This is a genomic window from Aureimonas phyllosphaerae (genome assembly GCF_047943035.1).
Classification (GTDB): Bacteria; Pseudomonadota; Alphaproteobacteria; order Rhizobiales; family Rhizobiaceae; genus Aureimonas; species Aureimonas phyllosphaerae.
Genome location: NZ_CP181348.1, coordinates 2,571,645 through 3,018,634 on the forward strand (window position 1 = coordinate 2,571,645; position 446,990 = coordinate 3,018,634).

The 446,990-nt window shown below is 66.0% G+C and carries 423 protein-coding genes, 7 tRNA genes, 3 rRNA genes, 2 pseudogenes and 1 riboswitch (2 of these 436 cut by a window edge); of the genes and pseudogenes, 226 read left to right on the plus strand and 209 right to left on the minus strand.

What is annotated here, in order from left to right:
• The 9 genes from glpK to ACLNGM_RS12165 form a co-directional block, all read right to left on the minus strand.
• Positions 1-266: the 5' portion of a glycerol kinase GlpK gene (gene glpK / locus ACLNGM_RS12125; protein ID WP_416355113.1), read on the minus strand. 1,234 nt of this gene lie to the left of the window's left edge; 266 of the gene's 1,500 nt are visible here — the first part of the coding sequence; the start codon lies at positions 264-266; its stop codon lies off the left edge, out of view.
• 78 nt (positions 267-344) lie between these two features.
• On the minus strand, positions 345-2,114 hold the full coding sequence (locus tag ACLNGM_RS12130; RefSeq protein ID WP_416358434.1) for a carbohydrate ABC transporter substrate-binding protein: 1,770 nt from the start codon (positions 2,112-2,114) through the stop codon (positions 345-347).
• A gap of 106 nt (positions 2,115-2,220) precedes the next feature.
• Positions 2,221-2,505 (minus strand): DUF2160 domain-containing protein, encoded by a 285-nt coding sequence (locus ACLNGM_RS12135; protein ID WP_090960404.1) that lies wholly within the window; start codon positions 2,503-2,505, stop codon positions 2,221-2,223.
• 10 nt (positions 2,506-2,515) lie between these two features.
• A complete protein-coding gene (locus tag ACLNGM_RS12140; protein WP_090961240.1) occupies positions 2,516-3,328 on the minus strand; it encodes a carbohydrate ABC transporter permease in 813 nt (270 codons plus the stop codon).
• 86 nt (positions 3,329-3,414) lie between these two features.
• The gene (locus tag ACLNGM_RS12145) at positions 3,415-4,302 is read right to left on the minus strand and encodes a carbohydrate ABC transporter permease (protein WP_055886867.1); all 888 of its coding nucleotides are present in this window, start codon (positions 4,300-4,302) and stop codon (positions 3,415-3,417) included.
• A 3-nt stretch (positions 4,303-4,305) separates the two neighbouring features.
• A complete protein-coding gene (locus ACLNGM_RS12150) occupies positions 4,306-5,385 on the minus strand; it encodes an ABC transporter ATP-binding protein (protein WP_416355114.1) in 1,080 nt (359 codons plus the stop codon).
• A gap of 11 nt (positions 5,386-5,396) precedes the next feature.
• Positions 5,397-6,467 (minus strand): ABC transporter ATP-binding protein, encoded by a 1,071-nt coding sequence (locus tag ACLNGM_RS12155; protein ID WP_416355115.1) that lies wholly within the window; start codon positions 6,465-6,467, stop codon positions 5,397-5,399.
• Positions 6,468-6,533: 66 nt separating this feature from the next.
• Positions 6,534-8,048 carry a glycerol-3-phosphate dehydrogenase gene (gene glpD / locus ACLNGM_RS12160; RefSeq protein ID WP_416355116.1) on the minus strand — a complete coding sequence of 505 codons (1,515 nt, stop codon included), beginning with the start codon at positions 8,046-8,048 and terminating at the stop codon, positions 6,534-6,536.
• 88 nt (positions 8,049-8,136) lie between these two features.
• Positions 8,137-8,913: a DeoR/GlpR family DNA-binding transcription regulator gene (locus ACLNGM_RS12165; protein ID WP_416355117.1), complete on the minus strand. Its 777-nt coding sequence runs from the start codon at positions 8,911-8,913 to the stop codon at positions 8,137-8,139.
• A gap of 245 nt (positions 8,914-9,158) precedes the next feature.
• On the opposite strand from ACLNGM_RS12165, the gene ACLNGM_RS12170 reads away from it, so the two are divergent.
• The gene (locus ACLNGM_RS12170) at positions 9,159-9,317 is read left to right on the plus strand and encodes a hypothetical protein (RefSeq protein WP_175526770.1); all 159 of its coding nucleotides are present in this window, start codon (positions 9,159-9,161) and stop codon (positions 9,315-9,317) included.
• A 63-nt stretch (positions 9,318-9,380) separates the two neighbouring features.
• Here ACLNGM_RS12170 and ACLNGM_RS12175 read toward each other — a convergent pair whose 3' ends face one another.
• Genes ACLNGM_RS12175 through coxB (ACLNGM_RS12185) form a run of 3 tightly spaced genes read right to left on the minus strand, consistent with a single transcriptional unit; the run spans position 9,381 to position 12,921 of the window.
• Positions 9,381-9,737: a hypothetical protein gene (locus ACLNGM_RS12175; RefSeq protein ID WP_416355118.1), complete on the minus strand. Its 357-nt coding sequence runs from the start codon at positions 9,735-9,737 to the stop codon at positions 9,381-9,383.
• Positions 9,734-12,241, minus strand: a complete 2,508-nt coding sequence (ctaD, locus tag ACLNGM_RS12180; protein ID WP_416355119.1) for a cytochrome c oxidase subunit I — start codon at positions 12,239-12,241, stop codon at positions 9,734-9,736. The genes ACLNGM_RS12175 and ctaD (ACLNGM_RS12180) overlap by 4 nt, the downstream gene beginning before the upstream one ends.
• Positions 12,238-12,921, minus strand: coding sequence for a cytochrome c oxidase subunit II (gene coxB, locus ACLNGM_RS12185; RefSeq protein WP_416355120.1), 684 nt, complete (start codon positions 12,919-12,921; stop codon positions 12,238-12,240). The genes ctaD (ACLNGM_RS12180) and coxB (ACLNGM_RS12185) overlap by 4 nt, the downstream gene beginning before the upstream one ends.
• A gap of 33 nt (positions 12,922-12,954) precedes the next feature.
• Between coxB (ACLNGM_RS12185) and ACLNGM_RS12190 the strand changes: the two genes are divergently transcribed.
• A complete protein-coding gene (locus ACLNGM_RS12190) occupies positions 12,955-13,455 on the plus strand; it encodes a DUF2231 domain-containing protein (protein ID WP_090960380.1) in 501 nt (166 codons plus the stop codon).
• Here ACLNGM_RS12190 and ACLNGM_RS12195 read toward each other — a convergent pair.
• The 3 genes from ACLNGM_RS12195 to ACLNGM_RS12205 all read right to left on the minus strand — a co-directional run bounded on the left by ACLNGM_RS12195 (position 13,433) and on the right by ACLNGM_RS12205 (position 16,306).
• Positions 13,433-13,939 (minus strand): CopD family protein, encoded by a 507-nt coding sequence (locus tag ACLNGM_RS12195; RefSeq protein WP_416355121.1) that lies wholly within the window; start codon positions 13,937-13,939, stop codon positions 13,433-13,435. The genes ACLNGM_RS12190 and ACLNGM_RS12195 overlap by 23 nt on opposite strands.
• Positions 13,936-14,700, minus strand: coding sequence for a cytochrome c oxidase assembly protein (locus ACLNGM_RS12200; RefSeq protein ID WP_416355122.1), 765 nt, complete (start codon positions 14,698-14,700; stop codon positions 13,936-13,938). Before ACLNGM_RS12200 ends, ACLNGM_RS12195 begins: the two co-directional genes overlap by 4 nt.
• Positions 14,701-14,836: 136 nt before the next feature.
• The gene (locus ACLNGM_RS12205) at positions 14,837-16,306 is read right to left on the minus strand and encodes a protein adenylyltransferase SelO (RefSeq protein WP_416358435.1); all 1,470 of its coding nucleotides are present in this window, start codon (positions 16,304-16,306) and stop codon (positions 14,837-14,839) included.
• Between the two features lie 173 nt (positions 16,307-16,479).
• Between ACLNGM_RS12205 and ACLNGM_RS12210 the strand changes: the two genes are divergently transcribed.
• The 3 genes from ACLNGM_RS12210 to ACLNGM_RS12220 all read left to right on the plus strand — a co-directional run bounded on the left by ACLNGM_RS12210 (position 16,480) and on the right by ACLNGM_RS12220 (position 19,940).
• Positions 16,480-17,382 (plus strand): ROK family protein, encoded by a 903-nt coding sequence (locus ACLNGM_RS12210; RefSeq protein ID WP_416355123.1) that lies wholly within the window; start codon positions 16,480-16,482, stop codon positions 17,380-17,382.
• 46 nt (positions 17,383-17,428) lie between these two features.
• Positions 17,429-18,220, plus strand: coding sequence for an inositol monophosphatase family protein (locus tag ACLNGM_RS12215; protein WP_416355124.1), 792 nt, complete (start codon positions 17,429-17,431; stop codon positions 18,218-18,220).
• Between the two features lie 85 nt (positions 18,221-18,305).
• A complete protein-coding gene (locus ACLNGM_RS12220; protein ID WP_416355125.1) occupies positions 18,306-19,940 on the plus strand; it encodes a GMC family oxidoreductase in 1,635 nt (544 codons plus the stop codon).
• Between the two features lie 18 nt (positions 19,941-19,958).
• Here ACLNGM_RS12220 and fba read toward each other — a convergent pair whose 3' ends face one another.
• From fba to tkt, 3 genes are all read right to left on the minus strand, one after another.
• Positions 19,959-21,026 (minus strand): class II fructose-bisphosphate aldolase, encoded by a 1,068-nt coding sequence (gene fba / locus ACLNGM_RS12225; RefSeq protein ID WP_416355126.1) that lies wholly within the window; start codon positions 21,024-21,026, stop codon positions 19,959-19,961.
• Between the two features lie 19 nt (positions 21,027-21,045).
• Complete coding sequence (locus ACLNGM_RS12230) at positions 21,046-21,810, minus strand: triose-phosphate isomerase (protein ID WP_416355127.1); 765 nt, start codon at positions 21,808-21,810, stop codon at positions 21,046-21,048.
• Positions 21,811-21,902: 92 nt separating this feature from the next.
• On the minus strand, positions 21,903-23,858 hold the full coding sequence (tkt, locus tag ACLNGM_RS12235) for a transketolase (RefSeq protein ID WP_416358436.1): 1,956 nt from the start codon (positions 23,856-23,858) through the stop codon (positions 21,903-21,905).
• Positions 23,859-24,126: 268 nt separating this feature from the next.
• On the opposite strand from tkt, the gene ACLNGM_RS12240 reads away from it, so the two are divergent.
• Both ACLNGM_RS12240 and ACLNGM_RS12245 read left to right on the plus strand, forming a co-directional pair.
• Positions 24,127-25,098, plus strand: coding sequence for a sugar-binding transcriptional regulator (locus ACLNGM_RS12240; protein ID WP_416355128.1), 972 nt, complete (start codon positions 24,127-24,129; stop codon positions 25,096-25,098).
• Between the two features lie 106 nt (positions 25,099-25,204).
• The gene (locus ACLNGM_RS12245) at positions 25,205-25,666 is read left to right on the plus strand and encodes an RpiB/LacA/LacB family sugar-phosphate isomerase (RefSeq protein ID WP_416355129.1); all 462 of its coding nucleotides are present in this window, start codon (positions 25,205-25,207) and stop codon (positions 25,664-25,666) included.
• 75 nt (positions 25,667-25,741) lie between these two features.
• On the opposite strand, the gene ACLNGM_RS12250 is transcribed toward ACLNGM_RS12245, so the two are convergent.
• Positions 25,742-26,560 (minus strand): outer membrane protein, encoded by an 819-nt coding sequence (locus ACLNGM_RS12250; protein WP_416355130.1) that lies wholly within the window; start codon positions 26,558-26,560, stop codon positions 25,742-25,744.
• A 483-nt stretch (positions 26,561-27,043) separates the two neighbouring features.
• On the opposite strand from ACLNGM_RS12250, the gene ACLNGM_RS12255 reads away from it, so the two are divergent.
• The 5 genes from ACLNGM_RS12255 to ACLNGM_RS12275 all read left to right on the plus strand — a co-directional run bounded on the left by ACLNGM_RS12255 (position 27,044) and on the right by ACLNGM_RS12275 (position 32,875).
• Positions 27,044-28,486, plus strand: a complete 1,443-nt coding sequence (locus ACLNGM_RS12255; protein WP_416355131.1) for a UbiA family prenyltransferase — start codon at positions 27,044-27,046, stop codon at positions 28,484-28,486.
• Positions 28,479-29,828 (plus strand): FAD-binding oxidoreductase, encoded by a 1,350-nt coding sequence (locus ACLNGM_RS12260; RefSeq protein WP_416355132.1) that lies wholly within the window; start codon positions 28,479-28,481, stop codon positions 29,826-29,828. Before ACLNGM_RS12255 ends, ACLNGM_RS12260 begins: the two co-directional genes overlap by 8 nt.
• Positions 29,829-30,014: 186 nt before the next feature.
• On the plus strand, positions 30,015-30,398 hold the full coding sequence (locus ACLNGM_RS12265) for an EamA family transporter (protein WP_416358437.1): 384 nt from the start codon (positions 30,015-30,017) through the stop codon (positions 30,396-30,398).
• A complete protein-coding gene (locus ACLNGM_RS12270; protein ID WP_416355133.1) occupies positions 30,395-31,408 on the plus strand; it encodes an NAD-dependent epimerase/dehydratase family protein in 1,014 nt (337 codons plus the stop codon). Before ACLNGM_RS12265 ends, ACLNGM_RS12270 begins: the two co-directional genes overlap by 4 nt.
• 12 nt (positions 31,409-31,420) lie before the next feature.
• Positions 31,421-32,875, plus strand: a complete 1,455-nt coding sequence (locus tag ACLNGM_RS12275; RefSeq protein ID WP_175526769.1) for an aspartate aminotransferase family protein — start codon at positions 31,421-31,423, stop codon at positions 32,873-32,875.
• 64 nt (positions 32,876-32,939) lie between these two features.
• Here ACLNGM_RS12275 and ACLNGM_RS12280 read toward each other — a convergent pair whose 3' ends face one another.
• Positions 32,940-34,688 (minus strand): hypothetical protein, encoded by a 1,749-nt coding sequence (locus ACLNGM_RS12280; RefSeq protein WP_416355134.1) that lies wholly within the window; start codon positions 34,686-34,688, stop codon positions 32,940-32,942.
• A gap of 143 nt (positions 34,689-34,831) precedes the next feature.
• Between ACLNGM_RS12280 and ACLNGM_RS12285 the strand changes: the two genes are divergently transcribed.
• Positions 34,832-35,644 carry a DUF1194 domain-containing protein gene (locus ACLNGM_RS12285; protein WP_416355135.1) on the plus strand — a complete coding sequence of 271 codons (813 nt, stop codon included), beginning with the start codon at positions 34,832-34,834 and terminating at the stop codon, positions 35,642-35,644.
• A gap of 21 nt (positions 35,645-35,665) precedes the next feature.
• On the opposite strand, the gene ACLNGM_RS12290 is transcribed toward ACLNGM_RS12285, so the two are convergent.
• Positions 35,666-36,625 carry a lysylphosphatidylglycerol synthase transmembrane domain-containing protein gene (locus ACLNGM_RS12290; RefSeq protein WP_416355136.1) on the minus strand — a complete coding sequence of 320 codons (960 nt, stop codon included), beginning with the start codon at positions 36,623-36,625 and terminating at the stop codon, positions 35,666-35,668.
• 238 nt (positions 36,626-36,863) lie between these two features.
• On the opposite strand from ACLNGM_RS12290, the gene ACLNGM_RS12295 reads away from it, so the two are divergent.
• Positions 36,864-37,010: a hypothetical protein gene (locus ACLNGM_RS12295; RefSeq protein WP_175526768.1), complete on the plus strand. Its 147-nt coding sequence runs from the start codon at positions 36,864-36,866 to the stop codon at positions 37,008-37,010.
• A gap of 209 nt (positions 37,011-37,219) precedes the next feature.
• Here the strand turns inward: ACLNGM_RS12295 and ACLNGM_RS12300 are convergent, their stop codons facing one another.
• The 7 genes from ACLNGM_RS12300 to ACLNGM_RS12330 all read right to left on the minus strand — a co-directional run bounded on the left by ACLNGM_RS12300 (position 37,220) and on the right by ACLNGM_RS12330 (position 44,657).
• Complete coding sequence (locus ACLNGM_RS12300; protein WP_090960329.1) at positions 37,220-37,549, minus strand: hypothetical protein; 330 nt, start codon at positions 37,547-37,549, stop codon at positions 37,220-37,222.
• Between the two features lie 141 nt (positions 37,550-37,690).
• Positions 37,691-39,691: a putative bifunctional diguanylate cyclase/phosphodiesterase gene (locus ACLNGM_RS12305; protein ID WP_416355137.1), complete on the minus strand. Its 2,001-nt coding sequence runs from the start codon at positions 39,689-39,691 to the stop codon at positions 37,691-37,693.
• Between the two features lie 83 nt (positions 39,692-39,774).
• Positions 39,775-40,698, minus strand: a complete 924-nt coding sequence (locus tag ACLNGM_RS12310; RefSeq protein WP_416355138.1) for a lipid A biosynthesis lauroyl acyltransferase — start codon at positions 40,696-40,698, stop codon at positions 39,775-39,777.
• Complete coding sequence (locus ACLNGM_RS12315; RefSeq protein ID WP_416355139.1) at positions 40,695-41,738, minus strand: zinc-binding dehydrogenase; 1,044 nt, start codon at positions 41,736-41,738, stop codon at positions 40,695-40,697. Before ACLNGM_RS12315 ends, ACLNGM_RS12310 begins: the two co-directional genes overlap by 4 nt.
• A gap of 20 nt (positions 41,739-41,758) precedes the next feature.
• Positions 41,759-43,042, minus strand: a complete 1,284-nt coding sequence (locus ACLNGM_RS12320; protein ID WP_416355140.1) for a beta-ketoacyl-ACP synthase — start codon at positions 43,040-43,042, stop codon at positions 41,759-41,761.
• 48 nt (positions 43,043-43,090) lie between these two features.
• The gene (locus tag ACLNGM_RS12325) at positions 43,091-44,296 is read right to left on the minus strand and encodes a beta-ketoacyl-ACP synthase (protein ID WP_416355141.1); all 1,206 of its coding nucleotides are present in this window, start codon (positions 44,294-44,296) and stop codon (positions 43,091-43,093) included.
• 79 nt (positions 44,297-44,375) lie between these two features.
• Positions 44,376-44,657: an acyl carrier protein gene (locus ACLNGM_RS12330; RefSeq protein WP_090960313.1), complete on the minus strand. Its 282-nt coding sequence runs from the start codon at positions 44,655-44,657 to the stop codon at positions 44,376-44,378.
• A 126-nt stretch (positions 44,658-44,783) separates the two neighbouring features.
• Here ACLNGM_RS12330 and dusA point away from each other — a divergent pair, with 126 nt between their 5' ends.
• Positions 44,784-45,782, plus strand: a complete 999-nt coding sequence (gene dusA / locus ACLNGM_RS12335) for a tRNA dihydrouridine(20/20a) synthase DusA (protein WP_416355142.1) — start codon at positions 44,784-44,786, stop codon at positions 45,780-45,782.
• An 18-nt stretch (positions 45,783-45,800) separates the two neighbouring features.
• The gene (locus tag ACLNGM_RS12340; protein WP_416355143.1) at positions 45,801-46,616 is read left to right on the plus strand and encodes a sulfite exporter TauE/SafE family protein; all 816 of its coding nucleotides are present in this window, start codon (positions 45,801-45,803) and stop codon (positions 46,614-46,616) included.
• Positions 46,617-46,622: 6 nt separating this feature from the next.
• Here the strand turns inward: ACLNGM_RS12340 and ACLNGM_RS12345 are convergent, their stop codons facing one another.
• From ACLNGM_RS12345 to ACLNGM_RS12355, 3 genes are all read right to left on the minus strand, one after another.
• Positions 46,623-47,324 (minus strand): retropepsin-like aspartic protease family protein, encoded by a 702-nt coding sequence (locus ACLNGM_RS12345; RefSeq protein WP_416355144.1) that lies wholly within the window; start codon positions 47,322-47,324, stop codon positions 46,623-46,625.
• Position 47,325: 1 nt separating this feature from the next.
• A complete protein-coding gene (locus tag ACLNGM_RS12350; RefSeq protein WP_416355145.1) occupies positions 47,326-47,517 on the minus strand; it encodes a DUF1289 domain-containing protein in 192 nt (63 codons plus the stop codon).
• Between the two features lie 70 nt (positions 47,518-47,587).
• Positions 47,588-49,057 (minus strand): sensor histidine kinase, encoded by a 1,470-nt coding sequence (locus ACLNGM_RS12355; protein ID WP_416355146.1) that lies wholly within the window; start codon positions 49,055-49,057, stop codon positions 47,588-47,590.
• Between the two features lie 199 nt (positions 49,058-49,256).
• Between ACLNGM_RS12355 and ACLNGM_RS12360 the strand changes: the two genes are divergently transcribed.
• Positions 49,257-49,742, plus strand: a complete 486-nt coding sequence (locus ACLNGM_RS12360) for an Lrp/AsnC family transcriptional regulator (RefSeq protein WP_090960301.1) — start codon at positions 49,257-49,259, stop codon at positions 49,740-49,742.
• Between the two features lie 22 nt (positions 49,743-49,764).
• Here the strand turns inward: ACLNGM_RS12360 and ACLNGM_RS12365 are convergent, their stop codons facing one another.
• Entirely contained in the window at positions 49,765-50,631 is an 867-nt protein-coding gene (locus ACLNGM_RS12365) for an NAD(P)-dependent oxidoreductase (RefSeq protein WP_416355147.1), read from the minus strand.
• Between the two features lie 183 nt (positions 50,632-50,814).
• Here ACLNGM_RS12365 and ACLNGM_RS12370 point away from each other — a divergent pair, with 183 nt between their 5' ends.
• Positions 50,815-51,507 carry a TetR/AcrR family transcriptional regulator gene (locus tag ACLNGM_RS12370; RefSeq protein WP_416358438.1) on the plus strand — a complete coding sequence of 231 codons (693 nt, stop codon included), beginning with the start codon at positions 50,815-50,817 and terminating at the stop codon, positions 51,505-51,507.
• A gap of 57 nt (positions 51,508-51,564) precedes the next feature.
• Positions 51,565-52,524 (plus strand): IS481 family transposase, encoded by a 960-nt coding sequence (locus ACLNGM_RS12375; protein ID WP_416355148.1) that lies wholly within the window; start codon positions 51,565-51,567, stop codon positions 52,522-52,524.
• A 28-nt stretch (positions 52,525-52,552) separates the two neighbouring features.
• Here the strand turns inward: ACLNGM_RS12375 and ACLNGM_RS12380 are convergent, their stop codons facing one another.
• The 7 genes from ACLNGM_RS12380 to moaA form a co-directional block, all read right to left on the minus strand.
• Positions 52,553-53,350, minus strand: a complete 798-nt coding sequence (locus ACLNGM_RS12380; protein WP_416355149.1) for an ABC transporter permease — start codon at positions 53,348-53,350, stop codon at positions 52,553-52,555.
• On the minus strand, positions 53,347-54,054 hold the full coding sequence (locus ACLNGM_RS12385) for an ABC transporter permease (protein WP_416355150.1): 708 nt from the start codon (positions 54,052-54,054) through the stop codon (positions 53,347-53,349). Before ACLNGM_RS12385 ends, ACLNGM_RS12380 begins: the two co-directional genes overlap by 4 nt.
• A gap of 89 nt (positions 54,055-54,143) precedes the next feature.
• On the minus strand, positions 54,144-54,941 hold the full coding sequence (locus ACLNGM_RS12390) for an ABC transporter substrate-binding protein (protein WP_416355151.1): 798 nt from the start codon (positions 54,939-54,941) through the stop codon (positions 54,144-54,146).
• A gap of 122 nt (positions 54,942-55,063) precedes the next feature.
• The gene (gene mobA, locus ACLNGM_RS12395) at positions 55,064-55,639 is read right to left on the minus strand and encodes a molybdenum cofactor guanylyltransferase (protein WP_090960282.1); all 576 of its coding nucleotides are present in this window, start codon (positions 55,637-55,639) and stop codon (positions 55,064-55,066) included.
• A gap of 56 nt (positions 55,640-55,695) precedes the next feature.
• The gene (locus tag ACLNGM_RS12400; RefSeq protein ID WP_416355152.1) at positions 55,696-56,601 is read right to left on the minus strand and encodes a DMT family transporter; all 906 of its coding nucleotides are present in this window, start codon (positions 56,599-56,601) and stop codon (positions 55,696-55,698) included.
• 140 nt (positions 56,602-56,741) lie between these two features.
• Positions 56,742-56,981, minus strand: coding sequence for a YMGG-like glycine zipper-containing protein (locus tag ACLNGM_RS12405; protein ID WP_090960276.1), 240 nt, complete (start codon positions 56,979-56,981; stop codon positions 56,742-56,744).
• Positions 56,982-57,055: 74 nt separating this feature from the next.
• Positions 57,056-58,093 carry a GTP 3',8-cyclase MoaA gene (gene moaA, locus ACLNGM_RS12410; RefSeq protein WP_416355153.1) on the minus strand — a complete coding sequence of 346 codons (1,038 nt, stop codon included), beginning with the start codon at positions 58,091-58,093 and terminating at the stop codon, positions 57,056-57,058.
• A gap of 104 nt (positions 58,094-58,197) precedes the next feature.
• On the opposite strand from moaA, the gene ACLNGM_RS12415 reads away from it, so the two are divergent.
• Positions 58,198-58,554 carry a gamma-butyrobetaine hydroxylase-like domain-containing protein gene (locus tag ACLNGM_RS12415; RefSeq protein ID WP_090960270.1) on the plus strand — a complete coding sequence of 119 codons (357 nt, stop codon included), beginning with the start codon at positions 58,198-58,200 and terminating at the stop codon, positions 58,552-58,554.
• Positions 58,555-58,561: 7 nt separating this feature from the next.
• On the opposite strand, the gene ACLNGM_RS12420 is transcribed toward ACLNGM_RS12415, so the two are convergent.
• The 3 genes from ACLNGM_RS12420 to ACLNGM_RS12430 all read right to left on the minus strand — a co-directional run bounded on the left by ACLNGM_RS12420 (position 58,562) and on the right by ACLNGM_RS12430 (position 61,838).
• A complete protein-coding gene (locus tag ACLNGM_RS12420; RefSeq protein ID WP_090960268.1) occupies positions 58,562-59,308 on the minus strand; it encodes a proteasome-type protease in 747 nt (248 codons plus the stop codon).
• A 136-nt stretch (positions 59,309-59,444) separates the two neighbouring features.
• Positions 59,445-60,386 carry an alpha-E domain-containing protein gene (locus ACLNGM_RS12425; RefSeq protein WP_416355154.1) on the minus strand — a complete coding sequence of 314 codons (942 nt, stop codon included), beginning with the start codon at positions 60,384-60,386 and terminating at the stop codon, positions 59,445-59,447.
• A gap of 57 nt (positions 60,387-60,443) precedes the next feature.
• Positions 60,444-61,838, minus strand: a complete 1,395-nt coding sequence (locus ACLNGM_RS12430) for a circularly permuted type 2 ATP-grasp protein (RefSeq protein WP_416358439.1) — start codon at positions 61,836-61,838, stop codon at positions 60,444-60,446.
• Between the two features lie 205 nt (positions 61,839-62,043).
• Here ACLNGM_RS12430 and ACLNGM_RS12435 point away from each other — a divergent pair, with 205 nt between their 5' ends.
• The 6 genes from ACLNGM_RS12435 to ACLNGM_RS12460 all read left to right on the plus strand — a co-directional run bounded on the left by ACLNGM_RS12435 (position 62,044) and on the right by ACLNGM_RS12460 (position 68,572).
• Positions 62,044-63,000, plus strand: coding sequence for a sugar-binding transcriptional regulator (locus ACLNGM_RS12435; protein ID WP_416355155.1), 957 nt, complete (start codon positions 62,044-62,046; stop codon positions 62,998-63,000).
• A 146-nt stretch (positions 63,001-63,146) separates the two neighbouring features.
• Positions 63,147-64,466, plus strand: coding sequence for an ABC transporter substrate-binding protein (locus ACLNGM_RS12440; protein ID WP_416355156.1), 1,320 nt, complete (start codon positions 63,147-63,149; stop codon positions 64,464-64,466).
• A 177-nt stretch (positions 64,467-64,643) separates the two neighbouring features.
• Complete coding sequence (locus ACLNGM_RS12445) at positions 64,644-65,507, plus strand: carbohydrate ABC transporter permease (protein ID WP_090960254.1); 864 nt, start codon at positions 64,644-64,646, stop codon at positions 65,505-65,507.
• Position 65,508: 1 nt separating this feature from the next.
• Positions 65,509-66,339: a carbohydrate ABC transporter permease gene (locus ACLNGM_RS12450; protein WP_416355157.1), complete on the plus strand. Its 831-nt coding sequence runs from the start codon at positions 65,509-65,511 to the stop codon at positions 66,337-66,339.
• Between the two features lie 24 nt (positions 66,340-66,363).
• On the plus strand, positions 66,364-67,365 hold the full coding sequence (locus ACLNGM_RS12455; RefSeq protein WP_416355158.1) for an ABC transporter ATP-binding protein: 1,002 nt from the start codon (positions 66,364-66,366) through the stop codon (positions 67,363-67,365).
• A gap of 175 nt (positions 67,366-67,540) precedes the next feature.
• Entirely contained in the window at positions 67,541-68,572 is a 1,032-nt protein-coding gene (locus ACLNGM_RS12460; protein ID WP_416358440.1) for a glycosyltransferase family 2 protein, read from the plus strand.
• Between the two features lie 111 nt (positions 68,573-68,683).
• Here the strand turns inward: ACLNGM_RS12460 and ACLNGM_RS12465 are convergent, their stop codons facing one another.
• From ACLNGM_RS12465 to rfbA, 3 genes are all read right to left on the minus strand, one after another.
• Positions 68,684-69,436 carry an ABC transporter ATP-binding protein gene (locus ACLNGM_RS12465; RefSeq protein ID WP_416355159.1) on the minus strand — a complete coding sequence of 251 codons (753 nt, stop codon included), beginning with the start codon at positions 69,434-69,436 and terminating at the stop codon, positions 68,684-68,686.
• Positions 69,437-69,441: 5 nt separating this feature from the next.
• Positions 69,442-70,284: an ABC transporter permease gene (locus ACLNGM_RS12470; RefSeq protein ID WP_416355160.1), complete on the minus strand. Its 843-nt coding sequence runs from the start codon at positions 70,282-70,284 to the stop codon at positions 69,442-69,444.
• A 134-nt stretch (positions 70,285-70,418) separates the two neighbouring features.
• Entirely contained in the window at positions 70,419-71,294 is an 876-nt protein-coding gene (gene rfbA, locus ACLNGM_RS12475; protein ID WP_416355161.1) for a glucose-1-phosphate thymidylyltransferase RfbA, read from the minus strand.
• A gap of 165 nt (positions 71,295-71,459) precedes the next feature.
• Between rfbA and rfbC the strand changes: the two genes are divergently transcribed.
• Genes rfbC through ACLNGM_RS12490 form a run of 3 tightly spaced genes read left to right on the plus strand, consistent with a single transcriptional unit; the run spans position 71,460 to position 74,066 of the window.
• The gene (rfbC, locus tag ACLNGM_RS12480) at positions 71,460-72,035 is read left to right on the plus strand and encodes a dTDP-4-dehydrorhamnose 3,5-epimerase (protein WP_416355162.1); all 576 of its coding nucleotides are present in this window, start codon (positions 71,460-71,462) and stop codon (positions 72,033-72,035) included.
• Positions 72,032-73,093 carry a dTDP-glucose 4,6-dehydratase gene (rfbB, locus tag ACLNGM_RS12485; protein ID WP_090966019.1) on the plus strand — a complete coding sequence of 354 codons (1,062 nt, stop codon included), beginning with the start codon at positions 72,032-72,034 and terminating at the stop codon, positions 73,091-73,093. Before rfbC ends, rfbB begins: the two co-directional genes overlap by 4 nt.
• Before the next feature lie 40 nt (positions 73,094-73,133).
• Positions 73,134-74,066, plus strand: a complete 933-nt coding sequence (locus tag ACLNGM_RS12490; RefSeq protein WP_416355163.1) for a rhamnan synthesis F family protein — start codon at positions 73,134-73,136, stop codon at positions 74,064-74,066.
• On the opposite strand, the gene ACLNGM_RS12495 is transcribed toward ACLNGM_RS12490, so the two are convergent.
• The 7 genes from ACLNGM_RS12495 to metC form a co-directional block, all read right to left on the minus strand.
• Positions 74,050-75,114: a Gfo/Idh/MocA family protein gene (locus ACLNGM_RS12495; RefSeq protein ID WP_416355164.1), complete on the minus strand. Its 1,065-nt coding sequence runs from the start codon at positions 75,112-75,114 to the stop codon at positions 74,050-74,052. The genes ACLNGM_RS12490 and ACLNGM_RS12495 overlap by 17 nt on opposite strands.
• A 20-nt stretch (positions 75,115-75,134) precedes the next feature.
• The gene (locus ACLNGM_RS12500) at positions 75,135-75,800 is read right to left on the minus strand and encodes a DedA family protein (protein ID WP_090966013.1); all 666 of its coding nucleotides are present in this window, start codon (positions 75,798-75,800) and stop codon (positions 75,135-75,137) included.
• 139 nt (positions 75,801-75,939) lie between these two features.
• Positions 75,940-76,593, minus strand: a complete 654-nt coding sequence (locus tag ACLNGM_RS12505) for a DUF2076 domain-containing protein (protein ID WP_416355165.1) — start codon at positions 76,591-76,593, stop codon at positions 75,940-75,942.
• A gap of 48 nt (positions 76,594-76,641) precedes the next feature.
• Positions 76,642-77,364, minus strand: coding sequence for a Bax inhibitor-1/YccA family protein (locus ACLNGM_RS12510; RefSeq protein ID WP_055886702.1), 723 nt, complete (start codon positions 77,362-77,364; stop codon positions 76,642-76,644).
• A gap of 28 nt (positions 77,365-77,392) precedes the next feature.
• A complete protein-coding gene (locus ACLNGM_RS12515; protein WP_416355166.1) occupies positions 77,393-78,166 on the minus strand; it encodes an anti-sigma factor family protein in 774 nt (257 codons plus the stop codon).
• Entirely contained in the window at positions 78,153-78,695 is a 543-nt protein-coding gene (locus ACLNGM_RS12520; protein ID WP_416355167.1) for a sigma-70 family RNA polymerase sigma factor, read from the minus strand. The genes ACLNGM_RS12515 and ACLNGM_RS12520 overlap by 14 nt, the downstream gene beginning before the upstream one ends.
• A gap of 89 nt (positions 78,696-78,784) precedes the next feature.
• Positions 78,785-79,918, minus strand: coding sequence for a cystathionine beta-lyase (gene metC / locus ACLNGM_RS12525; RefSeq protein ID WP_416355168.1), 1,134 nt, complete (start codon positions 79,916-79,918; stop codon positions 78,785-78,787).
• 263 nt (positions 79,919-80,181) lie between these two features.
• Here metC and ACLNGM_RS12530 point away from each other — a divergent pair, with 263 nt between their 5' ends.
• The 5 genes and pseudogenes from ACLNGM_RS12530 (at position 80,182) to ACLNGM_RS12550 (ending at position 86,111) form a co-directional block, all read left to right on the plus strand.
• Positions 80,182-81,201 carry an amino acid ABC transporter substrate-binding protein gene (locus tag ACLNGM_RS12530; RefSeq protein ID WP_416355169.1) on the plus strand — a complete coding sequence of 340 codons (1,020 nt, stop codon included), beginning with the start codon at positions 80,182-80,184 and terminating at the stop codon, positions 81,199-81,201.
• A 77-nt stretch (positions 81,202-81,278) separates the two neighbouring features.
• The gene (locus tag ACLNGM_RS12535; protein ID WP_416355170.1) at positions 81,279-82,469 is read left to right on the plus strand and encodes an amino acid ABC transporter permease; all 1,191 of its coding nucleotides are present in this window, start codon (positions 81,279-81,281) and stop codon (positions 82,467-82,469) included.
• Between the two features lie 10 nt (positions 82,470-82,479).
• Positions 82,480-83,979: an amino acid ABC transporter permease gene (locus ACLNGM_RS12540; RefSeq protein ID WP_416355171.1), complete on the plus strand. Its 1,500-nt coding sequence runs from the start codon at positions 82,480-82,482 to the stop codon at positions 83,977-83,979.
• Positions 83,980-84,114: 135 nt separating this feature from the next.
• A pseudogene (locus ACLNGM_RS12545) lies at positions 84,115-84,819 on the plus strand (amino acid ABC transporter ATP-binding protein); the annotation flags it as partial.
• A 131-nt stretch (positions 84,820-84,950) separates the two neighbouring features.
• Positions 84,951-86,111, plus strand: a complete 1,161-nt coding sequence (locus ACLNGM_RS12550) for an AI-2E family transporter (RefSeq protein ID WP_416355172.1) — start codon at positions 84,951-84,953, stop codon at positions 86,109-86,111.
• A gap of 60 nt (positions 86,112-86,171) precedes the next feature.
• On the opposite strand, the gene ACLNGM_RS12555 is transcribed toward ACLNGM_RS12550, so the two are convergent.
• The 3 genes from ACLNGM_RS12555 to ACLNGM_RS12565 form a co-directional block, all read right to left on the minus strand.
• Positions 86,172-88,472, minus strand: a complete 2,301-nt coding sequence (locus tag ACLNGM_RS12555) for an OmpA family protein (RefSeq protein WP_416355173.1) — start codon at positions 88,470-88,472, stop codon at positions 86,172-86,174.
• Between the two features lie 133 nt (positions 88,473-88,605).
• Entirely contained in the window at positions 88,606-89,745 is a 1,140-nt protein-coding gene (locus ACLNGM_RS12560) for an FAD-dependent monooxygenase (protein WP_416355174.1), read from the minus strand.
• A 12-nt stretch (positions 89,746-89,757) separates the two neighbouring features.
• Positions 89,758-90,003, minus strand: coding sequence for a zinc-finger domain-containing protein (locus ACLNGM_RS12565; protein ID WP_090965989.1), 246 nt, complete (start codon positions 90,001-90,003; stop codon positions 89,758-89,760).
• Between the two features lie 135 nt (positions 90,004-90,138).
• On the opposite strand from ACLNGM_RS12565, the gene ACLNGM_RS12570 reads away from it, so the two are divergent.
• From ACLNGM_RS12570 to ACLNGM_RS12580, 3 genes are all read left to right on the plus strand, one after another.
• A complete protein-coding gene (locus ACLNGM_RS12570; protein WP_416355175.1) occupies positions 90,139-90,912 on the plus strand; it encodes an alpha/beta fold hydrolase in 774 nt (257 codons plus the stop codon).
• 165 nt (positions 90,913-91,077) lie between these two features.
• Entirely contained in the window at positions 91,078-91,887 is an 810-nt protein-coding gene (gene cysE, locus ACLNGM_RS12575) for a serine O-acetyltransferase (protein WP_416355176.1), read from the plus strand.
• A gap of 71 nt (positions 91,888-91,958) precedes the next feature.
• The gene (locus ACLNGM_RS12580; RefSeq protein ID WP_055886669.1) at positions 91,959-92,168 is read left to right on the plus strand and encodes a DUF3126 family protein; all 210 of its coding nucleotides are present in this window, start codon (positions 91,959-91,961) and stop codon (positions 92,166-92,168) included.
• A gap of 93 nt (positions 92,169-92,261) precedes the next feature.
• Here the strand turns inward: ACLNGM_RS12580 and ACLNGM_RS12585 are convergent, their stop codons facing one another.
• Together ACLNGM_RS12585 and ACLNGM_RS12590 are read right to left on the minus strand one after the other, a co-directional pair.
• Positions 92,262-92,822, minus strand: a complete 561-nt coding sequence (locus ACLNGM_RS12585) for a transglutaminase-like cysteine peptidase (protein ID WP_090966033.1) — start codon at positions 92,820-92,822, stop codon at positions 92,262-92,264.
• Positions 92,823-93,294: 472 nt separating this feature from the next.
• A complete protein-coding gene (locus ACLNGM_RS12590) occupies positions 93,295-93,900 on the minus strand; it encodes a PilZ domain-containing protein (protein WP_416355177.1) in 606 nt (201 codons plus the stop codon).
• A gap of 210 nt (positions 93,901-94,110) precedes the next feature.
• On the opposite strand from ACLNGM_RS12590, the gene ACLNGM_RS12595 reads away from it, so the two are divergent.
• Together ACLNGM_RS12595 and ACLNGM_RS12600 are read left to right on the plus strand one after the other, a co-directional pair.
• Positions 94,111-94,863 (plus strand): rhomboid family intramembrane serine protease, encoded by a 753-nt coding sequence (locus ACLNGM_RS12595; RefSeq protein WP_416355178.1) that lies wholly within the window; start codon positions 94,111-94,113, stop codon positions 94,861-94,863.
• A gap of 68 nt (positions 94,864-94,931) precedes the next feature.
• On the plus strand, positions 94,932-95,369 hold the full coding sequence (locus tag ACLNGM_RS12600) for a CBS domain-containing protein (RefSeq protein ID WP_416355179.1): 438 nt from the start codon (positions 94,932-94,934) through the stop codon (positions 95,367-95,369).
• A 10-nt stretch (positions 95,370-95,379) separates the two neighbouring features.
• On the opposite strand, the gene ACLNGM_RS12605 is transcribed toward ACLNGM_RS12600, so the two are convergent.
• From ACLNGM_RS12605 to folE, 3 genes are all read right to left on the minus strand, one after another.
• On the minus strand, positions 95,380-96,363 hold the full coding sequence (locus ACLNGM_RS12605; protein WP_090966027.1) for a patatin-like phospholipase family protein: 984 nt from the start codon (positions 96,361-96,363) through the stop codon (positions 95,380-95,382).
• Positions 96,364-96,480: 117 nt separating this feature from the next.
• Positions 96,481-96,885 carry a phosphoribosyl-AMP cyclohydrolase gene (gene hisI / locus ACLNGM_RS12610; protein WP_416358441.1) on the minus strand — a complete coding sequence of 135 codons (405 nt, stop codon included), beginning with the start codon at positions 96,883-96,885 and terminating at the stop codon, positions 96,481-96,483.
• Positions 96,886-96,887: 2 nt separating this feature from the next.
• Entirely contained in the window at positions 96,888-97,508 is a 621-nt protein-coding gene (gene folE, locus ACLNGM_RS12615) for a GTP cyclohydrolase I FolE (protein WP_090965983.1), read from the minus strand.
• A 222-nt stretch (positions 97,509-97,730) separates the two neighbouring features.
• Here folE and ACLNGM_RS12620 point away from each other — a divergent pair, with 222 nt between their 5' ends.
• The 3 genes from ACLNGM_RS12620 to thrS all read left to right on the plus strand — a co-directional run bounded on the left by ACLNGM_RS12620 (position 97,731) and on the right by thrS (position 100,565).
• The gene (locus ACLNGM_RS12620; protein WP_416355180.1) at positions 97,731-98,174 is read left to right on the plus strand and encodes an iron-sulfur cluster assembly scaffold protein; all 444 of its coding nucleotides are present in this window, start codon (positions 97,731-97,733) and stop codon (positions 98,172-98,174) included.
• Entirely contained in the window at positions 98,171-98,467 is a 297-nt protein-coding gene (gene yidD / locus ACLNGM_RS12625; RefSeq protein WP_416355181.1) for a membrane protein insertion efficiency factor YidD, read from the plus strand. The genes ACLNGM_RS12620 and yidD overlap by 4 nt, the downstream gene beginning before the upstream one ends.
• A 133-nt stretch (positions 98,468-98,600) precedes the next feature.
• Complete coding sequence (thrS, locus tag ACLNGM_RS12630) at positions 98,601-100,565, plus strand: threonine--tRNA ligase (RefSeq protein ID WP_416355182.1); 1,965 nt, start codon at positions 98,601-98,603, stop codon at positions 100,563-100,565.
• Positions 100,566-100,599: 34 nt separating this feature from the next.
• Here thrS and ACLNGM_RS12635 read toward each other — a convergent pair whose 3' ends face one another.
• Positions 100,600-101,718, minus strand: a complete 1,119-nt coding sequence (locus tag ACLNGM_RS12635; protein WP_416355183.1) for a hypothetical protein — start codon at positions 101,716-101,718, stop codon at positions 100,600-100,602.
• Between the two features lie 155 nt (positions 101,719-101,873).
• Between ACLNGM_RS12635 and ACLNGM_RS12640 the strand changes: the two genes are divergently transcribed.
• From ACLNGM_RS12640 to ACLNGM_RS12650, 3 genes are read left to right on the plus strand one after another with little or no spacing between them, the layout of a single operon-like run.
• Complete coding sequence (locus ACLNGM_RS12640; protein ID WP_090965973.1) at positions 101,874-102,455, plus strand: nitroreductase; 582 nt, start codon at positions 101,874-101,876, stop codon at positions 102,453-102,455.
• A complete protein-coding gene (locus tag ACLNGM_RS12645; protein WP_416355184.1) occupies positions 102,455-103,078 on the plus strand; it encodes a flavin reductase family protein in 624 nt (207 codons plus the stop codon). The genes ACLNGM_RS12640 and ACLNGM_RS12645 overlap by 1 nt, the downstream gene beginning before the upstream one ends.
• Positions 103,079-103,129: 51 nt before the next feature.
• The gene (locus ACLNGM_RS12650) at positions 103,130-104,305 is read left to right on the plus strand and encodes a DUF2336 domain-containing protein (RefSeq protein ID WP_416355185.1); all 1,176 of its coding nucleotides are present in this window, start codon (positions 103,130-103,132) and stop codon (positions 104,303-104,305) included.
• A gap of 2 nt (positions 104,306-104,307) precedes the next feature.
• Here the strand turns inward: ACLNGM_RS12650 and ACLNGM_RS12655 are convergent, their stop codons facing one another.
• The 3 genes from ACLNGM_RS12655 to ACLNGM_RS12665 all read right to left on the minus strand — a co-directional run bounded on the left by ACLNGM_RS12655 (position 104,308) and on the right by ACLNGM_RS12665 (position 107,790).
• A complete protein-coding gene (locus ACLNGM_RS12655; protein ID WP_055886632.1) occupies positions 104,308-105,081 on the minus strand; it encodes an NAD kinase in 774 nt (257 codons plus the stop codon).
• 96 nt (positions 105,082-105,177) lie between these two features.
• Positions 105,178-106,317 (minus strand): Gfo/Idh/MocA family protein, encoded by a 1,140-nt coding sequence (locus ACLNGM_RS12660; RefSeq protein WP_416355186.1) that lies wholly within the window; start codon positions 106,315-106,317, stop codon positions 105,178-105,180.
• Positions 106,318-106,386: 69 nt separating this feature from the next.
• On the minus strand, positions 106,387-107,790 hold the full coding sequence (locus ACLNGM_RS12665) for an MFS transporter (RefSeq protein WP_416355187.1): 1,404 nt from the start codon (positions 107,788-107,790) through the stop codon (positions 106,387-106,389).
• A 131-nt stretch (positions 107,791-107,921) separates the two neighbouring features.
• Between ACLNGM_RS12665 and ACLNGM_RS12670 the strand changes: the two genes are divergently transcribed.
• A complete protein-coding gene (locus ACLNGM_RS12670) occupies positions 107,922-108,572 on the plus strand; it encodes an SOS response-associated peptidase (RefSeq protein WP_416355188.1) in 651 nt (216 codons plus the stop codon).
• A 3-nt stretch (positions 108,573-108,575) separates the two neighbouring features.
• Here the strand turns inward: ACLNGM_RS12670 and ACLNGM_RS12675 are convergent, their stop codons facing one another.
• Both ACLNGM_RS12675 and ACLNGM_RS12680 read right to left on the minus strand, forming a co-directional pair.
• A complete protein-coding gene (locus ACLNGM_RS12675) occupies positions 108,576-108,914 on the minus strand; it encodes a hypothetical protein (protein ID WP_416355189.1) in 339 nt (112 codons plus the stop codon).
• A 23-nt stretch (positions 108,915-108,937) separates the two neighbouring features.
• Complete coding sequence (locus tag ACLNGM_RS12680; RefSeq protein ID WP_090965959.1) at positions 108,938-109,282, minus strand: DUF2934 domain-containing protein; 345 nt, start codon at positions 109,280-109,282, stop codon at positions 108,938-108,940.
• Between the two features lie 139 nt (positions 109,283-109,421).
• Between ACLNGM_RS12680 and ACLNGM_RS12685 the strand changes: the two genes are divergently transcribed.
• Positions 109,422-110,504: an enoyl-CoA hydratase/isomerase family protein gene (locus ACLNGM_RS12685; protein WP_416355190.1), complete on the plus strand. Its 1,083-nt coding sequence runs from the start codon at positions 109,422-109,424 to the stop codon at positions 110,502-110,504.
• On the opposite strand, the gene ACLNGM_RS12690 is transcribed toward ACLNGM_RS12685, so the two are convergent.
• Both ACLNGM_RS12690 and ACLNGM_RS12695 read right to left on the minus strand, forming a co-directional pair.
• Positions 110,505-110,687 carry a hypothetical protein gene (locus ACLNGM_RS12690; RefSeq protein WP_090965955.1) on the minus strand — a complete coding sequence of 61 codons (183 nt, stop codon included), beginning with the start codon at positions 110,685-110,687 and terminating at the stop codon, positions 110,505-110,507.
• A 283-nt stretch (positions 110,688-110,970) separates the two neighbouring features.
• The gene (locus tag ACLNGM_RS12695) at positions 110,971-111,204 is read right to left on the minus strand and encodes a hypothetical protein (RefSeq protein WP_416355191.1); all 234 of its coding nucleotides are present in this window, start codon (positions 111,202-111,204) and stop codon (positions 110,971-110,973) included.
• 134 nt (positions 111,205-111,338) lie between these two features.
• On the opposite strand from ACLNGM_RS12695, the gene ACLNGM_RS12700 reads away from it, so the two are divergent.
• The 3 genes from ACLNGM_RS12700 (at position 111,339) to ACLNGM_RS12710 (ending at position 113,850) form a co-directional block, all read left to right on the plus strand.
• Positions 111,339-111,521, plus strand: a complete 183-nt coding sequence (locus ACLNGM_RS12700; protein WP_416355192.1) for a hypothetical protein — start codon at positions 111,339-111,341, stop codon at positions 111,519-111,521.
• A 117-nt stretch (positions 111,522-111,638) separates the two neighbouring features.
• Positions 111,639-112,838 carry an MFS transporter gene (locus ACLNGM_RS12705; protein ID WP_416355193.1) on the plus strand — a complete coding sequence of 400 codons (1,200 nt, stop codon included), beginning with the start codon at positions 111,639-111,641 and terminating at the stop codon, positions 112,836-112,838.
• Positions 112,839-112,869: 31 nt separating this feature from the next.
• Positions 112,870-113,850, plus strand: coding sequence for an asparaginase (locus ACLNGM_RS12710; protein ID WP_416355194.1), 981 nt, complete (start codon positions 112,870-112,872; stop codon positions 113,848-113,850).
• A gap of 12 nt (positions 113,851-113,862) precedes the next feature.
• On the opposite strand, the gene ACLNGM_RS12715 is transcribed toward ACLNGM_RS12710, so the two are convergent.
• The 9 genes from ACLNGM_RS12715 to ACLNGM_RS12755 form a co-directional block, all read right to left on the minus strand.
• On the minus strand, positions 113,863-114,717 hold the full coding sequence (locus tag ACLNGM_RS12715) for a Crp/Fnr family transcriptional regulator (protein WP_416355195.1): 855 nt from the start codon (positions 114,715-114,717) through the stop codon (positions 113,863-113,865).
• A 414-nt stretch (positions 114,718-115,131) separates the two neighbouring features.
• Complete coding sequence (locus ACLNGM_RS12720) at positions 115,132-115,551, minus strand: VanZ family protein (RefSeq protein ID WP_416355196.1); 420 nt, start codon at positions 115,549-115,551, stop codon at positions 115,132-115,134.
• Between the two features lie 72 nt (positions 115,552-115,623).
• Positions 115,624-116,592 carry a magnesium and cobalt transport protein CorA gene (locus ACLNGM_RS12725; protein ID WP_416355197.1) on the minus strand — a complete coding sequence of 323 codons (969 nt, stop codon included), beginning with the start codon at positions 116,590-116,592 and terminating at the stop codon, positions 115,624-115,626.
• 105 nt (positions 116,593-116,697) lie between these two features.
• A complete protein-coding gene (locus tag ACLNGM_RS12730; protein ID WP_416355198.1) occupies positions 116,698-117,774 on the minus strand; it encodes an ABC transporter ATP-binding protein in 1,077 nt (358 codons plus the stop codon).
• A 14-nt stretch (positions 117,775-117,788) separates the two neighbouring features.
• Positions 117,789-118,631, minus strand: a complete 843-nt coding sequence (locus ACLNGM_RS12735) for a carbohydrate ABC transporter permease (RefSeq protein ID WP_416355199.1) — start codon at positions 118,629-118,631, stop codon at positions 117,789-117,791.
• A gap of 3 nt (positions 118,632-118,634) precedes the next feature.
• Positions 118,635-119,567 carry a carbohydrate ABC transporter permease gene (locus ACLNGM_RS12740; RefSeq protein WP_416355200.1) on the minus strand — a complete coding sequence of 311 codons (933 nt, stop codon included), beginning with the start codon at positions 119,565-119,567 and terminating at the stop codon, positions 118,635-118,637.
• A gap of 70 nt (positions 119,568-119,637) precedes the next feature.
• The gene (locus ACLNGM_RS12745; RefSeq protein WP_416358442.1) at positions 119,638-120,888 is read right to left on the minus strand and encodes an ABC transporter substrate-binding protein; all 1,251 of its coding nucleotides are present in this window, start codon (positions 120,886-120,888) and stop codon (positions 119,638-119,640) included.
• 31 nt (positions 120,889-120,919) lie between these two features.
• A complete protein-coding gene (locus ACLNGM_RS12750) occupies positions 120,920-122,089 on the minus strand; it encodes a PLP-dependent transferase (RefSeq protein ID WP_416355201.1) in 1,170 nt (389 codons plus the stop codon).
• Positions 122,086-122,769 (minus strand): FadR/GntR family transcriptional regulator, encoded by a 684-nt coding sequence (locus tag ACLNGM_RS12755; RefSeq protein ID WP_416355202.1) that lies wholly within the window; start codon positions 122,767-122,769, stop codon positions 122,086-122,088. The genes ACLNGM_RS12750 and ACLNGM_RS12755 overlap by 4 nt, the downstream gene beginning before the upstream one ends.
• Positions 122,770-123,592: 823 nt before the next feature.
• Here ACLNGM_RS12755 and ACLNGM_RS12760 point away from each other — a divergent pair.
• The 5 genes from ACLNGM_RS12760 (at position 123,593) to rrf (ending at position 129,181) form a co-directional block, all read left to right on the plus strand.
• A 16S ribosomal RNA gene (locus ACLNGM_RS12760) occupies positions 123,593-125,073 on the plus strand.
• A 258-nt stretch (positions 125,074-125,331) separates the two neighbouring features.
• Positions 125,332-125,408, plus strand: a tRNA-Ile gene (locus tag ACLNGM_RS12765).
• Between the two features lie 71 nt (positions 125,409-125,479).
• Positions 125,480-125,555: transfer RNA gene (locus ACLNGM_RS12770), tRNA-Ala, on the plus strand.
• Positions 125,556-126,077: 522 nt separating this feature from the next.
• Positions 126,078-128,910: ribosomal RNA gene (locus tag ACLNGM_RS12775) — 23S ribosomal RNA — on the plus strand.
• A 156-nt stretch (positions 128,911-129,066) separates the two neighbouring features.
• Positions 129,067-129,181 (plus strand): 5S ribosomal RNA (gene rrf, locus ACLNGM_RS12780).
• The 16S, 23S and 5S rRNA genes sit together here with 2 tRNA genes alongside, the layout of an rRNA operon.
• Before the next feature lie 75 nt (positions 129,182-129,256).
• Here rrf and uvsE read toward each other — a convergent pair.
• The 3 genes from uvsE to ACLNGM_RS12795 all read right to left on the minus strand — a co-directional run bounded on the left by uvsE (position 129,257) and on the right by ACLNGM_RS12795 (position 131,469).
• Entirely contained in the window at positions 129,257-130,162 is a 906-nt protein-coding gene (gene uvsE, locus ACLNGM_RS12785; RefSeq protein ID WP_416355203.1) for a UV DNA damage repair endonuclease UvsE, read from the minus strand.
• Positions 130,163-130,348: 186 nt separating this feature from the next.
• A tRNA-Thr gene (locus tag ACLNGM_RS12790) sits at positions 130,349-130,424 on the minus strand.
• Positions 130,425-130,515: 91 nt separating this feature from the next.
• Complete coding sequence (locus ACLNGM_RS12795) at positions 130,516-131,469, minus strand: NAD(P)H-dependent flavin oxidoreductase (RefSeq protein ID WP_416358443.1); 954 nt, start codon at positions 131,467-131,469, stop codon at positions 130,516-130,518.
• 82 nt (positions 131,470-131,551) lie between these two features.
• Between ACLNGM_RS12795 and ACLNGM_RS12800 the strand changes: the two genes are divergently transcribed.
• The 3 genes from ACLNGM_RS12800 (at position 131,552) to ACLNGM_RS12810 (ending at position 134,736) form a co-directional block, all read left to right on the plus strand.
• Complete coding sequence (locus ACLNGM_RS12800) at positions 131,552-132,445, plus strand: putative quorum-sensing-regulated virulence factor (RefSeq protein ID WP_416355204.1); 894 nt, start codon at positions 131,552-131,554, stop codon at positions 132,443-132,445.
• Between the two features lie 261 nt (positions 132,446-132,706).
• On the plus strand, positions 132,707-134,374 hold the full coding sequence (locus tag ACLNGM_RS12805; protein ID WP_416355205.1) for a cisplatin damage response ATP-dependent DNA ligase: 1,668 nt from the start codon (positions 132,707-132,709) through the stop codon (positions 134,372-134,374).
• Positions 134,375-134,466: 92 nt separating this feature from the next.
• Positions 134,467-134,736, plus strand: coding sequence for a DUF6460 domain-containing protein (locus ACLNGM_RS12810; RefSeq protein WP_416355206.1), 270 nt, complete (start codon positions 134,467-134,469; stop codon positions 134,734-134,736).
• A 3-nt stretch (positions 134,737-134,739) separates the two neighbouring features.
• On the opposite strand, the gene ACLNGM_RS12815 is transcribed toward ACLNGM_RS12810, so the two are convergent.
• From ACLNGM_RS12815 to ACLNGM_RS12830, 4 genes are read right to left on the minus strand one after another with little or no spacing between them, the layout of a single operon-like run.
• A complete protein-coding gene (locus tag ACLNGM_RS12815; RefSeq protein WP_416355207.1) occupies positions 134,740-135,639 on the minus strand; it encodes a histone deacetylase in 900 nt (299 codons plus the stop codon).
• A gap of 13 nt (positions 135,640-135,652) precedes the next feature.
• Entirely contained in the window at positions 135,653-136,771 is a 1,119-nt protein-coding gene (locus ACLNGM_RS12820) for a quinone-dependent dihydroorotate dehydrogenase (protein ID WP_416355208.1), read from the minus strand.
• The gene (locus tag ACLNGM_RS12825; protein WP_090964159.1) at positions 136,768-137,121 is read right to left on the minus strand and encodes a DUF952 domain-containing protein; all 354 of its coding nucleotides are present in this window, start codon (positions 137,119-137,121) and stop codon (positions 136,768-136,770) included. The genes ACLNGM_RS12820 and ACLNGM_RS12825 overlap by 4 nt, the downstream gene beginning before the upstream one ends.
• Before the next feature lie 31 nt (positions 137,122-137,152).
• Complete coding sequence (locus tag ACLNGM_RS12830; RefSeq protein WP_416355209.1) at positions 137,153-138,163, minus strand: alpha/beta hydrolase; 1,011 nt, start codon at positions 138,161-138,163, stop codon at positions 137,153-137,155.
• 67 nt (positions 138,164-138,230) lie between these two features.
• Here ACLNGM_RS12830 and ACLNGM_RS12835 point away from each other — a divergent pair, with 67 nt between their 5' ends.
• The 4 genes from ACLNGM_RS12835 to ACLNGM_RS12850 all read left to right on the plus strand — a co-directional run bounded on the left by ACLNGM_RS12835 (position 138,231) and on the right by ACLNGM_RS12850 (position 141,588).
• On the plus strand, positions 138,231-138,671 hold the full coding sequence (locus ACLNGM_RS12835) for a secondary thiamine-phosphate synthase enzyme YjbQ (protein WP_090964209.1): 441 nt from the start codon (positions 138,231-138,233) through the stop codon (positions 138,669-138,671).
• 81 nt (positions 138,672-138,752) lie between these two features.
• Positions 138,753-139,211, plus strand: a complete 459-nt coding sequence (gene mscL / locus ACLNGM_RS12840) for a large conductance mechanosensitive channel protein MscL (protein ID WP_090964156.1) — start codon at positions 138,753-138,755, stop codon at positions 139,209-139,211.
• Positions 139,212-139,321: 110 nt separating this feature from the next.
• Positions 139,322-140,491, plus strand: coding sequence for a pyridoxal phosphate-dependent aminotransferase (locus ACLNGM_RS12845; protein WP_416355210.1), 1,170 nt, complete (start codon positions 139,322-139,324; stop codon positions 140,489-140,491).
• Entirely contained in the window at positions 140,488-141,588 is a 1,101-nt protein-coding gene (locus ACLNGM_RS12850) for an AbrB family transcriptional regulator (protein ID WP_416355211.1), read from the plus strand. Before ACLNGM_RS12845 ends, ACLNGM_RS12850 begins: the two co-directional genes overlap by 4 nt.
• Before the next feature lie 37 nt (positions 141,589-141,625).
• On the opposite strand, the gene hemA is transcribed toward ACLNGM_RS12850, so the two are convergent.
• From hemA to ACLNGM_RS12865, 3 genes are all read right to left on the minus strand, one after another.
• Complete coding sequence (gene hemA / locus ACLNGM_RS12855) at positions 141,626-142,903, minus strand: 5-aminolevulinate synthase (RefSeq protein ID WP_090964205.1); 1,278 nt, start codon at positions 142,901-142,903, stop codon at positions 141,626-141,628.
• A gap of 81 nt (positions 142,904-142,984) precedes the next feature.
• Complete coding sequence (locus tag ACLNGM_RS12860) at positions 142,985-143,155, minus strand: hypothetical protein (protein WP_416355212.1); 171 nt, start codon at positions 143,153-143,155, stop codon at positions 142,985-142,987.
• A gap of 8 nt (positions 143,156-143,163) precedes the next feature.
• Positions 143,164-144,096, minus strand: a complete 933-nt coding sequence (locus ACLNGM_RS12865) for an NAD-dependent epimerase/dehydratase family protein (protein WP_416355213.1) — start codon at positions 144,094-144,096, stop codon at positions 143,164-143,166.
• Between the two features lie 51 nt (positions 144,097-144,147).
• Here ACLNGM_RS12865 and ACLNGM_RS12870 point away from each other — a divergent pair, with 51 nt between their 5' ends.
• Both ACLNGM_RS12870 and ACLNGM_RS12875 read left to right on the plus strand, forming a co-directional pair.
• Positions 144,148-144,711, plus strand: coding sequence for a sugar transferase (locus ACLNGM_RS12870; protein WP_090964151.1), 564 nt, complete (start codon positions 144,148-144,150; stop codon positions 144,709-144,711).
• Entirely contained in the window at positions 144,689-145,390 is a 702-nt protein-coding gene (locus ACLNGM_RS12875; RefSeq protein ID WP_416355214.1) for an endonuclease/exonuclease/phosphatase family protein, read from the plus strand. Before ACLNGM_RS12870 ends, ACLNGM_RS12875 begins: the two co-directional genes overlap by 23 nt.
• Here ACLNGM_RS12875 and ACLNGM_RS12880 read toward each other — a convergent pair.
• From ACLNGM_RS12880 to ACLNGM_RS12890, 3 genes are read right to left on the minus strand one after another with little or no spacing between them, the layout of a single operon-like run.
• On the minus strand, positions 145,387-146,205 hold the full coding sequence (locus ACLNGM_RS12880; protein WP_416355215.1) for an ABC transporter permease: 819 nt from the start codon (positions 146,203-146,205) through the stop codon (positions 145,387-145,389). The genes ACLNGM_RS12875 and ACLNGM_RS12880 overlap by 4 nt on opposite strands.
• Positions 146,205-147,152: an ABC transporter permease gene (locus ACLNGM_RS12885; RefSeq protein WP_416355216.1), complete on the minus strand. Its 948-nt coding sequence runs from the start codon at positions 147,150-147,152 to the stop codon at positions 146,205-146,207. Before ACLNGM_RS12885 ends, ACLNGM_RS12880 begins: the two co-directional genes overlap by 1 nt.
• Positions 147,153-147,166: 14 nt before the next feature.
• A complete protein-coding gene (locus ACLNGM_RS12890) occupies positions 147,167-148,672 on the minus strand; it encodes an ABC transporter substrate-binding protein (RefSeq protein ID WP_416355217.1) in 1,506 nt (501 codons plus the stop codon).
• Positions 148,673-148,859: 187 nt separating this feature from the next.
• Between ACLNGM_RS12890 and ACLNGM_RS12895 the strand changes: the two genes are divergently transcribed.
• Positions 148,860-149,996 carry a siderophore-interacting protein gene (locus ACLNGM_RS12895; protein WP_416355218.1) on the plus strand — a complete coding sequence of 379 codons (1,137 nt, stop codon included), beginning with the start codon at positions 148,860-148,862 and terminating at the stop codon, positions 149,994-149,996.
• A gap of 3 nt (positions 149,997-149,999) precedes the next feature.
• Here ACLNGM_RS12895 and ACLNGM_RS12900 read toward each other — a convergent pair whose 3' ends face one another.
• The 6 genes from ACLNGM_RS12900 to ACLNGM_RS12925 all read right to left on the minus strand — a co-directional run bounded on the left by ACLNGM_RS12900 (position 150,000) and on the right by ACLNGM_RS12925 (position 156,006).
• Positions 150,000-151,034, minus strand: a complete 1,035-nt coding sequence (locus ACLNGM_RS12900; protein WP_416355219.1) for an L-idonate 5-dehydrogenase — start codon at positions 151,032-151,034, stop codon at positions 150,000-150,002.
• Positions 151,031-152,437: a TRAP transporter large permease gene (locus ACLNGM_RS12905; RefSeq protein WP_416355220.1), complete on the minus strand. Its 1,407-nt coding sequence runs from the start codon at positions 152,435-152,437 to the stop codon at positions 151,031-151,033. The genes ACLNGM_RS12900 and ACLNGM_RS12905 overlap by 4 nt, the downstream gene beginning before the upstream one ends.
• Before the next feature lie 3 nt (positions 152,438-152,440).
• Positions 152,441-153,013 carry a TRAP transporter small permease gene (locus tag ACLNGM_RS12910; RefSeq protein WP_416355221.1) on the minus strand — a complete coding sequence of 191 codons (573 nt, stop codon included), beginning with the start codon at positions 153,011-153,013 and terminating at the stop codon, positions 152,441-152,443.
• Positions 153,014-153,115: 102 nt separating this feature from the next.
• Positions 153,116-154,039: a sialic acid TRAP transporter substrate-binding protein SiaP gene (locus tag ACLNGM_RS12915; protein ID WP_416358444.1), complete on the minus strand. Its 924-nt coding sequence runs from the start codon at positions 154,037-154,039 to the stop codon at positions 153,116-153,118.
• 47 nt (positions 154,040-154,086) lie between these two features.
• Entirely contained in the window at positions 154,087-154,875 is a 789-nt protein-coding gene (locus tag ACLNGM_RS12920; RefSeq protein ID WP_416355222.1) for a FadR/GntR family transcriptional regulator, read from the minus strand.
• A 90-nt stretch (positions 154,876-154,965) separates the two neighbouring features.
• Positions 154,966-156,006 carry an Ldh family oxidoreductase gene (locus tag ACLNGM_RS12925; RefSeq protein WP_416355223.1) on the minus strand — a complete coding sequence of 347 codons (1,041 nt, stop codon included), beginning with the start codon at positions 156,004-156,006 and terminating at the stop codon, positions 154,966-154,968.
• Positions 156,007-156,175: 169 nt separating this feature from the next.
• On the opposite strand from ACLNGM_RS12925, the gene ACLNGM_RS12930 reads away from it, so the two are divergent.
• From ACLNGM_RS12930 to ACLNGM_RS12940, 3 genes are all read left to right on the plus strand, one after another.
• Complete coding sequence (locus ACLNGM_RS12930) at positions 156,176-157,201, plus strand: hydroxyacid dehydrogenase (RefSeq protein ID WP_416355224.1); 1,026 nt, start codon at positions 156,176-156,178, stop codon at positions 157,199-157,201.
• 9 nt (positions 157,202-157,210) lie between these two features.
• Positions 157,211-157,657, plus strand: coding sequence for an RbsD/FucU family protein (locus ACLNGM_RS12935; protein ID WP_416355225.1), 447 nt, complete (start codon positions 157,211-157,213; stop codon positions 157,655-157,657).
• Positions 157,658-157,781: 124 nt separating this feature from the next.
• On the plus strand, positions 157,782-159,536 hold the full coding sequence (locus ACLNGM_RS12940) for an ABC transporter ATP-binding protein (RefSeq protein ID WP_416355226.1): 1,755 nt from the start codon (positions 157,782-157,784) through the stop codon (positions 159,534-159,536).
• A gap of 17 nt (positions 159,537-159,553) precedes the next feature.
• On the opposite strand, the gene ACLNGM_RS12945 is transcribed toward ACLNGM_RS12940, so the two are convergent.
• The 4 genes from ACLNGM_RS12945 to ACLNGM_RS12960 form a co-directional block, all read right to left on the minus strand.
• Positions 159,554-160,585 (minus strand): carbohydrate kinase family protein, encoded by a 1,032-nt coding sequence (locus ACLNGM_RS12945; RefSeq protein ID WP_416355227.1) that lies wholly within the window; start codon positions 160,583-160,585, stop codon positions 159,554-159,556.
• A gap of 4 nt (positions 160,586-160,589) precedes the next feature.
• Positions 160,590-161,594 carry a hypothetical protein gene (locus ACLNGM_RS12950; protein ID WP_416355228.1) on the minus strand — a complete coding sequence of 335 codons (1,005 nt, stop codon included), beginning with the start codon at positions 161,592-161,594 and terminating at the stop codon, positions 160,590-160,592.
• A gap of 43 nt (positions 161,595-161,637) precedes the next feature.
• Positions 161,638-162,687, minus strand: coding sequence for an ABC transporter permease (locus tag ACLNGM_RS12955; RefSeq protein WP_090964127.1), 1,050 nt, complete (start codon positions 162,685-162,687; stop codon positions 161,638-161,640).
• Positions 162,688-162,800: 113 nt separating this feature from the next.
• Positions 162,801-163,841, minus strand: a complete 1,041-nt coding sequence (locus tag ACLNGM_RS12960; protein ID WP_416358445.1) for a substrate-binding domain-containing protein — start codon at positions 163,839-163,841, stop codon at positions 162,801-162,803.
• 506 nt (positions 163,842-164,347) lie between these two features.
• Between ACLNGM_RS12960 and ACLNGM_RS12965 the strand changes: the two genes are divergently transcribed.
• Positions 164,348-165,325, plus strand: coding sequence for a malate dehydrogenase (locus ACLNGM_RS12965; RefSeq protein ID WP_055883630.1), 978 nt, complete (start codon positions 164,348-164,350; stop codon positions 165,323-165,325).
• A 216-nt stretch (positions 165,326-165,541) separates the two neighbouring features.
• On the plus strand, positions 165,542-166,138 hold the full coding sequence (locus ACLNGM_RS12970) for a cell wall hydrolase (RefSeq protein WP_416355229.1): 597 nt from the start codon (positions 165,542-165,544) through the stop codon (positions 166,136-166,138).
• Between the two features lie 7 nt (positions 166,139-166,145).
• Here the strand turns inward: ACLNGM_RS12970 and ACLNGM_RS12975 are convergent, their stop codons facing one another.
• Positions 166,146-166,994 (minus strand): oxidoreductase, encoded by an 849-nt coding sequence (locus ACLNGM_RS12975; protein ID WP_416355230.1) that lies wholly within the window; start codon positions 166,992-166,994, stop codon positions 166,146-166,148.
• A 172-nt stretch (positions 166,995-167,166) separates the two neighbouring features.
• Here ACLNGM_RS12975 and ACLNGM_RS12980 point away from each other — a divergent pair, with 172 nt between their 5' ends.
• Complete coding sequence (locus ACLNGM_RS12980; protein ID WP_416355231.1) at positions 167,167-168,081, plus strand: D-alanyl-D-alanine carboxypeptidase family protein; 915 nt, start codon at positions 167,167-167,169, stop codon at positions 168,079-168,081.
• Positions 168,082-168,085: 4 nt separating this feature from the next.
• Here ACLNGM_RS12980 and ACLNGM_RS12985 read toward each other — a convergent pair whose 3' ends face one another.
• Entirely contained in the window at positions 168,086-168,877 is a 792-nt protein-coding gene (locus ACLNGM_RS12985; protein WP_416355232.1) for an SDR family NAD(P)-dependent oxidoreductase, read from the minus strand.
• Between the two features lie 94 nt (positions 168,878-168,971).
• Positions 168,972-169,637: a sulfite oxidase-like oxidoreductase gene (locus ACLNGM_RS12990; protein ID WP_416355233.1), complete on the minus strand. Its 666-nt coding sequence runs from the start codon at positions 169,635-169,637 to the stop codon at positions 168,972-168,974.
• Positions 169,638-169,720: 83 nt separating this feature from the next.
• Between ACLNGM_RS12990 and ACLNGM_RS12995 the strand changes: the two genes are divergently transcribed.
• The 4 genes from ACLNGM_RS12995 (at position 169,721) to ACLNGM_RS13010 (ending at position 171,785) form a co-directional block, all read left to right on the plus strand.
• The gene (locus tag ACLNGM_RS12995) at positions 169,721-170,140 is read left to right on the plus strand and encodes a hypothetical protein (RefSeq protein WP_416355234.1); all 420 of its coding nucleotides are present in this window, start codon (positions 169,721-169,723) and stop codon (positions 170,138-170,140) included.
• A 71-nt stretch (positions 170,141-170,211) separates the two neighbouring features.
• The gene (locus ACLNGM_RS13000) at positions 170,212-170,550 is read left to right on the plus strand and encodes a ferredoxin (RefSeq protein WP_090964114.1); all 339 of its coding nucleotides are present in this window, start codon (positions 170,212-170,214) and stop codon (positions 170,548-170,550) included.
• Entirely contained in the window at positions 170,547-170,963 is a 417-nt protein-coding gene (locus tag ACLNGM_RS13005; RefSeq protein ID WP_416355235.1) for a DUF305 domain-containing protein, read from the plus strand. Before ACLNGM_RS13000 ends, ACLNGM_RS13005 begins: the two co-directional genes overlap by 4 nt.
• Positions 170,964-171,029: 66 nt before the next feature.
• Positions 171,030-171,785 (plus strand): phosphatase PAP2 family protein, encoded by a 756-nt coding sequence (locus ACLNGM_RS13010; protein ID WP_416355236.1) that lies wholly within the window; start codon positions 171,030-171,032, stop codon positions 171,783-171,785.
• Positions 171,786-171,870: 85 nt separating this feature from the next.
• Here the strand turns inward: ACLNGM_RS13010 and ACLNGM_RS13015 are convergent, their stop codons facing one another.
• The 10 genes from ACLNGM_RS13015 to ACLNGM_RS13060 all read right to left on the minus strand — a co-directional run bounded on the left by ACLNGM_RS13015 (position 171,871) and on the right by ACLNGM_RS13060 (position 181,868).
• Positions 171,871-172,974: a substrate-binding domain-containing protein gene (locus ACLNGM_RS13015; RefSeq protein ID WP_416355237.1), complete on the minus strand. Its 1,104-nt coding sequence runs from the start codon at positions 172,972-172,974 to the stop codon at positions 171,871-171,873.
• Positions 172,975-173,043: 69 nt separating this feature from the next.
• Entirely contained in the window at positions 173,044-173,988 is a 945-nt protein-coding gene (locus ACLNGM_RS13020) for an ABC transporter permease (RefSeq protein WP_416355238.1), read from the minus strand.
• A 14-nt stretch (positions 173,989-174,002) separates the two neighbouring features.
• Positions 174,003-174,956 (minus strand): ABC transporter permease, encoded by a 954-nt coding sequence (locus tag ACLNGM_RS13025; protein ID WP_090964104.1) that lies wholly within the window; start codon positions 174,954-174,956, stop codon positions 174,003-174,005.
• Entirely contained in the window at positions 174,953-176,461 is a 1,509-nt protein-coding gene (locus tag ACLNGM_RS13030; protein WP_416355239.1) for a sugar ABC transporter ATP-binding protein, read from the minus strand. Before ACLNGM_RS13030 ends, ACLNGM_RS13025 begins: the two co-directional genes overlap by 4 nt.
• A complete protein-coding gene (locus tag ACLNGM_RS13035; protein WP_416355240.1) occupies positions 176,451-177,176 on the minus strand; it encodes an SDR family oxidoreductase in 726 nt (241 codons plus the stop codon). Before ACLNGM_RS13035 ends, ACLNGM_RS13030 begins: the two co-directional genes overlap by 11 nt.
• 39 nt (positions 177,177-177,215) lie before the next feature.
• The gene (locus tag ACLNGM_RS13040) at positions 177,216-178,301 is read right to left on the minus strand and encodes an NAD(P)-dependent alcohol dehydrogenase (protein WP_416355241.1); all 1,086 of its coding nucleotides are present in this window, start codon (positions 178,299-178,301) and stop codon (positions 177,216-177,218) included.
• 110 nt (positions 178,302-178,411) lie between these two features.
• Entirely contained in the window at positions 178,412-179,347 is a 936-nt protein-coding gene (locus tag ACLNGM_RS13045; RefSeq protein ID WP_416355242.1) for an AraC family transcriptional regulator, read from the minus strand.
• The gene (locus ACLNGM_RS13050) at positions 179,344-180,750 is read right to left on the minus strand and encodes an FGGY-family carbohydrate kinase (protein ID WP_416355243.1); all 1,407 of its coding nucleotides are present in this window, start codon (positions 180,748-180,750) and stop codon (positions 179,344-179,346) included. Before ACLNGM_RS13050 ends, ACLNGM_RS13045 begins: the two co-directional genes overlap by 4 nt.
• A 4-nt stretch (positions 180,751-180,754) precedes the next feature.
• Positions 180,755-181,084: an L-rhamnose mutarotase gene (locus ACLNGM_RS13055; RefSeq protein ID WP_416355244.1), complete on the minus strand. Its 330-nt coding sequence runs from the start codon at positions 181,082-181,084 to the stop codon at positions 180,755-180,757.
• Positions 181,068-181,868, minus strand: a complete 801-nt coding sequence (locus ACLNGM_RS13060) for a DeoR/GlpR family DNA-binding transcription regulator (RefSeq protein ID WP_416355245.1) — start codon at positions 181,866-181,868, stop codon at positions 181,068-181,070. The genes ACLNGM_RS13055 and ACLNGM_RS13060 overlap by 17 nt, the downstream gene beginning before the upstream one ends.
• Before the next feature lie 200 nt (positions 181,869-182,068).
• Between ACLNGM_RS13060 and ACLNGM_RS13065 the strand changes: the two genes are divergently transcribed.
• The 4 genes from ACLNGM_RS13065 to ACLNGM_RS13080 all read left to right on the plus strand — a co-directional run bounded on the left by ACLNGM_RS13065 (position 182,069) and on the right by ACLNGM_RS13080 (position 186,432).
• Positions 182,069-184,156: a bifunctional rhamnulose-1-phosphate aldolase/short-chain dehydrogenase gene (locus ACLNGM_RS13065; RefSeq protein WP_416355246.1), complete on the plus strand. Its 2,088-nt coding sequence runs from the start codon at positions 182,069-182,071 to the stop codon at positions 184,154-184,156.
• Positions 184,157-184,191: 35 nt separating this feature from the next.
• The gene (gene rhaI / locus ACLNGM_RS13070; protein WP_416355247.1) at positions 184,192-185,481 is read left to right on the plus strand and encodes an L-rhamnose catabolism isomerase; all 1,290 of its coding nucleotides are present in this window, start codon (positions 184,192-184,194) and stop codon (positions 185,479-185,481) included.
• A gap of 11 nt (positions 185,482-185,492) precedes the next feature.
• Positions 185,493-186,047, plus strand: coding sequence for an SIS domain-containing protein (locus ACLNGM_RS13075; protein ID WP_416355248.1), 555 nt, complete (start codon positions 185,493-185,495; stop codon positions 186,045-186,047).
• A gap of 64 nt (positions 186,048-186,111) precedes the next feature.
• Positions 186,112-186,432 carry a plasmid stabilization protein gene (locus tag ACLNGM_RS13080; RefSeq protein WP_416355249.1) on the plus strand — a complete coding sequence of 107 codons (321 nt, stop codon included), beginning with the start codon at positions 186,112-186,114 and terminating at the stop codon, positions 186,430-186,432.
• 66 nt (positions 186,433-186,498) lie between these two features.
• Here the strand turns inward: ACLNGM_RS13080 and ACLNGM_RS13085 are convergent, their stop codons facing one another.
• Entirely contained in the window at positions 186,499-186,852 is a 354-nt protein-coding gene (locus ACLNGM_RS13085; RefSeq protein WP_416355250.1) for a hypothetical protein, read from the minus strand.
• A gap of 236 nt (positions 186,853-187,088) precedes the next feature.
• Here ACLNGM_RS13085 and ACLNGM_RS13090 point away from each other — a divergent pair, with 236 nt between their 5' ends.
• The 3 genes from ACLNGM_RS13090 to ACLNGM_RS13100 are packed head-to-tail and all read left to right on the plus strand — an operon-like array spanning position 187,089 to position 190,872.
• On the plus strand, positions 187,089-188,231 hold the full coding sequence (locus tag ACLNGM_RS13090; protein ID WP_416355251.1) for an acyl-CoA dehydrogenase family protein: 1,143 nt from the start codon (positions 187,089-187,091) through the stop codon (positions 188,229-188,231).
• A gap of 41 nt (positions 188,232-188,272) precedes the next feature.
• A complete protein-coding gene (gene mmsB / locus ACLNGM_RS13095) occupies positions 188,273-189,184 on the plus strand; it encodes a 3-hydroxyisobutyrate dehydrogenase (RefSeq protein ID WP_416355252.1) in 912 nt (303 codons plus the stop codon).
• A complete protein-coding gene (locus ACLNGM_RS13100) occupies positions 189,181-190,872 on the plus strand; it encodes an AMP-binding protein (RefSeq protein WP_416355253.1) in 1,692 nt (563 codons plus the stop codon). Before mmsB (ACLNGM_RS13095) ends, ACLNGM_RS13100 begins: the two co-directional genes overlap by 4 nt.
• Before the next feature lie 13 nt (positions 190,873-190,885).
• Here ACLNGM_RS13100 and ACLNGM_RS13105 read toward each other — a convergent pair whose 3' ends face one another.
• The 7 genes from ACLNGM_RS13105 to ACLNGM_RS13135 all read right to left on the minus strand — a co-directional run bounded on the left by ACLNGM_RS13105 (position 190,886) and on the right by ACLNGM_RS13135 (position 197,233).
• Complete coding sequence (locus ACLNGM_RS13105) at positions 190,886-191,272, minus strand: response regulator (RefSeq protein ID WP_175526860.1); 387 nt, start codon at positions 191,270-191,272, stop codon at positions 190,886-190,888.
• Between the two features lie 179 nt (positions 191,273-191,451).
• Positions 191,452-192,435, minus strand: coding sequence for an ABC transporter permease (locus ACLNGM_RS13110; protein ID WP_090964073.1), 984 nt, complete (start codon positions 192,433-192,435; stop codon positions 191,452-191,454).
• 11 nt (positions 192,436-192,446) lie between these two features.
• The gene (locus ACLNGM_RS13115; protein WP_416355254.1) at positions 192,447-193,994 is read right to left on the minus strand and encodes a sugar ABC transporter ATP-binding protein; all 1,548 of its coding nucleotides are present in this window, start codon (positions 193,992-193,994) and stop codon (positions 192,447-192,449) included.
• Positions 193,995-194,104: 110 nt separating this feature from the next.
• The gene (locus ACLNGM_RS13120) at positions 194,105-195,085 is read right to left on the minus strand and encodes an ABC transporter substrate-binding protein (protein ID WP_416355255.1); all 981 of its coding nucleotides are present in this window, start codon (positions 195,083-195,085) and stop codon (positions 194,105-194,107) included.
• Between the two features lie 125 nt (positions 195,086-195,210).
• Positions 195,211-195,633 carry an RbsD/FucU family protein gene (locus tag ACLNGM_RS13125; RefSeq protein ID WP_416355256.1) on the minus strand — a complete coding sequence of 141 codons (423 nt, stop codon included), beginning with the start codon at positions 195,631-195,633 and terminating at the stop codon, positions 195,211-195,213.
• Between the two features lie 11 nt (positions 195,634-195,644).
• On the minus strand, positions 195,645-196,388 hold the full coding sequence (locus tag ACLNGM_RS13130; RefSeq protein ID WP_416355257.1) for an SDR family oxidoreductase: 744 nt from the start codon (positions 196,386-196,388) through the stop codon (positions 195,645-195,647).
• Positions 196,385-197,233, minus strand: coding sequence for an IclR family transcriptional regulator (locus ACLNGM_RS13135; RefSeq protein ID WP_416355258.1), 849 nt, complete (start codon positions 197,231-197,233; stop codon positions 196,385-196,387). Before ACLNGM_RS13135 ends, ACLNGM_RS13130 begins: the two co-directional genes overlap by 4 nt.
• A 51-nt stretch (positions 197,234-197,284) precedes the next feature.
• On the opposite strand from ACLNGM_RS13135, the gene ACLNGM_RS13140 reads away from it, so the two are divergent.
• Positions 197,285-198,583 (plus strand): L-fuconate dehydratase, encoded by a 1,299-nt coding sequence (locus ACLNGM_RS13140; protein ID WP_416355259.1) that lies wholly within the window; start codon positions 197,285-197,287, stop codon positions 198,581-198,583.
• On the opposite strand, the gene ACLNGM_RS13145 is transcribed toward ACLNGM_RS13140, so the two are convergent.
• Complete coding sequence (locus ACLNGM_RS13145; protein ID WP_416355260.1) at positions 198,573-199,970, minus strand: MATE family efflux transporter; 1,398 nt, start codon at positions 199,968-199,970, stop codon at positions 198,573-198,575. The two genes, ACLNGM_RS13140 and ACLNGM_RS13145, sit on opposite strands and share 11 nt — an antisense overlap.
• A gap of 273 nt (positions 199,971-200,243) precedes the next feature.
• Here ACLNGM_RS13145 and araD1 point away from each other — a divergent pair, with 273 nt between their 5' ends.
• The 19 genes from araD1 to ACLNGM_RS13240 all read left to right on the plus strand — a co-directional run bounded on the left by araD1 (position 200,244) and on the right by ACLNGM_RS13240 (position 220,265).
• Positions 200,244-201,242, plus strand: a complete 999-nt coding sequence (gene araD1 / locus ACLNGM_RS13150) for an AraD1 family protein (RefSeq protein WP_416355261.1) — start codon at positions 200,244-200,246, stop codon at positions 201,240-201,242.
• An 8-nt stretch (positions 201,243-201,250) separates the two neighbouring features.
• Positions 201,251-202,177 carry a Gfo/Idh/MocA family protein gene (locus tag ACLNGM_RS13155; RefSeq protein WP_416355262.1) on the plus strand — a complete coding sequence of 309 codons (927 nt, stop codon included), beginning with the start codon at positions 201,251-201,253 and terminating at the stop codon, positions 202,175-202,177.
• Between the two features lie 3 nt (positions 202,178-202,180).
• Positions 202,181-203,251, plus strand: a complete 1,071-nt coding sequence (locus ACLNGM_RS13160) for an aldose epimerase family protein (protein ID WP_416355263.1) — start codon at positions 202,181-202,183, stop codon at positions 203,249-203,251.
• 49 nt (positions 203,252-203,300) lie between these two features.
• Entirely contained in the window at positions 203,301-205,160 is a 1,860-nt protein-coding gene (locus ACLNGM_RS13165; protein ID WP_416355264.1) for an IlvD/Edd family dehydratase, read from the plus strand.
• A gap of 44 nt (positions 205,161-205,204) precedes the next feature.
• Positions 205,205-206,089 carry an SMP-30/gluconolactonase/LRE family protein gene (locus tag ACLNGM_RS13170; RefSeq protein ID WP_416358446.1) on the plus strand — a complete coding sequence of 295 codons (885 nt, stop codon included), beginning with the start codon at positions 205,205-205,207 and terminating at the stop codon, positions 206,087-206,089.
• Positions 206,086-207,015: a 2-dehydro-3-deoxygalactonokinase gene (locus ACLNGM_RS13175; RefSeq protein ID WP_416355265.1), complete on the plus strand. Its 930-nt coding sequence runs from the start codon at positions 206,086-206,088 to the stop codon at positions 207,013-207,015. Before ACLNGM_RS13170 ends, ACLNGM_RS13175 begins: the two co-directional genes overlap by 4 nt.
• Positions 207,012-207,659, plus strand: a complete 648-nt coding sequence (locus ACLNGM_RS13180) for a 2-dehydro-3-deoxy-6-phosphogalactonate aldolase (protein WP_416355266.1) — start codon at positions 207,012-207,014, stop codon at positions 207,657-207,659. The genes ACLNGM_RS13175 and ACLNGM_RS13180 overlap by 4 nt, the downstream gene beginning before the upstream one ends.
• A 210-nt stretch (positions 207,660-207,869) precedes the next feature.
• Positions 207,870-208,937, plus strand: coding sequence for a multiple monosaccharide ABC transporter substrate-binding protein (gene chvE / locus ACLNGM_RS13185; protein ID WP_090964047.1), 1,068 nt, complete (start codon positions 207,870-207,872; stop codon positions 208,935-208,937).
• 117 nt (positions 208,938-209,054) lie between these two features.
• Positions 209,055-210,572 carry a multiple monosaccharide ABC transporter ATP-binding protein gene (gene mmsA, locus ACLNGM_RS13190; protein ID WP_416358447.1) on the plus strand — a complete coding sequence of 506 codons (1,518 nt, stop codon included), beginning with the start codon at positions 209,055-209,057 and terminating at the stop codon, positions 210,570-210,572.
• A complete protein-coding gene (gene mmsB / locus ACLNGM_RS13195) occupies positions 210,569-211,789 on the plus strand; it encodes a multiple monosaccharide ABC transporter permease (protein WP_416355267.1) in 1,221 nt (406 codons plus the stop codon). Before mmsA ends, mmsB (ACLNGM_RS13195) begins: the two co-directional genes overlap by 4 nt.
• Positions 211,790-211,930: 141 nt before the next feature.
• A complete protein-coding gene (locus ACLNGM_RS13200) occupies positions 211,931-212,218 on the plus strand; it encodes a DUF2218 domain-containing protein (protein ID WP_090964043.1) in 288 nt (95 codons plus the stop codon).
• Positions 212,219-212,565: 347 nt separating this feature from the next.
• The gene (locus ACLNGM_RS13205) at positions 212,566-214,434 is read left to right on the plus strand and encodes a cation:proton antiporter (RefSeq protein ID WP_416355268.1); all 1,869 of its coding nucleotides are present in this window, start codon (positions 212,566-212,568) and stop codon (positions 214,432-214,434) included.
• Positions 214,434-214,545: riboswitch (TPP riboswitch) on the plus strand. (Overlaps the previous gene by 1 nt.)
• A gap of 101 nt (positions 214,546-214,646) precedes the next feature.
• Positions 214,647-215,606: an FAD-dependent oxidoreductase gene (locus tag ACLNGM_RS13210; protein WP_416355269.1), complete on the plus strand. Its 960-nt coding sequence runs from the start codon at positions 214,647-214,649 to the stop codon at positions 215,604-215,606.
• Positions 215,603-215,800: a sulfur carrier protein ThiS gene (gene thiS / locus ACLNGM_RS13215; protein ID WP_090964038.1), complete on the plus strand. Its 198-nt coding sequence runs from the start codon at positions 215,603-215,605 to the stop codon at positions 215,798-215,800. The genes ACLNGM_RS13210 and thiS overlap by 4 nt, the downstream gene beginning before the upstream one ends.
• 1 nt (position 215,801) lies before the next feature.
• Positions 215,802-216,575: a thiazole synthase gene (locus tag ACLNGM_RS13220; protein WP_090964037.1), complete on the plus strand. Its 774-nt coding sequence runs from the start codon at positions 215,802-215,804 to the stop codon at positions 216,573-216,575.
• Positions 216,575-217,192 (plus strand): thiamine phosphate synthase, encoded by a 618-nt coding sequence (locus ACLNGM_RS13225; protein ID WP_416358448.1) that lies wholly within the window; start codon positions 216,575-216,577, stop codon positions 217,190-217,192. Before ACLNGM_RS13220 ends, ACLNGM_RS13225 begins: the two co-directional genes overlap by 1 nt.
• A 119-nt stretch (positions 217,193-217,311) precedes the next feature.
• On the plus strand, positions 217,312-218,028 hold the full coding sequence (locus ACLNGM_RS13230; protein ID WP_416355270.1) for a GntR family transcriptional regulator: 717 nt from the start codon (positions 217,312-217,314) through the stop codon (positions 218,026-218,028).
• A 92-nt stretch (positions 218,029-218,120) separates the two neighbouring features.
• The gene (locus ACLNGM_RS13235; RefSeq protein ID WP_416355271.1) at positions 218,121-219,407 is read left to right on the plus strand and encodes a hypothetical protein; all 1,287 of its coding nucleotides are present in this window, start codon (positions 218,121-218,123) and stop codon (positions 219,405-219,407) included.
• A gap of 6 nt (positions 219,408-219,413) precedes the next feature.
• Positions 219,414-220,265: an ATP-dependent Clp protease proteolytic subunit gene (locus ACLNGM_RS13240; protein WP_416355272.1), complete on the plus strand. Its 852-nt coding sequence runs from the start codon at positions 219,414-219,416 to the stop codon at positions 220,263-220,265.
• A gap of 4 nt (positions 220,266-220,269) precedes the next feature.
• Here ACLNGM_RS13240 and ACLNGM_RS13245 read toward each other — a convergent pair whose 3' ends face one another.
• Positions 220,270-221,253 carry an alpha/beta fold hydrolase gene (locus tag ACLNGM_RS13245; protein ID WP_416355273.1) on the minus strand — a complete coding sequence of 328 codons (984 nt, stop codon included), beginning with the start codon at positions 221,251-221,253 and terminating at the stop codon, positions 220,270-220,272.
• 66 nt (positions 221,254-221,319) lie between these two features.
• Here ACLNGM_RS13245 and ACLNGM_RS13250 point away from each other — a divergent pair, with 66 nt between their 5' ends.
• Positions 221,320-222,330: a ribonuclease T2 family protein gene (locus tag ACLNGM_RS13250; RefSeq protein WP_416355274.1), complete on the plus strand. Its 1,011-nt coding sequence runs from the start codon at positions 221,320-221,322 to the stop codon at positions 222,328-222,330.
• Positions 222,331-222,338: 8 nt separating this feature from the next.
• Here ACLNGM_RS13250 and ACLNGM_RS13255 read toward each other — a convergent pair whose 3' ends face one another.
• Positions 222,339-222,635, minus strand: a complete 297-nt coding sequence (locus ACLNGM_RS13255) for a Dabb family protein (RefSeq protein WP_416355275.1) — start codon at positions 222,633-222,635, stop codon at positions 222,339-222,341.
• 169 nt (positions 222,636-222,804) lie between these two features.
• On the opposite strand from ACLNGM_RS13255, the gene ettA reads away from it, so the two are divergent.
• Both ettA and ACLNGM_RS13265 read left to right on the plus strand, forming a co-directional pair.
• A complete protein-coding gene (ettA, locus tag ACLNGM_RS13260) occupies positions 222,805-224,454 on the plus strand; it encodes an energy-dependent translational throttle protein EttA (protein WP_090964022.1) in 1,650 nt (549 codons plus the stop codon).
• A gap of 129 nt (positions 224,455-224,583) precedes the next feature.
• Positions 224,584-226,053: a PAS domain-containing protein gene (locus ACLNGM_RS13265; protein WP_416355276.1), complete on the plus strand. Its 1,470-nt coding sequence runs from the start codon at positions 224,584-224,586 to the stop codon at positions 226,051-226,053.
• Here the strand turns inward: ACLNGM_RS13265 and ACLNGM_RS13270 are convergent.
• Positions 226,046-226,363 carry a hypothetical protein gene (locus ACLNGM_RS13270; RefSeq protein ID WP_416355277.1) on the minus strand — a complete coding sequence of 106 codons (318 nt, stop codon included), beginning with the start codon at positions 226,361-226,363 and terminating at the stop codon, positions 226,046-226,048. The two genes, ACLNGM_RS13265 and ACLNGM_RS13270, sit on opposite strands and share 8 nt — an antisense overlap.
• Before the next feature lie 170 nt (positions 226,364-226,533).
• On the opposite strand from ACLNGM_RS13270, the gene ACLNGM_RS13275 reads away from it, so the two are divergent.
• Together ACLNGM_RS13275 and ACLNGM_RS13280 are read left to right on the plus strand one after the other, a co-directional pair.
• Complete coding sequence (locus ACLNGM_RS13275) at positions 226,534-227,181, plus strand: DedA family protein (protein WP_090964018.1); 648 nt, start codon at positions 226,534-226,536, stop codon at positions 227,179-227,181.
• Positions 227,178-227,768: an MOSC domain-containing protein gene (locus ACLNGM_RS13280; RefSeq protein ID WP_416355278.1), complete on the plus strand. Its 591-nt coding sequence runs from the start codon at positions 227,178-227,180 to the stop codon at positions 227,766-227,768. The genes ACLNGM_RS13275 and ACLNGM_RS13280 overlap by 4 nt, the downstream gene beginning before the upstream one ends.
• A 7-nt stretch (positions 227,769-227,775) precedes the next feature.
• On the opposite strand, the gene ACLNGM_RS13285 is transcribed toward ACLNGM_RS13280, so the two are convergent.
• Both ACLNGM_RS13285 and tsaA read right to left on the minus strand, forming a co-directional pair.
• Positions 227,776-228,156, minus strand: a complete 381-nt coding sequence (locus ACLNGM_RS13285) for a DUF2293 domain-containing protein (RefSeq protein WP_416355279.1) — start codon at positions 228,154-228,156, stop codon at positions 227,776-227,778.
• Complete coding sequence (gene tsaA, locus ACLNGM_RS13290; RefSeq protein WP_416355280.1) at positions 228,156-228,644, minus strand: tRNA (N6-threonylcarbamoyladenosine(37)-N6)-methyltransferase TrmO; 489 nt, start codon at positions 228,642-228,644, stop codon at positions 228,156-228,158. The genes ACLNGM_RS13285 and tsaA overlap by 1 nt, the downstream gene beginning before the upstream one ends.
• 93 nt (positions 228,645-228,737) lie before the next feature.
• Here tsaA and ACLNGM_RS13295 point away from each other — a divergent pair, with 93 nt between their 5' ends.
• From ACLNGM_RS13295 to ACLNGM_RS13305, 3 genes are all read left to right on the plus strand, one after another.
• Complete coding sequence (locus tag ACLNGM_RS13295; RefSeq protein ID WP_416355281.1) at positions 228,738-229,745, plus strand: ArsR/SmtB family transcription factor; 1,008 nt, start codon at positions 228,738-228,740, stop codon at positions 229,743-229,745.
• Between the two features lie 10 nt (positions 229,746-229,755).
• Positions 229,756-230,658, plus strand: coding sequence for a methylenetetrahydrofolate reductase [NAD(P)H] (gene metF / locus ACLNGM_RS13300; RefSeq protein ID WP_090964011.1), 903 nt, complete (start codon positions 229,756-229,758; stop codon positions 230,656-230,658).
• A gap of 374 nt (positions 230,659-231,032) precedes the next feature.
• Positions 231,033-232,253, plus strand: coding sequence for an alanine racemase (locus ACLNGM_RS13305; RefSeq protein WP_416355282.1), 1,221 nt, complete (start codon positions 231,033-231,035; stop codon positions 232,251-232,253).
• A gap of 3 nt (positions 232,254-232,256) precedes the next feature.
• Here ACLNGM_RS13305 and ACLNGM_RS13310 read toward each other — a convergent pair whose 3' ends face one another.
• Positions 232,257-232,667: a DUF4112 domain-containing protein gene (locus ACLNGM_RS13310; RefSeq protein ID WP_416355283.1), complete on the minus strand. Its 411-nt coding sequence runs from the start codon at positions 232,665-232,667 to the stop codon at positions 232,257-232,259.
• Positions 232,668-232,818: 151 nt separating this feature from the next.
• Here ACLNGM_RS13310 and ACLNGM_RS13315 point away from each other — a divergent pair, with 151 nt between their 5' ends.
• From ACLNGM_RS13315 to ACLNGM_RS13340, 6 genes are all read left to right on the plus strand, one after another.
• Positions 232,819-233,715, plus strand: coding sequence for a neutral zinc metallopeptidase (locus ACLNGM_RS13315; protein ID WP_416355284.1), 897 nt, complete (start codon positions 232,819-232,821; stop codon positions 233,713-233,715).
• 94 nt (positions 233,716-233,809) lie between these two features.
• Positions 233,810-235,933 carry a glycine--tRNA ligase subunit beta gene (gene glyS / locus ACLNGM_RS13320; protein ID WP_416355285.1) on the plus strand — a complete coding sequence of 708 codons (2,124 nt, stop codon included), beginning with the start codon at positions 233,810-233,812 and terminating at the stop codon, positions 235,931-235,933.
• Positions 235,934-236,297: 364 nt separating this feature from the next.
• Positions 236,298-237,737, plus strand: coding sequence for a glycoside hydrolase family 25 protein (locus ACLNGM_RS13325; RefSeq protein WP_416355286.1), 1,440 nt, complete (start codon positions 236,298-236,300; stop codon positions 237,735-237,737).
• Between the two features lie 109 nt (positions 237,738-237,846).
• On the plus strand, positions 237,847-238,812 hold the full coding sequence (locus ACLNGM_RS13330; protein ID WP_416355287.1) for an L-threonylcarbamoyladenylate synthase: 966 nt from the start codon (positions 237,847-237,849) through the stop codon (positions 238,810-238,812).
• A 37-nt stretch (positions 238,813-238,849) separates the two neighbouring features.
• Positions 238,850-240,280 carry an FAD-binding oxidoreductase gene (locus ACLNGM_RS13335; RefSeq protein ID WP_416355288.1) on the plus strand — a complete coding sequence of 477 codons (1,431 nt, stop codon included), beginning with the start codon at positions 238,850-238,852 and terminating at the stop codon, positions 240,278-240,280.
• A gap of 175 nt (positions 240,281-240,455) precedes the next feature.
• On the plus strand, positions 240,456-241,031 hold the full coding sequence (locus ACLNGM_RS13340; protein WP_416355289.1) for a DUF6101 family protein: 576 nt from the start codon (positions 240,456-240,458) through the stop codon (positions 241,029-241,031).
• A gap of 4 nt (positions 241,032-241,035) precedes the next feature.
• Here the strand turns inward: ACLNGM_RS13340 and ubiA are convergent, their stop codons facing one another.
• The gene (ubiA, locus tag ACLNGM_RS13345) at positions 241,036-242,037 is read right to left on the minus strand and encodes a 4-hydroxybenzoate octaprenyltransferase (RefSeq protein WP_416355290.1); all 1,002 of its coding nucleotides are present in this window, start codon (positions 242,035-242,037) and stop codon (positions 241,036-241,038) included.
• A gap of 142 nt (positions 242,038-242,179) precedes the next feature.
• Here ubiA and purD point away from each other — a divergent pair, with 142 nt between their 5' ends.
• The 6 genes from purD (at position 242,180) to ACLNGM_RS13375 (ending at position 251,807) form a co-directional block, all read left to right on the plus strand.
• Positions 242,180-243,433 carry a phosphoribosylamine--glycine ligase gene (gene purD / locus ACLNGM_RS13350; protein ID WP_416358449.1) on the plus strand — a complete coding sequence of 418 codons (1,254 nt, stop codon included), beginning with the start codon at positions 242,180-242,182 and terminating at the stop codon, positions 243,431-243,433.
• Between the two features lie 99 nt (positions 243,434-243,532).
• Positions 243,533-245,809, plus strand: a complete 2,277-nt coding sequence (locus ACLNGM_RS13355) for an acyl-CoA dehydrogenase (protein WP_416355291.1) — start codon at positions 243,533-243,535, stop codon at positions 245,807-245,809.
• On the plus strand, positions 245,806-247,089 hold the full coding sequence (locus tag ACLNGM_RS13360) for an acetyl-CoA C-acetyltransferase (protein ID WP_416355292.1): 1,284 nt from the start codon (positions 245,806-245,808) through the stop codon (positions 247,087-247,089). The genes ACLNGM_RS13355 and ACLNGM_RS13360 overlap by 4 nt, the downstream gene beginning before the upstream one ends.
• Positions 247,086-249,206: a 3-hydroxyacyl-CoA dehydrogenase NAD-binding domain-containing protein gene (locus ACLNGM_RS13365; RefSeq protein ID WP_416355293.1), complete on the plus strand. Its 2,121-nt coding sequence runs from the start codon at positions 247,086-247,088 to the stop codon at positions 249,204-249,206. Before ACLNGM_RS13360 ends, ACLNGM_RS13365 begins: the two co-directional genes overlap by 4 nt.
• A gap of 79 nt (positions 249,207-249,285) precedes the next feature.
• On the plus strand, positions 249,286-251,058 hold the full coding sequence (locus ACLNGM_RS13370; RefSeq protein WP_416355294.1) for an acyl-CoA dehydrogenase: 1,773 nt from the start codon (positions 249,286-249,288) through the stop codon (positions 251,056-251,058).
• An 8-nt stretch (positions 251,059-251,066) separates the two neighbouring features.
• Entirely contained in the window at positions 251,067-251,807 is a 741-nt protein-coding gene (locus ACLNGM_RS13375) for a crotonase/enoyl-CoA hydratase family protein (protein WP_416355295.1), read from the plus strand.
• Here the strand turns inward: ACLNGM_RS13375 and ACLNGM_RS13380 are convergent.
• From ACLNGM_RS13380 to aroC, 7 genes are all read right to left on the minus strand, one after another.
• Complete coding sequence (locus tag ACLNGM_RS13380; protein ID WP_175526856.1) at positions 251,804-252,415, minus strand: DedA family protein; 612 nt, start codon at positions 252,413-252,415, stop codon at positions 251,804-251,806. The genes ACLNGM_RS13375 and ACLNGM_RS13380 overlap by 4 nt on opposite strands.
• A gap of 7 nt (positions 252,416-252,422) precedes the next feature.
• Complete coding sequence (locus ACLNGM_RS13385) at positions 252,423-253,649, minus strand: class I SAM-dependent RNA methyltransferase (RefSeq protein ID WP_416355296.1); 1,227 nt, start codon at positions 253,647-253,649, stop codon at positions 252,423-252,425.
• Positions 253,646-254,392: a TlyA family RNA methyltransferase gene (locus ACLNGM_RS13390; RefSeq protein WP_416355297.1), complete on the minus strand. Its 747-nt coding sequence runs from the start codon at positions 254,390-254,392 to the stop codon at positions 253,646-253,648. The genes ACLNGM_RS13385 and ACLNGM_RS13390 overlap by 4 nt, the downstream gene beginning before the upstream one ends.
• Before the next feature lie 11 nt (positions 254,393-254,403).
• Entirely contained in the window at positions 254,404-256,320 is a 1,917-nt protein-coding gene (gene dxs / locus ACLNGM_RS13395; protein WP_416355298.1) for a 1-deoxy-D-xylulose-5-phosphate synthase, read from the minus strand.
• Positions 256,321-256,419: 99 nt separating this feature from the next.
• A complete protein-coding gene (locus ACLNGM_RS13400) occupies positions 256,420-256,689 on the minus strand; it encodes an exodeoxyribonuclease VII small subunit (protein ID WP_055883845.1) in 270 nt (89 codons plus the stop codon).
• A gap of 24 nt (positions 256,690-256,713) precedes the next feature.
• The gene (locus ACLNGM_RS13405) at positions 256,714-257,640 is read right to left on the minus strand and encodes a histone deacetylase family protein (protein ID WP_416355299.1); all 927 of its coding nucleotides are present in this window, start codon (positions 257,638-257,640) and stop codon (positions 256,714-256,716) included.
• 52 nt (positions 257,641-257,692) lie between these two features.
• Complete coding sequence (gene aroC, locus ACLNGM_RS13410; protein ID WP_416355300.1) at positions 257,693-258,784, minus strand: chorismate synthase; 1,092 nt, start codon at positions 258,782-258,784, stop codon at positions 257,693-257,695.
• Between aroC and ACLNGM_RS13415 the strand changes: the two genes are divergently transcribed.
• Entirely contained in the window at positions 258,783-259,199 is a 417-nt protein-coding gene (locus ACLNGM_RS13415; RefSeq protein ID WP_416355301.1) for a DUF1344 domain-containing protein, read from the plus strand. The two genes, aroC and ACLNGM_RS13415, sit on opposite strands and share 2 nt — an antisense overlap.
• Here ACLNGM_RS13415 and ACLNGM_RS13420 read toward each other — a convergent pair.
• From ACLNGM_RS13420 to ACLNGM_RS13435, 4 genes are all read right to left on the minus strand, one after another.
• On the minus strand, positions 259,196-259,792 hold the full coding sequence (locus ACLNGM_RS13420; RefSeq protein ID WP_416355302.1) for a histidine phosphatase family protein: 597 nt from the start codon (positions 259,790-259,792) through the stop codon (positions 259,196-259,198). The genes ACLNGM_RS13415 and ACLNGM_RS13420 overlap by 4 nt on opposite strands.
• 13 nt (positions 259,793-259,805) lie before the next feature.
• Positions 259,806-260,624, minus strand: a complete 819-nt coding sequence (gene fabI, locus ACLNGM_RS13425) for an enoyl-ACP reductase FabI (RefSeq protein WP_416355303.1) — start codon at positions 260,622-260,624, stop codon at positions 259,806-259,808.
• A gap of 102 nt (positions 260,625-260,726) precedes the next feature.
• On the minus strand, positions 260,727-261,677 hold the full coding sequence (locus tag ACLNGM_RS13430) for a DnaJ C-terminal domain-containing protein (protein ID WP_416355304.1): 951 nt from the start codon (positions 261,675-261,677) through the stop codon (positions 260,727-260,729).
• Positions 261,678-261,812: 135 nt separating this feature from the next.
• Positions 261,813-262,235 carry an RT0821/Lpp0805 family surface protein gene (locus ACLNGM_RS13435; protein ID WP_244545867.1) on the minus strand — a complete coding sequence of 141 codons (423 nt, stop codon included), beginning with the start codon at positions 262,233-262,235 and terminating at the stop codon, positions 261,813-261,815.
• Positions 262,236-262,311: 76 nt separating this feature from the next.
• Between ACLNGM_RS13435 and pdxH the strand changes: the two genes are divergently transcribed.
• The gene (gene pdxH / locus ACLNGM_RS13440; RefSeq protein WP_416355305.1) at positions 262,312-262,929 is read left to right on the plus strand and encodes a pyridoxamine 5'-phosphate oxidase; all 618 of its coding nucleotides are present in this window, start codon (positions 262,312-262,314) and stop codon (positions 262,927-262,929) included.
• Between the two features lie 16 nt (positions 262,930-262,945).
• On the opposite strand, the gene ACLNGM_RS13445 is transcribed toward pdxH, so the two are convergent.
• Together ACLNGM_RS13445 and ACLNGM_RS13450 are read right to left on the minus strand one after the other, a co-directional pair.
• Positions 262,946-264,361 (minus strand): TldD/PmbA family protein, encoded by a 1,416-nt coding sequence (locus ACLNGM_RS13445; protein ID WP_416355306.1) that lies wholly within the window; start codon positions 264,359-264,361, stop codon positions 262,946-262,948.
• 69 nt (positions 264,362-264,430) lie between these two features.
• Complete coding sequence (locus ACLNGM_RS13450) at positions 264,431-264,928, minus strand: invasion associated locus B family protein (RefSeq protein ID WP_416355307.1); 498 nt, start codon at positions 264,926-264,928, stop codon at positions 264,431-264,433.
• Positions 264,929-265,243: 315 nt separating this feature from the next.
• Between ACLNGM_RS13450 and coxB (ACLNGM_RS13455) the strand changes: the two genes are divergently transcribed.
• The 10 genes from coxB (ACLNGM_RS13455) to rnhA all read left to right on the plus strand — a co-directional run bounded on the left by coxB (ACLNGM_RS13455) (position 265,244) and on the right by rnhA (position 274,013).
• Positions 265,244-266,188: a cytochrome c oxidase subunit II gene (gene coxB / locus ACLNGM_RS13455; RefSeq protein ID WP_416355308.1), complete on the plus strand. Its 945-nt coding sequence runs from the start codon at positions 265,244-265,246 to the stop codon at positions 266,186-266,188.
• Between the two features lie 23 nt (positions 266,189-266,211).
• Entirely contained in the window at positions 266,212-267,810 is a 1,599-nt protein-coding gene (gene ctaD / locus ACLNGM_RS13460) for a cytochrome c oxidase subunit I (RefSeq protein ID WP_055883876.1), read from the plus strand.
• Between the two features lie 108 nt (positions 267,811-267,918).
• On the plus strand, positions 267,919-268,869 hold the full coding sequence (locus ACLNGM_RS13465; RefSeq protein ID WP_416355309.1) for a heme o synthase: 951 nt from the start codon (positions 267,919-267,921) through the stop codon (positions 268,867-268,869).
• Positions 268,859-269,014, plus strand: coding sequence for a protoheme IX farnesyltransferase (locus ACLNGM_RS13470; RefSeq protein ID WP_416355310.1), 156 nt, complete (start codon positions 268,859-268,861; stop codon positions 269,012-269,014). Before ACLNGM_RS13465 ends, ACLNGM_RS13470 begins: the two co-directional genes overlap by 11 nt.
• Positions 269,011-269,619: a cytochrome c oxidase assembly protein gene (locus ACLNGM_RS13475; protein WP_416355311.1), complete on the plus strand. Its 609-nt coding sequence runs from the start codon at positions 269,011-269,013 to the stop codon at positions 269,617-269,619. The genes ACLNGM_RS13470 and ACLNGM_RS13475 overlap by 4 nt, the downstream gene beginning before the upstream one ends.
• A 111-nt stretch (positions 269,620-269,730) precedes the next feature.
• Positions 269,731-270,606, plus strand: coding sequence for a cytochrome c oxidase subunit 3 (locus ACLNGM_RS13480; protein WP_090960121.1), 876 nt, complete (start codon positions 269,731-269,733; stop codon positions 270,604-270,606).
• An 81-nt stretch (positions 270,607-270,687) separates the two neighbouring features.
• Positions 270,688-271,485 (plus strand): SURF1 family protein, encoded by a 798-nt coding sequence (locus tag ACLNGM_RS13485; protein WP_416355312.1) that lies wholly within the window; start codon positions 270,688-270,690, stop codon positions 271,483-271,485.
• A gap of 50 nt (positions 271,486-271,535) precedes the next feature.
• Entirely contained in the window at positions 271,536-272,567 is a 1,032-nt protein-coding gene (ispH, locus tag ACLNGM_RS13490) for a 4-hydroxy-3-methylbut-2-enyl diphosphate reductase (protein ID WP_416355313.1), read from the plus strand.
• A gap of 1 nt (position 272,568) precedes the next feature.
• Positions 272,569-273,549: a homoserine kinase gene (locus ACLNGM_RS13495; RefSeq protein ID WP_416355314.1), complete on the plus strand. Its 981-nt coding sequence runs from the start codon at positions 272,569-272,571 to the stop codon at positions 273,547-273,549.
• Entirely contained in the window at positions 273,546-274,013 is a 468-nt protein-coding gene (gene rnhA / locus ACLNGM_RS13500; protein WP_416355315.1) for a ribonuclease HI, read from the plus strand. Before ACLNGM_RS13495 ends, rnhA begins: the two co-directional genes overlap by 4 nt.
• Positions 274,014-274,016: 3 nt before the next feature.
• Here the strand turns inward: rnhA and ACLNGM_RS13505 are convergent, their stop codons facing one another.
• On the minus strand, positions 274,017-274,502 hold the full coding sequence (locus ACLNGM_RS13505; protein WP_416355316.1) for a peroxiredoxin: 486 nt from the start codon (positions 274,500-274,502) through the stop codon (positions 274,017-274,019).
• Positions 274,503-274,544: 42 nt separating this feature from the next.
• Positions 274,545-275,534 carry a protein-disulfide reductase DsbD domain-containing protein gene (locus ACLNGM_RS13510; RefSeq protein ID WP_416355317.1) on the minus strand — a complete coding sequence of 330 codons (990 nt, stop codon included), beginning with the start codon at positions 275,532-275,534 and terminating at the stop codon, positions 274,545-274,547.
• Between ACLNGM_RS13510 and ACLNGM_RS13515 the strand changes: the two genes are divergently transcribed.
• The gene (locus ACLNGM_RS13515) at positions 275,421-276,017 is read left to right on the plus strand and encodes a YqgE/AlgH family protein (protein ID WP_416355318.1); all 597 of its coding nucleotides are present in this window, start codon (positions 275,421-275,423) and stop codon (positions 276,015-276,017) included. The genes ACLNGM_RS13510 and ACLNGM_RS13515 overlap by 114 nt on opposite strands.
• Positions 276,018-276,041: 24 nt before the next feature.
• Here the strand turns inward: ACLNGM_RS13515 and ACLNGM_RS13520 are convergent, their stop codons facing one another.
• Genes ACLNGM_RS13520 through thrC form a run of 4 tightly spaced genes read right to left on the minus strand, consistent with a single transcriptional unit; the run spans position 276,042 to position 282,311 of the window.
• Positions 276,042-278,933 carry an EAL domain-containing protein gene (locus tag ACLNGM_RS13520; protein ID WP_416355319.1) on the minus strand — a complete coding sequence of 964 codons (2,892 nt, stop codon included), beginning with the start codon at positions 278,931-278,933 and terminating at the stop codon, positions 276,042-276,044.
• A 41-nt stretch (positions 278,934-278,974) separates the two neighbouring features.
• Positions 278,975-279,583: a GNAT family N-acetyltransferase gene (locus ACLNGM_RS13525; protein WP_416355320.1), complete on the minus strand. Its 609-nt coding sequence runs from the start codon at positions 279,581-279,583 to the stop codon at positions 278,975-278,977.
• A 14-nt stretch (positions 279,584-279,597) separates the two neighbouring features.
• A complete protein-coding gene (locus ACLNGM_RS13530; protein ID WP_416355321.1) occupies positions 279,598-280,905 on the minus strand; it encodes a M16 family metallopeptidase in 1,308 nt (435 codons plus the stop codon).
• Entirely contained in the window at positions 280,902-282,311 is a 1,410-nt protein-coding gene (thrC, locus tag ACLNGM_RS13535; RefSeq protein WP_416355322.1) for a threonine synthase, read from the minus strand. The genes ACLNGM_RS13530 and thrC overlap by 4 nt, the downstream gene beginning before the upstream one ends.
• Positions 282,312-282,433: 122 nt before the next feature.
• Between thrC and ACLNGM_RS13540 the strand changes: the two genes are divergently transcribed.
• On the plus strand, positions 282,434-282,991 hold the full coding sequence (locus ACLNGM_RS13540) for a hypothetical protein (protein WP_416355323.1): 558 nt from the start codon (positions 282,434-282,436) through the stop codon (positions 282,989-282,991).
• A 4-nt stretch (positions 282,992-282,995) separates the two neighbouring features.
• Here the strand turns inward: ACLNGM_RS13540 and ACLNGM_RS13545 are convergent, their stop codons facing one another.
• A complete protein-coding gene (locus ACLNGM_RS13545; protein ID WP_416355324.1) occupies positions 282,996-283,679 on the minus strand; it encodes an HAD family hydrolase in 684 nt (227 codons plus the stop codon).
• A gap of 159 nt (positions 283,680-283,838) precedes the next feature.
• On the opposite strand from ACLNGM_RS13545, the gene ACLNGM_RS13550 reads away from it, so the two are divergent.
• Positions 283,839-284,975 carry a site-specific DNA-methyltransferase gene (locus tag ACLNGM_RS13550; protein ID WP_416355325.1) on the plus strand — a complete coding sequence of 379 codons (1,137 nt, stop codon included), beginning with the start codon at positions 283,839-283,841 and terminating at the stop codon, positions 284,973-284,975.
• On the opposite strand, the gene mutY is transcribed toward ACLNGM_RS13550, so the two are convergent.
• Positions 284,972-286,066, minus strand: a complete 1,095-nt coding sequence (mutY, locus tag ACLNGM_RS13555; protein WP_416355326.1) for an A/G-specific adenine glycosylase — start codon at positions 286,064-286,066, stop codon at positions 284,972-284,974. The two genes, ACLNGM_RS13550 and mutY, sit on opposite strands and share 4 nt — an antisense overlap.
• A gap of 43 nt (positions 286,067-286,109) precedes the next feature.
• Here mutY and ACLNGM_RS13560 point away from each other — a divergent pair, with 43 nt between their 5' ends.
• The 6 genes from ACLNGM_RS13560 (at position 286,110) to ACLNGM_RS13585 (ending at position 293,173) form a co-directional block, all read left to right on the plus strand.
• A complete protein-coding gene (locus ACLNGM_RS13560) occupies positions 286,110-286,859 on the plus strand; it encodes a glycosyltransferase family 25 protein (protein ID WP_416355327.1) in 750 nt (249 codons plus the stop codon).
• Positions 286,856-288,082, plus strand: coding sequence for an O-antigen ligase family protein (locus ACLNGM_RS13565; protein WP_416355328.1), 1,227 nt, complete (start codon positions 286,856-286,858; stop codon positions 288,080-288,082). The genes ACLNGM_RS13560 and ACLNGM_RS13565 overlap by 4 nt, the downstream gene beginning before the upstream one ends.
• The gene (locus ACLNGM_RS13570) at positions 288,079-288,606 is read left to right on the plus strand and encodes a DUF721 domain-containing protein (protein WP_416355329.1); all 528 of its coding nucleotides are present in this window, start codon (positions 288,079-288,081) and stop codon (positions 288,604-288,606) included. Before ACLNGM_RS13565 ends, ACLNGM_RS13570 begins: the two co-directional genes overlap by 4 nt.
• An 84-nt stretch (positions 288,607-288,690) precedes the next feature.
• The gene (locus ACLNGM_RS13575) at positions 288,691-289,431 is read left to right on the plus strand and encodes a DsbA family protein (protein ID WP_416355330.1); all 741 of its coding nucleotides are present in this window, start codon (positions 288,691-288,693) and stop codon (positions 289,429-289,431) included.
• A gap of 141 nt (positions 289,432-289,572) precedes the next feature.
• The gene (ppdK, locus tag ACLNGM_RS13580) at positions 289,573-292,251 is read left to right on the plus strand and encodes a pyruvate, phosphate dikinase (RefSeq protein WP_416355331.1); all 2,679 of its coding nucleotides are present in this window, start codon (positions 289,573-289,575) and stop codon (positions 292,249-292,251) included.
• Between the two features lie 76 nt (positions 292,252-292,327).
• Complete coding sequence (locus tag ACLNGM_RS13585) at positions 292,328-293,173, plus strand: DUF1499 domain-containing protein (RefSeq protein ID WP_416355332.1); 846 nt, start codon at positions 292,328-292,330, stop codon at positions 293,171-293,173.
• 9 nt (positions 293,174-293,182) lie between these two features.
• Here ACLNGM_RS13585 and ACLNGM_RS13590 read toward each other — a convergent pair whose 3' ends face one another.
• Positions 293,183-294,088, minus strand: a complete 906-nt coding sequence (locus ACLNGM_RS13590) for an MBL fold metallo-hydrolase (protein ID WP_416355333.1) — start codon at positions 294,086-294,088, stop codon at positions 293,183-293,185.
• A gap of 78 nt (positions 294,089-294,166) precedes the next feature.
• On the opposite strand from ACLNGM_RS13590, the gene ACLNGM_RS13595 reads away from it, so the two are divergent.
• Positions 294,167-295,063: a rhodanese-related sulfurtransferase gene (locus ACLNGM_RS13595; RefSeq protein ID WP_090960057.1), complete on the plus strand. Its 897-nt coding sequence runs from the start codon at positions 294,167-294,169 to the stop codon at positions 295,061-295,063.
• 76 nt (positions 295,064-295,139) lie between these two features.
• Positions 295,140-295,538, plus strand: coding sequence for a hypothetical protein (locus ACLNGM_RS13600; RefSeq protein ID WP_090960054.1), 399 nt, complete (start codon positions 295,140-295,142; stop codon positions 295,536-295,538).
• Positions 295,539-295,607: 69 nt separating this feature from the next.
• On the opposite strand, the gene ACLNGM_RS13605 is transcribed toward ACLNGM_RS13600, so the two are convergent.
• Both ACLNGM_RS13605 and ACLNGM_RS13610 read right to left on the minus strand, forming a co-directional pair.
• Positions 295,608-297,434: a DEAD/DEAH box helicase gene (locus ACLNGM_RS13605; RefSeq protein ID WP_416355334.1), complete on the minus strand. Its 1,827-nt coding sequence runs from the start codon at positions 297,432-297,434 to the stop codon at positions 295,608-295,610.
• A gap of 199 nt (positions 297,435-297,633) precedes the next feature.
• Entirely contained in the window at positions 297,634-297,936 is a 303-nt protein-coding gene (locus tag ACLNGM_RS13610) for a hypothetical protein (protein WP_416355335.1), read from the minus strand.
• A gap of 165 nt (positions 297,937-298,101) precedes the next feature.
• Between ACLNGM_RS13610 and ACLNGM_RS13615 the strand changes: the two genes are divergently transcribed.
• Positions 298,102-298,176: transfer RNA gene (locus tag ACLNGM_RS13615), tRNA-Asn, on the plus strand.
• Between the two features lie 123 nt (positions 298,177-298,299).
• On the opposite strand, the gene ACLNGM_RS13620 is transcribed toward ACLNGM_RS13615, so the two are convergent.
• The gene (locus ACLNGM_RS13620) at positions 298,300-298,458 is read right to left on the minus strand and encodes a DUF3563 family protein (RefSeq protein WP_416355336.1); all 159 of its coding nucleotides are present in this window, start codon (positions 298,456-298,458) and stop codon (positions 298,300-298,302) included.
• A 245-nt stretch (positions 298,459-298,703) separates the two neighbouring features.
• Here ACLNGM_RS13620 and ACLNGM_RS13625 point away from each other — a divergent pair, with 245 nt between their 5' ends.
• The gene (locus ACLNGM_RS13625; protein WP_280141077.1) at positions 298,704-298,829 is read left to right on the plus strand and encodes a hypothetical protein; all 126 of its coding nucleotides are present in this window, start codon (positions 298,704-298,706) and stop codon (positions 298,827-298,829) included.
• Between the two features lie 24 nt (positions 298,830-298,853).
• Here ACLNGM_RS13625 and ACLNGM_RS13630 read toward each other — a convergent pair whose 3' ends face one another.
• The gene (locus tag ACLNGM_RS13630) at positions 298,854-299,228 is read right to left on the minus strand and encodes a response regulator (protein WP_416355337.1); all 375 of its coding nucleotides are present in this window, start codon (positions 299,226-299,228) and stop codon (positions 298,854-298,856) included.
• Positions 299,229-299,433: 205 nt separating this feature from the next.
• On the opposite strand from ACLNGM_RS13630, the gene ACLNGM_RS13635 reads away from it, so the two are divergent.
• The 7 genes from ACLNGM_RS13635 to ACLNGM_RS13665 all read left to right on the plus strand — a co-directional run bounded on the left by ACLNGM_RS13635 (position 299,434) and on the right by ACLNGM_RS13665 (position 308,746).
• Positions 299,434-299,507, plus strand: a tRNA-Cys gene (locus ACLNGM_RS13635).
• Between the two features lie 148 nt (positions 299,508-299,655).
• Positions 299,656-300,306 (plus strand): protein-L-isoaspartate O-methyltransferase family protein, encoded by a 651-nt coding sequence (locus ACLNGM_RS13640; protein WP_090960038.1) that lies wholly within the window; start codon positions 299,656-299,658, stop codon positions 300,304-300,306.
• A gap of 267 nt (positions 300,307-300,573) precedes the next feature.
• Positions 300,574-301,944 (plus strand): TolC family outer membrane protein, encoded by a 1,371-nt coding sequence (locus tag ACLNGM_RS13645; protein ID WP_090960231.1) that lies wholly within the window; start codon positions 300,574-300,576, stop codon positions 301,942-301,944.
• 194 nt (positions 301,945-302,138) lie between these two features.
• Positions 302,139-302,951, plus strand: a complete 813-nt coding sequence (locus ACLNGM_RS13650) for a DUF2497 domain-containing protein (RefSeq protein ID WP_416355338.1) — start codon at positions 302,139-302,141, stop codon at positions 302,949-302,951.
• A gap of 164 nt (positions 302,952-303,115) precedes the next feature.
• Positions 303,116-305,887, plus strand: a complete 2,772-nt coding sequence (locus ACLNGM_RS13655) for a valine--tRNA ligase (protein ID WP_416355339.1) — start codon at positions 303,116-303,118, stop codon at positions 305,885-305,887.
• Between the two features lie 327 nt (positions 305,888-306,214).
• Entirely contained in the window at positions 306,215-307,567 is a 1,353-nt protein-coding gene (locus tag ACLNGM_RS13660; protein WP_416355340.1) for a long-chain fatty acid transporter, read from the plus strand.
• Between the two features lie 363 nt (positions 307,568-307,930).
• Positions 307,931-308,746 carry a tetratricopeptide repeat protein gene (locus ACLNGM_RS13665; RefSeq protein WP_416355341.1) on the plus strand — a complete coding sequence of 272 codons (816 nt, stop codon included), beginning with the start codon at positions 307,931-307,933 and terminating at the stop codon, positions 308,744-308,746.
• Here ACLNGM_RS13665 and xth read toward each other — a convergent pair.
• Both xth and erpA read right to left on the minus strand, forming a co-directional pair.
• Positions 308,743-309,537: an exodeoxyribonuclease III gene (xth, locus tag ACLNGM_RS13670; RefSeq protein WP_416355342.1), complete on the minus strand. Its 795-nt coding sequence runs from the start codon at positions 309,535-309,537 to the stop codon at positions 308,743-308,745. The genes ACLNGM_RS13665 and xth overlap by 4 nt on opposite strands.
• Before the next feature lie 59 nt (positions 309,538-309,596).
• On the minus strand, positions 309,597-309,938 hold the full coding sequence (gene erpA, locus ACLNGM_RS13675) for an iron-sulfur cluster insertion protein ErpA (protein ID WP_090960025.1): 342 nt from the start codon (positions 309,936-309,938) through the stop codon (positions 309,597-309,599).
• 137 nt (positions 309,939-310,075) lie between these two features.
• Between erpA and ACLNGM_RS13680 the strand changes: the two genes are divergently transcribed.
• The 12 genes from ACLNGM_RS13680 to ACLNGM_RS13735 all read left to right on the plus strand — a co-directional run bounded on the left by ACLNGM_RS13680 (position 310,076) and on the right by ACLNGM_RS13735 (position 322,838).
• The gene (locus ACLNGM_RS13680; protein WP_416355343.1) at positions 310,076-311,290 is read left to right on the plus strand and encodes a deoxyguanosinetriphosphate triphosphohydrolase; all 1,215 of its coding nucleotides are present in this window, start codon (positions 310,076-310,078) and stop codon (positions 311,288-311,290) included.
• A gap of 92 nt (positions 311,291-311,382) precedes the next feature.
• A complete protein-coding gene (gene argS / locus ACLNGM_RS13685; protein ID WP_416355344.1) occupies positions 311,383-313,134 on the plus strand; it encodes an arginine--tRNA ligase in 1,752 nt (583 codons plus the stop codon).
• A 97-nt stretch (positions 313,135-313,231) separates the two neighbouring features.
• Entirely contained in the window at positions 313,232-314,746 is a 1,515-nt protein-coding gene (locus ACLNGM_RS13690) for an SPOR domain-containing protein (protein ID WP_416355345.1), read from the plus strand.
• Positions 314,747-314,859: 113 nt separating this feature from the next.
• Complete coding sequence (gene nagZ / locus ACLNGM_RS13695; protein ID WP_416355346.1) at positions 314,860-315,885, plus strand: beta-N-acetylhexosaminidase; 1,026 nt, start codon at positions 314,860-314,862, stop codon at positions 315,883-315,885.
• A gap of 122 nt (positions 315,886-316,007) precedes the next feature.
• Entirely contained in the window at positions 316,008-317,078 is a 1,071-nt protein-coding gene (locus ACLNGM_RS13700) for an ABC transporter ATP-binding protein (protein WP_416355347.1), read from the plus strand.
• 38 nt (positions 317,079-317,116) lie between these two features.
• Entirely contained in the window at positions 317,117-317,347 is a 231-nt protein-coding gene (locus tag ACLNGM_RS13705) for a twin-arginine translocase TatA/TatE family subunit (RefSeq protein ID WP_090960007.1), read from the plus strand.
• 47 nt (positions 317,348-317,394) lie between these two features.
• Positions 317,395-317,910: a Sec-independent protein translocase protein TatB gene (tatB, locus tag ACLNGM_RS13710; RefSeq protein WP_416355348.1), complete on the plus strand. Its 516-nt coding sequence runs from the start codon at positions 317,395-317,397 to the stop codon at positions 317,908-317,910.
• Positions 317,907-318,719 carry a twin-arginine translocase subunit TatC gene (gene tatC, locus ACLNGM_RS13715; protein ID WP_416355349.1) on the plus strand — a complete coding sequence of 271 codons (813 nt, stop codon included), beginning with the start codon at positions 317,907-317,909 and terminating at the stop codon, positions 318,717-318,719. Before tatB ends, tatC begins: the two co-directional genes overlap by 4 nt.
• Positions 318,720-318,758: 39 nt before the next feature.
• Positions 318,759-320,042, plus strand: coding sequence for a serine--tRNA ligase (gene serS / locus ACLNGM_RS13720; protein ID WP_416355350.1), 1,284 nt, complete (start codon positions 318,759-318,761; stop codon positions 320,040-320,042).
• 2 nt (positions 320,043-320,044) lie between these two features.
• Positions 320,045-320,806: a 5'/3'-nucleotidase SurE gene (gene surE, locus ACLNGM_RS13725; protein WP_416355351.1), complete on the plus strand. Its 762-nt coding sequence runs from the start codon at positions 320,045-320,047 to the stop codon at positions 320,804-320,806.
• A 12-nt stretch (positions 320,807-320,818) separates the two neighbouring features.
• Positions 320,819-321,460 (plus strand): protein-L-isoaspartate(D-aspartate) O-methyltransferase, encoded by a 642-nt coding sequence (locus ACLNGM_RS13730; protein WP_416355352.1) that lies wholly within the window; start codon positions 320,819-320,821, stop codon positions 321,458-321,460.
• Between the two features lie 91 nt (positions 321,461-321,551).
• On the plus strand, positions 321,552-322,838 hold the full coding sequence (locus tag ACLNGM_RS13735) for a peptidoglycan DD-metalloendopeptidase family protein (RefSeq protein WP_416355353.1): 1,287 nt from the start codon (positions 321,552-321,554) through the stop codon (positions 322,836-322,838).
• 67 nt (positions 322,839-322,905) lie between these two features.
• Here the strand turns inward: ACLNGM_RS13735 and ACLNGM_RS13740 are convergent, their stop codons facing one another.
• A complete protein-coding gene (locus ACLNGM_RS13740; RefSeq protein WP_416355354.1) occupies positions 322,906-323,778 on the minus strand; it encodes an ATP-binding protein in 873 nt (290 codons plus the stop codon).
• 144 nt (positions 323,779-323,922) lie between these two features.
• Here ACLNGM_RS13740 and yajC point away from each other — a divergent pair, with 144 nt between their 5' ends.
• The 5 genes from yajC (at position 323,923) to ACLNGM_RS13765 (ending at position 329,953) form a co-directional block, all read left to right on the plus strand.
• Positions 323,923-324,264, plus strand: coding sequence for a preprotein translocase subunit YajC (gene yajC / locus ACLNGM_RS13745; RefSeq protein WP_090959986.1), 342 nt, complete (start codon positions 323,923-323,925; stop codon positions 324,262-324,264).
• A 122-nt stretch (positions 324,265-324,386) separates the two neighbouring features.
• A complete protein-coding gene (gene secD, locus ACLNGM_RS13750) occupies positions 324,387-326,975 on the plus strand; it encodes a protein translocase subunit SecD (RefSeq protein ID WP_416355355.1) in 2,589 nt (862 codons plus the stop codon).
• Between the two features lies 1 nt (position 326,976).
• Positions 326,977-327,360, plus strand: coding sequence for an Mth938-like domain-containing protein (locus ACLNGM_RS13755; protein WP_416355356.1), 384 nt, complete (start codon positions 326,977-326,979; stop codon positions 327,358-327,360).
• Positions 327,357-328,187 carry a phytoene/squalene synthase family protein gene (locus tag ACLNGM_RS13760; protein WP_416355357.1) on the plus strand — a complete coding sequence of 277 codons (831 nt, stop codon included), beginning with the start codon at positions 327,357-327,359 and terminating at the stop codon, positions 328,185-328,187. The genes ACLNGM_RS13755 and ACLNGM_RS13760 overlap by 4 nt, the downstream gene beginning before the upstream one ends.
• Before the next feature lie 29 nt (positions 328,188-328,216).
• Positions 328,217-329,953: a DUF4153 domain-containing protein gene (locus ACLNGM_RS13765; protein WP_416355358.1), complete on the plus strand. Its 1,737-nt coding sequence runs from the start codon at positions 328,217-328,219 to the stop codon at positions 329,951-329,953.
• Between the two features lie 14 nt (positions 329,954-329,967).
• On the opposite strand, the gene trmFO is transcribed toward ACLNGM_RS13765, so the two are convergent.
• On the minus strand, positions 329,968-331,383 hold the full coding sequence (gene trmFO / locus ACLNGM_RS13770) for a methylenetetrahydrofolate--tRNA-(uracil(54)-C(5))-methyltransferase (FADH(2)-oxidizing) TrmFO (protein WP_416355359.1): 1,416 nt from the start codon (positions 331,381-331,383) through the stop codon (positions 329,968-329,970).
• A 175-nt stretch (positions 331,384-331,558) separates the two neighbouring features.
• Complete coding sequence (locus tag ACLNGM_RS13775; RefSeq protein ID WP_090959969.1) at positions 331,559-331,702, minus strand: DUF1127 domain-containing protein; 144 nt, start codon at positions 331,700-331,702, stop codon at positions 331,559-331,561.
• Between the two features lie 317 nt (positions 331,703-332,019).
• On the opposite strand from ACLNGM_RS13775, the gene ACLNGM_RS13780 reads away from it, so the two are divergent.
• From ACLNGM_RS13780 to clpX, 6 genes are all read left to right on the plus strand, one after another.
• Positions 332,020-332,103 (plus strand) — tRNA-Leu (locus tag ACLNGM_RS13780).
• A 244-nt stretch (positions 332,104-332,347) separates the two neighbouring features.
• Positions 332,348-333,487: an acyltransferase family protein gene (locus ACLNGM_RS13785; protein WP_416355360.1), complete on the plus strand. Its 1,140-nt coding sequence runs from the start codon at positions 332,348-332,350 to the stop codon at positions 333,485-333,487.
• 299 nt (positions 333,488-333,786) lie between these two features.
• Positions 333,787-335,145: a trigger factor gene (tig, locus tag ACLNGM_RS13790; RefSeq protein WP_416355361.1), complete on the plus strand. Its 1,359-nt coding sequence runs from the start codon at positions 333,787-333,789 to the stop codon at positions 335,143-335,145.
• 184 nt (positions 335,146-335,329) lie between these two features.
• A complete protein-coding gene (locus ACLNGM_RS13795) occupies positions 335,330-337,750 on the plus strand; it encodes a mechanosensitive ion channel domain-containing protein (protein ID WP_416355362.1) in 2,421 nt (806 codons plus the stop codon).
• A gap of 139 nt (positions 337,751-337,889) precedes the next feature.
• Positions 337,890-338,522: an ATP-dependent Clp protease proteolytic subunit gene (locus tag ACLNGM_RS13800; RefSeq protein WP_055884034.1), complete on the plus strand. Its 633-nt coding sequence runs from the start codon at positions 337,890-337,892 to the stop codon at positions 338,520-338,522.
• Between the two features lie 242 nt (positions 338,523-338,764).
• On the plus strand, positions 338,765-340,033 hold the full coding sequence (clpX, locus tag ACLNGM_RS13805; RefSeq protein ID WP_055884037.1) for an ATP-dependent Clp protease ATP-binding subunit ClpX: 1,269 nt from the start codon (positions 338,765-338,767) through the stop codon (positions 340,031-340,033).
• Between the two features lie 291 nt (positions 340,034-340,324).
• Here clpX and ACLNGM_RS13810 read toward each other — a convergent pair whose 3' ends face one another.
• Positions 340,325-340,429, minus strand: coding sequence for a hypothetical protein (locus ACLNGM_RS13810; protein WP_416355363.1), 105 nt, complete (start codon positions 340,427-340,429; stop codon positions 340,325-340,327).
• On the opposite strand from ACLNGM_RS13810, the pseudogene lon reads away from it, so the two are divergent.
• From lon to ACLNGM_RS13825, 3 genes and pseudogenes are all read left to right on the plus strand, one after another.
• Positions 340,386-342,704, plus strand: a pseudogene (lon, locus tag ACLNGM_RS13815) (endopeptidase La); the annotation flags it as partial. The gene ACLNGM_RS13810 and the pseudogene lon overlap by 44 nt on opposite strands.
• Before the next feature lie 170 nt (positions 342,705-342,874).
• Positions 342,875-343,186: an HU family DNA-binding protein gene (locus ACLNGM_RS13820; protein ID WP_090959956.1), complete on the plus strand. Its 312-nt coding sequence runs from the start codon at positions 342,875-342,877 to the stop codon at positions 343,184-343,186.
• Between the two features lie 149 nt (positions 343,187-343,335).
• Positions 343,336-344,481 (plus strand): amidohydrolase, encoded by a 1,146-nt coding sequence (locus tag ACLNGM_RS13825; protein WP_416355364.1) that lies wholly within the window; start codon positions 343,336-343,338, stop codon positions 344,479-344,481.
• A gap of 24 nt (positions 344,482-344,505) precedes the next feature.
• Here the strand turns inward: ACLNGM_RS13825 and ACLNGM_RS13830 are convergent, their stop codons facing one another.
• A complete protein-coding gene (locus ACLNGM_RS13830; RefSeq protein WP_416355365.1) occupies positions 344,506-345,546 on the minus strand; it encodes an HWE histidine kinase domain-containing protein in 1,041 nt (346 codons plus the stop codon).
• 119 nt (positions 345,547-345,665) lie between these two features.
• Here ACLNGM_RS13830 and ACLNGM_RS13835 point away from each other — a divergent pair, with 119 nt between their 5' ends.
• Positions 345,666-345,989 (plus strand): BLUF domain-containing protein, encoded by a 324-nt coding sequence (locus ACLNGM_RS13835; RefSeq protein WP_416355366.1) that lies wholly within the window; start codon positions 345,666-345,668, stop codon positions 345,987-345,989.
• Between the two features lie 46 nt (positions 345,990-346,035).
• On the opposite strand, the gene ACLNGM_RS13840 is transcribed toward ACLNGM_RS13835, so the two are convergent.
• The 4 genes from ACLNGM_RS13840 to ACLNGM_RS13855 all read right to left on the minus strand — a co-directional run bounded on the left by ACLNGM_RS13840 (position 346,036) and on the right by ACLNGM_RS13855 (position 349,352).
• Complete coding sequence (locus ACLNGM_RS13840; RefSeq protein WP_416355367.1) at positions 346,036-346,782, minus strand: superoxide dismutase; 747 nt, start codon at positions 346,780-346,782, stop codon at positions 346,036-346,038.
• A 94-nt stretch (positions 346,783-346,876) separates the two neighbouring features.
• Positions 346,877-347,380 (minus strand): copper chaperone PCu(A)C, encoded by a 504-nt coding sequence (locus ACLNGM_RS13845; protein ID WP_416355368.1) that lies wholly within the window; start codon positions 347,378-347,380, stop codon positions 346,877-346,879.
• Positions 347,381-347,464: 84 nt separating this feature from the next.
• Complete coding sequence (locus tag ACLNGM_RS13850; RefSeq protein WP_416355369.1) at positions 347,465-348,829, minus strand: PepSY-associated TM helix domain-containing protein; 1,365 nt, start codon at positions 348,827-348,829, stop codon at positions 347,465-347,467.
• A 133-nt stretch (positions 348,830-348,962) separates the two neighbouring features.
• Entirely contained in the window at positions 348,963-349,352 is a 390-nt protein-coding gene (locus tag ACLNGM_RS13855; RefSeq protein ID WP_416355370.1) for a hypothetical protein, read from the minus strand.
• A 271-nt stretch (positions 349,353-349,623) separates the two neighbouring features.
• On the opposite strand from ACLNGM_RS13855, the gene zwf reads away from it, so the two are divergent.
• The gene (gene zwf / locus ACLNGM_RS13860) at positions 349,624-351,144 is read left to right on the plus strand and encodes a glucose-6-phosphate dehydrogenase (protein ID WP_416355371.1); all 1,521 of its coding nucleotides are present in this window, start codon (positions 349,624-349,626) and stop codon (positions 351,142-351,144) included.
• Complete coding sequence (locus tag ACLNGM_RS13865; RefSeq protein ID WP_416355372.1) at positions 351,141-353,822, plus strand: MGH1-like glycoside hydrolase domain-containing protein; 2,682 nt, start codon at positions 351,141-351,143, stop codon at positions 353,820-353,822. The genes zwf and ACLNGM_RS13865 overlap by 4 nt, the downstream gene beginning before the upstream one ends.
• A 26-nt stretch (positions 353,823-353,848) precedes the next feature.
• Here ACLNGM_RS13865 and ACLNGM_RS13870 read toward each other — a convergent pair whose 3' ends face one another.
• On the minus strand, positions 353,849-355,000 hold the full coding sequence (locus tag ACLNGM_RS13870) for a M24 family metallopeptidase (protein WP_416355373.1): 1,152 nt from the start codon (positions 354,998-355,000) through the stop codon (positions 353,849-353,851).
• A gap of 155 nt (positions 355,001-355,155) precedes the next feature.
• On the opposite strand from ACLNGM_RS13870, the gene ACLNGM_RS13875 reads away from it, so the two are divergent.
• Positions 355,156-356,085: a DMT family transporter gene (locus ACLNGM_RS13875; RefSeq protein ID WP_416355374.1), complete on the plus strand. Its 930-nt coding sequence runs from the start codon at positions 355,156-355,158 to the stop codon at positions 356,083-356,085.
• 209 nt (positions 356,086-356,294) lie between these two features.
• Positions 356,295-358,676 carry an EAL domain-containing protein gene (locus tag ACLNGM_RS13880; RefSeq protein WP_416355375.1) on the plus strand — a complete coding sequence of 794 codons (2,382 nt, stop codon included), beginning with the start codon at positions 356,295-356,297 and terminating at the stop codon, positions 358,674-358,676.
• A 98-nt stretch (positions 358,677-358,774) separates the two neighbouring features.
• Here ACLNGM_RS13880 and iolB read toward each other — a convergent pair whose 3' ends face one another.
• The 4 genes from iolB to ACLNGM_RS13900 form a co-directional block, all read right to left on the minus strand.
• Positions 358,775-359,587, minus strand: a complete 813-nt coding sequence (iolB, locus tag ACLNGM_RS13885) for a 5-deoxy-glucuronate isomerase (protein ID WP_416355376.1) — start codon at positions 359,585-359,587, stop codon at positions 358,775-358,777.
• A 15-nt stretch (positions 359,588-359,602) separates the two neighbouring features.
• The gene (iolE, locus tag ACLNGM_RS13890; RefSeq protein ID WP_416355377.1) at positions 359,603-360,487 is read right to left on the minus strand and encodes a myo-inosose-2 dehydratase; all 885 of its coding nucleotides are present in this window, start codon (positions 360,485-360,487) and stop codon (positions 359,603-359,605) included.
• A gap of 34 nt (positions 360,488-360,521) precedes the next feature.
• On the minus strand, positions 360,522-362,429 hold the full coding sequence (locus tag ACLNGM_RS13895) for a bifunctional 5-dehydro-2-deoxygluconokinase/5-dehydro-2-deoxyphosphogluconate aldolase (RefSeq protein WP_416355378.1): 1,908 nt from the start codon (positions 362,427-362,429) through the stop codon (positions 360,522-360,524).
• A gap of 165 nt (positions 362,430-362,594) precedes the next feature.
• Positions 362,595-363,446, minus strand: coding sequence for a MurR/RpiR family transcriptional regulator (locus ACLNGM_RS13900; RefSeq protein WP_416355379.1), 852 nt, complete (start codon positions 363,444-363,446; stop codon positions 362,595-362,597).
• A 354-nt stretch (positions 363,447-363,800) separates the two neighbouring features.
• On the opposite strand from ACLNGM_RS13900, the gene iolD reads away from it, so the two are divergent.
• Positions 363,801-365,654 carry a 3D-(3,5/4)-trihydroxycyclohexane-1,2-dione acylhydrolase (decyclizing) gene (gene iolD, locus ACLNGM_RS13905; RefSeq protein WP_416355380.1) on the plus strand — a complete coding sequence of 618 codons (1,854 nt, stop codon included), beginning with the start codon at positions 363,801-363,803 and terminating at the stop codon, positions 365,652-365,654.
• Positions 365,655-365,738: 84 nt separating this feature from the next.
• Here iolD and ACLNGM_RS13910 read toward each other — a convergent pair whose 3' ends face one another.
• The gene (locus ACLNGM_RS13910) at positions 365,739-366,986 is read right to left on the minus strand and encodes an MFS transporter (protein WP_416355381.1); all 1,248 of its coding nucleotides are present in this window, start codon (positions 366,984-366,986) and stop codon (positions 365,739-365,741) included.
• A gap of 173 nt (positions 366,987-367,159) precedes the next feature.
• A tRNA-Ser gene (locus ACLNGM_RS13915) sits at positions 367,160-367,249 on the minus strand.
• 198 nt (positions 367,250-367,447) lie between these two features.
• Here ACLNGM_RS13915 and ACLNGM_RS13920 point away from each other — a divergent pair.
• The 5 genes from ACLNGM_RS13920 to ACLNGM_RS13940 all read left to right on the plus strand — a co-directional run bounded on the left by ACLNGM_RS13920 (position 367,448) and on the right by ACLNGM_RS13940 (position 373,224).
• Complete coding sequence (locus ACLNGM_RS13920; protein WP_416355382.1) at positions 367,448-369,058, plus strand: LysM peptidoglycan-binding domain-containing protein; 1,611 nt, start codon at positions 367,448-367,450, stop codon at positions 369,056-369,058.
• Positions 369,059-369,235: 177 nt separating this feature from the next.
• The gene (locus ACLNGM_RS13925; protein WP_416358450.1) at positions 369,236-371,086 is read left to right on the plus strand and encodes an ABCB family ABC transporter ATP-binding protein/permease; all 1,851 of its coding nucleotides are present in this window, start codon (positions 369,236-369,238) and stop codon (positions 371,084-371,086) included.
• Between the two features lie 90 nt (positions 371,087-371,176).
• Positions 371,177-371,875 carry a phosphatidylserine decarboxylase gene (locus ACLNGM_RS13930; RefSeq protein ID WP_416355383.1) on the plus strand — a complete coding sequence of 233 codons (699 nt, stop codon included), beginning with the start codon at positions 371,177-371,179 and terminating at the stop codon, positions 371,873-371,875.
• Positions 371,876-371,879: 4 nt separating this feature from the next.
• Positions 371,880-372,656, plus strand: coding sequence for a CDP-diacylglycerol--serine O-phosphatidyltransferase (pssA, locus tag ACLNGM_RS13935; RefSeq protein ID WP_416355384.1), 777 nt, complete (start codon positions 371,880-371,882; stop codon positions 372,654-372,656).
• A gap of 13 nt (positions 372,657-372,669) precedes the next feature.
• The gene (locus tag ACLNGM_RS13940; RefSeq protein ID WP_416355385.1) at positions 372,670-373,224 is read left to right on the plus strand and encodes a pyridoxamine 5'-phosphate oxidase family protein; all 555 of its coding nucleotides are present in this window, start codon (positions 372,670-372,672) and stop codon (positions 373,222-373,224) included.
• A 6-nt stretch (positions 373,225-373,230) separates the two neighbouring features.
• Here ACLNGM_RS13940 and ACLNGM_RS13945 read toward each other — a convergent pair whose 3' ends face one another.
• From ACLNGM_RS13945 to radA, 4 genes are all read right to left on the minus strand, one after another.
• Positions 373,231-373,971, minus strand: coding sequence for an SDR family NAD(P)-dependent oxidoreductase (locus ACLNGM_RS13945; protein ID WP_416355386.1), 741 nt, complete (start codon positions 373,969-373,971; stop codon positions 373,231-373,233).
• A gap of 42 nt (positions 373,972-374,013) precedes the next feature.
• Positions 374,014-375,489, minus strand: a complete 1,476-nt coding sequence (gene purF / locus ACLNGM_RS13950) for an amidophosphoribosyltransferase (protein WP_416355387.1) — start codon at positions 375,487-375,489, stop codon at positions 374,014-374,016.
• A 156-nt stretch (positions 375,490-375,645) separates the two neighbouring features.
• Positions 375,646-376,281: a CvpA family protein gene (locus ACLNGM_RS13955; protein ID WP_416355388.1), complete on the minus strand. Its 636-nt coding sequence runs from the start codon at positions 376,279-376,281 to the stop codon at positions 375,646-375,648.
• Positions 376,282-376,361: 80 nt separating this feature from the next.
• Positions 376,362-377,750 carry a DNA repair protein RadA gene (radA, locus tag ACLNGM_RS13960; protein WP_090959889.1) on the minus strand — a complete coding sequence of 463 codons (1,389 nt, stop codon included), beginning with the start codon at positions 377,748-377,750 and terminating at the stop codon, positions 376,362-376,364.
• A 199-nt stretch (positions 377,751-377,949) separates the two neighbouring features.
• Between radA and poxB the strand changes: the two genes are divergently transcribed.
• The gene (gene poxB / locus ACLNGM_RS13965) at positions 377,950-379,668 is read left to right on the plus strand and encodes a ubiquinone-dependent pyruvate dehydrogenase (RefSeq protein ID WP_416355389.1); all 1,719 of its coding nucleotides are present in this window, start codon (positions 377,950-377,952) and stop codon (positions 379,666-379,668) included.
• A 40-nt stretch (positions 379,669-379,708) separates the two neighbouring features.
• On the opposite strand, the gene ACLNGM_RS13970 is transcribed toward poxB, so the two are convergent.
• From ACLNGM_RS13970 to ACLNGM_RS13995, 6 genes are all read right to left on the minus strand, one after another.
• On the minus strand, positions 379,709-381,193 hold the full coding sequence (locus ACLNGM_RS13970; protein ID WP_090959883.1) for a replicative DNA helicase: 1,485 nt from the start codon (positions 381,191-381,193) through the stop codon (positions 379,709-379,711).
• A gap of 251 nt (positions 381,194-381,444) precedes the next feature.
• Positions 381,445-382,026, minus strand: a complete 582-nt coding sequence (rplI, locus tag ACLNGM_RS13975) for a 50S ribosomal protein L9 (RefSeq protein WP_090959880.1) — start codon at positions 382,024-382,026, stop codon at positions 381,445-381,447.
• 23 nt (positions 382,027-382,049) lie between these two features.
• On the minus strand, positions 382,050-382,973 hold the full coding sequence (locus tag ACLNGM_RS13980) for a hypothetical protein (protein WP_416355390.1): 924 nt from the start codon (positions 382,971-382,973) through the stop codon (positions 382,050-382,052).
• A gap of 174 nt (positions 382,974-383,147) precedes the next feature.
• Positions 383,148-383,396, minus strand: coding sequence for a 30S ribosomal protein S18 (gene rpsR, locus ACLNGM_RS13985; RefSeq protein ID WP_055884193.1), 249 nt, complete (start codon positions 383,394-383,396; stop codon positions 383,148-383,150).
• A complete protein-coding gene (rpsF, locus tag ACLNGM_RS13990) occupies positions 383,396-383,833 on the minus strand; it encodes a 30S ribosomal protein S6 (RefSeq protein WP_055884195.1) in 438 nt (145 codons plus the stop codon). Before rpsF ends, rpsR begins: the two co-directional genes overlap by 1 nt.
• A gap of 267 nt (positions 383,834-384,100) precedes the next feature.
• A complete protein-coding gene (locus ACLNGM_RS13995) occupies positions 384,101-385,795 on the minus strand; it encodes an EAL domain-containing protein (protein WP_416355391.1) in 1,695 nt (564 codons plus the stop codon).
• 254 nt (positions 385,796-386,049) lie between these two features.
• On the opposite strand from ACLNGM_RS13995, the gene fabD reads away from it, so the two are divergent.
• The 7 genes from fabD to gmk all read left to right on the plus strand — a co-directional run bounded on the left by fabD (position 386,050) and on the right by gmk (position 392,392).
• The gene (fabD, locus tag ACLNGM_RS14000; protein ID WP_416355392.1) at positions 386,050-386,991 is read left to right on the plus strand and encodes an ACP S-malonyltransferase; all 942 of its coding nucleotides are present in this window, start codon (positions 386,050-386,052) and stop codon (positions 386,989-386,991) included.
• A 26-nt stretch (positions 386,992-387,017) separates the two neighbouring features.
• Positions 387,018-387,755: a 3-oxoacyl-[acyl-carrier-protein] reductase gene (gene fabG, locus ACLNGM_RS14005; RefSeq protein ID WP_090959869.1), complete on the plus strand. Its 738-nt coding sequence runs from the start codon at positions 387,018-387,020 to the stop codon at positions 387,753-387,755.
• A 174-nt stretch (positions 387,756-387,929) separates the two neighbouring features.
• Complete coding sequence (locus ACLNGM_RS14010) at positions 387,930-388,166, plus strand: acyl carrier protein (RefSeq protein ID WP_026358398.1); 237 nt, start codon at positions 387,930-387,932, stop codon at positions 388,164-388,166.
• 45 nt (positions 388,167-388,211) lie between these two features.
• A complete protein-coding gene (fabF, locus tag ACLNGM_RS14015) occupies positions 388,212-389,477 on the plus strand; it encodes a beta-ketoacyl-ACP synthase II (protein ID WP_090959867.1) in 1,266 nt (421 codons plus the stop codon).
• 99 nt (positions 389,478-389,576) lie between these two features.
• Positions 389,577-390,767: an endolytic transglycosylase MltG gene (mltG, locus tag ACLNGM_RS14020; protein ID WP_416355393.1), complete on the plus strand. Its 1,191-nt coding sequence runs from the start codon at positions 389,577-389,579 to the stop codon at positions 390,765-390,767.
• 48 nt (positions 390,768-390,815) lie between these two features.
• The gene (locus tag ACLNGM_RS14025; RefSeq protein ID WP_090959861.1) at positions 390,816-391,706 is read left to right on the plus strand and encodes a YicC/YloC family endoribonuclease; all 891 of its coding nucleotides are present in this window, start codon (positions 390,816-390,818) and stop codon (positions 391,704-391,706) included.
• A complete protein-coding gene (gene gmk, locus ACLNGM_RS14030) occupies positions 391,703-392,392 on the plus strand; it encodes a guanylate kinase (RefSeq protein WP_090959858.1) in 690 nt (229 codons plus the stop codon). The genes ACLNGM_RS14025 and gmk overlap by 4 nt, the downstream gene beginning before the upstream one ends.
• 6 nt (positions 392,393-392,398) lie before the next feature.
• Here the strand turns inward: gmk and rsmA are convergent, their stop codons facing one another.
• From rsmA to ACLNGM_RS14060, 6 genes are all read right to left on the minus strand, one after another.
• Complete coding sequence (rsmA, locus tag ACLNGM_RS14035) at positions 392,399-393,232, minus strand: 16S rRNA (adenine(1518)-N(6)/adenine(1519)-N(6))-dimethyltransferase RsmA (RefSeq protein WP_416355394.1); 834 nt, start codon at positions 393,230-393,232, stop codon at positions 392,399-392,401.
• Complete coding sequence (pdxA, locus tag ACLNGM_RS14040; protein ID WP_416355395.1) at positions 393,229-394,269, minus strand: 4-hydroxythreonine-4-phosphate dehydrogenase PdxA; 1,041 nt, start codon at positions 394,267-394,269, stop codon at positions 393,229-393,231. The genes rsmA and pdxA overlap by 4 nt, the downstream gene beginning before the upstream one ends.
• 1 nt (position 394,270) lies before the next feature.
• Complete coding sequence (locus ACLNGM_RS14045) at positions 394,271-395,212, minus strand: peptidylprolyl isomerase (protein WP_090959850.1); 942 nt, start codon at positions 395,210-395,212, stop codon at positions 394,271-394,273.
• Between the two features lie 102 nt (positions 395,213-395,314).
• Positions 395,315-397,762, minus strand: a complete 2,448-nt coding sequence (locus ACLNGM_RS14050) for an LPS-assembly protein LptD (protein WP_416355396.1) — start codon at positions 397,760-397,762, stop codon at positions 395,315-395,317.
• A gap of 1 nt (position 397,763) precedes the next feature.
• Positions 397,764-398,843 carry an LPS export ABC transporter permease LptG gene (gene lptG, locus ACLNGM_RS14055; RefSeq protein ID WP_416355397.1) on the minus strand — a complete coding sequence of 360 codons (1,080 nt, stop codon included), beginning with the start codon at positions 398,841-398,843 and terminating at the stop codon, positions 397,764-397,766.
• Positions 398,840-400,030 (minus strand): LptF/LptG family permease, encoded by a 1,191-nt coding sequence (locus ACLNGM_RS14060; protein ID WP_416355398.1) that lies wholly within the window; start codon positions 400,028-400,030, stop codon positions 398,840-398,842. Before ACLNGM_RS14060 ends, lptG begins: the two co-directional genes overlap by 4 nt.
• Before the next feature lie 246 nt (positions 400,031-400,276).
• On the opposite strand from ACLNGM_RS14060, the gene ACLNGM_RS14065 reads away from it, so the two are divergent.
• Both ACLNGM_RS14065 and ACLNGM_RS14070 read left to right on the plus strand, forming a co-directional pair.
• A complete protein-coding gene (locus tag ACLNGM_RS14065; protein WP_416355399.1) occupies positions 400,277-401,776 on the plus strand; it encodes a leucyl aminopeptidase in 1,500 nt (499 codons plus the stop codon).
• Positions 401,777-401,781: 5 nt separating this feature from the next.
• A complete protein-coding gene (locus ACLNGM_RS14070; RefSeq protein ID WP_090959837.1) occupies positions 401,782-402,234 on the plus strand; it encodes a DNA polymerase III subunit chi in 453 nt (150 codons plus the stop codon).
• A gap of 7 nt (positions 402,235-402,241) precedes the next feature.
• Here the strand turns inward: ACLNGM_RS14070 and ACLNGM_RS14075 are convergent, their stop codons facing one another.
• The 3 genes from ACLNGM_RS14075 to ACLNGM_RS14085 form a co-directional block, all read right to left on the minus strand.
• A complete protein-coding gene (locus tag ACLNGM_RS14075) occupies positions 402,242-403,036 on the minus strand; it encodes an alpha/beta fold hydrolase (RefSeq protein ID WP_416355400.1) in 795 nt (264 codons plus the stop codon).
• A gap of 108 nt (positions 403,037-403,144) precedes the next feature.
• Positions 403,145-405,043: an ABC-F family ATP-binding cassette domain-containing protein gene (locus tag ACLNGM_RS14080; protein WP_416355401.1), complete on the minus strand. Its 1,899-nt coding sequence runs from the start codon at positions 405,041-405,043 to the stop codon at positions 403,145-403,147.
• A 52-nt stretch (positions 405,044-405,095) separates the two neighbouring features.
• Positions 405,096-405,602 carry a DinB family protein gene (locus tag ACLNGM_RS14085; RefSeq protein WP_416355402.1) on the minus strand — a complete coding sequence of 169 codons (507 nt, stop codon included), beginning with the start codon at positions 405,600-405,602 and terminating at the stop codon, positions 405,096-405,098.
• 31 nt (positions 405,603-405,633) lie between these two features.
• Here ACLNGM_RS14085 and ACLNGM_RS14090 point away from each other — a divergent pair, with 31 nt between their 5' ends.
• The 3 genes from ACLNGM_RS14090 (at position 405,634) to ACLNGM_RS14100 (ending at position 407,807) form a co-directional block, all read left to right on the plus strand.
• The gene (locus ACLNGM_RS14090; RefSeq protein WP_416355403.1) at positions 405,634-406,329 is read left to right on the plus strand and encodes a glutathione S-transferase family protein; all 696 of its coding nucleotides are present in this window, start codon (positions 405,634-405,636) and stop codon (positions 406,327-406,329) included.
• A gap of 81 nt (positions 406,330-406,410) precedes the next feature.
• A complete protein-coding gene (ndk, locus tag ACLNGM_RS14095) occupies positions 406,411-406,833 on the plus strand; it encodes a nucleoside-diphosphate kinase (RefSeq protein WP_055884259.1) in 423 nt (140 codons plus the stop codon).
• A gap of 239 nt (positions 406,834-407,072) precedes the next feature.
• Positions 407,073-407,807 (plus strand): chromosome partitioning protein ParA, encoded by a 735-nt coding sequence (locus ACLNGM_RS14100; protein WP_416355404.1) that lies wholly within the window; start codon positions 407,073-407,075, stop codon positions 407,805-407,807.
• A gap of 3 nt (positions 407,808-407,810) precedes the next feature.
• Here the strand turns inward: ACLNGM_RS14100 and ACLNGM_RS14105 are convergent, their stop codons facing one another.
• The 4 genes from ACLNGM_RS14105 to uvrC all read right to left on the minus strand — a co-directional run bounded on the left by ACLNGM_RS14105 (position 407,811) and on the right by uvrC (position 411,330).
• Positions 407,811-408,272 (minus strand): molybdenum cofactor biosynthesis protein MoaE, encoded by a 462-nt coding sequence (locus ACLNGM_RS14105; RefSeq protein WP_416355405.1) that lies wholly within the window; start codon positions 408,270-408,272, stop codon positions 407,811-407,813.
• Between the two features lies 1 nt (position 408,273).
• On the minus strand, positions 408,274-408,525 hold the full coding sequence (gene moaD / locus ACLNGM_RS14110) for a molybdopterin converting factor subunit 1 (protein ID WP_416355406.1): 252 nt from the start codon (positions 408,523-408,525) through the stop codon (positions 408,274-408,276).
• A gap of 38 nt (positions 408,526-408,563) precedes the next feature.
• Positions 408,564-409,145, minus strand: coding sequence for a CDP-diacylglycerol--glycerol-3-phosphate 3-phosphatidyltransferase (gene pgsA / locus ACLNGM_RS14115; protein WP_090959822.1), 582 nt, complete (start codon positions 409,143-409,145; stop codon positions 408,564-408,566).
• 127 nt (positions 409,146-409,272) lie between these two features.
• Positions 409,273-411,330 (minus strand): excinuclease ABC subunit UvrC, encoded by a 2,058-nt coding sequence (gene uvrC, locus ACLNGM_RS14120; RefSeq protein WP_416355407.1) that lies wholly within the window; start codon positions 411,328-411,330, stop codon positions 409,273-409,275.
• 376 nt (positions 411,331-411,706) lie between these two features.
• Between uvrC and ACLNGM_RS14125 the strand changes: the two genes are divergently transcribed.
• Entirely contained in the window at positions 411,707-412,360 is a 654-nt protein-coding gene (locus ACLNGM_RS14125) for an outer membrane protein (RefSeq protein ID WP_416355408.1), read from the plus strand.
• Positions 412,361-412,433: 73 nt separating this feature from the next.
• Here ACLNGM_RS14125 and ACLNGM_RS14130 read toward each other — a convergent pair whose 3' ends face one another.
• The 3 genes from ACLNGM_RS14130 to ACLNGM_RS14140 form a co-directional block, all read right to left on the minus strand.
• A complete protein-coding gene (locus tag ACLNGM_RS14130; RefSeq protein ID WP_416355409.1) occupies positions 412,434-413,030 on the minus strand; it encodes a glutathione S-transferase family protein in 597 nt (198 codons plus the stop codon).
• A gap of 17 nt (positions 413,031-413,047) precedes the next feature.
• Positions 413,048-413,494, minus strand: a complete 447-nt coding sequence (locus ACLNGM_RS14135) for a hypothetical protein (RefSeq protein ID WP_416355410.1) — start codon at positions 413,492-413,494, stop codon at positions 413,048-413,050.
• Between the two features lie 75 nt (positions 413,495-413,569).
• The gene (locus ACLNGM_RS14140) at positions 413,570-414,412 is read right to left on the minus strand and encodes a 23S rRNA (adenine(2030)-N(6))-methyltransferase RlmJ (RefSeq protein ID WP_416355411.1); all 843 of its coding nucleotides are present in this window, start codon (positions 414,410-414,412) and stop codon (positions 413,570-413,572) included.
• Positions 414,413-414,536: 124 nt separating this feature from the next.
• Here ACLNGM_RS14140 and ACLNGM_RS14145 point away from each other — a divergent pair, with 124 nt between their 5' ends.
• Positions 414,537-415,649, plus strand: a complete 1,113-nt coding sequence (locus ACLNGM_RS14145; RefSeq protein WP_416355412.1) for an alkene reductase — start codon at positions 414,537-414,539, stop codon at positions 415,647-415,649.
• Positions 415,650-415,770: 121 nt separating this feature from the next.
• Positions 415,771-417,876, plus strand: a complete 2,106-nt coding sequence (locus ACLNGM_RS14150) for a molybdopterin-containing oxidoreductase family protein (protein ID WP_416355413.1) — start codon at positions 415,771-415,773, stop codon at positions 417,874-417,876.
• Positions 417,877-417,931: 55 nt separating this feature from the next.
• Here the strand turns inward: ACLNGM_RS14150 and purN are convergent, their stop codons facing one another.
• Genes purN through ACLNGM_RS14165 form a run of 3 tightly spaced genes read right to left on the minus strand, consistent with a single transcriptional unit; the run spans position 417,932 to position 420,100 of the window.
• Positions 417,932-418,561 (minus strand): phosphoribosylglycinamide formyltransferase, encoded by a 630-nt coding sequence (purN, locus tag ACLNGM_RS14155; protein WP_416355414.1) that lies wholly within the window; start codon positions 418,559-418,561, stop codon positions 417,932-417,934.
• 56 nt (positions 418,562-418,617) lie between these two features.
• A complete protein-coding gene (gene purM, locus ACLNGM_RS14160) occupies positions 418,618-419,691 on the minus strand; it encodes a phosphoribosylformylglycinamidine cyclo-ligase (protein ID WP_416355415.1) in 1,074 nt (357 codons plus the stop codon).
• Positions 419,681-420,100 carry a hypothetical protein gene (locus ACLNGM_RS14165; protein WP_416355416.1) on the minus strand — a complete coding sequence of 140 codons (420 nt, stop codon included), beginning with the start codon at positions 420,098-420,100 and terminating at the stop codon, positions 419,681-419,683. Before ACLNGM_RS14165 ends, purM begins: the two co-directional genes overlap by 11 nt.
• Positions 420,101-420,315: 215 nt before the next feature.
• Between ACLNGM_RS14165 and ACLNGM_RS14170 the strand changes: the two genes are divergently transcribed.
• From ACLNGM_RS14170 to ACLNGM_RS14185, 4 genes are all read left to right on the plus strand, one after another.
• Positions 420,316-421,488, plus strand: coding sequence for an AI-2E family transporter (locus ACLNGM_RS14170; protein WP_416355417.1), 1,173 nt, complete (start codon positions 420,316-420,318; stop codon positions 421,486-421,488).
• Positions 421,489-421,492: 4 nt separating this feature from the next.
• Positions 421,493-422,176 carry a hypothetical protein gene (locus ACLNGM_RS14175; protein ID WP_416355418.1) on the plus strand — a complete coding sequence of 228 codons (684 nt, stop codon included), beginning with the start codon at positions 421,493-421,495 and terminating at the stop codon, positions 422,174-422,176.
• 64 nt (positions 422,177-422,240) lie between these two features.
• A complete protein-coding gene (locus ACLNGM_RS14180; protein ID WP_416355419.1) occupies positions 422,241-424,604 on the plus strand; it encodes an RNA degradosome polyphosphate kinase in 2,364 nt (787 codons plus the stop codon).
• 19 nt (positions 424,605-424,623) lie between these two features.
• Positions 424,624-426,111, plus strand: a complete 1,488-nt coding sequence (locus ACLNGM_RS14185; RefSeq protein ID WP_416355420.1) for a Ppx/GppA family phosphatase — start codon at positions 424,624-424,626, stop codon at positions 426,109-426,111.
• Positions 426,112-426,166: 55 nt separating this feature from the next.
• Here the strand turns inward: ACLNGM_RS14185 and rnd are convergent, their stop codons facing one another.
• The gene (gene rnd, locus ACLNGM_RS14190; protein ID WP_416355421.1) at positions 426,167-427,318 is read right to left on the minus strand and encodes a ribonuclease D; all 1,152 of its coding nucleotides are present in this window, start codon (positions 427,316-427,318) and stop codon (positions 426,167-426,169) included.
• A gap of 220 nt (positions 427,319-427,538) precedes the next feature.
• Here rnd and aspS point away from each other — a divergent pair, with 220 nt between their 5' ends.
• Positions 427,539-429,329: an aspartate--tRNA ligase gene (gene aspS, locus ACLNGM_RS14195; protein WP_416355422.1), complete on the plus strand. Its 1,791-nt coding sequence runs from the start codon at positions 427,539-427,541 to the stop codon at positions 429,327-429,329.
• A 47-nt stretch (positions 429,330-429,376) separates the two neighbouring features.
• Here aspS and ACLNGM_RS14200 read toward each other — a convergent pair whose 3' ends face one another.
• Positions 429,377-429,892, minus strand: coding sequence for a 2'-5' RNA ligase family protein (locus ACLNGM_RS14200; RefSeq protein ID WP_416355423.1), 516 nt, complete (start codon positions 429,890-429,892; stop codon positions 429,377-429,379).
• A gap of 16 nt (positions 429,893-429,908) precedes the next feature.
• The gene (locus ACLNGM_RS14205) at positions 429,909-431,087 is read right to left on the minus strand and encodes a hypothetical protein (RefSeq protein ID WP_416355424.1); all 1,179 of its coding nucleotides are present in this window, start codon (positions 431,085-431,087) and stop codon (positions 429,909-429,911) included.
• A gap of 185 nt (positions 431,088-431,272) precedes the next feature.
• Here ACLNGM_RS14205 and parC point away from each other — a divergent pair, with 185 nt between their 5' ends.
• Positions 431,273-433,522: a DNA topoisomerase IV subunit A gene (gene parC / locus ACLNGM_RS14210; RefSeq protein WP_416355425.1), complete on the plus strand. Its 2,250-nt coding sequence runs from the start codon at positions 431,273-431,275 to the stop codon at positions 433,520-433,522.
• 50 nt (positions 433,523-433,572) lie between these two features.
• Here parC and ACLNGM_RS14215 read toward each other — a convergent pair whose 3' ends face one another.
• The 3 genes from ACLNGM_RS14215 to hemB form a co-directional block, all read right to left on the minus strand.
• Complete coding sequence (locus ACLNGM_RS14215; RefSeq protein WP_416355426.1) at positions 433,573-434,328, minus strand: arginyltransferase; 756 nt, start codon at positions 434,326-434,328, stop codon at positions 433,573-433,575.
• 127 nt (positions 434,329-434,455) lie between these two features.
• The gene (locus tag ACLNGM_RS14220) at positions 434,456-434,923 is read right to left on the minus strand and encodes an RDD family protein (RefSeq protein WP_090959787.1); all 468 of its coding nucleotides are present in this window, start codon (positions 434,921-434,923) and stop codon (positions 434,456-434,458) included.
• An 80-nt stretch (positions 434,924-435,003) separates the two neighbouring features.
• On the minus strand, positions 435,004-436,026 hold the full coding sequence (gene hemB / locus ACLNGM_RS14225; RefSeq protein WP_416355427.1) for a porphobilinogen synthase: 1,023 nt from the start codon (positions 436,024-436,026) through the stop codon (positions 435,004-435,006).
• A 238-nt stretch (positions 436,027-436,264) separates the two neighbouring features.
• Here hemB and ACLNGM_RS14230 point away from each other — a divergent pair, with 238 nt between their 5' ends.
• From ACLNGM_RS14230 to nusB, 9 genes are all read left to right on the plus strand, one after another.
• The gene (locus ACLNGM_RS14230; protein WP_416355428.1) at positions 436,265-436,693 is read left to right on the plus strand and encodes a DUF6163 family protein; all 429 of its coding nucleotides are present in this window, start codon (positions 436,265-436,267) and stop codon (positions 436,691-436,693) included.
• Between the two features lie 177 nt (positions 436,694-436,870).
• Positions 436,871-437,383 (plus strand): transcriptional regulator LdtR, encoded by a 513-nt coding sequence (gene ldtR / locus ACLNGM_RS14235; protein WP_055885014.1) that lies wholly within the window; start codon positions 436,871-436,873, stop codon positions 437,381-437,383.
• Between the two features lie 289 nt (positions 437,384-437,672).
• Positions 437,673-439,001 (plus strand): L,D-transpeptidase family protein, encoded by a 1,329-nt coding sequence (locus tag ACLNGM_RS14240; RefSeq protein ID WP_090959781.1) that lies wholly within the window; start codon positions 437,673-437,675, stop codon positions 438,999-439,001.
• Positions 439,002-439,147: 146 nt separating this feature from the next.
• Positions 439,148-440,467: a serine hydroxymethyltransferase gene (glyA, locus tag ACLNGM_RS14245; protein ID WP_090959779.1), complete on the plus strand. Its 1,320-nt coding sequence runs from the start codon at positions 439,148-439,150 to the stop codon at positions 440,465-440,467.
• Between the two features lie 9 nt (positions 440,468-440,476).
• Positions 440,477-440,956, plus strand: a complete 480-nt coding sequence (gene nrdR, locus ACLNGM_RS14250) for a transcriptional regulator NrdR (protein ID WP_090959777.1) — start codon at positions 440,477-440,479, stop codon at positions 440,954-440,956.
• A complete protein-coding gene (gene ribD / locus ACLNGM_RS14255) occupies positions 440,949-442,118 on the plus strand; it encodes a bifunctional diaminohydroxyphosphoribosylaminopyrimidine deaminase/5-amino-6-(5-phosphoribosylamino)uracil reductase RibD (RefSeq protein ID WP_416355429.1) in 1,170 nt (389 codons plus the stop codon). The genes nrdR and ribD overlap by 8 nt, the downstream gene beginning before the upstream one ends.
• Positions 442,064-442,678: a riboflavin synthase gene (locus ACLNGM_RS14260; RefSeq protein ID WP_416355430.1), complete on the plus strand. Its 615-nt coding sequence runs from the start codon at positions 442,064-442,066 to the stop codon at positions 442,676-442,678. Before ribD ends, ACLNGM_RS14260 begins: the two co-directional genes overlap by 55 nt.
• A 104-nt stretch (positions 442,679-442,782) precedes the next feature.
• On the plus strand, positions 442,783-443,229 hold the full coding sequence (locus ACLNGM_RS14265) for a 6,7-dimethyl-8-ribityllumazine synthase (RefSeq protein WP_416355431.1): 447 nt from the start codon (positions 442,783-442,785) through the stop codon (positions 443,227-443,229).
• Position 443,230: 1 nt separating this feature from the next.
• Positions 443,231-443,731, plus strand: a complete 501-nt coding sequence (nusB, locus tag ACLNGM_RS14270; RefSeq protein ID WP_090959768.1) for a transcription antitermination factor NusB — start codon at positions 443,231-443,233, stop codon at positions 443,729-443,731.
• A gap of 70 nt (positions 443,732-443,801) precedes the next feature.
• Here the strand turns inward: nusB and ACLNGM_RS14275 are convergent, their stop codons facing one another.
• The gene (locus ACLNGM_RS14275) at positions 443,802-444,275 is read right to left on the minus strand and encodes an outer membrane protein assembly factor BamE (RefSeq protein WP_175526765.1); all 474 of its coding nucleotides are present in this window, start codon (positions 444,273-444,275) and stop codon (positions 443,802-443,804) included.
• Between the two features lie 208 nt (positions 444,276-444,483).
• On the opposite strand from ACLNGM_RS14275, the gene ACLNGM_RS14280 reads away from it, so the two are divergent.
• From ACLNGM_RS14280 to ACLNGM_RS14295, 4 genes are all read left to right on the plus strand, one after another.
• Complete coding sequence (locus ACLNGM_RS14280; RefSeq protein ID WP_416355432.1) at positions 444,484-445,032, plus strand: ubiquinol-cytochrome C chaperone family protein; 549 nt, start codon at positions 444,484-444,486, stop codon at positions 445,030-445,032.
• The gene (locus ACLNGM_RS14285; RefSeq protein WP_416355433.1) at positions 445,029-445,589 is read left to right on the plus strand and encodes a YceD family protein; all 561 of its coding nucleotides are present in this window, start codon (positions 445,029-445,031) and stop codon (positions 445,587-445,589) included. The genes ACLNGM_RS14280 and ACLNGM_RS14285 overlap by 4 nt, the downstream gene beginning before the upstream one ends.
• 92 nt (positions 445,590-445,681) lie before the next feature.
• Entirely contained in the window at positions 445,682-446,728 is a 1,047-nt protein-coding gene (gene plsX, locus ACLNGM_RS14290) for a phosphate acyltransferase PlsX (RefSeq protein WP_244545875.1), read from the plus strand.
• Between the two features lie 2 nt (positions 446,729-446,730).
• Positions 446,731-446,990 carry the 5' end (the start) of a beta-ketoacyl-ACP synthase III gene (locus ACLNGM_RS14295; RefSeq protein WP_416358451.1) on the plus strand. 706 nt of this gene lie beyond the right edge of the window, so 260 of the gene's 966 nt are visible here — the first part of the coding sequence; the start codon lies at positions 446,731-446,733; the stop codon falls past the right edge of the window.

Sequence of the window (446,990 nt, forward strand, 5' to 3'; positions counted from 1 at the left end):
TCCCAGATCAGCGTCGTCTCGCGCTGGTTGGTGATGCCGATGCCGGCGATGTCCCTGGCTGAGAGAGATGCGTCGGCGAGCGCCGTCTTCACCGTCTCGACGACGGAGCGCCAGATCGCTTCCGGGTCGTGCTCGACCCAGCCCGAGCGAGGCAGGATCTGTTCGAACTCCTGCTGGCCAACACCGATCACGCGGAACGAATCGTCGAAGACGATGGCGCGCGAGGACGTGGTGCCCTGATCGATCGCCAGCACGTATCCGGTCATGAAGCGAAGCCCTCTGGTTTCAAACGGGTGCGGGAGGGCCGGTCGACCGGCCCTCCCGCGTCATTCAAGGCGCAGCGGTCAGTTCTTCGGCGTTGCCGAAGCGGGCGTGGCCGTCATGCCGGCGTCGCCGCCCTGGGCCATGTCGGACCAGCTCTTGACGAGCTCGTCATAGTTGACCGTGATCGGCTTTTCCTTCTCGTTCTCCTTCTTCATCTGGGGAGCGAGGGTGCCGTTCTTCTGAGCCTCGGCGTTCCAGTACGCGAGATCGTGCTCCTCATTGAGCTTCGGTCCCTTCTCGCCCTGCACGCCAGCCCGCTCGAGGCGCGCCATGACCTTCTCCTGCTCGGCGCAGAGCGAGTCCATGGCTTCCTGCGGGGTCTTGTTGCCGGCCGCCGCGTCACCGATCGCCTGCCACCAGAGCTGGGCGAGCTTCGGGTAGTCGGGAACGTTCGTGCCGGTCGGCGACCACTGCTTGCGAGCCGGCGAGCGGTAGAATTCGACGAGGCCGCCGAGGTCCTTGGCGCGGTCGGTGAAGCTCTGGTGCCGGATCGTCGATTCACGCACGAAGGTGAGACCCATGTGGCTCTTCTTCACGTCCACCGTCTTGGACGTGACGAACTGGGCATAGAGCCAGGCAGCCTTGGCACGCTCGGTCGGCGTGGACTGCATCAGCGTCCACGAGCCGACGTCCTGGTAGCCGAGCTTCATGCCCTCGACCCAATAGACGCCGTGCGGGGAGGGGGCCATGCGCCACTTCGGCGTACCGTCCTCGTTGACCACCGGCAGGCCCTTCTTGACGGCATCGGCCGTGAAGGCCGTGTACCAGAAGATCTGCTGTGCGATCTCGCCCTGCGCCGGCACCGGGCCGGACTCGGAGAAGTTCATACCCTGCGCGGTCGGCGGAGCGTATTTCTTCAGCCACTCGAGATATTTCTCGATGGAGTAGACGGCCGCCGGACCGTTGGTGTCGCCGCCGCGGGCGACGCACGAGCCGACCGGCTGCGACTGGTCGTTGACGCGGATGCCCCATTCATCCACCGGCAGGCCGTTCGGCAGGCCCTTGTCGCCATTGCCGGCCATCGAAAGCCAGGCATCGGTGAAGCGCCAGCCGAGCGAGGGGTCTTTCTTGCCATAGTCCATATGGCCGTAGACCCTCTTGCCGTCGATCTCGCGACCGGTGAAGAATTCGGCGATGTCCTCGTAGGCCGACCAGTTGACCGGAACGCCGAGATCGTAACCGTACTTCGCCTTGAAGTCGGCCTTGTTCTTCTCGTCGTTGAACCAGTCGTAGCGGAACCAGTAGAGGTTGGCGAACTGCTGATCGGGCAGCTGGTACAGCTTCTTGTCGGGCGCTGTGGTGAAGCTGGTGCCGATGAAGTCGGCGATGTCGAGGGTCGGCGAGGTGGCGTCCTTCCCCTCGCCGGCCATCCAGTCGGTGAGGTTGCGCACCTGATTGTAGCGCCAGTGCGTGCCGATCAGATCCGAATCGTTGACATAGGCGTCGTAGATGTTCTCGCCCGACTGCATCTGCGTCTGCAGCTTCTCGATCACGTCGCCTTCGCCGATCAGGTCGTGCGTCAGCTTGATGCCGGTGATGTCGGAGAAGGCCTTCGCAAGCACCTTCGACTCGTAGTCATGGGTCGTGATGTTCTCGGAGACGACCTTGATCTCCATGCCGGCGAAGGGCTTCGCGGCATCGATGAACCACTGCATCTCCGCTTCCTGCTCGGCGCGCGAGAGACTGGACTGGTCCTTGATCTCGGCGTCGAGGAACGATTTGGCCGCGTTCATGTCGGCAAAGGCCGGCCCGGCGGCGAGCGCGATGGCAATGCCCGCCGCGCTCATCATCCAATGTTTCTTCATGTCGGTGTCCTCCCAAGAGCCATGCAGTCTGCGGCCGGTCCCACGAGCCCTCCCGCGCGACCGGCCGCGCGCGACGGGGTTTTCCGCCGCTTCAGACGAAGCGGAACACGAGCCCCGCATAGACGAGGCAGACACCCAGCGCCCACCAGAGCTGGGCGTCGGGAAAGAGGAACAGCGAGCCGAGGCAGATGAAGGCCGAGCCGAGCAGCGAGACGAACAGGCGGTCGCCGCGCGTCGTCTCGAAGCGCAGCACGCCGACCCGCGGGCTGCCGCCGGGTGACGCCACCTCCCAGACGCCCATCATGGCGATGAGGGCGAAGATGCAGAGGAAGAAGGCGGCGGTCGGCCAGGTCCAGGCCATCCATGAGAAGTCCATTCGTGCCTCCTCAGACGCGGCCCAGGGCGAAGCCCTTGGCTATATAGTTTCGGACGAACCAGATCACGATCGCGCCCGGAATGATGGTCAGCGCACCGGCGGCCGCCAGAACGCCCCAGTCCATGCCGGAAGCCGAGACCGTGCGCGTCATGATGGCGGAGATCGGCTTGGCGTCGGTCACCGTCAGTGTCCGCGCAATCAGGAGTTCGACCCAGGAGAACATGAAGCAGAAGAAGGCGGCGACGCCGATGCCGCTCGCGATCAGCGGCATGAAGATCTTGAAGAAGAAGCGCGGGAACGAGTAGCCGTCGATATAGGCGGTCTCGTCGATCTCCTTCGGCACGCCGGACATGAAGCCTTCCAGGATCCACACCGCCAGCGGTACGTTGAAGAGGCAGTGCGCGAGCGCCACCGCGATATGCGTGTCGATCAGGCCGAAGGCGGAGTAGAGCTGGAAGAAGGGCAGGGCGAAGACGGCCGGCGGCGCCATGCGGTTGGTCAGCAGCCAGAAGAAGAGGTGCTTGTCGCCGAGGAACCGGTAGCGCGAGAAGGCGTAGGCCGCCGGCAACGCCACCGAGACCGAAATCACCATGTTCATCACGACATAGATGATCGAGTTGATGTAGCCGGAGTACCAGGAAGGGTCGGTGAAGATCGTCCGGTAGTTGTCGAGCGTCGGGTTCTGAGGCCACAGCGTGAAGGTCGACACGATCTCCTGGTTCGTCTTGAAGCTCATGTTGACGAGCCAGTAGATCGGCAGGAGCAGGAACAGGATGTAGATCGCCGGGATCAGGGCTTTGGGCCGGAACCGGCCGGACGCCATGCGCGAGCGCGCCTTCAGCGCCTGTTCGGAATGCAGCGCCGGGGGAATGGCGGCATGTGCCTCGCCAGTGGAGACGGTGGTCGCACTCATGCTTGGTCTCCCGCGCTCGGCCGATCGGTGCCGGCGTTGGTCATCACCGTGTAGAAGACCCAGGACAGGAGGAGCACGATCAGGAAGTAGATCAGGCTCATCGCAGCGGCCGGTCCAAGGTCGAATTGCCCGACCGCGGTCTTCACGAGGTCGATCGACAGGAAGGTCGTCGAATTGCCCGGACCGCCGCCCGTCACCACGAAGGGTTCGGTGTAGATCATGAAGCTATCCATGAAGCGCAGCAGCACGGCGATCAGGAGCACGCGGCCCATCTTGGGCAGCTGGATGTAGCGAAACACCGCCCAGCGCGAGGCGCCATCGATCTTGGCGGCCTGATAATAGGCGTCGGGGATCGAGACGAGGCCGGCGTAGCAGAGGAGAACGACGAGGCTCGTCCAGTGCCAGACATCCATGACGATGAGCGTCGCCCAGGCGTCGAACGAGTTCTGCACGTAGTTGTACGGGATGCCGAGGCTCGCCAGCGTGTGCCCGAGCAGGCCGATGTCGGTGCGCCCGAACACCTGCCAGATCGTGCCGACGACGTTCCAGGGAATGAGGAGCGGCAGGGCCATGAGCACGAGGCAGACCGGCACCCAGATGCCCTTCTTCGGCATGGCCAGCGCCACGAGGATGCCGAGCGGCACCTCGATCGCAAGGATGATGCCGGAGAAGATCAGGTTGCGCACCAGCGCGTCGTGAAAGCGCGAGGACTGGAGGACGTCGGTGAACCACTCGGTCCCGGCCCAGAAGAACTCGTTGTTTCCGAACGAGTCCTGCACCGAGTAGTTGACCACGGTCATCAGCGGGATCACCGCGGAGAAGGCCACCAGCAGAAGCACCGGCAGCACCATGAACCAGGCCTTGTTGTTCCAGGTCTTCTCCATGGTTCAGCCCCTTTCCGCCACGAGCCAGCTGTCGGCATAGAGGTTCACCGCGCCGGGCTCGAATCGCACGGCCGCATCCGCCGGTACCTCGGCGCCCTCGGGCAGGATCGCGGCGAGCTTGTCGGCGCCCAGACGCGCGCGCACGATGCGCTCGGCGCCGATGTCCTCGATCTTGTCGATGCGGATCGGCAGCGACCCCTCGCTTCCCTGCGGAACGAGGCGCACGAACTCGGGGCGCACGCCGAGCTCGATCTTGCGGGCGGCGCCTGGGGCCGCCGAGCGCGTCTCGACCGATCCGCCCTCGAGGATCGCGCGGCCGTTTTCGATGCGGCAGGGCAGGACGTTCATGCCCGGCGAGCCGATGAAGTAGCCGACGAACGTGTGGCGCGGCCGCTCGAAGAGCTCCTTCGGCGTGCCGATCTGCACGACCTGACCCTCGTACATGACGACGACCTTCTCGGCGAAGGTCAGCGCCTCGGTCTGGTCGTGCGTGACGTAGACCATGGTCGCGCGGAACTCGCGATGAAGCTCCTTCAGGAGCGAGCGCAGCACCCACTTCATCTGCGGGTCGATGACGGTCAGCGGCTCGTCGAAGAGGATGGCGTTGACGTCGTTGCGCACGAGGCCGCGACCGAGCGAAATCTTCTGCTTCTCGTCGGCGGTTAGGCCGCGCGCCTTGCGGTTGGCTTTCGGGGTGAGGGCGAGGCGATCCAGCATCGTGGCGACGCGCCGCGAAATCTCGGCTTCCGGCACCTTCCGGTTACGCAGCGGGAAAGCGAGGTTCTCCGCCACGGTCATCGTGTCGTAGATGACCGGAAACTGGAAGACCTGCGCGATGTTGCGGGCCTCGGGCGCAAGGTCGGTCACGTCGCGCTCGCCGAACCGCAGCCGCCCCTCGGACGGAGTCAGGAGGCCGGAGATGATGTTGAGGAGCGTGGTCTTGCCGCAGCCCGACGGGCCGAGCAGGGCGTAGGCGCCGCCGTCCTCGAACACGTGGTCGACCTCGCGCAGGGCGTAGGTCCCGGCGCGCGCGAGTTCGGGCGTGTAGGCGTGGCGGATATGGTCGAGCTGGATCTTGGCCATCGGTTCCTCCCTCAGGCCGCGCGCGCGAGGGCCGGGGCAACCGCCCGCCCGTCGGCGCCGAAGATGCGCATGTCGGCGGGCGAGAAATGCAGAGTGATCGGATCGCCGCGCTCGGCCGAGCGGACGCCCGGCAGGACGGCCACGATGCGCTCGCCGCCGAGGTCGGCATGCAGATAGGTCTGCGAGCCAGTGACCTCGGTCACCACGACGCGAGCCTCGAAGCTGGCTGCACCCGGCGCGGCCGAACCGGCACGCAGATGGTGCGCCCGGACGCCGGCGAAGTAGTCGCCATCGGCGAGGCCCGGCGCCGGTATGGAGAACCCGTGCGGCGACGTGAGCTGGCCACCGCGCGCGCCCATCGGCAGGACGTTCAGCGGGGGATCGGAGAAGATGCGCGCGGTCTGAAGGTCCGCCGGGCGACGGTAGACGTCGGGGGTCGGGCCGAACTGGGTGACACGCCCTTTGGAGAGCGTCGCGGTGTTGCCGCCCAAAAGCAGCGCTTCGGTCGGCTCCGTCGTCGCATAGACGAAGATCGCGCCGCCTTCGGCGAAGATGCGTGGCAGCTCCTCGCGCAGTTCCTCGCGCAGCTTGTAGTCGAGATTGGCGAGCGGCTCGTCGAGAAGCACGAGGTCGGCTTTCTTGACGAGCGCACGTGCTAGCGCGGTCCGCTGCTGCTGGCCGCCGGAAAGATTGAGCACGGTGCGATCGAGATAGGGCTCGAGCTTCATCAGCTTGGCCGCATTCGTCACCTCGGCGCGGATCTCCGCTTCGGGTCGCCCCTTCACGCGCAACGGCGAGGCGATGTTCTCGAACACCGTCATCGCGGGGTAGTTGATGAACTGCTGGTAGACCATTGCGACGTTGCGCTTGGCCACGGGCACGCCCGTCACGTCGTGCCCGTCCATGAAGATACGGCCGCTCGTCGGCCGGTCGAGCCCGGCCATCAGGCGCATGAGGCTCGTCTTGCCCGACAGGGTCGGGCCCAGAAGGACGTTCAGCGAGCCGCGCTGCAGCGTCAGGCTCACGTCCTCGATATGGGTCTCGGCGCCGACGCGCTTGCCGACCTGTTCCAAAAGCAGCACCCGTTTCCTCCCGTGCAGCCTTGATTTCATCACCGCGTTCGCACCCGTCCTCCGGTGCGACCCGCGCTACTCAGCGGCGAGCCCCGGACTTCGCTCCCGCGCGACAAGGGTTCGAAGGCATTCCTCCAGCGGCCCCGTCTCGTCCGGCGCAAAGCGCAGGCCAAGCTTGGAGCGGCGCCACAGGACGTCCTCGACGCTGCGAGCCCATTCGTTGTGCACGAGCCACGCGACCTCGCGCTCGCTGAGGCCGTGGCCGAGGTCGCGGCCCCAGTCGGCCCCACCGTCCTTGGCCATCGCCAGGGCATCCGTGCCATAGGCGCGGACGAGGCGTTCGCGGGTCGATTTCGAAAGGCTCGGCGCGAGCGACGCAAGTTCGGCTTCGAGCAGGCCGAGACCGTCCACCGGAAAATTGCCGCCGGGGAGGGGGGCCTCGCCGGTCCAGGCGCCGCGTTTGGCACCGAGCGCCTTCTCGATCGAGCCGAGAACGTCTTCGGCGAGCCGACGGTAGGTGGTGATCTTGCCGCCGAAGATGTTGAGAAGCGGCGCGCCCGCCGACGTGTCCACCTTCAGGACATAGTCGCGCGTCGCCTCCTGCGCTCTCGAGGCGTGGTCGTCGAACAGGGGACGCACACCCGAGAAGGTCCAGACGATGTCCTCGCGCCGCAGCGGCGTCTCGAAATATTCGCTCGCGGCGTCGAGGAGGTAGGTCGTCTCCTCCTCGCTGATCGCGGCCTTCGCCGGGTCGCCGGTGTAATCGCGGTCGGTCGTGCCGACGAGCGTGAAGTCGCGCTCGTAGGGGATCGCAAAGATGATCCGGCCATCGGCGTTCTGGAAGATGTAGGCGCGGTCGTGATCGAAGAGCTTGCGCATGACGATGTGCGAGCCCTGGACGAGACGGATGTTGTGCGCGTCGTTCCGGCCCATCGCCGATCGGATCACCTGATCGACCCAGGGGCCGGCTGCATTCACGAGAAACCTCGCGGCAACGGTCTCGACCGTGCCGGTCTCGGTGTCCTCGAGCGTGATCGTCCAACCGTCGGCCTCGCGGCGGGCGCCCGTGACGCGCGTCCGCACCCGGATCGAGGCGCCATGGCGCCGTGCGTCGCGGGCGTTGAGCACCACCAGTCGCGTGTCGTCGACGCGCGCATCGGAATATTCGAAGCCCTTGGTGAACTCGTGCTTCAGCGGCGCGCCGAGCGGGCCGCGAAGATCGACCGTGCGGGTCGCCGCCAGCTTCTTCCGGCCGCCGAGATGATCGTAGAGGAAGAGGCCGAGGCGCAGCAGCCAGGACGGGCGCAGGCCCGCATGGTGCGGCAGCACGAAGCGCAGCGGCTCGATGATGTGGGGCGCGATGCCCCAGAGCACCTCACGCTCCATCAGCGCCTCGCGCACCAGACGGAACTCGTAGTGCTCGAGATAGCGCAGGCCGCCATGGATCAGCTTGGTGGACCATGAGGACGTACCGCTCGCCAGATCCTTGGCTTCCGCCAGGCCGACCGAGTATCCGCGACCGGCGGCGTCGCGAGCGATGCCGCAGCCGTTGATCCCGCCACCGATAATGAAGACGTCGAAGCGCTGCATGACCTCACCGCTTTCGCAATGCAGCAAGAACCGCGCAAATGCGAAAGTAAGGCGATTACAAACGAAAACAAACGAAAGTCAAGCGGCGTCAGATCGGATCCGCCGTTGCCGCAGTTTCCACCAGTCGGACCCCGGCCTGATGGCAAATGTCGCGCACTTCCTCCGAGCCGCAGCGATCGGTGACGAAGCTTTGCACCTGCGAGATGTGGCCGATTCGAACGGGTGCGCTGCGCTCGAACTTCGAGGAGTCGGAAACGAGGATCACATGGCGGGCGTTGGCCATGATCGCCTGCGCTACGCGAACCTCGCGGTAGTCGAAGTCGAGAAGGGCACCGTCGGAATCGATGGCCGAGACGCCGACGATGGCGAAGTCGACCTTGAACTGTCGGATGAAGTCGACCGCGGCTTCCCCGACGATGCCGCCGTCGGTGCGCCGGATCACGCCGCCGACCACGATCACCTCGATATGCGGGCTCGCCCGCATGACGTTGGCGACGTTTAGATTGTTCGTGATCACGAGGAGACCTGCATGATGCAGCAGCGCTTGGGCCGCCGCCTCCGTCGTCGTGCCGATGTTGATGAAGAGCGAGGACCGATCGGGCACGAGGTCGGCGGCCGCGCGACCGATCTCGAGCTTTTCCGTTGCGGCGATGGCACGGCGCGCATCATAGCCGACGTTCTCGGCCCCTGATCCCAGCACCGCGCCGCCATGGATGCGCGAGAGCAGGCGCTGCTCGCAAAGCTCGTTCAGGTCCTTGCGGATCGTCTGGACGCTGACCTCGAACCGGCCAGCCAGGGCGTCGACGAGAACTTTGCCCTCACGTTTGGCCGTTTCGACGATTCGGGCCTGACGCTCGGACAACATGCGGACCCTCGTTCGATTGTGAGCGAAAAGCGAAAGCGGAATGCTACGAAGCGAAACATAGTGTCAGTTGCGCGCGAAAGGAAACGGGCACATGTTTTCACGCGGAAACCATCGACCAGAAAATTCGCTACCGGCCCTTTGCCGGAAGCCGAAGCCGCCCTATAGAGCGGCCCCGTCGCATGGTTGACCAAATGTTGTGATCCAGAAGACGGGAGGGACTGATGGATATCGTGAAGGAAAATCGAATGATGAAGGCAGCGAATTTCGCCCTGACGCGCGACGACATGGTGCGCATGGAAGGCGAGGATGCGGCCCGCAGCCATCGCACGCGTCGTGACAACCCCTATCGCCCCGGCAGTGCCGACTGGCGCGCCTGGTGCAACGGGTTCGAAGCCGTCCGCTGACGGAACGACTGCACAACACGGGATCACAGCCGGGTCGAAGTGGTTCGACCCGGGCCATGCCGGTCAAAGGCAGGCGGACAGTCCCAGGATCGGCGCGTAGTTGACGATCGTCACCGCGACCGACACCACGGTCGCAGCGAGGGCGGTCCGCGCAAAGAAGCGCGACATCTCCTCGTCAGCGGGTGCCCGCTGTGTGCGGCGCCAGGTCCACCTGACCAGCCCGGCGAGAATGGCGAGGTGGAGAAGCCAGACGCCGATCAGAACCGCTCGCTGCAGCGAGATCGGACCGATGTCTCGATCCTCCCAGCCGAATGCGCATCCGATCGACAGAAGCGCATAGAGCGCGACGAAGGCTGAACTCCAGACGACGAGTCCGGCAACCAGCACGATGAGATTGGCGGCGGAGCGATCCCCGATCACGGCGCGACCCTTTCCACCGCAGCCAGCCAAGGCATGATGGCCACGAACGCCAGGCCGATGATCCCCGTAGCGGCGGTGTACCCGTGCCACAACGCGCCGATCGACAGGTCGGCGCTGCGCCGCGCCGATACGATGCCGGCCCGGATGCGCCAGAGACCGAACAGGGCGAAAACGAGACCGACGGCGGCGTGGAAGCCGAGATAGGTGAGAATTGCCGCGGTCAGCGCGAGATGCGCGTGGCTTGTGGGCGCGGGTACCTGCCAGACGAGCCATCCGAGGAGTGCGGTGGCGCCGGCGCTTCCGGCAACCGCAACGATCATTCCGGGAAGGCCCGAGCCCTTCTTCAAAGAACGCAGCGCGAAGGCCGCTCCGCCGACGGCGACAAGGAGGGCCGCGGCTGCGGCGACGAGGATCGTCGCGGGCAGGTCAGTCATGAGCGGTGGCGGCCAGCTCGGAGCGACGAGCCACAGGAACAGCGCACCGAACAGGAGCGAGGCGAACATCGTCGCGTCGGCCAGGAGCACGAAGGTCATGCCCCACCAGGACAGCGGACGCGACGTTTCCGGATGGATCGGGAGGCGAAGGCCATGCCCGGCGTCCAGCTCGCCACGGTCGACGGTCGCCCCTGTCGCCCGCGTCCAGAGGAGTAGGAGCCCGAGTGTCGAGACGATGGCTGCGATCGAGAGCGGGTAGACCTTGAACAGTAGCGACAGGACGAAGACGCCGGTCGACACGGCCGTCCATAGTGGCAGGAAGGTCGGCTGCGGCAGGATCTGGATCGCCTGCGCTCGCCCCGTCGCCATCTCGACCACCAGCGTTTCCTGCCAGTCGTTGCGCGGCATTGCGAGGTATCCTTGGCCGGACGCGAGCTTCCGGCCCGTTTCGGGATCGGAAAACAGGGGATCGCGCCCTTCCACCATCGGCAGCGAGGCAAAGCCGTAGGACGGCGGGGGCGTTGCGGTCGCCCATTCGAGACCGCCGGACTTCCAGGGATTGCGCGGGGCGATGCGCCCGTAGCGGAACTGGAAGATGAAGTCGAAGGCGACGAGGGCAAAGCCCATCGTCGTGATGAAGCCGCCGATCGAGGAGACGAGATTCAGCCAGTCCCAGCCGTAACCGCTCTCGTAGGTGTAGTAGCGGCGCGGCATGCCGAGAAGGCCGGTCAGGTGCATGATCAGGAACGTCAGGTTGAAGCCGACGAAGATCAGCCAGAACGCGACATGGCCGACGCCATAAAGCGGCATACGCCCGCTGAAATGCGGGAGGTAGAAGTAGGCCGCCGCCAGCATCGGGAACACAAAGCCGCCCACGAGGACGTAGTGCATATGGGCGACCACGAAATGCGTGTCGTGAGCCTGCCAGTCGAACGGCACGATCGCCAGCATGACGCCCGTCAATCCGCCGCAGACGAAGACCACGAAGAAGCCGATAAGGTAGAGCATCGGAAGGGAGAGGCGGGGGCGCCCCGCCATCATCGTGCCGATCCACAGGAAGATCTGCACGCCCGTCGGCACCGCCACGAGCACGCTCGCGGCCGAGAAGAACGCCTGCGCCAGATGGGGAATGCCCACCGTGAACATGTGGTGGACCCAGAGCCCGAAGCTCAGGAACCCCATGGCCGTGACCGAGACGACGATCCAGGAATAGCCGAGCAGCCGGTGTCCGACGAGGACCGGCAGGATGGTCGAGATCATGCCCGCCGCCGGCAGGAAGATGATGTAGACCTCGGGGTGGCCGAAGAGCCAGAAAAGGTGCTGCCACAGAAGCGCGTCGCCGCCGCGCGTGGGATCGAAAAAGGGCAGGTCGAAGGCCCGCTCCATCTCGAGAAGGATCGAGCCTAGGATCAGTGGCGGGAAACCGACCAGCATCATTCCGGCGGTGATCAGGATATACCAGGCGAAGATGGGCATGCGGGCGAGCGACATGCCGGGCGCGCGCACCTTCAGGATCGACACCGTGAGCTCGACCGCCGCGGCCATCGCCGAAATCTCGACGAAGGTGATGCCAAGCAGCCAGACGTCCGCGTTGATACCGGGCGAGTAACGGCCCGACGAGAGCGGGGTGTACATGAACCAGCCGCTGTCTGGCGCCACGCCGACCATCATGGCGACGATCAGGATCGAGCCGCCGAACACATAGCACCAGAACCCGTAGGCTGACATGCGCGGGAAGGCGAGGTCGCGCGCGCCCATCATCTTGGGAAGAAAGTACATCGCCAGCCCTTCGAACATCGGGATGGCGAACAGGAACATCATCACCGTGCCGTGCATGGTGAAGATCTGGTTGTAGAGCTCCGGGCCTACGAAGGCGCTGTGCGGCGAGGCGAGCTGCGCGCGGATCAGCATCGACAGGACGCCGCCGATGGCGAAGAACACGAAGGCCGCGACGATGAAGCGGCGACCGATGACCGTGTGATTTACGGCCGACAGCAGGCCGAGCCCGCGCGGCGTGCGCCAGATGCGCTCCAGTTCCTGGTGAAGCCGGATGGGCTCGGTCACGCTCATGGGGAGCCCTGCGGGAGTTGGGACAGTGCGGCTTCGAGATCGTCCGGCGCATGCGCTACGACCTCGAACTTCATGGTGGGATGGCCGACCCCGCAGAACTCGGCGCAGACGCCGCCGTAGGTGCCGGGCCGGTCTGCCATCAGGCGGATCGTGTTCACGTGGCCGGGAATGGCGTCAATCTTTCCGCCGAGCCGAGGAACCCAGAAGGCGTGGATCACATCGGTGCCGACGACCCGTATATCGACCGGGCGCCCGGCCGGGAGATGAAGGACGTCGGCGCTCTCGCGCCCGTCGGCATAACGGAAGCGCCATGCCCAGCGATAGGGATGGGCTTCCACGGAATAAAGACCCGGCGTGCCGGGATGCGCCAGCAATCTCTCCCCCGTGACGAGGGCGAAGACCAGGAGAGCGGTCAGGACGACGCCGGGAAAGGCCAGGCCGCCCCATACGAGCCAACGCTTCGGCGGCACGTTTCGCCCGATGCCCGGTTTCCAGAAGGCGATGCCGACCAGCGCCATGACCAGCACGAAGATCGCGGTGGCCCCGGCCAGCATCACCCACCAGAGGAGCGCGGTCGAAGCGGCGGCGGGTCCGGCCGGCTGAAGCGTCGAGAGAGGACCCGTGCAGCCGGCCAGGAGTGGCAGAAGCAGGAAGATGCTCCAGATGCCTTTGCCAGGCATTCGCCGAGTGGATCGCAACGCAGAGACCCGTCGATGAGCAAGTCGGTCACGAGCAAGAGCCCGGTTCTTCGACGGGTGGCGGAAAAGGACGTCAGCTCGGCGATCGCCGTGGCGGGGCATCCGATCCACGCCATGGCCGTCCATTTCCCGATCGCGCTCGTGATCGCAACGCTCGGCTGCGACATCTTCTACTGGTGGTCGGGGGACGACTTCTGGCTTCGCGCCGGCCTCTGGTCCGCCGGCGCAGCGCTCGGGTTCGGCGTGCTCGCCTCGATGGCCGGCACCATGGAGCTGATCTTCGTACCGGGCATCCGCGCTCGGGCGGCGAGTTGGACCCACGCGATCGCCGCGATGATGCTGATCTCGATCATCGCCACGAATTGGGGTCTGCGCCTCGCCAGCCCGGAGTCTATCCTGCCGGTCGGTCTGTTCCTGTCGGTGCTGGGAAGCGTCTTCACGGGGCTGGCGGGATGGCACGGCGGCAAACTGATCCTGCATCATGGCGTCGGCATCATGGTGTCAGACGACGAATGACGTCCTCGCCGACGCGACCGAGACCGCCCGGCTCGAAAGCGGCGGCCGGCATCCAGTCGAGCGACACGGCGGGCTTCGCCAGAACGACCCAGAGAATGCCCGTCAGGACGCTGCAGATGGCTACGGTCGACAGGACGACGCGCCAGGCTCGAAAATGGCCCTCTTCGCGGAACACCGACAGGACCAGAAGACCAAGTCGCACGTGGATCGTCACAAGAAGACCGACCAGAAGCAGCTTGATGGCAAACCAGGGCGTGAACACTTCCCGCAGGAGGATCAGCGCCGTTCCGGTTCCCACCGCGACGAAGGCCGCTGGAGAGACGACGACCACATAAGCAAACCGCGTGAACGCGTGGAGCCGGTGGAGCTCCTGTCCATGCCCAAGCGCTTCGCGCTGGCTCATCAGGATCGGCAGCGTCAGCAGACCCGCGGCCCAGACGACCAGCGCGGCGATGTGAAGGCTCTTCGCCCAGACGAGGATCAAACGGCCGACCCTCCCCTTACGTCTTCGCCGCCCGCCAGCCTGACGACGCCCGCGAGGGCCGCAAGGAGATACGGGATCAGCGCCGGGACCCACATGACGAGGCCGGCGAGTTGCTGGTCGTCCAGGGCCGAAAGGCCGAAAGGCTCGGTCGTCAGGACATGCTGCGCATAGAGCGCGCTCGGCGCGAAGGTGATGAGGGCGCCGAGAAGGCCCATCTGCACGATGACGGTTAGATGCCCGAAAAGGGCCGATGCGCTTGCGGCGCCGGGGCCGAGCACACAGCGCCAGAAGGCGACTGCCGATCCGAACAGCGTCAGTTCCATCAGCCAGTAGGCGTCATCGCTCGAGAGCGCGAAAGCGTAGGGTTGCGGCGCGTGCCAGAACCAGAGCGTCAGGACGTGAGCCGCCACGGCCGCGCTCAACGATCGGGCGCTGGCGGGCCGCCGCAGCGGAAAGGCGAGGGCCAGCAAGGGTGCCGCCACGGCTACGAGCAGCATGTGATGCACGACGCGCGCGGAAAAGAGCGCTGAGGACAGCGCACAGAGCGGCGAGATCAGCGTGACCGCGAGGACCGCAAGGCAGACGATCAGCCATCGCCGACGGCTGGCGACGTCGCCTCCGTGCCTCCGGATCGCAGCGAGCCCGACCATGAAGCCAAGCGAGAGGGCGGCAATCAAAACCGGATCGAGGTTCCAGGCCCGAAGAAGGTCGCCCGGAACGGGCGCGCTGCCGCAATAGGGATCGTATGCTCGCTCAAGCATGGCCCGGGGCACCGCCTCGTCTCGTGTTGCGTCATCCAGCCCCTCGGACCGACCACCAGCAAGACTAAGGCGTGGAAGCCGTTCGCCAATGGCCGTCTCGGCTCACGGTGGGAGATGACGCGTTCGTGACGCCCTGTCAGGTGCCGCAGAAGGTGCGATAGGGGGCGACTGGACCCGGGTCGGCCCAGCGCGCGGCTGCCGGCTGATCGTCGAAGGGCCTCATCAGAACGGAAAGAAAGGCTTCGAACGGGGCGAAATCGCCGTTCTCCACCGCCGCCGCGATCACCTCCTCGACGCGCTGGTTGCGCGGGATGAAGGCCGGATTCACCCGTCGGATCGATCCCGCGACCTGCTTGGGGTCAAGGTTCCGGGCCGCCAGCTTGTTGCGCCAGGCTTCCTCCCACTCACGGACGGAGGATGGGTCTGCAAACCCCACCTCAGACATGGCACCAGTCGTCCCCTCGGCGAGCGGCGCGAGGGCGCGGAAGGTCGCCGTGAAGTCGGCACCGCCGATCTTCATGCGATCAAGGAGATCCTCGGCGAGCGCCGTGTCGGCCTCGTCGCCGTCCGGAAGGCCGATCTTTTCGATGAGCCCCTGCCGATAGGTCTCGTTGAAGGCATCGGCATAGAGCGAAAGCGCGCCGGTGGCCTGCTCCATCGCCTCCGCCTCGACCGACGACAGCAGGGGTAGGAGGCATTCGGCGAGCCGTGCCAGGTTCCATTGCCCGATCGCCGGCTGGTTGCCGTATGCGTATCGCCCGCCGCGATCGATCGAGCTGAAGACCGTGGCCGGATCGTATCGATCGAGAAAGGCGCAAGGGCCGTAGTCGATCGTCTCGCCGGACACGGCCATGTTGTCGGTGTTCATGACGCCATGCACGAAGCCAAGCAGCATCCATCGCGCGATCAACGCGCCCTGTCGACGGGCAACCCCTTCCAGGAACCGGCGATAGCGATCCGGCGCATCGACGGCGTCCGGCTGGTGGCGGGCGATCGCGTGATCTGCGAGGGCGCGTAGGTTCTCGTCCTCGCCGCGTGCGGCGAAATACTGGAACGTGCCAACGCGGATATGGCTAGCGGCGACCCGCGTGAGCACGGCGCCGGGAAATTCCGTTTCGCGGTAGACTGTCTCGCCGGTCGTCACGATCGCCAGCGAGCGCGTGGTCGGGACGCCGAGCGCATGCATTGCCTCGCTGACGAGATATTCACGCAGCACAGGACCCAGCGCGGCCAGCCCGTCGCCCTGCCGCGAATAGGGCGTGATGCCCGAGCCCTTCAGCTGCAGGTCACGACGCCGTCCGTTGCGATCGACGACCTCACCGAGCAGCAGCGCGCGCCCGTCGCCGAGGCGAGGCACGAACTGGCCGAACTGATGGCCGGCATAGACGAGGGCGATCGGCTCCGAGCCCGGCGCCGCGCCGGCGCCCGACAAAATGGCCGCGCCTTCCTCCGTTTCGAGGGATGCGGGATCGATCCCGAGTTCGGTGGCCAGTGCGTGATTCACCTTCACGATCTCTGGCCGGGCGAGAGGTTTGGGTGCGATCGAGGCGTGGAAGCCCCTCGGCAGGCGCGCATAGCTGTTGTCGAACGGTATCGCGATGCCCATCGGTTGGGATCTCCGGGTCGTGTTTCCGAACCCGAGATGGGACCGGACGGCCGAACTTTCCACCGTTCGAGCATGGTCGCGGGCAAGCTTCCGCTGGCGTCTGGTATCATGAGCATTTATGACGTCCTTTGCGCGGGGATGGGCGCAGACGAGCGATCTTAGGGAGGGGCGCAATGATGCTGATCGGGATCGACTGGGGCGGCACGAAGATCGAAGGCGTCGCTCTCTCGCATGATGGCGAAGAGCTTGCCCGCTTTCGCGAGGACACGCCGCGCCACGACTACGACGGCTGCATTGCGATGATTCGCGACATTATCGATCGGCTGGAGGCCGCCACGGGCCAGCGAGGCTCGGTCGGCATCGGCATTCCCGGCTCGCTGGAGCCGAAGTCGCGCCTCGGAAAGGGCGCGAGTTCCACCTGGCTGCTCAATCGGCCTGTCGAGGCCGATCTTCATGCGCGCCTCGGCCGACCACTCCGGGTCGAGAATGACGCAGACTGCCTCGCCGCCTCCGAGGCGGTGGACGGCGCGGGCGCCGGCTACAACGTTGTCTTTGCGGTCATCCTCGGCAGCGGTGCCGGCGCAGGCATCGCGGTCGGAGGCAAGGCCCATCACGGCCCTAACAACTCGGCCGGCGAATGGGGTCACAATCCGCTTCCGATGCCGCATGCGTCCGAACTGCCGGGCCAGTCCTGCTACTGCGGCAAGCACGGATGCCTCGAGACATGGGTGTCGGGCCGGGCGTTCGAGGCGGAATACACCCGCCACACCGGCACCGAACTGAAGGCGCGGGAGGTGATGGAGAAGGTGCGGGCCGGCGACCGGCTGGCCGGCCTCATCTGGGACCGCTACTGCGACCGGACGGCGCGTGGTCTTTCGGTGGTGGTCAACACGCTGGACCCGGACGTCTTCGTCATGGGCGGCGGCATGTCGAACATTCCGGAGCTTTACGACGAACTGCCGGGGCGTATCGCGAAGTACACGTTCTCGACCGTCTTCCACACGCCGATCGTCCCATCTCGCCATGGCGATTCCAGCGGCGTGCGTGGTGCCGCCTGGCTGTGGAAGGACGGCTGACGGCAGCGCGCCCTGCATCTCTTTCCCAATTCTTGAAAGGCCTATCATGCAGTCCAGCGAACTCGACCGCCGCTTCGACTTTGCGCTCGCGCTGATCCGGGAGGCCGGAGCGCTGGCGCTCGACTATTTCGCCCGTGTCGAGACCCTGACGATCGCATCCAAGGGCCTGCAGGACGTCGTCAGCGAGGCCGACGTTGCCGTCGAGAAGCTGATCCGCGGTCGGCTGGCCGAGAACTTCCCGGACGATGCCTTCTTCGGCGAGGAAAGCGGGCGCAGCGAGTTCGCGGCCGGTCAGGGCATATGGGTGGTCGATCCGATCGACGGCACGCAGCCCTTCGTCTGCGGCATGTCGAGCTGGTGCATCTCGATCGCCTTCGTCGAGGGCGGCGTCAACCGCTTCGGTCTGGTCTTCGCACCGGCGCGCGACGAACTCTTCGCCGGCGGCGCCGGGCGGGGCGCGACCCTGAACGGCAGGCCGATCCGCGTCCGGACGGCCGCCAGCGTGCGCGAGGGGCTGGTCGCGACGGGATACTCGACCCGGCGCCCGCCCTCCGACCTCCTGCCGGTCTTCCAGCGCCTTCTGGAGGCCGGCGGCATGTTCTATCGCGACGGATCGGGGGCGCTTTCGCTGGCCTATGTCGCGGCGGGCCGACTGATCGGCTACGTCGAGTCCCACATCAACGCCTACGACTGCCTCGGCGCGATGGCGGTGATCGAAGGGGCCGGCGGTCAGGTCAGCGATTTCCTGTCCGGCGACAGCCTGTTCTCGGGCAATGCGCTGGTGGCCGCCTCGCCGGAACTCTTCCCATCCTTGAGCGATCTCGCCCGCTACGGCTGAGCTTGCTTCGGCGCGGCAACTCGGCAACCTTCGGGGTCGAGGCGGCGCATTCAACGACGTTGCTCGGTTGAGGAAACGAACTGCGATGAGCGCCTACGACTATGTCATCGCCGGGGGCGGCACGGCGGCCTGCGTTGCCGCCATGCGGCTCGTGAAGGAACACGGGGCCCGCGTCCTGATCCTGGAGCGCGGCCCGGCGAAGACGGCGCGGCTGATGCGCATGCCGGCGGGCTACATGAAGTACCTCGCCCGCGACGACTTTCTCGAAATGCACCAGACCGCCGCGCAGCCGCGCCTCGGCGGGCGGGCGCCGATCGTGCCGCAGGCGAAGGCACTCGGCGGCGGCAGCGCGGTCAACGCCATGGTCTACATGCGCGGCCAGCGCGAGGACTACGATGGCTGGGACGCCCATCTCGGGGGCGGTTCCGGCTGGGCCTACGAGGACCTGCTGCCGCACTTCCGCGCGCTGGAGCGCAACACCAAGTTCAACGATCGCTATCACGGGATCGACGGCGGGCTTCTCGTCTCCGATCCCGGCGCGCTCTGCGACACGACGCAAGATTATCTCCTGACGGCGCAGGGAATGGGTATCCCGCTCAATCCGGACTTCAACGGTGCGCAGCAGGCGGGCGTCGGCGTGATGCAGCATACGATGGGCGTGCGGAACGGGCGGATGGAGCGTTGCGACGCCGTCACCGCCTTCATCGCCGACCTCCTGAACGACCGTCGCCTGACGATCGTCACCGGGGCGCAGGTGGACCGCGTCCTGTTCGAGGGCGAGCGCGCGGTCGGATTGTCCTACCGCGTGGGCGGACAGGCGAAGACGGTTCATGCAACGCGCGAGGTGCTCCTCGCCGCGGGCACCTACAACACCGCGAAGCTCATGATGCTGTCGGGTCTCGGACCGGCAGATCATCTGCGCGAGCACGGGATCGATGTTCGCGCCGACCTGCCGGGTCTCGGCTCCAGCCTTCAGGACCATCACGAGGTCCCGGCGATCGCGACGACCAAGGGGCCGAGCGGCTATTTCGGTCAGGACAAGGGCTGGCCGATGGTGCGCAACGGCCTGCAATACCTGCTCTTCGCCTCCGGTCCGGTGACGACGACGGGCATCGAGTCCTGCCTGTTCTACGATCCGGACGGGGGCGAGCGGCCGACGATTCAGCTCTATTGCGCGCCCATCGTCTATCTCGACCGCGACGTGTCGAGCGCCAAGCCGAGCCACGGCGTCACGCTGACGTCCTGTCTCCTGCGACCCAAGGCACGAGGGAGCGTGCGACTGCGCTCGGGCGACCCCGACGCGATGCCGCTCGTCGACTCGAACTTCTTCGGCCATCCCGACGACCTGCGCCTGACGGTCGCCTCGCTGCGCTTCGCACGGCAGGTGCTGGCGTCGCGCCCGCTGTCGGACAGGATCCGGGACGAGCTTCTCCCCGGGCGCGACGTGACGGACGATGCTGGCCTTGAGGCCTTCTGCGGCAAGACGGTGAAGACGAATTACCACCCGGTGGGATCGGCTCCGATGGGTCCGGACGGCGATCCGATGGCCGTACTCGACGCATCCCTGCGCGTGCGCGGCGTCGAGGGCTTGAGGGTGATCGACTGTTCGGCAATGCCGATGATCCCGTCCGGCAACACCAACGCGCCGGTCATGGCGCTGGCGAGCCGCGCTGTGGACCTCATCGCGGGGGACACGCAGGCGAGGGGCGCGGCGGCCTGACCGCCGCACCCGGCTCCGTCAGGCGGCGTTCGAGACCTTGAGGCTGCCGTTCTTGTAGCGCTTGGCCATGTCGGCGAGGTCGATCGGCTTGATGTTGCCGGCATGGCCGGCGGTGCCGAACTCCTCGAAACGCTGGGCGGCGAGCTTGGTGATCGCCGCCATGCCGGGGCCGAGATACTTGCGCGGGTCGAACTCTTCCGGGTTCTCCGCGAAGACCTTACGGATCGCGCCGGTCAGCGCGAGGCGACAATCGGTGTCGATGTTGATCTTGCGCACGCCATGGCGAATGCCGCGCTGGATCTCCTCGACCGGCACGCCCCAGGTCGGCTTGATCTGGCCGCCGTACTTGTTGACGATCTCCTGAAGGTCCTCCGGCACCGACGACGAGCCGTGCATCACGAGATGCGTGTTCGGTAGCTTCTGGTGGATCGCCTCGATGACGTTCATCGCCAGCACGTCGCCGTCCGGCTTGCGCGAGAACTTGTAGGCGCCGTGCGAGGTGCCCATCGCCACCGCCAGCGCGTCGACATGCGTGTCCTCGACGAAGCGGGCGGCTTCCTCGGGGTCGGTCAGAAGCTGGTCGTGGTCGAGCGTGCCCTCGAAGCCGTGGCCGTCCTCCTGCTCGCCGCCGCCCGTCTCGAGGCTGCCGAGGACGCCGATCTCGCCTTCCACCGACGCGCCGCACCAGTGGGCCATGTCGGAGACGCGGCGGGTGATCGCCGCGTTGTAGGCATAGTCGGCGAGCGACTTGCCGTCTTCCTTCAGCGAGCCGTCCATCATCACCGAGGTGAAGCCGTGCTGGATGGCGGTGATGCAGGTCGCTTCGTTGTTGCCGTGGTCGAGATGCATGCAGATCGGGATGTCCGGATGCATCTCCGACAGGCCCTCGATCAGCCGCGCGAGGATGAGGTCGTTGGCATAGGCGCGCGCGCCGCGGCTCGCCTGCAGGATCACCGGCGAGTCCGTCTTGGCGGCCGCGGCCAGGATCGCGAGGCCCTGCTCCATGTTGTTGATGTTGAACGCGGGCACGCCGTAGCTGTGCTCGGCGGCGTGGTCGAGAAGCTGGCGAAGCGTGATCAGGGCCAAGGGGTTTCTCCGGGCGGGGTCAGGACAGGGACGAGACGACGTCGGACACGATGGAGAGATAGCCCTCCGCATTCCAGGCGGAACGGCCGATGAACAGGCCGTCGATATGCTCTTGGTTCGCCAGCTCGACGCAGTTGCCGGGATTGACGCTGCCGCCGTAGAGGACGGGCAGGGCGAAGCCCAGTTTCTCGCGGGTCAGCTCCTTGATGCGGGCATGCTGCTCGTTCGCAAAACTCGGTTCGGCCGGCGTCCCGCCTTCGCCGATCGACCAGACCGGCTCGTAGGCGATGATGACCTTGGCGGGCTGACTCCACTCGACGCGCGAGATCAAGGCCTCGGTCTGGCGACGCAGCGCCTCGGCCGTTCGGCCGGCGTCGTATTCCTCGCGCGTGTCACCGATGCAGACGAGGGCGACGAGGCCATGGCGCACGGCGGCTTCCGTCTTAAGCGAGACCGTCTCGTCGGTCTCGCCAAAATGCTCGCGCCGCTCGGAATGCCCGATCTCGACGAGGCGGCCGCCGCAGTCCTTGACCTGAACCGGAGACACTTCGCCGGTCCAGGCGCCGGCGTCCTTCCAGTGCGCGTTCTGCGCGCCGACGATAATGTCGGTCTTGTCGAGTGCTTGGGCGACACGATGAAGAACCGTGAAGGGCGGGATTACGAAAAGCTGGGCGCGATCGTCGCTCGCCCACGGGGATCTTGCGACAGTCTCGCAGAAGGCGTCAGCCTCCGCGATCGTCTTGTTCATCTTCCAGCTGGTGCCGATCCAGGGACGCTTGGTCATGCGGGTCGCCTTCTCTCCCGTAAGCGACTGAAGAAACGAACGGGGCCGGTCGATGCTGCTCGGCCGGCCCCGTTCGGGTGTGTTCTAAGCTGTCAGGCGCCGACCTTGGCGCGGGCCTTCTCGGCGACCTTCTCGGGCGTCAGCCCGAAATGCTTGTAGAGATCGCCGCCGGGGGCCGAGGCGCCGAAGCCGGGCAGGCCGACGACGTCGTCCTCGTCCTCGACGAAGCGCGTCCAGCCGAACGGCGAGGCGGCTTCGACCGCGATGCGCGGCGCCGAGCCGAGCACCTCCTCGCGATAGGACTTCGGCTGCTTGGCGAAGAGTTCCCAGCAGGGAAGGGACACCACCGCCGCCTGCACGCCGCTGTCCGCCAGAAGCTTCTGCGCCGCGACCCCGATCTCGACCTCCGAGCCGGTGGCAAGGATCGTCACCTGACGCGCGCCGCCCTCGGCCTCAGCCAGCACGTAGCCGCCCTTGGCGGAAAGGTTCTCGCCCACCGTTCCGGTGCGCAGTGCCTTGAGGTTCTGCCGCGACAGGACCAGCGTCGTCGGCGACTTGGTGTTGACGAGTGCGGCTTCCCAGCACTCGGCGGTCTCGACGCCGTCGGCCGGGCGCATGACGAGCATGTTCGGCATGGCGCGCAGCGAGGCGAGGTGCTCGATCGGCTGGTGCGTCGGGCCGTCCTCGCCCTGGCCGATGGAGTCGTGCGTCATGACGTAGACGACCGGCTGGTGCATCAGCGCCGACAGGCGCATCGCGGGGCGCGCGTAGTCGGAGAAGCAGAGGAACGTGCCGCCGAACGGCGTGAAGCCGCCGTGCAGCGACAGGCCGTTCATGACGGCGGCCATGCCGTGCTCGCGCACGCCATAGTAGATGTAGTTGCCCGACGCGTCCGTCGCCGTCACCGGCTTCATCGCGCCGGCCTTGGTGAGGTTCGAGCCGGTGAGGTCGGCCGAGCCGCCGATGAGCTTCGCGGACTTGGCCGCCAGCGCCTCGATGACGGTCTGGCTGGCCTTGCGGGTGGCGACAGAGGCGCCGTCGGAGGCGAACTTCGCCTTCACGTCGGCGAGGATCGCGGCAGCGTCGCCGTCGAAACCCTCGACCATCAGCGCCTTCCAGGCGTCCGCATGAGCGGAGGCGGCGCGGCGCTTCTCCCAGGCATCGGCTTCCGCGGCGCCACGGGTGCCGACGGCCTTCCAGAAGTCGGTGACGACGTCCGGCAGGACGAAGGGCTCATGCGCCCACTCGAAATGCTCGCGGGCGAACGCGATGCCCTCGGCGCCGATCGGCGAACCGTGGACGCCGGACGTGCCGGCCTTCTTGCCGGCGCCGTAGCCGATCGTGGTGCGGCAGGCGATGAGCGTCGGCTTGTCCGAGCGGCGCGCGGTCTCGATCGCGGCGGCGACCGCCTCTGGGTCGTGTCCGTCCACGGCCGCCGTCGCCCAGCCCGACGCCTGCACGCGGGCGGCGAGATCGTCCGACGTCGTGATGTCGGTCGCGCCGTCGATGGTGATGCGGTTGTCGTCCCACAGGACGATGAGCTTGTTCAGCTTCAGGTGGCCGGCGAGCGAGATCGCCTCCTGGCTCACGCCCTCCATGAAGCAGCCGTCGCCGGCGATCGTGTAGGTATAGTGCGAGACGAGTTCTTCGCCGAAGCGCTCGCGCAGGATCTTCTCGCCGAGCGCCATGCCGACGGCTGTGGCGAGACCCTGGCCGAGCGGGCCGGTGGTGGTCTCGATGCCGGCGCCCTCGCCGAATTCGGGGTGACCGGCGGCCTTCGAGCCGAGCTGGCGGAAGCGCTTCAGCTCGTCGATCGTGAAGTCCTCGTAGCCCGTGAGGTGCAGCAGGCTGTAGAGCAGCATCGAGCCGTGGCCGGCCGACAGCACGAAGCGGTCGCGGTCGGGCCAGTGCGGACGCTTGGCGTCGAACTTCATGAACTGGCTGAACAAGACGGTCGCCGCGTCCGACATGCCGAGCGGCATGCCCGGGTGGCCGGAATTGGCCTTTTCCACCGCGTCCATCGACAGGAAGCGGATGCCGCTGGCCATCGCGCGGATCTGCTTGGCATCCAGGCTGGGGGCTTGTGTCGTGTCCACGGTGGTCGTCTCCCTCGATCTTGGTCGCGGCGCTTCAGTGGGCCCTGCGCGAAGCGACCCGGCCTGCCGGACTCGCGCGGTGCTGCGCCAGCAGAACCACGCCACGGCGCTTGAATCAATCCGCGCGACATGAAAAACGTTCATATGAACGCATGCCTGCCATATGAACAGCCATGGCTCATCGCCGTCGATACGTGAAGTCTGACTTGCGGAAGCGAACATGGACGCCTTAGCACCCGCCGATGTCGATGCGATGATGCAGGTCGCCCGCCGCTACTATGAGGGGCAGGCCACGCAGGCCGAGATTGCGGCCGAACTCGGCCTGTCTCGCATGAAAGTGAACCGCCTGCTGCGCCAAGCGCGCGATGCGGGGATCGTGGACGTTCGGATCCGCGTCCACCGTGCCGTGGAAGCCGATCTCGAGCGACGGCTGAGGGAGCGGTTCGGCGTCAAGGCGGCGCTGATCGCGGTCGACCGGCGGGAAGCCGACGCGCAGCGCGCCGAGGTGGCGCTGCTGGTCGCGGACTATCTCGAGCGCGAACTCTTCGAGGGTGCGGTCGTCGCCGTCGGCATGGGTCGCAACATCGCAGCCGTCGCCGAGACGCGCGGTCGCCCGTTCCTGGAGCATGCGACCTTCGTCTCCGCCACCGGCGGCGCGCATCAGGCGGGTGAGCCCTCCAACGCCGACCACATCTGCCGCAAGCTCGCACGTCGGTTCGGCGGCGTGCCCGAAACGCTCTACGCGCCGGCCTACGTGCCGGACGCGACGCTGCGCGCCGGCCTGATGGCGAACCCGACCGTGAAGCAGACGCTGGATCTTGGGCGGAGCGCCGCGTTCGCGCTCGTCGGCATCGGCGACCTCGGCGAGGAAAGCCACATGGCCCGGATGGGTTGGTTTCGCCGGGAGGAACTTCTCGGCGCGCGGGCGGCCGGGGTCGTCGGCGATCTGATGGGCTACGACTTCTACGACATCGACGGGCGCGAGCGGAACGAGATCCTCGGCGGACGAGTCGTCGGCCTGCGTCTCGCCGACATCCGGGCGATCCCGACGACGATCGCAGTCGCGGCGGAGCCGACCAAGGCCATGCCGATCCTTGCGGCGCTGCGGACCGGCGCGATCGACGTCATCGCTACCTCGCTTGCCAACGCCCATGGCATCCTCGCCCTCGATCGGGCGAGCAAGGGTGGTTGAAGGACCTTGATCGTTTGAACAAGGCTGCGATATTATGAACGGGAGGGCGCCCCGGCGTCGTCGGTCCGGATCCTTGGACCCGCTCCTCAACCATCAGGTGAGACCCATGAAGATCATTCTCGGCGGCGACAGCGCCGGCCAGCCTCTCGTCCAGGCCATCAAGGACCACCTCGCCGGCCGCTCCGGTCTGACGGTCGTCGACGCCAGCCAGGCGCCGGACGGGTCGGCGGAGAAGTACGCGACGACGTCAGAGCGCATCGCGCGTTCGGTCGTGGACGGCGAGTACGACCGCGCGATCCTGTGCTGCGGCACCGGCATCGGCGTCAACATCTCGGCCAACAAGGTGCCCGGCATCCGCGCTGCGCTCACCCACGACACCTACTCGGCCGAGCGCGCCGCCAAGAGCAACAACGCGCAGGTGATCACGATGGGCGCCCGCGTGATCGGCCCCGAGCTCGCCAAGGCGATCGTCGACAAGTACCTGGAATCCGAGTTCGATCCGGCTGGCTCGTCGGCCGCCAATGTCGATGCCATCGATGCGCTCGACCGGAAGTACAACGCGTCCTGAGCGCCCCGGACGGCGCCATGAGAAAGCCCGCCGCGTCCTTCGACGCGGCGGGCTTTTCTGTGCCGGAAGGCTCGATCAGTTGAAGCGGTAGGACAGCTTCGCCGTGATCGTGTGGAAGTCGAAGTCGCCGCTCGAGCGGAAGTCGGTGAACTGGCCCGGGATGACCGCCGCGCCCGAACCGTCGAACGGTCCGCCGTTCAGGATGGTCGAGGAGCCGCCATCACCGAGGTTGGTGTAGAGGTACTCGGCGCCGAACGAGATGTTCTGCGTGACCTTCACTTCCATGCCGCCGCCGACAGAGTAGCCCCAGTCGTCCTCGTCCGAGTTGATGACGGCCGGGAAGGCGGCCGTGACGGCCGGGCTGTTGGTCGAGAAGCCGTAGTCGATCTCGCCGTACGCGACACCGCCCGTGGCGTAGAGGAGCGCCATGTCGGTGACGAGGTAGCCGGCGCGCAGGCGACCGGTCGCGAGATAGTCGAGGCTGCGCTCGGCGGTGTAGAAGGCCGGCGTGTTCGAGAAGGCGCTGGAGCGCTGCGCGATGTCGAGGGCGTTGATGTCCACGAGGGCGCCGACCACGAAGCGGTCGATCTGGTAGTCGTAGCCGATGTGCGCGCCGCCGATGAAGCTCGACTCGAACTCTGACGAGAAGTTGTTGCCGAAGGCGTTGGTCAGGAAGGCGGCGCCGGCACCGCCGAAGTTCGGGACGATCGACAGGTTGTCGCCGTTGTCCGGATTGAAGGCGCCGCCGCCCTGGATACCGAGGTACAGGCCGGTCCAGTTGGCGACCGGGGCCATCACCGCCATCGGCGCTGCCGGCTCTTCGTAGACGACGTCGGCGGCGAAAGCCGGGGAGGCGAGGGCGGCCGAGGCGAGCAGCAGGGCAAGGCGCTTCATGGTTGATCTCCAGCGTGCCGCCGTCCGTCGATGCGGGGCGGCTGTTATTTTGGAATCGGAAGGTCGGTATCGCTCCGCCTCTCGTGTGAACAAGATAATGTCGAGCGAGCGAACGCAAGCCGACCTTGCCGGCTTGGCTCCGCGAGTGTTGCCTTGAGAACACGCGCTGTGCGATCCTGAAAGCGAGGGAAGGGAGCGTTTCGCAAACCAGTTCAAAGCCTTGGTTGGATTTTCTTCAGACACTGAAGAACGGCTCACCGCTGCGTGATGCCCGCTTTCGCCTGTCGGTAGGCTCCACGCAAGAAAGCCGATGACGCCGCTGTTTCAGAGCTGTGCCAACTCTTTCAAATGCCCGCGTTTCCTGCGGCATCCTCTTAAGCATGTTCGGCAATATCCGGACGATTTTCCTTTGTTTTACCGTGGGGAAACCTCGCCGCGAAGATAGTCCCCCGCAGCTGACAAAGCCTCGGGAAGGACAATGTCATGGATACCTACGTCACTCGAACGGGACGACCCTTGTTCGTCGACCTCGACGGAACGTTGATCCGTGGAGACCTTCTGTGGGAAAGCCTGTTTCACTTCGCGCGCCAGCAGCCGCTCGGCTTTTGGCGCCTGTTCGGCTGGGCCTTTCAGGGCAAGGCGGTCCTGAAGGACGAGCTGGCGGCGCGCACCGAGATCGACGCGGCGACGCTCCCCTATCGCGAGGAGGTGGTCGCTACGCTGCAGGCCGAGCGCGAGGCCGGTCGGCCGATTATTCTGGCCACCGCCTCCAACGAACGCCTCGCCCACGCCGTGTCCGCCCATCTCGGTCTCTTCGACGAGGTGATGGCGAGCGACCGGACGACCAATCTTTCCGCCGATCGCAAGCTCGAGCGCATCCGCGCTCGCTGCGACGGCGAAGCCTTCGACTATGTCGGCAATTCGCACGACGACGTCTGCCTGTTCGAAGCGGCCGAAAGCGCGACCGTGGTCCAGCCCGACCGCTCGGCCCGCCGCTGGCATGGTGCGGCGACGCGCCCCTCGCGTCTCATCACCGATACCGGTTCGCTCGCGCGCGGCATGCTCAAGGCGATGCGCCCGCACCAGTGGACGAAGAACGTCCTCGTGTTCGTGCCGATGGCGCTGAACCACGAATTCCTCGACGTGCCGATGGCGCTGAAGGCGCTTCTGGCCTTCATCTGCTTCTCGCTCGCGGCGTCCTCGGTCTACATCCTGAACGATCTTCTGGATCTGGCCGCCGACCGTCGCCACAAGACCAAGCGCAAGCGTCCTTTCGCGAGCGGCCTCGTGCCGATCCCGGTCGGGCTGGCCCTGGCGGCGGGCCTGTTCCTGTCGTCCTTCGCGATTGCGGCTGTCCTGCCATGGGAGTTCATGGCGACGCTCGCCTTCTACATGGTCGCGACCACCGCCTATTCCTTCGCGCTGAAGCGCATGCTCCTGATCGACGTCCTGACGCTCGCCGGACTCTATACGACGCGCATCATCGCCGGTGCCATGGCGATCGACTCCAACGAGTCCTTCTGGCTCCTCGCCTTCTCGATCTTCTTCTTCCTGTCGCTGGCGCTGGTGAAGCGCTTCGTCGAGATCATGGATTTCGGCGGCGGCGCGAACCGCTCCTCGACCGGTCGCGGCTATGTCGACGTCGACCTCGACACGGTGGGGCAGGCGGGCATGGCCTCCGGCTTTGCGGCGGTGATGGTTCTCGCTCTTTACATCGACAGCGCCGAGGTCCGCGAACTTTACTCGCACCCCTATCTTCTCTGGCCGCTCTGCCCGCTCGTCCTCTACATCATCGTGCGCATCTGGGTTCTCGCTCGCCGCAACCACATGCACGAGGATCCGGTCGTCTTCATCATGCACGACTGGCGCTCGCAGATCATGATGGTGCTCGGCGCCTGCATGTTCCTGGTGGCGGCCTATGCCTGAGCTCTACGAGAACTGGGGGCGGATGCCACCCCCGCCGGAGGGGCGACGGGCGATCGAGGCGCCGCAGGCGGCCGTGTTCCCGGTCGCGCCCAATGAAGCCGGACTTCTGCCGCGCGGCAACGGCCGATCCTACGGCGATACGTGCCTCAACGAGACGGGCGTCCTCGTCGACATGCGCGTGCGCAACCGCATCCTCTCCCTCGACCTGCAGGAAGGGGTGATCGAGGCGGAAGCCGGTGTCCTCCTCCACGAGATCACCGAGCGGATCGCCCCGCACGGCTGGTTCCTTCCGGTGACGCCGGGCACCCAGTTCGTCACGCTCGGCGGGGCTCTCGCCAACGACGTCCACGGCAAGAACCATCACCGTCGCGGAACCTTCGGGGCCTGGGTGGAATCCTTCACGCTGACGCGCTCCGACCTCGGTACGCTCGTCTGCTCTCGCACGCAGAATGCCGACGTCTTCGCCGCCACGATCGGCGGGCTCGGCCTGACCGGCATCGTCACCCGCGTTCGCCTCCGCCTCCTCGCGGTGCCGTCCCTGACCATCTGCGAGACGACGCAGCGGCTGTCCTGCCTCGACGATTATTTCGCGCGGGCCGCGGAGGCCGACGAGCGCCACGAATACGCCGTCGCCTGGATCGACCAGCTGGCGCGCGGGTCCCGCTTCGGCCGCGGCCATCTGATCTGCGGCGACCATGCCGGCAAGGGCGACCACACGGGCCGCGCCCGGCGGCCGCTGTTTTCGGTGCCGTTCACGCCGCCTGTCAGTCCACTGCGTGGTCTGGCGCTGAAGGCGTTCAACGAGCTGAACTTCCGCAAGCTTCGCCGGGCGGAGGTCAGGCGCAACGTGCCCTTCGATGGGTTCTTCTATCCGCTCGACCGCATCGGCGGCTGGAACCGGCTCTACGGGCCGCAGGGCCTTCGCCAGCACCAGAGCGTCGTGCCGGAGGAAATGGGTCGGCAGGCGGTGCGGGCGCTGATGGAATGCGCGATGGCCCACGGCCAGGGCTCGTTCCTCACCGTGCTCAAGCGGTTCGGCGACCTGCCGAGCCCGGGGCTCCTGAGCTTCCCGCGGCGCGGCTACACACTGACGCTCGACTTCCCCAATCGCGGTCCCCCGACGCTCGCCCTGATGGGCGAGCTCGACCGGATCACGATCGAGGCGGGCGGTGCGGTAAACCCCTACAAGGACGCCCGCATGTCACCGGAGGTCTTCGCCGCCTCCTTCCCGCGATGGCGCCGGCTGGAGGCGATGCGCGACCCCGCGATCGTCTCGGACTTCTGGCGGCGCACGGCGCTGCGGCTCGACGCGGGACGGCAGCACTACGGCGCGGCCGCGTAGGCAAGGATTGATTGACGCTGGCGGGGGAAATGCCGGTTCACAACCGCGCGAGCCCGCCCCGTCTTTACCGCATGGCATACCGGTTCCGCCAAGGATCCGGCCCGAGATCCAACAGCCGGGAGGCAAGGCGTGAGCCGGTACATCCCCTTCATTCTCTTCACCGTGTTCACCAACGCGGCCGCGCAGATGCTCCTGAAATACGGGATGATGCAGCTCGGCCCGTTGAGCTTTTCGGGCGTCAACCCGATCCTCAAGATCTTCTCGATCGTCTTCAGCCCCTTCGTCTTCCTGGGGCTCCTGACCTTCGTGATCTCGATGGCCTCGCACCTCTTCGTGCTGTCGAAGGTCGAGCTGACCTACGCCTATCCCTTCCTCAGCCTCGCCTATGTCGTCGTCGCCTTCGCCGCCTGGTTCCTCTTCGGCGAGGAACTCAACGCGGCCCGCATCGGCGGCATCGCTCTCATCTGCGTCGGCACGATCCTGATCGCCCGCACGGGCTCTACGATCGCCGACGACGTGCCGGTGACCATCACCGCCAAGACCCATTCCACCGAAGGAGCCATTCGATGAAGCACGTGATCTTCGGCGGCGACGGTTTCGTCGGCCGCCATCTCGCCCAGCGCCTCGTCTCGGACGGCGAAGAGGTCGTGGTCGCCGACATCGCCAAGGCCGACCTGCCGCACTACGCCCGCGCCACGCATCTCAACGTCGACGTCACCGATGCGGCCGCCGTCAACCGGGTGCCGATCGCAGCGGACGACATGGTCTACAACCTGTCGGCCAAGATGCTGTCGCCGCTGCAGGTGCGTGCCAAGCGCCACGAGTTCTTCTACCCCGTCAACTACGACGGCACGAAGCACATCATCGAGGCGATGGACCGCGCGGGCGCCGGCCGGCTCGTCCATTTCACAACCGACATGATCTACGGCCACACGGTCACGACGCCGATGACCGAGGATCATCCGGTCGCGCCGCTCGGCGAGTACGGCCAGTCCAAGCTCGACACCGAGGTGCTGGCCGCCGACTGGCGCCGGCGCGGCATGAACATCTCGCTGTTCCGCCCGCGACTCATCATCGGGCCGGGGCGCCTCGGGATCCTCGAGAAGCTGTTCAAGCTGATCGACGCGAACCTTCCGGTTCCGATGATCGGCTCGGGAAAGAACCCCTATCAGTTCATCTCGGTCTTCGACTGCGCCGAGGCGGCGCGTCTCGCCTGGAAGGCTGGCGTTCCGAACGAGGCCTACAATCTCGGCTCGCTCAACCCGCCGCCGGTGAAGAAGCTTCTCGGCGACCTCGTGCGCCATGCCGGCTCGAAGTCGATCCTGATCCCGACGCCGGGCTTTGCGGTCAAGCGTACGCTCGACTTCCTCGACTGGCTGAACATGCCGCTGATGGACCCGGAGCAGTACCTCATCGCCGACGAGGAGTGCGTGCTCGACGTCTCGAAGGGCAAGCGCGACCTCGGCTGGGTGCCGCAGTACCGCGACGAGGACATGCTGATCGCCGCCTATACCGAGTATCGCGCGAAGAAGGAGGGCCGCTCGGCCGCCCGCTCCGCCTATCCCCATCCGGCCGAGTGAGGAGCCCGCGCCATGCTTGATCGTCCGACGACCACCGCCCCCGCGCTCGACGACGCCCCGCGCCTCGGGCCGCCCAAGCCCGACATGCTGACACTCGACCAGGCGAAGGCCATGGACGTCGGCACCATGGCCGACGTGTTCAAGGAGCACATCAACCCCGGCCAGTTTCACTTCATGAAGCTGCTCGGCTTCCACAAGGTGAAGGTGGAGCGCGCCGAGGGCATGTTCTACATCGACCAGAACGGCCGGAAGATCCTCGACTTCTTCGGCGGCTTCGGCTCGCTCGCCTTCGGCCACAACCACCCGCGGATCGTCGGCGCGCGCAAGCAGTTCCAGGACGAGAAGCGCCACGAGATCGCCATCGCCTTCCTGTCGCAGTACGCGGCTGCGCTGGCCAAGAACGTCGCGGCGTGCTCGCCCGGCGACCTCGACATGGTGTTCCTCGGCTCGTCCGGCTCGGAAGCCATGGAAGCGGCGATCAAGGTCGCCGAGCGCGCTAGCGGTCGCAAGAACTGCAAGATCGTCCATGCCGAGAACTCGTTCCATGGCAAGACCAAAGGCGTCCTTTCGATCACCGACTCGCCGCTCTACAAGGGCGAGTTCAAGCTGGTCGAGAACACCTATCGCGTGCCCTTCGGCGACCTCGCGGCGCTGACCGCCGTCGTGCGCTCCGACCCGGACGTCGGCGTCGTGGTGCTGGAGACGGTGCAGGGCGGCGGCGGCATCGTCGAGGCGCCGACCGAATACTGGCAGGGCGTTCGCGCGCTGTGCGACCAGCATAAGGTCATTTGGGTGGCCGACGAGGTGCAGTGCGGCTACGGGCGCACCGGTCGCTTCTACGCCTTCGAGCACCACGGCGTCGTGCCGGACGTGACCGCGCTCGCCAAGAGCTTCGGCGGCGGCAAGGCGGCGATGGCCGCGATGATCGCCAAGCGCGACGTCTACATGAAGGCCTACGGCACGCCGAAGACGGCGATGATCCATGCCCATGCCACGTTCGGCGGTATCGGCGAGGGCTGCGCCACCTCGATCGAGGCTCTTAACACCCTCTACGACGAGGACCTGATCGGCAACGCCGAGGTGGTCGGCGCGTACCTGAAGGAGCGCCTCCAGGCGATCCAGCAGAAGTATCCGTCGATCATCAAGGAGGTCCGGGGCAGGGGGCTGATGGTCGGTCTCGAGTTCCACGACTTCTCGCAGACGCTGCCCTTCGCGCTGCGTCCCGTGGTGGCGCTCCTCGACGACAAGCTGAAGGGCTCGCTGTCGGGCTTCATCGGGGCGCTGCTCCTCAAGGACTACGACTGCCTCGTCGCCTTCACCGAGTACAATCGCAACGTCATCCGCTTGGAGCCGCCGCTGATCTGCTCCCACGAGAACGTCGACCAGTTCTGCGACGCGCTGGACGAGCTTCTCGGCCGCGGCATCGTCTCGATCGTCAAGGACTTCGTGAAGACGCAGATGGGCTGAGCCGGAGGCTCATACCCGTCACGAAAAAGGCCGGGTCGATCGACCCGGCCTTTTTGTTGTCGCCTCAATTGCCCCGGATCAGTCCGGGGCGAATATACGCCGTCCAGCACCGCGACAGCGGCACGGCGACGTGGTCGCGCAGGCCTTCCGCATAGATCTTCTGGATCGTCTGGTTCGCCACCGTCACCGGGCAAAGCGGCAGGAGCGCGAGGTCCGTGTTGCGAACGGCTTCGATCGTCCGCGCGTTCGGCGGCGGGATGGCACGGAACGGATCGGCGCCGATCGCGATGAACGGCGTGCCCTGACGGCCCAGTGCGTAGGGGAAGGGGTTCACGAAGTTGAGGTTCATGATCGTCTCGAACCGCACACCGTGGGCCGTCTCGTATGCGCGGATCGCGTCCACCGCCTCGTTGGCCGTCATCAGCCACGCCGCCTGGAAATCGAGCTCGGAATAGAGGCTGAAGATCGGCAGCTGCCCGTCGGCGGCCAGCGCCTCGTAGGTCCGGGGATAGGCGACGTAGTTGTCGATCATGTGCGCCGCCCGGTCGATCACCTCGGGCCGCTGGGTCACGCTGTCGAGGGCCTTCAGGTTCTGTGCCGGCACCTTCACGTACATCAGCTGCCCGACGACGGCCCGAGCCGAGCGGTGCAGGACGTTGACGAACGGAGGCATCGCGACGGCTGCGACGAGGACGAGAACGGCAACCGTCGCGCGCTGGGAATGGCGCGAGGCGTCGCAGGCGATGCGCACTAGCACCGGCCAGATGAAAATGAAGGCCTGACCGCCCGTGTTCTGCGTCTCGAAAAACAGGCCTGCGAGGAGCGCGACGCCCAGCCAGACGGCGTTCCGATCGAGAAGCGCGACCCAGGTCGCGGCTCGCAGGGGATGACGCACGGCGGCGCCGATCGTCGAGGCGATGGGGCGGCTGTCGAGGAACAGGAGGGCGGCGACGAGGAGGCAACCCGAGGCGAAGATGCCGAAATGGATCGAAGCCGCCTGGACGAAGCGGCTGATGAGAACACCCTCGTTCATGCCGACGAGCGAAGCGATATCGCCGAGATAGGCGCTGACGACGCCGGTCGTTGCCTCCAGTCCAGCCAGCACCGCCGCGAAGGCCGCGAGCGCACCGACCGCTGTCGACAGGCGCACCCGTCCGGCCGCGAACGCGAAGGCGCATAGCCCGCCCGCCGCGATGAAACCGGTGATCTTCGACAGGAACAGCGCCGCGCAGGTCCAGGCGATGACGAACAGGAGCACGCGCTGACGGCGCTCGAACACGAGAGCCACCATCAGCACGTAGAGAAGCTGCGTTCCGTGGCGGTTGTAGATTCCGAAGCCGTCGAACCCGGGATAGGACGAGAACTGCTCGAGATTGGTCGGCAGAAGCTGAAACAGGAGGAACGGCAGCAGCAGTGCCAATGCCAGCGTGCGCGAGCTCCTGTCGATGCGCACGAGCACGGGAAGGAGGCCGGCGAGCGTCACCGGCAGCAGCATCCACTGCGCCAGCAGGAGCGGCTGCGGCTTGGCGAAGATCTCGAGACCTGCCGCAAAGAGCCAGTAACCGAGCGGGCCGACGGGCGCGAAGAAGTCGACCGACGGCGTCTGCCCGTTGAGCACGCGCCAGCCCCCGTCGATAAAGACGACGACGTCCCAGTACATTGCACCGATTGGCAGCGAGATCGGCAGGCTAAGCAGGAGCGCCGCCACCAGCACCGTCGCCAGTCCGATCGCGAGCGGCGACAGGATCGCGGACGAGGGCGATACGTGTGGCACGCGATGGGCGCCGATGCGGGTTTCGAGGGGGAGGGACATCGACGGCTTCCGGCAGTTGCGGGTCGTCCACACTCTGACAAAACGGCCTTAAGCCGCCATTAAGTACCGTCTCGACGGCATCCGTCGTCGCAGCCTTTCGTTCGGGACTTGCATCCGAATCGGAATGGGCGGACGTTGATGCGATGCTGAAGCTCGTCGCCCTTGCGATCTGCGGATCGCTCCTGAACTCGATCCCCGCCAAGGCCGCGGGCGAGGAGCCGGTCGACGTCGAGCTGGTGATTGCAGTCGACGTTTCGTGGTCGATGGACTACGGCGAGCTCGACATCCAGCGGGACGGCTACGTCGCCGCCTTCCGCTCCGCCGAACTGCAGCAGGCGATCACCGACGGCATGCACGGCCGCGTAGCGGTCACCTATGTCGAATGGGCCGGCGACACGTCGCAGCAGGTGGTGCTGCCCTGGACGCTGATCGACGGCAAGGAAGCCGCCGAAGCCTTCGCCTATCGCCTGTCCGAGGCGCGGCCGGACCGGATGCGGCGGACCTCCATCTCCTCGGCGATCGATTTCGCGGCCGGTCTGTTCGACCGCAACGGCTTCGAGGGTATGCGCCGCGTCATCGACGTCTCGGGCGACGGGCCGAACAATCAGGGGCGCCCGGTCACCGACGCGCGCGATGCGGCGGTGGCGCGCGGCATCACGATCAACGGCCTGCCGCTGATGACGCAGGGTGAGGATCTTCGCGGCGGTTGGGGATCGATCCGGGATCTTGACCGCTACTACACCGATTGCGTGATCGGCGGTCCGGGCTCGTTCATGATCCCCGTGAACGACTGGGCGCAGTTCCCGCAAGCGGTCAGGCGCAAGCTGGTCCTCGAACTGGCCGGGCTCTGGCCGATCCGCGCGAGGCAGGACCGCATCGTCCCCGCGGCGACGGAAGGGGCGCCCGCGAACTGTCTCATCGGCGAAGCCCAATGGCAGGAACGCTGGCAGCGCTGAGCGTTACGGCCGTTTGCGCGTTCAGGCCCGCGGCGCGGGGACGCCGGCCGACGACCGGCGACGCTGGCGCATCGCATTCTGCTCGAAGCTCAGGACCATTACGATCGCGACCGCGAACGGGATCAGGAGATAGAGGATCCGGAACACGAAGAGGGCCGCGAGAACGTCGGTCTCCGGCACGTCGGACAGTCCGGTGAGGAACGTGACCTCCAGGACACCGAGGCCGCCCGGCGCGTGCGACACCAGCGCTAGGGAGAACGACACGACGAAGATCGCGAGCGCGATCACGAAACCCGGATTGGTCTCCGGCGGCAGCGCGAAGTAGATGATGCCCGCGGCGGCCACGATCTCCAGCGGGGCGGCGATAAGCTGACGCAGAACGACGTCGCGCCTCGGGTATTGCAGCAGAAAACCTCCGATCTTGCGCGGCCGGAAGCCGCGGAAGCTGCCGAAGACATAGAGCCCCACCAGAAGCAGGATCAGGACGGCCAGTCCGATCGGCACCCAGGGATCGACGTCAACATAGCGACGGATCATGCCGGGGTCGGCGAGTTGCGTCAGGGCGGTGAGGACAAGGATGCCGAGCGCGAAGGTGAACGAGCAGAAGGCGATGAGCAACGCGATCTCGGACGGTGTCAGCCCGCGCGAGCTGTAGGCGCGATAGCGCACGACGGCCCCGGAAAAGACCGATGCCCCGATGTTGTGCGACAGGGCGTAGGTCGTGAACGAGGTTGCCGCCACGAAAGGGAGAGACACGCTTCGCCCGAGATGCCGAAGCGCCAGCCGGTCGTAATAGGCAAGCACGGCATAGGCGAGCAGGGCACAGAGGATCGACAGCGCCCACTGCCCGAAGCTCACGTTCTGAAAGCTCACCCAGATGTCGTCGAGCGAGAGGCCTCGCACTTCCTTATAGAGGATCCAGCAGGAGAGGACCACGGCCGCGAGACCCACGATGGGCCAGATGGCGTCCTTCCACTTCATGCCTGCTCCTTCCCTGTCGCGGCAAATGCCCGAGCGCTGCCGACGAACGGCCTGCCCCAACAGACATAAGCCTGAGGCGGTACGGTGGAAAGCGATACGCCTTCAACTGTCAGACAGGTCGCGCCGCTGCCGATGATGACCCGCAAATTCCGGTCGCGTCAAAATATGTTCGCTTCAGGGAACCGAATGTCGCAGTTGCCGTTTCTTCGCCGCAATCGGGACCCTGAGGAGTTTGGTCATGATCCGTCGCATTTCCGTCGTCGCCGCAACGCTCGCTGCCGTCATGGTGGTTTCCGGTTGCGCCAATACCGTGCGCGGCGTGGGCCGTGACGTCGGCAACACGGTCGATGCGACCGGCGCTGCGGTCAAGGACGTGGCTCGCTGAGAAAGGCGTTCGCCTCCAAGCCGTGCTAACGAGAAAGGCCGGTTCGCCGGCCTTTTTTCATGCTCGATGGAGCGGGTTGAGGGCCGTTAGTCGATTGGTAAGCATAAAAGGCGATGATCCGGGTGTCGCCGCGCTGGCGCGCTCCGGATCAGGTCTCGCGTACCGGAGCCAGCGTGGAGGCAGAGACGCTTTCGGCCCGAGCGCAGATTTCAGGCCGCCGTCAGCGCCCGCACGATATCCGCAGGACGATAGGGCTTGGCGATCTTCGGGATCCGGCTGAACCGGCTGGGAACGTCGGAGAGGCTTCCGGACACGAAGCAGAAGGGCACCTTGAGGTCCTCAAGCGTCCGGGCGATCGACGTCGAATTGTGACCACCCAGATCGAAGTCCAGAAGTGCGAAGTCGACGCCTTCCTGGATACGCCGAAGACCATCCGTCAGGCTGCTGGCCCAGACGCAGTCCGCCTGCAGCGTCTCGACCACGATGTCCTCGAGGTCCATGGCGATCAGCGGTTCATCTTCCAGGATCAGTACGCGCATCGAAGAAGCCCTCGTTTCCCGTACAACGACCCGCTTCGCACAAGGTTCGCCTTAACAAGAAATAAATTTCCAGCGACTTCTTGACTTTTCATTTACCATGCCAGCGGCGAGCCCTTTAGCCGCCGGTTGTGGCGTCAGGTCTCAAGCCAACGAGGCGATCGGTTCGCCGACGGGGATCGACGTCGTCGAGGCATCCGAAACCACCGCGCGCTTGGACAGCGAGGTGAGGAGTTCGGCCGCCACGCGTTCAGCGGGAACGGGCTTTCCGAACAGGTAGCCCTGCAACTGATCGCAACCGATTTCCATCAGCATCTTCGCCTGCGCAGGCGTCTCGATGCCTTCGGTTACCACTTTCAGGTTCATGTGGTGTCCGAGACTGACGATCGTCCCGATGATGTGGCGTATGTTCGGCTCGCCCTGCTCGAAGGCGATCATGAAGGACTGGTCGATCTTCAGCTTGTCGAAGGGGAAGCGCCAGAGGTAGCCGAGCGACGAGTAGCCGGTGCCGAAGTCGTCCATCGCGATCGACACACCGAGTGTCTTCAGTTGTTGCAACTGCTCGAGGATCGTGTCGGACCGATCGAGAAGCAGGCTTTCGACGACCTCGATCTCCAGCCGGCGGCCTGCGATGCCGGCAGCTTCCAGCGCGTTGCGGACGATGGAGACGAGATCCCCGTCGCGGAACTGCACGGCCGAGAGATTGACGGAAATGAACAGCTCTTCCGGCCACAGCGCGATCTGGCGCGTCGCTTCGCGAAGAACCCAGTCGCCGATCGCCTTGATGTAGCCTCGCGCCTCGGCGATCGGGATGAAGACCGAGGGCGGGATATAGCCGCCCTTCCCATCGGGCAGTCGGATCAGACTCTCGAAGCCGAGGATCGTCTGGTCGCTGGCGCGCACGATCGGCTGGTAGAAAAGCTCAAATTGCTCGTGCTCCAGAGCTTCGCGCATGCGCCGTTCAATCATCCGGCGACGCGTCGCCTCCTCGTCCATCGATGGCTCGAACAGGACGAAGTCGCCTTGCTTCGTGCTCTTGTGGACGAGCACGGCGAGTTCTGCGTTCTGGAACAGCTCGCCAATGGTACGCCCGTGCTCGGGCACCAGCGCCACGCCCATGCACAGCTGCGGCGTCAGTTCGATCCCCTCGATCGTGACCGGCGCCTCGATCTCCTGTTGGATCCGCCGCGCCAACGCCTCGACATCGTTCATGCCGCGCAGGTTGCGCTGGACGATCATGAAGTCGTCGGCGCCCGTGCGGGCGACGAGATCGTTGCGATCGTTGATGCGCATCAGGCGATCGGCGACGGTCCGCAGAAGCTCGTCGCCGCCGGCCTGGCTGACCGTCTGGTTGATATCCCCAAGGCCCTTGATGTCGACGGCCCAGACCGCGAGGCGCTCGCGCGTGGCGCGGCAAGTCGCGAGGATCCGCCCCGCTTCCTCCTCGATCCGCTTTCGATTGAGGAGCTTGGTCAATGTATCGTGATTGGCGAGGAACTGGATGCGCTCGTCGGCCTGTTCGATGCGCCACTTGCGCCGAATATAGATGAGGCCCGGGACGCCGGCGCCCGTCACGAGAACGCCGATCAGGCCAGCCACCGCCAGTCCGACGGTCTTGGCGAGATTTTCCTCCACCCCGGACATGTCGGGCGCGACCGATACGAAGGCCTGACGCGTTCCGGCGCGTTCGAGCGGTGAGATTACAAGGCTTTCACCCGAAGCTGATCGAACCACCTCGCTCCACTGGCCGGGACGCTCGACGGCACTGACCGCGAGCTTTTCCAGACCGTTGATGCCGCCGGGGCGCTCGCGCAGCAGCCAGGCATGGTCCTCGGATTTCAGCGAGAACTGGGGTTCGCCGGCAAGGTTGAAGATCGTGAAGTTGGTCAGGCCCGATGCCAGGGCGACGGACCGGATTTCGCTTTCGAGTTCGGGATCGCGGGAGATGCCGGTCAGGAGCGCTTCGACGGCCCCCTTCGTCTCTTCAAGATATGTCACGAAGCCCCCGACGCGCTGCTGCGCGGTCGAGGCAAGCAGGCTGGAGACCGTCTCCTTGCTGATATACACGCCCGCGACCGATACCGCCGCAAGCACCGCGCCCGCGCCAATCGCCGTTGCCGAATACCGTTTGAGGAATGTGATCATCGCACCCGGATTCCTTCGCCAGGCGACCCTAGGCGACGAAGGTTAAGGAAGCGGATCGCTTGTGTGCGATCTTGACGTGCGCGTCACACCTGCCAGCGTCGGTGAAACCACATCCATTGGTCCGGATTCTCTTGCACCCAGCGCTCCACGACGTCGTTCAGCTGCTGACAGCTCGCCGCGACGTCGATCTCGCCGTTGGCGGATCGCTTGAGCTCCAGCCGGGGCTCGAGCGACAGCCGGTAGCGCCCGCCTGGAAGACGCACGCAGCGGGCAGGGTGGATGTCGCAATCGAACTTGCGGGCGAGTTTGGGAACGAGGGGATTGGTGCGGCAGGGACGCCCGAAGAAGGTTGTCGGCTCGCCGCGCTTGAACTTCTGGTCCACCAGCATGCCGACATTGCCGCCGGCCTCCAGCGTGCCGGCTAGCGCCCAGGCCGCCCCGGCCTTGGAGGGAACGAGATGTCCGCCGCGCGTGCGCCGAGCCGACAGAACCTTACGCGCGATGTAGCGATTGTTCGGTTGACGGAAGAGCGCCGTCAGATTGAGCCCGAAGGTTGCGGCGCAGATCGGCAGAAGTTCGAACGAGCCGAGGTGAGCGGTGAAGAAGATGATCGGCTTCGGGTTGTCGCGCAGCCGGAGGAACAGGTCGATCCCCTCGACTTCGACCATTCCCGTGCCCGGCTCGCGGGCGGGGTCGAAATCGAAGATCTCGTCGAGAAAGACGTATTCCGCCGCAATGCGACCCATCTGGCCCCAGTTGCGCCGGGCGATGTCCTCGATCTCGGCAGCGCTCTTCTCGGGGTAGGCGAGCGTCAGGTTCTCGATGGCGATCCGATGCCGCGAGGTCTTCGGGCCGATCCATCGGGCAAGCCGGTCGGCGAACGCCAGACCCTTGCGCGCGGGAAACCGCCTGAGCACGGCAAGCATCGCGAACAGGGCCTGCGCGACGAGCCAGTCGCGCGACTGCCGCTGCCGCTTCCAGACACGTTCCAGCAACCGTCCGCTCATGCGGCGATGTCGCGATCCACGCGCAGCACGATCTTGCCGAATACCTGCCGGCCTTCCATGCGCTTCAGCGCGACGTCGATGTCGTCGAAGCCGACCTCGGTGTCGATCACGGGCGTCACCCAGCCGCGCGCCATCTTCTCCATCGCGTCGGCCATGTTCTCCATTCGGCAGCCGAACGAGCCGAGGAGCTTGAGCTGCTGCTGGAACAGCATCATCAGATTGACCTCGGTCGAGACGCCCGAGGTCGAACCGCAGGTGACCAGCCGGCCCCCACGCTTCAGGCAGAGCATCGAGCCCGCGAACGTGTCCTTGCCGACATGCTCGAAGACGACGTCGACGCCCTTCTTTCGGGTGAGCTTGCGCACGACGCCCTCGAAGCGGTCGGCGCGGTAGTTGATGACGTGATCGGCGCCGAGCGCCTTGGCCGGCTCGATCTTCTCGTCGGAGCCGACCGTCGTGATCACCGTCGCGCCATGGCGCTTGGCGAGCTGGATGGCAGCCGTGCCGATGCCAGAGCCGCCGGCATGGACGAGAATGGTTTCGCCGGGCTGGAGCTTGGCGTTGTCGAACAGCATGTGCTCGACCGTGCCGAAGGTGACGGGCGCCAGCGCCGCGCCGATGGCATCGCAGCCCGGAGGAGCCGGCACGAGCAGGCGCGCGGGCAGGTTGATGCGCTCCTGCGCGAAGCCGTCGAGATGGAAGCCGTGCACGCCGCCGACATGCTCGCAGAGATTGTCGCGGCCTTCGCGGCAGGCGTGGCAGAGCCCGCACGTACGCGCGCCGTAGATCGAGACGAGCTGACCGGGCACCAGCCCGGAGGTGCCCGCGCCCAGCGTCTCGACGACGCCCGACGCCTCCGCGCCGATCGTCAGCGGCAGCTTGCGCTTGGCGAAGGCCATGCCGCGCCAACCCCAGACGTCGATATGGTTCAGCGCGACGACCTGGATGCGAACCGTCACCTCGCCGGGACCGGGGGCGCCCGGCGCGTCGACCTCGACGGTCCGCAGGTCTCGGTCGGCGACGAGTTGCAAGGCTCGCATGGAAGCTCCTGGAAGAACGGTCAGCGCGGCTCGCGGCCGAGAACGAGCGAGACGTTCTGGCCGCCGAAACCGAAGGAATTGGACAGGACAGCCGATACATCGGCCGAGCGCGCCGTGTTCGGCACCACGTCAAGCGGGATGGCCGGATCGGGCTGCTGGTAGTTGATCGTCGGCGGAAGCGTGCCGTTGCGCATCGACAGGATCGAAACCACGGCCTCGATCGCCCCGGCGGCCGTCAGCGTGTGGCCGATCATCGACTTGTTGGACGAGATCGGCACCGAGGCGATCGCATCGCCGAACACGGCCGCAAGACCGGTGTATTCCATCCGGTCGTTTTCCGGTGTCGACGTGCCGTGGGCGTTGATGTAGCCGATGTCGGCCGGCGTCAGGCCGGCATCGTCGAGGCCGGCGCGGATGGTCGAGATGATTGGCGAGCCGTCCGGCTTGGAGCGGGTGCGGTGGAAGTCGTCCGCCTGCTCGCCGATGCCGTGGACGACGCCGAGGATTTCGGCGCCGCGGGCACGGGCAGACGCCAAGGACTCGAGCACCAGCGCCCCTGCGCCCTCGGCCATCACGAAGCCGTCGCGGTCCTTCGAGAACGGCTTCGAGGCGCGCTCGGGATTCTCGTTCTGCGTCGACAGGGCGGACAGGAGCGAGAAGCGGATCAGGGCTTCGGCGCCGACCGAGCCGTCGGTACCGATGGCGATGCAGCGTTCCGCGTCGCCGCGCCGGATGGCTTCCAGCCCGAGCTGGATTGCGCTCGCGCCGGACGCGCAGGCGGTCGACAGCGTGATCGGCAGGCCGCGCGTGCCGAGCGTATCGGCCAGGCGCTCGGAGATGCCGCCGAACAGCGTCAGGTCGTAGATCGCGGCGGAACGGTTGGTGCGCGCGAGTTCGAGAAGCCGGTCGTAGCCCGCTTCCTCGCGCGCCTCGCCCGAGAGCTTGTCCAGCACAAGCCGCTGCGACCATTCGAGCTCGATCGGCGGGGCGGCCAGAAACAGCGGGGCGCCGAAAGCCGTGGGGTCGAGGCCCGCCATAGCGATGGCCTCCGTCCCCGCGGCCTCCGCCAGCGCATAGGACAGTGCGATGCCGCTCCACGGCTCGACGGCCATGAAATCGACGGTGCCGGCGATCGTGGTGCGCAGGTTGTCGGTCGGAAACCGCGTGATACGATGGATACCGGAGTGGCCGGCCGTCAGGGCCGCCCAATTGTCGGCAACGCCGCGACCGAGCGACGACACAACGCCGACGCCGGTGACCGCGACCATCGGCCGACCCTGAAAATCGAGATCGCGAGACGTCATCCGTTCCATCCGTCCTTGCGCCGGAGCGCCCGGCTCAACAGTCATGCTTCAGCGGGGCTCGATCGCCTCGACCAGCGCAACGCCCTCGCCCCGGACGTGGCCAACGCTGGTCACGAGAGCGCGGGACGGGGCGAAGTCGGCGGGGCGTTCCTCACCGCCGGCAGCAGGTGCGGGGAGGCGACCGGCCGACAGGTGAATGGCGGCCAGTGCGACGCCGGTTGGAAAATGTGCCTCCATCGCGTGGCCAACGGCGCTTCCGAAGGTGCGAACGGCCGCCTGCGGGAATCGGCGGTTGAGAAGCGCCAGTTCCTCGCTTGTGGCATCGGCCTGTCCGCTCGCGCCGGACAGGACGAGAAGCTCCTCGTCGCTGACGCCGCTCTCATCGAACAGACGCCCGAGGCGCTCTGCAAGCCGGCCATCGCCACGCGGTCCGCGGTCGCCGGCAACGAAACTGAGACGCCCATAGGCCGTCGCGCCGCGTGCCCGAGCGTGCTCGGCCTCTTCGAGCACCAGAAAGGCTCCGACGCTTCCCGGGACAAAGCCGGCGTCCGCGCTCGTGCGGGCGGGCACGGACCGCCAGTCGCCGCCGAGAAGGTATCCGCCGAGCTCGTAATTCACGAGAAGGTCCTTGCGAGCGGCCGAGAAGGCGCCGCCGACGAGGCAGATGCGGCTCTGGCCGGCGCGGATGCGCGCTGCGGCGACCTGCACGGCGGAGATGCCGGCGCTTTCCTCACCCATGAAGGTGCGCGAGGAGCCCGTCACCTTGTGGACGATCGAGATATTGCCGGCCATGAGGTTGGATAATTGCGCGAGAAACAGCGTCGGGCGCAGTTCGCTCGACAGAAGCTCGTTCATCATCGGAAGCGGATCGTTCTGGCCGCGCGCGCGCGCCATCACGAGGGCGTCGACGTCCGGATCACGTTCACCGCCGCCGGCCGCGACGATCATGTCCACCTTCGCACGCGTCGCCTCGTCGGCTGCGACATCCGCATCCGTCAGGGCAAGACCGGCCGCATAGACGCCGAGCTTCTGCCAGGTTTCCATCTGGCGCTGGTCGCCCTTCTTCGGGATCTGCAGCGACCAGTCGATCGGGGGGAGGGGATGGACGAAATGCCCGGTCGGCTCGACGCTCTCGATCGCCGGCTGGAAGTTGCCGTACGGGGCCAGCCGAGCCAGATGCGTCTCGACGCCCTCGCCGAGCGAGGAAACCAAGCCGACCCCGGTGATCAAGACGTCTCGCGCGGGCTGATCCATGGTCGGTTCCGTCGAAGGGTAAGCGCGGGCGCGCCGGGCGCCCGCGGAAGATAGGTGCTCGATCGTGCGGTCGGCCGGGTCAGACCGCCTTGGCGGCCCGCAGCTCGTCGATCTTGGCGCAGAGGTTCTTCATGACGAAGTACTCTTCCGTGGAAGCCGCACCTTCGTTGACCTGCTGCGTCCACTTCTCGAGCGGAATCTTGATGCCGAATTCCTTGTCGATCGCGAAGACGATGTCGAGGAAGTCGAGCGAATCGATACCGAGGTCGTCGATCGTATGGCTCTCGGGGGTGATCTGGTCGCGGTCGATCTCGCTGGTCTCGGCGATGATGTCGGCGACCCGGTCGAAGGTTGAAGACAAGGGATCTTCCTCGTAAATCTGTCGGATCGTTCGTGCGGCGAACCTATATGCAATCCTCCAGCGTTTGCAAAGCGAACCCGCCGGCTCCTCTTTTATCCCGTCGCTCGCGAAAACGGCCCGGACCCCATGCGCCCCTATCTCCCCGTCCGGTTCGCCGTCGCGCCGATGATCGACTGGACCGATCGTCATTGTCGTTACCTGCACCGGCAGCTGGCGCCTCGGGCGCTTCTCTACACCGAGATGGTGGTCGCCGATGCGATCCTGCACGGTGACCGGGACCGGCTTCTCGGCTTCGATGCTGCCGAACACCCGCTCGCGCTCCAGATCGGCGGGTCCGATCCGGCCAAGCTCGCGGAAGCCGCACGGATCGGCGAAGCCTTTGGCTACGATGAGATCAATCTGAATGTCGGCTGCCCATCGGACCGGGTTCAGTCAGGTGCCTTCGGTGCCTGCCTGATGCGCGATCCCGACCTCGTCGGACGCTGCCTCGCCGCGATGCGCGAGGCGGTCGCAATCCCGGTCACGGTGAAATGTCGGATCGGCGTCGACGACCAGGACCCGGAACCGGCGCTCGATGCGTTGGCCGACCGGGCCGTGGAAGCCGGCGTCTCGGCGATCTGGGTTCACGCGCGCAAGGCGTGGCTGCAGGGGCTGAGCCCCAAGGAGAACCGCGAGATTCCGCCGCTCGACTACGAGCGCGTCTATCGGCTGAAGCAGCGACTGCCCGAAATGTTCGTCGGCCTCAATGGCGGACTCGCGACGACCGGGGCCGCGGCATCGCATCTGAATCGCCTCGATGGCGTGATGATGGGGCGGGGCGCTTACCAGACCCCGTCCGAACTCGCACGCGTCGGCGAGCTTTGCCATGGCGAGCCGCCGGTCCCGGTCGACTACCCCGCCTTGATCGACGCGATGGCGGCCTATGCCGAGCGGCACATGGCCGCCGGCGGCCGCCTGTCGAACGTCACGCGCCACATGATCGGGCTGTTCACCGGCCTGCCGGGCGCTCGTCGTTGGCGTCAGATCCTGTCGGAGCGAGCGGTTCGTCCGGGAGCGACGCCGGAGCTTCTACGCGACGCCTTTGCCGAGGTGCAGCTCGATCCTGCAAGCGCGGCTGCGGCCTGACGGCGAGGACCTTCTGCAATGGATTGGGCGGACATCGGGACGCTTGCGGCCCTTCTCGCGGCGGGCGCCCTCCTGTCCGGCTTCCTCGCGGGCCTTTTGGGGATCGGCGGCGGCGCCGTCACGGTCCCGGTCCTTTATCAGGTGCTGACGACGCTTGATGTCGCGTCCGGCGTACGGATGCAGGTCGCAGTGGGCACGTCGCTTGCGCTGATCATCCCGACCTCGATCCGCTCGCTTCGTGCCCATATGGCACGCGGCGCCGTCGACATGGCGTTGCTGAAGCAGTGGCTGATCGCGGTGCCGCTGGGTGCGATTCTTGGCGGCGCCATCGCCAACCTTCTGCCGTCCGACGTGCTGGCCGCAATCTTTGCCGCCATCGCTCTCGTGCTCGGGCTGCGCATGCTGATCGGCAAGCTGCCCTTCGTGCTCGGCAGCGACCTGCCGGGCCATGTCGGACGCACGGTGGCGGGACTGCTGATCGGTGGCCTGTCGGCGATCATGGGGATCGGCGGCGGGGTGCTGAACAACACGTTCATGACGCTCTACGGCCGTCCGATGCATCAGGCGGTCGCGACGTCCGCGGGCGTCGGCGTCCTGATCGCCATCCCCGGCGTCGTGCCCTTCATCATCGGCGGCTGGGGTCACTTGGACCTGCCCCCGCTCAGCCTCGGAAATGTTAGCCTTGCGGCCCTTGCGATCCTGATTCCGATGTCGATGCCGACCGTGAAGCTTGGTGCGACGCTGGCGCACCGCCTGACCAGGCGTCAGTTGGAGGTGGGGTTCGGTCTCTTCCTGCTGACGGTGGCGCTTCGCTTTATGGTCAGCGCGTTCTGATCGCCGTCAGTCCGAAAGCACCAGCCGGTCGCCGCGGAAGTCGAGCGACGACAGGGTGCCGAGAAAGCTCATGCCGAGGAGATTGACGCCGATCCCGTCTCCCTGGGTCACGACGGCCGAGACGCGCCGCCGCTCGATGTTGCCGACGCGAACACTGTCGAGCGTGACGGGCGCGGCCACGGTGTCTCCGTTCGCGGTCCGGATGCGTGCCGTGTATCGAAGGCTCGCCGGATCAATGCCGATCGCCGCCGCCGTGTCCGGGTCGAGGGCTATGACGCTCGCTCCCGTATCGACGAGGAACGGAACGCGCCGGCCGTTCACCTCGGCGTCGAGTGCGAAATGGCTACCGTCTCCGCGCGCCACCATCACCTGACCGTCGGCGCCACTGAGGGTCGCCGTGCGACCGGGCACGAGCACCGCCATCATCCGATCACCGACCGTGCGAAGCTCGGGACCGAACGCATACGCCGCGATCAGCACCGCGAATGCGGCGATCCAGATCGCCGCGCTGCGAGCAGCTTCACCCCACCGTCCGCGAAAGGCCACGAGGAGACCGGAGCCGAGAAGCGTGGTCCAGAGGCCCATGTAGACCAACGAGGCAAACGCATCGTCCCGAAGGCCTAGCACCTCGCCGCCGCCGAAGGTCAGCGCCAGGAGTGCTAGGCCGACGACCGCCAACAGGACCACGAGTAGGGTGCCGGACCGCATCTCAAAGCGCCTCTACCTTACGCAGGCGCTCGTCGAGTTCGCCCATGACGGCCAGTCGCCCCTCCTCGGACATGTCGGACCAGCCCGCGATCTCCTCGATCGTGCGCCCGCAGCCGATGCATAGAGCGCCGGCGGCATCGAGGGCGCAGACGCGAACGCAAGGGGAGGCGAGGGGCTTGGACGTCGATGTCATGGGCAAGGAGATATGGCGGCGCCAGAGGCACCGCAACGTCGCCTCGCTGCGACGTGTTCGCTCCGCGCCGCTAGGACAGATCGCCAAGCGCCGGCATGACTTCGAGAACGCGCGCATGGGGGAACGTGGCGAGCGCTTCGGTTCCCTGACCGGCTGCGGAACTCAACTCGAACGAGCCGTTGTGCAGGCTGACCAGCGCCTGAACGATGGGCAGGCCGAGGCCCGTGCCCTGCTCGGCGCTCTTGATGGCGTTGGTTCCCTGGCCGAACGAGGATAGGACGAGCGGCATCTCCTCCTTCGGAATCCCCGGGCCGTTGTCACGCACGGACACGTATTGCCCGCCGCCTGCCGTCCAGCCGACCCGCACGAGAATGCGCCCCTTGGGCGGCGTGAACTTCACGGCGTTCGACAGGAGATTGAGAATCACCTGCCGAAGCGAGCGCGGGTCGCCCCAGAGCTGCGGCAGGTCCGGCTCGAACTCGGCGCGAATCTCGATCCGCTTGGTGTCGGCCTTCATCTGCACGAAGCCGATGGCGGCCTTGGCGATCGCGACGAGGCTCACGGCCTCCTCGTTCAGCGTGTAGCGACCGGCCTCGACGCGCGAAAGGTCGAGGATTTCGTTGATAAGGTCGAGAAGGTGCTGTCCCGAATTGTGGATGTCGCGCGCATAGTCGCGATACGTGTCGTTGCCGACGGGGCCGAGAATCTCTTCGCTGATCACTTCGGAAAACCCAAGGATCGCATTGAGCGGCGTGCGCAATTCGTGGCTCATCGTTGCCAGGAATTGCGATTTGGCGAGGTTCGCTTCCTCCGCGCGTTGCCGGGCCTGATCGGACGCGATCCGCGCCGCCTCGATCTCGAAGGTGAACTGGTCGCGCTCCGTGCGGTGGCGGATGCGATCCACCTTCGACGCACGCAACCGGCTGGACACCACCGCGAAGAACGGAACGGCGGCCAGTAGGACGCCATGAAGCGCCATGCGCGACGGGTCGTCCGTGGTCGAGGCGAGATAGGCGGCGGCGAGGGCCAGCGGCCCGAAGCTCCAGAGTACGACGCCCTTGAGACTTGCGCCGATCAGCGCGAGGGTCGCGATCGCCGCGACCACCACGGCGAGGCGGACCGCATCGAGCGCCTCGAAGCCGCAGGCCTCGCAGGACGGCCACAGCATCAGGATCGCCCAGGGCACGCCGAGAACGACGTGACCGGCCTGGAAGCGCCGACGCCACGAGAAGGCCGCGACCATCGACGGGGCTGTCTTCTCGAAGGCGCGCAGCATCACGAGCAGCGGCAGGGCCGTCAGGAGATTGAGGCAGACCCAGGCGATCATCACCGGCAGATCGGCGAGCGCGAAGAGGGCGCCGGCGGCACCGACGATGATCGCCAGAATCGGCAGGCCGGCCGAGAACTGGGGAACGTGCTGGCGCAAAAGCTCCAGTTCGATTCGCGGCGGCATGCCATCGGCCGAGATCAGCTGGTCGCGCGTCCGGCGGAGCGTGCGCGCCAGTTCCACGCGCTGGCCGCCCGCTCCGCCTCGGGGCATGCTCGACTTGTCCAGGGATGGCGGGGCGGCAAGCGACATCGAAACGGTTCGGGCAAGGGTTGCATGCAGTCGTTCGGCATCATCCTGTTGCGGAAAACTTAAAGAATTGGCTTAAGAAACCGCGAAAGATCGTGGATCGACGGCAAGATGGCGGCGAGGGGTCGCCGGGCGCCTCGGTCTGCCCGGAAGGGGAAACGGCTTGGACAGGCTCGACAAGAAGATTCTTCGGCTCCTGCAGGAAGATGCGACGCTGGCGGTCGCCGACGTCGCAAAGCGCGTCGGGCTGTCCACGACGCCGTGCTGGCGCCGCATCCAGAAGCTGGAGGAGGAAGGCGTCATCGTCCGGCGCGTCGCGGTCCTCGATCCGGTCAAGGTCAACGCGCGGGTGACGGTCTTCGTGTCGGTGCGGACCGGTTCGCATTCGGTGGAATGGCTGAAGCGCTTTTCCGAGGTGGTTCAGGAGTTTCCCGAGGTCATCGAGTTCTACCGCATGAGCGGCGACGTCGATTATCTCCTGCGTGTCGTCGTGCCCGACATCGCGGCCTATGATTCGTTCTACAAGCGGCTGATCGCCAGGATCGAGATCCGCGACGTCTCCTCGGCGTTCGCGATGGAGCAGATCAAGTACACGACCGAGCTTCCGCTCGATTATCTCGTGCTGGACAAGGACCAGCGGGAGAGCTGACCCCTCCCGCCGGCCGGACGTTTCAGCGGTTGAGGCGCGCGAGCAGCGAGGACGTGTCCCAGCGCTTGCCGCCCATGGCTTCGACCTCGGCGTAGAACTGGTCAATCAGCGCAGTCGCAGGGAGTGAGGCGCCGTTGCGCTTGGCCTCGGCGAGGCAGATGCCGAGGTCCTTGCGCATCCATTCGACCGCGAAGCCGAAGTCGTAGCGGCCTTCGTCCATCGTCTTGTGGCGGTTCTCCATCTGCCAGGAGCCCGCCGCGCCCTTGGAGATCACCTCGACGACCTTGGAGATGTCGAGACCGGCCCGCTGGCCGAAATGCACGGCTTCCGACAGCCCCTGCACGAGGCCCGCGATGCAGATCTGGTTCATCATCTTGGTCAGCTGGCCGGAGCCAGCGGGCCCCATCAGGCCGATCATTCGCGAGTAGGCCTGGATGACCGGGCGCGCCGCCTCGAACGTGTCGGCCTCGCCGCCGACCATCACGGTGAGGACGCCGTTTTCCGCCCCTGCCTGTCCGCCGGATACCGGCGCGTCGAGGAAGCGGAGGCCCTTGTCGCGCAGGGCCGTCTCCAGTTCGCGGGCGAGTTCGGCGGATGCCGTCGTGTGGTCGACGAGGATCGCTCCGGCCTTCATGCCGGCCATGGCCCCGTCCTCGCCGTAGATGACGGAGCGCACGTCGTCGTCGTTGCCGACGCAGACGAAGACGATGTCGGCCTCATGTGCCGCTTCGCGCGGTGTCGATGCGCTCCGGCCGCCGTGCTTCCCGACCCACGCATCGGCCTTGCCGGCGCTACGGTTGTACACGGTGACGTCGTGACCCTTCGCCGCCAGATGGCCGGCCATAGGGAAGCCCATGACACCCATGCCGATGAAGCTGGTTGCAACCATTCGAACGTCCCTCCGTTTGCCGAACACTGCGAAAAGTTTAGCTGTACAACAGTGTTCAGCTGCCTGATCGCAGACGGGTAGAGAATGATCACGGAGAGGACGCAAGGCCTCGTATCCGAAATTCGGGAACGGGCGTGGCGAGAAGTTGATCGGCGTTTCAATTCGAGCGGGAAAGGCACCTTGGTGGACGGGGGAGAAACGACGCATCACAGTGTCGGCGACGGGCCGAACCAGACCGTGGGAGCCGAGCGGCGGCGGGGACGCCCGACCAAGACGGCCGCGGCCGGTCTGTCGCATACGATCCTCGAAATCGCCTTCCGCCAGTTCCTCGAAGCCGGTTACAGTGCGACGAGCATGGACTCGGTCGCAGCCGAGGCCCGCACGTCGAAGCGGACGCTCTACGATCGGTTTCCGTCCAAGCAGCGTCTGTTCGAGGCGGCGCTGCACCACCAGATACTGTTCAACTACGACGCCTTGCGGGTTCTGGAGACACAGACAGGCCCGATCGCGGAGGTCCTTCCCCAGATCGCCGTCTGGCTGCGAACCAACACGTTCGCCCCGCGGACGATCTCGCTCTTTCGGCTTCTCGCTGCCGAAGGGCATCGGCATCCCGAACTGGCGGACTATTCGGAGAGCCGTGTCCTGCGACCGATCATCGTCGCTTTGACGAACGTCTTCGCCCGGGCCCGCGAACGCGGAGAAGTTCGCGACATGCCACCGGAGTTCCTTGCCAACCAGTTCGTCCAGGCGATCTGCGGCGGCGATATCCGTGCCAGCATCTACGGCGTCCCCAAGACGGATGGGGCGGATGCCATCGCGCTCCGCACCCAGTATGCCGTGGAGCTCTTTCTGAGAGGAGCCGCACCAGCCACCTAAGTATTTGATCCCAGGGTTTGATGGTGTGATCCTCTCCATGGAATGGAAGGAGGCCCTATGGGACAGGTTCGTCACGGCAGCGCCACGACCACGCACGCCATCCGAGCAGCAATACAGCGATCGCAAGCTTCGCTCGCGACGCTGAGCCGGGAGCTCGGCATCAATCCGAAGACGGTGGCCAAGTGGCGCAAACGCCAGACCCTGGAGGATATGAAGACCGGGCCGAAGGAGCCGCGATCGACGACACTGAGCGAGGCCGAGGAGGCGATGGTCGTCGCGTTTCGACGACACACGCTGCTGCCGTTGGATGACTGCCTCTACGCGCTACAGCCGACGATCCCACATCTGACCCGGTCAGCGCTGCACCGATGTCTTCAGCGGCATGGCATATCCAGATTGCCGGATGTGGAAGGCGACAAGCCGAAGCGGCAGCAGTTCAAACGTTATCCGACTGGCTTCTTCCACCTTGACATTGCCGAGGTGCAGACCGGCGAAGGCAAGCTCTTCCTGTTCGTGGCCATTGATCGGACAAGCAAATTCGCCGTCACCCAGCTAGTCGACAAGGCGGACAGGAAAACGGCCTGGGAGTTCCTGGAGCGGCTGCTGCAAGCCGTGCCGTATCGGATCCACACCATCCTGACGGACAACGGCATCCAGTTCGCCGAGCAGCCGCGCAACCGTAACACCGCCTGGTCCCGGCAGATACGCTTCGACATGATCTGCGAGGAAAACGGTATCGAGCATCGGCTGACCAAGCCGAACCATCCGTGGACGAACGGTCAGGTCGAGCGGATGAACCGCACGATCAAGGATGCCACTGTCAAACGCTTCCACTACGAGAGCCACGATCAGCTTCGAACGCATCTCGCCGACTTCATGGCGGCCTACAACTTCGGCCGTCGGCTGAAGACGCTCGGCGGTCTCACACCCTACGAATACATCGCCAAAATCTGGACCTCGGAGCCAGACCGGTTCATCGTCAATCCAATCCACCAGATGCCGGGACTGAACACCTAGGCCAAGGGGCCGGAGCGCTTCTCCAGTGTCAGCGCTGGAGGTGCCGCGTCAGCCGCGACTCGGCAAGGTTGGTAAGGCGACGGACGATCTCGACGAGCGCGAGATAGAAGATCGCGGCCCAGACATAGGTCTGGAAATCGAAGCTGCGCGAGAACGCGCGGCGCGTTTCGCCGAACAGATCGAACACGCTGATGATCGCGACGATCGCCGACGCCTTGACCATGAGGATGAACTCGTTCGCATAGGGTCGCAGGGCGACGATCATCGCCTGCGGTGCGATCACGCGTCGGATCGTGACGCTGCGGGGTAGGGCGAGCGCCCGGGCGCCCTCCCACTGTCCTTGCGCCACGCTCTGGATCGCGCCGCGCAGGATTTCAGCTTGGTAGGCGGCCGTGTTGAGAGAGAGCGCGAAGATCGCGCAATACCAGGCGTCTCGGAAGAACCACCAAAGGCCAACCATCTCGAAAGCTGACCGGAACGTGCCGAAGCCGTAGTAGATCAAAAAGACCTGCGCGATCAGCGGCGTGCCGCGGAAGAACGAGACGTATGAGAACGCGGCGCCGCGCGCGAGCCCGTTCCGAGCCATGCGGCCCGCCGCGATCGGCACGGACAGGACTGCCCCGAGCACGTAGGACAGGGTGACGATCGTCAGCGTCGTCCAGAGGCCCCTAAGGTACACCGGACCGTAGGTCGCGATGAGGTCTGGGTTCCAGGCCCGGACGAGATAGACCAGAAGGGCGACGCCGCCGACTGCCCAGAGCCCCAGCGTCAGAAGGCCGGTCACTCCGGGACGAGGGCGGCGGACGGGAGGAGGTGCCAGGCTCATCGCGCCACCTCGCCGCGCTTGGTCCAAAGTTCGAGCCGCCGCAGACCGACGGCCGACACGAGGGTCAGGACGAGATAGAGGACGCAAGCGAATACGAAGAAGAAGAACGGCTCGCGCGTCACCCGCGCCGCGACGCCGGTCTCGCGCATGATGTCCGCAAGGCCGATCACCGACACGAGCGCCGTATCCTTCAGGAGGTTCAGCCAGACGTTGGAGAGGCCGGGAAGGCTGATGCGCAGAAGCTGCGGCAGGATCACCAGCCACAGGATCCGCCGGTGCGGCAGACCGAGCGCCTTGGCGCCCTCCCACTGGCCATCGGGGATGGCGCGGAAGGCCGACAGGAAGACTTCGGACGAGTAGGCCGCGAACACGAGGCCGAGCGCGACCATTCCGGATACGAAGCTCGACAGTGTCCACTGGCCGAGGCCGAGCGCACCGGTGGCCGCATTCAGGAGGTTCTGGCCGCCGTAGTAGACCAGGAAGAGTGTCAGGAGCTCGGGAAGGCCACGAAACAGGGTGGTGTAGATGTCGGCGGAGAGCCGCAGTCCAGGGTCCTCGCCGCGCTTGGCGAGAGCGAGCCCGAGCCCGAGCAGGAGGCCGAAGGGAAGGGTCGCCAGAGCCAGCGATACGGTGACGATCACGCCGCGGGCGATCTCATCACCCCAGCCGGTGTCGCCGTAGGCGAGTAGCGAAAGATAGTCCATCTGCCGATCGCAACCCGCCGACGCTGGAAGACAAGAGCGCCGGGCCCGGCACGATGGCGCGGGTCCGGCGCGAACTCGGACGACCTCGATCAGCCGCCGTAGACGTCGAACTTGAAGTACTTGTCGTTGATCGTCTTGTAAGTGCCGTTCTCGCGGATGGCGACGATGGCGTCGTCGAACATCTTCTTTAGCTTCTCGTCGCCCTTGCGAAGCGCGATGCCGGCTCCCGGCCCGTAGATAGACTCATCGACGGGGAGCGTACCGAGAAGCTTGCAGCAGGCGCCCGCCGGGCTCTCGAGCCACTGCGTCAACACCACCACGTCGTCGCTGACGGCATCCAGGCGACCGTTCTCGATGTCGAGCTTGTACTCCTCCGCAGTCGGATAGACGCGCACGTCGGCATCGGGGAAGAACTTCTGAACGGCCTGCGCGTGGGTCGTCGAACCCTGTGCGCCGATCGCTTTGCCGGCGAGCGAAGCGGCACTCGTGTCGGCAATGTCGGAGTCCTTCGGTACGGCCAGCGCGCCCGGAGAATTGTAGTACTTGTTGGTGAAGAGCACCTGCTGCGAGCGCTCCGGCGTGATCGACATCGAAGCGATGATCGCGTCGAAGCGGTTGTTCTGGAGGGCGGGGATCATGCCGTCCCAGTCTTGCGTCACGAAGGTGCACGTCACCTTCATCTGGTCGCAGAGCGCATTGGCGATGTCGATGTCGAAGCCGAGCAGCTTGCCCGATGCGTCGAGGTAGTTGAACGGAGGATAAGCGCCCTCCGAGCCGATGCGGACTTCGGACCAGGTCTTGTTCGCATCGCTCTCCTGCGCCGCGGCGGGAGCGGCGACGAGGGCGGTCAGCGCGACGGCTGCCAGGAGGTTCTGAATCTTTGTCATGGGCCTTGGGTATCCTGCCGAGCCGAAATAGACCGTGCCTGCCTTCTGAGCATGCTTCTCGAAAGGGCGATGTTGCCGTTTCCGTCAATTTTGGCAACCCGTCCGACAGCAACGGCGGCGCCTCATCCCCGAGAAAGCGCAAATTCCCGCGCCAGGCCAAGGTCGTCTGGGGTGTTGACGTTGAAGAACGGATCGCCGCCCGGCGCCGCGGGAGACGAAGGGAATGGGACTTCCTCGACGTCAAAGCGTTCCATCACGGATCGAAGCGATGGCGCGGCTTGAGCATCGAGGTGCTGGTCGGCGAGAAATTCGAGCGCGACCGCCGGCCACAGGGCGCAGACGGGATGCAAGCGTCCGCTCGACGATGCGACCCGTAACCTCTCGCTGCGCGTTCCCCCGAGAAGGCGGGGCACGAAGTCCTCAGGAAGGAAGGGCGTATCCGATGGCGCACTGAGGAGGCGCGCGTCGCGAGATTGGGTGGCCAAGGCGTGGCGCGCGCCGGTCTGGAGTCCGGCCAGCGGGCCGGCGTAGCCCGGCACATGATCCCGAAGGCAGCCCGCATCGAGACCGGCGTAGAGGTCCGGCCGATCGGTCGCGACCAGAAGCTCGGCGACATGCGGCCGCAGACGGTCGGCCACCCGACCGATCATGCTGCGTTCGCCTATGCAAAGGAGAGGCTTTGGCTGGCCCGGCCCCATCCGCGACGACCGGCCTCCTGCAAAAATCAGGCCGATGACGATCGGTGCGGTCCCACTCACGCGGCGCTGCTGGCGGGTCGTCGGCGCGCCTCCCGATGGAGGGTATAGAGGCCACTGCCGACGACGATCAGCGAGCCCAGCGTCTCGCGCGCCGTCGGGCGCTCGCCGAAGGCCAACATGCCGAGGATGATGGAAAACAGGAGGATCGTGTAGCGGAACGGCGCGACGAAACTCATTTCGCCAAGGCGCACCGCCGCGACGATCAAGGCATAGCCACAGGCCAACGTCATCGAAGCGAACACGAGAATGATCCAGACCGATCCCGACATCGGTCGCCAGCCGACGACGGGCAAAAACGCGAAGCCGGTGAGGGTCACGGCGATCGAGGTCACGAGCGCGATCTGTGGCGACGACAGATTCGGAGGCATCCGACGGGTCGCCAAGTCGCGCATGGCTGCGAAGACGACGGAAGCCAGCACCCACAGCCCGTAGACGTTGAATCCGTCCACTCCCGGCGCGAGGATGACGAGGACGCCCGCGAAGCCGACCGCGATCGCGCTCCAACGACGCCAACCCACGCTTTCGCCGAGGAACAGAAAGGCGCCAAGGGTGATCGTCAGAGGCAGCGCCTGGAAGATCGCGGCAGTGTTGGCGAGCGGCAGATGCCGCAGGGCGTTCAGATAGGTCAGCGTGGTGCAGATGTCGGCGAAGGCGCGAACCAGAACCGCAGGTTCGCGCAGGACTGAAAAGGACAGGGCAGCCTTTCGCCAGTGGGCGAAGAGGAACAGCAGGAGCGACGCCATCACACCGCGCACGGCCATGATCTGGACCGGCTCGATCGATTGCGTGGCGAACTTGGTCAGCATGTCGTTTGTGGCGAAGGTCGCCATCGACAGCGTCATCAGGATGCTCGCCTGCAGGTTGGCGCCGAGCGATGCGAAGCGGACAGAAGCAGAGGACACGGAACGGAACCGGACGAATCGTCAGTCAGGCGTAACGTGTCCGTAGCGGCTTGGCGAGGTGCTCACCACCAAAGACGTCCATTAAAAAATGACCCCGCAACGCATGTTGCGGGGTGATTTCAGACGAGCGTGAAACTCGATCAGTAGCGGGAATATCCGCGGTCGCGGCGACCCATATCGCGGCCGACGAGCGCACCGGTCGTACCGCCGGCCAGACCGCCGATCACAGCGCCGCCCGAGCCACCGATCGCGTTACCGATCACGGCGCCACCCGTACCGCCGATCACCGCACCGCCCACGGTGCGCTCGGTCGTGGTGCAGCCGGCCATGGTCAGGGTCGCAGCGCCGAGCACCAGCGCGGTTTTCCAGGTGGACGTCATGTCTCTCTCCAGTCCTCACAAGGTTCTACTGCGGCGAAAATGCGCAGCGCCCCGTTCGGTTCCGACGAATGAATTCAGCCGCCGGTCACGCTCATGTGCCGCGAGACGCTGGGTCGGCTGGTCGTTCGATCGATCACGAAATCGTGGCCCTTCGGCTTGCGCGCGATCGCGGCGTCGATGGCGCGGTGCAGAGCCTCGTCGCTTTCGCTGGAACGCATCACCGAACGCAGATCGGCCGCGTCCTCCTGCCCGAGGCACATGAAGAGCGTGCCGGTGCAGGTAAGGCGGACGCGGTTGCAGCCTTCGCAGAAGTTGTGGGTCATCGGGGTGATGAAACCGAGCTTGCCGCCGGTTTCCGTGACCGAGACGTAGCGGGCCGGTCCCCCGGTCCGCTCCGGCAGGTCGGAGAGCGTGAACTCCCGCGACAGTCGCTCGCGCACCACGCTCAGCGGCAGGTAGCGGTCGGTACGGTCCTCGTCGATCTCGCCGAGCGGCATGGTTTCGATCAGCGTCAGGTCCATGCCCTGTCCGTGCGACCAGCGCACCATCTCGGACAGTTCGTCCTCATTGGCGCCCTTTAGCGCCACGGCGTTCAGCTTGATGCGGATGCCCGCCGCCTGGGCCGCGCGGATGCCGTCCATGACCGTGGCGAAGTCGCCGCGCCGGGTAATGCGGCGGAAGCGTTCGGGGTCCATCGTATCCAGCGAGACGTTGATGCGGCGGACGCCGCAGTCCGCGAGTTCGTCGGCGAACTTCGCCAGTTGCGACCCGTTGGTGGTGAGCGTCAGCTCCTGCAGCGCGCCGCTCTCAAGGTGACGCGACAGCCGTCGGACCAACTGCATCAGGTTGCGGCGGACGAGCGGCTCGCCGCCCGTCAGGCGAAGGCGCTTGACGCCCCGTTCCACGAAGGCGGACGAGATCCGGTCGAGCTCCTCGAGTGTCAGAAGATCGCGCTTGGGCAGGAACTGCATGTCTTCGGCCATGCAGTAGACGCAGCGGAAATCACAGCGGTCGGTGACCGAGACGCGGAGATAGGTGACATGCCGACCGAAGGGATCGACCAGCCCCGCCTTGGACGGCGCTGCACGTTGGACGGTTGGGATGTCGAGCATGTCGCCGGGCGGAAAACCGCCCCCTTCTCGTTGCCTTGCCTTGTGAATGTGGCTTCGGGGGTGCATGGGGTCAACCCGAACGAGGACGAGAACGGACGCAGACCATGACTGGCGTGACCGCACCCGAACAGTTGGCCGTCTCGCGCGACCGCCGCCTCCTGACGCTTCGTTACGCCGACGGGCGGCGCCATGAACTCACCGCGGAGATGCTGCGCGTCCTCTCGCCCTCCGCCGAAGTGCAGGGGCATTCGCCGGAGCAGCGGGTCACGGTCGCCGGCAAGAGCGAGGTCGCGATCAGCGACATCCGTCCGATCGGCCACTATGCGGTGCGCATCGTCTTCGACGACGGGCACGACTCCGGGCTCTTCACCTGGTCCTATCTCGACCGGCTCGGCACCGAGAAGGATGCGCTCTGGCAGGCGCACCTCGCCGACCTCGCGGCGAAGGGGCTTCTTCGTTAGGCTGCGTTCAAGCGTCGCGACGTGTCGGCACGAACGGCGGCAGGCTCTCGAAGGCCGACTTCAGGGCATCGGACCAGCCGTCCGAAATCGTCCGGTAGTAGGGATCGCGGTCGTCGAACCGCTGCCGAAAACCGGCCTGCAGGCTGTCGGTCTCGTAGACCTGCACATCGATCGGCAGCCCGACCGAGAGGTTCGACTTGATGGTCGAATCGAACGACACGAGGAGGAGCTTCACCGCGTCCTCCAGCGGCATGTCGGGATCGTAGGTCCGCACCAGGATCGGCCGGCCGTACTTGTGCTCGCCGATCTGGAAGAACGGGTTGTCCGGGCCGGCCTCGATGAAGTTGCCTTCCGGATAGATCATGAACAGGCGCGGCTGGCCGCCCGCGATCTGCCCGCCCAGAATGAAGCTGCCGGAGAAACGGCCGCTCGCCTCCTGTCCGCTGTCGGAGGTGTAGGAGATGACCTCGCGCAAGGTCTCGCCGATCAGCTTGGCCGTCTGGAACATGGAAGGCTGACTGAGAAGGGCCGACTTGCGCTGAGCGGGCGCAAGGCCGCGCTCCTCCAGAAGCGAGATCGTCGATTGCGTCGTCGCCAGGTTTCCCGCGCTCAGCAGGGTCAGGAACCGCTCGCCCGGCACGTTCCAGGACCGGAGCTTGGTCACGACGGAAATGTTGTCGATGCCCGCGTTGGTGCGCGTGTCGGACATGAAGACGAGGCCACGCTTCAGGAGAAGCCCGACGCAATAGGTCACGTTGCAGTCTCCGCTTTCACGCCGCGTCCGGCGTTCTCCAACCATCGGACAAGCGGTATCCCCGGCGTCAGTCGCGCGGGCAAGTGGGCTCCGACGAACATATTCCGGGTGCGGCTTTCGGGCCGCACGGGACGCCTCAGGAGTAGAAGCTGTAGGAGCGTGCGATCTCGTTGGAGAGGCGATTGTTCTCGACGATCAGCGTCTCCAGGAACTCGTGCAGTCCCCCGTCGATGATCTCCTTCACCGACCGGTCCTCCAGCCGCGCGGCAATCGCGCGGGCCGTGGCGTGGCAGTCGTGCTCGACACCGTAGGCGCGCGCGAGGAAGTCCAGGCTGTCGTTGATGCAGCGGTAGGAATAGGCGAGCGAGCGCGGCATGCGCTTGTTCAGAAGGAGGAAGTCGATGATGTCCATCGCCCGGAAGTCGGCGTCGTATTCCCAGGCATAGGAGCGCAGCGCCGAGACCGAACGGAGGATCGAGCCCCACTGGTAGTTGTCGAGCGACGAGCCGATCGAGGAGTGCTCCGGCAGGAGCACCCAGTATTTCACGTCGAGGATGCGCGCGGTGTTGTCAGCCCGCTCGACGAAGGTGCCGAGGTTGCAGAAGTCGAAGATCGTGTTGCGCAGCATCGTGCCGTAGAACGTGCCGCGGATCAGCGCCGTGCGCGCCTTCACGAAATCGAGGAGGGCGGGCAGGTCCTCGACGGGGCGGGACAGGCGCTGGCGCAGCATCATCCAGCTTTCGTTCAGCGCCTCCCACGTCTCGCGCGTCAGGGCGGTGCGGACCATGCGACCGTTGGTGCGCGCCACGCCGATCGAGGACAGGACGCTCGACGGATTGTCGAGGTCGCGCAGCATATAGTCGATGATGTGCTCGGGATCGTATTCTGGATACTTGGCAAGGTAGCCGCTTTCGACGCCCGCCGACACCAGGACGGACTGCCACTCGTCGGGCTCCGCCGACAGGTTGGTGAGCGACAAGCGCAGGCCGGCATCGAGAAGGCGCGCCATGTTCTCGGCGCGCTCGATGTAGCGCTGCATCCAGAAAAGGCCGTTGGCGGTACGTCCGAGGAGAGGCATGGGCGGTCGACGATCCTTGGTGAGCAGTTCGATGGGGGAGGCGGGGCGTCGTTTCCGTCAGTCCTCCAGAACCCAGGTATCCTTTGTGCCCCCGCCCTGGCTCGAATTGACCACCAGCGAGCCCTCGGTGAGGGCGACGCGCGTGAGCCCGCCCGGGATGATCTTCACGGTGTCCGACACCAGCACGAAGGGTCGCAGGTCGACATGGCGCGGCGCCAGCCCCTTTTCGGTCAGGATTGGCACCGTCGACAGGGCGAGCGTCGGCTGGGCGATGTAGTTGCCGGGCCGCTCGCGCAGCTTTGCGGCGAATGCCTCGCGTTCGGCTTTCGAGGCGGCCGGGCCGACCAGCATCCCGTAGCCGCCGGAACCGTGCACCTCCTTCACCACCAGTTCGGCAAGGTGCTCGAGCACGTAGGCGAGGCTGTCCGCTTCGGCGCAGCGCCAAGTCGGGACGTTCTCGAGGATTGCCTTTCGGCCGGTGTAGAACTCCACGATCGCCGGCATGTAGGAGTAGATCGCCTTGTCGTCGGAGATGCCGGTGCCGGGCGCGTTGGCGATGGTGATTCCGCCGTTCTTGTAGACCTCCATGATGCCGGGGACGCCGAGAAGCGAGTCCGGCTTGAAGGAGAGGGGATCGAGATAGGCGTCGTCGACCCGGCGGTAGAGGACGTCGATCGGCAGGTAGCCCTCGGTCGTGCGCATCGCGATACGCCCGTCGATGAGCTTGAGGTCCGATCCTTCGACGAGTTCCACGCCCATCTGGTCGGCGAGGAAGGCATGCTCGTAATAGGCGGAGTTGTGGATGCCGGGCGTCAGGATCGCGACTCGCGGAACGCCGGTCGTCGCGGACGGGGCCGTCGCCTGGAGTGAGCGGCGAAGGTGCCGCGGATAGGTCTCGACCGGCCGCACGCGGTTCTGCGCGAAAAGCTCGGGAAACATCTGCATCATCGTTTCCCGGTTCTCGATCATGTAGGACACGCCGGACGGGGTCCGCGCATTGTCCTCCAGGACGTAGAACTGGTTCTCGGCCGTGCGCACGATGTCGACGCCGATGATGTGCGTGTAGACCCCGCCGGGCGGCCGGAAGCCGACCATCTGCGGGATGAAGGCTTCGTTGCCCTCGATCAGGCGCTCGGGCACGATGCCGGCCTTCACGATCTCCTGATTGTGGTAGATGTCGTCGAGGAAGGCGTTGAGGCCGCGAACGCGCTGCTCGATGCCTTCGGCGAGGACCGACCATTCCGAGCCCGAGATGATGCGCGGCACGAGATCGAACGGGATCAGCCGTTCGGCGGCCTCCTCCTTTCCGTAGACGTTGAAAGTGATGCCGGTGCGACGAAAAAAGCTTTCGGCCTCGCCGGCCTTGGCGGCAAGCGTCGCCGGCACCTGCTTCTCGTACCAGGATTGGAAACGGCGATAGGGAGCACGTACGCCGTCGCTTCCGTTCAGCATCTCGTCGAATCCAGCCACGCCCCGTCTCCTCGCTGCTGTGCAGCATCAGAATGCGCGAAATGCGCGAGATTCCAAGATGCCAGAGGCCGTCGATGCGATATTCTGCCCATGAACGCGGCCGGGCGATGGGATGCGGGACCTGCATCTCCGGCGACGGAGGACGGTCGGCGTAGCGCCCGGCATCATGACGAGGGAGCAGGCGGGGATGAGCAAGGCGACGGAGGAGGCTTCGGCCCGTCTCGACGACGCGGCGCGCGCCGGCTGGCTCTACTACATCGCGGGCAACACGCAGGAGGAGATCGCCGTCAAGCTCGGCATTTCGCGGCAGGGCGCCCAGCGCCTCGTGTCGCTGTCGGTGTCGGCCGGGCTCGTCAAGGTTCGCATCGACCATCCCATCGCCGCCTGCCTTGAACTCGGCGCCCGACTGGTGGAGCGCTTCGGCCTGCGCTCCGCCGAAGTGGTGCCGTCGGACCCCGAATCGCCCTCGACGACCCTTGGCATCGCGGAAGCCTGCGCGGCCCGGCTGGAGCGCACGCTCCTGCGCCCCGATCCGCTGGTGATCGGCGTCGGAACCGGGCGGACGCTCCGCGCGGCTGTGGAAAGCCTGCCGCGGATGAAGTGTCCGCAACATCGACTGGTCTCGCTTACGGGCAACATCGCGCCGGATGGCTCGGCCGCGATCTACAACGTGATCTTCTCGCTCGCCGACAAGATCGATGCAGCCCACTACCCGATGCCACTGCCGGTGGTCGCGACCTCGCCGCAGGAGCGCGCGCTTCTACATCAGCAGAAGGTCGTCCAGGCATCGCTGCAACTGGCCCGCCAGGCCGATATCGCCTTCGTCGGCATCGGCGAGGTCGGCCCGCAGGCGCAGCTCCTGATGGACCGCTTCATCTCCGAATCGGAGCGGGACGAACTCGTGGCGACCGGCGGCATCGGTGAGGTCGTCGGCTGGGTCTACGATGCCGACGGACGGATTCTCGACTGCGCCTTCAACAAGCGCGTGGTCAGCCCGCCGTTCCCTCTTGCCGCCGGAACCGAAGTGATCGGCGTCGCGATGGGTGCGTCGAAACGCGACAGTATCCTCGCGGCCCTGAAAGGGGGTCTGATCGGCGGGCTCATCACCGACGAGATCACTGCATCCGCCCTGGTCGGGAATTGAAGGCGGCGCGGGGGAGGGCGCCGGGCGGGAAAGTCCGTGGGATACGCTGCATTGCAGCGTGTGAATCATTTGACACCTGCGCATACGGGTGAGAATTTGCTCGCAGAGTGGGTATTTGCCCATGTGGGGCTGGGAGGCTTCTGACGATGAACCAACGGTTTTGGATTGCCGGCGCCATGGCGCTTGCCGCTTCGGTCGCGCTGCCGGCGCAGGCGCAGACGACGCTGACGATCGGCACGGTCAATAACAGCGACATGATCCGCATGCAGGGTCTGACGGGTGAGTTCACCAAGGCTCACCCAGATATTCAGGTGAACTGGGTCACCCTGGAAGAGAACATCCTGCGTCAGCGCGTGACGACCGACATCGCCACCAAGGGCGGGCAGTTCGACATCATGACAATCGGCACCTACGAGGTTCCGATCTGGTCGAAGCAGCAGTGGCTGGCGCCACTCGACAATCTCGGCACCGAGTACGATGCCGACGATCTCCTGCCGCCGATCCGCGCGGCGCTGTCCACCGACGGCAAGCTCTACGCCGCGCCGTTCTACGCCGAGAGCGTGATGACGCTCTATCGCAAGGATCTCCTCGAGAAGGCCGGGCTGACGATGCCCGAGAAGCCGACCTGGGACTTCATCTCGCAGGCCGCCGAGAAGATGACGGACAAGAATGCCGGCGTCTACGGCATCTGCCTGCGTGGCAAGCCGGGCTGGGGCGAGAACATGGCCTTCCTCGGCAACATGGCGCGCGAGTTCGGGGCGAACTACTTCGATGCGTCCTGGAAGCCGCAGTTCGAGAGCGAAGGCTGGAAGAAGGCCGTCACCCTCTACGTCGACCTGATGACGAAGTACGGACCTCCGGGCGCCGCCGCCAACGGCTTCAACGAGAACCTCTCGCTGTTCGGCCAGGGCAAGTGCGGCATGTGGATGGACGCCACCGTCGCCGCCTCGTTCGTGACCGATCCGAAGCAGAGCCAGGTGGCCGACAAGGTGGGCTTCGCGCCGGCGCCCTGCGGCACGGACAACTGCCCGAACGAGGGTGCGAACTGGCTCTGGGCCTGGTCGCTCGGCATCCCGGCTTCGTCGCAGAAGAAGGAGGCCGCCGAGACCTTCATCTCCTGGGCGACCTCGAAGGCCTACGCCGAACTCGTGGCGTCGAAAGAGGGCTGGGCGAATGTTCCTCCGGGCACGCGCTCCTCGCTCTACGCGAACGAGAACTACACGAAGGCCGCGCCCTTCGCCGCGCAGACGCTGGCCGCGATCAACAAGGCCGACCCGTCGGCCGGTCCGGACAAGCCCTATGTCGGCCTGCAGTTCGCCGCGATCCCCGAGTTCCAGGGTCTCGGCACCGCGGTCGGTCAGGTGATGGCCGCGGCGCTGTCCGGTCAGCAGAGCGTCGACCAGGCGCTGGCCGCCGCCCAGGCGCAGGCCACCCGCGAAATGACGCGCGCCGGCTACATCAAGTAAGCCGCCTCGGGCTCCCCGGCTCTCAAGCCGAGGAGCCTTCCGAGTTTCGGACGGCAGGCGCGGCCCGAACGGCCGCGCCGCATCCGCTTCCCCGTAAGAATTTCCCGTCGCCGCGCTGGACGCCGACCGCACGGGTCCGGTTCGTCGCGCAGCAACGGCCTTTTTCGGAGCGATCCCATGGCGACAACGCACACACGGTCCGCAGCGCGCCTGATGATGGCGCCGTCCGTCATCGCGCTCTTCATCTGGATGATCGTGCCGCTGGCGCTGACGCTCTGGTTCTCGACGCTCCGCTATACGTTCTACGACCCGCTGACGCCTTTCATCGGGATCGAGAACTACACCTACTTCCTGACCGACCCGCGCTTCATCAGCGCCTTCCAGAACACGCTGATCCTCGTCGCGGGAGTGCTGTGCATCACCGTCATCGGCGGCACCTTGATCGCGCTCCTTCTCGACCAGCAGTTCTTCGGCCAGTCGCCGGTGCGCCTTCTGGTCCTCGCACCGTTCTTCGTCATGCCGACGGTGGCGGCGCTCGTCTGGAAGAACATGATGATGAACCCGGTCTATGGCGTCATCGCGCAGGGGCTCACCGCGATCGGCCTGCCGCCGATCGACTGGCTGACCAACTACCCGCTCCTGTCGATCATCATCATCGTCGCCTGGCAGTGGCTTCCGTTCGCGACGCTGATCCTCCTCACCTCGCTGCAGTCGCTTTCCGAGGACCAGAAGGAAGCCGCCGAGATGGACGGGGCGAAGGCGCTGTCTATCTTCTGGTACATCACCCTGCCGCATATGAAGCGCGCGATCACCGTCGTGATCCTGATCCAGACCATCTTCCTTCTGTCGGTCTACGCGGAGATCTTCGTGACGACCGGCGGCGGCGTGTCCTCGTCGAACCTGCCGTTCCTGATCGCCTCGATCATCTCGCTGGAAGGGGATGTCGGTACGGCGTCGGCCGGCGGCATCGTCGCCGTCGTGCTCGCCAACATCGTTTCCATCTTCCTCGTGCGCCTCGTCGGCAAGAATCTGGAGGCCTGATATGGCGCGCCGCGTTTCCACCCAGCGCAAGATCGGCATGACGGTGCTCGCCTGGGCCGTCGGTCTCCTGATCTTCTTTCCGATCCTCTGGACGGTTCTGACCTCGTTCAAGACCGAGCTCGACGCGATCTCGATCCCGCCGAAGTTCATGTTCTTCAACTGGACGACCGAGAACTACGTCGCGATCCAGGAGCAGCGGAACTACTTCGCCTTCCTCCTGAACTCGGTCTACCTGTCGCTCGGCTCGACGGCGCTCGGCCTCATCTTCGCGATTCCCGCGGCTTGGGCGATGGCCTTCTCGCCGACGCCGAAGACCCGGGGCGTACTGCTCTGGATGCTGTCGACGAAGATGATGCCGGCCGTTGGCGCGCTGGTGCCGGTGACGATCCTGTTCCGCAACTTCGGTCTCCTCGACAGTCGCTTCGGCCTGATCGTGATCCTCTTCCTGATCAACCTGCCGATCATCGTCTGGATGCTCTACACCTACTTCAAGGAGATCCCCGGCGAGATTCTGGAAGCCGCGCGCATGGACGGCGCGAACCTCCGGCAGGAGCTCTTCCGGGTGCTGGCGCCGATGGCGCTGCCTGGCATCGCCTCGACGGTGCTTCTCAATGTCATCCTCGCCTGGAACGAGGCGTTCTGGACGCTGCTCCTGACGACGACGAACGCGGCCCCGCTGACGGCCTTCATCGCCTCCTTCTCGAGTCCGCAGGGCAACTTCTACGCCAAGCTTTCGGCGGCCTCGACGCTCGCCATTGCGCCCATCCTCATCATCGGCTGGTTCTCCCAGAAGCAGCTCGTCCGCGGCCTGACCTTCGGCGCCGTGAAGTAAGAAGCCGTTTCGGGAGATCCAGACATGAGTGCCATCACCCTCAAGAACGTCCAAAAGCGCTTCGGCGACGCCGTGATCATTCCCGGGATCGACCTCGAGATCCGCGACGGCGAGTTCGTCGTCTTCGTCGGCCCGTCCGGCTGCGGCAAGTCCACGCTGCTCCGCCTGATCGCAGGGCTGGAGGACGTGTCCGGCGGATCGATCGTGATCGACGGGAAGGACGTCACCGAGGCCCCGCCGGCCAAGCGCGGCCTCGCCATGGTGTTCCAGTCCTACGCGCTCTATCCGCACATGAGCGTCGCGGCCAATATCGGCTTCCCGCTGAAGATGGCCGGGATGGACAAGGCAGCGATCGAGAAGAAGGTGCAGGCCGCGGCCTCGACGCTCAACCTCACCGATTACCTCAACCGTCGTCCGCGCGAGCTGTCGGGCGGCCAGCGCCAGCGCGTGGCGATCGGGCGCGCCATCGTGCGCGAGCCGAAGGGCTTCCTGTTCGACGAGCCTCTGTCGAACCTCGACGCGGCGTTGCGCGTCAACATGCGGCTCGAAATCTCCGAGCTGCATGCGCAGCTGAAGACGACGATGATCTATGTCACGCACGACCAGGTCGAGGCGATGACGATGGCCGACAAGATCGTGGTGCTCAACCGCGGCAACATCGAGCAGGTCGGATCGCCGCTCGAACTCTACGCCAACCCCCGCAACCTCTTCGTCGCCGGCTTCATCGGATCGCCGAAGATGAACTTCCTGGCCGGTGCGTATGCGAGCCAGCACGGCGCGGCGACCGTCGGCGTGCGGCCCGAGCATTTCACGCTGTCGACGACGGGCGGCGCGCTGAAGGGCACGGCCGGTGTCTCCGAGCATCTCGGCTCGGACACGTTCGTCCACGTGAAGATGGATTCCGGCGAGATGGTCACGGCGCGTTCGCCCGGCGACTTCCGCGTCGGCCACGGCGACACGGTCTGGCTGACGCCGGAGGAGGGGCGGATGCACCGCTTCGACGCGCAAGGGTTGGCGATCCGCTGAGTCCATCGCCTCTGGAGATGAGGGGGAGGCCGGTTCCGACCTTCGGTCAGCATCGTTTCTGGCAACCATGGTTGGACGTTCGCGGCGCCCACCGAGGCGTCGCGATTTCAATTTTGCCCGAAACGTGAGAAACGCTGCGGTCAGTTGAGTATTTGGCGAGACAGTTCGTTTGACCGTGACCTCCGAGGCTGCTGGCGGATCCCCGTATTCCGTCGTTGCCATCATCGCGCTGTATAACGGCGCGGAATTCATCGAACGTTCGATCCGGACGGTCCTGTCGCAGACCCGCAAGCCGGACGAATTCATCGTCGTGGACGACGGATCGACCGATGGCGGCGCGGCGATCGTCGAGCGCCTCGCCGAGGAACACCCGTCAATCCGCCTCTTGAAGAAGGAGAACGGCGGCCAGTCTTCGGCACGCAATTTTGCGGTCACCCATTCCACGAGCCGTCTCATCGCGCTTCTGGACCAGGACGACGGCTGGTATCCCAACCACATCGAGGAACTGATCAAGCCGTTCGAGGCGGGAGATCGCTTCAAGCTCGGATGGGTCTACAGCGATCTCGACGAATGCGACCGCTTCGGTCGCGTCCGCAATCGCTGCATGCTCCAGATGCTGCCGCAAGAGCATCCGAAGACCCAGCTGGCGCGCTGCCTTTCCGAGGACATGTTCATCCTTCCGTCGGCCTCGCTGATCGCGCGCGAGGCGTTCGAGGACGTCGGCCGCTTCGACGAACGCCTCAGCGGCTACGAGGACGACGACCTTTTCATCCGGCTGTTCTACGCGGGATGGGACAACGTGTTCCTGCCGAAGTCGCTATCCTACTGGTGCATCTACACCGGTTCGACGTCGTATTCGCCGCGGATGGCCCGTTCGCGGATGATCTATTTCGAGAAGCTCTACAACGACTTCGACAATTCCGACATGCCACTAATGCCGCAGTGGAAGACGATCATCGCACAGCGCTTCTACATGACGGTCTTCGGGGAGCTTCAGCGGGCTGCGATGCTCCGTGACCGAGCGCTCTACGATCGGTCGGTTGCCGATCTGCAGCACATCATTCCGTTCCTGCCGCAGGGGATGCAGCGCCGCGCCCGGATCCGGCTGCGGGCCCTGCGATCCTTCGAGCGGTCCCAGTTCCTCGAGCGAATTGGGGTATTCCGCATCATGCGGGCCGGCTGGCGCATGGTGCTGCGTTTGCGCTGATTGCGGTCGCGTCGCGCGGGTCGGTATCGCCGCGGGAACCCGACCATGTGGCAAATTCCAACGGAACCGGGGGCGTGTTCTCGGCGTCGAACAGTGTCCGCGCGACGGAGGTCAGCCGTGCAGCGACGCCTGGTAGGCGGCTAGCACCTCCTCGATCGGCCCGTGCATGCGCATCCGGCCGTGCTCCATCCACAGCGCGGTCGTGCACCATTGGCGCAGGAGGTCGTCGGAGTGCGAGGCGAGCACGAGGAGGCCAGCTTCGCCGATGAACGAGCGCATGCGCTCCTTCGCCTGCTGGATGAAGGCCGCATCGCCCGCGCCGATGCCCTCGTCGATCAGGAGGATGTCGGGCCGGATCGAGGTCGATACCGCGAAGGCGAGGCGGGTCGCCATGCCGGTGGAGTAGGTGCGCATCGGCATGTCGAGGAAGCCGCCGAGGTCGCTGACCGCGCCGATCTCATCCATGCGCTTGCGGATTTCGGACTTGGAAAAGCCGAGGAGCCGACCGCGCAGGATGATGTTGTCCCAGCCGGTGGCGTCGGGATCCATGCCGAAGGCGAGGTCGAACATCGGGGCGACGTCGCCCTCGACGACGACGCGCCCGCCGGTCGGCGCGTAGATGCCGGCCATGACGCGCAGCATGGTCGACTTGCCCGCGCCGTTGTGGCCGACGAGACCGACCCGCGTGCCGTGGTCGAGGCGCAGGTTCAGGCCGTCGATCGCCCGCACGCTCATCCGCTTGGTGTCGCGCGGACTGATCTGACCGCCGGTGGCCGCCGAGATGATGTTGTTCTTCAGCGACCGGTTGGTCGCATTGAAGACCGGAATGTCGACGCTGACGTTCTCGAAGGTGATCGACGCCATGACGGTCAGGCCCAGTAGGCGATGCGGGCGCGGAAGCGCGCGAAGAAGAGGACGGCCACCGTCCCCGTGACGATCGTCAGGGCGATGCAGGCCAGCCAGTTCTGCAAGAGCGCCGGCTGGCCGAGCAGCGGATCGCGCAGGATCTCGATGAGGTGGTAGAACGGGTTGATCGCGAGGAGCACGGCCCGGTCCGGCAGCATGTGCGAGCTCCACAGGATCGGCGTCATGAAGAACACGACCTGGACGACGCTCGCGATGATCAGAGGAATGTCGCGGAAACGGGCGCAGAGCGGTCCGAGAATCATGCCGGCGAAGACGCCGTTGAGGATCAGGATCAGCAGCGCCGGGAAGAACAGGAGGCCCGTCACGCCGGGCCAGATGCCGAAGATGATCGCGACGAGGATGTAGATGACGAAGTTGTGGCCGAAGGTCAGCAGCTGGCGCCAGACGAACTGGAAGACGTAGACGCTGAGCGGCATCCGCACCTGCCGCACGGAGGCGGCAGCCGACGAGTAGATGTCGCAGGCACCTGTGATGAGGCCGGAGATCAGACCCCACATGATGAAGCCGATCGCCAGGAATGGCAGGTAGGAGCTGATGTCTTGCCGGAAGATCTGCGAGTAGAGAACGCCGAGGCCCGCCACCATGACGCCCATCGAGAGCGTCAGCCAGAGGGGGCCGAGCACCGAACGGCTGTAGTGCTTCTGGACGTCTCGCCAGCCGAGGAAGAGCCACAGCTCGTGCATGCGCAGCCCGGCGAGGAAGTCCGCGCCGGCCGCGCGAAGCATGGCCGCGCGGTCCTGGTGGCCGTCGGTGACCCAGGTCCGGGCGCTGGTGGCTGCTTTCACGCGTCTTGTCCTTCACGACACCCCTTGGCGGCGGCGTCGGCCATCGTCGTTCGAACGGGTCAGACCCGGCCCCTGTCTTGCGGCCGGTCCTGATACCTTGCGGGCGTGCCGGCGCACAAGCCGGGTGGTGTCGGTCAGTCGCGGGACTGCCGGGCGATCTTCTGGAGGTAGATGCCGTAGGTGCTCTTGCCGAGTTCCCGGCCGAGGCGCTCCAGCTGGTCGGCGTCGATGAAGCCGAGGTTGAAGGCGATCTCCTCGGGGCAGGCGATCTTGAAGCCCTGGCGGTGCTCCAGCGTGCGCACGAACTCGGCCGCCTCCAGAAGCGAGTCCGGTGTGCCGGTGTCGAGCCAGGCAAAGCCCCGCCCCATGCACTGGACGCTGAGCGAGCCCTCTTCGAGATAGAGCCGGTTGAGGTCGGTGATCTCGAGCTCGCCGCGCGGCGAGGGCCTGAGGCCGCGCGCCAGCTCCGACGCCCGCCCGTCGTAGAAATAGAGGCCGGTGACGGCCCAGTTCGAGGCGGGGTTCTGGGGCTTCTCCTCGATCGTGGTGGCGCGGCCCGCCTTGTCGAAGGCGACGACGCCGTAACGCTCGGGATCGTTGACGTGGTAGGCGAAGACGCTGGCGCCCTGGCTCTTGCCCGCCGCCGCGCGCAGGAGTTCGGGCAGGCCGTGGCCGTAGAAGAGGTTGTCGCCGAGAACCAGGGCCGACGGCTCGCCGCCGACGAACTCTTCGCCGATGAGATAGGCCTGCGCCAGGCCGTCCGGGCTCGGCTGCTCGGCATAGGTGAAGCGCACGCCCCAGCGCTCGCCCGAACCCAGCAGCGCCTCGAAGCGCGGCAGGTCGTGCGGCGTCGAGATGATCAGGATGTCGCGGATGCCCGCCAGCAGGAGCGTCGACAGCGGATAGTAGATCATCGGCTTGTCGTAGACGGGCAGGAGCTGCTTGGAGGCCGTCAGCGTCATCGGGTGCAGCCGCGTGCCGCTGCCCCCTGCCAGGATGATACCCTTCATCGCTCTCCGCCTTCCTCGATACGCCACGCCCCAGGTCGTGCCGTTCTCTATCGCGCAAGGGCGGAACTTGCCAGATCGTTCTTGGCGGCGGGCCGGCCTCCCTTGCGGGCGGCCCGGCGATGACGCAAAAGCGTGGCCATCTCATCGATGCCGCAAGGGTGGCCCATGCTCGACGTCCGAAAGCTGGACATTCCGGAGATCCTGGAGATCGTGCCGCGCCGGTTCGGCGACGACCGGGGCTTCTTCTCCGAGACCTTCAACCGGGCGCGGCTCGGCGAGAACGGCATCGAGATCGACTGGATGCAGGACAACCAGTCCTACTCGGCCGAGGCCTTCACGCTGCGCGGCCTGCACTACCAGGAGCCGCCGTTCGCGCAGGACAAGCTCGTGCGCGTGCTGCGCGGGCGCATCCTCGACGTCGCGGTCGACATTCGCGAGGGGTCGCCGACCTTTGCCCGATGGGTCGCGCTGGAGCTGTCGGCGGACGCCTTCAACCAGATCCTGGTCCCAGCGGGCTTTGCCCACGGCTTCCTGACGCTCGAGCCCGACACCGAGGTCTTCTACAAGGTGTCGGCGCCCTACAGCGGCGCGCACGACCGCTCGATCCGCTTCGACGACCCGGACATCGCGATCAGCTGGCCGCTCAGGGGCCGGCACCCGGTCCTCTCCGCCAAGGACGAGGCCGCACCGCGCCTTGCCGACATCAGGACGCCCTTCCGCTTCGGGGAGAACGCAAAATGAAGATCCTCGTCACCGGCGGCGCCGGCTTCATCGGCTCGGCGGTCTGCCGCCACCTGATCCGCGACACCGACCACAGCGTCGTCAACCTCGACAAGCTGACCTACGCCGCGAGCCTGTCGTCGCTAGCCGAGATCGAGAACGACCGGCGCTACCGCTTCGTGAAGGGTGACATCGGCGACCGCGCCTTCGTCGCCGATCTCCTTGCTGAGGAGCAGGTCGACGCGATCATGCATCTGGCGGCCGAAAGCCATGTCGACCGCTCGATCGACGGGCCGGGCGACTTCATCCAGACCAACATCGTCGGCACCTACGAGCTTCTGGAAGCCGCGCGCGCCTACTGGATGCAGCTGCCGGCCGACCGGCGGGAAGCCTTCCGCTTTCACCACGTCTCGACCGACGAGGTCTACGGCGACCTGCCGCTCGACGACAGCCTCTTCACCGAGGACACGCCCTACGCGCCGTCCTCGCCCTACTCGGCCTCGAAGGCGGCGTCCGACCACCTGGCGATGGCCTGGTTCCACACCTACCACATGCCCGTGGTGCTCTCGAACTGCTCGAACAACTACGGTCCCTACCACTTCCCCGAGAAGCTGATCCCGCTCGTCATCCTGAACGGGCTGGAGGGCCAGCGCCTGCCGGTCTACGGCCGGGGCGAGAACGTGCGCGACTGGCTCTATGTCGACGACCATGCCCGCGCCCTGGCGCTCGTCGTCACCCGGGGCGAGCCCGGCCGGTCCTACAACATCGGCGGGCGCAACGAGCGCTCCAACCTCGCCGTCGTCGAGACGATCTGCGACACGCTCGACCGCCTGTCGCCGCTCCCCAATGGCGAGCCGCGGCGCGAATTGATCGACTTCGTCACCGACCGTCCGGGACACGACCTTCGCTATGCGATCGACGCCAGCCGGATCGAGAACGAACTCGGCTGGCGCGCCGAGGAAACCTTCGAGACCGGGCTCGAGAAGACCATCCGCTGGTATCTCGACCATCCCGACTGGTGGCGCCCGATCCGCCAGAAGCGATACGCCGGCCAGCGCCTCGGGACGGCCAAGGCTTGATCTGGTTTCGTCCCATGACCGTTCGGCCGGCGACGCCGCGATGACCGGCGTTCCGATCGTCTTCGTCCATGTGCATCATCCCGACGTGTGGGAGGAGATGGCACGCGATCTCGCTGCGGCCCTCCAGCGCCCCTTCGGGCTGGTGCTGACATGTCGCGACGCGGGAATGACGCTGGCGGCGGTCGACAGCCCGCATGTCCTCTTCACGCGCCAGGTCGTCGTCGAGAATCGCGGCCGCGACGTCCTGCCCTTCATGAAGGCGCTGCGGGCCGAGGGCGACGGGTTCGACATCGGTCTGAAGCTTCACACCAAGAAGTCCGTCCATCGCGACGACGGTGACGACTGGCGGCGCTTCCTGACACGCTCGCTGCTGGCCGGCCGCGACGGCGTTCCCGCGCCACTGGCGGCGATGGAGGCGTTGCCTTCGCTCGGGCTCGTGGTCCCGGAGGCGCACCTTCTCGGCCTTCGCGGCCGGATCGTTCTCAACGGCCGCATCACGCGCCGGATGATCGCGGCCCTCGGCCTCGACCTGACGCTGCGGGAACTCGAAGAGGAGCGCTTTGCCGCCGGCTCAATGTTCTGGTTCCGGCGGGAGGCTCTATCGCCACTGGCCGACCCGTCACTCGACAGCCTCTTCGCGCCGGAACGTGGCCAGCTCGACGGCACTGCCGCGCACGCCGCCGAGCGACTGTTCGCGGCGCTAACGCATCGTCGGGATTACCTCGCGGCCGGAACCGAGGCTTTGCCGGGCCTTCTCGAAGGCGCCGAACGAGGGGCTTCGAGAGCGGAGATGGAAAACATCGTGGAGCGATCCGCGCGGGACGCTGATAACCCGTTCGTCCTGCCGATGTCGGAGTTCTGGCAACGACATCCGTGGATGCTGATCGCCGCCCATCACGTCTATACGCGTTCGCCCCAACCGATCTGGCGCGTCGCGCGCACCCTGTTCCGCCGTTTCACACTAGATCGGTGACGGCGAAGCGGTCGAGGATGCGCAGGACCTCGATCGATTGCCGCATCGGCATAACCGGACTGTCGATCGCGCCGCTCGCCAGAAGGTCGGCGAAGTGATCCGCCTGATACTGAAGCCCGGAGCCTTCATAGAGCGTCGGTATTGGCCGTTCCCGAAGCGGGCGCAGCATTGCCTTCACGGCCGGCAGCGCGCCCTTCCATCCGCGTCGTGTGGGGCCGAGCGGCTGATCATCCGTGCCTGACGGGCCGGGCGCTGCACCCGTTCGTTTCAGTGACAGGGCTGGGGGACACAAGAAGGGCGCCCCGAGGCGCAGGCGTCCCGACGTGCCCGTCACGGTCGCACCGTTCGTTCCCTCACCGAGGAAGCCGAAGCCGAGCGTCGCCACCGCGCCGGAATAGGCGAGGATGAGTCCCCCGGCCATCGGCACGCCGTTTGGAGCGCGCACGGCGTTCACCGCGACGTCGGTGGGAAGCCCCAGCAGGTGGACCGCCAGCGAAAGAGGATAGACGCCGAGGTCGAGATGCGCCCCGCCGCCAAGCCGCGGGTCGAACAATCGGTGGGCCGGATCGAACGCGTTGCGATATGACAAGGACGCTTCGAGGCCGACAGGCTCGCCGATCCGCCCCTCGTCGACAAGTCGTTTTGCCGTCAGCACACCCGGCGTGAAGCGCATCCACATCGCTTCCATGCACAGGACTCCGGCGAGCCGGGCGGCTTCGGCGATCTCCTCCGCTTCCGACGCCGAGGACGCCAGCGGCTTTTCGACCAGCACAGCCTTGCCGGCCTGGATGGCAGCCAGCGCGTGGGCGCGGTGCTCCGACGTTGGGCTTGCGACATAGACGGCCTGGATCGAAGGGTCGGCGAGGACGGCGTCCAACGTGTCGCCTTTCACGCCCGGGCCGATCGCCCGAGCCAGCCCGCAAGCCCGTTCGGCCTCCCGCGAGGCGATTGCGACGACGCGTCCGCACTTGGCGTAGCGCATGTCGGCCGAGAAGCGGCGGGCGATCGCACCCGTCCCGACCACGGCCCATTTGACGATCGAGGTCATCCGCGAGCAACCAGCCCGTGTCAGGTCGGATTGCGGAGGGTGCGGCGCCGGGCACTGCGTTCGGCGCGCCGGTCGCGCCCGAGGTAGCGCCCGCCGATCACCGTGGCGACTGCGGTCACGCCGAGGACGGCGGCGAGGATCAGGAGGCCGTCGGTGGCGGACATGTGGGTCACGCCCTGCGCGCCCTTCATGCCGAGCCAGCCGGGCGCGAACATCGCGGGGGCCCAGACCACGGCCGACAGGACGTTGGCGATCTGGAAGCGCTTCTGGTCCATGGCCATCATGCCGGCGACGAGCGGCACGGTGGAGCGGATCGGCCCGAGGAAGCGCCCGAGGAACACTGCCCAGAACCCGTAGCGACGGAAGAACAGGCGCGTCTTGGCCACGGCATGCCGGTAGCGTCGCAGCGGAGGCCGGTGCACCACGCCCGGCCCCAGCCAGCGGCCAAGAAAATAGGAGATGATGTCGCCGACGATGGCGCCGATGGCCGCCGCGATCAAGGTCGCTACCGGATCGATGACGCCGGTTCCCATCAGCCCGCCGATCAGCAGCATCACGGCGGTCGCGGGGATCACGAGGCCGACCAGCACGAGCGACTCGCCGAGACAGATGACGGCAACGATCAGGGCCGCCCAGCCTGGGTTCGCCTGGATCAGTCCGCCGAGTTCGGAGAGAAAAGCCTCCATCGCATGCCTGCCATTCGCGAGTGCCGGGTGGGTGCTGCCGGACCATGCGGGCGCGGCGTGTACGGAAGATGACGAGGCGCGACCCTACGACGGATCGCGCCTCGAATTCGTAAATGTTTTACAGGAACCGGCTGGCGGCTCAGATTTCTTCGTCGAAACCGCCGCCGTCGTCAAAGTAGCCGCCCTCGTCGGCCGTCTGTTCGACCTGCGGCTCGTCCACGGGGGTCGCCTCGGCAGCCTGAGCCTCGTTGCCGTCGAACATGCCGGCAATGGCGTTGCCCAGCAGCACGCCGCCGGCCACACCCATCGCGGTCTGCGCTGCGCCGGCAAGGAAGCCGCCACCGCCGCGGCCGCCCATCATGCCCGGCTGCATGCCCGGTTGGCCCATCATGCCCGGCTGGCCCTGCGGCGCGCCGTAGCGGCTCTGGCCGCCCCAGGGGCCGGCGGCCGCGCCCGGCGCACCCATCGGGGCGGCTGCCGGCTGGCGGGACTGGTCGCCGCCGCCGAACATGCGCGACAGAAAGCCGCCGCCACTGCTGCCGGTGCTCTGCGGGCTGGCGTAGCGCGTGTCCGCCGCCTGCGAGCGCATCGCCTCGAGTTCGCGCTGCTGGTTCTCCAGTGCCATCTGCTGCATCACGATGGTCTGGGCCATGTAGTAGGGCGAACCCGGATTGCGCTCGACCTGATCGTTGATGAAGCGCTCGGCCTCGGGATCGCGCTGCGGCATGTCGCGCTCGAGCGTGCCGAGCTTCTGGAAGAGGCCTTCGATGGCCTGACGGTCGTTGGTGTCCATAAATTGACCTCGTGTCTGAAGGGGAGGGAAGTCGGCGGCTGTGCCGGACTACTCGCGCTCGCCCGTGAAGTTCAGAAGGAGCTGAAAGATGTTGATGAAGTTCAGGAACAGCGACAGCGCACCGAACACGGCCATCTTCTGGAGCGACTCCGAACCGTGGTTCTCGGCATATTGTTCCTTGATCGTCTGCGTGTCCCAGGCGGTCAGACCGACGAACACGATGATGCCGATCACCGAGATGGCGAACTGAAGCGCCGACGAGCCGACGAAGATGTTGACGATGCTCGCGATCACGACGCCGATGAGGCCCATGATGAGGAGCGAGCCGAACTGGGTCAGGTCACGCTTCGTCGTGTAGCCGTAGAGGCTCGTCGCGCCGAACATGGCGGCGGCGATGAAGAAGGTGTTGGCGATGCTGGCGCCAGTGAAGACCAGGAAGATCGACGACAGCGACAGGCCCATCGTGGCGCAGAAGGCCCAGAACAGCGCCTGCGCCGTGGCCGCCGAGATGGCGTGGATTCGGAACGAGAAGAAGAGGACGAAGGCGAGCGGCGCCAGCATCACCACCCATTTGAGCGGCGACTGGAAGATCGGCACATACAGAGCCGGCGTGTTGCCGACCACGAAGGCCACGAGGCCCGTGACGACGAGGCCGAGGCCCATGTAGTTGAAGACGCGCAGCATGTGCTGGCGCAGGCCTTCGTCGAAGAGAGCCTGGGATTGGTAGGCGCCGGTGTCGCGGACGCCGAACCCCCGGAAGGGCGTGTTCATCGGATCGTACTCCTGAGGATGGAAGGGGTCAGTAGAGGGTGCGCGACAGCTCGCCGGCCCACTGGCCGAGGCGATCACGGTCGACACCCGACGAGACGAGCGCGTAGGCGACCTCGCCGATCTGCCAATAGGCCGTGTCGGCTTCGCCGGCCGGAGCCAGCGAGGCGTCCACGACATCGAAGCCGCCCGGCCGCACGGCGTAGAGCGAGACCGTCGCCTGTCCAAGCGTCTTCAGCGCCACCTCGACGCTCGGGCCGTGGGTGGACGGAAACACCTGCACGTCGCTCACCGCCCAGTCGGCCGGCAGCTTCGGCAGGCGGATCGCTGTGGCAGAGAGGATCTCCGCCGGATCGTAACGCCGGGTCTCCGGCTGCGAGGCCATGCCGGCACGCAACTGGCTGGTCCGATGCGCGCGGATCGCGTCCTCGACATAGGCCGGCGGCTGCACCGACGCGACGCTTTCGCGGACGCCGAGCGCGCCGAACTGCGAATGCGCCGTCCAGCCGATCGCCACGAAGAGGCCGAGCGCCGCGATCCGGCCGACTCGAGGCGCCAGTCGTCGCCGGAGCCGGCTCGCCTGCAGCAGACGAGCCGCATGCGAGACGCGAAGTCCCGCGCCGCCCTCCGGCAGGGGAAGGGCGAGGCGAAGTTCGCTGTTGAGGCGCAGATCCGCCATGACCCGCGCCGCGTCGGCCGGGTGTTCCGACAGGAACGCCTCGACCGCGGCCCGGCGCTCGGGCAGCAGCTGGCCGTCGACATAGGCGGCGAGGTCGGTGTCGCGGATCGGATCAGACGGATGCATCGGAGCTTCCTCCCTTCGCCCGGAACCGCACGACATTGTCTCCCTCGTCCGCGTCCAGCGCTCTCAGCTGCGCCCGCGCTCGCGAGACGCGCGACACCAGCGTGCCGACCGGGATGTCGAGCGCCGTCGCGGCGTCCTCGTAGGACAGGCCTTCGATCGCAACCAGGTGGAGCGCGGCGCGCTGTTCCTCCGGCAGGGCCAGAAAGGACCGGCGCACATCCTGTAGCCGGAGCGCGTCGTGCTGCGAGGCCGGCTGGGCGACGTCCACCGACGCATCGCTCGGCATCTCGACGCCGGCTCGCACCGCGCGAGCCCGGCGACGGTCGATGAAGGTGTTGTGGAGGATCGAGAAGAGCCAGGAGCGGGCGTTGCGTCCCGGCCGGAACTGGCGCTCGCGCTCGATCGCTTTGACCAGCGCATCGTGCACGAGGTCTTCCGCTTCGCCCCGGTCGCGCGTGAGCGAAAAGGCGTAGCGTTTCAGGGGCCCCAGCTGGGCGAATAGATCGTCGGTCGTCCGCGTGTCGCGCATACCCGGATATACGGATGGCGCGACCGATCCATCCGGCGGCGGCGCTCACTTCGCCATCACGAAAGAGCGAGCCGCCGAACGGGGAATGCTTATCGACTCATCGCGCGGACGGCGGCAAAACCCGCTTCGAGATCGGCCTGCAGATCGGCCACGTCCTCCAGTCCGATCTGCAGCCGGATCATCGGTCCTTCGGTCGGAGCCGTCGCATGGATCCGGTCGGTGAGGTCGACTTCCAGCGCGAGGCTCTCGAACCCGCCCCAGGAATAGCCGAGGCCGAAGAGCGAGAGCGCATCGAGAAACGCCGCCGCCTCCTCGCGTCCGCCGCCTCGGAGGACGAAGCTGAAGAGGCCCGTCGAGCCGTCGAACTGGCGTTGCCAGAGATCGTGGCCGGGGAATGAGGGGAGGGCGGGATGGAGGACGCGGGCGACATCCTCGTGGCCGTCCAGCCAGCGCGCCAGCGCCAGTGTCGACTGTTCGTGCGCCCGGATGCGCAGGTCCATCGTCTTCAGGCCGCGGAACACGAGATAGGCGTCCTCGGCCGAAACATTGATGCCGAGCTGCATCTGGGCGTCCCGCAATCGGCCGAAGGTCTCGCGCGTCGCCGAGACGCTGCCCATCAGAAGATCGGAATGGCCGCCGGGGTACTTTGTAAGCGCATGGATCGACAGGTCGACGCCATGCTCTAGCGGACGGAAGAGGAGCGGTGTCGCCCAGGTGTTGTCGAGCATGCTGACGGCGCCGCCCGCGCGCGCGATTCCGGCGGCTTCAGCGACGTCCATCATCTCGAACGTGTTCGAGCCAGGCGCTTCGAGGAAAACGACCTTCGTGTTCGGCCGCATGAGGTGCGAAAGGCCCGCACCGATGCCGGGCGGGAAATACTCGGTCTCGACGCCCATGCGCTTCAGCATCGTGTCGCAGAAGAGGCGTGTCGGGCCGTAGACGCTGTCGACGACAAGGCAGTGATCGCCGGCCCCAAGGAAGGCGAGGAGCGGAAGCGAGACGGCTGCGAGGCCCGATGGGACGAGAATCGTGCCGTGCGAGCCCTCCAACTCGTCGATCGCCGCTTCGAGCGCGTCCAGCGTCGGCGTCCCGCGCAAGCCGTAGGTATATTTTTGCGCCCGGCGCCGCATGGTCGAGGTGTCCGGGAAGAGAACGGTCGAACCGCGGACGATCGGCGGATTGACGAATCCCTGCGTCGTCTCGGGATCGTGCCCGACACGCATGCGGCGGGTGGCGGGCCGCAGCCTTGATGAATTTTTGGGGTCTTGAGACGTCAAAAGCCGATCATCCTGTGGAATATGTGCCCACTTCACGAGCATTTGCCACGTGGGCCTTGGAAAAAAACGCCAGTCGCTTGACCTGCCCATTCCGATGGCATGTGATCCGCGCCGAGCCTCCTCACGTGGGTTCCGGCATCGGACGTTTCGAGAGAAGCGCCGGGTCCCCTCATTCATATCAGCAACCGGGCGAACTTGAAGGTAATCGGATGAAACTGAAGCTACTGACCGCCGCTCTCTGCCTGTCCGCGTTCGGCGCCGTGACGACCCACGCCTCCGCCGCAACGCTCGACGACACCAAGGCGCGCGGCACGGTGCGCTGCGGCGTCAACACCGGCCTGCCGGGCTTCGGCTTCCAGAACGACCAGGGCCAGTGGGCCGGCCTCGACGTCGACTACTGCAAGGCGATCGCCGCAGCGATCTTCAACGACCCGTCCAAGGTCGTCTACTCGCCGCTTTCGGCCGTCCAGCGCTTCCCGGCGCTGCAGAACAGCGAGGTCGACGTCCTCGCCCGCAACACGACCTGGACCATGAGCCGCGATACCTCGCTCGGCCTCAAGTTCGCTGGCGTGAACTACTACGACGGCCAGGGCTTCATGGTCCGCAAGGAACTCAACGTGAACTCCGCGCTGCAGCTGTCCGGCGCGACCGTCTGCGTGCAGAGCGGCACCACCACCGAGCTGAACCTCGCCGACTACTTCGCCGCCAACAACATGCAGTACAACCCGGTCGTCATCGAGGCGCAGTCGGACGTCAACAGCGCCTATGACAGCGGCCGCTGTGACGTTCTCACCACCGACCAGTCCGGTCTCTACGCCTCGCGCCTCGAGCTCGGCACGCCGGACGACCACGTCGTCCTGCCCGAGATCATCTCGAAGGAGCCGCTCGGCCCTGCCGTCCGCCAGGGCGACGACCAGTGGTTCAACGTCGTGAAGTGGACCCACTTCGCGCTGCTCAACGCTGAGGAGCTCGGCGTGACCCAGGCGAACGTTGAGGAGATGAAGAACTCGGCCAACCCCGAGATCCGTCGCCTGCTCGGCGTCGAAGGCACGTTCGGCGCCGATGCCGGCCTGTCGAACGACTTTGTCGTGAACATCGTCAAGGCGGTGGGCAATTACGGCGAACTCTTCGAGCGCAACGTCGGCACGGGTTCGCCGCTCGGCATCGCGCGCGGCCAGAACGCGCTCTGGACGAAGGGCGGCCTTCAGTACGCTCCGCCGATCCGCTGATTCCAGCCGACCGCTAGCCTTGAGACCCGCCGCCGCTTCGGCGGCGGGTCCGTCTCCCGATCCGAAGAAGGACCTTCATGACGGTAAGCTCGGGCATGGCGCCACAGGAACACACGCGTGATTCCGTCTTCACCAATCCCAAGGTGCGCAGTATCGTCATCCAGGTGACGCTCTTGGCCGCCATTGCGGCCTTCACCTGGTGGATCGTCGGCAACACCGCGGAGAACCTGCAGCGCGCCAACATCGCCTCGGGCTTCGGCTTCCTCGACACGCGCGCGGGCTTCGACATCTCGCAGGTGCCGATCGCCTACACCAACAACGCGCCCTACGGCCGCGCGATCGTGGTGGGCATCGTCAACACGCTGATCGTTGCCGGCACGGGGATCGTCGCGGCCACGATCATCGGCTTTCTCGTGGGCATCGGCCGTCTGTCGCACAACTTCCTCGTGCGCGGGCTCTGCACCGTCTACGTCGAGACGTTCCGCAACATCCCGACGCTCCTCGTCATCCTCTTCTGGTATTTCGGCGTGCTCTCGGTGTTGCCGCTCCCGCGCAACGCGATCGAGCTGCCGTTCGATTCCTTCATCTCGAACCGCGGCCTGCAGACGCCAAAGGCGATCTTCGAGCCCGCCGCCGCCGCCACCTTCTGGGCGTTCGTGGTCGGCATCGTCGCCACGATCGTGCTCTCCCGCGTCTTTGCCGCGCGCCAGCGTGCCACGGGACACCGTCCAGGACTGATGCTGCCGGCTCTCGGCCTGATCATCGTCCTGCCGCTCGTCGTTTTCGCGGCGACCGGCTTCCCGGCGAAGCTCGACATCCCGAAGCTCGGCACGTTCAACCTCTCCGGCGGCTTCCAGATCCGGCCCGAGTTCCTGGCGATCTTTCTGGCCCTTTCGGTCTACACGGCGGCCTTCATCGCCGAGATCGTGCGCGCTGGCATCCTGTCGGTCTCCAAGGGGCAGAACGAGGCCGCTGCCGCGCTCGGGTTGCGGCGCGGCCAGGCGCTGCGCCTCGTGATCGTGCCGCAGGCCTTCCGCGTCATCATCCCGCCTCTGACCTCCCAGTATCTGAACCTCATCAAGAACTCCTCGCTCGGCCTGGCGATCGGCTATCCCGATCTCGTTGCCGTCGGGTCGACGGTGCTCAACCAGTCAGGTCAGTCGATCGAGGTGGTCGTGATCTGGATGGCCGTCTACCTCGGTATCAGTGTCACGGTCTCGATCCTGATGAACTGGTTCAACCGCCGCATGAAACTTGTCGAGCGCTGAGGGCCGGACGATGGAAGAACAAGTCGCCCGTTTCGTCGCCCGCGGCCAGATCGAGCCGCTCCCGCCGCCGGCCAGCGAGACCGGAGCCTTCGGCACGGTCCGCAAGCATCTCTTCGCGACCCCGTTCGACGCCGTCCTGACGATCGTCTGCGGTCTCCTCGTCGCCTATGTCATCAACGGGCTCGTCCAGTGGGGGATCGTCAACGCGGTCTTCACGGGATCGGACCGCACGGCCTGCCTGTCGACGGAAACGCGCGAGGTCGGCGCCTGCTGGGCCTTTGTTGGGGCGAAGTTCGACCAGTTTCTCTACGGCACCTATCCGCTCGACGAGCGGTGGAGGGTGCAACTCGTGTTCTTCGCGCTGGTGGCCCTGATCGTGCCGATCGCGATCCCGAAGGTGCCGTTCAAGCGTCTGAACGCGGCGCTCCTGTTCCTCCTGTTCCCGCTTGCGGCGCTCGTTCTTCTGACAGGCGGACGCTTCGCGATGTCGGGTTCGGCGATCGGCATCGTCTTCGCGCTGGCAGCGGCGGCGACGATCTTCCTGGCCACCGGACGAAGCACCACGGTCATGCGCACCGGCGCCATGAAGGTGGCCTTGTGGCTCGCCGTTCTCGCCTTCGTGGTCTCGTTCGCTTCGTTCTACATCAACAGCGGCCGGATCCTGTTCCTGTCCTTTCGCTTCGAGATGCTGAGCCTCGTCGGCTTCGCCGCGGCCGTCGCCTCGATCGTCCTGGCGATCGTCGCGACCACCCGTACCGCCGAGACCGGGTCGAGCCTCCTCGGCCTCTATCTGCCGACGGTCGCGGCGCTCGCCTTCGTGCTCATCCTGACATCGAACTTCGGTCTGGAGTTCGTGCCGACCAACCTCTGGGGCGGCCTCCTGATCACGCTGACGGTGGCGCTCACGGGCATCACCGCATCCCTGCCGCTCGGTATCCTCCTCGCGCTGGGACGCATGTCGAAGATGCCGGCGGTGCGTCTCCTGTGCGTGATCTTCATCGAGTTCTGGCGCGGCGTTCCGCTGATCACCGTCCTCTTCATGGCGAACTTCATGCTGCCGCTGCTCCTGCCGGCGGGCGTCAGCTTCAACCAGCTTCTGCGGGTCCTCGTCGGCGTCTCGCTGTTTGCCGCGGCCTACATGGCCGAGGTGATCCGCGGCGGTCTCCAGGCGATCCCCAAGGGGCAATACGAGGGCGCCGACGCGATGGCGCTGACCTACTGGCAGAAGATGCGGATGATCATCCTGCCGCAGGCGCTGACGCTGGTGATCCCGGGTATCGTCAACACGTTCATCGGGCTCTTCAAGGACACGAGCCTCGTCTACATCATCGGTCTTGCCGATCTTCTCGGCACGATCCGGCGCGGGTTCGGCGATCCGATCTGGATCACGCCGTCGACGCCGGCGACGGGCCTCGTGTTCGGCGCTTTCGCCTTCTGGCTGTTCTGTTTCTCGATGTCGCGCTACTCGATCTTCATCGAGCGGCGGCTGGCGCGAGGTCGAAAGCATTGACCCGGTCGCACCTGTCCCAAGCCGGCGTATCGACCGGCACAACCACATTCCAGCGCGCAGGATCCTGACATGAGCAATCCGTCCGCCAATCCGGCTCCGCAGTCGTCCGGCCCCGCGATCGAACTGGCCGGCGTCAACAAGTGGTACGGCGAGTTCCACGTGCTGCGCGATATCAACCTGCGCGTCCGGCGCGGCGAGAAGATCGTCGTCTGCGGCCCCTCGGGCTCCGGCAAGTCGACGATGATCCGCTGCATCAACCGGCTGGAGGAGCACCAGAAGGGCCGCATCGTCGTCGACGGCGTCGAACTCACGAACGACCTCAAGAAGATCGATCTGGTGCGCCAGGAGGTCGGCATGGTGTTCCAGCACTTCAACCTCTTCCCGCACCTCACCATTCTGGAGAACTGCACGCTGGCCCCGATCTGGGTGCGCAAGATGCCGAAGAAGAAGGCGGAGGAGGTGGCCATGCACTTCCTCACCCGCGTGCGCATTCCGGAGCAGGCGAACAAATATCCAGGCCAGCTCTCGGGCGGCCAGCAGCAGCGCGTCGCGATCGCGCGCGCGCTCTGCATGCGCCCGAAGGTCATGCTCTTCGACGAGCCAACCTCGGCGCTCGACCCCGAGATGGTGAAGGAGGTGCTGGATACGATGGTGTCGCTCGCCAACGACGGCATGACGATGATCTGCGTCACCCACGAGATGGGCTTCGCCCGCCAAGTGGCCGACCGCGTGATCTTCATGGATGCCGGTCAGATCGTCGAGGAGAACGAGCCGAACGCGTTCTTCTCGAACCCGCAACACGAGCGCACGAAGCTCTTCCTCAGCCAGATCCTGCACTGATCCTCCGGTTCGTCCGGCAGGCGTTTCGAGGGCCGGTCCCGCTGTCGCGGGGCCGGCCCTGACGTTTGGAGCGCGGCGGAACGTCGCGGTACGTCCGGCGTTACAACTCGAAGGCATGCCGGAAGACAGCGATGAGCGAGACGAGCGGAGAGACCCGGGAGCCGGCGATCGTGACCCCCGCCATCGGCCTCGTGAACCGGCAGACCTTCCAGGCCGGACCCCGCTGGGCGATCGTCGGCATCTTCCTAATCATGCTGTTCGGGGCGCTGTACCTCTCATCGAGCTTCGTGCTCCCGGTGGTCTTCGCCCTTCTCTTCATGCTCGTACTGGCACCGGTCGTCCGCTTCGGCCAGCGCAGGCTCCATATCTGGCCGCCGCTGACGGCAGCGGCTCTGGTGTTCGGAACCTTCCTGCTGCTGATCGGCGCCTTCTCGTTCCTGACGGGACCGCTGACCGACCTTGCCGGCAACATTCCCCGATACGTCTCCGTCGTGAACGAGGAGATCGATACCGTCCGCGAACGTCTCGGCGCGCTGCGCGGCGCTCGAATGGAGGCGTCGGAGGCCGTGGGCGCACAGGACGGAACGCAGCAGCCGCAAAGCGTGATCATCGACGGGCCGCAGCTTCTCAACAGCGCGGCGCTGATGGTCCCGCAGATCGGGGCGAGCATAGCCTTCGCGCTGATCTTCCTGTTCTTCCTCCTGTCGTCCGGCAGCCTGTTCTACCAGAAGCTCATCGAATCCCTGCCAAGGCTCTCCGACAAGAAGCTCGCGCTGACGATCGCCCACGAGATCGAGACCGAGCTGTCGCGCTACCTCTTCACGATCACCGTGATCAACGCCGGGCTCGGCTGCGTGATCGGGTGCCTCATGTGGGTGATCGGTCTGCCGATGGCGCCGGTCTTCGGCGTTCTGGCCTTCGCTCTCAACTTCATTCCCTATCTCGGCGCGATCGGCGGGATGATGCTGGTCGGGCTGGTCGGCCTTGCGGAGCACCGCGACGCGGCGGGCGCCCTCCTGCCGGTGCTTCTGTATTTTGCGGCGACGACGGTCGAAGGGCAGTTCCTGACGCCGATTCTGGTCGGGCGCCGGCTGGCGATGAATGCCGCCGCCATCTTTCTCGCGGTGGCGTTCTGGGGGTGGATCTGGGGCGTCGTCGGCATGTTTCTCGCCGTGCCGATCATGGTGGGCGTGCGCATCGTCGCCGGATACATCGACAGCCTTCAGCCGCTGGCAAATTTCCTGTCGGCGGAGCGCCAGCCGGTCGCGGAGGTCGAGGACAAGACGACCTGAATTGCAGTCAACGAAAAAGGCCGGGGCTTTGCAGCCCCGGCCCTTGCGATCGATGTTCCGTCAGTTGGCTTGCGACGTTTCCACCGGCTTCACCAGCGGGGTGATCCGGCGCAGCGTCACGCGGCGGTTCTCGCGATTGGCCTCCTGCGTATCGACCTTGAGGTCTTCCTCGCCGTAGCCCTGCGTCACGATGTTCTCCGCCGGGATCTCGAAGTACTCGGTCAACGCCTTCGCGACCGCTTCCGCACGCCGATCCGACAACGCAAGGTTGGCGACGTTGCTGCCGACCGCGTCCGTGTGGCCTTCGAGCAGGAAGACTTCGGCGGGGTTCTGATCCACCACGCGCTTGACCGCATCGGCCAACGCCTGAAGGTTGTCGACCTCGCTCTGCTCGATCTCGGCCGATCCGAACGCGAAGTTGATCGTGTTCAGATCGATCCGGCGCACCTTGTCACGGATACGCTCGCTGCGGCGAACCTCGTTGATCGAATAGATCCGCTCGACGGTTTCCACCGGCGGAGCGACGAGCGTGTCGTAGTAGAGTTCCTCGTTGGGTTGCGCGACATCAACGATGTAGCGGTCCTCGGGGATTTCGAGGCGCAGCGGCGGAAGGTCCGCCCCGGCGTCGTAGGAGTAGTCCGGCCGGTTGTCGTCTTCCGCGTACGGATCGTAGAAGAGAACCGTCTCGCGACCGTCGGCCGCGATGCGCGAGCGCTGGATCACGTCGCCGTATTCGTTCTCGATCGTGACGACCTGAACGCCGTTCGGGCGCGTGATGATCTGGCGCGTCAGTCCCCGCGGCAGCCGCTCGTAGTACACGTCGCGCGAGTCGACCACGAGGCGATCGGTGTCGTCCGAGCGGATGAAGTAGGCCGCGGCCGCACCGGCCGCAGCCCCCGCGATCCCCGCACCGACGAGCGACAGGACGTCACGGTCGCCGACGCGTTCCACCACCCGGACATCGTTCGGCAGGACGACCTGCGGAGGCGCTTCGAGGCGCTGCCCCTGCTCGGCCGTGATCGGACGCACCTGGACCGGTGCCGCCAACTGCTGAACGCGCGCGTCGTTGGTGGCGACACCGCCCGCCGGCACCGGGGCCGTCTGGACGTCGGCAGCGACGGGACGCGGGTTCTCGACCGGCGGCGGCGCGACCGCCTGCTGGCCGGGTGCCGGGGTGCCGGGAGCCGGCAGCGCGCCGTTCGGAAGCGGCGGCGTTGGAGACGTGCCGGGGGCAGCCGGGGCCGGCTGGCCCGGCACGGTGCCCGGCACCGGAAGAGCCCCGTTCGGAACGGGCGGCGTTGGCGGGGTCCCGGGTGCGACCGGTGCGCCAGGCGCACCACGCAGGGCGGGATCGGTCGGGGCGGTCTGCGTGGCCAGAGGCTCGGCCGGGTTGGCGCCGGCCGCCGGCGGCTGGGCGCCCGGGGCCGGCGGCGTTGCAGGCTGAGCACCCGGCGCTGCGGTCGGCGGAGCGGCGGGCGTCTCTCCCGTCCCGGCCGGGCGGTTGCCCGGCGCGGCAGCGGCCGGCGGGCGGGCGGCGGGCTCGGCACCGTTGCGGGTTCCGGCTGCGCCGTTCGACAGGTCGTTCTGCGTTCCCGCGTCCGTCGGAAGCTCGGCCGGGTTGCCCTGAGGCGCGTTGCGTGCGGGCCCGCTATCGGGCGCGGCATCCGCAGGGCGGGCGGGACGCTCGCCGGCCGGAGCCTCCGGTTCGCCGGGCGCGCGGGGACGATTCGGATCACGCGGTTGACCGCGGCGCGGCTGCCCCTCGGGCTCGGGCGGACGCTCGGCGTCGGCTGGTGCGCGCGGGCGCTCGGGCTCGGCCTGCCCCTCGGGCGCCGGGGCGCGGTCGCGGCGTGGCGCCGGACGCTCGGCCGGAGCCTCGGGCTCGCGGGCCTGTCCCGGTTCGGCCGCGTTGCCGCGCGCGGGCGCGGCGTCCGGCTCCGGCGCACGCTCGCGACCTCGACGCTGAGCCGGCTCTTCGGCGGGCGCATCAGGCTCGGCCTGTCGCGCACGCTGCGGTGCTTCTTCCGGGGCGGCCTCGCGCTGACGGCGAGGCGCCGGGCGCTCGGTGGGGGCGTCGGCTTCCGCCTCGGGCGCGGCCTCGCGCTGGCGGCGCGGAGCGGGACGCTCGGCCGGAGCTTCGGCTTCCGGAGCAGCCTCTTGCTGACGGCTTGGGGCCGGGCGTTCCGCCGGTGCCTCGGGCTCGGCGACGCGGCCGCGCGGTGCCTCCGGTGCCCCTTCCTCGATTGCAGGCGGACGCCCTTCCGCTCCCTGGGCAAGGGCGGCGAGCGGACCCGTCATGGCGGTGGAGGCGGCGAGAGCCGTCACCGTCAGCAAGCGTCCGGTGTTCTTCAGTCTGATCATCGATCGGCCTTCTGGTTACGTCCCTTGCAACTGCCGGTTGGTCCGTCGACGGCGTGCGCACGTCGGGGGAAGCCGTTGCCTGGCAAACTAGGCCGGTCGATGCATTAGGGAATGCAGACCGCGAGGCGGCTGATCAGTTCGTGGAATCATCCCCGCCGGCGCTCGCCCGCCAGTCGTAGAGCCAAGCCAGATCGCGGCGCAGGGAGGTTGCAGACCGGACCGCGAGGGCAAGATCGCGCGCGAACGAGAGCGGGCGAGGCAGGTGATAGACGCGCTTGTGGAACGCGACCCGCTCGAGAACGCGCCGAACACGCGGCGCGCGTAGCGCCTCGAACCGGCGGAGGCCATCCGCCAGGTAGCCGCCGCCGCCGGAAACGCAGGCCGCCAGGACGAAGGCATCCTCGATCGCCATCGCCGCGCCCTGGGCGGCATAAGGCAACATCGCGTGGGCGGCATCGCCGATCAGCGCGACCGGCCACCCGGTTTCCGCCCGCCAGCGCGGTTCCACCGTCAGAAGCGGCCAGGAGCCGACCGGCTCTGCCGCCGAGAGCATGGCAGCCAGCGACGGATCCCAAGCGGCGACCGGTCCGAGACTCGGATCACCGTCCGGGACGATCACGACGATATTCTGCGTACCGGCGGCGTCGATGCGGTAGCGCACCACATGGCGGCGATGACCGAGCCACGCCTCAATGGCGGCCGGCCCGGCCCGTACGCCCGAACCTGCGATAAAGCGCAACGCGGTCGCGCCGGACACCAAGGGGGCTGGAAAACCGAGGAGCCGTGCTGCGGCCGAATGCACGCCGTCGGCGGCGACGAGAAGGTCGCTTCGGTCCTGCGTCGTGCCTTGCCGGCTTTCGAAGGCGGTGCGGACACCCCCGTCGTCAGCGTCGAGATCGACGAGGGTGTCGCCGAGGGAAAGCTCGATCCCCGAGATGCCCGACACGGTCTCCAGAAGCGCGCGCTGGAGATCCGCACGGTGGAGAACGCGGTAGCCGCGGCCGTCCGAACTCGACACAGGAACCGTGGCGATCCGCCGCCCGCTTGGACCATCGCGAAGCACGACGCTGTCGGCCGCGATCCCGACCTGATCGATCGGCACGCCGAGGCGGTGGAGCACGTCGAGCGCGTTGGGCGAGAGCTGGATGCCGGCGCCGACCGGCTCCAGCCGGGCAGCCCGTTCCCGGACACGGACGCGCCAGCCCTTTTGCGCCAGCGCGATCGCTGCGGTCAGCCCCCCGATGCCCGCGCCGGCGACGATGGCGTCCGGCATGCGCGCTGGGCTCTAGGCGGCGCGGTGGTGGTAGAAGCAGCCGGGCGGCACGCTCTCGTCGCGCTTCAGCGACGTGTTGAGCTTGTAGAGGGTCGAGCAGTAGGGGCAGACCTTCTCGCCCTCGTCGCCCATGTCGAGATAGACATGCGGGTGATCGTAGGGCGGGGTCGCGCCGACGCACATGAATTCGGCGACGCCGATCTCGATCACCCCATGGCCCCCGTCGTTCTGGAAGTGGGGGGTTCCGTAGTCGGCCATGCTGCCGCCTCCATTCGCTCGTCTCGAAGCGGGCGGAACTTATCCATCCCTCAACGAAAAGAACAGGTGGTTCTCGCGGCCTGCTTCGCGCTATCGGAAGCGCCTTGGTTCGGCGAGAGCGGAGTGACGTGTCCGATGCCCGAGTTTCATAACGACGGTCTGCGTCTGGAATACATCGACGAGGGCGATCGCACGGCGCCCGCCATCGTCCTCGTTCACGGCTTCGCCTCGAACATGCGCGTCAACTGGATCGATCCGGGTTGGGTGGACACGCTGACGAAGGCCGGCTGGCGCGTCGTCGCCTTCGACCATCGCGGGCACGGCCAGAGCGAAAAGCCGCACGATCCGGCGGGCTACACGCCGGAAGCCATGGTGGGCGATCTCGTCGCGCTCGTCGATCGCCTCGCGATCCGGCGCGCCGCCCTCTTCGGCTATTCCATGGGCGCGCGGGTCTCGGCCTTTGCAGGGCGCATGCATCGGGATCGGTTCCCGCTTCTCGTCTTCGGCGGGCTCGGCATCGGGCTGGTCGAGGGTGTCGGCGACTGGGACCCGATCGCCGACGCGCTGATGGCGCCCTCGCTCGAGGGCGTCACGCACGAGCGCGGCCGAATGTTCCGCGCCTTCGCCGATCGGACCGGCAGCGATCGTCATGCGCTCGCTGCCTGCATCGCGACGTCCCGCCGGGAACTGACGGAGGCCGAGGTGGGGGCGCTCCATCAGCCGACGCTGATCGGCGTCGGAACGCGCGACGACATAGCCGGATCGCCCGAGCGCCTCGGCGCCCTGATGCCGAACGCCGAGGTCTTCGCCATCGCCAACCGCGATCACATGTTGGCGGTCGGCGACCGGACGTTCAAGGCGGCGGTCGTCGATTTCCTCGATCGAAACCGAGGGGAGCTCGACGCCTGAGGGCGGTCGGCATTTTCAAAATCGGTGCGTTCGGCTAGAGCCAGCGAAACGGAATGCCGCGCCGACCCGTTCACCCATGGACTGGTGCATCGTGGCAGCGCGCTTATCTTGTCTGCGACATGCGGAACGCGAGCGAGCGAAAGCAGGATGACGATGACCGTCTTGATGAAGTCTGCCGTCGACCGCGTTCAGGCGATCGATCCGATCTGGAACCGGGCGCGGGACGAAGCCATGGCCGCGGCCGAGCGTGAGCCAGCGCTCAGCGGTTTCCTCTACGCCTCGATCCTCAATCATCGCTCGCTGGAATCGGCGATCGCCTTCCGGATCGGACAGCGGCTCGACCATGCCGACCTTCCCGCCTGCCACATCGAGCAGGCCTTCGAGGAGATGGCCGCCGCCCGTCCCGAATGGGGCGGTGTCCTACGCATCGACCTTCAGGCCGTCTTCGATCGCGACCCCGCCTGCGAGCGGATGATCGAGCCCTTGCTCTACTTCAAGGGCTTCCACGCGATCCAGACGCACCGTCTCGCGCATTGGCTGTGGAACGAGGGCCGCAAGGATTTCGCGCTGTATCTCCAGTCCCGCTCGTCGTCGGTGTTCCAGACCGACATCCACCCGGCCTCGCGCATGGGGCGCGGCATCTTCCTCGATCATGCCACGGGCCTCGTCGTCGGCTTCACGGCGGTGATCGGTGACAACGTCTCGATCCTGCAGGACGTGACGCTCGGCGGCACGGGCAAGGAGTTCGGCGATCGGCATCCGAAGATCGGCAACGGCGTCCTGATCGGGGCGGGCGCGAAGATCCTCGGCAACATCAGGGTCGGCGACTGCTCGAAGATCGCGTCCGGTTCGGTGGTCCTGGCGGAGGTGCCGCCGAACTCCACCGTTGCCGGCGTGCCAGCGCGGATCGTCGGAACGTCCGGCTGCGCCGAGCCCGCGCGCGCCATGGATCAGAATTTCACCCGCGCCGACTGAGGCTGCATCCTCTTGGCCGTTTCGGCCATTGCACGCCCGTCGCGCAGAATGCGCCCAAGGAGACCGACCTCGTGAAGCCCGACGAAATCCGCAAGCTCGAAGCCTATCTGAACCGGACGTTCAAGACATCCGGCATTCAGGTCAAGGCGATGCCGCGCAAGAAGGACACTGCCGAGATCTATGTCGGCGAGGACTTCATCGGCACGGTGGGCAAGGACACCGACGAGGGTGAGACCTCCTACCACGTCACGATCACGGTTCTCGATATCGATCTCGATTGAAACGACGTTCCGCCCGCTCGCGAGGCCGAACTGCAGACAGCAAAAAGGCCGGCTTCGAGCCGGCCTTTTTCGTGGGACGAGCGGCGGGAAGGGTCAGCGCACCGAGCCGACCAGCATGTCCCGGCCGTCCTCGATCGCCACCCACTTGGCGGAGTTCTGCTCGGACTGGCGCTTCAGGAACTTGTAGGGCGTCAGCGTCCAGTCGAGCGCGCGCTTGTCGAGATTGTCCAGAACGATGTCGCCGCGGTTCGTGCGGATGGTCAGGACCGCGTGGCCCTCGCCGTTCGGCTGGCGAACCACCGTGATCAGCAGGGCCGAGCGCGGAAAACCTTCGCGCTCCAGCATGTACTGCTTGAGCAGAACGAAGTCCTCACAGTCACCCTCGATCGACGGATACGACCAGAGCTCGGCGACGCCGTGCATCTCCATGTCGGTCCGCGGGATGATGCCCTCGTTGACCGTGTTGTTCACCTCGATGATCGACTGCCACGAACGGTCGGTGATCTGGATGATGCCGGTCTCGGCGTTGGGTCCGCAGGTCTCCGGGTAGGACTTGCAGAACTCGAAATGTCCGATCGGCTGGGAGGTCGGCCCGCGCAGCGTCATCGCGGCGTCGGCCTTGCCCGTGAACAGGAGGCCGGCGACCAGAAGCATGACGAGCGAGAAGAGGCGGTTCGAGATCTGCACTTTCGGTCTCCAGCGGTGACGCACGCACAGTCGCAGACCGGATTTACTTGAAGTCCAAACGCCCGATATGAATTTTCGTAAACTGATCCTCGATTTGTTCAGATCTTTTGCTTGCCGGGATCTGAAGAATGACGCTTAAGAAGCGGTTCGCACGCAGAATGCTTCGGTAAGCATGACGCCCCCGCCTCCATGAAGATGAAGGCGTGGCCGATGCGGGGACCGGGGATCGGGGGAGGGCGGAGCGAAGCGTTAATGCGCCGACGCATTTCCGGTTAACGGGGCCGGGTCGGTCGCAGTCGGGAACGCAGAACACGCTTGCCACACTCCTTAAGAAAGGATGAGCAAGACCTTAACGGGCCCTGGCGCGAGGCGCCGGGGGGAGCCGAAAATGCTCCCCGTTATCCACAGCTTCGTCGCGGGAAGGGTTCGGACGCGTCGTTCAGCCGAGATGGTCGAGCAGGGATTCGCGCGTCTGAAGCGAGGAGAACTCAACGGCGACACCGTCTTCGAGCTGGCGGACGACGCGTCCGGTCATGGTGCCGAGCGTGATGCGCGAGCCGATCGCCGGACGGACGGCGCAGACGATCGCCGCGCCGGACAGCGACAGGTCGTTGATGCGGACTTCGTAACCGCGGCCGTCGTCCAGCACCATCCGGATGATCGGATTGCGCGGCTGAAGGCGCTCGTGGCGGCGGTCTTCGGGCAGCGACAGTTCGGAGCGGTTGGCGAGCCACATCAGCTGCGCCGCCAGCTTCTCGCGCTTGCGCTCCGTGGCGTTCAGGACGAGCGCGAAGCCGCCCTTGAAGCAGCGTGCGACGTTGCCTTCCAGGCGTCCGATCTGATCGGCATAGAGGATGACCCGCTCGCCCTTGGCCGGCTCCACCGGCGTCACGATCGCCACGTCCCCCGGCGACATGTTGTCGATCCGGCAGGGATATTCGCGCTGATCCTCCAGCATGAAGCGGCCGAGAAGATCGATCGACACCCGCTTGAAGTGACGGCGGTCTTCCGAGACGGCGAGGGTCTTCGGCAAGGTGTTCAACATGGTCTCGGCCCGCTTCACTGGTTTCCAAGTGATAAGCCATGAGGCTTAACAAGGGCTTGTCGCGGTGCCGTCGAGATAAGCGATCGGGAACCATCGCGGAGTGCCGTAGGGGCAGCGGCGCGTGTCGCCGATCGTCTCGTGCGGCGTCAGGCGCATTGCCCTCCCGCCGCCGGGCGATACAACGAGACAGCCATCTGGAGTCCTCACGTCTTGTCGCTCGATCCCCGCCCGTCGCCGTCCGATCCCTTCGACATCCCGCAGCCGCCGCCTCGGCAGCCTGCCTTCAACGTTCCGAGCATCGTGCTCGGCCTTCTGGGATTCCTGGCCTTCATCCACTGGGTTCGCGTCGACGTCCTCGACGACGTGCAGGGCGGTTGGGCGCTCCTGAACCTGTCGTTCCTGGCGGGCTGCTACGGGTCGAGCGACGAAATCTGTCTCCTGCGCGAGCCGTTCGCCGCCTGGACCTCGCCGATCACTCACGCCTTCCTGCACGGCGACTGGGTGCACTACGGGACCAACGCGGTGTGGATGCTCGCGTTCGGGACGCCGGTGGCGCGGCGGCTCGGCGCCGGACGGTTCCTCGTCTTCAGTGCCTTCGGGGCGGTCGCGGGCGCTGCCTTCTTCTACGTGATGAACCCGGACCTCATCCAGCCGATGATCGGTGCCTCGGGCGTCGTGTCCGCCCTGATGGGCGGTGCGGCGCGTTTCGCGCTCGGCGCCATGGGGCGCGGCGACGTCGCCTATGCGCCGCTGCTCTCGATCCCGCGGAGCCTGTCGGATCGCACCGTCCTCTTCTTCATCATCGTCTTCTTCGTCACCAACATCGCGCTCGGATCCGGCGCCGGGCTGCTCCTGGGGGAGGGCACGGCCGTTGCCTGGGAGGCGCATGTCGGCGGCTTCCTGTTCGGCTTCCTCTGCTTCTCCGCCTTCGATCCGCGCCGGCAGCATCCGGTAGGGCTCTGACGGACCAGTTGCGGAGGCGGCGGCTTCGTCGCACGATGCGGGCGGACAACGATGGGAGGAGGCCGTCAATGACCGTACGTCGCATTCTCGAGACCAAGGGGCGGGAGGTCGTGACGATCGACCCGGCCACGACGCTCGCCGAGGCCGTCAGGACGCTGGCCGAACGCCGTATCGGCGTTCTCGTGGTGACCGGCGCCAGCGGCGACCTCCAGGGCATTCTGTCGGAGCGGGACGTCGTGCGTCTCGTCTCCGGAGGCGGCATGGACGCGCTGTCGGGCACCGTCGGCGAGGTGATGACCCGCGAGGTGACGACCGCTGGCGAGGACACGACCGTGGACGAGGCGATGGAGATCATGACCCGCCGTCGCTTCCGGCACCTGCCGGTTTGCGAGGGGGGGCGTCTCGTCGGCATCGTGTCGATCGGCGACGTTGTGAAGCGCCGGATCGAGGCGGCCGAACAGGAGGCCGAGGAGATGCGAAGCTATATCCACGCCGCGGCCGGCTGATCCGACTCTATCAGAGCGCCGGCATGCACTCCTGCAGCCGGCGGATCTCGTTCATGGAGCGCATCGTCTCTTCGTAGCCGAAGGCGATGCACTCCTTGGCTCGGAAAAACTCCGACAGGCCGATGTCGCGAACGCGCGGGTGCACCGACAGATCCGGCGGATCGCCGGCCAGGCGCGAGCGGGAAATGCGGTCCTGGATGATGTTGAACGCATCGACGACGGATCGCGCGAAACCGATCCGATCCCGCCTGTTGTCCGCATTCGGACGCTGGCGCAACAGTGGGTCGACTGGGTTCTCGGCGATGGACCCGTCGGGGTCGCTGCTTTCGGCGCGCATGCGAAGGACCGCCGCGCGTCCGAAGAGGTCGTAATGCAGGTTCACCGCGATCACGAGCGGCTGCTCGTAGGCGCGGCAGACCGAGACCGGAACCGGATTGACTAGGGCCCCGTCCGACAGGCGGCGTCCGCCGCATTCGACCGGCTGGAAGATGCCGGGAACGGCGTAGGACGCGCGCATGGCGAGGACCAGTGAGCCCTGGTCCATCCAGACCTCATGCCCGTTGCGGCCCTCGGTCGCCACGGCGACGAACGGGCGGTCGAGATCCTCGATGCGGATGTCCTTCAACGTGTTGACGAGCCGCGCGTTGAGCCGCATGCCGCCGAGCAGCCCGTCGCCGCCGAACCGGAAATCGAGAAGCCCCATCAGGCCCCTCCGCGTCAGCGAGCGTGCGAAGGCTTCGAGTTCGTCGAGCCGTCCCGCAAGATAGCAGCCGCCGACGAGAGCCCCGATCGAGGTGCCGGCGATCATCGAGACCGGAATGTCGGCTTCGTCGAGCGCGCGCAGGACACCGATATGTGCCCATCCGCGTGCGGCCCCGCCGCCGAGCGCCAGCGCCACCCCGCGACGTTTCTGTGCCCGGTTGGTGGTTCCGGTGCTGCCCGACCGCTCGATGGGGGCGGTTCGTTCGGCCTGTCTGAAAATGCGATCCAGCATCATGTCGCGTGCCTTGAGGCCGGTCCCTTCCAATAAGGATGGGCCACGATGCTTTCCGCACCATGCACGATCAGCGTAAACGCAGACACAACATGTTGTGCGCTGCGATAAAACGTGTCACCGCGCCGACAATTTTCCGCCATGCGGGCCGAGGGAAACGCTGCGGTAGAAGCAGGTTTCGCGCCCGGTGTGACAGGTGTCCTCAGGCTTCGCGACCGTGACCTTCAGCCACACCGCGTCCTGGTCGCAGTCGACGCGCATCTCCTGCACCGTCTGCAGCGCGCCCGACGTCTCGCCCTTCTTCCAGAGCGACTGCCTGGAGCGGCTCCAGTAATGCGCGATGCCGGTTCGGATCGTGAGATCCAGCGCCTCGGCGTTCATGTGGGCGACCATCAGCAGGCTACCGTCCGTGTCGCTGACGACTGCCGTGACGAGGCCCGCCGCGTCGAAACGCGGCGTCAGGACGCTGCCTTCCTCGAGGTCGGCCTTGGCGCCCGGCGGCGGGAACACGGCAGCCGGAATGCTCAACGGCCGCCGACCATGGCGAGGAACCGCGTCTGCTCCTCGCGGTCGTCACGGAACGAACCGTAGAACGAGGAGGTGACCGTGGTCGAGCCGTGGGTGCGGATGCCGCGCATCGACATGCACATGTGCTCGGCTTCAAGCAGCACCGCGACGCCCTTGGGCGTCAGCGCGCCGTCGATGACCGCTGCGATCTGCTCGGTCAGCTTCTCCTGCGTCTGGAGGCGACGCGCGAAGATTTCGACGACGCGGGGGATCTTCGACAGGCCCAGCACGCGGCCATCCGGCACGTAGGCGACATGCGCCTTGCCGATGATCGGCACCATGTGGTGTTCGCAATGCGAGGTGAAGGGAATGTCGCGCAGCAGGACCATTTCCTGGTAACCGGCGACCTCCTCGAAGGTGCGGCTGAGCACGTCGGCCGGCTGTTGGCCGTAGCCGCCGTAGAGCTCCTCATAGGCCTTGACCACGCGCCGCGGCGTATCGATCAGGCCCTCGCGCGCGGGATCCTCACCGATCCAGCGCAGGAGCGTTTCGACCGCGGCTTCGGCCTCCTCGCGGGTCGGTCGAACGACCGGTTCGGCCGTGGCGGCCGGAGCGAGCTTTCTGATGGTGGCGTCCATGATGAACCCTGAGCCGAGGCGATTGCGCCGGGGAAAGCCCGACGAAACACGCCGTTCGATCCGTTGGCCCGTTGATGTTATAGTATACCAGTTCCGTCAAGCGGGCGGATCGGGTGCAGCACCTGAGCGTCTACCGACGCCCCGCTGCCCCACCTATATAGTCGGTCCGAACGGTGCTTCACAGCATCATCGTTTCGCGACGCAGCGTCCACGGAACACGCCATGATCGACGATCTCTACAACGACAGAATTCTTGATCTCGCCGGCAATATCCCCCGGATCGGTCGCCTCGATGCGCCGGATGGCTCGGCTAGGGCGCATTCCAAGCTCTGCGGCTCGACCGTGACGGTCGATCTGAAGCTGACCGACGGGGTCGTCTCCGATTTCGCCCACGAGGTCCGCGCCTGTGCACTGGGGCAGGCGTCCTCGTCGGTCATGGCCCGCCACATCGTCGGCGCGACGCCAGCGGAACTGCGCGAGGTGCGCGAGGCGATGCAGAACATGCTGAAGGCCGGCGGTCCGTCACCGGAGGGACGCTTCGAGGAATTGCGTTATCTCGAGCCCGTCCGCGAGCACAAGGCGCGGCACGCGTCGACCATGCTGACCTTCGATGCGGTCGTCGAAGCGCTCGAAAAGGCCGAGGCGAAAATCGGCGTCGCGGCTTGAGCGGCGAGCGGCATCGCGGCCTTTCTCGTAATTATAAGGGGCCCTGGCGGCGGACGCCCGGCCGCCTTCTCGGCGTTGGCCTCGTTCGCCTTTATCAATTGACGTTCTCGCCCCTCGTCGGCGGGCATTGCCGGCATATCCCGACCTGTTCCGAATACGCCTACGAGGCTGTCGCGCGCCATGGCCTGTGGCGGGGCGGCTGGCTGGCGGCTCGGCGGGTCGGCCGCTGCGGACCGTTCGGATCGGGCGGGCTCGACCCGGTGCCGGGCGACGACAAGCCTGCGGGACGCTGACCTCGTCGGTTTCCGCGCGCTTGCGCCGGTGGCGGGCGGTGATAGAAGTCGCGACTTCGCGAGGGGCCGGGCGCCCCCATCGATCCAGCTTTCCCGCAATCGTTGGCGGGGGTGAGCATCCGAGGACACTGCCATGATCGACCTGACCTTCCCCGACCAGTCCGTCCGCTCCTATGAGCCCTCCGCCACCGGCGCAGACATCGCCGCCGGCATTTCGAAGTCGCTGGCCAAGAAGGCGATCGCCTATGCGCTGGACGGCGAGGTCCGCGACCTGTCCGACCCGGTCGGACGCGCCGGCAGGCTGGAGATCCTGACGCGCGACGATCCGCGGGCGCTCGAACTCATCCGCCACGACACGGCTCACGTGCTGGCCGAGGCGGTTCAGGAAATCTGGCCGGGCACGCAGGTGACGATCGGCCCGGTGATCGAGAACGGCTTCTACTACGACTTCGCCAAGGACACGCCGTTCACGCCGGACGACCTGCCGGTGATCGAGAAGAAGATGGCGGAGATCATCCGCCGCAACGCGCCCTTCACCAAGGAAGTCTGGTCGCGCGAGGAAGCGCGCCGCGTGTTCGGCGAGAAGGGCGAGACCTACAAGGTCCAGCTGGTCGACGCGATCCCGGAAGGCCAGGATCTCAAGATCTACCGCCAGGGCGAGTGGTTCGATCTCTGCCGCGGCCCGCACATGGCCTCGACCGGCCAGATCGGCGAAGCCTTCAAGCTGATGAAGGTCGCGGGCGCCTACTGGCGCGGCGATTCGAACAACCCGATGCTGACGCGCATCTACGGCACGGCCTGGGCGACGCCGGAGCAGCTGAAGTCCTATCTCCACATGCTGGAGGAGGCGGAGAAGCGCGACCATCGCCGCCTCGGTCGCGAGATGGACCTCTTTCACTTCCAGGAGGAGGGGCCGGGCGTCGTGTTCTGGCATCCCAAGGGCTGGTCGCTGTTCCAGGACCTCGTCGCCTACATGCGCCGTCGCCTGAAGGGCGACTACGCCGAAGTGAATGCGCCGCAGGTGCTCGACAAGTCGCTGTGGGAGACCTCCGGCCACTGGGGCTGGTACCGCGAGAACATGTTCCAGGTGCAGTCGGCCGGCGACGAGGCGGAGGACAAGCGCGTCTTCGCGCTGAAGCCGATGAACTGCCCCGGCCACGTGATGATCTTCAAGCACGGCCTGAAGTCCTATCGTGAACTGCCGATCCGTTATGCCGAGTTCGGCACGGTGCATCGCTACGAGCCGTCGGGCGCCATGCACGGGCTGATGCGGGTGCGCGGCTTCACGCAGGATGACGCCCATATCTTCTGCACCGACGAGCAGATGCAAGCCGAGTGCCTGAAGATCAACGATCTGATCCTTTCGGTCTATCGCGACTTCGGCTTTGAGGAGATCGTGGTCAAGCTCTCGACGCGGCCGGAGAAGCGTGTCGGCACCGACGAGGTGTGGGACCGCGCGGAAAGCGTCATGCGCGATGTCCTGAAGACGATCGAGGCGCAGTCCGGCGGGCGGATCAAGACTGGCATCAACGAGGGCGAGGGCGCCTTTTACGGGCCGAAGTTCGAGTACACGCTGAAGGACGCGATCGGTCGCGAATGGCAGTGCGGCACGACGCAGGTCGACTTCAACCTGCCCGAGCGGTTCGGCGCGTTCTACATCGACAGCAACTCCGACAAGGTGCCGCCGGTGATGATCCACCGCGCCATCTGCGGCTCGCTGGAGCGCTTCCTCGGCATCCTGATCGAGAACTTCGCGGGCCACTTCCCGCTCTGGCTCGCGCCGACGCAGGTCGTCGTCGCGACGATCACGTCGGAAGCCGACGATTACGCTCGCTCGGTCGCCGAGGAGCTGAAGGCTGCCGGGATGCGTGTCGACATCGACGTGCGCAACGAGAAGATCAACTACAAGGTCCGCGAGCATTCGCTCGCAAAGGTCCCGGTGATCCTCGTTTGCGGCAAGCGCGAGGCCGAGGAGCGCTCGGTGAACCTTCGCCGCCTCGGCTCGCGCGACCAGGAGGCGATGAGCCTTGCCGACGCGCTGACGCTCCTTCGCGACGAAGCCGTCGCGCCGGACCTTCGCCCGCGCGCGGCCGCCTGACGTCAGCCGATTCTGCCGGCGGCTGGGGGCTTCCCTAGTCGCCGGTGCCGACTTCCGGACTGTTGGGATCGACGAGGTCGCTGGTCAGGACCTCGACCTCCTCGTTCTCTCCGGGATGCACGGCGATCTGGCGCTGGAAGATGCGGTCCTTGTTGCGGGCGACGAGCACGTAATCGCCTTCCGTCAGCACCATCGACGCAAAGGCGCCGACGCTCTCGCGGATGATGTCGCCCTGGTCCGAGGTGACCGACCACGCCGTGTCGGCCAAGGCCTCGCCACCCTTCTCGCGCACCAGCTTCATCGTTACTTCCGCGGCGCGATGATGCAGCTTCGCGTCGGTGATCTTGCCCGCCTCCACGCGGATGTCGGCGCGCGCCACGGCGTTCACCGAGCCATAGCGCGAGATCACGTGGTAATCCCCGGCGTTCAGTCGCAGGACGCTGCCGGGGCCGACGCCAGGCGCGAGGAGCCGGCGCTCGCGGCCATCGCCCCCGCCCGAATAGACATCGAAGGTCAACTTGTCGTCCGGCAGCTTTCCGCCGTCGAGGATTTCCGCGTGCAGCCGCAGCCCGCCTGCGTCGAGCGCCACCGTTTCGTGCGTTTCCTCGCCCGAGAAATCGACGCGCTTCGTCACGCCTGCGCGCCCGAACCCGACATGCAGGAGATAGTTGCCGGCGGGCACGTCGAACACGGCCTGCGAGCCCTTTGCCATGGCGACGACCGGCAGCTTGCCATCGGGTCCCGGCACCGGGGCGAACAGCCGCCAGACGAGGTCGGACGGGATCTCCGGGCCGTTCTTCCCAAGCGTCGCCTTGAGGCGCAGGCTCTTCTTCAGACGCACGATGTCGAGCTGCGGCGGGGGCTGGGGTGCGAAGGCGGGGAGATTGGGCAGTTCAAGATCGGTGCCGAGGCCGGCATCCGGACGTTCGGGCAGGGCGATCGGCTCGAGCTTGCGCAATCCGACCGACGGCGGGACGCCGATATCGCGGCTGCGCACATCCTGCGGAATGGCGGAGGGAGAGGCATAGGCGCCGGGCTGATCGGGCCCGCCCGGACCGCCCGGCCCCGGAGGGGCGTCCTGCGCGCCGGCCGGTCCCTGTGGGGCGAGGAGAGCGGCGAGGGACAAGGCGATGCCGGATGCGCGCTTGATCAACCTTCAACCTCCATAGGCCTGCCATTTGGATGCCTGTTCAAGGCCATCTCTCAGGTCATTTCAAGGCAGGTTCGCAAGACGGCGGCAAGTGGTCCGGTTGGCCGGCGTCCCGATCTCGGATAGCACCACGTCCAGGCTTCACGAGGATTCGTTCGATGATCGACGCCAAGACACTGCTGGCCACGCGCCGCTCGGTCTCCATTCCAGCGCTCCGGGAACCCGGTCCCTCCGAGGCGGAGCTCAACGAAATTCTGACCGCCGCGTCGCGCGTGCCAGACCATGGAAAGCTGGCGCCCTGGCGCTTCATTCTTTTCAGGGGGGTGGCGGCCCCGGCGCTCGGAAAGGCCTTGGCGGACCTTGCGGAGACGCGCGAAGGACCTCTGAGCGAAGCGCGGCGCGCCTACGAGGAAGCACGTTTCACGCGGGCGCCGCTCGTGATCGGCGTCGTTTCCACCGCCAAGCCTCACTTCAAGATTCCGGAATGGGAGCAGGTCCTCTCGGCCGGCGCCGCGACCATGAACCTCATCCATGCCGCGCACGCCCGCGGCTTCGCCGCGAACTGGATCACCGAATGGGTCGCCTACGACGAGGAGGCCAAACGGCTGATGGGCGTCGCGGCGGAGGAGAAGGTCGTCGGCTTCGTCTATGTCGGCACGCCGTCCGAGGTGCCGAGCGACCGTCCGAGGCCGGACCTGTCGGCTGTGGTGTCCGATGCTCCGATGCCGGTGGTCGCCTGATGTTCTACGAAACCGCCACCAACGACCACGGTCTTCCGCACGACCCGTTCAAGGCGATCGTCGCACCGCGCCCGATCGGCTGGATCTCGACGCGCGCCCCGGACGGCACGACCAATCTTGCGCCCTACAGCTTCTTCAATGCCCTGTCCGACAAGCCGAAGCTCGTCATGTTCTCGTCGACCGGCATGAAGCATTCGGCGAGCCATGCGATCGCGACCGGCGAGTTCGTCGTCAACCTCGCCACGCGCGATCTCGCCGAACATGTCAACCGATCGTCCGTGCCGGCCGAAGCGGGCGTCAGCGAGTTCGCCCTGACGGGTTTGACCGAGGCGCCCTGCCGGCTCGTCGCCGCACCGCGCGTCGCCGAAGCGCCCGCCGCGCTGGAATGCCGACTGACCCAGTGGTTCCGACCGATCGGGCTCGACGGCAACGACAGCGACGCGGTGATGGTGATCGGTCAGGTCGTCGGGATCCACATCGACGAACGCATCCTGCGGGACGGGCGGATCGCGCTCGATCTCGCCCGGCCTCTGTCGCGACTCGGCTATCTCGACTTCGCCTCGACCGACGACGCCTTCGAGCTTCGGCGTCCGACGCGAGCGGACGCGGTCCCGCAGGGTTAAGCAACTGCGAGCGAGCGTGGTGAACGCTTTCTTAAAGCTTTCAAGGTCACCATGGCCCGCATCGAATATGATGCGGGTCTTGGGTCCATGCTGGCACAGCAATTCGTCTTCTGGTGCGAAACCGCGACGGCTGCCGAACGCTGCGCAGCCGTGGAGATGCTTGCGGACGCGGTGGTGAACCGGAAGTTCCTGCCAAACGATCTCCGCGAGGCGGAAGCGGCCTTGGTGATCGCAGCGGAAGACGCGTCGCCCCGCGTGCGCCGTGCCATCGCGGACGGCATCGCGGATGCCTCGACGGTGTCGCGCCAGCTCGTCCGCATGCTTTCGACCGACATCGACGACGTGGCGCTGCCGGTGGTCCTCCTCTCGCCCATGCTGACCGACGACGATCTCTGCGAACTCGTGCGGGCGGGGCGGTTGGGGCTTGGCGTCGCCATCGCGCGGCGCGCCGACGTGTCGGTCGGCGTGGCGGGCGTGATCGTTTCGGTCGGGGAGCCGGTAGCGTGTCTCGAACTTGCAAGGAACCAGGGCGCGACTCTCGACGAGGCGGCGATGACGCGTCTTGTCGACATGGCAGCCGACGTCGGTGAGCTCCGCTACGCGCTTCTCCAGCGGAGCGACCTGCCGGCCGGGCCGCGCCATGCGCTCCTGTCCCAGCTTGGCGAGGCGCTCTGCTCGTCGCCGCTCGTCGCCAACGTCGTCGGGCTGTCGCGAGCGTCGCGGCTGCGCGAGGAGGTGCAGGAGCAGGCGACGGCTTCGCTGATCGATACGATCAAGGCCGACGAAATGACGGCCTTCGTCGAGCAGTTGCGCGGAACGAGCCAGCTCAACGCCGCCGTGCTCGTGCGCGCGGTCTGCATGGGGCGGATCGACCTCTTCGCTGCATCCCTCGCCCGACTGACCAATCTGCCGGAGGCGCGCGTCCGGTCGATCATCGCCGAAGCGAGAGAGCCCGCCTTTGCCGCGCTCGCTTCAGCCGCCGGATTGCCGAAGACCGTGGTGCCGCTCCTCCTGTCGGCGGTGCGTGTCTGGAAGGACATGGCGGCCGACGACCGGTTCGATTCCGCCGACGTTGCGTCCACCGTGATGGACCGCCTGACGATCGCCTTCCGCAAGACCGAGCGCGCGGGCGAAGGCGAAGAGCTCGGCCGCCTTCTGCATCGCATGTCCTGCGAGGTGCAGCAGGGCGCGGCGCGGCGTCGGGCCGAGCGCTATCTCGCGGCCTGAGATCAGTAGCGGAACTGTTCGGCGAGGATCCGCTCGTCCCACGAATGCTCGGCATCGAACAGGATGAGGCTTCGCAGGTCCGCCGATTCGCGGATGCGGATCGACTGGACTGACTTGACCTCGCGATGATCGGCCACCGCATTGACCGGCCGCTTCTGCGCTTCCAGCACCTCGACATCGACGACCTGATGACGCGACAGGAGCGCTCCGCGCCACCGCCGCGGCCGAAACGCGCTGACGGGGGTCAGTGCGAGGAGCGGCGCGCTGATCGGCAGGATGGGTCCCTGAGCCGAGAGATTGTAGGCGGTCGAGCCCGTGGGCGTCGCGACGAGCACGCCGTCGCAGACGAGCTCTTCGAGGCGCGTCTTGCCGTCGATGCTGATCTTCAGCCGCGCCGCCTGATAGGACTGGCGGAAAAGGGCCACCTCGTTGATCGCCAGCGCCGAGTGGGGGAGGCCATCGCCGTCGACGGCCGTCATTTCCAGAGGATGGATCACTGTCTCGCTGGCGCGATCGAGCCGCTCGGAGAGGCCGTCCTCCCGGAACTCGTTCATCAGGAATCCGACGGTGCCCTTGTTCATCCCGTAGATCGGCTTGCCGGTATCCATGAAACGGTGGAGCACCTGCAGCATGAAGCCGTCGCCACCCAGCGCGACGATGACCTCTGCGTCCTCCGGCTCGACGGTTCGGTAGAGTGCGGCGAGACGCTCGGCGGCCTCCGTGGCCTCGGGCGAGTCGCTGGCGAGGATCGCGATGGGGCGTGACGTGCTCTGCATGATGGTCCGTTCTGGACGGGCTCGCCGTCGACGCGTGGGAGCGAACCTAGCCGCAATGTCGACCTGCGCAAGCCCTTCGGGCGGAACGAAGGCGCGTCAGAAGGTAGAGCGGGGCCGATACGGCATCGGATAGCCCTTCGTGTCCTGCGCCACGATCGACAGCTCCGTGACGTGAAGCGCGAAGGCGTCGGCCAGCGGTGGGCGCGTGCCGCTTCGGATCGCCTGCGCCATCAGTGCGGGCCCACGCATGAAGTCCATGCGCGACGAGGTTTCCGGCACCACGGCGCCGCTGCGCGGCACGCTGAGCCGGCGCCCGAACCAGTGCTTGATCGGTCGCCCGCGTTCCAGCCGCCGCAGTACCTTGCCGAAGATGCCAGCGCGCGGCCGCCAGTGGCCGGCGGGATCGCGCAGGTAGAGGGACGAGCGCGCGTTCCAGCCGTCCGTCACCGAAAGGACGCCGCCGGTGCCGACGATGTGCATTGACCGGTCGCTTGGGGCGGCCAGGCCGCAGGTGAGCCGCGCGACGACGCCGGAGCGAAATCGAAGACAGGCAACCGAGAAGTCGTTGGCGATCTCGTCCGGCGATTGCTGCGTGCCCTTGTCGGGGAACAGCTTGGCGGAAAACGCCGTCATCTCCGCCACGGGCCCGAAGAACTCGCAGAGCCAGGTGAGATAGTAGCCGGCGTGCTCGAGTGTGCAGCCGACGGCGAACTCGTCCTCGGCCGGCCACGGCGCACCCGACAGGCTTCGCCAGGTCCGGTAGTTCTCGCGAAAGACCATCGAGTCCTCCATTTCGGCGTAGACCAGACGGACGTCGCCGACCGTGCCGTCCTCGATGGTGCGCCGGGCAGTCTGCGCGGCTTCGCCCAGCACCGAGCAGGGCGCGGAGGCGATCTGCAGACCTCTGGCTCTTGCAAGTTCGACGAGTTCCTCGGCCTCGCCAATCTCCATCGCCAAAGGTTTCTCGGAATAGACATGCCGGCCGGCTTCGAGGCAGGCTTTCGAGATCGCAGAATGGCTGGCCGGGTTCGTGAGGTTGACGACCAGCTCGATCGTCGGGTCAGCCAGAAGATCTTCCAGCGTCGGGTAGATAGGCGTGCCGTGGAAGGCCGCGAACCGCTTGGCCGCCCACTCGTCGCGATCGTAGGCACCGACGAGCTTCAGGTCCGGATGATTGGGAAGCGTCGTCATGTAGTAGTCGGCGACGAACCCGCAGCCGACGATCGCGATGTTCATGGCGGCCTCCGCGCAGTCCCGTCTGACAAGCTCTGCCACCGGAGGCCATAAGGAATTGCCAACGGCGGATCAGCCGCCGGCCGCCGTCTCCTCGGCATGCAGCGTGTTTGCGGACGGAGCCGTCTTCGGCGCCTCGTAGCGACGAAGGAGGGAAGGCACGATACCGGCGGCTGCCAGGGCTGCGGCCAGAAGCAGGGCCGACGTCAGCGGATGGCTGGGTACGAGGCCGAACATCACCGCCACCAGGGCCACCCCAAGCGACTGACCCACCAGCCTCGCGGTGGACTGGATGCCGCTCGCCCCACCGCTGCGCTCGCGCGGGGCGCTGGTGATCAGGATCTTGTTGTTGGGTGTCTGGAAGAGACCGAAGCCGAAACCCGCCAACGCCAGCCGCCAGACGAGATCGGCGTCGCTCGGCGTCGATGGAACGAGCACGAGAGCCAGGAGGCCGGCGGAGAACAGAACCAGACCGATGGCGCTCAGGCGGCCGGGATTGAAGCGATCGGCCAGACGCCCAGAGATTGCAGCGGCGATTGCCGTCGCAATGGGCCAAGGGGTCAGCAGCAGCCCGGTCTCGGCGGGAGAGCGGCCGAGCTGGTCATGCAGCAGGAAGGGTAGGGACACGAACGCGATGCCCTGTGCGCCGAAGGAACAGACCGATGTGGCGGCGGACAAGGCGAAGATGGGACGCCGAAGCAGATCCACCGGCAGGATCGGCTCGGCGATCTTCAGCTGCTTGAGCACGAACACGGTTCCGACGATCAGCCCGCCTGCGATCAGCGCTAGCGAAAGCGCGAGGCCTTCGGAATGGCCGATCCCGTTCACGCCTGAGATCAGCATGCCGAAGGTCAGGGCGCTCATCACGGCGCTCTTGAGATCGAAGGCCTGACCCGACTTCGGCGTGTCGGGCAGGGTTCGCGACCCCGCGAGAAGCGCCAGGAGACCGACCGGAACGTTGATCAGGAACAGGGCCGGCCAGGAGGCGACCGACAGGATCGCGCCCGCCAGCGACGGGCCGGCCGCCGAGGACACGCCGACCACGATCGCGACCCGTCCGACAGCACGTCCCAGCCGCGAAGCCGGGAAGATGAAGCGGACCAAGGCGATGTTGACGCTCATGATGCCTGCAGCCCCGATGCCCTGGAGCACGCGAGCGGCGATCAGCATGTCCAGCGAGCGGGACAGCGCACAGACGAGCGAGGCGAGGGTGAAGATGCCGAGGCCCGTCAGGTAGACGCGCCTATACCCGAGGATCTCGCCAAGGCGCGCCAGCGGCAGGAGCAGAACGGTGACCGCCAGCTGATAGCCGTTGACCACCCAGATCGCCTCGACTGGCGAAACGCCGAGATCCTGCGTGATGGGTGGTAGCGCGACATTGGCGACCGTGCCGTCGAGCACGGCAACGAAGAGCGCCATGGCGATCGTGCCGAAGGCCAGTCGGCGGCGAAGGGGAGGCAACCCGTCCTGATGCATGGGGATCGATCGAACCTGGATGCGGGGCGGCGATGGTCGGGGATGGTCCCATTGCGATCGCCAGCTAGTTTTGGGGCTTGGACCACGCCCTGCCGTTTGTTGGCAAGTCCGCGGCTGGAAGGGGACGACGGATGTGCAACCTGTATTCGATAACGACGACGCAGTCCGCGATGCGGGATTTTGCCCGGGCGACACGGGATCGGCTGGGAAATCTCGCGACGATGCCCGCGGTCTTCCCCGACCACAGCGCACCGATCGTCCGGGTGTCGGACGGTCAGCGCGAACTCGCCATGGCCCGGTGGGGCATGCCCTCGCCGCAGTTCGCATTGAAGGGCCGGTCGACCGATCCCGGCGTCACCAACATCCGCAACACGGACAGCCCGCACTGGCGTCGCTGGCTGGCGCCTGCCCATCGCTGCCTCGTCCCGTTCAACGCGTTCTGCGAATACGAAACCTTGGACGACGGGTCGAAGGTCCCGACCTGGTTCGCCGCGTCCGAGGACCGACCGACGCTGGCTTTCGCCGGAGTCTGGACGACCTGGACCAGCACTCGCCGCAAGGCAGAGGGCGAGGTGACGGTGGACGCGTTCGGGTTCCTGACGATCACGGCCAATGCGGTCGTCAGTCCGATCCATCCGAAAGCCATGCCTGTCATCCTTACCACGCCGTCCGAGATGGAGGCATGGATGGAAGCACCATGGCCCGAAGCCCGTTCGCTGCAGCGGCCCCTGCCGGACGGTGCCTTGCGCATCGTTGCCAGGGGCCAGCGCAGCGATGGCTAAGGGTCAGACCTTGAAGTCGAGTTCCTCGGGGCTTCCCGCAACGCGATCTTCGGCCTGCTGGCGCACGGCTTCGTCCTGGTCGGCGAGGCCATCCTCCGTTTCGTCGTAGCCGGTGCCCGGCATGGGCGCCGTGATCTCGCTGCGCGGCTCGGCGCGAATGTCGGCGTGCGTCGCCTCGTCATCCAGCAACGGATCGGCCGCGCGGTCCTCCGGATCGCGCATCGCTTCCGCCGTGGCGGACTCGAGAAGGGCGCGATCGGCTTCGCTGATGTCTGAGGTCTCGGCAAATTCGCTGCGCTGCCGGTCGTTCGGCATGCGCTGCTCGGGAAAATCTTTGGCCATGAACGTGTGCTCCTTCTTTTGCTTCAGGGGCGCGTGCCCTGCGAGGGCACCGTGTTGTCGGGATCCTTGTCGGCGTCGTTCGCGCCCGTGGTCTCGCGTGCGGCCTGCCAGCTCGGGCCTCGCGCGCCTTCGCCGATGTCGGTCAGTTCGGGAAACTCGCCCTGGTTCTCGAAGGCTACGGCAGGCTCCGGCTCGTCCTCGAGCGTCTCCTCGACAGGCGTCAGGGTGGACCCGAAGCTGTCCTTTAGCGCGACGATCTCGCGAGCCTGAAGCCAATGCGACGCTGCGCGTCCCTCTGGCCGACCTTCCGATTCCCAGATTTCGTGCGCCTTCTGGCGAACCCGATCCTCGTCCAGCGTCGTGCTCATCTCTGTTATCCCGTTCACGTCATTCGTGATGGGATTACGCGCGACCGACGCACCGGTTGCATCGCGAAGGACGAGTTCGCCGTGACAGCCCGGGTTTTCCACGGCAACGTGGAAGCGCACGAAGGGAGGAGGCGGCGCGATGGGGAACGAACAGGATACGGTGATCGCCCACCGCGAGGGTGGCGCGGGCGTGATACGCCTCAATCGGCCGAAGGCGCTCAACGCGCTCGATCTCGGCATGGTGCGTTCCATGCGAAGGGCGCTCGAGATGTTCCTCGACGATCCCGCCGTCGCGCTCGTCATCCTCGAGGGAGAGGGCGAGCGTGCCTTCTGCGCGGGCGGCGATATTCGCGCCGTCGTGGCAAGCGGTCGCGCTCGAGATGGGGTGGCGGAAGCCTTCTGGCGCGAGGAATACGAGTTGCTGGCGCGGCTCGCAGGCGCCAGCAAGCCTGTGGTCGCGCTCACCGATGGCATCGTCATGGGGGGAGGCGCCGGGCTGGTCATGCACCTCCGGCACCGCGTGGCCACGGAGCGCGTGCGGTTTGCCATGCCCGAAGTCGGGATCGGTTTCCTCCCTGATGTCGGTGCGACCTTCGTCCTGTCCCGCCTCGAAGGGGCGTTCGGCCGCTATCTCGCCCTGACGGGAGAGCCGATCGGGGCAGGGGATGCGATCGAGGCAGGCCTTTTCGATTGCTGCATCCCGTCCAATCGGCTGGCGGACTTAAGAGCCCAGCTGACGAGGCTCCAGCCGGTGACGGACCACGCCACCGTTGCCGCCTTGATCGAAGGCGAAGCCGACCAGATCGGAGCGCCGCTTCTCGATCATCATGGGACCGCGATCGCCGAGGCGTTCGGAAGGGAAGACTTGTCGGAAATCGAAACGGCGCTCGCGGACATGAAGTCCGATCCCGTGCATGGAGACTTCGCCCAACGGACGCTTGCAACGATGCAGGGCCGATCGCCGTGGTCCATGGCATTGACGAACCAGCTCCTGGCGGCCGGCGAAGCCAGCAAAACCTTGGAAGCCTGTCTCATCCGCGAGTTTCGGGCCGCCTGCTTCTGTCTCGAAGTCGACGACTTCTACGAGGGCGTGCGGGCAGCCGTGATCGACAAGGATCGCAACCCACAATGGCCGTCGAGGCGGGAAGGCTGGCGCCAGCCGGACCTCGGCGTCGTCCTGGCCGAGCGCGACGGGCGGCCTGACCCGTCGTTCGATCGGTGATCAAGGGTTGGCGGCAGCCTTGTCGTCGAGGATGCGGGCGAGTTCGACGGCCGTCCCCGAAAAGGTCTTGCCGCGATCCGGCTCGCGGAAGCACTTCCAGAGGTTCGTCTTCTTGTCGCGCTTCCAGCCGGCTTTCGCGATCCTGGCTTCGGCTGCGGTCTCGTGCGGTGTCTTGAAGGCCATCGGTCCGGATTCCCGTCTTGGTGGATCCTTCATAGTCAAACGCGGAGCGGTCGCGAAGAGCCGTCATCCGATACGAACACGCCGTTGCCAGTCCCTGAAAGATCGATCGTTCAGGGACCGCCAGCGACTGAACCCATCACCACCATGATGAGTTCGTCGAGATCGACCGGCCCGTTCAGGATCACGCCTGTCTCGGTCTCCTCGACCATCAGACGCCCATCACCGACTTCGGCCTGACGCTGTAGCTCGCCGACGATCGCCTAGCGGATGCTTTCCTCGACGCTCATCTCCGGCGCTCCGGATCGCTGGTGGTAACGCCGGGCGGATATTGGAGCCCGCCTGCGCTGGTTTCGTCGACATCCTCATCGCTGAGGATGGGATCGCGCGGTTCAGGCTTGCCGTCCTGCGCTTCCACTTCAACGAGATCGTTGTCGAGACCTGCGAACTGCGCTTCGATCTGACGCGCCTCCTCGGCCTCTGTATTCGCCGGCTTCGCCTTCTGTTCGTTCGGCTGCATGGAAAACCTCCGCGATCGTATCTGAGAGCAACGCACGATGCGCAAAGGCGCTCCCGGTCTCGCTCGAAGCAGCGACATCGAATGCGGGTGCCCCATATGGTTCGACGATAGCAGCAAGCCGAAGGAATCGGAGCTTGGCTCAGTTCGACAAGCCTTCAAACCGCAAGCGCGGCTCGCTGTGGGCCGTGACCACTGCGGTCATCGTGGTATCAGTCCTGTTCTTCATGTTCTTCTCAAGCCGCGATGGCGAGCGTCCGACCTCGACCACTGGCGGTACGGTTTCCACAGGGGCCTCGCCGACGACCGGAAACCGCTGAAAAGGACCCGCGACAGGCGGCCGGCCGGCGTGATACAGGCAGCACAGAACCGTTCGTAGTCCTTATCGATCGAGGCCCGAACGGCAAGCACGTGGCCACGGACCGGGGTTCGTTCACATGTCGACCATCGCTGCCTCCTCGACGTCGCTGCGCGAGAAGACGACCCTGTCCGTTCTCTTCGCGATGAGCGGATGCCACATGCTGAACGACGTGATGCAGTCGCTGCTTGCATCGCTGTATCCGCTCCTCAAAGAGAACTACGCGCTCGACTTCGTGCAGATCGGGCTGCTGACGATGACGTTCCAGATCACGGCCTCGCTGCTGCAGCCGGGCGTCGGCGTCGTCACCGATCGCTGGCCCATGTCCTACGCGCTGCCGGTCGGCATGGGGTCGACCCTGTGTGGTCTTCTGCTCCTGTCCTCGGCGGGCAGTTTCCCGATGCTGCTTCTGGCCGCCAGCCTGATCGGGTTCGGCTCCGCGGTGTTTCATCCCGAAGCTTCGCGCGTGGCGCGGGCCGCGTCCGGCGGGCGCCACGGGTTTGCGCAGTCGCTGTTCCAACTGGGCGGCAATGCGGGAACCGCGCTCGGGCCGCTGCTCGCGGCGTTTATCGTGCTGCCCTATGGCCAGCACAGTATCGCATGGTTCGCCGGCATCGCATTCCTCGGCATCGCGATCCTGACCTGGGCCGGGAACTGGTATGCAGGTCATCGCCGCGCGCAGATCGGACGGCCGCCGGTGAGCCGCGCCCTGCCGCTGCCCCGCAACACCGTGCTGTGGGCGGTGGCGATCCTCGTTCTCCTGACGGCGACCAAGAACGTCTACATGGCGAGCTTCTCCAGCTACTACACGTTTTACGTCATCGATCGATTTGCGCTCACGGTGCGCGAGGCGCAGTTGATGCTGTTCCTGTTCCTCGGCGCGGCGGCCGCCGGAACGTTCCTCGGCGGTCCCATCGGCGACCGCTACGGCGCGCGCTTCGTGATCTGGTTCTCGATCCTCGGTGTGATCCCCTTCGCCCTGCTGCTCCCTTACGCAAACCTGCCGCTGACCGCCGTGCTGACGGTCATCATCGGCTTCGTGCTCGCCTCTGCCTTCCCCGCGATCGTCGTCTTCGCGCAGGAGCTCCTGCCGGGCCGTGTCGGGCTCGTGGCCGGCATGTTCTTCGGGTTCGCGTTCGGGGCCGGGGGGCTCGGCGCGGCCTTCCTCGGCGATTTCGCCGATACGGCAGGCATCGAGTTCGTGTATCGCACGGTCTCCTATCTGCCGCTCCTCGGCCTCGCTACGATTCTCCTGCCCAGGCTGCCGTCCCTGCGCTGATCGTGGCGTGCCCTCGAACAAGGGACCCATCATGCCGCGCATCCAACTCGTTACCACCGGTGGGACGATCGCCTCGCGGGCCGAGACGGCTGCGGCCGATGCCGACGTCGTGGCGTCCGTGCGTGGCGATGCGTTGCGCGCCGGCCTCCATGACAAGCTGGAGGGGATCGAGATCGCAGTCGACGACTTCTGTAGCGTCAATTCGTTCTCGATCGACCTGCCGCTGGCATTCGCCCTCGCGAGGCGGATCGACCAGCATCTCGCCGATCCGGCCTGTGACGGCGTCGTGGTCACGCATGGGACCGACACGATGGAAGAGAGCGCGTTCCTCGCCGACCTCGTCGTCGCCTCGCCCAAGCCGGTCGTCTTCACCGGGGCACAGCGGAGCGCCGACGCGCCGGATACGGACGGGCCGCGCAACATCGCCGATGCCGTGCGCCTGGCCGCATGCCCCGACGCGGTTGGACTCGGATCCATGATCCTGTTCGAGGGCGACTTTCATGCCGCCCGCGATGTCACGAAGACCCATACGGCGCGCACCGACACTTTCCGTTCGGGGGAGCACGGGAAGCTCGGCGAGGTCGACGGGACGATCGTGCGCGTCCACCGACGCCCGACGTTGCGGCGTACGTTCGCGCCGACCGACATTGAAACGCGCGTCGAACTCGTCCGCATGGCGATGGGAGGCTCGGACAGGCTCCTGCGTTTCGTCGCGGGAGACGGCGCCAGGGCCATCGTGCTGGAAGGTTTCGGGCGTGGAAACACGCCGCCGACCGTGACCAGCGCCGCCGCCGAGATCATCGCCTCCGGCATCCCGGTCATCGTGACCTCGCGTTGTCCTGAGGGTCGCGTGAAGCCGGTCTACGGAAACGGCGGCGGTCGCGATCTCCAGCGGGCCGGCGCGATCTTTGCGGGGGACCTTAGCGGTGCCAAGGCGCGCATTCTGGCGGCGGTCGCGCTGGGTAGCGGGGAAGCCGACCTCGAAGCCGTGTTCGGCGCTCTCGGCGGCTGATCCGCGAGCCGGTCAGCCTGGGGAGTTGAGGAGGCCCATCCTCTCGGCCGGCGCCTGAATCAAGCGCCTATACTCCTCTTCCGGAATGCCGTAGCAGCCGGCGGCAATCGCTTCGAGACCCATACGATCGAGAATGTGGATGCGGCCGCGCCTCGCCTTGATGAGGCGGGCGCCTTCCAGCACATGAATCTCATTCGTCACGCCCGACCGTCGCACCCCCAGCATGAGCGCCAGGAACTCGTGCGTCAGCGGAAGATCGTCGGTTTCCAAGCGATCCTGGGACATGAGAAGCCAACGCGCCAGCCGCTCGTTGATGTTGTATCGCCCATTGGCAAGCGCCGAATGCGAAAGCTGGACCTCGTAGCAATGGATGTAGCGCAGCAGGAGCTGGCGCAGGGCCTCGTCCTCCGCCACCAGTACGAGCAGCGCATGCGCCGATATGCGCATAGAGGCGCCGGCCGCCTGCATGAAGGTGCGATGCGGCGTCTGCCCGACGCCGTGAAGGAGGCAGAACCCGGTCATGCCCTCGGGGCCGATATGTCCGACTTCGATCTCTTCCTTGCCGTCCCGGCTGGTCGCGACCATGGACGCCAGACCGGCTTCCAGAAAATGCACCTCGAGAATCTCAGCTTGCGGCTCAACCAGAAGTTCACGCACCGACAGTTCGACAGGCGTCAGGTGCGGAGCGATCCTCGCATAGGTCTCGGCTCCGACGACTGAGAGCAGACGATTGCGGATGCGGGACTGCGGTATGACCGACATCGGCTTGGCGCTTCCTCCAGACAACAGCGCGTTCCGGGCGTCATGGCCGGCTTGAACGTACAGCTTGGGGATCAGGTTATGGGGGAAGGGACAGCAATGCTCCATATGTAGCGGCGTACCGTACGCTTCTGACCTAAAACGCTTTTTCCGCCTCGACAGCACGGAGGGGTGACAACTTGTCCCGTGCGCTCGTCACCTTTCTACCTGTCAACGCGCAGGGCGTGGCGTGGAAGGCTGCCTGTGCTCTTGGCGGAAGAAGAAAGGAAGATCGCACGACCCATCAGTTGCGGCAGCGCGAACGGCCGACGACCCGAACGGTTCGTCGTTGATGGCTGATTGCTGCAACCGATTGGACATTTCTTTCGCAACTCCTAGTTACATCGGGTGGGAGAAGCGTCATGAAGATCGAAGCGGGGATCGCCCCGAAACGCATCGACTACAAGGGTGCTGATCGCGAGCGCCCTCGGGATGAAATGAGACCGGCTCGGGGGCTCCTCGTCGGCTTGGTTCTCTCAGCGATCATTTGGCTGGGGCTTCTGGTTTTCTGGCTGTCGGTTTGATCATTCGTCCATTTGATCCGGTTCCGCGTTCGTTGTCCCGCAGTCGCGCGTGGGCGAGCAGCAGGAGGCGACCGAGAAACAGCCCAACGAGCGCCCCGCAGGCCTTCACGAGCGCATCGTCGAACCTTGCATGCCGTGTCGGCGAGAGTTCCTGAAGCCATTCGATGGCGATCGCACCAACAACGATGGCCAGACCGACCGCGATCGAGTGCCGAGGGTATGCCATCACGAAGAGCGCGGTCAGGCTGCAGAACGCGAGGGCCCGATCGAAGTCGACCGGCATGACGTCGTGGGGTCTCAACCCAATCGGGGAAACGGTGACGAAGAGGATCGCCGCAAGGGCGATCCAGGCGGCAGCACGCAGGAGGGTGGTTGTCATGCAACCGTCATCTGCGCCGATTGCGGCGGTGTCGTGCGAGGGCCGAAGAGTCGGACGATATGGTTGATGTGCCTAGAGCCAGCGCGCCTGACGGAAGCGGACGTAAAGGAGGGTGCAGGCGGCAACGATCACGCCGAGGACGATGAAGTAGCCGTAGTGCGACTTCAGCTCGGGCATATATTCGAAATTCATGCCGTAGATGCCCGCAATGGCGGTCGGCACGGCCAGGATGGCGGCCCATGCGGCCAGCTGGCGCGTGATCGCGCCGGTGCGCTGCTGCTCCAGTAGATTGCTGAACTCGAAGACGGAAATGACGATCTGGATGAGGCCGTCGACGAGCGTCTGGACGCGCCGGACGTGATCGAGCACGTCGCTGAAGTAGGGCCGAGTTTCCGGATCGATGCAGGGCAGGTCCAGCCGGACGAGTTTTCCAGCGACCTCGGCCATGGGAGCCAGCACCCGCTGGAATTTGGCGAGCTGACGGCGCAGCGTGAAGATGCGGGTGATCTCGTCGCGTCCGAGAAACGTGTCGAGCGAGCGCTGCTCCATCGTCAACACGTTGTCCTCGATCGCTTCCACGATCGGCAGGTATCCGTCGACGATAAAGTCGAGAATGGCGTGCAGGACGTAGTCGACGCCGTGAATGAGAAGGGTCGGCGCGGCCTCGAGGTGCTGGCGCAGGGCCGTGTGCGAACGGGCCGAACCGTGGCGCACGCTGATGATGTGGCTGTGCCCCAGGAAGATCGCCGTTTCCCCGTATTCGATCCGGTCGCCGTCCAGCGCCGCCGTCTTGGCGACGACGAAGAGCTGATCGCCATACACGTCCACCTTTGGCAGCTGCCGCGCGTCGACGGCATCTTCCACCGCAAGGGGATGAAGATTGTACTGCTCCTTGAGGACCTGCATCTCTTCATGCGTCGGATCGCAGATGCCGATCCAGACGAACTCGGACCGATCCGACGGACAATCCACCTTCTCGTGAATCGAGATCTCGCGAACCCGCTTGCCGTGGCGGTAGAGATAGGCGGCGACCACGGTCATGCGGGGGCCTCGCGTCCCGGAAGGGGAGGGCAGGGGCCGAAGGTGCGACCCGTCTTCGCCGCTAGATGTCGCACGCTTTCGTGATGAAAAGATTGTGCTGCGCGGTCAGGCGTGTTCGAGGCGTATTCCCGTCTCGTCGTCGAACACATGAAGATGCTCGGCGGGCAGGAGCACGCTCAACCGCTCGCCGGCCGACCAGTCTCCGTAGCCGGGCCGATAGGCCTTGATGGCGACCTCGCCGTAGCGCAGGTGAACGATCGTACCGACCCCGGTCGGCTCGACGAGCTCCACGGCGCAGTCCACGGCATCCACCGCATCGGATGGCGCGAAGGCGACATGCTCCGGCCGGATACCGATCGTGACCGGTCGTCCTTCGGCCAGCCCGAGGGGCGCCAGCGGAATTTGGGCGTGGCCGACGTCGAGATGCGGCCGGAGGCCGTTGCGATAGAGGCCCGAGACAAAGTTCATCGCGGGCGAACCGATGAAGCCGGCGACGAAGCGATTGGCCGGGCGCTGGTAGAGATCGAGCGGGGTGCCGATCTGCTGGATGCGACCGGCGTCGAGCGCGACGATCCGGTCCGCCAGCGTCATCGCCTCGATCTGATCGTGCGTGACGTAGATCGAGGTTGCGCCGAGGCGCTGGTGCAGCTTCTTGATCTCGGCCCGCATCTGCTCGCGCAGGCGCGCATCGAGGTTGGACAGTGGTTCGTCGAACAGGAAGGCTTGCGGCTGGCGCACGATGGCACGGCCCATCGCGACGCGCTGGCGCTGTCCGCCGGACAAGGCCCTCGGCTTGCGGTCGACGAGCTTGGACAGGCCGAGGGTCTCAGCGGCTCCGCGCACGGCTTCAGAGATCCGCTCCTTGGCGGTTTTGCGAAGTCGCAGTGAGTAGCTCATGTTTCCGGCGACGCTCATGTGCGGGTAGAGCGCGTAGGACTGGAACACCATCGCGATATTGCGATCCTTCGGCTCCATGTCGTTGACGCGGCGCCCTCCGATCAGGATGTCGCCCGCCGTCGCCTCCTCGAGACCGGCGATCATGCGAAGGAGCGTCGACTTTCCGCAGCCGGACGGCCCGACGAGAACGACGAACTCGCCGCTTCGGATCGACAGGTCGACAGGCTGGAGGACGTGGATCGAGCCGAAGGATTTCTCGACGGCGTTGAGGTCGATCGTGGCCATGTGTGTCGGTTCCTTCAGCCCTTGACCGCGCCGGCGGTCAGGCCCTGCACGAGGAAACGCTGGATGAGGAGGAAGAAGAGGAGCGCCGGGATGAGCGCGAGCACGCCCGCAGCCATCATCTGTCCGAAGTTGACGCCGAACTTCGAGACGAAGGACAGGAGGCCGACGGGGAAGGTGCTGGCGTCCGTCTTCGAGATCAGCATCAGCGCAAAGAGAAGCTCGCTCCAGGCGGCGGTGAAGACGAAGCCGAGCGTCGCCGCCATGCCGGGCAGGGTCAGCGGCACGATGATCTCGCGGAACGCCTGGAACCGGCTGGCCCCGTCGATCATCGCGGCCTCGTCGAGATCCTTCGGGATCGCGTCGAAGAACGACTGCATCAGGAAGACCGCGAAGGGTACGTTGAAGGCGGAGTAGACGATGATGAGGCCGGTGAGGCTGTTGGTGAGCCCGATCGGCGCCAACATGCGGAAGATCGGCGCGATCAGCATGACCAATGGAAACATCTGCGTCACCAGCATCAGCCCGATCAGCCAGAGCTTGCCGCGGAACCGGAAGCGCGACATCGCATAGCCCGCACCCGCCGCGATCAGCGTAACGATGATGGCCGTCGTCAGCGAGACGATCAGCGAGTTGCGGAAGAACAGTGGGAAGTCGCTATTTCGGAGCACGAAGACGTAGTGCTCGAAGCTCGTCTGCGACGGCCAGAGGCGGACCCCTTCGCTGTAGAGCAGCGCGTTCGGCGTCACCGAGACCTTGAGCAGCCAGAACAGCGGAAACAGGGCCACCACGATGTAGACGAGGATCGCGGTGCGATGGGCGATGGTGCCGGCAAGGCGCCGGCGCGTGACGGCAGCCATGGGTCAGGACCTGTTCAGAAGCATCTGTCGCAGGCTCACGAGGAGTAGCGAGTAGATCATCAGGAGCACCAGCAGCACGAGGGCGATCGCCGACGCGTATCCGAAGTCGAGGCGGCGGAAGGCGGTCGTGAAGATGTAGCTCGCGACGATCTGCGTTCGGTCTGCCGGGCCGCCGTTGGTCATCACCACGATAAGATCGGCGAAGTTCGCGATCCACACGGTGCGCAGGAGGATGGTGATCGCAATCGTCGGCGCGAGGAAGGGCAGGGTGATCGAGCGGAAGCGCTCGATGGCGCCGGCGCCGTCGATCGCGGCGGCTTCGTAGATATCCTTCGGGATGGACTGCAGCGCGGCGAGAAGCGTGATGGCGAAGAACGGGATGCCCCACCAGACATTGGCGATGATCGGCCCCCACATCGCATGGTCGGGATCGGCCAGGATGTTTGTGGGCGTTTCCATCAGTCCGAGCGCTGTCAGCCAGTGCGGGATGGGACCGACCACGGGATTGAAGAGCCAGGCCCAGTCGAGCCCGGACAGGAAGCTCGGCACCGCCCACGGAAGGAACACCAGCGCCTGGGCGAGACCCCGGCTGGCGAACGGACGGTTGAGGAGAAGCGCTAGGATCAGGCCGAAGACGAATTGCAGCGCGACCGACGTGCCGGTCCAGAACACGGTATTGCTGAGGGCCAGTCGGAAGTTCTCGTCGGACGCGAGCTTCACGAAATGGCCGAAGCCGACGAAGCCACCGCTGAACGGATTGAGCAGGCGAATGTCGCGGAACGCATAGGAGACGCCGACCACGAGCGGCACCAGCATGATCGTGACGATGAGGATCACGGCGGGCGCGGCATAGAGGTAAGGCTGCAGGCTGGTGGTCCAGCTCCGGCGCAGGGCTTGCGGGGCAGGCGGGATGCCTGTCTGGCCGATGGCGGTCATGAACTCCTGGCCGGCTGAAGGGGAAGGGGAGGGGAGCGGGCGAGCCGCCCCCCACTCGGCGTCAGGCCTGTCAGTTGCCCATCTGCTTCTTCTTGGCGGCCGTCAGGTACTCGGCCCACTGCTTGGCCAGGTCCTCCGGCGAGATCGAGCCGAGGAGCGCCTCCTGGCTGGTCTTGATCACCAGCGAGTCCTTGAAGAAGGCGAACTCCTCGAGATCGGTCGGCATGACGGTTGGCACGACGCTCGGATCGGACAGTTCATCGAACCAGCCCTTGAACTTGTCCTGCGCATAGAAGGGATCCTGCTCGGCCGATTTGTGGACGGGCAAGGCACCCGTCCGCTTGTTCCAGGCGAGGTTGCCCTCGGGGCCTTCCAGCGCCTCAATCAGCTTCCAGGCGAGGTCCTTGTTCTCGCTCGCGGCGAACATCGACCAGCCGGCATAGCCGATGGTCGGGAAGGCCTTGCCGGCGGGCCCCTTCGGCATCGGCGCGACGCCGTACTGCTCGGGCTTCAGGTGTTCGTCGATGGCAATCAGCGCATCCGGGTCCTGGTCGAGCATGGCGCAAGTGCCGGAATAGAAGCCCGCCACGATCTCGTTGAAGCCCCAGTTGATGGAGTCCTTCGGCGCATAGCCGTTCTTGTACATGTCGACCACGTAGGTCAGTCCCTTGACCCAGCCCGGCTCGGAGAAGGTCGACGTCCCGTCCTCCTTGAAGAACGTATTGTCGCCATTGGCCGTCGCGCCGAACATCACCCAGCCGTTCAGTCCGCCGGGACCGCCGCGCAGGCAATAGGCCGACTTGCCGGCGGCCTTGATCTTCTCCGCGGCAGCCGTGAACTCGTCCAGCGTCTTCGGTGGCGCCTCGACGCCCGCCGCCTTGAAGACATCCTTGTTGTAGAACATGGCCCGCAGGTAGAAGCCGTAGGGCAGCATGTAGGCGGTGTTGTCGACGGCGCGGCCAAACTGGAGGGCTCGGTCGTTGAGACCGCCCGTGTACTGCCAGTTCTTCAGGTACGGCTCGAGGTTCTCGAGCGCGCCGTTCTTCGCATAGAGCGCAAGCCAGGTGTCGGGCATCTCGACGACGTCGGGCGTCTCGCCGGCCGACACGGTGGTCGCGAATTTCTCGAACGCCTCTCCCCAGGGCAGCGAGGTGATCTCGACGGTGACACCCGGGTTGGCGGCCTCGAAGCCCTTGACGATCTCGCGCAGCGTCGCGGTGCGCTCGGGGCTCGTGATCACCTCAGTCAACTTCAGGGTCTGGGCCAGTCCGGGGCTGGCGCAGAGGCCGGCCAGCATGGTGGCGGTGAGAAGCGTCCTGATCATGCCATTCCTCCTTGGTTGTCGTCGGGGTTCAAAGCGTCGCGGCGTCGATGGCCGCCTCGATGTCGTTCCAGAGACGTTCCGTGCCTTCGAGCCCGACATGCAGGCGGACGGAGCGCGGATGAATGCCGAAGGCGACCGCGGAATTCGGCTGCGCGGCCTGAGCCCGAACGATCGCGCCGGGCACGACGAGGCTCTCGTGCCCGCCCCAGCTGACGCCGAGCGAGAAGGTCGAAAGCGCGTCGGCAAAGCGCGCGATGTCGATGCCTTCCCTGAAGACGAAGGAGAAGAGGCCCGACGTACCGCGCAGACCCTGGGGCAGCGCATTGGCGAGGCCGGGATGCGCCACACTCTCGACGGCCTGATGCGCCCGCAGGCGCCTTGCCACTGCGAGCCCCGACGCTTCGTGCGCCTTCATGCGGATCGGAAGAGTCCGCAATCCGCGGATCAGCAGCCATCCCTCGAACGGCGAGAGCTTGCCGCCGAGATAGGGGTGAGTCTCCGATCGGATCCGGTTGATCAATGCGGCAGGGCCAGCCACGACGCCGGCCACGACATCGCTATGTCCGCCGAGATATTTCGAGGCCGAATGGAGGACGAGATCGACGCCGAGCGCGATCGGGTTCTGGAAGACCGGCGACGCCCAGGAGTTGTCGATCACCGTCATGACACCGGCATCGCGTGCGAGCCGGGCGAGAGTACCGACGTCATGCGCCTCCATCGTCCAACTGGTCGGGCTTTCCATGTAAAAGAGCTTCGCCCCCGGCAGCGCCTTCTCGACCGCCACCTCGTCGAGCCCGTCGATATAGTCGACCTGGACCCCCATTCGCTTGGCGAAGGTCTCGAACAGGCGATAGGCGTCGGGATAGACGTTGCGGACCGCAAGAATCCGCTCGCCTGGCGATACGAAGGTCAAGACGGTGGACGAGATCGCGGCCATGCCGCTCGCAAACGAGAGAGCGTCCTCCGTCCCTTCAAGTTCCGCCACCTTCTCCTCGAAGATCCGCGTCGTCGGATTGAGCCCGCGGGAATAAGCTGGGCGTTGCTTCAGACCGCGATAGACCGCTTCCATCTCGGCATAGGACTCGAAGGTGAAGAGCGAGGTCTGCACGATCGGCGGCACCACCGCCGCGTAGGCGTTGGGCGCATCGTGAGCCACGATGCCGGACGCATGGTCCAGCCAGTCCATCCCGTCGGTCATTGGGACATGTCCTTGATGTCTTCCTCGACGATGGCGAGGATGTTCAGGGTCTTCTCGCGCGCTTTGGCGGGATCGCGCCCGGCGATCGCGTCGAAAAGTTCGCGGTGGTACGGAAAGGATCGGCGCGCGAAGTCCGGTCGGTCGAACGGCTTCTCGAAGAACAGCTCGAACGCCTCCCGCATCTGTTCGAGAAGCTGGCCGAAAAGGGGGTTGTGCGTGGCGTCGTAGATGGAAAGATGAAAGGCGAGGTCTTCGCGGCCTGCAGTGCCCTTCTCCAGATGAACGCGCTCCATCTCCTCCAGCGTTTCCCGCATGCGCTCGATATCGGCGCGCTCCGCCCGGTTTGCTGCCAGCATGCTGGCCTCTACCTCCAGCCCGCGCCGAACGTCGAGCGTCCGCAGGAGCCCGTCACGGACCGGGCCGGGATCGAAGGACAAGGGGAGATGAACCGTCGCGGCCGAAATGCTCCGGCGTAGAAATGAGCCGCTGCCTCGCCGCGTCTCGACGACGCCCAGTGCCTGGAAATGCCGCATGACCTCGCGAACGGTGGACCGACCGATGCCAAGGGCGCCCATCAACTCGTGCTCGGTCGGAAGTCGATCGGACGGCTTCAGTCCGGTTTTCGAGATGTGATCCGCGACGATCTGGATCGCATCTTTCGTCCGGTTCGCGGACGGCATCCGTGCCAGCCCCTCAATTGCCATATATCCCCCGACGTGGCAAAGTTGTCAGACAGCAGACAGCGAATGAGACGAAGCGTCAAGGCAGAAGGGCGGCGACAAAAGTGTTTTGTGGGGAGGGGAGAGAAGAGGGGATACGGATACAGGTAGGACCGCAGCCGCAACCAACCGATCTCGGATCCCAAGACGCCCCCCGTGACGACTGTCTGACGGTCTGGCGACGGTGCAAGCTGTTGTTCGGGCTTCGGATTTGCACTTTTTCCCGAATGGTCGAATTTTTTGTATTGACCGCCGCGGCGTGTGCCCCCTATAAGCCGCTCATCGACGACGGCGGTGGCGCCGGGGCGGACGGGTTGGACGGCTGAGGCGGTCTGGTTGGTTTGCCGGGAAGTTGGGTTGGCGGTTGTGTTCTTCCGGGATTTCTGGGAGGGGATGGCTGGCTGGCTCGGTTTTGCGCCTCTTGTGAGTGTCGGACGAGTTTTTTCGAGTTTGCTTCTGGCATGCTTGAAGGGTGGCTGGCCAGGTTGGTCACCCGAGCGGCGGACTGTTGTGGTTTGCCGGGTTCTTTGAGAATTGAAGAGAGAACGGAAGAAAGAGAGACGTGGACGGCGGTGTTGGCCGAGGACGGCTTGGGGCGATATCCTTTTCGCCCTGGGTTATGTCCGAGAGCTGAACCGACGATAGACACGTTTCGTTGAGATGAGAGCGGACGGCATGTTTGCTGGCTGGTTGGGCGTGAGCCTGGCTGGCTGGTTTGTGTTGTCCGGTACAAACTCTCGTTGATGCTTTGAGACAGTGACTTGAAGTCGGGATAACTCTTATCAAACCTGAGAGTTTGATCCTGGCTCAGAACGAACGCTGGCGGCAGGCTTAACACATGCAAGTCGAACGCCCCGCAAGGGGAGTGGCAGACGGGTGAGTAACGCGTGGGAATCTACCCTGAACTGCGGGATAGCTCCGGGAAACTGGAATTAATACCGCATGTGCCCTGAGGGGCAAAGATTTATCGGTTCAGGATGAGCCCGCGTCCGATTAGCTAGTTGGTGGGGTAAAGGCCTACCAAGGCGACGATCGGTAGCTGGTCTAAGAGGATGATCAGCCACATTGGGACTGAGACACGGCCCAAACTCCTACGGGAGGCAGCAGTGGGGAATATTGGACAATGGGCGCAAGCCTGATCCAGCCATGCCGCGTGAGTGATGAAGGCCCTAGGGTTGTAAAGCTCTTTCACCGGGGACGATAATGACGGTACCCGGAGAAGAAGCCCCGGCTAACTTCGTGCCAGCAGCCGCGGTAATACGAAGGGGGCTAGCGTTGTTCGGAATTACTGGGCGTAAAGCGCACGTAGGCGGACATTTAAGTCAGGGGTGAAATCCCGGGGCTCAACCCCGGAACGGCCTTTGATACTGGGTGTCTTGAGTTCGGAAGAGGTGAGTGGAATTGCGAGTGTAGAGGTGAAATTCGTAGATATTCGCAGGAACACCAGTGGCGAAGGCGGCTCACTGGTCCGATACTGACGCTGAGGTGCGAAAGCGTGGGGAGCAAACAGGATTAGATACCCTGGTAGTCCACGCCGTAAACGATGGAAGCTAGCCGTCGGGGGGTTTACCTTTCGGTGGCGCAGCCAACGCATTAAGCTTCCCGCCTGGGGAGTACGGTCGCAAGATTAAAACTCAAAGGAATTGACGGGGGCCCGCACAAGCGGTGGAGCATGTGGTTTAATTCGAAGCAACGCGCAGAACCTTACCAGCCCTTGACATGCCACGACGTCCTCAGAGATGGGGTCATTCCTTCGGGACGTGGACACAGGTGCTGCATGGCTGTCGTCAGCTCGTGTCGTGAGATGTTGGGTTAAGTCCCGCAACGAGCGCAACCCTCGCCCCTAGTTGCCAGCATTTGGTTGGGCACTCTAGGGGGACTGCCGGTGATAAGCCGGAGGAAGGTGGGGATGACGTCAAGTCCTCATGGCCCTTACGGGCTGGGCTACACACGTGCTACAATGGCGGTGACAGTGGGCAGCCAGCCAGCGATGGTGAGCTAATCCCCAAAAGCCGTCTCAGTTCGGATTGCACTCTGCAACTCGAGTGCATGAAGTTGGAATCGCTAGTAATCGTGGATCAGCATGCCACGGTGAATACGTTCCCGGGCCTTGTACACACCGCCCGTCACACCATGGGAGTTGGTTCTACCCGAAGGCGTTGCGCTAACCCGCGAGGGAGGCAGGCGACCACGGTAGGGTCAGCGACTGGGGTGAAGTCGTAACAAGGTAGCCGTAGGGGAACCTGCGGCTGGATCACCTCCTTTCTAAGGATGGACCTTTGACGGCCTCTTGGCCCCCGATCCTCGGATCGGCGCCCGGGACCACCGTATCGGTCTGTTTTAGAACAAGACGACGGCCAGTCAGGCTGTTGTCGACATAGACTAGGCCCTGTCCAAGCAGCTTCGGTTGTGGGATTGGGGTGATGGCCGGCATCGCCGCCCATGTTTCTCTTTCTTCCTCGAATGGTGGTGGTGGCCGCAGCGCTGATAGAGCGATGCGGTGCCGATGACGGACGAGAGTTCGGGCCCGTAGCTCAGTTGGTTAGAGCGCACCCCTGATAAGGGTGAGGTCGGTAGTTCGAATCTACCCGGGCCCACCATGCTTCTTCGTGAGGAAGGGGCGTGGTGGACCCGGGGGTCCCTCCCAGGGTTGCGGTTTGGTCCTCGAATAGGGGCTTTAGCTCAGCTGGGAGAGCACCTGCTTTGCAAGCAGGGGGTCGTCGGTTCGAACCCGACAAGCTCCACCATTCGGAAGAAAGCAAAGTTTGCGGCACGGCTTTGGTTGTGTCGCCCGTTCTTGAACATGTGAAGAGAAGACGGATCCTGACGGGTCACCTGGCGGCAACGCACGGGTGGACTGGTCCGAGGTTCCTCGCTGGAAGGGTTCATCGCCCGACCGGGTCAAACGAGGGCTTCTGTTGGATGGGTGTGCCTGACCGCCGCCCTTGGGGTTCGTCTCTGGAAGCTGGTCTTTCGCCAGTTCCGCCTCTAGCCGGGGTGGGATTGGCATGAGCCATGCTGCAGGACGCCGATCCCCGTTGCACGCGGGCCGGTGTTTGCATGGCTCGAAGAGAATGAAGCGCACATGAGCATCTCTCTCTTCTCAGCAGCAAAGCCGACGATGACGAACGAGACGCCCCGAACCCGATGAGGGTTCGCAAGGCCGACCGGCCGTCGCCGCTCGTGCGGCGCGCCCCGCGCAGACGATCGCCTCGATAGGCGATCGGCGTGAGCGGAGCTGAGAACTGATGATCATGGGCGATGAGAACGATCAAGTGTCTTAAGGGCATCTGGTGAATGCCTTGGCATGCACAGGCGATGAAGGACGTGATACGCTGCGATAAGCCATGGGGAGCTGCGAATAAGCTTTGATCCGTGGATTTCCGAATGGGGCAACCCACCTCCGAGCCTTGGTCAGATCGGAACGGCACTGGATGGCGATGAGCTGTCCGGTGGTGTTGCGGTGACCAAGGTTCAACAGCGAGGTATCTAACCTTCGAATACATAGGGGTTAGAAGCGAACTCGGGGAACTGAAACATCTAAGTACCCGAAGGAAAGGACATCAACCGAGACTCCGTTAGTAGTGGCGAGCGAACGCGGACCAGGCCAGTGACCATCTTGAGAAGAAGCCGAACAGGTTGGAAAGCCTGACAAGAGTGGGTGATAGTCCCGTAGGCGCAATGTCTGAGATGGTCCATGAGTAGGGCGGGACACGTGAAATCCTGTCTGAAATTGGGGGGACCACCCTCCAAGCCTAAGTACTCGTGCATGACCGATAGTGAACCAGTACCGTGAGGGAAAGGTGAAAAGCACCCCGACAAGGGGAGTGAAAGAGAACCTGAAACCGGATGCCTACAAACAGTAGGAGCCCAAGGTTTGTCCTGGGTGACTGCGTACCTTTTGTATAATGGGTCAGCGACTTAGTCTGGCGAGCGAGCTTAAGCCGATAGGTGTAGGCGCAGCGAAAGCGAGTCTGAACAGGGCGTTCAGTTCGTCGGATTAGACCCGAAACCGAGTGATCTAGCCATGAGCAGGTTGAAGGTGCGGTAACACGCACTGGAGGACCGAACCCGCATCTGTTGCAATAGATTGGGATGACTTGTGGCTAGGGGTGAAAGGCCAATCAAACTCGGAAATAGCTGGTTCTCCGCGAAATCTATTTAGGTAGAGCGTCGACCGAATACTCCAGGGGGTAGAGCACTGAATGGGCTAGGGGGACTCACCGTCTTACCAAACCCAATCAAACTCCGAATACCTGGAAGTACTAGTCGGCAGACACACGGCGGGTGCTAACGTCCGTCGTGAAGAGGGAAACAACCCTGACCGACAGCTAAGGTCCCCAAGTTATGGCTAAGTGGGAAAGGATGTGAGAATCCCAAAACAACCAGGATGTTGGCTTAGAAGCAGCCATCATTTAAAGAAAGCGTAACAGCTCACTGGTCTAGATTTAAGGGTTCTTGCGCCGAAAATGTAACGGGGCTCAAGCCATACACCGAAGCTTCGGGTTTACGCCTCTGGCGTAAGCGGTAGCGGAGCGTTCCCTAGGCCGTTGAAGGAGGATCCGTGAGGACCTCTGGAGGTATGGGAAGTGCGAATGCTGACATGAGTAACGATAAAGGGTGTGAGAGACACCCTCGCCGAAAGTCCAAGGGTTCCTGCTTAAAGTTAATCTGAGCAGGGTGAGCCGGCCCCTAAGGCGAGGCCGAAAGGCGTAGTCGATGGGAACCACGTTAATAGTCGTGGGCCTGGTGGTGAGTGACGGATCCCGTGTGTTGTCGACCCTTATTGGATTGGGTCGGCTGCGAAGGGGTCCCAGGAAATAGCCCCACCGTATAGACCGTACCCGAAACCGACACAGGTGGACTGGTAGAGCATACCAAGGCGCTTGAGAGAACTGCGTTGAAGGAACTCGGCAAATTGCACGCGTAACTTCGGAAGAAGCGTGACCTCCACGGGCGCAAGCTTGTGGTGGTGGCACAGACCAGGGGGTAGCGACTGTTTATCAAAAACACAGGGCTCTGCGAAGTCGCAAGACGACGTATAGGGTCTGACGCCTGCCCGGTGCTGGAAGGTTAAGAGGAGGGGTGCAAGCTCTGAATCGAAGCCCCAGTAAACGGCGGCCGTAACTATAACGGTCCTAAGGTAGCGAAATTCCTTGTCGGGTAAGTTCCGACCTGCACGAATGGCGTAACGACTTCCCCGCTGTCTCCAACGCAGACTCAGTGAAATTGAATTCCCCGTGAAGATGCGGGGTTCCTGCGGTCAGACGGAAAGACCCCGTGCACCTTTACTATAGCTTTACACTGGCATTCGTGTCGGCATGTGTAGGATAGGTGGTAGGCTTTGAAGCGTGGGCGCCAGCTCGCGTGGAGCCATCCTTGAAATACCACCCTTATCGTCATGGATGTCTAACCGCGGCCCGTCATCCGGGTCCGGGACAGTGTATGGTGGGTAGTTTGACTGGGGCGGTCGCCTCCCAAAGAGTAACGGAGGCGCGCGATGGTGGGCTCAGACCGGTCGGAAATCGGTCGTCGAGTGCAATGGCATAAGCCCGCCTGACTGCGAGACAGACAAGTCGAGCAGAGACGAAAGTCGGTCATAGTGATCCGGTGGTCCCGCGTGGAAGGGCCATCGCTCAACGGATAAAAGGTACGCCGGGGATAACAGGCTGATGACCCCCAAGAGTCCATATCGACGGGGTTGTTTGGCACCTCGATGTCGGCTCATCGCATCCTGGGGCTGGAGCAGGTCCCAAGGGTTTGGCTGTTCGCCAATTAAAGCGGTACGTGAGCTGGGTTCAGAACGTCGTGAGACAGTTCGGTCCCTATCTGCCGTGGGTGCAGGAATATTGACAGGATCTGTCCCTAGTACGAGAGGACCGGGATGGACATACCTCTGGTGGACCTGTTGTGGCGCCAGCCGCAGTGCAGGGTAGCTATGTATGGACGGGATAACCGCTGAAGGCATCTAAGCGGGAAACCCACCTGGAAACGAGTATTCCCTATCAGGGCCGTGGAAGACGACCACGTTGATAGGCCGGATGTGGAAGCGCGGTAACGCGTGAAGCTGACCGGTACTAATCGCCCGATCGGCTTGATCGTTCTCATTCGCCCATGATCATCCCCGCGCAATCGCCAAAGCGATTGTCGCGAGGCGCCATACCGGCGCAATTCCGATAGGAATTGTCGCTCCAGGTGGCATAGATCATGAGCTCATTCTCTTCGAAATCCAGCTTCCAGACTGATGCGATTGGCCGACCTGGTGGTTCTAGCGGGGCGGCCGCACCCGATCCCATTCCGAACTCGGCCGTGAAACGCCTCAGCGCCCATGATACTTCGTCTTAAGACGCGGGAAAGTCGGTCGCTGCCAGGTCTGCCAATCGCATCCTCCCTCTCTTCATGCCCTTCAACGCCCGCCCCGGTCACCCCGAGGCGGGCGTTCTGGCGTTCAGGCACCCGCGTCGGTCGCGTCGGTCGCACCTGCGTCGGCCGCCGCGCGATCGGCACCGGCCTCACCGCTCGCCGCGCGATCGGCACCCCGCCCAGCCGCTGAGAGGCCGAAGCGCGCCGCCAGGGCCCCGCCATAGCGCCGCAGGTCCTCGCGCAGCCGGAACAGCGCCAGGTCCTTCGCCTTCGCCTCCAGCATCACATCGAAGTCGAGACCCGCCACCCGCTCCAGAAACATCACGAACTCGAACGGGTTGATGAAATCCGCATGGCCCGTCATCACCGGCGCAACAGGCCGCAAGACCTTGCGCCCCGTCGCCCGATCCACCACCCGCTGCTCGCGCAACTCCGTGCGCGGCGACGAATAGTGGATCTTGGCGACCTCGCCAGCCGGCCACGTCGAAAGCATCCGCGACACCGTCTCCCGCAGATCCAAACCGTCCGGGTTCAGGCACCAGAAATGCTGGTGGTCAAACACAAGGCGTACTCCCGTCCGGGCGTGAAGCCACAGCGTGTCCGCCGCCGAGAACCGGAGGTCATCGTGCTCCAGAACCAGCCGGCGCCGAACCGGCTCGGGAAGCGTCTCCCACGTGCGGGCCCACCGCTCGCGGCTCGCCAGGACGTCGCCGTACACACCGCCCACATGGATCACCAGAACTGCCTCCGGACCCAGACCCATCAGGTCCAGCATCTCCGCCTGGCTCGAAAGGTCCCAGACGCTCCGCAACACCAAGCCTGCGTCCGGGCTGTTCAAAACAATGAACTGCGAGGGGTGAAACGACAGGCGGATGCCAAGCGCCTTCGCCTTCGCCCCGACGGCCGCAAGCTCGGCCTCGCTCTCGCGCACCATCGAATGAAACTGCGGCATGTCCGGATGCGTCGCATAGGGCGCAATGTCCGACGACATCCGATACAGCCCAACATCGTTCCGACCGCAGTAGTCAAGAATCCGGTCTTCACCTCAGAACGATGCACGTGAAAGAAGCCGACTCAGGTCGACGATTGCCTCGGTCGCGGAACTACGGGGAACAGACGCTTTGGACGCAACGGCCACCCCTGAACGCAACCGTTTATGACAAAGTCCGAAAAACAATGGTGCCGCTTAGGTGATTCGAACACCTGACCCCATCATTACGAATGATGTGCTCTACCGACTGAGCTAAAGCGGCCCGGCCTAGGCTTGCTGCCCGGCGGATGGCGCTCTGATAGCGCCATTGCGGGCGGGATTCAAGCGCTTTTTGGTCGAAACTGGCGCGGAGATTACCGGAGAGACAAGCGCCGGCGTGCGTCGGCGTATTCACCCGCCAGCCGGTCGATAAGTGCGCTGACGGGGGTGACGGCGTCCACCGATCCGATGCCTTGACCTGCGCCCCAGATGTCTCGCCAGGCCTTTGTGCTTTTGTCGGCGCCGAAATCCATTTTTGACGGGTCGCTTTCGGGAAGCTGGTCGGGGTCGAGCCCGGCCGCTTCGATGGATGCGCGCAGATAGTTGCCGTGGATGCCGGTGAACAGGTTGGAGTAGACGATATCCCGCGCTCGGCCTGAAACGATGGCTGCCTTGTAGCGCTCGTCCGCTCGCGCTTCCTCCGTCGCGATGAAGGCGGACCCGATATAGGCGCCATCCGCACCCGCGGCCTCAGCGGCGAGCACGCCGGCACCGGTTGCGATCGCGCCTGAGAGAAACAGCGGTCCGTCGAACCAGCGCCGGATTTCGGCGAGAAGTGCAAAAGGGGAGAGAGTGCCGGCGTGTCCGCCTGCGCCCGCCGCGACGGCGATCAGGCCGTCCGCCCCCTTCTCCATGGCCTTATGGGCGAAGCGGTCGTTGATGACGTCGTGAAGGACGATGCCGCCATAGGAATGAACCGCTTGGTTCACCTCCTCGACGGCTCCCAATGAGGTGATCACGATCGGAACCTTGTGCCGGACGCAGACCGCCAAGTCCGTCTCCAAGCGCTTGTTGGAACGATGAACGATCTGGTTGACCGCGAACGGGGCAGGGCGGCGCCCGTCCGCCGTCGGCTTATCGAGTGCTTCCGCGATCTCGGTGAGCCAATCGTCCAGTTGCTCGGCCGGGCGCGCGTTCAGAGCGGGAAAGGCACCGACGATGCCGGCGCGGGCCTGCGCGATGACGAGCGCCGGATGGGAGATGATGAAGAGCGGGGCTCCGATGAGAGGAAGCCGGAGCCGACCTTGCAGAACCGGAGGTAACGCCATCTCTTCAATCCCATCTTTGACGTAAACGTAAAACGATCTGTAGCTTGCCGTTTCATTCACGCCAAGGGGCGACGTCTGGGCGATGGTGCGGGTGGTCGTCATCGGCGCGGCGCGATCGCGCGTCGCACTGGCGCAAAGCGGTGCCGAAACCGATATGTCGGTGATGACGCCAGTTTTTCCCGCCGTTGCCGAGACGCCCGATCTTTTCGCGGCATCCCAGCCGTTCGTTGTCCGCGTGATCGACGTCGAGACCGCAGGCCATCGACTGGAGGAGGATGCGGTGATCGAGATCGGATCCGTGGATCTCGATCTGGTGTCGGGTGAGATTTTCGATCCGCGCGAGACGCTGGCGGATCCCGGCGGAGTGTCCATCTCGCCGGGCGCTCGCCGCGTCCATCGGATCAGCGACGAGATGCTGGTCGGGGCGCCCGATTTCGCCACGGCGCGCGGCGCGTTCGCAGGCGCGGCGATTTACGCCGCGCAACGCGCCTCGTTCGATCGGTCGCGGCTCCGCCTCCCAGGACGTTGGCTGTGCACCTACAAGCTTGCACTCCGAGCGTTTCCCGGCGTGCGCGCGCACGGTCTTCAATCGCTCGTCAAATACGTGCCACTCGATCTCGGCGATGTGTCCGAACGGCTCGAGGGGTCGCATCCCCATCGCGCTCTCTACGATGCCCTGTGCACGGCGGTGTTGTTGCGCCGGATCACGCAGGAACTCATGCCGCGTTGCGCCGATGCGGCAGATTTCCTGGCTCGGGCGGAGAAGGTATCCGCCGAGCCTGCGCTGCTCGCGCGCTTCCGCTTCGGTCGATACAAGGGCACCTCGCTCGCCGACGTGCCGACCGTTTATCTGGAATGGTTGGTTCGCGAGCCCGGTATCGACGCCGATGCCGTCTTCACGGCGCGTCATCATCTGGCTTTGCGGGAGAAGACGGCGCTTGCGGCGATCGCTCGTCCGCTGCCCGCCAGTGTCTGACGGTCGGTGCGAACGGGAGCGGAGTCGCCGCGAGAGGTCGCCATCCCGGTGGTATCCTGCGGTGTAGGCTCCTCGGAGAGGGTTTGCGCGACATTGGCGCGGCGGGATCTGCGAGGTGCTTTCGGCGCACGACTGTATTCAGCCGGCGGCCGTCAGATCTGAAAGGATAGGTCTATGATGGTCGTCGCGACGCCGCCGCTCCTCGTCCGGCTCCGCCGTCGGCCTATCTAGGCGGGAAAGCCAACCACCCGGTCTCCTCGCTTGCAGCGTTTCGCCGATCTTCTGGACCGTCTTGTTCTGACGCCCTCGCGCAATGGCAAGTTGCGGCTGATGGTCGACCATTTCCGATCGGTCCCGGATCCGGAGCGCGGCTATGCCCTCGCCGCGATCACGGGCGAACTGGACATCCGGTCGGTGAAGCCTGCCATGCTTCGGGATCTGATGACAGAACGCATGGACCCGGTACTCTTCGGCTACTCCTACGACTATGTCGGCGATCTCGCGGAAACGATCGCGCTGGTCTGGCCCTCGCCGCACGACGGTGAAATGCTACGCCGGAACGACACGCCCACCCTCGAGCAGGTCATCACGGAACTCGACGCTGCGACCCGCGGGGAAGGTCCGCGCCTCGTCGAGGCGTGGCTGGACAAGTTGGATTCGTCGGGTCGCTACGCGCTCCTCAAGCTCGTGACTGGCTCGCTGCGGATCGGCGTGTCCTCGCGCCTTGCAAAGCAGGCGCTCGCCGATTTCGGTGGGAAGGATATCGTCGAGATCGAGGAACTCTGGCACGGGCTGCGCCCGCCCTATCTCGAACTCTTCGACTGGCTGGAGGGGCGCGCCGAAAAGCCAGTGTCGGCTGCGGCGTCTCCCTTCCGGCCCGTGATGCTGTCGCAGCCGTTGGAACAGCCGGACTACGGCCGCATCACACCGCAAGACTACGCGGCCGAATGGAAGTGGGACGGCATCCGCGTCCAGGCGACCGTCGAACGCGGCGTGAAGCGCCTTTATTCGCGCACGGGCGACGACGTGTCGGGCGCCTTTCCCGACCTTCTCGACTACATGACCTTCGAGGGATCCCTCGATGGCGAACTCCTCGTCGCGCGACCGGCCGCCAAGGGGGGAGGGCGTCCAGCAGTACATCCGCATCAGGGGGCCGTGCGGGACGATATAGTGGTCGGGACCTTCTCAGACCTTCAGCAGCGGCTGAACCGGAAGACGGTATCCGCCGCGGTCATGAAGAAACACCCGGTCTTCCTGCGAACCTATGACCTCCTCCAGGACGGAACGGAGGACCTGCGCACGTTGCCGTTCTCGGAGCGTCGCAAACGGCTCGACATGTTCGTGGAAGGACTTGAGCCCAGCCGTTTCGACATCTCGCCCTTCGTATCCTTCAACGGTTTCGAGGATCTTGCCCGTCTGCGGGCCGACCCGCCCCATCCCGTCATCGAAGGCCTGATGCTGAAGCGCTGGGACTCGGCCTATGTGCCGGGACGTCCGAAAGGGCCGTGGTTCAAGTGGAAACAGGATCCCCACCTGATCGACGCCGTGCTGATGTACGCCCAGCGCGGCCACGGCAAGCGATCGAGCTTCTACTCGGACTACACGTTCGGCGTCTGGACCGGCCCGGAGGAACAGCCCGAACTGGTCCCCGTCGGCAAGGCTTATTTCGGCTTCACCGACGAGGAGTTGAAGCAGCTCGACAAGTATATCCGCGACAACACGATCGAGCGCTTCGGACCGGTTCGCTCCGTCCGCGCGGAGCCGGACCATGGTCTGGTGATCGAGGTGGCTTTCGAAGGCCTGGCGCGCTCGACCCGGCACAAGTCTGGGGTTGCGATGCGCTTCCCACGCGTGTCACGCCTGCGGTGGGACAAGCCGGCCGCCGAAGCCGATCGCCTGGAAACCCTGCAGGCCATGATCGACGGCTGAGGCCGCGCGTTCATGCCTGTGGCGGCGCGGCCGCTTGCATCGCCACAATCTGCCCTCTACCTGCGACAGGTCGCTGGAGAAAGAGGACTGCCATGGCCGATCGGGTCTCGACGTTTCTGGGTGGGTCGCCGCTGTCGGTGCTGGTCCGGCTTCTGGTGATCTCGCTGCTCGTGGGCATTCTTCTGTCTTGGTTCGACGTTCGGCCCTACGAGATCGTCGACTGGGGACGGGATTTCGTTCAATGGGCCTGGTACAGCGTCTTCGGATCGCTCAACCGCGTCATCGACTATGTCCTGTTGGGGGCAGCCGTCGTGGTCCCGGTGTTCATAGTCTCCCGCCTTCTGAAGACCGGGCGGGGCTGACGGTCAGGCGAACGCTGCCGCCACGCGATGAAGGATCGAGTGGCGGCGCGAAAGGGCCTCGATGTCGCGCGAGTAGCCGCCGCCGATGACGCCCGCGACCGGAACGTCGCGATCGCGGAAGAATCCGATGATCCGCCGATCCCGCTCGGCGAGGCCGGTATCGGTCAGCGACAGCCTGCCCAATCGATCGTCGACGTGCGGATCGACGCCCGCGTTGTAGAAGACGATGTCCGGGTGCGCCCTGTCGAAGGCGGTGGCAAGGAGTTCAGGCAAGACGGCCAGATAGTCCTCGTCGCCCGTTTTGTCCGGCAGGCCGAGATCAAGGTCCGACACGGCTTTCGGATGCGGGTAGTTGCGCTCGCCGTGGATCGACAGGGTGAAGACCCTCCGATCGTCGGCGAAAATCCGTGCCGTCCCATCTCCCTGGTGCACGTCGCAGTCGAACACGAGGACACGGCCCACTTCGCCGTCGGCGAGCATGACCGAAGCCGCGACTGCGACGTCGTTGAACACCGAGAAACCTGCGCCGCCCTCGCGCGCGGCATGATGGCTTCCCCCCGCCGTGTTGCAGGCAATCCCACGCTCCAAGGCGAGGCGCGCGGCCAGGACTGTGCCGCCGGTCGCACAGCGGGAGCGCATTGCCACACGATCATCCACCACAAAGCCAATCGCCTTCTCCGTCGCCTTGTCGACGCGCTGGGTGAGGACAGCCTCCACATAGGCTGGAGCGTGTGCGAACTCGAGCCAATGTTCGGGAGCGGGGATGGGCTGGAAGAACCCCCCATCCGCCAGGCCGTCCTCCACGAGGATCTGGGCGAGGCGGGTGAACTTCGACATCGGGAAGCGATGCGCGGCATCGAACTGCGCATCGAAGGCGGGGTGATGGACGATCGCCAGCGACACCGGGATCAGCCGATCACGGCCGGTCGGTCTCCCAGCCAGCCGGTGGGCCGCCCGACAGGATTTCGTCGACGCGTGTGTCGCGCACGCTTGCGATCGTGTCGATGCCGGTACGGTCGAGGTGACGGGACAGGTCGTTCAGGATGCGGATCGGCAGGTCCGGGCCGCCATAGACCAAAGCCGTGTAGAGCTGGACGAGATCGGCGCCCGCCTCCATCTTGCGCAGGAAGGTCGAAGCGTTCTCCACGCCGCCGACGCCGATGATCGGCACATCCGGGCCCATCGCCCGGCGAAACAGCGCCAGCACATAGGTCGATCGACCGAAGACCGGGCGGCCGGACAGTCCTCCCGCCTCCCCTGCATTCGCGCGACCCTCGACGCCGTGCCGCGAAAGCGTCGTGTTGGAAACGATCAGGCCCTCGACCTTGCGATGCTTCGCCGTATCGGCGATCGCCCAGACCTCGTCCTCGCTGAGATCGGGCGCGACCTTCAGGAAAACCGGACGTCGCTTCGTGGCCGCCAGCGCCGCCGCCCCATCGCGCGCCGCCATCACGTATTCCAGAAGCCGGTCGAGGTCCGATCCCTGCTGGAGCTGGCGAAGGCCGGGCGTGTTGGGTGAGGAGATATTGACCGTCAGGTAGTTCGACAGCGCTTCGAAGCGATGAATCCCCGCGACATAGTCGGCAATGCGATCCTCGGCGTCCTTGTTGGCGCCGATGTTCACGCCGACGATGCCGGGCTTGCGGGACCGGGCTTCGAGGCGCTCGGCCACGTCGGCATGACCATGGTTGTTGAAGCCGAGCCGATTGATCACGGCGCCGGCTTCCGGCAGACGAAACACGCGGGGTTTGGGATTGCCCTCCTGCGGGAGCGGCGTCACCGTGCCAACCTCGACGAAGCCGAAGCCGAGCCGCAGCGCAGCATCGGCGACCTCCGCGTTCTTGTCGTATCCTGCCGCAAGTCCGAGTGGATTGGGGAACGACAGACCGGCCACCTCGGTGCGAAGCCTCGGGTCGACCGGCCGGTTCCGACGGGGCACGAGTCCACGCTTCAGCGCCTCGATGGAGAGCGTGTGGGCGCGCTCGGCATCAAGTTTGAAGAGAAGGGGACGGGCGAGCCCATAGAGCCCGCTCATCGCATGCTGCCCGGAAACACGTGGCGGCCGTCCGCCCCGAGTGGCAGATCCGCGACATAGACGACCGCATCCATCAGCAGTTCGCCATAGAGGTGAGGGAACAGGTCGCCGCCGCGCGAGGGCTCCCACTTCAAGTCCCCACCAAGCCGGGCGGGGTCGACGGCCGCGACGATCAGCGAGGTCTCTCCGGCGAAGTGTTTTGCAGCCGTTTCACGCACCTGTTCGGCGGTCGAGAAGTGAATGTATCCGTCCTCGACGTCGACGGGAGCCCCCACAAATCGGCCGGCGGCCTCGGCTTCGAGCCATTCCGAGCGGGGCGACAGTTTGAAGATGAGGGCGCGCTGTTCCATCCCTTCCGCCTGCCAGACGCTCGACCCGCCGTCAATCGGGCGCAACCCCAGCTGAAACCCGCGGACGCGATGCCGCAACCTCCGCGATCTGGCGGTTTAGGAAGCTGGCCATCGCCTGTTCGGAGCGCGTGCCGGCCTCGCTCGCGAACGTCTCGAAGACGTGGCATCCGTCCGGCTGCACCCGAAGGTCCGCACGATTGCCGGCTGCAAGCCAGCGTGCATGCATGAAAAGCGTATCGTCGAGAAGAAGGTCGCGGGTGCCGACGCTGAACAAGGCCGGCGGCATGCCTTCGAGGCGGGCATAGAGCGGCGAGATGTCGGCCCCGCGCGGATCGACCTCGCTCGGCACGAACCGGCGCACGAATTCACCGATATCGTCCGTGTTCAGGATCAGGCGCTCGAGGCCGAAGTTTCGCACGCTTGGCGTCATCGACAGATCGAAGCAGCCCGCCACGAGGTTGGCCGCATGGAATGGCGCCATCTGGTGCCGGTCCCTCAACCGGAGAAGAGTGAGGGCCGAAAGATGCGCACCGGCCGACTCGCCTCCGATCGCCAGGAACTGCGTCGGCAGGTCGGCAAGCCGGCCCTCGACCAGGGCAAGGGCCGCCGCCTCGCAGTCGTCCGGCCCGGCCGGGAACGGGTTCTCGGGCGCCAGTCGATAGTCCACCGAGGCGACGCAGAGCCCGGTTGCGTCGGCCAGACGGCGAAGTCGCGGATCGTTCTCAACCGCTTCGCCGAAGACCCATCCCCCACCGTGGAAATGCAGGTACGTGCCACGGGCGTTGCCGTCGGCGGGGTGGAGGATGCGGACGGGAATCATGGGGCCAGCCTCGCCCGGAAGGTCGACGGCACGCGCATCGGGATCCGGCGACAGACCTGGAAAGACCCCGAGGCCCTTTCGCCGCGCTTCGCGCACCACCTCGATGGGGAAGGACCATGAGCTGGGGCGGCTCGCCTGGAACGCCGCGATCTCCGCGTTCAGCCGACGGAGCTCTTCGTCGCCATTGGACGCGAACTGCTCCTGAACCTCGCTGCTGACCATTTGCTCGTCCTCTCGCCGCTCCAGCTTCGCGGACCATATGGCACGGGACGCCGAGGACGGAACGATCATGCAGCCGGTCACGCAGCAATTCCTTCATCGACTGAGCGTGCAGACGCGAGGGCAGTCGCTCACCGATATTTCGCGCGAGATCACGGCGGCGCTTTCCACCCATGGGGCCGGCGACGGACTCGTCACCGTGTTCATCCGGCACACCTCCGCCTCGCTGACGATCCAGGAGAATGCCGATCCCGACGTGCGGACCGATCTCCTGTCGGCCTTCGATCGCATGGCACCCGAGGACGCGCCGTACGTTCACACCCTCGAGGGCCCGGACGACATGCCGGCGCACATCAAGACGGCGCTGACCGACACGAGCATCGCGATCCCCGTCGAACGTGGACGGATGGTTCTTGGGACGTGGCAGGGAGTCTACCTGTTCGAACACCGGGCCCGTCCGCATCGACGAGAGATCGTCCTTCACTTCATCGGCGGTTCGAAAGAGCCTTGAGTTCGCGCAAAGGTTGCCATCGCAAAACCTTGCGGTACGTTTCTCTCACGAGGTTGTGAGTCGGCCGGAGGGAGTTCTGCCATGCTCAAGGAGTTTCGCGAGTTCGCCCTCAAGGGCAACATGGTCGATCTGGCGATCGGCATCATCATCGGGGCGGCGTTCTCCGGCCTCGTCAATTCGATCGTCGCAGACATCATCATGCCGATCGTCGGCCTCGTGACAGGAGGCGTCGACTTCTCGAACCAGTTCATCGCGCTGAGCTCCAGCGTCACCGCCACCAGTCTCGCCCAGGCGCGCGAGCAGGGCGCGGTCATCGCCTACGGCAACTTCCTGACGCTCGCGATCAACTTCGTGATCGTCGCCTTCGTGCTCTTCATGGTCGTCAAGGGCATGAACCGGCTGAAGCGCAAGGAAGAGGCCAAGCCGCCCGAAGCCAAGGACGTGCCGCGCGAGGAGAAGCTCCTCGAGGAGATCCGTGATCTTCTCGCCACCGGTCGCTCGACGGTTCGTCCCGGTCAGGTGCCGGGCGGCGACTTCTAGACACACGCTCCGCGCGCCTCCGGGCTTGACGAACGGCGTGGAAAGACCGAGTCCCGGCGGGACGGGCCATCCATCGTCGATGGGCCGAACCGCCATCCGGGACTGCCCATATGAGCCTTCTCCAGCGTCTGCGTCCGGCCGCGCTCGCCGCGCCTGAAAGCGGCATCGTCGCCGTCATCAACCATGCCCGGGGGCGCGAGGGCCTGATTCCACTCTGGGCCGGCGAGGGCGACCTGTCGACGCCGGCATTCATTGCCGAGGCGGCAGCGGAAGCCTTGCGCGGCGACGAGACCTTTTACACCTGGCAGCGCGGCATCCCGGAACTCAGGCAAGCCATCGCGGGCTATACCGAGCGCCTCTATGCCCGCCCGACTTCGCCCGAGCGTATCTTCGTCACCGGCTCTGGCATGCACGCGATTCAACTCGTTCTCACGGCGCTGGCGGGTGAGGGCGACGAGGTCGTCTTCGTCTCCCCGCTTTGGCCGAACTTCGCAGCGGCGGCCGGCGTCACCGGAGCACGGCCGGTCGAGGTCGCGTTGGAGTGGACGGGAACGCAATGGTCGCTTGATCTCGATCGTCTGCGTGACGCGATCACGCCGCGGACCCGCGCGATCTTCGTCAACACGCCGAACAACCCCACCGGCTGGACTGCCGGCGCCGAGACGATCCGAGCCATCCTTGCCATCGCGCGCGACGCCGGAATCTTCGTGGTGGCGGACGAAATCTACAGCCGCTTCTTCTACGCCGGCTTGCGTGCGCCCTCGTTCCACGACGCGATGACCGACGAGGACGCCCTGATCTTCGTAAATTCGTTCTCGAAGAACTGGGCGATGACCGGCTGGCGCGTCGGATGGATCGAGGCGCCCGTCGAGTTCGGTCAGCTGATCGAGAACCTCGTTCAATACTCGAATTCCGGCGTCGCCGCCTTCATGCAGCGCGGAGCGGTGGCGGCCATCGAACACGGCGAGCCCTTCATCGAGGGTCAGGTCGCGCGAGCGGCCGAGGCGCGGCACATCTTCACGACGACGCTTGCGGCAACCAACCGCGTGTCGATCGCGCCGCCCGACGGCGCGTTCTACGCGTTCTTTTCGATCGACGGCGTTTCCGACGGGATGCAGGCGGCTCTTCGCATTGCCGACGAGGCTCTTGTGGGGCTCGCCCCCGGCGCCGCTTTCGCTCCGACAACGCCGGGACATCTCAGGGCCTGCTTCCATCGGCGCCTCGATCAGGTCCAGGAATCGGCCGAACGGCTTGCAGAGTGGATCGGACGACAACCTTGACCGGCCTGTCGCAGGCGGCGCTGACGATCGCCATAGGCGCCGTTGGCGGCGCGTTGGCGGCCTTTGCAAACCTGCCTGTCGCATGGCTCCTCGGGGCGACCTTGGCCGTCGTCATCGCAACACTTTCGGGCCTGCGGCTTCGTGTGCCCGACCGCCTGCGCGACCTGACCTTCTTCGTGCTCGGAATTCAGGCAGGCTCCGGCGTGACGCCCGACGTCGTCAACCAACTCGCCCTCTGGCCGCTGTCCTTCGCCATCCAGATGGTTGGTGTCGCCCTGATCGTCGTGGCGACCAAGGTGTTCCTGCAGCGGGTATTCGGCTGGGATCGCGAGACCGCGCTCTTCGCCTCGCTACCGGGCGCGATGTCGTTCGTTCTGGCTGCCGCTTCGGAGACGCGAGCCGACATGACGCGGATCGTCGTCGTGCAGTCGACGCGGCTACTGCTTCTGATCGGTGCGCTGACACCGCTTCTCGCTTGGCTCGAGGGGGCGCAGGCCGTCGAGGGGCAGCTGCGGGGCGGCGTGATCGGGACGCCGCTGCAATATCTCGTCCTCGGCGGCCTGTGCGCTCTCTGCGCCTGGCTCGGCATGCGCAGCCGCGTGCCCGGCGGGCTGATCCTCGGCGCGCTGTTTGCGAGCGCGTTCCTGCATGGGACGGAGATCGCGCCGGTCGCCATCCCGAACTGGATCGCAATCCCGGCGCTTGTCGTCCTTGGCTGCTCGATTGGCGCGCGCCTCAAGCCGGAACATCGCAGCGCCATGCGCGAGTTGCTCACAGCCTCGCTCGGCGCTTTTGCGATCGGTCTCGGCCTGTCGGGGCTGGCGGGGCTCGTCGCCTTCGTCCTTCTCGGGATCGCCTTCGGGAAGATCGCGCTGGCCTATGCGCCGGGCGCTCTCGAAGCGCTGACGGTCCTCGCCTTCCAGTTCAACCTCGACCCGGCCTATGTCGCGGCTCACCACGTGGTGCGCTTTGTCGGACTGGCGCTGATCGTGCCCGTCCTGGCCCGTCGCCTGCCGCGCTCGCGGACGGAGGAAAGCGTCGTGCGGAAGGAGGGCGCGCCGGACTTGGCCGCCCACGACAGCGAAAACGACCGCTGATCGGCTGACGCCCGTCGAAACGGGCGCCCGCGTGTCGTCAGCCGCCGGCCTTCGCCAGAACCAGGGCTGGGGCGGAATCCTCGACCGTCACCTCCACCGGGCGCTCGGAGGCGAATGGGATGCCGAGCGCGCTCCACGTCTCGACCAGTGCATCGCGCAGCGAGGCGACCAGCGCGTCGTCGTGCAACGGCGTCGGGGTGATGCGCAGCCGCTCCGTGCCACGCGGTACCGTCGGGTAATTGATCGGCTGGATGTAGATGCCGTGGCGGTCGAGCAGTCGATCGCTGGCCTGCTTGCACAGTTCGGGATCGCCCACGAGGAGAGGCACGATATGCGTGTCCGATGGCATGACCGGGAGATCCGCGCCGGTCAGCTCGCGTTTCACTTCCGCCACCTGCCGCTGCTGTCCGGCCCGCTCGGCACCCGATTGCTTGAGATGACGGATCGAGGCTGCGGCCGCAGCCGCCAGCGCCGGGGGCAGGGCGGTGGTGAAGATGAAGCCCGGCGCATAGGAGCGAACGGCATCGACCAGCGCGCGCGAGCCCGCAATGTAGCCACCGAGAACGCCGAACGCCTTGGCGAGCGTGCCTTCAATCACATCGAGGCGACCGGCCACGCCCTCGCGGTCCGTGATGCCGCCACCACGCGGGCCGTACATGCCGACCGCGTGCACCTCGTCGATGTAGGTCATCGCGTTGTAGCGCTCGGCGAGGTCGCAGATCGCGGCGATCGGCGCCACGTCGCCGTCCATCGAATAGACGCTCTCGAAGACGATGAGCTTCGCCCGCTCGGGATCGGCAGCCTTCAGGAGTTCTTCCAGATGGGCAAGATCGTTGTGGCGGAACACCTGCTTGCGGCAGCCCGAACGCCGCACGCCCTCGATCATCGAGGCGTGGTTCAATTCGTCCGACAGGATCAGGCAGTCCGGCAGGAGCTTGGCGATGGTCGAGATCGACGCGTCATTCGACACGAAGCCGGAGGTGAAGACGAGCGCGGCTTCCTTGCCGTGCAGGTCGGCGAGCTCGGCTTCGAGTTCGACAAGCGGATGGCTCGTACCGGAGATGTTGCGCGTGCCGCCTGCGCCCGATCCCATGCAGGCGACGGCGCCACGCATCGCATCCACCACGGCCGGATGCTGGCCCATGCCCAGATAGTCGTTCGAGCACCATACGGTGATCTCGCGTGCCTTGCCCTCGTGTCGCCAGATCGCTGCGGGGAAGCGGCCGGCAATGCGCTCGAGGTCTGCGAAGACACGATAACGGCGTTCTGCGTGGAGAGCCTCGATCGCGGATGCGAAGTGGGACTGGTAGTCGATCATCCGGAACTCCTTCGTGAGAAGGGTTCTAAATTCCGCATCCCGCGAAGTCCACCCGGACAGAATGTCCAAGCTGGCGGCTCAATCGCTCTGGCCTTCGGCCTGCGCCTCGTCCTCGGGTAGGGGATCGCCGACCGGCGTCTCGGCGCGCCCCCGCGCCTGTTCCTTCCGGCGTCGCAGGTTCTCTCGCAGCGTTTCTTCCAGCCGCTTCTGCCGCTTCAGCTTGGCGGGGTCGATGGGAGCATGTGTCATGACGATCGCTACCGGCGCTTTCCGCGTCGTTTCAGGTGGAGGTCTCGTAGCATTCGGCGAAGCCCGTCCTCCGTCGTCTCCGGCGGATGCCAACCTGCGGCGTCGCGAAAGGCGGCGTCGTCCACGACGAGCGATCCGAACACGTGTTCGTACTGCTTGCGCCGTCCGGCAAGGCTCGCGAGGCGTGCCAGCGTGTGCGTCGGCAGCGAGAAGAGGCGCGGTGAGCGACCCATCTCCTGACGAGCGAAGGCGACCATTTCTCCAAGGCTCCAAGGCTCGCCATCGCAGACGAGAAACGTGCCGCCGGCCGCGCCGGGCGCGGTTACGGCCAGCGTCAGCGCCTCGACCGCGTTGGCGATCGAGAGAAGGCTGCGGCTGGCGCTTGGTGCTGCAAGCGGCAGGGGGATCGGAAGGCTGGAGACGCGCAGCAGGGCCGCGACGCCGCCACGACCGCCCGGCCCGTAGACGGGCGGGAGGCGGAGCACGACGCCTTCCGTGCTCGAGCCCTCCAGCCCCTGCCACATCGCCGTTTCGCCTGCCAGCTTCGAGGCTGCATAGGCGTTCTGCGGCTTTTCCGGTGCGCTCTCGTCGAACGGCTCAGTCGTCAGGGGATGAACGAGATTTGTCGAAGCGTAGACGAAGCGTCGGACGCCGCGCCGCGCCGCGGCCTCCGCCAACGCCTTCGTCGCCGAGAAGTTGGCCGCCATTAGCGCCGCGTCGTCGCTGGCCGCCGCCTCGCCGCGAGCGGGGTTGAGCGCGGCCAGATGCACCACGGCATCTAGACGCGCGGGCCATCCGTCCCACTGCTCAATGTTGCGCAGATCGCCCGGCACGCCATCGTGGCCGCGCGATACTGCGATCGCGTCGTCGCCGTGCTCGATCAGGTGGGCGACGAGGTGCCGGCCGATGAAGCCCGAGGCCCCTGTCACGAGAATGCGCACGTCGGATCGCCCCCACTTGCCCTAGCCGCGTTTTCGCGGCACTCGCCACCCATGAAGCGTGTGTTCGACATTCTGGCAAGCGCCGTGGGCTTGATCGTGTTCGGTCCGGTCATCCTGATCCTCGCCGCGCTCGTCCGGCGCGACAGTCCCGGTCCGGGAATCTTCGCGCAGGAGAGGGTGGGAAGGAATGGGCGCGTCTTCACCTGCTACAAGCTGCGCACCATGCGCCAGGGCACGATTTCGGCGGCTTCGCACGACACGCCGGTCTCGGCGGTGACGGATCTCGGCGCCACTCTGCGCAAGTGGAAGCTCGACGAACTGCCCCAACTCTGGAACGTCCTGAAAGGCGAGATGAGTTTCGTCGGTCCGCGGCCGTCGCTGCCGGTGCAGGCGGATGTCATCGCGGCACGGCGCGCCCGCGGCGTCTATGCGTTGCGTCCGGGAATCACCGGTCTGGCGCAGGTGCATGAGATCGACATGTCTCAACCCGAGCGGCTGGCGGAGGCGGATGCGCGATATCTGGCGACCCGCAGCTTCCTCGGCGACATTCTCCTGATTCTCCAGACGGTCACAGGCAAGGGACGGGGGGATCGTGTCGGCACCGGACAGCACTGACAGCCTCACCATCGCAACCTGGAACCTCCACGGCTTCGTAGGGGAAGGTCGACGTCCCGATCCCGATCGATCGTTTCGCGTCATCGGGAGCTTTGCCGCCGACATCGTGGCGCTGCAGGAAGTCGACGGCCGCGAGCATCTTCGCCGCCTGCCCCATGCGTTCGAGCAGGTTCGTGAAGCGCTCGGCGGGCACCTGGCGGAAACGCGCCTCTTCGGGCCGCCGGGTCGCGAATACGGCCATGCGTTGTGGTCGCGCTATCCTCTTGCGAGCGTGACGACCCATGCTTTGCCGGGGCCCGGCTTCGAGCCGAGAGGCGTGATCGAAGCGGTGATCGAGACGCCGCTCGGCGCCTTGCGGGTTCTGTCCGCCCATTTCGGGCTCGACCCGCGCGCCCGGCCCCGGCAGGCCGCGTTCCTCTCCTCGCTCGCGAAACCCGGAATCGCGACCATCGCCCTTGGCGACTTCAACGAATGGCGCCGGAGAGGGCCGGTTCATCATGCGCTCGTGGCGGCGCTCCCGGTGCATCGACCGGTGCCGACTTGGCCGGTCCGGCGTCCCTTCGCTTGCCTTGATCGCATCTACGCATCCGAAGGCATTACCCTGCATTCGCTCGAGGCCGTGCCGGCTGCGGCGCCGGCGTCCGATCATCTGCCGCTTGTCGCTCGCATCGGCTTCTAGCGTCGGGTCCGCGGGTCCAGCCAGTCGCGCAGCCCGTCGCCGAGCAGGTTGAACCCGAGCACGGCGAGCGCGATCGTGCAGCCGGGCGCCAGCGCCAACCACGGCGCCGATCCCATGTAGGTCTGCGCATCCGCCAGCATGCGGCCCCAGGACGGCGTCGGAGGCGCTCGGCCAAGGCCGAGATAGCCGAGGCCGGCCTCCGTCAGGATCGCCAGACCCATCTGCAGCGAGAGCTGGATCGCCAGCGTTCCGGCGATGTTGGGCAGGACGTGGCGCCGAGCGATCGCCGGGCCGCTGCGCCCCAGTGCGCGGGCGGCCGTCACGAAGTCTCGGGCGAGGACCGAGGCGGTCGTCGCGCGCGTGACCCGGGCGAAGACCGGCAGTGTGAAGAGCGCGATCGCCACCGTCGCACTCCAGAACCCGGTGCCGAGCGCCGCGGCGAGCATCATGGCCGAGAGCAGAGGCGGGAACGCGAAAAGAACGTCGGTCGCCCGCATCAGAACGCCGCCGCTGCGATCGCCGATCTCGGCTGCCAGCAGACCCAGCACACCCCCAAGACAGGCGGCGATCAGGATCGCGGTCGCGGCGGTGGCGAGGCTGTTTCCGGCGCCGAGCATCAGAAGCGACAGAACGTCCCGCCCAAGCTGGTCGGTACCGAGAAGCCCGCCCGTCAACGGCGCATCGAGCCGCGCACCGATCCGGAGGCGAAGCGGGGCCGCGACAGGCGTCCAGAACGGCGCGAGAACCGCCGCGGTCGACAGAAGGGCCACGATCGAGCCGCCGATCGCGAGCCGGAGGTTCCAACGCCTCGCCATCAGGTCGGCGCTCGCCTTCGCGGGTCGACCCAGACTTGAAGTGCATCCACGAGTGCGTTCACCAAGACGACGCTTGCAGCCAGGAGAAGCGCCACGGCCTGCATGGTGACGAGGTCGCGTTGGGCCAGTGCCTGATAGGCGAGTTGGCCGAGGCCGGGCAGGGCGAAAACGTTTTCGACCAGCACCGCCCCGGCGACAAGAAAGGCGAACTGGAACCCGACGACGGTAAGGATCGGCGGCAGCGCGTTGGGCGCGCCATGACGCAGGAGGGCGGAGGTCTCGGAAAGCCCCTTCGCTCGGGCCGTGCGCAGGAAATCCTCGCTTGCCGTCTCGAGAAGAGCGCCCCGCGTTACGCGGCAGAGAACGGCGGCCTGCGGCAGGGCAAGCGCGACGGCAGGCATCGTCAGAGAGGTCAGGGCGCTCGCTATCCCCGCATCCCAGCCCGGAAAGCCGCCGCCGGGCATCCAGCCCAGCGTGTTGGCGAAGACGAGGATCAGAAGAAGACCGATCCAGAAGTTCGGGACCGCCATGCCGCTCTGGGCGAAGACGACGGCGACGCGGTCCGCCCAAGCGCCCGGTCGGCGAGCGGCGAGAAAGCCGCTGGTGAGGCCGAGCGGCAAAGCGAGCGCAAGCGCCATCAGCGCCAACGGCAGGGTGACCGCCATCCGCTGTGCGATCAGGCCGGACACCGGCATGCCGTAGGTGATGGAGCGCCCGAAATCACCCGTGGTCGCTGCCCCGAGCCAAGCCAGCCAGCGCAGGAACACCGGCTGGTCAAGCCCGAGTTCAGCGCGCAAGGCCACCAACGTGTCGGGCCGCGCCGAGGTGCCCAGCATGACGGCCGCCGGATCGCCCGGCAGGAGATCGAACACGACGAAGACGAGAAGCGAAACGGCAATGAGGAGGACGAGAAAACCCGCCGATTGCCGGAGGAGGAAGCCCGCCAACGCGCTGGTTCAGCTCATTGCGTCCAGCGGACGTCGGTCAGATCGTTCGAGGGGATCGGCTCGTTGACCCACAGGCCGATCAACCGCTTGTCCCAAAGCCCGAGCTTGGGCATCACGAAGAGGTAGAGGGCCGGCAGATCCTGCGCCAGGATCTCCTGCGCGCGGCCGTAGTGTTCGCGGCGCGCGGTCTCGTCCATCGCCCGCTCGGCTTCGTGGTTCTCACGGGTGAACGCCTCGTTCACGTAGCCGAAATAATAGTTCGGGCGGGCGTAGATGCCGATGTCCAGTGGCTCGGCATGGGCGACGATCGTCATGTCGAAGTCATGGCCCTTCAGCACCTGATCGACCCAGACGGCGGGAAACTCGGTCGGGACGATCTCCATCGTCACGCCGATTTCGGCTAGAAGGGCCTGCAGGACCTCGGACGAACGCGTCGCGTAGGACATCTGCGGCACGCGGATCGAAGTCTTGAAACCATCGGGGTAGCCGGCCTCCGCCAGAAGCGCCTTGGCGGCTTCCGGATCATAGGGAGCGACGCCGGTCAGGTCGCGGTATCCCGGATCGTTTGGGGTGTAATGGCTGCCGATCGGCTGGCCGAATCCGTTCATCGCCGCCTCGACCAGTCCGGCGCGATCGACCGCCATCATCAGCGCACGGCGCACCCGCGGATCATCGAACGGCTTTCGCCGCGCGTTCATGCCGGCGACGACTTTGAGTTCGGTGTTGCCGACGACGCTGGCAAGGCGCTCGTCGCCCTCGAAGCTCTTGTAGAGTTCCGTGGCGACGAACTCGGGGATGGCGTCCACGTCGCCCGAGCGGATCGCGGTCGCCTGTGCCTGCGGATCGGCGATGAAGCGGAATTCGGCGCTCGCGAGCGCGGGTCGGTTCGCCTTGTCCCAGTACCGGTCCGCGCGCTCCAGCCGTACCCGGTCACCCGGTCGCCATTCGGCGAAGCGGAAGGGCCCGGTTCCGACCGGCTGCGACCGGTTCGTCTCGGCCGAGCCCGGTTCTACCATCACCGAAGCCGGCCATGCCAGCCAGTATAGAAGGTTGGCGGACGGCTCCTTGAGGTGCAGCACCAGCGTGCCGGGATCGGGCGTCTCGATGCTCTCGATGACTTGGAAGAACTGCTTTTGGGGGTTCGTTGAGGTGTCGCCGCGCGCTCGGTCGAGCGTGAACTTCGCGGTGCCCGAGTCGAAGGACGCACCGTTGTGAAAGGTCACATCCGGTTGAAGGCGAAAGGTGATCGTGCGGCTGTCGTCCGAGATCGTCCAGTCCTTCGCCAACTGGGGTAGCACCTTGCCGTCGGCGTCGATGCGGGTCAGTCCCTCGAAGACGTTCTGCCAAACGACCTGGCCGATCGCGGCGGGGGCGGCGATCGTCGGATCGAGGCCGGCGGGCTCGATGCTCATGCCGAGGCGGATCGTATCCCGCGGCTCCGCCATGGCCTGCGATCCGACGCTCAAGAAGACGATCGCGCCGGCAGCCAGTCTCAGGAGACGGGACGAGAGCATCGGCATGACGGTGGATCTCCCTTTTGCAACGCAAACGGCGCGGTTCGCCCGCTCTTCGGGGCGGCTTTAGGCACCACAACCCCTCGCGAAAGTCGAGTGTGCGACGCGAAGAAACATCCCTTGGTCCGAAAGGGAATAAACTTGACTACGATCATCCACAAATCGTAGGCCGGGGCATCGTAGAGGAGCCGGCATGAACCATATCGAGACGAGCGCTTCGTCGGACACGCCACGGGGACACGTGCGTCCGCTGGTTTCGCGCCTGTCGGCCCCGGTTGCGGATCGCGAAGGCTTCCTGCGCCACCTACTCGAGCATCTCGACGAGGACATGGCGGGCTCGGTCGATCCCGAGGGTGAAACGACGCTCACGATCTACGACTGCGACACGCGGCTGCGGTTCACCGGTGAAACCCTGTCGGTGACCGTCGAGGGCCGCGAGGCTGGGCAGCACGGCGTCGCCAAGGGCGTCGTCGCCTATTACATGCAGCATATCCTCGGCGACGCTTGTCCGCCGCTGGTCTGGTCCGGCGACGGAGCGGATACACGCGAACTCGCCCACTTCCGAGCCCTCCGTGTGGTCTCTGCCCGGCAGATCACACCCCACATGCGCCGCGTCCGACTGTCCGGGCAGGACCTCTCGCGCTTTGCGACCGGGGGCCTCCACATCCGTCTGCTCTTTCCGCCCAGGGGTCGTGTGCCGGTTTGGCCCCATGCGGGTCCCGCAGCGCTGCCGGTTTGGCCGCAGGGCGAGGATGAACTCGTCACCCGCGTCTACACGATCCGCAGCATCGATCCGGCGGCGGGGCATCTCGATGTCGATGTCGTCCTGCATGATCCGCCGGGTGCCGGCTGCCGATGGGCCCGCGAAGCGCAGCCCGGCGATCCCGTCGGGATGCTCGGTCCGGGCGGCGGGGAGGTCGGGTCGCTGGAGCGGCTACTCCTCCTGGGCGACGAGACGGCGCTGCCCGCCATCGCCCGCACGCTCGAGGAACTCCCCCGAACCGCGATTGGCCATGCCATCATCGAGGTGGATGGACCTGCGGAAGAGCAGCCACTCCTCCATCCTCCCGGCGTGCAGCTGCGCTGGCTGCACCGGAATGGCACCCCGGCGGGGACGACGACGCTTCTGCAGGATGCGGCGCGCGCCGCAGCCGATACTGTCGCTTCCGCACCGTTCGTTTGGGCGGGATGCGAGTTCGAGGCCTTCAAGGCGATCCGCCGGTTCTGCCGCAAGGATCTTGGCCTGAAGAAGAACCAGCACCTCGTGGTGGCCTATTGGCGACGGGGTCGCCGGCAGGACGACGAGCCGGCCGGCGACGAAGAGAGTTGAGGCTCAGGCCGTCAGGACGACCTTGACGCTCTGGCTTCGATCGAGCGCCAGTCGGAAGGCATCCGGCGCATCGGTCAGCGGCCGCCGCGCGGTAACGATCGACAGGACGTCGACCTTGCCCTCGGAGATCAAGCCGACCGCTTCGGCAAACTCCACGTCGAAACGGAACGAGCCGAGAAGGTCGAGTTCCTTCGACATGACCGAGTTCGCCGGGATCGGCAGCGGTCCGGCGGCGAGATTGCCGACCTGAACCACCGTTCCGCCGCGCCGCACGTTCTGGATCGCCGAAGACAGGCCCGCCGGCGTGCCGGACACCTCGAACACGACGTCGGGCGGCGTGATCTTCGAGAAGCCCTCGGCATCCTTCGACAGATCAATCACCTCGTCGGCGCCGAGCTTGGTCGCGAAGGCGAGGGGGGCGGCCGCCATGTCGACGACGGTGAGCCGGCCGGCGCCCTTCATGCGCGCCGACAGGAGCGTGAAGAGGCCGATGGGTCCCGCGCCGACGATCGCGACCGACTTAGCCGTCAAATCACCTGCGCGCTTCACCGCATGGAGGCAGACCGCAAGCGGTTCGGCCAGCGCGGCGGCCTCGATCGCGACGTGGTCGGGCACCGGCACGCACTGGCCGGGCGTCGTGTCGAAGTAGCTGGAGAAGCCGCCCTGCATGTGCGGGTTCTTCGAGGCGGAGCCCATGAAGAAGACGTTTTCGCACAGGTTCGCCCGACCCTCGCGGCAGCGCGGGCAATGGCCGCAGGGGCGGAACGGGTTCACCGCGACGCGCGTGCCCGGCTGGAGACCGGTCACCTCGGAGCCAACGGCCTCGACGATTCCGGAAATCTCGTGGCCGAGCACCAGGGGCTCGCGCACGACGTAGTCGCCCGTCTTGCCGTGGCGGAAGTAGTGCATGTCCGAGCCGCAGATGCCGCCGGCACCGAAACGGATGCGCACGAGGCCGGAGGCGAGGTCTCCGAGGTCGCGGTCCACGACCCGAAGGTCCTCTGCGCTGAAGATGGTCGCTGCGCGCGCGGTCGTCATTGGATCAGTCCCATCTGAGTCGGAAGCCAGAGCGTTACTATGGGGAAGAAGGTGATGACCAGCAGGGCGAGGAACAATGGCACGAGCCAGGGCAGGATCGCCATCGTCGTCCGCTCGACCGAGAGCTTGGCCACCCGCGACAGAACGAAGAGCACCATGCCGAGCGGCGGGTGGAGAAGGCCGATCATCAGGTTCAGCGTCAGGATCAGCCCGAAATGCACGGGGTCGATGCCAAGACGCAGCGCGATCGGCAAGAGGATCGGGACGACGATGGTGATCGCCGCGATCGTGTCGAGGAAGCAGCCGACGACGAGGAGCAGGATGTTGACGAGGATCAGGAAGACGACCGGGTTGTCGGTGATCGCCAGGATCGCGTCCGACATCAGCTGCGCCGCCTGACTGACGGTGAGGAGCCAGGCGAAGACCGACGCCGCGGTCACGATGAAGAGCACGGAGGCCGTCGTCTCGATCGTGTCGAAGCTTGCTTTTGCCAGCGTGCGGAAGGTCATCGTGCGATAGCGCACAAGGCCGAGGAACAGCGACCAGATGACCGCGGCGACGGCGGCTTCCGTCGGCGTGAACCAGCCCATGGTCATGCCGCCGATCAGGATGACCGGGGTCATCAACGCCATGACGGCGGAGAAGTCGTAGTACCAGTCAAGCGCCACCAGCGCGGCGAGCGCGATGAGGACCGAAAGGTTCAGCGACAGACCGAGGTGGACGAGGACGTAGACCGAGATCGGAAAGCTCGCGACGACGAGGATCTCGATCGAGGCCGACAGGAGCCGGCGCATCTCGAAGGGCGTGTCGGCGCCCCAACCCTTGCGGTAGGCGAACACCGCGACCGTCAGCATCATCAGGACGGTCATCACGACGCCCGGGATGATGCCGGCCATGAACAGCGCGCCGATCGAGACATTCGCCATCATGCCGTAGATCACGAAGGGCAGGGACGGCGGGAAGATGGGCCCCAGGGTCGCCGAGGCCGCAGTGACGCCGACGGCGGCCTCAACGGGATAGCCGTGGTCCTTCATCGCCTTGATCTCGATCGTGCCGATGCCGGCCGCGTCCGCGAGTGCGGTGCCCGACATGCCCGAGAAGATCACCGAGCCGATGATGTTGACCTGCGCGAGGCCGCCTTTCATCCAGCCGACGAGAGCCACGGCGAAGGCATAGATGCGGCCGGTGACCCCGGCGATGTTCATCAGGTTGCCCGCGAGGATGAAGAAGGGGACCGCCAGCAGCGGAAAGCTCTCGACGCCCGCCATCATGCGTTGGGCGATGATGATGTCAGGCGCGACACCGTAGACCGCTAGATAGAGGCCCGAGGCGACGAACATGGACACGGCCACCGGCACGCCGACGACCATAAGGATGAGAAAGGCACCAATCAGGACCAGCATGGCCTACTCCCCCAAGCCGTCGAATGCACCGGGGCGCTCGAGCACGGAATAGCCCCGCCGCCAGTTGCCCCAGGCGACCTGGACTGCCCTCAGGAGCATGAGCACGAAGGCGGCGAACACGGTCCAGAAGATGATGGAGCGCGGCAGGTCGATCGTGACCATCCGCTCCCGCGAGACGATGTTGACGTAGCGCCACAAGAGGTAAGATGCGTAGGCGAAGAACGCGATGCGCAGGACGTCGACGAAGGTCGAGAGCCCGCGCGCCAGCGCCGCGGGAATGTAGTGGTAGAGGACGTCCACCTGGATGTGGCGCGACATGCGCACGCAGGCGACGGCACCCAGAAACACCACCACGATCAGGCAGTTGATCGCGATCTCCTCGGTCCAGGCGAGAGAGTTGTTCAGGACGTAGCGCGTGAAGAACTGCAGGAAGACGCAGACCGCCATGCCCCAGAAAACGAGCAGCGTCAGCCAGTCCTCGAACGCGTAGGGACTGAGATCGGCGGCCGGACTTTCCTCCTCGAACGCGTGTGCGATCTCTTCCGGTGTGGTCTGGGTATGGTGCTCTGTGGCCATGACGGCTCCCTGGCGGGCACGCGAGGCTCCGCCTGTCGTTCGGCTCTGTGGAGATGGGAGAACCGCCGCGCCCCGGTCGGGGGCGCGGCGGACCATCAAGATTTACTGGACGGCGCGGATCGCGTCGTAATCCGCCTGCCGGTAGCCGTAGGTCTCGAGCGGCGCCTTCTCGAGCACGTTCTTCTCGAAGTCCGCCTTGTCGACCTCCACCACGTTCAGCCCCTTGTCCTTGAAGGTCTGCACGAGGTCGGCCTCGCGCTGCTGCACGATCTTGGTGGCGCGCTCGGCGGCCTCCAGCATCACGTCGGTGAAAATCTTCTTGTCCTCGTCGGACAGCGAGGCCCAGCGGCTCTGCGAGACCACCGTGTTGAGGTGGTCGACGATATGGCCGGTGAGAGCGATCGTCTTCTGCACCTCGTAGAACTTCTTCGCCTCGATCGCCGTCAGCGGGTTCTCCTGCGCCTCAACGGTGCCGTTCTGGAGCGCGAGATAGACCTCGGCGAAGGCGATCGGCGCGGTGTTGGCGCCGCAGGCGCGCGGCATCGCGAGATAGGCCGGCACGTCCGGCACGCGCATCTTGAGGCCCGCGAGATCGGCGCAGGACTTGATGTCCTTGTTCGCCGTCGTGTGGCGCGTGCCGTAATAGGTCACGGCCGTGATGTGATGGCCGGATTCCTCCTCGTAGCCCTTGGCCAGTTCGCGGAAGATGTCGCTCTTGGTATAGGCGAGGAGGTGCTCCGGGTTGCGAAAGATATAGGGATAGTAGGTGACGCCGATCGGCGTGAACTCGCGAGAGGCGAAGCTCGAGCCGGAGATGATGACGTCGACGGTGCCGAGCGTCAGGCCCTGGTTGAGATCGGCTTCCTTGCCGAGCTGCGAGGCGGGGAAGACGTTGATCTCGTAGCGCCCGTCGGTCCGCTTCTTGATCTCCTCGGCCGCCCAGACGGACTCGGTGTGGAAGGGCTCGGTCACCTCGTAGACGTGGCCCCATGTCAGTTTGGTCTGCGCAAGCGCCGTGCCCGACATCAGCGTGGCCACGGCGAGGGCGGCGAGCGCCCAGGGTGTCTTCGTCCTCATGCGTCGTTCCTCCCGTTGGACCCGGCGCCGGCCTTTGTCGCGCGCCGTGTTGCAGGCGTGGCCGGCGTCCTCCCGCCGGCCTTCCCGATACCGGCGTCCTCGCCGAAACTGTGCTGGAAACGGATCTGCGACTGGCGAAGGTGCTGTCGCATCGCGTCCTCGGCCGCCGCAGGATCGCCGCCTGCGATCGCATCGCGCACGGTGCGATGCTCGGCATAGGCGACCCGCCAGGTCTGTCCGGTCTCGAAATACTCCGACAGCCGGGCGAAGTACGGCGTCATCCGCTGGTCGAAGAGCTCGCCGATGAAGCGCGTGATGACCGCATTGCCGAGGATGCCGGCGACGGCCACGTGAAATTCCCGGTCCACGGCGATCGTCTCGGGCGAGGGATGGTCGCCGTTCTCCATGCGGCCGAGGATCGCATCGAGGATGCTGACGTCCGCGGCGGTGGCCTTGGCCGCAGCCTCGCGGATCAGCGCGCTCTCGATCAACTCGCGCGCCCGAAGAAGCTCGAACGGCCCCTCGACCTCGTCCGCCACCGGCTCTGTGACGGGTGGCGCGGTGACGTAGATGCCGGAGCCGACCCGGATCCGGATGCGTCCTTCGACTTCGAGCGCGATCAGCGCCTCGCGCACCGTCGGGCGCGAGATGCCGAGGCGCTCGGCCAACTCGCGTTCGGTCGGCAGGCGATCGCCGACCCCGTACTCACCGGATTCGATGAGGAGCCGCAACTGGTCCGCGACCTGACGGTAGAGGCGACGCGGCTCGATGACCTTGAGGGGCATGATGCGATGCCCTCCCAAGCCTCGCGCTGGCCAATTGATCTGACCAATTGGCCAGAGTGTGGCTGCGAGCGCCTGTCGCGTCAAGTCGCGTTAGGCCGGATCGCTCAAGCCGAGAAAACGCGCCGTGTCCGGATCGACCGGAATGCCTTCCGCCGCGCGACGTGTCTCGACGTCCCATTCGCGATCGCCCGGCGCCATCACCTTGCCGCCTTCGACCGGCAAGACGGACCGCAGGGCATCGAGATAGCGGCGCATTCCGTCGGCGAAGAGCGCGGCGCCGGCAAAGCGCTCCGGGTCGATCGCGAGGAAGAAATGGCCCATGTTGCGCGGCGTCGAGACATCGACGTCCCCGACCATGGGGATGAACTCGTGGTCCAGCGTCGTGCCGTTGAGAATGCCGGTGAGGAGCGTTGCGACTCCTGCCAGCGCGGCGCCCTTGAAGCCATATCCCTCTCCACCGAGGGGCAGGAGCATCTCGGCCGCGTGCGGATCGCGCGTCGCGTGTCCGGATGTGTCGGCCGCGACGCCCTCGGGCAGGGTCTGCGCCAGCGACCGATAGAGGAGCACTCGGTTCATGGGGATCGACGAGGTCGCCATGTCGAGGAGCCAGGGCTTCTCGCCGGCGACGGGCGCTGCGAAGGCAAGGGGGTTCGTGCCGTGGAAGGCCTTCGTTCCGTCGAACAGACCGACCACCGAGTCCGTGTTGGTGGTCGCGAATCCGATCATCCCGGCGTCCGCGATCGCCACCGCATAGGCACCCGCAGCGCCGAGATGTGAGGAACGGACCGCCCCCACGGCGCCGATCCCGCTTTCACGCGCTAGTTCGACCGCAAAGGCGGCGGCGCGGTAGCTGGTGAGGTGTCCGAGTCCGTTGTCGCCGTCCACCGTTCCGGTTGCCGCCGCCGTGCGCTTGACCGTCACGTTGGGGCGCGGGTTGACCCTGCCGCCCGCCATCACCTTGCAGTAATGCGGGACCAGTCGGACGCCGTGGCTGTCCACGCCGACGCGCGAGGCGTGCATCAGCGCGCGGGTCGTCGCGTCGACTGATTCGTCCGATGCGCCGGCGCCTAGGAGTGCCGCCCTGACGCTGGCCTCGAGTTGGGTTGCGTCGACCAGAATGGCGCTCGTCATGTCCGTATCCTCCCGATGGTGCCGAAGATTCCCGCGTAGCGCGATCGCCCGGCGCAGCGCAAACGCTGCGATCATGGGGACGAGCGGAGAAGACGTTTGAGATCATGTGCGTTCGCCTCTATCGGAAGCACGAAGAGGCCGCGCCGTTGCCGGGCCTCCGGGAGGACGAATGAGCGAACGGCCCCTGGTGATCGTCGCGCCGCATCCGCGCGATCTCGACATGATCTTCACGCCTGACGCGCTTTGGGAGTTCCGCGAGCGCTACGAACTCGTCGAGACGACAAGCGGGGAGATCGACGCGTTGCCCACCGACGTTCTGGCACGCGCGCGATACCTCGTCGGTCAGCCCGACATTTCGGATGCTTTGCTGGCGGCGATGACGAACCTTCGGGCTATCGTCAACGTCGAGGGCAACTTCACCGACAACATGCCCTATGCCACCTGCTTCGAGCGTGGGATCCACGTCCTGATCACCAGCTCGGTGTTCGCCGAGCCGGTGGCCGAGATGGGCCTCGGCATGGCGCTCTCGCTGCACCGGCAGATCGCAAAAGCCGACGCGGATTTCCGTCGCGGCGAGGAGGTGTGGGGCCTCGACGGCAACGGTTCGGCCCAGCTCCTGACCGGCTCGCGCATCGGCATCGTCGGTTTCGGCGATCTCGGCCGCTGCCTCAACCGGCTGCTCGCCGGCTTCCGGGCGAAGGTGCGCGTCTATGATCCCTGGCTGCCTGCCTCGACCATTACCGATCAGGGCGCCAAGGCGACCGCGCTCGATGATATTCTCGCCAGGTCCGACACGGTGTTCGTAACGGCCTCGGTCACCGCGGACAACCAGCACCTCTTCGACGCCAGGGCCTTCGCCTCGATGAAGCCGGGTGCAGCGTTCGTCCTCCTCAGCCGCGCCGGGATCGTCGATTTCGACGCGATGCGGGAGGCGGCCGCGAGCGGGCACATCAAGGTCGCGACCGACGTGTTCCCCGAGGAGCCGCCGGCGGCGGACGATCCGGTCCGGAGTACGCCGAACATGATCCTGTCCGCCCATCGCGCCGGCGCGCTCGATCGAGTCTTCAAGCGGATGGGCGATATCCTTCTCGATGATCTCGAACTGATGGACGCAGGCCTTCCCCCGGTGCGCGCCCGCCGCGCCGAGCGCGAAACCGTCCGCCGCATGCGCTCCAAACCCGTATCGAAAAGCTGAGGTGCTTCCATGCTGAAGAACATTCCGTCCATCATCACGGCCGAACTCCTCACCATCCTTGCCGAGATGGGACACGGCGACGATCTCGTGCTGGTCGATCGGAACTATCCCGCCGAATCGACCGCTGCCGAGACGGTCACGGGCACATGCGTCCAGCTGTCCGGCGTCGGCACGACGGAGGCAGCACGCGCCATCCTGTCGCTTCTCCCGCTCGACTCCTATGTCGACGCGCCGGTGCGCCTGATGGCGGTGGTCGGCGATCCCGACGCCGTGCCCGAGGTGCACAGCGAGATGCAGGAGGTCGTCAACGCGGCCGAGGGGAAGGCCATCACCATCGAGCGCGTCGAGCGCTTCGCCTTCTACGATGTGGCCAAGAGCGCCTACGCCGTCGTGCGGACCAGCGAGGCGAGGCCGCACGGCTGCTTCATCTTCAAGAAGGGTGTCATCTTCGACTGATGTCATCGGTGGAAATTTGACGCCGGAAGTCAGGTTTCCTACAGCAAGCGCGAGGGGCCTTCGGGTCCGCAATAAGGAGACCGGGCGTCGGCCAACCATGGTGCGCCCGGCTCATGAGGATGCCATGCTCGCGCGTTTCTTTTCCTACTACGCCCCCTGGCGCGGGCTTTTCCTGCTCGACTTCTCCTGCGCCGTGCTGGCCGGTCTTCTCGAACTCGGCTTTCCCATCGCGGTGAAAGTCTTCGTCGACGACCTTCTCCCCAGCGGCAACTGGGGGCTGATCGTCCTCGCCTCGGCCGGACTGCTGGCGATCTACGTCCTCAACACCGGTCTGATGGCGGTGGTCACCTACTGGGGCCACATGCTCGGCATCAACATCGAGACCGAGATGCGGCGCAAAGCGTTCGAGCATCTTCAGACGCTGTCGTTCGGCTTTTTCGACAACCAGAAGACCGGCCATCTCGTAGCCCGCCTGACCAAGGATCTCGAAGAGATCGGCGAGGTGGCCCATCATGGGCCGGAAGACCTCTTCATCGCCGTGATGACCTTCATCGGCGCCTTCTTCCTGATGCTCGCCGTGCATGTCGAACTGGCGTTGATCACGGCCGTCGTGGTGCCGGTCGGCTCCTGGGTCACGACCCGATACGGCAGCCGCATGACCGCGACGTGGCAGGCGATCTACGGCTCGATCGGCGACTTCAACGCACGTATCGAGGAGAATGTCGGCGGCATCCGCGTCGTGAAGAGCTTCGCCAACGAGGAGCACGAGCGCGCGCTCTTTGCCCGCAATAACGTGGGCTATCGCGCCCGAAAGCTCGACGCCTACCGGATCATGGCGATCAGCCAGTCGCTGAACTACCTGACCATGCGCCTGACGCAGGTCATCGTGATGCTGGCCGGTACCTGGTACGTCATGAAGGGCGAGCTGAGCTACGGCGGCTTCGTCGGCTTCCTGCTCCTCGTCGGCGTCTTCTTCCGCCCGGTCGAGAAGATCGCGGCCGTTCTGGAGACCTATCCGAAGGGCATCGCGGGCTTCCGCCGCTATACCGACTTCCTCGACACCAAGCCCGAGATCGCCGATGCGCCGGGTGCGCGCACGCTGACGGGTGTCACTGGCGCCATCGCCTTTCGGGACGTCCGTTTCGCGTACGAGGACTCCCGTCCTGTCCTGAAGGGGATTGACCTCGAAATCCGAGCCGGCGAGACGGTCGCCTTCGTCGGTCCGTCCGGCGCCGGCAAGACCACGATCTGCTCGCTGGTCCCGCGCTTTTACGACGTCAGCGCCGGCGCGATCCTCGTCGACGGGCAGGACATTCGTTCCCTGGCGCTGGCCTCGCTGCGCCGTCACATCGGCATCGTGCAGCAGGATGTCTTTCTGTTCGGCGGGACGGTGCGCGAGAACGTCGCCTATGGGCGACTTGATGCCAGCGAGGCGGAGATCGCTGAAGCCATCGAGCGCGCGCACCTCACCGAGACCATCGCGGCCCTGCCGGACGGGCTGGATACGGTCGTCGGCGAACGTGGCGTCAAGCTGTCGGGCGGGCAGAAGCAGCGCCTGTCGATCGCGCGCATGTTCTTGAAGAACCCGGAGATCCTCATCCTCGACGAGGCGACGTCGGCGCTCGACACCGAGACCGAGCGGGCGATCCAGACGTCGCTCGCCGAACTCGCCAAGGGGCGAACGACGCTCGTCATCGCCCATCGCCTGTCCACCATCCGACACGCCGATCGCATCGCGGTGGTCGTTGATGGCCGGATCGCGGAACTTGGCAGCCATGCCGAACTGATGGCTCTCGGCGGCGCCTACCGGCGCCTGAACGACGCGCAGGAACGCCTTCACGGTGGCGTCGGAATGGAGGAGCGCCCGGCAGCCGAGTAGCCGCCGGACCCCGATCCTCAGGCGGCCGGCATCGAGCGCCAGCCCCAGCCGTCCGCGAGGGCGAGGCACCGCTCGGCCGTCTCGACGCTTCCGGTGGTGCCGACGCTGCGGAGCGAGGCCGCTGCGCTGGCATGGGCCAGTTTCAGGCAGCCCGGTACCGGTCGGGCCTCGTGGTACCCATACATGAAGCCCGCTGCGAACGCGTCGCCCGCACCGTTGGCACCGCGAACCTCGGACTGCGGTACGTTGACCGAGGGGTGGCGGTAGACCGCCCCGTCCCGCGTGAAGGCGATCGCCGCCCGCGGAAAGTGGATGGCCAGCACCTTGACCGCGCTGCGCTCCATGATCTGGCGCCCCGCCGCCTCGCAGGCCGCGATGTCGGTCTCGCCGTCGCGCGTCGTCTGCGTGCCGGTGATCGCGCCGATCTCGTAGTCGTTGATGACGAGCGTATCGAGATGGGGCAAGCATGGCTCGGCGAGTTCGCGCAGGCGCTCCGGTGCGATCTGCAGCAGCTCGAAGTTGGTCTCGAGGCCCGCTGCGCGCGCTGTCTTCAGCGTCGCCACCCAGCCATTCACCTCGCCCTTCCAGGCATTGTCCATCACGTCGTGGATACCCGGCAGGCCGAGGTGGAAGATGCGGGCCGAGGTGCCTGCGAAGTCGAAGTGGTCAGGCGAGAGGAGGGCGCTCGTGCCCTGGTGGAAGATGTGCGTGCGCTTGCCGGTGTCGCGCGCGCTGTAGGCGTCGGTGTAGTTGGTCCGGCCGCCCGCGATCACCCGCATGCCGGTGCGGTCGATGCCGTTATCGTCGGCATAGCGCAGCAGGATGCGGCCGTCCTCGTCGTCGCCGACGCAGCCGATGGTCGCCACCGGCATCGACGGGTCCAGCCGCCGGATGTCGATGCCGAAGTTGCAGGCCGATCCGCCGCCCTCGACGCTTTCCTCGAGAATGCGCGTGACGGTTTCCTCGACCGGCCAGCGGTCGAGGAGCTTGTTGTGGTCGGCGCACCAGGTTCCCCCGGTCAGGAAGCCGCGCCGCTGCACTGCGGACATGGGGTCAGGCTCCCATCTTCAGCGACGGATCGGTGATCTCGAGATCCTGCTCGAGCGACTTCTTGGGCCGGATGCCGTTCTTCTGCAGGTGGTCGTGGTAGGCCTTCGTCGCCTCTTCCGAGGAGACGTCGTCCTCGATTACCGAGCGCATGGCGCGCACGATGGCCTTGGAGTCCTCGGCGAAGAAAATCTTCCGGCCGAACAGGGCGACCCGCGCGCCGTACTTCTCGGCCTGCTTCACCATTTCCAGCGTATCGCGGTTGGTGGACGAGGCGCCGCCGAGGATGCCGACGATCAGGTTGCCGGGGTCGAACGAGGCGAGCTCCTCCGTCGCCTTCGGGCCATTATAGACGACCTTCAGAAACTCCGGCCGGTCGTGCTTCGAAACGCCGGCGAGGATCTTGGCGATGAAGTCGTTGTTGTAGGTGTAGAAGTCCGAGCCGGGCGCCTTCACCTCGAACTGCGGATTGAACACTTCGAGGAAGTGCCGAACGCCGGCCGCCGACGCCTCGTCGCGGAACTTGGCGTAGGCCTCGATCGTGCGCAGGTCCTGGTCCAGCTCGTTGAAGAAGGTCACGGCGTAGAGGCCGAGGTCGGAGACCGGCTTGACCCGGTCGAGGCGCGCCGTGCGGAAAGGCACGGTCGGCAGGTGCTTGTAGTTGGCGCCGCGCCAGTGCCAGATGTCGCTGCCGTCGTTGAGGCGTACGGCGGACGTGACGTCCGTATCGGCGTAGATCCCGCGCGACGCCAGGTGCTCGGCCGAGGACAGCGACGTCAGCATGATGTCGACGAGGCCCGACTTCACCATCTCCTCCATCGCATCGCGATAGACCTTGAGCGGGCGCATCTTGCCCGTCGGCTTGCCGTCGGCATCGTGCTCCGGGCCGGAGACGCCGACGCCGAGTGCCATGTCGCCGTCCTTGGCATCGGCGATGATGAAGTCCTTGGGCGTGTATTTGCCGCGCCGAATGCGGGCGAGCTTGAGGTCCATGGTCTTGGCGGTGTTCATGGCGATGGGCTCCGAAGAATGCGAATGAGCGGGCGAAGGGTGGTCAGGCCGAGACCTTGCGGATCCACTGATCCAGGCCGACGGCGACGATGATGAGGATGCCGACCGCGAACTCCTGCCAGAGGGCGTCGAGGCCGGAGAGGGCGAGGCCGTTGCGGAACACGCCCACGATCAGCGCCCCGATGAGCGTGCCGACGATCGAGCCGCGCCCGCCGAAGAGCGAGGTGCCGCCGATCACCACGGCAGTGATGGAGTCGAGGTTCGCCTGCCCCCCCGAGGTGGGGCTGATGGCGCCGACGCGGCCGATCAGGACCCAGGCCCCGAGGGCGCAGATGACGCCCGACAGCGAGTAGACGGCGAGCAGCACGCGGCGCGTGTCGATGCCCGAGAGGCGCGCGGCTTCCGGGTCGTCGCCGGTCGCATAGACGTGGCGTCCGAAGGCGGTGCGGTTGAGAATGTACCAGGCCACCGCGGCGACGAAGAGCGTGAACACCGTGCCGAAGGTCAGCCGCGCTCCGCCGCCCTGGATCGCGGTCGCGGTGAGCTGGAGGAACGGCGCCTCGGCGGCCACTTCCTGCGCGCGGATCGTCTGCGAGCCGCTGTACCAGAGGAAAACGGCGCCGAAGATGCTCCAGGTGCCCAGCGTGACGATGAAGGGCGGCAGCTTGACGTAGGTGATCAGGAGGCCGTTCAGGAAGCCGCAGGCGAACCCGACGCCGAGGCCGATGCAGAACGCGAGTTCCGCCGGCACGCCCATCATCACTGCCAGCCGGCCCATGACGACGGTCGCAAGGATCATGATCGCGCCGACCGAGAGGTCGATGCCCGCGGTCAGGATCACCAGCGTCTGCGCGATGCCGATCACCGCGATGATCGTCACCTGCTGCATGATCAGCGACAGGTTGAACGGCTGGAAGAAGCGCGGACCGACGATCGCGCTGAAGATCAGGAGACCGACCACCAGCACCACGAAGGGCACGATGGTCGGATACTGGTGGAGGAGGTGCTGCAGCCGACGCAGCGGCGAGCGCCGACCCTCGGCGAAATGGGCGACGGCGTCCGCGTTGTTCGCGGTCGGTTCGACGCTTGACATGATTTCCGACCCTCTCTGTGCGCCTGTCGAGACGATCGGTGCGAAAGGGGTTTTCGCACCGACCGCGTAGGCGGCGCCGCAAGCGGCGCGCGCTTGTTCTCAAGGGGAGACGATCAACCCCAGCACTTCTTGAGGGCTTCCTCGGACGTGATCGACGGGACGCCATCAACCGGCTTGTCGGTGACGAGATCGACGCCGGTGTTGAAGAAGTCGAGGCCCGGCGTCACCGCCGGCTTTTCGCCCGTCTTCTTGAAGTTGACGATGGCCTCGACGCCCTTGGAGGCCATCAGCAGCGGATACTGCATCGAGGTCGCGCCGATGACGCCCGCCTTGACGTTCTGGACGCCCGGGCAGCCGCCGTCGACCGAGGTGACGACGACGGAGCCTTCCTTGCCGGCCGCCTTAATCGCCTCGTAGGCACCGGCCGCCGTCGGCTCGTTGATCGTGTAGAAGACGTTGAGGTCGGGGTCCTTCTGGAGAAGGAGTTCGGCGCCCGTGCGCCCGCCTTCCTCGGAGCCCGCGCCCCACTGATGGCCGACGATGCGCGCGTCGTCCTCGTCGAGGTAGCGGCTCATGTCCTTCGGATCGATGCCGAAGCCCTTCATGAAGCCCTGGTCGCGCGCGACGTCGACGGTCGGCTGCGTTTCGATGGCGTCGAGGAAGCCGACCTTCGCGGTCTTCGGATCGGACACCGTCTTGGCCGCCCACTGGCCGATCAGCTCGCCGGCCTTCACATTGTCGGTGGCGAAGGTCTGGTCCGCCGAGTTGGCGGGATCGAGCGGCGTGTCGAGCGCGATGACGAGGATGCCGGCCTGACGGGCCTGCTCGAGGACCGGCACGATGGCCTTAGAGTCGCTGGCGACGATGAGGATGCCGCTGGCACCGGCCGAGATGAGGTTCTCGACGGCCGTGACCTGGCTGTCGTGATCACCGTCGAACTTGCCCGCGAAGCTCTGGAACTTGACGCCGAGCTCGGCGGCCTTCTCGCTGGCGCCCTGGCGCATCTTGGCGAAGAAGGGGTTGGCTTCGGTCTTGGTGACGAGGCCGATCAGGATGTCGTCCTGGGCGCGCGCGGGCGCGGACGCCATGAGGCAGGCTGCGATGGCGGTGCCGGCGACGAGGCCGGCGATGCGGTGGACGGTGCTGCGCGACATCATGTTCCTCCCGTTGATGTTCGGCGGGCCCTCCTGGCCAACGCCGTTTCGCTGGCCGGGCGATTCGCCCCCGGCGATCCCTTGAGGCGGCGATCGGGCCGATCGATGCCTCGTTTCTCTTCCCCGCCGGTTCGCACCGGACGGTTTCGGCGTCTCTCTCCCCAGAGGCGCCGCGTTCGAACGGAGTAAAAGCGCGATCGATCGAAAACACAATCGTCCGATGCGCGTCGTCAGAACTTTTTGCGCAGAATTGGAATATGATGGACCTAAATCGATATGGCAGTCATACGAACCGATCCAATCCGGGGTTGGTCCGTGATCGAACTGCGCAAAATCTTCCGACCGGCGTCAGCATTCCCACAAGCCCGATGATCGAGCCCCTCGACAGACCGGCCGAAGCCGAAGTTCGGATCGTCGCGCGCAATTTCGCCGTGGATTGCCGGACCGGATCGCGCTAGGGCAGGGCCGCATGCTCGCCTCGACCGCAAGGTAGGAAAGGTTATTCCATGACGCAGCCCAAACGCATCGCCGTCACCGGCGCGGCCGGCCAGATCTGCTACTCGCTCCTGTTCCGCATCGCCAACGGCGACGTCTACGGCAAGGACACCCCCGTCGCGCTTCAGCTTCTCGACCTGCCGCAGGCCCAAAAGGCCGTGAAGGGCGTCGTGATGGAGCTTGAGGACTGCGCGTTCCCGCTCTTGCAGGACGTTGTCATCACCGACGACCCGAAGGCCGCTTTCCGCGACATCGATGCCGGGTTCTTCGTCGGCTCGCGTCCGCGCACGCAGGGCATGGAGCGCCGCGATCTCCTCAATGCCAACGCCGAGATTTTCCGCACGCAGGGTCAGGCCCTGAACGAGGGCGCCAAGCGCGACGCCAAGGTGATCGTGGTTGGCAACCCGGCCAACACGAACGCCATGATCCTGGCCGCCAACGCCAAGGACTTCCCGACCGAGAACATCACCGCGATGCTCCGGCTCGACCACAACCGCGCCCTCACGCAGTTCGCGCAGAAGGCCGGCGTCTCCGTCGACGCGATCAAGAAGTTCGTCGTGTGGGGCAACCACTCGCCGACCATGTTCGCCGACTGGACCAACGCCACGGCGGACGGCCGCAAGCTCTCCGAGGTGATCGGCGACGAGACCTGGTACAAGGAGACGCTGATCCCGACCGTCGCCAAGCGCGGCACGGCGATCATCGAGGCGCGCGGCGCGTCGTCGGCCGCCTCGGCTGCGAACGCTGCGATCGACCACATGCGCGACTGGATCCAGGGCTCGGACGGCGACTGGGTGTCGATGGGCGTGTCGTCGGACGGTTCCTACGGCATCCCCGAAGGGCTGATGGCCGGTGTGCCGGTGATCTGCGAGGGCGGCTCCTACAAGCGCGTCACCGGGCTCGAGATCGGCGACTTCCAGCGCCAGATGATCGATCGCACGGTGGCCGAGCTGTCGGAAGAGCGCGAAGCCGTTTCGGCGCTCCTCTAGTCTCTCGCCTCGTTCAGGGTCTCGAAGGGCCGCCCCGCCACCCGGCCGGGCGGCCCTTTCGCATCCGAAAGGTCTAACGCCTTCTTAAGCTTCCCGCGCGAAATTTGACCGACGTTGCAAGCGGGCCGCAGGATGTCTCGGAGCCGAAGCCTTTCCCTCATCCTCGCCCTTGGCGCGCTCGGCGTGGCCGGCGGCTGCGCGCGGATGGAGCCGCGGATGAGCGCCGAAGAGTGCCTCGCGCGCGCCATGTACTTCGAATCCAACCGCTCGTCCGAAGCCGGGATGCTGGCGGTCGGAACGGTGGTGATGAACCGGCTCGAGTCCGGCAAGTACCCGAAGTCGGTCTGCGGCGTCGTCGGGCAGAAGAACCAGTTCGCGCCCGGTGTCCTGTCCAAGCCGATGGGCAAGGGCCGGGACCTTGCGACGAGGACCGCGCGTCAGGTTCTGCGCGGGGCTCGGCATTCCGAGGTGCAGAAGGCGATGTTTTTCCACACGGCCGGTTACTCCTACCCCTACTCGAACATGCACTACGTCACGATCCAGGGCGGCAACTCCTTCTACGAGAAGCGCAAGAACGCGACGTCGACGCAGTCGATGGTGGCGGAGCGGATCGCGGCCGAGAAGGAAGGCCGTCTGCCCTTCACGCCGCCCGAGCGGGCCCTCGCCGCGGCGCAGGCACCGGCGCCTGCCGTGATGCGCGCGCCGGTTCGCGAAAGCCGCATCGCGCGGCAGATGGCGCAGCCTGCCCCGGCGGCGCCGCCTGCTCTCGACACGATGAGCATCGAGGACCTGATCCGCCAGAACGGCGGGTGAGCCGCCCTCAGGCGTCCGGGAAGTCGGCGGACAGGCTGAGGTCCTTCAGCCCTTCGATCTCGGCAAGCCGTTGCTTCAGCTTCGCCGTCACGCCGTCATAGGCGACCTTGCCGAGAACGAGGTGCCGCGGCGCCTTGTCCATCTCCGTGATGCGGATCATGGCTTCGCCCGCGCGCACGGGATCGCCGGCTTGCTTGCCGCTGATCTCGGAGGTGGACTTCAGGCGGGCGCCGGCCGTGTCGGCGTATTCGGCGATCTCGTTCGGCGTTTGGCGCAGCGAGCGACCGGCCCAATCAGTGCGGAACGGACCGGGTGCGACGCACGTCACCTGAATGCCGATCGGCGCACCTTCGGCCGCCAGCGCATCGGAGAAGCCCTCGACCGCGTGCTTCGTCGCGGCATAGTAGCCCGAACCGGGGAAACCGATGAACCCGGCCTGCGAGGTGAGGTTGAGGATCCGGCTGGACCGCTGACGGCGCATGATCGGGAGGACCGCGCGCGTCATCGCGAAGAGGCCGAAGACGTTGGCATCGAACTGCTCGCGGATCTCGGCGTCGTCGCCTTCCTCGATCGAGGCCTGGTAGCCGTAGCCTGCATTGTTGACGAGGACGTCGATCCGCCCGAACCGCTCTTCCGTCGCCTTCACGGCGGCGTCGATCGCAACGCGATCAGTCACGTCGAGCGACAGGGCCAAGACACGGTCCTCGGCGAGATCGGTCAGGCTTTGGAGGCGCGCCTTCTCGCGCGCAGTGGCGACGAGGCGCCAGCCGCGCGCGATCACCAGCTTGGCGAGTTCATGGCCGAAGCCGGTGGAGCAGCCGGTGATGAACCACACGGGGGACTCGATGGAGGACATGGGCGGGTCTTTCGATCGCGAAAAATGAAAACCGTTCGTTCGATGCCGGTATCTGGTACCACCGTGCGCGACGGCCAGCGCCATCGGGTCATCCGGCTGCTACGGCAAGCTTACTGAAACGTTTGCCGTGCTACTCGATATCGAAAGATTGGATTCAGCCGGATTTCCGCCCTTGTCGTCGAACCGTTCCGGCCGCCCGGCCTTCGTCCGCCGCCTGCGCATCGCATCCGCCCTCGTCCTGTCCGTCGCGCTGGCGTCGTGCCAGTCGATGGACCTGTCGCGCAGCGACGTGCGCGCCGGGCTCATTCCGCCCACCAAGGCCCCCGCCCTCATGGTCGGCGCGGAGGCCGTCGCCGAGCGGACGCCGGCCTCGATCGTGGTCGACATGGATACGGGACGGGTCCTCCAGGCCGACGACCCGGACGGCCTGCGCCATCCTGCGTCGTTGACCAAGCTGATGACCCTCTACATGCTGTTCGAAGCGATCGACGCCAAGCGCATCGGGCTCGACGACGCCATGCCGGTCACCGCCTATGCAGCGGCTCGCGCGCCCTCGAAGCTTGGGCTGCGGCCCGGCGACACGATCCGGGTGCGCGACGCGATGTTCGGGTTGGCTGTGAAGTCCGCCAACGACGTGGCGTCGGTCGTCGCCGAAGCCCTCGGCGGCACCGACGACGCCTTCGCCCTTGCCATGACCCGCAAGGCGCGTTCGCTCGGGATGACGCGCACCAACTTCGCCAATCCGAGCGGCCTGCCGGACGAGGCGCAAATCTCGACCGCGCGCGACATGGCCCGCCTCGGATACGAGATCCGCAAGCGCTTTCCGCAATATGCCTCGCTCTACAAGACCGAAGGCTTCGACTACGGCGGGCGCCACTACACGGCGACCAACAAGCTGCTCGGCCGGGTGGCCGGCGTCGACGGAATGAAGACCGGCTTCGTCAACGCGTCCGGCTTCAACCTCGTCGCCAGCGCGCGGCGCAACGGGCGGGGCGTCATCGTCGTGGTGCTGGGCGGGCGCACGGGGCGCGAGCGGGACGCCAGCGTCGAGGCGCTGATCGACACCTATCTCGGCCCCGCAAGCTGAGGGCTCAGAGACCCTTCTGCATGCCGCCGTCGACAAAGTAGGTCGAGCCGATCGAATAGGTCGCCTTGTCGGAGCACAGGAAGACGAAGAAGTTGGCGAGCTCCTCCGGCGTGCCGAAGCGCTTGATCGGCGCGTGCTCGTCGGCGACGCCCTGAAGGTATCCCTCCCAGTCGCCCCCGGAATTCTCGGTCAGCTGGCGCGCCGTCTTCTTCCAGTCGGGGGTGAGGATCAGGCCCGGATTGATGCAGTTGACGCGGATGTTGTCGCCGACGACCTCGGTCGCGAGGCACTTGGAGAACATCATCAGCGCCGACTTCGTCACGTTGTAGATCGGCTCGTACCAGAGCGGCTGCACCGCGCAGATCGAGGCGTTGTGCAGGATCACCCCGCCGCCGCGCCGGCGCATCTGCGGGATGACGCCGCGGGCAAGACGCACGGCCGCCATGACGTGGAGGTCCCAGTAGGCCTGCCATTTGTCGTCCGGCGCATCCATCACCGTCTCGTTGGAGCCGGTGCCGGCGTTGTTGATCAGGATGTCGGTCCCGCCGAAGCGCTCCTCGGTCGCACGGATGATCGCATCGACACCGGCGGACGTCGAAACGTCGGCTTCGACGCCGAGCGCCTCGACGCCATGCGCGCCTGCGATGCGTTCCGCCTCCGCCTCAGCCCGTTCGCGCCCGCGTGCCGCGAGGATGACGTTGGCGCCTTCCGCCGCCAACCCTTCCGCCACCGCCAGCCCGATGCCGACCGAGCCGCCGGTGATCACCGCGACCTTGCCCTTCAGACCCATGTCCATTCGTCTGCCCTCCCGCGCGGCCCTCCCGGCCGAATCGTCGAGCGATTGTGGGCCGGGGAGGGGCCGGAAGGCCAGCGGGAAGCCGGGGACTTCGTTAGTCGGAGTAGCGCTCCTCGGTCCAGGGATCGCCGCGGTTGTGATACCCGCGCACCTCCCAGTAGCCCGGCTGGTCGGCCGTACGGAACTCGATCGAGCGCAGCCACTTCGCGCTCTTCCAGAGGTAGAGATGCGGCACCAGAAGCCGCACCGGGCCGCCATGCTCCTTGGCGAGCGGACGTCCCTCCCACGAATGGACGAGCATCGCATCCGGCGCGGCGAAATCGGAGAGCGGCAGATTGGTCGTGTAGCCGTCGTAGGACCCCAGCACCACGAAGGCCGCTTCCTCGCGGGGGCGGACGGCCGCCATCAGGTCGCGTGTCGACACGCCCGACCAACGGTTGTCGTAGCGCGACCAAGTGGTCACGCAGTGCATGTCGGTCGTCTCTTCGGTCTGCGGTTGGCTTTGGAAACGCGCCCAGTCCCAGATCTGCGGCTCTTCGACCGCGCCGTTGATCTGCAGCCTCCAACGCTCGGCCGAGACGTCCGGCTGAAGGCCGAGGTCGAGGACCGGCCAGTTCTTGACGAGATGTTGGCCCGGCGGGAGGCGGTCGCTCTCGGGGCGCTCCTGCCGCCCCGTCAGAAAGCGCCCGAGGCGCGCCCACTCCTGCTTGGTGCGGGTCAGTTTCGATTCAGGCGGGGTATCGTCCGGCGTATCGGCCATCGCGGCCTCCGTTGATAAGGTTGGCGGGAAGATGGAGTGCACGCGTCGCAAGTTCAGCCTCATGCGGCGAACTTCTCGCCGACATGACGTCCCTTGAAATGGCTCGCGCCCTTGGCACCTTCCCGGACATGAGCGGTGACGATGCGACGAGGATTTCCGGTTGGTGGCGGCACGTGCTGTCGTCGCTGGTGCTGCTCGTCTTCGCATTCACCTACGGTATGCCGACGGTTCAAGTCGCACACGCCCACGCCGTCGAGGCCGCGTCGCACGACCGGTGGCTGGACGCGACGGGCATCCACGAGTGGAGTTCGCCGCCTGACCGAGGGGATGCCACCGCCAGCTGCTGCGTCGCGCACTGCCTCCCGGCACTTCCCCTGCTGCCGATGGACGAGACGGTCGACCGTTGGCCGATGACGGTCAGAACGTCGGTGCCGAACGAGGCCGGAGAGGGGCGCGTCGTCGCGGTGCCGCTGCGGCCGCCGCGAGGGCACGGGCGCACCTGACGACCGCTGCCGGTGGGCGCGAAACGCGTCCGACAACCGGCGTCCCGAATTTTCGATTGGAAAGCGAAACCATGACCCATCATTCGCAAGACATGCAGGCCTGTATCGACGCCTGCCTCGCCTGCTATCGAACGTGCCTGTCGACCGCCATGCATCACTGCCTCGAAGCGGGCGGCGACCATACGGAACCCGCGCACTTCCGCCTGATGGCGGCCTGCGCCGAGATGTGCCGGGCGTCGGCCCATATCATGCTGACGGGATCGGATGCCCACCGCCATTCCTGCACGGCCTGCGCCGCCATCTGCTCGGCCTGCGCAGACGACTGCGAACGGGTGGGCGGCATGGCCGAATGCGTCCGCGCATGCCGGGAGTGTGCGGAGCACTGCCGCCGGATGGGAGCGATGCAATGAGCCGCGCACCTCTGCTTCTCGCTCTTGCCCTTGCCGCGGCGATTCCGCTCGACACCGCGCAGGCCCAGGATACGCCCCAACCCGGTACGGGTCATGGTGCCGCGGACCATGGTGCGATGGGCCATGGCGCGGCGGCGCAACCCGGCAGCCCGACGGCGAGCCAGCGGATGATGCAGGCGATGGACACGATGCATCAGGCGATGGCAACGGAGCCGATGACGGGACGTCCGGGGCTCGATTTCGCCCGCATGATGATCCCCCATCACCAGAGCGCGATCGACATGGCGCGCGCCTATCTCGACAGCGGCGAGAACGATCCGACGCTGACCCGGATTTCGCGTGACGTCATCTCCTCGCAGGAGAAGGAGATCGCCGAACTGCAGGCCTGGATCGACGCCAACAAGGGACGATAGGCGTCCCCACCGAGTGGGCGGATCGATGGGTCCGTCCGCCCACTCGCCCGACCCAGCGAGCGACATATGTTGCCGGGTATGGAACCGACCCCGCCCGCCTTCCGCCTGTCGTCTCGGCGTCCCGACTTAGGGCGCATCCCGATCCTGCGGAAGGTGGAGGTGCGGGGCCTCGCGTTCTTCGGCATCATCTCCGCATCGCTCTTCGGGTTCCTCACCATCGCCAGCGAGATGCGGGAGGGGGAAACCCACGCGTTCGACGATGCGATCCTGCGGGCGCTCCGCAGCCCCACCGATCCGGCGGACCCGATTGGCCCGTTCTGGGTCGAGGCCATCATGCGGGACCTCACGGCGCTCGGCGGCTACACGGTCCTCTCGCTTATTCTCGTTCTGGCGGTCACCTACCTCCTGATGAAGGGCAAACGGGCGTCGGCCCTGATGATGGCCGTCGCCGTCGTGGGAGGCGTGATCCTCTCCAGCGTGCTCAAGATCGGGTTCGACCGGCAGAGACCGGACGTCGTCGCCCACCTCGTCGATGTCCACAGCCTCAGCTTCCCCAGCGGTCATGCGATGCTTTCGGCCGTCACCTATCTGACGCTCGGTTCGCTGCTTGCCCGGTCAGAGCGCGGGATCGTGATGCGCGCCTATTTCATGGGTGTCGCGATCGTGCTGACGCTCCTGATCGGATCGAGCCGCGTGTATCTCGGTGTGCATTACCCCACCGACGTTCTGGCGGGATGGTGTGCCGGGTCCGCCTGGGCCTTCATCTGCTGGTGGGTGGCGCGATGGCTGCAGCATCGCGGCAGCGTCGAGCCGAGCTCCTGACGCGCAAACGTCGCAGCGTTCTCTGAACGGGAAACGGCGCCGGTTCCCGGAGGAACCGACGCCGCCTTGGTCATTTCACTTCGGCTCAGAAGTCGAAGTTATTGATGTCGGCCTTGGTGAAGACCTTCGGCGCGCCGAGCAGGATCTGGCTCTGGTTGACAATCTGTAGGTCGCCGAGGCGGCCGGCCTTGAACGTCGTGTCACCCGGCTTCAGCGTGCCGTCGGCGACCGCCCGCATCGCCATGCCGGCGGCATAGCCGAGGTCGACCGTCGACCAGAGGATGGTCGACTTGATGCAGTCGTTGTTGATGTAGGGCTTCATCGCGTTGGGCAGCGCGAGGCCGACCACCGAGACCTTGCCGCACAAGTTCTGTTGCTGCACCGCTTCCGAGGCGGCCGGCGTCGCGACCGACGTCATGCCGAGGATGCCCTTCAGCTCGTCGCCGTACTTGTTGATCAGCGTCTGCGCCTGGTTGAAGGACAGGATGTTGTCCTCCTGCGCCTCAACCGTCTCGAGGAACTTGATCTTCGGGTGGCACTTCTCGGCATAGGCCGCCATCTCGGTGATCCAGCGCGCCTGGTTGGGCGTCGTGAAGGTCGAGGTGACGATCGCGAACGAGCCTTCCTCACCGATCTCGGAGGCGAGCTGGTCGATCATCGACTTGGCGACACCGTTCGGCTCGGCCTGGTTCACGAACCACTGGCGGGCGTCGGCCTCGGCGTCGGCATCATAGCCGACGACGTTGATGCCGGCTTCCAGAGCGCGCTTCAGCACCGGCGCGATCGCGACCGGGTCGTTCGCGGCGAACAGGATGCCGTCGACGCCCGACGTGATGTAGTTGTCGATGAAGGTGATCTGCTCGTCGATGTTCGCCTTGGTCGGACCGTCGGTGGTGACGGTCATCGAGCCGAGCTCCTTGGCCGCTTCCTGGATCCCCGCAGCGGTCGAGTTGAAGTAGCCGACGCCGACGAGCTTCGGAATATCGACGACCTTCAACGGCTTGCCCTTGCGGTCGGGCGCGCCGGTCGGCTCGCCGCCGTTGTAGTCGCCCGGCGGCACGGCCGTGACGCTGGCGTCGCAGGCGAGGGGGTTGGTCGGCTGGTCGTCGCCGCCGGTCCAGGCGCTCTGCGCCATGGCCGGTGCGGTCAGAAGGCTGGTGCCGACGAGAAATGCCAGAAGGGTGCGCATGCCGTTGTCTCCTCCACGATGACGTTGGGCTGGTCTTCAGTCCCGGCCGCTATCGGCCGGAGCAGTGCCTCAGTCGCCGGAATAGCGGCTGAGGAAGTTCGAGATGAGCACGGCCGCGATCAGCACGGCTCCGATGATGACGATGGTGCCGTCGCCGCGCACGCCCGACAGGGCAAGGCCGTTCTTCAGGACCTGAACGAGGCAGAGGCCGAGCAGCGTGCCGACCACGAGGCCGCGTCCGCCGAAGATCGAGGTGCCGCCGAGCACCACCGCGGTGATGACGTCGAGCTCGATGCCCGATCCCATGTCGGAGCGCGTGGTCGACACGCGGCTGACGAAGACGACGGCTGCCAGTGCCGAGACGAAACCCGAGGCCGAATAGATCCAGAGCTTGGTCTTCGCGACGTCGATGCCGGAAAAGGCTGCGCCCGCCTCGTTGTTGCCGATGGCGTAGGTCGCGCGGCCGAAGGCCGTGTAGCGCAGGATGAAGAAGCCGGCGAAGGCGACGATGGCGAGCAGCCAGAGCTGCGTCGGGATTCCGAAGACGTCGCCCTGTCCGAGTTCGAAGAACCACTTCGGATAGCCGCGGATCGACTGCGCCTGGCTGATGCCTTCGGCGAGGCCGCGATAGAGCGCGAGCGTCGCCAGTGTCGCTATCAGCGGCGGCACGCGGAAGCGGGTGATGATGAGCCCGTTGACGAAGCCCGCCAGCGTTCCGACCACCATCGACAGTCCGACGGCGACGGGAAGCGGGAGCCCCAGCGTCTTCCAGAAGACGCCGATCAGGATCGCGCAGAGGCCGAGGATCGAGCCGACCGAGAGGTCGATGCCGCCGGTGACGATCACGAACGTCATCACCACCGCGATCAGGCCGACTTCGGTCAGCAGCCGCCCCTGGTTGAGAAGGTTGGCCGCGGTGAAGAAGCGCTCATTGTCGACGGCGAGGACCGCCAGCGCGAGCGCGAGGATCAGCGCGAGGATTGCCTCGTGGCGGAGGAGGGAGCGAAAGGTCATGGTTCTCTCCTCCCTCAGCTCGCTCGCCCACGGCGCGCCATGTCGGCGAGCACCGTTGCGAGGATGAGGATGCCCTGCACCGCGCGAAGCCAGTAGGCCGACACGTTGAGGAAGATCAGCGACGAGCCGATGGCGGCAAAGAGGATGGCGGCAAGCGTCGAGCCTACGACGGTGCCTATGCCTCCGAGGATCGACACGCCGCCGACGACCGACGCGGTGATGACGATGAGTTCGAGGCCGTTCGGTACGGTGGACTGGATCACCTGAAGCTGCGTCGCAAAGAGGATCGCAGCGACGCCGGCGATGAGGCCGTGCAGCGCGAAGACCTTCACGATCGTCGCCTTGTAGGGAATGCCGGACGCCTCGGCCGCTTCCGGGTTGCCGCCGACGGCGTAGATGGCCCGACCGAACGCGGTGGAGCGCAGCATGAAGGCGAAACCGATGGTCATGACGATCATGAACCAGACCGGGGAGGGCACATCGAACAGGCGGAACTGCGCGAGCTGGAACTCCGGCGGCAGGCCGGAGATCCAGGCGCCGCCCGTGACCGTGATGAGGCCGCCCCGCAGGATCGAAAGCATGGCCAGTGTCGCGATGATCGACGGCACCTTTAGGTAGGCGATCAGCGCGCCAAGCCCCGCGTTCACGACGCCGCCGATCAGGATCGGCAGAAGCCAGGAAAGCCAGACGGGATAGCCACTGGTCACGAGGATGCCGGAGACCGTCGCGAGGACGCCGATCAGCGCGCCCACCGAGACGTCGATATGGCCCGAGATGATGACCATCGACATGCCGATCGCGGCGACCGCGATGTAGGCGTTGCCGACGAAGATCGAGGTCAGGTTGTTCTGCGAGACGAAGCGCGGGTTGATCCAGCCGACCACCAGGAAGAGCGCCGCGATCGCGACGACCAGCAGCAGCTCCTGACCCGACGACGACAGGCGGCGCGAGAGCGTCGGACCCTTCATGCCGCGTGTCCCGTCATCATGGCGGTGCCGACGGCGTCGGGCGTGGCGTCGGCGCGGTCGAGGATCGCGGACATCCGCCCGCCGTTCATTACGAGGACGCGGTCGCTCATGCCGAGCACCTCGGGCAGTTCGCTCGAGATCATGATGATGGCGAGCCCCTGGCGCGCGAGCTGGTTCATGAGCTTGTGGATCTCGGTCTTGGCGCCGACGTCGACGCCGCGCGTCGGCTCGTCGAGGATGAGGATGCGCGGGTCGGTGGCCAGCCACTTGGCGATGACGACCTTCTGCTGGTTGCCACCCGAGAGCTGGGCGACGACCTGGCCGGGACCGCGGGCACGGATGGAGAAGCGCTTGATGGCGTCTTCGGCCAGCGCCTTCTCGCGCGCCGTATCGACCACCGAGCGGCGCGTGAGGCGATCCAGGATCGCCATGGAGACGTTCTCACGGATGGTCTGGGGTCGGACGAGGCCGTGCTGCGCCCGGTCCTCGGGCACGTAGGCGATGCGCTTGTCGATCGCCTCCCGCACGCTGCCGACCTTCACCGGCTTGCCGTCTATCAGGATTTCGCCCGACGTCGCGGGGGTCACCCCGAAGATCGTCTGCGCCAGTTCCGTGCGACCGGAGCCGACGAGGCCGGCAATCCCGAGGATTTCGCCGGCGCGCACGGAGAAGGACACGTCGCGCACCTTGCCGGTGTGGGCGAGGTCGCGCACTTCGAGCACCGTCTCGCCGATCGGAATGTCTTCCTTCGGGAACAGTTCGTCGATGTCGCGACCGACCATCATCGAGACGAGGCTGGCCTCGGTGACCTCGCCGACGGGCTTCGTCGCGATCGTCTTGCCATCGCGCAAGACGGTGACGCGGTCGGAGATCTCGAAGATCTCGTTCATGCGATGGCTGACGTAGATGATGCCTACCCCTTGCGCGCGAAGCGAGCGCACGACGTCGAGGAGGCGCCGGACGTCGGCCTCGGCGAGCGCCGCGGTCGGCTCGTCCATGATCAGCGCGCGCGCGTTCTTCGACAGGGCGCGCGCGATCTCGACGCGCTGGCGGTTGGCGACGGACAGCTTGGAGACGGTCTCGTCGACGTCGAGGTCGGGACAGTCGAGGCGGTCGAGGATCTCCCGCGCCCGGCGCCGCATGGTCGCCCAGTCGAGGGTCCCACGGCCGGTGCGGGGCGCATGGCCGACGAAGATGTTCTCGGCAACCGTCAGCGCAGGAAACAGAAGCAGTTCCTGATGGACGACGGCGATGCCCTGGTCCTGCGCATCCCGCGGGCCGTCCAGCTTGCGCGCCTGCCCGTCGATCTCGACTGCGCCGGCGTTCGGCTGATGCGCACCCGACATGATGCGGATCATGGTCGATTTGCCGGCGCCGTTCTCGCCCATGAGGGCGTGAACTTCGCCGGGACGAAGGTCGAAATCGACGCCCTTCAGCACCGAGACCGGCCCGAAGGCTTTCTCGATCGCGCGCAGCGCGATGATGGGCGCGGTCTCAGTTGACAAGGAAGCCCCCCTCGATCGGCATGGCGTGGCCGTTGATCATGGCGGCGGCGTCCGAGAGCAGGAACAGGATGGTCTCGGCGACATCGCCGGTCTCGGCAAAGCGGCCGACCGGGGTACGAGCCAGCATCGGTCCGCCCTTCTCCGGCGCGCTCCAGGCAACGCGCGCAAGTTCCGTCAGCGTGATGCCCGGGTTCACGGCGTTGACGCGGATGCGGTGCGGACCGAGTTCGTTGGCCATCACGCGCGTCAGCCCGTCCAGCGCCCCTTTCGAGGCGCAGTAGGCGGCATGGTCGCGGAAACCGAGGAAGGACGAGATCGAGGACACGTTGACGATCGCGGCCGGCACCGAGCGCCGGATGACGTCGCGCGCGAAGACCTGAGCGACGATGGCGGCTGCGCGCACGTTGATCGCCTGAACCTCGTCGAAGGACTCGTCCTTCATCTCGAGGAACGGCTCTAGGATGTTGATCCCCGCGCAGTTGACCAGGAGATCGGCCGGCAGGGCCTCCTCCGCTGCACGGCGTGCCGCCACGGCATCGCCGAGATCGACCGTGATCGTGCGGCAGCCGATCTCCGCCGCCAGCGTCTCGAGGTCCGCAGCCGTGCGGCCAAGCGCCACCACCTCGGCGCCCCGCTCCGCCAGGAGCGTCGCGACGTGGCGGCCGATGCCTTTTCCGGCACCGGTGACGATGGCGGTCCTACCCTTGAAGTTCATCCTCGTTCCTCCCGAACGCGGTGGATGGTGCGGGGTGGTTCAGTCCCCGATGCCCATCTCGATCTGCATCTTGACCTCGCCCTTGGGCGCCTTCGCCGCGAGCTCGAACGCCTCGACGCTCTGGTCGAACGTGAAGGTGCGGGTGATGAGCGGCGACACGTCGACGGCGCCGGACGCCAGCATCGCGACGCAGCGCGGGAACACGTGCGCGTAGCGGAACACGTGCTCGACGCGCGCTTCCTTCAGCATCGCCTGCGAGACGTCGTAGGATGGGTTCGACAGCGGGATGCCGACGAACACCACGACGCCGCCGGGGCAGAGCGGCTCGAAGATCGTCGCGATGGCCTTTTCAGAGCCTGCGCATTCGTAGATCACGTCGGCGCCCCAGCCTTCCGTGCGCGCCTTGACGGCGTCGACGAGGCTCTCGCGCGATACGTTGACCGTCGAGACCGAGCCGAGCTTGCGGGCGATCTCGAGCTTTGTGTCGTCGATGTCGGACACGATGACATGCGCGCAGCCGCCGGCGAGCGCCGCCAGCACCGTGACGAGACCGATCGGCCCGGCGCCGATCACGACCGCGACGTTGCCGGGTGCCGCCTTGGCTTTGGTGACGGCGTGGACGCCGACGGCCAGCGGCTCGACCATCGCGGCGGCCGCGAAGGACACGTTGTCCGGGAGCTTGAAGGTGAAGGCTTCGGGGTGGACGACGCTCGGGCGCAATACGCCGTGCACCGGCGGGGTCGCCCAGAACTGGACGGCGGGGTCGAGATTGTAGAGCCCGAGGCGCGTCGCGCGGCTGTTGGGGTCGGGGATGCCCGGCTCCATGCAGACGCGATCGCCGGGCTTCAGGGTCGTCACGGCCGAGCCAATCTCGGTGACGATGCCGGACGCCTCGTGGCCAAGGATCATGGGCTCGCGCACCACGAAGGGGCCGATGGCGCCGTGCGTGTAGTAGTGAACGTCGGAGCCGCAGATTCCGACCGTGTGAATTGCGATGCGCACGTCGTGGGCGCCGAGCGTCTCCTGCACGGGGCAATCGCGCAGAGCGAGCTTGTCCTTGGCTTCGAGGACCAGTGCCCGCTGGTCGCCCGCCGTGCTCGCCTTCAACGCGTCGATGTTCCGCATGACCGACTCTCCCCCCTTGATCCTCGTCCGTGCTGCCGAGACGCTAGGTGGCTTCCGATCAGCCCGCGACGCCTCAATGCACGACATTGCAAACTTTTTTGGCCGATATATTAGGCAGCCCGCGTCTCGCCGGTGCGGTGGGTCCGGATGCGGCGAGACTCGTCCCGGTAGGCCGATGGCGTCTGCTGGCATACGGCGTAGAACTGCCGGTTGAAGTTGGCGGTGTTGTTGTAGCCGACGTCGTAACAGATGCGCGTGACGGGGAGGTCGGTCCCGGTCAGAAGCGCGCAGGCCTGCTGGACCCGCATCCGGTTCACGTAAGACGTGAAGTTATGGCCCGTCTGGTGCTTGAAGAAACGGGAAAATGCCGTCACTTCCATGTTGCAGACCGCCGCGGCCTCGCCGAGCGAGATGTCGGTGGCGTAGCGCTCGCTGATGAAGGCGATGACGCGGTCGAGACGCCGCGATGCCGAGGTGTGCAGCCCGAGCGACGGTGCGTAGCGTGCGAGGACCCGCCGCTCGTCCGGCCGGGCGGCCAGACCTGCCAGAAGCGAGAGGAAGGCGACCAGCCGTCCGGCACCCCGCTGATGTTCCATGGCGCAAAGTTTTCTGCGTCCTTGTTCGGCCGTCTCGCCATGAAACTCGACGCCGAACGCTGCGTCCCGGACCAGAGCGCGAAGATCGGCGAATTCGCTGAAGCCGTTCACCAGCGTCTCGCAGACCGCGGCGTCGAACTGGACGAGCACGTCGCGGTTGGGCAGCCGTCCGCCAGTTTCGAGATCGCTGATCCAGTTGTGTGGCAGGTTGGGTCCGGCCAGGACCAGACAGCCCTCCTGAAATGGACCGACATAGTCACCGACCATCATCCGCCCGCGCCCGGCGGTGACGAGATGCAGCTCGTACTCGGGATGGCGGTGCCATTTGGCGAGATGATGCGGGTAGTCGTGCTTGGCCCAGCGGATGCTCTCGCCGGGCCCGCGCAGGATGATCTCGAGCGCAGGGTCGTTGCCGGTGGCCGGCGCGGCGTCCGGGCGGTCGCAGGTCATGTCGTCTCCTCCAGACGAGATGCTTCGGCCGTCGCGCTCCATGCCGCTCGATACCGCTTGAGGTTCGGCAGTGGCTGCTCGGGAATGGCGCGCTCGGCAGATGGTTGTATCGCGGCATCGGGGCCGAGCGCCAGAAGCGCCGCCCCGGCGCTCGTGCCCGTCCCTTCGGCGGGCGCTGCGACCGGCCGTCCTGTCAGCTCCCGCAGCGCCGCGAGATAGAGGTCGTTTCGCGAAAAAGGCCCTTCGACGATCGTCGGACCGTCGGCACCGATATTGCGCAGGACCGCCTCGGTCGAGAGCGCGGCGTAGAGGCTGGCGGCCGCCGTGCGCTCGGCGTTCGTCAGAGTGCGGGGATCGACCGACCAGCCGCCCGGACCACCCGGGAAGGGCCCGCTGCCGCGCGTCTGGCCCGGCAGGGCCATGATGCCGCGCTCGACCACGGAGGCGATAATCGCTTCGTCGGGCGTTTCCGGCCGGCTTTCGGTCAGCAGGTCGAAGTCGCGTCCGCCCATGAAGATGCCGGACGGCACGGTGCGCCCAAAGGCGTCGGCATTGCCGAGCGTGCTGAGCGCGGGATCGAGCCGCACGTCGCGGCCCCCGATCGCGAAGCTCACGATCCAGGTTCCGGTGGAGACGACCGAGAACGGTGTCGATCGCGACAGGAGATGCGGCAGGAGCGACGCGTTGGAATCGTGAATGCCGCAGGCCACAGGGATCTGGCCGCGGTCGCAGAGACCCGCGCGGTCGGCAATGTCCGGCAGGAGGGGACCGAGCGTCTCGAAGGCCGACCGTCGCTCGGGGAAGAGTTTGCGCCAGCCCATCCTGTCAACGAGCGAGGAGTAGTCACCGCGCTCCGGCGACCAGAGATCCGAATGGCAGGCGAGCGAGGTGGTCTCGACGGCGGCGACGCCGGTCAGGCGCCATGCCCAATATTGCGGGTAGGTAAGGATCCAGCGTGTTTTGGCGAAGGCGTCGGGAAAGCGCGCCTGCAACCAGAAGAGTTGCCGCCCGACATTGAGGCCTTGCCCCATCGCCGGCGACAGGGTTTCGGAAAACGACGGACGCACGGCGTCGTAGGCGTCGCTTTCCGGACCGGCGATGTCGAACTCGTAATCGATCATCGGCAGCGTGAGGCCGTCGTCGTCCACCAGCACGATCGACGCGCCGTGCGTCGTGATCGCGATGGCGTCCAGCTCGTGTCCTTGCGCCACCTCGCCGAGCGACGCGACGACGAAGTCGAAGAGGCGGTCGAGATCATAATGCGGATAGGGCCCATCGCGCCGCACGGCGTTGGTCATCGAGCGAAACGCCAGATCGCGCCGTTCGGCGAGATCATGCAGCACCACCTTGGCGTTGGTCTTGCCGATATCGATCACGGCAACATGACGGGCAGGGCGATCCATGCGCTCAATCCATCCGGAACATCGGTTCGAGGGGCGTCACCACGGGCGAGGCGTCCGGGTTGGTGTCCATGATGTCGGCCATCATCGCCCACCAGCGCTTCATCACCTCGTGCTGCGGCAGCGCGTCCATGCCGTGGTCGGCCGGTCGCTTCAGGATGGCGAAGAGGTGGTTCGTCTCCGGGTCGAGATGGATCGAGTAGTCGCGGATGCCGGCCTCGCGCAGGAGCGCCACCAGATCGGAGGGGATTGCGTCGTGCCGACGGCGATAGGCTTCCGCCTGCCCCGGCTTCAGGACCATGCGGAAGGCGAGCGTTTCGTCAGGCGCGTTGGCCATTCATGCCTCCCTCGACCCTGGCGACGACAAGTTGGACACCCGCTGCCTCGACCATCGCCGCATCCTTGTCGGAGATGGCTTCGTCCGTGACGAGGATCTGCGCGCGCTCCAGCGGCGCCAGAAGCAGGCTCGAGCGATTGCCGAACTTCGAATGGTCGGCGAGGATCACGAGTTCGTCCGCCTGCCGCATCAGACGCTGCTCCGACTGGATGATCAGGGGATCCGTCTCGGCCAGACCCAGCGCCGAAACGCTCTGGACGCCCATGAACATGCGCCGTGCACGAAAATGCGCGGTCCCGTCGGCCTCAAACGGCGACAGGATCAGCCCCTGCGCGCGGTAGACGGCACCCGCCGGCAGGAGAACCGTACAGCGCGAATGCTGCATCAGGTGCTCTGCGATCGGAAACGAGTTGGTCATCACCTGCAGGCTCGCGTCCGTCAGGAAATGGACCATCTGGAACGTAGTCGAGCCGCCGTTGATGATCGCGGCGTCGTCATCCTCGCAGAGGCGGGCGGCTTCGCGAGCGATCGCCCGCTTCTCCGCCACGTTGACGGTCCGCGCAAGCGCCAGATCGGATCCGCCCGGCAGTCCCGGCACGGACGACGATAGCGCCTCCGCGCCGCCGCGCACCTTGCGAAGCCGACGGGCCGCCGACAGCGCCTGAATGTCACGACGGATCGTGGCTTCGGAGGCGCCCGTCAAGGCCGCGAACTCCTGCACGGTGCCAACCGAGCGCCCCTTCAAGGCACTCAGGATCATCCGCTGGCGTTCGCGTTCATGCATGCTCGTCCTCCCGGAATGGACCATCGAACGACACCGCCACGATGTCAATCACGCTCGATCACATTCAATCATTGTGCGCTGCATCATGATCGGTTGTGATCGTTTCTGTTGACATACGGCCGCTTGGGGAGGATGGTCCGCGCGCCGATCCGACGCGGAGGACGCGAGGGGCGGGCGGCGATTCCGAAAAGAGGTTGGCGATGAGCGCGGCGACGAAACTGCTGGAGAACCGCTGGGACGATGCGCGCGCGGCAGCGATGAGCGAGCCCGAGCGTCTCCTCTACCGCTCCAATCTTCTGGGATCCGACAAGCGCATCACCAACTACGGCGGCGGCAACACGTCTGCCAAGGTCCAGCAAAAGGACCCGCTGACCGGCGAGGACGTCACCGTCCTTTGGGTGAAGGGCTCGGGCGGCGACGTCGGCACCATGAAGCTCGACGGCTTCGCCACGCTCTACATGGACAAGCTGGAGCAGCTGCGATCGATCTATCGCGGCGTCGAGCAGGAGGACGCGATGGTCGGCCTCCTCAACCACTGCACCTTCGACCTCAACCCGCGCGCCGCCTCGATCGACACCTCGCTCCACGCCTATCTTCCCTACCGCCACGTCGACCACATGCATCCCGACGCGGTGATCGCGATCGCCGCCACGAAACGGTCGCGCGAGCTGACGCGCGAAATCTACGGCGACGAGATCGGCTGGCTCGGCTGGCGTCGTCCGGGTTTCGAGCTCGGGCTGGAGTTGTCGCGCTTCGCCGCCGAGCATCCGAGCGCCAAGGGCGTGGTTCTCGAGAGCCACGGCCTCTTCACCTGGGGCGACACGGCCAAGGACTGCTACGAGACGACCCTGCGCATCATCAACCGTGCCATCCAATGGTTCGACGGCCAGCTCGCCGGCAAGACCGCGTTCGGCGGCGAGGCCATGGCGCCGCTTGCACCGGACGAGCGCCGCCGCATCGCGGCCCAACTGATGCCGGAAATTCGGGCGCGCATCGGCCAGGACGAGCGGAAGATCGGGCATTTCGACGATTCCGAAGCGGTGCTGCAGTTCGTCGGCTCCCATGATCTCGATGCGCTGGCCGCACTCGGCACCTCGTGCCCCGACCACTTCCTCCGCACCAAGATCCGGCCGCTGGTCCTGCCGTTTGACGGCGATGTCGACGCCGTTGTCTCCGGGCTCGACGCCTCGATAGAGGCCTACCGCGACGGCTATCGCGCCTATTACGAGCGGTGCCGTCACGACAATAGCCCGGCGATCCGAGACCCGAACGCCGTGATCTACCTTGTGTCCGGCGTCGGCATGATGTCGTTCGCCAAGGACAAGGCGACGGCTCGCATCGCCGCCGAGTTCTACGTCAACGCGATCAACGTGATGCGCGGCGCTTCCGGCGTCGACGTCTATCAGGGGCTGGACGAGCAGGAAGCCTTCGACATCGAGTATTGGCTGCTTGAAGAAGCGAAGCTCCAACGGATGCCGAAGCCGAAGTCGCTCGCCGGGCGCGTCGCCTTCGTGACCGGCGGGGCGGGTGGCATCGGCCGCGCGACCGCCGAGCGGCTTCTTCGGGAGGGAGCCTGCGTCGTGCTAGCCGACATCGACGCAGCCGCCCTCGACGGTGCGAAGGCCGACCTGTCGAAAAGCTTCGGGGCCGATCAGGTTCGCGGCGTTCTCGTCAACGTGACGGACGAGGCGGCGGTGGCCAAGGGCTTCGTCGATGCCGTCGCCGAGTTCGGCGGGCTGGACATCCTCGTCTCCAACGCCGGCATCGCGTCTGCCTCGCCGATCGAGGATACGACGCTGGAAGTCTGGAACCGCAACATCGACATTCTGGCGACCGGCTACTTCCTGGTTTCCCGTGAGGCCTTCCGGCTGTTCCGCCGGCAGAAGCTCGGCGGCGCCGTCGTCTTCATCGCGTCGAAGAACGGTCTGGCGGCTTCCGCCGGCGCTTCGGCCTACTGCACGGCGAAGGCCGCCGAGATCCACCTCGCGCGCTGCCTGGCGCTGGAAGGGGCGGAGGCCGGCATCCGCGTCAACACGGTCAACCCGGACGCGGTGCTGCGCGGGTCGAAGATCTGGAACGGCGAGTGGCGGGAACAGCGGGCCGCTTCCTCGAAGATCGGCGAGGACCAGCTGGAGGAGCACTACCGCGCGCGTTCGCTGCTGAAGCGCTCCGTCTTTCCCGAGGACATCGCGGAAGCCGTCTACTTCCTGGCCAGCGACCTGTCCGCCAAGTCGACCGGCAACATCGTCAACGTCGACGCCGGCAACCAGATCTCGTTCACGCGCTGACGCGTTCATCCATCCGGCCGCCGGGAGGGCAAGCCATGAGAATCGATAAGGACGTCATCGAGGCGGCCAACGAGCGGCTGCGCGCCGACCACGAAGCTGACTACGCCGCGCTGGGGCATAAGCTGGAGCGCCGCGGCGTCTCGATCGACGCGGTGACGCGCAAGGTTTCGGCCTTCTCGGTCGCCGTTCCGTCCTGGGGCGTCGGCACGGGGGGCACGCGCTTCGCACGCTTTCCAGGCGCCGGCGAGCCGCGCGGCATCTTCGAAAAACTCGACGACTGTGCGGTCATCAACGATCTCGGTCGGGCGACCCCGGCCGTTTCACTGCACTACCCTTGGGACAAGGCGGACCCAGCCGACCTGCTCGCCAAGGGCGAGGAACTTGGCCTCGCCTTCGACGCGATGAATTCCAACACGTTCCAGGATCATCCTGACGACCCGCGCCAGCCGCTCTCCTACAAGTTCGGATCCCTCTCGCATGTCGATGCCGCCGTTCGCGCGCAGGCCGTCGAACACAACCTCGAGACGGTCGAACTCGGTGCTGCCATCGGCTCCAAGGCGCTGACGGTCTGGGTCGGCGACGGCTCCAACTTCCCCGGCCAGAGCGATCTCGGGCGCTCGTTCGAGCGGTACCTCGACGCCATGAAAGGCATCACCGGGCGGCTGCCAGACGACTGGCGCATCTTCTCCGAGCACAAGATGTACGAGCCGGCCTTCTACTCCACCGTGATGGCGGACTGGGGCACGAGCCTGATGACCGCCATGGAACTCGGGCCGAAGGCGTTCTGCCTCGTTGATCTCGGACACCACGCGCCGAACGTCAACATCGAGCAGATCGTCTCGCGGCTAATCCATGCCGGGAAGCTCGGCGGCTTCCATTTCAACGACTCCAAATACGGCGACGACGACCTCGACGCCGGCTCGATCGATCCCTTCCGCCTATTCCTCGTCTTCAACGAACTGGTCGAGGCCGGGGGGCGGCTCGATGCGCTTCATCCGTCCTACATGATCGACCAGTCGCACAACGTCACCGACCCGATCGAGAGCCTGATCCGCTCGGCAAGCGAGATCCGCCGCGCCTACGCGCAGGCCCTGCTCGTCGACCGGCAGGCGCTGCGCGGACACCAGGACGAGAACGACGTCATGATGGCCTCCGAAACGCTGAAGGCTGGCTTCCGCCTGGACGTCGAGCCGATCCTGGCGCGGGCGCGGCTCGATGCGGGCGGGGCTATCGATCCCGTCGCGGCCTACCGGACGAGCGGCTATCGTGTCCGCGTCGCCAGCGAGCGCCCGGCTGCGCGGGCGTCTGGCGGCGGCATCGTCTGAGGGAGCCGAGCATGACCAATTTCTACCGCACCGCCATCGAGGAACTGGCTCGCGTCGCGGACCAGATCGACGATCGGGCCGTGGACGAAGCCTGCCGGCGCATCGCCGAGGCACGGCATGTCAGCGTCTATGCGGGAGGACGCGAAGGTCTGCAGGTGAAGGGCTTCGCCATGCGGCTCTTTCATCTCGGCCGATCGGTCTCAGTGGTCGGCGACATGACGACCCCGGCGCTCGGGCCGGGCGACGTGTTCTTCGTCGTCTGCGGACCTGGCGAGATTTCGACGGCGGTCGCGCTGGTCGGGGTCGCGAAGGCAGCAGGGGCCGAGGTGGTCGTCGTGACCGCGCAGCCGCTGGGACGGGTGCCGGGCATGGCCGACTACGTGCTCACCGTCCCGGCGCAGACGATGGCCGACGACCAGGGCGCCGCCGCCACCTCCGTCCTGCCGATGGGCTCGCTGTTCGAAGGCGCGTTGTTCGTGCTGTTCGAGGTCATGGTCCTGAAGCTGAAGACCCGCCTCGGCGTCACCCCCGAGGCCATGCGCGCCAACCATACAAACATGGAATAGCCAGGCGGAACCGCCGCGCGCGGCGATCGGTTCTCCTGACGAAAGCGATCGACAGGAGGTTTCGATGCCGCAGGGCGACAAGTCGAAATACACCGACAAGCAGAAGCGCAAGGCGGAGCATATCGCCGAGGGCTACGAGGTGCGCGGCGTTCCCGAAAAGGAAGCCGAGGCGCGGGCTTGGGCGACCGTCAACAAGGACAGCGGCGGCGGCAACAAGAGCGGCTCCGGTCGTGGACACGCCGAGTCGCACGCCTCCGCTCGAAAGGGCGGCGAGAAGGGTGGAAAGGCGTCCGCATCCCGCACCGCTGCACAGCGGTCCGAGTCGGCCAAGAAAGCAGCCGCGACGCGCAAGCGGAACGACGAAGCGCACGCATCCCACGCCTGAACGTCGAACCATACGAAAGGACGCCGGACCATGGGTCCGGCGTCCTTTTCTTCACCAAGCTTTCGTTCAGTTCGTCTTGACGCTGTCATCGCCGGCGCTCGTGCCGGGGACGGGGACGCTGGTTTCGGCGGGAACCGGCGTCGCGTCCGTCGGGACGACGACCGTGCTCGCGGCGTCGGCCGGCATCGTCGAGGCGACACCCGTGCCATTGCCCGGAACCGGCACCTTGCTGGTATTGGCATCGGTCGAGGCGGGAGGCGCATCTGTTGGCGTCGTCACGGTGCTGGCGGCGCCCGCCGGCATCGCGGACTCTTCGCCGGCGCTGGTGCCAGGAACCGGATTGGTCGTCTCGGACGACTGGGCGAATGCGGCGGTGGAAAGGGCAGCCGTGGTGGCGAGGGCGAGAATCAGGCGGTTCATTGCATACTCCCCAGAAACTATCGAACACGCCGGTTGCAACGCTCCAGACGCTGCACGCTTCGGCACTCCATCAGAACTCCGACGTTCAAGTTTAGTTCCTCTTGCGCGAAACCGCGATCGGCGGCGATATCCTGCCACCGGCCCGTCGAACGCGCTTGGTCGACGGACGTGTCGAGGCTATCGTTGCCGGGGAATCGCCAAAGGCCGACGCAGATGCGGCCGGGCGGGAGGATGCCATGAATGCTTTCGCACTCGGTGCGGACCGGGAGGCCATTCGTGCGATGGCGCTGGAGTTCGCGGCGGAAAAGATGGCGCCGTTTGCGGGCGCCTGGGACCGCGATCGGGAATTGCCGATCGGGACGCTGCGCGAAGCCGCCGCGCTCGGAATGGGTGCCATCTATGTCGACGAAGCGCTCGGCGGTTCCGGCTTGGGCCGGCTCGACGCCGCGGTGATCTTCGAGGCGCTGGCGACGGGATGCCCGAGCGTTGCGGCCTTCCTGTCGATTCACAACATGGCGACCTGGATGATCTCCCGGCATGGCCCGCCCGCCTTGCGCGACGTCTGGCTGCCGCGCCTCACATCCATGGATGCGATCGCGGCCTACGCGCTTACCGAACCGGATGCGGGGTCCGACGCCGGATCGCTGCGCACCCGAGCGCTGCCGGACGGCGATCACTACCGCCTCGACGGCACCAAGCAGTTCATCTCGGGTGGCGGACTGGCTGATGTCTATGTCGTCATGGCGCGGACAGGCGGCGAGGGGCCTTCCGGCATCTCCGCCTTCCTGGTGCCGGGCGATACGCCCGGCCTGACCTTCGGCTCCAACGAGCAGAAGATGGGGTGGAATGCTCAGCCGACCCGCGCGCTGATCTTCGAGAACTGCCGGATTCCCGCGGCCCACCGACTCGGCGTTGAAGGACAAGGGTTTGCGATCGCGATGGCCGGCCTCGACGGCGGGCGGCTCAACATCGCGGCCTGCTCCCTCGGCGGTGCCTGGGCCGCGCTTGACAAGGCGATCGCCTACATGAGCGAGCGCCGGACCTTCGGCAAACGACTGGCCGAACATCAAGCCCTGCGTTTTCGGATGGCGGATGCGGCGACCGATCTGGAAGTCGGCCGCAGCATCCTCTGGCGTGCCGCAGCGGCGCTCGATGCGGGGGACGTGGACGCGACCACGCTCTGCGCCATGGCCAAACGGGTCTGCACCGACAAGGGCTTCGCGATCGCCAACGAGGCGCTGCAAATGCACGGCGGCTACGGCTATCTCGCCGACTATGGGCTGGAGAAGATCGTCCGCGACCTCCGGGTCCATCAGATCCTCGAGGGAACCAACGAGATCATGCGTGTGATCGTCTCCCGGCAGGTCATGGGCCGCTAGAAGCCCGAACGCCAGCCGAACGACGCGGGAAGGGAACCATCATGACGACACCGACCATCGCCTTCATCGGCCTCGGCAACATGGGGCGGCCGATGGTCTCCCGGCTTTCCGTTGCCGGCGCGAGCGTTCGCGCTTTCGACGCCGCACCCGCCGCGTTGGAAGCGGTTCGATCGGCCGGCGTGGTGACGGCCAGCTCTCTGGCGGAAGCGTTGAACGGAGCCGACGTCCTCGTCACGATGCTGCCGGCTGGTCGCCATGTCGTCGCGGTCTGCTCGGAGGCTTATCCGCAGCTGCCGAAGGGTGCCCTTCACATCGACTGCTCTTCGATCGACATCGCCAGCGCGCGGTCGATCCATGCGTCCGCCCTCCAGCATGGGTTGCAGTCCGTCGACGCCCCGGTGTCGGGTGGGACGGGCGGCGCCGAGGCCGGGACGCTGACCTTCATGCTCGGCGGGGAGGACGCAGCGGTCGATCGGGCGCGGCCGATCCTCGAACCCATGGCCGGCCGGATCGTCCATTGCGGCGAGCCGGGGACGGGCCAGGCCGCGAAGATCTGCAACAACATGATCCTCGGAATTTCGATGATCGGGGTCTGCGAGGCCTTCACGCTGGCCGAGAAGCTCGGGCTCTCGCATCAGGCGCTGTTCGATGTGGCCTCGAAATCCTCCGGCCAGTGCTGGTCGCTGACGAGCTACTGCCCCGTCCCCGGTCCGGTGCCCGCTTCGCCTGCCAACAACGGATATCGGCCGGGCTTCGCATCGGCGCTGATGGCGAAGGACCTTGGCCTGTCGCAGGCGGCGGCTGGCGATGCCGACGTTGAGACCCCGATGGGCGCGCTCGCTCGCGCCCTCTACGACCGTCTGGTGGAGGAGGGGGGCGGCGATCGCGACTTCTCCGGCATGATCGAGTTTCTACGCGGCATGTCGCCGACCGGCGGGGAGACCGCACGATGACGTCGCTTCTGGAAGCGCGCGACTTCCTTCTGGCTCACCGGGACGATCTCGATGCCGCGCGCGCCGGTTTTCGGTGGCCGGAAGCGGAGACCTTCAACTGGGCGCTGGATTGGTTCGACGGTGTTCTGGCTGCCGATCCCGACGTCCGGGATCGTTCCGCACTTCGGATCGTGGACTGTGCGACGGGTTCGGATGAGAGTGTCAGCTTCGCGGAGCTCTCCGAGCGGTCGAACCGCTTGGCCAATATGCTTCGCGCCGAGGGCCTTGGGCGCGGCGACCGTCTGCTTCTGCTGATGGGAAACGAGCCGCTGCTCTGGGACGTTATGCTCGCCGCGTTCAAGCTCGGCGTCGTCGTGATCCCGGCAACGCTCCTCCTCACCGCGAGCGAACTCGCGGACCGGATCGAGCGGGGCGCGGTCAAGGCGGTCGTCACCGACCCTCTCCAATGCGTCAAGGTCGACGAGGCCGGGTTTGGGCGCCTCCGGCTCGTCGCCGGCGCACCGGACCGCGCGGGGTGGACGTCGCTCGATGGGCGGTCGGATGCCCCCTCGACGTTCGTTCCGGAGGGGGAGACACGTGGCGACGATCCGCTGCTGCTTTATTTCACCTCGGGCACGACGGCCAAGCCGAAGCTCGTGATGCACACGCATCGCAGCTATCCGATCGGTGCCTTGTCCACGATGTACTGGCTGGGGTTGCGGCCGGGGGACGTGCATCTCAACGTGTCGTCGCCGGGCTGGGCGAAACACGCCTGGAGTTCGTTCTTCGCGCCCTGGAATGCCGGGGCATGCGTCCTCATCATCAATCAGGCGCGCTTCGATGCGAAAGTCCTGCTGGCCGCGATCGCCAGCGCGGGGGCGACCACCCTTTGCGCACCGCCCACCGTATGGCGGCATATCGTGCAGGAAGATCTACGCGCCACCCGGCACTCTCTGCGCGAACTCTGCGCGGCCGGCGAGCCGCTGAACCCCGAGATCATCGAGCAGGTTCGTGCGGCCTGGGGTTTGCGGATCCGCGACGGCTATGGCCAGACCGAGACCACCGCCATGGTGGCCAACAGTCCAGGTCTTCGAACCACGCCGGGCTCCATGGGCCGGCCGCTCCCGGGCTACGAGATCGAGATTCTCGATGCCGATGATCGTCCTGCGGAAGAGGGCGAGGTCTGCGTTCGTATCGGGGGTGCGAGGCCCGCGGGCCTGATGGCCGGCTATCTCGGTGCCGACGGATCATTGTTCGGGACGGACGGCGCAGTCTACCGGACCGGAGACGTGGCGTATCGCGATGATGGAGGCGGGCTCAGCTTCGTCGGGCGCTCGGACGACGTCTTCAAGTCGTCGGACTACCGCATCAGCCCGTTCGAGCTGGAAAGCGTCCTGATCGAGCACGAACTCGTTCGTGAGGCTGCGGTCGTGCCCCTTGCCGATCCCTTGCGGCTCGCCGTTCCACGCGCCTTCGTGGTGCTGGTGGACGGGGCACGGGCCGATATCGACAGCGCCCGAGCGATCCACGCTCACGCCGTGCAACGGCTCGCGCCGTTCAAGCGCATCCGCGAACTCGTCATCGTATCGGACCTGCCGAAGACGGTGTCGGGGAAGATCCGCCGCGTGGAACTGCGTCGTCAGGCGAGCGGCGAGATCACCGATGATATGGTGCTGGCCCAGTTCACGGAGGGCCAGCTCGGCGCCTGAGGCCGAGGCACAGTCAGGCGTGGCGCGCTGTCCGCAGGACGCGCCCGAGCATCGAGACGAGCGCGGTGCCGTCGCAGGGCTTGTTGCACACTTCCACACCGGGGTAGCGCTCGGTCAGCACGCGCTTCTCTCCCTGTCCCGTATGGAAGAGGAAGGGAACATCGACCTGCCTGAGGTAGTCGGCGACCGGATAGGACGCCTTGCCATGAAGGTTGACGTCGAGAATTGCGGCGTCGAAATGCTCGTTCTTCGCGCAAGCCTCGGCCACGGCGAGCGTCGCCGCACAGGTGACGCGCGCTCCGTTGTCCTGCAGTTCCGCCTCGATATCGATGGCGACGAGAAACTCGTCTTCGACGACCAGCACGTGCTTGCCCGCCAGTGTCGAACTCGTCGCTGCCACGAAAACCGACCTCACTCAACTCGAACCGAAGTCGCCGGGGGCGACCGCAGAGGGCGCGGCGGCATGCATTAGAACACCGCCTTCGTCAAAGCCGTAGTATGGGGCGAAAGTTCCTTGCGAACAGATAAGCGGCCGGGAGCCAACGGAGGTTCCCGACCGCCTGTCACCCGCGTGTCACATCAGCTGCGGCGCCGGCGAAGCTGATCGAAGTAGACGATGACGATGATCAGGCCGCCGGTGATGATCCGCTGCCAGAACGAATTGACGTTCAGGAGATTGGCGCCGTTGTTGATCGTGGCAAGGATGAAGGCGCCGATCAGCGGGCCGTGGATCGAGCCCACGGCGCCGAAGAGACTGGTGCCGCCGATGACCGACGACGCGATCGCCTGCAGTTCCCAGCCCTCGGCCTGCGTCGCGTTGCCGACACCGATGCGGGTGGCGAGCAGCACGCCGACGAAGGCGGCGCAGATCGCCGACAGCGAGTAGGCCATGTAGATGGTGCGCGAGACGTTGACGCCGGACAGGCGCGCGGCCTCGGGGTTGGAGCCGACCGCGAAGAGGTAGCGGCCGAAGCGCGAGCGATGCAGGAAGACGAAGGCCGGCACCGCCACCACGATCACCATCCAGAAGAGGTTCGGGATGCCGAGGAAGCTGTTGCGCGAGAACTCGTTGAAGGCCGGATCGGTGATCGAGATCGTCGAGCCGTTGGTGATGACGAGGCCGATGCCGCGCAGCGCGGTCAGCGTCGCCAGCGTGATGATGAAGGGCGGCAGGCCCATCTTCACGATGCCGAACCCGTGGAATAGGCCGATCGCCAGACCCATCACGAGGGTCAGGATCACCGATAGCCAGACCGGAAACCCGGCCTGCAGCAGATAGGCGATGACGGTCGTCGAGAAGCCGACAACGGCGCCGACCGAGAGGTCGATGCCGGCGGTGATGATGACGAAGGTCTGGCCGATCGCCAGGATCGCGATCATCGAGCCCTGACGCAGAAGGTTCGAGATGTTGTTGGCGGTGGCGAAGGTCGGCGTCGCGAAGGCCAGGAAGACCCAGAGCGCGACCAGGAGGCCGAGAAGGGTCAGCGCGAACAGGAAGCCGAAGTTGCGGCGCGGCTTCTTCAGGGCGGCGACGGCATCGGCGTTGGAGCTTTGAATGGTCATGTTCGCCTCGTTCAGACGCCGATCGCCTGGGTGAGAATGTCCTCGTGCGTGGACTGGTGGAAGCCATGCGTGCCGACGAGGTGGCCGCCGCGGAACACGTGCAGCGTGTCGGCCAGTTCGTAGACTTCCGGCAGGTACGACGAGATGAGGAGGATGCCGGCGCCGTTCTTCAGGAGCTGGCCGAAGAGCCGATAGATCTCGGCCTTGGTGCCGACGTCGACGCCGACCGTCGGCTCGTCGAAGATGAAGACTTCGGCGCCGTGGTTGAGCCACTTGCCGATGACGATCTTCTGCTGGTTGCCGCCCGACATGGACGACGCCAGCGAACGGCGGCTCGGGGTCTTGATCGACAGGTTCTTGATCTGCCGGTCGGCGTGCTCGGCTTCCATCCGCGAGGAGATCGTGATGCCCTTCGTCAGCCGGTCGTAGATCGGAAGGTTGAGGTTCAGCCCGATCGGAAGGTTGAGGGCGAGGCCCTGATCGCGGCGGCTCTCGGGCGCGAGCGCGATGCCGAGATCGATCGCCTTGCGCTCGGTCGCGATGTCGACCGGCTGCCCCTTCCAGAGGATCTGGCCATCGGTCTTCGGATTGCGCCCGAAGAGGCTCAGCGCGAACTCGCTGCGCCCGGCGCCGATCAGGCCGTAGAGCCCGACGATCTCGCCCGCCCGGACGGTGAGCGAAACGTCGGAGAAACCCTTGCCCGAGAGGCTGCGCGCCTCGATCAGCGGAGCGCCGATCGGCACGTCGTCCTTGTGATAGATCTGCTCCAGCGAGCGGTTGATCATCATCGCGACGAGTTCGGCGTCGTTGGTCTCGCCGATCAGCCGGGTGCCGACATGGGTGCCGTCGCGCAGGACCGACACGCGGTCGGCGAGCTCGAAGATCTCCTCCATGCGGTGGCTGATGTAGACGATGGTCACGCCTTCGGACTTGAGCCGTCGGATCAGCGTGAAGAGCTGGGCGGCTTCCTGACGCGTCAGGTAGGCGGTCGGCTCGTCGAAGATCAGGAAGCGCGTCCCGCGCAGCGAGGCTCTGGCTGTCGCGACCAGCTGTTGCTGGCCGATCGTCAATGAGCCGAGCTCGGCCTCGGCCGGCAGATGAAAGCCGAGATCGTCGAGGATCGCCTGCGCTGCCTCGTTCATCTTGCGCTTTTGGAGAAGGCCGAAGCGCACGCTCTCGTCGCCGAGGAAGATGTTGGCGGCGACCGACAGGTGCCGGCACAGCACCACTTCCTGATGCACGGCGTTGATACCGTGATCGATCGCTTCCTGCGGGGTCGCGAGATCGACCGGCTTGCCCTGCCACAGGACCTCGCCGCTGGTGCGACGGATCACGCCGGTGAGGAGCTTGATCAGCGTCGACTTGCCCGCGCCGTTCTCGCCGACGATCGCGTGCACCTCGCCGGCCTTGAAGGCGAGCGAGGCGGGCTTCAGCGCGAGCACCGGGCCGTAGCTCTTGGCGAGCTGGCGCAGTTCAAGGATCGTCGTGCCCGCGGCCGGAAGCGGGTCCGACGTGGGATGAAGATCGACGGGTAGGGGATCGTGATGCGTGGGGGACATGTCACCCTCCGAAGCGCTGCGTCGAAGCGCGCCGTCCGCGGGGCGGACGACGGGCGCGAGCCTGCATCAGGCGAGGCGGGCGACCGGAGCCGCCCGCCGACCGACGGTCGTTACTTGACCTTCGGGTTGAGCAGCTCCTGCGAGCGCGGCTCGTTCATGTTCTCGGTGGTGACGAGATTGGCGCCGGTGTCGACGTTCTTCTCGACCGTCTCCTTCTTGGAGGCGGCGAGCGCCGTCTTGATGCCGTCGTAGCCCATCCGGTACGGATCCTGGACCACGAGACCGGAGATCACGCCGTCCTTGAGGAAGCCGACGAGACGGTCGTCGCTATCGAAGCCGATCAGCGCGACCTTGTCCTTCACGCCGTTCTCGGCGACCGCCTGACCGGCGCCCTGCGCCATGATCAGGTTGGAGGCGAAGATGCCGACGAGGTTCGGGTTGGCGGTCAGAAGGTCGGTCGTGATGTTCAGGCCGGTCGCGGCCTGGCCGTCGGCGTAGCGATCGGCCACGAGCTTCAGGCCGGGGTGCTTGGCGAGCTGTTCGATGAAGCCCTTCTTGCGCTCTTCCAGCGAGCCGGCGTTCGGCGCGTTGGTGATGAGGGCGACTTCACCCTCTTCCTTGCCCGTCTTCGCCTTGATCGCAGCGGCCAGACCGTCGGCAGCGATGCGGCCGCCCTGGACGTTGTCGGTGGTGAGGAACGAGGTGAAGGCGGTGGATTCGGCCGAGGAGTCGATGCCGATGATCGGAACCGACTTGGCAGCCTCGGTGATCGGGGGGCCGAGGGCGGTGCGCTCGGTCGGAGCGATCACGATCGCGGCCGGGTTGCCGGCCACCGCGTTCTCGAGGATCGAGATCTGGCCGTTGATGTCGGTCTCGGCCTGGGCGCCGAGCTCGGGCACGTTGACGCCGAGATCTCGGCCCGCCTTGCGGGCGCCGGCGAGAACGATCTGCCAGTAGAAGGACGTCGTGTCCTTGACGATGATCGGAATGGTCGGCTGCTGCGCCAGCGCCGGTCCGCTCGGCAGGCCGAGGGCGAGAGTGGCTGCGGCGATACCGGCGAGTGCGAGCCGGCGGGTAAGCTTCAGAGACATCTGGGTTCCTCCCAAAAATGGACCGTTTATTCCGGTTCTTCTTCTGATTGGCATAATCATACCGTATCGGCGGTGGAACTGGTTGGCAAGGGCCTCGCAGCTCGAAGTCGCTGGAATACGGCGGTTCAGAGCACCCCCGTCTTCAGGATGAGGTTGCCGTAATGGCGGGTCTCACCCGTGGCGACGATCAGGGATGCCGTTCTGGCGCGCTCGTAGAACGCGAAGCGTTCCAGCGAGCGGATCGGGAAGTCGCCCGCGCGCCGGCGGACGACCTCGGCGAATTCTTCGGCAATCGGCGGGACAGCGTCGGGATCGCCGACGACCTCCATGCGGAACGCGGCGGCTTCGACGAACGTGTCGAGCGGCAGGTGGGCGAGGATCGCGTCCGCGGCGGCGACGGCGTCGATCCCGTCGAGACGCACGACGCGGGGCCCGAGCGAATGCGAGGGGAAGTTCGCGTCGGAGATGACCAGTTCGTCGCCGTGTCCGAGCGAGCGCAGGGCATGCAGGAGGTCGGGCCCCAGCATCGGATGGATGTTGCGCAGCATGACGTCCCCGCTCAGATGTTGGTCCAGCCGCCGTCGATCGAAATCGCCTGGCCCGTCACGAAATCCGATTCGTGCGAGGCGAGATAGACGGCAAGGGCTGCGATTTCTTCGGGACGCCCGAGACGGCCCATCGGCTGGCGGGCCGCGAAGGCGACGCGCGCCGCCTCGAGGTCGCCGGTGGCCCGCATGCGATCCTCCAGCGACGGACTTTCCACCGTGCCCGGGCAGATCGCGTTGGCGCGCACGCCCTTGGCCACGAAATCGGCCGCGACGGACTTGGTGAGGCCGATCACCGCCGCCTTGGACGCGCCGTAGACGAAGCGGTTGGGCGCGGCGATCACGGACGAGGCGACCGACGCGATGTTGACGATCGATCCACCGCCGCCGTCGATCATCGCCGGCAGAAAGGCGCGGACCATCCGGAACATCGAGCGTACGTTGAGATCGAAGGCAACATCGAACTCCTCGTCGGTGCAGTCGAGGATGGTGCCCGCGTGGACGAAGCCCGCGCAGTTGAAAAGAATGTCGGCACGCCCGACTTCTCCCGCAAAGGCGCTGACGGCCGCCGCGTCGCGCACGTCGAGGCGGCGCGTCGTGATGCCGGGTTCGGAGGCAAGGTCGGCCAAGCGCTCTTCGTTGATGTCGGACGCGATGACCTCGGCACCTTCGCGCGCGAAGGCGAGTGCCGTCGCGCGGCCGATGCCCTGCGCGGCGGCCGTCACCACTGCACGCTGTCCGGCAAGACGTTGGGTCAAATGCGGTCTCCTTTGTTGGTCCCGCTCCCTACCGCGACCGCGTCCTCGAACGGCGCAGCTACGGGGGCGGCGAGCGCCGCGGTGATACGATCGGCAGCCTTCGCCACCTCGTGGCCGAGGGTTTCGGGCTCCACCGGATCGCTCAGGATGCGAAGGTGCGGACAGGTGAGCGCGGCAACCGCGCCCGTGTCGTCGGGGTCGAAGATCGGCAGCGAGACATCGGTGACGCCTTCGGTGATGCCGGAGGCACGGACGACGCGCCCTGCCTCGCGGAACGCTTCGAGGCGAGCGCCGAGCGCCACGAAGTCGAAATCGGGATCCTCGGCCGCGATGGCCTGAAGCGTCCGCTCGCGGCGCCGCTCGCTCATGAACGCGAGGAGGCAGTGGCCGGAGCCGGTGCGCACGAGCGGCTGTCGGTAGCCGATGCGCACGGAGAAGCCGATGTGCGAAACGCTCTCCACGCGGGCGATCACCACCATCTGCGTACCGCTCGGCACGGCGAGATGGCAGGAATAGCCGCTGGTCTCGGCGAAGTCCCGCATGACGGGGAGGGCGGCTTCGGTAAGGGACCTGTGGAGCGGACGATTCAGTCCGAGGCGGAACAGCTTGTCCGCGACGACGAACCGGTCGGTCCCCTCGCGGTCGAGATAGCCGCGTGCTTCCAGCACCGCCACCATCCGGAAAATCTCGCTTCGCGTGCGCCCCAGGGCATCGGCAAGTTCGCCGAGGTTCAGGGCTGCGCGCGTCGACGACAGATGCTCGAGGATGTCCAGCCCCTTCTCCAGCGCCGGGGCGCTGTAGCGGGCGGCATCTTCGGCCGAGGCATCGTTGCGCGCGATTGACATGCAGTTCCGCTGGTGATTTCAGTTTTCATATATGAACAGGGATCATCGGGCATGTCCACCACAATTACGAGCTTCGAGACATTCGACATTCGCTTCGCCACGTCGATGAAGCTCGACGGGTCCGACGCCATGAACCCGGACCCGGACTACTCAGCGGCCTACGTGGTCCTGCGCACCGACGGCGATCTCGAAGGGCATAGCCTCGCGTTCACGATCGGGCGCGGCAACGATCTCGTCACATCCGCCATTCGCGCCGCCGCCGAGCGCGTTGTCGGGGTGTCGATCGACGATGTCGCCGCCGATATGGGCGGCTTCTGGCGCCGGATCACGGGCGACAGCCAGCTGCGCTGGCTCGGTCCCGACAAGGGCGTGATGCACATGGCGATCGGCGCCGTGGTCAACGCCGTCTGGGATCTGTGGGCCAAGCGCGAAGGCAAGCCGGTCTGGCGGTTGATCGCCGACATGACGCCGGATCAGGTCCTCGATCTCATCGATTTCCGCTACCTGTCGAACGCGTTGACCCGCGACGAAGCGCACGCGATTCTTCAGCGCGCCGAAGAGGGCAAGGCCGAGCGGATCGCGATCCTTTCGCAGAAGGGCTACCCGACCTACACGACCTCGGCCGGCTGGCTCGGCTATGACGACGAGAAGATGCGACGGCTCTGCCGCGAGGGGATGGCGGAGGGCTGGACGCACTTCAAGCTGAAGGTCGGCCGCGACCTCGAGGACGACATCCGTCGCTGCCGGATCGTGCGCGAGGAGATCGGGCCGGACCGCACCCTGATGATCGACGCCAATCAGGTCTGGGAGGTCGGTGAGGCGATCGACTGGGTGAAGAAGCTCGCCGAGTTCCGTCCCTGGTTCATCGAGGAGCCGACGTCGCCGGACGACGTTCTCGGCCACGGCGAGATCAAGGCCGGCGTCGCGCCGATCAAGGTCGCGACCGGCGAGATGTGCCAGAACCGGATCATGTTCAAGCAGTTCCTGCAGGCCGACGCGATCGACGTCGTGCAGATCGATGCCGCGCGGGTCGGCGGGCTGAACGAGAACCTTGCGATCATGCTGATGGCGGCCAAGTACGGGAAGCCCGTCTGTCCGCATGCCGGCGGCGTCGGCCTCTGCGAGTATGTGCAGCACCTGTCGATGATCGACTACCTCGTCGTCTCCGGCACGATGGAGGGACGCGTGGCGGAGTATGTCGATCACCTCCACGAGCATTTCGTCGAACCCTGCGACGTGCGCGGCGGTCGCTACATGCCGCCGCAGGCGCCCGGCTTCTCGATCGAAATGAAGCGCGCCTCGATCGAGGCGCACATCTATCGCGGCGAGGCGAGCGCGATCAGGCCGTGATCTGGCCGCTCCGTTCGCGCTGGAGATAGCGGGCGGTCATCGAGAAGGCGGCGACCGCCAGACCCGCGGCAAGCCCCCACCAGACGCCGACCCCTTGCCATCCCAACGGGAAGGCGAGGGTGTAGGCGATCGGCATCCCCACCGCCCAGTAGCTGCCGACTGCGATCAGCATCGGCGTGCGCGTGTCCTTCAGGCCGCGCAGCACGCCGCTCGCCGTGACCTGCATGGCGTCGATGAGCTGGAACGCGGCGGCGACGAAGAGGAGCGGGATCGCGGTCGCCAGCACGCGTGCGGCATCCGGCTGGCCGAGATCGAGATAGAGGCCGATCAGGCGCTCCGGGAACATCCAGAACAGGAGGGCGGCGAAGAACGCGATGCCGATCGCGACCATCATGGCGACACGCGCGGCGCGCGCGACGTCCAGGGCGCTCCCGCGCCCATAGGCCGAACCGACCCGAACCGTCGCCGCGCTCGACAGGCCGAGCGGGACCATGAAGGAGATCGACGCGAGCTGAAGTGCGATCCCGTGCGCCGCGAGTTCCACCGTTCCGATCCAGCCCATCATGACCGATGCGGCGGTGAATAGTCCGACCTCGGCGACGATCGTCGCGCTGATCGGCCAGCCGAGGCGTGCGACCTCGCAGAACGCCTCCCAGTCCGGCAGGTGGAACCGGCGCCACAGATCGTAAGGGGCGAGTGCCGGCAGCGCTCGTGTGTAGACGACGAGCGCCGCGAGGATGAAGACCGAGGTCGTGACCGACGCGATGCCCGAGCCGGTCAGCCCGAGTGCGGGAAGGCCGAAATTGCCGAAGATCAACGCGTAGTTGGCGAGCGCGTTGATCAGCGCGCCCAGCACCGTGATGACGAGCACCGGGCGCGGGCGCTCCAGCGCGCTGAGATAGGACCGTAGCACGAATGTCGCGAGGTAGGGCAGCATCGACCATTGCAGGATGCGCATGTAGTGGCCGCCGAGTTCGGCGACGCGCGGATCCTGCCCCAGCGCGACGAAGATGTCGTGCGTGAACCACAGCGGGATCATCACGACGGCGCTGTAGGCCGCGACGACCCACAGGCCCATCCGCACGGAGCGGCGCACGGCCCGGGTATCGCGTCGCCCGTTGGCGGCGGCCGCCATCGGCATCACCGCATAGGCAAAGCCGGAGCCGAACATCCAGAAGACGTAGAAGGTCTGGGACGTGAGAACCGCCGCCGCGAGCTCGACGGGACCGAGGCGTCCGATCAGGATCGTGTTGGTCACGTTGATCGACATCTGCGCGAGTTGCGCGCCGATCAGCGGAAGGCCGAGCAGCAGCATGCCGCGCAAATGCGCGCCCCACGAGGTCGGGGCCCCGGCGCCGCCTTCGACATTCGCCCCGAGCGACACCATGACCCGAACTCCCCCATCACCCGCCGAACGGGTAGCGCGTGGGTAGCGCCCGCCCGGCCACCTGTCCAGATTGGCAAGGCAGGCGAACGAGCCCGCGCGTGCTGCAGCGCAGCGACGAATTCGTGCGCGCTTTGGAACGGCTGCAAGGTACTCGATTGACAAGAATGGAGCGGTTCGAAATAACGCAGACAATTGGGTTGTCGAACGTCTGAACGGCGAAGCGCTCCTGCCGCCGACGACCCTGCGAACGATCTCTAGTTGCGTGGAACGGCCATGGCTCTGCGAATCCTCCAGGTGAAAGACGGCAACGGCGCGGTGCAGGTCGTGGCGGCCGGAGACGAAGGCGCGGGCCATGTGGTGCCCGGCTATTTCTCGTCCTACGACCTTGCGCAGGCGACCGTGGCGCGTGGCTCGACGCTGGCGCAGGAAGTTGAGCGGGCCGGTCGCGGCGAGGCGGTGGATCTCGAGGCGGCGCTGGTCGAGGGGCGCGTCCTCATGCCGATCCATCATCCAGACCCGGCGCACTTCATCGTCGCCGGTACGGGCCTCACCCATCTCGGCTCGGCCGATGGTCGCGACAAGATGCATAAGGCGCAGGCCGGCGAGCAGCTGACCGATTCCATGCGCATGTTCCGCATGGGTCTCGAGGGCGGCAAGCCGACCGACGGCCAGATCGGCGTGCAGCCCGAGTGGTTCTACAAGGGCGATGGCTCCTGCCTCGTCGGCCCCGGCGAGCCGCTGACGTCTCCCGTCTTCGCAAAGGATGGCGGGGAGGAGCCCGAGCTGGCTGGCATCTACCTGATCGGGCCGGACGGCACACCGTTTCGCCTCGGCTTCTGCCTGTCGAACGAGTTTTCCGACCACGTGATCGAGCGCGGCAACTATCTCTGGCTCGCCCATTCCAAGCTGCGTCAGGCGTCGCTCGGCCCCGAGCTTCTGGTCGGCGCGCTGCCCGACCACGTCGAGGGCACCTCGCGCATCCGCCGCGACGGCGAGCTGGTGTTCGACAAGCCGTTCCTGTCGGGCGAGGCGAACATGTCGCATACGATCGCCAACCTCGAGCACCACCACTTCAAGTACGACCTGTTCCGTCGCCCCGGCGACCTGCACGTCCACTTCTTCGGGACGGCGACGCTGTCGGTGACGCATGGCGTGAAGACGCAGGCGGGCGACCGGTTCGAGATCGACGCGCGCCCCTTCCGTCTGCCGCTGGTGAACCCGCTTGCTGAAACCGCCGGCAGCGAGACCCCTGTCGCCGTCCGCTCGCTCTGAGACCTGCCATGACCCTTCGCGTTGCCATCGTCGGTCTCGGCAAGATCGCCCGCGACCAGCACGTCCCCTCGATCGCCACGGTCGAGGGCGTCGAGCTGACCGCCGTCGCCAGCCGCAACGCCTCGCTCGATGGCGTTGCGTGCTTCTCGACCCTCGATGAGATGCTCGGCCACGCCGATCTCTTCGAGGCGGTCGCGCTCTGTACGCCCCCGCAGGGCCGTCATGAGTTGGCGCATGCGGCGTTGTCCGCCGGCAAGCACGTGCTCCTCGAGAAGCCGCCGGGCGCGACGGTGAGCGAAGTTCGGCCGCTCGAAGCGCTGGCGCGCGAGAAGGGTGTCTCGCTCTTCGCGACCTGGCATTCGCGCTTCGCGCCCGCCGTCGAGCCGGCCCGCGCCTTCCTGGCCCAGAGCCGGATTCGCTCGGTTCGGATCGAGTGGAAGGAAGACGTGCGCAAGTGGCATCCCGGCCAGGAATGGATCTGGGAGCCCGGCGGTCTCGGCGTCTTCGATCCGGGCATCAACGCCTTGTCGATCCTCACGGCCATCTTGCCGCGTCCCGTCTTCCTGACGAAGTCGGATCTGTCCTTCCCGGAGAACCGCGCGGCCCCCATTGCGGCGGCGCTCGCCTTCTCCGACGGCGTGGGCGTGCCGGTGGAGGCCGACTTCGACTGGCGCGAGACGCGTGGCGAAATCTGGAACATCATGGCCGAAACCGACGCCGGCTCGCTGACCGTCGCCGACGGTGGCAAGCGCATGCTGGTCGACGGGCAGGTGCGCCTCGACGAGCCCGACCGCGAGTATGCCGCGATCTACCGTCGCTTTGCCGAGCTGGCGGCGACCGGGGGGATCGACGTCGACCTGTCGCCGCTCCAGCACGTCGCGGATGCCTTCCTGCTCGGACGGCGGCATGTCGTCGAACCGTTCGTGGAAGGCTGATCGATGACGACGCGCGCGAGCCTGGAGCGACGCGACTACGGCGTGCTGCCGGATGGCCGCCGGGTCGAACTGGTATGCCTGCGCGCCGCGGGGATCGAGGCGCGCGTCATGACCTACGGCGCGACGCTTCAGGCTCTCCTCGTCCCTGCCAGGGACGGGCGCATCGAGGATGTCGTGCTGGGGCATGACGACCTTGGCGGTTATGTCGAAACGCGCAGCTTCTACGGGGCGACGATCGGGCGATACGCCAACCGCATCGCGCGCGGTACTTTCCAGATCGACGGCAAGGCGTTCTCGGTGCCGGCGAACGATGGCGATAACGCCCTGCATGGCGGTGCCGAAGGCTTCGACCGGCATCTGTGGGACATCGCGGAGACCGGGGAGGGCGCGGAGCCCTTCGTGCGCTTCACCCGCACCAGTCCGGACGGCGAGGGCGGGTTTCCCGGCGAACTCGCCACGAGCGTCACCTATCGCCTGCGCGCCGGCGAGCTCGAAATCGAATTCGAGGCCCGCGCGGACCGGACGACCGTCGTCAACCTGACGAACCATGCCTTCTTCAACCTCGGCGGCACCGAACGGTTGACCGACATTCTCGGCCATGAGCTGACGATCGAGGCCGACGAGTTCCTGCCTGTCGGCGACGGGGCGATCCCGCTCGGTGCACGCGCTCCTGTCGAAGGCACAGCCTTCGATTTTCGCACGCCGCACCCCATTGGTGAGCGCATCCGCGCGCCGGAGGAGCAGATCCGGCAGGGGCGGGGCTACGATCACAACTGGTGCATCCGGGGCGCATCGAACGGCGAACCGCGACTGGCCGCCACGGTCCGCAACCCGGCGAACGGGCTCGCGATGCAGCTTCTGACCGATCAGCCGGGCGTTCAGTTCTATTCCGGCAACTTCCTCGACGGGACGTCGGTCGGAAAGAACGGGTTGGTTCATCGCATGGGCGACGCCTTGTGCCTCGAGCCGCAGCGCTACCCCGACAGCCCCAACCGGCCGGACTACCCCTCGGCCCGGCTCGAGCCCGGCGCGACCTATCGCCACCGCTCGACCTATCGCTTTACGCATGCCTGACGTGTCAGGTCTCGCCCCCAAGGGCTCCGAGGCCGAAGGAGAAATGACCATGTCGAACGACCTGACGAAGATTGAAGGAACGGACGAGCTGAAGACCGCCGGCGGCAGCCGCGGCCACGGCCGCGCCGGCACGACGCTGCGCTCGCGCGCCTGGTTCGACAATCCGGACAACGCCGACATGACGGCGCTCTACCTGGAGCGCTACATGAACTTCGGCCTGAGCCAGGAAGAGCTTCAGTCCGGCCGCCCGATCATCGGCATCGCGCAGACGGGCTCGGACCTCTCGCCCTGCAACCGCCACCATCTCGAACTCGCGAACCGCTTGCGCGAGGGCATCCGCGAGGCTGGTGGCATCGCGATCGAGTTTCCGGTCCACCCGATCCAGGAAACGGGCAAGCGCCCGACTGCGGGCCTCGACCGCAACCTCGCCTATCTCGGCCTCGTCGAGATTCTCTACGGCTACCCGCTCGACGGCGTGGTCCTGACGATCGGTTGCGACAAGACGACGCCGGCCTGCCTGATGGCGGCCGCGACCGTCAACATTCCGGCCATCGCGCTGTCGGTCGGCCCGATGCTGAACGGCTGGTTCCGCGGCCAGCGCACGGGCTCTGGCACGATCGTCTGGAAGGCGCGCGAGCTGATGGCCAAGGGCGAGATCGACTATGCCGGCTTCGTGAAGCTCGTGGCGTCGTCGGCCCCGTCCACCGGCTACTGCAACACGATGGGCACGGCGACCACGATGAACTCGCTGGCCGAGGCGCTGGGCATGCAGCTTCCGGGCTCGGCCGCGATCCCCGCGCCGTACCGCGACCGCCAGGAAGTAGCCTACCGCACCGGCCTTCGCATCGTCGACATGGTGCGCGAGGACCTGAAGCCCTCCGACATCCTGACCAAGGACGCCTTCGTCAACGCGATCCGCGTGAACTCGGCGATCGGCGGCTCGACCAATGCGCCGATCCACCTCAACGCCCTCGCGCGCCACATCGGCGTCGACCTGACGGTGGACGATTGGCAGGAGTTCGGCCAGGAGATCCCGCTGCTCGTGAACCTGCAGCCAGCCGGCGAGTATCTCGGCGAGGACTATTACCACGCCGGCGGCGTTCCGGCCGTGGTCAACCAGCTGATGGAGCAGGGCCTCATCAAGGAGGATGCCCTGACCGTCAACGGACGTACCATCGGCGACAATTGCCGCGGTGCGATCATCGAGGACGAGAACGTCATCAAGCCCTACGACAAGCCGCTGAAGGAAAAGGCAGGCTTCCTCGTGCTGAAGGGCAACCTCTTCTCGTCGGCGATCATGAAGACGAGCGTCATCAGCCCCGAGTTCCGCGACCGCTACCTCGTCAACCCGAACGATCCCAATGCCTTCGAGGGCAAGGCCGTGGTGTTCGACGGGCCTGAGGACTACCACCACCGCATCGACGATCCCGCGCTCGGCATCGACGAGCACACGATCCTCTTCATGCGCGGCGCCGGCCCGATCGGCTATCCCGGCGCGGCCGAGGTCGTGAACATGCGCGCGCCCGACTACCTTATCAAGCAGGGCGTCACCTCGCTCGCCTGCATCGGCGACGGTCGCCAGTCCGGCACGTCCGGCTCGCCGTCCATCCTCAACGCCTCGCCGGAGGCGGCGGCGGGCGGCAACCTCGCGGTGCTCAAGACCGGCGACCGCGTGCGCATCGACCTCGGCCGCGGCACGGCGAACATCCTGATCTCGGACGACGAGCTCGCCGAGCGCCGCGCGGCGCTGAAGGCCGAGGGCGGCTACAAGTATCCCGAGCACCAGACTCCCTGGCAGGAGATTCAGCGCACGCTGGTCGGTCAGATGGAGACGGGCGCGGTACTGGAGAACGCCGTTCAGTACCAGCGCCTCGCGCAGACGAGGGGCGTGCCCCGCGACAACCACTGAGGCCTCCGGCGATGCAGGATCCGCAGAACGGCGCAACGGGGGCGGTGGAAGCGGCCCCCCTCCACATCCTCGACGCCCCCGCCTGCCACCTCGGCGAGGGGCCGACCTACGATCCCGCGAGCGACAAGGCTTGGTGGTTCGACATCGTCGGACGCCGCCTTTTCCAGAAGTCGTCGGCTAGCTCGGACGTTCACGTCCATGAGCTGCCGATGATGGCGAGCCAGCTCTGCACGGTCGACGACAACACGCAGGTCATCGCGACCGAGAACGGCCTCCACGTGCGCGACGTCGCCACCGGACGGCTGACGCATCACACGGCACTCGAAGCCGACGAGACCGATACGCGCTCGAACGATGGCCGCGTCCATCCCTCCGGCGCGCTCTGGATCGGCACGATGGGCCGCAAGGCCGAAGCGGGTCGCGGATCGATCTACTGGTTCCGTGGCGGCGAACTCCGTCGTCTCTACGCTCAGATTACGATTCCCAACGCCATCTGCTTCTCGCCGGATGGGACGGTGGGCTATTTCGCCGATACCGCTCGCGGCGACATCCATCGCGTGTCGCTCGATCCCGAGACCGGTCTTCCCGCCGGAGAGCCGTCGGTTTTCGTGCCGGCTGGCGCTTTCGCGGGTGGGCCCGACGGCGCGGTGACCGATGCCGAAGGCAACGTATGGAACGCTCGCTGGGGCGCCGGACGGCTGGAGGTGTTCACCCCCGACGGCCGGCACCTTCGCTCACTCTCCGTTCCGGCACGTCAGCCGAGCTGCCCGGCCTTCACCGGCCGGCACCTCGACCAGCTGCTCGTGACCACAGCCTACGAGGGCATGGACGAGGCCGAGCGGGCAGGCGATCCCAATGCCGGCCGGACCTTCATCGTGCAGGCCGGCGTGCGGGGCGTGGCCGAGCCGCGCCTGCGGTTGACGCCATGAGCCGGCGAGCGGCCTACGCTCTCGTCGACTGGGGCACGACCTCGTTCCGGGCCTGGGCCTGCGCTTCGGACGGCACGGTCCTAAACGAGCGCCGCGCGCCCGAGGGGCTCACAGGCGTCATCGACGGCGACTTCGCCGGTGTCCTGACGCGGCACCTCTCAGTGATGGATGTGGCGGGCGACACGCCCGCCATCCTGTGCGGAATGGTTGGCTCGCGGACAGGCTGGGTCGAGGCGGCCTATCTGTCGGTTCCCACACGTCTCGACGACCTCGCGAACCGCGCGACGCTGGTTCCGAGTGCGGGCCGCCCGGTTCACATCCTGCCGGGTCTCGCGCAGCGCGGCGATGCGCCGGACGTGATGCGCGGCGAGGAAACGCAGCTCCTCGGCGTCGTGGCCGATGGTTTCGACACCGGGCTGGTCTGCATGCCGGGGACGCATTCGAAATGGGTGAAGTTGGACGGCGGGGCCGTCGTCGGCTTCTCGACATTCATGACCGGCGAACTCTTCCAGCTTCTGCGCACCGGATCGATCCTGCGCCAGGCGGTCGAGGGCGCGGAGCCGCTGAGACCGGATACGGACGGGTTTGCCGAAGGATTCGCGCGAGGTTTCCGGCATCCCGCCGAGGCGACCAACGCGCTGTTCCAACTGCGGGCTGGCTGGCTTCTGGATGGTGCCGCGCCGTCTAGACAGGCGGCTCGCCTGTCCGGTCTGATGATCGGGCTGGAGTTCGCCGGCGCGACCACCGTTTATGGGACCGGCGATCGGATGGCGCTGCTTGCGTCGGGTCCGATCGCGACGCTCTACAAGGCGGCATTCGCGGCGGCCGGCCTCTCGTTGGCTCGCCGATTCGACGCCGACCAGTGCGTGCGTCATGGGCTGCTGGCCGCCGCGCACCGTCTTCATTCCGATCGGAGTCCAACATGAGCGATGTTCCTGCGCGGGTCGTCTGGCCCTCCTTCAAGCGTTCGCTCGTCGCGATTTTGCGAGGGATCAAGCCGGAGGAGGTCGAGGCGTCGGTCGAGACGCTGATCGAGGCCGGCTTCGAAGCGATCGAGATCCCGCTGAATTCGCCCGATGCGTTCCGCTCCATCGCCTCCGCCGTGCGCCTCGGCGGACCGGAGCACTACATCGGTGCCGGGACGGTTCTCACCCCGGAGCAGGTCGACCGCTTGGCCGAGGCAGGCGGACGGCTTCTCGTCTCGCCTAATGTGGATGCGTCGGTGCTGCGGCGTGCTGCCGCGCACGGGATGGTGACGATGCCCGGCGTCTTCACGCCGACCGAAGCGTTTCAGGCGATCGCGGCTGGCGCGTCGGCCCTCAAGTTCTTCCCCGCCAGCGTGCTGGGGCCGTCCGGCGTCTCCGCCATCCGGGCCGTCCTGCCGAAGGACATCGAAATCGGCGTGGTCGGCGGCGTGTCGGAGGACGACTTCGAAGGCTACGCCAAGGTCGGCGTGCGCAGCTTCGGCCTTGGCTCCTCGCTCTACAAGCCCGGCATGTCGGTTGGGGAGATCCGCGAGCGCGCCGACAAAGCCGTCTTGCTCTACGACCGAGTTTGCGGTTTACGATAAATCAGAGCGCAGAAAAAATTCATTGGCGACGTGAACGTCAATGCGATAATTCATCAGACAATTGGTCGCCGCCGCCGTGTGTTCGGGAGCATGGCGGGGGAGGGGCCGAGAAGCGCACGGGCAGGGCCCGTGACGGTTCGAAGAGCTCGGCGCGAGGGGTTCGCGCTTTCGGACGCTCGCTGAAGGCGGCGTCACGATGGGAGGACGACTATGATTCGAATGAAGACCCTGCTGGCGGCGGTGGCCCTCGGCGCGATGACCCTCTCCGGTGGCGCGTTCGCGCAGGAGAAGGGCACCGTGGGCGTGCTGATGCCGACCAAGGCGTCCGCCCGCTGGATCGCCGACGGCGACAACATGGTGAAGCAGCTGCAGGAGCGCGGCTACAAGACCGACCTGCAATATGCCGAGGACGACATCCCGACGCAGATCAGCCAGCTCGAGAACATGGTGGCCGCGGGCGTCCAGTCGCTGGTGATCGCCTCGATCGACGGCACGACGCTGACGGACGTGCTGCAGCAGGCGCACGACAAGGGCATCAAGGTCATCGCCTACGACCGCCTGATCCGCAACTCGCCGAACGTCGACTACTACACGACCTTCGACAACTTCCAGGTCGGTGTGCTCCAGGCGCAGTCGATCGTGCAGGGTCTCAAGCTCGAGAGCGAAGCCGGACCGTTCAACATCGAGCTCTTCGGCGGCTCGCCGGACGACAACAACGCGTTCTTCTTCTACAACGGCGCGATGAGCGTGCTGCAGCCCTACATCGACAGCGGCAAGCTCGTGATCCCGTCGGGCGAGACCGGCATGGACCGCGTCGGTACCCTGCGCTGGGACCCGGCCGTCGCCCAGGCCCGCATGGACAACCTCCTGTCGTCCTACTACGGCGACAAGTCGGTCAACGCCGTGCTCTCGCCGTATGACGGGCTGTCGATCGGCATCATCTCGGCGCTGAGCGCCGTCGGCTACGGCTCGGGCGACAAGCCGATGCCGATCGTATCGGGCCAGGACGCCGAGGTGCCCTCGGTCAAGTCGATCGAGAACGGCCAGCAGTACTCGACCATCTTCAAGGACACCCGCGAGCTCGCCAAGGTGACCGTGAACATGATCGACGCGATCGGCCAGGGCAAGGAGCCCGAGGTGACCGACACCAAGACCTACGAGAACGGCGTCAAGGTCGTTCCGGCCTACCTCCTGAAGCCGGTGCTGGTGACCAAGGAGAACATCAAGCCGGTTCTCGTGGACAGCGGCTACTACACGGAAGACCAGATCAAGCCCTGATCTGACGCTCTGGCGAGGCGCCGTATCGGTGCCTCGCCTTCGCCTTCGCGGGAGCCATCGGCTCCCGCTCCGTCGTTCTGCAAGCCGGGGAAGAACGCTTTGGCACCGATTCTCGAGATGCGCGGCATCACCAAGACGTTCCCGGGCGTGAAGGCGCTCGACAACGTCAATCTCGTCGTCGAAAGGGGCGAGATCCACGCGATCTGCGGCGAGAACGGCGCCGGCAAGTCGACGCTGATGAAGGTCCTGTCGGGCGTCTATCCGCACGGCACCTACGAGGGCGACATCGTCTATGACGGCGAGGTTCGCTCCTTCCGCGGCATCCGCGATTCCGAGCACGTCGGCATCATCATCATCCATCAGGAGCTGGCGCTCGTGCCGCTTCTGTCGATCGCCGAGAACATCTTTCTCGGCAACGAGATTTCCAAGGCCGGTGTCATCAACTGGGACGAGGCCTTCCGTCGGTCGAGCGAGCTTCTCAAGCAGGTCGGCCTGTCCGAGCCGCCGACGACGCTGATCAAGGACATGGGCATCGGCAAGCAGCAGCTGGTCGAGATCGCCAAGGCGCTCTCGAAGAAGGTGCGCCTGCTCATCCTCGACGAGCCGACCGCCAGCCTCAACGAGCGCGACAGCCAGGCGCTTCTCGACCTCCTTCTGGAGTTCAAGAAGCAGGGGCTCACCTCGATCATGATCAGCCACAAGCTGAACGAGATCTCGCGCGTGGCCGACTCCATCACCGTGATCCGCGACGGCTCCACGGTCTCGACGCTCGACTGCAAGGCCGGCGTCAGCGAGGACCAGATCATCCGTGACATGGTGGGCCGTCAGCTCGACGACCGCTATCCGCCGCGTCATCCGAAGATCGGCGAGGTCCTGTTCGAGGTAAAGGGCTGGAACGCGTTCCACCACCTCAACACGCAGCGCCAGATCGTGAAGGACGTCTCCTTCAACGTCCGCAAGGGCGAGATCGTCGGCATCGCCGGCCTGATGGGCGCCGGGCGCACCGAGCTCGCGATGAGCGTATTCGGCAAGTCCTACGGGCGCCACATCACCGGCGAAGCCTTCCTGCACGGCAAGCCGGTGGACGTCTCCACGATCCCAAAGGCGATCGAGGCCGGGCTCGCCTACGTGACCGAGGACCGCAAGCACTACGGGCTGCTGCTCGAGGACGACATCCGGCAGAACATCTCGCTCGCCAATCTTCCCGGCATCGCCAAGGGCGGGGTGATTGACGAGGATCGCGAGCGCAAGGTGGCGGAAGACTACCGGTCGAGCCTTCGCATCCGCTCGTCCAACATTTTCCACAAGACGCTGAACCTCTCGGGCGGCAACCAGCAGAAGGTCGTGCTGTCCAAGTGGCTCTTCTCGAACCCCGAGCTCCTGATCCTTGACGAGCCGACGCGCGGCATCGACGTCGGCGCGAAGTTCGAGATCTACTCCATCATCGAGCGGCTCGCGTCCGAGGGTAAGGGCATTCTGATGATCTCGTCGGAAATGCCTGAACTCCTCGGCATGTGCGACCGCATCTACGTCATGAACGAAGGGCGCTTCGTGGCCGAGCTGCCGCGCGGCGAGGCGACACAGGAAAGCATCATGCGCGCCATCATTCGTACCGCAGGGAGAGACGCGGCATGAGCATCAAGACCGTGGAAGCCCCGGGCGGGCAGGGGGGCGGGGCCAGCCTCGACTATTTCAAGAACAACCTTCGCGAATACGGCATGCTGGTCGCGCTGGTCGCGATCATCCTGTTCTTCGCCGCCTACTCGGCCGCGACCGGCCGCCCGACCTTCGTGTCGGCCTCGAACCTCACCAACCTGTTCCTCCAGAACAGCTACGTCATCATCATGGCGATCGGCATGCTGCTGATCATCATCACCGGCCACATCGACCTCTCGGTCGGGTCCGTGGTCGGTTTCGTCGGTGCCGTCGGCGCCGTCCTGATGGTGCTCTACGACATACCCGTGCCCATCGCGGTGGTGATGTGTCTCGTGGTCGGCGCTGTGATCGGAGCCATCCAGGGCTACTTCGTCGCCTTCCTGCGGATTCCGTCCTTCATCGTCACGCTGGCCGGCATGCTCGTCTTCCGCGGCCTGACCTTCATGACGCTCGGGTCGTCGTCGTCGATCTCGCCGATCCCGGCATCGCTGCGCGCGATCTCGACGGGCACGATCCCCGACCTCCTGCCGGTCATGGGCCTCGCCAACTCGACGACGCTGATCCTCGCGATCGTGCTCGCTGTCGGCTTTGCTATGTTCGCCGTCACCAAGCGTTCGGCTCGCAGCCGCGTCGGCCCGGTCGCCGAGCCGCAGGCGTTCTTCTACGGCCGCGTGGCGCTCGTCACCGTCGCCATTCTGTTCATGGGATACCTGCTCGCGACCAATCGCGGCTTGCCGAACGTCCTGATCCTGATGGCGGTCCTGATCGCGATATATGCGTTCGTCACGTCGCGGACCACGATCGGCCGCCGCGTCTACGCGGTCGGCGGCAACGAGAAGGCCGCCAAGCTTTCGGGCGTAAAGACCGAGCGGATCGTCTTCCTCGCCTTCGTCAACATGGGCGTCCTCGCCGCCATCGCCGGCCTCGTGTTCTTCGCGCGCGTCGGTTCGGCCACCGCCAAGAACGGCACGGGTCTCGAGCTCGACGTCATCGCGGCCTGCTTCATCGGCGGCGCTTCCGCCTACGGCGGCGTCGGCAAGGTGACCGGTGCGGTCATCGGCGCCTTCATCATGGGCGCGCTGAACATGGGCATGCAGACGTCCATGCAGCTGTCGATCGATTATCAGCAGCTGGTGAAGGGCCTCGTGCTTCTCGCCGCCGTTTGCTTCGACGTCTACAACCGCAATAAGGCCTGACGGTCCGTCACTAACATCGGAAGGGCGTGGCGCCGAGACTTCGGCGCCGCGCCCTTTTTCGCGTCGAGTACGTGGCAGGAGGATTGCGGGGCGCCGTCGGAGAGAGGTACGGCTCGAACGACGCGAACCAAGGAAGTCCTCATGCCGACCGCACGCGCCGTTGTTCCGACGACCCACGCCAGTCGATACCTGCAGCAGCTCTGCAAGCACTGGTCCCACAAGTTTGTGGTGACCTTCGATCCGCAGGAGGGCACGATCGACATGTCTTCTGCGCGGGTTTCGCTCCTGGCCGGAGATGACCGGCTCGAGATCGCCGTCGTCGCCGACGAGACCGAGACGCTGGACCGGATGGAAGGCGTCGTTGCCGACCATATCCGCCGCTTCGCATTCCGAGAGGAACTGACATTCGACTGGAAGCGCGAGGGTTGATCGATCTTCAAGATCGAGCCAGCCAGACGCAACGGTTATCGCGGGATGATGAAAGAGCGAAGCGGGCGTCGGTATCCCGGCCGGGTCTGACCCTCCATCATTAGGATTGTGAGATTGAAGCACGGTCCCCGAACGATATGGTTGAAACGCATATCGATCCCATCTCCACTTGACCCGCGCAGGAGTAGAGGCTGGAGAATGCCCTGACGCGTCTCACCGGCTCAAGGGACTGACCGAAACCGCCCCGTCCTTGGTGCGCCTCGCGTTTTGTGCTGCAAGCGCGGCCATCATCGCCTATCCCCGGAAGAACCACGATCCGGAGAGATTCGAAGCCGAGGGGCGCGACGATGCTGCACGATATGCCGTTGATCGAGACGATCGTGGCCGGACTGGGCCTCGCCTTCGTGTTCGGTACGCTCGTGAACCGCTTCGGCATCTCTCCGATCGTCGGCTATCTCCTGGCCGGCATCAGCGTCGGACCGTTCACGCCGGGCTTCGTCGCTGATCAGGGGCTGGCGACGGAACTCGCCGAACTCGGCGTGATCCTCCTGATGTTCGGCGTCGGACTGCATTTCAGTTTGGCGGACCTGATGTCGGTGCGCGCGATCGCCCTGCCGGGTGCCGTCGTTCAGATCGCCTGTGCAACGCTCCTCGGCATGGGCCTCGCCTGGCTTCTCGGCTGGTCGGTTGGGGCGGGCCTCGTGTTCGGGCTTGCTCTCTCCGTCGCGTCCACCGTGGTGCTCCTGCGCGCGATGCAGGAGCGGCGACTGATCGAGACGGGAAAGGGGCGCATCGCGGTCGGCTGGCTGATCGTCGAGGATCTGGCAATGGTTCTGACGCTCGTGCTGCTGCCGGCGTTTGCCACGGCGCTCGGCGGGACCGCGCCGAGCAGCGGGAGCGGCGTCTTCACCGATCTCGGGCTCGGCGTCTCCGGCGTCATCCTGATGACGGTGTTCAAGCTCTGCCTCTTCGTCGTTCTGATGCTGCTGGTCGGACGGCGAATCATTCCATGGGCGTTGCAGATGACGGCCAGCTCCGGGTCGCGGGAGCTGTTTCGTCTTGCCGTGCTTGCGATCACGCTCGGCGTCGCCTTCGGTGCGGCCTCGCTGTTCGGTGTGTCGCTGGCGCTCGGCGCCTTCTTCGCTGGCATGATCATGGCCGAGTCGGACCTGAGCCACCGTGCGGCCGAGGACACGCTGCCGCTGCGTGACGCATTCGCGGTCCTGTTCTTCGTTTCAGTCGGCATGCTGTTCGATCCGCGAAGCCTGATCGAGGATCCGCTTCCGATCCTCGCGACGGTGCTGATCATCGTCTTCGGAAAGTCGCTCGCCGCCTTCGTCATCGTGCGCGCATTCGGACACCCCGTGTCGACTGCCCTCACGATCTCCGTTTCGCTGGCGCAGATCGGCGAGTTCTCGTTCATTCTCGCGGAGCTCGGCGGGCGATTGAACATCCTTCCGCCCCAAGCTCGCGACCTGATCCTCGCGGGCGCGATCCTGTCGATCATGCTGAACCCGATCCTCTTCTCCTCGATCGACCGCCTCAGGCAGAGGCTCGAGCGCGGGGCGCTCGTGGAAGCAGCGCCGTCGGTCTCACCGGCGACGTTCGGCGGGGGCAGGGGGCACGAGCCGCAGACACAGCCGGCCGGTACGGTGCCGACGCACATCCCGGCCGGCAGCGTTGCGATCGAATCGGAGAATTTGAGACCGACCGCTCTCGTCGACCACCTCGTCCTCGTCGGCTACGGCCGTGTCGGTTCGCGGATCGCCCAGCGATTGGCGGATGCAGGACGGTCCTTTGTCGTGATCGAGGACGCGGACAAGCGCGTCGCCCGTATCCGAACGGCGGGTCTGGAAGCGGTCGTCGGAAACGCCGTGAAGCCGGAAGTGCTCGGCGCGGCCAATATCGCCAAGGCGCGCGATATCGTCCTTGCGTTCCCGAACAGCTTCGAAGCCGTTGCGATCATCAACGCGGCGCGCGCCGCCAACCCGTCGGTCCGCATCACCGCCCGCGTCCATTCGGGCGAACAACGCGAGCGACTGATCCACGCTGGAGCGGACACGGTAATCAACGGCGACGAGGTGACCGCAAGGGCCATCGCGGAACACCTACTCGATGCCCGGTCGGACCTGCCGCCTGGCGACGGTCCGATTCTGCAGGCGGAGGAGCCGATGAACGGCGCGGCATTGACAGCCGGGTCGGATCGCTTACCCTGAAGGCTTCCAGGGGGAGTTCCGACAGGGAACTGAGAGGCCGGCTCGAATGCCCGGCGACCCCATGAACCTGATCCAGTTCGCACTGGCGTAGGGATGGAGTGACCCGCTCCAGAAGGGCTTGCCGGACGCCGTCGAACGCGTCCGGCCCTTTGCCGCGGCGGGCGAATTCCCTTCCAGCCGCCATTACGACTGATCGCGGCTGGGGAGCGGCGATGACCATCCACGTGCTGGGAGCCGGTGTGGCCGGGCTCACGACGGCGCTGCGTCTTGTCGAGGCGGGGAGCGACGTCGTGGTTCACGAACGGGGCGCCGATCTCGGCGCTTCGGCCTCTTGGCTGGCCGGCGGGATGCTGGCACCCTTTTGCGAGGCGAGCGTCGCGGATCGCAGCGTCATCGTGCCAGGGCTCGAGGGGATCGGGTTCTGGAAGGGCGTGACGGACGTCCGAATGAACGGCACGCTGGTGATCGCTTCAGGCCGAGACGCCGCTGATCTCAATCAGTTCGCCGCACGGACGCAGGCGCACCGCTGGCTGGACGCCGAAGAGCTGTCCGCGCTGGAGCCCGATCTCGGCGGCCGTTTCCCGCGGGCGCTCTTCTTCGATGGCGAGGCGCATCTCGACCCACGCCGGGCGCTGAACGATCTCTGCCGGCGGATCGAGGCGGCCGGAGGACGCGTTTGCTTCCGGTCGGCCGTCGATCCCTCCGGTCTCGGAGGCGAACGGGTCGCCGACTGTCGAGGGCTTGCGGCCGCCATGCCCCGTCTTCGCTCGGTACGCGGCGAGATGGCAATCGTGCGATGCCCGGATGTCCATCTCAAGCGGCCGGTCCGGCTGCTTCATCCGCGCTGGCCGATCTACGTCGTGCCGCGCGACGACCATGTCTTCATGATCGGCGCGACGATGGTCGAGAGCGAGGCCGCCGGCGGCATCACGCTTCGCTCGGCCGTGGAACTCCTGACAGCCGCTTTCGCGCTGCACCCGGCGTTTGCGGAGGCGGAGGTGCTGGAGGTCGGCAGCGGGCGCCGCCCGGCGCTGCCGGACAACCTTCCTCGCGTCGACCGCACCGAGAACGGCGTCGCCTTTTCCGGCCTTTATCGCCACGGATTTCTCCTGTCCCCCGCCTTTTCGAAGATCGCTGCCGACATTCTCGTCGGCGCCAAGGAGCCCGCATGAAGATCCGGTTGAACGGCGAGCCCTGCGAGATTGCCTCTTCTGACCTCGATGCGCTGCTTGCCGAACTCGACTACCGACCCGAGGCTGTGGCGACGGCGTTGAACCGCGAGTTCGTGCCGCGGGCTGCGCGCGGAAGCACAATGATCGCGGAGGGCGACGCCGTCGAAATTCTGTCGCCGATGAAGGGGGGCTGAGATGCGCCTGTATGATCGGACCTTCGCCTCGCGTCTGATGCTCGGCACGGCACTCTACCCCTCGCCGGCCGCCATGCGCGAGGCGATCGTGGCGTCGGGCGCGGAGATCGTCACCGTCTCGCTCCGCCGGGAGGCGGCCGGGATCGGGAAGGGCGGACCGGGTTTTTGGGACGAGATCCGCGACCTCGATCTCGCGTTCCTGCCGAACACGGCCGGTTGTCACACCGTGAAGGAAGCGGTGACGACGGCGCAGATGGCCCGGGAACTTCTCGACACGGACCTCGTGAAGCTTGAAGTGATCGGCCACGCCGACACGTTGCAGCCCGACGTGTTCGGTCTCGTCGAGGCCGCCCGGATCCTCATCGGCGAGGGGTTCAAGGTTCTTCCCTATACGACCGAGGATCTTGTGGTGGCCGAACGGCTGCTCTCCGCCGGTTGCGAGGTGCTGATGCCGTGGGGATCGCCGATCGGTTCTGGTCTCGGCCTCAACAACCGCTACGGGCTTCGGTCGCTGCGGGCACAGTTTCCCGATGTGACGCTGATCGTCGATGCCGGTCTCGGCCGCCCCTCGCACGCGGCCGACGCGTTGGAACTCGGCTACGACGGCGTTCTTCTCAACACGGCCGTCGCCAGCGCTGCGGACCCTGTCGCCATGGCCCGGGCCTTCCGGCTGGCCGTCGAGGCGGGACGCATCGCATTCGAGGCCGGCGGGATGGAGCCCCGAGATATGGCCGCGCCGTCCACTCCCGTTTTCGGAAAGGGGGTGCTGGCATGATCGCCCTCGATCCGTTCTATCCCGTGCTGCCCGACGCGCACTGGATCGAACGGCTGGTGCCGCTCGGCATCCGCCTTGTGCAACTGCGGGCAAAGGACATGACGGTTCCCGAACTGCGCTCCCACATCCGGCGTTGCCGCGCGGTCTGCGCAGCGCACGACTGCGTCCTCGTCATCAACGATCACTGGCGGCTGGCGATCGAGGAGGGGGCGGACTTCATCCATCTCGGGCAGGAAGATCTGGCGGAGGCCGATCTGTCCGCGATCCGCGGAGCCGGGCTTCGCCTCGGGCTCTCGACCCACGACGAAGCAGAGCTCGCGACGGCTCTGGAGGCGAAGCCCGACTACGTCGCGCTCGGTCCGATCTGGCCGACGGTCCTCAAGAAGATGAAGTGGGCGCCCCAGACGCCGGCGAAACTGCAAGCATGGCGCAAGGCGATGGGGCCGCTGCCGCTTGTCGCGATCGGTGGAATCACGGTTGAGCGATTGCCATCGGTCTGGGAGGCGGGAGCCGACAGTGCGGCCGTCGTCACCGATATCGTTCGGCATCCCGACCCGGAATCGCGGACCCGGGATTGGATCAGCGTGACGCGCCAGCGGTTGCAGCCGATCGCGTGATCATCAGGAAAAGCGCAGGAGAAAATTTCTGCGCGCCACCACTCTCATAGGTTGCATTCTCGCATAGGTTGCATCTACAGTGTGCCGTCTTCCGTAGGATAGTGGACAGGAAACGGCCGGTGTCGCTCGCAAAACCCTTCAATACCCGCCCGCTCTACCAGCAGGTCGCGGACGAATTCATCTCCCGGATCGTATCGAAGACCTGGGCACCCGGCCAGGCCATCGAGAACGAGGCCGAGATCGCCCGTTCGCTCGGCATCAGCCTGGGCACCGTGCGAAAGGCCTTCGACATCCTGACCGAGCACAAGCTGCTCGAGCGTCATCAGGGCAAGGGCACCATCGTCGCCGACTTCGAAGGCGGCAAGATGCGTAGCCGCTTCTCCAACGTCTTCGACCGGTCCGGAAACCGGATTTCGGGCGAGGTCTCCGTGGGCAAGGTCGTCCTCGCAACGGCTCCGCCGGAAGCCGCGGACATTCTCGGTGTGAACGGCCGGACGCCCGTCCTCCAGTTCGAGCGACGCCGCACGCATCTCGGCCGCCTGTTCATGACCGAGGAGGTGTTCCTGCGGGTCGATGCGTCGGCGAAGACCATGTCGCAGGAAGGCCTCGAGAGCATGGCGACAGCGCGCTGGACCGGCCAGGATCTGGCCACCCACAAGCGCGAAAAGGCGACTGCGGAAGCCGCCACCGCGGCCGACAAGCGCAACTTCAAGTTGACCGGCGAGGCTGCGATCCTGCGGCTTCAGCGCGTCATCTGCTCCTATCAGGATCGTCCGCTCGAGCTGCGCTTCGCGCGCTGCCACCTCGGCAACGATCTCGTCTACGCCAACAGCTGAGGCAGGGAGGCGCCGGCTCGCCAGCGCCTTAATTTTCCCTTAACGGTCTAGCGGCGGCATGTTGGTCCGCGCTTCGACCGTCGAGGAGCCGCATGGCCGCGTCCAATTCCTACACGCTGCGAGGGCAGGTCTCCCGGCTCGAACTGACCACGCGCATGACGCTGGCCATCCTCGCGACGGCGAGCGGCATCTTCACCTATCTCGGCGTGCGTGAACTTCTGGACGGCGACGCGACGACGGTCTTCTTCGGCGCGGTGATCTATTCCGTGTCGGTGTCCGTCGGCATCTACGCGTTCTGGTCCTATCTGATCCGCATCATGCCGCATGTCCGCCGGCCCTCGGGCCGCCGCATGCTCTATCTCGCGATGGCGATCGGCTCCTGCATGATCATGGCGATGTCGGCGTGGCTGAACGCCGCCGCGCTGGCGGGCGCGGCCGCGCTTGAACAGCACATGTCGATCACGACGGAAGAGTATCAGAGCAAGCTGAACGAGGCGCATGAAAACGCGCTGGCGGCCCAGAGCCTTCTCCCGGATATCCAGCTCGCAGCCCAGCGCTTCGCCCGCCTGTCCGACGAGGAGCGCTCGTCCGGGGCGCTGACCGGCACGTCCGGCTCGGGAACCGTGGTGCAGCTTCTCAGCCAGATGTCGACGCAGCTCGTGAACCTCGCGCAGGAGATCGAGGCCTCCCGCGATGACGTCAGCGCCCTGTTCAAGGAGGGGGGCGACCGGCTCGGCGAGATGCGCCGACTGGTGGCCGCCGACGGCAGCGTCAAGGAACGCGGCACCGATTACGCGGCGCAGGCGACGGAGCTTGCCGGCATCATCGGCTCGCTGCAGCAGACTTCGGTCGCGCCCTCGGTGAAGCGCGCGGCGGAAGACCTCGGGCGAACGTTCATCGCTCCCGCGGCCGATGGCGGCAATGCCGGACTGCAGGATCGTCAGACGGCGGTCGTCGGACAGGTCGAGACGGCCGTTCGCCAGCAGAGCCTCGCGCTCGCCTCCGCGGCTGACGCCATTCTGGAACGGCCCCGCGTCGAGACCGTGCGCTTCACGCCGCTGTCTGCACCCGATGCCGTCGTGATGTATGCGCGCGACTTCCTGCCATCCTGGGCGGGCGCGATCGCGATCGATCTCCTGCCGGCGGTCCTCGTCTTCATCCTGTGCATCGTGCAGGACCAGATCCGCCGCGAGGAGGGGGAGGAGGATGCCGAGATCGGCGACATGAGCGCGGTCGACATGATGCGCGCGATGCGCATCCAGCGCCGTCTGATGAGCGAGGTGGCGGCGACGCCGATCGAGGCGCCGCCCGTCGATCCGGCCGACGACATCGTGCAGCAGAACGATCCGGCTCCCTTCGCCAAGACGGCGAGGCTTTAGGCCGCCGTGAGCGACCATCTGGCGTCACCGGGCTGGATCGAGCGCCGGCTCCTCTCGCTGCCGGACGGCGCAATGCTCCGCCTCGTCTTCTTCGGTGTCCTCGCGATGGGGGCCTCGATGCTGGCGCAGGACGTCCTGAACGTCGTCGGCGACGCGGGCGATCGCGACCGCCTGACGCGGACCGAGCCGCTCCGCTTGCCTCGTCCGCAGCCGGGCGATCAGATCCGGCCCTATCTCCCGCGTGCGGTCCCCGTCGCGCCGGATCGCGGCGAGCCTGTTCTTCCCGGCTACGACGCGCCCCCAGCCAGCGACGCCATGGCGAAGGCGATGTCGTTCCATCTTGGCTCCGATGGCGCGGCGTCCGCGGTCGGGCGGATCGACGCGAGCACGGCGGAGGCCTTCCGGCGGTTTCTGGATGGGGAGGGGCGCGACGTGCGTCGTCTGGCCCTGCATTCGCCGGGCGGTTCGGTGCGCGACGCGATCGAGATGGCGACCCTGATCCGCGAGCGGAAGCTCGAGACCGAAGTGCCTGCCGACGGATATTGCGCATCGGCGTGTCCGCTCGTCCTTGCCGGAGGTGTCGCGCGACAGGCGGGCGAATCGGCATGGGTCGGGGTGCATCAGGTCTATGCGGTGCCGGGCAGCCAACCCGGCGGGGTGCGCGACCTCGACCGATCCGTCGCCCAGATCCAGGCGACGATCGCCGAATGCCAGAGCCTGCTGGTCGCGATGGACGTCGATCCGCGGCTCTGGATTCACGCCATGCAGACCCCGGCCGACGAACTCTACGTTTTGACGCCCGCCGAGCTTCGCGAGTTTCGTCTGGTGACGACGCCGGAGCCCGCCCCAGCCAGCTGACGGCCTAGTCCGGCTCGACCGTCGTCGGGCGGGCCGGCGGCGTGTCCAGATGGCGCTCGACGAAGGCCTCGAGCGCGTCCAGCGCCTGCGCGCGGAAGGGATCGACCTCGTTCAGCGTCTCGTGGCGTGCGCCCTCGACGATGGTCAGTTCGACCTCGCGCGAGCCGGCCTCGCGCAGCCGCTCGGCCAGTCTCTTGACCTCGGCGCCGCCCTCGGTGGCGGGATCGAGCGTGCCGCCGAGGCAATGGATCGGCAGATCGTGCGGGATCTGCGACAGGGCTTCATGGCTGGCGTTGTCGCGAATGAGCACGAGGATGTCCTCGGCCATCGAGACGGTCGGCGTCCAGCCGCAGAGCGGATCGCGCATATAGGCGTCGGCAATCGCCGGGTCGTGCGTCAGCCAGTCCGCATCGGTCCGGCGGTTCGGCACCGTCCGCGCCCAGGCCTCAAAGGTCGCGCGGGCGAAGACGAGGCTCGCGACGTCCGAGCCTTTCAGCATCTTCTCGACCTTCAGGGCCCCGCTGCCGAGGCGCGTCTGCCAGCCGAAGCGCATGCCGGCGTTCCAGACGAGACATCCGGACAGCCCACCGCCGTAGCGACGCGCATAGTGGAGCGCGATGGCGCCGCCGAGCGAATGGCCGAGCACGAAGACGGGCAGGTCGGCAAGGTCTCGCTGTGCTCGTTCGCGAACGGCGTGGCAGTCGCGCAGGATCTTGCGGACGCCGTCGCGCTTGGCGAAGCGGCGGAGCGGGGCGTCGTGCGCCGTCGTCGACCCGTGCCCGCGGTGGTCGTGAACATAGGTCGTAATGCCGAGCGTCGCGAGATCGCGCGCCGTACGCTCATAACGCGCGCTGTGTTCGGCGAGGCCATGGAAGAGCAGGAGCACGGCCACCGGCTCGCCGGTCGGGGCGAAGGCGCGAACATTGAGCGCCGCACCGCTCGGGCTGTCGATCACGAAGCGCGCTGGGGGATTGAAGGTTCGGGGCATCGATGGAAATAGCTCGCGACGGGCCGGATTCGGCATCCGAAGATGCCATGGAAAGGAACACCAGACATGTCGCTGAGGACAGTTCCGGCGATGATCGCGGCGGCGGCAGCCCTTCTCGTCGCTGCCCCTGTGGCCGCGAGGGCACAGGTTCCCATGGTCGGCGTCTTCACCGCGGAGGCCAGTTGCTTCGCAACGCCGAGCATCCGTTCCGACGACAATCCGGGGCGGATCGTGACCGAGCCGGGGCGCAGCTACGACCTGATCGGCCGCAATGCGTCGCCGGGCAGCCACTATCTCATCCGCGTGCCCGGCGCCGAACCGGAGCGCCGATGGGTCGCGTTCGGTTGCGGCCGCGTGGAGGACGCGAGCCAGTCGGCGGAAGGGGCGCGGCCGGATGAGGCGGCAAAGCCGGCGGCGGGCAGGGGGCAGGTCGACCGCTACGTCCTGGCGGCAAGCTGGCAGCCTGCCTTCTGTGAAACCCGCCCGTCGGTGCGCGAATGCCGGACGGGCGGGGCGGCCGGCAACGGATTTTCACTTCACGGCCTCTGGCCCCAGCCGCGCGGGCGCGAGTACTGCGGCGTTCCCGAGGACGTGCGCCGGACGGACGAGCGGGGCGAATGGCGGCGTCTGCCGGACTACGAGGCATCGGCCGGCACGCGCCGTGCGCTTGCCGAGGTGATGCCGGGCGTCCAGTCGGGCCTCGACCGCCACGAATGGTGGGTGCACGGCACCTGCTTCAAGGGCGACGCCGAGACCTACTTCTCGGAAGCCGTTCGGCTCCTCGAAGAGCTGAACCGATCGTCGGTGCGTCGGCTTTTCGAGACCTCGATCGGCAATGTGCTGACGGCCGACGAGGTGCGGGCGGGCTTCGACGACGCCTTCGGTCGAGGGGCCGGCCGCCGGGTCCTCATCGACTGCGTGGACGACGCCAACGGCGAGCCGATGATCCTGGAACTGCGCGTCGAACTGGAAGGCGATCTCCGGGCCAGCCCGCGCCTCGCCGATCTGATCGCGGCGGCGGAAGAGACCGGCCGCGGTTGCCGGGGCGGCCGCGTGGACGCGCCCGGCTTCGGCTGACTGACGCGTCAGGCGCGGTCGGGCACTTCGTAGTCGGCAGAGTAGCGAATGTCGCGCAAGGGTCGCACGCGCTGCGTCGAGGCCAGGTAGATCGGGTCCGCCTTGTAGGCGTCGAGCGCCGCACGGTCGCGGAACTCGGCATAGACCACGACGTCGACGTCGTTGCCCATCGGATCGACGCGCGCGTTCTCGACGACCTCGAAATGATCGTGGTGACGGATGCCGGCGAGCGTGCCGAGGCCTTCGAGAATGGCGGGCAGGTCGGCCTTGTCCCTGGCGCTGAAGAAGACGATGTGACGGATCATGGCGCGGGTCTCGTGCTCGCTGGGTTGGCGCCTCTTCGACCGCGACGGCGGGAAAAGCAAGCCACGGCGCGACGGCGCATTTTCGCGCCCGTTGTTGCTCATCGAACGCGCATGCCTTACCTGTGCGCCAACTCAATTCCTGACCGAACAACCCGGAGACGCGCGCGCGATGGCACGCCAGTTCATCTACCATATGGCCGGACTTACCAAGGCCTACGGCACCAAGAAGGTTCTGGAGAACGTCCATCTCTCCTTCTACCCCGACGCCAAGATCGGCATCCTCGGCCCGAACGGCGCCGGTAAGTCGACCCTTCTCAAGATCATGGCCGGCACCGACAAGGAGTTCACCGGCGAGGCTTGGGCCGCCGAGGGCGCGACCGTCGGCTACCTGCCGCAGGAGCCCAAGCTCGACGAATCGAAGACCGTCTTCGAGAACGTGATGGAAGGCGTGGCCGACAAGCAGGCTATCCTCGACCGCTACAACGAGCTGATGATGAACTACTCGGACGAGACGGCCGAGGAGGGCGCCAAGCTTCAGGACGAGATCGACAGCCAGAATCTCTGGGACCTCGAAAGCCAGGTCGAGATGGCGATGGACGCGCTGCGCTGTCCGCCGCGCGACGCCGAAGTCGGCCCGCTGTCGGGCGGTGAAAAGCGCCGCGTGGCGCTCTGCAAGCTTCTCCTGTCGAAGCCGGACATCCTCCTTCTCGACGAGCCGACCAACCACCTCGACGCCGAGACGATCGCGTGGCTGGAAAAACACCTTCGCGAATACGAGGGCGCCGTGCTGATGATCACGCACGATCGCTACTTCCTCGACAACGTGACGGGCTGGATTCTCGAGCTCGATCGCGGCCGCGGCGTGCCCTACGAGGGCAACTACTCGACCTACTTGGAGAAGAAGGCCAAGCGCATGGCGCAGGAAGGCCGCGAGGACGACTCCCGCATGCGGGCGCTCTCGCGTGAGCGCGAGTGGATGCTGCAGGGCGCGAAGGCCCGCCAGACCAAGTCCAAGGCCCGCATCAAGGCCTATAACGAGTTGGTGGAGCTCGCCGAGCAGCGCCGTCCGGCCGATGGCAAGATCGTCATCCCGACGGGCGAGCGCCTGGGTCAGAAGGTCATCGAAGTCGACGGCATCACCAAGAGCTACGGCGACCGGGTGCTGATCGAGAATCTTTCTTTCAAGCTGCCGCCCGGCGGCATCGTCGGCGTCATCGGACCGAACGGCGCCGGCAAGTCGACGCTGTTCAAGATGCTGACCGGTCAGGAGAAGCCCGACTCCGGTGAGATCAAGATCGGCGAGACCGTCGATCTCGGCTATGTCGACCAGAGCCGCGACCACCTCGATCCCAACAAGAACGTCTGGGAAGAGGTGACGGGTGCCGTCGATATCATGAAGCTCGGCAAGTACGAGATGAACTCTCGCGCCTATGTCGGTAACTTCAACTTCAAGGGCCCGGACCAGCAGCAGAAGGTCGGCACGCTCTCGGGCGGTCAGCGCAACCGTGTGCACTTGGCGAAGATGCTGAAGACGGGTTCGAACGTCATCCTTCTCGACGAGCCGACCAACGATCTCGACACCGAGACGCTGGCGGCGCTGGAGGACGCGCTGGAGGAATACGCCGGCTGCGCCGTGGTGATCAGCCACGATCGCATGTTCCTCGATCGTCTGGCCACGCACATCCTCGCCTTCGAGGGCGACAGCCACGTCGAGTGGTTCGAGGGCAATTTCGAGGACTACGAGCAGGACAAGATCCGTCGCCTCGGCCCTGAGAGCGTCAACCCGAAGCGCCCGACCTACAAGCGCCTTACGCGCTGAACCTCAAGGCGGCGCGAGGGCACCTTTCCCCACGCGCCGCTCCCCCTATGTGGGCGAGGGTTAGGGCATCCGGGGCATGTCGTTGCACTGGGTCGGCTGGTGCAACGGCGCTGCGGCGGAACGCATTCGATGAACAGACTGAACTTCCATCAACTGTTCGACGCCCTTCCCAGCCCGCACATGATCGTGGATCGCGACCTCCATTTCGTCGCCGCGAACCCAGCCTACGAGAACGTGACGGGCCGAAAGCGCGAGGAACTGGTCGGACGCTTCCTGTTCGACTGCTTTCCCAGCGAAGGCCCTGAACGCAAGCGGCTCGAATCTTCGATCAGGCGAGTGTTCGAAACCGGCAAGCCGGATACGCTGGCCTTCATCGAGTACGAGATTCCGATCTCCTCGGATCCGGCTGATGGTCTGGAAAAGCGGTACTGGTCGGCCGTCCATTCGCCCCTTTGCGACGAGGGCGGCCAAGTTATCTTCGCCCTTCAGAACACGGTCGACATCACCGAACTCGTGCGGCTTCGCACCGCAGCAGGCAGTTCGGCGTCCGTGCCCACCGAGGAGACGGCCCTCCTTCAGCGGACCCGCGAGATCGAGGAGGCCTATCGAACTTCGCGCAGCCAGCTCGACCGCTTCAGGCATCTCTTCGAGCAGGCGCCGGGCCTCGTCGCTCTGCTGCGCGGCCCCGACCACATCTTCACCTTCGCCAACCGGGCCTATCGACTTCTGGCCGGCGACCGGGAACTGCGTGGCCTTCCGACACGTGACGTCTTTCCCGAAGCAGAGGCCAAGGGCCTGATCGAGCTGCTCGATCGCGTGTACGCGACCGGCGAGGCTTTCGAGGGCAGTGGATTGCGGGTGCTGGCGAGTTATCCAACGGGTGGCCTGCGGGAGCTTTTTCTCGACGTGTCCTTCCATCCCGTTCGGGACGATGCGGGCGCGGTAGAGGGCATCTTCGTTCAGGGATACGACCGCACGGAGAGCGTGCGATCCCATCATCGTCAACGGCTTCTGATCGACGAGCTGAACCACCGCGTGAAGAACACGCTGTCCACGATCCAGTCGCTGGCGCGCCCCAGCTTTCGGGCGGATCGCGATCGCGAGGAGGCGCGCCGCGCGTTCGAGGCGCGTATCGTGGCTTTGTCGAACGCCCACAATCTCCTGAGCGAGCGGCACTGGGAATCGGCCGATCTCGAGACGATCCTCTTGTCGGAATTGCGCGCACTCGACCTCGACCGGATGGATGTCGAGGGCTCGCCGCTGCGTTTGAACGCCAAGGCCGCGATCGCCATGGCCATGGTCTTCCATGAGTTGGCATCGAATGCTCTGAAGTACGGTGCGCTGAGTTCACCCAACGGACGTCTGTCGGTTCGCTGGGGCAAGCAGGGGGATGCGGTCGTCGTCGAATGGCGCGAGAGCCTGGACGACGAACGATCCGTGGCGATCCAGCCGGGTTTCGGAATGCGCATGCTGGAGCGCATCGTGACCGGCGAACTGGAGGGCCAGCTGTCCGCCGACACGGGAGATGGCGGCTTGATCTGGACGCTGAAGCTGCCGGCGGTCGAACTCGAGGAAATTCCGCACCTTGCCCTTACCTGATCGAAGCCAACTCGCGGGTCTGCGGGTATTCGCCGTCGAAGACGAAAGTCTTGTGGCGATGCAACTCGAAGATATGCTGGACGAACTGGGCTGCATCGTCGTCGCGCTCGCCATGCGAGTGAGCAAGGCGCTCGATGTGCTCGATCGCGGTGCGGCCGTCGACGTCGCCGTTCTCGATGTCAACGTCGCGGGGGAAAAGGTCTTCCCCGTTGCCGAGCGCCTTCACGCCATGGGCGTGCCATTTCTGTTTGCGACGGGATACGGCCGGCCGGGTCTTGAGGGTCTCTGGCCCGAGCGCCCTGTCGTCCAAAAGCCCTATACGTCCGAACAGATCGCAAGCGCGATCCTGCAGGCGCGATCCGGCACAGGCGCCTGACCATTCCTGCTTCGGCTGCGTTTCGTCGAAGCCGTTGCCGTGCTACCCGAACACCGAACCGGACTGCCACCGGCGGGACCCATGAGGAAGAGGCCGAACCGCCGATGGATACCTTCGTTCAGAGCCTGATGCAGGACTACGGCGTGGTCGGCATCGCCTTCCTGATGTTTCTGGAGAACATCTTCCCGCCGATCCCGTCCGAGATCATCATGCCTCTGGCTGGGTATCAGGCCGCGACCGGGGACCATTCGTTCTTTTCGGTGGTCATCGCCGGAACGCTCGGATCCATCCTTGGCATTTTGCCCTGGTACTATCTCGGCCTCTGGTTCGGCGAGGAGCGCATCATCCGGCTGGCAGATCGATACGGGCGCTGGATGACGATGACGGCCGAAGACGTCGAAGCGGCCGACCGCTGGTTCAGGAAGTACGGTCTGTGGGCGGTTCTCTTCGGACGCCTCGTGCCCACCGTCCGCACGCTGATCTCCGTGCCGGCTGGTCTTTCCCGTATGCCGATGCCGACATTCCTGTTCTTCTCCGCGATCGGCACCCTCGTCTGGACCACCGGCCTTGCGCTTGCGGGCTATCTCCTGGCCCAGCAGTACGAGCTCGTCGACCAGTATGTCGGTCCTGTCTCGAACGGCGTGATTGCGATCGTGGTGCTCATCTACATCTATCGCGTCGTCACCTTCAAACCCTCGAAGCGCAGCCGCCCGATCGACCTTCAGGCCGGCGACGACAACCGCGCCGCGTGACGCAGGGCTTGATGTTCCGGCATCCTGCTCGCACGCTGGAAGCGCGCGTCGATGGCCTCTTCGCGGGCGCCGGACCCTCGTTCGAGACGGAGGCGCGGAATGCGGTCGACCTGTCGTTCGAGGGCCTCGCGAATGACCGGCACGGCGGACATACGCGGCGCACCGGCGGGCGCGAGCCCTGGTACCCGCGCCGGACGGAAATCCGGAACGAGCGGCAGATCTCGATTGTCGCACGTGACGAACTCGCGTCCATCGCCGCGGACATGGAGTTGGATCGCATCGAGCCGGAGTGGGTGGGGGCCAACATGAGTCTCTCAGGTGTTACCCGCCTCAGCTGGTTACCGCCCCGTACGCTGCTCTTCTTCGATGGCGGAGTGACGCTCAAGGTCGACGGCGACAACGCGCCGTGCCGCGCATCCGGCCGGTCGATCGCGCGCCAATTCGGCGATAGTCCGGAGATCGAACGCGGGTTCGTGCGTCATGGTCGCCATCGGCGCGGCCTCGTGACCTGGGTCGAAAAGCCCGGCCGCATCGAGCTTGGAGCGCGGGTCGAGCTTCGGCTGCCGGAGCAGTGGATCTACGCCTGAGGCGGAATCAGTCGGCGTCGGGCCGCGGTCGCTGCCTGGGCTCGATCCTGCCTTCCGGATCGTCTTCGACGGCTTCGAACTCGTCTTCGCCGGGCTCCGACGTCAACTGCCGGGTCGACCCCCATCGGTCGAGAACCGCATTGATCTCGTCGATGACGAAGAACAGGGCCTCGTCCCGCTCGTAACCCTCGTCGCGCAGATCGTCGTAGTCGGTATGCTGATGCCGGATATGCGCCAGCGTCGATAACCACAGGGCACTTGCCGTCGGCAGCTCCCGCATATGCCGCCAGCCAGCCGCCTCGCGGATCGCCTCGGCATCGACGAACGGGACGCGGGGAATCAGTTGGGTCAACTGCCGCGCGATGGATTTCTGGCGTTCGGTGGGCATCAGGTCTCCGGCGGGCGATCGACACCGGGAAGATAGGGCTTGAGATCGATGAGCGGCGTGCCGTCGAGAACGTCGATGGCGTCGAGGGTGAGCACGCCGCTGGACAGGTCGATCTCCACCAGATGCACCAGGTGAAGGCCGATCGGGTTCGGTCTGACAGGTGAGCGCAGAGCGAACGTGCCCTTGGGTCGTTCCGCATGGCGCGGCATCTGCAACGCCAGATCCCGCCGGCTGCGGTCGAGCCACGTCAGAAGGTGGACCCAGTCGCCGACGTTCAAGCCTTCGAGCGCAGGGCGGAAGGGTGGGTCGATCAGCGCTCGCCCGCCACTGCCACGCTCTCGCGCCTCTCGCAGGTTGCGAGGACATTGCGATCGCTCGGTCCAGGGCGAACGCACGCGACCGATATATGCAAGCGACGCGTCCGGCACTTTTGCCGGATCGACGGCGAACTGCACCTCGCCAGAGCGCTTGTCGGTTTGATCCGTCATGCGTCGCCACGTGTCGCCGGTCGCACTTGCGGCGTGGCGCGTTCACATATAAACATATCTTTATATCTTTGAGGCGTCGCGAAAGGAGACCGCATGCCCGCCTCCTTCGACGACGCCGTTGAGATGATGAAGGCGCTGGCCGAACCGACGCGGTTCCGGCTCGTGCTCCTCGTATCGGAACAGGATCTGACCGTCTCCGATTTGACCGCCATCCTCGGCCAGTCGCAACCCCGGATTTCTCGTCACCTCAAGCTTCTGGTGGAAGCGGGTGTCGTGGACCGCCATCAGGAAGGGTCCTGGGCCTATTTCCGACTTTCGGATCGTCCGCTCGCGGGACGGCTGGTGCATTCGCTGAAGGACAATGTCGGCGGCGACGATAGCGCCTTGTCGCAGGATCGGGAACGCTTGACTGCCGTCCGGCGCGAGCGAGCCGAGAGGGCGGCGAGCTACTTTGCCCGCAATGCCGAGCATTGGGATCGGATCCGCTCGCTTCATGTGCCTGATGCGGACGTTGAGAGGGCCCTCATGACGGCGCTCGCGTCGGCGGGGCGGTTCGAGGCGCATCTCGATGTCGGCACGGGCACCGGCCGTATGCTCGAACTTCTGGCGCCGTTCTCGGAGCGCGCGATCGGCGTGGATGCCTCACGCGAGATGCTGGCGATCGCGCGGGCGAAACTGGACGCTGCGGGCGTCACGCAGGCCACGGTGCGGCAGGGGGATGTGTATCGGCTGCCGGGCCCGCGCGGCAGCTTCGACCTCGTCACGCTTCACCAGGTGCTGCACTATCTCGACGACCCGGCAGCCGCTGTGCGCGAATGCGCCGGGGCCCTGCGTCCCGGCGGGCGGCTGGCCGTGGTGGACTTCGCTCCGCATGCGCTGGAGTTCCTGCGAGCCGAGCATGCGCATCTGCGCCTCGGCTTCAGCGAGGCGGCACTGCGACACTGGATGCACAGGGCCGGACTGGTGGTCGAAACTTTGAAGACCCTGCCGCCCCACGATGACGAAGCGGGGCGTCTGACCGTCACCGTGATCGTCGGCCGCCGGCCGACCGAAACTTCGAACGAACTTGCGGACGCAGAGTCCGCGCTGGCCGTCGCCTGAGGAAGACACCATGATTCAACGCCGCGATACGCGTCCGCCCATCCGGGTCTCCTTCGAGTTCTTTCCGCCCAAGACGCCCGCGATGGAGCAGTCGCTCTGGTCGGCCATCGAGCGCCTCGCGCCGCTGCATCCGGATTTTGTCTCCGTCACCTATGGCGCGGGTGGTTCGACGCGTGAGCGCACGCATCACACCGTCGAGCGGATTCTGAAGGAAACGGATCTGGCTCCGGCCGCGCATCTGACCTGCGTCGATGCGAGCCGTGCCGAGGTCGATGAGGTTGTGCGGCAGTACCGCGCGACGGGCGTGAAGCATTTCGTGGCCCTGCGCGGGGACGGGCAGGGCGGCGCCGGCAGCGCCTACGTGCCGCATTCCGAGGGCTACCGGAACGGGGCGGAACTGGCAGCGGGCATCAAGGCGATCGACCCAGAGATCGAGGTTTCGGTGTCGGCTTATCCGGAGAAGCATCCGGAAAGCCCGGATTTCGCAACCGACATCGACCTTCTGAAGCGCAAGGTCGACAACGGCGCGACACGGGCCATCACCCAGTTCTTCTTCGACAACGACCTCTACGAGCGCTACGTCGAGCGGGCGCGTCGTGCCGGCATCTATGTTCCAATCGTTCCGGGGATCGTGCCCATTCACGACTTCAGCAAGATCGCCCGCTTCTCGGCCGCGACGGGAACCTCGATCCCACTCTGGCTGGCCGAACGCTTCGAGGGCTTGGAGAACGACGCCCAGACGCGCAGCCATGTGGCGGCTGCCGTGTGCGCCGAACAGGTGCTCGACCTCGTCGATCGCGGCGTGTCCGACTTCCACTTCTACACGATGAACCGGGCGGACCTCGTCTATTCCATCTGCCACATCCTGGGCCTTCGCGAGACCGCTCGGGTCGATGAGGCGGCGGCGGCCTGAGCCTTGGGCCGCGCACGAAAAAGGCCGGGTCAGAGACCCGGCCTTTTTCGTCGATGGCTATCGCCGCACTCCCTTAGGAGATCACGCCCGTCACCATGGCGGCGATGAAGACGAAGGCCGCGCAGATCATGAGGAAATTCACGGACCGTGTGAGTTCCAAGTTCAGCCTCCTGCTCACGAGTTGTTACGGATGTTAATCAACCCTTCAACTTCGTAAAAGACGTTTCGTTGCGGGCATGCGTGGCTGGCGGAGCAAAAACGTCTTCCGATTGTCGCATTCGTGAAAAATTGGCGGCGGCCGCGTTTCGGAATCGGTCTTCCTCCTGACATGCAGGAGGATTATCTCCCGCCATTCACCGCCGCGGAGAGTTCCATTGCAACGATTCGAGACCGCCAAGGACGCCGCGCTGGCGCTTCGCCCCGACGTGCCGGTCTACTGCTTCCGGCCGGACGTCCTCGTGGCGGATGCACGCCAGTTCATGGATGCGTTTCCTGGTGAGACCGCCTATGCGGTGAAGACCAACGGCGAGCCGATGGTCCTCGAGGCTCTGGCGAAGGCGGGCGTGAAGACCTTCGACGTGGCCTCGCCGGGCGAGTTCGAAGCCGTGCGCGCCGTCGCGCCGGACGCCGAGATGCTCTACATGCATCCGATCAAGGCCCAGTCCGACATCCGCTTGGCTCTGGAACGCTATGGCATCCGGGTGATGTCGCTCGACCACGAGGACGAGATCGCCAAGATCCTGCGCATCGTGCGTGCCCTGGATCTCGACCCCGGCAGCATCACGATCTTCGTTCGTCTCCAGACGAAGGGTCACGCAGCCTACGAGCTCTCCAAGAAGTTCGGTGCGGCCCCCGCTCACGCCGTGGAGCTTCTGCAGCGCTGCCACAAGATCGGTTTCAAGGTCGGTCTTTGCTTCCACGTGGGATCGCAGATCGAGGATCCGGAGACCTACGAGCGGGCACTCGCGTCCGCCGACTGGGTGCGCAACCGGGCCGACGTCCCGCTGGCCGGCCTCGACGTCGGCGGCGGCTTCCCAGCCGAATATGGCCACGACCCGCGCCGCAAGAAGCGCGACATGCCCGGGCTCGACGAGATCATGTCGCGTCTGCGCGCCGACATGACCGAATGGGGCTTCTCCGACCTACCGTTGGTCGCCGAGCCTGGGCGCGTCGTGGTGGCGCGCGCCTTCTCCTTGATCGTCCGCGTGCTCCTGCGCAAAGGACGGCGGCTCTACATCAACGACGGGATCTGGGCGTCATTGTCGGACTCGTGGACCGGCAAGATCACGCTGCCCGCTCGTTTCATTCCGGATCCAGCCCGCACGTCGCGTAACGGCAATCCAGATACGATCAGCGCCTTCCGCGTGTGCGGCGCGACCTGCGACTCGGTCGATATCCTCTCGCGTCCCTTCTGGCTTCCCGAGACGGTGGACACAGGCGACTGGATCGAGATCGGCCATATCGGAGCCTACTCGCTATCGCTGCGTACGCGATTCAACGGGTTCTATCCCGACACGTTCGTCGAAGTGGAGACCCCCTTCGACGCGGGCGAGCGCGCCGAAGGGTTCGCAAGTCTCGAGACGATGGCCGACTAGAGCTTACCGGCGCTCGGGCGTGACGTCCCGGATGTCCGCCCTTGTCATGTCGAAGTGGTCGAGAATGATCCCGATATTGCGCTTGTGGGCCTTGAAGTAGACGTCAAACACGTCGCCCGCCAGTGGAACGGCGCCGAACATCGCGTCCACCCCGAGATTGCCCACCATACGAGCCAGCTTGCGCTTCGGCAGGCCGAGGCGCCTAGCCTCGTTGACGATGAAGAGGCCGATCAACGCGCCGCCGGCGTCGCCGATGCCCGGCACGAGGCCAAGCAGGGCGTCGGCGCCGAAGCGAATGTCGGTGCCCGGGACGCGGATGGCCGTGTCCATCAAGCGGGCGAGCGCGTTGAGGCGGGCGATGCGGCGCTCGCGATCCTCGGCCCACACGGTTCCGGTATCGGCAAAGGCGGTCATGGCAGTTCCTGGCTCCTCTCGAAACGTCGTCTGACGTCGTCCCAAGAGATGTGGTGAGGGTTCGATCGCGTTGCGAGCACGTTTTCGTCATTCCCTCCAAGGCACCCGCGCCTATCTGCGACCATAAGGGACCCTTGCCGGGAGTGCGGACATGGAATGGCGCGGCCGACGCGAAAGCAACAATATCGAGGACCGTCGCGGAACCGGTGGCGGCGGCGGGTTCGGCGGCGGGGGAATGCGGATCCCCATTCGCGCAGGCGGGGGCGGGGGCATCGGCCTGATCATCATCCTGGCCGTGTTGTGGATCGGCTTCGGTATCAACCCGCTGTCGGTGATCGGCATGGACGACGGCACGACCACGACGAGCACGCAGACGGCGTCGCGCCAAGGGCCGGGCGTTTCGGGGACGTCAGACGAGACGGACAACTTCGTCGCTGTGGTGCTGGGCGATACCGAGGACGTCTGGAACGCGCGTTTCAGCCAGATGGGCCAGACCTATCGCGAGCCGACGCTCGTCCTGTTCGACCGGCAGGTCGCTTCTGCCTGCGGCAACGCGACCTCGGCGTCCGGTCCGTTCTACTGCCCGAACGACCAGAAGCTCTACATCGACCTCGCCTTCTTCCGGCAGCTTCAAGGCCAGCTGAATTCGCCGGGCGATTTCGCGCAGGCTTATGTCATCGCGCATGAGGTCGGGCATCACGTCCAGAACCTTCTCGGCACCCTGCAGCGCACGACCGAACTGCGCCAGCAGTCGTCTGAGACGGACGCGAACGCCATCTCGGTGCGCGTCGAACTGCAGGCCGACTGCTATGCCGGCATCTGGGCGCACGACACGCAGCAGGCCGGCTTCGTTCAGGACGGCGACGTCGAGGAAGCCCTGAACGCCGCCAGCCAGATCGGCGACGACACGCTGCAGGAGCGCAGCCAGGGGACCGTCGTCCCCGACAGCTTCACCCACGGCACCTCGGCGCAACGGGTGGAGTGGTTCCGGCGGGGCCTCACCTCCGGAGACATGAAGCAGTGCGACACGCTTCAGGGCCGCCTCTGAACCGACGCGCCCACGGCCGGCCGGAGCTTGCAATCCGGCCGGCGGCATGGTGTGACCCCACGCGATTGCCTCCAGACGCGACGTGTGACAGCCCATGCCCGACCTCCTTCTCGAACTTCGTTCCGAAGAGATCCCCGCCCGCATGCAGCGCAAGGCGGCGGGCGACTTGAAGAAGGCGGTGACCGACGCCCTCGTCGCGGCCGGGCTGACCTACGAAGGGGCCCGCGAATACTGGACGCCGCGGCGCATCACCCTCGACATCCGCGGGCTTGACGCAAGGTCCAAGGACACCCGCGAAGAGCGCAAGGGGCCGCGCACCGACGCGCCCGGGAAGGCCATCGAAGGCTTCCTGAAGGGCGCCGGGCTTGCCTCGGTCGATCAGGCCGAGCGGCGCAGCGACGGCAAGAAGGGCGAGTTCTTCGTCGCCGTGATCGAGAAGCCGGGCCGTCCGGCCGAGGAGATCGTCGCGGAGGCGATGCCTGGCATCATCCGCGACTTCCCTTGGCCGAAGTCGATGCGCTGGGGTGTCGCCTCGCGCGAGCCGGGCTCCCTGCGCTGGGTTCGCCCGCTCCAGTCGATCCTCTGCGTCTTCGGGCCGGAGAACGGCGAGACGGCGGTCATCGATTTCGAGGTGGCGGGCATCCGCTCCGGCGACCGGACGGTCGGGCATCGCTTCCATGCGCCGGCCGAGTTCAAGGTGCGCCGGTTCGAGGACTATATCGGCCAGCTCGAGAAGGCCTATGTCGTGCTCGATGCCGAGCGCCGGAAGGAGATCATCCGCACCGACGCCGACAATCTCGCCTTCGCGCAGGGGCTCGAGGTCGTGGCTGACGAGGGGCTGCTGGAAGAGGTCTCCGGCCTTGTCGAGTGGCCCGTCGTGCTGGTCGGCAGCTTTGAGGAGACGTTCCTCGAAATTCCGGCCGAGATGATCCAGCTGACGATCCGCACCAACCAGAAATGCTTCGTCACGCGACGTCGCGGACAGGACGGCCTGTCGAACCACTTCCTGTTGGTCGCCAACATCGAGGCGGCCGACCATGGCGCCGAGATCGCGCGCGGCAACGGAAAGGTCGTGCGCGCGCGTCTGTCGGACGCCCTGTACTTCTGGAACACCGACCAAGGCGCGCTGCCGGATAGCGAAGCGCTCGCCGCTTCGGCCGAGCGCTTCGGCCTCGACCTTTCAAAGCCTCTCGACCAGCGCATGGCGAAGCTCGACGCGCTCGGCGTCACCTTCCATGCGAAGCTTGGAACGCAGGGACAGCGCGTCGGTCGCATCGCGGACCTCGCCGCTGTTCTGGCGCCCATGGTCGACGCGGACGCCAGCGAAGCGCGGCGCGCGGCCGTGCTGGCGAAGGCCGATCTCACCACCGAGGCCGTTGGCGAGTTTCCGGAACTCCAGGGGCTGATGGGCCAGAAATACGCCGCGCTCCAGAACGAGCCGGCGTCGGTCCAGAGGGCGCTGGTCGATCACTACAAGCCGCAGGGACCGGGCGACAGCGTGCCGGCCGACCCGGTCGCGATCGCGGTGGCGCTTGCGGACAAGCTCGACACGCTGGTCGGCTTCTGGTCGATCGACGAGAAGCCGACGGGCTCAAAGGATCCTTACGCGCTCCGCCGTGCCGCGCTCGGTGTCATCCGCATCATCCTCGACAACCAGCTCCGGTTGCAGCTGGGATCGCTGCTGACGTCCGGCGACCTCCTGTCGTTCTTCCACGACCGCCTGAAGGTGCAGTTGCGCGAGCAGGGCGCGCGCCACGATCTCGTGGATGCGGTTCTGGGGGGCGCGGGCGAGGGCAAGGACGATCTTCTCGACGTCTCGCGCCGGGTGGCCGAACTCGGTCGCCTGCTCGAGACGGACGACGGTGCGAACCTCCTGTCCGCCTATCGCCGGGCCGCCAACATCCTCGCCGCCGAAGAGAAGAAGGGCACGCAGGTTGCCACGTCGGTCGACCCCGGACGTTTCGTCGAACCCGAGGAGCGCGCGCTGCATGCTGCGATCGTCGAGGCAGAAACGGAACTCGATGCCGCGATGCGGGTCGAGGACTACACCCGCGCGACGGCGGCTCTCGCCAAGCTCCGGGCCCCGGCCGACGCCTTCTTTGAGAAGGTTCTGGTCAACGCCGAGGACGAGAGCGTACGCGCGAACCGCCTGGCGCTTCTTGCCCGCATTCGCTCGGCGGCCGGTCGGCTCGCCGATCTCTCGCGCGTCGCCGGCTGATTCGCCGGCGGATGATTCTCCGCGAGGGCTCTAAGCCCTGCGCAAGCCTTGCGCGCGAGGATCGGTGGCTGGCGAAGCTCACCGATCGCGCTTTCGTGAAACAAATTGTGATCGCGTCGCCTGCAACCCGCCGAATTGGCGGTAGAAGGATCGCCGCGATCGAAGTTGCCTGCGGGCCCTTCGATCTTCTCATGGAGGGGTGGGGCCAGCCGCAGTCGGCTGGGCTTCGTTTCGACTGACCTGATCTCGCTTGGCGCGCCCCTAGGGACCGCCGGCCCGACGAGGGGATGCCCGAATGCCGAGAATGCGCGCCGCCTGTGCGGTTGCCATGCGCTGGGTTTGCGCCATCGCAGCAGGAACGATGATGGCCGGCCTGAGCCCCGCGAAAGCGGAATTCGACCGACCCTGGCGCGACGACACCCGTGCCCTCGTGATCGACGCCTACGAGTTCAATCCGATCAACTGGAAGCAGATGACCGGCGACAAGCGGATTGCCGCCTTCATCAACAAGGCGTCCGATGGTCTGGCGCCTGCCTGGTCGTGCCGCGGCATGTCGGGCGACGACGAGAAGCTCTGCAAGAACCGGTGGTGGAAGTATTCGGTCACGCAGGAACTCTACATGACCCGCCGCGAGATGGCGAAGACGCTGGGTTTGAAGTGGGGTGCCTACCATCTCGGCCGTCCGGGCAACCCGCGCGAGCAGGCCGACCACTTCATCGATTTCGCCAAGCCCGAAGCCGACGAGCTGATCGCCCTCGACATCGAGGACAACGACCCGACGCAGTGGATGTCGCTCGCCGAGGCCGAGGAGTTCGCCCGCCAGATCAAGATCCGCCTCGACCGCTATCCGGTGCTCTACACCAACGGTTCGACCGCCGCCTATATCGCTGAGAACAAGGAGACCTATCCGCTCCTCTCGCGGCTTCAGCTCTGGTACGCGCGCTATCGCGACGACCTGACGGGCGTCTTTCCGGAAGGCCACTGGGACAAGTACGCCCTGTGGCAGTTCTCCTCGATGCACAACTGCAACAAGCGCGCCTGCCCCTATCGCGTCGCCGGCGCGAAAGACGACATCGACGTGAATGTCGCGGCCATGAACGTCGAGGATCTGAAGAAGGCCTGGCCGTTCGACGGCCTTGTGGCGCCGGAGCCAGAACCGCTTCCCGATACCGGGGCGCTGATCGCCAAGGTCGGCGAGGAGGCGCGCGGCGCGGTGGCCGCGATCGCCGAGGACGTTGCTGCGCTTGCCAAGCCGGGCGAGGCGCAGGCCGGCGGCGAGACCGTGCCGGGGACGCTGGCTGCCGCTTACGGGCCTTCGACCCACGCGCCGATCGATCCGCTCAAGCTTCTCACCGAGACCGCTCTCGAGGAGAAGAAGGCGGCCGAGCACCCTTCGCCGATCCTTTCGGCGGTGACGCAAGGGGCGAAGACCGAGCCGGCGCCCCCCGCCGATCGCCCTGTGGCAGGATCTGCGCAGGCGATTGGAACGATCGGCCAGCTCCGCGAGGAAATGCAGGCTGTCCGCGAGATCCTGAGCGACGAGAAGGTCGAAGGAGACGCCGCGATGACGACGCCTGCAGCGTCGGCGACTCCGGTCAAGGGAGCCGAGTTGAAGTCCCGGATCCTGGAATTGATGAAGGCTGCCGAGACGGCGGTCGAAGGCGTGCCCGGCGACAAGCCGGTCGAGGAGAAGAAGCCGGAGGAGCGGGCCGAGCTTTCGGCCCCTCGCGGCGGCTGGACCATCCTGTCCAGCTTTGCCGCGCCTGAACGGCGGGTAGCATCGGCGTTCCGCGCGACCCGTTGACGCCTGCCACCCTTGTCGATCTCACCCATCCGATTCTCGGGCCGCCACCTTGCCTGAAAATGGCGTGGGGGTGCTTTCCGATGGGGCTGCCTGCCTCTAAACCCGTCGGATGATGGAAACCCGCACCATTCCGCTTCAGGGCGAAGCCGCCGAACGCGACGTGGCCGAGCGGTTGGCGCGCGGCGAGCTTGTCGCGGTGCCGACCGAGACGGTCTACGGGCTCGCCGCCGACGCGGCGAACGGCGAAGCCGTGGCGCGCATTTTCGAGGCGAAGGGGCGGCCCCGCTTCAATCCTCTGATCGCTCACGTCACCGGACGCCCGATGGCCGAACGCTACGCGGTAACCGACGCGCTGGCTCATCGATTGATGGAAGCCTTCTGGCCGGGCCCGCTGACGATCGTCCTGCCGCTGCGGCCCGGCGCGCCGCTTCATCCGCTGGTGACCGCGGATCTGCCGACTGTCGCCCTTCGCTCGCCGCAAGGCGGGCTGTCGCGCATCCTCGCGTATCTCGACCGGGCCGTCGCCGCTCCGAGCGCCAATCGGTCCGGCCGCGTCAGCCCGACTTCGGCCGCGCACGTCCTGCGCACGCTGGACGGGCGCATCGAGGCGGTGGCCGATGCGGGCGCGGCTGCGCACGGCATCGAATCGACGATCGTGCAGCCACGGAGCGACCATGTCGTGCTTCTGCGACCGGGGGCAGTGACGGCTGCTGAGATCGAGGCGGCCAGCGGGCTTCCCGTCCGGCGGCACGACGGCCACACGATCGTCGCACCGGGCCAGATGCGCTCGCATTACGCGCCGCACGGTCGTGTTCGGCTGGATGCACCCGAACCGCTGGCCGGCGAGCACTTCGTCGCCTTCGGTCGTCTCCCGGAAGCCGCCGCGGCGCGCGCGGCCGCCGTCTTCCAGTTGAGCGAGACGGGCGACCTCCGCGAGGCCGCAAGCCGCCTGTTCGACGCGCTGTCGACCTTCGACGCGCCTGAGATCGAGCGGATCGCGGTGGCGCCTATTCCACGCGAGGGCCTCGGCGAAGCGATCAACGACCGTCTGTCGCGCGCCGCTGCCGATCGCTGATCTCGACGCGCGGCGGGCAGGGGCCTAAACCTCGCTCATGACCGAGCTCGCTCCCCTCCCGCTTTCCGACGCCCTTCGCGACCGCTTCGCCGCGCTCGTTCCGCCCGGCCGCGCGCTGACCGAAGCGGCGGATCTTGCGCCCTATCTGAAGGAGACGCGCGACCTCTTCCCCGGCCGCTCCCGGCTCGTTCTGCGACCGGGAACGGTGGAGGAGGTTTCGGCGATCCTGAAGCTCGCTTCCGAGACACGGACGCCGGTCGTGCCGCAGGGCGGGAACACCGGTCATGTCGGCGGCCAGATGCCACGCTCCGAGGCCGAGATCGTCCTGTCCCTGTCGCGCCTCGACCGGATCCGCGACCTCGATGCCGCGGGCCATACGATCACCGTGGATGCGGGCGTCGTGCTCCAGCGGGTGCAGGAGGCGGCCGACGAGGCGGGGCTGCTCTTTCCCATGTCGCTCGGCTCGGAAGGGTCCTGCCAGATCGGCGGCAATCTGGCATCCAATGCGGGCGGGACCGGGGTCATCGCCTATGGCAACAGCCGCGAACTCTGCCTCGGGGTCGAGGCGGTTCTCGCCTCGGGCGAGGTCTTCCACGGCCTCCGCCGCCTCAAGAAGGACAATCGCGGCTACGATCTTCGGCAGCTTCTGATCGGCTCGGAGGGCACGCTCGGCGTCATCACCGGCGCGGTGCTGCGGCTGTTCCCGAAGCCGAAGGGGCGTGAGGTCGCCTATGCCGGCCTCGCCTCATCGGAAGCGATGCTTTCACTCTTGGCGCGCGCTGAAGGTGCAGCCGGAACGCAGCTCACCGCCTTCGAGATCATGCCGCGGCTGGCGATGGAGTTCACCGTGCGCCACACACGCGGCGCACGCGATCCCTTGGCCGGTCCGCACGCCTGGTACGTGCTCCTCGAAGTCTCGTCCAACCGGTCCGGCGACGATGCGCGCGAGACGATGGAGGGCATCCTGTCCGGCGCCCTCGAAGCCGGCGAGATCGAAGATGCCACGATCGCGCAGTCCGGGGCCGACGCGACACTCTTCTGGCGCATGCGCGAAGAGATGAGCTGGGCGCAGAAGCCGGAAGGTGGATCGATTAAGCACGACGTGTCGGTGCCGGTGGCGAGAGTGCCGGAGTTCCTGAGCCGGGCAGATGCGGCGGTGAGCGCGGCGATCCCGGGGGTTCGAATCGTCTCGTTCGGGCACCTTGGCGACGGCAACATCCATTACAACCTGTCGCAGCCCGTCGGCGCCGACAAGCAGGGCTTCCTCGACCGCTGGGGCGAAATCAACGCGCTGGTGCACGGCATCGTCGCGGACATGGACGGCAGCTTCGCCGCCGAGCACGGCATCGGCCAGCTGAAGCGCGACGAGCTGGCCCGGACGAAGCCCGCGCTGGAGATGGAACTGATGCGCGGCATCAAGCGGCTCTTCGATCCTTTCGGAATCCTGAACCCCGGAAAGCTTGTTTAAAGTTCTCTTCAAAGTTACGGTTTGGACACCCTGATGTTGGTCAGGTTCACTTAACTGAACTTCTTAGCCCGAGCGCAACTCGCTCTCGTTAGTCTGCAAGCATCGAAGGCCGGGATACATCGGCCGAATGAGCAAGACCTCTCAAGGTCTGCGGATCAACAGACGAGGACACGACATGAGCGTGGTTCACCATCAGACGTCCGTGAAGCCCGAGTGGGCCAGCACGCCGATCCGCCTCGATCCCGCGCTTGCCGACCGCAAGCAGAGCTTCGAACTGGTGCAGGACGGCGAGGTCGTCTCCTACCGGATCGATCGCCGCGGCGCGGTGATCCGGCGCACGCTGCAGAAGAGCGGCCTGCCGGTGTCGATCGCTCTCGCCGCCCGCTCGTTCCGCGGGATCGCGGCCCGCGCGATGGAGAACGGCGAAGGCGAGATCACCGTCACGCTCGAACTGCATCACGAAGACCCGACGATGTCGGTGCCCCTTCTCGTCGCCTCCGACCTCTACGACGTCGCGGCCGACTGGCGCGGCTGGTCCGAACTCTTTCGCCTGCCGATGCTGATGGTCGAGGCCGACGGCTCGGTGACGGCGCTGGAGGACTCGCTCGGCCAGGTCCGCCGCAACGATCCGATCGAACGCCGCGGCAACGCCCACCGCGGCCGTCGCCCGCGCTTCCTCGCCCGTCGCAAGCCGGGTGGTCTCGGCGTACGCCTGATGGTTCAGGGCGAGGAGATCATCGCCCGCGGCTGACCCGTCAGTAGAGGCGGGGGAACGAGAGCATCCACAGGCTGGAGAAGACCAGCCCGAGGAAGATGATCCAGCCGAACAGTCCGTTCGACTTGAAGAGCTTCAGACACTCGTCGGCATTGTCGATGTCGAGGCTGCGGATCTGCCAGCCCATCTGCACGGCCCCGAGGAGCAGCCCGGCATAGGCCGGCCACGCGGGACCGGCGCTGCCCACGCCCGCCTGCCGGAAGGCCAGCGCGAAGAGGACGAGCGCGCCGCCGTAGAGGAGAACCAGCGCCGTTTTGGTGCGTCGACCGAACAGCCGTGCCGTCGAGCGTACGCCGACGAGGGCGTCGTCCTCGCGGTCCTGATGGGCGTAGATCGTGTCGTAGCCGACCGTCCAGAGCACCGCCCCAAGATAAAGCAGGAGCGGGCTCAAGGAGAGCGTGCCCCAGAAGGCCGCCCAGCCCATCAGCGCGCCCCATGAGAAGGCGAAGCCCAGGCCGAGTTGCGGCCAGTCCGTCACCCGTTTCAAGAACGGATAGACCGCGACGACCCCGAGCGACGCGATGCCGAGCACAATCGCGAAGAGATTGAATTGCACAACGACGAGGAGGCCGACCAGCGCCTGTGCCACCAGGAACGCCTTCGCACGTCCGGGTGTGACCCGGCCCGACGGCAATGGGCGCGATCGGGTGCGCGCGACCGTCGCGTCGATTTTCTGGTCCACGAGGTCGTTGTAGGTGCAGCCGGCGCCGCGCATGGCGATGGAGCCGATCAGGAACAGGATGAGGTGCCAGAGGTCCGGTAGCCCGGTGTGCACGGCCGAGGGTGCCGCCCATTGGGGCGCCAGCGCTGCCGACCACCAGCAGGGCCAGAGAAGAAGCTGCCAGCCGATCGGCCGGTCCCAGCGCGCCAGCTGCGCATAGGGCCAGAGCGCCCGGGGCAGCAGGCGGTAGACCCAGTTCTCGGACGGGGCATCCACCACCCGGTCGACCGGGTTTCCCCTTGAATCATCCTGAAAACGCATGGGACAGGCAAAAGCCCGCCGAGGTCCATCCCGTCAAGCCCCGGCCGGCGGAGCGGGCAAATCACTTGACCCCCCGCGCACCGAGCCTCTATCGCCGCCCCATGGTCGCTCTTCGCGCAACGGGCATGGAAACATCATGGCTATCGACGTCCTTCTGATCGGCTCCGGTGGCCGCGAACATGCGCTGGCCTGGAAGTTGCGGCAGTCGGCCGAACTCGGCCGCCTCTTTGCCGCGCCGGGCAACCCAGGAATCGCGAAGGTCGCGGAACTCGTCCCCCTCGATGCCGCCGACCATGCGGCCGTCGTGGCTTTCTGCAAGCGCGAGGCGATCGGCCTGGTGGTCGTCGGGCCGGAAGTGCCGCTCGTCGCCGGGCTCGCCGACGCTCTACGCGAGGTCGACATCGCCGTGTTCGGTCCGAGCGCCGCCGCCGCGCGCCTCGAAGGGTCCAAAGGCTTCACCAAGGATCTGTGCGCCAGGAAGGACATCCCGACCGCGCGCTACCGTCGCTTCTCGAATGCCGGGGAGGCGAAGGCCTATGTGACGGCAGAGGGCGCGCCGATCGTGGTCAAGGCGGACGGGCTGGCCGCCGGCAAGGGCGTGACGGTCGCCGCGACCGTCGACGAAGCGTGTTGTGCCGTCGACGACTGCTTCGCCGACGCTGCTGATGGCGTCGAAGTGGTGGTCGAGGAGTGCATGGTGGGGCCGGAGGCCTCGCTCTTCTGCCTCTGCGACGGCGAGAACGCGATCGCCTTCGGCACGGCGGAAGACCACAAGCGCGCTTTCGATGGCGACCGGGGACCGAACACCGGCGGGATGGGCGCCTACTCGCCCTCCGGCCTGATGACCCCGGAAATGACCGAGCGAGCGATGCGCGAGATCGTGCGCCCGACCCTGGAGGGCATGCGCGACCTCGGCACGCCGTTCCGCGGCGTTCTTTATGCCGGCCTGATGCTGACCGCCGAAGGGCCGAAACTCATCGAATACAACGTCCGCTTCGGCGACCCGGAAGCGCAGGTGCTGATGATGCGGCTTGAAAGCGATCTCCTGCCCATCCTTCTCACCGCGGCCACCGGCTCGCTCGAAGAGCTGGAACCGCGCTGGTCGCCGGAACCTGCGGTCACGGTGGTTCTCGCCGCCAAGGGCTATCCCGGCGCGGTGGAGAAGGGGACGGCCATCGGTTCCGTCCCGGAGGAGGGCGAGGGCGAGATCGTCTTCCACGCAGGAACGGCCTTGAAGGACGGGCGACTCGTCGCCAACGGCGGTCGTGTCTTGAACGCCACGGCGCGTGATGCCGACATCGGTCGGGCGATCGAGCGCGCCTACGCCCTCGTCGACGCCGTCGACTGGCCGGACGGCTTCTGCCGCCGCGACATCGCGCATCGCGCGCGGGGATGAACCGACCGACATTGACGTGAACGGCATGGCATTGACCGCTCGCCACCATATGTGACGAACGAGCGCATCGCGCGGCCGGCGACCCGTGGGAGGAGAACCATGTCGTTTCGAAAAAGGCGTCTGACCCGCCCGATCTTCCGTTGGGCTCAGACCGCCATGCCGCCGATCTCGGACACCGAAGCCAAAGCGATCGATGCCGGCACGGTCTGGTGGGACGGCGAGCTCTTCAGCGGCGCTCCCGATTGGGACAGGCTTCTCGCCATGCCCCCGGCGCGGCTGACGGACGAGGAACAGGCCTTCCTCGACGGCCCAGTCACCGAACTCTGCGCGATGATCGACGAGTGGAAGATCGTCTGGGAAGATCATGATCTGCCTCCGGAAATCTGGGATTTCCTGAAACGAGAAAAGTTCTTCGGGATGATCATTCCGAAGGAATACGGCGGCCTTGGCTTCTCCAATACGGCCCATTCCGAGGTGGTGCGAAAGGTGTCGTCGGCGAGCGTGGCGGTCGGCGTGACTGTCATGGTGCCGAACTCGCTCGGCCCCGGCGAACTCATGCTGCATTTCGGCACGCAGGCGCAGCGCGACCACTGGCTGCCGCGCCTTGCCGACGGGCGCGAGATCCCATGCTTCGGCCTCACCTCCGACCGGGCCGGCTCGGATGCGGCGGCGATGACGGATCGCGGCGTCGTGGAGTATGGCGAGTTCGAGGGGCAGCGGACGCTTGGCATCCGTCTGAACTTCGCCAAGCGCTACATCACGCTCGCGCCCGTCGCGACCGTGATGGGCCTTGCGTTCAAGCTGTTCGACCCCGAGGGCCATCTCGGCCGAGGCGAGAACCTTGGCATCACGGTCGCCCTGATCCCGACGACGACGCCGGGCGTGCGCCACGGCGACCGACATATCCCGCAATTTACCTTCTTCCAGAACGGGCCGCTCTACGGGGAGGACGTGTTCATTCCAATGGACTGGATCCTCGGCGGCGAAGCGCAGATCGGCGAGGGTTGGACCATGCTGATGAAGGCGCTGGCGACCGGGCGCGGCATCTCGCTGCCCTCGCAGGCCGCTTCGGCGACGGCGATGACCGCGCGCATGGCCGGCGCCTATGCGCGCGTGCGCCAGCAGTTCGGCCTGCCCATCGGCATGTTCGAAGGCATCCAGGAGCCGCTCGCGGAACTTGCCGCCAATGCCTATCAGGTGGACGCCGCACGCAGGCTGACGGTCGCCGCGCTCGATGAAGGGCATCGGCCTTCCGTCATCTCCGCTATCATGAAGCAGAACGCGACCGAGTTGATGCGCAAGTCCGTCGCGCACGCGATGGACATTCTGGGCGGCAAGGCGATCATCGACGGGCCGTCCAATCCGATCGGCGCCTCGCACCGCTCGGTTCCGATCGGCATCACGGTCGAGGGCGCCAACATCCTCACCCGTAACCTGATGATCTTCGGGCAGGGTGCGATCCGTGCCCACCCTCACATGCTCGACGAGATGCGTGCTTTGTCCAACCCCGACCGTGAAATGGGGCTGGCCGAGTTCGACCGGCATTTCTGGAAGCACGTCGGTCATTCCACGACGAACCTCCTGCGCACGTTCCTGTTCGGCTGGACCGGTGGGCTCGCCGCGCCTGCGCCGCGTGGCTCCGCGTTCACCAGCCATTGGCGGCAGCTGACCCGTTATGCCGCGACATTCTCCATGCTGGCCGACCTCGCATTGTTGACGCTTGGCGGCAGCCTCAAGCGGCGCGAGATGATCTCGGCTCGTCTCGGCGACATCCTGTCGGAACTCTATCTCCTCGGCGCCACGCTGAAGCGCTTCGAGACGGATGGCCGCCCGGAGGTCGACAAGCCGGTCGTCGAGTTCGTGATGCAACGAGGCTTCAACCGGATGGGCCTCGCCTTCGCCGGCGTCTTCGCCAACCTGCCGGCGCGCTGGGCCGCGATGGGAGCCCGCATCATCGCCTTTCCGCTCGGCGTTCCGCTCCGCCCGCCGGCCGACGAGCTGGTGACGGAGGTCGCTGAAATCCTGATGCGTCCGTCATCGCAGCGGGACCGGCTGACGCCGGATCTCTATCTCGGCGAAGGACGACCCGACCATCCGATCGCCGTTCTCGAAGAGGCGTTCACGAAGGTGACCGAGACCGCTGCGATCGCCAAGCGGATGCGCGAAGCCAAGCTGCGTGATTCGCAGGCAGCGCTGGAGGCCGGCGTCATCACACCGGAAGAGTTCGAGGAACTCGCCGTCGCCGAGGCCGCGGTCGCGCGCGCGGTGGCGGTGGACAGCTTCCCGATGGAGATGGTGTCGCCGCTCGCCGCGCAGCATCGGCGCGCCGACCACGAACGCCGGGACGACGACGCGCGCGCCGAGGCCGCCGAATGACGAGAGCCGTCTATCTCGTCGACGGTGCCCGCACGCCCTTCATCAAGGCGCGTGGCAAGCCGGGACCTTTCACGCCGGTCGATCTCGCAGTCCAGTGCGGTCGCCCACTGTTGATGCGTCAGGGGTTCGATCCCGCTCTGATCGATCTCGTGGTGCTTGGATGCGTCAACGTCATCGCCGATGAGATGAACCCGGCGCGCGTCGCGGCGCTGCGCCTCGGACTGTCCGATACCGTCCCGGCACACACGGTCCAGATCAATTGCGGCTCCGGCATGCTTGCGATCGACGACGCGATGCGCGCCGTCGCGGACGGCCGCTCGGAGATCGCGCTGGCGGGCGGGGCGGAGGCGCTCAGCCACTCGCCGCTGGTGCTGAGCGGCGATGCGGTCCAGTGGTTCGCGCGCCTCAACGCCGCCCGTTCGACCGGCGCACGGCTGAGGGCTCTCGCGGGACTGAAGCCCGGATACCTCAAGCCCGTTATCGGGCTGGAGCGCGGCCTGACCGATCCGATCACCGACCTGAACATGGGCCAGACCGCCGAGAAGGTCGGCCACCTCTTCGGCGTTACGCGGCGCGAGGCGGACGAGTACGCCGCCGAAAGCCATCGCAGGCTCGCCGCCGCGCAGGCGGACGGCACCTTCGCGGACGAAGTCGTTCCAGCCTTCTCGCGTGACGGGCGCGTCTTCGACCGAGACGACGGCGTGCGGCCCGATTCCACCGCGCGCAGCCTCGGCGGCCTGAAGCCGGTGTTCGAGCGGCCCTATGGCAACGTCACCGCCGGCAATTCCTCGCAGATCACCGACGGCGCGAGCTGGACGCTTCTTGCTTCGGAGGAGGCGGCCGCCCGGCACGGACTGACACCTCTTGCGCGGATCGTCGATTGCCGCTGGGGCGCGCTCGACCCGTCGATCATGGGATTGGGACCGGTGATCGCGATCGCGGCGCTTCTCAAGGAAAATAGGCTTTCGCCGTTCGAAATCGGGCTGTTCGAGATCAATGAGGCGTTCGCTGCTCAGGTCCTCGCCTGCGTCCGGGCGCTCGGCGACGAGCGCGTCGGGCGCGAGGTGCTCGGGTTCGAGGGCGCCGTCGGCGAGATCGCGGCCGACCGGTTGAACGTCGACGGCGGCGCCATTGCGCTGGGGCATCCTGTCGGCACATCCGGCAACCGCATCACGCTCCACCTCGCCAACGCCATGCGCCGCCGCGGTACCCGCTACGGGATCGCCAGCCAGTGCGTCGGCGGTGGTCAGGGCGGCGCGCTGCTCCTGGAGGCCGCATGAAGGCCAATGACCTCCACATGACCGGCGCAAGTCTCCTCAAGGCGCTGTCGGATCGCAAACTCGAACTATCCGGCGCCGCCGACGTCGAACGTCAGGGCAACTGGCGCCAAGCGATTGATGAGGACGGGGTCGCCTGGTGGGTCCTCGACCGGCCGGGCAGATCCGTCAACACGATCGATCGAAGCGTCCTCGAAGAGCTCGACGCTCTGATCGATGGCGCGGAGGCCGCACCGCCGCGTGGCATCGTGATCCGCTCCGCCAAGCCGTCGGGCTTCGCCGCCGGTGCCGACATCGCCCAGTTCGTCGGCGCGGGCAGCGCCGAGATCGCCGCGATGCTGGGTGAGGGCCACCGTGTCCTCGACCGGCTGGCCGCCCTGCCGATGCCGACCGTCGCCGTGATCCATGGTCACTGTCTCGGGGCCGGGCTGGAGATCGCGCTCGCCTGCCGCCTCCGCATCGCGGTGTCCGACGCGTCGCTCGGCTTCCCGGAGGTCATGCTCGGCCTTCATCCGGGGCTCGGCGGAACGTTCCGCTCGCACGCGGTGGCCGATTCGTTAGAAGCGATGACGATGATGCTGACCGGCAAGAGCGCGACCGCGCGACGCGCGCGGCGGATCGGATTGGTTGATGCCGTGTTGGAAGAACGCCACGTTCTCAACGCCGTGCGCGCGGCGGTTGGCGGCGAGCTTCATCCGGCTGGCGCCGGCTGGAAGGGCCAGGCCTTCGCGCTGCGTCCGGCCCGTAGCCTCGCTGCCCGGCGCATGCGTGCGCAAGCCGCGAAGGCGGCGCGACCGGAGAACTACCCGGCCCCGTTCCGGCTGATCGATCTCTGGGAAGCCCACGGCGGCAGCGCGGATCGCATGCGCGCGGCCGAACTCGAAAGCTTCTCGCAGCTCATCGAGACGCCGACCTCGCGCAACCTCGTCCGCGTCTTCTTCCTGCGCGAGGCGATGCGCGGCCTGAAGGACGGACCATCCGGGATTCGACGTGTCCACGTCATCGGTGCGGGCGCGATGGGCGGCGACATCGCGGCCTGGGCAGCGCGGGAAGGCTTCCGTGTCTCCCTGTCCGATATCGATGCGAAGCCGATCGGCGAAGCGCTGCGCAAGGCGGCGTCGATGCTGGAGAAGACGCTGAAGGACAAGCTCAAGGTTCGCGACGCGCTGGACCGGCTGGTGCCCGATCCAGCCGGCTTCGGCATTGCCGGCGCCGATCTCGTGATCGAGGCGGCCCCGGAGCGGCTGGACCTCAAACAATCGATCCTGCGCGATGCCGAGGTGCGGATGAAGCCCGGCGCGCTCCTCGCCTCCAACACGTCGGCTCTGCCGCTGCCCGACCTCGCCGTGGGGCTCGCCGATCCCTCGCGGTTCGTCGGCCTGCACTTCTTCAATCCCGTATCGCGGATGCAGCTGGTCGAGGTAGTCCGGCACGATGGGCTCTCGCCCGAGACGTTGCGCCGCGCGACGAGCTTCGTCGCAGAGATTTCACGCCTGCCGGCGCCGGTGAGGCCCAGCGCCGGCTTCCTCGTGAACCGGGCGCTGACCCCCTACATCGCCGAGGCGATCCTCCTGATGGGCGAGGGCATTCCGAAAGAGCGGATCGATGCATGCGCCGAAGCCTTCGGCATGCCGATGGGGCCGATCGAACTCGCCGATCGCGTCGGGCTCGACATCGCGGTCGAGGTCGCACAGACGCTGGCCGAGCGGCTCGGCATGCCGCTGCCGGAGATGCCGGGCTGGCTCCACCAGATGGTGCGCGAGGGCCGTCTCGGTGTGAAGACGGGTGCGGGGCTCTACGATTACGACACGGACGGCAAGCCGAAGAAGATCCACCCGGATGCCCTGCCGGACGGCTCGGTCGACGATCCCGACCTCGAGGATCGGCTGATCCTGCCGATGGTCAACACCGTCGTCGCGTGCCTGCGCGAAGGCGTGGTGGAGAGCGAGGAGATCGCCGACGGCGCGATGGTCTTCGGCACAGGGTTCGCCCCGTTCCGCGGTGGTCCGATCCGATATGCCCGCGAGCGCGGTGTCGACACAGTGATCGCGCGGCTGCGTGAACTCGAAATGGCGCATGTGCCACGGTTCCGGCCGGACGCCGGTTGGGACCGTCTCTGACGCGACCGTTTGAAATTTTGACGTTCACGTCAAAGTCCGGTAGCCATGAGCCAAGCTATGGCGTTCGGGAGGAAGACGAATGTATCGGGCACCGGTGGGCGAGATCAGCTTCACGCTTCGGCATGTGGCGGGGCTGGAGGAGGCGATGGCGCGAGGCGCGACGGGCGACCTGACGCCCGATCTCCTCGACGCGATCCTGGACGAGGCCGGACGGTTCGCCGATAGCGAGATCGCCCCCATGGCCGCTGGGGGCGACAAGACCGGCGCCGTCTGGCGCGACGGCGCGGTGACCATGCCGCCGGGCTGGCGCGACCTCTATCACCGCTGGATCGACGGCGGCTGGAACGGCTTGACCGGTCCGGTGGATCATGGCGGGCAGGGCCTGCCGACCTCCCTGTCGGCCGCGATCTACGAGATGTGGAACGGCGCGTCGATGGCCTTCGGCATCGGGCCGACCCTGACGCTCGGCGCGGTCGACGCGCTGGAGGCGCATGGCACGGACGCGCTCCGTGCGACCTATCTCGAAAAGCTCGTGTCCGGCGAATGGATGGGCACGATGAACCTCACTGAGCCACAGGCCGGCTCGGACCTCTCGGCGCTGCGCACGCAGGCCGAGCGGCGGGACGACGGCACCTATCGCCTCTTCGGCTCGAAGATCTTCATCACCTTCGGCGAGCACGACCTGACCGACAACATCGTGCACCTCGTCCTCGCGCGGTTGCCCGACGCCCCGGCCGGCGTGAAGGGTATCTCGCTGTTCCTGGTTCCCAAGCGCCTCGTCAACGCGGACGGCTCGCTCGGAGCCCGCAACGACGTGTTCTGCCAGTCGATCGAGCACAAGCTTGGCATCCACGCCTCGCCGACCTGCACCATGGTGTATGGCGACGGCATCGGCGAGACGGGGGAGGCGGGTGCCGTCGGCTGGCTGGTCGGCGAGGAGAACAAGGGTCTCGCCTGCATGTTCACGATGATGAACTCGGCGCGCCTCTATGTCGGAATCCAGGGTCTCGGCGTCGCGCAGGCGGCCTTCCAGAAGGCGCTGGACTTCGCCCGCGAGCGCCGGCAGGGCCGCTCGGCCGTCCCCGGCACGACGGACATGGCCCCGATCGTCGAGCACGCCGACGTCGCGCGCATGCTCCTCACGATGAAGGCGCTCGTCGGATCGGCCCGGGCGATCGCCTACTCCTGCGGTCATGCGATCGATCGATCGCGCCAGGACGGCGACGACAAGCGCTTCTGGGCGGAGCGGGCGAGCCTTCTGACGCCGATGGCAAAGAGCTTCCCGACCGACGTCGGCGTCGAGGTCGCTTCGCTCGGTATCCAGGTTCATGGCGGCATGGGGTTCGTGGAGGAGACAGGCGCCGCGCGGCTCCTGCGCGACGCGCGCATCGCACCGATCTACGAGGGCACCAACGGCATCCAGGCAATCGACCTCGTGACGCGCAAGCTGCCGCTGTCCGGCGGCGAGACTGTGCGCGCCTACATCGCGGAGCTCGAAGAGATCGTGACGAGCGTCGAGCAAAGCAACCGGCCGGATTTCGGCCGGTCGGCGGAGCGCCTGCGCGCCGCCATCGCCGCGCTGCGCGAGACGACGGAGCGTCTGCTCGAATGGATGGCGCGGGGCGAAACCGGCGCGGCGCTGGCCGGCGCCACCGCATACCAGCGCCTGTTCTCGCTGACGGCCGGCAACTGCTATCTCGCCAAGGGCGCGCTGGCGGACGCCGACGTCCCTTCGCGCGCCGCACTGGCCCGTTTCATGGCGGAGACGCTTCTGCCCGACGTCCACGCCCTGTCGGCCGAGGTGATGGATGGGGGCGAAAGCCTGCGTGCCGCGACCGTAGCCCTGAACTGAGGACCGACATGAGCCAGCACATTCGCGTCGAGACCAGCGACGGCGTTTGCCGCATCCGCATCGACCGCGCCGAAAAGAAGAATGCCCTCGACCGGGCGATGTATCGCGCGCTGGACGACGCCTTGTCGCGCGCCGACGCCGACCCGTCCGTCGGCTGCATTCTCTTCTGCGGTTCTCCGGGCGCCTTTTCCGCCGGCAACGATATCGCCGACTTTGTCGCCTTCGCCGGATCCGACCGACCGATGGGCGAGTTGATGGACTTCCTCCACACGCTGGCCGGGGTCGGAAAGCCGATGATCGCTGCGGTGGACGGGCTGGCGATCGGGATCGGCACGACGCTGCTTCTCCACTGCGATCTCGTCTACGCCACGCCGCGTTCGCTGTTCCGCACGCCCTTTTCCGATCTCGGCATCGTGCCGGAGGCGGCCTCGAGCCTCCTCGGCCCCCTGGCGATGGGGCACCAGCGTGCCTTCGCGCTTCTCGTGATGGGCGAGACGTGGGACGCGGAAAGAGCGCGCGAGGCCGGCCTCGTCCTTTCGATCGTGGCCGATGCGGAAGCCGACGGCGAAGCGGCGGCGCGTCGTCTCGCGGCGAAACCGCGCGAGGCGGTGCGGATCGGCCGCGATCTCCTACGGGCGACGCCGGACGCCGTGCGTGAACGCATCGTGCTGGAGGCGGACCATTTCCAGGAGCGTCTCCGTTCCCTCGAGGCGCAGGCGGCCTTCGCCGCGTTCCTGACGCGCGGTTAGGACGGTTTCTCGCGCTGAGCCTTCAGTTTGCGGCGGAACTGGAGCACGGTCCCGCCGCTGAGGATCAGGAACACGGCTGCGATCGCCGCATACGCCCATGGGCTGCCGTGGAGATAGGTGTCGATCCGGTCGCCGAGAACGTAGGCACCGAAGCCGTAGGCGCCCGACCAGAGGGCAGCGCCGAGAGCGTTATAGAAGAGGAACGACCACCACGGGAAATGCAGCGTCCCGGCCGCGAAGCCGCAGACTTGGCGTAGGATCAGGATGAAGCGGGCGATCAGGACGATCGGCGGCCCGACCGTGCGGAACCGCTCCTCGACATAGCGATACTTTTCCTGCGTCAGCCCGATGCGATGGCCGTGCCGCGCGACGAGTTGGCTGCCGTAACGGTAGCCGAGCCAGTAGCCGAGATTGTCGCCGAGCGTACCGCCGAGCCAAGCGGAGAAGAAGACGCCCCAGACATTCAGCTGGCCGTGCCCGGCCATGATGCCCGCCGCGATCAGGATGCTCTCGCCCGGAAACGGCAGTCCGGTCGATTCCAGAAAGATAGACAGGAACAGGATGCCGTAGCCGTATTCCTGCAGAAAGCCGGTGATCCAGTTCAGCATCGCGCCCTCAACGCTCGAAGAGAGCGACCGCCTCGACATGGTGAGACCAGAGGAACTGGTCGATCGGCGTGACCGACAGGAGCCTGTACCCGCCGCCGACCAGGATCGCGGCATCGCGCGCGAGGGTCACCGGATTGCAGGATACGGCGGCGATCCGCTTGACCGTAGAAGCCGCCAGTTCGCGAGACTGCGCCTCCGCGCCGGCGCGCGGCGGATCGAACAGGACACCGTCGAACTTCGACAGCTCCTTGACGGTTAGCGGACGGCGATAGAGATCGCGCCGCTCGATGGCGATCGGCTTCAGCCCGCTCGCGCCGCGCTTGGCCTTTTCCAGCGCGGCGAGAGCCGGCGCGTCGAACTCGGCCGCGTGCACCGCGTGGCGCTGGGCTAGTCGCAGCGAGAAGGCGCCGAAGCCGGAGAAGAGATCGGCGACCGACTTCGACGGCGCGAGATGCGCCAAGGCGATCTCGGCCATGCGCTCCTCGGCCCGGCCGACCGCCTGCAGGAATGCGCCGGGCGGGAAGGGGACGGCGATGCCGGCCACGTCGATCACCGGGACGCGGTTCTCGATCAGCGTCTCGCCATCGACGGAGAGGCGTGCGACCGCGCCATCCTCCGCGCCCCAGGCGATCGTCGCCTGCCGGAGGTCGCCGGTGAGCTTGGCGGTCTGCTCGATGGCGACGTCGAGCCCGGTCGTGGTGCGCGTGACCGTCATCCGCAGCTCGCGCTTGCGGTCGATCAGAATCGTCGCCAGCCGTTCGAAGCGCTTCAGCCGCGCGACGATCTCCGGCACGACGACGAGGCAGGTTTCGATCGGCGCGATCCGGTGGCTCAGCGCCTCGTGAAAGCCGAAGAGAACCCTCGGTCCCGCCCGCACGGCGGTAAAGACGGCGCGGCGGCGCGAGGCGGGGTCGCACGGCACGAGCGGCGCGACATCCGGCGACAAGCCTTCGCGCGACAGGGCGTCGACCACGAGGTCGCGCTTGAACGTCGCGTAGAGATCGTCACTGAGATGCTGCAGGTCGCAGCCCCCGCAGCGGCCGAAATGGGGGCACGGCGCCTCGCGCCGGTCGGGCGAGGGCGCGTCGACCGACAGGAGCTGGCCGCGGCCCCCCTGGCGCTCGATCGTCACGCGCTCGCCCGGCAGTGCGAACGGGACGAAGACCGTGGTCGGCTGGCGCGCGATGCCGTCGCCGCGCGTTCCCAGCGCATCGATCGCAACCTGCTCGCTCACGCCTTCACTCCACCCAACAGAAATTCCATGTTGCCGTCGCCTCCTGTGATCGGCGACGGAACGATCCCGAGAGACCGCCAGCCGGGCTGCTCGTTCAGCCACTCCGCCAGTTCGGCCGCGATCGAGGGCGCCGTGGTCGGATCCCGCAGCAGGCCGCCCTTGCCGATCGCCTCGCGCCCGGCCTCGAATTGCGGCTTGACGAGGAGCACGGCCTTCGCGCCGCTCTCAGCCAGCGCGAGGGCCGGGGGGAGCGCCAACCGCAGCGAGATGAAGCTCACGTCGGACGCGACGAGACCGATCCGGCGTCCGCCGAGATGCTCGGCTGAGAGATCACGCGCGTTCAGCCCTTCGAGGCATGTGACACGCGCATCCTCGCGCAACGTCGTGTGCAACTGCCCGTGGCCGACATCGACGGCGATCACATGCGCGGCGCCGTGCTCCAGGAGAACTTGCGTGAACCCGCCGGTCGAGGCGCCGACATCGAGGGCGTCGAGCCCGTCCGCGTGAATGTCGAACGCTTCGAGGCCGGCGAGGAGCTTCAGCGCCGCACGCGACACGTAGGCCGCTGCCGGGTCGTCGAGTTCGACCTGCGCGTTTTCGTCCACGCTCTGGCCGGGCTTCGAGACCACGACGCCCTCGACGCGGACACGGCCGCGCAAGATCGCATCGCGCGCCCGCGCGCGCGAGTCGAGAAGACGACGCTCGGCGACGAGCTGGTCCAGGCGGATGCGCTGTGCGTTCATTCCGACCCGTCTCAGGCGCGCATGACGCGCTGCGCCGTGTCGCCTAGCGCGCGGAACACTGTCTCGACAATCGCAGCGCGGTCGAGGCCGGAAACCTTGATCATGGCCTCGGGCGCGGCATGGTCGACGAAGCGGTCGGGCATCGTCATCGGCCGGACCTTGACGCCGCGATCCATCAGGCCGTGGCGCGCCATATGCTCCAGAACCTGCGCGGCGAAGCCGCCGGATGCGCCTTCCTCGATCAGGATCAGCACCTCGTGGTTCGCGGCGAGGCGCCGGATCAGGTCGGTGTCGAGCGGCTTGGCGAAGCGAGCATCGGCCACCGTGGTCGACAGGCCGAACCCTTCCAGTTCCTCGGCCGCGGCGACCGCCTCGGCGAGACGCGAGCCGAAGGACAGGATGGCGACCTTCGAGCCCTCGCGGACGATCCGGCCGCGACCGATCTCCAGCGCGCGTCCACGCTCGGGCATCTCGACGCCCGTGCCGTTGCCGCGCGGATAGCGGAACGAGATCGGGCCATCCTCGTGCTCGACGGCGGTGCGGACCATGTGACGCAGCTCAGCCTCGTCGGCCGCCGCCATCACCACCATGCCCGGAAGCGGGCATAGGAACCCCGTATCGAACGAGCCGGCATGGGTCGGCCCGTCGGCGCCGACGAAACCGGCACGGTCGATCGCGAAGCGCACGGGCAGATGCTGGATCGCGACGTCATGCACGATCTGGTCGTAGGCGCGCTGAAGGAAGGTCGAATAGATCGCGACGAAGGGCTTGTAGCCTTCGGTGGCAAGGCCCGCCGCGAAGGTCACCGCATGCTGCTCGGCGATACCGACGTCGAACGTGCGCTTCGGGAAAGCCTGTCCGAAGAGGTCGAGGCCGGTGCCGTCCGGCATCGCCGCGTTGATCGCGACGATCTTCTCGTCCTCGCGCGCTTCTTGGATCAGCGTCTCAGCGAAGACCTTGGTGTAGCTCGGGGCATTCGACTTCGGCTTGGACTGGGTGCCCGTCACCACGTCGAACTTCGACACGCCGTGATACTTGTCGGCGCTGGCCTCGGCCGGTGCGTAGCCCTTGCCCTTGCGGGTGACGATGTGGATCAGCACGGGACCGTCGCCGTTGTCGCGCACGTTCCTCAAAACGGGCAGCAGATGGTCGAGGTCGTGCCCGTCGATCGGGCCGACATAGTAGAAGCCAAGCTCCTCGAACATCGTGCCCCCGGTCAGGAAGCCCCGCGTGTATTCTTCCGTCTTGCGCGCGCCCTCGCGAACGAACTCGGGCAGGTGGCTCGTCACGGTCTTCGCGCGGTTGCGCAGCGTGCGGTAGGTCTTTCCGGAGACCAGTCGCGCAAGATAGGCGCTGAGCGCGCCGGTCGGCGGCGCGATCGACATGTCGTTGTCGTTGAGGATCACGATCAGCCGGGCATCGAGCGCGCCGGCGTTGTTCATCGCCTCGTAGGCCATGCCGGCCGTCATCGCGCCGTCGCCGATCACCGCGATGACGTTGTTGCGGCGACCGTCCATCTCGGCGGCGACCGCCATGCCGAGGCCGGCCGAGATCGAGGTCGAGGAGTGGCCGGCGCCGAACGGATCGTACTCGCTTTCGGTGCGCTTGGCGAAGCCGGAGACGCCGCCCTCTTGGCGGACGGTGCGCATCGCCTCGCGGCGGCCGGTCAGGATCTTGTGCGGATAGGCCTGATGCCCGACGTCCCAGATCAGCCGATCGGCAGGCGTGTCGAAGACGGCATGGATCGCGACTGTCAGTTCCACGACGCCGAGACCGGCTCCGAGGTGCCCGCCGGTGCGCGAGACCGCGTCGATCAGGTCCAGGCGCAGTTCGTCGGCCACCTGCCGAAGCGACGTCTCGGGCAAGGCCCGGAGATCCGCCGGGGAGGCGATGCGATCGAGAAGCGGCGTGGACGGACGCTGGGACAAGGACATCTCCTGATGCGAAGGCCGACGCAGACGCGCGCCCCGTAGGTCGGGCCTGTTAGAACCGTTTCAGGACGGGTTGTCCACCGGCCGCCCCGGCGGTCAGACCGGATCGAGCGGCTCGACGTCGACGGCCTTGCCGCCGCGCGAAAGCTTGATCTTCTCGACCTTGTCCTCGGCGGCGGAGAGCAGCCGATCGCAATGCGACTTCAGCTTCTCGCCCCGTTCGTAGATGCGGATCGAGTGCTCGAGCGCTACGTCGCCGCGCTCGAGATCCGAAACGATGCGCTCGAGAGCCGACAGGGCTTCCTCGAAGCTCATGCGTCGGATGTCGCTGTCGTCGGCGGGCAGGGGGGCGATCGTGTCGGACATGATGAACCTTTGTGATGCTCGCGGTCAGCCGACCATCAGCCGCTGCACATGTGCGGCGACCGATCGTTCCAGGCCGACGAGGTCGTAGCCGCCCTCCAGCACGCTCACGAGACGGTTGCCGGAAAAGCGGGATGCGATATCGAGGAGCTTGCCGGTCGCCCAGTCGAAGTCGGCCTCGATGAGATTGAGCCCGGCGAGCGGATCACGGTGATGCGCGTCGAATCCGGCGGAAATGATGACGAGGTCGGGCCGGAACCGGATCAGCGCCGGAAGGACGCGCTCGGCGAAGGCCGCGCGAAACTCGTCGGTCCCGTCTCCCTCGCTCAACGGGACGTTGACGATATTGCCGGCGCCCGTTTCGGCTTCCGCGCCGGTGCCCGGATAGAGCGGTGCCTGATGGGTCGAGACGTACATCACCGACGGGTCGGACCAGAAGATGTCCTGCGTCCCGTTCCCATGGTGGACGTCCCAGTCGACGATCGCGACCTTCTCCAGTCCGTGGACCGCCTGAGCGTGGCGGGCCGCGACGGCGGCCTGGTTGAACAGGCAGAAACCCATTGCAGTCTCGCGCTCGGCGTGGTGGCCGGGCGGTCGGGCTGCGACGAATACGTTGCGCGCCTCGCCCGAGACAACATCGTCCACTGCGGCACAGGCGGCACCGACCGCATGCAGCGCCGCGGAGAAGCTCTTCGGGCTGACGACGGTGTCGCCGTCGATGCGCGTCATCCCCTCGGCTGGCGTCGCGCGTGCGATCTTGCGGACATGATCGACGGAATGGCAGCGATAGACCGCCTCCACCGAACCTTCGGGCGCGAGCACCCGGTCGAGGTTCTGGAAGGCCTCCGCCTCCAGGGCGGCAGCAACGGCGGCCATGCGTTCGGGACGCTCGGGATGGCCGGGGCCGGTCAAATGCTCGGCGAAGATCGGGTGGTGGTAGAGACGCGTCATCACGGGCAAACGTCTCCGATTGAAAGGACAGACATCCAAACGCTTCGAACCGGTTTCATCGGCCGGTTTGCGCCCGGTGCCTCAGATAGTGATCCGCGATCGCGCAAGCCACCATGGCTTCGCCGATCGGCACCGCCCGAATGCCGACGCAGGGGTCGTGCCGGCCCTTGGTCATCACGTCGACCTCCTGCCCGTCGGCATCGACCGAGCGGCGCGGGGTGAGGATCGAGGACGTCGGCTTCACCGCAAAGCGCGCGACGATGGGCTGGCCCGTCGCGATGCCCCCGAGAATGCCGCCGGCATGGTTCGACAAGAACTGCGGTCGTCCGTCATCGCCCATGCGGATTTCGTCGGCATTGTCTTCGCCGGAGAGGGCGGCCGAGGCGAAGCCGTCGCCGATCTCGACGCCCTTCACGGCATTGATCGACATGAGGCCCGCGGCAATGTCGGCGTCCAGCTTGCCGTAGAGCGGGGCTCCGAGACCGGGCGGCACGCCGTCCGCGACCACCTCGACCACGGCACCGATCGAGGAGCCGCGCTTGCGAACGCCGTCGAGAAGATCGGCCCAGCGTTCCGCCGTCTGCGCGTCGGGACAGAAGAACGGGTTGCGCCGCGTCTCGTCCCAGTCGAAGCGCGAGCGGTCGATGGCGACACCGCCGATCTGGACAAGCGCCCCGCGCACGACGAGGCCGGGCACCACGAGGCGGGCAATCGCGCCGGCAGCAACCCGCGTCGCCGTCTCGCGCGCAGAGGAGCGACCGCCGCCGCGATAGTCGCGGACGCCGTACTTCATGTCGTAGGTGATGTCGGCGTGACCCGGGCGATACCGCCGCGCGATCTCGGAATAGTCTTTCGATCGCTGATCGACGTTGTCGATATGGAGGGCGATCGGCGTGCCGGTCGAGACGAGTTCGCCGTCCGCTTCGCCGGGCATGACGCCCGACAGGACGCGCACCTGATCGGGCTCCTGCCGCTGCGTCGTGTAGCGCGACTGGCCGGGGCGGCGCTCGTCGAGGTAGCGCTGGATCTGCGCTTCCGAGAAGCGCAGGCCCGGCGGCGTTCCGTCCACGACGCAGCCGATCGCGGCGCCGTGGCTTTCGCCCCAGGTCGTCACGCGGAAGAGGTGGCCGAAGCTGTTATGCGACATGAAAAGTCTGCCGATCCCGTTGGCGCACAAACGTCGGCACGACGGCCGCATGGGCGGGGTTGATGCAGCGAATTTGCCGGCGCGGCAAGCCGCCGGCCGCCCGAAAAAACCACAATCGTCGCTGAACCTCGCATCGTTCGAATCGAGCCGGGGGTCCAGCACTCCCCCGAGCCGCTGCGGGAGCTGCCGGATGACGAGACGGGTCGTCGCCTTCTTCGCCTGTTCTTTTCTCAGCGTGTCCGCCAGCTATCCGGCGGCCGCGCGCGAAGTGGACGGTACGATCGAACGGATCGATCGGGAAGACGAAACCCTGAAGCTTTCCGACGGGGCGACCTATCGGCTGCCGGAAATCTTCGATTATTCCGCCGTCAGGCCGGGCATGCAGGTCGTCGTGGTCTACGAGGCCGGGGCCTAGACCCAGTCGAAATGCCCGTTGGACGCGCGAAGAATGCGGTCCTGCGGGATGTCCGCCTGCGAAGCCTCCGCGGGCGACATGCCAGCGAAGGCGTTGAGGAAGGCGCGCGTGATGCCGCCGTGCGCGACGACAATGGTCGGGCGGACGAGTTCGCGGAAAACGGGAGCCACGCGTCCGGCGAGGCTCTGATAGGTTTCCGCTCCGGCGCCGGGCGGCTGAAAATTCCATTTGTCGGCCTTGCGCCGGGCGGACTCTTCCGGAAACCGCTTCGCCAGTTCGGCGACCGTGTAGCCCTGCCAGTCGCCGAAATGGATTTCCATCAGGCGCTCGTCGGTGCGGAAGCTATCGATCTCCAGTCCCATCTCGCGACGGATTGCACGCATCGTCGCGGATGCGCGAAGCATTGGACTGGAAACGAAGTCGAAGGTTCCGCCGTCCGCGCCGAGGACATTGGCGAGGTAACGACCGTTGCGCCGAGCCTGCGCCTCACCGGTCCGATTGAGCGGAATGTCGCTCTGGCCTTGAAGGCGCGCCGCGGCATTCCAGTCCGTCTGCCCGTGACGGCAGAGGTAGATCAGGGGGAGGTTGGTCACTGCGGAATATCCGTCAGTCCTTGATGACGGAAATGTCGGGCGCGTCCACCGCTTTCATGCCGACCACATGGTAGCCGGAATCGGCATGGTGCACTTCGCCGGTGACCGAGCGCGACAGGTCCGACAGGAGGTAGAGGCCGACATCGCCGACTTCCTCGATCGTCACCGTTCGGCGGAGCGGCGCGTTGTACTCGTTCCACTTGAGAATGTAGCGGAAGTCACCGATGCCGGAAGCGGCCAGGGTCTTGATCGGGCCGGCCGAGATCGCGTTGACGCGAATATTCTTCGGGCCGAGATCGACCGCAAGATACTTCACGCTCGCCTCGAGCGCAGCCTTGGCGACGCCCATGACGTTGTAGTTCGGCATCACCTTTTCGGCGCCGTAGTAGGTGAGGGTCAGCATCGACCCGCCATCGGTCATCAGCTTCTCGGCGCGCTGTGCGACGGCCGTGAAGGAATAGACCGAGATGTTCATGGTCTTGTTGAAGTTGGCTTCCGTCGTGTCGACGTAGCGTCCGGTCAGTTCGTCCTTGTCGGAGAAGCCGATCGCATGGACGAGGAAGTCGAGCTTGCCCCACTTCTCTTCGAGCGTCTTGAAGCAGGCATCGATGGTGGCGGGATCACCGACGTCGCAGTGGCCGCAGACGAAGGCGCCGAGCTCGGCGGCCAACGGCTCGACACGCTTGCGTAACGCATCGCCCTGATACGTGAAGGCGATTTCGGCGCCCTGGGCGGCCAAGGCCTTGGCGATTCCGAAGGCGATGGAGCGGTTGTTGGCGACGCCCAGGATGACGCCGCGCTTTCCCTTCATCAGGCCCAACGAATCTACCATGGCCTGAACTCCTTCGTTACGTTTTGCATTTTCCCGCTGGGGCGGCGGTATGGCATAGCCACCCGCGGCCAGCAAGCGGCGGGAACACTTGGTCGGCTGAGCTCAGGGGTCGCCCTGACCGTCCCACCGCTTTTCGAACAGTGCGACGAGTTCCGGCATCGGTTCGGCAGGAAGCGCGATCGACAGTGTCACGAGGATGTCGCCGCGACCGCCGTCCTTGCGGGTCAGTCCCTTGCCGCGCAGGCGCAAGGTGCGACCCGATGTCGTCCAGGGCTGGATCTTTGTGGCAACCCGTCCGTCCAGCGTCTCGATGGTCACGCGCCCCCCGAGAACGGCGGTCTGGAGATCGACGTCCTGTTCCAGAAGAAGATCGCGACCCGACACGGAGAAGCGGGGGTGGTCCGCGAAGGAGATCGTCACCAGCGCGTCGCCCGCAGGACCGCCGTTGAAGACGGCCGGCTGGCCCTGACCGCGCAAACGGATGACCTGGCCGTCCTCGACGCCCTCCGGCAGGCGGATCGCGAGGCGCTTGCCGTTCGGAAAGATCGCCTCGACCTTGGCGTCGGAGACGACGTCCTCAAGGCGCACCTTCAGCGTCGCGTTGATGTCCTCGCCCTTTGCGGGCGTGTTGCGCGCGGCGTTGAAGCCCGAGCGTGCGTTGCGCTTGCCACCGAAGGTCTGTTCGAAGAAATCGCCGAAGATGCTGTCGGCGCCTGAGAAATCGCCACCGTTGCGAAAGTCGAACGATCCACCGCTGCTCGCGCCTGACCCGAAGGGACTGGTCCCGCCGCCCCCTCCGCCACCGAAACCGGAAAAACCCTGAAACTTCGGCTTGCCGTCGGCATCGATCTCGCCGCGATCGAATTGCCCACGCTTCTCCTTGTCGCCGAGAATCTCGTAGGCCTGATTGGCCTCGTTGAAGCGGGTGCTGGCCCCGGCGTCGTCGCCGTTGGCGTCCGGATGATACTTCTTGGCGAGCTTGCGGAAGGCGGACTTGATCTCCGCCTCGCTGGCGGAGCGGGCCACGCCGAGAACGGTATAGGGGTCGCGCATACGGGGTCGGGTTCCTGATCGGCTTTATGAGTCTCCCGTGGGCATCATCGGGAATCGCCCGTCATTTGGGCGATGGCGCAGTATATGGCGAGCCGTCACCGGAAGTTGAAGGGGTTTCTGTCTCCCGGCTGCCGGTCAGCGGTCCTCGGAGAAGCGCGTCAGCGTCCACTCGCCCTGTCCGGTTGTGCAGGCTTCGCCGGCATAGAGGGCGACACCGTCGAAGCGCTGACGCGAGGTGGTGAACTGGCGGCACACCGCCTCGCCGGCCCGCGTTTCCTTGATGGCGGTAATCGTTCCGCTCGCGCCGGTGTCGGCGTTCGACCAGGCGAGAGGGGCGGCGTCCACCGTTGTGATGTCGGCCGCGGACACGGCGTTTCGAACGGTGCGGCTGTCGGACAGTGTTTCGGCCGCGACCGCAGGGTCGATCGGCGGAATCGAGGCCGTCGTCAAAGACTTGTCGACCGCCGCTTCCTCCAGCCCCTTGCCGCTGATCACCGTGCAACCCGAGAGGGCTGCGGCAAAGAGGCAGAGGAGAACGAGGCGCGTTCCTTCCATCATCAAAACTCGGCCTTTGCCACCGACCACGTCTGCCGTAGGTACGGGTGGACCAATATTCGAACAATTGGATTCAAGAATGAGCAAGTCGACCTTAATGTTCGGTGAAGGCGGATTGCCTTTGGACCCTTACGAGGCCCTCAAGGTCTGGCTTCGCGATGCGGAGGAAACGGAGATCAACGATCCGACGGCGATGGCGGTGGCCAGCGTCGATGCGGACGGCCTGCCGGATGTTCGGATGGTTCTCCTCAAGGCGTTCGACGAGCGCGGACTCGTCTTCTACACCAATTTCGAGAGCCGGAAAGGGGAGCAGATCCTCGGCGCCCGCAAGGCGGCGCTCTGCATGCACTGGAAGAGTCAGCGCAGGCAGTTCCGCGCCCGCGGACCCGTCGAGGTCGTGACGCAAGCGGAGGCCGACGCCTATTTCAAGGGCCGCCCGCATGGCAGCCAGGTCGGCGCATGGGCCTCCCAGCAGAGCCGGCCGCTCGCCAGCCGCGAGGTGCTGCAGGCGCAGGTCGCCGACGTCGAGGCGAAATACGGGAACGACGTGCCGCGTCCGCCGCACTGGTCGGGTTTCAGGATCATGCCGATCGAGATCGAGTTCTGGCAGGACGGCGAGTTCCGCCTGCACGACCGCTTCCGCTTCGTGAAAGCGGCCGGCGACCGAGAATGGGCGATCGAACGTCTCTATCCCTGATGCGACCGGTCGGGCGTCACGCTTCCGTGCCGCCCACCGTCATCTGGTCCATGCGCAGATGCGGCTGGCCGACGCCGACCGGCACCCATTGACCGGCCTTGCCGCAGTTGCCGATGCCGAGATCCAAAGCTGCGTCGTTGCCGACCATCGATACCCGGTGCATGGCGTCCGGCCCGTTGCCGATCAGCATGACGCCTTTCAGAGGCTCACAGACCTTCCCCTCCCGGATGCGATAAGCCTCCGTGCAGTTGAAGACGAACTTGCCAGAGGTGATGTCGACCTGCCCGCCGTTGAACGAGACGGCGTAGATGCCGTCCTTCACCGAGGCGAGAATTTCCTCCGGCGTATGCGGCCCGTCCAGCATCATCGTGTTGGTCATGCGCGGCATTGGGACGTGGGCGAAGGACTGGCGCCGACCGTTGCCGGTCGCCTCCATCCCCATGAGCCGCGCGTTCTGGCGATCCTGCATGTAGTTGACCAGCTTGCCGTCCTCGATCAGCACGGTTCGGTTGGTCGGCGTTCCCTCGTCGTCGATCGAAAGCGAACCGCGACGCTCCGAGATCGTCCCGTCGTCGACCACGGTGACGCCGCGAGCCGCCACCTGCTGGCCGAGAAGGCCGGAGAAGGCCGACGTCTTTTTCCGATTGTAGTCGCCTTCGAGCCCGTGACCCACTGCCTCGTGAAGCATCACGCCGGGCCAGCCGGACGCCAGAACCGTATCAAAGGTGCCGGCGGGGGCGGGGGCAGCCTCAAGATTCAGTCGCGCCTGGCGCAGCGCCTCGTCGGCAAGCGAGCGCCAGTTTCCGCCGTCCATAAGGCGCAAGAAATCGTGACGCCCGCCCGCACCGCCCGAGCCCGTCTCCTGACGGTCGCCGCGTCCTGCCACGACCGAGACGTTCAACCGCACAAGCGGACGCACGTCGCGCACGAGCCGACCGTCCGCTCGCAGGATCTCGACCACCTGCCATTGCGAGGCGAGCGATACGCTCACCTGCCGCACAGCCTCGTCCGCGCTTCGAAGATAGGCGTCGATCTCACCGAGAAGTTTCACCTTCTCGGCGAACGTGGGTTCGGGAATCGGGTTTTCGTCGCCGTACAGGCGTCGGTTCGTTCCGGTCGGGCCTTCAGCCGCACTTCCGGAATGGCCGTACCGGACCGCTCCCACGGATGCGGCGGCCCGGCGCAGCGCGGCCGCCGACAGGTCGCCTGAATGAGCATAGCCGATCGCTTCGCCGGCGACGCAGCGGAGCCCGAAGCCCTGCTCGGTTGAGAAGTCTCCCGCCTTCAAGCGTCCGTTGTCGAACAAAAGCGATTCCTGCTCGCGGTATTCCATGAAGAGTTCGCCGTCGTCGGCACCGTGGAGCGTCTGTGCGACGACGCCCTCGACCTCCGCGCGCGACAGGTCGAAGAGGTCGATCAGGGAAGAAGCCATCTTACGCTCCGCTGGCCTACGTTGTGCCCGGCACAGATAGGCAGGCGGCTGCCCCTTGTCACCCGGCGCTTACGGGAGCGCGTCGAAGCCCTCGCGGAAGCCGGCGAGGTCGACGGGGATGCCGATTCCCTCTTCCGGCGTCTGGAAGACGATGAACGTCGCGGACTTGCCGGTCGACAGCGTGTCGCGCAGCGTATCCTCAAGGATCACCTCGGCATAGCAGCCGTCCTCGAAGCAGCGGACGAACTGCGCGCGGCCGATGTCCTTGCCATCGACATAAAGGCCCAACCCGTTCGGCAGGAGAATGCCGAGCGGCGCCAGCACGCGCAGGATCCGCGCCTTGCCGTCCGCCGTCTTCAACGCCAGCACCGACAGGCCGACCTCGGGGCGGTCCTCGGCCACGACATTCTGCAGAAGCGCACATTGCTCTCCCGCCGCGCCGGCCGGCTGGTCGCAGACCACCGCCCAGGCTCCGTGCTGCGACTTGACCGTGCCGGTTTGCGCCTGCGCCGGGGCGGCCAAGAGGAAGGGGAGGGCGGCCAAAGCCGTGGCGAGAGTTAGCTTCATTGTGTCCTTCCAGGCACCGGGCGACGACAAGGCCCGGATTCCACGCGCGAAATTAGCCGGGCCTCCGCGCCCCGTCGAGCCTGCGGCGACAGGTTCGCGCAACGCTCGGCACCGGCGCGGACCCGCTGCAACATTCGCACTTTGTCGCAAGGCCTCGTGTCGGCCGCTTGTTGCGAAATGGGCGGTTTCATGGTTGAAGCGCAGGAGGCACCTGCACATTAGCGGCATTCGAGATTTGCGGCCTGCGAGCCCGATCGAACCCGCGACGAGACCGCAGACCGTGGGAAGAAAAGCCTGCCACGAGGGAGAGCATTCGTGAAGAGACCAGCCCTAGCCGCCGCCGCGCTGGCCGGCTCGACCATGGCGGCGTACGCGCAAGAGAGCGTTCAGCACCCCGGTCAGCCGCATCCCTGGCAGATCAACCTCCAGGAGGCCCTGTCGCCGATCGAGGCGCAGATCCACTGGTTCAGCAACTATACGCTCTGGTTCCTGGTACCGGTCGTCATTCTCGTGGCGGCTCTCCTGGCGTGGGTCGCGGTCCGCTACAGCGAGAAGCGCAACCCGGTCCCCTCGCGCACCAGCCACAACACGGTGATCGAGGTCATCTGGACGCTGGCGCCGGTCCTGATCCTGCTCTGCCTCGCGATCCCGTCGTTCCAGCTTCTGACGGCGCAATACAATCCGCCGCGCGAGCCTGAACTGACGGTCAAGGCGACGGGCTACCAGTGGTACTGGGGCTACGAGTACCAGCCGGCCCAAACCGTCGCTGCCGCCGGTTCGGCCGCCGCGGGGACCCCGGCGAACCCGGCCGAGCCTGCCGCCGAGCCGGTGTCCTATCTGTCGTATCCGATCGCCGACGATGCACGCGCCGCGGCCGGCAAGGAAGATCGCGCCGCCTATCCGCGCCTCCTGGCCGTCGACAACGAGATGGTCGTTCCGGTCAACACCGTCGTCCGCCTGCTGACGACCGGCGGCGACGTGATCCACTCCTTCGCCATGCCGTCGCTCGGCGTGAAGGTCGACGCCGTCCCGGGTCGCATCAACGAATACTGGTTCGAGGCGAATCGCGAGGGCATCTTCTACGGACAGTGCTCGGAGCTCTGCGGACGTGACCACTACAACATGCCGATCGGCGTGCGCGTGGTGAGTCAGGAGCAGTTCGCCACCTGGCTCGCGGCCGCTCGCGAGAATCTCGAAAACGCCAACGCTCAGCTGACCGCCGAGATCGCCTCCGCGAACTCGGTCGTGGCGCAGCGCTGAACCCTCCTCCAGGGAACGTCCCCATGGCTCATGCAGCTTCGCACGACGCCCATCCCCACCACCCGACCGGGTGGGTGCGCTGGGTCAACTCGACCAACCACAAAGACATCGGCATCCTCTACCTGATCTTCGCGATCGTCGCGGGCCTGATCGGTGGCAGCCTCTCCGTCGCCATTCGCGCCGAGCTTCAGGAGCCAGGCCTTCAGATCTTCGGCAACCCGCAGATCTTCAACGTCTTCACCACGGCCCACGGTCTGGTGATGGTGTTCTTTATGGTGATGCCGGCCCTTATCGGCGGCTTCGGCAACTACTTTGTGCCGATCATGATCGGTGCGCCGGACACGGCGTTCCCGCGCGTCAACAACATCGCCTTCTGGCTGCTGCCGCCCTCGCTGCTCCTTCTCATCCTCTCGATGTTCGTCGAGGGTGCGCCGGGCGCGAACGGTGCCGGCACGGGCTGGACGCTCTATCCGCCGCTGTCGACTGCGGGTCATCCCGGCCCGGCCGTGGATCTCGCGATCTTCGCGCTGCACCTGTCGGGTGCCTCGTCGATCCTCGGCGCGATCAACATGATCACCACGATCCTGAACATGCGCGCGCCCGGCATGACGCTCCACAAGATGCCGCTGTTCGCGTGGTCGCAGCTCGTCACCGCCTTCCTGCTTCTTCTGTCGCTGCCTGTCCTCGCCGGCGCCATCACCATGGTGCTAACCGACCGCAACTTCGGCACGACGTTCTTCGCGCCGGAAGGCGGCGGTGATCCGATCCTCTACCAGCACCTCTTCTGGTTCTTCGGCCACCCCGAAGTGTACATCATGATCCTGCCAGCCTTCGGCATCGTGTCGCACATTATCTCGACCTTCTCGAAGAAGCCGGTCTTCGGCTACCTCGGCATGGCCTACGCCATGGTCGCCATCGGCGTCGTCGGCTTCGTGGTCTGGGCGCACCACATGTACACCTCGGGCATTTCGCTCAACACGCAGCGCTACTTCGTGTTCGCCACGATGGTCATCGCGGTGCCGACCGGCATCAAGATCTTTTCGTGGATCGCGACCATGTGGGGTGGTTCGCTGCGCTTCACGACGCCGATGCTCTGGTCGATCGGGTTCATCTTCCTCTTCACGGTCGGTGGCGTCACGGGCGTCAAGCTCGCCAACGCCGGCATGGACCGCGTTCTCCACGACACCTACTACGTCGTCGCGCACTTCCACTACGTGCTGTCGCTTGGCGCCGTCTTCGCCATCTTCGCGGGCTGGTACTATTGGTTCCCGAAGATGAGCGGCTACATGTACAACGAGACGCTCGGCAAGGTGCACTTCTGGGTGATGTTCGTGGGCGTGAACCTCGTGTTCTTCCCGCAGCACTTCCTCGGCGCTGCCGGCATGCCGCGTCGCTATGCGGACTACCCCGATGCCTTCGCCGGGTGGAACTTCGTGTCCTCGATGGGCTCCTACATCTCGGGCCTCTCGGTGATCCTGTTCCTCTACATCGTCTACGAGGCCTTCGCCCGTAAGCGTCTGGCGGGAGCGAACCCCTGGGGCGTCGGCGCCACCACGCTGGAATGGCACCTGTCTTCGCCGCCGCCGTTCCATCAGTGGGAAGAACTGCCGCGCATCCGCTGATCGGCGGAACCGAAGATCGATCCCGGCTCCGGCCGGGATCATCCGTCTGAACGTCCGGCCTTGCGATCCCGATCGGGCATCGCGAGGGCCGGCCGGACTGCAAGAGGCATGACGTTGAGCGCCATCGACTTTCCCGCCGTGAGCGAAGCCCGTCCCGGCATCAGCCTGGCGGAGCCGGGCGACTACTTCGCCCTCCTGAAGCCCCGCGTGATGTCGCTGGTGGTGCTGACGGCCGCGACCGGCCTGCTCGCGGCGCCCGGCAGCATGAACCCGGTGCTGGCCTTCGTCTCGCTTCTCGCCATTGCGCTGGGCGCGGGAGCCTCCGGTGCTCTCAACATGTGGTACGATCGCGACATCGATCGCATCATGACACGTACCGCCAAGCGTCCGATCCCGTCTGGCCGGGTCGCTCCCGAGAACGCCCTGTCCTTCGGCTTGGCGCTGTCCGTCTTCTCCGTGCTGCTGCTCGGCCTCGTGGCGAATTGGTTCGCCGCAGGCTTCCTCGCCTTCACGATCGCCTTCTACGCCGTCTTCTACACGATGTGGCTGAAGCGCTCGACCGCGCAGAACATCGTCATCGGCGGTGCCGCCGGTTCGTTTCCGCCGATGGTCGCCTGGGCGGCCGTCACCGGTGGCGTCTCGTGGGAAGGCTTCGTCCTCTTCCTCATCATTTTCCTCTGGACCCCGCCGCACTTCTGGGCGTTGGCCCTCTTCAAGATGAAGGACTACGGCGCGGCCGGCATTCCGATGCTGCCCAATGTAGCGGGCGAGCGGTCGACCCGCCGGCACGTTTTCGCCTACTCCCTGATCCTCGCGCCGATCGGTGTCCTGCCGGCGCTGATGGGCTTTGCCAGTCCCGCCTACGGGGTGCTCGCTGCCGCGCTCGGGCTGAACTTCCTGCGTCTGGCCTACGGCGTCCTGCGCATGCCCGACGGCGATGCCACGATGGCGCCGGCCAAGAAGCTCTTCGCGTTCTCGATTGTCTACCTCTTCGCCCTGTTTGCCTGGCTTCTGGTCGAAGGCTTGCTGGTTCACGGCTGGGCGGCTCATGTCGCCTGAGCCCCGTGACGAACTCGTGCAGTTGACGGCCGCCGAACAGCGCGCGCGCCGCCGCCGGTCGGTTGCGATCGGCGTGGTGCTGGCAGTGCTGGTCGTCCTCTTCTATGTCGTCAGCCTGTTTCGGATCGGAGGAGGGCTCGGATGAATACTGCTCCTCGACGCACGCCGGCCGAGGCCGCCCGCCATGCGCGCACCATCGCGCTGGGATGCGGCCTGTTCGTCTTCGGCATGGTCGGCGCGGCCTACGCGTCCGTTCCTCTCTACAAGCTTTTCTGTCAGGTGACGGGCTATGGCGGTACGACGCAGCGGGCCGAGTCGGCGTCGACCAACGTCGTGAATCATCCGGTGACGGTTCGCTTCGATGCCAATGCGTCCGGTCACGTGCCCTGGTCGTTCCAGCCGGTCGAACGCCAGATCACTCTCGATCTCGGCGAGACCCGCCAGACCGCCTACCGCGTGCGCAACAACTCGGACAAGCTAGTCACGGCACAGGCCACGTTCAACGTGACGCCGCTGACGGCCGGCATCTACTTCAACAAGGTTCAGTGCTTCTGCTTCACCGAGCAGACGCTGAAGCCGGGCGAGGAGGTCGACATGCCCGTCGTCTTCTTCGTCGATCCAGCGATTCAGGACGATCCGGACCTCAAGGAGGTTCCGACCATCACCCTGTCCTATACGTTCTTTCCGGTTGCCGATCCGAAGACCCCGGTGGCAGCGGCAAAGAACGAGGGGACGGCGCAGGGCCTATAGTGCACAATCACTCCGTCGTCGGGGGACGGCGGGGACGGCGACAACAGGAATCGGAATCCAGACGCATCGGCCGCCCATGGGTGCGGCGGTGCGGGACAAGCGGGACGGACCATGGCTGACACGCATATCAAGCATCACGACTACCACGTCATCGAGCCGAGCCCGTGGCCGTTCGTCGCTTCCGTCGGCGCCTTCTTCCTGCTGTTCGGCTCGGTCGGGCTGTTCCGCTGGAGCGCCGGGACGCCGTTCAACATCTTTGGAATGAACCTCGCCACGCCGTGGATCTTCGCGATCGGCCTCGCGATCGTGCTCTACACGATGTTCGCCTGGTGGTCGGATACGATCAAGGAAAGCCACGAGGGATACCACACGCCCGTCGTCTCGATGCACCTGCGCTACGGCATGATCATGTTCATCGCCTCTGAGGTGATGTTCTTCGTGGCGTGGTTCTGGGCCTTCTTCGACGCCAGTCTCTTTCCGCACGAAGCCGTTCAGGCCGCGCGTGTACAGGCGTTGGGTGGCCAATGGCCGCCGGTCGGCATCGAGGTCATCGATCCGCTTCACCTGCCGCTGTTCAACACGATCACGCTGCTCCTGTCCGGTACCACCGCGACCTGGGCGCACCATGCGATGCTGGAGAACGACCGCAAGTCGCTGATCACCGGCCTCGCCCTCACCGTGGCGCTCGGCCTCATCTTCTCCTACGTCCAGTACTACGAATACGCTCACGCGCCGTTCGCCTTCTCCGGCTCGATCTACGGCGCCACCTTCTTCATGGCGACTGGCTTCCACGGCTTCCACGTTTTCGTCGGCGTGGTCTTCCTGGCCGTCTGCCTGCTGCGGGCGATCCGCGGTCACTTCACCCCGGCCAAGCACTTCGGCTTCGAAGCCGCAGCCTGGTACTGGCACTTCGTGGACGTGGTTTGGCTCTTCCTCTTCTTCGCCGTCTACGTCTGGGGTGGCTGGGGCGCGCCGATCCACGGCTGACGCACGCAGAAGCGAATAAGACGAAAGCGGCCGTGACCCGGCCGCTTTTTTCGTTGATGGCGAGAGCTGAAGATGACCCAAATGAGCACAGGTGACATCGGGACGGGTCCGCACGACGCGCCGGCGCCGCGACCTCTGGCGCGGGGGCGCATCGCTGCCATCCTTGTCGTCGGGATCACCGCGCTCGGCATCCTCCTCTCCCTCGGCGCATGGCAGGTCGAACGCCTATTCTGGAAAGAGGGACTAATCGCGACGATCAACGCGCGCATCCATGCACCGCCGGTCGACGTCTCCGACGTCGCGCGGCGCGTCGTTGCGGGAGAGGACATCGACTATGCGCCGGTTACGGCCCGCGGTCGTTTTCTCCACGCGGGCGAGCGCTTCTTCCTGGCCACCCGCGAGGGTGCCGCCGGATGGCACGTTCTGACACCCCTCCTGCTGGCCGACGGAGCCGTCGTCTTCGTCAATCGCGGCTTCGTACCCTATGAACGAAAGGACTCCGCCACGCGCCAGGACGGTAACCCGGCCGACGAGGTCACTGTGACCGGTCTGGCGCGGACAGCGCCGACCGAGAAGCCGAACATGTTCGTGCCGGATAACGATCCGGCGAAAAACGCCTTCTTCTGGCGGAGCGTCCCGGACATGGCCCAAGGCCTGAACCTGCCGGCAGGGAGCCGGCTGCTGCCGTTTTTGATCGACGCAGGACCCGGACAAATTGCGCCCGGCGCGCCGATCGGTGGGACTACGGTGATCGACATTCCGAACAGCCATCTCGAATACGCCATCACCTGGTTCAGCCTGGCCGCTGCGCTCTCCGTCATCCTCGTTCTGTTTCTGATGCATCTTTGGCGACGGGGTCGGACGATCGGTCAGGGTTGACACGAGGGCCCCCGATCCCTTCATTCGCGCCGAACGCTTCCCCGGAGACGATGTTGACTGCGATCGAGGACAAGCCGCCTCTCACGATCCGCCTGTGCGAGCCGCGAGGCTTCTGCGCCGGCGTCGACCGCGCGATCCAGATTGTCGTCCTGGCGCTCAAGCGCTTCGGCGCGCCGGTCTATGTCCGCCACGAGATCGTCCACAACAAGTACGTGGTCGACGGTTTGCGCCAGATGGGCGCGGTCTTCGTCAAGGAATTGGACGCGATTCCCGACGATGGACAACCCGTCGTGTTTTCGGCCCACGGTGTGCCGAAATCGGTGCCTGTCGAGGCCGAGCGGAGAGAACTCCTCTACCTCGATGCCACCTGTCCGCTCGTCTCGAAGGTCCACAAGCAGGCCATGCGTCACATGCGGCTCGGCCGGCAGGTGCTCCTGATCGGCCATCGTGGGCATCCCGAAGTCGTCGGCACGATGGGTCAGCTTCCCAAAGGGGCAGTGACGTTGATCGAGACCGAAGAGGACGTTGCGGCCTACCAGCCGGCTGATCCGTCCGCGCTCGGATTCGTCACTCAGACGACCCTGTCGGTGGAGGACACGGCCGGAATCATCGAGGCGCTACAGCGCAAGTTCCCGGAGATGCAGGCGCCTTCATCGGAATCGATCTGTTACGCGACGACCAATCGCCAGGACGCGGTAAAAGCGTCGGCCGCGGGCGCCGATCTCTTCCTGATCGTCGGCGCGCCGAACTCGTCGAACTCGCGTCGCCTCGTCGAGGTGGCCGAGCGGGCTGGGGCGGCTCGCGCGCTTCTGGTTCAGGGGAAGCAGGATGTGCCATTGAGCGAGATCGCGCCGGGCGCGGTGATCGGCATGTCGGCGGGGGCCTCGGCTCCCGAAGTCCTGACGGACGAGATCATCGCCGCGCTGCGCGAGCGGTTCGACGTTCGGATCGAGCTCGTGCAGACCGCCGTCGAGAACGAAAACTTCCCCGTCATGCGATCGCTGCGCGACGTGCCGCTCACGTCGGCGGACATGGCCTTCGTCAACGGCGACCGGCCGCTGCCGAACGTCCGGCAGGTCTGACATGGCGGTCTATACGGAAGTCGCCGAAGGCGACCTCGCGGCCTTCCTTTCACGCTACGATGTCGGGCGCCTCCTCAGCTACAAGGGCATCGCGGAAGGGGTCGAAAACTCGAACTTCCTGGTGCGCACCGACGGCGGCACCTTCATCCTGACGCTCTATGAAAAGCGTGTTGATCGAAACGATCTGCCGTTCTTCATCGGACTGCTGCAGCATCTGGCAGCACGCGGCCTTTCGTGTCCGCTCCCCGTGGAACCGCGTGAGGGAAGCACGCTCGGCGAGCTCGCCGGACGCCCGGCCGCGCTCTTCACATTTCTCGAGGGCATGTGGACACGTCGGCCGACCGCCGAGCATTGCCGCGATGTCGGACGCGCGTTGGCGGACCTTCATGCGAAATCGGCCGATTTCGAGCTCGTTCGGCCCAACGCGCTGTCGGTCGACGGCTGGCGGCCGCTCTTCGAAGGCTGCGGCACTGATGCCGACAAGGTGTCCGACGGATTATCCCTTGAGATCGCGACCGAGCTCGCCGAGCTCGAAAGCCGCTGGCCGACCGACCTTCCCGGTGGAGTAATCCATGCGGATCTCTTTCCCGACAACGTGTTCTTTCTTTCGGGAGAGCTTTCGGGACTGATCGACTTCTACTTCGCCTGCAACGATATCCTCGCCTACGACCTCGCGATCTGCCTCTGCGCGTGGTGCTTCGAGGTGGATGGCGCCTTCAACGTCACGAAGGGCCGCGCGATGATCGAGGGCTATGACGCGGTGAGACCGCTTTCGGACCGGGAACTCGAGGCGTTGCCGCTGCTGGCGCGCGGCGCTTCGCTGCGCTTCCTCCTGACGCGTCTCTACGACTGGATCCACATTCCCGACACATCCTTCGTCACCAAGAAGGATCCGCGGGAATATCTGCGCAAGAACCGTTTCCATCGCGGCGTCGCCTCAGTCGCGGATTATGGTTTCAGACGCCAGGGACCCTCGGTATGAGCGAGACATCACGGGTCGATATCTTCACCGATGGCGCCTGCTCAGGCAATCCGGGTCCCGGCGGCTGGGGTGCGATCCTGCGTTTTGGCGACACCGAGAAGGAACTCTCCGGCGGCGAGCCGCTGACCACCAACAATCGGATGGAACTGCTTGCGGCGATCGAGGGACTGACGGCCCTCAAGCGGGGTTGCTCGGTGCATCTCCATTCGGATTCGCAGTACCTGCGCGATGGTATCACCAAGTGGATCCACGGCTGGAAGCGGAACGGCTGGCGCACGGCCGACAAGAAGCCGGTCAAGAACGCCGAACTTTGGCAGCGGCTGGATGAGGAGCGTCAGCGTCACGAGGTGACGTTCCACTGGGTCCGCGGCCATGCCGGCCACCTGGAGAACGAGCGGGCCGACGCGCTCGCGCGCGCCGGCATGGAGCCCTTCAAGAAGGCTCGGCGCTCGGCAACGGCCTGATCGTCAGATCTGTGCCAGAAGGGTCTCGGCCGAAGACGTGTCGGCCTGGCCGGGGCTCGGCTCGATGTTCAACTGCCGGACCACGCCATCTTCGACCAGCATGGCATAGCGCTTCGAGCGCACCCCGAGGCCGCCGGCCGAGAGATCCGCGTCGAGCCCGATCGCCTTGGCGAATTCACCGTTGCCATCGGACAGGAACAGGATGCGGTCTCCGGCTTCGGTGGCTGACTTCCAGGCCTTCATCACATGGACGTCGTTGACCGCAACGACCGCGATCGTGTCGACGCCCTTGGCGCGCAGAGCATCGTTGTGCTCGAGAAAGCCGGGAAGATGATTCATCGAGCAGGTCGGCGTGAAGGCGCCCGGCACGGCGAAGAGCACCACGCGCTTTCCCGAAAAGATATCGCCCGTCGTCATGCTGGTGGGGCCGCCCTCGCCCGGCACGCGGAACGAAGCGTCGGGCAGGCGATCGCCAATGGAAATGGTCATTCGGATACAGTCTCCGTTATCGATCGCCGAACCCACGACGTCTCACCGTGGTGCGATCGGTACAGCACGAGATAGTTGCGCGCGCTCGCCTTGCGTCAACAGGACATCGGCCGAACCCGCACGCTTTCCGTCCGACGGACGTGCGATGACCGGTATCGACAGCGAACTGACCGGGTCGGCATGCGTCGGGACCGGGACGCCGAAGGCCCATCCGTCCCCTGCCGAAACGAAGGCATCGATCGCTGCACCAGTCTGTTCAGGAGCAATCACATCGACGAGCAGCGCGGTCGCGTCCGCGCTCCAGCGAGCGCTGCGCACGGTGAGCGGACCCGTCGCGGCCGGCACGGACGCGTCGGCTCGCGCGACGAGCGCCCGGTCGGAAAGGCTTCGGCTGGGATCGGCCGAAAGCTCGGCCTGAACCGGGACGCAGAGTTCGCGGCAGACGCCGAGAAAGGCGCGAAGATGCAGGTGGGGCATGGGTCCCGTCGCTTGTGCCTCGATCGGCAGGTCCACGGAGTCCGAGTAACCGATGCTTTGCGCGTCCCCCTCCCGAAAACGATCAGGAACCGGAAAGGCAACCGTGACATCCTTGAGATCGACGCATCCGGACAGATCCAGCCTTGGTGCGAGGCCGACGGGACCGGGGGCGATCCAGTAGGTCTTCCAGCCGGGATCGAGCTCGATCGACAACGCACCGCGGAGGTGACCGTCTGCCTCCGCTGGCAGAGCCGTGAGGCGAAGGGTCACGCCTTCCTGTCGAAAGACATTTTCCGGCGTTGCGCCGCCTGCTGCAACCGCTGGAACCGGGGCCAGGAGGAGGGCGGTCGCCATCATCGCAAGACGGCCAAGACCTTCGGTGCGGACGCAGGTGCAAAACCGCCGGGACATGTCTATCTTCCCCTCATGGACCTTGAAAACATGCGCAGCCAATCGACCGACGACACGCCTTCCCTGGAAGGCCATTTTCTGATCGCGATGCCGGGCATGCATGATGAGCGCTTCGCCCGGAGCGTTGTCTACGTCTGCGCGCATTCCCCGAACGGGGCGATGGGTTTCATCATCAATAAGGCGCAGCCCTTGAGCTTCCCGACGCTGCTGACGCAGCTCGAAATCGTCGAGAGCGCCGACGACATTCGCCTGCCGCAGAAGGGCAGGGAAGTGTCGGTCTGCAACGGAGGACCGGTCGAGCAGGGGCGCGGCTTTGTCCTCCATTCGGATGACTACGATTCGGAATCGACCGTCGAGGTGGACGACGGTATCTCCCTGACTCCGACGCTCGACATTTTGAAGGCCATATCGAGGGGCGAGGGGCCGACCCACGCCATCATGGTACTGGGCTATGCCGGATGGAGCGCGGGACAGCTGGAGTCCGAGATCGCCGCCAACGGCTGGCTGACCTGCGCGGCCGACCTCGACATCGTCTTCGCCAACGAACTCGACGCGAAGTACTCGCAGGCCCTCGCAATCCTCGGTGTCGATCCGGTCTTCCTCGCGGCCGAAGCCGGTCACGCCTGACGGGGCGGCACCCGCCGCATTCGATCAGGCGGAGCCGCGTCGGCCGCCGCGCTCCTGCAGGCGGCGCCGTGCCTCCTCGGCCGTCAGGGGATGGCCGTACATGAAGCTCTGTGCGTACTCGCAGTTCAGCTTTCGCAGCTGAGCGGCGTCCGTGTCGTTGTCGACGCCTTCGGCCACCACCGCCAGCCCCAGCTCGTGCGCCATCGTCACGATGGAGTGGACGAGGATCGAGCGCTGCGGCACTTGTTCGCCGCGCAGAAACGACTGGTCGATCTTGAGTGTGTCGAAGGGGAAGCGCATCAGGTAGGCGAGCGAAGAGTAGCCCGTTCCGAAGTCGTCGAGCGACAGGCCGACGCCCATCTCCTTCAGCCGCTCCAAGAGTTTGGCGGAGCGCTCGGGATTGTCCATCACCAGCGACTCGGTCAGCTCCAGCTTCAGCGTTTCCGGTACCAGGTGATAGCGCTTCAGGATCTGCCGAACGTCGTTCAGGAGGTCCTGGCGGATCAGCTGACGGCTGGAGATGTTGACCGAGCAGAACAGCTTCGACTGACCGGGAAGTCGCTGCCAGTCGGCCAGCCGTCGCGCCGCCTCGTCGAGCGCGAACTGGCCGAGCTGGACGATCAGGCCGGTGCTCTCGGCCAGCGGAATGAACTCCGCCGGCGAGACGAAGCCGCGCTTGGCATGGTTCCAGCGCATCAACGCTTCGAAGCCGGCAATCTCACCGGTCGACAGCTTGATGATGGGCTGGAACGCGAGCGACAGCTCGTTGCGACCGAAGGCGCGCCGAAGATCGGACTCCAGCTCGACCCGGCCGGAACTATGCGTCTTATAGGCCGAGCGGAAGGGCTCGATACGATCGCCTCCCAAACGCTTCGCCTGGTACATCGCAAGTTCCGCCTCGCGCAGAACCTCGTCGGCGCCGGCGCCCTCGGTCCAGCCGGTGAGGCCGATCGAGGCAGTCAGGATGATGTCCTGGTTGGCGAAGGTGATCGGCGCGCGTACGGCGTCCCGCAGCGTCTCGGCGAAGGCCCCGACGGCTGCGACGTCGCTCTCCGACATGAGGATGACGCCGAACTGGTCGCTTGACAGCCGCGCCAGCGAGTCCTGCGGCTTGAGGACACGCTTCAGGCGGCGGCCGACGGTCAGCAGGATGGTGTCGCCGGTGGCGATGCCGAACTCGTCGTTCACCTGCTTGAAGCGGTCGATGTCGACCATGAAGAGGGTGGGGCGGACGTCGGGGCGCGTCGCCGCGAGACACGAGATCGAGTCGAGCCGGTCGATGAAAAGCTCGCGGTTGGGAAGGCCGGTCAACTGGTCGTGCAGCGCATCGTGGAGGAGGCGCTCTTCCGCCTTCTTGCGCTCCGTCACGTCCTTCAGCGTGCCGACGCAACGCACCACCTCGCCATTGCTGCCGAGCACCGGACGGGCCTGCAGGCTCATCCAGTGATAGTGGCCGTTGTCGTCGCGCACCCGGAAGTCCTGTGCGATCCGGCCGCGTCGGTGCTCGAGGATCGTGTCGAGCGTAATCTTGAAGCGATCGCGGTCGTCGGGGTGAAGGATCGGCAGCCAGTCGCGAGCGGGACCGTTCATCGCCGCGACCGGCATGCCGTCGAGACCTTCGGTGTCGCAACCCGCGAAGATCCGATCGCGCGCGACGTCCCAGTCCCAGATCGCGTCGCCTGTTCCGGCCAGCGCCAGCGAGCGCCGCTCCATGTCCGACAGGAGCCCTCCGGCGAACGAGCCGCCCGCGAAGGCGTGCTGCATGACGGTGAAGCCGATCAGAAGCACGATGAGGACGAGACCACCGCCGAGCGCCGGCTGAATGATGTCGTTGTCGATGCGTCCCGTGACCGTCAGCCATCCCGCCGCGATCCAGACGACGATCAATAGCCATGTCGGGATCAGCATGATTGCGCGATCGTAGCGCATGGCCGAGAGGTAGAGGATGAGGAGCAGTCCGAACCCGGCCGTCGCCGTCATCGACATGCGCGCGATGCCGGCCGCCATCGGCGGATCGAAGGCCGCGAGCACGCCGAGCGCGCCAAGCCCCACCAGCCAGAGCGCAGTGAAGGCCGACAGGATGCCGTGCCAGCGGTTGAGGTTGAGGTAGGCGTAGAGGAACACGACGAGCGTGAAGGCGAGCGCGACCTCGGTGCCCGCTCGCCATATTCGCTCCTGCCCCGGCACGATCGGCACCAGTTTCTGCCAGAAGTCGAAGTCGATGCAGATATAAGCCAGCACCGCCCATGCGAGCGCCGCGGTCGCGGGGAACATCGGCGATCCCTTGACCACGAAGAGAATGGTCAGGAACACCGCCAGAAGACCGGCGATGCCAAGGACGATGCCGCGATACAGCGTGAATGCGTTCACCGTGTCCTTGTAGGCGTTCGGTTCCCACAACCGGATCTCGGGCAGCCGATCGGACGAAAGCTCGGCCACGAAGGTGATGATGGCGCCGGGATCGAGCGTCACCAGGAAGACGTCGGCCTCGGGGCTCTCCTGGCGATCGAGCGCGAATCCTTCGGACGGCGTGATCGCGGCGATGCGCTGCGAGCCGAGATCGGGCCAGAGGAATCCGGAGCTGGCGAGACGGAAATGGGGCGCGACGACGATCCGGTCGATCTGCTCGTCCGAGTTGTTGGACAACGCGAAGACGGCCCAGTCGCCAGATGGTGTCGCGGCGGTCGACTCGACCTCGATGCGGCGCACGATGCCGTCCGCGCCGGGCACCGTCGAGACTTGGAAATTGCGACCCCGGTCGCGAAAGATCTCGACCGCCGGCTCAAGGTCGATCGCGATGTCCTCGCGACCGATGGACACCGGAGACAACGCGTGGCTCGGCCCCGCCGCCAGACACGCGACGAGCAGCGTCAGCAGGCACAGGATTTGGCGGGCGAGACGGAAGGTTTGCGGCATCGAGCGCGTTCGGGCCTTTGTTCGCGAAGGCGAAGGAATGGTCAGCAAGCCGATGGCGGGATGCGGCCCAGCATCCGGTCTTCGCAGAGAATCGAGTAGAGCAGGTGATCCTCCCAAACACCGGCTATTTTGAGATACTGGCGCAGATGCCCTTCGCGCGAGAAGCCGGATTTCTCCAGAAGCCGTATCGACGCGGGATTGCGTGGCAGGCAGGCAGCCTCCAGCCGATGCAGCCGGAGCACCTCGAAGGCGAACTCCATCACCGCTTCGACCGCCTGCGTCATGATCCCACGCCCTGCGAAGGGCTGGCCCATCCAGTAACCCAAAGTTCCGGTCTGGGCGACGCCTCGCTGGATGCGACCGAGGGTCAGGCCTCCCATCAGCACGGCTCCATCGCGGTCGAACACAAAGTAGGTGTAGCTGGTCCTTTGCCGGGCATCCAGTCGATAGCGCCGCAGCCGCAACCGGTAGGAACTGCGATGGAGCTCGTCCACAGTCCAACTGGGTTCCCAAGGTGTGAGGAACGCGCGGCTCCGCGCACGAAGGTCGCGCCATGCCTCGTAGTCGGCGGCGCGCGGAAGCCGTAGGAGGACGCCGGGCCCCGTCAGCACAGGCTGAGCCGCTGGCTGAACCCAGTCGAAGAAGGCCATGGCGGTTCGCTCGTCTAGATCGAAACGAGTTTGCGGACCGGCGCGGATGCGGAACTGACGGCAACGCCCCTGGCGATCTCGCCGATGTCGGGAAGGCGCGAGACCGGGCCGATCGCGGCGAGCGTCGGGGTCGTGCCGAGGAACGTGCGGGCCGCAAGGTCCGTGAGGCGCGGCGCATCGATCGCGGCCAGTCGCTCGAGGAGTTCGGCGTTCTCGAGCACCGCGCCCTTGAACATCAGCTGGCGCGCGATCTGCCCGGCACGGGAGGCGGGGCTCTCCTGGCTCATCAGGAGGCTAGAGCGCATCTGCGCCCGGGCGCGGTTCACTTCCTTCTCGGTGATGCCCTCGGTGGCACGCACCAGTTCGGACACGATCACCGGCGCGAGCTCGGCCATCTCCTCCTCGCCGGTCGCGGCATGCACGCCGAAGATGCCGGTGTCGGAGAAGCTCCAGTGAAACGCCGAGATCGCGTAGCAGAGGCCGCGCGTCTCGCGGATCTCTTGAAACAGGCGGGACGACATGCCGCCGCCGAGAATAATCGAGAGCACCTGCGCGGCATAGAAATCGCGCTGGTAGTAGGGTCGACCCGGAAAGCCGAGCACCATCTGCGCGTCGGCGAGATCGCGTTCCTCGCGGAAGTCGCCGCCGGTATAGACGGCAGGCGCGCGGCGATGCGTTCCCTCCGCCGAGGAGGCCGACGATCCGAACGCCGCTTCGACGCGGCGCACGACGTCATCGTGCGACACGGCGCCGGCGGCCGAGACCACCATCTGGTCGGGCGAGTAGTGACGTTTCAGGTAGGCGCGAATTTCGGCCGGGGTGAAGCCGCTGACGCTCTCGCGCGTGCCGAGGATCGGACGCCCGAGGATCTGGTCGGCATAGGCCGCGCTCTGGAAGTGGTCGAAGACGATGTCGTCCGGCGTGTCCTCGGCCGCACCGATCTCCTGCAGGATGACGTGCTGCTCACGCGCCAGCTCTTCCTCGTCGAAGCGAGAGTCGAGGAGGATGTCGGTGAGGATGTCGACGGCGAGCGGCACGTCGTCCTTCATGACGCGGGCATAGTAGGCGGTGGTCTCGACGCTGGTCGATGCGTTGAGCTCGCCGCCGACGTCCTCGATCTCTTCGGCGATCTGGCGCGCGCTGCGCCGGCTCGTGCCCTTGAAGGCCATGTGCTCGAGAAGGTGGGCGATCCCGTGCTCGCCCTTGGCCTCGTCACGCGCCCCGGCCTTGACCCAGACGCCGAGCGCCGCGCTTTCCAGCGTCGGCATGGTTTCGGTGGCGATCGTCAGCCCGTTGGAAAGACGCGTGATCTCGACGCTCATGCAGCGGCCCCGAGGCGCACGGCGCGGCTGCGCTCGCGAATGTACGCCTGGAGTGCGTCCAGATCGTTGGGAAGGACGTCGAACCGTTCGCCCTTCGTCATCAGGTCAGCATGGCTCGGGGGCAGGGGCGGCTCGGTGCCGCAGGCCGCCTTGACGGACGCGGGGAACTTGGCGGGATGCGCGGTGCCGAGCGAGATCATCGGCACGTCGCCCATGCGCTTTTCCGCAACGGCGACGGCGACCGCCGTGTGGGGATCGAGGAGATAGGCGGTCGACGCCAGCTGGTCGCGGATCGTCTCGGCCGTTTCGCCCTCGCCGGTGCGCCCGGCGTCGAACTCGGCACGGATGTAGGAGAGGATGTCGTCGGGCACGGTGAAGGCGCGGGACTGCTTGAGCTGGTCCATAAGCCGGCGAATCACACCCGCGTCACGCCCGCTCGCCTCGAACAGCAACCGCTCGAAGTTCGACGAGATCTCGATGTCCATCGACGGCGACATGGTGGCGTGGACGCCTTCCATCTCGTAGCGCCCGGTGCGCAGGCACCGCTCCAGAATGTCGTTCTCGTTGGTGGCGACGATCAGACGCTCCACCGGCAGGCCCATGCGCTTGGCGGCGAACCCGGCGAAGATGTCGCCGAAATTGCCGGTGGGCACCGTGAACGAGACGGGCTTGCGAGGCGCGCCGACGCTGGCGGCGGCGGTAAAGTAGTAGACGATCTGGGCCATGATGCGAGCCCAGTTGATGGAGTTGACGCCCGACAGCGCGCTTTCGCGGCGGAATGCGGCGTCGTTGAACATCGCCTTCACGAGCGCCTGGCAGTCGTCGAACGTGCCCTCGATCGCGACCGCATGGACGGTGTCCGAACCCGCCGTCGTCATCTGGCGCTGCTGGACCGGCGAGACGCGGCCCTTCGGGAACAGGATGAACATGTCAGTGCGGTCGCTGGCGGCGAAGGCTGCGATCGCTGCGCCGCCGGTGTCGCCCGAGGTCGCGCCGACCACGGTCGCACGCTGGCCGCGCTGGGCGAGGACATGGTCCATCAGCCGCGCCAGGAGCTGCATGGCGACGTCCTTGAAGGCCAGCGTCGGGCCGTGGAAGAGCTCCAGCACGAAATGACGGTCGCCGATCTGCACAAGCGGGGCGACCGCCGGATGGCGGAACGTCGCGTAGGCTTCGCGAACCATGCGCTCCAGCGCGTCCGGCGCGATCTCGTCACCGACGAACGGCTTCAGGACTTCGAGAGCAACCTCGGCATAAGGGCGGCCGGCAAAGGAGGCGATCGTTTCCGGGGCGATCTGCGGCCAGGTCTCAGGCACATAGAGGCCGCCGTCGCTGGCGAGGCCCGCAAGGAGAACGTCGGCGAACCCGAGGACCGGAGCTTCGCCCCGCGAACTGACATATCTCACGATAACTCCCAAACCTTCGGTTCGGCAAAACCGGGCGCCGCGGATTTCGCGTCCCGCCCGGTCGAAACCCGGATAGGGGCCTGATATAGAACGGCTCGACACGGTATGGGAAGAACCGCCGCATGCATATGTCCAAGCTGATCTTCGCACGCAACGCCGCCGGCCTCGTTCTGGCGGGCCTCGCGCTCGGCGCCTGCAGCACCTCCGGCGGCGGCGGCGCGTCGGTGGCTCCCGCGCCGGTCCGGGCGGCCTCGAGCGAGGGTACGGTGCCGGACTACTGTCCGCAGGTGAGCCTTCGCGAGGGCACGGCCATCCTGCGCAAAGGCGAGGGCGACAATCTCCAGTACATCGCCTCGATCTCGGGCACGACGCGCTCGTGCCGCGTGCGGGATGGCCAGCTCTACATGGAAGTCGGCATTGCCGGTCGTGTGGTTCCGGGGCCGGCCGCGCGGTCCGGCGAGGTCCAGTTGCCGATCCGCGTTGCGATCCTCGACGCCAACCAGCTCGTCTACAGCCAGCTCGGCCAGCAACCGGTCGGAGTGACCCCGGCCGGCGGAGCGCAGGACTTCCGCTACGTCGACCGGGCGATCCGCATCGCCGTGCCGAAGGGCCGCTCTCTCGTGGTCTATGCCGGGTTCGACGAAGGCCCGCAGAGCGGCGCAAAGCGTCCCGGCTCCTGACGCGTCAGACCTGTTCCCAATCGGCAAAGGCCTCGACGACTGCGGGGAACTCCGAGAGGCGCCGGATCACCGTTTCGGCGCCGGCGTCGGTCAGCGAGTCCGCGTGGCCGGGGTAGGTGTGGCTCGCCCCGACGAAACCGACGACGCGGCAGCCGGCTGCCGCCGCCGCGGCGACACCGTGCACCGAGTCCTCCAGGACGATCGTCTCGGCGGGCTTGGCGTCGAACTCGCGGCAGCCGTAGAGATAGACATCGGGCGCCGGCTTGGTCTTCTTCGTGCCCACCTCGCGGGCCGGGAAGACGTAAGGCCGGAAGCGGTCCCACAGCTTCACGCGCTCCAGCATCATCTTGAGCCGTTCGCCGGATGAATTCGAGCAGATGGCGCGCGGCAGATCGATCCGATCCAGCATCTCATGGACGCCCGCGATCGCCTCGACCTCGGCGGCCAGGCGTTCGTCGAGCGCCTGCCGCTGCCGGTCGTTGTAGTCCTCCGGCAGGCGGATGCCCGCCTCTTCCTGCAGGAGCTCGGCGATCCGGTCCTGCGTGAGGCCCGCAAAGCGCTCGGCGATCTCGGAGGGCGGGATATCGTAGCCGACCTCCTTCAGCATCTTCGAGTCGACCTTGGCCGAGATGATCTCGGAATCGACGAGGACGCCGTCGCAGTCGAACAGCACGAGGGAAAGCGGCATGGGGATGCCCTCCGGCACTTGGAAACGAAACGGTGAGGGGAGACGCGGACGCGGTAGCACAGGGTCGGCGACCTGAACACCCGGCGCGGGTTCACCGATCATTAAGCTCGTTCGGTAACCATGTGCTCGTGAGTTCAGTCGCGAGTCCAAGGTAGCCCGATGTCGAAACTGCAGACCCTGCACCGTCTTCCCGTCGAGCTTTCCGCCAAGCCCGAATGGTTAAACACCATCATCAAGGGCGACTGCGTTTCGCGCATGGCGGCGCTGCCCGAGAAGTCGGTCGACGCGATCTTTGCCGATCCGCCGTACAACCTTCAGCTCGGTGGCGACCTTCACCGGCCCGACCAGTCGAAGGTCGATGCGGTGGACGACGCCTGGGACCAGTTCGAAAGCTTCGCCGCGTACGACGCTTTCACCCGTGCCTGGCTGCTGGCGGCGCGGCGCCTCCTCAAGCCGAATGGAACGATCTGGGTGATCGGCTCCTATCACAACATCTTCCGCGTCGGCGCGATCATGCAGGACCTCGGCTTCTGGATCCTGAACGACGTCGTCTGGCGCAAGAGCAACCCGATGCCGAACTTCCGCGGCCGGAGGTTCCAGAACGCCCATGAGACCATGATCTGGGCGTCGAAGAATGCCGACGCGAAGGCCTACACGTTCAACTACGATGCGATGAAGGCAGCCAACGACGACACGCAGATGCGGTCCGACTGGCTGTTCCCGATCTGTTCGGGCGGCGAGCGGCTGAAGGACGACGACGGGCAGAAGGTCCATCCGACGCAGAAGCCGGAAGCACTGCTGGCGCGCATCATCCTGTCCTCGACGAAGCCCGGCGACACGATCCTCGACCCGTTCTTCGGCACGGGCACGACGGGCGCCGTCGCCAAGCGGCTCGGGCGCAACTTCGTCGGGATCGAGCGCGAGGACGATTATATCGACGCGGCGACCGACCGCATCCTGTCGGTCGAGCCGCTCGGGGCGGACATCCTGCGCGTCGCGGCCGGAAAGCGCGCCGAACCGCGCGTGCCTTTCGCCAGCCTCGTCGAGTCCGGCCTCGTCACGCCCGGGACCGAGCTGACCGATGCCAAGGGGCGCTGGCGTGCGAACGTGCGCGCCGACGGCACGATCGCTGTCGGCGGCGAGGCGGCCTCGATCCATCGGATCGGCGCGAAGGTCCAGGGTCTCGACGCCTGCAACGGCTGGACCTTCTGGCACGTGCGGGAGAACGGGCGACTGCGCGTCATCGACGAGCTTCGCCAGATCGTGCGCGACCAGATGGCCGGCGCGCCGGCCTAAGCCACTCCGGCCCGCTCGAGCACCCTGCGCATCAGGGTCGGCAGGGCCTCGTTCGCGAGGCTCTCGGGAGAGGCCCACCAGCCCTCGATCGGCGGATCGTCCGTCCGATCGGCGACCCAGACTTCGAGCGTCAGGTCGAAATGGGTGAAGCCGTGCGGCACGAAGCCGGCGAGATGCCAATCGCCGGCGACGGGCGCGGCCTCGGCGCCTGTCGCGCCGTCGCCACGCGAGCTCCAGGCGGTCGTCGGCGGCTCGCTCATGCTGCCCAGCAGACCGGCGGCCGGGCGGCGGCGCAGCCAGACCGCACCATCTGCCGGTCGGCGCAGAACGAAGGCGGCGCCAACGCGGGCGGGCTTCGCGCCCTTCGCCGCCTTGACCGGAAACGCCTCCTGTCGGCCCTGCCGGCGCGCCTCACAATGATCGGTTACGGGGCATAGGACGCAGGCCGGCTTGCGCGGCGTACAGATCGTGGCGCCGAGATCCATCATCGCCTGCGCGAAATCGCCCGGTCTCGTCTGCGGCGTCAGTTCCCGGACGAGCGCCCGGATCGGCTTGCGGGCCGCTGGCAGAGGCGTTTCGATGCAGGCGATGCGCGTGGCGATCCGTTCGATATTGCCGTCGACCACCGCCGCCGGCTCGTCGAAGGCGATCGCGGCGACGGCGGCCGAGGTGTAGTCGCCGACCCCGGGCAGCGAGCGAAGCTGCGCGGCGGTCTCGGGGAAACGTCCGCCTCGCTCGCCCGCGACCACGCGGGCGCAGGCAAGGAGATTGCGGGCGCGTGCATAATAGCCGAGGCCGGCCCAGGCACCCATCACCTCGGCATCTTCCGCGGCCGCCAAGGCTTCGACGGTCGGCCAGCGCTCGGTGAAGGTCGCGAAGTAACTCTTTACCGCCGCGACGGTGGTCTGCTGCAGCATGATCTCCGACATCCACACGCGATAAGGATCAGGGCGGATGCCGGCCCGAAGGTCGGCGGGGGCGACGCGCCAGGGCAGGGTGCGGGCATGCCGGTCGTACCAATGGAGGAGGGCGGCGGCGAAACGCCCGTCGATGCGGTCGGGTTGACTTCCCTCCGGGGGCCGTCCATCCAACCGCCCTTCCGGGCCTTCATCGCCCCTCGTTCGGGCCGGCATCGTGCGTATCGATTTCTTCGTCATCAATCTCGACCGGTCGCCCGAGCGCCTCGCGGACATTCGCGCCGACATGGCGGCTGCTGGCATCGACCTGATACGGGTCGCCGGGGTCGATGGGAAGGCGATCCCGGAGGCCGAACGCGACCTGCTCGATACGCCCCGCTTCCTGCGACGCCACGGCAAGAGGCCGGCGGCTGGCGAGTATGGTTGCTATCTCAGCCATCTCAAGGCGATCGAAGCCGTTGCAGCCGGTGCAGCCGAGGCCGGCGTCGTGTTCGAGGACGACGTTCGCCCGCGCCCGGAGATGCTGGCGGTCCTTCAGGCGCTGGCATCCCGGGACGACTGGGACGTCGTGCGCTTTGCCCATCACAGGCGGCCCTCGCGACGTCGATTGCGGGTGCTTCCCGAAGGCAGGACGCTGGCGGCCTCGTTTCACGGTCCGACGGGCAGCGCGGCCGCCTATATCGTGCGCCGAACCGCCGCACAGCGGCTCGCGGAAGCGTTGAAGCCTATGTCGCTTCCGTTCGACGTCGCGATTGAGCGCGGGTGGGACACGAAGCTCCGAACGTTCGACATCTGGGACGATCTCGTCGCTTTCAGCCAGCGCTCCAAGACCAGCCAGATCGAGGTCGGCGGGCGCTACGGCTCCCGCAAGCTGAAGCCCTGGCGTCGTCTGCCGACGCTCGTCTTCCGCGCAAGCGAACTGGTGCGCCGGATCGCTTATGCGTTCGCAGCGGAGCGGGCGAGATGACGGTGAAGACGCTGCTCCTCCGCCGTCGCCGATGGGACCCGATGGTGCTCGCCGTCGGCATGCTCTGCCTGTCTCTGCTGATCTCGGTGGGCAAGATCGCGTTTCTCTTCTTCTCCGTCTGCGGTCTGTATCTCGCGCTTGCGCGCCCCCGCTCTTGGCGCGGCGCGCCCGTCGTCTTCACGAGTACGCTTGCCGCCTGGGCGATCTGGCAGATCGGCCTCAGCCTCGTGCGCGGCGAATCCCTCGATGGGAACCGCGTCCTGTCGTATGCCGGTCTCGAGTTCGCCTGCGCCCTCCTTCCGCTCGGCCTCGGTCTCGTGCGCCATCCGGCGCATGCCCTGGCCTGGGGCGCGCGGGTCGGGGTGATCGCACTGGTGATCCTGGCTCCGATCGACTATGCGATGACCGGTGCGCGCGTCGGCCTCGGCAAGAACGAAGCGATCTTCGCCTTCGTGGTCGGCGCCGTGGCCATTGCGGCGCGGCTGCCGACCGGTGGGCGATGGCGCTTCCTTCCGGACGGGCGGTTCTGGACCTATCTCGGGGCCGTTCCGATCGTCCTCAGCGGCACCCGCGCCGCCATGCTCCTCTTCGTGGTCGTGGCGCTCCTCGACCTGCGCCGCGCGCTTCCTCGTCTGCGGGCAACTGGAAGACGGGCCGCGATCGCGCTGGTCGCGGGCATCGTCGCCGCGATGACGGCGGTCGTGCCGGTCGGCGGCTTCCTGCTCGACCGCATCGAGTCGGGCATCTCGGAGATGGAGGCCTACGAGGCGACGGGCTTGGCGGTCGGCTCGGTGGATACGCGCATGGCGATGTGGTCGTCCGCGGTCCGGGTCCTTGCCGAGCATCCGTTCATCGGCGTCGGCGGCACGGCGCGCATGGACCTCGTGGCCGAGGAAGCAGGTCCGAACGCGCGTGAGATCCTGCGCTACCAGCACCTGCACAATCTCGTCCTTGATGAGGCGCTGTCGAGCGGGCTTGTCGGCGTTCTGCTCATGTCGGGGGCTGTGGTGACCTTCCTCTCGGGCGCATTCCGCCGCGCGGACGATCCGGTCGTGCGGGATGCCAGCGTCGCGCTGGTTGCCTTCACCCTCGTCTTCGGACTCTTCCACGGCGTTCTTCTGAACGAATGGATGGTGCTGGTCGCCTTTGCGAGCATGGCGGTGATCCTCACCGAACTGCGCCGAAGACGACCATTCGGCGGTCTGCCGGCGGTCATGCCGTGAGTTCGAAGTCGCCTTGGGGGCTGCGACGGGCGGCTCGGCCGATCGGCGATCTCGTGTCGCAACTCGTCGAGCCCGTGGTGGCGCGCAAGGCCGGAATGTCGCTCGACCTGATCGGGGCGTGGCCGGAGATCGTCGGGCCCCGGCTCGAGGAAGGCTGCCGGCCGGAGAAGCTGGTCTGGCCGAAGGGCTACGGCGACGAGACGACGCCGCCGGCGACCCTCGTCATCGCGTGCGAAGGTGCGTTCGCGCTTCGGCTCCAGCACGAAGTCGAAACGATCCTCTCGCGCGTGAACGACTATTTCGGCTATCGCGCGGTGGACAAGATCAAGATCGTGCAACGCGCCGTTCGGCAGGTGCGACCGAACCGAAAGCCGCCGGTCGGGCCGCTGACGGCGAGCCATCGCGACACGATCCGGGAGGCGACCGCACGCATCGAGAGCGACAACCTGCGCAGGGCGCTGGAACGGCTGGGTGAGAGCGTCCTGCGACGGAACGCCGTCCGCCCCAAGGGCGACGGGCGCTGAGGCGCACGTTGGATCGCCACATTTGATCGCCTACGTGCCATAAGCGAAACCGAATCGTGGCTTCTGCGAAAGGCTGATCACTCGATGCTCGTCTCCTCGACCCGCACCCGGACCTCCAACCCGCGCGCCCGTGCGCTGCTCGCCGGCCTCCTGACTGCTGGGCTGGCGCTTGGAAGCGCGGCGCCAGCTTTCGCGCAGACCGAGACCCCGGCGGCAGCGGCACCGGCTGCCGCTCCGCAGACCAATCCTTCGGCCGTGACGGCTCCGAACGCCGAAGGCACCGTGGACGTCGCGAAGCTCATGGCTCCGCAGGCGCTGCCGGACATCGTGATCGGCAAGGCGGACGCACCGGTCACCATCATCGAGTACGCCTCGATGACCTGCAGCCACTGCCGCGACTTCCATTCCGAAAGCTATCCCAAGATCAAGGCGGACTATCTCGATACCGGAAAGGCGAAGCTGATCCTGCGCGAATTTCCGTTCGACCCGCGTGCGCTCGGTGCCTTCATGCTGGCGCGCTGCGCCGGCGACGACAAGCGCACCGCGATGGTCGATGTCCTGTTCGACCAGCAGCGCGAATGGGCCGGCGCGGAGAACGCCTCCGCCGCGCTTCTCAAGATTGCCCAGCTCGCCGGCATGACGCAGGACCAGTTCGCGGCCTGCCTCAAGGACACCGAACTTCAGGGCAAGGTCGTCGCGGTGCAGGCCGCCGGCCAGAACGATTTCGGCGTGTCCGCCACCCCGACCTTCTTCGTCAATGGCGACAAGTACTCCGGAGCCCTGTCGGCCGACGAGATGGCCGCGGTGATCGAGAAGCACCTCTAGCCCTTGCGTTTGCGCCTGGCAGAATCCAGCCGGGCGCAAAACTTTTGCAGTGCAGCAATTGGCGCAGGCGTTAGATTGACTTATGTCTGGCGCCGGTAGTTCACATTGCGCTCGTTCGAGCCGCGACGGCGTCGGTTTTCCATGGCCAAGAGACTGTTCACGTTCATGCGTGGCACTGCGGACCGCACGGCGGATCCGGCAGAAGCGCTCGGGCTGAAGGGCTCCAACCTCGCGCTGCTCGCATCGCTGGATCTTCCGGTCCCGCCGGGCTTCACGATCTCGACCTCGGCTTGGCGCGAGGCCGAGGGAAGCGAGACGCTCCCGCCGGCGCTGCGCAACGAGGTACTCGCCGCGATCGAGTGGCTTGAACGCGTCACGGGGCGCACGCTCGACGGCGCCCAGAAGCCGCTGCTTCTCGCGGTGCGTACCAGCGCACGCTCCGTCATGCCCGGCTTGGCCGATTCGGTGCTGGACCTCGGTCTCAACAGCCGAACGGTGGAGCTTCTGGCGCGAGAACTCGGCGATGTCGGCTTCGCGTTCCGCGCCTATCGTCGCTTCATCGAAAGCTATTGCAGCCTGATCCATGCGGTGGATACGAGCGACTTCGAAGAAGTTGCCGAGACCGAACGCCTCCGCGCAGGCTGGCAGGGCGACGAGCCGCATTCCCTGGTCGACTGGCGAGGGTTGATCGCGGCCTATCTGCGCTTCGTCGAAGACGAAGTCGGCAGTCCGATGCCGCAGACGCCGCTGGAGCAGCTCTACCAAGTCATCGACGCGAGCTTCGCCAGTTGGCGCGGCCCGGTCGCGCGCGCTTTCCGACTGGCCCACGGAATTGCCGAGAATGCCGGCGTTGCCGTCACCGTGCACGCCATGATCTTCAACGAACGCGGCGAGAAGTCAGGCACGGGACGCGCGCTGTCGCGCGATCTGAAGACCGGCGAGCCGCGCCTCACCGGCGAATTCGTGTTCGGGAACCGGGACGGAGCGAGCCCGGCCGGGGTCAGCGAGCCTTTGAGCCTCCAGCGGATCGACGCGGAACCCGAACTGTTTCCGGCCGACCTTCGTGCGTTGACCGACTATGTCCGCCGCATCGAGGCCCATGTCGGAGATGCGACCGAGGTCGACTTCATGGTCGGCGACGGCGAGCTGTTTTTCCTGCAGTCGCGCATCGCCCGGCGCAACGTCGCGGAAGCCATCCGCGTCGCGGTCGAGATGGTGCGGGAAGGGCAGATTGCGGAGGAGGACGCCCTCCTTCGCATCGAGCCGTCCTCGCTCGATCAGCTGCTTCACCCGACGATCGAGCGCGGGGAGGAGGTCCTCGTCATCGCCAAGGGCATGCCGGCCTCGCCGGGCGCCGCGAGCGGCGAGATCGTCTTCTCGTCCGAACGGGCGATCGCCGTGGCGGCGGAGGGTCGCAAGACCATCCTCGTGCGAAACGAGACGCTGCCCGAGGACGTTCACGGGATGCACGTGACCGAAGGCGTGCTGACCGTGCGCGGTGGAACGACAAGCCACGCCGCCGTTGTGGCGCGCGGCATCGGCAAGCCGTGCGTGACGGGCGCCGGATCGCTTCGCATCAACCAGGAGGCCGGAACCGTCATCGCTCTCGGCCGCACGTTGCGTGCGGGCGACCAGATCACGATCGACGGAACGTCCGGCGAGGTGATCCTCGGCTCGCCGAAGCTGAAGCGCCCGTCGCTGACCGGCGATTTCGCCACGCTCATGTCGTTCGCCGACCGGGCACGGCGCATGGAGGTCCGAACCAACGCCGAGACACCGGCCGAAGCCCGCGCCGCGCGTGCCTTTGGCGCCGAAGGCATCGGTCTCTGCCGCACCGAGCACATGTTCTTCGAAGGCGAGCGCATCTCGATGATGCGGGAAATGATTCTCGCATCCGACGAAGCGGGTCGCCGCGCGGCACTCGAACGCCTCCTGCCGATTCAGCGGTCCGACTTCATCGAGCTCTTCGAGATCATGGCCGGCATGCCGGTGACGATCCGCCTTCTCGATCCGCCGCTCCACGAATTCCTGCCGAAGGGCGAGCAGGAGATCGCCGAAACCGCCGTCATGCTCAGCATGAGCCCGGCCGTCGTGGCCGAGCGGATCGAGGCGCTGCACGAGTTCAACCCGATGCTCGGCCACCGCGGTTGTCGCCTGGCGATCTCGCATCCCGAGATCGTGGAGATGCAGGCCCGCGCCATCTTCGAAGCGGCGATCGAGGCAGGCGAGCGCAAGGGTAAGGCCGTGGTCCCGGAGATCATGGTGCCGCTGGTCGGCCTCCGGCGTGAACTCGATTTCGTGAAGGCGCGCATCGAGCGGATCGCCGAACTCGTGAAGCAGGAGCGCGGCAAGAGCGTCGACTATCTCGTCGGCACCATGATCGAACTGCCGCGCGCCATCGTGCGGGCCGACACGATCGCCGAGGTCGCCGACTTCTTCTCGTTCGGCACCAACGACCTCACGCAGACGGTCTACGGCATTTCCCGCGACGACGCGGCGAACTTCCTGTCGACCTACGAACGCCAGGGCATCATCGAGCGCGACCCGTTCCAGTCCCTCGACATCGAAGGCGTCGGCGAACTCATCGCGATGGGCGTCGAGAAGGCCCGGCGCACGCGCCCGGACATCTCGCTCGGCGTCTGCGGCGAGCAGGGGGGCGATCCGAACTCCATCGCCTTCTTCGAGCGGACCGGCCTCGACTACGTCTCCTGCTCACCCTACCGCGTGCCGATCGCGCGTCTGGCGGCCGCGCAGGCGGCGATCCGCTTCGAGCGGGCGCTTCGCGCTGCGGCGGCGCCCAAGACGCGCGGCCGGCATTGATCTGGCGCAGCGCCCCCGTGTCGCCGTCCCTGGCGCTGCGCTAGGATCGGCGGCAGCAGGTATCGGAGCGAACGACTTGGCCGGACACTACATCAGGACACGAGCCCGCACGGCCGGTTGGGCATGGAGCTTCGCCGCCTTCGCGGTCGCGCTCATTCCTGTCGGCATCGTCCTGTTCCGGCTCAACCTGCTCGATCTGCAGAACCTATCGTGGACGCTTCTCCTGGCCGGCGGCCTCGCCGCATTTGGCCTTCTTCTGGCACTGATGGCGATCGCCAAGGTCTGGCGCCGCGGCGCAGTCGGCGGCGGCCGGGCCGTCTCGGCTCTCGTCGTCGCCAGCATCGCTCTGCTGCCGTTTGCCGGCGCGGCCTTCCTGTACCGTCAGTATCCCGAAGGCTCCAGCGCCGAGACCGCCGGGCTGGTGGATGCTGCCCTTGCGCCGGTCGCATCGGCGCCAGCTTCGCCCGATGCGGTCCTCGCCGGTCGCGATTACCAGGCGACGGCGTCGATGGTCTACGAGGCGGCGCGCACCGCGCTGGAGCAGGAGGGCATCGAGATCACCGATGTCGCGAGCAGCCTCACACCGCCGCGGGACAGCGAGGATCTTGGCGTCAGCGGTACCGTACAGGTGCCGGTCCCGACGCTTCGCGGAAGCCTGGCGGCCGAGGCGCCGGATCGCTTCGCCATGAAGGACGCCCGCGAATACACGATCCAGGCCGTCGCCTATGCCCCAATCTTCGCCTTCCCGAGCGACGTGACGATCCGAATCGCGGAGGAGGGGGCGCAAACCTTCATCGACATGCGGTCCGCTTCGAGGGATCTTGACCGCGACCTCGGCCAGAACCGCCGGATCATCGTGTCGTTCCTGAACGGTGTCGACGAGGCGATGCGAGCCGCCGAAGGCATCGTTCCCGAGGAATAGCGCCGCCGTTCAGACCGGTCGAAAGCGACTGGCCAGGCCGAACGGTCCTTCCGCGACGATCAGCCCCCGCTCCATCAGGCTTTCGAGATGAGCCAGGACGGAGAGCGCCGCCGCGCCGTGCAAACGCGGGTCCGTGGTGTGGTAGATCGCCGCCACCATCTCCGGCACGCCGTCGAGGCCGGCGCGCACCTTCTCGAGAACCGCGCTTTCACGCATCCGCCTGTGGGCCCGCAATCCCCGCACGAAGGCGGCGGGGTTTTCGACCGGACCGCCATGACCCGGCAGGTATCTGCGGTCCGAACGCGCCAGAAGTCGATCGAGCGACCGCATGTAGTCCGTCATCGAGCCGTCCGGCGGCGCGACGATGCTTGTCGCCCATGCCATGACATGGTCGCCCGAGAACAGGAGGCCGGACTCCTCCAGCGCGAACGCCATGTGATTGCCGGTATGCCCCGGCGTGTGGATGCCGCGCAGCCTCGTCCCGCCGAACACGATCTCCGAACCTTCCTCCACGACGATGTCGGGCGCGAAGGCGGTATCGGAGGCGGCATCGAGCGGATTGATCTCGCCTTCGAGCAGCGGCCGGGAGGTGCGGTGCGGTCCCTCCGCCACGAGCGGCGCTGATGTGGCTCGCGCCAGAGCGGCGGCGAGGCCGGAATGATCGAGGTGCGTGTGGGTGACAAGGATCGCATCCACTGGCCGCCCGTCGATCGCCGCCAGCAAGGCCGCCAGATGGTTTGTATCGTCCGGTCCTGGGTCGACCACGACGAGGCGCTCACGGCCGATCAGATAGCTGTTCGTCCCGTGAAAGGTCATGGGTCCCGAGTTGGGGGCGGTGACCCGCACGATACCGGTCTCGATCGCGACCGGCTTCCCGTGCCGAGGGTCGAAACGCTGGTCCAGATCAAGACTCATTCCATTACCCTTCAGCGATCCCGTCCTCCGCGTCGCGCGGCTTGGCCATCGCTCGGGCTTCGCGATATAGCGGCGGGCATGACCTGGACCATCGCCGCCCTCTACCGTTTCGTATCCATCCCCGACCCCACCGGTCTGCGCGATGCTCTACACGAGTTCTGTCGTAGCGAGCATATCTGCGGAACGATCCTCGTGGCGTCGGAGGGGATCAACGGCACGATTGCGGGCTCGCGGGCGGGCGTGGAAGCGGTTCTCGACCGGTTGGATCGCGATGTCGCCATCCGACGGGGTGAGGTCAAGTTCTCCTCGGCTGACGAGCAGCCCTTCGCCCGCCTTCGCGTGCGCGTCAGGCCGGAAATCATCACCATGCGCGCGCCGGAGGCGGACCCGACGCGGCAGGTCGGCACATATGTCGAGCCCCAAGACTGGAATGCGTTGATCGCCGATCCCGAAACGTTGGTTCTGGACACTCGCAATCTCTACGAAACGCGAGTCGGCACCTTCGCCAACGCGATCGATCCGGAGATCGACAGCTTTACGGAGTTCAAGGCGTTTGCCGAACGCTCGCTCGACCCGCAACGGCACCGGCGTATCGCGATGTTCTGCACGGGCGGCATCCGCTGCGAGAAGGCGTCGAGCTATCTCCTCGCCCACGGCTTCGAGGACGTCAGGCATCTGAGGGGCGGCATCCTCAAGTATCTCGAAGTGGTGCCGCCGACTGAAAGTCTCTGGCAGGGGGATTGCTACGTCTTCGACAACCGCACGGCCGTCGGCTCCGCGGTTCGGCCGGCGGACTGGCAGTCCTGCTTCGGCTGCGGAAGCCCGTTGTCGCCGGAGGAACGGAACGATGCACGCTTCGAGGAGGGGGTCTCTTGCCCCCATTGCGCGTCCGACCTGTCGGACGAGAAGCGCCGTCGGCTTCGCCAGCGGCATGCGCAGATCACGGGTGTGGATAAGTTTAGACAGGACGATTAGTCGGTCTTCACCGCATTGCAACATATTCCGTATTGAAACGTTTCAATCGCAATTCCTCCCATGCTGGAGAATCGCCGTGCAAGCGTTTCGCAATCGCAAGGTTCATCTGGCTGGGCTTGCAGGCATCAGCCTGACGGCGTCGGCGCTTCTCGTCCGCGAGATCGACGCGAGCGGACTTTATGGCCCGGTCGGTACCGCCGACACCCTGATCGGCGACCTTCGCTCAAGCCTGCCGATACCGCAGGCCGATGGCTCGATCCTGGAAGGCGTCAATTTCGATGGCCACAAGGTGACGCTGGAATTCGTCGCCGACGAGCGCGTCGATCTTCATCTTCTGCGCGACAGCGATCGCGCCGAGCGCTGCGGCCTCTGGCATTCCGCATTCCGCCGCGGCGAGGTCGAGGAGGTCGAGTATCGCTACCGTCAGGGCGGCGCCGCGTCCTCGGCGCATCTGAACTCGGCGATCTGCAGCTGATCGACCGTTATCGCGATCGTCGGGCGGGTGATCGCCGCCCGACGTCGTTTTTGAATTTCGACTACTAACTCAGTCCGCCCGGCGCGGCTTGCCGGGCTTTCCCGGACCCTTGCCCGGTCCCTTCGTGCCGAACTTCGGAGGGCCGCGACGCGGCGCATCGCTATCGGCGCGCCGAGAGAATGCCTTCTGCGCGCGTGGCGGGCGCCCGGTCCTCGCGTTGCCGCCGCCGTCACGATCGCGACCGGCCGGCGGAGCGCCGCCGTCCATCCGCGTCACCGTGATGTCGTCGTCGCTGCCCTGCGCTGCGGAGGCGAAACGCTCAGCCGCATCGGCTCGGATCTCGACCTTGGTCTCCTTGTCGAAGATTCGGATCGCACCGATGTCCTCGCGCGTCACCTTACCTCGGCGGCAGAGAAGCGGGAGCAGCCATTTCGGGTCGGCATTGTTGCGCCGGCCGATGTCGAGGTGGAACCAGACGGCGGGTCCGATGGCATGGCGACCGCCGGTTCCCTCTTCGCGCTCGCCGTCGCGGCGGCTGCGCGGCTCGGCATTCGCCTTTCGGCCGGTCTTGTCGTCGCGACCCGGACCCGGATCGTAGATGTCCTCGGGCGCCGGAAGCTTTTGGCGATAGAGACGTGCAAAGGCCGAGGCGATCTCCATCGGGGAGAAGCGCTCGACGAGTACGCCCGCCGTCGCGAGATCGTCGTCCCCTGCCTCGTCGGAGAACAGCGGGTCGGTCAGCAGCCGATCGCGGTCGAGGGCGCGGATTTCGTCGGCCGAAGGGGGAGCGCTCCAGATCGGGCGAATCTTGGCATCCGTCAGGAGCCGATCGGCCTTGCGGCGCTTGGACAAGGGCACGAGGAGGACCGAGACGCCCTTGCGCCCCGCGCGGCCCGTCCGCCCGCTGCGATGCTGCAGCGTCTCGGCGTCGTTCGGCAGTTCCGCGTGGATCACGAGGCCGAGGTTCGGAAGATCGATGCCGCGCGCCGCGACGTCGGTCGCCACGCAGACGCGCGAGCGGCCATCACGAAGGGCCTGAAGCGCCTGGTTCCGTTCCGCCTGTCCGAGTTCGCCCGACAGGGACACCGCACCAAACCCACGGTCCAGCAGGCCGGTATGGAGATGCCGCACCTGCTCCCGCGTATTGCAGAACACGATGGCGGTCGGCGATTCGGCCTGGCGCAGGAGGTTGACCACCGCATGCTCGATCTCGGTTGGTGCGACGCGGATCGCACGATACTCGATATCGGAGTGGCTCGAGCTCTGGTTCGCGACCTCGATGCGCAGCGCGTTCGTCTGGTAGCGCTTGGTGAGCGCGACGATCGGCTTGGGCAAGGTCGCCGAGAAGAGCAGCGTCCGGCGCTCGGCGGGCGTCGCCTCCAGGATGAACTCAAGGTCTTCGCGAAAGCCGAGATTGAGCATCTCGTCGGCTTCGTCGAGCACCGCGACCTGCAGGTCCTGCGTACGCAGGTTGCCGCGCTCCAGATGATCGCGCAGACGTCCCGGAGTTCCAACGACGAGATGCGCGCCGCGGAACAACGCCTTCTGCTCCGTGCGCGCATCCATGCCGCCGACGCAAGTCACGATGCGCGCGCCGGCTTCAGCGAAGAGCCAGCGCAACTCATCGCTGACCTGAAGCGCGAGTTCACGTGTCGGGGCGATGATGAGGCCGAGCGGATTTCCGGCTTCGCCGAGGGTATCCCGGTCCTGCAGGAGCGTCTGGCCCATGGCGAGGCCGTAGGCGACCGTCTTGCCCGAACCGGTCTGCGCTGAGACGAGCAGGTCGCGATCCTCCGCCGCGGCTTCCACGACGCTCTTCTGAACCGGTGTCGGCTCCTGGTAGTTGCGGCTTTCGAGGGCCCGGGCGAGGGCGGGATGGATGGGGGGAAAGGCCAAGCGGATCGTCCTTGGAGTGTTCGGCCCTGACGGGCGCGGCCCTCGCGTCGGGAGCGATGCCGTTGGAAAGGGAAATGCCCATGTGCCGGATGGAACGGCGGCCGACGGGCATGCAACAGAAAGAACGGCGGTCTGCGAAAGCAGGACCACCGTTGTGTTCGAGCGAGCTATAAGCGTTCCGCGCGGGAAAGGCGAGGGGTCACATCTCCTCGTTCGCGGTCTTCCTGCGGCGCCGGCGACCCCACTTCACATCCGCCTTCCGTCGCCATCGGCGAACGAAGGCGAGATCGATCGACAGAATCAAAAGGCCGAGCGGCAGCATCCAGATGCCGAATACCGGCAGAAAAGCTAGGAAGCCGCCAATGATGAAGCCGATCCCGACCGCCATTCGCGCGACACGGTTCGCGGGAAGCCGAAATTTTCGACCGAGAATGTGAACCGTATGTCCGCGCAGCCGGAAGAACTCGCGTCGCTTCGCTGCCGTCTCTTCCACGCTGTTCATACGCCTTCACCTGATCCGCCGGTCCGGGGGATGTGATGCCGGGAGGGGTGACGGACAACCTCGTTGGAAACGAGGCGTGGAAGATTTTTTTGCAGAAAGCGTTCGGCCCACTTGGCAAATCGCGAACCCCTGGGTATACGCACCCTCGTTCGCAGGGCGAACTTTTCCCCGGTAGCTCAGTGGTAGAGCAATCGACTGTTAATCGATCGGTCGCTGGTTCGAATCCGGCCCGGGGAGCCACAAAGCTTTACAGATATACGAAACCAGACTGATGCGCGATCGCATATCCGCGTTCGCGCGAACGGCGGCAGATCCATTTTAGCCCGCCGCCCTGTTCGTGTGCTGCGACATGGCGCGCCGAGGTCAGAACGGGTGACGGTTCTGACGGAAGCGGCCGGAATCAATCTCGCGCTCGCGGCGCTCGAGGTCGGCAAGCGACGTCGCATCATTCAAGTAAGCCAACGCGCGTTCGTCGTGGGACGGGGCGCGGAAGGCGGCTCGAAGTCGGCGGGTGATGCTCATGATCCTGTCTCCAAGGTTTGGTTGACAGGATGAAAATGGCGGTTCTGACGTCCTGTTGCAACGCAACATGACGCAAGGCCGCTATGCGATTCGCACACATCCCTGCGGTCGAGTCCTTGTGCGCTAACAATTTGCGTCGAATTGTATGCTTCGCTCAATTGCAGGATTGCCAAGGTTCCCGCGATCCATACACTCGGAAGCAACGGACGCTCCGGTAAGAAGAGCGCCAGACGGAGGGGACGGACATGACGAACCATACGAAAGGGCCACTCAGCGCAGCGCATGGCATGACGCTGGGTTGCCTTCTGTCGAGCGTGATCTGGCTTGCCGGGCTGAACATCGTTCTGCTTGGTGGGCATCTGTCGTTTTGATGCGGCCTTGGTCAGCGGCTTGATCTAGTTCGATGACGCTTTGCCGTCGGTCAGCGACTGCAGCGCCTCGATAACGCGCTCGAACTCGACCGGCTTGGCGAACACCGGTACGTCGCGGAAGCGAGCCGCGACCAACGACGGATCGTAGGCGGTCAGGAACACGAACGGCACGTTGCGTCGTGCAAGATCGTAGGCGACTGGGTAGCTCATTTCGCCGGCAAGGTTGACGTCCATGAGGGCCGCATCGATGTCGGGAACTCGCGCGATCAGCGCAATCGATTCCTCGATCGTGGCCGTCGGGCCGATGACGGTCGCGCCCATGTCCTCCAGCCGCTCGGCGAGCGGGCGCGCAATCAGGAAATCGTCTTCGACCAGCAGGATCTGTTTGTTCTGGAGCATGGGTCCGTCGTGGGCTTGATCTTCGTGAGACAGCGGGCGTGCCGAGGCAAACGCATCGGGGCGTCATCGGTTCGACACAGGCGGTGAGCCTGAGTGGACGAAAGTCCGCGCCGAGGGAAGGGACGTCGTTGATCGATCCATCATGCAAATGGTCCGTCCGGGGCTTGCTTAAACCGCCGGGTCCACGTACCTAGCGCGCCGTTGAGGCCTCGTGGCGGAGTGGTGACGCAGAGGACTGCAAATCCTTGCACCCGGGTTCGATTCCCGGCGAGGCCTCCAACGCATGAGCGCGCAAGACCGCGCCGATCTGGATCCTTCATTTCCCACCCTCTGCTCCATGGCTTCCGCCAACCCGCTCGTGCTTCCGCTTGTCAGCCAGCGGGGCGGCGAATATGGGATGGGGCAAGCAATCGAGCCGAGGCCTGACATGGATTTCGCTGCCGCCCGCGTGAAGATGGTGGACAACCAGATTCGCACGACCGACGTGACGTCGCACGAGACGCTGCGTGCGTTCCTGAGCGTTCCGCGTGAGGTCTTCGTGCCCGAGGAACGGAAGGCGCTCGCCTACATCGATTCGGATATTCCGCTCGGGAGCGGTCGCGCCCTGATCTCGCCGTCGCCTCTCGCCAAGCTCATTCAGCTGGCCGAGATCGGGCCGCAGGACGTCGTGCTCGATGTGGGCTGCGGCACCGGCTACTCATCGGCCGTCCTGTCGCATCTCGCAAGCTCGATCGTCGCGCTCGAGGAGGATGCCGGTCTCGCCGCGAAGGCGAGTGCGGCGTTCGATGCCCTTGGCATCGTCAATGTGGCCGTCGTGTCCGGTCCTTTGAAGGACGGCTGGGCCGGTGAGGCACCCTACGACGTCATCGTTTTCGAGGGATCGGTCGAGTCGCTCCCGAAGCCGCACATCGACCAGTTGAAGGATCGCGGCCGGCTCGTGGTCGTCGAGCGCTCCGGAGCTTCGGGCATGGCGAAGCTCTACACGAAGGAGGACGGGATCGTCTCCGACCGCTTCGCCTTCAACTGTCACATTCCAGCGTTGCCGGGCTTTGCCAAGCCGCGCGAGTTCGTGTTCTGACGTTCGCGGAGAGGGCGGCGCGTATTCGTCCCGGCGGCCTATACATTCGCCAAGTGTTTGAGTCGCGCCACACCCTTTGGTCAAAACCGCATGTGGCCGTTTTGCAGGCTAGCGTTCGCACGTCGTTCGGTACACTACCTACTCGATAAGGTTCGGGCGAGGTTCGTCTGGGCCTCTCGTGTGCCGTGTGTTTGGCATGCGTCCGATTTCGGAGAATGCATCTTGCGCAAGAAGACGTGGATCCTGGCCTCCCTCTCGGCGCTTCTGATGGCGACGAGCGTCGATTTCGCCAGCGCCGAAACCCTCCGGGAAGCGCTGGCCAAGGCCTATTCGAACAGCCAGAGCCTCAATTCCGCCCGTGCCCAGCTGCGCGCGACCGACGAGAACGTGCCGCAGGCCCGCGCAGGGCTTCGACCGCGCGTCCAGGGTGTCGTGTCGACCCAGGGATCGCGGTCCCGCACCACGTTCGGTGACAATCTGCCCGGCCAGCGGTCACGCACAGGAGCCATCACCTCCGGAATTCAGATCAATCAGACCTTGTTCGATGGCTTTCAAACCCCGAACAATGTGAACGCCGCACAGGCACAGGTCCGTGCCTCTCAAAAAAACCTCGACAACACGGTGCAGGATACGCTTCTCGACACCGTGACCGTCTTCATGAACGTGCGCCGTGATCGCGAAGTCGCTGCGTTTCGTCGCCAGAGCCTTGCCTTCCTGAACGAGCAGGTCCGCGCGGCGCAGGCGCGTTTCGACGTGGGCGAGGGCACACGCACCGACGTTGCGCAAGCGCAGGCGCAGCAGGCGCTAGCGACCGCTCTGTTGAATACGGCACTTTCGCAGGTCGCCAGCAGCGAAGCGCAGTATCTCGACGTCGTCGGCGATCCCCCGGGCAACCTTGAAGCCGGAACCCCTCCCAATCGTAGTGCAATACCGTCTTCGGTTGGCGAGGCCGTACGCGTCTCGCAGGAACAGCATCCAGCCATCCAAGCAACGAAGTTCGCTGTCGATGCTGCATCGTTCCAGGTGAAATCAGCCGAGGGCGCCCGCCTTCCGACTTTGGCCGTAACCGGGCAGATCGATAACACCTACGCCCTGTCGGATCAGGATCCTGATCCTGGCAATCTGCCGGGCGTCGTGACGCAGAACGAGGTCTCGGGCACGGTCGGCGCGCAGCTCACCGTTCCGATTTATCAGGGCGGCCTCGTCGCCTCGCGCGTCCGTCAGGCCAAGGAAACGCTCTCGCAGCGTCGGATCGAGGTGGACAATATCCGCGATCAGGTTCGCTCTGCTGTGGCGAGCGCCTGGGCCCAGCGTCAGGCCGCCGAGGCCAACGTGCAGGGCTATCGCGCCCAGGTCGCTGCTGCGCAGTTGGCGCTGAACGGCGTCGTCGAGGAGCGCAACGTCGGTCAGCGTACGACACTCGACGTTCTGAACGCGCAGTCCGACGTGATCACCGCGCAGATTCTCCTGGCGGGCGCGCAGCGCGATACGATCGTCGCGGCCTATACGCTGGCCTCGGCGGTCGGCAGCCTGCTTCCCGACCGCCTCGCCCTGGCGGTCGACCGCTATGAGCCGGAAGAGCATTACCAGGCTGTTCAGGACAAGTGGTACGGCTTGCGTACCCCGGACGGCCGCTGATCATCTGATGGGCCGGCGCTCGCGGGCCCGATCGCATTAAAAATTCGTTTATAAACCGCCCTTCGAACGAACTGGGGATTCCTGCCGGTCGGCAGAGGGCGTACGGTACCGTGAGATTCGTGTCGGGTGGCGGCCGCGAATTCAAATCGGGTACGGGTTTCATGAGCAAGGCGAGTGTCGCGCAGGAGCCGTCAATGGACGAGATCCTGGCATCCATCCGGCGGATCATCGAGACAGGCGACGAGAAGTCGGCCAGTGCGAATCGGGAAGCCGCGGTTGGGGCAGCCCGGCAGATCCCGGCATTCCTTGCCGGTGCATCGTTCCAGGAGTCATCGGCCGAGCCGCCGGCTCAGGACGTGTCCCAGCCGCTCCGCTTTCCGTCGCCGCTCGATTCGGTTCATGCCGGCCAGCAGGGTTCGCTCGGCGACGACGATCACCTGACCGCCGAACTCGAAAACGAACTGGCGGCGACATGGGAGCGGATCGAGATCGGCCAGGACGTCGGGGCACCGCAGCCGGATGCGGCGCCGTCTCAGACTGACCGTTTTTCGAAGGCAGAAGCTCCCGTCATGAGTCAAGACCAGCATCCCCACTTCGAAACGCCTGCGGCACCGGCCGAACACCCGCAGTTCCAACACGGTGCCGACGCGCCCTCGTCGCAGTCACCACAGTCTCCCGCCAGCTACGAGGCTCCGATGGAGCGCAGCGCCTTCGAGCCCGCCAACACCGACGCCCGGCGTGCGGATGAGGGGAGTGCGTCTTCCAGTCGTTATGGCGATGTGCCGCCGCCCCTGGTGTCTCCGACCACCGGCCAACTCGTGGGCGCGTCCTTTAACGAACTGGCCGAGGCCATCCGCCAGGGCGAGCTTCGCTCACTGGAGGCCATGGCGCAGGAGATGCTGCAGCCGATGCTGCGCGATTGGCTGGATGACAACCTCCCGAAGATGGTCGAGCGTCTCATCCGCGAGGAGATCGAGCGGCTAGCGCGAGGCGGCATCAAGCGCTGAGGTAACCATCGCCCGGCATCGGTGATCGAAGGGGCGCGCTTCTCCGGAAGCGCGCCCTTTGTCTCGTGCGCGCTCCACGCTTCGATCCGGGTCGCGTTTCGTTGACATCGCTCGCGTTCTGCTCGAAACCCGGTCGCGATTCTGACCGATCTGGATGCCCGCCCATGGAGAAGACCTACGACGCCGCCGCGATCGAGCCCCGCGTGGCCGATCGCTGGGAGGCTGCCGACGCATTTCGGGCGGGAGCGGGCGCGAAGCCCGGCGCCGACCCGTTCTCCATCGTCATTCCCCCGCCCAACGTCACCGGGTCGCTCCACATCGGCCACGCGCTGAACAATACGCTGCAGGACATCCTCGTCCGCCATCGGCGCATGCTCGGGCAGAACGTCCTGTGGCAACCCGGCTTCGACCATGCCGGTATCGCGACGCAGATGGTGGTGGAGCGGCAGCTTGCCGAACGCAAGGAGCCGGGTCGCCGTGCCATGGGCCGTGAGGGCTTCATCGAGCGCGTCTGGCAATGGAAGGGCGAATCGGGCGGCGCCATCCTCGGTCAGCTTCGGCGCCTCGGTGCCTCCTGCGACTGGTCGCGCGAGCGCTTCACGATGGACGACGGCCTTTCGCGAGCCGTTCGCCGTGTCTTCGTCCAGCTCCATCGCGAGGGCCTGATCTACCGCGACAAGCGGCTCGTCAACTGGGACCCGAAGCTCCTGACCGCGATCTCCGACATCGAGGTCGAGCAGCGAGAAATCCGCGGTCATCTCTGGCATTTCCGCTACCCGGTGGAGGGGCGCAACTACGATCCGTCCAATCCCACGACCTTCATCACGGTCGCGACGACGCGGCCGGAGACCATGCTTGGCGATTCCGGCGTCGCGGTGAACGGCTCCGACGAGCGCTACACCGATCTCGTCGGCAAGACCGTCCGGCTTCCGCTGGTCGGTCGCGTCATCCCCGTGGTGGCCGACGACTATGCCGATCCGGAAGCCGGCTCGGGCGCGGTCAAGATCACCCCGGCACACGACTTCAACGACTTCGAAGTCGGCGAGCGGCACGGTCTGGCGCGAATCTCCGTCCTCGCGTCGGATGCCACGATCTCGATTCGCGACAACGCCGAATTTCTGGAAGGGCTGTTCCCGGCCGACGGCGAACGCGCGGTCGGTATGTTCGAGGGGCTCGACCGGTTCGCTGCCCGCAAGCTCATCGTCGACTGGATGGACGGGGAAGGCTACCTCGCGAAGGTCGAGGATCACGTCCACATGGTGCCGCACGGCGACCGCGGCGGCGTGCCGATCGAGCCGTTCCTCACCGACCAGTGGTATGTCGACACCAAGACGCTGGCGCATCCTGCGATCGCCAGCGTGCGGGAGGGGCGCACCACGTTCGTCCCGCGCAATTGGGAGAAGACCTACTTCGACTGGATGGAGAACATCCAGCCGTGGTGCATATCGCGCCAGCTTTGGTGGGGCCATCAGATCCCGGCCTGGTACGGACCGGACGGCGCGGTGTTCGTGGACGAGGACGAGGAAACCGTCGCCGGCGCGGCTCTGGCGCATTACGTCACCAACGGCACGCTGACGGACGCGCAGGCGCGCGAAATGGCGGAGACGGGATCGGTCTTCGACGGCTTCCTGCGCCGCGACGAGGATGTTCTCGATACCTGGTTCTCGTCGGCGCTCTGGCCCTTCTCGACGCTGGGCTGGCCCGACAAGACGCCTGAGCTCGCGACCTACTACCCGACCAACGTCCTCGTCAGCGGTTTCGACATCATCTTCTTCTGGGTTGCCCGAATGATGATGATGGGCCTGCACTTCACCGGCCAGGAGCCTTTCGGCACCGTCTACATGCACGCCCTCGTTCGCGACAAGAACGGGGCGAAGATGTCGAAGTCGAAGGGCAACGTCGTTGATCCACTCGATCTGATCGACGAGTTCGGTGCGGATGCCTTGCGGTTCACTCTGGCGATCATGGCCGCGCAGGGACGGGACGTGAAGCTCGATCCGCAGCGGATCGGCGGCTACCGGAACTTCGGCACCAAGCTCTGGAACGCGACACGGTTCGCCGAGATGAACGGGGCGGAGCACAACGTCACCGTCGATCCCGATGCGCTGGTTCTGCCGCTGAATCGCTGGTTGATGAGCGAACTGGCGACGGCGATCTCGGAGGTCGACGCAGCGTTGGATTCCTATCGCTTCAACGATGCGGCAGCCGCCATCTACCGCTTCACATGGAACACGGTCTGCGACTGGTATCTCGAACTCGCCAAGCCGGTGTTCCTCGGCGAGGACGAGTTGGCCAAGGTCGAGACCCGGCGGGTGACCGGCTTCGTTCTCGACCGTGTCTACGCTCTCCTGCATCCATTCATGCCCTTCCTGACGGAAGAACTGTGGGCGGCGACCGCAGGCGTGCGTCCCCGCGACGGGCTGCTCTGCCACGCGGAGTGGCCGGTTCTCGTCTATAACGACGCCGAGGCGTCGGACGACCTCAACTGGCTCGTCGCTCTCGTCGGCGAAATCCGCTCGATCCGCGCGGAGATGAATGTGCCGCCGGGTGCGGAAGCGCCGCTTGTCGCGGTCGGCGTCGATGCCAAGACGCAGCAACGGCTGGTCCGCCACGATGCGGCCCTGCGGCGCCTCGCGCGTCTGTCGAGCGTCGAGACCGCGGACATCGCTCCGCCGCAGTCCGTGCAATTCGTCCTCGACACCCGCGCCTACGCCTTGCCCTTGGCTGGGACGATCGACGTCGCCTCGGAAATCGCACGTTTGACGAAGGCTGCTGCCAAGGCGCGCACCGAGGTCGACCGGATCGACAAGAAGCTCTCGAACGAGCGCTTCGTGGCGAACGCTCCGGACGACGTGGTGGCGCAGGAGCGTGAGAAGCGGGACGCCTATCAGGCGGAAGCCGAGAAGTTGGACGCCGCCTTGGCGATGCTGCGCTAGCTCTGGTTTCGACCACCGTCGCCGAGCGTGTAGCGTTCTGGCAACGGTGGTCGGATTCTTCCGTTTACGGAAGACAACTGTGGCCGACTATTCGTGCTCAGTCGAACTGCCGTTCAGGTTCAGCCCGGAGGCGAAACGACAGCATAGGGAATGACTTACCGTAGCGCGCTGGAGTTGTTCATTCATGCCGAGCAACTCCAGCGGTGCGTTTCGCCAACCTGTCGCCGTGCTTTCGCCTGTATTCCCATCTCTCGAGCGTCGTGACACGGTTCGTTCATACGGACGGGCAGGAGGAATGCCCGCAAGCGACGACCGGTGGGGGAAGGCATGAGCGGTTTCAAGACGCGCCTGGCGCAGACGACATTTCTGGTTCTCCTGGGCGCCAGCGGTGCACAGGCCGGCGGCTTCCAGCGCGGCACGGCCGACACGGATGTCCTCTACGAGGCGGCTCCGTTCAGCACGCGCCTCGGCTTCACGTACGTCAACCCGGCTCGCGGTTTCGAGCGCGTCAACGGCGTGTCAGGCGACTTCGGTGACTACACGGGCACCTATCAGATCCCCAGCGCGGCGCTGAAACTTGGCAACGACACCGTGGCCTGCGTCGGCAACTATACCGAAACTTTCGCGGCGGAAGCGGACTACTCCTCGCTACCAGGCGGTGCGCAGCCGGCCGGCTTCCCCGGCGGGTCGCGGGTGCGTGATCTCGAGTTCGATTCCGACGAGATCAGCGGGACCTGCCGCGTCAGCTACAGTCGCGACGGGATGCGCTTCAGCCTTCTGGGCGGCGTGTTCGGCGAGGACTTCAACTTTAACGGCACGAGCCTTGCAGCGCGCAACCTTGGTCCCACCCTTCCGGGCGCCCTTCAGGGTGCGCTCGCGTCCTTTGGTGGCCAGCTCCTGCTGCCAGTCGCCCTGACGGCCGACACGAGCCAGGGCTTCTCGGCGGGTTACCGCATCGGCGCCGCTTTCGAGATGCCTGAGATCGCGCTTCGCGCACAGGTGCTCTACCGGTCCGAGGTCGAGCATGACGATATCACCGGCACGGGCACGTTGGTCGCATCCAACAACGCGTTCGTGCAGTTGGCCGACGGGCGGCAGCTCTCGATCCCGCAAGCGGCGGCCTTCCTGGCGCAACGCGGCATCAACGTACCGCCTGCGCTGATCTCGGCGCTGCCGACCGGCGGAACGGTGCTCGCCAACAACCTTCCGGCCTCGCTGAACACCGCAACGAGCCCACAGAGCCTCTACATCAACGCTCAGACCGGTATTGCGGAAGGCACGCTCCTGCTCGCTTCGTTCCGCTGGACCGACTGGAGCACGAATCGCGCGGTTGTCACCACGGTCGCCGGTAACTCCACCGTCAGCCCGTACTACTGGGATGACGGCTATACGGCGACCATCGGCATCGGCCGCGCCTTCAACGAGAACGTCTCGGGAAGCATCTCGCTCGGCTACGACAGCGGCGTATCGACCGGTGCGGAAACCACCTACACCGACCTCTACACTCTGTCGGGCGGTCTCGCCCTTAAGAATAACGACTGGGCCGAACTGCGCGTCGGCGGCCTGATCGGATATTGGACCGATGGCGAACAGCGTCGGACGAGCGGAGCCGTCTTCGACGCCGACGTCGGCAACGATTGGGTCTATGCCGCGAACGTCTCGCTGAAGCTCTCGTTCTGAGCCGAAGGGAAATTCTGTGGACGGCGGCATCGGGTGAGCACCGGTGCCGCCGTTCGCGTGACCGAGGGTCGTGAAAGTGTTGAGCGCCAGCAACACTATTGCAGGCAAGCATCGCCTATAAGACTTGCCAAGAGAGAATGCCGTGCTGCCGCCATAAAGGCGGACCACCCACGACCTCGAAGCGCGGGGACGGACATTCGCAGGGCATGATGGCGCGAGCTGTTTTTCCGAACCTCGACGCGGAGGAGCGGACTATGAAATCGACAACCGACCGGAAGGGGCCGAATGGCCGTCTTGGTCTCATCGACCGTGGCATCGCGGCCGCGTCGACCTTCGGTTGTGCAAACGGTGCGGTTCGCCTTCATGCGGCACGCTGAGACGCTCCGCCTCGTCGGGCTGGTCGCGCTGCTCGTCGGCACCGTGCCGGCGCTCGCGCTCGATCCGTCTGCCAACCCCGTGCTGGAAGCGCCGAAGTCCAGCCCACGTGACGTCTTCTCGATGGGGTTTGCGGCCTACAAGCGCGGCGAGACGGCTGCGGCGATCGACGCGCTTCAGCATGCCGCCGAGCTCGGCCATCCCGGCGCTCGGTGGAAGCTCGGCCAGATGTATGCCGCCGGTGACGGCGTCGTCGAGGACGACTTCGAAGCGTTCAAGATGTTCGAGCAGATCGTGCGCGATCAGGAGGACGACACCGCGTCCTCGCCCAACGCCCCCTATGTCGTCAGCGCCGTGCTGGCACTGGCCGAATACGTGCGCTCCGGAATCTCGGGAACGCCAGTCAAGCCCGATGCGTCGCAGGCGCGCCAGCTCTACACCCATGCTGCCACCTATTTCGGCGACGCACGTGCCCAGTTCGAACTCGGACGGATGCTGCTGGCGGGCGAGGGCGGCCGGGCAAACCCGCGACAGGCCGCGCGCTGGCTCAAGCTGTCGGCCCATAAGGGCTATGCGAAGGCCGAGGCGCTGCTCGGCTACCTGATTTTCGATGGGGATGCGATCGCGATGCGGGCCGAGCCGGCTCGCGGATTGGCGATGCTGACGCGTGCCTACAAGCTCGCGGCACCCAAGGATCGCGAATGGATCCGTCCGCTACAGGAGGAGGCGTTCTCGCTCTCCTCCGAGGACGATCGCAAGACCGCGATCGCTTTTGCCGAAAGTGATCGCGACCCCGCCAACTAGCGGAGCGCCGCCGGGTCGATCTCCACGACCACCGGCACATGGTCGGAAGGCTTCTCCCAGGCCCGCACATGCTTGTCGATCCCAACCGAACGCAGCGCCGCGGCGGCCTCGGGCGACAGCAGCACGTGATCGATGCGGATCCCGTTGTTCTTCTGCCAGGCACCAGCCTGGTAGTCCCAGAACGTGTAGGTCTCCGCCTGATCGCTGGATGCGCGAACGGCGTCGGTCAGGCCGAGATTGAGGAGCCGGCGATAGGCCTCGCGGCTCTCCGGCTGATAGAGCGCGTCCTCGGCCCAGGCGGCCGGGTTCTTCACGTCCTCAGGCTGGGGAATGACGTTGTAGTCGCCCGCCAGGAGGAACGGCATCTCCTCGCCGAGGCGACGGCGCGCGTGCGCCTCGAGGCGCTTCATCCAGGCCAGCTTGTAGGTGAACTTCTCGGTGCCGATCGGATTGCCGTTCGGCAGGTAGAGTGAGGCGAAGCGGAGCGTCCTGCCGCCGACCTCCCAGGTGCCCTCGATGAAGCGCGACTGCTCGTCCGTCGCGTCTCCCGGCAAGCCCCGCTCGATCGTGGCCGGAGGCTGGCGCGAGAGCAGGGCGACCCCATTGAAGCCCTTCTGGCCGTGGGTCTCGACGTGCCAACCTCGCGCCTCGAGATCGGCGCGGGGAAAGCTCTCGTCGACGCTCTTGATCTCCTGCAGCCCGACGATGTCGGGCTTGCGCTCGTCCAGCCACGCCAGCAGCGCCTCGGATCGTGCCTTGACGCCGTTGATGTTCCAGGTGGCGAGCAACATGGGCTGGGTTCCGGTCAGGAGAGGATGGGCGAGGCCATGCCCTCCGCCGACCGGGTCTGTCAAATCGCGAAGGACGTGCCGCAGCCGCAGGAGGCCGTGGCGTTCGGATTGCGGATCTGGAAGGACTGCCCCATCAGGTCGTCCACGAAATCCACCACCGAGCCGTCGAGATAGGCGAGCGAGGTCTGGTCGACGAGGACGCGCGCCCCGTCCTTTTCGATCACGAGGTCGTCGCTTTCCGTGTCGTGCGTCAGGTCGAACTTGTAGGAGAAGCCCGAGCACCCGCCACCCTCGACCGAGATGCGCAATGCGTTCTCGGTCTCGCTCTTGGCGACGATCGCCTTGATGCGGCGGGCGGCCGCGTCGGACACGGTGATGGAATTGGCGAGCGTCTCGCTCATGGCTGACCCGGCGCCGCGTCGGCGGCAGTCCGGCCTCTTGTTGTTGGGGTCGTGTCGCTAAGGTATGGACGCGCAAGGGGAGGGTCAATCTTGCCTGCCTCGCGTCGCTCCGCCGGCGCCCAACATCGCGGACGGCCATGTCGGACTGGACGACCCATCGCATCGGAACCGGCCATGATGGTCTGGCACCCTTCGCCGTGCACGCGGACGCCTCGCGCGGGCGGCTCGTTTCAGAGCCCGAAAGCCGCACGCGCACACCCTTCCAGCGCGACCGCGACCGGATCGTCCACTCCACCGCCTTTCGCCGCCTGAAGCACAAGACGCAGGTCTTCGTGGCCTACGAGGGCGACCATTACCGGACGCGGCTGACCCACACGATCGAGGTCTCCCAGATCGCGCGCGCCTTCGCCCGCGCGCTGCGGCTGGATGAGGATCTGACCGAAGCGATCGCGCTCGTCCACGATTTCGGTCACACGCCGTTCGGCCACGCCGGTGAAAGGGCTCTGGACCGCAAGCTCGCCGACTTCGGCGGTTTCGACCACAACGCGCAGTCGCTGCGCATCGTCACCGCGCTGGAGCGCCGCTACGCCGATTTCGACGGCCTGAATCTGACGTTCGAGACGCTCGAGGGCTTGGTGAAGCACAACGGGCCGTTGGTCGGACCGAACGCCGCCAGCGGCCATCCCGTGCCGCCGCAGATCGTGGCGTTCGACGCTCGGTTCCCGCTCGCGCTCGACAGTTTTGCCAGTCTCGAAGCGCAGGCGGCGGCGATCTCGGACGACATCGCCTACAACACCCACGATCTCGACGACGGTTTGCGCGCCGGGCTGATCGCGCTCGACGGTCTGGAAGCGCTCGATCTGGCCGGGGATATCCTTCGCGAGGTGCGCGCCCGCCATCCCGATCTCGATCCAGTCCGCACGGGGCACGAGATCATGCGCCGGCACATCACGCGGCTCGTCGAGGACGTGATCGCGACGACGCTGGAGAGCCTTGCTATGCACGCCGTCGACAGCGTCGACGAGGTGCGCTCGGCGGGGCGCACCCTCGTCGACTTCTCACCGATGATGCGCTCGCAAGTCGCGCAGACGCGGGCCTTCCTATTCCAGCGCGTCTATCGAAACCCGCTCATCTTCGACACGATGCGGCAGGCCGAGCAGGTGGTGGAAGAGCTGTTCGACCGATTGGTCGAGCGGCCGGACCTTCTGCCAGTCGGGTGGAGCGGGGCTGCCGAGGGGCTGACTCCCGAGCGTCTGGCGCGTCACGTCGGGGACTATCTGTCCGGGATGACCGACAGCTTCGCGCTCGCCGAGCACCGCCGTTTGTTTGACGATACGCCGGATTTGCGTTAGCGCCGCCGCTCGCGGGATCATCCCCGTCATCGTTCCCAGCGCGCGCTGCCTTCGCCTCGGCTGAGCGCGCCCCGCCAAGACCGGATCATCTGATGAACATCTTCGCCGACTTCGAGCAGCGCATCCGGGAACGGGTCGAAGCGGTTCTGAATGCTCGCGGGAACGGGGGTGCCGACCTCTCGCGGATCGGGGTCGAGCCGCCGCGCGACCCGTCGCACGGGGACCTGTCGACGAATGCGGCGATGGTGCTCGCCAAGCCGCTCGGCGCAAAGCCGCGCGACCTCGCCGATGCTTTCGCGGACGCCCTGCGGCAGGACACCGACGTCGAGACCGTCGAGGTCGCCGGTCCCGGCTTCATCAACTTGCGCCTGAAGAGCGCCTACTGGACCCAACACCTCCACGAGATCCTGGGCCGTGGCCTCGATTATGGGCGCGGTGAGGCGACGGGCCACCGGGTGAACGTCGAATACGTGTCGGCCAACCCGACCGGACCGCTGCATGTTGGTCATTGCCGCGGCGCGGTCGTTGGCGACGCGATCGCTAACGTCATGGCGTTTGCCGGAAACGAGGTCTCGAAGGAATACTACATCAACGACGCCGGTGCGCAGATCGAGGTGCTCGCGCGTTCGACCTTCCTGCGCTACCGCGAGGCGCTGGGCGAGGCGATCGGGGAGATTCCCGCCGGCCTCTACCCTGGCGATTATCTGAAGACCGTCGGCGCCGCGCTCGCGATCCGCTACGGGCGTGAACTTCTCGACCAGGACGAGGCGGAATGGCTTCCGACCGTGAAGTCCTATGCGATCGCGGCGATGATGATGTCGATCCGCGACGACCTGAAGGCGCTCGACATCACGCAGGACGTGTTCTTCTCCGAGAAGACGCTGCACGAGGGCGACCCGAGCCGGATCACCCAGGCCGTCGATGACCTTCGCGAGCGCGGCTTCGTCTACCAGGGCACGCTACCCCCGCCCAAGGGTCAGTTGCCGGAAGACTGGGAAGACCGCGAGCAGACGCTCCTGCGCTCGACCGAGGTCGGCGACGACGTCGATCGTCCACTGGTGAAGTCCGACGGCACCTACACCTATTTTGCGGCCGACGTCGCCTACTTCGCCGACAAGTTCGCGCGCGGCTTCGACGAGATGGTCTACGTGCTCGGCGCCGACCATGGCGGTTACGTCAAGCGGCTGGAAGCAGTCGCGAAGGCTGTGGCCGGCGATAAGGCGCATGTCGACGTGGTCCTGTGCCAGCTCGTGAAGCTTTTCCGCAACGGCGAGCCGGTGCGCATGTCCAAGCGCGCGGGCGAGTTCGTGACGCTCGCCGACGTCGTGAACGAGGTGGGGCGCGATCCCGTCCGCTTCATGATGCTCTTCCGCAAGAGCGACGCGCCGCTCGACTTCGACTTCCAGAAGGTGACCGAGCAGTCGAAGGACAACCCGGTCTTCTACGTGCAGTACGCCCATGCCCGCGCCCGCTCGATCATGCGGCAGGCGGAAGGCGAGGGGATCGACGTTTCGGCTGTCGCTACCGTCGACGCCGAAACCCTGTCGCTGCTGGCCGACGAAGGCGAACTCGCCCTCATCCGCAAGCTTGCCGAATACCCGCGCCTCGTGCAGGCGGCATCGCTCGCGAAGGAGCCGCATCGGCTCGCGTTCTATCTCTACGACCTCGCCTCAGCATTCCACGGACAGTACAATCGCGGCAAGGATCACCCGGAGTTACGCTTCGTTAAGGCTAACGATGCGACAACAAGCCTAGCGCGTCTCGGGCTCGTGCAGGCCGTCGCCTTCGTGATCGCCTCCGGTCTCAAGTTGATCGGAGTCCACGCGCCCGAAGAGATGCGCTGAACGGACCACGCTTTGAACAAGTTCGCGCCCTAGTGGCAGACCTCGTTCGACGGCACGGTCCAGGCGTACGGATCGTCTTGCGGAGTGGGGTCAGGTCATGAAGGACGCGAAGGATTTCGGCGGTCGCGGTGCGGGCGAGGGTGGCCGGTATTCCGATGCCGCGCGCCACATCGATCCCCCGATGACCAGCCAGCGCGGTGGTTCCTCGGCCTATGGCGGGTTCGAGCCCGTCGAGGTGGAAACCGCCGAGTGGGAGAACTTCACCTACCAGCCCACCGGTGCAGCGCCTCAGGTCCAGGCCGTTTCGGCAGCGCCGCGCGTGGCCGCGGCGCCCGGCTCCCTGCCGCGCGGCATTCGCGGCAGCGGCGACGCGGATCGCCAGATCGACGAGGCCCTTCTCGGTCTCAGCATGCCGGCTCGCCCGCGCAACACCAATCCGGCGGAAACGCAGTCCTTCGCCCCTGCACGTGACGCCGAGTACGATCTCGAGCCGCGTCAGGCGATCACGCTCGACGACTTCGACGAACTCATCAACAGCGAACTTGCGGCCATGCGCGGCGGCCCCGCCCCGGCGCAGGTGCACTATGACGACGAGGACGTCGTGGGCTACGACGAGGCCGAGCCCGACTACGAGCCCTATGACGACATGCCGGTCCGCAGCCGCTCGCGCATGCGCAGCGTCATGCTGATGGGCGGCGTCGCGGTGGTGGCGATCGTGGCGATCGCGGGCGGCGCGAGCCTGATGGGCACCAGCGGTCCGACGTCCGCCGACGGCTCGATGCTGATCAAGGCGGACGCGGAGCCCTACAAGATCGCGCCGGTCGACCCCGGCGGCAAGACGATCCCGAACCAGAACAAGGCCGTCTACCAGAAGGTGGCCGGGGCGACGTCCGCGACCACGACCCCGAAGCAGAGCTCGCTGGTCACTGCGATGGAAGAGCCGATGGACATCGCCGAGGAGGAGGACGCTCCGGTCGATTCTCTGCCCGGCGTCGAGGTCGGCGATCAGATCCCGCTTCCGGGCGAAGAGCCGGCGCAGGAGGTGGCGGCAGCCAAGGAGCCCGCCGACGGCACGCTCCAGCCCCGCAAGGTGCGCACGCTCTCGGTTCGGCCTGACGGAACGCTCGTCGCCAGCGAGGTTCCGGTCGATGGCACGTCCCTGCTGACGGCGGCCGCATCCATGCAGGCGCATGCCGCGACGCTCGATCCGGTGGCCGGTATCACGCCGCAGATGCCCTTCGGCACCGACGAGACCTCGCTGACGACCGCCTCGACCACGGCGTCGACGCCGGCGGAGGTCGAAGCGGTCGCCGCACCCGCCAAGCCGGAGCCGCAGCGCGTTGCGGCGGTCGAGGCGCCGGCCGGCGCGGATGCCTATTACGTCCAGATCGCATCGCAGCCGTCGCAGGCCGCCGCCGAAGAATCGCTCGCCAACCTCGGCAAGCGCTATTCCGGTGCCATCGGCGGCCGTAGCCTCGGCATCAAGGCGGCAGAGATCCCTGGCAAGGGCACCTTCTATCGCGTGCGCGTCGCCGCGGCGTCGAAAAGCGAAGCGAACAGCGTATGCGAAAGCGTGAAGTCGGCCGGCGGCAGCTGCTTCGTGACGCGCTGACGCTGGCCGCAGCGGCGACAATTGGAGGTCTGGCGGGCGATCGCCGGACCGGACCCCCTCGGCGCGACGCAGCCCCCGCGCCCAACGCTTCCATGCCCGGCGAGAATATGGTGATGAACGGATCGAAGGCCTGGATTTCCGGCTGTATCGGCCAGCGTCTCAACGCGGACGAGCGAGCCTTCTTCGCCGACGAGCGCCCGTGGGGCTTCATCCTCTTCGGTCGCAATATCGGCGAGCCGCAGCAAGTCCGCGATCTCGTGGCCGAATTGAAGGACGCGCGCGGCGGCGACGACGTTCCCATCCTGATCGACCAGGAGGGCGGACGTGTCCAGCGTCTCCGGCCGCCCTTCGCCCCGCGCTTCCCGCCCGCCGCCGAGATCGGACGCGTGTTCGCGACCGACGAGGCAGCCGGCCGACGCGCGGCGTGGCTGCAGGGCCGGCTCCTGGCGGACGACCTTCTCGGCGGCTACGGGATCAACGTGAACTGCCTGCCGTGCCTCGATCTCCCGGCGCCGGGGTCGCATTCGGTCATCGGCGATCGTGCCTATGCCGACAGTCCGGACGTCGTCGCCACGCTGGGGCGCGCTGCTGCGTCGGGCCTTGCGGCGGGCGGTGTGCTTCCCGTGATGAAGCATATTCCGGGGCATGGCCGGACCGAGGTCGACAGCCATCTGGAGCTGCCATACGTGCGTGCCAGCCGCGCGGAACTCGAAAGCCACGACTTCCTGCCGTTCGCTGAGCTTGCCGACCTCCCGGCCGGAATGACGGCGCACATCCGCTACGAAACGCTCGATCCCGATCGCCCGGCGACGATTTCGCCCATCGTCATCTCGCAGATCATCCGTGGGGCGCTGCGCTTCGATGGTCTCCTGATGAGCGACGACATGTCGATGAAGGCGCTGCAGGGCGACATGGACATGCTGGCGCGCGCCGCGATCGACGCCGGCTGCGATCTCGCTCTCCACTGCAATGGCGACATGACCGAGATGCGCGCGATCGCCTCGGGCGTGCCGGAACTTGCGGGCGAGAGTCTCCGGCGTGCAGAATGTGCCCATGCGGTGATCCGAGGTGGCGCGACGGAGCCGGCCGGGGAGGGCATGCGCGAGGAGTTCGCATCGCTTCTCGCCCTCACGGCTTGAGCCGCAGGCAACGAGACGTTACGTCCCGCTCGAGCGAAGGTCCTGCCGACCTTCCGCGCTGACAGGCGGGCGGGATGCAAACGGACACGAGGGAGCCACGGGACCCGCGCGATGCCGGGCGAATGAAGACCGGCGTGAGCTTTGCCGCCGATCTCGAGTTCCGCTACATCGGCTTCCGCGCGGCGGGGCGCACGATCCTCTCGGACATCGACATCCGGATCCACGCCGGTCAGATCCTGTGTCTTCTCGGCCCGTCGGGCTCCGGCAAGACCAGTCTCCTGCGCATCGCATCCGGCATCGAGCGTCAGACCGCCGGCCAGATCTTCATCGGTGGGCAGGAGGTTGCGGGTCCCGATCGTTTCGTGCCGCCCGAGCAGCGTGGCGTGGGGCTGATGTTCCAGGACTTCGCGCTGTTTCCGCACATGACGCTGGTCGACAACGTCCGTTACGGCCTGCGCAGCCTGCCGCGGGAGATGCAGCGCGAGACGGCGACGGCGGCGCTGAGGCGCGTCGGTCTGGAGCATCTGGCCGAGACCTACCCGCACAACCTGTCCGGCGGCGAGCAGCAGCGTGTCGCCATGGCTCGCGCGTTGGTCCCGCGTCCTCAAGTTCTGTTGATGGACGAGCCGTTCTCCGGTCTCGACAGCCGGCTGCGCGACGAGATGCGCTCGGAGACCGTGGCTATCCTGCGCGAGACGCGGGCAACGGCCGTGATCGTCACCCACGATGCCGAGGAGGCCATGCGGCTCGGCGATCGGATCGCTCTCCTTCGCGCAGGCCGGCTCGTCCAGTACGGCACGGGGCGCGAGCTCTACCGGCAGCCGGCAGATCTGTTCGCGGCGTCCTTCTTTTCGGAAATCAACGTCTTACCGGCATCGGTTCAGGGGGGCACAGTTGTGTGTCCGCTCGGTGCCGTCGCAGCTTCGCCACGATCGGATGGCACAGCGATGACCGTCGGACTGCGCCTCGAAGGCGTGCGTGTCTCGCCGGACGAAGGTTCGGTTCAGGCTCGCGTCGTTTCGCGGCAGTTCGTCGGCAGGTCTGACCTCCTGTCGCTCGCCGTCGACGGCTTCGATCGGAGGATCCGGGCGCGGATCAGGCCGGGTGATCTTCCCGATGGTGTGCACGAGGTCTTCGTATCCGTTGATCCGCAAGAGGCTTTCGTGTTTGAAGGCTCGGGTGGATCGGCTTGAACCGGATCTCGGGCGCGCCGCGCTCATAGGAGACTAGTATGGGTAGCTTCAGCATCTGGCACTGGCTCATCGTTCTCGCGGTGGTGCTGCTCCTCTTCGGCCGTGGCAAGATTCCCGAGCTGATGGGCGACGTTGCCAAGGGCATCAAGAACTTCAAGAAGGGCATGGCGGACGAGGATACCGCGGTCGTTCAGGAGCGTCGGACGCTCGAGAATCGCGACGGCGAGCCGCTTGTCACCGAGACGCCCGTCGAAAAGTCGCGGATCTAAGGCCGCTGGCGGCGTTCCGGCGCCGCCACGCCTGATTCGGTGCCGCCATGCTCGATGTTGGTGGACTTGAACTTCTCGTCATCGCGATCGTGCTGATCGTGGTGGTTGGCCCGAAGGATCTCCCCAAGATGCTTCGGACCTTCGGCCGTGTCACGTCGCAGATGCGGCGAATGGCGGGCGATTTTCGAAAGCAGTTCGACGAGGCTCTTCAGGAGGCCGAGTTGGATGAATTGCGCAAGACGGCGCAGGACGTCCGCGCGCTCGATCCGCGCGAAAGCATTTCGAAGAACCTCAATCCGATCCGTGCGGTCGGCGATGAGATCCGGTCGTCGTTGCGGGCCGCCACCGCAGCGCCAGTGCCGCGCGTGCCGGAACCTAGCGAAGCCGCCGTGCCGGCCGAGCCGCCAAGCGTGATGACGCCGATGTCCTCCAACCCGAATGGGGCAGCCGCGCATGTCGACCTCGCGCCCGTATCGGCTGACGGCGAGACGAAGGTCGCAGGCAACGTGCCGCCGACCGTGACGAAGGTCGAAGCGCCCGCGCGCGCCGGAGAGAATACGTGAAGCGTTCGGAAGCCGACATCGAAGCCTCGTCTGCTCCGCTGATCGAACATCTCATCGAATTGCGGCGTCGTCTGATCTGGGCGATCGCCGGCTTCTTCGGCATGTTCCTGATCTGCTTCTTTTTCGCGAAGCAGATCTTCAACATCCTCATCGTGCCCTACCAGATCGCCAGTGCGTGGGCCGGGCTCGATCCAGCCGCGGTGGAGCTGATCTACACCGCGCCGCAGGAGTATTTCTTTACGCAGGTGAAGGTCGCCGCTTTCGGCGGTTTCTTTCTCGCGTTTCCGGTGATCGCGATCCAGGTCTACAAGTTCGTGGCGCCCGGTCTCTATCGCGACGAACGCGCGGCGTTCATTCCGTTCCTGGTCGCGACGCCGCTCTTGTTCCTGCTCGGCGCCCTTCTGGTCTACTTCTTCTTTACCCCGATGGTGATGTGGTTCTTCCTCTCGATGCAGCAGTCGGGAGACGGAAGCCATGCGGCGATCTCGCTGCTGCCGCGCGTTTCGGAATATCTGTCGCTGATCATGACGCTGATCGTGGCCTTCGGTCTGGTGTTCCAGTTGCCGGTGGTCTGCTCGCTATTGGTGCGGGCCGGCATGGTGACGGCCGCGGGTCTCGCCGACAAGCGCAAGTGGGCAATCGTGCTGGCGTTCATCGTGGCGGCGGTGCTCACGCCGCCCGATCCGCTGTCCCAGATCGGCCTTGCGATCCCGGCGATCATTCTCTACGAGGTCTCGATCATCACGGCACGGTTGATCGAAAAGAAGCGAGCCGAGCGCCTGGCGGAAGCGGAAGCGCAAACGGAGTAATGCTCCGGCTCCGGTCCGTCCTGCGCGGACTGGAGAAACATGCTCGACCTCAAATGGATCCGGGAAAACCCGCAAGCTCTCGACGAGGCGTTGAAGCGCCGGGGAGCAGCCGCCGCTTCGCCAGAGGTGCGCCGTCTCGACGATGCGCGCCGCGAGCATCTGCAGGTGCTGCAGGGCTGGCAGAGCCGCCGCAACGAGGCATCCAAGGAGATCGGCAAGGCGAAGGCATCGGGCGACGCCGGGCGAGCCGACGCTGTGATGGCCGAGGTCGCCGATCTCAAGGCCAAGATCCAGGAAGGCGAACGGCAGGAGCGGCAGTTCGATGAAGAGCTGAACGGCTTCCTCGCGACGCTCCCGAATGCCCCCCTGGCCGATGTGCCGCGCGGCGCAGACGAGGCCGATAACGTCGAGGTTCGACGCTCCGGGCAGAAGCCTGCCTTCGCCTTCAAGCCGAAGGAACATTTCGAGCTCGGCGAAGCGCTAGGGCAGATGGACTTCGATGCCGCCGCCCGCATGTCCGGGTCGCGCTTCACGGTCCTGCGCAGCAAGCTCGCTCGCCTGGAACGCGCGCTCGGTCAGTTCATGCTCGACGTTCACACCGGGGAATTTGGCTACGAGGAAGTCTCGCCGCCGCTCCTCGTGCGTGACGACGCACTCTTCGGTACCGGCCAGCTTCCGAAATTTGCCGAGGATCTGTTCCGGACAACCGACGGTCGTTGGATGATCCCGACCGCCGAGGTGTCGCTGACCAACCTCGTGCGCGAGCAGATCGTCGACGAGGCGAAGCTGCCGATGCGCTTCACCGCGCTGACGCCCTCGTTCCGCTCCGAGGCCGGGTCGGCCGGGCGCGACACGCGCGGCATGCTGCGCCAGCACCAGTTCTACAAGGCCGAGCTCGTGTCGATCACGACGCCGGAAACCTCGCTCGACGAACACGAGCGGATGACGCGGGCGGCCGAGACGGTTCTCGAACGGCTCGGTCTGCACTTCCGGACGGTCGTTCTCTGCACGGGCGACATGGGGTTCTCCTCCCAGAAGACCTACGACATCGAGGTCTGGCTGCCCGGGCAGGACGCCTTCCGCGAAATCTCCAGTTGCTCCGTGTGCGGAGACTTCCAGGCCCGGCGGATGAACGCCCGCTTCCGTCCGGCGGGCGAGAAGGTCGCGCCGCGCTTCGTCCATACGCTGAACGGGTCCGGTACGGCCGTCGGCCGCGCGTTGATCGCGGTGATGGAGAACTATCAGACGGAGGCCGGCGAAATCCGCGTGCCGGAGGCGCTGCGGCCCTATATGGGCGGGCTCGAGATCATCGGCCGGGATTGACCATGCGCATCCTTCTGACGAACGACGACGGCATCCACGCGCCGGGCCTGAAGACTCTGGAGGCGATCGCCCGCCAGCTGTCCGACGACGTGTGGACCGTTGCGCCCGAGACCGACCAGAGCGGCCTGTCCCACTCGCTGACGCTGTCGTCGCCGCTGCGGGTGCGCCGCGAGGGCGAGCGCCGTTTCGCGGTCACCGGCACGCCGACCGACTGCGTGATCATGGCCGCAAAGCACCTGATGCCGGAGGCGCCCGATCTTGTGCTGTCAGGTGTCAACGCCGGGCAGAACGTCTGCGACGACGTCAGTTATTCCGGTACCGTAGCGGGAGCGATCGAAGGGATGATGCTGGGTTTCCGCTCGATCGCCCTCAGCCAGACTTTCCGCGCCGACGGAGGGCGTGAGTTGCAGTGGGCGACGGCCGAGCGGCACGGCGCCGAAGTCATTCGCAAGCTGTTGGGTGTGTCGGCGCCCGAGGGAACGTTGTTCAACGTGAACTTTCCTGCCGTCGAGCCCAAGGCCGTACGCGGCACGAAGGTCACGCGGCAAGGCAAGCTCGACTACGCTCTTGGCATCGAAGAGCGTCACGACGGCCGCGGCCTGCCGTACTACTGGCTGAAGTTCGGTCGCCAGTCGGGACCGGAAATGGAAGGCTCCGATCTCGCCGCCTTGCGCGACGGGTTCATCTCGGTCACGCCGCTGCAACTCGACCTCACGCACCACGCACTGCGTGAGGAGATGCGTTCCGTCTTCGCGGCCGGCTGACCGGGCATGGACATGTCGGGCGACAGGGAAGGACTCGCGGCGCTCCTCATGCGCGTGCGCTCGGAGGATTTCGTCGCGGGTCGCCTCATGGAGGCGGTCGAGGCGATCCCGCGCCGACTCTTCGTGCCCGACGGCGTCGCCGACCCCTACGGCGAGCACACGTTCCCGCTGCCATGCGGTCAGACAATGCCGAGTGCGCGAACGGCGGTTCGTATCGCCGCGGCCCTCCGGGTGCAGCCCGAGCATCGTGTGCTCGAGATCGGCACCGGCAGCGGATACGTCACGGCGCTGCTTGCCCGTCTTGGCGTCCACGTCGTCACGCTCGAGCGTTACCGCACGCTGTCCTCTGCCGCCAACGAGCGGCTGCGCGCCTGCTCGCTCAGCAACGTGACGTTCCTTCAGGAGGACGGACGGGCTGGCTATGCCGAGGCCGCACCCTATGACCGGATCGTGGTGCATGGCTCGTTCGACGAACTGCCGAAGGCGTTCGTGGAGCAGATGGCCTCGGGTGCAATGCTCGTCGCCGCCATCGGGGCGGGGGACAGCGTCCAGCAGATCGTGCGTCATCATCGGCAAGGGAGCCGCTTCGAGCTGACACCCCTGTTTCCCGTGCGGCTTCAGCCGCTGGAGATCGGAAAAGCGTCACTCCTGTAAAGGAATACCTCGCTTTCGCTCCTCCATTTAACCGGCGGGTAACATTAACGCGGTTGAATAGGCCAAGGTTGGTGAAGGCATGGGGATTGAGATGCGCACGCACGTTATGCGGCTTTTTCGGCAGAAGCTGATTCGCTCTGCCGCGCTGGTTTCGGTTGTCTCGATCACGGCAGGCTGCAGCGCCGATGCGACGCGGCTTCAGGACGGCTTCTACACGGGGGCGATCCCTAAGGCGCCGATCCAAAGCACGCAGGTTGCCGCCGCGCCCGTCGCCCCCGCCTATCAGGCACCCCAGCAGACATACGCCGCGGTCGAAACGCCGGCCGTCAGCCGTTCGTCGCTGCCGCCGCCGCCGGCTTCGTCCTACGGCAATGCGCCGGCGGCCGCGTCCTCCTACCCCGCGCCGGCGCCCGTCGAGAGCGCCACGGCCGCCCCGATCGGCCAGGCTCAGGTCGCGCAGTCTTCAATGAGCCGTGCCGTGCCCGCTGCGTCTGGCTCGCGCTCTGCCAGCGTGACGGTCGAGTCCGGTGACTCGCTGCTCGGGATCGCCCGTCGCTCGGGCGTCAGCGTTGCTGACCTCCGTGCCGCTAACGGCCTGACCAACGACAACATCCGCATCGGCCAGACGTTGATGCTGCCGGGTGGTACCTCCGCGCCAGCCTCCGCCAACACGCGTGTCGCCTCGCTTGGCGCGCCTCCGACGACGCTTCAGGCGCAGGCCGCCGCCATTCCGGCACCGCGCGCCGCGCCCGCCAACCGCCCGGTGGCGGCCGCGACTCCGGCCGCTTCGGCCGCGACGGCGCCGGCTCATGCCGCCGCGCAGGCGCCGAAGCCCGCACAGCCGGCGGTGGCCGCTGCGACCGCCACTCCTGCGGCGCCGGCGGCGCCCGCCGCGCCGAAGGCGAGCGACACCGCCGTTGCCGCTGCCGCACCGGCCCCCGCCACCACGGTCGCGAAGGAAGAGGAGAAGGAAGAGGCGTCGCTCGCGCCTGCCTCGACCGGCATCGACCAGTTCCGCTGGCCGGTTCAGGGTCGCGTGGTCAAGAACTTCGGCGACAAGGTCGGCTCGCGCCGCAACGACGGCCTGAACATCTCGGTGCCCCGCGGCACGCCGATCAAGGCGGCCGAGAACGGCGTCGTGATCTATGCGGGCGAGGGGCTAAAGGAGTTCGGCAAGACCGTGCTGGTGAAGCACGACAACGGCCTCGTGACGGTCTACGGCCACGCCGACGACATCCTCGTTCAGCGCGGCTCGACTGTGAAGCGCGGCCAGGAGATTGCCAAGGCGGGCATGACCGGCGATGCGGATGCCCCGATGGTGCATTTCGAGGTTCGCAAGGATTCCTCGCCGGTGAACCCGATGACCTACCTGCGCTGAGTTCGGCGCTTCTCGTTTCAACGGGACAAGGCCCCGGCGCACCGCGTCGGGGCCTCTTCTTTGAGATTCAGATGTCGAAACGCTTGCCGAGGCGGCCCGCAAAATCCTGCACGAACTGGTAGGCGACGCGGCCCGACCGATTGCCGCGCGTCGTCGACCATTCCAGCGCCTCGGCTCGCCATTCCTCCCCCTCGACGCCCAGCCCGCCCTCGCGAACGTAGCCCGCGACCATCGCGAGATAGTCGTCCTGCGAACACTTGTGGAAGCCGAGCCAGAGTCCGAACCGGTCGGACAGCGAGACCTTCTCCTCTACGGCTTCGCCGGGATTGATCGCTGTCGACTGCTCGTTCTCCATCATGTTGCGGGGAAGGAGATGGCGCCGGTTCGACGTTGCGTAGAACAGGACGTTGGCCGGGCGTCCCTCCACGCCCCCGTCGAGTGCCGCCTTGAGCGACTTGTAGGACGTGTCGTCGTGATCGAACGACAGGTCGTCACAGAAGAGGAGGATCTGGAACGGCTGCATGCGCAGGACCTGCATCAGAGCCGGCAGGTGGTCGATGTCCTCACGGTGGATCTCGATCAGCTTCAGGGGCGCGGCGTCCGCTCCTGCCTCGCGGTTGGACCATTCGTGAGCCGCCTTCACAAGGGACGACTTGCCCATCCCCCGAGCGCCCCAAAGCAGCGCGTTGTTGGCGGGAAGCCCGGCGGCAAAGCGTCTCGTGTTCTCCAGTAGGATCTCGCGCGAGCGGTCGATGCCGCGAAGAAGCTCGACGGGGACGCGGTTCACCTTCGGGACCGGCTGGAGCGTCGCAGGCGGCTGGAACACGAAACAGTCCGCCCTCTCGAGGTCGGCGGGAGGCGAGGGCGCAGGTGCGAGCCGCTCCAGCGCGTCCGCGATGCGGCGCAGAAGGATCAGCTGGTCGTTCTCGAGTGCGGTCACGGTCTCGCTATGTCCTTCTGAAGCCGCCGGAACGTGTGTTCACAGTCCGTTAGCCCGTGTTGCAATCGCGCCGACCGTTCGTATATTGCGGCCGACTTGTGAAGGGCGCGATCGCCCGTTTTCGTCCTGTCCTAGGAGTAGTTGATGTTCGTCACGCCGGCTTTCGCCCAGACCGCCGCCGCAGCCGGGGGGCCGGAGAGCATCCTCATCAGCATTCTGCCGTTCATCGCGGTCTTCGCGATCATGTACTTCCTGATCATCCGCCCGCAGCGCGGCGCGGCCAAGAAGCGCGACGAGATGCTGCGCAACATCCGTCGCGGCGACACCGTGGTCACCGGCGGCGGCATCATCGCCAAGGTAACCAAGGTCATGGACAACGGCGAACTCGAGGTTCAGATCTCGGAGCAGACCAAGATCCGCGTTCTTCAGTCGATGGTGGCGGACGTGCGGACCAAGGGCGAGCCGGTCGCCGCCAACACGAAATAACCTCTTTCGAGGTTGCATTCCGAAGGCCGGGGATTCTCGGCCTTCTTCGCGTCGATCCGCCGTTGGGCGGCAACGGGCGAGGGCGCAAGCCACTCGCCCCCTCGCCATGAATCGAGGACGTCATGCTTTACTTCTCCCGCTGGAAAACCGTCCTCATCTGGCTCGCGGTGGTCGCCGGCATCCTGTTCGCGATGCCGAACCTCCTCACGCAGTCCCAGCGGGACTCGCTTCCGGGATTTCTGCCCGATCGGCCGATGACGCTGGGTCTCGACCTGCAGGGCGGCTCCTACGTCCTCCTCGAGGTCGATCGTGCCTCGCTCGTCAATGACCGGCTGCAGAGCCTGCGCGACGACGTGCAGCTGTCGCTGCGCAACGCGAATGTGGGCTTTGCCAATCTCGCCGAGCGCGACGGCGGCGTCGTCTTCACGCTGCGGGACCCAACGCAGGGTGCGGCCGCGCGAACGGCCCTTCAGAACCTGACGTCGCCGGTATCGACGAGCCTTCTCGCGGGCGGGGCGGTCACCGAAACCGAACTGGCCGAGCCGGAGCCTGGCAACTTCCGGCTGACGCTCACCGAAGCCGGCATCAACTACCGCCTCTCGACCGCGGTCGCACAGTCGATCGAGGTGGTGCGGCGCCGCGTCGACGAACTCGGCACGACCGAGCCGGTGATCCAGCGCCAGGGCCTCGACCGCATCATGGTGCAGGTGCCGGGCCTTCAGGATCCCGCTCGTCTAAAGGCGCTGCTGAACCAGACGGCTCGCCTGACCTTCCGTCTGGTCGACGTCAACAATTCGCCCGAGGCCGTGAAGGCCGGGCAGCAGCCGGTCCCCGCGGGCTCCGAGCTTCTCGAGACAAACGATACGCCGCCCGTTCCGGTTCTGGTGCAGCGGCAGGTGATGATCTCGGGCGAGAACCTCACCGACGCGCAGGCGGGTTTCGACCAACAGAACAACCAGCCCGTCGTCAACATTCGCTTCGATGCTCGCGGCGCCCAGCGCTTCGGCGAGGTGACCCAGCAGAATGTCGGCCGTCCGTTCGCGATCGTGCTCGACGACAAGGTGCTGTCCGCACCCAATATCCGCGAGCCGATCCTCGGCGGCCAGGCGCAGATATCCGGCAACTTTACCGTCCAGTCTGCCAACGACCTGTCGGTTCTGCTGCGCGCCGGTGCTTTGCCCGCAACGCTCGACATCATCGAAGAGCGTACGGTCGGGCCGGGCCTTGGCGCCGACTCGATCTCGGCCGGTCAGAATGCCGGCATCATCGGCGGCGTCTTTGTCATCGCCTTCATGTTCATCGCCTACGGCTTCCTTGGCATCATCGCCAACATCGCGCTTCTGGTGAACGTCATCATCCTGGTCGCGCTCCTCTCGGTGCTGGGGTCGACGCTGACCCTGCCCGGCATCGCGGGCATCGTGCTCACCATGGGCATGGCGGTGGACTCGAACGTTCTGATCTACGAACGCATCCTCGAGGAGCGCCGAAACGGGCGGTCGGTCGTCCAGTCGATCGATGCCGGCTTCCATAAGGCGCTCGGGACGATCATGGACGCGAACGTCACGACGCTGATCGCGGCCGTGATCCTGTTCTTCCTTGGCTCCGGCCCGGTTCGCGGCTTTGCCGTGACGCTGGCCCTCGGCATCTTCACGACGATCTTCACCGCCCTGACGCTGACGCGCTGGATGGTGGCCTTCTGGGTGAAGAAGCGTCGCCCGAAGGAGGTGCCGAAGGGTTGGGTGTCCTTCGTGCCCCATGGCACGAACATCCGCTTCATGGCGATCCGCAAATTGGCCTTCGCGATCACGATCGGCCTGTCGATCGCCTCGATCGGCAGCCTCTTCGTCGGCGGCCTCAACTTCGGCATCGACTTCACCGGCGGCACGGTGCTCGAGGTGAAGTCGAAGGCACCGCAGGCGGACGTCGCGAAGATCCGTGAGGATCTATCGCCGATCATCGAAGGCGACGTCCAAGTGCAGGAGTTCGGCTCGACGCAGGACGTGCTGATCCGCTACGCCGTGCAGGAGCAGGACCTCCAAGCGCCGCAGACGAGCGTCAACGCCGTTCGCGCCTCGCTGCAGAATGACTACACGTTCGAGCGTGTTGAGGTCGTCGGCCCGACGGTGTCCGGGGAACTCGCCTGGGCTGCGATCTTCGGCGTCGGAGCCTCGCTGCTTGCGATCGCCGCTTACGTCTGGATCCGCTTCGAGTGGCAGTTCGCGATCGGCGCACTTCTTGCCACAGCGCATGACGTCGCCATGACGATGGGCTTCCTTGTGGTCTCGCAACTCGAGTTCAACCTGACCTCGATCGCCGCGCTGCTGACGATCGTCGGCTACTCGCTGAACGACACGGTCGTAGTGTTCGACCGCATTCGCGAAAACCTGCGCAAGTACAAGAAGATGCCGATCTCGGAGATCATCGATCGCTCGCTGAACGAGACGCTCTCGCGAACGATGCTGACCGCCGTGACACTCGTCCTAGCGCTGGTGGCCCTCTACGGCTTCGGCGGAGACGTGATTCGCGTCTTCGTGGCGCCGATGCTGGCGGGCGTGCTCGTCGGCGTCTACTCGTCGATCTTCATTGCGGCGCCCGTGCTGATCTACTTCAAGCTGCGTCCGGAGACGATCCGCGGCGGCGACCCGAAGGACGCGATGGAGGCCGACAAGAAGGCCCGCATTGGCAACACCCCGCGCGCCGGGCAGGCCTGACGTGAGCGGCGAAATCCGCGACGCGCATTATCCGCGTCGCGCCCCGATCGATGCCTATGGCAACGGCGGATTCCGCTTCGCCGACATGTCCCACCGCGGATCGATCCTTTGCCTCCCCTCCGGCATCTACGGCTGGACGGCGACGGAGGAGCAGCCCTTCACCGGCGAGCGTCTGTTGAAGGTCCTCGATGAAGCGACCGACATCCGCTTCCTGCTCTTCGGAACCGGCAAGGACATTCGGCGCCCGCCTGCGGCGCTGCTGACCCGCCTGCGGGACCAGGGCATCTCCTGCGACCCGATGTCGACGGGCGCAGCCGTGCGCACCTACAACATCATGTTGCTTGAGGGTCGCCCGGTCGCGGCCGCGCTGGTGGCCGTCGAATGACGCAGGACGGGCCGCGAAGCGCTGCGTATGCCGAGTGCGAGCGGATCGTCCAGGACGGTGATCCCGATCGGGCGGTGTCCGTCGGCTTTGCTGCGGAGGATCGGCGGGACGGACTATGGGCACTCTACGCCTTCGTGCACGAGACCGCCGCCATCCCCAATCACGTTAGCCAGCCGCTGCCGGGCGAAATTCGCCTCCAGTGGTGGCGTGATCGCCTGACGGGGAGCGATGCCGAGCCCGAGGCGGCCGGGCAGGGGTCGCCGATGGCGACGGCCCTGATAGAGACCGTACGACGCTACGATCTGCCGGTCGATGCATTCGAGCGATATCTCGATGCGCGAATCTTCGACCTCTATTCCGACCCGATGGGCGATCGCCGCGAGTTCGAGGCTTATGCCGGAGAGACGCAGTCGGCGATCGTCATGCTTTCCGCGATGATCCTTGATCGGTCCGCGGCTCCGGCAGCCGCAGAGGCAGCGGGCCATGCCGGCGTCGCAGCCGGTGCGGCACTCGTCCTGCGAGATGCGGATCGTCATCGCGCCCGTCATCAGGTCTTCGTTCCCGCCGATATCCTCGGCGCAACGGGGCTCGATGCTTCGGGCTGGTTGAACGGCGGTCCGCCGACCGAGCCCGCACGGCAGGCGATGATCGCATTCGCGCAGGATCATCTGACGAAAGCGGACGCGCAGATCGGTCGGCTCGCAACGTCCGTGCGCCCGGCGCTGCTCCCCGCGCTCTATGCAGCCCATCGCGTCACGCGAAAGACGCCGTCCGCGACGGAACCTCTTCGCCGTCTCTGGTTCTACTGGCGAACGATGCGCCGCTAGGCGCGTCCCGGTCGAAGAAGAGTTCGAATATGCGTTCTAACGCGTCCCGCCTCATCGGGCTGTTCCGCTCGCTCGTCGTGCGATCCGGTCGAGCTACGTTCCGTTTTCCCGCTGCCGCGCTCGCAATCGTGGCGATCGCTGCCATCGCGAACTGGGCCATCGCGAACGAGGTCGACTCGACGATCCCGCTTGGACGCTGGATTCTTGGCCTTGTCGCAGGCGCTGCGGCTTCCGTGGCCGCCACGCTGTTCGCAGAAAGCCGAGGGTCCAGCCGAGCGGTCGCGCGGCTTGCCGGATGTGCGGGTCTTGCCGCTGTGGGAGTCGCGGTCGGGCTCGCCCATCCCTTCCTGTTGAACGGTCCGGCGTTGACGCTCGCGGTGCTAACGGCCGTTCCGCTCGCGCCGTTTCTGGGCCGCGGTTCGTCACGCAGCTTCTGGGACTTCACGCTCTGGACCGCACTCGGGATCACGCTCGGGTGGTTCTCCGTCGTGGTCTTCCTGCTTGGGTTCACCGCCATCTTCGAGATGGTCCGCACGCTCTTCGGTCTCGGGCTCACCGAGCGCGCCTACACCCATCTCTTCACGACCGGACTGACCCTCGTCGGCCCGCTGTTCGCGCTGGGGAGAGTGCCGCAGCCCGGCGCGGTCGCCTTGCAGGACCGGACAGGCGAGCGCCTCGAACGCGCCGTCCGCCCACTGTTCGAGTGGGTGACAGCGCCGCTCGTGCTGGTCGCCTGCATGATCATTCATGTCTATGCGGCCAAAATCATTCTCACTGGCGATGTGCCGACGAATGAAATCGGCTGGATCGTCCTTCTCTACTCGGCTTTCGTGCTGTCGCTCCGCGTCGGGCTGGAGCCCTACCTCGATACGCTGGCGGCCCCCGCGCGCCTGTTCGCTCAAGTCTGGGCAGCCGCGATGGTCGTACCGCTCCTTCTGTTTGCCTACGCGCTCTTTCTCCGTGTGTCGGGCGAGGGCTGGACGATTGAACGCTACTTCTCCGCCGCCTACGGACTCGCGGCCGGTCTTGCCGTCGTCCTGCAAATCTTTCCGCGCACGCGGTCCGACATCCGCACGATGGTCGCCGTTCTGCCCGTTCTCCTGACGCTCGCGACTTTCGGTCCCTGGGGCGCGGTCGCGACGGTCGCAAGGAGTCAGAGCGCGTTGATCGAGCGGGATTTTGGGACGCGTTTGCGCGGTGGTGCCGATGCCATCCAGACCCTCGACGGGCAGGAGCGTGACGTCCTTCTATCACGGCTCGATGCGCTGGACGACGTGGACGAGGGAAGGCATTTCGCCGAGGCATCGGGCGTGCTCCCGAAGGTCGAACCCGGCAAGCGGCTGGCGGAAATTCGCAATCTTCTATCCGTCGCGGCAATCCGCGAAGCCGATGCTTCAAGGTCGATCGATCAGAGCTTCAAAACCGAGGACGTCTGGGATGTCGGCGGTTTCGATCGGGTTCTTCCCGTTTCAGCAACCGGCGTGGACGCTAGCGGCGACGGTTCGTCCCTTCGACTTGAAGGGACGCGACTGGTCCTCACCTATCGGGATCAGACGGACCGGTTCGACCTGACGCCTGAACTTCCCGCAAGCAGGGTGCGCAGCGCGGAACGGCAGCTTCCGGCGCTCGTCGTGGACCTGAGGTCCGCGGAAGGACGCACGATCCGGCTGCGGGTCGTGGATCTAAGATGGAGTCCGCAGGGCGAACTCGTCTGGCTGCAGACGGCTGTGGCCCTGCGACATGGCGAATGGGCAAGCCTTCGCTGAACGCCGTTGCGGCGCTACTCCGCTGCCACCGGGAGCTTATTCGGCTCGGCGGCGAGCCAGGCGCTGAAGTCCGCGAGCGCCCGCCTTGCCATAGCTCGCTTCTTTGCGATCGTCTTTTCCTTGCCGCGTAGGCGCTTGCCCTCCTCGCGCGGGACTTCGACCGGCGGGAAGAGGCCGAAGTTCACGTTCATCGGCTGGAACGAGCGCTTGCCGCCTTCCTCGTCGCTCGCGAGGTGGCCCGCGGTGATATGGGCAAGAAGAGCGCCCATCGCGGTCGTCTGCGGCGGCGGAGCGACGACCTGCCCTCGAGCCTCCGCAGCCGTAAAGCGTCCCGCCATGAGACCGACGGATGCCGATTCGACGTAACCCTCGCAGCCGGTGATCTGTCCGGCGAACCGCAGGCTCGGCCGGTTCTTCAGTCGCAACGTGCCGTCGAGCAGCGTCGGCGAATTGAGGTAGGTGTTGCGATGCAAGCCGCCGAGGCGGGCGAACTCGGCGTTCTCCAGACCCGGGATCGTTCGAAAGACGCGGACCTGGTCGGCATATTTCAGTTTCGTCTGGAAGCCGACCATGTTGTAGAGCGTGCCGAGTGCATTGTCCTGGCGAAGCTGGACGACCGCATAGGCCTTCACCGTCGGATTGTGCGCGTTGGTCAGCCCCATCGGCTTCATCGGGCCGTGGCGAAGCGTCTCCGGCCCGCGCTCGGCCATCACCTCGATTGGAAGGCAACCGTCGAAGTAGGGAGTGCCCTCCCACTCGCGGAACTCGGTCTTGTCGCCTGCGACCAGCGCGGCGACGAAGGCCTCGTACTGCTCGCGGTCCATCGGGCAGTTGATGTAGTCCTTGCCCGTTCCGCCCGGCCCGACCTTGTCGTAGCGCGACTGGAACCAGGCCGTGTTCATGTCGATCGTGTCGAAATGGACGATGGGCGCAATCGCATCGAAGAAGGCCAGCGCATCGGCGCCCGTTTCTGCTCGGATGGCTTCGGCAAGACGCTCCGCGGTGAGGGGACCGGTCGCGATGATGGTCGAGCCCCATTCGGCGGGCGGCAGCGTGCCGATTTCCTCGCGGACGACGGTGACGAGGGGATGAGCCGCGAGAGCCGCCGTCACGGCTTGCGCGAACCCCTCGCGATCGACCGCGAGCGCGCCACCGGCCGGAACCTGGTGTGCGTCCGCGCAGCGCATGATCAACGAACCTGCCAGCCGCATTTCGGCATGGAGCACGCCGACGGCGTTCGTCTCGGCGTCGTCGGAACGGAACGAGTTGGAGCAGACGAGCTCGGCGAGGTCGTCCGTCTTGTGCGCGTCGGTTCCGCGCGTGCCCCGCATTTCGTGCAGGATGACGGGAACGCCGCATTCGGCCAATTGCCAGGCGGCTTCGGAGCCGGCGAGCCCCCCGCCGACGATGTGAATGGGATCGTTTGCCATGGCGCTTGATACCATTCGCGGCGCGTTCACGAAACACCCCCAAACGACGACACCCGCCGGGGGAGGACCGGCGGGTGTCGTGTGTCAGCCTGCGAATGGGAGGAGGAGATCGCAGGCTCTGATCCGCTCGGGCCCCTTGGGAGGAGAATGGGCCGTCGCGAAAGGAGAGATCGTCTTAGCGGGTCGCCTGACGGGCCAGCGTGCGGATATCGGAGCGAGCAATGCCGAGGTCGGACAGCTCGCGGCTCGAGAGCCTGTTGAGCTCCGCGCAGGTCTCGCGGTAACGGCGCCAGTTGTTGTAGGAGCGGACGATGTTCATGGTTCTGCCGATGGCTGATACGTTGTGACTGGGAAGCTCGGACCCATTCGCCTCGCTTCGATGTAAGGGATATAATCGGTTTAGACCGACCGAGTTAGGCAGTTGATCGCATGGCAGCCTTGCGGATTGTGCAACGCACAATCGACGAGGGTCGGTTTTCGGGAAAGAGTTTCTTAACTGTTCGGTGCAGCGATGCGGGCGGCGTCGAACGCGGCGTGTTCCGCTGGACATCGGGCGTCGACGTTTTCGCCTTGGCTGTGCCGGACGCTCGATGCTATAGCGGCCCGGCGTGCTTCGCAGGCCGGGCGCGCAGGCGTGCGGGTGTGGCGAAACTGGTAGACGCACTAGATTTAGGTTCTAGCGCCAAAAGCGTGGGGGTTCGAGTCCCTCCACCCGCACCACGTGCCTTGGCTGCGTGCCAAGGACCAGTGAGGTAGCCGTCTTTACGCACTAATGTTGTGCTCGGCAGTCTTCAGATTCGCCCGTGTTTCGCCTAGCGTAGGCGAGCTCTCAGGTGTTCACTGCGACATACTGATGACAGTACGGCGCACTATGAATGTATCCGGCGAGGTGCAATGGCTGAATAGTGGACTGGCAAGCTTGAGTTGTGTCATCTGATCCCAAGGGTGGCGGCGGGGACGGCAGATGGAACAGCGTGGGCATTTGGGAGCGTTGACCGGTCTTCGGTTTTTTGCTGCCGCTGCTATCGTCCTGCATCACATATCCGGTCGTTTGATGCCGGATGACAGTTGGAACGCCGGCGGAAGTCTCGCCCAGGGCGTCTCGATCTTCTTCGTCCTATCCGGTTTCATACTGGCATACCAATATCCTGCGGTGAATGGTCCAGCCGCGGCGGCGAAGTTTCTGTACGCTCGCGCTGCTAAAGTATTCCCGTCTCACCTCGTCATGCTGTCGATCTGGCTCCTCGTGTTCGGCTTCGACGGAAGCCCATTCAATTTGTTTTTCAATCTATTCCTGCTTCAAAGCTGGGTGCCCTCCGGCGATACATATTTTGCCTACAACAGTGTGAGCTGGAGCCTTTCTACGGAGATGGCGTTCTACGCAGTCTTCCCACTCCTGATGTATCGCGTTCGGCATTTCTGGCCTGCGTATCTCGGTTTCACCGTCTTTCTTGCGTCCGTGTGCGTTCGGGTGGCCAACGGGTGGGCGCTCCCCGGATACGTACCCGGGTCGGCCGCCGCCGATTATCTTGGTGTCGTCATGGTCAATCCCGTTGCCCGCATTTTCGAGTTCTGTTGCGGGATCGCAGCCAGTGTTTTCTTCCGATCCCGCAGTGCGCGACTGACGCGGAGTGCTTTTTCGGCGTCGGCCTTGGAGCTCTGCGCGATCCTACTGGTCGTCTTCAACCTGACGATTGCGCGAGAAACGCTGTTTTCGCTGTTGCCGAATTGGGGCGCTGCCGGATCTTTCTGGTTTGGAAACAGTCTCGCGCCCGCCCTTCCTGCGGCTCTTCTGATCTACGTACTCGCTCGAGGCGAAGGGGTAATCTCGCGTTTTCTGGCATGGCGGCCGATGCGCTATCTGGGTGCAACGTCATTTGCCCTGTACCTGACGCATCCACTCGTCGCCTATCTTGCGGAAGTCCACGTCGACGAAACGCTCGCTCTCCCTGTATTCCTTTTAGCTTCGCTTTTAGGCTCATTCCTGCTGCATGAGCTGATCGAGTTACCTGCTCAGCGCTTCTTGCGAGGTGCCAGAAAATCAAGCCGGAGCCCGACACAGGGCGCAGACATACCGGCTGTTCCAGTCGTTCAGTCGAGCTGACGACCCTTGCTGGGTCATGAGCAGACGTCTTCACGGGTCGCCCGGCGGGGCGCATCGGGTGATGGATCGATCGGGTGGGGGAGCTTTCTGTGATCTAGGCGGCATGCTCCATGCCTCTTGATCCCCTAAGGGTGCTCAACTAAAAGGCCGGGATGGCCGGGTGGCGGGTGTTGCGTTCCGACAGCCCGCGGCGTTCAGGTCCGGTTCTTCCGGCCCGCGCCTGCTCGGCAACAACGAGATTCAATCAGGATCGGCGGCGGGTCTCAAGGGCCGCCGGTCGAGACCATGAAGGGTTGACGATGCAGGTTAGGGAAACCAAGGCCGAAGGCCTGAAGCGCGAGATCGAGATCGTCGTGCCGGCGTCCGATCTGGAAGCGCGTCTGCAGACTCGCCTCTACGAGATCAAGGATCAGGTCAAGCTCAAGGGCTTCCGCCCCGGCAAGGTGCCGATGAGCCACATGCGCAAGTCGTATGGACGCGCGGTCATGGCCGAGATCGTCAACCAGATCATCAACGAGACCCCGCGCTCGGTGATTGCGGAGCGCAACGAGCGCTCGGCGATGCAGCCCGAGATCCAGATGACAGAGGACGAGGGCGAGGCCGAAAAAGTGCTGCGCGGCGAGAGCGACTTCCGCTTCACCGTCGCCTACGAGACCCTCCCGTCCTTCGACCTGAAGGAGACGGACGGCATCAAGATCGAGCGTCCGGTCGTCGAGATCGGCGACGACGAGGTCGAGGACCAGGTCAAGCGCATCGCCGAGAGCGCCCGCACCTACCAGCCGAAGGACGGCGCTGCCGAGAACGGCGACCGCGTCACGATGGATTTCGTCGGCAAGGTCGACGGCGAGGCGTTCCAGGGCGGATCGGCCGAGGACTCCAACCTCGTGCTCGGGTCGGGCCAGTTCATCCCGGGCTTCGAGGATCAGCTGGTCGGCGTGAAGGCCGGCGACGAGAAGACCGTCAACGTCAAGTTCCCCGAGGACTACGGTGCCGCTCATCTTGCCGGCAAGGACGCCGAGTTCGCGGTGACCGTGAAGGCCGTTGCGGCGCCCGACGCGATGGAACTCGACGACGAGCTCGCCAAGAAGCTCGGCCTTGAGTCGATTGCTCGCCTGCGCGAGATCGTTCGCGGCCAGATCGAGAGCCAGTTCGGCCAGGCGACGCGCCAGAAGGTGAAGCGTCAGCTCCTCGACCAGCTCGACGCCGAATACTCGTTCGAGCTGCCGGAGAAGCTCGTCGAAGCCGAGTTCAACAACATCTGGAATCAGGTGTCGCGCGAGCTCGAGCAGAGTGGCAAGAGCTTCGAGGACGAGGACACGACCGAGGAGAAGGCGCGGGCTGAGTACCGCAAGCTAGCCGAGCGTCGCGTTCGTCTCGGTCTCGTCCTCTCGGAGATCGGCGAGAAGGCCGGCGTGACGGTGTCGGATGAGGAACTGCAGCGCGCGGTGATCGACCAGGTCCGTCAGTACCCAGGCCAGGAGCAGCAGGTCTACGACTACTTCCGCAAGACGCCGGAAGCGATCCAGAGCCTGCGCGCCCCGATCTACGAAGAGAAGGTCGTCGATCACCTCCTGTCGACGGTCGCCGTCACCGACAAGACCGTGAGCAAGGACGAACTCATGAAGGACGACGAGGACGAGCTGTCCTCGGCCGCCTGATTTCGAGCAGCGTCGCATCGGAGGCCGCCCATCGGGGCGGCCTTTTTTGTTTGCCCCTGCGTGGAGAATACCGCCATCGCCATGGCATGGTCGCATCCGGACTCTAGTTCGGGTGGCGAACCCCCCGGGCGCCCATTTTGAGCCGCTTCGGCGAAGAACCATGCCCGCCACGGACCGGAGCTCCATGATCCGACACACCGGTGCTCGAGCGCTGCTTCTCGCGCTTTGCTTCTCGCTCGCCTCAATGATCGCGTCGCAGCCGATCATGGCGCAGACATCGACCCTGCTTCCTTCGCTTCCTTCATCATCCTCCGGATCCCAGAGTGGCGAAGGAACCGTCAGCACCGACCAGCGGGAAGGGATCGACGACCTTATCCGCATCCTTGAGACGGAGGCGACACGCAACCGGCTGATCGAGACGCTGAAGGCGAGTGCCTATCAGGCGCCGGAGAAATCGGCCGCTTCGGAGACCCCGGTTCTCTCCGGCGATGGCGATCTCGCCCAATCCGTGCCCGCTCATCTCGCGTCCTACACCCGATCGGCCGTCGCGGCTCTCCAGGACGGTACGACGGAGATCGCGGGTCTGATCGCTCAGGCGGGCACCTTCTTGTCGGGTGCGCAGGCCATCAACCTGCCTCGAGTCTGGCAGGCGATCCTCCCGGTGTCGACGATCGCGATTGCGACGCTGCTCGCGCTCGCCGTCGTGTCATGGCCGCGACGCCGGCTTGTCGAATGGCTCGGCGCAAGGGCGAAGCCCAAGGCGCCCGTGTTGCGATTGTTTCTTGCCGCCGTCGCCATGCTGGCCGACGCGCTCACGGTCATCATCGCCGTCGCGGCCGGCCATGCCACGTCGCTGGTGCTGTCTGGTGGTCCGCCCGACATCAACGAAGCGCTGTTCCTGAACGCATTCGCTCTGACCGAACTCGTCAAGGTTGGTCTCGCGGCCTTCGTCGCGCCTTTCAATCCGCCGCTCCGTCTGACGCCCTTCAGCGATGGTCAGGCGCGATACTGGTATCGGCGATTGGCGCTGGTGATCACGCTTCTCGGCTACACCTTCCTGTTCGTTGCGCCAGTGGTCCAGTCGATCTCCAGCATCGCCGCCGGCAACGCCGTCCGCTTCCTCGTGGTCACGGTCGCGTATCTGTTCACGCTCTGGCTGGTTCTGGCGAACCGGGAGCGGGTGAAGAAGCGGTTGCAGCGCGCCTATCGGGAAGGCGCCCGCAATCCGCAGGCTCGGGTTCATCACCTTCTCGGACAGCTCTGGTGGCTTCTGGCGGCGTGCTTCATCAGCGCGCTCTTCGCCCTTTGGATCAGCAGCCCGCGCAACGGCTTCCAGTTCATGCTCGCGGCTTCGCTGATGTCGATCGCGGCGATGGCGATCGGTGGACTGGTCGTATCCATCCTGACGAAAATCATCGCGCGAGGCATCCGCGTCTCGGCTGGGACAAGCGAGCGCTTTCCGCTTCTGGAACGCCGTATCAACGGCTTCATCCCAAAACTCCTCCTGATTCTCCGGATCATCGTGATCGCGGCGGTGATCGCGGTCATTCTGCATGCCTGGTCGATCATCGATCTGGAAACCTTCGCTTCCAGTGACGTTGGTCGTCGGATGATGAGCGCGTTGGTCGGAGCCCTGGTGATCCTGACCGTCGGCTTCGGTATCCACCTCGTCTTTTCATCGTGGGTCGAATACCGCCTCAATCCGAACTTCGGTTCGGTGCCGACGGCGCGGGAGCGCACTCTCCTGTCGCTGTTCCGAAACGCGCTGACGATCGCGCTGGCGTTGATCGTCATGATGCTGGTGCTCTCGCAGATCGGCATCAACATCGCGCCGCTCCTCGCAGGTGCCGGCGTCGTCGGCCTCGCGGTCGGTTTCGGTGCGCAGAAGCTCGTTCAGGACATCATCACCGGCGCTTTCATCCAGATCGAGAATGCACTGAACGAGGGCGATGTCGTCCAACTCGGTTCCGTGTCCGGTGTCGTCGAGAAGCTGACGATCCGCTCGGTCAGCCTCCGATCCCTCGATGGCACCTACCATCTCATTCCCTTCTCGTCGGTCGATCAGGTCGCCAACATGACGAAGGACTTCTCGAACTTCGTCGCCGACGTCTCCGTCGCCTACCGGGAGAAGGTGGACGAGGTGAAGACGGTGATGCTGGACGCCTTCGATCGCGTACGGCAGTCGCCGGAAGGGACCAGCATCATCGCCGACTTCGAGATGCTCGGCGTGGAAACGCTCGGCGACAACGCCGTCGTGGTTCGCGGCCGCGTCAGGACCCTGCCGGGCAAGCAGTGGGGGATCGGTCGGCTTTACCGGGAAGTCATCAAGGAACTGATGGACGAGCGCGGGATCGAGATTCCGTTCCCGCAGACGACCGTCTGGTTCGGTGAGACAAAATCGCACGAGGCGCCGCCCTTGCGCCTCGCGGGGGTGACTGCGGTCGAGCCGGCCGGCGGCGTGCCGCCGACTGAAGATCCTGCGGCGGCGTCTGCGACGCCGACCGATCCGTCCAGGCTGAAGACCGTCACGCGAAACCCCGATGGTACCATCATCCCGCCGGACCCGAAGGAAGACCACGACGACGACGGAGATCCGTCCCGCTGAGGGCCGGGCTCGCGCGGGGCTGCCGCGCGAAGGGGCGCCTTCTTGCGCAGGCCGCCCCGCGCGCCCTATCTAGGCAAGCGGAATACCGAGCCTGATTCGACCGACACGGCGTCGGCCAGCCCCTTCACGAGAGACCACCATGAAGCATCCCGTCGAGACCATGATGAACCTTGTTCCGATGGTCGTCGAGCAGACGAACCGGGGCGAGCGGGCCTATGACATCTTTTCCCGTCTCCTGAAGGAGCGCGTGATCTTCATCACGGGCCCGATCGAGGACGGCATGGCGACGCTCGTCTGCGCCCAGCTGCTGTTCCTCGAGGCCGAGAACCCGAAGAAGGAGATCGCTCTCTACATCAACTCGCCGGGCGGCGTGGTGACGTCGGGCATGGCGATCTACGACACCATGCAGTTCATCAAGCCGGCCGTCTCGACGCTCTGCATCGGCCAGGCCGCTTCGATGGGCTCGCTGCTTCTCTGCGCCGGTCACAAGGACATGCGCTTCGCGACGCCGAACGCCCGAATCATGGTGCACCAGCCGTCGGGCGGCTTCTCCGGTCAGGCGTCGGACATCGAGCGTCACGCGCTCGACATCATCAAGCTGAAGCGCCGGCTCAACGAGGTCTACGTCCAGCACACGGGCCAGGATTACGAGACCATTGAACGCACGCTGGACCGTGACCATTTCATGACGGCGGACGAGGCCAAGGATTTCGGTCTGATCGACAAGGTTCACTCGACCCGCGAGGCGGTCGAGGCGGCCATCTCGTCCTGACGTGAGACGCGCAACCGTCCTTGAAGTCGCCACGAGGCGGGCTTAGCCTCTCAGGCTCGCCTCTCTTAAGCGTCGATCAAGGATAGCGTCGCTAGACTGTCACGGATGCGAGAGGGCCCGAGGCCGGAACCGCGTCCGCGGCGGGCGGTTGCTTTGTTCGCGGTGCAGCATAGGATGAGTCACGGGTCACTCGACCTATCTCCGGACCTCCACGTCCGAGGTACGGAACGGAAGGAAGAACGATGAGCAAAGTGAGCGGCGGCGACAGCAAGAACACGCTCTACTGCTCTTTCTGCGGAAAGAGCCAACACGAAGTCCGCAAGCTGATCGCCGGGCCGACGGTCTTCATCTGCGACGAGTGCGTCGAGCTCTGCATGGACATCATCCGGGAGGAGAACAAGTCCTCCATGGTGAAGTCCCGCGAGGGCGTTCCGACCCCGCAGGAGATCATCAAGGTCCTCGACGACTACGTCATTGGCCAGTCCTTCGCCAAGAAGGTCCTGTCGGTCGCGGTCCACAACCACTACAAGCGCCTCGCCCACGCGTCGAAGAACAACGACGTCGAACTTGCGAAGTCCAACATCCTGCTGATCGGCCCGACCGGCTGCGGCAAGACGCTGCTCGCCCAGACGCTCGCCCGCATCCTCGACGTGCCCTTCACCATGTCGGACGCGACGACGCTGACCGAGGCCGGTTACGTCGGCGAGGACGTCGAGAACATCATCCTCAAGCTTCTGCAGTCGGCGGACTACAACGTCGAGCGCGCGCAGCGCGGCATCGTCTACATCGACGAGATCGACAAGATCAGCCGCAAGTCCGACAACCCGTCGATCACCCGTGACGTGTCGGGCGAGGGCGTGCAGCAGGCGCTTCTGAAGATCATGGAAGGGACGGTCGCGTCCGTGCCTCCGCAGGGCGGCCGTAAGCATCCGCAGCAGGAGTTCCTGCAGGTGGATACGGCCAACATCCTGTTTATCTGCGGCGGCGCCTTCGCCGGCCTCGACCGCATCATCTCGGATCGCGGCCGCAAGACCTCGATCGGCTTCGGCGCCAATGTCGAGAGCCCCGAGGATCGCCGCACGGGTGAGCTCTTCCGCAAGGTCGAGCCCGAGGATCTTCTGAAGTTCGGTCTCATCCCCGAGTTCGTCGGCCGTCTGCCGGTTCTGGCGACGCTGGAGGACCTCGACGAGCCGGCGCTCGTGCAGATCCTGGTCGAGCCGAAGAACGCGCTGGTGAAGCAGTACCAGCGCCTGTTCGAGATGGAGAACGTCGAGCTCTCGTTCCACGACGACGCGTTGAAGGCGATCGCCCGCAAGGCGATCGAGCGCAAGACCGGCGCGCGTGGCCTCCGCTCCATCATGGAGTCGATGCTGCTCGACACGATGTTCGATCTGCCCACGCTGGAAGGCGTGCAGGAAGTCGTGATCTCGGAGGAGGTCATCGATGGGAACGCGCGGCCGCTCTACATCTACTCGGACCGCAAGGACGAGAAAGAGACCGCGAGTGCCTGACGCACGTTCCAGCCGGATCATCTGAGCTTATCGAGCCCGCTCCGGAGCGCCGGGGCGGGCTTAACTTTTGTAAGAGGCGGTTCTCCGACCGCACCGTTCACCATCGAAGAGCCTGCGGCCGGGTGCCACGGGTTGAACGGAGGGAGAACGGCGACCACATTGCAGTTGCGAAAAGGCCTTTCGATCCGGCGCCAACTGGGCCGATCCGAAAGGGCCTCCGGCGGCTCATGCCGCAGAAAGGACAAGCATGTCAGACCCGACGTTCAAAGCCGACGCGCCTGCCGAGGCCGGTCAGTACCCGGTCCTGCCGCTCCGCGATATCGTGGTGTTCCCGCATATGATCGTCCCGCTCTTCGTGGGGCGCGAGAAGTCCATCCGAGCTCTCGAAGAGGTCATGGGCGCCGACAAGCAGATTCTCCTGGCGACGCAGAAGAACGCGGGCGACGAGGATCCGGCGCCCGACGCGATCTACGATCTCGGCACGCTCGCCAACGTTCTCCAGCTTCTGAAGCTCCCCGACGGCACCGTGAAGGTGCTGGTCGAGGGCGTGTCCCGCGCGAAGATCTCGGGCTTCACTGACCGCACCGACTGGCACGAGGCGAATGCGACCATCGTGCCTGAGGTCGAGGACGACGCGGTCGAGGTCGAGGCGCTGGCTCGCTCGGTGATCTCGGAGTTCGAGAACTACGTCAAGTTGAACAAGAAGATCTCGCCCGAGGTCGTCGGCGCTGCCGGTCAGATCGACGACTACTCCAAGCTCGCCGATACGGTCGCGTCGCATCTGGCGATCAAGATCCCCGAGAAGCAGGAGATGCTCGGGATCGTCAGCGTTCAGGAGCGTCTCGAGCGCGCCCTCAGCTTCATGGAGTCCGAGATTTCGGTGCTTCAGGTGGAGAAGCGCATCCGCTCGCGCGTCAAGCGCCAGATGGAGAAGACGCAGCGCGAGTACTATCTGAACGAGCAGATGAAGGCGATCCAGAAGGAGCTTGGCGACGGCGAGGAAGGCCGCGACGAGCTTGCCGAGATCGAGGAGCGCATCAAGAAGACGAAGCTCTCCAAGGAAGGCAAGGAGAAGGCCTCGGCCGAGCTGAAGAAGCTGCGGCAGATGAGCCCCATGTCGGCCGAGGCGACTGTCGTGCGCAACTATCTCGACTGGCTGCTCGGCCTGCCGTGGGGCAAGGCCTCTAAGGTTCGCATCGACCTTAAGAAGGCCGAGGAGATCCTCGAGGAGGAGCACTACGGTCTCGATAAGGTCAAGGAGCGTATCGTCGAGTATCTGGCCGTGCAGAGCCGTCAGGCTAAGCTCAAGGGCCCGATCCTGTGCCTCGTCGGCCCTCCGGGCGTCGGCAAGACCTCGCTCGCCAAGTCGATCGCCCGTGCAACCGGACGTGAGTATGTTCGCATGGCGCTCGGCGGCGTGCGCGACGAGGCCGAAATCCGCGGCCACCGCCGGACTTATATCGGGTCCATGCCCGGCAAGGTCATCCAGTCGCTCAAGAAGGCCAAGAGGAACAACCCGCTCTTCCTGCTCGACGAGATCGACAAGATGGGTCAGGACTTCCGCGGCGATCCGTCGTCGGCACTGCTCGAGGTGCTCGATCCGGAGCAGAACGCGACGTTCATGGACCACTATCTGGAGGTGGAGTACGACCTCTCGTCCACGATGTTCGTGACGACGGCCAATACGCTCAATATCCCGGGTCCGCTTATGGACCGCATGGAGTTGATCCGGATCGCCGGCTACACGGAGGACGAGAAAATCGAGATCGCGAAGCGGCACCTCCTGCCGAAGGCGATCAAGGATCACGCGTTGCAGCCGCACGAGTTCTCGGTCAGCGAGGACGCGCTGCGCGACATCGCCCGTCGCTACACCCGCGAGGCCGGCGTGCGCTCCTATGAGCGCGAGCTGTCCAAGCTGGCGCGAAAGGCGGTGACGAGCATCCTCAAGGGCGAGGTGACCAAGGTCGAGGTGACGGCGGCCAATCTCGCCGACTATCTCGGTGTGCATCGCTATCGCTACGGCGAGGCGGAAGCCGAGGATCAGGTTGGCGTGGTGACGGGTCTGGCCTGGACCGAGGTCGGCGGTGAACTGCTGACGATCGAAGGCGTCATGATGCCGGGCAAGGGCAAGATGACGGTGACGGGCAACCTGAAGGACGTGATGAAGGAGTCGATCTCGGCTGCTGCCTCCTATGTCCGCAGCCGCGCCATCGAGTACGGCATCGAGCCGCCGCTCTTCGACAAGCGGGACATCCACGTCCACGTGCCGGAGGGTGCGACGCCGAAGGACGGCCCGTCCGCCGGTATCGCAATGGCCACCGCCATCATATCGGTGATGACGGGCATCCCGGTTCGGCGCGATATCGCCATGACCGGCGAGGTCACGTTGCGGGGCAGGGTGCTGCCGATCGGCGGCTTGAAGGAGAAGCTGCTTGCGGCTCTTCGCGGCGGAATGACCAAGGTTCTGATCCCGGCCGAAAACGCCAAGGATCTGGCCGACATTCCGGACAACGTGAAGAACAACCTCGAGATCGTTCCGGTCTCCCGGATGGGCGAGGTGCTCCAGCACGCGCTGGTTCGCATTCCGCAGCCGATCGAGTGGACCGAAGAGGATGCCGCGGCTCACCTCGCCAAGCAGAAAGATGATTCGCAGGGTGCCATCGCGCACTGAGGTCTCCGGCACCGTCAAAAACGCTCAGAATGCCGCCCTCCGGGCGGCATTTTTCGTTCGGGGCCCTTGTTTTGGTGGGTTTGGGACCATCTCGACCTTGAAGGCCGACCATCTTTTCCGCAGTGTACCTCACCGAGTCGGTGCGACTAATTCAACGCTGGAGACTGTGTATGAACAAGAACGAACTCGTCGCCGCGGTGGCGGACAAGTCCAAGCTTTCGAAGCAGGATGCCACCACTGCCGTCGATGCCGTCTTCGACGCGCTGCAGGACGCCATGGCCAAGGGCGACGACGTGCGCCTCGTCGGCTTCGGCACGTTCTCCGTTTCCCACCGCGCGGCATCCAAGGGCCGCAACCCGTCGACGGGCGCCGAGGTCGATATTCCGGCCCGCAACGTCGCCAAGTTCACCCCGGGCAAGGGCCTGAAGGACGCTGTGAACGTCGAGGCCGCGCCGAAGGCGAAGGCCGCCAAGGCCAAGTAAGTATCCGATATCGTTGGGAGCGCCCTGCGGCGCTCCCATTCTCGAGACCGAAAGTCGGCAGCTTACACGACGGCGGCCTGCGCCTCGGTTCGTTTCCCGGTCGCAGCCCATGTGCTGCGGCGGTCCCCTTCGATGCGAGCGAGTTGCCCATGCGGCTGGACGATCCCCACCTGTCGGAGATCGTGGCGCTGCGGCGCACCCTTCATTCGGACCCCGAGGTCTCGAACAACGAAGTTCGTACCGCTCGGGCGCTCGCGGAATACCTCGGTCAGTGTGAGCCGGACGAGCTTCTCACCGGTCTAGGCGGGAATGGCGTTGCCGCGACATTTCGAGGTGGCAGCGAGGGACCGACCGTCCTGCTACGATCCGAACTCGATGCGCTTCCGATCCAGGAAATTGGAGATCGATCCCACCGGTCTCGGCGCGACGGAGTAGGGCACCTTTGCGGCCATGATGGCCACAGCGCCATCCTTGCCCTCTTCGCCCGACGGCTTGCCGAGCGACGGCCCGAGCGAGGCCGGGTCATACTCCTATTTCAGCCTGCCGAGGAAACGGGAGAGGGCGCTGCGCGCGTCATCGAGGATCCCCGCTTTTCCGCCATTCGGCCGGACTTCGCCTTCTCCCTACACAATCTTCCGGGGCTGCCGCTCGGCGAAGTCGCTCTTCGTGACGGGCCGGTCAACTGCGCGTCCCGTGGCCTGCGCATCGTTCTAACGGGGCGCACGGCGCACGCTTCAATGCCATGGGACGGCGTTTCCCCCCGGACGGCACTGACGCATTTGCTGGAAGTGCTGCCGGAACTGAGCCGTGGACGCGAGTTGGATGATGCCTTCAGACTGGTGACGGTCACGCATGCCCGCCTCGGCGAGGCGGCATTCGGCATCGCACCCGGACACGCGGAGATATGGGCGACGTTGCGCACGCTGCGGGACGGTGGGATGTCGGACTTGTGCGGCGAAGCCGAGGCGCTGGCAAAGCGGGCGCCCGCCGGGCACGGCCTTTCGATCGATATCAGCTACCACGATGTCTTCCGGCACTGCGAGAACCATCCGGATGCAGTGCGCATCCTGCGCGCGGCATTGGATGCGCAGGGCGTGCCTCACTCGCCGGGGCAGCCGATGTATCCGTCGGAGGATTTCGGCCGGTTCGGCGATCACGCCCGCTCCGCGATGTTTTTCCTTGGGGCGGGGGTCGATCACCCACGCCTGCACAATCCCGACTATGATTTTCCAGACGAACTTATACCGATCGGGACGGGCGTGTTCGAGCGGGTCGTGCGGGACCTTCTCGGCTAGTGCCGAAAGGGCCGCCCTGTGATGTCAGGGAAAGGTCCAACTCGTAGCTTCGCGCGCCAGGGGCTGAAGGGGTGCGCGAAGGCGAAACACAAAGCCGGATGCGTCGAAGTCGATCGTCGCGGTGCCCCCGAATTCCGCCGCGAGAACTCGCTCGACGATCCGGATGCCGTAACCGGTACGGGTCGGGCGCGATACGGGCGGACCGTCATGTTCGTACCAGCCGAAATCGAGTTGCTCGTCCTCGATCGCCCAGCGGATCTCGACCGTGCCGTCAGGGTTCGAAAGGCTGCCGTGCTTGATCGCGTTCTCTGCCATTTCGTGGATCGCGAGCGATAGCATGGTCGCGATCCGTGGCTTCAGGCGAACCTCCGGGCCCTCCACCGTGAGGCGCCCTCCAACGCTATCGTGAAGCGGCTCGAGGGCGCCCTTCACGACATCGCTCAGCAATGCGCTCGCCCAGGCTTCCGCGGTCAGGACGTCGTGGCTGCGAGCAAGGGCCTGAATGCGTCCGGACACTGCGGACGCGACATTCGCCGGCACCTTGGCGTCGCGTAGAGTCTGCAGGACGACGCTTTGCACGGTCGCGAGGGTGTTCTTCACCCGGTGATCGAGTTCGCGGTTGAGAAGGAAGCGGTGCTCCTCGGCGCGCTTGCGGTCGGTCACATCGAACTGGGACGCAAAGAAGTGGGCCAGTTCGCCGTCTTGGAACACCGGAGAGACGAGAAGCGCGTTCCAGAAGGTGGTGCCGTCCTTGCGATAATTCAGAAGGTCGATCTCGATCGATTGACGCGCCTCGATCGCCTCACGCAGACGGCCGACATCGTCCCGGTTGGTCGCGGGACCCTGCAGGAAGCGACAGTTGCGCCCCAAGATCTCGTCACGGTCGTAGCCCGTGAGACGGAGAAACGCGTCGTTGCAGAAGACGATCGGGTTGTCTTCCTCGCGCGGGTTGGTGATGATCATCGGCATGCGCGTCACGCGAACCGCGGATGCGAAGGGATCGGCGCTGAGACCGCTGGTGATCTCCAGCTCCCGACCGATGCGCCGGCGTTCCTGCTCTCTCATGTTCGCCTGCGCCCGCTACATCCGTGCCGCGAGCAGGATCTTCTTCGAGCCGCCCGTCTTACCGATTGCTTGCGTGGTTCGGCGTCTGATGGCAATGGTCCAATGGCTCGGAGGCCCGAATGTTTCTGCGTTTAGTCTACGTATCCAACCTTTCCGACGACGTGTCGCACGAAAGCCTCGACGACATCGTCGAGCAATCGTCGAAACGGAACGAGCGGAACGGCGTGACCGGCATGCTCGCGTTGGACGGCAGGCGGGTGCTCCAAATCCTGGAAGGGCCTCCCGAAGCGGTTCAATCGCTCTACGAGCGCATCCGACAGGACACGCGCCACCAGCAGGTTGTTGAGATCGATCGGCGCATGGTGGACGCTCGTCATTTCGGCAGTTGGGGCATGGAGCGACGCAGCATGGTCGACGTCGTGATGCTCGCAATGACGCTCTGAACAAAACGGAGAGCGCCGATCGGCGCTCCCCATCGCTCGGCGCGTCTCAGCCTTCCATCGCCTTGGCGTAGTTCTCGGACACCTTAGTCCAGTTCACGGCATCCCACCACGCCGACAGGTAGTCTGCCCGACGATTGTTGTATGTGAGATAGTAGGCGTGTTCCCACACGTCGTTGCCGAGAACCGGCATGCCGCGCGTCTCCGCGACGTCCATCAGCGGATTGTCCTGGTTCGGTGTCGAAACCACCGCGAGCTTCTTGTCGTCGCCGACGATCAGCCAAGCCCAGCCGGAGCCGAAGCGGCTGGTGCCGGCTGTCTGGAACGCCTTCTTGAACTCGTCCATCGAACCGAAGGACTCGTTGATCGCGCTAATCAGCTCGGCCGACGGCTCGCCGCGTTGACCCTCCGGTGCCATGATCTGCCAGAAGAACGTGTGGTTCCAGTGTCCGCCGGCGTTGTTTCGGATGGCTGCGGGACGTCCGCTGACCGACGCCAGCAACTCCTCGACAGGAACGTTCGCGATCGACGGGTCGGTCTTCGCGGCATTGTTGAGAGCGGTCACAAACGCCTGATGATGCTTGGAGTGGTGCAGTTCCATGGTCTTCGCATCGATGATCGGTGCCAGCGCATCGTAGGAATAGCCGAGTTCGGGAAGTTTGAACGGCTCAGACTGTGCGGCTGTCTCGGCTGTAGCCGGCGCATTCTGCTGCGCGTTGGCGGAATGGATCGGGGCCAGCGCCCCGGCCGTTACGGTGAGGACGGCAAAGGTCGTGCAAAGGGTCAGGCGACGCATGGAAGCGCTCCGTTTGGACGGTAAACCCATTCGCAACGAAGCCTTCCCGCAGACGTTGCAAAAACAAGTCGTGATCGACGGCGCCGGTTCGCGCTTATTGGGCGTGTGCCGTGTGCTCGCCCTTCGCGCCCATGGCGTCGACCTTCAGCTGCACCTCCACCGTCCCCGCTTTCTCGAAGGTCAGATCGAGCGGCACCATCTGCCCCTCCTTGAACGGCTCCTTCACCCCGACCAGCATCAGGTGGAGACCGCCCGGCGCAAGTTTCGCCTCGCTGCCCGGCGTGAGATCGAGCCCGCCTTCGACCTTGCGCATCGTCATCACCCCATCGGTGATAGACATGTCATGCACTTCCACCAAGGTCGCGGCCGGCGAACTGACGGATACCAGTCGGTCCGCGTTCGTGCCGTCATTTTTCAGGACGAGGTAGCCGACACCCGTGCGTGCGCCCGGCGGCATCGCACGGCTCCAGGGATGCCCGATTTCAATCGAGCCGACCTTGTATTCATGAGCCGCTGCGAGGGAGGGCAGGGTGGAAACTGCCCCGAGAGCGGCAGCGGCCGCGACAAGGGACCGAACGGCGGAAGCTTTGTTGGCCATGAGGTGCATCCGGAGAAAAGAGGGTGCGAAACGTGTTGTTCGGGATGAAGGGACAAGGCGTCGAGACCTTGTCCCGTCGAGGACTCATGCGGCGGCAGGGCGGACGAGCTTGCGGATGGCGGTGTCGATGATGAGCATCACAACGAGCGAAGCGCCGACCAGCGGGAAGAGGATGCCGCCGACCGCCAGCAGAGCCAGGAGGCCCCAGAGAGCTCTCGGCTCCTTCGGCATCGGCGGAACGCCCATGGAGCGCGCCGGACGACGCTTCCACCACATGACCCCGGCGGAGACTGCCAGCACGACGTTGCCGATGCAGACCAGCAGGAGGACGATCTGGTTGGCGAGCCCGAACTGTTGTCCAAGATGGACGCTGATGCCCCATTCGAGGGCCTTTCCCAGCGGTCCATAGTTACCGTATCCCATGTCGAGGAGAGGGACGCCGCTGTACTGGTCGAGATGCACGACGCGCTGACTGGCTGCGTCGTCGGGGTAGACCGAGCCGGTGTAAACACCGGTCTCGCTGGTCGGAATGTTCACGGCGTAGCCGCGATGCAGTCCGAGACGGTCGAAGGTTTCGATCGCCTCGTCGAGGCCGATCGGGGACCGCGCGGAAGGCGCCGAGACAGGAACCTGTGCCTGCTCCATCGACCAGCTGGTCGTGCCTGCGTCGCTGAGCTTGGCCTTCGACATGGGAATGTCGACGCGTATGCCGGACGGATAGCCGAAGTTGGAGCCGTTGGCCCACTGGTTCACCTGCCCGCCCCAGACCTGCGACCAGGGCATGCCCGTCACCGCCAGAAAGACGAGGAATCCTCCTACCGCCATGCCGGTGACGGCGTGGGTGTCGCGCCAGAACACGCGTCGCGACGGCGTTCCGCGCACGGAAACGACGCCGCCCTTCTGTCCCCGCGGCCACCATAGGAACACACCCGTCGCGACGAGCAGGATCGACCAGCCGGCCGCGATCTCGATGACTCCACGCGCGATCGGTCCGAAAAACTTGAGGCTGTGGAGCTGACGGATCGTCCACATGACGGTTCCCCGGTCGGGTAGGGCTCCCAGCACATCGCCGCTGAAGGGATCCACGTAGACGGCAAGCCGCTCCCCCGTGTCAGTGCGCACCGTCACTTCGGCGGACGACGTGGGATCCGCGGGGCTCGTGAACTTGACCGCGGTGCCGGGATGGACGGCGAGTGCGGCGTCCACCATCTCCGACGGTCTGACGAGGCTGGCGCCTTCTAGGGCGACCACACGCTTGACGTCGGAATGGATGATCCCGTCGATCTCGTCGCGGAAGAGGTAAAGACCGCCGGTGATCGACAGCGTTATGAGGAACGGCAGGACGAATAGTCCCGCATAGAAATGCCATCGCCAAACGGCGCGGTAGAGGTCGATCGCATTTGTCGCGCGCGCAGTGCGCCCCGGACGATCGAGGGTGAAGTCCGACATGGAGGGTAATCCGGAAGCGGAGAGACGTTGGCCTTGGCCGATGGGCCAGGCATGAGCCATCCACGCCGTTCTGGCCGGCCCGCAAGGGGCGGCGCGAGGGAAATACGATGATGGCTCAAGGCGGAAAGCGGTCTCAGACGGCTTTCGGTGGTCCACGCGCGTTGCGTGGCGTTTCCGCAATGCCGGGCAGGACATCAACGTAACTGCGGAACCTCGGGGCCGCGACGATGAGCCCCCACGGGGTGGCCAGCGGCGCTACGACGACCGGATCAATCAGACCCGCGAACATGCCGCAGGCGAGCGTGCAGCATGCCATGACCTGTGCATGGTCTTGGGCCGGGCGATCGTGGCCTGCGTGCCCGATCTCGGCGCTGGCAAGACAGAGGACGTTGCCGAACTGGTCCCGCCGCACGCTGTCGGCGTTGGCGCCCTGGGACAAGGCCAGCAGCGCGCCATGGACGACGAAGAGCAGTGCGACGATGCGCACGACCCAGTCTGCCCAAACCCTGCGCTGCGCCGTCACCGTCCGATCGCTCCCCGAAAATCCTCTCGACCTCGATAGCACGAGCGATCCGCGCGGGATACGTGGACAAACGGTCCGGGCGAGGCTTCTGTCTTTGGCATTTCCCGGAGGCCGTCTGTGGTCGTCCGCGACAGGGTCGACGCGAGAATCTTGCGTGCTTGCGTGTTTACAGCGCTCGCGAGGCTCCCAACTCCCTTCAGCCTGTCGCAACGATGTGCGACCTGTCGTCTCGCAGCAAGCCGTGCATCGTCCGAATCGCTTGGAACCCCCCATGACCGCACCCGCCGTCGCCCCAGCCTGTACGCTCGTCCTGTTCGGCGCCGCCGGGGATCTGGTGAAGCGGTTGCTGGTTCCCTCGATCTACGACCTCATGGTTTCCGGCGTTCTCGATCCAGACTTTCGTATCATCGGCATCGACCGTGCCGAACTGACCGATGAGACCTGGCGCCAGAACCTCTATGACGCGTTGCATCAGATGGCGGCGGACCCAGCGGCCGAATTCAACGCGGGCTCCATCCGGGAGGACGTATGGCGCGATCTCTCCGGTCGCCTGAGCTACCAGCACGGCGACGTGACGCAGGACGCGACCTATCAGGCTCTCGCGGCGCGAGTGCACGGAAGCGCGATCTTCTATTGCGCGGTGGCGGGACGGTTCTTCGGTCCCATCGCCGACGGGCTTGGAAAGGCCGATCTCCTGCAGGAGAACGCGGGTGACTTCCGCCGCCTCGTCGTCGAGAAGCCGTTCGGCGATGACCTCGCCTCCGCACGCGCCCTCGACGCCAAGATCCTCGGCTGGGCGCAGGAGCACCAGATCTATCGGATCGACCATTTCCTCGGGAAGGAAACGGTCCAGGCGATCATGGCCCTACGCTTCGCGAACCGGATCTTCGAGCCGCTGTGGTCGGCCGAACACCTCGACCACGTACAGATTACCGCGGCGGAGGTTCTCGGCGTCGAGGGCCGCGGCAGCTTTTACGAGCGCACCGGTGCGTTGCGAGACATGGTGCCGAACCACCTTTTCCAGGTTCTGGCGATGGTCGCGATGGAGCCGCCGAAGGATCTCGGCGAGCGTGCGGTTCGCGATGCCAAGGGAAGGGTTCTCGCCGCGGTCCAGCCGGTGAAGCCGCTGGACATGGTGCGTGGCCAGTACGCGGCCGGCACCGTCAACGGCGCACCGCGCGTCGGCTACCGCGAGGAGCCCGGCGTCGATCCGAACAGCCCGATCGAGACCTATGCCGCTCTTCGCCTCGAGATCGCGACACCGCGGTGGCAGGGCGTGCCGTTCTACCTGCGAACGGGCAAGCGCCTCTCCGCGCACCGGACGGAGATCGTGCTCCAGTTCAAGCCGTCCGCGCATTCGATCTTCGGCGGGCAGCCCGAGGCGAACCGGCTGTCGCTTCATATCGATGGCGACAAGGGCCTGCGGACGGACTTCCAGATCAAGGCGCCGGGACCCGGCATGGCGCTGGCCCCGGTTGCCGAGACCTTCATGCACGACGACTTCTTCGAACACGTGCCGAACATCGGCTACGAGTCGCTGCTCTACGCCTGCATGATGGGCGACGCGTCGCTCTTCCAGCGGGCCGACGCCATCGAGGCGCCGTGGGTCTCGGTCGAGCCCGTGCTGGAGGCCTGGAAGACGGGCGAGCCGGAGCTCTATGCTGCCGGTAGCGCTGGACCTGCGTCCGCCGATGCCCTGTTGGCGCGGGACGGCCGCGCCTGGGCCAGTCTTCAGCCGCAGCCCGATGCCAAGGCCGGGCGGCGGATGGCCGACGGGACGAAGGCGGGATGAGCGAGGCGGAGCGTTCGCCGCTCCTCGAAACCGCCGAAGGCCAGCGAATCCATGGTCCCGAACAGGACGCGTGGCGCAGGTGGGGCCCCTATATGGCGGAGCGCCAATGGGGCACGGTCCGCGAGGACTACAGCGCGGACGGCGACGCGTGGTCATATCTTCCACACGATCACGCACGATCGCGCAGCTATCGCTGGGGGGAGGACGGCATCGCCGGGTTCTGCGACGCCGATCAGACCTGGTGCCTGTCGCTCGCCTTGTGGAACGGGGTGGATCCGATCCTGAAGGAGCGCCTCTTCGGGCTGACCAATGCGGAGGGCAATCACGGTGAGGACGTGAAGGAGTTGTGGTGGCATCTCGATGCGATGCCGAGCCATGCCTGGCAGTCGATGCTCTACCGATATCCGCAAAGGCGGTTCCCTTACGAGGACCTCGTGGCGGAGAACGGACGAAGACGCGGAACCGTGGCACCGGAATACGAACTGTCGGACACCGGTGTCCTGGCCGACGACCGCTTCTTCGATGTTCAGGTCGACTACGCCAAAGCCGCTCCGAACGACATCCTGATGCGCGTGACCGTGGTGAACCGCGGGCCGGAAGGCGCCGTCCTCCACGTCCTCCCGCAACTCGTTGCCCGCAATACGTGGAGCTGGGAACCCGCTGCGCCCAAACCCTCGATCGGGCCGGCGGACGGTGGCTCGGTGATCGCCTCCCATCCGCAGCTCGGTCATATGCGGCTTTCGGCGCTTCAGCCGGCGGACTGGCTGTTCTGCGAGAACGAAACCAACATCCGTCGGCTCGATGGGGCGTCAACCGAAGGCGCGTTCAAGGACGCGATCAACGACCATATCGTCGGCGGGCGTGTTGCCCCGTTGCCAACCGCTGGCACGAAATGCGCCGCCCTCTCGGTCCATGACATTCCCACCGGGGGCCACGTCGTTCTGCGGTATCGCTTCGCGCCCAATGATGCCGAGCGGCTCGACGAGGCTACGATCGAGCGGACGTTCGCTGAGCGCCGGGAGGAATGCGACGCGTTCTTCGCCGTCCTGCAGGCGGCGATCGACGACGCGGACGCGCGGTTGGTTCAGCGACGGGCGCTGGCGGGCCTCCTGTGGTCGAAGCAGGTCTACCGCTACGACGTGAAGCGCTGGCTGGATGGCGACCCGTCCGAGCCGGCACCGCCTGCGACGCGCCTCGACGGACGCAACGCCGATTGGACGCATCTCGATGCGGCTGACGTGATCCTGATGCCGGACACGTGGGAGTATCCATGGTTCGCGTCCTGGGATCTTGCCTCTCATGCCATGGCGGCGGCCATCGTCGACCCCACGCTCGCCAAGCGGCAGCTGCTGCTGCTTACACGTGACTGGTACATGCATCCGAACGGCCAGCTTCCAGCCTACGAATGGAACTTCGGCGACGCCAATCCACCCATCCAAGCCTTTGCCGCCCTGCGCGTGTACCGCATGGATGCCGCGCTCACCGGTACGCCCGATCGAGACTTCCTCGAACGGCTGTTCCACAAGCTGATGATCAATTTCACCTATTGGGTGAACCAGAAGGATTCACAGGGGCGCAACCTCTTCCAGGGCGGCTTCCTCGGGCTCGACAATGTCGGCGTCTTCGATCGTTCGCAGCCGATCCCGGGCGGTGGCATGCTCGAACAGGCGGACGCGACGGCCTGGATGGCCATGTACGCGCTGAACCTCATGCGCATGGCGCTGGAACTGGCCGACGCGGACGCGGTCTACGAGGACATCGCCTCGAAGTTCTTCGAGCATTTCCTCGTCATCGCTTCGGCCATGACCCATGTCGGCGCCTCCGAGGCGGACAAGGACAGCGGCGAGGGACGGGGCCTGTGGGACGACGAGGATGGCTTTTTCTACGACGCCCTGATCCTGCCGGATGGCTCCGAGGCGACGCTGCGGGTGCGCTCGCTCGTCGGACTGATACCGCTTTGCGCGGTCGAGGTGCTCGATGCCGGACTAGCGGAGCGATACCCCGACTTTGCCCGCCGGCTCGACTGGATGCTGCGTCATCGCCCGGATCTCACCATGCAGGTTTCGCGGTTCGCCGAACCCGGAAAGGACGCGCGCTTCCTCCTGTCGCTTCTGCGCAGACAGCGCATGTCGAGGCTGCTCGCCCGCATGCTGGACCAGAACGAGTTCTTGTCCCCCTTCGGCGTTCGCTCTCTGTCGAAGGCCCATAGGGACGCTCCGTTCGCCATGGAACGCGACGGGACGCGTTTCGAGGTGCGCTACGAGCCCGCCGTCTCGACCTCCGGCATGTTCGGCGGCAATTCCAACTGGCGCGGGCCGGTCTGGATGCCGCTCAACCTCATGCTCGTCGAGTCCATCCGCGAGTTCGCCCGCTTCTATGGCGACGAGTTCGGCCAGGAGTGCCCGACGGGCTCCGGCCGCATGGCGACGCTGACGCAGATTGCCGACGAGCTTTCGACGCGTGTCTGCGCTCTGTTCGCCCGACATGAGGATGGGACGCGCCCGGCGCTCGGCGGTCCGGCCCCTCGCGGAGGGGCGGACGATGTCGAACTGATCCAGTTCAACGAGTTCTTCCACGGCGACACGGGACTGGGGCTCGGCGCCAGCCACCAGACCGGCTGGACGGCGCTCGTCGCGCTCCTGCTCCAGAAGACCGCTGCGCACGCGGAAAAAACGTAGAGCCGGAGCGTTTCTCGGTCCGGCGTCTAACGACGTGCCGTCGGACTGTCGTCCGGCTTCGTGAACCACCGGGGACCCGTTTCGGTCATGTACACATGATCCTCAAGGCGAATGCCGAAACGGTCCGGGACCACGATCATCGGTTCGACCGAGAAGCACATGCCGGGCTCGAGAACTGTGTCGTTGCCGCGAACGATGTAGGGCGCCTCGTGGATCTCGAGGCCCAGTCCATGGCCGGCGCGATGGGGTAGTCCGGGAAGTCGATAGTCCGGCCCGAGCCCGTGCCGTCCGAGAACCTTCCGCGCCGCGTCGTCGAGCGATGCGCAGGAAGCCCCGACCTGGGCGGCCTCAAACACGGCGTCCTGCGCCTCGCGCTCGATCCGCCAGGTGCGCGCGACGTCGGCTTCCGGTTCGCCCATCACGTAAGTGCGCGTCAGGTCGGAATGATAGCCATCCAGACGGCAACCGGTGTCGACAAGGATCACATCGCCATCCCGCAACGTCTGTTCTCCATCCGCGCCGTGGGGCAAGGCGGTGGCGGCACCGAACGAGACGATCGCAAAGGTGGAGCCGTTGTCGGCTCCAAGCCGACGATGCTCGGCATCGATGAAGGCGACGACCTCGGATGCCGCGATGCCGGGCTGCATATCCGCCCGGACACGCTCGTGAACACCGAGCGTCAGGTTCATCGCATGCTGGATCAGCGCGATCTCCGTGGGGGACTTGCGCATGCGCAGGCGGGAGACGATCGGCCCGCCGTCACGAAGCCGCTCCGCACCGAAAGCCCGGGCCAGACGGTGATACTGGAACAGGGGCAACTGCTCGTCCAGTGCCAACGTCCCACCTGACGACAGCATGGCGGAGATGAGCTCTGCGGGTTCCTCTTCCTCCTGCCAGGCGACGATGTCGCCCTCCAGCCGCGGCAACGTTTCCACGCGCGAACACTCGAAGCCCGGCACGACGTATCGCAGGGTGTCGCGGGTCACCAGCGCGCCGCAGAACCGTTCGCTGCCATGCCAGACGAGGCCGGTGAAATAGCGAAGGCTTTCGGTGGAGCCGAGGAGAAGAGCTTCGATGCCGGCTTCGTCCAGTTCTGCCCGCAGACGATCCAGCCGCCGCCGGCGCTCCGACGCTTCGATGCGTGGGACAGGATGATTCCAGGCGGCTTGGGTGGCCATGCGGGTTCCGTTGGGTCGGTGGTTCCTAGTCGTCGACATGCCGCGACGCACTCGCAGGTGCAAGGGCGGACTGCGCCGACGCGGCGTGCCCGCTTGCCTTGGATGGCGTCATCCGTCAGGAGAGAGGTGATGGAGCTCGGGATGGAAGCCTCCTGATGCCCCAGGAGACGGCCTTCATGGCGGACCCGCAACCTCCCCTTGCCGTCAGCCTCGGCCTCCTTCTGGTGTTGGCGACGCTTTGGGGTGCTTCCTACACGTTCATCAAGATCGCGGTGGAGACCATACCCCCGATCACACTGATCGCGACGCGCACGCTCATCGCAGGCTCCCTGATTCTCGTGGTTCTGCACCTGCGCGGCCTGCGTCTTCCGCTGGATCGCCGCAACCTCGGCCGCTTCTTCGTCCAGGCCTGCCTGAATTCGGTGGTTCCCTTCGTGCTGGTGGCGTGGGGGACGCAGTTCGTCGATGCGGGGCTCGCGACGATCCTGAACTCCCTGACCCCGGTCTTCGCCTTTCTGATCAACTGGGGGATCACGCGGCACGAGGTTGTCAGCACCCGCAAGGCCCTTGGGGTCGCGGCAGGCCTCGTCGGCATCTGCCTCGTCGTTGGCCCATCCGCGCTTCAGGGCGCCAGCCAGCAGTTGACCGCGCAGCTCGCGATCATCATCGCCGCGATGGCCTATGGTGCTGCGGTGACGTTCGGACGGACGTTCCGAGACCTCGACCCGATGATGCCGGCGGCAGGCTCGCTCCTCATGGGATCGGTGATTCTGATGCCCGTCAGCTTGATCGTCGATCGCCCTTGGACACTCGCTCCGACGGCGTCGTCGTTGAGCGCGCTTGTTGCGCTTTCCGTCTTCTCGACGGCACTCGCCTTCACACTCTACTTCTATCTTCTGAAGCGTATCGGCACGGTCGGCGTGACGGCGCAAGCCTATCTTCGGGTTCCGATCGGCGTCGGCATCGGGATGGTTTTCCTTGGGGAATTGCCGCAGCCGACGGCCTGGATGGGCATGGCGCTCGTGGTGGTCAGCGTCATCGCCATGACGCTGCCAAGCCGGAAATCGCGGACGGCGACTGTCTGAGAGCGAGTTCCCATGGACCTGCGCTGTTCTGACGCTCCGCCTTTCCGTGGATATCCGCGCGGAAAGCCGCGTTCGACGGCACGCTGATAAAAAACCCGTCACCGGCGTCAGAATGCATCAACACTCGCAAGCTAGCCTGAAAGAACGAGACCCGAATTACACGCTGTAGTTATTGGGTGCTATTCGATGCTGTATTGACGAGCCAAGCCATGATGACGGTTTTGAATTGTATCGTGGTGGAGCACGATCTCTGGCTCGTGCTCATGGCCGCCGTCATCTGCGCGGCCGGTTCCTGGGCGATGGTCCGTCTGTTCCTCCGAGCAGCTGCATCGAGGTCCACGGAGCGGTGCGCCTGGCTCGTCCTTACCGCCTTCATCACCGGGGCTTCGATCTGGTGCACACACTTCGTCGCCATGCTCGGCTATGAGCCAGGGCTGCCCGTCGGCTTCGATCCTGTGCTCACGATCATTTCCATGCTGGCCGCGATGGTGGGGTCCGGGGTGGGCTTCCTGATCGCGACAGCCCGCGGGCGTGCAGCACCAGCGTTGGGCGGGGCGATGGTCGGCCTGTCGATTGTCGTCATGCACTATGTCGGCATGCTCGCCTATCGCGTGCAGGGCATCGTCGAATGGAAGCTTGATTTCCTGTTCGCATCCATCGCGATCTCCTGCGTTCTCGCTGGCGCTTCGCTGCATGTGGCGATGCGTGGCAAGGGGGAGGCGACGCGTTTTTACGGCAGTGCGGGCCTGTTCTTCCTGTCGATCATCGGTCTTCATTTTACCGGCATGACCGCCTTCCAGGTCACGCCGATGGCGATCGAGGGGTCCTTCTCCAATCCGGAAGCTCTCAATGCACTGGCGTTTGCCGTGACCTGCGTCGGCTTGGCCATCGTTTCGGCCGGTTTTGCGAGCGGCTTTATCGACAACAGCGCCCGCGCGACGGCTGCGGACGCGCTGGCCAACATGTCGAACGGCCTGACGATGATATCCCCGTCGGGACATGTCACGCTCGTCAACGAACGAGTGCGCTCGCTCTTTCGTCTCGAAACGAACGACCTTCGGCTTGGCATGACGCTTCAGGCCTATGTCGGCGCGATCGGGGCCAAGGCCGGGTGGGGATCCGACCGGGTTGCGCGGGTGATCGAGAACCATCAGGCCTGGATGCGCGAAGGGCGCGTGAAGCGCCTCGAACATCATTTCGATGACGGCCTCATCCTTCATGTCTGCTGCCAGCCAGTCGGACGAGGCGGTGCGATCCTCACCTACGAGGACGTGACGGAAGCTCGGAACGGCCAGAAGACGATCGCTCACATGGCCTTTCACGACGCGCTCACCGGCTTGAAGAACCGCCGCATGTTTGCGCAGTCCATCGAGGAACTGATGGGGTCTGGCTCGCTCACCATGCTGATGATCGACCTCGATCGCTTCAAGGACGTCAACGACCGCCTGGGCCACGCGACCGGCGACGTGGTGCTGCGAGAGGTCTCGTCGCGTATCGAGAGCCTCTTGGTGCCTGGTGAGCAGGCGTTCCGGCTCGGCGGCGACGAACTCGCGGTGCTCAGTGCCTCCGGCGAGACGCGCGCCGAGGGGCTTGCGGCCGAACTCGTGGCCTCGCTGTCGCGTCCGATCGAAACCGGGTCGGACGTCGTGATCATCGGTGCGAGCGTCGGCATCGCGACCAGCCGCCCGGACGACGACCCGTCGACCGTGCAACGGAAGGCCGACCTCGCCCTCTACTCCGCCAAGAAAGCGGGCAGGGGCCGCTTCGACATCTATCGTGACGGCATGCTGGAGGAGGAGGCGAGGCGCCGCGACTTTGAGCGCGATCTCTCCGAAGCGATCGCGTCGAACCAGCTGGAACTCTGGTATCAGCCGCTTTTCAGCCTGCCGGACCGACGGCTCAAGGGTTTCGAGGCGCTGGTACGCTGGCGCCACCCCGAGCGTGGCCTCGTCAGTCCGGCCGAGTTCATCCCGGTCGCCGAGGAATGCGGGCTCATCTCGGCGATCGGCGCCTGGGTGATCGATCAGGCTTGCCATCAGGCCTCGCAGTGGCCGGACGAGCTCTACATGTCGATCAACGTGTCGGCGGTGCAGCTTCGCTCGGCCCTCCTGGCAACGCAGATCGATCAGGCGCTTCGACGTTATGCCCTTCCGGCCTCGCGCATCGAGCTGGAAATCACCGAGACTGCCATCGTCGAGAACAGCGAGCATCTAGCCGTCGTTCTCGCGGGCCTGCGCGCCATCGGCGTTCGGATCGCGATGGACGACTTCGGTACCGGCTACTCGTCTCTCGCCCATTTGCGCGAATTCAAGGTGGACCGAATCAAGATCGATCGCAGTTTCATCGCGGCGTCCCAAAGTGATGCGGGTTCAGCTGCCATCGTTCGCGCTGTCGTGTCGATGGCCCGTGAACTCAGCATCGACACGACGGCGGAGGGAATCGAGAAAGAGGATCAGCTGGCAAGCCTGCAGGCTCTCGGCTGCGGGACAGCGCAGGGCTTCCTGCTCGGGCGTCCCCTGATGATCGGCGCTGCCGACGAACTCGCGTGGTCGCTTCGCAGCGGGCGTATCCCATCGATCACCGTGGCCTGACCCCTTCGAGCCCTTCGCTCGAAGAGGGAAATCGACATACGAAAGGGGCGCCGCGATAGCGCCCCTCGCAAAATCGATGCCGAAGATATCGGACGGTGTCAGGCCTTCAGCAGCCACTCGTGTTCGGGTGCGTTGTGGAAGCGCCATTGCCGGCGTGGACCGGCCATCACGTTGAGGTAGTAGAGATCGTAGCCATGGATTGTCGCGCAGGGATGATAGCCCTTGGGGACCAGCGTCGTGTTGCCGTCTTCCACCGCCATCGCCTCGTCCAGTTCCCGGCGGCCTGACGCGTCGGCGTCGGTGTAGACGCGCTGGAAGGCGAAGCCCTGAGGCGGGTTGAGCCGATGGTAGTAGGTTTCCTCCAGCGAAGACTGACGCGGCAGATCGTCCTCGTCATGACGATGCGGCGGATAGCTCGACGTGTTGCCGGCGGGGGTCACGACCTCGACCACCAGCAGCCCGTCGGCCTCGGCGGTCTCCGGTAGGATGTTGGTGACGTGCCGGACGTTCGACCCCTTGCCGCGCACTTCCTGCCCGTTGTCGTCTTCCGCGATCAGGCGCGGCGGACGGGCCCCTGCGGTGCCCGGCGCGGTGCAGACGGCCAGTTCGACTTCGGTTTCCGCCGTTGCCGACCAGTCCATCCCGGCCGGAACGTAGACCGAGGACGGCTTGCCGTCGAACGGCGACATGCGTCGTCCGACCGAGCCGAAGTTGCTCTCGCCGGCGGTGATCGATGCTTTGCCCGAAACCAATACGAGACAGGCTTCGCGATCCGCGTCCCCGCCGACGATGCGCTCACCGGGCTTCAGCTTGTGGAGGGCAAATCCGACATAGGTCCAGCCGGCGCTCTCAGGCGTCACGTCGATGACGCAGCCGGTCTCGCCGCTCGGCTTCACGAGAAGTTTCGACATCGCTCTCGCCTTCCTTCAGCGCTTCGATCCGGCTTCCGCCAGGAAGCGTTCGAGGTTGTCGCGACCCATCTTCACGTAGGTGGCGGGATGGGCTTTCTCAGGGTCCTGCTCGGCCTCGATCACGACCCATCCATCGTAGTCGGGGAGCTGCCGGAGAACCGAAACGTAGTCGACCGAGCCATCGCCCGGAACCGTGTAGACGCCCGCCAGAACGGAGGTGAGGAAGCTCCAGTCCTCGGCATTGGATTGGCGCGCGACGCCGGGGCGAACATCCTTGGCATGGAAATGGACGATCCGGTCGCGGTAGCGCTCGGCCAGATCGGCGGGATCGGCGCCGGCCCATGCGGCATGGCCGGTGTCGAGGAGCAGCGTGAAGGCGTCGCCCGTCCCGCCCATCAGGCGGTCGATCTCCTCTCCGGTCTGGATCACCGTGCCCATATGGTGGTGGTAGGCGATTTTCAGCCCTTCGCCTTTCAGAAGCTCGGCAAACCGCGTCATCCGCGGCAGGAGCGTCTCCCACTGCTTGTCCGAGAGGACCGGCCGCTGGCTGAGAGGCGCTGCCTCGTTCCCGTGAACGGTTCCGGTGCACTCGCAGACGATGAAGATGTCGGTTCCCGCGCCCTTGATCAGAGCGATGTGATCCTTGGCTGCGGCGAACTCGGCGTCCGCATCGCGCTCGAGAAGGAAGGTCGAATACCATCCGCCCACGAACACCATGCCGTGCTCGGCGAGCTTCGCCTTCAGCGCCTCGGCATTCTTGGGGAACTTGTGACCGAGTTCCATTCCCTCGATGCCGATGGCGCTCGCCTCGGACAGGCATTGCTCGAGGCTGATGTGGCCTCCGATGTCCTGCCGATCGTCGTTGCTCCAGCAGATCGGGTTGGCGCCGATACGGATCATCTTCAGTGTCTCCCGATGTGTCGAATCGTCCGGCTTAGGCGGCGATGGCCGGCCGGGTCGCATTCCAAGACGAGACCAGCGCCCCGAAGCGCCGGGCCATGTCCGCGATCGCTGTCTCGTCGTCGATCTCGCCCCTCAGCCAGTGCCGGGCGGCGTCTGCGAAGATCGTGCGGCCGACCGCGAAGCCCTTCACGAGGTGCGCTTCGGATACCGCCCGGAAGGCCTCGAAGAGTTCCGCTTCCGGCGCGTCGAGCCCGAGAAGCACGATCCCGCGGCAATAGGGGTCGTTCTCGCTGATCGCCGTCTCGATCCGCTGCCACGCGGCCGCGTTGCGCTGGGGCTCAAGCTTCCACCAGTCGGGCTTGATGCCGAGATCATAGAGACGCCGGATGACGGAGGCGACCGTGTCCTCTTCGAGGGGGCCGTGTTTTCCGGCAATGATCTCGACCAGGAACTCGCGGCCGACGGTGCGTGCGGCGTCCGCCAGTCGCAGGAGTTCGCGCTCCTGTCGCTGCTTCAGTTCGGCCTGGTCGTCCGGGTGGTAGAAGCAGAGGCACTTCACCACCTGGTTGACCGGCCACTCCTGAAGGTGACTCCCAAGGTCGGGCATGTGATCGAAGTCGAGCGGCCGCGATCCGGGCTCCTCTACCGGGCGTCCGATCCAGAACCCTTTGGCATTCGCCTTGTAGAGGGCCTTCTGGCCGTAGGTCCCGTCCAGCAACATGCCGAAGCCGGGCCGGTCGCCCGCGACGCGCGACGCAGCCTCGACGGTCAGGACCTTGAAGTCCTCGATGCGCTCGCGCGGAGCGCCGGCGGCATCGGCCATTTCTTCCAGCTGCATGCGATGGTCGCAGGCAAGCGCCACAAGCTGCTCCGGCGCTGCGCGACGGGTCGTCGCCCAATGGATGTGGTTGAGATCCTCGTCCTTGCGCAGGCGACGCTTGATCTTGTCCTTGGCGAGAAACGCATCGAGCTCGGCGATGGTCGGGTATTCCGGCGAGCAGAGGAGGCGCGAGACGGCGAAGGCCCCGCAGGCATTGGCCATCGTGGCACACTCGGCGTGGCTCTTGCCCCGCAACCAGCCAGCCAGAAGACCGGACATGAAGGCGTCGCCCGCACCCAGGACGTTGAAGACTTCGATCGGAAATCCGCGCCCGGCGATGCCGTCGTCGAGACTGTCGATGGGGCCGTCGAAGATGATGCATCCCATCGCGCCGCGCTTCAGGACCAGCGTGGCCGAGGAAACGGCGCGGATGGCCTTCAGGGCGCCCAAGGGATCGCCGACCCCGCCGGCAATCATCATCTCTTCCTCGGTGCCGACCACAAGATCGCAGTCCGGCAGGATCGTCTGCAGCTTCTTGGACACCGCATCCGAGGCGACATAACGCTCGAACCCTGCGGCGTGTCCGCCGAGGCCCCAGAGGTTGGGCCGATAGTCGACATCGAAGACGACCTTCGCGCCGTGAGCCTTGGCAAGACGGATTGCCTTGCGCTGCGCGGCCTCCGTGTTCGGCTTGGAGAAATGCGTGCCGGTCACGACGATGGAAGCGGTCGAGGCGATCAGGTCCTCGCTGACGTCGGCCTCGTCGAGCGCCATGTCGGCGCAGTCCGAGCGATAGAAGATCATCGGCGAGACGCCTTCGTCTTCGACCGCGAGTAGCACGAGCGCGGTCAACCGCTCCGGATCGACCGCGACGCCGCTCGTCTCCACGCCCTCGCGCGCCAACTGCTCGCGAACGAAGCCACCCATCTGCTCCGCCCCGACCCGAGACAGAAGCGCGGACTTCAGACCAAGCCGCGCCGTGCCGATGGCGATGTTGGCGGGGCAGCCGCCCACCGACTTGGCGAAGGTGGCAATGTCTTCCAGCCGCGATCCGATCTGCTGGCCGTAGAGATCAACCGAGCAGCGGCCGATGGTGACGACATCGAGCGATGTGGACATGGGCCCTCCTGGCCGCGGCGCGGCATTTGCGGCAAGCGAGCCGCGGCACTGGCCGCGCTTCACGATCCGCCGTATTGAAGCACGAAATCCATTTCTTGTCTATTTGGAATTATCATTCTGAATTGTTTGTCTCGTCCCGACCAGCAGGGCAAACAGGCGAACGTCTCAACCCTGGCGTCGGTCGGCGACCCCAAGGGCAAGAGTCATCGCGAGGGCCATGCTGGCGGACAGGGAGCGGAAGCCCTGGAAGTCCGTCTCCACCACTTCGAACCAGATCCGAGAGTCCGAGGCGAGGGGGCTGAAGGGGCTGTCGGTGATGACGACCAGCGGGACGCCTGCATCCCCCAGTTCTCGCGTGTGAGCGATCGTGGCAGGCGCATAGGGGGTGAAGGAGATCGCGAGCGCGGCATCCCGCGGGGTCGCGAAGGAGATGGTTTCCGGGTCGGTGCCGACGGCGGAGCCGATCAGGATGTTGCGGATGCCGAGCTTGCCCAACGCATAGCTGAGATAGGACGTGATCGGGAAGGACCGACGTTGCGCCACGAGATAGATCGTCTCCGCGTCGGCCAGGATCCTTGTAGCCCGCTCAACGCTGTCGATGTCGATACGCGCATGCAACTGCCCGATCGATTGGGTTGCACTCTTGCAGAGGCCGTCCAGCAGCATGCCTGCCTTGGACGTCTCGCCTCCGGTCGCGCGAAGCGACATCAGGCGCTCGTCGTAGTTCGTCACCTGGCTGAGCAGGCGCTCGCGAAAGACCGCCTGCAGATCCGTAAATCCGGAAAAGCCGAGCGTCTGGGCGAACCGGATGAGCGCCGAAGGCTGGACGCCGGCATCCTCCGCGATCTTGGCGACTGTTCCGAGCGCGACGTCGTCGGGATGGGCCAGCGCGTAGGCCGCAACCTGCTGCAGGCGCCGGGGCAGTTTGATCGAGCCGCCTGCCAGGCGGTCCCGGAGTTCAGCATACGTCCCCGGCGACGTGGCGCCGACTAGTCTGGCGTCGACGGAAGACGGCATCAGGACGACCTTTCACCATCCTGAAGGTCCGTGACCAGCAGGGCATCGGATGACACTAGGCCACCGTTCGCGCGTTGACACAACCCGTCCATGCGAAATAGAAGTTCTAGGCACCGATGTTTCGGCGTAGAAGTTCTATTTCGATACGGGCTGGTCTAGTCGGAAGAAAGGTGACCTCGACCGCGACTCATCCGGACGATCGGTCTTCTTCCTCTATGCTGACGGGACCATACGGCGGGCGCAAGGGCTGACCTTGGGTTTGGCGCCCGACCGACCTTTCAAAGAGCGACGAATTTAGAGTCTGTCCCGACCGGTTGGAGAGACGATCCGGACAGCAGGCGGAGGACGAGCGAGATGACGGCGAACACGGTTCGACTGACGACTTCCCAAGCCCTCGTGCGCTTCATGATGGCGCAGAAGACGGTCATCGACGGGGAGACGCTTCCGATCTTCGCGGGCTGCTGGGCGATCTTCGGCCACGGCAACGTCGCGGGGATGGGTGAAGCATTGCAGGCGGTGAAGGACGACTTTCCAACCTACCGCGCCCACAACGAGCAAGGCATGGCCCATGCCGCGATCGCCTTCGCCAAGGCCAGCTTCCGCCGTCGCTTCATGGCCTGCACGACCTCCATCGGGCCGGGTGCACTCAATCTCGTCACGGCCGCTGGTGTCGCCCACGTCAACAGGCTGCCGGTCCTGTTCCTTCCCGGCGACGTCTTCGCCAGCCGTCTGCCGGACCCGGTCCTCCAGCAGATCGAGGATTTCGGAGACGGCAGCGTTTCGGCATCCGACTGCTTCCGCCCGGTATCGCGCTACTTCGATCGCATCCAGCGTCCCGAGCAGCTGATTCCGGCGCTTCAGCGGACCATGCAGGTCCTGACCGATCCGGTGGATTGCGGGCCCGTGACCCTCTCTCTCTGCCAGGACGTTCAGGCCGAGGCGTACGACTTCCCGAAGGCTCTTTTCGCCGAGAAAGTATGGGCCTTCCGTCGCCCGCGTCCCGACCAGGACGAACTCGCCAGCGCCGTCGCGCTGCTTCGGGCTGCAAAGAAACCTATGATCATCGCTGGCGGCGGCGTTCTCTATTCGGAAGCCACAGCCGAACTCGCCGCCTTTGCCGAGCGCTATCGCGTGCCCGTTGCGGTCACGCAGGCCGGCAAATCCGCGATCGACGAGCGGAGCGAGTTGTCGCTCGGTTCGGTCGGCGTGACCGGCACGAGCGCGGCCAATGCGCTGGCCGCCGATGCCGACGTGGTGCTCGCGGTGGGCACGCGACTGCAGGATTTCACGACCGGATCCTGGGCTCTCTTCCGGTCCGAAGAGCTGAAGATCATCGGTCTCAACGTCGCCCCCTATGACGCAGTCAAGCACGGCGGCGTCCCGCTCGTCGCAGATGCCCGGGTGGGACTTGCGGATCTCTCTCGGGAACTTGGCGGCTGGCGGGCGACGGGGCAGGACGACCGCGCCAAGGCCGAGCGGTCGAGCTGGTTCGAGGCGGCCAACAAGGCGCTGGCTTCCAGCAACGCCGAACTGCCGTCCGATGCCCAAGTCATCGGGGCTGTCGCCCGCGCTCGCGGGACGGAGGACACGATCGTCCTCTGCGCCGCCGGTGGTCTTCCCGGCGAACTCCACAAGCTCTGGGCGCCAACCCAGCCCGGCGGTTATCACATGGAGTACGGCTTCTCCTGCATGGGCTACGAGATCGCCGGGGGTCTCGGCGCCAAGATGGCGCGGCCGGAGAAGGACGTCATCGTCATGGTCGGCGATGGCTCCTACATGATGATGAACTCGGAGCTCGCGACCTCGGTCATGCTGGGCCAGAAGCTGACCATCGTGCTGCTCGACAACCGGGGCTACGGTTGCATCAATCGCCTGCAGATGGCCTGCGGCGGCGCCAACTTCAACAATCTGCTGCAGGACTGCCGCCAGGAGGTCACGCCCGACATCGACTTCGTGGCGCACGCTCGGGCCATGGGAGCGGAAGCCGAGAAGGTGGCCTCGATCACCGACCTCGAAGCCGCGCTCGAACGCACGAAGTCCAACACTCGCACGACCCTGATCCTCGTGGACACCCACCCGCTGATCGTGACGGAGGCGGGCGGCCACTGGTGGGACGTCGCCGTGCCGGAGGTGTCCGATCGCTCCGAGGTCGGCGATGCACGCACCCGGTACGAAGAGAAGCGAGCCCTCCAGCGGGCGATCAACTGAGGATCGTCGAAGGATCGGGCGTCGTTCCGCCTCCGATCTGCCTAGCGCATTGCGGGTCGGCGTTCTCCCGGGAAGCGGCGCTCGCTAGCGCTCCAGGGCCGCGTCCGCCCGTGGGTCCAGCGTGACTGAGGCGGGCATCTGAACACGCGCCAGAGGCACGGATTGGAATTCCGGCCTCCGGTTCGCGGGCGATGGGGACCGGAGCGAAATACGGGCGAGCGTGTAAACGAGAAGCGCCAGATGCGCGCCGCCGGTCGCGATGAAGATACCGTCCGGTCCGTACGTCTGCATCAGTGAGGCAGCCAACATCGGGCCGCCGATCGTGCCGAACCCGTAGAGCACCAGAAGCCCGCCCGAGATCTTCACGAAATCGCTGGGATCGGCGATGTCGTTGGCGTGCGCGACGGCGAGCGAGTAGGTGGGATAGATCACCCCGCCGATCGCGGCGGCTATCGCGAACAATGTGAGCGAACCGCCCGACCAGAGCGTCAGGGCGCTTAACGCAGCGCCGAGGCCGATGGCGCCCGACAACGCGAGGACATAGCGACGGTCCACCCGGTCGGACAGCCGTCCGAGCGGTACCTGCAGGATGGCACCGCCCGCCATGGTCGCGACAAGCAGCGTCGAGATTTCCGTCGTCGACAGACCGATGTCCTGTCCCAGCACTGGGGCCATGTTGATCCAAGCGCCCGACAGGATGCCGGATAGGAAGACGCCCGCGACCGCGGCCGGCGAGTTGCGATAGAGGCTGCGGACGTCCAGGCGCACCTGAGTCAGAGGCTTCGGGCTCGGAGCACGCGACAGGGCGTTCGGTATCACCGCCATCGCGAAGAAGATCGCGCAGATCATGAAGACGGTCGGGAGCGCCGGATCGGCCAGCGGCATGGCGAACTGGCCTGCGATCATCGCGACCATGGAGACCACCATGTAGATCGAGAAGACGCGCCCGCGCGTTTCGTTGGTGACGCGCTCGTTCAGCCAGCTCTCGATGACCATGTATGCGCCCGCAAGCGCAAATCCCGAGAAGCCGCGCGCGACGACCCAGGGTGCGGTTTCGACCGCGATGCCGTGGATCAGGATCGCGATCGCGAGCAGTGCCGCCAGCGCCGAGAAGCTTCGCACATGCCCGGCCGATCGGACCACCGTTGGCATGGTCACGCAGCCCAGCGTGAAGCCGATCGCGTAGCTCGTACCCATCAGGCCGATTTCATAGGGGCTCCAGCCCTCCAGCGATGCGCGGACCGGCAAGAGGATACCCTGCAGACCCGCGCCCGCCATGAGGAAGAAGGTGGAGAGCAGAAGCGAGACGATCGGCAGGAGATTTTTGCGCATCGAACATTCCGCATCGGCCAGCACGAGGACCGGCTAGTCGAGACGCTTCTATAGGGTGGTTTTGAAGGTTTTGTGCCCGCTTCTTCAATCAGGAGAACGATGTTTCGTGCCATGGCACGATCGTCGGTATTGTCCAAATAAGGGAACTTGGGAGCATCGATATCTGGTCGATGTGGCGGAGAAGATGGGATTCGAACCCACGATACCGTTCCCGGTATACTCCCTTAGCAGGGGAGCGCCTTCGACCACTCGGCCACCTCTCCGACGCGGTTGGAAGTATCGGAAGCCTCGACAATGTTCAAGGGCAAACTCGGCCGAAGCGGATGCCGCGCCATACGACCGCCGTGCTGGTTACCATACGGCAACGGACTGCCCATCCCGTTCGAATTGCACGACTAATCGCATTGTGGCGGGACAGTGCGCGCGATAGGTTCGCCTGTATCGAACCTTGTACTGGAAGGATGTGCGACGCGATGATCAGACGGAAGGGGCCGATTCTGGCGGTCGCGGTGATCGCTGCATTTGCCTTGGGCTGGTATCGCGGCCTCTTCGGGGTCGAAACCGGCACGTCGGTGACCGCGCCCCATCCGGCCATTCCGACCGGAACGACATCGAGCTCGCCGGCACCCTCGCAAATCGCGGCGGACGACGCGCCTGTACCTTCGACCGGTCAGACGAGCCAGCGCAACGCGTCCGAGAGTGGCGAGCAGACCGCATCGCAGACGTCCGCTGCCGGTTCCGAACCACCGGGCACAACCGCAAGCTCGCAGTCACCTGAAACCGCATCCGCTTCCAGCCCGGCACCGGGTTTCGACGTGGTTCGCGTCGAGCGCGATGGTTCGACGGTGGTCGCCGGCAAGGGAGCTGCCAATGAGCTCATCACGCTAACCGACGGCACGCGCACGTTCGGGCAAGCCAACACGGACGCCAACGGCGACTTCGTGATGACGCTGTCCCTGCCGGAGGGAAGCCACCGCCTTCAGCTAGCTCAGCGCGACGATAAAGTCTCGAACGACGCGGCGGTGATCAACGTACCCCCCCCCGGCAAGTCGGAAGAACTGCTGGTCATGATGCAGCGTCCGGGCGAAGCGAGCGAGATCATTCAGCGTCCCGCGGAAGCCGGCCTTGCTGCTGCCTTACCGAGCGGAACGAACTCGGCGGCCGAAGAATCGAGAGACGATCCGGAGCCGCCGCACGCGGTCGCAGCGGTCGCGCCCCAATCGGCCACGCCGACCGTGCCGACACCCTCCGAGGCGACTGGGACGCTGCTCGGCGTCGACGCCGTCGAGATCGAAGGGGATCGGTTGTTCATCGCCGGCTCGGCCAAGGAGCGGTCGACCGTTCGAGTGTATCTGGACGATCAGCCAGTCGCGGAAGCCAGAAGCGGCGCCGGCGAACGATATGTCGCGAGCGCCCGCACCAATGTCGCCGTTGGCCAGCACACCATTCGCGTCGATGCGCTCGACGAGGCTGGACGCGTCGTCAGCCGGGTCGAGGTTCCGTTCCAACGCCCCGATGGAAATTCGATGGCTGCGATCGCCGCGGCACCAAAGCCTACGCGGGAACAGGAAAACACGACGGGCACAGCCAGCAAGGCTGATGCCGCCGACGGACCGCGCTCTGCCGGAACGGCGGCGTCGGTCGGCTCGCCCGGCGATGCCGCTTCAGCCGACGCCGCTTCCGCGTCTTCTGCGCCGGACGCCGCGGAGATCGAACCCGCGGCTGGATCTCCCACCACGGCGGCTGGGACGGCGGCGGGCTCGATGGCGTCCGCCGAGCAGAGGCCAGATGGGGCTGCAGGTTCGGATGGAATGTCCGCCAGCGGAAGCGCGCCGGCGACGGAACCCCCGACGGTTCGTCAGGCGCCGCTGGAGGCGTCGGCATCTCGTGTGATCATCCGCCGCGGCGATACGCTGTGGCGGATCTCTCGCGAGACCTACGGTCGTGGCAACCGATACACCGTGATCTACCTCGCCAACGGCGACCAGATACGCGACCCCAACCGCATCTATCCGGGACAGGTGTTCCGGGTCCCCGGTGACGCAACTGTCGGAGAGCCTCCTCGCGGTTGACGCGCTGTTCGCGAAGGGGCGGGTCTTGCATCGCGCGGGATGGGGTGGTCCTGCGAGGGGTAGAGGGATAGAAGCGTTCCAAAACGGCGGCTGCCACCGGCCGGTCGCCCGTCGCGATGGAACGCCACGATCTTGTCCCAGACATCCAAGCCCGCCGCCGCCGGCGAAGGTCGCGTCATGTGGCGCACGCTTAAGAGCCTTTGGCCCTACATGTGGCCGGAAGGACGGCCCGACTTGCGAGCCCGCGTCGTCTGGGCGAGCTTCTACCTCGTGCTCGCCAAGCTTTTGACGGTCGGTATTCCGTACTTCTTCAAGTGGGCGACCGATGCCCTCGACGGAAGTCATACGGCGCAGGAGTGGCTACCGCTCGTGCTCACCGGGGCGGTGACGCTCGTCGTCGCCTACAACGTCGCTCGCGTCGTGTCCGTCGCGCTCAACCAGTTGCGCGACTCGTTGTTTGCCAGCGTCGGACAACACGCGGTCCGCGTTCTCGCCTTCAAGACATTCGTGCATATGCACCAGCTGTCGCTGCGCTTCCACCTGGAGCGGCGGACGGGCGGACTCAGCCGCATCATCGAGCGCGGCACCAAGGGCATCGAGACGATCGTGCGCTTCACGATCCTCAACACGGTGCCGACGATCCTCGAATTCGCGCTGACGGCCGCGATCTTCGGTTTCGCCTACGGCTGGCGGTATCTCGTGGTCGTCGCGGTGACGGTGTTCGCCTACGGCTGGTTCACGATCAAAGCGAGCGACTGGCGCATCGCGATCCGCCGCGAGATGAACGATTCCGATACCGAGGCGAACACCAAGGCGATCGACTCGCTCCTGAACTTCGAGACGGTGAAGTACTTCGGCAACGAGACCATGGAGGCCGAGCGTTTCGATCGCTCGATGGCGCGCTACGAGAAGGCGGCGACGCAGACCTGGACCTCGCTCGGCTGGCTCAACTTCGGCCAGGGCGTCATCTTCTCCGCCGGCATGGGCGTCGCGATGGTCATGTCGGCGCTTGAGGTGCGGGCGGGCACGCAGACGCTCGGCGACTTCGTCTTCATCAATGCGATGCTCATGCAGCTGTCGGTGCCGCTCAACTTCATCGGCTTCGTCTACCGCGAAATCCGGCAGGGGCTGACCGACATGGAGGAGATGTTCCGCCTCCTGCGTATCCGCGAGGAGGTGCGTGACCGCGATGGTGCGCCGGACCTCGTGGTCGGCGAGGGGGCCATCCGTTTCGAGGACGTGCATTTCAGCTACGATCACGAGCGCCCGATCCTGAAGGGCGTGAGCTTCGAGGTGCCGGCCGGCAAATCGGTGGCCATCGTCGGCCCCTCGGGCGCCGGCAAGTCGACGATCTCGCGGCTTCTCTTTCGCTTCTACGACGTTCAGTCCGGCCGCATCACCATCGACGGGCAAGACATCGCGTCGGTGCGGCAGGCCAGCGTGCGCGCGGCCATCGGCATCGTCCCGCAGGACACGGTCCTCTTCAACGACACGATCGCCTACAATATCCGCTATGGCCGAACGGAGGCGGCCGAGGATGAGGTGAAGCAGGCCGCGGCGCTGGCGCAGGTCGCCCACTTCATCGAGGCGCTGCCGGACGGTTACGGCACTATGGTCGGCGAGCGCGGTCTCAAGCTGTCGGGCGGCGAGAAGCAGCGCGTCGCGATCGCGCGTACGATCCTGAAGAGCCCGCCGATCCTCGTCCTCGACGAGGCGACCTCTGCGCTCGACACCCATACCGAGCAGGAGATTCAGAGCGCGCTTCAACTCGTGTCGAGGCAGCGCACGACGCTGACGATCGCCCACCGCCTATCGACGATCATCGACGCCGATGAAATCATCGTGTTGCGCTCAGGCGTCATCGTTGAGCGCGGATCGCACCGCGCGCTGCTGGCGGCGGGTGGACTCTACGCCGAGATGTGGACCATGCAGCGCGAGGCGAGCGAGGCCGAGGAAGCACTGCGTCGCGCCCGCGAGGCGGATGCGCTTGGCGTCATCGAGCGTCGCCGCCCGGCGAGCGTTGAGTAGGTCGCGCTCGGCGGCGTTGAGACCCACGCGGTTTACCCCTATGTGTCGGGGCCGGCCGCTTCTTCGGCACTGATAAGGATTCCCGCCTCGATGGATATGATCGCCTCGATCCGAAACGTCTTCGTTCCGATCCATCGGGCCGGCTATCCGTTCATTGCCGGGTTCTTCATCGCTTCCGTGCTACTCGGCCTCCTCTGGGAGCCGTTGCTCTGGATCGGCTTCGCCCTCACCGTCTGGTGCACCTACTTCTTCCGCGATCCCGCGCGGACGACGCCGGTCGGCGAAGACCTCGTGGTCAGCCCGGCGGATGGCAAGGTCTCGCTGGTCGGGCTGGTGCGTCCGCCGGCCGATCTCGGCCTCGGCGACGAGCCGCTGCTGCGCATCTCGATCTTCATGAACGTCTTCGACTGCCACGTGAACCGGGCCCCGGTCCGCGGTCGCATCGATCGGATTATCTACAAAGAAGGTCTCTTCAAGAACGCCGAGCTCGACAAGGCGAGCGAGGTCAACGAGCGTTCCGGCATGGTCATCGCCAACGCACATGGCGAAGTGGGCGTTGTGCAGATCGCAGGCGCCGTCGCCCGCCGTATCGTCGTGTTCTCCCGCGCCGGCGAGCACCTGGAGACCGGCGAGCGTTTCGGCCTCATCCGCTTCGGCTCGCGCCTTGACGTCTATCTGCCGGACGGCGCCGTGCCGCGCGTCGCGGAAGGACAGAAGGCCATCGCAGGCGAGACCGTGATCGCCGAGTATGGCGCCGGCCACCCGGCCTGGACCTTCCGGCGGGACTGAGGCGATGGTCGAGCCGATCGAACCGCCGCCCGCCGCATCCTCGCGCATTCCCATCCGTCAGATTCTGCCGAACCTCGTCACGATCCTGTCGATCTGTGCGGGCGTCACAGGCATCCGCTTCGCCTTCGAGGGCCGCTTCGAACTGGCCGTCGGGCTGGTGCTGGGGGCGGCGTTTCTCGACGGTATCGATGGGCGCATCGCACGTCTCGTGAACGGACAAAGCCGGTTCGGCGCCGAGATGGATTCGCTTGCCGACATCGTGAATTTCGGGGTGGCGCCCGCGCTTCTTCTCTATGCCTACACGCTGCACGACGTCGGATCGTTCGGCTGGATCTGCGCGCTTCTCTACATCTCGGGCTGCGCGCTTCGCCTCGCGCGCTTCAACACGATGCTGGACGAACCGAACAAGCCGGCGTGGAAGAGCGCCTATTTCACCGGCATCCCGTCGCCGGCCGGGGCCGGCCTCGCGCTGTTTCCGGTCTACCTCGGGTTTACCTCGAACGTCGCCCTGCCGGACATCACGCCGGCTGCCGCGGCGATCTACCTCGTCGTCGTCGGCGTGCTGATGGCGAGCCATATCCCGACCTATTCCGGCAAGACGATCAGCATTCCGCTGCGCCGCGAGTATGTGGCGCCCGCCGTCCTGGTCGTGGTGCTCTACATCGGCCTTCTTCTCAGCTTCTTCTGGGAAACACTGACCTTCTCGGCGATCGCCTACTACGCGACGATCCCGTTCTCCATCCGCTCATACCGCGCGCAGAAGCGGCGGACGAGCGTCTAGGACGCCCTTCGATATGGCCAAGCAGTTCGAACGGGTCGAGCCCGCGCATCGCGAGATGATGGGCCGTCAGGCGATCTTTTTCGTCGGATCGTCGGCAGGCGACAGTCGCGTCAACATCTCGCCTCGCTCGACGACCCACTTCCATGTGCTGGGAGATCTGTCGGTCGCCTATCTCGACCTCACCGGTAGTGGCAGCGAGACAGCGGCGCATGCGAAAGCCGGCGGCCGGGCGACGGTGATGTTCTGCACCTTCGAAGGCGCGCCGCAGATCCTGCGTCTGTACGGGCGCCCCCGGATCGATTTTCGCGGCTCCGAGGCGTATGCGGCCTTTCTGGCCGAACACTATCCGAACGGGGAGCCGGTCGGAGCCCGGCAGGTCGTGACGATCGATCTCGATCTCGTCCAGACGTCATGCGGCTTTGCCGTTCCGCTGTTCGAGCATGTCGGCGAGCGCCCCGTCCTCGACCGATGGGCCGAGGCTAAAGGCGAAGAGGGGCTCGTCGCCTATCGCCGGGAGAAGAACACGGTCAGCATCGACGGCCTGCCGACGGGTCTCGACGAGGCCTGAACCCGGTCAGTCCGGCATGTGATAGGTCATGAACCGGTTCTGCCTGACGTCGAAGAGACGGCCTGTCTCCGTGCAGGACGGATAGGCGAGGGGCAGGATCCGCGAGGCGACGTCGGAAGGCGTCGGCAGCGTGTTCGGGTCCTCGCCCGGCATGGCCAGCGCCCGCATCGCCGTCCGCGTTCCGCCCGGATTGACCGAGTTCACCCGCAGCGAAAGGTTCTGCGTCTCCGCAGCCCATGAACGGCCCAATGCCTCAAGGGCAGCCTTGGTGGCGGCGTAGAGCCCCCAATAGGCCTTACAGGAATGTGCCGCCCCTGATGACAAGAGGATGGCCCGCCCAGCGTCCGAGGCTCTTAGCAACGGGTCGACAGCGCGGATCAGGCGCCAGGCCGACGTGACATTGATCGCCATCGTGCGCTCGAACGTCTTTGCCTCGATGTGTCCTATGGGGCTCAGCGTTCCCAGCGCACCGGCATTGACGACCAGGACGTCGAGCTTGCCCCAGCGCTCATGCAGCGCGGCGCCCAGACGGTCGACGCCAGGCCCATCGGTCAGGTCGAGTGGCACCAGCGTCGCGGAGCCTCCGGCCTTCTGAATTTCATCATCGAGTTCTTCCAGGCCACCTACGGTCCGAGCGACGGCGACGACATGCGCGCCCTGTGCCGCGAGCTGCTTGGCCAGATGGTAGCCGATGCCACGCGAGGCACCGGAGACGAGCGCGACGCGCCCTTCGAGCTGGCCGGACATGCTGGGAACTCCTGACGCTGAAATGGGGGGACGGCAGGCGGCTCAGCCGCTCGCCATCACCGCCAGACGGTGAACGTTGCTCGCCGCTTCCTTGTCCTGGAGGCGGGTCGGATAGTCGCCCGTGAAGTAGTGGTCGGTGAACTGCGGACGGGCTTCGTCCCGGGCCGTGCCGCCGACAGCACGGTAAAGACCGTCGAGCGACAGGAAGGCGAGCGAGTCGGCGCCGATGAAGCGGCACATCGCGTCGAGCGAATCGTGCTGGTTCGCCAACAGCTTCTCCGCGTCGGGCGTGTCGATGCCGTAGAAGTCGGGGAAGTAGATCATCGGGCTCGCGACCCGAATATGGACCTCGCGCGCGCCGGCATCGCGGATCATCTGGACGATCTTGACCGACGTCGTTCCGCGCACGATCGAATCGTCGACCAGCACGACGCGCTTGCCCTCGATCATCGCGCGGTTGGCGGAGTGCTTCAGCTTCACCCCGAAGGCGCGGATCTGCTGGGTCGGCTCAATGAAGGTGCGACCCACATAGTGATTGCGGATGATGCCGTACTCGAACGGGATGCCGCTCGCCTGCGCGAAACCAAGAGCCGCGGGCGTGCCGCCGTCCGGCACTGGCACGACGACGTCGGCCTCGACCGGCGCTTCGGCCGCGAGATTCACGCCCATATTCTTGCGCGCGACATAGACGCTGCGTCCGCCGACGACCGAGTCCGGCCGGGCGAAATAGACGTATTCGAAGAGGCAGAGCCGCTCGGGCGGCGGGGAGGGCGCCTTGCGCGCGTCGATCGTGATCGAGCCGTCCGGCTGGATCTCGCAGATCACGACCTCGCCGTTCTCGACGTCGCGCACGTATTTTGCGCCGATGATGTCGAGCGCGCAGGTCTCCGAGCAGAAGATCGGCTTGCCGTCGAGTTCGCCCATCACGAGCGGGCGGATGCCGATGGGGTCGCGCGCGGCGATCAGCTTCGTGCGCGTCAGCGCCAGCATCGAATAGCCGCCCTCGACCTTGCGGATCGCGTCGATGAACCGATCGGAGGAGGACGAGTGCTTCGACCGTGCGATGAGGTGGAGGACCACTTCGGTATCGGACGTCGACTGGCAGATCGCGCCATCGGCAATGAGCTGGCGGCGAAGGGTCAGGCCGTTCGTGAAGTTGCCGTTGTGGGCGACCGCGATGCCGCCGACCTCAAGTTCGGCGAAGAGCGGCTGGACGTTGCGCAGCGCGACCTCGCCGGTGGTGGAGTAGCGCGTGTGGCCGATGGCGACGAAGCCCGGCAGCTTCGCCAGCGTCGCGGGATCGGTGTAGTGGTCGCCGACCAGACCCATGCGCTTTTCGGTGTGGAACTGCTGGCCGTCGAAGGTGACGATGCCGGCCGCTTCCTGCCCGCGATGCTGCAACGCATGGAGGCCGAGCGCCGTCAGCGTCGCCGCGTCCGGGTGTCCGAGAATGCCGAACACGCCGCACTCCTCGTGCAGCGTGTCGCCGTCGAGTTCGTCGAAGGAGAGCTTGGTCATCTCACACCCGTTCTGGCCCATCGCGGCCCGCTGCCCGGTTCCGCTTGGCATATGGGAACGGCGACCGGATTTCGCGAACAAAAATGCGATCGGCGCGATGGCACCGCGCCGACCATGCTTCCCCCCTTCGACCGGCAGGGGCAACCCCGCCGGTGATCAGTTCGCCGGTGCCTCCGCCGGCTGGTCTTCGCTGTCGCGGATCGCGTCCTCGATCGAACCGGGCTGCTCGGCTGCCGGGTTCTCGCCCGCCGGCGCGCCGTCGGCTGCGGGAGCCGGGGTGCCGAAGCGGTCGCGGATGGTCTCCTGCGGGTCGTCGGGAAGGGCGCTGACGAGGCGGTTTCCCAGCTCGTCAAGGAAGGGCTTGGAGCGGGCCTGCGCCACCCAGGGTGGCTGGTTGCCCGACTGCGGCGGCGTCAGCCAGTTGAAGAACACCATCGCGACGACGACGAGCAGCAGGCCACGGGCCGCGCCGAACAGGAAGCCGAGCGTGCGATCGATCGCACCGATGCGCGAGTCGATGATGAAGTCCGCGATCTTCAGCGTGATGAACGACACGACGATGAGCGTGCCGAAGAAGATGGCGGCGGCCGAGGCCACCAGCGCGATCTTCTCGTTGTGGATGTAGTTCGACATGAACGGCGTCAGCCGCTCGTAGAAGGCGTAGGCCGCCGCGGCGGCCGCGACCCAGCTCAGCACCGACAGGATCTCGCGGGAGAACCCGCGAACCATCGCCAGAAGCCCGGATACGAGCATGATGGCGATCAGGATCGCATCCAGCAGGGTGACGGTCATTCGTTTTCCGGTCTGGCTTCCATCGGGCGGCACGGCCGACGCCCGTTACCCGTGTCTTACACTGCGAAGACAGTGGAAAATCAAGTCTCCGATTGAAGCTGCCGCCCCGCGACCCGTGCCACGAGGTGCGGCAGGCTCTCGATCTCATGCGCCGCGACCTCCCGGTTCCGGGGAAGATCGGCGCTCGCAGAAGGCAGAACCGATTGGCGAAACCCGAGCTTTTCCGCCTCCTTCAGCCGCTGGCCCGCATGGGCGACGGGGCGCACGGAACCGGACAGACTGATCTCACCGAAATAGACGCAGTCCGTCGGAAGCGGCTGGCCAGATAGCGACGAGACGAGCGCCGCCGCGACGGCGAGATCGGCCGCCGGCTCCTGGATGCGATATCCACCGGCGACGTTGAGGTAGACGTCGTGCTGCCCGAGCCGCACGCCGCAATGGGCTTCCAGCACGGCCAGCACCATGGCGAGCCGGGGTTGGTCCCATCCGAGGACCGAGCGGCGGGGCGTACCGAGCGTCGAGGGCGCGACGAGCGCCTGGATCTCGACCAGCACCGGCCGCGTGCCTTCCATGCCGGCGAAGACGGCGGCGCCCGGCGCCTGCTCGTTTCGCTCGCCGAGAAAGAGTTCGGACGGGTTCTGGACCTCGCGCAGGCCGATGTCGCTCATCTCGAAGACGCCGATCTCGTCCGTTGGCCCGAAGCGATTCTTGACCGTGCGCAGGATGCGGTAGTGGTGTCCGCCTTCGCCCTCGAAGTAGAGAACGGCGTCCACCATGTGCTCGACGACGCGAGGCCCCGCGATCTGGCCCTCCTTCGTCACGTGGCCAACCAAGATCACCGCCGCGCCGCTCGACTTCGCATAGCGGATCAGCGCCTGGCTGCCGGCGCGGACCTGCGTCACCGTGCCGGGCGCCGACTCGGCCATGTCGGTCCAGACCGTCTGGATCGAGTCGATGATGACGAGATCGGGTCGCTTGTCCTGTCCGAGCGTCGCGAGAATGTCCTCGATGTTGGTCTCGGCCATCAGCTGGACGCTGGTATCGGCGGCCTTCAGGCGTTGGGCGCGCAGGCGCACCTGCGCCACCGCCTCCTCACCCGAAACGTAGATCACCTTGTGCCCGCCGCGCGCGAGCGCCGCGGCCGCCTGCATCAAGAGCGTCGACTTGCCGATACCGGGATCGCCGCCGACGAGGAGGGCCGATCCGCGCACGAAGCCGCCGCCGGTTACCCGGTCGAGCTCTGCGATGCCCGAGACGATGCGCGGTGCCTCCTCGGTCTCGCCCGACAGCGGCATGAGAGCCGCGGGACGCCCCTTGCGCTTGGAGCGCAACGGCCCGCCGCCGATCCCGTTGGTGTCGCTCTCCTCGACGATCGTGTTCCACTCGCCGCAGGCTTCGCACTTGCCTTGCCAGCGGGTGAACACCGAACCGCAGTTCTGGCAGATGAAGGTGGTCTTGGTCTTGGCCATGGGTACCGCGATGTGATCGACGCCCTGTAGATGGCATGAGAACAAACGGGAAACAAGGATTCCGGCGTCACGGCGCGTGCAAGGGGCCGCGTCGTTCACAGTGCATGGCTGCATCGCTTGTCGCGCAAGGAACGGTCTCGGAAGGGGGGCCGTTCTGACACGGTCCACGGAAGAGCCGCAACCGGCGCCGGAGTATGCGATGACCACGATCTCTCAACTGATGATTCAGACCCTCGCCGAGGCGGGCGTCAAACGGATATGGGGGGTCACCGGCGACAGCCTGAACGCACTGACCGCCGCACAGGCGAAGGACGGCCGCATCGACTTCCTCCACGTGCGCCACGAGGAGGCCGCCGCCTTCGCTGCGGGTGCGGAGGCGGCCGCGACGGGCAGCCTTGCGGTCTGCGCTGGCAGCTGCGGACCCGGCAATCTCCACCTCATCAACGGCCTCTACGACTGCCAGCGCAATCACGTACCGGTGCTTGCCATCGCCGCACAGATTCCGTCGAGCGAGATCGGCCTCGGCTACTTTCAGGAGACCCATCCCACCGAACTCTTTCGCGAGTGCAGCCATTTCTGCGAACTGGTCAGCAACCCTCGCCAGATGCCGGAAGTGCTGCACCGCGCGATGCGCACGGCGATCGCCCGCAAGGGCGTGGCGGTGATCGTGCTGCCCGGCGACGTATCGATGCTGGACATCGAAGGCGACGTGCCCGCGTTCGCCGCGCCGATTTTCGCGCGCCGTCTGCCGGACGATGCGGCGGTGGCGCAGGCGGCCGGGATCATCAATCTCTCGAAGCGGGTGACGATTCTCGCAGGCGCCGGTACGGCCGGGGCGCATGATGCGGTCGTCGCTCTCGCCGACCGGCTGGCCGCGCCGATCGTCCACGCCTATCGCGGCAAGGAGCACATGGAATGGAACAACCCGTTCGACGTCGGCATGACCGGCCTCATCGGGTTCTCGTCGGGCTACCATGCGCTGATGGAGTGCGACGTGCTCCTGATGCTCGGCACCGACTTTCCCTATCGCAACTTCTACCCGAAGGGCGCCAAGGTCATTCAGGTCGATACGGACCCGTCGGCGCTAGGCCGACGCGTTCCCCTCGATCTCGCGGTCGAGGCCGATGCTGGGGAGTTTGCTTCTGCGCTGGCCGGCAGGATCGCCGCCGGCCGCGACCGGACGTTCCTCGAAGCCGCGCTCGCCCACTATCGAAAGGCGCGCGAGGGACTGGACGACCTCGCCACGCCGCGCGGGGCGGGCAAGCCGTTGCACCCACAATATGTCGCACGGCTCGTCAGCGAGCTCGTCAGCGATGATGCCATCGTTACAGCCGACGTCGGGACGCCGTCGGTCTGGGCCGCGCGCTATCTGAAGATGAACGGCCGCCGCCGCCTGATCGGCTCGTTCAATCATGGTTCGATGGCCAACGCTCTGCCACAGGCGCTCGGCGCGCAGGCGGCCTTCCCGGATCGGCAGGTCGTATCCCTGTCGGGCGATGGCGGGCTGGCGATGCTCATGGGCGAACTGCTGACGGCGGTCCAGATGAAGCTGCCGGTGAAGATCGTCGTCTTCAACAACGGCTCCCTCGGTTTCGTCGAGATGGAGCAGAAAGCGGCGGGCTACCTGCCGACCTATGTCGATCTGCAGAACCCGGATTTTGCGGCCATGGCGCAGACGATCGGCCTGCGCGGCATCCGCGTGTCGGACTCGGAGGCGTTGGAGCCGGCGCTGCGCGAAGCCTTCGCGCACGACGGACCCGCCCTCGTCGACGTCGTGACGGCACGGCAGGAACTCTCGTTGCCGCCAAAGATACAGGCGGAGCAGGCGAAAGGGTTCAGCCTCTACATGCTCCGCGCGATCATGTCCGGGCGAGGCGACGAGGTCGTCGAACTCGCCACGACGAACCTACTTCGCTGACCGAACACGCCGCCTGCAACAAGGGTCGCGGGCAGCCCGACTACTCGTAGCGCTCCGGCAGGTGGCTCTCCTCGGCGAGATCGGTGAAGCGCGTGAACTCGGCCTGGAAGGCCAGCTGCGCCGCGCCCGTCGGTCCGTGGCGCTGCTTGGCGATGATCACCTCGGCCTTGCCGCGCGCCTCGTTCATTTCCTGCTGCCACTTCATGTGCTCGTCGGTGCCGAGCTTCGGCTCCTTGGCCTGCAGGTAGTATTCCTCGCGATACACGAACATCACCACGTCGGCGTCCTGCTCGATCGAACCGGACTCGCGAAGATCGGACAGCTGGGGGCGCTTGTCGTCGCGGTTTTCGACCTGACGCGACAGCTGCGACAGGGCGATGATCGGGACGTGGAGTTCCTTCGCCAGAGCCTTCAGGCCGGTCGTGATCTCGGTGATCTCCTGCACGCGGTTGCCGGCGGTCTTGGCCGAGCCCTGCATCAGCTGCACGTAGTCGATCACCATCACGTCGAGCCCGCGCTGACGCTTGAGCCGCCGGGCGCGCGCGGCGAGCTGGGCGATCGAGATACCACCCGTCTGGTCGATATAAAGCGGCGCCTTCTGCATCATTTCGGTGCAGGCGACGAGCTTGGAATATTCGGCGTCGGTGATCGAGCCGCGCCGGATCTTCGACGACGAGACCTCCGACTGCTCGGAGATGATACGCGTCGCCAGCTGTTCGGCCGACATTTCCAGCGAGAAGAACCCGACGACGCCGCCGTTCGCCGCCTTGAACGAGCCGTCGGCCTGTTCGGCTGGCTCGTAGGCCGCCGCGATGTTGAAGGCGATGTTGGTGACAAGCGACGTCTTGCCCATCGCGGGACGGCCCGCGAGGATGATGAGATCCGAGTGCTGCAGGCCGCCGAGGCGTCGATCGAGCTCTCGGATGCCGGTCGAGATGCCCGACAGGCCGCCGTCCCGATCCTTGGCTGCGCCCGCCATCTCGATGGCCAGCGCCATCGCATCCTCGAACGACTGGAATCCGCCGTCGTAGCGACCGGTCTCCGCCAGCGAGAAGAGGGCCTTCTCGGCGTCCTCGATCTGTTCCTTCGGCTCGGCGTCCACCGGCGCGTCGAAGGCGGCGTTGACCATGTCCTCGCCGATGCGGATCAGCGATCGGCGAAGCGCCATGTCGTAGACTGCGCGGCCGTAGTCGTTGGTGTTGATGATCGTCGTCGCCTCGGCGGCGAGCCGCGCGAGGTACTGGGCGACCGTCATGTCGCCGATGCGGTCGTTCGCCGGAAGGAACGTCTTCAGCGTCACGGGCGTCGCGATCTTGCCCATGCGGATCATCGCCGAGCCCTTGGAGAAGATCTCCCGGTGGATCGGCTCGTAGAAATGCTCGGGCTTCAGGTAGTCGTGGACGATGTAATAGGCGTCGTTGTTGACCAGGATGGCGCCGAGAAGCGCCTGTTCGGCTTCGATGTTGGCCGGCGCCTCACGATAGAGCGGGGCCTCCTCCTCGAATTTGCGTGCGGCTTCCGCCATCGCTCGACCTCGTCGGATTGGGTAAACATTCCTCTTAACCGAGTTGGGCCTTCCGGGCCAACAGTTCGAGAGCGGGGATCAGAAAAACACCGCAGGCGGTGGACGGCCTTGGGAAAGGCGGTGGACAAGCTGTGGACGAACCCAGGGGCAGAAGCCAGCCTATGAACGAAAAAGGGGCTCCCGGTCGAAGCCGGAAACCCCTTCCTGTGCACAGAGCTGCGGCGGGCAGTTCGCCCGCCGCCTCAGGCTTGTCAGCCGCGGTCGTCCTCGTCCTCGGCGCCTTCCTCGAAGAACTCGCCACCGCCGGGGACCACGGCATCCTCGTTCTCGCCGTAGATCGCGTCGGCCGAGTTGAGCTTCTCGCCCTTGGCCTGACGCTCAGCCTCTTCCTGAGAGCGGGCGACGTTCACCTCGATCGTGACCTGCACCTCGGCGTGGAGGTTGAGCTTCACGGTGTGGAGGCCGATCGCCTTGATCGGAACGTTCAGCTCCACCGAGTTGCGGTTCACGTTGTAGCCCTGCTCCTTCAGAATGTCGGCGATGTCGCGCGCCGAGACCGAACCGTAGAGCTGACCGGTCTCGCCAGCCGAGCGCACGATCACGAGGCGCAGGCCCTCGAGCTGGTCCGCCACGCCCTGGGCTTCCGAACGACGCTCGTCGTTGCGGGCGATGAGCGAGGCCTTCTGCGACTCGAACTTGGCGCGGTTCGCCTCGTTGGCGCGGAGCGCGCGGCCGGTCGGCAGGAGGTAGTTGCGTGCGAAGCCGTCGCGCACGCGGACGGTGTCGCCGAGACCGCCGAGGCGGGCGATGCGCTCGAGAAGAATGACTTCCATGGTTTTGTTCCTTTGTTTGAAGGTCAGGTGTTGGATGCGTCCGCCATCCGGTTTCGGGCCGTGTCGAAGACCCCAAGAACCAGGAAGGCGAAAAGCGGGATGAACAGGAGGATGATCGCGCCGTAGGCGGAGAAGAGAACCAGCCCGCGGGCGGGACGACCACGCGTGCGACGGTGCATCGCGGCGAGACCGACAAGGGTGAAGCCCATGCCGAACGCGCCGGTCAGCACGGCGCCGAGCATACCGACGATGCCCGGTGCAAAGGACGCAGCGAGACCCAGAGCGAAGATCGGGAGCGCGACACGCGGCAGCGTCGTCGCCGCGGGGAGATCGTCCTTCGGGCGGGGAAGGCGGCCGCTGATGCGCGTGATCGCGGCTGCGACGTAGAGGCAGCCGATCCAGGTGAGGACCGAGATGATCGGCTGCACGAAGGGGATCGCTGACACCACGAGCTGGACGAAGCTGCGGATCTCCTGCTCGCCCGTGATCGTACCGTCCGGCTGCTCGAGGAGAGCCTGTGTGACAGCGGCCTCGAGACCGGCAGCATCATAACTCATCAGGAGACCGAGCACGACGCAGGTCGCTGCGGCGATGCAAAGGATCGCGAAGAGAAGGCGGGAGACCGGATACCAGTCGAGGCCCGCGCCGTCGTCGCGAGGGCGCGCAAGTCCGGCCATGTGCCCCACGGCCGCCGCGGGAAGCGCCGATCCGAGCAGCATCGTCACGCCCGACAGAACGGCGCCCGTGAACGCCGCGATCGCGATGGCGGCGGTCGCAGCCGCGATGAAGCCGGCCCGGCTGCCCCAGCCGAGGCTTGCGATGAAAATGGGAACGGGAGCCGCGAGAGCCAGCACCACGGCGCCGGGCGACTGGGTCACCACGCCGGCGAACAGAAGAGCCGCTGCGACGCCGGCGACCAGTCCGATAGGGAGGGCTGAGAACTGCATGGGCTCGTTTCGCTGTCCTGCCTGCGGCAGTTAGGGGACCGATCGCCCCAACTCGGCTCTTCTCGAAACCTTCGTGATCCACCGGTGCCGAACGCGGTGGAAAAGGGAAGGCGACGGGCCGTGACCCGCCGCCGATCTTTCAGGAGAGCGCCCCAAGGAGGCGCCTCGCCGTCCTTACTTCAGGACGTAGGGCAGGAGGCCCAGGAAGCGGGCGCGCTTGATCGCCTGGGCGAGGGCGCGCTGGTTCTTCTGCGACACCGCCGTGATGCGCGACGGAACGATCTTGCCGCGCTCGGAGATATAGCGCTGCAGGAGACGGACGTCCTTGTAATCGATCTTCGGCGAGTCACCCGACGCGAACGGGTCGGACTTGCGGCGACGATGGAACGGACGACGCGTGGGGAGCTGGGCGATGTCGACCATTACGCGGCCTCCTCGTTGCGCGGACGGCGCGGACGGTCATCGTCCTCGCGACGCGGGCGGTCCTCGCGGCGGGGGCGGTCGCCACCGTCACGGTCGCCACGGCGCGGACGGTCGTCGCGCTTCTGCATCATCGCGGACTGACCCTCGTCGTGCTCCTCGACGCGGATCGTCATGTAACGCAGGATGTCCTCGTTGAAGCGCATCTGGCGCTCCATCTCGTCGACGGCCGCGGACGGCGCATCGATGTTCATCAGCGTGTAGTACGCCTTCCGGTTCTTCTTGATCCGGTAGGTGAGGGTCTTGAGACCCCAATTCTCGACCTTGCCGACCTTGCCGCCATTGGCCTCGATCACGCCGCGGTACTGATCCACGAGCGCCTCGACCTGCTGGCCGCTGATGTCCTGTCGGGCAAGGAAAACGTGCTCGTAAAGAGCCATGGCGTTTGCCTTTCCATCGGTTGCGCATTTGCCCGGCGACAGCGGCTAAGCCTCTGCGACTCTCCTGTTGGCCAAGATGGCCGGGGGCGGAAAGGCGCGTCGATAGAGACGGTCGAGAGCGGGAACACGGGAAGTCGGACAGGGGCGCACCCCAACCCGGCGGCGTCGAAACGAACCGCCTTCCGTTCAGCCCCCGGCTGACGCACGGGCAATGACGGCGCACGCCATAGACGAGGACGGCCCGGATGGCAAGCCAGAACCCGTGGATCAGCCGAAGCCTGCGTCGCTGCCGCGGCTCACCGCCGCGATGGTCGGCTCTGCCTTGCCGGCGAAATATGGCCCCTGCGCTCGCATCCGACCGAAGCGCTGAAGGGCGCGCCACTGCCGGTCGGTCGCGATGCCGTCGGCCGACATCTCGATTCCGAGGCGCTGACAGAGGGTCCAGACCGCTCCCATCATCGCCTCGGCATCGGCGTCCCCGAGAATGCGTGCCGCGAGATTTCGGTCGAGCTTCAGCCGGGCGACGCCCAGCGAGCGGAGATAGCCGAGGTCCGGGCGACCGGCACCGAAACCGATGATGACGAGCCGCACGCCGGTTTGCGTCAGGCGCCGGATGGCAGGCGTCAGCTCGTCGCAGGATGCCAGGACGGCGCTTTCCACGATCTGCAGTTCAAGCCGATCAGGCGACAGCCCGCAGTCCGCCAGGACGCGAAGCGTCGCGTCGACGAGATCGGGGTTCAGCAAGGTCGTGGCATCGACCGTCACAGCCACATGGCGACAGGTGCCTTCGGTCGGGTGGCGCTCGACGAAGCTCGAGACCGCACGTCGAATTGACCAGAGATCCAGGAGATACGAAAGGCCGGCGTCCGCGGCCAACGCTCTCAGGTCGTCGGCAGCGAGCGTCTGGCCCGTCCGGGTATTCGTCCAGGTCAGGTCGGTTTCGACGCTCTCGATTTCACCCGATACGCTGTCATGCTGCGCTTCGAAAGCGAGGTCGATGGCGTCGTTTGCCATCGCCACGATCAGATCCGCCTGCAGCAGTCGCTGATCGAGCATCGACTGCTCGCGGAGGGGGTCGAAGCAGGCGACATCGCCACGTCCCTGATGCTTGACGTCGTAGAGGGCGATGTCGGACGCGCGGTGCAGAGCGTCCCGCCGTGTGCCGTCGAGCGGTGCCGAGGCGATACCGACCGAGCAACCGATCGTGATCCGGTGACCGAGAACGGACATCGGTTCGCCGACGGCCTCGACGATCTGGCGCCCAACCTCGACAGCCGTCTCGCGGGAAAGACCGTCCAGCATCACGAAGAATTCGTCGCCGCCGAAGCGGAAGACCTGACCGGCATCACCGACCGCCGTGCGGATGCGTTCGGCGGCCTGCCGGAGCACGAGATCGCCCATCGCGTGGCCGTGCTGGTCGTTGACCTCCTTGAAGCGGTCGAGATCCAGCGCAAGCGCATGGATAGGGCCTTCGCCGGCGGTGAGACGCTCCTCGATCGCGTCCCATACGGACTGCAGGAGGGTGCGGTTGCCGAGGCGCGTCAGCGGGTCGTGGTGCGCCAGAAACTCGGCGTGCTCGGTCGCCCGTTTCAGTTCGGTGACGTCGGTGAGGCTGACGACGAAGTCGGATTCGTCGGCTCTCATCAGCTCCGCCACGCTCACCATCACCTGTCGATGACTGTCCGACCCGGCGACGATGGCTTCGAAGCGATGCCCGTGGCGCAGGTTGTCCTCGAGTTCCGTGCCGTCCGTCGGGCAGAACGTCTCGGCAAGGCAGGATAGTGCCGCGGTTCCGCCGAACAGGTTGGCTGCGGCCTCGTTCGCGAAGAGGAAGGACGCGTCGCGGCGCAGGACGAGCACGCCGACCGGGACGGTTGACAGGATTTCGAAATCGCGGTGGGTGGTCGGGGCCGATACAAGACCGCGACCATCCCGCCCGGTATGATCCGTGCGTTCCGTCACTCGATTCGCTCCCTGCTTCATGTCTGTCGTGCCGAGGGGCTGCACCCTCGATCCGGTCTCTAAAAGTCTCGGCGACCGGTTTTGTGCCAACGACTGCCGCAGCGTAAGGGTGTCGGAGTTTCCGAGGTCTTAACGACACTCCGACCGTTTCATGGACGACCAAGCGTGAATGCGCCGGAGGACGGGTCGCGTCGCCTTGACAGGCCGCGCCCGGCTCCGCACTACGCGACCTTTGAACGATATGGGAGAAGGCTATGACGCTCGCGGTTGTTTTTCCGGGACAGGGAAGCCAGGCCGTCGGAATGGGCCGTGAACTCGCGGACGCCTTTCCCGAGAGCCGTCGCGTCTTCGAGGAGGTCGACGACGCCCTCGGCGAGAAGCTGAGCGACGTGATCTGGAACGGCCCGGAAGACCAGTTGACCCTCACCGCCAACGCCCAGCCGGCGCTGATGGCCGTATCGCTTGCGGCGATGCGGGCGCTGGAGGCTCGCGGGTTCGACCTTGGCGCATCCGGCGACTTTGTCGCCGGCCACTCGCTCGGCGAATATTCCGCGCTCGCCGCAGCCGGTTCGCTGTCGGTCGCCGATGCTGCGCGGCTTCTGCGGATCCGCGGCGACGCGATGCAGGCGGCCGTGGCACCCGGCGAGGGCGCGATGGCCGCCATTCTGGGGCTTGATCACGAGACGCTTCAGTCCGTCTGCGCCGAGGCCGGGCAGGGCGGCGTCTGCCAGATCGCCAACGACAACGGCGGTGGGCAGATCGTGATCTCCGGCACGAAGGCTTCTGTCGAACGCGCGATGGAGGCTGCGCAGGCCGCCGGTGCCAAGCGCGCGATCGCTCTATCGGTATCGGCGCCGTTCCATTCCATGCTCATGCAGCCAGCCGCGGAAAAGATGCGGGAGGCCCTCAGCACGGCTACGCTCGTCTCGCCGCGGGTGCCGCTGGTCGCAAACGTCCTTGCCTCCGCGATCTCGGACCCGGAGGAGATCCGGGCGCATCTCGTCGAGCAGGTGACGGGCCAGGTGCGGTGGCGCGAAAGCATGACCTATCTCGCCGACGGCGGCGTCGATCTCCTGCTCGAGGTCGGCAGCGGCAAGGTCCTGTCGGGTCTCGCCAAGCGCATCGATTCGCGTCTGTCGGCCGTCAGCGTCGGCAAGCCGGCGGATATCGAGCCGGCGCTCGCGCGCCTCGCCTGACACTCTCCAACGTAAGGAAGCGGCACATGTTCGATCTTTCCGGCCGCAAGGCCCTCGTCACGGGCGCCAGCGGCGGCATCGGCGAATCCATCGCTCGCACGCTGCATCAGGCGGGCGCGACGGTCGGTCTGCACGGCACACGTCGCGAGAAGCTGGACGAACTCGCGAGCTCCCTCGGCGAGCGCGTCCACGTCTTCCCGGCCGATCTCGGCAGCCGCGAGGGGCAGAGCGGCCTTGCAGAGGCTGCGGACAAGGAACTCGGCGGCGTCGACATCCTCGTCAACAATGCCGGCATCACCAAGGACGGGCTGTTCGTCCGCATGTCGGACGACGACTGGGATCGCGTCCTCGAGGTCGACCTGACCGCCGTCTTCCGCTTGACCCGCGCGCTGACGCACCAGATGATGCGCCGCCGCTACGGCCGCATCGTCAACATCACCTCGATCGTCGGCGTCACCGGCAATCCGGGTCAGACCAACTACTGCGCTGCGAAGGCTGGCATGATCGGCTTCTCGAAGTCGCTCGCCCAGGAAATCGCCTCGCGCAACGTGACCGTGAACTGCATCGCGCCGGGCTTCATCGAGAGCGCGATGACGGGCAAGCTCAATGAGAAGCAGACGGAAGCCATCATGGGCGCGATCCCCATGCGCCGCATGGGGCAGCCCGCCGAGATCGCCGCCGCCGCCCTCTATCTCGCGTCGGAGCAGGCGGCCTATGTCACGGGCCAGACGCTGCACGTCAACGGCGGCATGGCGATGATCTGAACCCGGCTTGGCCAGCGCGCTTTCGCCATGCTAAGCCGCAGGTCTCGCCGAGCTAACGAATCCGCCCACATCTTCGCAGATGGGGCTTGGACCAGCACCGACGGGGTAACGCTTGATTAACGGAACCCCGGCGTCTAACGAAACGGCGAAAGCCATCTCAACAGAGGAATGACCATGAGCGATACCGCTGAACGGGTGAAGAAGATCGTCGTCGAGCACCTGGGCGTCGAGCAGGAGAAGGTCACCGAGAACGCTTCGTTCATCGACGACCTCGGCGCCGACAGCCTCGACACGGTCGAGCTCGTCATGGCGTTCGAAGAAGAGTTCGGCGTCGAGATCCCGGACGATGCGGCCGAGACGATCCTCACGGTCGGCGACGCCGTGAAGTTCATCGAGAAGAACCAGGCCTGAGATCGGCGGGCGGGCTTGGCCCGCCCTTCATTTTAAGAGTTCGGAATGAGACGAGTCGTCATCACCGGCGTCGGAATGGTCAGCCCCCTCGGGGCGGGCGTCGATGTGACATGGAAGCGTCTGCTGGAGGGCCGCAGCGCGGCTCGCCGGGTCGAAAGTTTCGACGTCTCGGACCTGCCTTGCCAGATTGCATGCCAGATCCCGCGCGGCGACGGCTCCGACGGCACGTTCAATGCCGATCTCTGGATGGAGCCGAAGGAGCAGCGCAAGGTCGACGATTTCATCGTCTACGCCGTAGCCGCTGCCGCCGAAGCGCTCGACGATGCCGACTGGCATCCCGAGAGCTATGACGATCAGTGCGCCACCGGCGTTCTGATCGGTTCGGGCATCGGCGGCCTCGAAGGCATAGAGCGCCATTCGTTGATCCTGGCGGAGAAGGGTCCTCGACGGATCAGCCCGTTCTTCATTCCGGGTAGCCTCATCAATCTCGCATCCGGACATGTCTCGATCCGCAACGGATTGAAAGGGCCCAATCATTCCGTCGTGACCGCCTGTTCGACCGGCGCCCATGCGATCGGCGATGCTGCGCGCCTCGTCATGCTGGGCGATGCGGACGTCATGGTGGCGGGTGGTGCGGAATCGCCGGTCGGACGGTTGTCCCTGGCGGGCTTTGCCGCCTGCCGCGCCCTCTCGACCAGCTACAACGACGATCCGACGGCGGCCTCCCGACCCTACGACAAGGGGCGCGACGGCTTCGTCATGGGCGAGGGCGCCGGCATCGTCGTCCTCGAAGAACTCGAGCATGCCCAGGCTCGCGGCGCGCGGATCTATGCCGAGGTCATCGGCTACGGTCTGTCCGGCGACGCGCACCACATCACGGCTCCGGCCGAAGACGGCGACGGCGCCTATCGCTGCATGAAGGCAGCGCTGAAGCGCGCCGGCATCACTGCCGACCAGATCGACTACATCAATGCCCACGGCACCTCGACGCCACTCGGCGACGAGATCGAGCTGCGCGCCATCGAGCGGCTCGTCGGCGATGCGGCGTCGAAGATTTCGATGTCCTCGACGAAGTCGGCCATCGGCCACCTTCTCGGTGCTGCCGGTGCCGTCGAGGCGATCTTCGCCACGCTCGCGATCCGCGACAATGTCGCGCCGCCGACGCTCAATCTGGTCGATCCGTCCGTGGAGACCAAGATCGATCTCGTTCCGCTGAAGAAGCGCGAGAAGCAGATCGATATCGCCTTGTCGAACTCGTTCGGCTTTGGCGGCACCAACGCATCGGTCGTTCTGCGCCGCTTCGAAGGCTGAGCCCTTCCGGCTTTCGCCACATTCGAATGCTGCTACCTGCGTGAGGACGCCGGCAGCTCACGCAGTCATGACTGCGGACAGGCCGGCCAAGCGGGCGCGATGGACGGGCGCTCACCTGCAACTGGTACAGGGAGGTCCGCCGTGACCCATGGTTCCGACGAACAACTCCAGCCCAGCGGCGAGGCATCGAGCCGTCGCAACAAGCCGAAACGACGCTCCCGGCATGCGCGAAACGGCTTCGTGATCCTGATGAACTTCGGCTTCAGCCTGGCGCTTCTCGCGGCCGTGGCGGGGGGGCTCGTCTTCTACTGGGGCAAGCAGACCTTCGACAGCGCCGGTCCGCTGCAGACGGAAGCGACCTATCTCGTCAGCCGCGGCGCCGGACTGGAGAGCGTCGCAGCCGGGCTCGAGCGCGCGGGTATCGTTAGCGATGCGCAGGTCTTCGAATACGGAGTGCGCGTCGCCTCCTTGGAGGGTTTGAGCGGTCGCGGCGACACCGGCATCCGTGCCGGCGAGTACGCCTTCGCGCCCGGTGCCAGCATGCGCGACGTCATGGAGACGCTTCGCAGCGGCAATTCGATCCAGCATGCCGTCACCATCCCGGAGGGCTGGACCGTCCACCAGATCTACGCGCGTCTCGCGGCCGATCCGGTTCTCGTCGGCGATTTGCCGCCGATGGTGGCCGAGGGAACCCTGCTTCCTGAAACCTACACGTTCACGCGCGGCATGACGCGATCGGCGATGGTCGATCGGATGAAGGAAGCCCAGTCGGAACTCGTCGAACAGATCTGGGCCGGGCGCCAAGACGACCTGCCGGTGAAGGATATCGGCGAGTTCGTGACGCTGGCATCGATCGTGGAGAAGGAGACCGGAATCGCGGCGGAGCGTCCGCACGTGGCGTCCGTCTTCGTCAACCGTCTGCGCGACGGGATGCGGCTCCAGTCCGATCCGACGATCATCTACGGGGTCTGGGGTGGCGCCGGGAAGCCGTCGGACGAACCGATCCGCCAATCGCACATCGCTGGGGCGACGCCCTACAACACCTACGTGATCCGCGGCCTACCGCCCGGCCCGATCGCCAATCCGGGCCGCGCGTCGCTCGAGGCCGTCGCTCATCCGCTCGACACCCGCGACCTCTATTTCGTCGCCGACGGAACGGGCGGCCATGCCTTCGCCCGCACGCTCAACGAGCACAATGCCAATGTCCGTCGCTATCGCGACATCGAGCGGGCGGCCGCTGCCGCGCGCGCCGAGGCCGACTCGCCGGAAAATCCTGCCGTTGCGCAGTAGGCGTGCGGCAGGCCGCCAACGGCGAGCGCGCACAACAGCGGAGACCAGATGCCGTTGAACAGCATGACGGGCTTTGCCCGTGTCGAGGGCGCGACGCGCGACGCTGATTTCGTCTGGGAACTGCGATCGGTCAACGGTAAGGCGCTGGAGGTCCGGCTTCGCCTCCCGCAGGGGATGGAAAACATCGAGGCGGACGTCCGCCGCATCGTCGCGAGCCGGCTGAGCCGGGGAAATTTGCAGGTCTCACTCAACCTGCGGCGCGTCGTCGACGAGGCGCTGCCCTTCGTCATTCATCGTGAGATGCTGGATGCCGTTTTACGGCTTTCAGGCGAACTCGTGCGCGACGGCCACGCGACCTTGCCGTCTGCAGACGGACTGTTGGCGCTCCGTGGCGTCATCGACGTTGCGGAGCGGGTCGCCAACCCGGAGGACGATGCCGCGCGTCAACGCGATGTTCTGGCCGGACTGGTCGAGGCGGTCGAGCGTCTCGTCGCATCGAGAGCGGACGAGGGCCGGCAACTTGCTTCCGTCCTGAACGGCCGGCTGGACGAGATCGAACGTCTGGTCGATCTCGCCGAACGGGACCCGAGCCGTGACGTCGAGACCATTCGCGCCCGTTTGGCGCGGCAGGTCGCCGAGCTGACCGGCGCGGCCGGAGGACTTGATCCAATTCGTCTTCATGCGGAAGCCGCCCTGATCGCGACGCGCGCCGATATACGCGAAGAGCTGGATCGGCTTACCGCTCACATTCATGCAGCCCGCGACCTTCTGGCCCAAGAGGGTCCTGTCGGTCGTCGCCTCGATTTCCTGGCGCAGGAATTTAACCGCGAATCGAATACGGTGTGCTCCAAATCCAATGCGGCTTCGTTGACCGCCATCGGCCTCCAGCTGAAGGTCGTCGTCGACCAGCTGCGCGAACAGGTTCAGAACATCGAATGAAACTGCAGGCCGATATCGAGTCCCCCGTCCGGATCGCACGACGCGGCCTCATGCTCGTCATCTCGTCACCCTCGGGTGCAGGGAAGTCGACGATCGCGCGAAGCCTCCTGGAGCAGGATACGCGGTTCTCGCTGTCGGTCAGCGTGACGACCCGCACCCGCCGACCCAGCGAGATCGACGGCGTTCATTACCACTTCATCACGCGGGACGAGTTCTTCCGTCTGCGTGATGGCGACGCGCTGCTGGAATGGGCCGAGGTCCACGGAAACCTCTACGGCACCCCGCGCGAAGCGGCCGAGAAGGCCATGCGCGACGGCCGAGATATGCTGTTCGACATCGACTGGCAGGGCGCTCTCCAGCTGCAGGAGAAGGCGAAGGCCGACATCGTGTCGATCTTCATCCTTCCCCCGTCGATGGAGGAGTTGAAGTCGCGTCTCCTGCGCCGTGCGGAGGATTCCAGCGAGACGATCGCCATGCGCCTGCGCAATGCGAAGGTCGAGATCGAGCGTTGGCGGGACTACGAGTATGTCGTGATCAACGACGATCTCGATCGAGCCTTCTCGGCGGTTCTCTCGATCGTGAATGCCGAACGGTTGCGACGGGACCGGCGCCCCGGCCTCTTCGACTTCACGTCGGTTCTCCTCGAACAGGCGTCCGCCGATATCGGAAAGCTCGACAGCCGCTGAGCGCGGTCAAGCCGCCAGCGCGTTGGCGAGGCGGACGAACTCCGCCACCGAGAGGGTCTCGGCACGCCGTGTCGGGTCGATCCCGGCGCGTTCGAGAAGCGCTTCGCCCCCCACAGACTTGACGCTCTGCCGCAGCATCTTGCGGCGCTGCCCGAAAGCGGCCGCGGTCACGCGCTCGATGTCGGCGAGCCGGGCAGGAAGCGGCGAGGTCTTCGGCACGATCCTGACGATCGCGGAGGTGACCTTGGGGGGAGGCGTGAACGCCTCGCGGGATACGTCGAACAGGATTTCGGCGTCCGTACGCCATCCGCAGAGCACGCCGAGACGGCCGTAATGGTCGTCATCGGGGCCCGCAACGATCCGTTCGGCGACCTCCTTCTGGAACATCAGCGTCAGATCGGTCCAGCGCGGCGGCCAGCTCGGACCGGTGATCCAGTTCAGAAGAAGCTGCGTGCCGACATTGTAGGGCAGGTTGGCGACGATCTTGAACGGACCGTCGCAGAGCGATGCCGGATCGATCGCCAGCGCGTCGCCCTCGATGACTTCGAGCCGTCCGGGATAGTGATCAGCGATCTGCGCCAGTGCGGGCGTGCAGCGCGGATCCTTCTCGATCGCGATGACCTTGCCCGCCCCGTGAGCCAGCAGGGCACGGGTCAGCCCGCCAGGGCCTGGGCCGACTTCGACCACGGTCGCGCCTTCGAGCGGCGCCGCCTGTCGTGCGATGCGCCCAGTAAGATTCAGGTCGAGAAGGAAGTTCTGGCCGAGCGCCTTGCGCGGATCGAGGCCATGCGCTTCCAGCACCTGCCGGAGCGGTGGCAGGCCGTCAAAGGCCGTCGTCAAGCTGCCGCGTCCTGCCCGGCTTCCGTCGCGCCGGCCATCCGGCCCGCGAGGCGCAGAGCCGCGATGAAACTGTTCGGCCGTGCGGTCCCGGTGCCCGCGAGATCCGCCGCGGTTCCGTGATCGGGCGAGGTGCGGATGATCGGCAGACCGAGCGTCACATTGACCGTCTCGTCGAAAGCGAGCGTCTTTGCGGGGATCAGGGCTTGGTCGTGATACATGCACAGCGCGACGTCGTACCGCGCACGGGCTTCGGGATGGAACATCGTATCGCCGGGCAGAGGACCGACCACATCGAACCCCTCGGTGCGCAGGATCTCGACCGCTGGGCGGATGATGTTTTCATCCTCATGGCCGATCGCCCCGCGCTCGCCGGCATGCGGGTTGAGGCCGGAAACTGCAAGCCGCGGACGCTCCAGCCCGAAGCGGGCGCGAAGATCGCGCGCGACGATGCGTGCCGTTGAGAGGATGAGTTCGGACGTCAAAGCCGCCGGGACGTCCGCCAGCGGAATGTGGATCGTGACGGGCACGCAGGATAGGTCCGGTCCGGTCAGCAGCATGACCGGCTGGCAGGCCTGCCCTGTCAGGTTCGCGCAGAGATCGGCCAGATACTCGGTATGTCCGGGATGGCGAAAGCCCGCGTCGTAAAGGGCCTTCTTGTCGATCGGATTGGTGACGATCGCTCCCGCCGATCCTTCGAGGACGAGACGCGTCGCCCGGTCGATGGCCTCGATCGTTCCAGCCGCGTTGGCCGGGTCGGGGCGCCCGGGCGCTTCGGAATGGTGGTTCACCAGCGGCAGGACGTCGAGAAACCGTGCATCCGCGCCGCACTCGGACGGGCGACCGATGGTGCGCACCTGCACGTCGAGCCCGAGCCTTTCGGCGCGGCTCGCGACCATTTCCGGATCGGCGATCAGGAAGAAGGTCGGAAGATCCAGAACCTGGCGACGCTCAAACGCCGCCAGCGTGACGTCGACGCCGACGCCTGAAGGCTCGCCGACCGAGACGGCGAGAGGAAGGGGACTTGCGCGGAGGGACACGTCAGCGACGAACGATCGTCGCCTTCTCCTTCAACTTGGCAAGATAGTCCTTATCGGGCTCCTTCTTGCCCATCGCCGCGAGATCCTTCTCCTGGAACACCATGGCGGCGACCTGGTCGTCGGAGACGGTGCGGGTGTCGCAGACGCCGATCAGCTCGACGCCGCGTTCCGTCGCCTGCGGCTTGGTCGCCCGGCCACGGCTCGTGTTCATGATGTCATCCTTCCACCGCGGCGGAAGTTCCGGCTCTGCGACGCGTCCCAGGTCGCGCACCGTGACGTCGCGCAGGCCACGGGCGGTCTCGAAGGTCGACTGGCAGTTCGTGAAGCGCTGGCGCAGGCTGTTGGCCTCCGACATGCGACGATCCAGCTGGGAGCTGCGCTTGTCGTTGGGAACGACGAAAATCACCTGCTGGAGGGAATACTCCGTGACCTTCGGCTTGGAGCCGCCCTCCTTCAGCATACGGGCGACGACATCCTGCTCGGACAGGCGCTCGGTCTGTCGCACGTTGGCGATCACGGCCTGACCCCAGCCCATCTGGACGCGGATGTAGTCTTTGAAACCCTTGGCCGAAAAGCCGGCTTGCGACAGGACCTGCGTCAACTGCGCCTCGGTCAGCTTGTTGTCCTTCGCAAAGCGACCGAACGCTTCGTCGATGGCCGCATCGGGGATGTTGATGCGTCGGCGCGCGATTTCCTGCCGCTTGATCGCTTCGTCGATCAACTCGTTGGTAGCCGCTTCCTCCCCGCCGGGCGCGCGGCGCAGCTTGAGGAACGCAGCGCGCTGCTGGATCTGGTAGGTGGTGATCGGCTGCTTGTTGACCACGACCTTGATCTCGGACGCGGCAAAGCTCGCGGAAGACAGGGACGCAGTCGCGGCCAGCGCGAGCGGCGAGGCCAGCAGCGAACAGACCGCAAGTCGGACGGCAAGGTTACGTGCGATCATGGCCTCTCGTGTCTCCCGGTTCCAGCGCATCGCCCACAAGCAATCGCGCTCGACGCATGGCTAGCGTCGAGCTTTGGCGAAACGATGGTCTTCTAGCCGCAATCAGCCGCCGCTTCCAACCCCGAAACCGAAATCGGCATCCACGAGCGTGCGCAGCGCAAGCTTGAACATGACCTTCGACTCCGACGACTGCAGGTTATAGCGGTCGTTGGTGTTCTGGTACTCGGCGATGAGGCTGAAGCACTCGTCGGCGTAGCCGACGCCGAAGGAGCGGTTGATCACAGCTTCGTTCTCGATATCGTAGGAGATCGAGCCGAACGTGCGGATTTCGTCCGTTACCTTCAGCGACGCGGACGTCGTGACCTGGTGGCGATCGTCCGGGAAGCTGTAGATCGGCTGCGCGCCGATCAGGGAGTAGGTGACGGCCGTGTCCAGACGGCCGATCGTGACACCGGCCATGACGTCGGCGCGGTTCACGTCCAGCGTCTCCTCGTCGAAGCGACCCTGAGCTCCGAGGTTCACGCCGTAGGGGGTGGAGAGCGAAACCGCCGACACGTAGTCCGACCGGTCGGTCTCCAGCCCGGAATCGAAACCGACAAGCGCGTAGTCGAGCTGCGAGTACGGGTTTTCGCCCGCGAGATGGAAAGATTGCCCGATCAGGGCGTCGAGCGAATAGCCGGCGCCGAAGACGCCGCTGTACTGCACGCCGACATTGGCACGCGTGCCCCCCTCGATCCGGTCGTACCCGGAGAACTTGTCCTCATCGAACAGGTTGGCGGCGTTGAAGACGAGGCTCTGCGCGTCCTCGTTGGGCAGGCGACCTGCATCCATTTCGTTCGGGCGCAGCAGAAGCTGCGCGATCGGTGTGATGACGTGCTGCGTGTTCGCCGTTTCGATGAGATAGGGGTAGCGCGCCTCCAGCCCGGCCGTCGCCATCGCGCGGCCGCCGGCTTCGTCCACCTCGACACCGCCGAGACCGAGCGGGGTTCCGTTGGCATAGCCGATCTGGCTCATGTCGGCCCGGTAGAGATCGCCGCGACCGGAGAGCGAGGGCGTGATCTGCAGTCCGGCATCGGTCGTGTAGGTTCGGCGCCAGCGCGCATCGAAGGACGCGCGCGAGTAGTCGCCCTCCAGCGCATTGCGACGGAAATAGTCCGTCCTGAACGGGAAGCTGTTGCCTTGCTCGCAGACGCCCGAAACCGTGAACTCGCTCTGGCAGATCAGCAGGAAGCCGGGGCTCGACGCGTTGCGCGACAGGTTGGTCACGTTCACGTTGTATTCGAGCTGTCCGCCGAGGACCGGGTTCTCGTCGATGCGCTGGTAGTCCAGCGTCGGCCAGATGTAGGGCTGAACGCGGTCGGTGAGGGTGTTCTCGGTCTGAACGTCGAACTTCTGCCCGCGCAGATCGAAGAAGGTCTGGTCGCCAAGGCCGGTGAGGTAGACCTCGGACGTTCGGTAGATCTCCGAAAAGTTCTCGATCTCGTAGACGTTCGAGAAGTTCGAGTCGCTCTGCGCCAGGATATCCCAGCCGAACGTCCAGCGATCGTTCAGCGCGAAGCGACCCGTGGTGCCGACCATGCCGCGCGTCTCGTCCACCGGATCGGCGAAGCCGAGAACGTTGTCGGACCGGAAGTCGTTGAAACGATCAGGGTTCGCCTGGCTGATGCCGGCGGTCTGAAGGGTGATGTAGCCGTTCTCGAACGCCTTGCGGTATTCGGCCTCGGCGAGGAAACCCTGCTTCGTGAAGTAGGTACCGGCGATCGTCGCGTCGGACGACTCGTCGATCGCGAAGTAGTAGGGGATGCGAACACCGAAGCCGGTTTTGTCCGACGACTTGAACGAGGGCGCCAGAAGCCCGCTCTGCCGCTTCACGGTGGGGTCGGGCGAGGCAAAGTAGGGGAGGTAGGCCAGCGGCTTGCCGAACAGCTCGAAGCGGGCGCCGTAGTAGCGGATGACCTTGGCGTTCTGATCCCAGACGATACGCCGTGCCTTGACCTGCCAGAGCGGCGGGCGGTCCGGATTCTTCTCGCAGGCTTCGCAGGCCGTGTAGATGCCGCGCTCGAAGGTGGTCACCGCGCCGTCGCGGCGGACGGCCTGTCCGGCGGCGAAACGCGTGTTGTCCGGCGTCTCGATGCGGAGCGCCTGGACGAAGCCGTTGGCGAAGTCGTCGGTGACGTCGATCGAGTCGGCATAGATGCGATTGCCCGTCGGCTCGACGAGCTCGACGTCACCCGACGCGACAAGCCTCCGGCTAGCCTGATCGTAGACGATGTCCTGCGCCACGAGCTTGTAGGGCCCGTAGTCGATCTGCACGCCGCCCGCCGCGCGAACGACCTGACGGTCGCTGTCGTAGGTGACGGTATCGGCTTCCAGGAACAGCTGGGTTCCCTCGGGGACCGAAACGGTGCCACCAAGTTCGCCAAGCGAAGCCTGCGCCAATGCAGGCGAGGCCGAGGCGAGGGCGGCCACGGCCACACCCGCCAACAGAGCGCCCTTGGCCTTCGACCAACCCCCGGTCTCGGCGCGGCGCGGGTTCCCCCTCGCTGTCATTCTAGCCATCCTCCTGATGGAGCAGGATCGTCGTCCCGAACAATCCTGCCGCCACGACCGGGAACCACGCCGCGATGACGGGGGGAACCACGGAATTGCTCCCCAGCGCCTGCGCGAGGAAAGTAACGACGTAAAGCACGAAGCCGGCTGCGATGCCACTGACGATCATGCGTCCAGACTGGCCGATGCGCGTGTAGCGCACAGCTACGGTCGCCGCGACGAGCACCATCGCCACGAAGAGCGCGGGCCGCGCGATCAAGGCATTGAGCCGCATCGCGAAAGCATCTGCGTTGTAGCCAAGGCTTCGCGCGACCTCGATCTTGGGTGCAAGCTCCCAGATCGAAATCGTCTCGGGATCGGCCAGCCGCTGTTCGATGTATTCGGGCAGGAGCGTGGTGGGAATGACACGCTCACCCTCGTTCACCGGCGGTGATCCGATTCGGGTCACGCTGGCGTTCTCGATGTGCCAGGCACCGTCGCGAAGGTGGGCGACCGGCGCGTCGATCCGCTCCCGCACGACGCCCTCGCCGTCGAGCAGGAACGCCGTCACGCTGCCGAGCGTCGCCCCTCGATCGGCGACGATCTTGGCGCCGATGATGGACTCGATCCCATTGCCGTTCTGCCGCAGCCATGGTGCGCGATCGGTCGTGGTCTGCATCGAGCCGGCGTTCTCGGTCTGCAACTGCGCCGCCTTGCTCTGCGCGATGGAGGCCAGCGGGTTGTAGACCGCGACCGAGACGACGCCGATCAGGAAGGCACCCGCGGCGAACGGCGCCAGCATCTGCCAGACCGATACGCCTGCAGCACGCGCGACCACGAGTTCCATCTTCCGGTTCAGCGACACCAGCGTGAAGATCGCCGAGAAGAGAACGATGAAGGGGAAGGCCTGCTCGATGAACGCGGGGACGCGCAGCGCAGAAATGGTCGCGATCGTGTCGAAGCCGACGTCGCCAGGCAGACCGCGCCGGCTGACCTCGATCATGTCGACGAGATATACGAGCGCGAAGACCGCGACGAAGGTCGACAGGAAGCTGACGAGGAAACGACGGAGGAAGTAGAGGTTAAGCGTCCACCGCTTCATGCGCCGGCCGCCTTTCCGGACCGGGCGCCCGGCAGAAGGCGCTGCAACTGGCTTCCCAGCCACAACGTGCCGTCGCTCACGGCCCGTACGGCGCGGGTCTCGCTCACGTTGACGTTGCGCCACAGCAGCCAGAGGTCGAGCGCGATCGCGCCGAGCGGCAGGCCGTAGGCGAGGGCCGTGTAGCGTGCGTCGTCGCTCACCAGCGACAGCGAGACGAAGCCGCCCGCCTTGAGAAGCAGCGAGCCGCCGAGACCGAGCGCCATCGCAGGCCCCGGGCCCTGCCGGTTGGTGCGCGGGTGGCCGGCCACGATCAGGGCCCAGAGCGCGAAGGCGATCGGATAGAGCCAGTCGGTCCGGCGCTGGGCCAGCTCTTCGGTGAAGCGGTTGGGATGAAGCTGGTAGACCCGGTCGTTCGGATCTGGGTTCAGAAGCTCGCGCGTCGAGCGCTCCGACATGCGCACCCAGTCCCGCGTCTCGACGGGCCGCAGGTTGGCGAGGTCGAAGGCGTAGGTCTGGAACTCGATGATGGAAACGGAACCGTCGTTGTTGCGCTTGCGGTGAAGCTGGCCGTCGTCGAGCACGAGATAGGATTGTCCCTCGCGCTCCACGATGGATGCCTCGCGGGCGAAGTAGGTCAGGTCGAGGGTCGGATCACGGGTGTCGGCGAGAAAGAGCCCCCGCACGTTCGGCCCGCGCGCCTCGTCGATGCTCATGATGAGGCCGTCCTGCACCTGCTCGAAGCGTCCGGGCTGCAGAAAAAGGCTGATCGCGTCGGCGTTGATGGAACGGATCCCGTTCTGAAAGGCGCTGGAGGCGGCGGGGCCGACGACGTGCGAATTGAAGAGGATCAGGCCCGATGCCGCTGCCGCCAGGATCATGATCGGCTTGGTGATCACGCTGCGCGAGCCGCCGGACGCCGCGATGACGGCGCGTTCAGAATCGGCGTTCAAAGAGTTCAGCGTCTGCACGGCGCCGATCAGCAGCGCGAAGGGAAGGACCCCTGCGGCGAGATCCGGCATCAGCATCAGCGCGATCCAGAAGATGTCGCCGGCAGCGGTCGCCGATGTGCGCACAATGTCGAGCCGCTGGAGGACCTGCACGATCCAGACGATGAGAACGAGCGCCGTGAGCGAGCCGACCGTGTAGGTCAGGGCTCTGCGGAAAATGTAGCGTTCGATCAGCTTCATGCCGTGGTCGTCTCGACAGTCCCGTTCAAACCGCCGTCCTCCGGCGCGGTACCGAACCGCGCGGTTCGACATACTAGGCCGCCGTAGACTGAGCCAGCTTGGCTAAAGAAGGGCGAACAAACGTGGTTAACGCTTTGTTCGCCCGTGCACGACCCTTGCAATGCAACACTCCGTCACCAGAATGACGACCGAATCCCTTGTGTCGGGGCACAGGTCCCGGCGCGTCGATAGCGCATCGGAGACCGCATGTCCGTCCAGCCTACCATCGCCTTCGCGCCGCTGCAGATGCCCGGGACGGGCACGCTCGTCATTCTCGCGGGGACGGAGGGAACTCTGCCGTCCGACGTCTCGCCGGATGTGGCGGACGCCGTGCAGAAGGCGATCGGCGTCGCGAAGTTCAAGGGCAAGGAGCTTTCAACCGTCGAAGCCATCGCTCCGGCGGGCTCGTCGCTGGAGCGCATCGTCGTCGTCGGCACCGCGGGCGACAAGCCGTTCGGCGAGGAGGAATGGCTGCGGCTCGGCGGCACGATCGCCGGCGGGACGAAGGGCGAGGGGCCGGTGACGGTGTGGGGCGACGGCGGTGCGACAACCGCGACGCCGCGCGATCTTGCGACCATCGGTCTCGGCATTCTTCTGCGCGCTTACAAGTTCGATCGCTACAAGTCCAAGAAGTCGACGCCGGGCGAGGAGGCGGAGGCCGAGACGTCCCGCACCTACACCATCGCCTCGGCGACGCCGGACGAGGCACGCGGAGCTTTTGTCGCCGCACAGGCGCTCGCGGACGGCGTGATCCTCGCGCGAGACCTCGTCAACGAGCCCGCCAACGTTCTCACCACGACCGAATACGCCTCGCGCATCGAGGCGCTCGCCGCGGACGGGCTCGAGATTGAGGTCCTGGACGAAACTCGGATGGCGGAGTTGAAGATGCGCGCGCTGCTTGGCGTCGCGCAGGGCTCGCCGATGCCGCCGCGCCTCTGCATCATGCGCTGGAACGGCGGCGCGGACGGCGAGGCGCCGGTCGCCTTCGTCGGCAAGGGCGTGATCTTCGACACGGGCGGCGTCTCGATCAAACCGGCCGCCGGCATGGACGAGATGAAGGGCGACATGGGCGGTTCGGCGGCCGTGGTCGGCCTGATGCGGGCGCTCGCGGGCCGCAAGGCAAAGGTCAACGCCATCGGCATTGTCGGCCTCGTCGAGAACGCCGTGGACGGAAACGCACAGCGCCCGGGCGATATCGTGACGGCCATGTCGGGCACGACCATCGAGGTGCTGAACACGGACGCCGAGGGGCGCCTCGTGCTGGCGGATGCGCTCTGGTACACGCAGGAGCGCTTCAAACCGAAGTTCATAGTGAACCTCGCGACCCTGACCGGCGCCATCATCGTGGCGCTCGGCAACCATCATGCGGGTCTGTTCTCCAACAACGACGAGCTCGCCGAACGACTTCTGACCGCAGGTCTGGAGACCGGCGAGAAGGTCTGGCGCATGCCGCTCGGCAAGGAGTACGACAAGATGATCGAGGGCAAGTTCGCCGACATCAAGAATGTCGGCAACGGTCGCGCGGCCGGCGCCACCACCGCTGCGCAGTTCCTCCAGCGCTTCGTCAACGACGTGCCTTGGGCACATCTCGACGTGGCGGGAACCGCGATGGGATCGCCCGCGAACGAATACAACCAGTCTTGGGCGTCAGGCTTCGGCGTCCGTCTCCTCAACAAGCTCGTGGAAGACCACTACGAGGCGCGCTGAGCCGCATGGCCGAGGTGCTGTTCTATCACCTGACCGAAAGCCGGATGGAGGACGCGCTGCCCGACCTCCTCGAGAAGTCGGTCGCGCGCGGTTGGCGCGTCGTGGTTCAGGCGGTGACGCCCGAGCGACGCGATGCCCTCGATCAGCACCTCTGGACCTATAAGGACGACAGCTTCCTTCCCCACGGCTCAGATGCCGATGGGGGAGGCGCCCTTCAGCCGATCCTGCTGACGATCGAGCCTGAGCAGCGCGCCAACGATCCGCATGTCCGTTTTATGGTGGAGGGGGCCGTACCGGTCGACCTGACGCCGTACCAGCGCGGCGTCTACCTTTTTGACGGGGACGACCCCGACCAGCTCTCGACCGCTCGCGAGCGCTGGAAGGCGGAGAAGTCGGCTGGCCATGCCGTGACATACTGGCAGCAGACCGAGGGCGGGCGCTGGGCGAAAAAGGCCTGAGCGATGCTCAGGTCGTCGTTCCGTCGACGAAGTCGAGGACGGCAGAGGCGTAGCCGTCCGGGTCTTCCAGCGGGGCGGAATGGCCGACGGCCGGCAGAATGAGAAGCTTGGCGCCCGGTATGGTCGCAGCGAGATACTCGGTGTGCTCCCGGCTGATCGCCTCGTCATGCTCGCCGATCGCAATCTCGGTCGGCACCGGAATCGTCTCGAGTTCGGCCTGCGAGAAGTTCGGCTCGTTGGCCCAGAGCGCTTCGATCTCGTCCTTGATGTTGTCGTAGTGCTTGAGCTTCGGGCGGTTCGGGTCGTCCGGCTTGAAGCCGAGGAAACCGTCCGGCGTCGCGTTCGCCGCCTGTACGAACAGACGCGACAGGCGCTCCGGGTGGCGGATCGCGATGTCGAGCCCAATGATGCCGCCATCGCTCCAGCCGACCAGCGCCACCTGCGAGATGTGCAACTGGTCGAGAAGCGCGAGGTAGTCGTCCGCCATCAGGTCGTAGGTGATGACGTCCGCGGTGCTGGTGGAGCGTCCCTGTCCGCGGCTGTCCGCGACGATGACGCTGTGATGCTCCGAAAGTGTCGCGAGTTGTGCTCGCCAGACGCGGCTGTCCGACAGGCCCCCATGAATCATCAGGATCGGCGGCCCTTCTCCGTAGACACGGAAGAAGAGGTTGATGCCGTTCACCTCGGCAAAGCCTGTTTGCAAAGGAATGGGTTCGTCGAAACCGCGGCTGCGCGGTTCGTCCGCCGGAAAGGCGTTGAGCGTGAGGACGGCGAGAACTGCCGAAAGGATGGGACGCCGCATGACGAACCGCTCCGTGGGCCGCCTTGGTGACGTTACCGGCCGCCTTTAAGACAAGCTAGCGCTGTCACGTTGACGTCTCAAGGATTCGTGAAGGTTTTTCGACAGCCCTCAGTCCGCCATGGCGGAGTCGTGCTCCTCGGTGAATTCGAGCCATTCAGCCTCGCACCGTTCGAGCGTCTTTTCGGCTGACGACTTCTGGCGGCCGAGATCGGCAGCCTTCGCGGGATCGCGGGTGTAGAGCGCGGGATCGGCCAGCTTCTCGTCGAGGTCCTTGATCGTCGCCTGGAGCCGCGACATCTGGACTTCGAGATTGGTGATCTTCTTCTTCAACGGCTTCAGCGCCTCGCGCTTCTCGGCCGCGAGCCGGCGCTGGTCCACCTTCGAGACGACGGGAGCCGTTGCTTCCTCGATCGCCTCGCCCTGATTGCCGCCGCCCGAACGCGCGCCGGAAAGGATCAGCTTCTTGTAGTCGTCGAGATCGCCGTCGTAGCGCTTGACGGTGCCGTCGCCGACGATCCACAGCCGGTCCATCGTCGCTTCGACCATGTGGCGGTCGTGGCTGATGAGGATGACGGCGCCTGGGAAGTCGTTCAAAGCGTAAACGAGGCTCTCGCGTGCCTCGATATCGAGATGGTTCGTCGGTTCGTCGAGGATCAGGAGGTTCGGCGCGTCGATCGTGGCAAGGCCCATCAGGAGGCGCGCCTTCTCGCCGCCGGACAAGCTGTCGGCCACCGTGTCCATCTTCTGGGTCGGCAAGCCCATCTGGGCGACCCGCGCGCGCACCTTGGCTTCCGGCGCATCCGGCATGAAGCGCCGCACGTGCTGTACGGCGGTCTCGTTCGGGCGCAGGTCGTCGATCTGGTGCTGCGCGAACATCGCGATCTTGAGGCCCGGCGCGCGCGTGACCGAGCCGCGCTGGGCGGTAAGCCTTTCGGCGATGAGCTTGGCGAAGGTCGACTTGCCGTTGCCGTTGGCGCCGAGCAGCGCGATGCGGTCGTCCGCGTCGATACGGATGTCGAGGCCGCGCAGGATCGAGCGCTCCGCGCTGTAGCCGACCGAAACGCCTTCCATGCGGATGATCGGGGACGCCAGGATCTTTTCCGGCTTCGGGAAGACGAACGGCGTCACATGCTCCTCGACGATGGCCTGCAGCGGCTTCATCCGCTCCAGCGCCTTCAGTCGGGACTGCGCCTGCCGAGCCTTCGACGCCTTGGCGCGGAAGCGCTCGACGAACGCCTCCATGTGCTTTCGAGCGGCGTCCTGCTTGGCGATCGCCTTGCCGAGAAGCTCCAGCTTTTCGGCGCGCTGCCGCTCGAAGCTGTCGTAATCGCCGCGATAGAAGACGAGCTTCTTCTGGTCGAGATGGATGATCGCGTTCACCGCGTTGTTCAGGACATCGCGATCGTGGCTGATGATGAGGACGGTGTAGGGGTAGCGCGAGACGAAGTTCTCGAGCCAGAGCGTGCCTTCGAGGTCGAGATAGTTCGTCGGCTCGTCCAAAAGCAGGAGGTCGGGCCGGGAGAACAGGACGGCTGCCAGCGCCACGCGCATCCGCCAGCCGCCGGAGAATGACGAGACGGGACGCGCCTGTGCGACCGCGTCGAAGCCGAGGCCGTCGAGGATCGCGGCCGCCCGTGCTTCGGCCGAATGGCTTTCGATGTCGGCGAGGCGCAGGTGCACTTCCGAGATCCGCTGCGGGTCGGTAGCGGTTTCCGCTTCTTCCAGCAGCGCGACTCGCTCGAGGTCGGCCGCGAGCACGACCTCCAGAAGCGACTGCTCCGTGCCCGGCGCCTCCTGAGCGACCTGACCGATGCGGGTGTTGCGCGGGATTGAGACGCCGCCGCTTTCGGACGCGAGATCGCCTGTGATGACGCGGAAGAGCGTCGACTTGCCCGCACCGTTGCGACCGACGAGACCCGCCTTCGTTCCGGCTGGGATCGAAAGGCTCGCGTGATCGATCAGGAGGCGCCCCGCGACGCGGGCGGACAGGTCGGTGATCTGAAGCATGGCCCGCTTTTGCCATGTTTGCCGCAGGGGCGAAAGTCCGACGATTAGGCTCTCAGCCGCGACCCGTGTCCCGGAGGAACGCGACCAGATCCATCGAGGGTCCCGGGAGGCCGAACCCGGTGATGACCGCGCTCGCCTGACCGCGATGATGGGTCTGGTGATTGAAGACATGCAAGAGCGTTGGCCCGAGACGGGCTTCGATGACGCCCGGTCGCGTCAGGGGCGAGTAGTGGACGGTCATGGCGAGATCGCTTTCGGACAGCGAACCGACATAGGAGGCCAGACGCGCGTCTTCGGCCTCGCGCGCCCCGCGCAGCGCGTCGACCTCCATGTAAAGGATCGCGTCGAGCCGGTCCGGCGCCGATCCTTCTCCGGTGAAACGTCTCAGCCAGATCCGGTCGGCAGACAGGATATGGTTGAGCGTGCCGAGAAGGGAGCGGAAGAAGACGCCGCGATCCTCGGCGAATTGCGCGGGCGTCAGGTCGCTCGCGCTTTCGAGAAGTCGTCGATTGGCCCATTCGTTGTAGGCCGCGAGGGTGACGAACTGTTCCTGATACAAGACAATGCCTCAGCTCTCGGGAGATTCGATCGTGACCATATTGCTTTACGACCTCGTCGGCAGCGACCCCTCGCGCCCGTTCTCGCCGCACTGCTGGAAGGCGCGCATGGCGCTCGCGCACAAGGGCTTGGCATTCGACGCCCTGCCCACACGCTTCACCGAAGTCGCCGGGGTCGAGGGTGGCGGCGGACGGACGGTGCCCGTGATCCGCGACGGGGACGCGGTGGTGCAGGACAGTTTCGCGATCGCCGAATATCTCGATGACACCTATCCCGAACGGCCACCGCTCTTCGAGGGCCAGAGCGGACGAGCGCTCGCGCGATTCGTCGAAAGCTGGACGCAGCGCACCCTGCATCCCGTGATCGTGCGCGCCACGATCCTCGATATCCACGCCGCGCAGGACGACGAGAACAAGGCCTTCTTCCGTGCGAAGCGCGAGAAGGCCTTCGGCAAGCCGCTTGAGGAGGTGCAGGACGGGCGGACCGAAGAGAAGCGGCTTGCGGCCTCGAAGTCGCTGGAGCCGCTGCGTGCCACCCTTCGCAACCAGCCGTTCCTGGCGGGCGAGCGTCCGATGTTCGCGGATTACATCGTGTTCAGCGGGTTCCAATGGCTGCGGGTGCTCTCCACGTTCCAACTCCTCGATGACGGGGATCCGATCGCGGACTGGTTCGAGCGTTGTCTCGACCTGCATGGCGGGCTCGGCCGTCAGGTTCCGGCCGCTTCCTGAGCGCGCCCCGCCTTGCCGCGGGGCGGGGGCACGGCTATAGAGCGCGCCATCTTCAGCCCTTTGACTTTGGGATAACGGCCAATGGCGATCGAACGCACCTTCTCCATGATCAAGCCTGATGCGACGCGTCGCAACCTCACCGGCGCGATCACCAAGATGCTGGAAGAGGGTGGCCTTCGCGTCGTCGCCTCCAAGCGCGTCTGGATGAGCCGCCGCGAGGCCGAGGGGTTCTACGCCGTCCACAAGGAGCGCCCGTTCTTCGGCGAGCTGGTCGAGTCGATGTCGGCCGGCCCGACGATCGTGCAGGTGCTCGAGGGCGAGAACGCCATCTCGCGCAACCGCGAGCTGATGGGCGCGACCAACCCGGCGCAGGCCGCCGAGGGCACGATCCGCAAGGCGCACGCCCTGTCGATCGGCGAGAACTCGGTGCACGGCTCGGACGCTCCCGAGACCGCCAAGGAAGAGATCGCCTACTGGTTCTCCGAGACCGAAATCGTCGGCTGAACAGCTGCGCAGAAGTCGTGGCTCGGGGCGGCGGATCGTAATGTCCGCCGCCCTTTTTGTTGCCGGCTCGCATCAGTCCTAAATGCGCAAGTTCTCTCGTACACAGAATGGCTTGCGACCGATTGTGACGTGTCGATGAATGGAGGCGGGCGCCGACGGATGGTGCGATTCAAGACATCCGGCATGGCCGCCATCAGTGGACCATCTGCCGATGGATGTCGCAGAAGGAGAGGCGGTGAATGGCGGTCGTCGCCATCGGAAGTGTTCGCAGCGGGGGAACCTCGACGCTTGCTCTGACGCTCGCCAGCGCGATCGCCGACGCCGGCGGATCGGTTCTTCTCATCGATGCCGCGCGAAACCCGGACCTTGTCCGCTGGTCTCGCCGCCCGGGGTGCCCCGATCTCATCTCCGTGGCCCGGCCGACCAACGACGAGGGCCTGCGCGAGCTGACGCATCTCGGTCGGCGCGAGGGGCGCACCGTCGTGATCGATGCCGGGTTCAAGCGCGATCGCCTTCGGGCCGCCTTCGAAATCGCCCGGATGTCGCTGATCCCTGTTCGATTCTCTCCGCTGTCCGTCGCCGCGGCAGTCGAGACGGATCGCCTGATCGACGGCATCAACCGTCGCCGCTCCGGCGGGCGAGCCTTCGTCGCGACCGCCATCACCCAAATTTCGAGCCGCATTGCGCGCGCGGTCGAAAAGGAGCTTTGCGAAAGCCGCACGGTCCGGCTCCCCGCCGGGCTATCGCTGCGCGCCGCCTTTGAGGCTCCGTTCCTCGTCGGCGGCACCGTGCACAGCTTGAACAACAGCGACGCGCCGGGGCTCGACCGTGCCCGCGCGGAGGCCGAAAGCCTTCTCTTCGAACTTGATCTCTACGGTCTGCGCCGCCCGGCCTGTCCGCTCGCGGCGCCTTCGCTCGTGGCGAACATGGACGAGTTGCCCGACGAGCGAACCACCGCCCTCGCTTCGGCCTGACCGCTACAGGCGGTGCCAGCGATCCGCAGCGGCGTCGTCGGTGTCCTTTGCCTCGACCCAGCCTCCGGCCGTGCCGTCGACGAGATGCTCGCGCTTCCAGAACGGAGCCTTGGACTTCATGTAGTCCATGAGGAAAGAGGCCGCCTCGAAGGCGGCGTGCCGATGCTCCGATGAGCAGGCGACGAAGACGATTTCCTCGCCGGGCGCGATCATCCCGTAGCGATGCACGCAGCGGACGCCGAGCAGCGACCAACGCCGGGCCGCATCGTCGGCCATCTCGCGGATCGCCCGCTCCGCCATGCCGGGATAGTGCTCGATCTCGAGCGCCGACAGCCGTCCGCCCTCGTCGCGGCAGTAGCCCGCGAAGGTCACCACCGCCCCGGCACGGCCACCGGGCGCGGCGCGGCTCGCCTCTGCACCGAGGTCAATCCGGTCGGACGTAACGGCAATGCTGACGTCGCTCACGTCAGCCGCCCGTCATCGGCGGGAAGATCGCAATTTCCGTGCAGTTGCCGATGGGCTGGGAGTGGGGCACGTGTTCCTGGTCGATCGCCACGCGCACCATCTGAGGTGCCTGCAGCGCGGCATCGTAGTTGTCGCCACGCCCCTTCAGCCAATGGAGGAGATCCTGCACGGTGACGACACCGGCGGGCAACACCACCTCTTCCTCACCGATACCGATCCGCTCGCGGACCCAGGCGAAATAGACGAGCTTCATGCCATGCCTCCCGATCTGCTGGCGGCTCCTCGCCGCCGTTAGACGTCGATATGGCGCAGACCGGCGCGGAAGTAATCGTAGCCCGTATAAAGCGTGATGATCGCCGCGATCCACAGAAGGACGATGCCCGCCTGTGTCACATGGGGCACGATTTGATCGCCCGCGGGACCCGCAAGAAGAAAGGATATCGCGACCATTTGGGTCGCGGTCTTCCACTTGGCGAGGCGCGTGACGGGAACCGACACCTTCAGCTCGGCGAGGTATTCGCGCAGGCCCGAAACCAGGATCTCGCGGCACAGGATCACGATCGCGGCCCAGATCGTCCAGCCGGCGATCGTGCCGTCGGCGGCGAGAAGGAGGAGGGCGGCGGCCACAAGCAGCTTGTCGGCGATCGGGTCGAGCATCCGCCCGATCGTGGACGTCTGCTGCCACGCGCGCGCCAGATAGCCGTCGAGCCAGTCCGTCACGCTGGCGGCAACGAAAAGCCCGAGCGCCGACCAGCGTGCGGCGTCCGAGCCATGCAGGCGGCCTTCCACGAAGAAGCACAGCACTACGAGTGGAACGGCGGCAATGCGGGCGTAGGTCAGGATGTTGGGGAGACTGTACGCCTGGGATGCCATGGGTTCGGTCCGTTTGGAGGGACGAGTCGGCCGAGGGTTACGCGCGTTCGATGAAGGCTGTTCAAACGCGGCATGACGCCCCCGTCAACATCGTGCGGGGAAAAAGGACCGGTCAGGGCCCAATGCGTCACTGGCGCTCGTGAAAATGGTCGTAGATCGTCCGCGCCATCGCGGCCGAAATGCCCTCGACCTTGAGAAGATCGTCGAAGGCGGCGCGCGACACCGCCTTGGCCGTGCCGAAATGGTGGAGGAGCGCCCGCTTGCGCGAGGGGCCGATCCCGCCGATCTCGTCCAGCGGGTTCTTGGTCAGTTCCTTCTTCCGCTTGGCGCGATGCGTGCCAATTGCGAACCGGTGCGCCTCGTCGCGCAGTCGCTGCAGGAAGTAGAGGACCGGGTCGCGCGGTGGCAGCGAGAAGGGCTCACGCCCCTGAACGATGAACCGTTCGCGGCCGGCGTCGCGGTCGACACCCTTGGCGACGCCGATCGTGGTCACCTTGTCGGCGATGCCGAGGTCCGACAGGATGGTTCGCACGGCTGAGATCTGGCCCTTGCCTCCGTCGATCAGGACGAGGTCTGGCCAAGCCGGCATATCGGCCGTATCGACCGGCTCGTCGGGTTCCGCAGCCGGGGCGGGCTGCGGCCCGGCATACCCATGCTCCTTCAGGAGGCGGGAGAAGCGACGCGTCATCACCTCGCGCATCATCCCGAAGTCGTCGCCCGGCGTGATGTCCGCGCCGCGGATGTTGAACTTGCGATACTGGTTCTTCGCGAACCCCTGCGGCCCGGCGACAATCATCGCGCCGACCGCGTTGGTGCCCATGATGTGGGAGTTGTCGAAGACCTCGATGCGGCGTGGGACCTCGGCGAGCCCGAAGGTTTCCTTCAGCCCCGCCAGCAGGCGTGCCTGCGACGAGGTTTCGGCCAGCCGCCGCCCGAGGGCTTCGCGCGCGTTGCTCGTCGCGTGATCGACGAGGTCCTTCTTTTCGCCGCGCTTCGGCACCGCGATCTCGACGCGCCGCTCCGCCTTAACGCCGAGCGCGCCGGCCAGGAGCTCGCGGTCCTCGACGTCGACCGGCAACAGGATCAGCGATGCCGGCGGCTTGTCGTCGTAGAATTGGGCGAGGAAGGCGCCGAGCACCTCGCCAGGTTCGAGCGACGGATCGGCCTTCGGGAAATAGGCGCGGTTGCCCCAGTTCTGGCCGGTGCGGAAGAAGAAGACCTGAATGCAGGTCAGGCCGCCTTCCTGATGGATGGCGAAGACGTCGGCTTCCTCGACGCCTTGGGGATTGATGCCCTGATGCGATTGGATGTGCGATAGCGCCGACAGGCGGTCGCGATAGACCGCCGCGCGTTCGAAATCGAGGTCGTTCGACGCCTCCTGCATCGCCTTGGCGATCGACTGCTTCACCTGACCCGAGCGTCCGGACAGGAAACCCTTCGCCTCGTCGACGAGCTCGCGGTAGCCGTCAAGCGAGATCTCGCCCGTGCATGGCCCGGAGCAGCGCTTGATCTGGTAGAGGAGGCACGGGCGGGTGCGCGTCTCGAAGACGCTGTCGGTGCAGGTCCGCAGCAGGAAGGCGCGCTGCAGCGAGGCGACCGTGCGTCCCACCGCGCCGCCGGAGGCGAAGGGGCCGAAGAAGCTGCCTTTCCGCGAGCGCGCTCCACGGTGCTTGAAAATCGCCGGCGCCTTGTGATCGTCAGTGACGAGAATGTAGGGAAATGACTTGTCGTCCCGCATCAGCACGTTGAAGCGGGGCCGCAGGCGCTTGATGAGGTTGGCTTCGAGGAGGAGCGCTTCCGTCTCCGTCCGCGTCGTGACGAATTCCATGTGCCGCGTCGCGCGGATCATGCGCATGATGCGGTTGTTGTGGCCGGCAAGGCGTGTGTAGCTCGCCACTCGCTTCTTCAGCGATTTCGCCTTGCCGACATAGAGGACCTCGCTCGCCTCGTCGAACATCCGGTAGACACCGGGGCTGTTCGGCAGCCGCTTCTGGAACTCCGAAATGAGTTCGGCGCCGGTCAGCGTCTGATTGACGTCCCGTCCGCCGTCCGCCCATTCTATCGACGCGACCAGCGAGGCGGCAGCGCTCGCGTCGACGTTGGCCTCGGCCTCGACCGTCTCGTTCGCGAAGTCCTCATCGGTATCGAAGTCGTCGTCGATCTCGGGTGTCAGTTCATCAGCCATGTCGTCTTCGCCGGGGAAGCGGGGTTGGATGCCTCGGCCCTGCCGGACGAGCCGGCGGCGCCTGCGCCGGAACGGAGCTGCCCGGCGGGCCGCGTCCTGCGCTTTGCTACCCCTTATATGATTCACCATGTTCGCGCTTTGCAGGGGTATTCCGGCGCGAGAAAGGCGGAAACTCGGCTAGTGCGGCGTCAGAAAAAGGCGAGTGTCACCGCCGTGCAATTGGCGACGCGCTTCGATGACGCTTACATGATGGGCAACGAAAGCTGGCCTGTGTCTCGAAGCGACGGTTGGCTGGCGTCGGAACGCCGAACCATCGAAGGCGTTGGGGTCGCAAGAGTTTTCTGAAGGGCATCAGCGCCTTTCGCGGAGTTGGACCATGAAGGTGTTTCGCACCTTGGCCTTGAGTGGACTTTTGCTGGCGCCCGCGGCCCACGCCTCGGCCGCCGATGCGGTCGTGGCAGAGCCGGCGCCCATCCTGGCTCCGGAGGCGTCGGTCTATACGTGGTCCGGCCCTTATGCCGGTGGCTTCGTCGGCTACAACTTCGCGAACATGGACCAGACCGGCGGCGCGAAATTCGATGGCGAAGGGGTCGTTGGCGGCGTCTATGCCGGCTATTCGCTGCAGAACGGCGGCTTCGTCTACGGCGCCGAGGCGGACGTCGGGGCATCCGACCTGTCCGCGGGCGGCTTCAACGTGGCGACGGGCGTTCCGATCTCGGCTGACTCCACCGCGTTCGGCTCGCTGCGCGCGATGGTGGGCGTCGCCTACGATCCGATCATGCTTTTTGCGACCGGCGGTGTCGCCGTTGCCAACAAGGAGTTGTCGCTCGGCAACGTGTCCGACGACCAGACCCATGTCGGGTACACCGTCGGCGCGGGCGTGCAGGCGAAGGTGACCGACAGCGTGACCTCGCGCGTCGAGTACCGCTATTCCGATTTCGAATCGAAGGACTATGACCTCGGCAACGTGACCATCTCGTCGGGTTTCGACGAGCACTCGATCCGCGCCGGTCTCGCGCTGAAGTTCTGATATCGCAATCTAGGCCAAGCGAAAGGGCGGTCGTGCCGAGCACGCCGCCCTTTGTTTTTGCCATTGCGGCGCTTCAGGCGACGGGCTTCAGCGCCGCAAGATCCGGATGGGTTTCGAAGAAGCGGTCGAGCCAGGTGACCAGGACAAGGTGGGGGCCGTTCAGCTCTTCGGGAAAGCGCAGCTGGACCCACGCGAGGTCCGATGCGACGGCGAGATGTGCCAGCGTCGGTTTCTCCGGCAGTCCCCGAACCTCCTGCTCCAACGCATCCAGCGCACGATGAGCACGGCGCCACTGCTTGTCCATCCACGGCTCGTACCACATGGGCTCGGGTCGGTAGCGCTTCTCATAGAGCGCGGCCATGGCGGCTTCGGTCATGCCGTCGGCCAGCGCCTCGACCCGCTTCGTCGCAGCCCAGGCTTCGGGTGCCTGCGGGATGATGGGGTTGCCGGCCAGGCGATCCAGATATTCGCAGATCACCCGGCTGTCGTAGAGCGTCGATCCGTCGTCGAGGATCAGTGCCGGGATCTTGCCGATTGGATTGGACTGGGTGAGCTCGACACCCTCGTCGGCGGTGTTCGTCGGAACGAGCTCGATGTCGAGGTCGCAGAGATGCGCGGCCATGCGCACCTTGGAGGAATAGGGCGAGGGCTTCGAGTAGAGGAGGCGCATGGCGAGGCTCGGCCCTTTCAGAAACGGCGCAGCGATTCGCAGTTGGCACCGTAGATCTTCCAGGGGTCGAGGCCGAGCACGCAGCCTTCGGCCCGCCAGCTGAGGCCCGCGTAGCCCATGGGATACTCGATGACGTAGTAGACGGTGCGGTGTTCGCCGCTGGAGATCAGCGCGGTTCCCTGGCAGTAGCGCCGCTCGATTTCCTTGTGGCCGCCCCTCGGCTGATAGGCCTTCTCGAAGAGGCCGCTGAACTCGACCACCGCAAGCGAGGCCGGAATCGTGTTGGGCGCGCCATACTCGAACTGGTCTTCCACCTGCGCCATGACGCGGGCGTCATCGCAGGCCGGCACCTTGGCGGTGGTGACGATCATGGCCGGGGCGGTCTCGACATAGTCGGCGGCGACTGCAGGGCCGGCAATGGAGGCCGCGATCAGGGCGGAGACGGCGGCGAGGCAGGGGCGCATGCGTCGGATCCTTGCGATGGCTAGGAATGCTTCGGCAGGCGAAGCATCGTCAGATGCGGTTATATTGCACCCGGATCATTCGGCGACCAGCGCAATGATGCCACAATTGCCGCGATCCGCGACGCCGAGCACTGGCACCAGGGCCTTCAGGATTATCTGGGCTTCGGTTGCGAACGTGAAAGGTGGGTTCACCACCGCAAAGCCGGTACCGACTAGGCGCTCGTTTGCGCTGAACGGCTCGCGGAAGAAGTCTGCCGCCACGACGTTGCGCATCCCGCTCTCGCGCAGCGCTGCATGGAAGGCCTCGTACTGCCCCCGTCGCTTGATCGGATACCAGATCGCATAGGTCCCGCCCGGCCAACGCCGCCAGGCGTCGCCGACGCGCGCGACGATCCGCTCGAACTCGCCAACCTCCTCGAAGGGCGGGTCGATCAGTACCAGCCCGCGCCTTTCCTTCGGCGGCAGGTGGGCGCCGAGCGCCAGCCAGCCGTCGAGCTCGATCGTCTTCACCTGCACGTCGCCGGCGAAGGTCTCGGCGAGGGCCTTCGCATCGACCGGGTGCAGTTCGTAGGCCGAGAGGCGGTCCTGCCGGCGCAGAAGGTGCCGCGCGATCCACGGGCTGCCGGGATAGCTCTGCGGTCCGAGTTCCGCGCCCGCCGCTTCGACGGCTTCGCGGTAGGGAGCAAGCAGCGCGTGGTGCCAGACGTCCGACCGCCGCATGGCCTCGATACCGGCTTCGGCCTCACCGGTTCTCAGCGCCTCGTCGGCGTCGAGGTCGTACCTGCCGCGTCCGGCATGTGTATCCATCACGCGGAAGGGTTTGTCCTTGCGCTTCAGGTACTCGATCAGCCGAGACAGCAGGGCGTGCTTCACGACATCCGCAAAGTTTCCGGCGTGAAAGGCATGCCGATAGTTCAATGTCCGACGCTCCGTGAACGCAGCATTCGCGAAAAGGGGGATGCTGCAGCGCGAACCCGCGCCCATATGGGGCGTTGGTAGCGCGAAACGCGGCGCGCCGCGAACCCAGAATGAGGACAGACCCATGGCCGACAAGAAGTTCTTCCAGCCGTTCGACCTCGGACAGCTTCACCTCGCGAACCGGGCCGTCATGGCGCCGCTGACCCGCAGCCGCGCCACGAGCGACGGCGTACCCAAGGACATGCATGTCGAATACTACCGCCAGCGCGCCGGCGCCGGCCTCATCATCACGGAAGCCACCAACATCTCCGAGGAAGGGCGGGGCTACGCCTGGACGCCCGGCATCTTCAACGACCAGCAGGTCACGGCCTGGAAGAAGGTGACGGACGCCGTCCATGCCGAGGGCGGCAAGATCGTGCTGCAGCTCTGGCATGTCGGCCGGATCTCGCATCCGGACCTCCAGCCTGGCAACCAGCCCCCGGTCGCCCCCTCGGCCGTGAAGCCGAGCGGCAAGGCCTTCACCGAGGAGGGCTTCAAGGACCACGAGACGCCGCGCGCGCTGGACGAAAGCGAACTGCCGCGCGTGATCGAAGATTACGTGAAGGCGACGCGCAACGCGCGCGCGGCTGGCTTCGACGGCGTCGAGGTCCATTCGGCGAACGGCTATCTCCTCGACCAGTTTCTGCGCGACGGCACCAACACGCGCACCGACCGCTACGGCGGCTCGATCGAGAACCGCATGCGCTTCCCGCTCGAGGTGCTCGACGCGGTGATTGCGGCCTGGGACCATGACCATGTCGGCGTCCGTATCTCGCCGGTGACGGTGATGGGCGGCTCCAGCGAGAGCGACCAGCAGGGCCTGTTCAACGCCTATGTCGAGGAGCTGAACAAGCGCAAGCCGCTCTACCTTCACGTGATCGAAGGACAGACCGGCGGCGATCGGAACAAGGACAATTTCGACTACGCGGCGCTTCGCCAGCGTTTCGATGGCGTCTACATGGGCAACAACAACTACGACCCGCAGTTCGCGATCGAGCAGATCGAGAAGGGCGAGATCGATCTGGCTTGCTTCGGCAAGCTCTTCATCTCGAACCCCGACCTCGTCACCCGGATCGAGGTCGGCGCGCCGCTTAACGAGTGGGACAACGACACGTTCTACGGCGGCGACGAGCACGGCTACACCGACTATCCCGCACTGTCGCCGGAGGAGCGGGCGCGCTACGCCCAGGCCGCCTGATCAACTGTCGCGAAAGGCCGGGCCGGGTGCCCGGCCTTTTCGGTTTCGATCAGCGAGCTGCATCGATCGCATTGCGAAAAAGAATGGGCGAGGGCCCGTCGGCTCGATTATGGTCGCGCCCATGAACCAGCGCGTCCAGACCCGTAAGGGCTACACCGCCTGCCCGCACGACTGCCCGTCGACCTGTGCGCTCGACGTCGAGATCATCGACGAGCGCACGATCGGCCGCGTGCGGGGAGCCGAAGACAACAGCTACACCGCGGGCGTGATCTGCGCGAAGGTCGCCCGCTATGCCGAGCGGGTGCACCATCCCGATCGCCTGCTGAAGCCGCTGCAGCGCGTGGGCGCCAAGGGGGCGGGCGGCTGGCGCGAGATCGGCTGGGACGATGCGCTCGACCTTGTCGCCGAAAAGTTCCTGCAGGCGGAAGCGCGTTACGGTTCCGAGGCGATCTGGCCCTACTACTATGCGGGAACGATGGGGCTGGTGCAGCGCGACGGTATCAACAGGCTGCGACACGCCAAGCGCTATTCCGGCGAGTTCGACACGATCTGCACCAACACGGCCTGGACCGGCTTCGTCGCCGGAACGGGGAAGCTGGCCGGCGTCGATCCTCGCGAGATGGCGAAGTCCGACTGCGTCGTGATCTGGGGCACCAACGCGGTCGCGACGCAGGTCAACGTCATGACCCACGCGGTGCGCGCGCGAAAAGAGCGCGGCGCGCCGATCGTCGTGATCGACATCTACGACAATCCGACGATGAAGCAGGCGGATATCGCCCTAAAGCTTCGGCCCGGTACGGACGGCGCTCTGGCCTGCGCCCTCATGCACATCGCCTTCCGGGATGGAACCGCTGACCGCGCCTATCTCGATCGGTTCGGCGACGATCCCGCCGGGCTGGAGGCGCATCTTGCCAGCCGTACGCCGGAATGGGCGAGCGACATCACGGGATTGACCGTTGCCGAGATCGAGAGTTTCGCGGCCCTCATCGGTCGCACACCTCGCACCTTCTTCCGCCTCGGCTACGGCTTCTCCAGGCAACGCAACGGTGCGGTGGCGATGCACGCCGCCTTGTCGGTACCGACCGTCTACGGCCACTGGCAGCACGAAGGCGGCGGCGCCTTCCACAACAACGGGGCCCTCTGGCGCTTCGACAAGGCGCTGATCGAGGGGCTTGGCGACCTCGACCATTCGATCCGCCATCTCGACCAGTCTCGCATCGGTGCGGTCCTGACCGGCGATGCCGGGGCGCTTGCCAGCGGCCCGCCGGTGACGGCGATGCTCGTGCAGAACACCAACCCCGCCAATGTCGCGCCGGAGCAGCGCGACGTCGTACGCGGCCTCATGCGCGAGGATCTCTTCGTCGCGGTCCACGAGCAGTTCATGACGGACACGGCGAAGCTCGCCGACCTCGTTCTGCCTGCGGCGACCTCGATGGAATATGACGACATCTACCGGGGCGGCGGGCAAAGCCACATCCTGCTCGGACCCAAGCTCATCGAGCATCCCGACACGGTGCGAACCAATCATTTCGTCATCGAGGAACTGGCCAAGCGGCTTGGCGTGGCCGATAGGCCGGGCTTCGGGATGACCGAGCGCGAGTTGATCGACGATCTCCTGATCCGCAGCGGCTACGATGGCCTCGACTCGCTCGAGCGCGATCGCTGGCTGGACGTGCAGCCGGACTTCGCGACGGCGCATTACCTCGACGGGTTCGCGGCGCCCGGCGGCAAGTTCCGCTTCCGTGTGGATTGGGCTGGCCTCGTGGCGCCGAACCGGCCGCCGCCGTCGATGGGCCTGCTCGGCCCCGTCGAACGGCTTCCGAGCTTCCCCGACCATGCCGACCTGATCGAGGATATCGACGCGGAGCATCCCTACCGGCTGGCGACCCCGCCCGCACGGCAGTTCTTGAACTCGTCCTTTGCCGAGACGGAAGGATCCCGTAAGCGCGAGGGGCGGCCGGAATTGCGGATGCACCCGGACGATGCCGCGCGTGAAGGTGTAACCGACGGTCAGCGGGTCGAAATCGGCAACAGGCGAGGCGAGATCGTTTTGCCGGTCAAGATCGACACGGGCGCCAAGCCCGGCGTTCTGATCCACGAAGGTCTGTGGCCGAACGGCGCGTTCGAGCGCGGCGAGGGGATCAACGTCCTGACAGGGGCCGACCCGGCGGCGCCGTTTGGCGGCGCGGCCTTCCACGACAACAAGGTCTGGATGCGCCCGGCTTGATGGAGGAGCCGCGGCGACCGCGGCCAATCCCAGCGCTCTGTCCGGTGATCGAACGTCAGGACTCGCGGCCGTCGGGTGCGACGAGCACCGTCGGTGTTGCCGGGCGCGGCGTCCCGCCGCGCGACTCCGCAATGACCGCACGTCCGCCGTCCTGGCGCACGGTGCCGTCGGCGACGAGGCGAAGCGCGTGCGAATAGAGGCGGTGTTCGGCCCGCAGCAGCCGGTTGGCGAGGTTGTCGGGAGTGTCGCCGCGCTCCACTGTAATCGCGGCCTGCGCGATGATCGGTCCTTCGTCCATGTCGTCGGTCACGAAGTGCACCGTGCATCCGTGGATGCGCATGCCTGCCTCCAGCACGCGCTCGTGCGTGTGCAGCCCCGGAAATAGCGGCAAGAGTGACGGGTGAATGTTGATCATCCGTCCGGCATAGTGCCCGACGAACAGCGGCGTCAGCAGCCGCATGTAACCCGCCAGGCAGATGATGTCGGGGCGATACGTGTCGAGCCGTTCGATCAGCGCCTGCTCGTGGGCCGCTCGATCAGGGAAGAGCCGCTGGTCGACCCCCTCGGCCGGAATGCCGTAGCGCGCGGCGGTGGCGAGGCCGCCCGCGTCCGGCTTGTTCGACAGGACGGCGACGATCTCGGCCGGGTAGGACGGGTCCATGGCCGCGCCGATCAGCGCGCTCATGTTGGAGCCGCGTCCCGAGATCAGGACGGCGACCCGCTTGCGGGCGGCCTCGTAGCTCACAGGGCGAGCTGCCCGTTGAAGGTGACCGGGGCCTCGGCCTCGCGCGGGAGGATACGGCCAAGCGGGACGACCGTCTCGCCTTCGCTCTGAAGGATCGCGGCGACCGCCGCGGCTTCCGCCTCACTCACGACGACGATCATGCCGATGCCACAGTTGAAGGTGCGCAACATTTCGGCCTCGGCGATGCCGCCCTCGCTGGCGAGCCAGGAGAAGACCGGCGGAACCGGAATGGCGTGGAGATCGAGATCGGCACGAAGATGCTCGGGCAGCACCCGCGGAATGTTCTCCGGGAAGCCGCCTCCGGTGATGTGGGCCAGCGCCTTGATGCCGTCGCCCTCGCGGATCGCAGCCAGCAGCGGCTTCACATAGATGCGGGTCGGCGCGATCAGGACCTCGGCGAGCGAGCAGCCCTCGGCCTCGAACGGGGCGGGGGCCTCGTAGCGCGCGCCGGCCTTCTCGACCACGCGGCGCACCAGCGAATAGCCGTTGGAATGGACGCCGGACGATACGAGCCCGAGGATCACGTCGCCGGACGCGAGTTCGCCGCTCGGCAGGAGGCGCCCGCGCTCGGCGGCACCCACCGCGAAGCCCGCGAGGTCATAGTCCTTCTCGGCATAGAGGCCCGGCATCTCGGCGGTCTCGCCGCCGATCAACGCACAGCCCGCCTGCCGGCAGCCCTCGGCGATGCCGGCCACGATCGCTTCGCCCTGAGCCGGGTCGAGCTTCCCGGTCGCGAAATAATCAAGGAAGAACAGCGGCTCGGCGCCCTGCACCACGAGATCGTTCACGCACATCGCCACGAGGTCGATCCCGATCGTGTCGTGAAGGCCGGTGTCGATCGCGATCTTGAGCTTGGTGCCGACGCCGTCGTTCGCGGCCACCAGCACCGGGTCGGTGAAACCGGCCGCCTTCACATCGAACAAGCCGCCGAAGCCGCCGATCTCGCCGTCGGCACCGGGACGTCGGGTCGAGCGCACCAGAGGCTTGATGCGTTGCACCAGTTCGTTGCCCGCGTCGATGTCGACGCCGGCTTCGGCATAGGTCAAACCGGTCTTGGGATCAGCGGTCATGGCAGGGCCCTCTTTGGGTCGCGAGTTCGCATGATCGGACTATGCGGGCAAGACGCCATGACCTTCGATCGTCGAGTTTTCGGCGGCGTAAGCCGCGAGAATCGATGGAAAAGCGTCGGGCCGCGGAAACTTCTCGAAACTGAAGGCTGCAGGCATGCGAACCCACGGCAATTTTTCGGCCGTGCAGGTTCATGAACGGTTCGAGCAGAAGCGAGGCGCCCAGCATTGGTGAGCGGACGTTGACGAAATCGTCCATGCCCTCGGGGTGGGTGAAGGCCCATGTCAGGCAGTGCGCGCAAAAATGGTGCTTGGAGCCGCCATGCAGTCCGCCGATGGCGGTCTCTTCGGCGGAGACAGCGAAGCTTGCGGCCGGAAACAGGGCCGAGAGCGAGAAGGCGCTCGCCGTCATTTTCTCACAGCCCGCGCAGTGGCAGGCCATCGTAACCAGCGGCTTCCCGTGAACTCGAATTCGCAGCTGGCCACACCGACAAGCCCCGTGGGTTTCCATTCTAACCGTGACCTCCGACTCCCGCTTCGACCCTTGACCGGTTCCGGCGGGCCTGCCTATCTCGATTTCGTTCGCGCGCGCCCGAAATATCCCGCACGTGCGAACGGAGGAATGACATGGTCCGCGATCGTAGCCGACTTCTCAAGCGTCAGGTCCTGTTCTGGAGCCTCGCCGCGGTCGGGGTGGTCCTGTTTCTCTGGCTGTTCCGCGGCATCCTTCTGCCCTTCGTGCTGGGCATGGTGATGGCCTACTTCCTCGATCCGATCGCCGACTGGCTGGTGCGGCGGGGCATGTCGCGGCTGGCTGCCAGCATCGTTATCCTCGTCACGTTCGTGATCCTGATCGCCTTGGTCCTCCTCGTGCTCGTCCCGGTCATCGGTGGCCAGATCGCAGGCTTCGTCGCCCGCCTGCCGCAATATCTCGGTCGCCTCCAGGAACTGGCCGGCGACCTCCGGCAGGGGCCGTTGTCGCGTTTCATCGAGAACGACCAGCAGTCGGTCCAGCAGGATTTCCAGGCGCTGGTCCGTCAGCTCTCGGGCTTCGTGACGTCCTTCGTCTCGTCGCTGTGGACGTCCAGCCTTGCGGTCGTGAACTTCCTGTCGCTCTTCGTCGTCACGCCAGTCGTTGCCTTCTATCTTCTGCTCGACTGGGACCGGATGATCGAGAAAACCGACGCGCTGGTCCCGCGCCAGCACGTTGCGACGGTCCGGCGCCTAGCGCGGGAAATCGATCGGTCTGTTGCGGGCTTCGTGCGCGGTCAGGGCAGCGTCTGCCTGATTCTCGGAACGTATTACGCGGTCGGCCTGACGCTCGTCGGGCTCAACTTCGGCCTTCTCATCGGCTTCTTCGCCGGCGTGATCTCCTTCGTTCCCTATGTCGGCTCGGCCGTGGGTCTCGTGATCGCGCTCGGCGTCGCGCTCGTCCAGTTCTCGCCGGACTGGATCTGGGTGGCGGCAGCCGCGGGCGTGTTCTTTTCCGGCCAGTTCATCGAGGGCAACATCCTTCAGCCGAAGCTCGTCGGTGCGTCCGTCGGGCTGCATCCGGTCTGGCTGATGTTCGCGCTGTTCGCCTTCGGCGCGATCTTCGGCTTCGTCGGCCTCCTGATCGCCGTGCCGGCCGCCGCAGCGGTCGGCGTGCTCGTCCGCTTCGCCCTGCAGAAGTACCTCGAGAGCGAGATGTACTTCGGTCGCGAGCTGGCAGCGACCCCGCAGCCGATCCAAATCGAGGGCGACGGGCTTAACGCCGCTCTACGCAGCCAGTTCGACCCGCGCGGCGGCAAGGGCGACTGAACGGATGCGCAGGCCCCAGCAACTGCCGCTGGACCTCCCGGCGCGCTCGTCCATGGCGCGTGACGACCTGATGGTCGGCTCGGCCAACGCGCTCGCGGTGGAAGCGATCGACAGCTGGCCCGACTGGCCGCATCCGCTCGTCATGATCTCGGGACCCCCCGGCTCGGGCAAGACGCATCTCGCCTCGGCTTGGTGCGAGCTGTCCGGCGCCACCGTTTGGCCGGACGATGCATTTGATCCGGCCGCAGCGCGCGGATCCTTCGCTGCTCTGGTCGAGGATATCGATCGCGCGAACTTTGACGAACCGGCGCTGTTTGCGCTCCTGAATGCCGCGCGGCTCGGCGGCGGCACCGTCCTCCTGACCTCGCGCTTGCCGGCAGGCGCGCTCGACATGAAGCTTCCCGATCTCCGCTCGCGTCTCCGGGCCGCAACCGCGGTCGAGCTGCGCGCGCCGGACGAAACTCTGCTTGTCGGGGTGGTCATGAAGGTTGCCGCCGACCGGCAGATCGAACTCGACCCGCGCGTCGTGGAGTTCGCGCTGCCCCGGATGGAGCGCTCGTTCGAGGCGGCGTCCGACTTCGTACGTCGGCTCGATCAGGCGTCGCTCGCCGGCAAGCTTCGGATCGGGCGCACGTTAGCGCAGCGAGTCCTCGAAGAAATGGCATTGGAAACGAATCGAGCGTCATGAAACAGTCGCGCGACCCCGCTAAGCGACCGTGACCCCCGTGCGTTCCGAACCGACAGAGCATCCGATGAGCGAGACCAGCGCGACCGATCAGTCCAAGCCCAGCCGCCCGGCGACCCGTCGCAGGAGCCCGGCGCGCGATGTGGTGCGCGCCAACGGCGGGACGGAGGCGGTGTCTGATGCGGCGACACAGGTTGAGGTCGAAAGCGACGAGCCGGAGCCGGATCAGCCCCTGATGGAAGCCGTCGGTATCCTGCCGGCGCCCGTTCCTCCCGTTCAGGTCTCGACCGTCGAGGAGCTTCCCGCCGATCGCTACGTCAACCGCGAGGTATCCTGGCTCCAGTTCAATCGCCGAGTCCTCGAAGAGTCGCAGAATCTCAACCATCCGCTGCTCGAGCGCGTACGCTTTCTGTCGATCTCGGCCGGAAATCTCGACGAGTTCTTCATGGTGCGCGTCGCCGGGCTCGCGGGGCAGGTGCGTGCCAGCTTGTCGGTCCGCAGCGACGACGGCCTCCTGCCGCAGGAGCAGCTGGACCGCGTTCTCACGGAGGTCGGCCAGCTTCAGGAGGAGCAGCAGGCTTCGCTCGCCGAGCTGGTGAAGGCGCTGCGCGCCGAAAACATTCTGATCGTCGGCGCGGGCGAGCTCAAGAAGGACGACCGCGTCTGGCTGGAGCGCCACTTCGACGAGGCGATCTTCCCTGTGCTGACGCCGCTGTCGGTCGATCCGGCGCACCCGTTCCCGTTCATCCCGAACCTCGGGTTCTCGATGGCGTTGTCGCTGATCCGCGAGCGCGATTCGCAGACGATGAACGCGCTCCTGCGCCTGCCGACGGCGCTTCAACGCTTCGTCGAGATGCCGCTGACGGACGCGGGCGTCGCGCGCTTCGTGCCGCTCGAAAGCGTGGTCGCGCTGTTCATCTCGAAGCTCTTCCCGGGATACCGGGTGCGCGGGCAGGGCACGTTCCGCATTATCCGCGACTCGGACATCGAGGTCGAGGAAGAGGCCGAAGACCTCGTCCGCACGTTCGAGAGCGCCCTCAAGCGACGTCGCCGCGGATCGGTGATCCGCATCGAGTTCGACCACGTGATGCCGGAAGGGCTGCGCAACTTCGTCGCCAGCGAACTCAACGTATCCGAATCGCGCGTCTCGATCATGGACGGCATGCTGGCGCTCGATGCGGTGTCCCAGATCGTCAAGCTGCCGCGGGACGACCTGAAGTTCTCGCCCTACATCCCGCGCTTTCCCGAACGAATTCGCGAGCACAACGGCGATTGCTTCGCGGCCATCCGCGAGAAGGACATCGTCGTCCACCACCCCTACGAATCGTTCGACGTGGTCGTGCAGTTCCTGCGGCAGGCTGCGTTCGACCCCAACGTCGTCGCGATCAAGCAGACGCTCTACCGGACCTCGAACGACTCACCGATCGTGCGCGCGCTGATCGACGCGGCGGAAGCCGGCAAGTCGGTCACGGCGCTGGTCGAGCTGAAGGCGCGCTTCGACGAGGAAGCGAACATCAAGTGGGCGCGCGATCTCGAGCGCGCGGGCGTTCAGGTTGTCTTCGGCTTCATCGAGAAGAAGACCCACTCCAAGCTCTCGCTGGTCGTGCGCCGCGAGGAGGGGAAGATCGTGTCCTTCTGCCATATCGGCACGGGCAACTATCACCCGATCACAGCCAAGATCTACACGGACCTGTCGTACTTCACGGCCGATCCGGACATCGCCCACGATGTCTCGCTGATCTTCAACTACATCACCGGCTATGCCGAGCCGACGGACCTGCGCAAGATCGCGATTTCGCCGCTCAACTTGCGCAAGCGCATCCTGCAGATGATCGACGAGGAGATCGCGCACGAGAAGGCGGGCCGTCAGGGCCAGATCTGGTTCAAGATGAACTCGCTCGTCGATCCGCAGATCATCGACGCGCTCTACCGTGCCAGCCAGGCGGGCGTCGAGATTGATCTCGTGGTGCGCGGCATCTGCTGCCTGAAGCCGCGCGTGCCCGGCCTATCGGACAATATCCGCGTCAAGTCGATCGTCGGCCGCTTCCTCGAGCATAGCCGCATCTTCTGCTTCGGCGCCGGCCATGGCTTGCCTTCGGAAAAGGCGATCGTCTACATGGGGTCCGCCGACATGATGCCCCGAAATCTCGATCGGCGGGTCGAAACGCTGGTGCCCATCACGACGCCTACCGTCCACAGCCAGGTTCTCTCGCAGATCATGCTGGCCAACATCCTGGACAACCAGCAGAGTTGGTCGGTTCTCTCCGATGGAACCTCGCGGCGGATCGCTCCGTCGGAGGGTGAGCAGCCGTTCAACGCCCAACGCTATTTCATGACCAATCCAAGCCTGTCGGGACGCGGAAAGGCCCTGAAGACGAATGCTCCTAAGCTCATCGCGAGACAACGTGCGGAGCATTCCCGCTACGACTGACGAAGCGGCACATGGGCGGATGCCCGGCCGCGTGCCGGTCGCCGTCGTGGACGTCGGTTCCAACTCGGTGCGCCTCGTGGTCTATGAGGGCAACAGCCGCGCCCCCACCATGCTCTTCAACGAGAAGGTGCTGAGCGGCCTCGGTCGCGGCATCGCCGCGACCAACCGCCTCGACGACAAGGCCGTCGCCAGCGCCATCGCGGCGCTGACACGCTTCCGGGCTCTGTGCGACCAGTTCCGTGTCGGCGAGATCCATCCGATCGCGACCGCGGCAGCGCGCGAGGCGACCAACGGTCCCGATTTCGTGCGGGCGGCGGAAGCCGCGATCGGCTGCCCGATCACCATTCTTTCGGGCGCCGACGAGGCGAAGTACGCGGCCGAGGGCGTGATCGCCGGTTTTCACGCGCCGAACGGCATCACAGGCGACCTCGGCGGCGGCAGCCTCGAGATCGTTGATGTCGCGGACGGGCGGATCGGAAACGGCGTCACCATGCCGCTCGGCGGCCTGCGACTGCAGGACATGTCGAGCGGCGACCTGGCGAAGGCCCGGCTGATCGCCGACAGCCACATGATCGCGACCGGCTTCGCGCCGATCGCTGCCGGTCGGCCGTTCTATGCCGTCGGCGGCACGTGGCGAAACCTGATGAAGCTCCACATGGAGCAGACGGGCTATCCGATCCACGTCATGCACGGCTACGCCGTCAAGGCGGCCGATCTTGGCGAGTTCCTGACCGCTGTCGTGAAGAATGACCCGGAAAAGTTGCCGGGTATCGCCGCGATCTCGCGCAACCGTCGCTCGCTGCTGGCCTTCGGGGCCGTCGCGCTGCAGGCGGTCATTCAGACGCTGAAGCCCTCCGAGATCATCATGTCCGCCTATGGCGTGCGCGAGGGCTATCTCCACGAACGGCTGAGCGACGAGGAGAAGGCGAAGGACCCGCTTCTGGAAGCCGCGCTCGAGCTGTCGTTCCTGCGTTCGCGCTCGGCACGTCACAACGAGGAGCTGATCGACTGGTCGACTCGCACGTTCACCGCCCTCGGCATCGCCGAGTCGGTGGCTGAGCAGCGGCTGAGGAAAGCGGCCTGTCTCCTGACCGACATCGCCTGGCGCGCGCACCCTGACTATCGCGGGACGCAGGCCTACTCGCTGGTGCTGAACGCCGCGTTCCCGGCGGTCGATCATCTGGGCCGAGCCTATCTCAGCCTTGCGAACTATTACCGCTACGAGGGCGAGTTCGACCCCGTCGACGTTCAGCGGCTGAGCAGCATCGTCGACGCGCGGATGATCCACCTTGCGAGGGTTTTTGCGGGCCTCGTCCGCGTCACCTATCTCCTGACCGCGGCAATGCCGGGTGTTCTGGAGCGTCTGCGGTGGGCTCAAGATCCGCGAGGCGGCTTCACGCTGGTCGTGCCGAAAGATCTCGCTGGCCTGATCGGCGAGCGCCCTGAAGCCCGCCTCCAAGCGTTCGCCCGCATCGTTGAGCGCACCTTGCGGATGGAAGCGCGCTGACGCCGAGGGCGTCAGCAGCAACCACCGGTCGGACCCATTGGCCCGGCCGTAACGGTTAGAGTTTCACCACCTCGACCCGCCGATTGCGGTAGACGAGGGCGGACTGGCCTTCGAGAAGCTCCAGCGCGCGGTTTCCGAACAACTCACGGCGCCAGCCCTCGAGCGCCGGCACATCGGCGTCCGCACCCTTGACGGCCAATCTCTCCAGATCGTCGCCGGAAGCAATCAGACGGCCGGCGACGCCGCGCTCGTCGACGACGATCTTGAGGAGCACGCGAAGGAACTCGACCGCCGAGGCCGTTCCTTCCGGCTGGTTCGGTGGGCGAGGGATGGCCGGCAGTTCGTTCTTCGGGATCGCCAGCGCACGGCCGACGGCGGCGAGAATCTCGCGCCCCGCACTAGACCGCTCGAACCCTTTCGAAACGGTCCGCAAGCGCGAGAGAGCCGTCTCGTCGCGCGGCTGCTGCTGGGCGATCTCGTAGACGGCGTCATCTTTAAGAATACGCGAACGCGGTTGATCGCGCTGGCGTGCTTCCCGCTCACGCCACGCAGCGACCTCCTTCAGAACAGCCAGTTCGATCGGCTTCCTCACGCGAAGCTTCAATCGCTTCCACGCGTCGTCCGGGTGAATGTCGTAGGTTGCGGGATCAGTGAGGACCGACATTTCGTCGGCAAGCCACGACTCGCGCCCCTCCACTGCCAGCGCCGCCTTCAAGAAGCGATAGGCGTCGCGGAGGTAGGTCACGTCCGCCAGCGCGTATTCGAGTTGGTCCTTCGACAGAGGGCGACGGCGCCAGTCGGTGAAGCGCGACGTCTTGTCGATCCGCCCCTTCGACGTTCTCGCCACCAACTGGTCGTAAGCGATCGACTCGCCGAAGCCGCACACCATGGCAGCGACCTGCGTATCGAAGAGCGGGACGGGAATCAGGCCGCCGAGCTTGTGGATGATTTCGACATCCTGCCGAGCGGCGTGAAAGACCTTGATGACCCTGTCATCGGCCATCAGCGCGAAGAAGGGCGCAAGGTCGATGCCGTTCGCCAGCGGATCGACCAGCACGGCGAGATCGTCCGAGGCCATCTGGATGAGGCAGAGCTCCGGCCAGAAGGTCGTCTCACGGATGAATTCGGTGTCGACCGTGACGAACTCGGCGCGGGACAGGGTGTTGCACGCCTCTTGCAGCGCGGCGGTCGTGGTAATCGGCTCCATCCCTTCTTATAGGCCGACTTGCGCTGGCTGGGCACCGGCTGACCCGGCGAGCGATGCCTTTCCACCATTTTCATCGCGCGCTGCTGCGCCACGAAGCTCGGATTTCCCAAGATTCTTGACAGGATGGCACCTGCATGCGCTTGTCCGCGCGAATTTCGGGTGGGGGGCGGACGTCCCGTCCTCACACCTGACCCGCCGGATCAGCCGAGAGAAGACCGCCATGCATCGCTACCGTTCCCATACCTGCGCTCAGCTTCGCCCCGAGCATGTCGGGAACACGGTACGCCTGTCGGGTTGGGCGCATCGCATCCGAGACCACGGCGGCCTGCTCTTCATCGACCTTCGCGATCACTACGGCTTGACGCAGATCGTGGTCGATCCGGAGTCGCCAGCCTTCAAGACGGCCGAGACGGTGCGCGGCGAATGGGTCATCCGCATCGACGGCGAGGTGAAGGCGCGCACGCCTGAGACCGTCAACGCCAAGCTGCCGACGGGCGAGGTCGAGGTCTTTGCGCGTGAGATCGAGGTGCTGGGGCCGGCCAAGGAGCTGCCGCTGCCGGTCTTCGGCGAGCCGGAATACCCGGAGGACGTGCGCCTTCGCTACCGGTTCCTGGACCTTCGCCGCGAGACGCTTCACCGCAACATCATGCGCCGCACGCAGGTTGTCGCCTCGATGCGCCGCCGCATGAACGAGATCGGCTTCAACGAATTCCAGACGCCGATCCTGACGGCCTCGAGCCCGGAGGGCGCGCGCGACTTCCTTGTGCCGTCGCGCCTGCACAACGGCATGTTCTACGCGTTGCCGCAGGCGCCGCAGCAGTACAAGCAGCTGCTGATGATGTCGGGCTTCGACCGCTATTTCCAGATCGCGCCGTGCTTCCGCGACGAGGACCCCCGCGCGGACCGCTTCTACGGCGAATTCTACCAGCTCGATCTCGAAATGAGCTTCGTCGAACAGGAAGACATCTTCCAGACGATGGAGCCGGTGATCCGCGGGATCTTCGAGGAGTTCGCTGACGGCAAGCCCGTCTCGCAGACCTTCCGCCGCATCCCCTACGCCGAGTCGATCCGGCGCTACGGTTCCGATAAGCCAGACCTGCGTAATCCGATCGAGATGCAGGCTGTAACCGAGCATTTCGCGGGCTCTGGCTTCAAGGTCTTCGCGGGGATGATCGCATCGGATCCGGCCGTCGAGGTCTGGGCGATCCCGGCGAAAACCGGCGGCAGCCGCGCTTTCTGCGACCGCATGAACGCCTGGGCGCAGGGCGAGGGGCAGCCCGGCCTCGGCTACATCTTCTGGCGCGAGGAAGACGGCAAACTCAGCGGCGCCGGGCCGCTTGCCAAGAACATCGGCGAGGAGCGCACCGAAGCCGTTCGCATCCAGCTTGGCCTCGAGGCTGGCGACGCCTGCTTCTTCGTCGCCGGACGCCCGGAGAAGTTCTACGCCTTCGCTGGCTCGGCGCGCACGCGCGTCGGCGAGGAATTGAACCTCGTCGACCGTGAGCGGTTCGAGCTCGCCTGGATCATCGACTTCCCGTTCTACGAGTGGGACGAGGACAACAAGAAGGTAGACTTCGCTCACAACCCGTTCTCGATGCCGCAGGGCGGCATGGAGGCGCTGCAGGGGCAGGAGCCGCTGTCGATCAAGGCGTTCCAGTACGACATCGTCTGCAACGGCTTCGAGATCGCGTCCGGCGGCATCCGCAACCAGCTGCCCGAGGTCATGGTCAAGGCCTTCGAGATCGCGGGCTATAGCCAGGCCGATGTCGAGGAACGTTTTGGCGGTCTCTACCGCGCGTTCCAGTACGGCGCGCCGCCGCATGGCGGCATGGCGGCGGGCGTCGACCGCATCGTCATGCTCCTTTGCGGCGCGAAGAACCTGCGCGAGATCGCGCTGTTCCCGATGAACCAGCAGGCACACGACCTGCTGATGGGCGCGCCGGCCGAGGCGAGCCCCGCGCAGCTTCGCGAGCTTGGTATCCGTCCGATCCCGCAGCCGCCGAAGGGCTGAGCCGAAAACCGTTGGAGACAACGAGGAGGGCGCTGCGGCGCCCTTTTCTATGGCCGCCCCTCGAAGCCGTATTCGCCCGCAAGCTCCCACGGCCCCCCGCGGTAATGCCAGAGGAGGAGCCCCGTCCCCTCCGCATCGAACGGCGAGAACGCAGCCTTGAGGTCGGCACAGAGCGCTTTGGCCTCTCGCGCCGGCGCTTTGTTCTGGATCGTCACATGCGGCGAGAAGCCCGAGGCATCCTGACGCGAAAGGTCTCCCGCCCAGCGCTCGGCGAGCCGCGCGCGCACGGTTTTCAGAGCGTCGCAGCGGATCTCGTAGGCCGATCCATAGCCGAGGAAGCGGATACCCTCCGCGACCAGCCGCAACGGCCGCGTTTCCGCGGCCAGCGCGGCCAGATCGCGATGGATCGTCGGCAGACGCTCGCCGGGAAGCTTGTGGAAGAGTGTGAGATGCGCGGGCAGCATGTTGCGCGCAGGCGGGAAGTACCGCCGGCGCATGGCGTCGAAACGCTCGAAGCTCGCCGCGTCGAACCGCAGCGTCAGGATCAACGGGTCTACGTCCACGCCGATCTGGCCGCCGTCAATTGCCGGAGCGAACCGAAAGGTTGAGGACCTGCGGCAGGGTCTGGGGCGCGCCCATCGCGGCCCCAAGAATCTGCGTCGCCGGCACCGGTGCCGCCGGGGCGATCGAGATGCGCAGCGACTGCGGGTTTTCGAGGAAGTCCTTCACCGCGCCGCTGACCTGCGCCTGGAAATCCGGGTTCTGAATGTAGGCCAGCGCCAGCGGCAACGACCCGACGAGACCCGACACCATCTGCTCGCGCGTCTGGTTGTTCTGTTTGGCGTAGTACTCTAGGAGGCGGTTTGTCAGCGAGTTGTCGGTGAAGGACAGTTCGGCCGACTGGAGATAGAGCTGCGAGATCAGCCCGATCACGGCCATGCCACTCGCCTCGTTCTGCCCGCCGCTCGCCTGCATCTGCTGGCTGAGCTGACTCAGAGACTGGATGAAGCTCGGCGTGTAACCCGTGATCGTGTAGGCAAAATTTAACGTCCCGGCATTATCGACCGCGATCTGCAGCGGGTCGAGGGTCAAGGCGCCGGACTGCGGGTTCCACGAACCGTTTCCGGTCATCGTCCCCACAAGCTGCTGGTAGCCGAGATCGGCCATCACGGCGGATCCGCCTTCGCCGCCCGTTGCCTGCGTGTCGACGGTAAACCGCTGAACGCCGAACGTGCCGCTGTAGGCGGTGCCGTTACCGCCGCCGGTGCGCAACTCCACGCCGTCGACGCCGAGCACCTGACGGCCTTCGTGCTCAGCCGTCACGTTCGCAACGGCCATGCGATCGAAGAACACCGGCGAGGCGGCGGTCCCGCCATTCGCCGGAGGGATCTGCATGCCCTCGATCACGATGCCGGATGCACGGGTGCGAGTCGGTCCTTCCGTGCGGTCGATGTCGGCCGGGGCGACGCGCTCGACCCGCCAACCCTCGGGTGTCGAACCGGTGACGCCCTGGAACCGGAGATCGCCGAGCGGAAGCGGGCTGTCGCCCGGCGCGCCGCCATGCAGGTTCGCTGCTGAGAGGATGACATCGTTCCCGTCGCTGGTGGCGCTCGAATAGTCCAGGACCACCTGCTGGCTGGCCATCGCCGCCTTGAGGCGTTCCGCGAATGCCTGGGCGTCCGCCGCCAGCGACGACGTCGTGCTCGCAAGGACGAGCGCGAAGCCTGCGAGGATGCGGCGGGACTGGAGGACGCGCATGAAGACACCTTTCTGACGGTGACGAGACCGAAGCCGATTCGACCGCACCGACCGAACCCGTAGAGAACGCCGCTAATATGGCTGTTTCCGCTGAGGAGGAAAGGGAGCGGACAGTCGACTGACGGCCATGATCGCGCTTTGTTCTCCTCTTGTTCCATTTGGCAGTTTCGGCTATGGCCGAGGCCATGGGCAAGCCAGTGGACACCCCGCCGAGCGGCGGCGACATTGAACCGATCGACCTGAAGGCGGCGCTCGAGGAGCGCTACCTCGCCTATGCCCTGTCCACGATCATGGGACGCGCACTGCCGGACGTGCGCGACGGGCTGAAGCCAGTGCATCGGCGCATCGTCCATGCGATGCGCGTGCTCAAGCTCGATCCGGGCCAAGGCTACAAGAAGTGCGCCCGCATCGTCGGCGACGTGATGGGCAAGTTCCATCCGCACGGCGACGCGTCGATCTACGACGCGCTGGTGCGGCTCGCGCAGGACTTTTCGATCCGTTATCCGCTGATCGACGGCCAGGGCAACTTCGGCAATGTCGACGGCGATAGCGCGGCGGCCATGCGCTACACCGAAGCGCGGATGACCGATGTCGCCACGCTGATCCTGCGCGGCATCGATGAGAACGCCGTGGACTTCCGTCCGACCTACAACGAAGAGGATCAGGAGCCGGTCGTCCTGCCGGGCGCATTCCCCAACCTCCTGGCCAACGGTTCGTCGGGGATCGCCGTCGGCATGGCGACCTCCATTCCGCCGCACAACGCGGCGGAGATCTGCGATGCCGCGCTGAAGCTGATCGAGCAGCCCGATGCCGACGTCGATACGCTTCTGAGATTCGTGCAAGGGCCAGACTTCCCGACCGGCGGCATCGTGGTGGACGGGCGCGAGACGATCCGCGAAGCCTATGCCACAGGGCGTGGTTCCTTCCGCGTTCGCGCGCGTTGGGAGCGGGAGGAGCAGGGTCGCGGCGGCTACGTCGTGGTGGTCACGGAGATTCCCTATCAGGTGCAGAAGTCGCGGCTGATCGAGAAGATCGCGGACCTTCTGACCGCCAAGCGCCTGCCGTTGCTCGCCGACATCCGCGACGAATCGGCGGAGGACGTGCGCATCGTCCTCGAGCCCAAGGCCCGGACGGTGGACCCGGTGCTCCTCATGGAGTCGCTGTTCCGCCTGACCGATCTGGAATCACGCATCCCGCTGAACATGAACGTCCTGTCAGGCGGCAAGGTCCCGAAGGTCCTGCCCCTACGCGAGGTGCTGGTCGAGTGGCTGGCGCATCAGCGCGAAGTGCTGGTCCGGCGTTCGCAGTACCGTCTTGACCAGATCGAGCGGCGGCTGGAGATCCTCGGCGGCTACATCATCGCCTTCCTCAACCTCGACGAGGTGATCCGGATCATCCGCGAGGAGGACGAGCCGAAGGCCGTCCTGATGGCGACGTTCCAGCTGTCGGACGTTCAAGCGGAAGCCATTTTGAACATGCGCCTACGTTCGCTGCGCAAGCTCGAGGAGTTCGAGCTGAAGCGCGAGTTCGATTCGCTCAGCGAAGAGCGCGACGCCAAGCAGGCTTTGCTTGGCTCCACCGAACTGCAGTGGTCGACGGTCGCGGGCGAGGTGCGCGAGGTGCGCGATGCCTTCTCGAAGAAGACCAAGCTCGGCAAGCGCCGCACGACCTTCGCCGACGCCCCCGAACATTCGTCCGACGACATCGCCGTCGCCTTGATCGAGAAGGAGCCGGTGACGATCGTCCTGTCGCAGAAGGGTTTCCTTCGCGCGATGCGCGGGCATCTCACCGATCTGTCCGGTCTGACCTTCCGCGAAGGCGACGGGCTGAAGCTCGCGTTCCCCGCTCTCACCACCGACAAGCTGGTGTTCCTGTCGACCAACGGTCGTGCGTTCACGCTCGGCGCCGACAAGCTGCCGGGCGGACGCGGACACGGCGACCCGATCCGGCTTGCGATCGAACTCGAGGACGATCAGGACATCGCGATGGGTTTCGTGCCCGATCCGGCGGCCAAGCGCCTCGTCGCGTCGAGCGACGGCAACGGCTTCATCGTGTCCGAGGGCGAGCTCCTATCGTCCACCCGCAAGGGCAAGCAGATCCTGAACGTCGCGGGCGCGGTGCGCCTCCTGCGGGCTGAACGGATCAATGGCGGCGATGCCGTCGCGGCGGTCGGCGACAACCGCAAGATGCTCGTCTTCCCGCTCGCGCAGGTGCCCGAGATGGTCCGTGGCAAGGGCGTCCGGCTGCAGCGCTTCAAGGACGGCGGGCTGCTCGACATTAAGGTGTTCAAGCTGGCCGAGGGGCTGACCTGGACCGATCCGGCTGGTCGCGTCTTCACGCGGTCGGACGCGGAGCTGATGGAATGGCGCGGCGATCGGGCCCAAGCCGGTCGACTGGTGCCGAAGGGCTTTCCCAAGAGTGGTCGCTTCGGCTGACTGGCCTCGCGGCGGCTGGACTGGCTTGAGCGCTTGGCGCGAGGCGGCGACTACGCTTCGGGCGAGGCGTAGCGCTCCCAGCCTTTCGCCATCAAATGCTCCTGCGGCTGATACCGGATCTTATACTGCATCTTCCGGGAGCCCTCGACCCAGTAGCCGAGATAGAGATAGGGGAGCCCGAGTTCCTTCGTCCGACGGATATGATCGAGGATCATGAACGTTCCGAGGCTGCGATCGACCTCGTCTGGCCGGTAGAACGAATAGACCATCGACATGCCGTCAGCCATCACGTCGCTGAGCGCGACGGCCATCAGGCCCTCGTCCGAACGCCCCGTGATCCGGTAATCCGGCCCCTTGCGACGATACTGGATCAGCCGCGTATCGACCTGGCTGTCCTCGATCATCATCGCGTAGTCCATCGCGCTCATCTCGGCCATGCCGCCGCTCGCATGACGAGCTTCGAGATAGCGACGGAACAGGGCGAACTGCTCGGACGTAGGCTCGGCTGCCGCCATGTGGCCGAAGAGGTCGGCATTCGTCTGAAGGACGCGCCGCATCGACCGCGTCGGCTCGAACTCGTCCACGAGAATCCGCACGGAGACGCAGGCGCGGCAGCGCTCACAGGCCGGGCGGTAGGCGATGTTCTGGCTTCTGCGAAAGCCGCCTTGTGTCAGAAGGTCGAGTAGCGCCGGAGCCCGTGCGCCTGCAAGATGGGTGAAAACCTTCCGCTCGAACTGCCCGTCCAGATAGGGGCAGGGTGAGGGCGCCGTCAGGAAGAATTGCGGGCTCTGGGGATGAGCAGTCATGCGGTCGGCGCCTCGGCTCGCGCGCGGTTCCGATCCGCGCGCGCCACTTCAATGTGATGGTCGCAGTCTCGCTTGGGAAGCTCTCCTGACGAACACGGCCAAAAAATCCGCGGAGACCGCCGCCGCGTCAGCGCCGGCGAACGACCACGGTTCCGAGCAGGAGATCTTGGATCAGCTGCTTGCGCGCGGTGAACAGGCCGACGAGCACGATGAAGCCCGAGGTCAGCGCGCCGGCGACCCAAAACAGCACCGAATGGGCGACACCCAGGCCCGGATCGGTCGGTCGCCCGTCGAGGCGCTCCAGCCGAATGCCGAAGAGGCGCATGCCGGGGGTGGCCTGCGACCGACCGCCGAGCGTGAAGGCGACGTAGGGCAGCGCGACCAGCGGGAACAACGCGCCGTAGAGCATCCAGCCGAGACCGAACGTCAGGATCCCGAGGACGCCGATGATCAACGTGACGGGAATGCAGAGAAGCAGGACGATCGTGTAGTCGACGAGGAAGGCCAAGATGCGGCGCGACCGCACGCCCTCGTAAGCGCGCGGCTCGTCGAGCCATGTCGTCGGAGCGCCATTGAGAACCGTTGCATCGACCATCGCGTCATCGTCTCCTGTCCCGCCGGAACGTCCGGCGCGTCGAGGACATGGTGTCGCGGCGGCGGCTTCGCAATCCCGCCTCAGCCCTCGTGGATCGCCTCAGCCACGCGGGGCGCGAAGTAGGTGAGGATGCCGGAGGCGCCGGCGCGCTTGAACGCGCGCAGCGATTCGAACATCGCCTTGTCGCCGTCGATCCAGCCGTTCTGCGCCGCCGCCATGATCGTCGCGTACTCGCCGGACGTCTGGTAGGCGAAGGTCGGCATGCGGAACTCGTCGACGAGACGGGCGAGGATGTCGAGATAGGGCAGTCCCGGCTTGACCATGATCATGTCCGCGCCTTCGGCGATGTCCTGCGCGGCCTCGCGGAGGGCTTCCAGCGCGTTGCCCATGTCCATCTGATAGGTGCGCTTGTCGCCGCGCAGGGCGCCGGCCGAGCCGACGGCATCGCGGAAGGGTCCGTAGAACGCGGAGGCGTATTTTGCGGCGTAGGACATGATCATCGTGTCCCCGAAACCGTCCGCGTCGAGCGCTTCGCGGATGCAGGCGACGCGGCCGTCCATCATGTCGGACGGCCCGATGATGTCGCATCCGGCGCGCGCCTGAACCAGCGCCTGGCGGCAGAGAAGGTTCACCGTCTCGTCGTTGACGATCACACCGTCGCGCACGATCCCGTCATGCCCGTGGCTCGTGTAGGGATCGAGCGCGACGTCGCAGAGGATGCCGATCTCCGGCACGGCGTCCTTGATCGCGCGTGTCGCGCGGCAGACGAGATTGCTCTCGTTCAGCGCCTCCGAGCCGGTCTCGTCACGCAGCGACGGATCGGTGAAGGGGAACAGGGCGACGACCGGGATGCCGAGGTCGGCAGCCCGACGCGCCGCCTCGACGCATCCTGCGACGGAGCGGCGCGAGACGCCGGGCATCGAGGCGACGGGATGCGCGTCGCCATCGCCTTCGCGCACGAAGATCGGCCAGATCAGGTCGTCGACGCGCACGTCCGTCTCGCGGACGAGCCGCCGGGTCCAGTCGTTCTGTCGCAGACGCCGCAGACGCGTTCCGCCGGTGGCCCGGTCGATCCGGGTGCTCGTCGCGGTGCGCTCGCCCATGATGCAGTTCCTTCGTCTCGAATTCGGTAGAGCTATGCCCCCGGCGCCGGTCCTTGTTCAACCCCTCTGGATTCCACTGCCGGACCGGCGCGATTGACGGCGCGGGGCGAGGTGCATAGCCTTTGTCCCTCGCGCGGCATCCTTTGAAGGTCCTGCGCGCGCCTCAGTCAGGACCCCGCATGACCCCTTCGATCCCTGCGCTCGCGCCCTGCCGCACCGGCGACCCGTTGCGGCATCCATGACGCTGGAGATCTTCGAAAGGGACCGCGACGAGACGCTCAACCGCACGCTGATCGTCTGGCTGTGCCGTATCGCCGGCCTTGCCATGTTCGGCTTCGGCCTCGTCTACTGGATCCGTCTGATCGGCGTCTTCGACGGGCCGCTCTGGCGGTTCGATCTGATGCCGGTCTGGTGGCGCATCGCCTGTCCGTCGCTGGCTGTCCTTTATCCTGTGGCCGGCACCGGGCTGTGGCTCGCGACGTCGTGGGGCGGCGTGATCTGGATTCTCGTCGCCGCCTGCGAGAGCGTGATGCGGCTGGGCTTCCCGCATCTCTTCGGCACCGACCCGCTGCTGCTTGGCGGTCATGCCTTCGGGCTCGCGCTCCTCGCGGCGCTCCGGATCGTCGGCGCGGTGGAGCGTCACCGGCGCCTGCGCGGCGATTGGTGAGGCCGAAACGGTTCGAATTCGGGCCGTGCTGTTCACTTCGCGTTCAGCACGAAAGCGCTCCGAATGTTTAAACTCCGCGTTAAGCCTGCGTTTTAAAACGAATTTTAGACGCAGCCCCTAAGTTGCAGGACAAGACGAGGTCATGAAGAACCTCGGGAAGCAACAGTGGGATCGATCATGAAGAATACGGTCGCCAAGCGCCCTGCAGAGCTTGTGAAGGAAGACAAGCCCGAGCTGAAGATGCTGTACCTTGAGACGCTGCAACTGGTGGAGCGTCTGCACCGCCGCCTGCTGGACGTCATCAAGGATGAGTTCGACCGCGCCGGTCGAACCGATATCAACGCGGTCCAGGCGCTGCTCCTGTTCAACATCGGCGACTCGGTGCTGACGGCCGGCGAGCTTCGCACCCGCGGTTTCTATCTCGGCTCCAACGTCTCCTACAACCTCAAGAAGCTCGTCGAGCTCGGCTTCATCGATCACCAGCGCTCCCGTGTCGATCGCCGCGCCGTCCGCGTCTCCCTGACGAAGTCGGGCATCGAGGTCGCCGAGATCGTCGCCGAACTCTACGACCGGCACATCGGCTCGATTGATAAGGTCGGCGGGCTCGACGAGGGCGAATTCCAGAAGCTCAACAAGTCTCTCCAGCGCCTCGATCGCTTCTGGAACGATTCGATCATGTATCGCCTGTAAGCCCATCCCCATCGGCTGATCGCGCGTCCTCCAGTGCGCGGTCCTCCCAAGCCCCGCGAGCGTCGTTCCGCTCGTGGGGCTTTTTGCAACACAGCATCCAAAAGTCGCGGCGCCTTGCCCACTGAGGTACGCGCGATCCCCCTTTTTGCCGCATTCCAATGGCCTTTCGAGCCTTCACGCGACGGGCGCACGCGTCCACTCGCTTCCGTGATTGCCCGTTACGCTTTGGTTTACCAAGCCGCCCCTATGTTGCGGCGCAAGTGGGCAAGACTTGCCAAGGGGTTCGAGAATGACTGAGGGCGCAGACAACCGTTCGATCCGCATGAGCCGCCGGCGCTTCGTGGCGGGTGCGGCGACCATGCTGGGGGCAGGGGCTTTCGCCGGCTCCGCGCGCGCGCAATCGGCGCTGGAAGGCGTCCTCGCGGCGCCGAACCGCGGCGGCTGGAACGATCAGTTCGACACGCGTCAGGCGAGCGTGCGCAACGTCGCATCGAACCAGCCCGTCTTCTCGCCGAACACGCTGCAGGCCATGCAGCAGGCTGTCGGCCAGTACCAGCAGATCGCGATGGCCGGCGGCTGGCAGCGCGTGCCGGACAGCGGCAAGCTCGAGCTTGGCGTGCAGAACGCGGCCGTTCCCTATCTGCGCGAACGTCTCGTCGCTTCGGGCGATCTCGACCGCTCCGCCGGTGCGTCGCAGGCCTTCGACACCTATGTCGACGCCGCGGTGAAGCGCTTCCAGGCCCGCCACGGCCTGCCGGCCGACGGCGCCGTTGGCGAATACACCTTCAAGGCGCTCAACGTGCCGGCGGATGTGCGCCTGGCGCAGCTCAACACCAACATCCAGCGCCTGTCGGCAATTCAGCTCGATCCGGGTCGCTTCGTGATGGTCAACATCCCCGCGGCCTCGATCGAGGCTGTGGAGAACGGCCGCGTCGTGCAGCGTCACACGGCGGTCGTCGGCAAGATCGACCGTCAGACGCCGATCCTCGACTCGAAGATCACCAACCTCAACCTCAACCCGTACTGGCACGCGCCGGCGTCGATCGTCCGCAAGGACATCATCCCGCTGATGCAGAAGGACCCGACCTATCTGCAGCGCAACGACATCATCATCTACGCGGCGGACGGCAGCGTCGTGCCGCCGGAGACGATCAACTGGCAGACGGACGAGGCGGTCAAATATCTGTTCCGCCAGAATCCGGGCCGGATGAACGCGATGTCTTCGGTGAAGATCAACTTCCCGAACCCGTACTCGGTCTACATGCACGACACACCACAGCAGAGCGTCTTCTCGCAGCTGATGCGCTTCGAGTCGTCCGGCTGCGTTCGCGTCCAGAACGTGCGCGACCTGATCGTCTGGCTGGCCCGCGACACACCGGGTTGGGACCGCGCCGCGATCGAGAAGACGATCGCTGCCCGCACGCGTCAGGACGTGAACTTCACGAACCCGGTGCCGCTGCACTTCACCTACCTCACGGCCTGGGCGACGGACCCGACCGTGGTGCAGTTCCGCGACGACATCTACGCTCGCGACGGTGCGGATCAACTCGTCATGACCGATGCGCGCCCGACCGCCTATGCACAGGGCGAGCAGGCCTACGCCGACCTGCCGTACTGATCGGCGCGGACTGATTTCGAAAGGGCCCGGCGGCGACGCCGGGCCCTTTCCCGTTTCGTTCCCGTCTGTGGCGCCTCGGGCGGGAACGTGTTAAGGCGCCGCCCAATCGCGGCCCCGAGCGCCGCCGACGCGAGGAGAAACCGGTCATGTCGCATGCTCACGTTCTCGACACGACGACCGCTCATAGTGGCTTCTTCACCGACGGCATCGCCGCCGTCGACGCCGACCTCTTCGGCGCGATGCGCGACGAACTGCATCGTCAGCAGCACGAGATCGAGCTGATCGCCTCCGAGAACATCGTCTCGCGCGCCGTTCTCGAAGCGCAGGGCTCGGTCCTCACCAACAAGTACGCCGAGGGCTATCCCGGCCGCCGCTACTATGGCGGCTGCGAGTTCGTCGATGTCGTTGAGCAGCTGGCGATCGACCGCGCCAAGGCGCTCTTCGGTTGCGGTTTCGCGAACGTCCAACCGAACTCCGGCAGTCAGGCGAACCAGGGCGTTCTTCTCGCCCTGACGAAGCCCGGCGCGACGATCCTCGGCATGAGCCTCGATGCGGGCGGCCATCTGACGCACGGCGCCAAGCCCAACCTGTCGGGCCGCTGGTTCAACGCCGTGCAGTACGGCCTAGACCTGTCGACGGGCCTGATCGACTACGACGCGGTGGAGCGTCTGGCGCACGAGCACAAGCCGGAGATCATCGTCGCGGGCGGCTCGGCCTATTCGCGCATCATCGACTTCGCGCGCTTCCGCGCGATCGCCGATGCGGTCGGAGCCTATCTCTGGGTCGACATGGCGCACTTCGCCGGTCTGGTGGCGGGTGGCCAGCACCCGAGCCCGTTCCCGCACGCTCACGTCGCGACCTCGACGACGCACAAGACCCTGCGCGGCCCCCGCGGCGGCCTGATCCTCACCAACGATGAGGACATCGCCAAGAAGATCAACTCGGCGATCTTCCCGGGCCTGCAGGGCGGGCCGCTGATGCACGTCATCGCCGGCAAGGCCGTGGCCTTCGGCGAGGCGCTGCAGCCGGGCTACCGTTCCTATATCAAGGCGGTCGCCGACAACGCCAAGGTTCTGGCCGAGACGCTTCGCGAAGGCGGCCTCGACATCGTCTCGGGCGGCACCGACACGCACCTGATGCTGGTCGACTTGCGCCCGAAGATGCTGACCGGCAAGGCGACCGAGATCGCGCTCGGCCGCGCCGGCATCACCTGCAACAAGAACGGCGTGCCGAACGACCCGGAGAAGCCGGCGATCACCTCGGGCATCCGCGTCGGCACCCCGGCAGCAACGACCCGCGGTTTCGGCACGGAAGAGTTCCGTCAGGTCGGACGTCTGATCGTCGAGGTTCTCGACGGCCTGAAGTCCTCGAACTCCGACGAGGGCAACGCCGCCACCGAAGCGCGCGTGAAGGAGAAGGTGCTGGAACTCACCGGTCGCTTCCCGATCTACGCCAATCTCGGCTGATCCAGCCGCATGCGTTGCCCCTACTGCGGGTCGCCGGACAGCCAGGTGAAGGATTCGCGCCCCGCCGAGGACGGCGGGGCCATCCGTCGGCGCCGGATCTGTCCGGACTGCAGCGGGCGATTCACGACCTTCGAGCGGGTGCAGCTCCGCGACCTGATGGTGGTCAAGAAGTCGGGGCGTCGCGTTCCCTTCGAGCGCGACAAGCTCGCCCGATCCATCCACACCGCGCTGCGCAAGCGGCCGGTGGAGGAAGAGAGGGTCGAGCGGATGATCTCGGGCATCGTGCGCCAGCTAGAATCGACGGGTGAATCCGACATTCCCTCCGAGGCCATCGGGCGGTTGGTGATGGAAGCCCTGCGCGGTTTCGACGACGTCGCCTTCGTTCGCTTCGCCTCGGTCTATCGCGACTTCCGCGAAGCGCGCGACTTCGAGTCCATCATCAGCGAACTGACCGCAGCGCCTGAAACTCAGACCGAAGACCGTGGCTGATTCGACGGACCGGCAGCATGCCGACGACGAACGCTTCATGGCCGCCGCTCGTCGGCTATCGCTGCGCCATGTCGGCCTGACGTCAGAAAACCCGTCGGTCGGCGCCTTACTCGTTCAGGGATCTGGCGCGACGGCGCGCGTCGTCGGCCGCGGTGTTACCGCCTGGGGTGGGCGACCCCACGCCGAGAGGGTGGCGCTGGCCGATGCGGGGGCCGATGCGCGTGGTTCGACGGCCTACGTGACGCTCGAGCCCTGCGCGCATCACGGGCGCACGAGCCCGTGTGCCGACGCCCTGGTCGAGGCCGGTGTCTCCCGCGTCGTGGTGGGCGCGCCCGATCCCGATCCTCGGGTCAACGGGCGCGGCGTCGAGATCCTGCGGGCTGCGGGCATCGAGGTGCGCTGCCTGAGCGGCGAGGGGGTGGTGACCCGTCCGTTCGAGGGGTTTCTCCAGCGCCTCCGCTTCGGGCGTCCGTTCGTGACGCTCAAGATGGCGGTCTCGCGCGACGGGTTCGTCGGACGATTGGGCGGCGAGCGGATCGGCATCAGCGGGCGGATCGCCAATCGACAGGTTCACCTCCTGCGGGCGAACTCCGACGCCATCATGGTCGGCGTCGGCACGGCCGTGGCCGACGATCCACTCCTGACCTGTCGCCTGCCGGGCCTTTCCGGACGATCGCCGATCCGGATCGTCGTCGATCCGCAACTTCGGCTGCCGCTCGGCGCCCAGCTCGTCACGACGGCCCGCTCCGTTCCGACGCTCATCGCCTCGACGCGAAATCCTGACGGTGCGGAAGCGGTGCCCTATCGCCGTGCTGGATGTCGGCTGCTTCGTCTGTCCGGCTACGATCGGGATGACCTGCGTCGACTCCTCCACGCGATGCCCTCCGCGGGCGTGCAGACGCTGATGGTCGAGGGCGGACCGGTGCTGGCCGCCGCGTTCCTCGAAGCCGAACTCGTGGACCGGATCGTCGTTATCCGCTCGCCGGTCGAGATCGGATCCAATGGGGTGGCGGCGCCCGACGGCGTTCTCGCCCCGAAGAATTTCCGTCTTGCCCGACGCGAGCGGTTCGGCGACGACCACTGGAGCGAATGGGAAAGGATCGAGCCATGTTCACCGGAATCGTCTCCGACGTCGGACGCGTTGCCAGCATCCAACCTTTGAGCGCAGGACGCCGGTTTCGGATCGAGACCGTCTACGATCCGGCGACGATCCTGATCGGCGCCTCGATCGCCTGTTCCGGCGTCTGCCTCACCGTAACCCGCCTGCCGGAGCAGAACGCCAACGCGGCGTGGTTCGAGGTCGAGGCCTGGGAAGAGGCGTTGCGGCTCACGACCGCCGGGCAGTGGGTGGAGGGAAGCCGCATCAACCTGGAACGTGCGCTGAAGCTCGGCGACGAACTCGGCGGGCATCTCGTGTCCGGCCATGTCGACGGGCAGGCGCGCATCGTTTCGCGCAAGGACGAGGGCGAGGCCGTCCGCTTCACGCTCGAGGCGCCGCCGGAACTGTCCCGTTACATCGCCCCGAAGGGGTCTGTCTGCCTCGACGGGACATCGCTGACGGTCAACGGCGTTTCGGGCCACCAGTTCGACGTTCTCCTCATCCGCCACTCGCTGGAGGTGACGACATGGGGCGAAAAGGGCGAGGGGGACCACGTGAACCTTGAGGTCGATCAGATTGCACGCTATGCGGAGCGTCTGTTCGGGCCCGGACAGGCCGAGTAATTCGGAAGGCCGACCGCGCCCACTCGTTCCCGTTCGTTGGCTTCGCATGACCCGGCGCTCCGCGCGTCGCTGAATCGCGTGCCGTCCCGTTTTGGAAAGCTGTCATGTCCGCTCCGCATCTGCTCATCATCGAGGCCCGGTTCTACGATCACGTCGCGGACCATCAGTTGGCAGGGGCGAAGGCACATCTCGATGCGGCAGGTGCTACCTACGACGTCGTGACCGTTCCCGGCGCGCTGGAAATTCCGGCGGTGGTCGGATTTGCGCTCAGCGGTGCCGACGAGGGCGCGACCGAGTACGACGGGTTCATCGCGCTAGGTTGCGTGATCCGCGGCGAGACCTATCATTTCGACATCGTGGCCAACGAGTCCTGCCGGGCGCTGATGGACCTTTCGGTTCACGAAGGTCTGGCGATCGGCAACGGGATCCTGACGGTCGAGAACGAGGAACAGGCGCTGGAGCGGGCGATGCCGGATCGCAAGAACAAGGGCGGCGACGCAGCCGCCGCCGCGCTGGCCATGATCGCCATCCGCAAGCGTCTCGGAGCCTGACATGGCCGACGCAGCGCTCCGCAACTTCCGCCCCGCCAACAAGCGCGGCGCAGCCCGCCTCGCAGCCGTTCAGGCTCTCTACCAGATGGACGTCGGCGGCACCGGCCTTCTTGAGACGGTCGCGGAATACGAGGCGTTCCGTCTCGGACAGGAGGTCGACGGCGACACCTATCGCGAAGCCGACGCCGCGTGGTTTCGCGACATCGTCTCCGGCGTCGTCCGCGGACAGACCTTCATCGACCCGCTCATCCACTCGTCGCTGACGACGGACTGGCCGCTGGCTCGCCTCGACACCACGCTGCGCGCCATCCTGCGCGCGGGCACCTACGAGGTCACGGCCCGCAAGGACGTGCCCGTCGCGGTGATCGTCAGCGAGTATGTCGATATCGCAAAGGCATTCTACGACGAGGACGAGTCGCGTCTCGTGAACGCTGTGCTCGATCGGGTCGCCCGCCGTTCGCGCGGCGAGGGGCGCGGCCAAGACCCCAAGGAAGCGGACTGACGCCATCATGGCGTCGGCTTCCACAGCGCATAAAAAAGGCCGGCAATGCCGGCCTTTTTCGTGAGATCGGTCAGCGCCCGGCTGAAACGCCGCCAGAGCGACCCATGCCGCCCATCGTATCGAGGATGTTGCCGGAGCCAGGACCTTCGTCGGAGAGGATCGAGCCGAGGAAGCTGGAGTCGCGGCCACCGGTCGGCGTCGTGCGCGAGATGAAGTCGAAAACTTTGCCGTCCTGGAGGCCGTAGTTGGCAATCTGACGCACGGTGTTGTCGGGTCCGAAATAGACCGCCAGGATACGCTGCTCGACAAGGCGCGGCTTCATGAAAGCCACCGGGCGCACGCGCTTCTGCGAGATGTAGTAGAACACCTCGTTGTCGAACGTCGCGGTGGTCGACGGAGAGCCGAGTGCCAGGAGAACCTGATCGCGGCTTGAGCCGACCGGAACCTGCGCCAGCGCCTGCTCGTCGACGATGTAACCCTGGTTGTAGACTTCCGCCGTCTGGCAGCCAGCCAGAACGATCATGGCGCCGACGCTGGTCGCCATGACCACGCGGCGCAACGGACGATGGATCTCGATCACGCGGATGCTACTCCTCCCGAGGGAATCGGTTTTGCGTTCCGTAGGTGCGGATTGGTCGGAAAGTGAGGCACCGCCGCCGCCCTGAAGGTTGCGACTTGGTAAAGCAACCTGCCAACCGTTGCAATCCAGCCGCATGCGTGCGAACCGGGCATCCGAAACAGGGGAAAACGACGTGGGAATTCTGGCCCGTTTCCGACGGGATCGCCTCAACCGGCAGATCGTCGACCAGCTTTGGGATCAGGTCGTCGCCGCCGCGCGCGATCCGGTCCGTTTCACCGAAGGCGGGCTACCAGATACCCTGGAAGGCCGCTTCGAGGCTCTATCCCTCGAGATGATCGCCGTCCTGAATCGAGTGTCCGGCCAGCCGGACCTCAAGGCCCTTTCTCAGGACCTGGTGGATCGGTTCATGACCGACATCGACCACTCCATGCGCGAGGTCGGCATCAGCTACCTTGCTGTCCCGAAGCGCATGCGCAAGTTCGCCGCCCGCTTCTATACCCGCGTTCGCGACTGCCAGCCGGCGATGGCTGAAGGCGACGAGGAACGCCTCGCCGACGCGCTGGCGCGGACCGTCCTCGCGGAAGCCGTCGGCGGCCGCCCAGATGCGGCCGCAGCTCTGGCGCACCATATGATCCGGCAGCAGGCCCGCTACGTCGCGCTTGCCAACGAGCAGATCCTGGCGGGGCGCCTCCTCGAGCCGCCGGAGACGGAGACCCTATGAAGAAGGCCGATCCGAAGGCACCCTTGAGCCTCGTCGTCCATGTCGCTCGCCTTCCGCAGGCGGGAATGCCGCTGCGCCTCGACACGACCCCCGACGAACGGGCTGGCGTCGCCGAGCGGCTCGGCATTCTGGCCGTGAACGATCTCACCGCGGACCTTCTCGTTCGCCGCTGGAAGCGCGATGGCGTGATGGTGGAAGGGCGGATCAAGGGATCGCTGGACCAGGCCTGTGTCGTGACGCTCGATCCCGTCCGCGAGATTGTCGACGAGGCGGTCGATCTCATCTTCGTTCCCGAGACCTCCAAACTCGCCCGCATCGAGCCGGAAGGCGACGGCGAGTTGCATCTCGACCCCGAGGGCGCCGACATTCCCGAAACATTCCGCGGCGACACGATCGATCTCGGGCCCTTCATCGAAGAGCTTGTCGGCCTGTCGCTCGACCCCTATCCAAGAGCGCCCGGCGTCGAATTCTCCGAGCTCGACACGGACCCCGATCCGTCCGGCGGCAAGGTTTCGCCCTTCGCCGCTCTCGGACGCCTGAAGCCGGCGGGCGGCTGACGGCAAGGGCCGCGCCGGTCCGGGCATCGCATCGATCTGAAGGCAGGTACTCTTTGTTGTCGAAAAGCACCATTACGATCGCCCTGGACGCGATGGGCGGCGACCACGGTCCCGCCGTCGTGCTGGCGGGGGCGCAGACGGCGCTGGAGCGTCACCCCGACATGCGCTTCGTGCTGTTCGGGCAGGAAGACGCCGTGCGCCCGGTGCTCGATGGCCTGCCGAAGCTGCGCGAACGGTCGACCTTTCACCATTGCGATGTTTCGATCCGCATGGACGACAAGCCGTCACAGGCGCTTCGGCAGGGGCGCTACAAGTCGTCCATGTGGAAGGCGATCGAGGCGGTGAAGACCGGCGAGGCTGATGTGGCGGTCTCGGCCGGCAACACCGGCGCCCTGATGGCGATGGCGAAGTTCTGCCTTCGCACCATGGCCAACATCGAACGCCCGGCGATCGCCGCCATCTGGCCGACGCTTCGCGGCGAGAGCATCGTTCTCGACGTCGGCGCGACGATTGGGGCCGACTCGCAGCAGCTGATCGACTTCTCGGTGATGGGCGCGGCCATGTCGCGCGCCCTGTTCCAGATCGACCGGCCGACGGTCGGCCTCCTCAACATCGGCGTCGAAGAGGTGAAGGGTCAGGAGGACATTCGCGAAGCGGGTCGCCTGATGAAGGAGACGCCGATCGACGGCCTCGACTATCGCGGCTTCGTCGAAGGCACGGATCTCGGCAAGGGCACCGTCGACGTGGTCGTCACCGAAGGCTTCACCGGGAACATCGCGCTGAAGACCGCCGAGGGCACCGCCCGCCAGATCGGCTCGTATCTCAAAGCAGCGATGACGCGCACGTGGATGGCCAAACTCGGCTATCTCCTCGCCAAGAGCGCCTTCGACCGGCTGCGCGACAAGATGGACCCGCGCAAGGTCAACGGCGGCGTGTTTCTCGGTCTGAACGGCGTGGTGATCAAGAGCCATGGCGGTTCGGACGCCGAAGGCACGGCAGCCGCAATCGACGTCGCCTACGCCATGGCCGCCAACGGCCTGCTCGCCAAGATCGAGAGCGATCTCGGTCGGGTATACGCGAACGAGGTTTCGGTGCCGCTCGAAGGCGAAGCGGCCGGTTCGGAAGAGGTCGCGCCATGACCATGTTTCGCTCGGTCGTCCGCGGCACCGGCTCGGCATTGCCTCGTCAGGTCGTGACCAACCAGGACCTCGAGACGCGCGTCGAGACGAGCGACGAGTGGATCCAGCAGCGGACCGGCATCAAGCAGCGCTACATTGCGGGCGAGGGCGAGACCACGGTCTCGCTCGGCGAGGCGGCGGCGCGCAAGGCGCTGGAGGCCGCAGGCCTCGTGCCCGACGACATCGACCTCGTGATCCTGGCGACCGCGACGCCCGACAACAC

Excerpts from the sequence above, each read along its gene's own strand:
- ACLNGM_RS14135 (WP_416355410.1), bottom strand. The coding sequence starts at position 413,494 with ATGCGCCCCTGCCTCGCCGCCGTCTCCGCCCTGATCGCGGCCTCCATT.
- ACLNGM_RS12365 (WP_416355147.1), bottom strand. The coding sequence starts at position 50,631 with ATGGTTGCAACCAGCTTCATCGGCATGGGTGTCATGGGCTTCCCTATG.
- ACLNGM_RS12200 (WP_416355122.1), bottom strand. The coding sequence starts at position 14,700 with ATGCTTGAGCGAGCATACGATCCCTATTGCGGCAGCGCGCCCGTTCCG.
- radA (WP_090959889.1), bottom strand. The coding sequence starts at position 377,750 with ATGGCCAAGACCAAGACCACCTTCATCTGCCAGAACTGCGGTTCGGTG.
- glyS (WP_416355285.1), top strand. The coding sequence starts at position 233,810 with ATGCCCGACCTCCTTCTCGAACTTCGTTCCGAAGAGATCCCCGCCCGC.
- tkt (WP_416358436.1), bottom strand. The coding sequence starts at position 23,858 with ATGGCCAGCGGCATCCGCTTCCTGTCGATGGACGCGGTGGAAAAGGCC.
- ACLNGM_RS13825 (WP_416355364.1), top strand. The coding sequence starts at position 343,336 with ATGCGGCTGGACGATCCCCACCTGTCGGAGATCGTGGCGCTGCGGCGC.
- ACLNGM_RS13505 (WP_416355316.1), bottom strand. The coding sequence starts at position 274,502 with ATGACCATTTCCATTGGCGATCGCCTGCCCGACGCTTCGTTCCGCGTG.
- ACLNGM_RS13705 (WP_090960007.1), top strand. The coding sequence starts at position 317,117 with ATGGGTAGCTTCAGCATCTGGCACTGGCTCATCGTTCTCGCGGTGGTG.
- ACLNGM_RS12860 (WP_416355212.1), bottom strand. The coding sequence starts at position 143,155 with ATGACACATGCTCCCATCGACCCCGCCAAGCTGAAGCGGCAGAAGCGG.
- ACLNGM_RS12220 (WP_416355125.1), top strand. The coding sequence starts at position 18,306 with ATGAGCGCCTACGACTATGTCATCGCCGGGGGCGGCACGGCGGCCTGC.
- ACLNGM_RS12250 (WP_416355130.1), bottom strand. The coding sequence starts at position 26,560 with ATGAAGCGCCTTGCCCTGCTGCTCGCCTCGGCCGCCCTCGCCTCCCCG.
- ACLNGM_RS12150 (WP_416355114.1), bottom strand. The coding sequence starts at position 5,385 with ATGGCCAAGATCCAGCTCGACCATATCCGCCACGCCTACACGCCCGAA.
- ACLNGM_RS12975 (WP_416355230.1), bottom strand. The coding sequence starts at position 166,994 with ATGTCCTCCATCGAGTCCCCCGTGTGGTTCATCACCGGCTGCTCCACC.
- ACLNGM_RS14145 (WP_416355412.1), top strand. The coding sequence starts at position 414,537 with ATGGCCGACAAGAAGTTCTTCCAGCCGTTCGACCTCGGACAGCTTCAC.
- ACLNGM_RS13850 (WP_416355369.1), bottom strand. The coding sequence starts at position 348,829 with ATGTCGGACTTCACCCTCGATCGTCCGGGGCGCACTGCGCGCGCGACA.
- rfbB (WP_090966019.1), top strand. The coding sequence starts at position 72,032 with ATGAAGATCCTCGTCACCGGCGGCGCCGGCTTCATCGGCTCGGCGGTC.
- ACLNGM_RS13325 (WP_416355286.1), top strand. The coding sequence starts at position 236,298 with ATGGCCGGCCTGAGCCCCGCGAAAGCGGAATTCGACCGACCCTGGCGC.
- ACLNGM_RS13365 (WP_416355293.1), top strand. The coding sequence starts at position 247,086 with ATGAAGGCCAATGACCTCCACATGACCGGCGCAAGTCTCCTCAAGGCG.
- ACLNGM_RS13200 (WP_090964043.1), top strand. The coding sequence starts at position 211,931 with ATGCCGACCGCACGCGCCGTTGTTCCGACGACCCACGCCAGTCGATAC.
- ACLNGM_RS12695 (WP_416355191.1), bottom strand. The coding sequence starts at position 111,204 with ATGCAGCCGAACGAACAGAAGGCGAAGCCGGCGAATACAGAGGCCGAG.
- uvrC (WP_416355407.1), bottom strand. The coding sequence starts at position 411,330 with ATGGCTGATGAACTGACACCCGAGATCGACGACGACTTCGATACCGAT.
- ACLNGM_RS13910 (WP_416355381.1), bottom strand. The coding sequence starts at position 366,986 with ATGCGCAAAAATCTCCTGCCGATCGTCTCGCTTCTGCTCTCCACCTTC.
- ACLNGM_RS13875 (WP_416355374.1), top strand. The coding sequence starts at position 355,156 with ATGCCCCAGGAGACGGCCTTCATGGCGGACCCGCAACCTCCCCTTGCC.
- rnhA (WP_416355315.1), top strand. The coding sequence starts at position 273,546 with ATGAGCGAGACATCACGGGTCGATATCTTCACCGATGGCGCCTGCTCA.
- ACLNGM_RS12845 (WP_416355210.1), top strand. The coding sequence starts at position 139,322 with ATGAGCCTTCTCCAGCGTCTGCGTCCGGCCGCGCTCGCCGCGCCTGAA.
- ACLNGM_RS13680 (WP_416355343.1), top strand. The coding sequence starts at position 310,076 with ATGTCGGACTGGACGACCCATCGCATCGGAACCGGCCATGATGGTCTG.
- ACLNGM_RS13430 (WP_416355304.1), bottom strand. The coding sequence starts at position 261,677 with ATGCGCGACCCCTATACCGTTCTCGGCGTGGCCCGCTCCGCCAGCGAG.
- ACLNGM_RS13400 (WP_055883845.1), bottom strand. The coding sequence starts at position 256,689 with ATGTCCGACACGATCGCCCCCCTGCCCGCCGACGACAGCGACATCCGA.
- ACLNGM_RS13145 (WP_416355260.1), bottom strand. The coding sequence starts at position 199,970 with ATGGTGTCGCTCGGGGCGAATGTCGAAGGCGGCGCCGGGGCCCCGACC.
- mltG (WP_416355393.1), top strand. The coding sequence starts at position 389,577 with ATGGACGGGCGCTCACCTGCAACTGGTACAGGGAGGTCCGCCGTGACC.
- tsaA (WP_416355280.1), bottom strand. The coding sequence starts at position 228,644 with ATGACGGATCAAACCGACAAGCGCTCTGGCGAGGTGCAGTTCGCCGTC.
- pssA (WP_416355384.1), top strand. The coding sequence starts at position 371,880 with ATGGTCGAGCCGATCGAACCGCCGCCCGCCGCATCCTCGCGCATTCCC.
- ACLNGM_RS12280 (WP_416355134.1), bottom strand. The coding sequence starts at position 34,688 with ATGTCCCTCCCCCTCGAAACCCGCATCGGCGCCCATCGCGTGCCACAC.
- ACLNGM_RS12355 (WP_416355146.1), bottom strand. The coding sequence starts at position 49,057 with ATGCCCCGAGGCGGAGCGGGCGGCCAGCGCGTGGAACTGGCGCGCACG.
- ACLNGM_RS13235 (WP_416355271.1), top strand. The coding sequence starts at position 218,121 with ATGGCCGCGTCCAATTCCTACACGCTGCGAGGGCAGGTCTCCCGGCTC.
- ACLNGM_RS12835 (WP_090964209.1), top strand. The coding sequence starts at position 138,231 with ATGCAGCCGGTCACGCAGCAATTCCTTCATCGACTGAGCGTGCAGACG.
- ACLNGM_RS12300 (WP_090960329.1), bottom strand. The coding sequence starts at position 37,549 with ATGCGCGTACTGATCCTGGAAGATGAACCGCTGATCGCCATGGACCTC.
- ACLNGM_RS12870 (WP_090964151.1), top strand. The coding sequence starts at position 144,148 with ATGAAGCGTGTGTTCGACATTCTGGCAAGCGCCGTGGGCTTGATCGTG.
- ACLNGM_RS14100 (WP_416355404.1), top strand. The coding sequence starts at position 407,073 with ATGGCGGTCGTCGCCATCGGAAGTGTTCGCAGCGGGGGAACCTCGACG.
- ACLNGM_RS12450 (WP_416355157.1), top strand. The coding sequence starts at position 65,509 with ATGGCGCGCCGCGTTTCCACCCAGCGCAAGATCGGCATGACGGTGCTC.
- ACLNGM_RS13895 (WP_416355378.1), bottom strand. The coding sequence starts at position 362,429 with ATGTCCACATCGCTCGATGTCGTCACCATCGGCCGCTGCTCGGTTGAT.
- ACLNGM_RS13140 (WP_416355259.1), top strand. The coding sequence starts at position 197,285 with ATGTCCACCACAATTACGAGCTTCGAGACATTCGACATTCGCTTCGCC.
- ACLNGM_RS13495 (WP_416355314.1), top strand. The coding sequence starts at position 272,569 with ATGGCGGTCTATACGGAAGTCGCCGAAGGCGACCTCGCGGCCTTCCTT.
- ACLNGM_RS13565 (WP_416355328.1), top strand. The coding sequence starts at position 286,856 with ATGACGGTGAAGACGCTGCTCCTCCGCCGTCGCCGATGGGACCCGATG.
- ACLNGM_RS13275 (WP_090964018.1), top strand. The coding sequence starts at position 226,534 with ATGGATACCTTCGTTCAGAGCCTGATGCAGGACTACGGCGTGGTCGGC.
- ACLNGM_RS12680 (WP_090965959.1), bottom strand. The coding sequence starts at position 109,282 with ATGAGCACGACGCTGGACGAGGATCGGGTTCGCCAGAAGGCGCACGAA.
- ubiA (WP_416355290.1), bottom strand. The coding sequence starts at position 242,037 with ATGCGTTTTCAGGATGATTCAAGGGGAAACCCGGTCGACCGGGTGGTG.
- glyA (WP_090959779.1), top strand. The coding sequence starts at position 439,148 with ATGTCGCATGCTCACGTTCTCGACACGACGACCGCTCATAGTGGCTTC.
- ACLNGM_RS12990 (WP_416355233.1), bottom strand. The coding sequence starts at position 169,637 with ATGGCCGATACGCCGGACGATACCCCGCCTGAATCGAAACTGACCCGC.
- ACLNGM_RS13940 (WP_416355385.1), top strand. The coding sequence starts at position 372,670 with ATGGCCAAGCAGTTCGAACGGGTCGAGCCCGCGCATCGCGAGATGATG.
- ACLNGM_RS14215 (WP_416355426.1), bottom strand. The coding sequence starts at position 434,328 with ATGACTGCTCATCCCCAGAGCCCGCAATTCTTCCTGACGGCGCCCTCA.
- argS (WP_416355344.1), top strand. The coding sequence starts at position 311,383 with ATGAACATCTTCGCCGACTTCGAGCAGCGCATCCGGGAACGGGTCGAA.
- ACLNGM_RS12940 (WP_416355226.1), top strand. The coding sequence starts at position 157,782 with ATGCTCGCGCGTTTCTTTTCCTACTACGCCCCCTGGCGCGGGCTTTTC.
- ACLNGM_RS13115 (WP_416355254.1), bottom strand. The coding sequence starts at position 193,994 with ATGTCCCCCACGCATCACGATCCCCTACCCGTCGATCTTCATCCCACG.
- ACLNGM_RS12560 (WP_416355174.1), bottom strand. The coding sequence starts at position 89,745 with ATGCCGGACGCCATCGTCGCCGGCGCGGGCATCGGGGGGCTGACCGCA.
- ACLNGM_RS13545 (WP_416355324.1), bottom strand. The coding sequence starts at position 283,679 with ATGCCGCTTTCCCTCGTGCTGTTCGACTGCGACGGCGTCCTCGTCGAT.
- ACLNGM_RS12505 (WP_416355165.1), bottom strand. The coding sequence starts at position 76,593 with ATGGACACCAACGACCGTCAGGCCATCGAAGGCCTCTTCCAGAAGCTC.
- ACLNGM_RS14220 (WP_090959787.1), bottom strand. The coding sequence starts at position 434,923 with ATGGTCGATGCAACGGTTCTCAATGGCGCTCCGACGACATGGCTCGAC.
- ACLNGM_RS12210 (WP_416355123.1), top strand. The coding sequence starts at position 16,480 with ATGATGCTGATCGGGATCGACTGGGGCGGCACGAAGATCGAAGGCGTC.
- fabD (WP_416355392.1), top strand. The coding sequence starts at position 386,050 with ATGACGCTCGCGGTTGTTTTTCCGGGACAGGGAAGCCAGGCCGTCGGA.
- ACLNGM_RS12655 (WP_055886632.1), bottom strand. The coding sequence starts at position 105,081 with ATGCAGAGCACGTCACGCCCCATCGCGATCCTCGCCAGCGACTCGCCC.
- lptG (WP_416355397.1), bottom strand. The coding sequence starts at position 398,843 with ATGAAGCGGTGGACGCTTAACCTCTACTTCCTCCGTCGTTTCCTCGTC.
- ACLNGM_RS12960 (WP_416358445.1), bottom strand. The coding sequence starts at position 163,841 with ATGTCGCGCAGCACCGTCCACCGCATCGCCGGCCTCGTCGCCGGCACC.
- ACLNGM_RS14025 (WP_090959861.1), top strand. The coding sequence starts at position 390,816 with ATGCCGTTGAACAGCATGACGGGCTTTGCCCGTGTCGAGGGCGCGACG.
- ACLNGM_RS14130 (WP_416355409.1), bottom strand. The coding sequence starts at position 413,030 with ATGCGCCTCCTCTACTCGAAGCCCTCGCCCTATTCCTCCAAGGTGCGC.
- ACLNGM_RS14175 (WP_416355418.1), top strand. The coding sequence starts at position 421,493 with ATGCGCAGGCCCCAGCAACTGCCGCTGGACCTCCCGGCGCGCTCGTCC.
- ACLNGM_RS12275 (WP_175526769.1), top strand. The coding sequence starts at position 31,421 with ATGCTTGATCGTCCGACGACCACCGCCCCCGCGCTCGACGACGCCCCG.
- nusB (WP_090959768.1), top strand. The coding sequence starts at position 443,231 with ATGGCCGACGCAGCGCTCCGCAACTTCCGCCCCGCCAACAAGCGCGGC.
- ACLNGM_RS12670 (WP_416355188.1), top strand. The coding sequence starts at position 107,922 with ATGTGCAACCTGTATTCGATAACGACGACGCAGTCCGCGATGCGGGAT.
- ACLNGM_RS13065 (WP_416355246.1), top strand. The coding sequence starts at position 182,069 with ATGAGCGCGGCGACGAAACTGCTGGAGAACCGCTGGGACGATGCGCGC.
- ACLNGM_RS13775 (WP_090959969.1), bottom strand. The coding sequence starts at position 331,702 with ATGAACATCGTCCGCTCCTACAACAACTGGCGCCGTTACCGCGAGACC.
- ACLNGM_RS12830 (WP_416355209.1), bottom strand. The coding sequence starts at position 138,163 with ATGGTCAGCAGCGAGGTTCAGGAGCAGTTCGCGTCCAATGGCGACGAA.
- hemB (WP_416355427.1), bottom strand. The coding sequence starts at position 436,026 with ATGGGCGAGCGCACCGCGACGAGCACCCGGATCGACCGGGCCACCGGC.
- ACLNGM_RS13090 (WP_416355251.1), top strand. The coding sequence starts at position 187,089 with ATGAATGCTTTCGCACTCGGTGCGGACCGGGAGGCCATTCGTGCGATG.
- ACLNGM_RS13900 (WP_416355379.1), bottom strand. The coding sequence starts at position 363,446 with ATGCCGTCTTCCGTCGACGCCAGACTAGTCGGCGCCACGTCGCCGGGG.
- ACLNGM_RS13945 (WP_416355386.1), bottom strand. The coding sequence starts at position 373,971 with ATGTCCGGCCAGCTCGAAGGGCGCGTCGCGCTCGTCTCCGGTGCCTCG.
- gmk (WP_090959858.1), top strand. The coding sequence starts at position 391,703 with ATGAAACTGCAGGCCGATATCGAGTCCCCCGTCCGGATCGCACGACGC.
- ACLNGM_RS13550 (WP_416355325.1), top strand. The coding sequence starts at position 283,839 with ATGTCGAAACTGCAGACCCTGCACCGTCTTCCCGTCGAGCTTTCCGCC.
- ACLNGM_RS12660 (WP_416355186.1), bottom strand. The coding sequence starts at position 106,317 with ATGAACATCGCGATCGTCGGCTGCGGGTTCGTCGCCGACTACTACATG.
- ACLNGM_RS12135 (WP_090960404.1), bottom strand. The coding sequence starts at position 2,505 with ATGGACTTCTCATGGATGGCCTGGACCTGGCCGACCGCCGCCTTCTTC.
- ACLNGM_RS13595 (WP_090960057.1), top strand. The coding sequence starts at position 294,167 with ATGACCTGGACCATCGCCGCCCTCTACCGTTTCGTATCCATCCCCGAC.
- ACLNGM_RS13660 (WP_416355340.1), top strand. The coding sequence starts at position 306,215 with ATGAGCGGTTTCAAGACGCGCCTGGCGCAGACGACATTTCTGGTTCTC.
- ACLNGM_RS13055 (WP_416355244.1), bottom strand. The coding sequence starts at position 181,084 with ATGGCCAACGCGCCTGACGAAACGCTCGCCTTCCGCATGGTCCTGAAG.
- ACLNGM_RS13355 (WP_416355291.1), top strand. The coding sequence starts at position 243,533 with ATGTCGTTTCGAAAAAGGCGTCTGACCCGCCCGATCTTCCGTTGGGCT.
- ACLNGM_RS13045 (WP_416355242.1), bottom strand. The coding sequence starts at position 179,347 with ATGACCTGCGACCGCCCGGACGCCGCGCCGGCCACCGGCAACGACCCT.
- ACLNGM_RS13690 (WP_416355345.1), top strand. The coding sequence starts at position 313,232 with ATGAAGGACGCGAAGGATTTCGGCGGTCGCGGTGCGGGCGAGGGTGGC.
- ACLNGM_RS12600 (WP_416355179.1), top strand. The coding sequence starts at position 94,932 with ATGACCGTACGTCGCATTCTCGAGACCAAGGGGCGGGAGGTCGTGACG.
- ACLNGM_RS12690 (WP_090965955.1), bottom strand. The coding sequence starts at position 110,687 with ATGGCCTTCAAGACACCGCACGAGACCGCAGCCGAAGCCAGGATCGCG.
- ACLNGM_RS12350 (WP_416355145.1), bottom strand. The coding sequence starts at position 47,517 with ATGACATCGACGTCCAAGCCCCTCGCCTCCCCTTGCGTTCGCGTCTGC.
- ldtR (WP_055885014.1), top strand. The coding sequence starts at position 436,871 with ATGAAGAATACGGTCGCCAAGCGCCCTGCAGAGCTTGTGAAGGAAGAC.
- mobA (WP_090960282.1), bottom strand. The coding sequence starts at position 55,639 with ATGGGGCCGGGCCAGCCAAAGCCTCTCCTTTGCATAGGCGAACGCAGC.
- ACLNGM_RS13175 (WP_416355265.1), top strand. The coding sequence starts at position 206,086 with ATGAGCCGGCGAGCGGCCTACGCTCTCGTCGACTGGGGCACGACCTCG.
- ACLNGM_RS12550 (WP_416355172.1), top strand. The coding sequence starts at position 84,951 with ATGAGCGAGACGAGCGGAGAGACCCGGGAGCCGGCGATCGTGACCCCC.
- ACLNGM_RS12425 (WP_416355154.1), bottom strand. The coding sequence starts at position 60,386 with ATGCCTCTCCTCGGACGTACCGCCAACGGCCTTTTCTGGATGCAGCGC.
- purN (WP_416355414.1), bottom strand. The coding sequence starts at position 418,561 with ATGAGCGCGCTGATCGGCGCGGCCATGGACCCGTCCTACCCGGCCGAG.
- ACLNGM_RS13840 (WP_416355367.1), bottom strand. The coding sequence starts at position 346,782 with ATGCGTCGCCTGACCCTTTGCACGACCTTTGCCGTCCTCACCGTAACG.
- ACLNGM_RS12430 (WP_416358439.1), bottom strand. The coding sequence starts at position 61,838 with ATGCTGAACGGAAGCGACGGCGTACGTGCTCCCTATCGCCGTTTCCAA.
- folE (WP_090965983.1), bottom strand. The coding sequence starts at position 97,508 with ATGGACGCCACCATCAGAAAGCTCGCTCCGGCCGCCACGGCCGAACCG.
- ACLNGM_RS12495 (WP_416355164.1), bottom strand. The coding sequence starts at position 75,114 with ATGACCTCGATCGTCAAATGGGCCGTGGTCGGGACGGGTGCGATCGCC.
- erpA (WP_090960025.1), bottom strand. The coding sequence starts at position 309,938 with ATGAGCGAGACGCTCGCCAATTCCATCACCGTGTCCGACGCGGCCGCC.
- ACLNGM_RS12740 (WP_416355200.1), bottom strand. The coding sequence starts at position 119,567 with ATGACCGCCATCGGCCAGACAGGCATCCCGCCTGCCCCGCAAGCCCTG.
- ACLNGM_RS13620 (WP_416355336.1), bottom strand. The coding sequence starts at position 298,458 with ATGAGCATCACCCGCCGACTTCGAGCCGCCTTCCGCGCCCCGTCCCAC.
- ACLNGM_RS12515 (WP_416355166.1), bottom strand. The coding sequence starts at position 78,166 with ATGCATCCGTCTGATCCGATCCGCGACACCGACCTCGCCGCCTATGTC.
- ACLNGM_RS12190 (WP_090960380.1), top strand. The coding sequence starts at position 12,955 with ATGAGCAAGTCGGTCACGAGCAAGAGCCCGGTTCTTCGACGGGTGGCG.
- ACLNGM_RS14240 (WP_090959781.1), top strand. The coding sequence starts at position 437,673 with ATGACTGAGGGCGCAGACAACCGTTCGATCCGCATGAGCCGCCGGCGC.
- tatB (WP_416355348.1), top strand. The coding sequence starts at position 317,395 with ATGCTCGATGTTGGTGGACTTGAACTTCTCGTCATCGCGATCGTGCTG.
- ACLNGM_RS12540 (WP_416355171.1), top strand. The coding sequence starts at position 82,480 with ATGGAAGAACAAGTCGCCCGTTTCGTCGCCCGCGGCCAGATCGAGCCG.
- ACLNGM_RS14170 (WP_416355417.1), top strand. The coding sequence starts at position 420,316 with ATGGTCCGCGATCGTAGCCGACTTCTCAAGCGTCAGGTCCTGTTCTGG.
- pgsA (WP_090959822.1), bottom strand. The coding sequence starts at position 409,145 with ATGGCATCCCAGGCGTACAGTCTCCCCAACATCCTGACCTACGCCCGC.
- ispH (WP_416355313.1), top strand. The coding sequence starts at position 271,536 with ATGTTGACTGCGATCGAGGACAAGCCGCCTCTCACGATCCGCCTGTGC.
- ACLNGM_RS12445 (WP_090960254.1), top strand. The coding sequence starts at position 64,644 with ATGGCGACAACGCACACACGGTCCGCAGCGCGCCTGATGATGGCGCCG.
- ACLNGM_RS13255 (WP_416355275.1), bottom strand. The coding sequence starts at position 222,635 with ATGATCCGTCACATCGTCTTCTTCAGCGCCAGGGACAAGGCCGACCTG.
- ACLNGM_RS12915 (WP_416358444.1), bottom strand. The coding sequence starts at position 154,039 with ATGTCGGGCACGGCGCTTGCGCAGACCAAACTGACATGGGGCCACGTC.
- zwf (WP_416355371.1), top strand. The coding sequence starts at position 349,624 with ATGACCGCACCCGCCGTCGCCCCAGCCTGTACGCTCGTCCTGTTCGGC.
- ACLNGM_RS14180 (WP_416355419.1), top strand. The coding sequence starts at position 422,241 with ATGAGCGAGACCAGCGCGACCGATCAGTCCAAGCCCAGCCGCCCGGCG.
- ACLNGM_RS13845 (WP_416355368.1), bottom strand. The coding sequence starts at position 347,380 with ATGGCCAACAAAGCTTCCGCCGTTCGGTCCCTTGTCGCGGCCGCTGCC.
- ACLNGM_RS13525 (WP_416355320.1), bottom strand. The coding sequence starts at position 279,583 with ATGGCCTTCTTCGACTGGGTTCAGCCAGCGGCTCAGCCTGTGCTGACG.
- ACLNGM_RS13450 (WP_416355307.1), bottom strand. The coding sequence starts at position 264,928 with ATGAAGCTAACTCTCGCCACGGCTTTGGCCGCCCTCCCCTTCCTCTTG.
- ctaD (WP_055883876.1), top strand. The coding sequence starts at position 266,212 with ATGGCTCATGCAGCTTCGCACGACGCCCATCCCCACCACCCGACCGGG.
- ACLNGM_RS12640 (WP_090965973.1), top strand. The coding sequence starts at position 101,874 with ATGATCGACGCCAAGACACTGCTGGCCACGCGCCGCTCGGTCTCCATT.
- ACLNGM_RS14275 (WP_175526765.1), bottom strand. The coding sequence starts at position 444,275 with ATGGCGACCAGCGTCGGCGCCATGATCGTTCTGGCTGGCTGCCAGACG.
- ACLNGM_RS14050 (WP_416355396.1), bottom strand. The coding sequence starts at position 397,762 with ATGACAGCGAGGGGGAACCCGCGCCGCGCCGAGACCGGGGGTTGGTCG.
- ACLNGM_RS13765 (WP_416355358.1), top strand. The coding sequence starts at position 328,217 with ATGCGTTCTAACGCGTCCCGCCTCATCGGGCTGTTCCGCTCGCTCGTC.
- ACLNGM_RS12375 (WP_416355148.1), top strand. The coding sequence starts at position 51,565 with ATGGGACAGGTTCGTCACGGCAGCGCCACGACCACGCACGCCATCCGA.
- ACLNGM_RS13265 (WP_416355276.1), top strand. The coding sequence starts at position 224,584 with ATGAACAGACTGAACTTCCATCAACTGTTCGACGCCCTTCCCAGCCCG.
- ACLNGM_RS12345 (WP_416355144.1), bottom strand. The coding sequence starts at position 47,324 with ATGCGGTCCGGCACCCTACTCGTGGTCCTGTTGGCGGTCGTCGGCCTA.
- ACLNGM_RS13930 (WP_416355383.1), top strand. The coding sequence starts at position 371,177 with ATGGATATGATCGCCTCGATCCGAAACGTCTTCGTTCCGATCCATCGG.
- ACLNGM_RS12555 (WP_416355173.1), bottom strand. The coding sequence starts at position 88,472 with ATGATCAGACTGAAGAACACCGGACGCTTGCTGACGGTGACGGCTCTC.
- ACLNGM_RS13370 (WP_416355294.1), top strand. The coding sequence starts at position 249,286 with ATGTATCGGGCACCGGTGGGCGAGATCAGCTTCACGCTTCGGCATGTG.
- ACLNGM_RS13160 (WP_416355263.1), top strand. The coding sequence starts at position 202,181 with ATGACGACGCGCGCGAGCCTGGAGCGACGCGACTACGGCGTGCTGCCG.
- ACLNGM_RS12285 (WP_416355135.1), top strand. The coding sequence starts at position 34,832 with ATGCTGAAGCTCGTCGCCCTTGCGATCTGCGGATCGCTCCTGAACTCG.
- coxB (WP_416355120.1), bottom strand. The coding sequence starts at position 12,921 with ATGCCTGGCAAAGGCATCTGGAGCATCTTCCTGCTTCTGCCACTCCTG.
- ACLNGM_RS13630 (WP_416355337.1), bottom strand. The coding sequence starts at position 299,228 with ATGCTCCAGAACAAACAGATCCTGCTGGTCGAAGACGATTTCCTGATT.
- ACLNGM_RS13480 (WP_090960121.1), top strand. The coding sequence starts at position 269,731 with ATGGCTGACACGCATATCAAGCATCACGACTACCACGTCATCGAGCCG.
- ACLNGM_RS13000 (WP_090964114.1), top strand. The coding sequence starts at position 170,212 with ATGACCCATCATTCGCAAGACATGCAGGCCTGTATCGACGCCTGCCTC.
- ACLNGM_RS12605 (WP_090966027.1), bottom strand. The coding sequence starts at position 96,363 with ATGCTGGATCGCATTTTCAGACAGGCCGAACGAACCGCCCCCATCGAG.
- ACLNGM_RS12950 (WP_416355228.1), bottom strand. The coding sequence starts at position 161,594 with ATGAACACCGCCAAGACCATGGACCTCAAGCTCGCCCGCATTCGGCGC.
- ACLNGM_RS13640 (WP_090960038.1), top strand. The coding sequence starts at position 299,656 with ATGGATTTCGCTGCCGCCCGCGTGAAGATGGTGGACAACCAGATTCGC.
- ACLNGM_RS13250 (WP_416355274.1), top strand. The coding sequence starts at position 221,320 with ATGTCGCTGAGGACAGTTCCGGCGATGATCGCGGCGGCGGCAGCCCTT.
- ACLNGM_RS13625 (WP_280141077.1), top strand. The coding sequence starts at position 298,704 with ATGACGAACCATACGAAAGGGCCACTCAGCGCAGCGCATGGCATGACG.
- ACLNGM_RS12570 (WP_416355175.1), top strand. The coding sequence starts at position 90,139 with ATGCCCGAGTTTCATAACGACGGTCTGCGTCTGGAATACATCGACGAG.
- ACLNGM_RS13360 (WP_416355292.1), top strand. The coding sequence starts at position 245,806 with ATGACGAGAGCCGTCTATCTCGTCGACGGTGCCCGCACGCCCTTCATC.
- ACLNGM_RS12315 (WP_416355139.1), bottom strand. The coding sequence starts at position 41,738 with ATGCGAGCCTTGCAACTCGTCGCCGACCGAGACCTGCGGACCGTCGAG.
- ACLNGM_RS13465 (WP_416355309.1), top strand. The coding sequence starts at position 267,919 with ATGACGTTGAGCGCCATCGACTTTCCCGCCGTGAGCGAAGCCCGTCCC.
- ACLNGM_RS12820 (WP_416355208.1), bottom strand. The coding sequence starts at position 136,771 with ATGAGCGGGCTCTATGGGCTCGCCCGTCCCCTTCTCTTCAAACTTGAT.
- ACLNGM_RS12720 (WP_416355196.1), bottom strand. The coding sequence starts at position 115,551 with ATGACAACCACCCTCCTGCGTGCTGCCGCCTGGATCGCCCTTGCGGCG.
- ACLNGM_RS13335 (WP_416355288.1), top strand. The coding sequence starts at position 238,850 with ATGACCGAGCTCGCTCCCCTCCCGCTTTCCGACGCCCTTCGCGACCGC.
- ACLNGM_RS13210 (WP_416355269.1), top strand. The coding sequence starts at position 214,647 with ATGACCATCCACGTGCTGGGAGCCGGTGTGGCCGGGCTCACGACGGCG.
- ACLNGM_RS12230 (WP_416355127.1), bottom strand. The coding sequence starts at position 21,810 with ATGACCAAGCGTCCCTGGATCGGCACCAGCTGGAAGATGAACAAGACG.
- ACLNGM_RS12205 (WP_416358435.1), bottom strand. The coding sequence starts at position 16,306 with ATGGGCATCGCGATACCGTTCGACAACAGCTATGCGCGCCTGCCGAGG.
- ACLNGM_RS13285 (WP_416355279.1), bottom strand. The coding sequence starts at position 228,156 with ATGCCCACCGAACGCCAGAAATCCATCGCGCGGCAGTTGACCCAACTG.
- ACLNGM_RS13475 (WP_416355311.1), top strand. The coding sequence starts at position 269,011 with ATGAATACTGCTCCTCGACGCACGCCGGCCGAGGCCGCCCGCCATGCG.
- ACLNGM_RS12455 (WP_416355158.1), top strand. The coding sequence starts at position 66,364 with ATGAGTGCCATCACCCTCAAGAACGTCCAAAAGCGCTTCGGCGACGCC.
- ACLNGM_RS13955 (WP_416355388.1), bottom strand. The coding sequence starts at position 376,281 with ATGACCGTCACCCTGCTGGATGCGATCCTGATCGCCATCATGCTCGTA.
- ACLNGM_RS13220 (WP_090964037.1), top strand. The coding sequence starts at position 215,802 with ATGCGCCTGTATGATCGGACCTTCGCCTCGCGTCTGATGCTCGGCACG.
- iolD (WP_416355380.1), top strand. The coding sequence starts at position 363,801 with ATGACGGCGAACACGGTTCGACTGACGACTTCCCAAGCCCTCGTGCGC.
- aspS (WP_416355422.1), top strand. The coding sequence starts at position 427,539 with ATGCATCGCTACCGTTCCCATACCTGCGCTCAGCTTCGCCCCGAGCAT.
- ACLNGM_RS12710 (WP_416355194.1), top strand. The coding sequence starts at position 112,870 with ATGCCGCGCATCCAACTCGTTACCACCGGTGGGACGATCGCCTCGCGG.
- ACLNGM_RS13835 (WP_416355366.1), top strand. The coding sequence starts at position 345,666 with ATGTTTCTGCGTTTAGTCTACGTATCCAACCTTTCCGACGACGTGTCG.
- ACLNGM_RS12255 (WP_416355131.1), top strand. The coding sequence starts at position 27,044 with ATGGATACCTACGTCACTCGAACGGGACGACCCTTGTTCGTCGACCTC.
- ACLNGM_RS14080 (WP_416355401.1), bottom strand. The coding sequence starts at position 405,043 with ATGCTTCAGATCACCGACCTGTCCGCCCGCGTCGCGGGGCGCCTCCTG.
- ACLNGM_RS12725 (WP_416355197.1), bottom strand. The coding sequence starts at position 116,592 with ATGACCGTGGTCGCCGCCTATCTCTACCGCCACGGCAAGCGGGTTCGC.
- ACLNGM_RS14165 (WP_416355416.1), bottom strand. The coding sequence starts at position 420,100 with ATGACGGCGAGCGCCTTCTCGCTCTCGGCCCTGTTTCCGGCCGCAAGC.
- ACLNGM_RS13445 (WP_416355306.1), bottom strand. The coding sequence starts at position 264,361 with ATGGCTTCTTCCCTGATCGACCTCTTCGACCTGTCGCGCGCGGAGGTC.
- ACLNGM_RS13485 (WP_416355312.1), top strand. The coding sequence starts at position 270,688 with ATGAGCACAGGTGACATCGGGACGGGTCCGCACGACGCGCCGGCGCCG.
- ACLNGM_RS12755 (WP_416355202.1), bottom strand. The coding sequence starts at position 122,769 with ATGCCGTCCGCGAACCGGACGAAAGATGCGATCCAGATCGTCGCGGAT.
- ACLNGM_RS12930 (WP_416355224.1), top strand. The coding sequence starts at position 156,176 with ATGAGCGAACGGCCCCTGGTGATCGTCGCGCCGCATCCGCGCGATCTC.
- ACLNGM_RS12165 (WP_416355117.1), bottom strand. The coding sequence starts at position 8,913 with ATGTTGTCCGAGCGTCAGGCCCGAATCGTCGAAACGGCCAAACGTGAG.
- rplI (WP_090959880.1), bottom strand. The coding sequence starts at position 382,026 with ATGGAAGTCATTCTTCTCGAGCGCATCGCCCGCCTCGGCGGTCTCGGC.
- ACLNGM_RS13700 (WP_416355347.1), top strand. The coding sequence starts at position 316,008 with ATGAAGACCGGCGTGAGCTTTGCCGCCGATCTCGAGTTCCGCTACATC.
- ACLNGM_RS14205 (WP_416355424.1), bottom strand. The coding sequence starts at position 431,087 with ATGCGCGTCCTCCAGTCCCGCCGCATCCTCGCAGGCTTCGCGCTCGTC.
- ACLNGM_RS12405 (WP_090960276.1), bottom strand. The coding sequence starts at position 56,981 with ATGACGTCCACCTGGAAAACCGCGCTGGTGCTCGGCGCTGCGACCCTG.
- ACLNGM_RS13865 (WP_416355372.1), top strand. The coding sequence starts at position 351,141 with ATGAGCGAGGCGGAGCGTTCGCCGCTCCTCGAAACCGCCGAAGGCCAG.
- ACLNGM_RS12465 (WP_416355159.1), bottom strand. The coding sequence starts at position 69,436 with ATGGCGTCGATCACCTTCGAGAACGTCAGCGTCGACATTCCGGTCTTC.
- mscL (WP_090964156.1), top strand. The coding sequence starts at position 138,753 with ATGCTCAAGGAGTTTCGCGAGTTCGCCCTCAAGGGCAACATGGTCGAT.
- ACLNGM_RS13315 (WP_416355284.1), top strand. The coding sequence starts at position 232,819 with ATGGAATGGCGCGGCCGACGCGAAAGCAACAATATCGAGGACCGTCGC.
- thiS (WP_090964038.1), top strand. The coding sequence starts at position 215,603 with ATGAAGATCCGGTTGAACGGCGAGCCCTGCGAGATTGCCTCTTCTGAC.
- ACLNGM_RS12590 (WP_416355177.1), bottom strand. The coding sequence starts at position 93,900 with ATGTTGAACACCTTGCCGAAGACCCTCGCCGTCTCGGAAGACCGCCGT.
- ACLNGM_RS12890 (WP_416355217.1), bottom strand. The coding sequence starts at position 148,672 with ATGCCGATGCTCTCGTCCCGTCTCCTGAGACTGGCTGCCGGCGCGATC.
- ACLNGM_RS12390 (WP_416355151.1), bottom strand. The coding sequence starts at position 54,941 with ATGACAAAGATTCAGAACCTCCTGGCAGCCGTCGCGCTGACCGCCCTC.
- ACLNGM_RS14265 (WP_416355431.1), top strand. The coding sequence starts at position 442,783 with ATGTCCGCTCCGCATCTGCTCATCATCGAGGCCCGGTTCTACGATCAC.
- ACLNGM_RS13180 (WP_416355266.1), top strand. The coding sequence starts at position 207,012 with ATGAGCGATGTTCCTGCGCGGGTCGTCTGGCCCTCCTTCAAGCGTTCG.
- ACLNGM_RS13155 (WP_416355262.1), top strand. The coding sequence starts at position 201,251 with ATGACCCTTCGCGTTGCCATCGTCGGTCTCGGCAAGATCGCCCGCGAC.
- ACLNGM_RS12715 (WP_416355195.1), bottom strand. The coding sequence starts at position 114,717 with ATGGAGCATTGCTGTCCCTTCCCCCATAACCTGATCCCCAAGCTGTAC.
- ACLNGM_RS12620 (WP_416355180.1), top strand. The coding sequence starts at position 97,731 with ATGATCGACGATCTCTACAACGACAGAATTCTTGATCTCGCCGGCAAT.
- ACLNGM_RS14230 (WP_416355428.1), top strand. The coding sequence starts at position 436,265 with ATGACGCTGGAGATCTTCGAAAGGGACCGCGACGAGACGCTCAACCGC.
- ACLNGM_RS13125 (WP_416355256.1), bottom strand. The coding sequence starts at position 195,633 with ATGCTGCGCAACATCCATCCGATGCTGGGGCCCGACCTCCTGCATGCC.
- ACLNGM_RS13080 (WP_416355249.1), top strand. The coding sequence starts at position 186,112 with ATGCCGCAGGGCGACAAGTCGAAATACACCGACAAGCAGAAGCGCAAG.
- araD1 (WP_416355261.1), top strand. The coding sequence starts at position 200,244 with ATGGCTCTGCGAATCCTCCAGGTGAAAGACGGCAACGGCGCGGTGCAG.
- ACLNGM_RS13515 (WP_416355318.1), top strand. The coding sequence starts at position 275,421 with ATGCGCAGCCAATCGACCGACGACACGCCTTCCCTGGAAGGCCATTTT.
- ACLNGM_RS12665 (WP_416355187.1), bottom strand. The coding sequence starts at position 107,790 with ATGCATCAGGACGGGTTGCCTCCCCTTCGCCGCCGACTGGCCTTCGGC.
- metC (WP_416355168.1), bottom strand. The coding sequence starts at position 79,918 with ATGCGTGTCGGGCACGATCCCGAGACGACGCAGGGATTCGTCAATCCG.
- ACLNGM_RS13665 (WP_416355341.1), top strand. The coding sequence starts at position 307,931 with ATGCGGCACGCTGAGACGCTCCGCCTCGTCGGGCTGGTCGCGCTGCTC.
- ACLNGM_RS13375 (WP_416355295.1), top strand. The coding sequence starts at position 251,067 with ATGAGCCAGCACATTCGCGTCGAGACCAGCGACGGCGTTTGCCGCATC.
- ACLNGM_RS12140 (WP_090961240.1), bottom strand. The coding sequence starts at position 3,328 with ATGGCGTCCGGCCGGTTCCGGCCCAAAGCCCTGATCCCGGCGATCTAC.
- ACLNGM_RS12415 (WP_090960270.1), top strand. The coding sequence starts at position 58,198 with ATGACTGGCGTGACCGCACCCGAACAGTTGGCCGTCTCGCGCGACCGC.
- mmsB (WP_416355267.1), top strand. The coding sequence starts at position 210,569 with ATGAGCATCAAGACCGTGGAAGCCCCGGGCGGGCAGGGGGGCGGGGCC.
- dusA (WP_416355142.1), top strand. The coding sequence starts at position 44,784 with ATGCGCCCCTATCTCCCCGTCCGGTTCGCCGTCGCGCCGATGATCGAC.
- ACLNGM_RS13970 (WP_090959883.1), bottom strand. The coding sequence starts at position 381,193 with ATGGCGGAAGCCGCACGCAAATTCGAGGAGGAGGCCCCGCTCTATCGT.
- ACLNGM_RS13520 (WP_416355319.1), bottom strand. The coding sequence starts at position 278,933 with ATGCCGCAAACCTTCCGTCTCGCCCGCCAAATCCTGTGCCTGCTGACG.
- ACLNGM_RS13925 (WP_416358450.1), top strand. The coding sequence starts at position 369,236 with ATGTGGCGCACGCTTAAGAGCCTTTGGCCCTACATGTGGCCGGAAGGA.
- ACLNGM_RS13575 (WP_416355330.1), top strand. The coding sequence starts at position 288,691 with ATGCTCGTCTCCTCGACCCGCACCCGGACCTCCAACCCGCGCGCCCGT.
- yajC (WP_090959986.1), top strand. The coding sequence starts at position 323,923 with ATGTTCGTCACGCCGGCTTTCGCCCAGACCGCCGCCGCAGCCGGGGGG.
- ACLNGM_RS13540 (WP_416355323.1), top strand. The coding sequence starts at position 282,434 with ATGCATATGTCCAAGCTGATCTTCGCACGCAACGCCGCCGGCCTCGTT.
- ACLNGM_RS12440 (WP_416355156.1), top strand. The coding sequence starts at position 63,147 with ATGAACCAACGGTTTTGGATTGCCGGCGCCATGGCGCTTGCCGCTTCG.
- ACLNGM_RS13035 (WP_416355240.1), bottom strand. The coding sequence starts at position 177,176 with ATGAACTTCAAGGGTAGGACCGCCATCGTCACCGGTGCCGGAAAAGGC.
- ACLNGM_RS13075 (WP_416355248.1), top strand. The coding sequence starts at position 185,493 with ATGACCAATTTCTACCGCACCGCCATCGAGGAACTGGCTCGCGTCGCG.
- ACLNGM_RS12685 (WP_416355190.1), top strand. The coding sequence starts at position 109,422 with ATGGGGAACGAACAGGATACGGTGATCGCCCACCGCGAGGGTGGCGCG.
- ACLNGM_RS12385 (WP_416355150.1), bottom strand. The coding sequence starts at position 54,054 with ATGGACTATCTTTCGCTACTCGCCTACGGCGACACCGGCTGGGGTGAT.
- plsX (WP_244545875.1), top strand. The coding sequence starts at position 445,682 with ATGGGCGGCGACCACGGTCCCGCCGTCGTGCTGGCGGGGGCGCAGACG.
- ACLNGM_RS12215 (WP_416355124.1), top strand. The coding sequence starts at position 17,429 with ATGCAGTCCAGCGAACTCGACCGCCGCTTCGACTTTGCGCTCGCGCTG.
- metF (WP_090964011.1), top strand. The coding sequence starts at position 229,756 with ATGATTCAACGCCGCGATACGCGTCCGCCCATCCGGGTCTCCTTCGAG.
- ACLNGM_RS12795 (WP_416358443.1), bottom strand. The coding sequence starts at position 131,469 with ATGGCGTTACCTCCGGTTCTGCAAGGTCGGCTCCGGCTTCCTCTCATC.
- ACLNGM_RS12510 (WP_055886702.1), bottom strand. The coding sequence starts at position 77,364 with ATGAACACGCCCTTCCGGGGGTTCGGCGTCCGCGACACCGGCGCCTAC.
- ACLNGM_RS12325 (WP_416355141.1), bottom strand. The coding sequence starts at position 44,296 with ATGGATCAGCCCGCGCGAGACGTCTTGATCACCGGGGTCGGCTTGGTT.
- ACLNGM_RS14285 (WP_416355433.1), top strand. The coding sequence starts at position 445,029 with ATGAAGAAGGCCGATCCGAAGGCACCCTTGAGCCTCGTCGTCCATGTC.
- ACLNGM_RS13435 (WP_244545867.1), bottom strand. The coding sequence starts at position 262,235 with ATGATGGAAGGAACGCGCCTCGTTCTCCTCTGCCTCTTTGCCGCAGCC.
- ACLNGM_RS13735 (WP_416355353.1), top strand. The coding sequence starts at position 321,552 with ATGCGCACGCACGTTATGCGGCTTTTTCGGCAGAAGCTGATTCGCTCT.
- thrS (WP_416355182.1), top strand. The coding sequence starts at position 98,601 with ATGATCGACCTGACCTTCCCCGACCAGTCCGTCCGCTCCTATGAGCCC.
- ACLNGM_RS12905 (WP_416355220.1), bottom strand. The coding sequence starts at position 152,437 with ATGCTGGTCCTGATTGGTGCCTTTCTCATCCTTATGGTCGTCGGCGTG.
- ACLNGM_RS12305 (WP_416355137.1), bottom strand. The coding sequence starts at position 39,691 with ATGATCACATTCCTCAAACGGTATTCGGCAACGGCGATTGGCGCGGGC.
- trmFO (WP_416355359.1), bottom strand. The coding sequence starts at position 331,383 with ATGGCAAACGATCCCATTCACATCGTCGGCGGGGGGCTCGCCGGCTCC.
- ACLNGM_RS12265 (WP_416358437.1), top strand. The coding sequence starts at position 30,015 with ATGCTCCTGAAATACGGGATGATGCAGCTCGGCCCGTTGAGCTTTTCG.
- ACLNGM_RS12985 (WP_416355232.1), bottom strand. The coding sequence starts at position 168,877 with ATGGACATGGGTCTGAAGGGCAAGGTCGCGGTGATCACCGGCGGCTCG.
- ACLNGM_RS13785 (WP_416355360.1), top strand. The coding sequence starts at position 332,348 with ATGGAACAGCGTGGGCATTTGGGAGCGTTGACCGGTCTTCGGTTTTTT.
- rfbA (WP_416355161.1), bottom strand. The coding sequence starts at position 71,294 with ATGAAGGGTATCATCCTGGCAGGGGGCAGCGGCACGCGGCTGCACCCG.
- ACLNGM_RS12645 (WP_416355184.1), top strand. The coding sequence starts at position 102,455 with ATGTTCTACGAAACCGCCACCAACGACCACGGTCTTCCGCACGACCCG.
- ACLNGM_RS14010 (WP_026358398.1), top strand. The coding sequence starts at position 387,930 with ATGAGCGATACCGCTGAACGGGTGAAGAAGATCGTCGTCGAGCACCTG.
- ACLNGM_RS14065 (WP_416355399.1), top strand. The coding sequence starts at position 400,277 with ATGTCCGTCCAGCCTACCATCGCCTTCGCGCCGCTGCAGATGCCCGGG.
- ACLNGM_RS12500 (WP_090966013.1), bottom strand. The coding sequence starts at position 75,800 with ATGGAGGCTTTTCTCTCCGAACTCGGCGGACTGATCCAGGCGAACCCA.
- ACLNGM_RS13295 (WP_416355281.1), top strand. The coding sequence starts at position 228,738 with ATGCCCGCCTCCTTCGACGACGCCGTTGAGATGATGAAGGCGCTGGCC.
- uvsE (WP_416355203.1), bottom strand. The coding sequence starts at position 130,162 with ATGTCGTCGGACATTGCGCCCTATGCGACGCATCCGGACATGCCGCAG.
- ndk (WP_055884259.1), top strand. The coding sequence starts at position 406,411 with ATGGCGATCGAACGCACCTTCTCCATGATCAAGCCTGATGCGACGCGT.
- ACLNGM_RS13135 (WP_416355258.1), bottom strand. The coding sequence starts at position 197,233 with ATGTCAATCGCGCGCAACGATGCCTCGGCCGAAGATGCCGCCCGCTAC.
- chvE (WP_090964047.1), top strand. The coding sequence starts at position 207,870 with ATGATTCGAATGAAGACCCTGCTGGCGGCGGTGGCCCTCGGCGCGATG.
- ctaD (WP_416355119.1), bottom strand. The coding sequence starts at position 12,241 with ATGAGCGTGACCGAGCCCATCCGGCTTCACCAGGAACTGGAGCGCATC.
- rpsR (WP_055884193.1), bottom strand. The coding sequence starts at position 383,396 with ATGGTCGACATCGCCCAGCTCCCCACGCGTCGTCCGTTCCATCGTCGC.
- rhaI (WP_416355247.1), top strand. The coding sequence starts at position 184,192 with ATGAGAATCGATAAGGACGTCATCGAGGCGGCCAACGAGCGGCTGCGC.
- iolE (WP_416355377.1), bottom strand. The coding sequence starts at position 360,487 with ATGATCCGTATCGGCGCCAACCCGATCTGCTGGAGCAACGACGATCGG.
- ACLNGM_RS13760 (WP_416355357.1), top strand. The coding sequence starts at position 327,357 with ATGACGCAGGACGGGCCGCGAAGCGCTGCGTATGCCGAGTGCGAGCGG.
- moaD (WP_416355406.1), bottom strand. The coding sequence starts at position 408,525 with ATGAAGCTCGTCTATTTCGCCTGGGTCCGCGAGCGGATCGGTATCGGT.
- moaA (WP_416355153.1), bottom strand. The coding sequence starts at position 58,093 with ATGCTCGACATCCCAACCGTCCAACGTGCAGCGCCGTCCAAGGCGGGG.
- ACLNGM_RS12925 (WP_416355223.1), bottom strand. The coding sequence starts at position 156,006 with ATGACGAGCGCCATTCTGGTCGACGCAACCCAACTCGAGGCCAGCGTC.
- ACLNGM_RS13380 (WP_175526856.1), bottom strand. The coding sequence starts at position 252,415 with ATGCTGAACTGGATCACCGGCTTTCTGCAGGAATACGGCTACGGCATC.
- ACLNGM_RS12705 (WP_416355193.1), top strand. The coding sequence starts at position 111,639 with ATGTCGACCATCGCTGCCTCCTCGACGTCGCTGCGCGAGAAGACGACC.
- ACLNGM_RS12490 (WP_416355163.1), top strand. The coding sequence starts at position 73,134 with ATGACCGGCGTTCCGATCGTCTTCGTCCATGTGCATCATCCCGACGTG.
- ACLNGM_RS13060 (WP_416355245.1), bottom strand. The coding sequence starts at position 181,868 with ATGCATGAACGCGAACGCCAGCGGATGATCCTGAGTGCCTTGAAGGGG.
- ACLNGM_RS13800 (WP_055884034.1), top strand. The coding sequence starts at position 337,890 with ATGAAGCATCCCGTCGAGACCATGATGAACCTTGTTCCGATGGTCGTC.
- ACLNGM_RS12800 (WP_416355204.1), top strand. The coding sequence starts at position 131,552 with ATGGTGCGGGTGGTCGTCATCGGCGCGGCGCGATCGCGCGTCGCACTG.
- ACLNGM_RS13205 (WP_416355268.1), top strand. The coding sequence starts at position 212,566 with ATGCTGCACGATATGCCGTTGATCGAGACGATCGTGGCCGGACTGGGC.
- ACLNGM_RS12965 (WP_055883630.1), top strand. The coding sequence starts at position 164,348 with ATGACGCAGCCCAAACGCATCGCCGTCACCGGCGCGGCCGGCCAGATC.
- fabF (WP_090959867.1), top strand. The coding sequence starts at position 388,212 with ATGAGACGAGTCGTCATCACCGGCGTCGGAATGGTCAGCCCCCTCGGG.
- ACLNGM_RS12895 (WP_416355218.1), top strand. The coding sequence starts at position 148,860 with ATGAACCATATCGAGACGAGCGCTTCGTCGGACACGCCACGGGGACAC.
- ACLNGM_RS13245 (WP_416355273.1), bottom strand. The coding sequence starts at position 221,253 with ATGCCCCGAACCTTCAATCCCCCAGCGCGCTTCGTGATCGACAGCCCG.
- mmsB (WP_416355252.1), top strand. The coding sequence starts at position 188,273 with ATGACGACACCGACCATCGCCTTCATCGGCCTCGGCAACATGGGGCGG.
- rpsF (WP_055884195.1), bottom strand. The coding sequence starts at position 383,833 with ATGGCTCTTTACGAGCACGTTTTCCTTGCCCGACAGGACATCAGCGGC.
- ACLNGM_RS12295 (WP_175526768.1), top strand. The coding sequence starts at position 36,864 with ATGATCCGTCGCATTTCCGTCGTCGCCGCAACGCTCGCTGCCGTCATG.
- serS (WP_416355350.1), top strand. The coding sequence starts at position 318,759 with ATGCTCGACCTCAAATGGATCCGGGAAAACCCGCAAGCTCTCGACGAG.
- ACLNGM_RS14075 (WP_416355400.1), bottom strand. The coding sequence starts at position 403,036 with ATGCGGCGTCCCATCCTTTCGGCAGTTCTCGCCGTCCTCACGCTCAAC.
- parC (WP_416355425.1), top strand. The coding sequence starts at position 431,273 with ATGGGCAAGCCAGTGGACACCCCGCCGAGCGGCGGCGACATTGAACCG.
- ACLNGM_RS13870 (WP_416355373.1), bottom strand. The coding sequence starts at position 355,000 with ATGGCCACCCAAGCCGCCTGGAATCATCCTGTCCCACGCATCGAAGCG.
- ACLNGM_RS13020 (WP_416355238.1), bottom strand. The coding sequence starts at position 173,988 with ATGACCTTTCGCTCCCTCCTCCGCCACGAGGCAATCCTCGCGCTGATC.
- clpX (WP_055884037.1), top strand. The coding sequence starts at position 338,765 with ATGAGCAAAGTGAGCGGCGGCGACAGCAAGAACACGCTCTACTGCTCT.
- xth (WP_416355342.1), bottom strand. The coding sequence starts at position 309,537 with ATGTTGCTCGCCACCTGGAACATCAACGGCGTCAAGGCACGATCCGAG.
- ACLNGM_RS13310 (WP_416355283.1), bottom strand. The coding sequence starts at position 232,667 with ATGACCGCCTTTGCCGATACCGGAACCGTGTGGGCCGAGGATCGCGAG.
- ACLNGM_RS12290 (WP_416355136.1), bottom strand. The coding sequence starts at position 36,625 with ATGAAGTGGAAGGACGCCATCTGGCCCATCGTGGGTCTCGCGGCCGTG.
- purF (WP_416355387.1), bottom strand. The coding sequence starts at position 375,489 with ATGACCAAGCTCTCCTTCGACGAACTCGACGGCGACACGCTGCACGAG.
- ACLNGM_RS13330 (WP_416355287.1), top strand. The coding sequence starts at position 237,847 with ATGATGGAAACCCGCACCATTCCGCTTCAGGGCGAAGCCGCCGAACGC.
- ACLNGM_RS12955 (WP_090964127.1), bottom strand. The coding sequence starts at position 162,687 with ATGTCAAGCGTCGAACCGACCGCGAACAACGCGGACGCCGTCGCCCAT.
- ACLNGM_RS12910 (WP_416355221.1), bottom strand. The coding sequence starts at position 153,013 with ATGGCCACAGAGCACCATACCCAGACCACACCGGAAGAGATCGCACAC.
- ACLNGM_RS12520 (WP_416355167.1), bottom strand. The coding sequence starts at position 78,695 with ATGCGCGACACGCGGACGACCGACGATCTATTCGCCCAGCTGGGGCCC.
- ACLNGM_RS12565 (WP_090965989.1), bottom strand. The coding sequence starts at position 90,003 with ATGGCCGACTACGGAACCCCCCACTTCCAGAACGACGGGGGCCATGGG.
- ACLNGM_RS13590 (WP_416355333.1), bottom strand. The coding sequence starts at position 294,088 with ATGAGTCTTGATCTGGACCAGCGTTTCGACCCTCGGCACGGGAAGCCG.
- ACLNGM_RS13100 (WP_416355253.1), top strand. The coding sequence starts at position 189,181 with ATGACGTCGCTTCTGGAAGCGCGCGACTTCCTTCTGGCTCACCGGGAC.
- ACLNGM_RS12730 (WP_416355198.1), bottom strand. The coding sequence starts at position 117,774 with ATGGCCACGATCGACCTCAACGCCGTCGAGAAATCCTTCGGCTCGATC.
- ppdK (WP_416355331.1), top strand. The coding sequence starts at position 289,573 with ATGGCCAAGAGACTGTTCACGTTCATGCGTGGCACTGCGGACCGCACG.
- fabI (WP_416355303.1), bottom strand. The coding sequence starts at position 260,624 with ATGGTAGATTCGTTGGGCCTGATGAAGGGAAAGCGCGGCGTCATCCTG.
- ettA (WP_090964022.1), top strand. The coding sequence starts at position 222,805 with ATGGCACGCCAGTTCATCTACCATATGGCCGGACTTACCAAGGCCTAC.
- ACLNGM_RS14060 (WP_416355398.1), bottom strand. The coding sequence starts at position 400,030 with ATGAAGCTGATCGAACGCTACATTTTCCGCAGAGCCCTGACCTACACG.
- ACLNGM_RS13650 (WP_416355338.1), top strand. The coding sequence starts at position 302,139 with ATGGACGAGATCCTGGCATCCATCCGGCGGATCATCGAGACAGGCGAC.
- ACLNGM_RS13510 (WP_416355317.1), bottom strand. The coding sequence starts at position 275,534 with ATGCGCGCAGACGTAGACAACGCTCCGGGCGAAGCGCTCATCATGCAT.
- ACLNGM_RS12130 (WP_416358434.1), bottom strand. The coding sequence starts at position 2,114 with ATGATGAGCGCGGCGGGCATTGCCATCGCGCTCGCCGCCGGGCCGGCC.
- ACLNGM_RS12810 (WP_416355206.1), top strand. The coding sequence starts at position 134,467 with ATGGCCGATCGGGTCTCGACGTTTCTGGGTGGGTCGCCGCTGTCGGTG.
- pdxH (WP_416355305.1), top strand. The coding sequence starts at position 262,312 with ATGAGCAAGTCGACCTTAATGTTCGGTGAAGGCGGATTGCCTTTGGAC.
- ACLNGM_RS13645 (WP_090960231.1), top strand. The coding sequence starts at position 300,574 with ATGGCGACGAGCGTCGATTTCGCCAGCGCCGAAACCCTCCGGGAAGCG.
- surE (WP_416355351.1), top strand. The coding sequence starts at position 320,045 with ATGCGCATCCTTCTGACGAACGACGACGGCATCCACGCGCCGGGCCTG.
- ACLNGM_RS13015 (WP_416355237.1), bottom strand. The coding sequence starts at position 172,974 with ATGCGCACCCTTCTGGCATTTCTCGTCGGCACCAGCCTTCTGACCGCA.
- ACLNGM_RS12260 (WP_416355132.1), top strand. The coding sequence starts at position 28,479 with ATGCCTGAGCTCTACGAGAACTGGGGGCGGATGCCACCCCCGCCGGAG.
- ACLNGM_RS14125 (WP_416355408.1), top strand. The coding sequence starts at position 411,707 with ATGAAGGTGTTTCGCACCTTGGCCTTGAGTGGACTTTTGCTGGCGCCC.
- ACLNGM_RS12995 (WP_416355234.1), top strand. The coding sequence starts at position 169,721 with ATGACGTCCCTTGAAATGGCTCGCGCCCTTGGCACCTTCCCGGACATG.
- ACLNGM_RS12170 (WP_175526770.1), top strand. The coding sequence starts at position 9,159 with ATGATGAAGGCAGCGAATTTCGCCCTGACGCGCGACGACATGGTGCGC.
- ACLNGM_RS12380 (WP_416355149.1), bottom strand. The coding sequence starts at position 53,350 with ATGAGCCTGGCACCTCCTCCCGTCCGCCGCCCTCGTCCCGGAGTGACC.
- ACLNGM_RS12650 (WP_416355185.1), top strand. The coding sequence starts at position 103,130 with ATGGCCCGCATCGAATATGATGCGGGTCTTGGGTCCATGCTGGCACAG.
- ACLNGM_RS13340 (WP_416355289.1), top strand. The coding sequence starts at position 240,456 with ATGAGCGTGGTTCACCATCAGACGTCCGTGAAGCCCGAGTGGGCCAGC.
- purM (WP_416355415.1), bottom strand. The coding sequence starts at position 419,691 with ATGACCGCTGATCCCAAGACCGGTTTGACCTATGCCGAAGCCGGCGTC.
- ACLNGM_RS12935 (WP_416355225.1), top strand. The coding sequence starts at position 157,211 with ATGCTGAAGAACATTCCGTCCATCATCACGGCCGAACTCCTCACCATC.
- ACLNGM_RS12435 (WP_416355155.1), top strand. The coding sequence starts at position 62,044 with ATGAGCAAGGCGACGGAGGAGGCTTCGGCCCGTCTCGACGACGCGGCG.
- ACLNGM_RS12970 (WP_416355229.1), top strand. The coding sequence starts at position 165,542 with ATGAGCGCCGAAGAGTGCCTCGCGCGCGCCATGTACTTCGAATCCAAC.
- ACLNGM_RS13110 (WP_090964073.1), bottom strand. The coding sequence starts at position 192,435 with ATGACCATTCAAAGCTCCAACGCCGATGCCGTCGCCGCCCTGAAGAAG.
- ACLNGM_RS13920 (WP_416355382.1), top strand. The coding sequence starts at position 367,448 with ATGTGCGACGCGATGATCAGACGGAAGGGGCCGATTCTGGCGGTCGCG.
- ACLNGM_RS13880 (WP_416355375.1), top strand. The coding sequence starts at position 356,295 with ATGATGACGGTTTTGAATTGTATCGTGGTGGAGCACGATCTCTGGCTC.
- ACLNGM_RS12320 (WP_416355140.1), bottom strand. The coding sequence starts at position 43,042 with ATGACGTCTCGCGATCTCGATTTTCAGGGTCGGCCGATGGTCGCGGTC.
- fabG (WP_090959869.1), top strand. The coding sequence starts at position 387,018 with ATGTTCGATCTTTCCGGCCGCAAGGCCCTCGTCACGGGCGCCAGCGGC.
- ACLNGM_RS14260 (WP_416355430.1), top strand. The coding sequence starts at position 442,064 with ATGTTCACCGGAATCGTCTCCGACGTCGGACGCGTTGCCAGCATCCAA.
- ACLNGM_RS14185 (WP_416355420.1), top strand. The coding sequence starts at position 424,624 with ATGCCCGGCCGCGTGCCGGTCGCCGTCGTGGACGTCGGTTCCAACTCG.
- ACLNGM_RS13005 (WP_416355235.1), top strand. The coding sequence starts at position 170,547 with ATGAGCCGCGCACCTCTGCTTCTCGCTCTTGCCCTTGCCGCGGCGATT.
- ACLNGM_RS12245 (WP_416355129.1), top strand. The coding sequence starts at position 25,205 with ATGAAGATCATTCTCGGCGGCGACAGCGCCGGCCAGCCTCTCGTCCAG.
- glpD (WP_416355116.1), bottom strand. The coding sequence starts at position 8,048 with ATGCAGCGCTTCGACGTCTTCATTATCGGTGGCGGGATCAACGGCTGC.
- ACLNGM_RS12340 (WP_416355143.1), top strand. The coding sequence starts at position 45,801 with ATGGATTGGGCGGACATCGGGACGCTTGCGGCCCTTCTCGCGGCGGGC.
- ACLNGM_RS12920 (WP_416355222.1), bottom strand. The coding sequence starts at position 154,875 with ATGCCCCTCAAGGTCATCGAGCCGCGTCGCCTCTACCGTCAGGTCGCG.
- ACLNGM_RS13795 (WP_416355362.1), top strand. The coding sequence starts at position 335,330 with ATGATCCGACACACCGGTGCTCGAGCGCTGCTTCTCGCGCTTTGCTTC.
- aroC (WP_416355300.1), bottom strand. The coding sequence starts at position 258,784 with ATGTCGCATAACAGCTTCGGCCACCTCTTCCGCGTGACGACCTGGGGC.
- ACLNGM_RS13655 (WP_416355339.1), top strand. The coding sequence starts at position 303,116 with ATGGAGAAGACCTACGACGCCGCCGCGATCGAGCCCCGCGTGGCCGAT.
- mmsA (WP_416358447.1), top strand. The coding sequence starts at position 209,055 with ATGCGCGGCATCACCAAGACGTTCCCGGGCGTGAAGGCGCTCGACAAC.
- tig (WP_416355361.1), top strand. The coding sequence starts at position 333,787 with ATGCAGGTTAGGGAAACCAAGGCCGAAGGCCTGAAGCGCGAGATCGAG.
- ACLNGM_RS13980 (WP_416355390.1), bottom strand. The coding sequence starts at position 382,973 with ATGCAGTTCTCAGCCCTCCCTATCGGACTGGTCGCCGGCGTCGCAGCG.
- nrdR (WP_090959777.1), top strand. The coding sequence starts at position 440,477 with ATGCGTTGCCCCTACTGCGGGTCGCCGGACAGCCAGGTGAAGGATTCG.
- ACLNGM_RS13050 (WP_416355243.1), bottom strand. The coding sequence starts at position 180,750 with ATGGATCGCCCTGCCCGTCATGTTGCCGTGATCGATATCGGCAAGACC.
- ACLNGM_RS13610 (WP_416355335.1), bottom strand. The coding sequence starts at position 297,936 with ATGAACAGCGTGGAAGAGACGGCAGCGAAGCGACGCGAGTTCTTCCGG.
- ACLNGM_RS13025 (WP_090964104.1), bottom strand. The coding sequence starts at position 174,956 with ATGAAGGGTCCGACGCTCTCGCGCCGCCTGTCGTCGTCGGGTCAGGAG.
- ACLNGM_RS13120 (WP_416355255.1), bottom strand. The coding sequence starts at position 195,085 with ATGTCTCTGAAGCTTACCCGCCGGCTCGCACTCGCCGGTATCGCCGCA.
- ACLNGM_RS14045 (WP_090959850.1), bottom strand. The coding sequence starts at position 395,212 with ATGATCGCACGTAACCTTGCCGTCCGACTTGCGGTCTGTTCGCTGCTG.
- poxB (WP_416355389.1), top strand. The coding sequence starts at position 377,950 with ATGACCACGATCTCTCAACTGATGATTCAGACCCTCGCCGAGGCGGGC.
- ACLNGM_RS12530 (WP_416355169.1), top strand. The coding sequence starts at position 80,182 with ATGAAACTGAAGCTACTGACCGCCGCTCTCTGCCTGTCCGCGTTCGGC.
- ACLNGM_RS12270 (WP_416355133.1), top strand. The coding sequence starts at position 30,395 with ATGAAGCACGTGATCTTCGGCGGCGACGGTTTCGTCGGCCGCCATCTC.
- ACLNGM_RS12945 (WP_416355227.1), bottom strand. The coding sequence starts at position 160,585 with ATGTCCGCAGTGCAGCGGCGCGGCTTCCTGACCGGGGGAACCTGGTGC.
- ACLNGM_RS13530 (WP_416355321.1), bottom strand. The coding sequence starts at position 280,905 with ATGAGCGTCGAGATCACGCGTCTTTCCAACGGGCTGACGATCGCCACC.
- ACLNGM_RS12535 (WP_416355170.1), top strand. The coding sequence starts at position 81,279 with ATGACGGTAAGCTCGGGCATGGCGCCACAGGAACACACGCGTGATTCC.
- ACLNGM_RS12880 (WP_416355215.1), bottom strand. The coding sequence starts at position 146,205 with ATGGCGAGGCGTTGGAACCTCCGGCTCGCGATCGGCGGCTCGATCGTG.
- ACLNGM_RS13830 (WP_416355365.1), bottom strand. The coding sequence starts at position 345,546 with ATGAGAGAGCAGGAACGCCGGCGCATCGGTCGGGAGCTGGAGATCACC.
- rfbC (WP_416355162.1), top strand. The coding sequence starts at position 71,460 with ATGCTCGACGTCCGAAAGCTGGACATTCCGGAGATCCTGGAGATCGTG.
- rnd (WP_416355421.1), bottom strand. The coding sequence starts at position 427,318 with ATGGAGCCGATTACCACGACCGCCGCGCTGCAAGAGGCGTGCAACACC.
- ACLNGM_RS12145 (WP_055886867.1), bottom strand. The coding sequence starts at position 4,302 with ATGGAGAAGACCTGGAACAACAAGGCCTGGTTCATGGTGCTGCCGGTG.
- ACLNGM_RS13165 (WP_416355264.1), top strand. The coding sequence starts at position 203,301 with ATGTCGAACGACCTGACGAAGATTGAAGGAACGGACGAGCTGAAGACC.
- ACLNGM_RS12240 (WP_416355128.1), top strand. The coding sequence starts at position 24,127 with ATGGACGCCTTAGCACCCGCCGATGTCGATGCGATGATGCAGGTCGCC.
- ACLNGM_RS14150 (WP_416355413.1), top strand. The coding sequence starts at position 415,771 with ATGAACCAGCGCGTCCAGACCCGTAAGGGCTACACCGCCTGCCCGCAC.
- ACLNGM_RS13415 (WP_416355301.1), top strand. The coding sequence starts at position 258,783 with ATGAAAAGTCTGCCGATCCCGTTGGCGCACAAACGTCGGCACGACGGC.
- ACLNGM_RS13390 (WP_416355297.1), bottom strand. The coding sequence starts at position 254,392 with ATGAACGCACAGCGCATCCGCCTGGACCAGCTCGTCGCCGAGCGTCGT.
- ACLNGM_RS13010 (WP_416355236.1), top strand. The coding sequence starts at position 171,030 with ATGTTGCCGGGTATGGAACCGACCCCGCCCGCCTTCCGCCTGTCGTCT.
- ACLNGM_RS12585 (WP_090966033.1), bottom strand. The coding sequence starts at position 92,822 with ATGCTTCTGGTCGCCGGCCTCCTGTTCACGGGCAAGGCCGACGCCGCG.
- nagZ (WP_416355346.1), top strand. The coding sequence starts at position 314,860 with ATGAACGGATCGAAGGCCTGGATTTCCGGCTGTATCGGCCAGCGTCTC.
- ACLNGM_RS12900 (WP_416355219.1), bottom strand. The coding sequence starts at position 151,034 with ATGACGACCGCGCGCGCAGCGACCATCTTCAGCGCAGAGGACCTTCGG.
- ACLNGM_RS12825 (WP_090964159.1), bottom strand. The coding sequence starts at position 137,121 with ATGGAACAGCGCGCCCTCATCTTCAAACTGTCGCCCCGCTCGGAATGG.
- ACLNGM_RS13040 (WP_416355241.1), bottom strand. The coding sequence starts at position 178,301 with ATGCGGAACATCGACGCGTTGAAGGCGAGCACGGCGGGCGACCAGCGG.
- secD (WP_416355355.1), top strand. The coding sequence starts at position 324,387 with ATGCTTTACTTCTCCCGCTGGAAAACCGTCCTCATCTGGCTCGCGGTG.
- ACLNGM_RS13810 (WP_416355363.1), bottom strand. The coding sequence starts at position 340,429 with ATGACCTCTTCGAGAGCTCGGATGGACTTCTCGCGCCCCACGAAGAGC.
- ACLNGM_RS13730 (WP_416355352.1), top strand. The coding sequence starts at position 320,819 with ATGTCGGGCGACAGGGAAGGACTCGCGGCGCTCCTCATGCGCGTGCGC.
- ACLNGM_RS13470 (WP_416355310.1), top strand. The coding sequence starts at position 268,859 with ATGTCGCCTGAGCCCCGTGACGAACTCGTGCAGTTGACGGCCGCCGAA.
- ACLNGM_RS13085 (WP_416355250.1), bottom strand. The coding sequence starts at position 186,852 with ATGAACCGCCTGATTCTCGCCCTCGCCACCACGGCTGCCCTTTCCACC.
- iolB (WP_416355376.1), bottom strand. The coding sequence starts at position 359,587 with ATGTCGAAACTTCTCGTGAAGCCGAGCGGCGAGACCGGCTGCGTCATC.
- ACLNGM_RS12675 (WP_416355189.1), bottom strand. The coding sequence starts at position 108,914 with ATGGCCAAAGATTTTCCCGAGCAGCGCATGCCGAACGACCGGCAGCGC.
- ACLNGM_RS12750 (WP_416355201.1), bottom strand. The coding sequence starts at position 122,089 with ATGACCGACGGGATGGACTGGCTGGACCATGCGTCCGGCATCGTGGCT.
- ACLNGM_RS12735 (WP_416355199.1), bottom strand. The coding sequence starts at position 118,631 with ATGGCTGCCGTCACGCGCCGGCGCCTTGCCGGCACCATCGCCCATCGC.
- ACLNGM_RS14070 (WP_090959837.1), top strand. The coding sequence starts at position 401,782 with ATGGCCGAGGTGCTGTTCTATCACCTGACCGAAAGCCGGATGGAGGAC.
- cysE (WP_416355176.1), top strand. The coding sequence starts at position 91,078 with ATGAAGTCTGCCGTCGACCGCGTTCAGGCGATCGATCCGATCTGGAAC.
- ACLNGM_RS12310 (WP_416355138.1), bottom strand. The coding sequence starts at position 40,698 with ATGAGCGGACGGTTGCTGGAACGTGTCTGGAAGCGGCAGCGGCAGTCG.
- ACLNGM_RS13820 (WP_090959956.1), top strand. The coding sequence starts at position 342,875 with ATGAACAAGAACGAACTCGTCGCCGCGGTGGCGGACAAGTCCAAGCTT.